The sequence below is a fragment of the Burkholderia sp. D-99 genome (assembly GCF_011605345.1).
GTDB lineage: Bacteria > Pseudomonadota > Gammaproteobacteria > Burkholderiales > Burkholderiaceae > Burkholderia.
The window spans coordinates 169,961-626,383 of record NZ_JAAOXM010000002.1 but is presented as its reverse complement, the minus strand read 5'-3'; the positions used below and the strand labels follow the sequence as shown (position 1 = coordinate 626,383).

423 protein-coding genes, 1 tRNA gene, 5 pseudogenes and 2 riboswitches (2 of these 431 only partly in view) are annotated in these 456,423 nt (G+C 66.6%); of the genes and pseudogenes, 244 read left to right on the top strand and 185 right to left on the bottom strand.

Annotation, left to right across the window (positions count from 1 at the left end; genetic code table 11):
- Together HAV18_RS09965 and HAV18_RS09960 are read left to right on the top strand one after the other, a co-directional pair.
- Positions 1–640, top strand: the 3' end of a protein-coding gene (locus tag HAV18_RS09965; RefSeq protein WP_166955156.1) for a DUF3138 family protein. The gene continues 950 nt to the left of window position 1, outside the view; the window shows 640 of its 1,590 coding nt (coding positions 951–1,590); the start codon falls outside the window, past its left edge; the stop codon is at positions 638–640.
- A gap of 116 nt (positions 641–756) precedes the next feature.
- Positions 757–1,833, top strand: coding sequence for a C45 family peptidase (locus HAV18_RS09960; protein WP_166955154.1), 1,077 nt, complete (start codon positions 757–759; stop codon positions 1,831–1,833).
- 30 nt (positions 1,834–1,863) lie between these two features.
- Here the strand turns inward: HAV18_RS09960 and HAV18_RS09955 are convergent, their stop codons facing one another.
- Both HAV18_RS09955 and HAV18_RS09950 read right to left on the bottom strand, forming a co-directional pair.
- Positions 1,864–3,249, bottom strand: a complete 1,386-nt coding sequence (locus HAV18_RS09955; protein ID WP_166955152.1) for an MFS transporter — start codon at positions 3,247–3,249, stop codon at positions 1,864–1,866.
- 179 nt (positions 3,250–3,428) lie between these two features.
- Positions 3,429–4,289 carry an SH3 domain-containing protein gene (locus tag HAV18_RS09950; protein ID WP_166955150.1) on the bottom strand — a complete coding sequence of 287 codons (861 nt, stop codon included), beginning with the start codon at positions 4,287–4,289 and terminating at the stop codon, positions 3,429–3,431.
- 164 nt (positions 4,290–4,453) lie between these two features.
- Between HAV18_RS09950 and HAV18_RS09945 the strand changes: the two genes are divergently transcribed.
- Positions 4,454–5,056: a YbhB/YbcL family Raf kinase inhibitor-like protein gene (locus HAV18_RS09945; RefSeq protein WP_243771592.1), complete on the top strand. Its 603-nt coding sequence runs from the start codon at positions 4,454–4,456 to the stop codon at positions 5,054–5,056.
- On the opposite strand, the gene HAV18_RS09940 is transcribed toward HAV18_RS09945, so the two are convergent.
- A complete protein-coding gene (locus tag HAV18_RS09940; protein WP_166955148.1) occupies positions 5,053–5,421 on the bottom strand; it encodes a hypothetical protein in 369 nt (122 codons plus the stop codon). The genes HAV18_RS09945 and HAV18_RS09940 overlap by 4 nt on opposite strands.
- Before the next feature lie 33 nt (positions 5,422–5,454).
- Positions 5,455–5,847: a helix-turn-helix domain-containing protein gene (locus HAV18_RS09935; protein WP_166955146.1), complete on the bottom strand. Its 393-nt coding sequence runs from the start codon at positions 5,845–5,847 to the stop codon at positions 5,455–5,457.
- 136 nt (positions 5,848–5,983) lie between these two features.
- Between HAV18_RS09935 and HAV18_RS09930 the strand changes: the two genes are divergently transcribed.
- From HAV18_RS09930 to arsH, 10 genes are all read left to right on the top strand, one after another.
- Complete coding sequence (locus HAV18_RS09930) at positions 5,984–6,616, top strand: glutathione binding-like protein (protein ID WP_166955144.1); 633 nt, start codon at positions 5,984–5,986, stop codon at positions 6,614–6,616.
- A 109-nt stretch (positions 6,617–6,725) separates the two neighbouring features.
- A complete protein-coding gene (locus tag HAV18_RS09925; RefSeq protein WP_166955142.1) occupies positions 6,726–7,103 on the top strand; it encodes a hypothetical protein in 378 nt (125 codons plus the stop codon).
- Positions 7,104–7,196: 93 nt separating this feature from the next.
- The gene (locus tag HAV18_RS09920; RefSeq protein WP_166955140.1) at positions 7,197–8,489 is read left to right on the top strand and encodes a TolC family protein; all 1,293 of its coding nucleotides are present in this window, start codon (positions 7,197–7,199) and stop codon (positions 8,487–8,489) included.
- Between the two features lie 11 nt (positions 8,490–8,500).
- Complete coding sequence (locus HAV18_RS09915; protein WP_166955138.1) at positions 8,501–10,045, top strand: efflux RND transporter periplasmic adaptor subunit; 1,545 nt, start codon at positions 8,501–8,503, stop codon at positions 10,043–10,045.
- Complete coding sequence (locus HAV18_RS09910; protein ID WP_166955136.1) at positions 10,042–13,248, top strand: efflux RND transporter permease subunit; 3,207 nt, start codon at positions 10,042–10,044, stop codon at positions 13,246–13,248. Before HAV18_RS09915 ends, HAV18_RS09910 begins: the two co-directional genes overlap by 4 nt.
- Positions 13,245–13,613 (top strand): copper-binding protein, encoded by a 369-nt coding sequence (locus HAV18_RS09905; RefSeq protein WP_166955134.1) that lies wholly within the window; start codon positions 13,245–13,247, stop codon positions 13,611–13,613. The genes HAV18_RS09910 and HAV18_RS09905 overlap by 4 nt, the downstream gene beginning before the upstream one ends.
- A gap of 210 nt (positions 13,614–13,823) precedes the next feature.
- Positions 13,824–14,156 carry a helix-turn-helix transcriptional regulator gene (locus tag HAV18_RS09900; RefSeq protein ID WP_166955132.1) on the top strand — a complete coding sequence of 111 codons (333 nt, stop codon included), beginning with the start codon at positions 13,824–13,826 and terminating at the stop codon, positions 14,154–14,156.
- Positions 14,153–15,223, top strand: coding sequence for an ACR3 family arsenite efflux transporter (gene arsB, locus HAV18_RS09895; RefSeq protein WP_166955130.1), 1,071 nt, complete (start codon positions 14,153–14,155; stop codon positions 15,221–15,223). The genes HAV18_RS09900 and arsB overlap by 4 nt, the downstream gene beginning before the upstream one ends.
- Before the next feature lie 20 nt (positions 15,224–15,243).
- Positions 15,244–15,666, top strand: a complete 423-nt coding sequence (gene arsC / locus HAV18_RS09890; protein WP_166955128.1) for an arsenate reductase (glutaredoxin) — start codon at positions 15,244–15,246, stop codon at positions 15,664–15,666.
- Entirely contained in the window at positions 15,644–16,381 is a 738-nt protein-coding gene (gene arsH, locus HAV18_RS09885) for an arsenical resistance protein ArsH (protein WP_166955126.1), read from the top strand. The genes arsC and arsH overlap by 23 nt, the downstream gene beginning before the upstream one ends.
- A 79-nt stretch (positions 16,382–16,460) precedes the next feature.
- Here the strand turns inward: arsH and HAV18_RS09880 are convergent, their stop codons facing one another.
- Positions 16,461–17,471 carry a sodium:calcium antiporter gene (locus HAV18_RS09880; RefSeq protein WP_166955124.1) on the bottom strand — a complete coding sequence of 337 codons (1,011 nt, stop codon included), beginning with the start codon at positions 17,469–17,471 and terminating at the stop codon, positions 16,461–16,463.
- 114 nt (positions 17,472–17,585) lie between these two features.
- Positions 17,586–17,720, bottom strand: a riboswitch (yybP-ykoY riboswitch).
- A gap of 120 nt (positions 17,721–17,840) precedes the next feature.
- Between HAV18_RS09880 and HAV18_RS09875 the strand changes: the two genes are divergently transcribed.
- The 3 genes from HAV18_RS09875 to HAV18_RS09865 are packed head-to-tail and all read left to right on the top strand — an operon-like array spanning position 17,841 to position 19,339.
- Positions 17,841–18,116 carry a metal/formaldehyde-sensitive transcriptional repressor gene (locus tag HAV18_RS09875; protein WP_166955122.1) on the top strand — a complete coding sequence of 92 codons (276 nt, stop codon included), beginning with the start codon at positions 17,841–17,843 and terminating at the stop codon, positions 18,114–18,116.
- 12 nt (positions 18,117–18,128) lie between these two features.
- A complete protein-coding gene (dmeF, locus tag HAV18_RS09870; protein WP_166955120.1) occupies positions 18,129–19,151 on the top strand; it encodes a CDF family Co(II)/Ni(II) efflux transporter DmeF in 1,023 nt (340 codons plus the stop codon).
- A gap of 2 nt (positions 19,152–19,153) precedes the next feature.
- Entirely contained in the window at positions 19,154–19,339 is a 186-nt protein-coding gene (locus HAV18_RS09865; RefSeq protein ID WP_166955111.1) for a DUF1289 domain-containing protein, read from the top strand.
- A 267-nt stretch (positions 19,340–19,606) separates the two neighbouring features.
- On the opposite strand, the gene HAV18_RS09860 is transcribed toward HAV18_RS09865, so the two are convergent.
- Positions 19,607–21,025 carry a heavy metal sensor histidine kinase gene (locus HAV18_RS09860; RefSeq protein WP_166955109.1) on the bottom strand — a complete coding sequence of 473 codons (1,419 nt, stop codon included), beginning with the start codon at positions 21,023–21,025 and terminating at the stop codon, positions 19,607–19,609.
- Complete coding sequence (locus HAV18_RS09855) at positions 21,022–21,693, bottom strand: heavy metal response regulator transcription factor (RefSeq protein ID WP_166955107.1); 672 nt, start codon at positions 21,691–21,693, stop codon at positions 21,022–21,024. Before HAV18_RS09855 ends, HAV18_RS09860 begins: the two co-directional genes overlap by 4 nt.
- 295 nt (positions 21,694–21,988) lie before the next feature.
- On the opposite strand from HAV18_RS09855, the gene HAV18_RS09850 reads away from it, so the two are divergent.
- The 10 genes from HAV18_RS09850 (at position 21,989) to HAV18_RS09805 (ending at position 32,342) form a co-directional block, all read left to right on the top strand.
- Positions 21,989–22,360, top strand: coding sequence for a hypothetical protein (locus HAV18_RS09850; protein ID WP_347814743.1), 372 nt, complete (start codon positions 21,989–21,991; stop codon positions 22,358–22,360).
- Between the two features lie 90 nt (positions 22,361–22,450).
- The gene (locus HAV18_RS09845) at positions 22,451–22,729 is read left to right on the top strand and encodes a hypothetical protein (protein WP_166955105.1); all 279 of its coding nucleotides are present in this window, start codon (positions 22,451–22,453) and stop codon (positions 22,727–22,729) included.
- A complete protein-coding gene (locus tag HAV18_RS09840) occupies positions 22,726–24,222 on the top strand; it encodes a TolC family protein (protein WP_166955103.1) in 1,497 nt (498 codons plus the stop codon). Before HAV18_RS09845 ends, HAV18_RS09840 begins: the two co-directional genes overlap by 4 nt.
- Before the next feature lies 1 nt (position 24,223).
- Complete coding sequence (locus HAV18_RS09835) at positions 24,224–25,519, top strand: multicopper oxidase family protein (RefSeq protein ID WP_166955101.1); 1,296 nt, start codon at positions 24,224–24,226, stop codon at positions 25,517–25,519.
- Between the two features lie 68 nt (positions 25,520–25,587).
- Positions 25,588–25,935, top strand: a complete 348-nt coding sequence (locus HAV18_RS09830; RefSeq protein WP_166955100.1) for a copper-binding protein — start codon at positions 25,588–25,590, stop codon at positions 25,933–25,935.
- Positions 25,936–25,949: 14 nt separating this feature from the next.
- Positions 25,950–26,330, top strand: coding sequence for a copper homeostasis periplasmic binding protein CopC (copC, locus tag HAV18_RS09825; protein ID WP_166955098.1), 381 nt, complete (start codon positions 25,950–25,952; stop codon positions 26,328–26,330).
- Positions 26,327–27,268 (top strand): CopD family protein, encoded by a 942-nt coding sequence (locus HAV18_RS09820; protein WP_166955096.1) that lies wholly within the window; start codon positions 26,327–26,329, stop codon positions 27,266–27,268. The genes copC and HAV18_RS09820 overlap by 4 nt, the downstream gene beginning before the upstream one ends.
- A 221-nt stretch (positions 27,269–27,489) precedes the next feature.
- Complete coding sequence (locus tag HAV18_RS09815; protein WP_166955094.1) at positions 27,490–29,304, top strand: ExeM/NucH family extracellular endonuclease; 1,815 nt, start codon at positions 27,490–27,492, stop codon at positions 29,302–29,304.
- A 717-nt stretch (positions 29,305–30,021) separates the two neighbouring features.
- The gene (locus tag HAV18_RS09810) at positions 30,022–31,869 is read left to right on the top strand and encodes a S10 family serine carboxypeptidase-like protein (RefSeq protein ID WP_166955092.1); all 1,848 of its coding nucleotides are present in this window, start codon (positions 30,022–30,024) and stop codon (positions 31,867–31,869) included.
- Between the two features lie 41 nt (positions 31,870–31,910).
- Positions 31,911–32,342 carry a 2-oxoglutarate dehydrogenase gene (locus HAV18_RS09805; RefSeq protein ID WP_166955090.1) on the top strand — a complete coding sequence of 144 codons (432 nt, stop codon included), beginning with the start codon at positions 31,911–31,913 and terminating at the stop codon, positions 32,340–32,342.
- A gap of 127 nt (positions 32,343–32,469) precedes the next feature.
- Here the strand turns inward: HAV18_RS09805 and HAV18_RS09800 are convergent, their stop codons facing one another.
- Positions 32,470–34,092 carry a DUF2306 domain-containing protein gene (locus HAV18_RS09800; RefSeq protein ID WP_166955088.1) on the bottom strand — a complete coding sequence of 541 codons (1,623 nt, stop codon included), beginning with the start codon at positions 34,090–34,092 and terminating at the stop codon, positions 32,470–32,472.
- A 41-nt stretch (positions 34,093–34,133) separates the two neighbouring features.
- Positions 34,134–34,727: a DUF4336 domain-containing protein gene (locus HAV18_RS09795; protein WP_243771591.1), complete on the bottom strand. Its 594-nt coding sequence runs from the start codon at positions 34,725–34,727 to the stop codon at positions 34,134–34,136.
- A 22-nt stretch (positions 34,728–34,749) separates the two neighbouring features.
- On the opposite strand from HAV18_RS09795, the gene HAV18_RS09790 reads away from it, so the two are divergent.
- Positions 34,750–35,511, top strand: coding sequence for a TetR/AcrR family transcriptional regulator (locus HAV18_RS09790; protein ID WP_166955084.1), 762 nt, complete (start codon positions 34,750–34,752; stop codon positions 35,509–35,511).
- 90 nt (positions 35,512–35,601) lie between these two features.
- Here the strand turns inward: HAV18_RS09790 and HAV18_RS09785 are convergent, their stop codons facing one another.
- On the bottom strand, positions 35,602–36,606 hold the full coding sequence (locus HAV18_RS09785) for a helix-turn-helix domain-containing protein (RefSeq protein WP_166955082.1): 1,005 nt from the start codon (positions 36,604–36,606) through the stop codon (positions 35,602–35,604).
- A gap of 390 nt (positions 36,607–36,996) precedes the next feature.
- Between HAV18_RS09785 and HAV18_RS09780 the strand changes: the two genes are divergently transcribed.
- Positions 36,997–38,244 carry a D-arabinono-1,4-lactone oxidase gene (locus HAV18_RS09780; protein ID WP_166955080.1) on the top strand — a complete coding sequence of 416 codons (1,248 nt, stop codon included), beginning with the start codon at positions 36,997–36,999 and terminating at the stop codon, positions 38,242–38,244.
- A gap of 33 nt (positions 38,245–38,277) precedes the next feature.
- Positions 38,278–39,057 (top strand): SDR family NAD(P)-dependent oxidoreductase, encoded by a 780-nt coding sequence (locus tag HAV18_RS09775; protein ID WP_208101895.1) that lies wholly within the window; start codon positions 38,278–38,280, stop codon positions 39,055–39,057.
- A gap of 47 nt (positions 39,058–39,104) precedes the next feature.
- On the opposite strand, the gene HAV18_RS09770 is transcribed toward HAV18_RS09775, so the two are convergent.
- Positions 39,105–40,187, bottom strand: a complete 1,083-nt coding sequence (locus tag HAV18_RS09770; protein WP_166955078.1) for a LuxR C-terminal-related transcriptional regulator — start codon at positions 40,185–40,187, stop codon at positions 39,105–39,107.
- Positions 40,188–40,756: 569 nt separating this feature from the next.
- Between HAV18_RS09770 and HAV18_RS09765 the strand changes: the two genes are divergently transcribed.
- On the top strand, positions 40,757–41,026 hold the full coding sequence (locus HAV18_RS09765) for a DUF4148 domain-containing protein (RefSeq protein WP_166955076.1): 270 nt from the start codon (positions 40,757–40,759) through the stop codon (positions 41,024–41,026).
- A 250-nt stretch (positions 41,027–41,276) separates the two neighbouring features.
- Here the strand turns inward: HAV18_RS09765 and HAV18_RS09760 are convergent, their stop codons facing one another.
- Both HAV18_RS09760 and HAV18_RS09755 read right to left on the bottom strand, forming a co-directional pair.
- The gene (locus tag HAV18_RS09760; protein ID WP_166955074.1) at positions 41,277–42,809 is read right to left on the bottom strand and encodes an amino acid permease; all 1,533 of its coding nucleotides are present in this window, start codon (positions 42,807–42,809) and stop codon (positions 41,277–41,279) included.
- Between the two features lie 383 nt (positions 42,810–43,192).
- A complete protein-coding gene (locus HAV18_RS09755) occupies positions 43,193–44,203 on the bottom strand; it encodes a GlxA family transcriptional regulator (RefSeq protein WP_166955072.1) in 1,011 nt (336 codons plus the stop codon).
- 88 nt (positions 44,204–44,291) lie between these two features.
- On the opposite strand from HAV18_RS09755, the gene HAV18_RS09750 reads away from it, so the two are divergent.
- Entirely contained in the window at positions 44,292–45,392 is a 1,101-nt protein-coding gene (locus HAV18_RS09750; protein WP_166956718.1) for a DJ-1/PfpI family protein, read from the top strand.
- Positions 45,393–45,408: 16 nt separating this feature from the next.
- Here the strand turns inward: HAV18_RS09750 and HAV18_RS09745 are convergent, their stop codons facing one another.
- On the bottom strand, positions 45,409–45,729 hold the full coding sequence (locus HAV18_RS09745) for a hypothetical protein (RefSeq protein WP_243771590.1): 321 nt from the start codon (positions 45,727–45,729) through the stop codon (positions 45,409–45,411).
- 374 nt (positions 45,730–46,103) lie between these two features.
- Positions 46,104–47,594, bottom strand: a complete 1,491-nt coding sequence (locus HAV18_RS09740) for an aminotransferase class V-fold PLP-dependent enzyme (RefSeq protein WP_166955067.1) — start codon at positions 47,592–47,594, stop codon at positions 46,104–46,106.
- A gap of 548 nt (positions 47,595–48,142) precedes the next feature.
- Between HAV18_RS09740 and HAV18_RS09735 the strand changes: the two genes are divergently transcribed.
- The 10 genes from HAV18_RS09735 to HAV18_RS09690 all read left to right on the top strand — a co-directional run bounded on the left by HAV18_RS09735 (position 48,143) and on the right by HAV18_RS09690 (position 56,970).
- On the top strand, positions 48,143–49,396 hold the full coding sequence (locus tag HAV18_RS09735; protein ID WP_166955065.1) for an MFS transporter: 1,254 nt from the start codon (positions 48,143–48,145) through the stop codon (positions 49,394–49,396).
- A 146-nt stretch (positions 49,397–49,542) separates the two neighbouring features.
- A complete protein-coding gene (locus tag HAV18_RS09730; protein WP_166955063.1) occupies positions 49,543–50,472 on the top strand; it encodes a LysR family transcriptional regulator in 930 nt (309 codons plus the stop codon).
- A 115-nt stretch (positions 50,473–50,587) separates the two neighbouring features.
- Positions 50,588–51,082 (top strand): hydroxyquinol 1,2-dioxygenase, encoded by a 495-nt coding sequence (locus HAV18_RS09725; protein ID WP_166955061.1) that lies wholly within the window; start codon positions 50,588–50,590, stop codon positions 51,080–51,082.
- Between the two features lie 38 nt (positions 51,083–51,120).
- Complete coding sequence (locus HAV18_RS09720; RefSeq protein ID WP_166955060.1) at positions 51,121–52,140, top strand: hydroxyquinol 1,2-dioxygenase; 1,020 nt, start codon at positions 51,121–51,123, stop codon at positions 52,138–52,140.
- A 44-nt stretch (positions 52,141–52,184) separates the two neighbouring features.
- A complete protein-coding gene (locus HAV18_RS09715) occupies positions 52,185–53,651 on the top strand; it encodes an aldehyde dehydrogenase family protein (protein ID WP_166955058.1) in 1,467 nt (488 codons plus the stop codon).
- Between the two features lie 8 nt (positions 53,652–53,659).
- Positions 53,660–54,727 (top strand): maleylacetate reductase, encoded by a 1,068-nt coding sequence (locus HAV18_RS09710; protein WP_166955056.1) that lies wholly within the window; start codon positions 53,660–53,662, stop codon positions 54,725–54,727.
- Positions 54,728–54,755: 28 nt separating this feature from the next.
- Positions 54,756–55,031, top strand: a complete 276-nt coding sequence (locus HAV18_RS39620; protein ID WP_208101894.1) for a hypothetical protein — start codon at positions 54,756–54,758, stop codon at positions 55,029–55,031.
- A 5-nt stretch (positions 55,032–55,036) separates the two neighbouring features.
- Entirely contained in the window at positions 55,037–55,348 is a 312-nt protein-coding gene (locus HAV18_RS09700; RefSeq protein WP_166955054.1) for a YciI family protein, read from the top strand.
- Positions 55,349–55,351: 3 nt separating this feature from the next.
- On the top strand, positions 55,352–55,687 hold the full coding sequence (locus HAV18_RS09695) for a Rieske 2Fe-2S domain-containing protein (protein ID WP_166955052.1): 336 nt from the start codon (positions 55,352–55,354) through the stop codon (positions 55,685–55,687).
- 194 nt (positions 55,688–55,881) lie between these two features.
- Positions 55,882–56,970 carry a porin gene (locus tag HAV18_RS09690; protein WP_166955050.1) on the top strand — a complete coding sequence of 363 codons (1,089 nt, stop codon included), beginning with the start codon at positions 55,882–55,884 and terminating at the stop codon, positions 56,968–56,970.
- A 45-nt stretch (positions 56,971–57,015) separates the two neighbouring features.
- Here HAV18_RS09690 and HAV18_RS09685 read toward each other — a convergent pair whose 3' ends face one another.
- Positions 57,016–57,675, bottom strand: coding sequence for a glutathione S-transferase family protein (locus tag HAV18_RS09685; protein WP_166955047.1), 660 nt, complete (start codon positions 57,673–57,675; stop codon positions 57,016–57,018).
- A gap of 123 nt (positions 57,676–57,798) precedes the next feature.
- Here HAV18_RS09685 and HAV18_RS09680 point away from each other — a divergent pair, with 123 nt between their 5' ends.
- The 5 genes from HAV18_RS09680 to HAV18_RS09660 all read left to right on the top strand — a co-directional run bounded on the left by HAV18_RS09680 (position 57,799) and on the right by HAV18_RS09660 (position 63,332).
- Positions 57,799–58,614: a DUF6597 domain-containing transcriptional factor gene (locus HAV18_RS09680; RefSeq protein WP_166955045.1), complete on the top strand. Its 816-nt coding sequence runs from the start codon at positions 57,799–57,801 to the stop codon at positions 58,612–58,614.
- Positions 58,615–58,832: 218 nt separating this feature from the next.
- Positions 58,833–59,645, top strand: a complete 813-nt coding sequence (locus tag HAV18_RS09675; protein ID WP_166956715.1) for a hypothetical protein — start codon at positions 58,833–58,835, stop codon at positions 59,643–59,645.
- Between the two features lie 71 nt (positions 59,646–59,716).
- Positions 59,717–60,856 (top strand): nitroreductase family protein, encoded by a 1,140-nt coding sequence (locus tag HAV18_RS09670; RefSeq protein ID WP_279573905.1) that lies wholly within the window; start codon positions 59,717–59,719, stop codon positions 60,854–60,856.
- Positions 60,853–62,343: a phenylacetate--CoA ligase family protein gene (locus tag HAV18_RS39830; protein WP_166955041.1), complete on the top strand. Its 1,491-nt coding sequence runs from the start codon at positions 60,853–60,855 to the stop codon at positions 62,341–62,343. Before HAV18_RS09670 ends, HAV18_RS39830 begins: the two co-directional genes overlap by 4 nt.
- Before the next feature lie 128 nt (positions 62,344–62,471).
- On the top strand, positions 62,472–63,332 hold the full coding sequence (locus HAV18_RS09660; protein WP_166955040.1) for a hypothetical protein: 861 nt from the start codon (positions 62,472–62,474) through the stop codon (positions 63,330–63,332).
- A gap of 228 nt (positions 63,333–63,560) precedes the next feature.
- Here HAV18_RS09660 and HAV18_RS09655 read toward each other — a convergent pair.
- The 3 genes and pseudogenes from HAV18_RS09655 to HAV18_RS09645 form a co-directional block, all read right to left on the bottom strand.
- Positions 63,561–63,898 (bottom strand): annotated as a pseudogene (locus tag HAV18_RS09655) (SIS domain-containing protein); the annotation flags it as partial.
- 19 nt (positions 63,899–63,917) lie between these two features.
- Positions 63,918–64,322 (bottom strand): annotated as a pseudogene (locus HAV18_RS09650) (endonuclease); the annotation flags it as partial.
- Positions 64,323–64,499: 177 nt separating this feature from the next.
- On the bottom strand, positions 64,500–66,089 hold the full coding sequence (locus tag HAV18_RS09645) for an IclR family transcriptional regulator (protein WP_166955039.1): 1,590 nt from the start codon (positions 66,087–66,089) through the stop codon (positions 64,500–64,502).
- A gap of 146 nt (positions 66,090–66,235) precedes the next feature.
- On the opposite strand from HAV18_RS09645, the gene HAV18_RS09640 reads away from it, so the two are divergent.
- From HAV18_RS09640 to HAV18_RS09605, 8 genes are all read left to right on the top strand, one after another.
- Entirely contained in the window at positions 66,236–67,450 is a 1,215-nt protein-coding gene (locus HAV18_RS09640; protein WP_166956712.1) for an ABC transporter ATP-binding protein, read from the top strand.
- Position 67,451: 1 nt separating this feature from the next.
- On the top strand, positions 67,452–68,405 hold the full coding sequence (locus HAV18_RS09635) for an ABC transporter permease (RefSeq protein WP_166955038.1): 954 nt from the start codon (positions 67,452–67,454) through the stop codon (positions 68,403–68,405).
- Positions 68,406–68,500: 95 nt separating this feature from the next.
- On the top strand, positions 68,501–69,217 hold the full coding sequence (locus HAV18_RS09630; RefSeq protein WP_208101892.1) for an ABC transporter permease: 717 nt from the start codon (positions 68,501–68,503) through the stop codon (positions 69,215–69,217).
- 42 nt (positions 69,218–69,259) lie between these two features.
- Positions 69,260–70,300 carry an extracellular solute-binding protein gene (locus tag HAV18_RS09625; RefSeq protein WP_166955036.1) on the top strand — a complete coding sequence of 347 codons (1,041 nt, stop codon included), beginning with the start codon at positions 69,260–69,262 and terminating at the stop codon, positions 70,298–70,300.
- A gap of 55 nt (positions 70,301–70,355) precedes the next feature.
- The gene (locus HAV18_RS09620) at positions 70,356–71,792 is read left to right on the top strand and encodes an amidase (protein WP_166955035.1); all 1,437 of its coding nucleotides are present in this window, start codon (positions 70,356–70,358) and stop codon (positions 71,790–71,792) included.
- 468 nt (positions 71,793–72,260) lie between these two features.
- Positions 72,261–73,430 carry a porin gene (locus tag HAV18_RS09615; protein WP_166955033.1) on the top strand — a complete coding sequence of 390 codons (1,170 nt, stop codon included), beginning with the start codon at positions 72,261–72,263 and terminating at the stop codon, positions 73,428–73,430.
- Positions 73,431–73,626: 196 nt separating this feature from the next.
- Positions 73,627–74,739, top strand: coding sequence for a P1 family peptidase (locus HAV18_RS09610; protein ID WP_166955032.1), 1,113 nt, complete (start codon positions 73,627–73,629; stop codon positions 74,737–74,739).
- 336 nt (positions 74,740–75,075) lie between these two features.
- Positions 75,076–75,179, top strand: a riboswitch (SAM-I-IV-variant riboswitch).
- Positions 75,180–75,221: 42 nt separating this feature from the next.
- Positions 75,222–75,560 carry a hypothetical protein gene (locus HAV18_RS09605; RefSeq protein ID WP_166955030.1) on the top strand — a complete coding sequence of 113 codons (339 nt, stop codon included), beginning with the start codon at positions 75,222–75,224 and terminating at the stop codon, positions 75,558–75,560.
- A 39-nt stretch (positions 75,561–75,599) separates the two neighbouring features.
- On the opposite strand, the gene HAV18_RS40360 is transcribed toward HAV18_RS09605, so the two are convergent.
- The 3 genes from HAV18_RS40360 to glmS all read right to left on the bottom strand — a co-directional run bounded on the left by HAV18_RS40360 (position 75,600) and on the right by glmS (position 79,514).
- Complete coding sequence (locus HAV18_RS40360) at positions 75,600–75,857, bottom strand: hypothetical protein (RefSeq protein ID WP_407062422.1); 258 nt, start codon at positions 75,855–75,857, stop codon at positions 75,600–75,602.
- Between the two features lie 66 nt (positions 75,858–75,923).
- On the bottom strand, positions 75,924–76,427 hold the full coding sequence (locus tag HAV18_RS09595; RefSeq protein ID WP_166955029.1) for a hypothetical protein: 504 nt from the start codon (positions 76,425–76,427) through the stop codon (positions 75,924–75,926).
- 1,257 nt (positions 76,428–77,684) lie between these two features.
- Positions 77,685–79,514 carry a glutamine--fructose-6-phosphate transaminase (isomerizing) gene (glmS, locus tag HAV18_RS09590; RefSeq protein ID WP_166955027.1) on the bottom strand — a complete coding sequence of 610 codons (1,830 nt, stop codon included), beginning with the start codon at positions 79,512–79,514 and terminating at the stop codon, positions 77,685–77,687.
- A 156-nt stretch (positions 79,515–79,670) separates the two neighbouring features.
- Here glmS and HAV18_RS09585 point away from each other — a divergent pair, with 156 nt between their 5' ends.
- A complete protein-coding gene (locus HAV18_RS09585; RefSeq protein ID WP_021160045.1) occupies positions 79,671–80,162 on the top strand; it encodes an Lrp/AsnC family transcriptional regulator in 492 nt (163 codons plus the stop codon).
- A 25-nt stretch (positions 80,163–80,187) separates the two neighbouring features.
- Here the strand turns inward: HAV18_RS09585 and panB are convergent, their stop codons facing one another.
- Positions 80,188–81,045 (bottom strand): 3-methyl-2-oxobutanoate hydroxymethyltransferase, encoded by an 858-nt coding sequence (panB, locus tag HAV18_RS09580; RefSeq protein WP_166955026.1) that lies wholly within the window; start codon positions 81,043–81,045, stop codon positions 80,188–80,190.
- A gap of 77 nt (positions 81,046–81,122) precedes the next feature.
- Here panB and HAV18_RS09575 point away from each other — a divergent pair, with 77 nt between their 5' ends.
- Positions 81,123–81,941, top strand: a complete 819-nt coding sequence (locus HAV18_RS09575; RefSeq protein WP_166955024.1) for a helix-turn-helix domain-containing protein — start codon at positions 81,123–81,125, stop codon at positions 81,939–81,941.
- A 19-nt stretch (positions 81,942–81,960) separates the two neighbouring features.
- Here HAV18_RS09575 and HAV18_RS09570 read toward each other — a convergent pair whose 3' ends face one another.
- Both HAV18_RS09570 and HAV18_RS09565 read right to left on the bottom strand, forming a co-directional pair.
- The gene (locus HAV18_RS09570) at positions 81,961–82,494 is read right to left on the bottom strand and encodes a methylated-DNA--[protein]-cysteine S-methyltransferase (RefSeq protein ID WP_166955023.1); all 534 of its coding nucleotides are present in this window, start codon (positions 82,492–82,494) and stop codon (positions 81,961–81,963) included.
- A 104-nt stretch (positions 82,495–82,598) separates the two neighbouring features.
- Positions 82,599–82,724, bottom strand: a pseudogene (locus tag HAV18_RS09565) (Ada metal-binding domain-containing protein); the annotation flags it as partial.
- Positions 82,725–83,044: 320 nt separating this feature from the next.
- Here HAV18_RS09565 and HAV18_RS09560 point away from each other — a divergent pair.
- Positions 83,045–84,337 (top strand): MFS transporter, encoded by a 1,293-nt coding sequence (locus tag HAV18_RS09560; RefSeq protein ID WP_166955021.1) that lies wholly within the window; start codon positions 83,045–83,047, stop codon positions 84,335–84,337.
- Between the two features lie 102 nt (positions 84,338–84,439).
- Here HAV18_RS09560 and HAV18_RS09555 read toward each other — a convergent pair whose 3' ends face one another.
- Positions 84,440–85,543, bottom strand: a complete 1,104-nt coding sequence (locus tag HAV18_RS09555) for a LacI family DNA-binding transcriptional regulator (RefSeq protein WP_166955020.1) — start codon at positions 85,541–85,543, stop codon at positions 84,440–84,442.
- Between the two features lie 82 nt (positions 85,544–85,625).
- Here HAV18_RS09555 and HAV18_RS09550 point away from each other — a divergent pair, with 82 nt between their 5' ends.
- Positions 85,626–86,462, top strand: a complete 837-nt coding sequence (locus HAV18_RS09550; protein ID WP_166955019.1) for an NAD(P)-dependent oxidoreductase — start codon at positions 85,626–85,628, stop codon at positions 86,460–86,462.
- Positions 86,463–86,490: 28 nt separating this feature from the next.
- On the opposite strand, the gene HAV18_RS09545 is transcribed toward HAV18_RS09550, so the two are convergent.
- Complete coding sequence (locus HAV18_RS09545) at positions 86,491–86,811, bottom strand: DUF1330 domain-containing protein (protein ID WP_166955017.1); 321 nt, start codon at positions 86,809–86,811, stop codon at positions 86,491–86,493.
- 238 nt (positions 86,812–87,049) lie between these two features.
- Between HAV18_RS09545 and HAV18_RS09540 the strand changes: the two genes are divergently transcribed.
- The 3 genes from HAV18_RS09540 (at position 87,050) to HAV18_RS09530 (ending at position 91,214) form a co-directional block, all read left to right on the top strand.
- Positions 87,050–88,777, top strand: coding sequence for a CHASE domain-containing protein (locus HAV18_RS09540; RefSeq protein ID WP_166955016.1), 1,728 nt, complete (start codon positions 87,050–87,052; stop codon positions 88,775–88,777).
- Between the two features lie 3 nt (positions 88,778–88,780).
- Complete coding sequence (locus tag HAV18_RS09535; RefSeq protein WP_166955015.1) at positions 88,781–89,431, top strand: response regulator transcription factor; 651 nt, start codon at positions 88,781–88,783, stop codon at positions 89,429–89,431.
- A gap of 328 nt (positions 89,432–89,759) precedes the next feature.
- Entirely contained in the window at positions 89,760–91,214 is a 1,455-nt protein-coding gene (locus tag HAV18_RS09530; RefSeq protein ID WP_166955013.1) for a hypothetical protein, read from the top strand.
- A 79-nt stretch (positions 91,215–91,293) separates the two neighbouring features.
- Here HAV18_RS09530 and HAV18_RS09525 read toward each other — a convergent pair whose 3' ends face one another.
- Together HAV18_RS09525 and HAV18_RS09520 are read right to left on the bottom strand one after the other, a co-directional pair.
- Positions 91,294–91,992, bottom strand: a complete 699-nt coding sequence (locus HAV18_RS09525; protein WP_166955012.1) for a hypothetical protein — start codon at positions 91,990–91,992, stop codon at positions 91,294–91,296.
- A gap of 104 nt (positions 91,993–92,096) precedes the next feature.
- Positions 92,097–92,573 (bottom strand): MerR family transcriptional regulator, encoded by a 477-nt coding sequence (locus HAV18_RS09520; protein WP_166955011.1) that lies wholly within the window; start codon positions 92,571–92,573, stop codon positions 92,097–92,099.
- Between the two features lie 77 nt (positions 92,574–92,650).
- Here HAV18_RS09520 and HAV18_RS09515 point away from each other — a divergent pair, with 77 nt between their 5' ends.
- The 4 genes from HAV18_RS09515 (at position 92,651) to HAV18_RS09500 (ending at position 95,881) form a co-directional block, all read left to right on the top strand.
- Complete coding sequence (locus HAV18_RS09515; RefSeq protein ID WP_166955009.1) at positions 92,651–93,895, top strand: NADH:flavin oxidoreductase/NADH oxidase family protein; 1,245 nt, start codon at positions 92,651–92,653, stop codon at positions 93,893–93,895.
- A 193-nt stretch (positions 93,896–94,088) separates the two neighbouring features.
- The gene (locus tag HAV18_RS09510) at positions 94,089–94,472 is read left to right on the top strand and encodes a DUF2946 domain-containing protein (RefSeq protein ID WP_166955008.1); all 384 of its coding nucleotides are present in this window, start codon (positions 94,089–94,091) and stop codon (positions 94,470–94,472) included.
- Positions 94,473–94,581: 109 nt separating this feature from the next.
- Entirely contained in the window at positions 94,582–95,499 is a 918-nt protein-coding gene (locus HAV18_RS09505) for a hypothetical protein (protein WP_166955007.1), read from the top strand.
- Positions 95,500–95,515: 16 nt separating this feature from the next.
- On the top strand, positions 95,516–95,881 hold the full coding sequence (locus HAV18_RS09500; RefSeq protein WP_166955005.1) for a copper resistance protein CopC: 366 nt from the start codon (positions 95,516–95,518) through the stop codon (positions 95,879–95,881).
- Positions 95,882–95,951: 70 nt separating this feature from the next.
- On the opposite strand, the gene HAV18_RS09495 is transcribed toward HAV18_RS09500, so the two are convergent.
- From HAV18_RS09495 to HAV18_RS09460, 8 genes are all read right to left on the bottom strand, one after another.
- A complete protein-coding gene (locus HAV18_RS09495; RefSeq protein WP_166955004.1) occupies positions 95,952–98,069 on the bottom strand; it encodes a TonB-dependent siderophore receptor in 2,118 nt (705 codons plus the stop codon).
- 50 nt (positions 98,070–98,119) lie between these two features.
- Entirely contained in the window at positions 98,120–100,243 is a 2,124-nt protein-coding gene (locus tag HAV18_RS09490) for a TonB-dependent receptor domain-containing protein (protein WP_166955003.1), read from the bottom strand.
- Positions 100,244–100,416: 173 nt separating this feature from the next.
- On the bottom strand, positions 100,417–100,788 hold the full coding sequence (locus HAV18_RS09485) for a DUF2946 domain-containing protein (protein ID WP_166955001.1): 372 nt from the start codon (positions 100,786–100,788) through the stop codon (positions 100,417–100,419).
- A 49-nt stretch (positions 100,789–100,837) separates the two neighbouring features.
- Positions 100,838–102,301, bottom strand: a complete 1,464-nt coding sequence (locus HAV18_RS09480; protein WP_166955000.1) for a PepSY domain-containing protein — start codon at positions 102,299–102,301, stop codon at positions 100,838–100,840.
- A gap of 242 nt (positions 102,302–102,543) precedes the next feature.
- Positions 102,544–103,029 (bottom strand): hypothetical protein, encoded by a 486-nt coding sequence (locus HAV18_RS09475; RefSeq protein WP_166954998.1) that lies wholly within the window; start codon positions 103,027–103,029, stop codon positions 102,544–102,546.
- A 104-nt stretch (positions 103,030–103,133) separates the two neighbouring features.
- The gene (locus tag HAV18_RS09470) at positions 103,134–103,679 is read right to left on the bottom strand and encodes a hypothetical protein (RefSeq protein WP_166954997.1); all 546 of its coding nucleotides are present in this window, start codon (positions 103,677–103,679) and stop codon (positions 103,134–103,136) included.
- On the bottom strand, positions 103,676–103,909 hold the full coding sequence (locus HAV18_RS09465) for a hypothetical protein (protein ID WP_208101891.1): 234 nt from the start codon (positions 103,907–103,909) through the stop codon (positions 103,676–103,678). The genes HAV18_RS09470 and HAV18_RS09465 overlap by 4 nt, the downstream gene beginning before the upstream one ends.
- Positions 103,910–103,997: 88 nt before the next feature.
- Positions 103,998–104,321 carry a hypothetical protein gene (locus tag HAV18_RS09460; RefSeq protein ID WP_021162626.1) on the bottom strand — a complete coding sequence of 108 codons (324 nt, stop codon included), beginning with the start codon at positions 104,319–104,321 and terminating at the stop codon, positions 103,998–104,000.
- A gap of 593 nt (positions 104,322–104,914) precedes the next feature.
- Here HAV18_RS09460 and HAV18_RS09455 point away from each other — a divergent pair.
- Positions 104,915–105,547, top strand: coding sequence for a LysE family translocator (locus HAV18_RS09455; protein WP_166954996.1), 633 nt, complete (start codon positions 104,915–104,917; stop codon positions 105,545–105,547).
- Between the two features lie 18 nt (positions 105,548–105,565).
- On the opposite strand, the gene HAV18_RS09450 is transcribed toward HAV18_RS09455, so the two are convergent.
- Positions 105,566–106,534, bottom strand: a complete 969-nt coding sequence (locus tag HAV18_RS09450) for a LysR family transcriptional regulator (protein WP_166954995.1) — start codon at positions 106,532–106,534, stop codon at positions 105,566–105,568.
- 267 nt (positions 106,535–106,801) lie between these two features.
- Here HAV18_RS09450 and HAV18_RS09445 point away from each other — a divergent pair, with 267 nt between their 5' ends.
- Together HAV18_RS09445 and HAV18_RS09440 are read left to right on the top strand one after the other, a co-directional pair.
- A complete protein-coding gene (locus HAV18_RS09445; RefSeq protein WP_166954994.1) occupies positions 106,802–108,130 on the top strand; it encodes an MFS transporter in 1,329 nt (442 codons plus the stop codon).
- Between the two features lie 128 nt (positions 108,131–108,258).
- A complete protein-coding gene (locus HAV18_RS09440; RefSeq protein ID WP_166954993.1) occupies positions 108,259–109,425 on the top strand; it encodes a Xaa-Pro peptidase family protein in 1,167 nt (388 codons plus the stop codon).
- A gap of 63 nt (positions 109,426–109,488) precedes the next feature.
- On the opposite strand, the gene HAV18_RS09435 is transcribed toward HAV18_RS09440, so the two are convergent.
- Positions 109,489–111,117, bottom strand: coding sequence for an NADP-dependent glyceraldehyde-3-phosphate dehydrogenase (locus HAV18_RS09435; protein WP_166954992.1), 1,629 nt, complete (start codon positions 111,115–111,117; stop codon positions 109,489–109,491).
- 941 nt (positions 111,118–112,058) lie between these two features.
- Here HAV18_RS09435 and HAV18_RS09430 point away from each other — a divergent pair.
- Positions 112,059–114,188, top strand: a complete 2,130-nt coding sequence (locus HAV18_RS09430; RefSeq protein ID WP_166954991.1) for a TonB-dependent siderophore receptor — start codon at positions 112,059–112,061, stop codon at positions 114,186–114,188.
- Positions 114,189–114,284: 96 nt separating this feature from the next.
- Positions 114,285–114,749, top strand: a complete 465-nt coding sequence (locus HAV18_RS09425; protein ID WP_166954990.1) for a hypothetical protein — start codon at positions 114,285–114,287, stop codon at positions 114,747–114,749.
- Positions 114,750–114,768: 19 nt separating this feature from the next.
- Here HAV18_RS09425 and HAV18_RS09420 read toward each other — a convergent pair whose 3' ends face one another.
- Positions 114,769–115,725 (bottom strand): LysR family transcriptional regulator, encoded by a 957-nt coding sequence (locus HAV18_RS09420; protein WP_166954989.1) that lies wholly within the window; start codon positions 115,723–115,725, stop codon positions 114,769–114,771.
- A gap of 224 nt (positions 115,726–115,949) precedes the next feature.
- Here HAV18_RS09420 and HAV18_RS09415 point away from each other — a divergent pair, with 224 nt between their 5' ends.
- The gene (locus tag HAV18_RS09415) at positions 115,950–116,978 is read left to right on the top strand and encodes a DUF1338 domain-containing protein (protein ID WP_166954988.1); all 1,029 of its coding nucleotides are present in this window, start codon (positions 115,950–115,952) and stop codon (positions 116,976–116,978) included.
- A gap of 131 nt (positions 116,979–117,109) precedes the next feature.
- Here HAV18_RS09415 and HAV18_RS09410 read toward each other — a convergent pair whose 3' ends face one another.
- The 4 genes from HAV18_RS09410 to HAV18_RS09395 all read right to left on the bottom strand — a co-directional run bounded on the left by HAV18_RS09410 (position 117,110) and on the right by HAV18_RS09395 (position 119,703).
- On the bottom strand, positions 117,110–118,618 hold the full coding sequence (locus HAV18_RS09410) for a DKNYY domain-containing protein (protein ID WP_166954987.1): 1,509 nt from the start codon (positions 118,616–118,618) through the stop codon (positions 117,110–117,112).
- A 259-nt stretch (positions 118,619–118,877) separates the two neighbouring features.
- Positions 118,878–119,075 carry a CsbD family protein gene (locus HAV18_RS09405; protein ID WP_011356274.1) on the bottom strand — a complete coding sequence of 66 codons (198 nt, stop codon included), beginning with the start codon at positions 119,073–119,075 and terminating at the stop codon, positions 118,878–118,880.
- A gap of 56 nt (positions 119,076–119,131) precedes the next feature.
- Complete coding sequence (locus HAV18_RS09400) at positions 119,132–119,482, bottom strand: BON domain-containing protein (RefSeq protein WP_166954985.1); 351 nt, start codon at positions 119,480–119,482, stop codon at positions 119,132–119,134.
- 56 nt (positions 119,483–119,538) lie between these two features.
- Positions 119,539–119,703 (bottom strand): hypothetical protein, encoded by a 165-nt coding sequence (locus tag HAV18_RS09395; protein ID WP_166954983.1) that lies wholly within the window; start codon positions 119,701–119,703, stop codon positions 119,539–119,541.
- A gap of 370 nt (positions 119,704–120,073) precedes the next feature.
- On the opposite strand from HAV18_RS09395, the gene HAV18_RS09390 reads away from it, so the two are divergent.
- The 4 genes from HAV18_RS09390 to HAV18_RS09375 all read left to right on the top strand — a co-directional run bounded on the left by HAV18_RS09390 (position 120,074) and on the right by HAV18_RS09375 (position 124,886).
- Positions 120,074–121,606 carry a helix-turn-helix transcriptional regulator gene (locus HAV18_RS09390; protein ID WP_166954981.1) on the top strand — a complete coding sequence of 511 codons (1,533 nt, stop codon included), beginning with the start codon at positions 120,074–120,076 and terminating at the stop codon, positions 121,604–121,606.
- Positions 121,607–121,746: 140 nt separating this feature from the next.
- Complete coding sequence (locus tag HAV18_RS09385; protein ID WP_166954979.1) at positions 121,747–121,938, top strand: CsbD family protein; 192 nt, start codon at positions 121,747–121,749, stop codon at positions 121,936–121,938.
- 428 nt (positions 121,939–122,366) lie between these two features.
- The gene (locus HAV18_RS09380) at positions 122,367–123,518 is read left to right on the top strand and encodes a branched-chain amino acid ABC transporter substrate-binding protein (RefSeq protein ID WP_166954977.1); all 1,152 of its coding nucleotides are present in this window, start codon (positions 122,367–122,369) and stop codon (positions 123,516–123,518) included.
- A 195-nt stretch (positions 123,519–123,713) separates the two neighbouring features.
- Positions 123,714–124,886, top strand: coding sequence for an FAD-binding oxidoreductase (locus HAV18_RS09375; protein ID WP_166954975.1), 1,173 nt, complete (start codon positions 123,714–123,716; stop codon positions 124,884–124,886).
- 90 nt (positions 124,887–124,976) lie between these two features.
- On the opposite strand, the gene HAV18_RS09370 is transcribed toward HAV18_RS09375, so the two are convergent.
- Positions 124,977–126,158, bottom strand: coding sequence for a serine hydrolase (locus HAV18_RS09370; protein WP_166954973.1), 1,182 nt, complete (start codon positions 126,156–126,158; stop codon positions 124,977–124,979).
- A gap of 335 nt (positions 126,159–126,493) precedes the next feature.
- Here HAV18_RS09370 and HAV18_RS09365 point away from each other — a divergent pair, with 335 nt between their 5' ends.
- Together HAV18_RS09365 and HAV18_RS09360 are read left to right on the top strand one after the other, a co-directional pair.
- Complete coding sequence (locus HAV18_RS09365) at positions 126,494–127,621, top strand: aminotransferase class V-fold PLP-dependent enzyme (RefSeq protein WP_166954971.1); 1,128 nt, start codon at positions 126,494–126,496, stop codon at positions 127,619–127,621.
- A gap of 169 nt (positions 127,622–127,790) precedes the next feature.
- Positions 127,791–128,201, top strand: a complete 411-nt coding sequence (locus tag HAV18_RS09360; RefSeq protein ID WP_166954969.1) for a GNAT family N-acetyltransferase — start codon at positions 127,791–127,793, stop codon at positions 128,199–128,201.
- Between the two features lie 61 nt (positions 128,202–128,262).
- Here HAV18_RS09360 and HAV18_RS09355 read toward each other — a convergent pair whose 3' ends face one another.
- The 5 genes and pseudogenes from HAV18_RS09355 to HAV18_RS39825 form a co-directional block, all read right to left on the bottom strand.
- Positions 128,263–129,993, bottom strand: a complete 1,731-nt coding sequence (locus HAV18_RS09355; RefSeq protein WP_166954967.1) for an ATP-binding cassette domain-containing protein — start codon at positions 129,991–129,993, stop codon at positions 128,263–128,265.
- A gap of 114 nt (positions 129,994–130,107) precedes the next feature.
- Entirely contained in the window at positions 130,108–130,434 is a 327-nt protein-coding gene (locus HAV18_RS09350) for a hypothetical protein (protein WP_166954965.1), read from the bottom strand.
- 434 nt (positions 130,435–130,868) lie between these two features.
- Positions 130,869–131,618: a hypothetical protein gene (locus tag HAV18_RS09345; protein WP_243771589.1), complete on the bottom strand. Its 750-nt coding sequence runs from the start codon at positions 131,616–131,618 to the stop codon at positions 130,869–130,871.
- A gap of 279 nt (positions 131,619–131,897) precedes the next feature.
- Entirely contained in the window at positions 131,898–132,155 is a 258-nt protein-coding gene (locus HAV18_RS09340; RefSeq protein WP_166954963.1) for a PAAR domain-containing protein, read from the bottom strand.
- 9 nt (positions 132,156–132,164) lie between these two features.
- Positions 132,165–132,724, bottom strand: a pseudogene (locus HAV18_RS39825) (virulence factor); the annotation flags it as partial.
- Positions 132,725–133,430: 706 nt separating this feature from the next.
- On the opposite strand from HAV18_RS39825, the gene HAV18_RS09330 reads away from it, so the two are divergent.
- From HAV18_RS09330 to HAV18_RS09310, 5 genes are all read left to right on the top strand, one after another.
- Positions 133,431–135,938, top strand: a complete 2,508-nt coding sequence (locus tag HAV18_RS09330) for a type VI secretion system Vgr family protein (RefSeq protein WP_166954961.1) — start codon at positions 133,431–133,433, stop codon at positions 135,936–135,938.
- Positions 135,939–135,998: 60 nt separating this feature from the next.
- Positions 135,999–138,770, top strand: coding sequence for a glycoside hydrolase family 73 protein (locus HAV18_RS09325; protein ID WP_166954959.1), 2,772 nt, complete (start codon positions 135,999–136,001; stop codon positions 138,768–138,770).
- The gene (locus HAV18_RS09320; protein ID WP_166954957.1) at positions 138,767–139,192 is read left to right on the top strand and encodes a hypothetical protein; all 426 of its coding nucleotides are present in this window, start codon (positions 138,767–138,769) and stop codon (positions 139,190–139,192) included. The genes HAV18_RS09325 and HAV18_RS09320 overlap by 4 nt, the downstream gene beginning before the upstream one ends.
- 94 nt (positions 139,193–139,286) lie before the next feature.
- Positions 139,287–139,688, top strand: a complete 402-nt coding sequence (locus tag HAV18_RS09315; protein ID WP_166954955.1) for a hypothetical protein — start codon at positions 139,287–139,289, stop codon at positions 139,686–139,688.
- Between the two features lie 10 nt (positions 139,689–139,698).
- Positions 139,699–139,950, top strand: coding sequence for a PAAR domain-containing protein (locus tag HAV18_RS09310; protein WP_166954953.1), 252 nt, complete (start codon positions 139,699–139,701; stop codon positions 139,948–139,950).
- A 726-nt stretch (positions 139,951–140,676) separates the two neighbouring features.
- Here HAV18_RS09310 and HAV18_RS09305 read toward each other — a convergent pair.
- On the bottom strand, positions 140,677–141,135 hold the full coding sequence (locus HAV18_RS09305; RefSeq protein WP_166954951.1) for a GNAT family N-acetyltransferase: 459 nt from the start codon (positions 141,133–141,135) through the stop codon (positions 140,677–140,679).
- A 66-nt stretch (positions 141,136–141,201) separates the two neighbouring features.
- Here HAV18_RS09305 and HAV18_RS09300 point away from each other — a divergent pair, with 66 nt between their 5' ends.
- The 10 genes from HAV18_RS09300 (at position 141,202) to HAV18_RS09255 (ending at position 148,382) form a co-directional block, all read left to right on the top strand.
- Entirely contained in the window at positions 141,202–142,287 is a 1,086-nt protein-coding gene (locus tag HAV18_RS09300) for a helix-turn-helix domain-containing protein (RefSeq protein ID WP_243771588.1), read from the top strand.
- Between the two features lie 87 nt (positions 142,288–142,374).
- Positions 142,375–143,289 (top strand): alpha/beta hydrolase, encoded by a 915-nt coding sequence (locus HAV18_RS09295; RefSeq protein ID WP_166954949.1) that lies wholly within the window; start codon positions 142,375–142,377, stop codon positions 143,287–143,289.
- Positions 143,290–143,701: 412 nt separating this feature from the next.
- Positions 143,702–144,088, top strand: a complete 387-nt coding sequence (locus HAV18_RS09290) for a hypothetical protein (protein ID WP_166954947.1) — start codon at positions 143,702–143,704, stop codon at positions 144,086–144,088.
- A gap of 291 nt (positions 144,089–144,379) precedes the next feature.
- On the top strand, positions 144,380–144,754 hold the full coding sequence (locus HAV18_RS09285; RefSeq protein ID WP_166954945.1) for a VOC family protein: 375 nt from the start codon (positions 144,380–144,382) through the stop codon (positions 144,752–144,754).
- A gap of 127 nt (positions 144,755–144,881) precedes the next feature.
- Positions 144,882–145,109 carry a hypothetical protein gene (locus HAV18_RS09280; RefSeq protein ID WP_166954943.1) on the top strand — a complete coding sequence of 76 codons (228 nt, stop codon included), beginning with the start codon at positions 144,882–144,884 and terminating at the stop codon, positions 145,107–145,109.
- A 111-nt stretch (positions 145,110–145,220) separates the two neighbouring features.
- Positions 145,221–145,799, top strand: a complete 579-nt coding sequence (locus HAV18_RS09275) for a hypothetical protein (RefSeq protein ID WP_166954941.1) — start codon at positions 145,221–145,223, stop codon at positions 145,797–145,799.
- Between the two features lie 151 nt (positions 145,800–145,950).
- Positions 145,951–146,394, top strand: coding sequence for a hypothetical protein (locus HAV18_RS09270; RefSeq protein WP_166954939.1), 444 nt, complete (start codon positions 145,951–145,953; stop codon positions 146,392–146,394).
- A 210-nt stretch (positions 146,395–146,604) separates the two neighbouring features.
- On the top strand, positions 146,605–146,997 hold the full coding sequence (locus HAV18_RS09265) for a GNAT family N-acetyltransferase (RefSeq protein WP_243771587.1): 393 nt from the start codon (positions 146,605–146,607) through the stop codon (positions 146,995–146,997).
- A 67-nt stretch (positions 146,998–147,064) separates the two neighbouring features.
- Positions 147,065–147,532 carry a hypothetical protein gene (locus HAV18_RS09260; protein WP_166954935.1) on the top strand — a complete coding sequence of 156 codons (468 nt, stop codon included), beginning with the start codon at positions 147,065–147,067 and terminating at the stop codon, positions 147,530–147,532.
- 172 nt (positions 147,533–147,704) lie between these two features.
- The gene (locus HAV18_RS09255; protein WP_166954933.1) at positions 147,705–148,382 is read left to right on the top strand and encodes a hypothetical protein; all 678 of its coding nucleotides are present in this window, start codon (positions 147,705–147,707) and stop codon (positions 148,380–148,382) included.
- Between the two features lie 86 nt (positions 148,383–148,468).
- Here HAV18_RS09255 and HAV18_RS09250 read toward each other — a convergent pair whose 3' ends face one another.
- Positions 148,469–149,440: a LysR substrate-binding domain-containing protein gene (locus HAV18_RS09250; protein ID WP_166954931.1), complete on the bottom strand. Its 972-nt coding sequence runs from the start codon at positions 149,438–149,440 to the stop codon at positions 148,469–148,471.
- A gap of 136 nt (positions 149,441–149,576) precedes the next feature.
- Between HAV18_RS09250 and HAV18_RS09245 the strand changes: the two genes are divergently transcribed.
- The 3 genes from HAV18_RS09245 (at position 149,577) to HAV18_RS09235 (ending at position 154,222) form a co-directional block, all read left to right on the top strand.
- Positions 149,577–151,877 (top strand): NADP-dependent malic enzyme, encoded by a 2,301-nt coding sequence (locus HAV18_RS09245; RefSeq protein WP_166954929.1) that lies wholly within the window; start codon positions 149,577–149,579, stop codon positions 151,875–151,877.
- Between the two features lie 536 nt (positions 151,878–152,413).
- Positions 152,414–152,794 carry a hypothetical protein gene (locus HAV18_RS09240; protein WP_166954927.1) on the top strand — a complete coding sequence of 127 codons (381 nt, stop codon included), beginning with the start codon at positions 152,414–152,416 and terminating at the stop codon, positions 152,792–152,794.
- A gap of 525 nt (positions 152,795–153,319) precedes the next feature.
- A complete protein-coding gene (locus HAV18_RS09235) occupies positions 153,320–154,222 on the top strand; it encodes a hypothetical protein (RefSeq protein WP_243771586.1) in 903 nt (300 codons plus the stop codon).
- Positions 154,223–154,261: 39 nt separating this feature from the next.
- On the opposite strand, the gene HAV18_RS09230 is transcribed toward HAV18_RS09235, so the two are convergent.
- Together HAV18_RS09230 and HAV18_RS09225 are read right to left on the bottom strand one after the other, a co-directional pair.
- Positions 154,262–155,956: a bacteriophage N4 adsorption protein A gene (locus HAV18_RS09230; RefSeq protein WP_166954923.1), complete on the bottom strand. Its 1,695-nt coding sequence runs from the start codon at positions 155,954–155,956 to the stop codon at positions 154,262–154,264.
- On the bottom strand, positions 155,953–157,911 hold the full coding sequence (locus HAV18_RS09225) for a glycosyl transferase family protein (protein WP_243771585.1): 1,959 nt from the start codon (positions 157,909–157,911) through the stop codon (positions 155,953–155,955). The genes HAV18_RS09230 and HAV18_RS09225 overlap by 4 nt, the downstream gene beginning before the upstream one ends.
- 974 nt (positions 157,912–158,885) lie before the next feature.
- Here HAV18_RS09225 and HAV18_RS09220 point away from each other — a divergent pair.
- The 7 genes from HAV18_RS09220 to HAV18_RS09190 all read left to right on the top strand — a co-directional run bounded on the left by HAV18_RS09220 (position 158,886) and on the right by HAV18_RS09190 (position 164,429).
- Positions 158,886–159,182 (top strand): hypothetical protein, encoded by a 297-nt coding sequence (locus tag HAV18_RS09220; protein ID WP_166954919.1) that lies wholly within the window; start codon positions 158,886–158,888, stop codon positions 159,180–159,182.
- A gap of 12 nt (positions 159,183–159,194) precedes the next feature.
- Positions 159,195–160,835: a DUF2334 domain-containing protein gene (locus HAV18_RS09215; protein ID WP_166954917.1), complete on the top strand. Its 1,641-nt coding sequence runs from the start codon at positions 159,195–159,197 to the stop codon at positions 160,833–160,835.
- Positions 160,836–160,943: 108 nt separating this feature from the next.
- Complete coding sequence (locus HAV18_RS09210) at positions 160,944–161,912, top strand: hypothetical protein (RefSeq protein WP_166954915.1); 969 nt, start codon at positions 160,944–160,946, stop codon at positions 161,910–161,912.
- Positions 161,913–162,226: 314 nt separating this feature from the next.
- A complete protein-coding gene (locus HAV18_RS09205) occupies positions 162,227–163,426 on the top strand; it encodes a PLP-dependent aminotransferase family protein (RefSeq protein ID WP_166954913.1) in 1,200 nt (399 codons plus the stop codon).
- Between the two features lie 12 nt (positions 163,427–163,438).
- On the top strand, positions 163,439–163,630 hold the full coding sequence (locus tag HAV18_RS09200; RefSeq protein ID WP_166954911.1) for a hypothetical protein: 192 nt from the start codon (positions 163,439–163,441) through the stop codon (positions 163,628–163,630).
- A 95-nt stretch (positions 163,631–163,725) separates the two neighbouring features.
- Positions 163,726–164,322, top strand: a complete 597-nt coding sequence (locus tag HAV18_RS09195) for a pyridoxamine 5'-phosphate oxidase family protein (protein ID WP_166954910.1) — start codon at positions 163,726–163,728, stop codon at positions 164,320–164,322.
- A complete protein-coding gene (locus HAV18_RS09190) occupies positions 164,307–164,429 on the top strand; it encodes a hypothetical protein (protein WP_407062412.1) in 123 nt (40 codons plus the stop codon). Before HAV18_RS09195 ends, HAV18_RS09190 begins: the two co-directional genes overlap by 16 nt.
- Positions 164,430–164,470: 41 nt before the next feature.
- On the opposite strand, the gene HAV18_RS09185 is transcribed toward HAV18_RS09190, so the two are convergent.
- Both HAV18_RS09185 and gcvA read right to left on the bottom strand, forming a co-directional pair.
- Positions 164,471–164,752 carry a hypothetical protein gene (locus HAV18_RS09185; RefSeq protein ID WP_166954908.1) on the bottom strand — a complete coding sequence of 94 codons (282 nt, stop codon included), beginning with the start codon at positions 164,750–164,752 and terminating at the stop codon, positions 164,471–164,473.
- Positions 164,753–164,823: 71 nt separating this feature from the next.
- Positions 164,824–165,756, bottom strand: a complete 933-nt coding sequence (gene gcvA / locus HAV18_RS09180; RefSeq protein WP_166954906.1) for a transcriptional regulator GcvA — start codon at positions 165,754–165,756, stop codon at positions 164,824–164,826.
- 134 nt (positions 165,757–165,890) lie between these two features.
- On the opposite strand from gcvA, the gene HAV18_RS09175 reads away from it, so the two are divergent.
- Positions 165,891–166,595, top strand: a complete 705-nt coding sequence (locus HAV18_RS09175) for an SDR family oxidoreductase (RefSeq protein ID WP_166954904.1) — start codon at positions 165,891–165,893, stop codon at positions 166,593–166,595.
- Between the two features lie 203 nt (positions 166,596–166,798).
- Positions 166,799–168,076 carry an epoxide hydrolase family protein gene (locus HAV18_RS09170; RefSeq protein WP_166954902.1) on the top strand — a complete coding sequence of 426 codons (1,278 nt, stop codon included), beginning with the start codon at positions 166,799–166,801 and terminating at the stop codon, positions 168,074–168,076.
- Between the two features lie 83 nt (positions 168,077–168,159).
- Here the strand turns inward: HAV18_RS09170 and HAV18_RS09165 are convergent, their stop codons facing one another.
- From HAV18_RS09165 to HAV18_RS09155, 3 genes are all read right to left on the bottom strand, one after another.
- Positions 168,160–168,501 carry an NIPSNAP family protein gene (locus HAV18_RS09165; protein ID WP_166954900.1) on the bottom strand — a complete coding sequence of 114 codons (342 nt, stop codon included), beginning with the start codon at positions 168,499–168,501 and terminating at the stop codon, positions 168,160–168,162.
- A 59-nt stretch (positions 168,502–168,560) separates the two neighbouring features.
- On the bottom strand, positions 168,561–169,535 hold the full coding sequence (locus tag HAV18_RS09160; RefSeq protein WP_166954898.1) for an alpha/beta fold hydrolase: 975 nt from the start codon (positions 169,533–169,535) through the stop codon (positions 168,561–168,563).
- A 64-nt stretch (positions 169,536–169,599) separates the two neighbouring features.
- Positions 169,600–169,875, bottom strand: a complete 276-nt coding sequence (locus tag HAV18_RS09155) for a hypothetical protein (RefSeq protein WP_166954896.1) — start codon at positions 169,873–169,875, stop codon at positions 169,600–169,602.
- Positions 169,876–170,230: 355 nt separating this feature from the next.
- On the opposite strand from HAV18_RS09155, the gene fabI reads away from it, so the two are divergent.
- The 5 genes from fabI to HAV18_RS09130 all read left to right on the top strand — a co-directional run bounded on the left by fabI (position 170,231) and on the right by HAV18_RS09130 (position 175,870).
- Positions 170,231–171,040 carry an enoyl-ACP reductase FabI gene (fabI, locus tag HAV18_RS09150; protein ID WP_407062421.1) on the top strand — a complete coding sequence of 270 codons (810 nt, stop codon included), beginning with the start codon at positions 170,231–170,233 and terminating at the stop codon, positions 171,038–171,040.
- 61 nt (positions 171,041–171,101) lie between these two features.
- Positions 171,102–173,450, top strand: coding sequence for a DUF3141 domain-containing protein (locus HAV18_RS09145; RefSeq protein ID WP_166954894.1), 2,349 nt, complete (start codon positions 171,102–171,104; stop codon positions 173,448–173,450).
- A 19-nt stretch (positions 173,451–173,469) separates the two neighbouring features.
- The gene (locus HAV18_RS09140) at positions 173,470–174,408 is read left to right on the top strand and encodes a phosphate acetyltransferase (RefSeq protein WP_166954892.1); all 939 of its coding nucleotides are present in this window, start codon (positions 173,470–173,472) and stop codon (positions 174,406–174,408) included.
- A 4-nt stretch (positions 174,409–174,412) separates the two neighbouring features.
- Positions 174,413–175,591: an acetate/propionate family kinase gene (locus HAV18_RS09135; RefSeq protein WP_166954890.1), complete on the top strand. Its 1,179-nt coding sequence runs from the start codon at positions 174,413–174,415 to the stop codon at positions 175,589–175,591.
- A gap of 24 nt (positions 175,592–175,615) precedes the next feature.
- Entirely contained in the window at positions 175,616–175,870 is a 255-nt protein-coding gene (locus HAV18_RS09130) for an RNA-binding protein (RefSeq protein ID WP_166954888.1), read from the top strand.
- 196 nt (positions 175,871–176,066) lie between these two features.
- Here HAV18_RS09130 and HAV18_RS09125 read toward each other — a convergent pair whose 3' ends face one another.
- Positions 176,067–176,462: a hypothetical protein gene (locus HAV18_RS09125; protein ID WP_166954886.1), complete on the bottom strand. Its 396-nt coding sequence runs from the start codon at positions 176,460–176,462 to the stop codon at positions 176,067–176,069.
- Positions 176,463–176,811: 349 nt separating this feature from the next.
- Between HAV18_RS09125 and HAV18_RS09120 the strand changes: the two genes are divergently transcribed.
- The 4 genes from HAV18_RS09120 to HAV18_RS09105 all read left to right on the top strand — a co-directional run bounded on the left by HAV18_RS09120 (position 176,812) and on the right by HAV18_RS09105 (position 179,924).
- A complete protein-coding gene (locus HAV18_RS09120) occupies positions 176,812–177,855 on the top strand; it encodes an alpha/beta fold hydrolase (RefSeq protein WP_166954885.1) in 1,044 nt (347 codons plus the stop codon).
- Complete coding sequence (locus HAV18_RS09115; protein ID WP_166954883.1) at positions 177,855–178,409, top strand: cytochrome P460 family protein; 555 nt, start codon at positions 177,855–177,857, stop codon at positions 178,407–178,409. The genes HAV18_RS09120 and HAV18_RS09115 overlap by 1 nt, the downstream gene beginning before the upstream one ends.
- Before the next feature lie 313 nt (positions 178,410–178,722).
- Positions 178,723–179,049, top strand: a complete 327-nt coding sequence (locus HAV18_RS09110) for a DUF4148 domain-containing protein (RefSeq protein ID WP_166954881.1) — start codon at positions 178,723–178,725, stop codon at positions 179,047–179,049.
- 83 nt (positions 179,050–179,132) lie between these two features.
- Positions 179,133–179,924 (top strand): alpha/beta fold hydrolase, encoded by a 792-nt coding sequence (locus HAV18_RS09105; RefSeq protein WP_166954879.1) that lies wholly within the window; start codon positions 179,133–179,135, stop codon positions 179,922–179,924.
- A 57-nt stretch (positions 179,925–179,981) separates the two neighbouring features.
- On the opposite strand, the gene HAV18_RS09100 is transcribed toward HAV18_RS09105, so the two are convergent.
- Genes HAV18_RS09100 through HAV18_RS09090 form a run of 3 tightly spaced genes read right to left on the bottom strand, consistent with a single transcriptional unit; the run spans position 179,982 to position 181,917 of the window.
- On the bottom strand, positions 179,982–180,590 hold the full coding sequence (locus HAV18_RS09100) for a disulfide bond formation protein B (protein WP_166954877.1): 609 nt from the start codon (positions 180,588–180,590) through the stop codon (positions 179,982–179,984).
- A gap of 13 nt (positions 180,591–180,603) precedes the next feature.
- Positions 180,604–180,780: a DUF5993 family protein gene (locus HAV18_RS09095; RefSeq protein WP_166954875.1), complete on the bottom strand. Its 177-nt coding sequence runs from the start codon at positions 180,778–180,780 to the stop codon at positions 180,604–180,606.
- 12 nt (positions 180,781–180,792) lie between these two features.
- On the bottom strand, positions 180,793–181,917 hold the full coding sequence (locus HAV18_RS09090) for a TDT family transporter (protein WP_166956694.1): 1,125 nt from the start codon (positions 181,915–181,917) through the stop codon (positions 180,793–180,795).
- A 106-nt stretch (positions 181,918–182,023) separates the two neighbouring features.
- Between HAV18_RS09090 and HAV18_RS09085 the strand changes: the two genes are divergently transcribed.
- Entirely contained in the window at positions 182,024–182,917 is an 894-nt protein-coding gene (locus HAV18_RS09085) for a LysR family transcriptional regulator (protein WP_166954873.1), read from the top strand.
- A gap of 86 nt (positions 182,918–183,003) precedes the next feature.
- On the opposite strand, the gene HAV18_RS09080 is transcribed toward HAV18_RS09085, so the two are convergent.
- A complete protein-coding gene (locus HAV18_RS09080; RefSeq protein WP_166954871.1) occupies positions 183,004–183,255 on the bottom strand; it encodes a DUF4148 domain-containing protein in 252 nt (83 codons plus the stop codon).
- A gap of 697 nt (positions 183,256–183,952) precedes the next feature.
- On the opposite strand from HAV18_RS09080, the gene HAV18_RS09075 reads away from it, so the two are divergent.
- The 5 genes from HAV18_RS09075 (at position 183,953) to HAV18_RS09055 (ending at position 188,666) form a co-directional block, all read left to right on the top strand.
- Positions 183,953–184,423 carry a rhodanese-like domain-containing protein gene (locus HAV18_RS09075; protein WP_166954869.1) on the top strand — a complete coding sequence of 157 codons (471 nt, stop codon included), beginning with the start codon at positions 183,953–183,955 and terminating at the stop codon, positions 184,421–184,423.
- 28 nt (positions 184,424–184,451) lie between these two features.
- A complete protein-coding gene (gene epsC, locus HAV18_RS09070; protein ID WP_166954867.1) occupies positions 184,452–185,390 on the top strand; it encodes a serine O-acetyltransferase EpsC in 939 nt (312 codons plus the stop codon).
- 8 nt (positions 185,391–185,398) lie between these two features.
- A complete protein-coding gene (locus tag HAV18_RS09065; RefSeq protein WP_011356215.1) occupies positions 185,399–185,620 on the top strand; it encodes a helix-turn-helix domain-containing protein in 222 nt (73 codons plus the stop codon).
- Between the two features lie 138 nt (positions 185,621–185,758).
- Complete coding sequence (locus HAV18_RS09060) at positions 185,759–186,691, top strand: family 2A encapsulin nanocompartment shell protein (RefSeq protein ID WP_006479760.1); 933 nt, start codon at positions 185,759–185,761, stop codon at positions 186,689–186,691.
- Positions 186,666–188,666 carry a family 2A encapsulin nanocompartment cargo protein cysteine desulfurase gene (locus HAV18_RS09055; RefSeq protein WP_166954865.1) on the top strand — a complete coding sequence of 667 codons (2,001 nt, stop codon included), beginning with the start codon at positions 186,666–186,668 and terminating at the stop codon, positions 188,664–188,666. The genes HAV18_RS09060 and HAV18_RS09055 overlap by 26 nt, the downstream gene beginning before the upstream one ends.
- Positions 188,667–188,723: 57 nt before the next feature.
- On the opposite strand, the gene HAV18_RS09050 is transcribed toward HAV18_RS09055, so the two are convergent.
- The 9 genes from HAV18_RS09050 to HAV18_RS09010 all read right to left on the bottom strand — a co-directional run bounded on the left by HAV18_RS09050 (position 188,724) and on the right by HAV18_RS09010 (position 197,038).
- Positions 188,724–189,617, bottom strand: coding sequence for an acetylglutamate kinase (locus HAV18_RS09050; protein ID WP_166954863.1), 894 nt, complete (start codon positions 189,615–189,617; stop codon positions 188,724–188,726).
- Positions 189,618–189,665: 48 nt separating this feature from the next.
- Complete coding sequence (locus tag HAV18_RS09045) at positions 189,666–190,187, bottom strand: PTS sugar transporter subunit IIA (protein ID WP_166954861.1); 522 nt, start codon at positions 190,185–190,187, stop codon at positions 189,666–189,668.
- Positions 190,188–190,319: 132 nt separating this feature from the next.
- Positions 190,320–190,538 carry a hypothetical protein gene (locus HAV18_RS09040; protein WP_208101886.1) on the bottom strand — a complete coding sequence of 73 codons (219 nt, stop codon included), beginning with the start codon at positions 190,536–190,538 and terminating at the stop codon, positions 190,320–190,322.
- 58 nt (positions 190,539–190,596) lie between these two features.
- Complete coding sequence (locus HAV18_RS09035; protein WP_166954859.1) at positions 190,597–190,968, bottom strand: DUF6697 family protein; 372 nt, start codon at positions 190,966–190,968, stop codon at positions 190,597–190,599.
- 544 nt (positions 190,969–191,512) lie between these two features.
- Entirely contained in the window at positions 191,513–192,805 is a 1,293-nt protein-coding gene (locus HAV18_RS09030) for a hypothetical protein (RefSeq protein ID WP_166954858.1), read from the bottom strand.
- A 46-nt stretch (positions 192,806–192,851) separates the two neighbouring features.
- The gene (locus tag HAV18_RS09025; RefSeq protein ID WP_166954856.1) at positions 192,852–193,466 is read right to left on the bottom strand and encodes a LysE family translocator; all 615 of its coding nucleotides are present in this window, start codon (positions 193,464–193,466) and stop codon (positions 192,852–192,854) included.
- Positions 193,467–193,668: 202 nt separating this feature from the next.
- Positions 193,669–195,309, bottom strand: a complete 1,641-nt coding sequence (groL, locus tag HAV18_RS09020; protein ID WP_166954854.1) for a chaperonin GroEL — start codon at positions 195,307–195,309, stop codon at positions 193,669–193,671.
- A 12-nt stretch (positions 195,310–195,321) separates the two neighbouring features.
- Positions 195,322–195,612, bottom strand: coding sequence for a co-chaperone GroES (gene groES, locus HAV18_RS09015; RefSeq protein ID WP_048248265.1), 291 nt, complete (start codon positions 195,610–195,612; stop codon positions 195,322–195,324).
- A 142-nt stretch (positions 195,613–195,754) separates the two neighbouring features.
- The gene (locus tag HAV18_RS09010; protein WP_166954852.1) at positions 195,755–197,038 is read right to left on the bottom strand and encodes a lipase family protein; all 1,284 of its coding nucleotides are present in this window, start codon (positions 197,036–197,038) and stop codon (positions 195,755–195,757) included.
- Between the two features lie 393 nt (positions 197,039–197,431).
- On the opposite strand from HAV18_RS09010, the gene HAV18_RS09005 reads away from it, so the two are divergent.
- The gene (locus HAV18_RS09005) at positions 197,432–198,112 is read left to right on the top strand and encodes a class II aldolase/adducin family protein (RefSeq protein ID WP_166954850.1); all 681 of its coding nucleotides are present in this window, start codon (positions 197,432–197,434) and stop codon (positions 198,110–198,112) included.
- A 130-nt stretch (positions 198,113–198,242) separates the two neighbouring features.
- Complete coding sequence (locus tag HAV18_RS09000) at positions 198,243–199,370, top strand: sigma-54-dependent Fis family transcriptional regulator (protein WP_166954848.1); 1,128 nt, start codon at positions 198,243–198,245, stop codon at positions 199,368–199,370.
- Here the strand turns inward: HAV18_RS09000 and HAV18_RS08995 are convergent.
- From HAV18_RS08995 to HAV18_RS08980, 4 genes are read right to left on the bottom strand one after another with little or no spacing between them, the layout of a single operon-like run.
- Positions 199,361–200,149: an ABC transporter permease gene (locus tag HAV18_RS08995; protein ID WP_166954846.1), complete on the bottom strand. Its 789-nt coding sequence runs from the start codon at positions 200,147–200,149 to the stop codon at positions 199,361–199,363. The two genes, HAV18_RS09000 and HAV18_RS08995, sit on opposite strands and share 10 nt — an antisense overlap.
- 15 nt (positions 200,150–200,164) lie before the next feature.
- The gene (locus tag HAV18_RS08990; protein ID WP_166954844.1) at positions 200,165–200,980 is read right to left on the bottom strand and encodes an ABC transporter permease; all 816 of its coding nucleotides are present in this window, start codon (positions 200,978–200,980) and stop codon (positions 200,165–200,167) included.
- Positions 200,980–202,086 (bottom strand): PhnD/SsuA/transferrin family substrate-binding protein, encoded by a 1,107-nt coding sequence (locus HAV18_RS08985; protein WP_166954842.1) that lies wholly within the window; start codon positions 202,084–202,086, stop codon positions 200,980–200,982. The genes HAV18_RS08990 and HAV18_RS08985 overlap by 1 nt, the downstream gene beginning before the upstream one ends.
- 43 nt (positions 202,087–202,129) lie before the next feature.
- Positions 202,130–203,206 carry an ABC transporter substrate-binding protein gene (locus HAV18_RS08980; protein ID WP_166954840.1) on the bottom strand — a complete coding sequence of 359 codons (1,077 nt, stop codon included), beginning with the start codon at positions 203,204–203,206 and terminating at the stop codon, positions 202,130–202,132.
- Between the two features lie 456 nt (positions 203,207–203,662).
- Between HAV18_RS08980 and HAV18_RS08975 the strand changes: the two genes are divergently transcribed.
- From HAV18_RS08975 to HAV18_RS08940, 8 genes are all read left to right on the top strand, one after another.
- Complete coding sequence (locus HAV18_RS08975; RefSeq protein ID WP_166954838.1) at positions 203,663–204,835, top strand: LLM class flavin-dependent oxidoreductase; 1,173 nt, start codon at positions 203,663–203,665, stop codon at positions 204,833–204,835.
- A gap of 44 nt (positions 204,836–204,879) precedes the next feature.
- A complete protein-coding gene (locus HAV18_RS08970; protein WP_166954836.1) occupies positions 204,880–205,926 on the top strand; it encodes an ABC transporter substrate-binding protein in 1,047 nt (348 codons plus the stop codon).
- Between the two features lie 33 nt (positions 205,927–205,959).
- Positions 205,960–206,784 carry an energy transducer TonB gene (locus tag HAV18_RS08965; RefSeq protein ID WP_166954834.1) on the top strand — a complete coding sequence of 275 codons (825 nt, stop codon included), beginning with the start codon at positions 205,960–205,962 and terminating at the stop codon, positions 206,782–206,784.
- 41 nt (positions 206,785–206,825) lie between these two features.
- Entirely contained in the window at positions 206,826–207,542 is a 717-nt protein-coding gene (locus HAV18_RS08960) for a MotA/TolQ/ExbB proton channel family protein (RefSeq protein ID WP_166954832.1), read from the top strand.
- Positions 207,542–207,952 carry a biopolymer transporter ExbD gene (locus HAV18_RS08955; RefSeq protein WP_166954830.1) on the top strand — a complete coding sequence of 137 codons (411 nt, stop codon included), beginning with the start codon at positions 207,542–207,544 and terminating at the stop codon, positions 207,950–207,952. The genes HAV18_RS08960 and HAV18_RS08955 overlap by 1 nt, the downstream gene beginning before the upstream one ends.
- Positions 207,953–207,986: 34 nt before the next feature.
- The gene (locus tag HAV18_RS08950) at positions 207,987–209,063 is read left to right on the top strand and encodes an ABC transporter substrate-binding protein (RefSeq protein WP_166954828.1); all 1,077 of its coding nucleotides are present in this window, start codon (positions 207,987–207,989) and stop codon (positions 209,061–209,063) included.
- Entirely contained in the window at positions 209,060–210,427 is a 1,368-nt protein-coding gene (locus HAV18_RS39820; protein WP_166954826.1) for an MFS transporter, read from the top strand. The genes HAV18_RS08950 and HAV18_RS39820 overlap by 4 nt, the downstream gene beginning before the upstream one ends.
- 212 nt (positions 210,428–210,639) lie before the next feature.
- Positions 210,640–212,952 (top strand): TonB-dependent receptor, encoded by a 2,313-nt coding sequence (locus tag HAV18_RS08940; RefSeq protein WP_166954824.1) that lies wholly within the window; start codon positions 210,640–210,642, stop codon positions 212,950–212,952.
- Positions 212,953–213,010: 58 nt separating this feature from the next.
- Here the strand turns inward: HAV18_RS08940 and HAV18_RS08935 are convergent, their stop codons facing one another.
- Complete coding sequence (locus HAV18_RS08935) at positions 213,011–213,970, bottom strand: LysR substrate-binding domain-containing protein (RefSeq protein ID WP_166954822.1); 960 nt, start codon at positions 213,968–213,970, stop codon at positions 213,011–213,013.
- 184 nt (positions 213,971–214,154) lie between these two features.
- Between HAV18_RS08935 and HAV18_RS08930 the strand changes: the two genes are divergently transcribed.
- Genes HAV18_RS08930 through HAV18_RS08920 form a run of 3 tightly spaced genes read left to right on the top strand, consistent with a single transcriptional unit; the run spans position 214,155 to position 217,372 of the window.
- Positions 214,155–215,288 carry a M20 aminoacylase family protein gene (locus HAV18_RS08930; RefSeq protein WP_166956689.1) on the top strand — a complete coding sequence of 378 codons (1,134 nt, stop codon included), beginning with the start codon at positions 214,155–214,157 and terminating at the stop codon, positions 215,286–215,288.
- Between the two features lie 50 nt (positions 215,289–215,338).
- The gene (locus tag HAV18_RS08925; protein ID WP_166954820.1) at positions 215,339–216,136 is read left to right on the top strand and encodes an ABC transporter substrate-binding protein; all 798 of its coding nucleotides are present in this window, start codon (positions 215,339–215,341) and stop codon (positions 216,134–216,136) included.
- A 51-nt stretch (positions 216,137–216,187) separates the two neighbouring features.
- Entirely contained in the window at positions 216,188–217,372 is a 1,185-nt protein-coding gene (locus HAV18_RS08920; RefSeq protein ID WP_166954818.1) for a porin, read from the top strand.
- 50 nt (positions 217,373–217,422) lie between these two features.
- Here HAV18_RS08920 and HAV18_RS08915 read toward each other — a convergent pair whose 3' ends face one another.
- Positions 217,423–218,442 carry an NAD(P)-dependent alcohol dehydrogenase gene (locus HAV18_RS08915; RefSeq protein WP_166954816.1) on the bottom strand — a complete coding sequence of 340 codons (1,020 nt, stop codon included), beginning with the start codon at positions 218,440–218,442 and terminating at the stop codon, positions 217,423–217,425.
- A 126-nt stretch (positions 218,443–218,568) separates the two neighbouring features.
- Between HAV18_RS08915 and HAV18_RS08910 the strand changes: the two genes are divergently transcribed.
- A complete protein-coding gene (locus HAV18_RS08910) occupies positions 218,569–219,480 on the top strand; it encodes a LysR family transcriptional regulator (RefSeq protein ID WP_166954814.1) in 912 nt (303 codons plus the stop codon).
- Positions 219,481–219,500: 20 nt separating this feature from the next.
- On the opposite strand, the gene csgH is transcribed toward HAV18_RS08910, so the two are convergent.
- The 6 genes from csgH to HAV18_RS08880 all read right to left on the bottom strand — a co-directional run bounded on the left by csgH (position 219,501) and on the right by HAV18_RS08880 (position 224,007).
- Positions 219,501–219,821: a curli-like amyloid fiber formation chaperone CsgH gene (gene csgH / locus HAV18_RS08905; RefSeq protein ID WP_166954812.1), complete on the bottom strand. Its 321-nt coding sequence runs from the start codon at positions 219,819–219,821 to the stop codon at positions 219,501–219,503.
- Positions 219,822–219,892: 71 nt separating this feature from the next.
- Positions 219,893–221,266 carry a hypothetical protein gene (locus tag HAV18_RS08900; RefSeq protein ID WP_166954810.1) on the bottom strand — a complete coding sequence of 458 codons (1,374 nt, stop codon included), beginning with the start codon at positions 221,264–221,266 and terminating at the stop codon, positions 219,893–219,895.
- Between the two features lie 130 nt (positions 221,267–221,396).
- Positions 221,397–221,939 carry a hypothetical protein gene (locus tag HAV18_RS08895; RefSeq protein WP_166954808.1) on the bottom strand — a complete coding sequence of 181 codons (543 nt, stop codon included), beginning with the start codon at positions 221,937–221,939 and terminating at the stop codon, positions 221,397–221,399.
- A gap of 29 nt (positions 221,940–221,968) precedes the next feature.
- The gene (locus tag HAV18_RS08890) at positions 221,969–222,907 is read right to left on the bottom strand and encodes a CsgG/HfaB family protein (RefSeq protein WP_208101883.1); all 939 of its coding nucleotides are present in this window, start codon (positions 222,905–222,907) and stop codon (positions 221,969–221,971) included.
- Positions 222,908–222,932: 25 nt separating this feature from the next.
- On the bottom strand, positions 222,933–223,370 hold the full coding sequence (locus tag HAV18_RS08885) for a curli assembly protein CsgF (RefSeq protein WP_166954806.1): 438 nt from the start codon (positions 223,368–223,370) through the stop codon (positions 222,933–222,935).
- Positions 223,371–223,401: 31 nt separating this feature from the next.
- A complete protein-coding gene (locus HAV18_RS08880) occupies positions 223,402–224,007 on the bottom strand; it encodes a CsgE family curli-type amyloid fiber assembly protein (protein WP_166954804.1) in 606 nt (201 codons plus the stop codon).
- A 460-nt stretch (positions 224,008–224,467) separates the two neighbouring features.
- Here HAV18_RS08880 and HAV18_RS08875 point away from each other — a divergent pair, with 460 nt between their 5' ends.
- The 7 genes from HAV18_RS08875 (at position 224,468) to HAV18_RS08845 (ending at position 232,798) form a co-directional block, all read left to right on the top strand.
- Positions 224,468–225,187: an SDR family oxidoreductase gene (locus HAV18_RS08875; protein ID WP_166954802.1), complete on the top strand. Its 720-nt coding sequence runs from the start codon at positions 224,468–224,470 to the stop codon at positions 225,185–225,187.
- Between the two features lie 202 nt (positions 225,188–225,389).
- Entirely contained in the window at positions 225,390–227,348 is a 1,959-nt protein-coding gene (locus HAV18_RS08870) for an arylsulfatase (protein ID WP_166954800.1), read from the top strand.
- Between the two features lie 279 nt (positions 227,349–227,627).
- Positions 227,628–228,677 (top strand): formylglycine-generating enzyme family protein, encoded by a 1,050-nt coding sequence (locus HAV18_RS08865; protein WP_166954798.1) that lies wholly within the window; start codon positions 227,628–227,630, stop codon positions 228,675–228,677.
- Positions 228,674–229,528: a MetQ/NlpA family lipoprotein gene (locus HAV18_RS08860; RefSeq protein WP_166954796.1), complete on the top strand. Its 855-nt coding sequence runs from the start codon at positions 228,674–228,676 to the stop codon at positions 229,526–229,528. Before HAV18_RS08865 ends, HAV18_RS08860 begins: the two co-directional genes overlap by 4 nt.
- Positions 229,522–230,508, top strand: coding sequence for a YkgJ family cysteine cluster protein (locus HAV18_RS08855; RefSeq protein ID WP_166954794.1), 987 nt, complete (start codon positions 229,522–229,524; stop codon positions 230,506–230,508). Before HAV18_RS08860 ends, HAV18_RS08855 begins: the two co-directional genes overlap by 7 nt.
- A 65-nt stretch (positions 230,509–230,573) precedes the next feature.
- Positions 230,574–230,900 carry an antibiotic biosynthesis monooxygenase gene (locus tag HAV18_RS08850; RefSeq protein ID WP_166954792.1) on the top strand — a complete coding sequence of 109 codons (327 nt, stop codon included), beginning with the start codon at positions 230,574–230,576 and terminating at the stop codon, positions 230,898–230,900.
- A 197-nt stretch (positions 230,901–231,097) separates the two neighbouring features.
- The gene (locus HAV18_RS08845) at positions 231,098–232,798 is read left to right on the top strand and encodes a hypothetical protein (protein WP_166954790.1); all 1,701 of its coding nucleotides are present in this window, start codon (positions 231,098–231,100) and stop codon (positions 232,796–232,798) included.
- Between the two features lie 66 nt (positions 232,799–232,864).
- Here HAV18_RS08845 and HAV18_RS08840 read toward each other — a convergent pair whose 3' ends face one another.
- From HAV18_RS08840 to HAV18_RS08820, 5 genes are all read right to left on the bottom strand, one after another.
- Positions 232,865–233,470, bottom strand: a complete 606-nt coding sequence (locus HAV18_RS08840) for a hypothetical protein (RefSeq protein WP_166954788.1) — start codon at positions 233,468–233,470, stop codon at positions 232,865–232,867.
- Entirely contained in the window at positions 233,467–234,306 is an 840-nt protein-coding gene (locus tag HAV18_RS08835; RefSeq protein ID WP_166954786.1) for a hypothetical protein, read from the bottom strand. The genes HAV18_RS08840 and HAV18_RS08835 overlap by 4 nt, the downstream gene beginning before the upstream one ends.
- Positions 234,290–238,174 (bottom strand): type VI secretion system tip protein TssI/VgrG, encoded by a 3,885-nt coding sequence (locus tag HAV18_RS08830; protein ID WP_347814742.1) that lies wholly within the window; start codon positions 238,172–238,174, stop codon positions 234,290–234,292. The genes HAV18_RS08835 and HAV18_RS08830 overlap by 17 nt, the downstream gene beginning before the upstream one ends.
- Entirely contained in the window at positions 238,171–238,398 is a 228-nt protein-coding gene (locus HAV18_RS08825) for a PAAR domain-containing protein (RefSeq protein ID WP_407062420.1), read from the bottom strand. Before HAV18_RS08825 ends, HAV18_RS08830 begins: the two co-directional genes overlap by 4 nt.
- A 353-nt stretch (positions 238,399–238,751) precedes the next feature.
- Entirely contained in the window at positions 238,752–239,684 is a 933-nt protein-coding gene (locus HAV18_RS08820; RefSeq protein ID WP_166954782.1) for a LysR family transcriptional regulator, read from the bottom strand.
- Between the two features lie 205 nt (positions 239,685–239,889).
- Between HAV18_RS08820 and HAV18_RS08815 the strand changes: the two genes are divergently transcribed.
- The 4 genes from HAV18_RS08815 (at position 239,890) to pdeR (ending at position 248,392) form a co-directional block, all read left to right on the top strand.
- Positions 239,890–240,663 (top strand): putative hydro-lyase, encoded by a 774-nt coding sequence (locus HAV18_RS08815; RefSeq protein WP_166954780.1) that lies wholly within the window; start codon positions 239,890–239,892, stop codon positions 240,661–240,663.
- Between the two features lie 82 nt (positions 240,664–240,745).
- On the top strand, positions 240,746–242,044 hold the full coding sequence (locus HAV18_RS08810; RefSeq protein ID WP_166954778.1) for an MFS transporter: 1,299 nt from the start codon (positions 240,746–240,748) through the stop codon (positions 242,042–242,044).
- Between the two features lie 120 nt (positions 242,045–242,164).
- Entirely contained in the window at positions 242,165–245,824 is a 3,660-nt protein-coding gene (locus HAV18_RS08805) for a hydantoinase B/oxoprolinase family protein (RefSeq protein ID WP_166954776.1), read from the top strand.
- A gap of 564 nt (positions 245,825–246,388) precedes the next feature.
- Positions 246,389–248,392, top strand: a complete 2,004-nt coding sequence (gene pdeR, locus HAV18_RS08800; RefSeq protein WP_166954774.1) for a cyclic di-GMP phosphodiesterase — start codon at positions 246,389–246,391, stop codon at positions 248,390–248,392.
- A 48-nt stretch (positions 248,393–248,440) separates the two neighbouring features.
- On the opposite strand, the gene HAV18_RS08795 is transcribed toward pdeR, so the two are convergent.
- On the bottom strand, positions 248,441–249,304 hold the full coding sequence (locus HAV18_RS08795) for a crotonase/enoyl-CoA hydratase family protein (protein ID WP_166954772.1): 864 nt from the start codon (positions 249,302–249,304) through the stop codon (positions 248,441–248,443).
- 1,046 nt (positions 249,305–250,350) lie between these two features.
- Between HAV18_RS08795 and HAV18_RS08790 the strand changes: the two genes are divergently transcribed.
- The 12 genes and pseudogenes from HAV18_RS08790 (at position 250,351) to HAV18_RS08735 (ending at position 266,067) form a co-directional block, all read left to right on the top strand.
- Positions 250,351–251,073 (top strand): winged helix-turn-helix domain-containing protein, encoded by a 723-nt coding sequence (locus HAV18_RS08790; RefSeq protein ID WP_166954770.1) that lies wholly within the window; start codon positions 250,351–250,353, stop codon positions 251,071–251,073.
- A gap of 16 nt (positions 251,074–251,089) precedes the next feature.
- Positions 251,090–253,681, top strand: a complete 2,592-nt coding sequence (locus HAV18_RS08785) for an ATP-binding protein (RefSeq protein ID WP_347814754.1) — start codon at positions 251,090–251,092, stop codon at positions 253,679–253,681.
- A 157-nt stretch (positions 253,682–253,838) separates the two neighbouring features.
- Complete coding sequence (locus HAV18_RS08780) at positions 253,839–255,116, top strand: ABC transporter substrate-binding protein (RefSeq protein ID WP_208101881.1); 1,278 nt, start codon at positions 253,839–253,841, stop codon at positions 255,114–255,116.
- A gap of 68 nt (positions 255,117–255,184) precedes the next feature.
- Complete coding sequence (locus tag HAV18_RS08775; protein WP_166954766.1) at positions 255,185–256,141, top strand: carbohydrate ABC transporter permease; 957 nt, start codon at positions 255,185–255,187, stop codon at positions 256,139–256,141.
- A 1-nt stretch (position 256,142) separates the two neighbouring features.
- The gene (locus HAV18_RS08770; protein ID WP_166954764.1) at positions 256,143–256,973 is read left to right on the top strand and encodes a carbohydrate ABC transporter permease; all 831 of its coding nucleotides are present in this window, start codon (positions 256,143–256,145) and stop codon (positions 256,971–256,973) included.
- 34 nt (positions 256,974–257,007) lie between these two features.
- Positions 257,008–258,144 (top strand): ABC transporter ATP-binding protein, encoded by a 1,137-nt coding sequence (locus tag HAV18_RS08765; RefSeq protein WP_166954762.1) that lies wholly within the window; start codon positions 257,008–257,010, stop codon positions 258,142–258,144.
- Between the two features lie 98 nt (positions 258,145–258,242).
- Entirely contained in the window at positions 258,243–259,052 is an 810-nt protein-coding gene (locus HAV18_RS08760) for a ThuA domain-containing protein (protein ID WP_166954760.1), read from the top strand.
- Positions 259,049–260,197, top strand: coding sequence for a Gfo/Idh/MocA family protein (locus HAV18_RS08755; protein WP_166954758.1), 1,149 nt, complete (start codon positions 259,049–259,051; stop codon positions 260,195–260,197). The genes HAV18_RS08760 and HAV18_RS08755 overlap by 4 nt, the downstream gene beginning before the upstream one ends.
- A gap of 148 nt (positions 260,198–260,345) precedes the next feature.
- The gene (locus HAV18_RS08750; protein ID WP_208101879.1) at positions 260,346–261,764 is read left to right on the top strand and encodes a carbohydrate porin; all 1,419 of its coding nucleotides are present in this window, start codon (positions 260,346–260,348) and stop codon (positions 261,762–261,764) included.
- Entirely contained in the window at positions 261,752–262,693 is a 942-nt protein-coding gene (locus tag HAV18_RS08745; RefSeq protein WP_166954756.1) for an aldo/keto reductase, read from the top strand. The genes HAV18_RS08750 and HAV18_RS08745 overlap by 13 nt, the downstream gene beginning before the upstream one ends.
- Before the next feature lie 39 nt (positions 262,694–262,732).
- Positions 262,733–263,758, top strand: a pseudogene (locus HAV18_RS08740) (glucokinase); the annotation flags it as partial.
- Between the two features lie 338 nt (positions 263,759–264,096).
- Positions 264,097–266,067, top strand: coding sequence for an APC family permease (locus tag HAV18_RS08735; protein WP_166954752.1), 1,971 nt, complete (start codon positions 264,097–264,099; stop codon positions 266,065–266,067).
- A gap of 88 nt (positions 266,068–266,155) precedes the next feature.
- On the opposite strand, the gene HAV18_RS08730 is transcribed toward HAV18_RS08735, so the two are convergent.
- From HAV18_RS08730 to HAV18_RS08720, 3 genes are all read right to left on the bottom strand, one after another.
- Complete coding sequence (locus HAV18_RS08730) at positions 266,156–266,314, bottom strand: hypothetical protein (RefSeq protein ID WP_166954750.1); 159 nt, start codon at positions 266,312–266,314, stop codon at positions 266,156–266,158.
- A gap of 45 nt (positions 266,315–266,359) precedes the next feature.
- Entirely contained in the window at positions 266,360–266,635 is a 276-nt protein-coding gene (locus HAV18_RS08725; RefSeq protein ID WP_166954748.1) for a hypothetical protein, read from the bottom strand.
- A 76-nt stretch (positions 266,636–266,711) separates the two neighbouring features.
- A complete protein-coding gene (locus HAV18_RS08720) occupies positions 266,712–266,897 on the bottom strand; it encodes a hypothetical protein (protein WP_166954746.1) in 186 nt (61 codons plus the stop codon).
- Positions 266,898–267,261: 364 nt separating this feature from the next.
- Between HAV18_RS08720 and HAV18_RS08715 the strand changes: the two genes are divergently transcribed.
- Complete coding sequence (locus tag HAV18_RS08715) at positions 267,262–269,160, top strand: DUF3857 and transglutaminase domain-containing protein (protein ID WP_166954744.1); 1,899 nt, start codon at positions 267,262–267,264, stop codon at positions 269,158–269,160.
- Between the two features lie 63 nt (positions 269,161–269,223).
- On the top strand, positions 269,224–269,391 hold the full coding sequence (locus HAV18_RS08710) for a hypothetical protein (protein ID WP_166954742.1): 168 nt from the start codon (positions 269,224–269,226) through the stop codon (positions 269,389–269,391).
- Positions 269,392–269,482: 91 nt separating this feature from the next.
- On the opposite strand, the gene HAV18_RS08705 is transcribed toward HAV18_RS08710, so the two are convergent.
- On the bottom strand, positions 269,483–270,532 hold the full coding sequence (locus HAV18_RS08705; protein ID WP_166954740.1) for an AraC family transcriptional regulator: 1,050 nt from the start codon (positions 270,530–270,532) through the stop codon (positions 269,483–269,485).
- A gap of 70 nt (positions 270,533–270,602) precedes the next feature.
- Here HAV18_RS08705 and HAV18_RS08700 point away from each other — a divergent pair, with 70 nt between their 5' ends.
- Positions 270,603–271,814: an MFS transporter gene (locus HAV18_RS08700; protein WP_166954738.1), complete on the top strand. Its 1,212-nt coding sequence runs from the start codon at positions 270,603–270,605 to the stop codon at positions 271,812–271,814.
- Positions 271,815–271,860: 46 nt separating this feature from the next.
- Here the strand turns inward: HAV18_RS08700 and HAV18_RS08695 are convergent, their stop codons facing one another.
- The 4 genes from HAV18_RS08695 to HAV18_RS08680 all read right to left on the bottom strand — a co-directional run bounded on the left by HAV18_RS08695 (position 271,861) and on the right by HAV18_RS08680 (position 275,252).
- On the bottom strand, positions 271,861–272,706 hold the full coding sequence (locus tag HAV18_RS08695) for a helix-turn-helix transcriptional regulator (protein ID WP_166954736.1): 846 nt from the start codon (positions 272,704–272,706) through the stop codon (positions 271,861–271,863).
- Positions 272,707–272,754: 48 nt separating this feature from the next.
- Entirely contained in the window at positions 272,755–273,312 is a 558-nt protein-coding gene (locus HAV18_RS08690) for a carboxymuconolactone decarboxylase family protein (protein WP_166954734.1), read from the bottom strand.
- A 135-nt stretch (positions 273,313–273,447) separates the two neighbouring features.
- A complete protein-coding gene (locus HAV18_RS08685) occupies positions 273,448–274,209 on the bottom strand; it encodes an isocitrate lyase/phosphoenolpyruvate mutase family protein (protein WP_166954732.1) in 762 nt (253 codons plus the stop codon).
- Positions 274,206–275,252 (bottom strand): trans-acting enoyl reductase family protein, encoded by a 1,047-nt coding sequence (locus HAV18_RS08680; protein ID WP_166954731.1) that lies wholly within the window; start codon positions 275,250–275,252, stop codon positions 274,206–274,208. Before HAV18_RS08680 ends, HAV18_RS08685 begins: the two co-directional genes overlap by 4 nt.
- 118 nt (positions 275,253–275,370) lie before the next feature.
- Between HAV18_RS08680 and HAV18_RS08675 the strand changes: the two genes are divergently transcribed.
- The gene (locus HAV18_RS08675) at positions 275,371–275,964 is read left to right on the top strand and encodes a TetR/AcrR family transcriptional regulator (RefSeq protein ID WP_166954729.1); all 594 of its coding nucleotides are present in this window, start codon (positions 275,371–275,373) and stop codon (positions 275,962–275,964) included.
- Positions 275,965–276,000: 36 nt separating this feature from the next.
- On the opposite strand, the gene HAV18_RS08670 is transcribed toward HAV18_RS08675, so the two are convergent.
- Positions 276,001–276,468 (bottom strand): MarR family winged helix-turn-helix transcriptional regulator, encoded by a 468-nt coding sequence (locus HAV18_RS08670; RefSeq protein WP_059521710.1) that lies wholly within the window; start codon positions 276,466–276,468, stop codon positions 276,001–276,003.
- 81 nt (positions 276,469–276,549) lie between these two features.
- On the opposite strand from HAV18_RS08670, the gene HAV18_RS08665 reads away from it, so the two are divergent.
- A complete protein-coding gene (locus tag HAV18_RS08665) occupies positions 276,550–276,918 on the top strand; it encodes a YciI family protein (RefSeq protein ID WP_166954727.1) in 369 nt (122 codons plus the stop codon).
- Positions 276,919–277,006: 88 nt separating this feature from the next.
- Positions 277,007–277,624, top strand: coding sequence for a glutathione S-transferase family protein (locus HAV18_RS08660; RefSeq protein WP_166954725.1), 618 nt, complete (start codon positions 277,007–277,009; stop codon positions 277,622–277,624).
- 133 nt (positions 277,625–277,757) lie between these two features.
- Here HAV18_RS08660 and HAV18_RS08655 read toward each other — a convergent pair whose 3' ends face one another.
- The gene (locus HAV18_RS08655; RefSeq protein ID WP_166954723.1) at positions 277,758–278,480 is read right to left on the bottom strand and encodes an HAD family hydrolase; all 723 of its coding nucleotides are present in this window, start codon (positions 278,478–278,480) and stop codon (positions 277,758–277,760) included.
- A gap of 22 nt (positions 278,481–278,502) precedes the next feature.
- Complete coding sequence (locus tag HAV18_RS08650; protein ID WP_166954721.1) at positions 278,503–279,474, bottom strand: ornithine cyclodeaminase family protein; 972 nt, start codon at positions 279,472–279,474, stop codon at positions 278,503–278,505.
- Between the two features lie 273 nt (positions 279,475–279,747).
- Here HAV18_RS08650 and HAV18_RS08645 point away from each other — a divergent pair, with 273 nt between their 5' ends.
- From HAV18_RS08645 to HAV18_RS08635, 3 genes are all read left to right on the top strand, one after another.
- A complete protein-coding gene (locus HAV18_RS08645; RefSeq protein ID WP_166954719.1) occupies positions 279,748–280,623 on the top strand; it encodes a LysR substrate-binding domain-containing protein in 876 nt (291 codons plus the stop codon).
- 224 nt (positions 280,624–280,847) lie between these two features.
- Complete coding sequence (gene psrA, locus HAV18_RS08640; RefSeq protein WP_166954717.1) at positions 280,848–281,984, top strand: iron-containing alcohol dehydrogenase PsrA; 1,137 nt, start codon at positions 280,848–280,850, stop codon at positions 281,982–281,984.
- 16 nt (positions 281,985–282,000) lie between these two features.
- Entirely contained in the window at positions 282,001–283,446 is a 1,446-nt protein-coding gene (locus tag HAV18_RS08635; RefSeq protein ID WP_166954715.1) for an MFS transporter, read from the top strand.
- A 29-nt stretch (positions 283,447–283,475) separates the two neighbouring features.
- On the opposite strand, the gene HAV18_RS08630 is transcribed toward HAV18_RS08635, so the two are convergent.
- A complete protein-coding gene (locus HAV18_RS08630) occupies positions 283,476–284,390 on the bottom strand; it encodes an NAD(P)/FAD-dependent oxidoreductase (RefSeq protein WP_166954713.1) in 915 nt (304 codons plus the stop codon).
- A 141-nt stretch (positions 284,391–284,531) separates the two neighbouring features.
- Between HAV18_RS08630 and HAV18_RS08625 the strand changes: the two genes are divergently transcribed.
- The 4 genes from HAV18_RS08625 (at position 284,532) to HAV18_RS08610 (ending at position 290,437) form a co-directional block, all read left to right on the top strand.
- The gene (locus HAV18_RS08625; RefSeq protein WP_059556170.1) at positions 284,532–284,972 is read left to right on the top strand and encodes an Rrf2 family transcriptional regulator; all 441 of its coding nucleotides are present in this window, start codon (positions 284,532–284,534) and stop codon (positions 284,970–284,972) included.
- 250 nt (positions 284,973–285,222) lie between these two features.
- Positions 285,223–285,792, top strand: coding sequence for a DUF2760 domain-containing protein (locus tag HAV18_RS08620; RefSeq protein WP_166954711.1), 570 nt, complete (start codon positions 285,223–285,225; stop codon positions 285,790–285,792).
- Positions 285,789–287,630, top strand: a complete 1,842-nt coding sequence (locus HAV18_RS08615; protein ID WP_166954709.1) for an Hsp70 family protein — start codon at positions 285,789–285,791, stop codon at positions 287,628–287,630. The genes HAV18_RS08620 and HAV18_RS08615 overlap by 4 nt, the downstream gene beginning before the upstream one ends.
- A 5-nt stretch (positions 287,631–287,635) precedes the next feature.
- Positions 287,636–290,437: an Hsp70 family protein gene (locus tag HAV18_RS08610; protein WP_166954707.1), complete on the top strand. Its 2,802-nt coding sequence runs from the start codon at positions 287,636–287,638 to the stop codon at positions 290,435–290,437.
- 137 nt (positions 290,438–290,574) lie between these two features.
- Here the strand turns inward: HAV18_RS08610 and ctlX are convergent, their stop codons facing one another.
- Positions 290,575–291,576 (bottom strand): citrulline utilization hydrolase CtlX, encoded by a 1,002-nt coding sequence (gene ctlX / locus HAV18_RS08605; protein WP_166954705.1) that lies wholly within the window; start codon positions 291,574–291,576, stop codon positions 290,575–290,577.
- A 59-nt stretch (positions 291,577–291,635) separates the two neighbouring features.
- Entirely contained in the window at positions 291,636–292,715 is a 1,080-nt protein-coding gene (locus tag HAV18_RS08600) for an ornithine cyclodeaminase (protein ID WP_166954703.1), read from the bottom strand.
- A 294-nt stretch (positions 292,716–293,009) separates the two neighbouring features.
- Here HAV18_RS08600 and HAV18_RS08595 point away from each other — a divergent pair, with 294 nt between their 5' ends.
- Positions 293,010–293,441, top strand: a complete 432-nt coding sequence (locus tag HAV18_RS08595) for an Lrp/AsnC family transcriptional regulator (protein WP_006479718.1) — start codon at positions 293,010–293,012, stop codon at positions 293,439–293,441.
- Positions 293,442–293,513: 72 nt separating this feature from the next.
- On the opposite strand, the gene HAV18_RS08590 is transcribed toward HAV18_RS08595, so the two are convergent.
- A complete protein-coding gene (locus HAV18_RS08590; protein ID WP_166954701.1) occupies positions 293,514–294,437 on the bottom strand; it encodes a LysR family transcriptional regulator in 924 nt (307 codons plus the stop codon).
- A 90-nt stretch (positions 294,438–294,527) separates the two neighbouring features.
- Between HAV18_RS08590 and HAV18_RS08585 the strand changes: the two genes are divergently transcribed.
- Positions 294,528–295,544 carry an SDR family oxidoreductase gene (locus HAV18_RS08585; protein ID WP_347814741.1) on the top strand — a complete coding sequence of 339 codons (1,017 nt, stop codon included), beginning with the start codon at positions 294,528–294,530 and terminating at the stop codon, positions 295,542–295,544.
- Between the two features lie 150 nt (positions 295,545–295,694).
- Here the strand turns inward: HAV18_RS08585 and HAV18_RS08580 are convergent, their stop codons facing one another.
- From HAV18_RS08580 to HAV18_RS08565, 4 genes are read right to left on the bottom strand one after another with little or no spacing between them, the layout of a single operon-like run.
- The gene (locus tag HAV18_RS08580) at positions 295,695–296,288 is read right to left on the bottom strand and encodes a peroxidase-related enzyme (RefSeq protein ID WP_166954699.1); all 594 of its coding nucleotides are present in this window, start codon (positions 296,286–296,288) and stop codon (positions 295,695–295,697) included.
- The gene (locus HAV18_RS08575; RefSeq protein WP_166954697.1) at positions 296,285–296,815 is read right to left on the bottom strand and encodes a CMD domain-containing protein; all 531 of its coding nucleotides are present in this window, start codon (positions 296,813–296,815) and stop codon (positions 296,285–296,287) included. The genes HAV18_RS08580 and HAV18_RS08575 overlap by 4 nt, the downstream gene beginning before the upstream one ends.
- 45 nt (positions 296,816–296,860) lie before the next feature.
- Entirely contained in the window at positions 296,861–298,294 is a 1,434-nt protein-coding gene (locus tag HAV18_RS08570; protein ID WP_166954695.1) for an NAD(P)-binding domain-containing protein, read from the bottom strand.
- Positions 298,291–299,322: a LysR family transcriptional regulator gene (locus HAV18_RS08565; protein WP_166954694.1), complete on the bottom strand. Its 1,032-nt coding sequence runs from the start codon at positions 299,320–299,322 to the stop codon at positions 298,291–298,293. The genes HAV18_RS08570 and HAV18_RS08565 overlap by 4 nt, the downstream gene beginning before the upstream one ends.
- 355 nt (positions 299,323–299,677) lie before the next feature.
- Between HAV18_RS08565 and HAV18_RS08560 the strand changes: the two genes are divergently transcribed.
- From HAV18_RS08560 to HAV18_RS08540, 5 genes are all read left to right on the top strand, one after another.
- Positions 299,678–300,871, top strand: coding sequence for an ABC transporter substrate-binding protein (locus tag HAV18_RS08560; protein ID WP_166954692.1), 1,194 nt, complete (start codon positions 299,678–299,680; stop codon positions 300,869–300,871).
- A gap of 34 nt (positions 300,872–300,905) precedes the next feature.
- Positions 300,906–302,717 (top strand): ABC transporter permease, encoded by a 1,812-nt coding sequence (locus HAV18_RS08555; protein WP_166954691.1) that lies wholly within the window; start codon positions 300,906–300,908, stop codon positions 302,715–302,717.
- Between the two features lie 11 nt (positions 302,718–302,728).
- Positions 302,729–303,589: an ABC transporter ATP-binding protein gene (locus tag HAV18_RS08550; RefSeq protein ID WP_166954689.1), complete on the top strand. Its 861-nt coding sequence runs from the start codon at positions 302,729–302,731 to the stop codon at positions 303,587–303,589.
- Complete coding sequence (locus tag HAV18_RS08545) at positions 303,586–304,350, top strand: ABC transporter ATP-binding protein (RefSeq protein WP_166954688.1); 765 nt, start codon at positions 303,586–303,588, stop codon at positions 304,348–304,350. Before HAV18_RS08550 ends, HAV18_RS08545 begins: the two co-directional genes overlap by 4 nt.
- Before the next feature lie 115 nt (positions 304,351–304,465).
- Positions 304,466–304,909 (top strand): hypothetical protein, encoded by a 444-nt coding sequence (locus tag HAV18_RS08540; RefSeq protein WP_166954687.1) that lies wholly within the window; start codon positions 304,466–304,468, stop codon positions 304,907–304,909.
- Between the two features lie 37 nt (positions 304,910–304,946).
- Here HAV18_RS08540 and HAV18_RS08535 read toward each other — a convergent pair whose 3' ends face one another.
- Entirely contained in the window at positions 304,947–306,368 is a 1,422-nt protein-coding gene (locus tag HAV18_RS08535; RefSeq protein WP_166954686.1) for a sensor histidine kinase, read from the bottom strand.
- Positions 306,355–307,020: a response regulator transcription factor gene (locus tag HAV18_RS08530; protein WP_166954685.1), complete on the bottom strand. Its 666-nt coding sequence runs from the start codon at positions 307,018–307,020 to the stop codon at positions 306,355–306,357. Before HAV18_RS08530 ends, HAV18_RS08535 begins: the two co-directional genes overlap by 14 nt.
- Before the next feature lie 238 nt (positions 307,021–307,258).
- Between HAV18_RS08530 and HAV18_RS08525 the strand changes: the two genes are divergently transcribed.
- From HAV18_RS08525 to HAV18_RS08510, 4 genes are all read left to right on the top strand, one after another.
- Positions 307,259–308,275: an ABC transporter substrate-binding protein gene (locus tag HAV18_RS08525; RefSeq protein ID WP_166954684.1), complete on the top strand. Its 1,017-nt coding sequence runs from the start codon at positions 307,259–307,261 to the stop codon at positions 308,273–308,275.
- 133 nt (positions 308,276–308,408) lie between these two features.
- Positions 308,409–309,719: an MFS transporter gene (locus HAV18_RS08520; RefSeq protein WP_166954683.1), complete on the top strand. Its 1,311-nt coding sequence runs from the start codon at positions 308,409–308,411 to the stop codon at positions 309,717–309,719.
- Between the two features lie 113 nt (positions 309,720–309,832).
- A complete protein-coding gene (locus HAV18_RS08515; RefSeq protein WP_111939050.1) occupies positions 309,833–310,108 on the top strand; it encodes a YlcI/YnfO family protein in 276 nt (91 codons plus the stop codon).
- A complete protein-coding gene (locus tag HAV18_RS08510) occupies positions 310,105–310,404 on the top strand; it encodes a type II toxin-antitoxin system RelE/ParE family toxin (RefSeq protein WP_081062380.1) in 300 nt (99 codons plus the stop codon). The genes HAV18_RS08515 and HAV18_RS08510 overlap by 4 nt, the downstream gene beginning before the upstream one ends.
- Positions 310,405–310,451: 47 nt before the next feature.
- On the opposite strand, the gene HAV18_RS08505 is transcribed toward HAV18_RS08510, so the two are convergent.
- The gene (locus HAV18_RS08505; protein ID WP_166954682.1) at positions 310,452–312,248 is read right to left on the bottom strand and encodes a sensor histidine kinase; all 1,797 of its coding nucleotides are present in this window, start codon (positions 312,246–312,248) and stop codon (positions 310,452–310,454) included.
- On the bottom strand, positions 312,245–312,889 hold the full coding sequence (locus HAV18_RS08500) for a response regulator transcription factor (RefSeq protein ID WP_166954681.1): 645 nt from the start codon (positions 312,887–312,889) through the stop codon (positions 312,245–312,247). Before HAV18_RS08500 ends, HAV18_RS08505 begins: the two co-directional genes overlap by 4 nt.
- 321 nt (positions 312,890–313,210) lie before the next feature.
- Between HAV18_RS08500 and HAV18_RS08495 the strand changes: the two genes are divergently transcribed.
- Positions 313,211–313,663, top strand: coding sequence for a hypothetical protein (locus HAV18_RS08495; RefSeq protein WP_166954680.1), 453 nt, complete (start codon positions 313,211–313,213; stop codon positions 313,661–313,663).
- Between the two features lie 102 nt (positions 313,664–313,765).
- On the top strand, positions 313,766–315,784 hold the full coding sequence (locus HAV18_RS08490; RefSeq protein WP_166954679.1) for an LssY C-terminal domain-containing protein: 2,019 nt from the start codon (positions 313,766–313,768) through the stop codon (positions 315,782–315,784).
- Between the two features lie 16 nt (positions 315,785–315,800).
- On the opposite strand, the gene HAV18_RS08485 is transcribed toward HAV18_RS08490, so the two are convergent.
- The 5 genes from HAV18_RS08485 to HAV18_RS08465 all read right to left on the bottom strand — a co-directional run bounded on the left by HAV18_RS08485 (position 315,801) and on the right by HAV18_RS08465 (position 321,740).
- A complete protein-coding gene (locus tag HAV18_RS08485) occupies positions 315,801–316,130 on the bottom strand; it encodes a DNA-binding protein (RefSeq protein ID WP_166954678.1) in 330 nt (109 codons plus the stop codon).
- Complete coding sequence (locus HAV18_RS08480; protein WP_166954676.1) at positions 316,127–316,459, bottom strand: type II toxin-antitoxin system RelE/ParE family toxin; 333 nt, start codon at positions 316,457–316,459, stop codon at positions 316,127–316,129. Before HAV18_RS08480 ends, HAV18_RS08485 begins: the two co-directional genes overlap by 4 nt.
- A gap of 362 nt (positions 316,460–316,821) precedes the next feature.
- Positions 316,822–317,376, bottom strand: coding sequence for a protein tyrosine phosphatase (locus HAV18_RS08475; RefSeq protein WP_166954674.1), 555 nt, complete (start codon positions 317,374–317,376; stop codon positions 316,822–316,824).
- A 211-nt stretch (positions 317,377–317,587) separates the two neighbouring features.
- On the bottom strand, positions 317,588–320,038 hold the full coding sequence (locus tag HAV18_RS08470; protein WP_166954672.1) for an alpha/beta hydrolase fold domain-containing protein: 2,451 nt from the start codon (positions 320,036–320,038) through the stop codon (positions 317,588–317,590).
- Entirely contained in the window at positions 320,025–321,740 is a 1,716-nt protein-coding gene (locus HAV18_RS08465; RefSeq protein WP_166954670.1) for a GMC family oxidoreductase, read from the bottom strand. Before HAV18_RS08465 ends, HAV18_RS08470 begins: the two co-directional genes overlap by 14 nt.
- Before the next feature lie 321 nt (positions 321,741–322,061).
- Between HAV18_RS08465 and HAV18_RS08460 the strand changes: the two genes are divergently transcribed.
- Entirely contained in the window at positions 322,062–323,093 is a 1,032-nt protein-coding gene (locus HAV18_RS08460; protein ID WP_166954668.1) for an AraC family transcriptional regulator, read from the top strand.
- A gap of 55 nt (positions 323,094–323,148) precedes the next feature.
- Complete coding sequence (locus HAV18_RS08455) at positions 323,149–323,658, top strand: GNAT family N-acetyltransferase (protein ID WP_166954666.1); 510 nt, start codon at positions 323,149–323,151, stop codon at positions 323,656–323,658.
- Positions 323,659–323,674: 16 nt separating this feature from the next.
- On the opposite strand, the gene HAV18_RS08450 is transcribed toward HAV18_RS08455, so the two are convergent.
- From HAV18_RS08450 to HAV18_RS08445, 3 genes are all read right to left on the bottom strand, one after another.
- Positions 323,675–324,628, bottom strand: a complete 954-nt coding sequence (locus HAV18_RS08450) for a leucyl aminopeptidase (protein ID WP_166954664.1) — start codon at positions 324,626–324,628, stop codon at positions 323,675–323,677.
- Positions 324,629–324,686: 58 nt separating this feature from the next.
- Complete coding sequence (locus HAV18_RS40160; protein ID WP_279573903.1) at positions 324,687–324,809, bottom strand: hypothetical protein; 123 nt, start codon at positions 324,807–324,809, stop codon at positions 324,687–324,689.
- 396 nt (positions 324,810–325,205) lie between these two features.
- A complete protein-coding gene (locus HAV18_RS08445) occupies positions 325,206–325,661 on the bottom strand; it encodes an Lrp/AsnC family transcriptional regulator (RefSeq protein WP_166954662.1) in 456 nt (151 codons plus the stop codon).
- A 117-nt stretch (positions 325,662–325,778) separates the two neighbouring features.
- Between HAV18_RS08445 and HAV18_RS08440 the strand changes: the two genes are divergently transcribed.
- Positions 325,779–326,330, top strand: coding sequence for an RBBP9/YdeN family alpha/beta hydrolase (locus HAV18_RS08440; protein ID WP_407062411.1), 552 nt, complete (start codon positions 325,779–325,781; stop codon positions 326,328–326,330).
- A 174-nt stretch (positions 326,331–326,504) separates the two neighbouring features.
- A complete protein-coding gene (locus tag HAV18_RS08435) occupies positions 326,505–327,773 on the top strand; it encodes a YbfB/YjiJ family MFS transporter (RefSeq protein ID WP_166954658.1) in 1,269 nt (422 codons plus the stop codon).
- A gap of 20 nt (positions 327,774–327,793) precedes the next feature.
- Here the strand turns inward: HAV18_RS08435 and hpaC are convergent, their stop codons facing one another.
- Positions 327,794–328,339, bottom strand: coding sequence for a 4-hydroxyphenylacetate 3-monooxygenase, reductase component (gene hpaC / locus HAV18_RS08430; protein ID WP_166954656.1), 546 nt, complete (start codon positions 328,337–328,339; stop codon positions 327,794–327,796).
- A gap of 353 nt (positions 328,340–328,692) precedes the next feature.
- On the opposite strand from hpaC, the gene HAV18_RS08425 reads away from it, so the two are divergent.
- Positions 328,693–329,325 (top strand): response regulator transcription factor, encoded by a 633-nt coding sequence (locus HAV18_RS08425; RefSeq protein WP_166954654.1) that lies wholly within the window; start codon positions 328,693–328,695, stop codon positions 329,323–329,325.
- Positions 329,326–329,473: 148 nt separating this feature from the next.
- Here the strand turns inward: HAV18_RS08425 and HAV18_RS08415 are convergent, their stop codons facing one another.
- The 5 genes from HAV18_RS08415 to HAV18_RS08395 form a co-directional block, all read right to left on the bottom strand.
- Entirely contained in the window at positions 329,474–330,217 is a 744-nt protein-coding gene (locus HAV18_RS08415) for an SDR family NAD(P)-dependent oxidoreductase (RefSeq protein ID WP_166954652.1), read from the bottom strand.
- A 59-nt stretch (positions 330,218–330,276) separates the two neighbouring features.
- Positions 330,277–331,401, bottom strand: coding sequence for an amidase (locus HAV18_RS08410; protein ID WP_166954651.1), 1,125 nt, complete (start codon positions 331,399–331,401; stop codon positions 330,277–330,279).
- Between the two features lie 31 nt (positions 331,402–331,432).
- Positions 331,433–331,954, bottom strand: a complete 522-nt coding sequence (locus tag HAV18_RS08405; protein ID WP_166954649.1) for a nuclear transport factor 2 family protein — start codon at positions 331,952–331,954, stop codon at positions 331,433–331,435.
- Between the two features lie 8 nt (positions 331,955–331,962).
- Positions 331,963–332,340, bottom strand: a complete 378-nt coding sequence (locus HAV18_RS08400) for a hypothetical protein (protein ID WP_166954647.1) — start codon at positions 332,338–332,340, stop codon at positions 331,963–331,965.
- Positions 332,341–332,441: 101 nt separating this feature from the next.
- Positions 332,442–333,635, bottom strand: a complete 1,194-nt coding sequence (locus HAV18_RS08395) for an acyl-CoA dehydrogenase family protein (protein ID WP_166954645.1) — start codon at positions 333,633–333,635, stop codon at positions 332,442–332,444.
- A 144-nt stretch (positions 333,636–333,779) separates the two neighbouring features.
- On the opposite strand from HAV18_RS08395, the gene HAV18_RS08390 reads away from it, so the two are divergent.
- Complete coding sequence (locus tag HAV18_RS08390) at positions 333,780–335,336, top strand: ATP-binding protein (protein WP_166954643.1); 1,557 nt, start codon at positions 333,780–333,782, stop codon at positions 335,334–335,336.
- 161 nt (positions 335,337–335,497) lie between these two features.
- Here HAV18_RS08390 and HAV18_RS08380 read toward each other — a convergent pair whose 3' ends face one another.
- The 3 genes from HAV18_RS08380 to HAV18_RS08370 all read right to left on the bottom strand — a co-directional run bounded on the left by HAV18_RS08380 (position 335,498) and on the right by HAV18_RS08370 (position 337,733).
- On the bottom strand, positions 335,498–335,884 hold the full coding sequence (locus tag HAV18_RS08380; protein WP_166954641.1) for a 2-hydroxymuconate tautomerase family protein: 387 nt from the start codon (positions 335,882–335,884) through the stop codon (positions 335,498–335,500).
- Between the two features lie 65 nt (positions 335,885–335,949).
- Positions 335,950–336,453 carry an aromatic-ring-hydroxylating dioxygenase subunit beta gene (locus HAV18_RS08375; RefSeq protein ID WP_166956674.1) on the bottom strand — a complete coding sequence of 168 codons (504 nt, stop codon included), beginning with the start codon at positions 336,451–336,453 and terminating at the stop codon, positions 335,950–335,952.
- Entirely contained in the window at positions 336,450–337,733 is a 1,284-nt protein-coding gene (locus HAV18_RS08370) for a Rieske 2Fe-2S domain-containing protein (protein ID WP_166954640.1), read from the bottom strand. Before HAV18_RS08370 ends, HAV18_RS08375 begins: the two co-directional genes overlap by 4 nt.
- A gap of 138 nt (positions 337,734–337,871) precedes the next feature.
- Between HAV18_RS08370 and HAV18_RS08365 the strand changes: the two genes are divergently transcribed.
- Entirely contained in the window at positions 337,872–338,792 is a 921-nt protein-coding gene (locus tag HAV18_RS08365) for a LysR family transcriptional regulator (protein WP_166954638.1), read from the top strand.
- 329 nt (positions 338,793–339,121) lie between these two features.
- On the opposite strand, the gene HAV18_RS08360 is transcribed toward HAV18_RS08365, so the two are convergent.
- Positions 339,122–340,111, bottom strand: a complete 990-nt coding sequence (locus HAV18_RS08360) for a PDR/VanB family oxidoreductase (protein ID WP_166954636.1) — start codon at positions 340,109–340,111, stop codon at positions 339,122–339,124.
- Positions 340,112–340,267: 156 nt separating this feature from the next.
- Positions 340,268–341,668 (bottom strand): MFS transporter, encoded by a 1,401-nt coding sequence (locus HAV18_RS08355; protein WP_166954634.1) that lies wholly within the window; start codon positions 341,666–341,668, stop codon positions 340,268–340,270.
- A gap of 411 nt (positions 341,669–342,079) precedes the next feature.
- Here HAV18_RS08355 and HAV18_RS08350 point away from each other — a divergent pair, with 411 nt between their 5' ends.
- A complete protein-coding gene (locus tag HAV18_RS08350; RefSeq protein WP_166954632.1) occupies positions 342,080–343,198 on the top strand; it encodes a porin in 1,119 nt (372 codons plus the stop codon).
- A gap of 47 nt (positions 343,199–343,245) precedes the next feature.
- Here the strand turns inward: HAV18_RS08350 and HAV18_RS08345 are convergent, their stop codons facing one another.
- Both HAV18_RS08345 and HAV18_RS08340 read right to left on the bottom strand, forming a co-directional pair.
- Positions 343,246–344,280, bottom strand: a complete 1,035-nt coding sequence (locus tag HAV18_RS08345; protein WP_166954630.1) for a LysR family transcriptional regulator — start codon at positions 344,278–344,280, stop codon at positions 343,246–343,248.
- Entirely contained in the window at positions 344,277–345,251 is a 975-nt protein-coding gene (locus HAV18_RS08340; protein WP_166954628.1) for an AraC family transcriptional regulator, read from the bottom strand. The genes HAV18_RS08345 and HAV18_RS08340 overlap by 4 nt, the downstream gene beginning before the upstream one ends.
- A gap of 164 nt (positions 345,252–345,415) precedes the next feature.
- Here HAV18_RS08340 and HAV18_RS08335 point away from each other — a divergent pair, with 164 nt between their 5' ends.
- The gene (locus HAV18_RS08335; RefSeq protein ID WP_166954626.1) at positions 345,416–346,522 is read left to right on the top strand and encodes an NAD/NADP-dependent octopine/nopaline dehydrogenase family protein; all 1,107 of its coding nucleotides are present in this window, start codon (positions 345,416–345,418) and stop codon (positions 346,520–346,522) included.
- Positions 346,519–347,529, top strand: coding sequence for a 3-hydroxybutyryl-CoA dehydrogenase (locus tag HAV18_RS08330; RefSeq protein ID WP_166954624.1), 1,011 nt, complete (start codon positions 346,519–346,521; stop codon positions 347,527–347,529). Before HAV18_RS08335 ends, HAV18_RS08330 begins: the two co-directional genes overlap by 4 nt.
- A 119-nt stretch (positions 347,530–347,648) precedes the next feature.
- Here the strand turns inward: HAV18_RS08330 and HAV18_RS08325 are convergent, their stop codons facing one another.
- A complete protein-coding gene (locus tag HAV18_RS08325; protein ID WP_166954622.1) occupies positions 347,649–349,013 on the bottom strand; it encodes an MFS transporter in 1,365 nt (454 codons plus the stop codon).
- Between the two features lie 145 nt (positions 349,014–349,158).
- Positions 349,159–350,049, bottom strand: coding sequence for a LysR family transcriptional regulator (locus HAV18_RS08320; protein WP_048245716.1), 891 nt, complete (start codon positions 350,047–350,049; stop codon positions 349,159–349,161).
- A gap of 101 nt (positions 350,050–350,150) precedes the next feature.
- Here HAV18_RS08320 and HAV18_RS08315 point away from each other — a divergent pair, with 101 nt between their 5' ends.
- From HAV18_RS08315 to HAV18_RS08265, 11 genes are all read left to right on the top strand, one after another.
- Positions 350,151–351,704, top strand: a complete 1,554-nt coding sequence (locus tag HAV18_RS08315; RefSeq protein ID WP_166954620.1) for an AMP-binding protein — start codon at positions 350,151–350,153, stop codon at positions 351,702–351,704.
- Between the two features lie 13 nt (positions 351,705–351,717).
- Positions 351,718–352,899 carry an acyl-CoA dehydrogenase family protein gene (locus HAV18_RS08310; RefSeq protein WP_166954618.1) on the top strand — a complete coding sequence of 394 codons (1,182 nt, stop codon included), beginning with the start codon at positions 351,718–351,720 and terminating at the stop codon, positions 352,897–352,899.
- A gap of 3 nt (positions 352,900–352,902) precedes the next feature.
- The gene (locus HAV18_RS08305; protein WP_166954617.1) at positions 352,903–354,039 is read left to right on the top strand and encodes a CaiB/BaiF CoA-transferase family protein; all 1,137 of its coding nucleotides are present in this window, start codon (positions 352,903–352,905) and stop codon (positions 354,037–354,039) included.
- A gap of 42 nt (positions 354,040–354,081) precedes the next feature.
- Positions 354,082–355,401: an MFS transporter gene (locus tag HAV18_RS08300; RefSeq protein ID WP_166954615.1), complete on the top strand. Its 1,320-nt coding sequence runs from the start codon at positions 354,082–354,084 to the stop codon at positions 355,399–355,401.
- A gap of 109 nt (positions 355,402–355,510) precedes the next feature.
- Positions 355,511–356,569 carry a porin gene (locus tag HAV18_RS08295; protein WP_166954613.1) on the top strand — a complete coding sequence of 353 codons (1,059 nt, stop codon included), beginning with the start codon at positions 355,511–355,513 and terminating at the stop codon, positions 356,567–356,569.
- Between the two features lie 38 nt (positions 356,570–356,607).
- The gene (locus tag HAV18_RS08290) at positions 356,608–356,997 is read left to right on the top strand and encodes a BON domain-containing protein (RefSeq protein WP_166954611.1); all 390 of its coding nucleotides are present in this window, start codon (positions 356,608–356,610) and stop codon (positions 356,995–356,997) included.
- Positions 356,998–357,044: 47 nt separating this feature from the next.
- On the top strand, positions 357,045–358,541 hold the full coding sequence (locus HAV18_RS08285) for a serine hydrolase (RefSeq protein ID WP_243771580.1): 1,497 nt from the start codon (positions 357,045–357,047) through the stop codon (positions 358,539–358,541).
- A gap of 369 nt (positions 358,542–358,910) precedes the next feature.
- Positions 358,911–360,026, top strand: a complete 1,116-nt coding sequence (locus HAV18_RS08280) for a porin (protein WP_166956671.1) — start codon at positions 358,911–358,913, stop codon at positions 360,024–360,026.
- A gap of 39 nt (positions 360,027–360,065) precedes the next feature.
- Positions 360,066–360,278, top strand: a complete 213-nt coding sequence (locus HAV18_RS08275; RefSeq protein WP_166954609.1) for a DUF3311 domain-containing protein — start codon at positions 360,066–360,068, stop codon at positions 360,276–360,278.
- Positions 360,275–361,753 (top strand): sodium:solute symporter, encoded by a 1,479-nt coding sequence (locus tag HAV18_RS08270; protein ID WP_166954607.1) that lies wholly within the window; start codon positions 360,275–360,277, stop codon positions 361,751–361,753. Before HAV18_RS08275 ends, HAV18_RS08270 begins: the two co-directional genes overlap by 4 nt.
- A 105-nt stretch (positions 361,754–361,858) precedes the next feature.
- Complete coding sequence (locus HAV18_RS08265; RefSeq protein WP_166954605.1) at positions 361,859–363,343, top strand: amidohydrolase family protein; 1,485 nt, start codon at positions 361,859–361,861, stop codon at positions 363,341–363,343.
- Between the two features lie 163 nt (positions 363,344–363,506).
- Here the strand turns inward: HAV18_RS08265 and HAV18_RS08260 are convergent, their stop codons facing one another.
- A complete protein-coding gene (locus HAV18_RS08260) occupies positions 363,507–364,589 on the bottom strand; it encodes a DUF1176 domain-containing protein (protein WP_166954603.1) in 1,083 nt (360 codons plus the stop codon).
- 340 nt (positions 364,590–364,929) lie between these two features.
- Between HAV18_RS08260 and HAV18_RS08255 the strand changes: the two genes are divergently transcribed.
- Positions 364,930–365,592: a hypothetical protein gene (locus tag HAV18_RS08255; RefSeq protein WP_166954601.1), complete on the top strand. Its 663-nt coding sequence runs from the start codon at positions 364,930–364,932 to the stop codon at positions 365,590–365,592.
- Positions 365,593–366,013: 421 nt separating this feature from the next.
- Here HAV18_RS08255 and HAV18_RS08245 read toward each other — a convergent pair whose 3' ends face one another.
- Positions 366,014–366,382 carry a putative quinol monooxygenase gene (locus HAV18_RS08245; RefSeq protein ID WP_243771579.1) on the bottom strand — a complete coding sequence of 123 codons (369 nt, stop codon included), beginning with the start codon at positions 366,380–366,382 and terminating at the stop codon, positions 366,014–366,016.
- A 218-nt stretch (positions 366,383–366,600) separates the two neighbouring features.
- Positions 366,601–367,329, bottom strand: a complete 729-nt coding sequence (locus tag HAV18_RS08240; protein WP_243771578.1) for a GNAT family N-acetyltransferase — start codon at positions 367,327–367,329, stop codon at positions 366,601–366,603.
- A gap of 18 nt (positions 367,330–367,347) precedes the next feature.
- On the opposite strand from HAV18_RS08240, the gene HAV18_RS08235 reads away from it, so the two are divergent.
- A complete protein-coding gene (locus HAV18_RS08235; RefSeq protein ID WP_166954599.1) occupies positions 367,348–367,731 on the top strand; it encodes a hypothetical protein in 384 nt (127 codons plus the stop codon).
- Between the two features lie 54 nt (positions 367,732–367,785).
- On the opposite strand, the gene HAV18_RS08230 is transcribed toward HAV18_RS08235, so the two are convergent.
- The 4 genes from HAV18_RS08230 to HAV18_RS08215 form a co-directional block, all read right to left on the bottom strand.
- Positions 367,786–368,205, bottom strand: a complete 420-nt coding sequence (locus HAV18_RS08230; protein ID WP_243771577.1) for a RidA family protein — start codon at positions 368,203–368,205, stop codon at positions 367,786–367,788.
- 344 nt (positions 368,206–368,549) lie between these two features.
- Entirely contained in the window at positions 368,550–369,320 is a 771-nt protein-coding gene (locus HAV18_RS08225; RefSeq protein WP_166954595.1) for an ABC transporter substrate-binding protein, read from the bottom strand.
- Between the two features lie 143 nt (positions 369,321–369,463).
- The gene (locus HAV18_RS08220; RefSeq protein ID WP_166954593.1) at positions 369,464–370,693 is read right to left on the bottom strand and encodes a cyanate transporter; all 1,230 of its coding nucleotides are present in this window, start codon (positions 370,691–370,693) and stop codon (positions 369,464–369,466) included.
- Between the two features lie 198 nt (positions 370,694–370,891).
- Positions 370,892–371,761, bottom strand: a complete 870-nt coding sequence (locus HAV18_RS08215) for a helix-turn-helix transcriptional regulator (protein ID WP_166954591.1) — start codon at positions 371,759–371,761, stop codon at positions 370,892–370,894.
- A 95-nt stretch (positions 371,762–371,856) separates the two neighbouring features.
- Between HAV18_RS08215 and HAV18_RS08210 the strand changes: the two genes are divergently transcribed.
- Positions 371,857–372,750 (top strand): SDR family oxidoreductase, encoded by an 894-nt coding sequence (locus tag HAV18_RS08210; RefSeq protein ID WP_166954589.1) that lies wholly within the window; start codon positions 371,857–371,859, stop codon positions 372,748–372,750.
- Between the two features lie 59 nt (positions 372,751–372,809).
- On the opposite strand, the gene HAV18_RS08205 is transcribed toward HAV18_RS08210, so the two are convergent.
- The 5 genes from HAV18_RS08205 to HAV18_RS08180 form a co-directional block, all read right to left on the bottom strand.
- Positions 372,810–373,799 carry a zinc-dependent alcohol dehydrogenase family protein gene (locus HAV18_RS08205; protein WP_166954588.1) on the bottom strand — a complete coding sequence of 330 codons (990 nt, stop codon included), beginning with the start codon at positions 373,797–373,799 and terminating at the stop codon, positions 372,810–372,812.
- A gap of 123 nt (positions 373,800–373,922) precedes the next feature.
- Entirely contained in the window at positions 373,923–374,825 is a 903-nt protein-coding gene (locus HAV18_RS08200) for a LysR family transcriptional regulator (protein ID WP_166954586.1), read from the bottom strand.
- Between the two features lie 102 nt (positions 374,826–374,927).
- Complete coding sequence (locus HAV18_RS08195; RefSeq protein ID WP_166954585.1) at positions 374,928–376,307, bottom strand: FAD-containing oxidoreductase; 1,380 nt, start codon at positions 376,305–376,307, stop codon at positions 374,928–374,930.
- 341 nt (positions 376,308–376,648) lie between these two features.
- Entirely contained in the window at positions 376,649–377,227 is a 579-nt protein-coding gene (locus HAV18_RS08185; protein WP_166954583.1) for a hypothetical protein, read from the bottom strand.
- Between the two features lie 48 nt (positions 377,228–377,275).
- Positions 377,276–377,740 (bottom strand): GNAT family N-acetyltransferase, encoded by a 465-nt coding sequence (locus HAV18_RS08180; protein WP_166954582.1) that lies wholly within the window; start codon positions 377,738–377,740, stop codon positions 377,276–377,278.
- 151 nt (positions 377,741–377,891) lie between these two features.
- Between HAV18_RS08180 and HAV18_RS08175 the strand changes: the two genes are divergently transcribed.
- The gene (locus tag HAV18_RS08175; protein ID WP_166954580.1) at positions 377,892–378,530 is read left to right on the top strand and encodes a LysE family translocator; all 639 of its coding nucleotides are present in this window, start codon (positions 377,892–377,894) and stop codon (positions 378,528–378,530) included.
- 88 nt (positions 378,531–378,618) lie between these two features.
- Here HAV18_RS08175 and HAV18_RS08170 read toward each other — a convergent pair whose 3' ends face one another.
- Positions 378,619–379,830, bottom strand: coding sequence for a DUF1444 family protein (locus HAV18_RS08170; protein ID WP_166954579.1), 1,212 nt, complete (start codon positions 379,828–379,830; stop codon positions 378,619–378,621).
- A gap of 104 nt (positions 379,831–379,934) precedes the next feature.
- Here HAV18_RS08170 and HAV18_RS08165 point away from each other — a divergent pair, with 104 nt between their 5' ends.
- Genes HAV18_RS08165 through HAV18_RS08145 form a run of 5 tightly spaced genes read left to right on the top strand, consistent with a single transcriptional unit; the run spans position 379,935 to position 385,480 of the window.
- A complete protein-coding gene (locus HAV18_RS08165; RefSeq protein ID WP_166954578.1) occupies positions 379,935–380,366 on the top strand; it encodes a hypothetical protein in 432 nt (143 codons plus the stop codon).
- A gap of 11 nt (positions 380,367–380,377) precedes the next feature.
- On the top strand, positions 380,378–381,154 hold the full coding sequence (locus tag HAV18_RS08160) for a DUF3348 domain-containing protein (protein WP_166954577.1): 777 nt from the start codon (positions 380,378–380,380) through the stop codon (positions 381,152–381,154).
- Between the two features lie 10 nt (positions 381,155–381,164).
- On the top strand, positions 381,165–384,212 hold the full coding sequence (locus tag HAV18_RS08155; RefSeq protein WP_166954576.1) for a DUF802 domain-containing protein: 3,048 nt from the start codon (positions 381,165–381,167) through the stop codon (positions 384,210–384,212).
- Between the two features lie 3 nt (positions 384,213–384,215).
- The gene (locus HAV18_RS08150; protein WP_166954575.1) at positions 384,216–384,860 is read left to right on the top strand and encodes an OmpA family protein; all 645 of its coding nucleotides are present in this window, start codon (positions 384,216–384,218) and stop codon (positions 384,858–384,860) included.
- Positions 384,857–385,480: a DUF2894 domain-containing protein gene (locus tag HAV18_RS08145; protein WP_166954574.1), complete on the top strand. Its 624-nt coding sequence runs from the start codon at positions 384,857–384,859 to the stop codon at positions 385,478–385,480. Before HAV18_RS08150 ends, HAV18_RS08145 begins: the two co-directional genes overlap by 4 nt.
- Before the next feature lie 34 nt (positions 385,481–385,514).
- On the opposite strand, the gene HAV18_RS08140 is transcribed toward HAV18_RS08145, so the two are convergent.
- A complete protein-coding gene (locus HAV18_RS08140) occupies positions 385,515–386,018 on the bottom strand; it encodes a DM13 domain-containing protein (protein ID WP_166954573.1) in 504 nt (167 codons plus the stop codon).
- A 240-nt stretch (positions 386,019–386,258) separates the two neighbouring features.
- Here HAV18_RS08140 and HAV18_RS08135 point away from each other — a divergent pair, with 240 nt between their 5' ends.
- A complete protein-coding gene (locus tag HAV18_RS08135) occupies positions 386,259–386,564 on the top strand; it encodes a DUF4148 domain-containing protein (RefSeq protein ID WP_166954572.1) in 306 nt (101 codons plus the stop codon).
- A 79-nt stretch (positions 386,565–386,643) separates the two neighbouring features.
- On the opposite strand, the gene HAV18_RS08130 is transcribed toward HAV18_RS08135, so the two are convergent.
- The gene (locus HAV18_RS08130) at positions 386,644–387,216 is read right to left on the bottom strand and encodes an NADPH-dependent FMN reductase (RefSeq protein ID WP_166954571.1); all 573 of its coding nucleotides are present in this window, start codon (positions 387,214–387,216) and stop codon (positions 386,644–386,646) included.
- Positions 387,217–387,270: 54 nt separating this feature from the next.
- Positions 387,271–387,948: a histone acetyltransferase gene (locus tag HAV18_RS08125; RefSeq protein ID WP_208101872.1), complete on the bottom strand. Its 678-nt coding sequence runs from the start codon at positions 387,946–387,948 to the stop codon at positions 387,271–387,273.
- A gap of 715 nt (positions 387,949–388,663) precedes the next feature.
- On the opposite strand from HAV18_RS08125, the gene cml reads away from it, so the two are divergent.
- Entirely contained in the window at positions 388,664–389,896 is a 1,233-nt protein-coding gene (cml, locus tag HAV18_RS08120) for a CmlA/FloR family chloramphenicol efflux MFS transporter (protein WP_166954568.1), read from the top strand.
- 74 nt (positions 389,897–389,970) lie between these two features.
- On the opposite strand, the gene HAV18_RS08115 is transcribed toward cml, so the two are convergent.
- The 3 genes from HAV18_RS08115 to HAV18_RS40355 form a co-directional block, all read right to left on the bottom strand.
- The gene (locus HAV18_RS08115; RefSeq protein ID WP_166954566.1) at positions 389,971–390,468 is read right to left on the bottom strand and encodes a GNAT family N-acetyltransferase; all 498 of its coding nucleotides are present in this window, start codon (positions 390,466–390,468) and stop codon (positions 389,971–389,973) included.
- Positions 390,469–390,632: 164 nt separating this feature from the next.
- Complete coding sequence (locus tag HAV18_RS08110; protein WP_166954565.1) at positions 390,633–391,916, bottom strand: isoprenylcysteine carboxylmethyltransferase family protein; 1,284 nt, start codon at positions 391,914–391,916, stop codon at positions 390,633–390,635.
- A 120-nt stretch (positions 391,917–392,036) separates the two neighbouring features.
- On the bottom strand, positions 392,037–393,461 hold the full coding sequence (locus HAV18_RS40355) for a collagen-like triple helix repeat-containing protein (RefSeq protein ID WP_407062410.1): 1,425 nt from the start codon (positions 393,459–393,461) through the stop codon (positions 392,037–392,039).
- Between HAV18_RS40355 and HAV18_RS40350 the strand changes: the two genes are divergently transcribed.
- Both HAV18_RS40350 and HAV18_RS08100 read left to right on the top strand, forming a co-directional pair.
- Positions 393,445–394,641 (top strand): highly repetitive protein, encoded by a 1,197-nt coding sequence (locus HAV18_RS40350; protein ID WP_407062409.1) that lies wholly within the window; start codon positions 393,445–393,447, stop codon positions 394,639–394,641. The genes HAV18_RS40355 and HAV18_RS40350 overlap by 17 nt on opposite strands.
- 138 nt (positions 394,642–394,779) lie before the next feature.
- The gene (locus HAV18_RS08100; protein WP_166954561.1) at positions 394,780–395,178 is read left to right on the top strand and encodes a carboxymuconolactone decarboxylase family protein; all 399 of its coding nucleotides are present in this window, start codon (positions 394,780–394,782) and stop codon (positions 395,176–395,178) included.
- A gap of 60 nt (positions 395,179–395,238) precedes the next feature.
- Here the strand turns inward: HAV18_RS08100 and HAV18_RS08095 are convergent, their stop codons facing one another.
- The 3 genes from HAV18_RS08095 to HAV18_RS08085 are packed head-to-tail and all read right to left on the bottom strand — an operon-like array spanning position 395,239 to position 398,748.
- Positions 395,239–396,225, bottom strand: coding sequence for an alpha/beta fold hydrolase (locus HAV18_RS08095; RefSeq protein ID WP_166954559.1), 987 nt, complete (start codon positions 396,223–396,225; stop codon positions 395,239–395,241).
- A gap of 7 nt (positions 396,226–396,232) precedes the next feature.
- Entirely contained in the window at positions 396,233–397,825 is a 1,593-nt protein-coding gene (locus HAV18_RS08090; protein WP_166954557.1) for an NAD(P)/FAD-dependent oxidoreductase, read from the bottom strand.
- On the bottom strand, positions 397,822–398,748 hold the full coding sequence (locus HAV18_RS08085; protein ID WP_166954555.1) for an SDR family oxidoreductase: 927 nt from the start codon (positions 398,746–398,748) through the stop codon (positions 397,822–397,824). The genes HAV18_RS08090 and HAV18_RS08085 overlap by 4 nt, the downstream gene beginning before the upstream one ends.
- Positions 398,749–398,851: 103 nt before the next feature.
- Between HAV18_RS08085 and HAV18_RS08080 the strand changes: the two genes are divergently transcribed.
- On the top strand, positions 398,852–399,493 hold the full coding sequence (locus HAV18_RS08080) for a TetR/AcrR family transcriptional regulator (RefSeq protein ID WP_243771576.1): 642 nt from the start codon (positions 398,852–398,854) through the stop codon (positions 399,491–399,493).
- A gap of 292 nt (positions 399,494–399,785) precedes the next feature.
- Here HAV18_RS08080 and HAV18_RS08075 read toward each other — a convergent pair whose 3' ends face one another.
- Both HAV18_RS08075 and HAV18_RS08070 read right to left on the bottom strand, forming a co-directional pair.
- Positions 399,786–400,049, bottom strand: a complete 264-nt coding sequence (locus HAV18_RS08075; protein ID WP_166954551.1) for a fucose-binding lectin protein — start codon at positions 400,047–400,049, stop codon at positions 399,786–399,788.
- Positions 400,050–400,279: 230 nt separating this feature from the next.
- Entirely contained in the window at positions 400,280–401,221 is a 942-nt protein-coding gene (locus HAV18_RS08070) for a LysR family transcriptional regulator (protein ID WP_166954549.1), read from the bottom strand.
- Between the two features lie 127 nt (positions 401,222–401,348).
- Here HAV18_RS08070 and HAV18_RS08065 point away from each other — a divergent pair, with 127 nt between their 5' ends.
- The 6 genes from HAV18_RS08065 (at position 401,349) to HAV18_RS08035 (ending at position 409,703) form a co-directional block, all read left to right on the top strand.
- Positions 401,349–401,993: a glutathione S-transferase family protein gene (locus HAV18_RS08065; protein ID WP_166954547.1), complete on the top strand. Its 645-nt coding sequence runs from the start codon at positions 401,349–401,351 to the stop codon at positions 401,991–401,993.
- 36 nt (positions 401,994–402,029) lie between these two features.
- Entirely contained in the window at positions 402,030–404,456 is a 2,427-nt protein-coding gene (locus tag HAV18_RS08060) for a pyridoxamine 5'-phosphate oxidase family protein (RefSeq protein WP_166954545.1), read from the top strand.
- A gap of 123 nt (positions 404,457–404,579) precedes the next feature.
- Entirely contained in the window at positions 404,580–404,783 is a 204-nt protein-coding gene (locus HAV18_RS08055; protein WP_021164122.1) for a DUF2970 domain-containing protein, read from the top strand.
- Positions 404,784–405,552: 769 nt separating this feature from the next.
- On the top strand, positions 405,553–407,784 hold the full coding sequence (locus tag HAV18_RS08045; protein WP_166954543.1) for a TonB-dependent siderophore receptor: 2,232 nt from the start codon (positions 405,553–405,555) through the stop codon (positions 407,782–407,784).
- Positions 407,785–407,843: 59 nt separating this feature from the next.
- Positions 407,844–408,476 carry a nicotinamide riboside transporter PnuC gene (gene pnuC, locus HAV18_RS08040; protein ID WP_166954541.1) on the top strand — a complete coding sequence of 211 codons (633 nt, stop codon included), beginning with the start codon at positions 407,844–407,846 and terminating at the stop codon, positions 408,474–408,476.
- A 36-nt stretch (positions 408,477–408,512) separates the two neighbouring features.
- Positions 408,513–409,703: a phosphotransferase enzyme family protein gene (locus HAV18_RS08035; protein WP_166954539.1), complete on the top strand. Its 1,191-nt coding sequence runs from the start codon at positions 408,513–408,515 to the stop codon at positions 409,701–409,703.
- Between the two features lie 161 nt (positions 409,704–409,864).
- On the opposite strand, the gene HAV18_RS08030 is transcribed toward HAV18_RS08035, so the two are convergent.
- Together HAV18_RS08030 and HAV18_RS08025 are read right to left on the bottom strand one after the other, a co-directional pair.
- The gene (locus HAV18_RS08030; RefSeq protein WP_208101870.1) at positions 409,865–410,299 is read right to left on the bottom strand and encodes a hypothetical protein; all 435 of its coding nucleotides are present in this window, start codon (positions 410,297–410,299) and stop codon (positions 409,865–409,867) included.
- Positions 410,300–410,329: 30 nt separating this feature from the next.
- The gene (locus tag HAV18_RS08025) at positions 410,330–411,046 is read right to left on the bottom strand and encodes a M35 family metallo-endopeptidase (RefSeq protein ID WP_166954536.1); all 717 of its coding nucleotides are present in this window, start codon (positions 411,044–411,046) and stop codon (positions 410,330–410,332) included.
- A gap of 398 nt (positions 411,047–411,444) precedes the next feature.
- Between HAV18_RS08025 and HAV18_RS08020 the strand changes: the two genes are divergently transcribed.
- The 5 genes from HAV18_RS08020 (at position 411,445) to HAV18_RS08000 (ending at position 419,896) form a co-directional block, all read left to right on the top strand.
- The gene (locus HAV18_RS08020; RefSeq protein ID WP_166954534.1) at positions 411,445–412,767 is read left to right on the top strand and encodes a TolC family protein; all 1,323 of its coding nucleotides are present in this window, start codon (positions 411,445–411,447) and stop codon (positions 412,765–412,767) included.
- A gap of 34 nt (positions 412,768–412,801) precedes the next feature.
- Positions 412,802–414,277, top strand: a complete 1,476-nt coding sequence (locus HAV18_RS08015) for an efflux RND transporter periplasmic adaptor subunit (RefSeq protein ID WP_166954532.1) — start codon at positions 412,802–412,804, stop codon at positions 414,275–414,277.
- 254 nt (positions 414,278–414,531) lie between these two features.
- The gene (locus tag HAV18_RS08010; protein ID WP_166954530.1) at positions 414,532–417,792 is read left to right on the top strand and encodes an efflux RND transporter permease subunit; all 3,261 of its coding nucleotides are present in this window, start codon (positions 414,532–414,534) and stop codon (positions 417,790–417,792) included.
- On the top strand, positions 417,792–418,475 hold the full coding sequence (gene irlR / locus HAV18_RS08005; protein WP_021157388.1) for a heavy metal response regulator transcription factor IrlR: 684 nt from the start codon (positions 417,792–417,794) through the stop codon (positions 418,473–418,475). The genes HAV18_RS08010 and irlR overlap by 1 nt, the downstream gene beginning before the upstream one ends.
- Positions 418,472–419,896 carry a heavy metal sensor histidine kinase gene (locus tag HAV18_RS08000; protein WP_166954528.1) on the top strand — a complete coding sequence of 475 codons (1,425 nt, stop codon included), beginning with the start codon at positions 418,472–418,474 and terminating at the stop codon, positions 419,894–419,896. Before irlR ends, HAV18_RS08000 begins: the two co-directional genes overlap by 4 nt.
- A 79-nt stretch (positions 419,897–419,975) precedes the next feature.
- Here the strand turns inward: HAV18_RS08000 and HAV18_RS07995 are convergent, their stop codons facing one another.
- Complete coding sequence (locus HAV18_RS07995) at positions 419,976–420,263, bottom strand: DUF4148 domain-containing protein (RefSeq protein ID WP_166954526.1); 288 nt, start codon at positions 420,261–420,263, stop codon at positions 419,976–419,978.
- A 206-nt stretch (positions 420,264–420,469) separates the two neighbouring features.
- On the opposite strand from HAV18_RS07995, the gene HAV18_RS07990 reads away from it, so the two are divergent.
- Entirely contained in the window at positions 420,470–420,817 is a 348-nt protein-coding gene (locus tag HAV18_RS07990) for a hypothetical protein (RefSeq protein WP_243771575.1), read from the top strand.
- A 297-nt stretch (positions 420,818–421,114) separates the two neighbouring features.
- On the opposite strand, the gene HAV18_RS07985 is transcribed toward HAV18_RS07990, so the two are convergent.
- Entirely contained in the window at positions 421,115–422,275 is a 1,161-nt protein-coding gene (locus tag HAV18_RS07985) for a porin (RefSeq protein WP_166954524.1), read from the bottom strand.
- Positions 422,276–422,589: 314 nt separating this feature from the next.
- Between HAV18_RS07985 and HAV18_RS07980 the strand changes: the two genes are divergently transcribed.
- Both HAV18_RS07980 and HAV18_RS07975 read left to right on the top strand, forming a co-directional pair.
- Positions 422,590–422,865, top strand: coding sequence for a DUF4148 domain-containing protein (locus HAV18_RS07980; RefSeq protein WP_166954522.1), 276 nt, complete (start codon positions 422,590–422,592; stop codon positions 422,863–422,865).
- A gap of 65 nt (positions 422,866–422,930) precedes the next feature.
- Positions 422,931–423,434 carry a hypothetical protein gene (locus tag HAV18_RS07975; protein ID WP_166954520.1) on the top strand — a complete coding sequence of 168 codons (504 nt, stop codon included), beginning with the start codon at positions 422,931–422,933 and terminating at the stop codon, positions 423,432–423,434.
- A gap of 22 nt (positions 423,435–423,456) precedes the next feature.
- Here the strand turns inward: HAV18_RS07975 and HAV18_RS07970 are convergent, their stop codons facing one another.
- Both HAV18_RS07970 and HAV18_RS07965 read right to left on the bottom strand, forming a co-directional pair.
- Positions 423,457–424,182, bottom strand: coding sequence for a ZIP family metal transporter (locus HAV18_RS07970; RefSeq protein ID WP_166954518.1), 726 nt, complete (start codon positions 424,180–424,182; stop codon positions 423,457–423,459).
- A 182-nt stretch (positions 424,183–424,364) separates the two neighbouring features.
- The gene (locus HAV18_RS07965) at positions 424,365–425,660 is read right to left on the bottom strand and encodes an O-acetylhomoserine aminocarboxypropyltransferase/cysteine synthase family protein (RefSeq protein WP_166954516.1); all 1,296 of its coding nucleotides are present in this window, start codon (positions 425,658–425,660) and stop codon (positions 424,365–424,367) included.
- A gap of 132 nt (positions 425,661–425,792) precedes the next feature.
- On the opposite strand from HAV18_RS07965, the gene HAV18_RS07960 reads away from it, so the two are divergent.
- Complete coding sequence (locus tag HAV18_RS07960) at positions 425,793–426,461, top strand: O-methyltransferase (protein WP_166954515.1); 669 nt, start codon at positions 425,793–425,795, stop codon at positions 426,459–426,461.
- A gap of 128 nt (positions 426,462–426,589) precedes the next feature.
- Here the strand turns inward: HAV18_RS07960 and HAV18_RS07955 are convergent, their stop codons facing one another.
- The 5 genes from HAV18_RS07955 to HAV18_RS07935 all read right to left on the bottom strand — a co-directional run bounded on the left by HAV18_RS07955 (position 426,590) and on the right by HAV18_RS07935 (position 431,621).
- The gene (locus tag HAV18_RS07955) at positions 426,590–427,738 is read right to left on the bottom strand and encodes a DUF1176 domain-containing protein (RefSeq protein WP_208101868.1); all 1,149 of its coding nucleotides are present in this window, start codon (positions 427,736–427,738) and stop codon (positions 426,590–426,592) included.
- Between the two features lie 258 nt (positions 427,739–427,996).
- Positions 427,997–428,809, bottom strand: a complete 813-nt coding sequence (locus HAV18_RS07950; RefSeq protein WP_166954512.1) for a nucleotidyltransferase domain-containing protein — start codon at positions 428,807–428,809, stop codon at positions 427,997–427,999.
- Positions 428,810–428,864: 55 nt separating this feature from the next.
- On the bottom strand, positions 428,865–430,088 hold the full coding sequence (locus tag HAV18_RS07945; protein WP_279573902.1) for an RtcB family protein: 1,224 nt from the start codon (positions 430,086–430,088) through the stop codon (positions 428,865–428,867).
- A gap of 59 nt (positions 430,089–430,147) precedes the next feature.
- Positions 430,148–431,290 (bottom strand): slipin family protein, encoded by a 1,143-nt coding sequence (locus HAV18_RS07940; protein WP_166954510.1) that lies wholly within the window; start codon positions 431,288–431,290, stop codon positions 430,148–430,150.
- Between the two features lie 258 nt (positions 431,291–431,548).
- A tRNA-Cys gene (locus HAV18_RS07935) sits at positions 431,549–431,621 on the bottom strand.
- Between the two features lie 336 nt (positions 431,622–431,957).
- Here HAV18_RS07935 and rtcR point away from each other — a divergent pair.
- Positions 431,958–433,577: an RNA repair transcriptional activator RtcR gene (rtcR, locus tag HAV18_RS07930; RefSeq protein ID WP_166954508.1), complete on the top strand. Its 1,620-nt coding sequence runs from the start codon at positions 431,958–431,960 to the stop codon at positions 433,575–433,577.
- 155 nt (positions 433,578–433,732) lie between these two features.
- Positions 433,733–434,170 (top strand): SUKH-3 domain-containing protein, encoded by a 438-nt coding sequence (locus HAV18_RS07925; RefSeq protein ID WP_347814740.1) that lies wholly within the window; start codon positions 433,733–433,735, stop codon positions 434,168–434,170.
- A 25-nt stretch (positions 434,171–434,195) separates the two neighbouring features.
- Here the strand turns inward: HAV18_RS07925 and HAV18_RS07920 are convergent, their stop codons facing one another.
- On the bottom strand, positions 434,196–434,792 hold the full coding sequence (locus tag HAV18_RS07920; protein WP_166954504.1) for a nuclear transport factor 2 family protein: 597 nt from the start codon (positions 434,790–434,792) through the stop codon (positions 434,196–434,198).
- 128 nt (positions 434,793–434,920) lie between these two features.
- Between HAV18_RS07920 and HAV18_RS07915 the strand changes: the two genes are divergently transcribed.
- Positions 434,921–435,463 (top strand): MarR family winged helix-turn-helix transcriptional regulator, encoded by a 543-nt coding sequence (locus HAV18_RS07915; RefSeq protein WP_166954502.1) that lies wholly within the window; start codon positions 434,921–434,923, stop codon positions 435,461–435,463.
- 58 nt (positions 435,464–435,521) lie between these two features.
- Here the strand turns inward: HAV18_RS07915 and HAV18_RS07910 are convergent, their stop codons facing one another.
- On the bottom strand, positions 435,522–436,733 hold the full coding sequence (locus HAV18_RS07910) for an IscS subfamily cysteine desulfurase (RefSeq protein ID WP_166954500.1): 1,212 nt from the start codon (positions 436,731–436,733) through the stop codon (positions 435,522–435,524).
- A gap of 255 nt (positions 436,734–436,988) precedes the next feature.
- On the opposite strand from HAV18_RS07910, the gene HAV18_RS07905 reads away from it, so the two are divergent.
- From HAV18_RS07905 to HAV18_RS07890, 4 genes are all read left to right on the top strand, one after another.
- The gene (locus HAV18_RS07905; RefSeq protein ID WP_166954498.1) at positions 436,989–437,537 is read left to right on the top strand and encodes a flavin reductase family protein; all 549 of its coding nucleotides are present in this window, start codon (positions 436,989–436,991) and stop codon (positions 437,535–437,537) included.
- Between the two features lie 36 nt (positions 437,538–437,573).
- Positions 437,574–439,052 carry a 4-hydroxyphenylacetate 3-hydroxylase family protein gene (locus HAV18_RS07900; RefSeq protein WP_166954495.1) on the top strand — a complete coding sequence of 493 codons (1,479 nt, stop codon included), beginning with the start codon at positions 437,574–437,576 and terminating at the stop codon, positions 439,050–439,052.
- 48 nt (positions 439,053–439,100) lie between these two features.
- Entirely contained in the window at positions 439,101–439,487 is a 387-nt protein-coding gene (locus HAV18_RS07895) for a hypothetical protein (RefSeq protein ID WP_048022440.1), read from the top strand.
- A 72-nt stretch (positions 439,488–439,559) separates the two neighbouring features.
- Entirely contained in the window at positions 439,560–440,249 is a 690-nt protein-coding gene (locus HAV18_RS07890) for a DUF2848 domain-containing protein (protein WP_166954492.1), read from the top strand.
- A 17-nt stretch (positions 440,250–440,266) separates the two neighbouring features.
- Here HAV18_RS07890 and HAV18_RS07885 read toward each other — a convergent pair whose 3' ends face one another.
- The 3 genes from HAV18_RS07885 to HAV18_RS07875 all read right to left on the bottom strand — a co-directional run bounded on the left by HAV18_RS07885 (position 440,267) and on the right by HAV18_RS07875 (position 443,169).
- On the bottom strand, positions 440,267–441,016 hold the full coding sequence (locus HAV18_RS07885; RefSeq protein ID WP_166954490.1) for a bifunctional 2-polyprenyl-6-hydroxyphenol methylase/3-demethylubiquinol 3-O-methyltransferase UbiG: 750 nt from the start codon (positions 441,014–441,016) through the stop codon (positions 440,267–440,269).
- 14 nt (positions 441,017–441,030) lie between these two features.
- On the bottom strand, positions 441,031–442,458 hold the full coding sequence (locus HAV18_RS07880) for a hypothetical protein (protein ID WP_166954488.1): 1,428 nt from the start codon (positions 442,456–442,458) through the stop codon (positions 441,031–441,033).
- Positions 442,459–442,542: 84 nt separating this feature from the next.
- Positions 442,543–443,169, bottom strand: a complete 627-nt coding sequence (locus tag HAV18_RS07875) for a LysE family translocator (RefSeq protein ID WP_166954486.1) — start codon at positions 443,167–443,169, stop codon at positions 442,543–442,545.
- Between the two features lie 152 nt (positions 443,170–443,321).
- On the opposite strand from HAV18_RS07875, the gene HAV18_RS07870 reads away from it, so the two are divergent.
- The 3 genes from HAV18_RS07870 to HAV18_RS07860 all read left to right on the top strand — a co-directional run bounded on the left by HAV18_RS07870 (position 443,322) and on the right by HAV18_RS07860 (position 445,765).
- Positions 443,322–444,122 (top strand): helix-turn-helix domain-containing protein, encoded by an 801-nt coding sequence (locus tag HAV18_RS07870; protein WP_166954484.1) that lies wholly within the window; start codon positions 443,322–443,324, stop codon positions 444,120–444,122.
- A 122-nt stretch (positions 444,123–444,244) separates the two neighbouring features.
- Positions 444,245–444,664, top strand: a complete 420-nt coding sequence (locus tag HAV18_RS07865; RefSeq protein WP_166954482.1) for an ATP--cob(I)alamin adenosyltransferase — start codon at positions 444,245–444,247, stop codon at positions 444,662–444,664.
- Between the two features lie 99 nt (positions 444,665–444,763).
- Entirely contained in the window at positions 444,764–445,765 is a 1,002-nt protein-coding gene (locus tag HAV18_RS07860; protein ID WP_166954480.1) for a LysR family transcriptional regulator, read from the top strand.
- A gap of 25 nt (positions 445,766–445,790) precedes the next feature.
- On the opposite strand, the gene HAV18_RS07855 is transcribed toward HAV18_RS07860, so the two are convergent.
- The 3 genes from HAV18_RS07855 to HAV18_RS07845 form a co-directional block, all read right to left on the bottom strand.
- A complete protein-coding gene (locus HAV18_RS07855) occupies positions 445,791–447,062 on the bottom strand; it encodes a type II toxin-antitoxin system HipA family toxin (RefSeq protein ID WP_166954479.1) in 1,272 nt (423 codons plus the stop codon).
- Positions 447,059–447,571, bottom strand: a complete 513-nt coding sequence (locus HAV18_RS07850) for a helix-turn-helix domain-containing protein (protein ID WP_166954477.1) — start codon at positions 447,569–447,571, stop codon at positions 447,059–447,061. Before HAV18_RS07850 ends, HAV18_RS07855 begins: the two co-directional genes overlap by 4 nt.
- Before the next feature lie 197 nt (positions 447,572–447,768).
- Entirely contained in the window at positions 447,769–448,689 is a 921-nt protein-coding gene (locus tag HAV18_RS07845) for a LysR substrate-binding domain-containing protein (RefSeq protein WP_166954475.1), read from the bottom strand.
- Positions 448,690–448,797: 108 nt separating this feature from the next.
- Here HAV18_RS07845 and HAV18_RS07840 point away from each other — a divergent pair, with 108 nt between their 5' ends.
- Entirely contained in the window at positions 448,798–449,880 is a 1,083-nt protein-coding gene (locus HAV18_RS07840; protein ID WP_166954473.1) for a tartrate dehydrogenase, read from the top strand.
- Between the two features lie 219 nt (positions 449,881–450,099).
- Positions 450,100–451,410 (top strand): MFS transporter, encoded by a 1,311-nt coding sequence (locus HAV18_RS07835; RefSeq protein WP_166954471.1) that lies wholly within the window; start codon positions 450,100–450,102, stop codon positions 451,408–451,410.
- An 88-nt stretch (positions 451,411–451,498) separates the two neighbouring features.
- Here the strand turns inward: HAV18_RS07835 and HAV18_RS07830 are convergent, their stop codons facing one another.
- The 5 genes from HAV18_RS07830 to HAV18_RS07810 form a co-directional block, all read right to left on the bottom strand.
- Positions 451,499–452,293, bottom strand: a complete 795-nt coding sequence (locus tag HAV18_RS07830) for a polysaccharide lyase family 7 protein (RefSeq protein ID WP_166954469.1) — start codon at positions 452,291–452,293, stop codon at positions 451,499–451,501.
- 350 nt (positions 452,294–452,643) lie between these two features.
- Positions 452,644–453,141, bottom strand: a complete 498-nt coding sequence (locus tag HAV18_RS07825) for a shikimate kinase (RefSeq protein WP_166954467.1) — start codon at positions 453,139–453,141, stop codon at positions 452,644–452,646.
- 238 nt (positions 453,142–453,379) lie between these two features.
- Positions 453,380–454,714, bottom strand: a complete 1,335-nt coding sequence (argG, locus tag HAV18_RS07820) for an argininosuccinate synthase (protein ID WP_166954465.1) — start codon at positions 454,712–454,714, stop codon at positions 453,380–453,382.
- A gap of 329 nt (positions 454,715–455,043) precedes the next feature.
- Positions 455,044–456,114: an FUSC family protein gene (locus HAV18_RS07815; protein WP_166954463.1), complete on the bottom strand. Its 1,071-nt coding sequence runs from the start codon at positions 456,112–456,114 to the stop codon at positions 455,044–455,046.
- A gap of 163 nt (positions 456,115–456,277) precedes the next feature.
- Positions 456,278–456,423 carry the final stretch of a diguanylate cyclase gene (locus HAV18_RS07810; RefSeq protein ID WP_166954461.1) on the bottom strand. It continues 1,387 nt past the right edge of the window, so 146 of the gene's 1,533 nt are visible here — the last part of the coding sequence; its start codon lies off the right edge, out of view; the stop codon is at positions 456,278–456,280.

Genomic DNA, 456,423 nt, shown 5'->3' with positions numbered 1-456,423 from the left:
CAACGCGACGTCGACCGCCTTCGACTTCGGCATTTCCGGGATGCTGGGCCGGCAGTCGCTGTTCTCGCCGTGCGCGACGGCGGGCGGCTACGGCTACCAGTGCAACGGCTCGTCGCCGACCGGCCTCTACAAGTACGTGGAAGCCGACGTGACCTATACGCACGACAAGACGCAGGTCAACGCGCAGGTCGATTACGGCGAGCTGCAGAAGGGCGCGTGGAACGGCGGCACCGCGCGCTGGTACGGGATGTCGCTGCTCGGCCATACGAAGTGGACGCAGGCGTGGGTCGGCCGCATGGGCGCGACGCTGCGCTTCGACTACCTGAACAACACGTCGAACGGCGGTGGCGGCACGAACATCCAGTACGGGCTCGCGGGCGGCAATCCGTCGGTGAACGGGTCGAGCGGCTTCGGCATCGATCCGGCGTGCTTCCAGGGTTCGTCGACGAACGGCACCGAGTGCAAGGGCGCGCAGCGCTACGCGATCACGGCCGACCTGTTGTTCTATCCGACGCAGCAGATCACCGTGAAGCTCGAATACCGCCACGACGCGGCGAACCATCCGGTGTTCCTGAAGAACAACGGCACGTACGCGCGCAGCAACGATCTGGCCGGGATGCAGTTCATCTACTCGTTCTGACCGCCCTGGCCGCCCTCGTCGCTCAGGCCGGCGCGCGTACCGGTCGAGCGGCTGCGCGCTGCATCACGTTCCGGGCCGTGCGGGCCCGGAACGCATTCAACACAGGAGATTTGACCTTGAAGCTGCACACCTTCGTGACCGACCTCACCGATCCGCGCGAGCGCGGCCGCCTGATCGGCGCGCGCTTCGCGCCGGAGATTCGCGAGACGGTCGCGCTTTACCTCGCGTTCTTCTCGAAGCTCGGCATCGAGCCGCAGCGTGCGCGGGAGATCGGCGAAGCGAGCCTGGCCGCGCTCGGGGCGTGGTGCCCGCGCCTCGCCGCCGAAGTCGAGGCGATCGCCGACGGCGTCGACTTGCCGCGCTGGCAGCTCGCGTGCCTGAACGCGCGCACCGAGATCCTCGCGACCGCGCCCGCATCGGCCGAAGGCGAGTGCTCGACGACCGTTTACGCGCCGGCCGGCCCGCACGCGCCGCGCACGCTGCAGACGTGGGACTGGCACGACAGCCTCGCGCCGCAGGGGCTGCTGATGCAGTTCGCGACGCCGCACGGCCGCACCGTCAAGCTGTTCTCCGAGTTCGGGATGCTGGCGAAGCTCGGTGTGAACGGCGCGGGGCTCGGGCTGCACTTCAACATCCTGCATCACGCGAGCGACAACGACAGCGCCGGCGTGCCCGTGCACGCGATCGCGCGGCGCCTGCTCGAAGATGCGACGACGGTGCAGGAGGCGATCGAACTCGCGCGCACCGCGCGCGTGAGCGCATCGACGGTGCTGACCGTGTTCACACGGCATGACGCGAACCCGCGCGCGGCGAGCATCGAGCTGAGCCCGTCCGGTATCGGCGTGGTCGTGCCGCGTCCGGACGGCTGGCTGCTGCATACGAACCACTTCCTCGATCGTGCGTTGAGCGGCGGCGAATGCATGCCCGACAGCTCGACCACGCGCGAACGCTTCGCGCACCTGAACGAGGTCGTGGCAGGCATGACGAGCGCCGACGTGCGCGAGCGCGCGGCGGCGATGTGCGGTGCGGCCGGCGACCAGGCCATTGTGTGTTTCCATCCGGACCTGTCGATGCCCGACACCGAGCGCTGGGAAACGCTGCTTACCGTCGGCATCGATACCGATACGTGCGCGCTCGACTACGTGGCCGGCAATCCGTACGATCTCGCGCGCGACGGGTTCATGCGGTTCTGACGCGGCACGCGTGTGCCGCCCTCGTGACGTTCATGCGTCGATGCGTTCGACCTTGCCGACGAGCAACCCGTACGACAGGCTGCCCGCGAGCGCCATTGCGGCGATGTAGGTGATCGCGCGCGAGAAGTCCGCGCCGTTCACGAGCAGCCCGATCACGATCGGCGTCGCGATCGCGGACAGGTTGCCGATCAGGTTGAACACGCCGCCCGTAAGGCCGATCAGCCGCGCGGGCGCGAGCCCCGATACGAGCGACCACGTGATCGACGCGAAGCCATTGCCGAAGAACGCGATCGTCATGAACGCGATTACCCAGCCGGTCGACGTGACGTAGTTCGCGCCGATGATGCAGGTCGAGATCAGCAGCCCCGAGATGATCGGCAGCTTGCGCGCGAAGCCCTGAGATGCACCGCGGCGCATCAGCCAGTCCGACAGCACGCCCGAGCACAGCACGCCGACGAACGCGGCGAGGAACGGCAGCGACGCGAGAAAGCCCGACTTGATGAAATCCATTCCGCGATACTTGACGAGATAGGTCGGAAACCACGTGAGGAAGAACCACAGCGTCGAGTTCAGCGCGAACTGGCCGAGATAGATGCCCCACAGCTTGCGCCGGCCGAGCACGACGCCGAGGTCGCGCCACGTCGACGGTGCGCGTTCGGTGCGCGCTGCGATGCGGTCCTCGAGATCGACGAGGCCGCCGCCGTCGCGGATCAGCGCGATTTCGGCCGCGTTGACGCCGCGAAACGCGCGCGGCTCGCGATACACCGCATACCAGATCGCGGCCCATACGATGCCGGCGATGCCGGTCGCGACGAACACCATGTGCCAGCCGAGATGCACCTGCAGCCACGCGAGCACCGGCGTGAGGAATGCGAGGCCGACGAACTGGCCCGACGTGTAGCCGCCGATCGCGCTCGCGCGCTCGCGGGTCGGGAACCAGGTCGTCACCACGCGGTTGTTGATCGGGTAGGCCGGCGCTTCGAGCGCGCCGACCGCGAGACGCAGCACGATCAGCCCGACGAACGAACCGGCGAAGCCGAGCAGCAACGTCGCGGCCGACCACAACGCAAGCGCGCCTGCATACAGCACGCGGGGCGATACCTTGTCGACGAGCCAGCCGCCCGGCAATTGCATCAGCGCGTAGGTCCAGCCGAATGCCGAGAACACCAGGCCCGCGCGCACGGGATCGATATTCAGTTCCTTGAACAAGGCGGGCGCGGCGATCGACAGGTTGCTGCGGTCGAGATAGTTGATCACGACCGTGACGAACAGCAGCGCGAGGATCAGCAGCCGCTTGCGGCTCGGTGGCGCTGCTTGTGCCGCGGCCGCACGGGCGGCGGAATCGGATGCGATGCCGGCGTGGGCGTGCAACTGATCCGGCGGGTTGGCGTGGGTGCGCGACGCGGAATGGGCCACGGCTGTCTCCTGTGTTCTATGCCCGGCCGTCGCCCGCGAGCGGGGCGGCCGAATCGAATGGCGTTGGGGTGAACGTTAGAGCCGTGGCGGGAAGCGCGTCAACATTTGGACAGGTATCCCTATTGATGGGATGTTGCGCGTTCAGTATGTGGGAAAGCGCGGCGAAAATGCCGCTTGCATCAGTCGCCCATCGCCTCCTTCGCACTAACCCAGCCCTGCACCACGCCCGCGTGCGGGTTGCGATACCGCACCTTCAGCCACTGGAAATCGGCACTCGCGTCGATCACCTCCACCGTGTCGCCTGCGACGACATAGCGGCGCGTGGGTGCGTCGGTCATCGCGTCGTGCAGCGGCAGGCGCGCCGGGCGCACCTTGAACGTGACGGTGCCGCCGCCGTAGGCGTCGGGGCGGCGCGACACGCGCTTGCCTTGTGCGTCGTAGGTCAGCAGCATCGACGACGGGCCGTTGTCCGCGTCGAGCAGGTCGCGCAAGTCGTCCGGTATCGCCTCGCTGGATTGGTACAGGTACATCCTGCCGCCGGCGTCGAAGCGATACGCATCGGTGTACCAGATCGGCCCGCCGCGACACGAGCTGTACAGCGTGCGCTCCTTCGGCTTCGCCACCACGTTGACCAGGTCGTCGCAATTGCCGTGCGGCATGTTGCTCGCCGGCATCCGCAGCGGCTCGAACTGCTGGCGCGCGGCGTTGTACAGGTAGATGCCGTAGCTGTCGTTGACCATGCCGAGCGTCGCGTGCATCGCGAGATCGCGGTGGCCGTCGAAGTTGTAGTCGTCCGACGCGAGGTGATAGTGGCCTTCCTCGTCGGCGGCGGTCACGTCGAGCGTTTGCGTCTTGCCGCTCGGCAGGAAGCGCACGGTGATGTGCTCGCTATCCGCCCGTTCGACGCGGGCCGTGACGGTGTCGTCGACCTTGAACGTGAGCAGCGGTTTGGCCGCGTGCGCGGCGGGCGCGAGCGATGTGCAGGCGACGAGCAGCATGGAGCCGTGGAGCAGCGCACGGAGTCGCGAGGGGCGCGTCATGGTCGGATCAGGCATGAAGGGCGTGGTGAGGATGGAAGCGGCCGGCCCCGGCTTCCGTTTGCCGCCAATGTACCGGCATCCGGTTTTTTGCGCGAGCGGCTCAGACTCGGTTTGGCGTTGCCGGGTAGTAGCGATACCGGTACCTTTGCCCGCCTTGTTCGGGGTTGGCGCGATTGCAAGAATGTCGGTTCCATTCCTGTTTGCTGGTGAGGTTGACGATGAAGACATTCAAGCCCGGTTTCGCCCTTTGCGTTGCGATGCTCGCTGTCGGTACGGCGCGGGCGGGCGATTTCTCGATCGAAAGCGCGGAGCTCGCCGGCGGCGCGTTTGATCACGCACAGGTATCGGACAGCTTCGGCTGCCACGGTCAAAACATTTCGCCATCCATACAGTGGAGCGGTGCCCCGGAGGGAACGCAAAGCTACCTGCTGACGATGTTCGATGCCGACGCACCGACGGGTTCCGGATTCTGGCACTGGGTCGTCGCCGACATACCGGCGTCGGCGCATGGTATCGCGCCCGGCTCGGGCAATGACGTTGCCGGACTGCCGCCGGGTGCCGTCCCGATGAAGAACGACACCGGCCACGCCGGCTATCTTGGCCCGTGTCCGCCGCAGGGCGAGACACATCGCTACGTCATTGCGCTGACCGCGCTCAAGGTGGCGAAGCTGCCGGTCGAGCGTGACGCGACGCCTGCGGTCGTCGGCTTCACTGCTCACTACCAGGCCATCGCGAAGGCGACGATGACCGTGCGACTGAGCCGTTAGCCGCGCGTGCTGTCGTCCTGAAAACCGTTCTTGCCGACGAAGATCTCCTTCAGCGCGGCGCGCAGCGCGACCGGATCGTACTGGCCGGGTGCGAGATGGATCACGTAGCGCGTCTGGCCATCGAGACGCGCGGCGATGCCGGGTTCGAGTTCGACGTCGATCGTGTCGTCCGTCCGGCGCACCGACAGATCCTTGACGCGCCAGTTGATCTGGTCGCGCACCATCACTTCGATCAGCGTGTCGTCCGGAAAGCGCGATAGCGCGAAGCAATAGTCCTGCTCGGCGTCGTGACAGTAGATGTTGGCGAAGCTTTCGTCGTCGTCGAGATCGGACGTCGCCGCGCCGACGGTGGCATGAAGTTCCATGAACGTAGGTTCCCGCGTAAGGGTTGTATGGGGTTATCGGGTGGAATGGAGGGCCGTTTCGATCGTGGCTGCCGCGCCGGGCGGCACGCCGGTATCGCACGACGCATCGGCATCGCGTGCCTTCAGCCACAGCCCGAATTCGCGCATGACCTCGACGACGGGCCGCAGCCGGTCGCCGTCGGCGGTCAGGTCGTACTCGACCCGCACCGGCACTTCCGGATAGATGGTGCGCCGCACGAGCCCCGCGTCTTCGAGTGCGCGCAGGTCGAGCGTCAGCATCCGTTGCGAGATGCCGGGCATGTCGCGGCGCAGGTCGCTGAAGCGTCGCGGCCCGTCGAGCAGATACGACACCAGCAGCAGCCGCCAGCGGCCGCCGAGCAGGCGCATCGCTTCTTCAACGGAACATCCGGTCGCACTCGTTTTCATCGTGCTGAATCCTGGTCGGTAAATTTTTTGTGACTACGGCACAAACGACTGCCGTCTTCCCAGCCCTGCGCCGATGCGAGATATTAGCGCCCGCGTCGCGGCGAATCGATACATGGACAACCCACGAAGGAAACGCATGAAGCTCTATCACGCTCCCGGAAGCTGTTCGCAGGCCATCTGCATCGTGCTGCGCGAAGGCGGCATCGACGCGGAGGTCATCAAGGTCGACGCGCGCAAACACGTCATTGAAGACGGGCGCAATTACTACGATGTGACCGAACTCGGCTACGTGCCGCTGCTCGAACTCGACGACGGCACGCTGCTGCGCGAAGGCCCGGTGATCGCGCAGTATCTCGCGGATCTGTGCCCGGAAGCCGCGCTTGCGCCTGCGTATGGCACGCTCGCCCGCTATCGGCTGATGGAATGGCTGAATTTTCTCACGGCGGAAATCCACAAGGGTTTCATTCCGCTGCTGTACGCGGTGCAGGCGGGGAAATACGTCGATCCGGCGAGAACGAAACTCGACAGCCGTTTTGCATGGATCGACCGTCAGCTCGACGGCAACGCGTTCTTGACGGGCGACACGTTCACGGTCGCCGATGCGTACCTGTTCGCGCTGACGGGGTGGGGCAAGGCCGACTGGATGCGGTCGGTGTACAACGCGGATATCGACCTGAGCGGGTACGAACACCTGCGGGCGTGGTACGAGCGGGTTCGGGCGCGACCGGCGGTGGGGGCCGTGCTGGAGGCTGACGCGTTGGCGCGGTAGTGCGGTAGTGCGGTAGCGTGCGGCGGAGGCCGCGGCTACGGCTACGGCGCGTCGCTCCGCCATATCGACGCGCCGCCACGCAGCAAAACCTCGCGCTATAATCGCCGCCATGAAATTCCTCCGGACCATCATCCTGCTGCTGCTTTGCGCGGTGCTGCCCATCAGCGGGCTGGCAGCCAGCGGGCTGACCGGGGAATGTCCGATGATGCAGCAGGGCATGTCGATGGACATGGACGCCGGCATGTCCGCCGACATGCCGGGATGCGATTCGATGAAGTCGTCATCCGCCGGCACCACGAAGGCCAAAGCGAAGGGCATGGCCTGCAAGGTGACGGCCCAATGCCAGTTCGGCAGTCTCTATCATCCGGCCGCCCGCGCCGATATCAGCCGCCCTGCTGCGTTCGCCAGCACGATCGTCTTCCACTACACGCAGTCCGTCCCGGTCCGCGACCCGAGCGGGTTGTGGCGCCCTCCACGCATCAGCTGATCCCGATCCGATAGGTTCGCCGCATTCGCGGTGAGGTTCGTCCTGTGCGCAGGACGTGGAATCCCTATGGGGTTCCGCCGTTGGGGTTAAACCATGTCATTCCATTTCGGCACGCCGCTTGCGCGGCGTGCGCGCCGGCGCGCGCCCATGCTTTGGGCGGCGCTGCTGGTTGCGGGCGCGGTTCACGCGCAGCAACCGCCTTTTACGCTGGACGCCGCGCTGCAGTCCGCCACCGATCATTCCGCGTCGATGCAGGCCGCACAGGCTTCGGTGCGCGCCAGCTCGGAGGCGGCCGTGAAGGCCGGCCAGCTGCCCGACCCGATGCTCAAGGCCGGCATCGACAACCTGCCGGTCAATGGCGGCCAGCGCTTCACCGTCGGCCAGGACTTCATGACGATGCGTCGCATCGGCATCGAGCAGGAGTGGGTGTCCGGCGACAAGCGGCGCCTGCGATCGGCGCTGGCCGACGAGCAGGTCGGGCGCGAGCGCGCCGGCTATCTCGCGCAGCTCGCGAGCGTACGCCAGCAAACCGCAACGGCGTGGCTGAACGCCGTCTACGCGAAACAGGCGCTCGCGCTCCAACAGGCGCTGCTCGATCACATGAACCATGAATTCGACGCGACGAAGGCGTCGTATCGCGGCGCGAAGGCAAGTGCGGCCGATGTCGTCCAGGCGCGGGCCATGCTCGCGCAGACGCAGGATCAATGGCTGAAAGCGCAGCAGGTCTACCAGACCGCGCTCATCGCGTTGTCGCGCTGGACCGCCGTGCCGGCGGCGGATGTCACGGGCACGCCGCCCGCGCCGGAATCGTTCGTGTCGTCGTTGCCGCCGGACGAGCTGCGCCTGTCGCAGCCGGCGCTGATCACGGCCGCCGACGATATTGCCGTAGCCGAAGCCGATACGGCCGTCGCGAACAGCGAACGCAGCCCGAACTGGACGTGGGAGGTTGCGTACCAGCAGCGTGGCGGCGCGTATTCGAACATGGTGTCCGTCGGCGTCACGATTCCGTTGCCGATCAACCGCAAGAACCGCCAGAACCGCGACGTCGCCGAGAAGGCCGCGCTCGCGACGAAGGCGCGCCTGATGTACGAGGACACGCTGCGCCAGGTGCAGGCCGATATCCGCACGCAGTCCGAAACACTCGCGAGCGGCCGCGAACGTATCGCGAACCTGAGTGCATCGCTGTTGCCCGCTGCCGACCAGCGCGTGCAACTGGCCAATGCCGCCTACCGGGCCGGCACGGGCTCACTCGCCGATACGTTCGCCGCGCGCCGCGCGCAGCTGGACGCGCAGTTGCAGGTGCTCGATCTCAGGCGCGACGTGTCGCAGACCTGGGCGCAGCTCGAATATCAGGTCGTGCCGTCGACGATGGCTGCCGCACAGTGAAGGAGAACCTCATGAAGAAGCAATCACTGGCGCGCGCGGTGTTGTTGACGTTCGCTGCCGCGGCGCTGCTCGGCGCCGGTTATGTCGCGGGCACACGCCATGCGGCAGGCGGCGTGGCGACGGCCGCATCGGTCGCCGCGAACGGTGCAGCACCTGCCGGCAACACCAACCCGAACACGGGCCGCAAGGTGCTGTACTGGCACGACCCGATGGTGCCGAACCAGCACTTCGACAAACCGGGCAAGTCGCCGTTCATGGACATGCAGTTGCAGCCGGTCTATGCGGACGAAGGTGGCGGCGCGTCCGGTATCCGGATCGATCCGGGCCTGCAGCAGAATCTCGGCATCCGTTATGCGACCGTGCGCCGCCAGCAGACGGCGGCCGGCTTCGATGCGGTGGGCACCACGCAATTCGACGAATCGCGGGCGGACGTCGTCCAGTCTCGCGTCACCGGTTACATCGACCGTCTCTATGCGCGCGCACCGATGCAGCGCATCGCGAAGGGCGCGCCGGTGGCGTCGCTGTTCGTGCCCGACTGGCTCGCGCCGCAGGAGGAATACCTCGCGCTCAAGCGCGGCGGGATGGACGGCAGCCTGCTCGATGCGTCGCGCGCCCGGATGCGCGCGCTGTCGATTCCCGACGGCATGATCGCGAACCTCGACCGCACCGGCCGCGCGCAGACGCACGTCGTGCTGACTGCACCGGAAACCGGCGTCGTCAGCGAGCTGAACGTGCGGGACGGCGCGATGGTCGCGCCCGGTCAGACGCTGGCGAAGATCGCGGGACTGTCGACGCTGTGGCTCATCGTCGAGGTGCCGGAAGCGCTTGCGCTGAACGTGCAGCCGGGGATGCCGGTCGACGCGACGTTCGCGGGCGATCCGGCGCGGCATTTCACCGGACGCATCCGCGAAGTGCTGCCCGGCATCAGCACGAGCAGCCGCACGCTGCAGGCGCGCGTGGAGCTCGACAACGCCGCGCTGAAGCTCACGCCCGGCATGCTGATGCGCGTGCGGGTCGCCGGGAAGGCGAGCGTGTCGCGCCTGCTCGTGCCGTCCGAGGCGGTGATCGCGACGGGCAAGCGCACGATCGTCATCGTGAAGAACGGTGACGGCCGGCTCCAGCCGGTGCAGGTGACGACCGGCAACGACATCGGCGGCGACACGGAGGTGCTCGACGGGTTGAACGAAGGCGACACGGTCGTTGCATCGGGGCAGTTCCTGATCGATTCCGAGGCGAGCCTGAAGAGCGTCCTGCCGAGACTGGAGAGCGACACCGGCGCAAGCGGCGCGAAGGCGACATCCGCGTCGGCACCGAAAGCGTCGGCGCCGATCTACGAAACCACCGGCAAAGTCGAACAGGTCACGGCCGACGACATCACGTTCTCGCATCAGCCCGTGCCGGCGCTCGGCTGGGGCGCGATGACGATGGCGTTCGGCAAGCCGTCGGCCACCGCGTTCCCTGACGTGAAGCCGGGCCAGACGGTGCGCTTCGCGTTCACGCAAAGCGACGACGGCTATCGGCTGACGAAGGTCGAACCGCAGGGAGGCGAACGATGATCGCGCGCATCATTCTCTGGTCGGTCCGGAATCGCTTCCTCGTGTTGCTGGCTACCGTGCTGATCGCTGCGTGGGGCGTTCATTCGCTCCGGCAAACGCCGCTCGATGCATTGCCCGACCTGTCGGACACGCAGGTGATCGTGAAGGCGTCGTATCCGGGCAAGGCACCGCAGATCGTCGAGGATCAGGTGACCTATCCGTTGACGACCACGCTGCTCGGCGTGCCCGGCGCGAAAACCGTCCGCGCGTATTCGTCGTTCGGCGATGCGTTCGTCTACGTGCTGTTTGACGACCATACCGATCCGTACTGGGCGCGCTCGCGCGTGCTCGAATACCTGAGCCAGGTGCAGAGCCGTCTGCCGGCTGGCGCGACGGTTTCGCTCGGGCCGGATGCGACCGGTGTCGGCTGGGTGTACGAGTACGCGCTCGTCGATCGCACCGGCCATCACGATCTCGGGCAACTGCGCGCGCTCAACGACTGGTTCCTGAAGTTCGAGCTGAAGGCCGTGCCGGACGTCTCGGAAGTCGCGAGCATCGGCGGCATGGTGCAGCAGTACCAGGTCGTGCTCGATCCGGACAAGCTGCGCGCGTACGGCATCACGCAGGCGGAGATCGCGAACGCGCTCGGCAACGCGAACCAGGCGTCCGGCGGCTCGGTGGTCGAGCTGGCCGAGTCGGAGTACATGGTGCGCTCGACCGGCTACCTGCGCACGCTCGACGATTTCCGGCACGTGGTGCTGCGCACGAACGACGCCGGTACGCCGGTGCTGCTCGGCGATGTCGCGCGCATCCAGGTCGGCCCCGCGATGCGGCGCGGGATCGCGGAGCTGAACGGGCAGGGCGAGGTGACGGGCGGCGTCGTCGTGATGCGCTCGGGCAAGAATGCGCTCACGACGATCGACGCGGTGAAGGCGAAGCTGGCCGACCTGAAGCGTTCGCTGCCGCCCGGCGTCGAGATCGTCACGACCTACGATCGTTCGCAACTGATCGAGCGCGCGGTGGGCAACCTGAAGGACAAGCTGATCGAGGAGTTCGTGATCGTCGGCATCGTCTGCGCGGTGTTCCTGTTCCATCTGCGCAGCGCGTTCGTCGCGATCCTGTCGCTGCCGCTCGGCGTGCTGGCCGCGTTCATCGTGATGCGCTACCAGGGCGTCAACGCGAACCTGATGTCGCTCGGCGGGATCGCGATCGCGATCGGCGCGATGATCGACGCGGCGATCGTGATGATCGAGAACGCGCACAAGCATCTCGAAGCGTACGACCACGCGCATCCCGGCGAACCGATCACGTCCGCGCGACGTTGGGAGCTCGTCGCGACGTCGGCTGCGGAGGTCGGGCCCGCGCTGTTCTTCTCGCTGCTGATCATCACGCTGTCGTTCATCCCGGTGTTTTCGCTGGAAGGTCAGGAGGGCAAGCTGTTCGCGCCGCTGGCGTTCACGAAGACCTACACGATCGCCGCCGCCGCCGGGCTGTCGGTGACGCTGGTGCCGGTGCTGATGGGCTATCTCGTGCGCGGCCGCATTCCGCACGAGCACGCGAACCCGATCAACCGCGTGCTGATCCGCCTGTACCGGCCGCTGCTCGAAGCGACGCTACGGCGCCCGTGGGTCGCGATCGGTGTCGCGGTCGTCGCGCTGTTACTGACGGCGGTGCCGTTGTCGCGGCTCGGCGGCGAATTCATGCCGCCGCTCGACGAAGGCGACCTGCTGTACATGCCGACCGCGCTGCCGGGCATTTCCGCCGACAAGGCGAGCGAGCTGCTGCAGCAGACCGACCGGCTGATCAAGACCGTGCCCGAGGTCGACACGGTGTTCGGCAAATCGGGCCGTGCCGATACCGCGACCGATCCCGCGCCGCTCGAGATGTTCGAGACGACGATCCGGTTCAAGCCGCGCAGCGCATGGCGGCCCGGCATGACGCCGGAGAAGCTCGTCGACGAACTCGATCGCACGGTGAAGGTGCCGGGCCTGTCGAACGTGTGGGTGCCGCCGATCCGCAACCGGCTCGACATGCTGTCCACCGGCATCAAGACGCCGGTCGGCGTGAAGATTTCCGGGCCCGACCTGGCCGGCATCGACGCGATCGCGAAGCAGGTCGAGGCAGCGGTGAAGCCCGTGCCGGGCGTCACGTCCGCGCTCGCGGAGCGGCTGAACGGCGGCCGCTACATCGACGTCGACATCGACCGGCTCGCCGCCGCGCGCTACGGGCTGTCGGTGGCCGATATCCAGTCGGTCGTGTCGTCGGCGGTCGGCGGCGACGATGTCGGCGAAGTGATCGCGGGGCGCGAGCGCTTCCCGATCAACATCCGCTACCCGCGCGAGGTGCGCGATTCGGTCGAGAACCTGCGGCAACTGCCGGTCGTCACCGCGCGCGGCGCGCAGATCCGCCTGGGCGACGTCGCGCGCATCGCGATCGCCGACGGGCCGCCGATGATCCGCAGCGAGAACGCGCGATTGTCCGGCTACGTGTACGTCGACATCCGCGGCACCGATCTGCAGAGCGCCGTGCGCGCGATGCAGCAGGCCGTCGCGCAACAGGTCGCGTTGCCGCCCGGCTATTCGATCGCGTGGTCGGGGCAGTTCGAGTATCTCGAACGCGCGGCGGCCAAGCTGCGTACCGTCGTGCCGGTCACGCTCGTGGTGATCTTCGTGCTGCTGTTTCTCACGTTCGGCTCGGCGGCCGATGCGCTGCTGCTGATGTCGACGGTGCCGTTCGCGCTGATCGGCGGCTTCTGGCTCGTGTGGGCGCTCGGCCATGCGGTGTCGGTCGCGACATCGGTGGGCTTCATCGCGCTCGCGGGCGTGGCCGCCGAGTTCGGCGTCGTGATGCTGCTGTACCTGAAGGGCGCGCTGCAGCGCCGGCTCGACGCAGGCGAACCGCTGACCGACGCGCTGCTGCTCGACGCGATCCGCGAAGGCGCGGTGCTGCGCGTGCGGCCGAAGGCGATGACGGTCGCCGTCGTGCTCGCCGGCCTCGTGCCGATCATGGTCGGGCACGGCGCCGGTTCCGAAGTGATGCAGCGCATCGCCGCGCCGATGGTCGGCGGCATGGTCACGGCGCCGCTGCTGTCGATGTTCGTCATTCCCGCCGCCTGGCTTCTGCTTCAGCGCCGTCGTGCGCGAAGCATGGGCCGCGTGCGGCATTCCGATGCAGTTCCTCACGGCACGAACGTGCCATCCATCCCAACCGGAGAATCACGATGAAGAAGTGGATCACTGTCACCACCACCGCAGCCGTTCTCGCGACCGGCGCTTTCACCGCGCCCGCCTTTGCCGCCAGCGACATGGCCGGCATGGACATGTCGGGCATGAAGATGTCGTCGGGCGGCGCGGCCGACTCGAATGCCGCGCTGACCGATGCCGAAGTGAAGAAGGTCGATGCCGCGAGCGGCAAGATCACGCTGAAGCACGGCGCGCTCGACAACGTCGGGATGCCCCCGATGACGATGGCGTTCAAGGCGAAGGACGCGGCGATGCTCGACCACGCGCATGCGGGCGACAAGGTCAAGGTGCGGATCGAGAAGGTCGACGGCACGCTGACGATCGTCAAGCTGGTGAAGGCGTCCTGACCTGAGCGCGCGCCGGTGCATCGCCCGCCCGTGAAGCGGGGCGGCGGCTGCACCGGCGCCGCGCGTGTCGGGCCGGATGCGGCTCGTGCGGCTGCGTTTGATGGTGTGCGACGGGTGGGGGGCAGCCCGCCAGTGCTGTACGGCAGGGGATCGGCACCTATATTTCAACAATACTTGAAATGTCGAAATGAAGACGCTATCCTTCGCGCCATGGACTCCAATCTCGTCGTGCGCGCCTTGGGCGCGCTTGCTCATGAAGCGCGCCTCGCCATCTTTCGCGCGCTGGTCGTGGCCGGCCCGCAAGGGCTGCCGGCTGGCGCAATCGCCCAGCAGATCGGGCTGTCGCCATCGAGCCTGTCGTTCCATCTGAAGGATTTGTCGCATGCGGATCTGGTCACCGCGCGTCAGGACGGCCGGTTCATCTATTACGCGGCGAATTTCGAATCGATGAGCGGGCTCATCGGGTTCCTGACCGAGAACTGCTGCGAGGGCGCCGCGTGCGGCGTGCCGGCGGCGCCGGCCTGCTGCGGGGATCGCCCATGACCGGCTCGAACGTGGCCACGTCGCAAGCCGTGGCGCTCAAGCCTGCCATCGGCTTCTTCGAGCGCTACCTGACCGTCTGGGTGGCGCTTTGCATCGTGCTCGGCATCGCGCTGGGCCTGGCGCTGCCGGGGCTCTTCCAGCGCATCGGCCGCATGGAATACGCGCAGGTCAACCTGCCCGTCGGGCTGTTGATCTGGGTGATGATCGTGCCGATGCTCGTCAAGGTCGACTTCGGCGCGTTGCATGAGGTCCGGCAGCATGTGCGGGGGATCGGCGTCACGCTCGTCGTGAACTGGCTCGTCAAACCGTTTTCGATGGCGTTGCTCGGCTGGCTGTTCATCCGGCAGTTGTTCGCGCCGATGCTGCCGGCCGACCAGATCGACAGTTATATCGCCGGCCTGATCCTGCTGGCCGCCGCGCCGTGCACGGCGATGGTGTTCGTGTGGAGCCGGCTGACGGGCGGCGATCCGCTGTTCACGCTGTCGCAGGTCGCGCTGAACGACAGCATCATGGTGATCGCGTTCGCGCCGCTGGTCGGCCTGTTGCTGGGGATGTCCGCCATCACGGTGCCCTGGGCGACGCTGCTCACGTCGGTCGCGCTGTACATCGTCATTCCGGTGATCCTCGCGCAAGCGTGGCGCAGGCTGTTGCTCGCCAGGGGGCAGGCGGCGTTCGACCGCGCGATGGCGAAGATCGGCCCGTGGTCCATCGCCGCGCTGCTGGCTACGCTGGTACTGCTGTTCGCGTTCCAGGGCGAGGCGATCCTGAAGCAACCGCTGGTGATCGCGCTGCTCGCGGTGCCGATCCTGATCCAGGTGTTCTTCAACGCAGCGCTCGCCTATGGGCTCAATCGCATCGTTGGCGAGAAACACAGCATCGCGTGCCCGTCGGCGCTGATCGGCGCGTCCAATTTCTTCGAACTGGCCGTAGCGGCCGCCATCAGCCTGTTCGGCTTCCACTCGGGCGCCGCGCTCGCGACCGTCGTCGGCGTGCTCATCGAGGTGCCGGTCATGCTGCTCGTCGTGCGCATCGTCAACCGCTCGAAGGGCTGGTACGAGCGCGCGTGAAACCATTCAGGAGTCCGGAAATGACCGACATCACCATCTATCACAACCCCGATTGCGGCACGTCGCGCAATACGCTGGCCATGATTCGCAACACCGGCGTCGAGCCTCGTGTCGTGCTTTATCTCGAGACGCCGCCGGGGCAGGAGGAATTGCGCGCGCTGACCGCCGCGATGGGCATCCCCGTTCGTGACGTGCTGCGTCGCAAGGGGACGCCGTACGAAGCGCTCGATCTCGACAATCCGAAATGGAGCGACGACGATCTGATCGGCTTCATGGTCGCGCATCCGCTCCTGATCAATCGCCCGATCGTCGTCACCCCGCTCGGCACGCGGCTGTGCCGCCCGTCCGAGCAGGTGCTCGATATCCTGCCCGATCCGCAGAAGGGGCCGTTTGCGAAGGAAGACGGCGAAATCGTGATCGATGCGGAGGGCAAGCGTGTCTGACAGCCTGAACGATCTGCCGCAACTCGAAGCCACGCTCTTTCGCGTACCGGACGCGAGCGCACTGCGGCCCGCGCGGCCGTCGACGCACCCGCCACGCATCGTGTTGCTCTACGGGTCATTGCGCGCGCGTTCGTTCAGCCGGCTGCTGGTCGAGGAAGCGGCGCGATTGCTGACGGCCATGGGCGCCGATGTCAGGATCTTCAATCCGGCCGGATTGCCGTTGCCTGACGATGCACCCGAGCACCACCCGAAAGTGGCGGAGTTGCGCGAGCTCGTGCAATGGTCGGAGGGCATGGTGTGGTGTTCCCCCGAGCGACACGGCGCGATGACCGGCGTGATGAAAGCGCAGATCGACTGGATTCCGTTGTCGGTCGGCGCGGTACGGCCGACGCAGGGCAAGACGCTGGCGGTCATGCAGGTCAGCGGCGGATCGCAATCGTTCAACGCGGTCAACCAGATGCGGGTGCTCGGGCGCTGGATGCGCATGCTGACCATTCCGAACCAGTCGTCCGTCGCGAAGGCGTTCATGGAATTCGGCGACGACGACAGGATGAAGCCGTCCGCGTATTTCGACCGGGTCGTCGACGTCATGGAGGAACTGGTCAAGTTCACGCTGCTCACGCGTGACGTCGGCACGTACCTGACGGACCGGTACAGCGAGCGCAAGGAAAGCGCCGAACAACTGTCGCAGCGTGTGAACCAGACGCGCATCTGAACCCCGCGCGGGCGGGCGGCGCGGGGGTGCATCGTTCGCGCCCGGGGCAGGGCAGCGGGATCTGACCGTGTGAATCAGATCATCGAGCCAGTGTCAGGAACAGATACCCTGCGTAACCCGCGCCGTTCGCCAGCAATGCCCAGATCGCGAGCCCGCGCGTGCGCGCATTGAAGCGCAGCCACGCCGCCGCCGCGAGCGTGATGATCACGCCGGTCAGCACTTCGGGGCGCGGCTCCCACGGCGTCAGCATGATGCCGATCGCCGGCAGCAGCGTGCCCTGGAACACCATCGCGCCGGTGATGTTGCCGAACGCGAGCGTGTCCTTCCTGCGGCGGATCCACAGCACGCTGTTGACCTTCTCGGGCAGCTCCGTCGCGATCGGCACGATGATCAGCGACAGCAGCAGTGCCGATACGCCGAGCACGTGCGACACGCCTTCCACGCCGTGAATGAAACCCTTCGCACCGCCGACCAGCAGCGCGAGGCCGATGAGCAGCTGCAGCGCGATGGTCGCCAGGTTGGTCGGCGCACCCAGGCGTGACAGGAACATCGTGTGCGGCGCTTCGGTGCCATGCCCGGCATCGACGAGCTGGTTCGACGCACGGAACGTCATCACGACATACATCACGTAGATCCCGACCAGCATCGCGGCGAGCAGCGCGCGCACGGCCCCGTTGTGATGCGGGACGAACATCGCGGCGGTGGCCAGCGAGAACGCGGCGAGGAAGTAGTTCAGGTCGCGCACGAAGCCCGTGCGTTCCGGTGCGATCGTGCCGCGCAGTCCGCGCGAGCGGATCACGGCGAGCGTCATCAGGAACGTGGTGAGCGTCGCGAGCATCAGCGGTGCGCCGAGAATCGCGCCGACGCCGATCTCCTCGTTCACTGCCTGGTTCGCCGTGCCGCCGGCGAGCGCGAGCAGCGGCACCATCGTTTCGGGCAGCGCGGTGCCGACGGCGGCGAACAGCGAACCGGTGACGCCTTCGGAAATCTTCAGGCGTTCGCCGAGATGTTCGAGTGCATTGGTGAAGACCTCGGCGGCGACGAGGATGACGATCAGCATGACCGCCAGTTCGACAAACATGAAGGTCATGCGGCACCTCCGCAGGCATGGGTGCGGACGGCGGCGAAACGCGGGGAGACGGCGGCGGGGAACATGGGGACTCCGTGGTCGGACGCTGACGAACCATGGCGCATCCGCCGACGTCCGACCAGGAACGACGCGATGCGCCCATGGTCTCGCCAGGCCGATCAGGCTGAACGCGCCACGGCCGCAGGCCGAGTGTGTTGACGCGTTCGCTTTCCGGGGAAGGAAAGCAGGCTACTCCCCAAAGACGAAGGGCAGTCTAGCCGAGCGGATTTCTTTCGACAAGCCTTCATCTCGAAAAAAAATACCCCTCGCCCCTATAGGGGAAGCCTTCCGGAGATATACTCCCCTTCCCTATTCAGGAGCCCGTCGTCGATGAGCCATACCGTTCGTGAAAAACAGAAGCTGCTGAACCGCGTGCGTCGTATCAAGGGCCAGGTCGAGGCCATCGAGCGCGCGCTCGGGGACGAGCACGGCTGCAACGAGGTCCTGCAATTGATCACGAGTTGCCGCGGCGCGATGAACGGCTTGCTGGCCGTCGTGCTGGAAGACCACATTCGCGAGCATCTGGTCGATGCGCACGAACCTGACGCACACGAAGGCAGCGCGACCGAGCAGCTGATCGACGTGGTGCACAGCTATTTCAAGTAATCGGGGCAGGGCATGAATACTTTCCGGGATGACGCGTTCGGCGCGGGGCATGACCATATCTTCCTCGGCGCGGCACACGAGCAGAACGAGCGGAGGACCTGGATGGTCATCGGCCTGTGCTCGGCGATGATGGTGGCCGAGATCGTCGGCGGCACGCTGTTCGGGTCGCTCGCGCTCGTCGCCGACGGGTTGCACATGTCGACGCACGCCGGCGCGATGCTGATCGCCGCGCTGGCCTATACCTATGCGCGCAAGCATGCGGACGATCCGCGCTTCGTGTTCGGCACCGGCAAGCTGGGCGACCTGGCCGGCTTCACGAGCGCGATCGTGCTCGCGATGATCGCGATCCTGATCGGCTACGAGGCGGTTGCGCGTCTGCTGGCGCCGGTGCCCATTCACTTCGGCGAAGCGATTCCGATTGCCGTGCTGGGGCTCGCGGTGAACCTCGCCAGCGTGTGGCTGTTGAGCGGCGGCCATCACCACGGGCATGGCCATGGGCACGGCCATCATCATGGGCACGACCACGGTCACGACCACGATCATGATCACGACGATGATGACCATCACGCACATCACGATCACGGTTCGCAAACGGCAGCCCATCGCGACCACAACATCCGCTCGGCCTACGTTCACGTGATCGCCGATGCGGCCGTGTCGGTGCTGGCCATCGTCGGCCTGCTGCTCGCCCGTGCGTTCGGTTGGGTCTGGATGGATCCCGTCGCGGGCATTATCGGCGCACTCGTCATCGCGAACTGGTCGTACGGGCTGATGCGCGATACGGGCGGCATCCTGCTCGACGTCAACGTCGATCGCAAGCTGGCGGCGCGCGTACGTCACGCGATCGAGGCGCTTGGCGACAAGGTCAACGATCTGCACGTGTGGCGCGTCGGCCCCGGCCACATGAGCGCGATCGTGTCGGTCGAGACCGTCGATACGGTGCGCGACGCGCGTTTCTACCATGCGCTGATCGAGGGTTTCGACGGCGTGTCGCACGTGACCGTCGAAGTGATGACGCCTGCGAAGGCGGCCTGACCGTGGCCGTGAAATCGCCCTGTATCGAGCTGTGCGCGTTTGACGGCCGAACGGGCTTTTGTGTCGGCTGCCTGCGCACACGCGACGAGGCGCGGGACTGGAGGAAGATGACCGACCATCGCCGGCACCAGATACTGAACGACCGCAATCGTCGCCAGGCGAAAATCCGGCGCGAGCCGGAGGCGTGACGGCGCTCGTCGGCGGGTGCGGTCGTGCTTCGTCGCGCGTCGCATCGGCCGGCATGCCGATGCGACAGACAAAGCGACAGACAAAGCGACAGACCAAGCGACAGACCAAGCGACAGACCAAGCGACAGACCAAGCGACAGACAAAGCGACAGACAAAGCGACAGACAAAGCGACAGACAAAGCGACAGACAAAGCGACAGGCAATGCGACAGGCAATGCGACAGGCAATGCGACAGGCAATGCGACAGGCGATGCGCGGCGAGCGGCTTACCCTTCGGCGCCGCGCGGAAAATAAAGCGCGAACGTCGTGCGCCCGTCGCGGCTCGCGACCTCGACCTTGCCGCGATGCAGCTCCATGATCGATTTCACGATCGCGAGCCCGAGCCCCGCGTTGCGCGCCGCGCCGTGCCGCGACGAATCGATGCGGTAGAAGCGCTCGAAGATCCGTTCGACCTGCTCGGGTGGAATCGCGGCGCCGCGATTCGTGACTTCGACGATCGCGTAATTCCCTTGCGCCGAAACGGCCAGCTCGATCGTCGACGCGGCTTCCGCGTGTTCGAGCGCATTCGACGCGAGATTGCTCACCGCGCGGCGGAACAGCGTAGCGTCCGCGACGACCGGCGCTTCGCCGCGCACGTCGATGCGCACACCGGCTTCGTCGGCGAGCGCCTGGAAATACGACGCAAGCCGGCGCAACTCGCTGCCCGCATCTAGCTCGGCGGTTTTCAGGTGCTGTCGCGCATTGTCGGTGCGCGCGAGAAACAGCATGTTCTCGATCATCCGCTGCAGCCGTTCGCATTCCTCGATGTTCGAATCGATCAGCGCTTCGTATTCTTCGGTCGTGCGCGCGCGCGACAGCGTGACCTGCGATGCGCTGATCACGTTCGCGAGCGGCGTGCGCATGTCGTGCGCGAGATCGGACGAGAACTGCGACAGCCGCACGAACGCGCGTTCGAGGCGGTCGAGCATCCGGTTGACCGACGTCGCGAGTTCACGCAGCTCGACGGGGCCGCCGCGCGCGTCGAGCCGCGCGTTCAGGTTGTGCGCCTCGATGCGTGACGTCTGCCGGCCGAGGCTCTCGACCGGGCGCAGGCCGCGCGATGCGACCGCGTAGCCGAGTGCACCGACCAGCAGCGCACCCACGGCCGCCGCGAGCCAGATGTCGACGCGATAGCTTTCGAGCAACGACTGGCGATCGGTCGCCGTGCGTGCAAGCGCGACCTGGATCGCATCGCCGGACGGCAGCGTGGCGCGCGCATAGACGCAGCGCGACGTGCCGATGCCGGGTGGTGAGCAGGTGAACGGGCTGCTGCTTCCGCCTGCGCTGCGTGCCGGATGCGGTGCAGTGATGACCGATACGAGTGTGTTGCCCGCCTCGTCGGAATGTTCGACCAGTGGCCGGTTCCGCGCATCGTAGATGCCGAGATAGACGCCCGGATGCGACAGCAGCACTTCATGAAACACGGCCGGATCGGCGCGCAGCGCGGCAGCCGAGCCGCTCGCGTGCGCAAGCTGCAGGAACTGGTTGAGCTTGCCGGAGATCTCGATATCGTCGCGCCGCGTCAGCTCGGCGGACAGCGAGCGATACAGGTACGCGCCGGTCAGCGCGAACACGAGCGCGGCGACGACAGCGAACGCCAGCGTCAGGCGCCGCAGCAGCGAATACGAGGCCGGGCTGCGCGTCACGAACGATCCTCGAGCACGTAGCCCATTCCGCGGATCGTGTGGATCAGCTTCTTCTCATGGGCGTTGTCGATCTTCGCGCGCAGGCGCTTGATCGCCGCATCGACGACGTTCGTGTCGCTGTCGAAATTCATGTCCCAGATCTGCGACGTGATGAAGGTGCGCGTCAGCACTTCCCCTTCGCGTTCGGCGAGCAGCTGCAGCAGTGCGAATTCCTGCGCGGTCAGGTCGATGCGGGTGTCGGCGCGCCGCACGCGGCGGCGGATCAGGTCGACTTCGAGATCGGCGACATGCAGGATGTCGCGCACGTTGCGCGGCGCGCGCCGCAGCAGCGAGCGGATGCGCGCGAGGAACTCGGCATACGCGAACGGCTTGAGCAGGTAATCGTCGGCGCCCAGTTCGAGTCCGGCGACCTTGTCCTCGATCGCCTCGCGCGCCGTGAGCAGCAGCACGGGCGTCTGCTTCTGCGCGCGCAGGCGCTTGAGCACCTCGAAGCCATCCATTTCCGGCAGCATCACGTCGAGCACGACGAGATCGAAATCCTCGTGCAGCGCGAGGAACAGCCCGTCCTTGCCGTTTTCCGCGACGTCGACCGTGTAGCTCGCCTCCATCAGCCCTTTCCGGAGGTAGGACGCCATCTTGGGTTCGTCTTCGACTATCAGTATCCGCATGGTGAGGCAGGCTGTCCGTGATTCCAGCCGGTCAGTGTAACGCGTGAGCTTAGGGCGCCGTGCGTGCGCGAAGGATGACCGCCGGATGACGGAATTTTCATGAAGCGTGTGCGTCGCATCGACAGGGTTTCATGAAAATTCCGTCATGTTTCGACCATGTCGTCGTCACCGCGGCGGCGATAAGCTGCGGCCGTCTTGTCCCCGGAGCACGCCGTCGCGGCGCTGCGCCGGCCCATCCGGTCGTTGCCTGCCTGATTCCGCATCCATGTCGTACTGGCGCACATTCCTCGTCGTCGTGCTGCTGGCGCTGAGCCTGCCGATCCAGTCGTTCGCGACTGTTTCGATGGCATGTGCGGGCGCTGGCGCGGTCGCAGTCGTGGCCATGCCGCACATGGAAGACGGGGCAAGTGCCGTTGAGGCCGCGCCGCATGCAATGCCGAGCGCGCAGGGTGACCCGCATCGGCACGCGCACGACGATCATGCGCGACATGCACAGCCGTGCTCCGCGTGTGGGTCCTGCTGCCTCGGCACCGGCATGGCGGATCTTCCTGCGATGTCCGTTGCGTCAGGTATCGGCATCGCGATCGTTTCTTCCGCTCCAACCCCGGTCGTCGTGTCGTTCCTGACCGGCGGCATCGACAGACCGCCGCGTCGGCTTCTCGTCTAGACCCTGCCCGTGGCCCCGAACGGCCGCGCTCTGCAATCCGCTCCGGCGGCGGTATCCGTGCCGCCGGACGACTCACGACGAGACCCATTCATGCGATTGATTACTGCAGCGCTGCTTGGCGCGGCGGCCCTCGTGCCGTCGCTCGCGCCTGCGCAAACCCCGCTGCCCGATCCGGCGGATGCCACCGTGGCCGTGCCGGACGTCACCGTGCCGTCCGCATTCGACGGCTACCGGCCATATCGGGACGACGAAGGCCCGGGCTGGAAACAGCTGAACCGGGACGTGATGGAACGGCCCGCGAAGGGACGACCGACCGGTCAGGCGACTGGCGGCGGATCCCATTCGATGCACGAGGGGGCCGCGCCATGACGATGCTGGCGATATCGCCGAGGATCGGCGCGGCGGCGGTCGTGCTGGCCTTCTTCGCGGGCTGCACGACGTTCTCGAAGGACGGTGGCTTCGACGCGGTGTCTTCCGCTGCGTCGGAGCGCATCGGAAAAGACGCGGTCGTGGTCAGGACCGACGCCGACCGCGAAGCCGTCGACGCGCGCACGAAGGAGCTGCTTGCAAAGCCGTTGTCGATCGACGACGCGGTGCAGGTCGCGCTGCTGAACAACCGTGGCCTGCAGGCGTCGTACGCGGAACTCGGGCTGTCGGAGGCCGACCTCGTGCAGGCCGGCCGGCTGCCGAACCCGCGCTTCTCGTTCAGCCGCACACGCGCCGGCGATGGCGAGCTGACCCTCGGCCGCACGTTCTCGGCGAACGTGTTCGCGCTGCTGACGATGCCGCTCGCGACGAACATCGAACGCCGCCGCTTCGAGCAGACCAAACTCGAAACGGCCGACGCGATGCTGAAGGTGGCCGCCGACGCGCGCCGCGCGTATGTCGAGGCCGTCGCAGCCGAACAGGCCGCGAACTATGCGCAGCAGGTGCGCGATGCCGCGAGTGCGGCGGCCGAACTTGCGCTGCGCATGCGGCAGGCCGGCAACTTCAGCCGCCTCGATTACGCGCGCGAACAGGCGTTCCATGCCGATGCGGTCGCGCAGCATGCGAAGGCGCGCCAACAGGCCGTCGCCGCGCGCGAGAAGCTCACGCGTGCGATGGGCCTGTGGGGCGAACGCACGCGGTACGCGCTGCCCGAGCGCTTGCCCGACCTGCCGAAAGCGCGGCCGAACCTGCCCGATCTCGAACGTTTCGCGATGAGCAACCGCCTCGACATCCAGGCCGCGAAATTGCAGACGCAGGGCGTTGCGTCGTCGCTTGGCCTGAGTAAAGCCACGCGCTTCGTCAATGCGGTCGATCTCGGCTACGTGAACAACTACGAGACCGGCAAGGGTCACGAGCACGGCTTCGAGATCAGCGTCGAGATTCCGCTGTTCGACTGGGGCGGCGCGAAGGTCGCGCGAGCGGAGGCCGTCTACATGCAGTCGGCGAACCGGCTCGCGAAAACGGCTATCGATGCGCGTTCCGAGGTGCGCGAATCGTATGCGGCCTACGTGACGAGCTACGACGTCGCGACGCACTATCGCGACGAAGTCGTGCCGCTGCGCAAGACGATCTCGGACGAGCTGATGTTGCGCTACAACGGGATGCTCGCGAGCGTGTTCGAGCTGCTGGCCGATGCGCGCGAACAGGTCGGCGCGGTCAACGGCTACATCGATGCGCTGAAGGACTACTGGCTCGCCGAAACCGATCTGCAGATGGCCGTCGGGGGCCGGCTGCCGTCCCCGGGCGACGTGCCGCGCGCGACGCCCTCTGCACGGCCGGAACCCGCTTCAACCGCCGACGCTGCGCCGCAGCCGGCTTCCACCCCCGCGGCGCAACCGGCGCCCCCGACACAAACGCATCCGGAAGGTCATTGACATGGTGTCCCGTCGACAATTTCTCAGCAACTCGGGCGCCGCACTGCTGGGTGCGGCGATGGTCAGCAAGGCCGGCGCCGCGTCGTTGCCCGAAGCGCCCACGATGGCGAAAACCGCCACGCAGCCGCCGCTCGTGCCGCCGAACGGCCGGCCGTACACGCCCGTCGCGACGCTGAACGGCTGGACGCTGCCGTGGCGCATGAAGAACGGCTGGAAGGAATTCCACCTGACGGCCGAGCCCGTCGTGCGCGAGATGGCGCCCGGCATGAACGCGAACCTGTGGGGCTACAACGGCCAGTCGCCGGGCCCGACGATCGAGGCTGTCGAAGGCGACAAGGTGCGCATCTTCGTGACCAACCGGCTGCCCGAGCACACGACGATCCACTGGCACGGGCTGCGGCTGCCGAACGGGATGGATGGCGTCGGCGGCCTCACGCAGCCGCATATCCCGCCCGGCAAGACCTTCGTCTACGAGTTCCAGCTCGAGGCGCACGGTACGTTCATGTATCACCCGCACGCCGACGAGATGGTGCAGATGGCGATGGGGATGATGGGCATGTTCATCGTGCACCCGAAGGATCGCGGCACGATGCCGGTCGATCGCGACTTCGTGTTCCTGCTCGCCGCGTACGACATCGATCCGGGCAGCTACACGCCGCGCGTGAACGAGATGACGGACTTCAACATGTGGACGTTCAACTCGCGCGTGTTCCCGGGCATCGATCCGCTGCCGGTGCGCGCGGGCGACCGCGTGCGGATTCGTTTCGGCAACCTGACGATGACGAACCATCCGATCCACCTGCACGGCTACAGCTTCGAAGTCGCGGGCACCGACGGCGGCTGGATTCCACCGACGGCGCGCTGGCCGGAAGTAACGGCCGATGTCGCGGTGGGGCAGATGCGCGCGATCGAATTCACCGCCGATCGCCCGGGCGACTGGGCATTTCATTGCCACAAGTCGCACCACACGATGAATGCGATGGGCCACCAGGTGCCGAACCTGATCGGCGTGCCGCAGAAGGATCTCGCGAAACGGATCGGCAAGCTCGTGCCCGACTACATGGCGATGGGCAGCACGGGCGGGGCGATGGGCGGCATGGAGATGCCGCTGCCCGACAACACGCTGCCGATGATGACGGGCACGGGCCCGTTCGGGCCGCTGGAGATGGGCGGCATGTTCACGGTCTGCAAGGTGCGGCAGGGGCTTGGCCGCAACGACTATCGCGATCCAGGCTGGTTCCGGCATCCGAAGGGCACGGTCGCCTACGAATACACCGGCGAATTACCGGACGGTTGAGCAGCAGCATGCGGCGGGCGTACCGATGCGGCCGCCGGTTTCATTTCACTCACACGGGAGTCGACACGATGAAGAAGGGACTGGTTTTGATGGCAACGGGTTGCGCGCTGGCGTTTTCCGCCGCGTCGTACGCGGCCGGCGACATGGCCGGCATGGACATGGGCGGCGGCGCGAAGCAGGGCGCCGACGCGGCGCAGCGCATGTCGCACGGTGAAATCCGCAAGGTCGACACGGCTGTCGGCAAGCTGACGATCAAGCACGGCCCGCTGGAGAACCTCGGGATGGACGCGATGACGATGGTGTTCAAGGTGAAGGACCCGGCGATGCTGTCGCAGGTCAAGACCGGCGACAAGATCGACTTCGTCGCGGAAGAGGTGAACGGCGCGCTGACCGTCGTCGAACTGAAGAAGCCGTGACGCGGAGCGTGAACATGAAGATCACGACACTCGCGCGGCTGGCCGCGTTCGCCGCGGCCGGTGCGATCCTCGCGGCCGCACCGGTCGCGGCCTCGGCGCACGGCAAGCTCGAAAGCGCTACACCGGCGACGGGCAGCACGGTCGACACGGCGCCCGACACGCTGCGGCTCACCTTCAACGAAGACCTCGAACCGGCGTTCAGCTCGGTGAAGGTGTCGGATGCGAACGGCAACGCCGTCACGCGGGACAAGGCGAAGGTCGATGCGGCGAACCCGCGCGTGATGACCGTCGCGATGCCGACGCTCGTGCCCGGCGCGTACACGGTGCAGTGGGCCGCGATGACGGCCGATGCGCATCGCACGAAGGGCACCTATACGTTCAGGGTGAAAGGGTGAACGACGGCTTCGTCGGTCTCCTGCGGCTCGTGTCGGTGGCGATCCAGAACGCCGGGTTCGCCGTCGTCGTCGGTGCGCTGCTCGGCAACCACTGGCTCGCGCGTGGCGCGTCGGCGTGGCAGCACGGCGTCGGGCGGCGGCTCGTCACGACGCTGCGCGTCGCGTCCGTCGTATCGCTGGCCGCGAGCGTCACCGCGTTCTGGGCGCACTGCGCGCTGATGAGCGAAGTGTCGTTGCTCGAAGCGGGGCCGGCCGTCCACTCGATGCTCGCGGGCACCGGGTTCGGTCATGCGTGGCTGGCCGGAGCCGTATTCATGCTCGTCGTCGTGCTGCTGTCGTTCGTCAGGCGCGCGAACGACACGCGCATTCCGTTCGCGATCTGGGCCGCGCTTGCCTGCGTCGCGCTCGCGCGCAGCAATGGCGGGCATCCGGTGGATGCGGGCTGGTTCAGCGTGCCGGTGTGGATCGACTGGTTGCATCTGCTGGCGATCAGCGCATGGGTCGGGCTCGTTCTCGTGACGGTATTCGGTGTGATGCCGCGGCTCATCGCGATGCCCGCGAGCGAGCGCACGACCGGCGCATCGTTCGTGCAATCGCTTTCCGATGCGTCGACCTACGCATTGATCGTGTTGTTCGCGACCGGTGCGTACAACGGCTGGCGCGGGGTCGATACACCCGCCAACCTGTTCGCATCGACGTACGGGCAGATCCTGCTGCTGAAGCTCTCGCTCGTGCTGATCGCCGCGGCGCTCGGCGGACACAACCGCTTCTTCGGGATGCCGAAGTTGCTGGCGGCGCTGAAGGATCCGGCTGCCGCGATGCCGGCTGTTTCGCTGAAACGGTTCGGCACGGTGTTGCGGATCGAGGCGGTTGTGCTCGGTGGCGTGCTGATGGTGGCGGCCGTGCTCGTGTCGAGTGCGTTGCCGGGGACGGTGTAGCGCGACGCCGCGGTGGCGCGGCGGCGAAGGCACGCGGGGCGATCGTCATTGGGACAATGGACTTTCGTCAGACGATTTCCCCGCTTTTTCAGGCACAAACGCGCACTGGATGGCGATCGCAGCGCGATAACGACAATTACATCAGCCTGTCTGTCGATTACCAAAAACTGTCATTGAGCGCCGCTAAGCTTTCGCCACCCTCACAACCGGGATTCCCCGTCATGCGCTCGACAATCCGCCTCATCACCCCGCTATTGCTGCTCCCGACGCTCGCCGCGCCGGTTTTCGCCGCCACCGCCGCGCCCGTCAGCCCGAACTGCGGCGGCAGCACGACGCCGATCGCCGAGATCCAGGGGCCGGGCGCGCCGTCGCCGCTCGCCGGCCAGAACGTATCGATCGAAGCCGTCGTCACCGCCGATTTCGGCGGCACGGACGGCTTCGGCGGCTTCTTCGTCCAGCAGGCCGACGCGCAGCGCCGCAACCAGCCGGGCGTGTCCGAAGGCCTGTTCGTCTACGCGCCGAAAGTGCGGGCGAAAGCGGGCGACCTCGTGCACGTGACGGGCAAGGTCGAGGAGAAGTACGGGCAGACGCAGCTCACGCAGTCGGGCGCGATCGCGGTGTGCGCGAACGGCCAGACCGTCACGCCCGCGACGCTCACGCTGCCGGTCGACAGCCCGAACGCATTCGCCGCGTATGAAGGGATGCTGGTGCGCCTGCCGCAGACGCTGAACGTGACCGACAACTACGAGCTCGGCCGCTACGGCAGCGTGATGCTCAGCAACGGCCGCCTGCGCACGCCGACGAGCGTCGTGCCGCCCGCGCAGGCACAGACGCAGATCGATGCGAATGCACGCAACCGCCTCGTCCTCGACGACGGCTCGAACAAGCAGAACCCCGCGACCGTGCCGTACCCGGCGCCGGGCCTGTCGGCCGCGAATACGCTGCGTGCGGGCTACACGGTGCGCGACGTCGAAGGCGTGCTCGAGGTGCGTTACGGCGCATGGCGCGTGCAGCCGCTGCCCGGCGCGGCCGTGCCGGCATTCGAAGCGCGCACGAACCCGCGCACCAACGCGCCCGCGCGCGATCCGAAATCGAACCTGCGCGTCGCGTCGTTCAACGTCCTCAACTACTTCAACGGCAACGGTCTCGGCGGCGGCTTCGACGATCCGAACAACCGCGGCGCAAAGAACTTCCAGGAATTCCAGCGCCAGGAAGCGAAGATCGTCAGCGCGCTGAAGTCGATCGACGCCGACGTGATCGGCCTGATGGAAATCCAGAACAATGGCTACGGAGAACTGAGCGCGGTGCGCCAGCTCGCGGCGAAGCTCGGCAACAATTGGCGCGTGGTCGATCCGGGCGTGTCGCGCCTCGGCGGCGATGCGATCACCGTCGCGATGATCTACGACAGCCGCAAGGTCGAACCGGTCGGCCGCGCGGCCACGCTCGCGATCGACGACAAGAACCGCCAGCCGCTCGCGCAGTCGTTCCGGCTGGTTGGTGGCAACAAGCAGTCGCTGACGGTGGCCGTGAACCACCTGAAGTCGAAGAACTGCCCGGACGCCGCGAACGACGATCTCGACCAGGGTGACGGCCAGGGCTGCTGGAACCCGACGCGCACGCGCGCGGCGGCGAAGGTGGCCGACTGGCTCGCCGGCAACCCGACGGGCGTCGCGGGCCAGGGCGTGCTGCTGATCGGCGACTTCAACAGCTACACGTATGAAGACCCGATCCGCACGCTCGAATCGCGCGGCTACCGCAACCTCGTCGCGCGCTGGATCGGCGCGAATGCGTACAGCTACGTGTACAACGGCGAAGCCGGCTATCTCGATCACGCGCTCGCGACGCTGCCGCTCGCGTCGCACGTGAAGGCCGTGCACGAATGGCACATCAACGCGGACGAGCCGCTCGCGCTGCAGTACACGCTCGCCTACAAATCGGCGGAGCAGCAGAAGACGTTCTACGCGCCGGATGCGTATCGTTCGTCGGATCACGACCCGGTGCTGATCGATATCGCGCTGCCGGGCGGCGGGCATTGATGGCGGGTTGAACGCGGATTGAACGCGGGTGAGGCGCGGCGTGCGGCGAGGCTGCACGCCGCGCCTCGTTTCTTCCGGAACGGCCGGCCGGTGCAAGGGTAAATAATTCCGCCGAAATCGTCGCGAATTAACGTAATCGGTATTTTATGGATGGCGCGATGCGGATAAGCGCATCGATTGAAGAATGGTTGAAGTGAATCGAATCATTGAATGATGGACTGCACATGCCGTCATATCGCATTAATCGATCTCCGATAATTAAAATGAAAGAAAAATTCCGGCGATCTGAAGGCTTTCGAGGCGCTGCGTCAACTCGGGAAAGGATTCCTGGTTGTGCGATAAAAGCAGGATATTCGGCGGATTATTGCCGGTGAGGCGCGCAATGCACAAATAATCCTGTTTTCTTTCAATTGCCAGACACTGTCCGCCGTTAGCATCATTGCGGGATTTTTAATATCCGAATGATCTTTGACAACGCGGCGCAGCACCGCATATTTTGTCGATGTCGTAAATTCAAGTAATCAGAAAAGAAGTCCAAACTGCAGGGGGCGGTTCAAGCACGATTCTCGCCAGCAGTTTGCTGTGTCTGTATCACGTTCAGTCTCTTGAAGCAGTCCGATCCCAACCGCCTTTGCGCGAGTGGCGGGTGTTGCTGCGCGTCTCGCCGGCGAAGGCGGCCTTTGTGAAGTGGTATCCGAACCAAATCAAAGGGCAGAGATGAAACCAGACAGGAGCTGTACCGGTAGCCGCCGTGCCCGTCGCGGCCGGATGGCCGGGCTAGGCGCATTGACCGCCATGACACTGGCGCTCGCAGCGTGCGGCGGCGACGATTCGTCGTCCGTCGGCGCGTCGAGCCTGGCGCAGACCACGGCCAGCCAGCAGGCCAGCGCACAAGCGGCCAGCAACCAGGCGCCGGCGGCCAACCAGCCTTACGTCGACCAGGTCGCCTATTCGATGAATGCGACCGACGGCCTCGCCGCCGCGCAGGTATCCGAGAAAGCGGCCGTCATGCATTACCAGTGGAAAAACGGCGGCACGGCCGTCAACTACACGACGACCACCGGCCACCTGACCGCGCAGGACGCGAACGGCAATGCGGAAGCGTCGATGTCGTATGTCGCGTACACCGCGCCGAGCACCAACGGCAAGCCGCGCCCCGTCACGTTCGTCTATAACGGTGGCCCCGGCTCGTCGTCGATCTGGCTGCGGCTCGGCTCGTTCGCGCCGACCCGCGTGGCCACGCCCGATCCGGGGTTCGGCAGCAACTGGCCGAACTATCCGCTCGTCGATAACGCCGACAGCCTGATCGACACCACCGACCTCGTGTTCATCGACCCGCCCGGAACCGGGCTGTCGGAAGCCGTGTTGCCGAACACCAACCAGAAGTACTGGGGTTCCGATGCGGACGTGAACATCATGCGCGACTTCATCCAGCGCTACCTGAACGTCAACAGCCGCAGCACGTCGCCGATCTACCTGTACGGCGAATCGTACGGCACGCCGCGTACCGACATGCTCGCGCTGGCGCTCGAATCGGCCGGCGTGCACCTGACGGGCATCGTGCTGCAGTCGTCGATCCTGAACTACTTCGCGGATGCGGTGGAAGCGGTGGCGATCACGCAGTCGACGGAGGGGCTGCTGCTCCAGACCGATACCGTGGCCGGTTACCTGCCCGGCTATGCGGCGGTCGCGGCGTACTTCAACCAGGTTTCGCCGGCACCGGTGAACCAGGATCTGTACGCACTGCAGACGGAACTGTTCACGACGCTGATCTACAACCAGCTGCAGAAGTATTCGCAGTCGTGGGTGTTGAGCCAGCTCGGCATTCCGGATGCGCTCGGCACGCCGGTGTTCCCGAGCAATGCGACGCTCAAGCTGTGGGGGATACCGTCGAGCCTGACGCTGCAGGCGCTGCAGGGCTACTTCAACGCGAACCCGTTCGGCACGAGCCTGCTGCCCGGAACGACGATCGGCCGGTATGACGGACGCGTGTCGTTGCCGAACTCCGATCCGCGGCTGCAGAACGACGGCGACCCGTCCGACATCCTGATTTCGCAGCCGTTCACGAACGCGCTCGCGACGCAGATGCCGGATTACCTCGGCTATACCGCACCGAACGCGACCTACCTGCCGCTGAACGACAACATCATCGGCGTCTGGGACTTCACGCACGACGGCCAGCCGATGCCCGACACGATCCCCGATCTGCTCGGTGCGCTGCAGCTCAACCCGAAGCTTCGTGTCCTCGCGGAGAATGGCTTCCACGATCTCGCGACGCCGTTCTTCAACACCGAGAAGCAACTCGCGCGGCTGCAGACGGTGAAGGGCTTCAATCCGAAGCTGCAGGTGAACTTCTTCCAGGGCGGTCACATGATCTACCTGGACGACGTCGCCCGTCCGCAGATGAAGCGGGACCTGAAGACGTTCTACAAGGGCGCGCGGATTCCGACGGCACTGACGCTGCATACGCTGCCGCCGCCGTGGCCGGATGAAAACCCGCCCAGCGTACCGACCGGCAGCATCCCGGGTGCGACGGCCGCGACGACACTGGCGGCGGCCCCTTGAGCGGGACTCCTTGTCAAAGGAACCCTCTATTCATCCATTGAATGCGAGTGATCATGTCCCTAATCAAATTGATGCGGCGTATGTCTCCGTTGATCGTCCTCGGTGCCGTGATGAGCAGTGCTTACGCGTTGCCGCCGCAGTCGGTGGCGCCCGTGAAGTTGCCGCACGGCGGGCGCGGTGTCGACGGTCCGTTCTTTCCTGCCACGCGGGCGGCGCCGGTGCTGCCGTCGACCGGCGCGACGCTGCAGCAGCAGGCGCAGCAGCGCGTCGACGCGCGACTCGGCGCCAATACGGTGCTGAGCAACGGCGCGGCGGTAACGAAGGCGCAGGCGCAGAGCAGCGGTCTGGGCTTCGTGTCGAAGCACTTCGACGAGATCGATGCGAAGCACACCGGCCGTGTGACGATGAGCGATGTGCGGCAGTTCATCCAGCAACGGCAGGTGCAGGCGCAGCAGGAACAGCAGGACGAGTGACGTAGCAGGCAGGGCGGCGGCCGGTGCACGATGCGCGCCGGCCGCCGGTTGAACACGGCGGGATGCGGGCATTGCCGAGAACGCGACGTTCCGGGGCAACGACGACTGTGTCGACGGGGCGGCGCGACTATCGCGCGAACCGCTCCTGCGTCGCGCTGCCGTACACGGCATGGATCGAGCCGGCCAGCATCGCGAGAATCAGGCCGATGCTGATGGCCACGCGATAGACGCTGGTGATGTCGACGTAGTGCTGCAGGCCGGGCACGCCGATCTGCACATAGATCCAGCCGACCAGCGGCACGATCGCGTAGAAGCTCGGCAGCGCCAGCACGCAGAGGATCGAGAACAGGCTCCATTCCTTGACGAGCGCGTCGCGCCCGCGCATCACGCCCCACAGCAGCAGCGCCGCGAAAAACAGTTCGAACGAACCGTTCATCTGGAACGGCGTGCCGCCCGATGACGTCGTCGCGGTCGGGCTGCCCAGCAACTGCCCCCAGTACAGCAACGCGGCACCGTTCACGGCGCTCAGCACGGCCGTCGCGGCGGCGAGCGGCCGCATCCGCTGCGGTTGCGGCTTGCCGCCGAAGGCGGCGCGGAGCAGGGCCGGCGCCAGCGCGCACACGCCGATCGCGCTCAGCGCGTAGATCCACCGCGAGACCGGCGCCGCACCGAGCACGCTGCTCTGGAACGCGGCGAGGCCGGCGGGAATCCAGCGCTTGCCGGCTTCGAACCGGTCGAGCCCCGGCGCCACCAGGTAATGGTCGGCCACGATGACGAGGCCGGCGATGCAGAGTGCCGACAGCACGGGCACGCCGATCCTGGCCGCGGCTTGCGTCCACGCGGGCGGCAGCGCCGGCTTCGCGTGGGCCGCCGCCGGGCGGGCCTTCTGGAACCACCGGTTCATGCACAGCAGCAGATAGCCGAACAGCATGCATTGCGCGATCAGCACTGCCACCGCCGCAAAGTTCGACGTGTTCTGGTCGACGTCCGGATAGACCATGCCGGCCCAGATCCAGTCGATGCGCGTGAAGGGCGCGGTCAGCAGGAATCCGTAATTGATCGCCATGTAGGCCTGATGCTGCGCGATGTCCCGGCGCACCAGATGGTAGATCGACATCCACAGCGACGCCGTCACGCCCAGCGCGAGGAACCACAGGCCGGTGGCGAACGTCAGCGTGTCGTACATCATCGCGACGGGCGTGCGCACCATGTAGGTCATCGCGCCGATCATCGCGATCTGCGACGAGACCATGTAGATCACGCCGGCCGTGCGATGCCAGCGCGGATGGTCGCGGCGCAGCGCCGGCCAGAACTGCAGTGCGCCGAGCAGCATGCACGTGCCGCCCATGATGTTGTGCAGCGACAGGATGACGATGTTGGCCTTCGACATCTGCGCGTAGTAGAGCACGGTGTCGTAGAAGCCGTTCTCTCCGAACATGAGGCGCGCCGACGTCAAGCGGGCCGCGATCCAGATGAACGGATCGTCGGTGCCGAGGACCTGGCTCCACGCCGGATTGCCGCCGGCCGTCGACAGCGCACGCAGTTGCTCGCGCGCATGCAGCAGGCTGTCGCCGGAGATCGCGCCGAAATTGGCCTGTCCGGTGGCGATCGCGATCAGGCCGTACAGGATGGTGACCCCGGCGAACAGCAGGAACGTCGCGGTCGCCCACGATCGCAGGCGTCCGCTTGCGGCCTCGCCGGGCGGGGCCGCGCTTGTCGCGGGGGTTCCGATTGCATTCGGTCGTGTCATTGTTGTTTCTCCCTGTCTCGTTCGTGTCGTGGACGACGCACTCAAAGCCATGCCATGCCTTGCCGGACCGAGTCGTGCGCGTGCTCGGTCAGCGGATCGCCGTGCGCCAGCGCGACGCGCTCGAACGGCCATTCCAGCAGCCTGTCGACGCAGGCGCGGGCCACGCGTCGATCCCGGTACACCACGCGCAGCAGCGGATGCCAGCCGACGTGGCCCAGGAGGCCGCCCATGCGCAGGTAATGGCGGGTCAGCCAGTGCGGCGACTGGTGGAAGTTCTCGACCAGGTCGCAGGCAATCAGCGTGCGCGTGGCCGGGTGGTAGAACACCGTTTCGCCCAGCAGGCAGCCTTCGATCGTCAGCAGTTCCAGATCGCCTCGCCACTCCGGATGCGGCGTATCGGTCAGCACTGCGCCGAAGTGCAGGTCCCGGCGTTTGCGGTGCAGCGCGGCCGGGCCATGCAGCACCGCATGCGGATACGCAGCCGCGGCCTCGCCGGCATAGGTGTGGTGAAACAGGTTCGGGCAGACGAGATGCGCGACTTCCCCGAGCGCGTCGAGGTCGGCGCGCAGCCGGCTGTCCAGCGGCACCGGCGAATGCAGCAACAGCCGGCCCGACGACAGCCGGATGACGGTCATGCGCGTGCCGACGTGCAGGCCTATGAAAGAATGGGCGGCCGACACCGTCCAGATATCCTTCGCCAGGGATTCGAGTGCAGACATCGCCAGATCCGACAATGTTTGGGTTGCAAACATTGTTGACCGTTACATTGAACACTGTCAAATGAGTGAAAACCCCCGGAATCGCAAGGCGAGCTACCACCACGGCAATCTGCGGCAGGCCGTGCTGGATCTGGCCCTGACAACGCTGGCGCAGTCCAGCGCACATGAATTGAGCGTGCGGAATCTGGCGACGCAACTCGGCGTGTCGGACTCCGCCGTCTATCGCCACTTCGTCAACAAGGATGCGCTGCTGCTGGCGCTGGTGGTCGAGGGGTTCCGGCGCCTGACCGAGGCGCAGGTCGACGCGTTCGCCGCCGGGATCGCGCGCGGCGCGTCGGCACGCGACGCGTTTCGCGCCGGCGGCCTGGCCTACGTGAAGTTCGCCCGCGCCCACGCCGAACTGTTCCGGCTCATGTTCGGCGGCTTCACGGATCCGCAGCAGGACAACGGCGAACTCGCGCGCGCCCGCCGCGAAAACAGCGACGTGACGGCGGAAGCGATCCGGCGAATGATCGGGCCGCTCGCCGATGACGCACAGCTACGGACGTACAGCGTCGGGGTGCGCAGCTTCGTGCACGGTTTCGCGATGCTGTGGATCGACGGTCACCTGGACGGCGACGAAACCGATATCGAGGCACTGGCGGAATCCGCACTCGCATTCTCGATGGACGCGCTGCCGGCCGTCGAGCGTCGCGGGTAGAGCGGATCGGGTGGATCGGGCGGGCGCGGCAGGAACAGCAGGACGCGGCGTAACGGGCCGCGCGCCGGCCGCCGGACCGCAACCCGGCGTTCAGATGGCGTGGCGCGCGTAGCGTCGAGCCGTGGCCGACGGCAATTCGCCGAACATCGCGCGATAGTCCTGCGCGAAGCTGCTCAGGTGCCAGAAGCCCCATTTGGTGGCGGCGGACGTCACGGATTCGCCGAGCCGCAGCTCGCGGCGTGCGTGATTCAGGCGGACGGCTCGCAGGTACGCGATGGGATTCAGGTTGAGCGCTTCGTGGAACGCGTACTGCGCGGTACGCCGGCTGATGCCGAGCTGCACGCACAGTTCGGCGATCGACAGCGGGCAGGTCGACGCATCCTGCAGCCGCTCCTGCACGGCGTTGACGAGCGACCAGTGCTTCGTCGGGCGCGCGGCTTGCGCGCCGGCCTCGGGCGCGGTGGCCGTCAGCACCTCGGAGATCGCGTACAGCACGGTGCGCTCCAGCAGTTCGATCCGGTCCTGCGTCGTCACGTCTGCGATGGCGGTACTTTTCGCCGCGGCGGCCAGTGTCCGGCGCAGCAGGTCGCGCAGGTTGTCCGCGACATAGGTGGCCATCGGAATCAGCGGCGCGAGGGGGCGTGCGCGCAGCGACGCGGCAACCGTGCGCATCGCCTCGGTCGACAGCTTGCCGGGTTCGATTTCGACGTTCACGAGCAGGTGCCGGTCGGGCGAGTAGAACTCGAATTCCGGCAGGCTCGAGAACACGTGCAGGCTGTCGCGCCCGCTCTTCTCGCCGCACATGCGCGCATGGCCTTCCAGCTCCAGCGGCACGGCCACGGCGATCCGGTCCGACGGCACCGCGCCGCGCTGCAGGATGACCTTGTCGAGATCCTCGACCAGCAGCTTGATGCCGCCCAGCGACACGATCGATGACGAGCCGTGAAACAGGCCGCCCGAGATCTGCGTGTAATTCAGGTCCCAGCCTTCGAACGAGCGCGCCTGTTCCTCCACGTCGGTGAACGCGCAGAACGCCACCGTTCGCGCGAACAGCGGGGCGCCAGAGAAATCGCTCGGGTGGGCAGACGGCGTCATCGGGGCGGGAGGAGTGGGCCGGGTCGAATCATTGTAGCCGCACGGCGGGCCGGTCAAAAAGCGCCGCCTCGTGGAAACCCTCGCTTGCCGAAATCCGATAGTGGAAAGCGTTTCGGCACCCTACCTTTGGCATGAATACGATGCAACGGCCGGGCGCCCGGGGACGTCCCCCGGCACGCGAACGAGGACCAGCCGCCCGCCGGCATGCGCGCGCTGCCGGGCGCCTGAGCGGACCTGAAAGAGGCGTACCCGCGCGCGTCGTGTTTTACCGAGCGGCTCGGCAGGGCGGTGGGGCGGGGGGGCGGTGGGGCGGCCATCCGCCATCCGCCATCCGCCAACCCGCCGAGCCATGCCGACAACGCACCGTGGTGCCTATCTGGAGAGACGTTGATGGAACTTCCCCGTGGCGGATTCTGGAGAAACTGGGTCGGCAATCAGTCGTGCGTGGCCGCGCACCTGGCGTCGCCGGCCAGCGAGGCCGAGATCGCGGAGCTGGTGCACACCGCGACGCGGCAAGGCAAGCATGTCCGGTGCTCGGGGTCGGGGCACTCGTTTACGCCCGTCGTCGCGACGAGCGGCCTGCTGCTGTCGCTGCAGGATTACCAGGGCATCGTGGATGTCGATCAGGGCCGCAAGCGCGTGACGGTGAAGGCCGGTACCAAACTGAATGCGGTGACGCGCCACCTGAAGGAGGTCGGCCTGTCGCTCGTCAACCAGGGCGACATCGATTCGCAGGCGATCGCCGGCGCGCTCGCCACCGGCACGCACGGCACCGGGACGACGCTCGCCAACCTGTCGTCGCAGGTCGTCGGGATGCGCATCGTGCGGCCCGACGGCTCGATCATGACAGTGAGCGACCGGCAGGACCTCGACCTGCTGCACGCGACCCAGGTGAACATCGGGATGTTCGGCGTGGTGTCGGAGCTGACGCTGCAGGTGACCGATGCGTTCTGGCTGCACGACCGCGTGTGGCGCGAGGACTTCGAAGCGTTGATGGAGCAGTACGACGAGCTGGCCGCGAAGCATCGGCATTTCGGCTTCTTCTGGTGCCCGACGTCCGCCAGCCGCGATCTCTACTGCCTGCCCGACACCGGCAAGGTGTCGAACTCGAAGAAGGACTACGACGTGTGCGAGATCAAGGTGATGGATGTCACCGACGAACGCACCTTCTACGAAGGCGAGCACGAGAAGATCGCGTACAGCTCCGAGGTGTACGCGATCCACTACGTGCCGAACTTCCACGAACTCGAGTACGCGGTGCCCGCGCAACACGGCAAGGAAGCGCTGCGCCGGGTGCGCGACCTCATCCTCACGAAACACCGCGACTGCATTTTCCCGGTCGAGTACCGCTTCACGAAGGGCGATCCGGCGTGGATCAGCCCGTTCAACCACCAGGACAGCGTCACCATTTCATGCTCGGGCGGCCCGAACGGCGTCGACTACTGGCCGTTCCTGAAGGACGTCGACACGATCCTGCGCGACTACGGCTCGCGTCCGCACTGGGGCAAGCTGCATTTCACGAACCGCGACGACGTGGACCGCTGGTTCCCCAAGGCCGAAGCGTTCCGCGCATTGCGCCGCAGTGTGGACCCCGAAGGCTATTTCCTCAACGATCACCTGCGGACGCTGTTCAGTTAAGCAGACCGAACGAACCAGACTGGAGAACGACACATGAATGTCAAGATTGACGGCCGCCTGGCCGGCAAGGTCGCCATCGTGAGCGGCGGCGCCGGTGGCTGCGGCGGCGCGGCGTCCGAACTGTTCGCCGCACAGGGCGCGAAGGTCGCGATCATCGACCGCGACGGCGACGCAGCCGAAACGCTCGCGTCCCGGCTGCGCGATGCGGGGCTGCTGGCGATCGGCCTCGGCGCCGACGTGTCGAAGCAGGCGGAGGTGCGGCAGGCCGTCGACGCGGCGCGGCAGCAGTACGGCAACGCGGACATCCTGTTCAATCATGCCGGCACGCTGATCGTCAAACCGTTCCTCGACATCGAGGAGTCGGAATGGGACTGGCTGATGGGCGTGAACGTGAAGAGCATGTTCCTGATGACGCAGGCGGTGCTGCCGCAGATGCTGGAGAAGGGGCGCGGCAGCATCGTCTGCACGTCGTCGATTTCCGCGGTCTGCGCGACGCCGGGCGAGGTGCTGTACGACGCGACCAAGGGCGCATGCCACATGTTCGCGCGGGCGATTGCGGTCGAGTATCGCGATCGCGGCATTCGTTGCAACGCGCTCGCGCCGGGGTTCATCCGCACGCCGCACGGGATGCGCGAACTCAAGGATCTGCAGGCGATGGGTGTCGATGCGACCGAAGCGGCGATCGCGATTCAGCAAGGCCGGCTGTGCGAGCCGTCGGAAGTCGCGGCGGCCGCGCTGTTCCTCGCTTCCGACGAGTCGAGTTTCGTCAACGGCACCCATCTGTTCGTCGACAACTGTTTCTCGGCCGTCTGATCTGCGAGGTTCGCGGGTTCGGCTTCGACGCTACGCGACATGCGACGCTAATCGTGCTGGCCAAGGCGAAAGACGCTGCGCAATTCGTCGTGGTTGTGGACGTTGAGCTTGCGGTAGATCTTTCGCACGTGATCGACGACGGTGCTGTCGCGCAGCGCGAGGCAGCGCGCTATTGCGGTTTGCGAGTGGCCGAGGACGAGTAGCGAGCAGAGCTGCCGTTGCCGTTCCGTCAGACCGAACTCGAAACCGAGACGTTCGATTTCCAGTTCGTGCGGGAGGAAATGCTCGATGTAGATCACGATCGCCTGTTCGCAGTGCATTGCGCTCGCGTGCGCAAAGCGATACGCCTTGAACTGGAAGCGGCCGGCCGCATTGCGGCGTTCCATTGTGGCGGGTGCCACCGGGAGGCCGCACCAGATGCGATTGACATTCGTCAGCAGCGGCGCAAGCCAGTTCGGAAAGCAGTCGCGACGATAGAACGCAAGCGGTTCGCCGGATGCGAGCGCCAGCATTCTGGTGCTGTCCTCGCTCTGCAGCAGGAGCTTCCCGGTGTTGTCGATGACCATGATCGCCGACTGGCTGCCTTCCGCTTCGCGCAGTGGCTGATGGTTCGGGCACGAAAGCGCATGCGCGATATGTCGCGCGAAGGGCGCGATGTCCCGATGATTTTTTTCCGAGAACGGGCGACTGCCGGGCGCGCGGCACAATTTCAGGCTTCCCCAGCCACGGGTGCCATCGGTCGCCGTCAACTCGAGACAATGTCGCATGCCGACCGGCCGCCACAGCTCCGCATACATTGCACTTTCCAGCAGTGCTGCGTCGTAACGGGCGCTGTTTTCGAATCCGCGGCCGCGGCGCATCGCATCCGAGAACGTGAGCCCGAGCACTTCCTGTTTTTCGGTGTTGTGGACGTCGGCAAAGTAGGTGGGCAGGACTTGATAGACGGCGTCGTTTTCGCTGTATACGTCCGACACGGCGTAGTGCTCGTCGGTATAGAAGAACATGCCCCAATCGGCGCCCACGATGCGCCGCGTCGCTTCAACCACATGAGGAATGACAAGGCGCGGTTCGATGCCAAACGAACACAGTCGCCGGATGTGGCCCGCTAGCGCGACATATTTGTCGGACATGGTGCATCCCTTGACCTGCGACGGGCTTGCATGCGACGGCGGCGCAACGCGGGCCGCCCGAGCCTTGCGCCTACGGTGTCCAGTCTAGGTCGGCAAGTCGACGAATTCCACAATTGCCCCCTCGTCAGGGGGCGTTAAACCGGCGGGCTGATTTCTATCATTAATCCATTCCTGCTGGTTGCCCTGCCTGGTGCGCAGTGGCTCGAAGCGCGAGATCCGCCCGGTCGCGGGAGCGCTGCAGGCACGTTCGATCCGCGTTGCGGCACGATGCGCAGGCAAACGCATGCACGAGGCCGCAGCGAGGCAATATCGCGCATTCGGATGCGAATGCGCTGGCCCGGGGGAAGTCACTGGAGGACGCGAAGGTCGCTCGATGGAACCTCGAACGTGCGAAGCCGACGATGGCTGGCGCGACGCAGTGGAATGCTCGCGATTCGCGAGGCGCGGCGCATGCCGTCAGCAGGGCCGACGTTGTCGCATCGGCGAGGTGTGTCGAATCGCGCGGACGGCCGGATCCCGGCTCCGTTCGCGCGCACGAGTCGCAATGTCTTTTCATATGAGGTGCCACGATGAAGACGGTTTATAAGGCGGCGCTGGCCGCCGTGTGCGTGCTGGGTGCGGCCGGGCTTGCCCGTGCGGACGGCGGAGCCGACGAGAGCCCCGGCACACCCTCGGATGCCGCGATCAGCGCCACCGCAGTAGGCTCCATGCCCAGTGCCGGGTCGCAGGCGGGCGGCCCCGCAGTGATCACGCGCGCTCAGGTGAAGGAGGAACTGATGCGCGCGCGGAAGTCGGGCGAGCTCGAGCGGATGAATCAGTTCTACGGCGGCGGGCAATAGGGGCGTGTGACGAACCGGCGCGGCCGCCCGGACCATCGGTGGCCGCGTGGTTGGTGCCGGGGTTGCATGCGAGGACTTTTGTGAGCGGCAACGCGACCCTCGCGACGATCACGGCCATGGCCGTCAGGCGAGTGATCGACGGCCCGAAGCGTTGGATTGCCGGATCGAGGTCGTTCCGCATCGATGTCGAAAGAAACCGACTCGCGGCATCAAGCCAGCGAGTCGGTTTTTCAGTGTGCCTGATGATGCTTCAGACAGACGGATCGACGTTCGCCTCGAGTTCGCGGATGCGATCGAGATTGCGCGTGTCCTTCAGCACCGGCGGCCCCGCGAACGAGTTGCGCACGCCGAAGCCGTACCAGATCACCATCAGCACCGCGACGAAACCGACCAGCACGTACAGCACCTTCTCGTTCGGCGGCTGGATGCCGACATACGCGAGCACACAGGCGCCGACCAGCGCGAGCAACGCACACGGCTTCGACCAGATCCCCAGTTGAAACGGGCCCTTGTCGGTCCACGTACGGCCTTCGGCCAGCATCCCGGAGCCAATCGGCATCGCATATGAGATGAACAGGAACACCGCGCTGCCGGCGCTCAGCACCGAGAACGCGTCGCCGTACAGCGTGACGACGATCGCGAGCACCGCACACGTCCAGATCGCGGGCCCGGGCGTCCGGTGGGCCGGGCTTACGCTGCGCAGCAGCTTCGATGCCGGCAGCCCGCCGTCGCGCGCGAATGCATACACCATCCGCGACGTCGACATGATCGCCGCGAGCCCGCACACGTAGTTGATGAAGAACATCGCGAGTTCCAGGCTGACGCGCAGCGTCTTCGGAATCGGCGCGAGGATCGCTTCGAAGAAGCCCGTGCCCTGCTTCATGCTGGCGGTCAGGTCGGGCATCACCAGCACGAACGCGCACACCATCACGTAGCCGAACACCGCGGACCAGAACACCGAGCCGATGATGCCGCGCGGCACGTTCCTGGCCGCGTCATGCGTCTCTTCGGACGTGTGGGCGGAAGCATCGAAGCCGGTGATCGTGTAGGTCACGAGCAGCAGGCCGGACAGGAACGCGAGCGGCGTGGCCTGCTTCGGCCATGCACCGCCATCGACGCCGGTGAAGTTGGTGAACGTCACCAGCCGATGCACATCGAATGCGACCGGCGAGTAGTAGAGCAGCGACACCACCAGCGCGATCGTCACCACGAAAATGAGGTAGCCCGACAGGTCGGTGATCTTGCTCGCGATCTTGATGCCGCGTGCATTCAGGATCGCCTGCGAGATCGTGATGAACGCGATGAACCCTGTCTGGTGCCACCAGGTCAGGCTGTCCGGACTGACACCGAACATCGGCGCGATCAGCGTCTTGAAGAACGGGTCGTAGGTGCCGAAATTGATCGCGGCGATCACGAAGATGAGCCCGATCAGGTTGAGCCACGCCGTCATCCACCCCCACTTCTTGCCGCCGAGGATCGCGCCCCAGTGATAGAGGCCGCCGGCCGTCGGAAACGCGGACGCGATTTGCGACATCGACACGGCGACGATCAGCGCGAACAGCGAGCCCAATGGCCAGCCGAGGCCGACCGACGCGCCGCCGGTGGCGGAAAACGCGAGCTGGAACGCGGTAATGCCGCCCGACAGGATGCAGATCACCGAAAACGACACGGCGAAGTTCGAGAAACCGCTCATACGTCTCGACAGTTCCTGCGCATAGCCCATCTTGTGCAGCAGGCTTACGTCACTGTCGGTGCCTGAATCAGGCTGGAATTTTGCATCCATGGTCGCTCCGTCACGAATGTCCTGCGTGGCAGGACCGTCATCGCCGCCCGGGCCGTGCAATCCGGCCCGCTCCTGGGATTCGTCGGCGGCTCGCGATGCCGGGGTCGAGCGGCAATCGCTTTCCAGTCCGATGCGTGAACGGTATGAAATCAAATCTCCCGGCTCTATCAGATTTCGGCAACGTAGTGAAAATCCGGAGGGATGCACCATTCGAGGGCGGTGGGCGTCGGGCTGGGGGCTGGGGGCTTGGGGCGGCGGCGGTCGCGGGAAGCGCGAACGTTGACGCGCGAACGTTGACGCGCGAACGGTGACACGCGAGCCCGCGTGGCGGCGGGTTGCGTCAACGGCGGGCGATCCGTCTGCGTGGCCGGCCGGCTGGCGACCTACGCGATCTGCGGCCTGTCGGGTTGTACGCCGAAGCGTGCGCGATAGTCGCGCGGCGAAACGCCGACCTGCTTCGCGAACGCGCGCTGCAACGCGTCGACGCTGCCGAACCCTGACCGCTCGGCGATGCGTTCGAGCGGCCAGTCGGCCCGCTCGAGCAGCGCCTTCGCGCGCTCGACGCGTGCCGCCAGGACGAACTGCGCGGGCGATCGCCCGGTTTCCTTGAGGAAGTTGCGTGCAAACGTGCGTTCGCTCATGTGCATCCGTGCGGCCAGCGCGGCGACGCCGAGATCGCCGGTCGGATCGTCGGCGATCCCGGTGAGCAGCGTCCGCATGCGCGGCGTCGCGTTGGCCTGGATATCGAGCCCGACACTGAACTGCGCCTGTCCGCCGGGACGGTGCACGAACAGCACGAGTTCGCGTGCGACCGCGAGCGCGGTCGGCGCACCGCAGTCCGCCTCGACGAGTGCAAGACACAGATCGATGCCGGCCGTTACGCCGGCCGACGTATGAAACGGCGGATCGCTCACGTAGATCGCGTCCGGTTCGATCCGCGCGTCGGGGCAGAGTGCTTGCAGCGTCGAACACTGGTTCCAGTGCGTGGTCGCGCGCTTGCCGTCCAGCCATCCGCCCGCGGCGAGCACGAACGCCCCCGTGCAGATGCTCGCGATTCGCCGCGTGTTGGCGATGCGTGCGCGCAGCCACGGCAGCACGCCGGCTTCCGACGCGGCGTGTCGCAGCGCCGCTTCATCGCCGCCGCCGACGACGATCGTGTCGATCCGTCCCGGCAGTGCCGCCAGCGCGGCCGTACCGGCAAGGCGCAGGCCCGCGTGCGTGACGATGTCGCCCCCGTGTTGCGACGCGAGCGTGAGCCGGTACGGCACCGCGTGGACGGGAAGGTGGCGGTTCGCGACCGCGAACACTTCCATCGGGCCCGTGATGTCGAGCGACTGGACGCCTTCGAAGCCGACGACAACGATGTCGCGTGCCGAACAGGTTGACTGGGACATGGCGGAAAGTGCGGTGGAGTTGTCCTTGTGACCGCGAGCATGATCCTTGTAATTTTCCGGACGTGCAATCGACTGATGCGGGTGAATGATGCGGGTACGGAAGACAGGCGTGGCAGTGCTGTTCGTGGGCGCGATGCTGGGTGCGTGCGCAGCGGGGCGGCCGGCACCGGTGAGGGCGGAGGACGCACTGCCGGTCGCCGGCGCGCTGACGATCGGCGCGCCGAAGGCGGGCCGCGGGCGGCCGCTCGTGGCGATCGTCGCGGACAACGCTGGAACGGAGACGACCGATTTCATCGTTCCGTACGCGATTCTGAAGACGTCCGGTGTGGCTGATGTCGTCGCCGTGTCGGCCGACGCAGGCGAGGTCGAACTGATGCCCGCGCTGCGCATGCTGGCCGACACGACCTTCGACCGCTTCGACGCGACCGTTCCCGCCGGGGCGGATGTCGTGATCGTACCCGCGCTGCACCGCGCCGACCGGCCGGCGGTGCTGGCGTGGTTGCGCAAGCAGGCCATTGCCGGCGCGACGATGGTGGCGATCTGCGATGGCGCGGAAGTCCTCGCGAACGCAGGCCTGCTTCAGCATCGCACGGCGACGTCCCACTGGTATTCGCGCGACGGCCTGCGTCGCCGCTTTGCCGGGACGACGTGGGTCGACGATCGCCGCTATGTGATGGACCGCGACGTCATGACGACGACCGGCGTGTCGGCGTCGATTCCCGCTTCGCTGGCATTGGTGAGTGCGCTGGCCGGGCCGGCAGCGGCGCGCGAGACTGCGCGGAGCATCGGCGCGCAGGCATGGAGCGACGTTCACGACGGTAGCCGGTTCGCGTTGACTGCGCGTTCGATCGCGGTCGCGTTGACGAACCGCCTCGCGTTCTGGCGGCACGAGACGTTCGATCTTCCGGTCGAAGGCGGGTTTGACGAGCTTCCGGTTGCATTGACCGCCGACGCATGGGCGCGGACCTGGCGCAGTGACGTCGTCGCGACGGCAGACGCGCGCGTGATCGAGTCGAGGCACGGGCTGCGGTTGCTGGCGCAGCCGGCGAATGTCCGTCACGCGCGCGTGACGATACCGGCAGGGCGGCGTGGCGAGTCGGTGCTTCCGGGGGTACTCGGAGACATCGCGGCGCGCTACGGCAACGCGACATCGGGCTGGGTCGCACTGCAACTGGAGTACCCGGAGTAGCGGGCGTCGTGCGCGCTTACTTCACCAACCCTGCGAGCTGGGGATCGGGATAGGGCAGGAGGTCTCGCGACTCGGTGGGCTCGGCCACCCATTTCTTCCCGTTCCAGTGAAAATCGGCCTGCGTTTCCGACCCGTGGCCGTTCGAGCGGATGGCCACGGTGCAGGCGGCCTGGCCCGGGTAAGTCGGGTGTTTGGCGCCGATGCAGGACCCGAGAAACACCATGACGTCGCCGAGGCCGAATCGCTCCTGCATCGCGTAGGTCGCGTCGAGGTCCGAGAGCCGGTCCGGTACCGGCGTCGCGTCACACGCAGCGACGCTCGCGGCAAGCAGCAGCACGGCGGCCCGGCTGGCCCGCCGCCGGTTGCACGGGCTGTCGGCAGACGGTGCGTCAGCGTCGGCGCGCTTCCACGCGCGGGAATGTGACGGGCAGGGCATTGAGGTTTCGGGGGACGGACACGACGGCCATTGTGCCGGATTTCACCGGCACCCGGGCTTGCCCGATCGAAGCCTGATCGTGTGCCGCTTTCCTGGCGGTGAAGTCGCGGCGTGGGGATTCAGGATGCGCGACGGGAGTCGCGTCGAGTTCGATCCGGGTGAATCTGCACTGCTGACGTTCTCGACGCCACTGCCCGGCAGCGCATCGAAGCATCGGCGCTTCAGCTTCGCACGCGAACGCGGGGCGGTGCCGCGTCACGCGGCGGTGCGCGGGTTCAGGCCGAGACCGGGGCCGTGCGCCGGGCGGACAGACGATTCCACAGCATGCCGGCCCGGCTGCCGCTTCCGCAGTACGCGAGCACCGGCTTCTGCAGTGTATCGATCAGCGCACCGAATGCATCGACTTCCGCATCGCCGATGCGGTCGCGCTCGACCGGCAGGTAGCGCGCTTCGAGGCCCAGTTCGCGGGCCGCCGCGGCGATCTCGTCGAACGCCGGCTGGTCGACGCCTTCGCCGTCGGGCCGGTTGCAGATCACCGAGCGGAAGCCGGCATTGCGGATCGCCTTCAGGTCGGCCGGCGTGATCTGCCGCGAAGCGGAAAACCCGCTCGCGGCCGTCGCGCGACACTGCTCGATCGCCTGGCGGAAACAGGCGATCGCGAAATCGACGTCCTGTTCCGTCGTAAAGCGGCCGAAGCTCACGCGCACGGTGCGGCTCGCCGTTTCCGCATCGAGGCCCATCGCGGTCAGCACGTGCGACGGTGCACCGCTGGCCGAGTTGCACGCGGAGGTCGACGACACGGCAAGCGCTTCGTCGAGCATGAACGGGAAGAAGCCGGGTGCATTGACCGTCAGGCTCAGCGTATGCGGGATGCGGCGCGCCGTGGCCGCGTTCTGCGTGACATCGCCGAGCGCGGCCAGCGCGCTCGTCAGGCGCGCGGCGAGCGCCGCGATCCGTGCGGCTTCGCCGTCGAGCTTTTCCGCGGCCAGTTCGCATGCCACGCCCATGCCGACGATCTGATGCGTCGCGAGCGTGCCCGAGCGCAGGCCGCGCTCGTGCCCGCCGCCGTGAATCTGAGGCGCGATCCGGGCCGCGATGTCGCGGCGGACGAACAGCGCGCCGATGCCCTTCGGGCCGTACACCTTGTGCGCGGACATCGACAGCATGTCGATGCCGAGCGCGCGCACGTCGATCGGCGTCTTGCCGAGCGCCTGCGCGGCGTCGACGTGGAGCAGCGCGCCCGCGGCATGCACGACGCGGGAGATGGCGCCGATGTCGGTGAGCGTGCCGAGCTCGTTGTTCACGAGCATCAGCGACACGAGGCCCGTATCGGGGCCGATGGCGGCAGCGACGGCGTCGGCGGTGATCTCGCCGTCGCGCGTGGGTGTCAGGAACGTGACCGACATGCCGTGCTTCGACAGGTTCGCCATCGTGTCGAGAATGGCCTTGTGCTCGATGCGGCTCGTGAGCAGGTGGCGCTGGTCGGTCGCGTTTTCCGCATAGCCCTTCAGCGCGAGGTTGTTCGATTCGGTGGCCCCCGACGCCCAGACGATCTCGTCGGCATCCGCGCCGATCAGCGCGGCGACTTGCGCACGTGCCTGTTCGACCTTGTCTTTCGCCAGCCGGCCGGCGGCGTGCGAGCTCGATGCGGGATTGCCGAAGATGCCGTCGAAGCCGAGGCAGGCGGTCATCGCTTCGATCACGCGGGGATCGGCGGGCGTCGTGGCCGCGTAGTCGAGGTAGTGCAGCGTGGTGGGTTGGCTCATGTCCGTCTCTTGCTCTGTTCTTTCAGAATGGGAGAAATGATACGGGGGGCAGGAGGGAAAAAGGATCCAAAGTTGGTCGCTGATACCGCTTTATATGGAATAACGTTTTCTTCATATGTGGAATGGGGGAAATTGTTTCCATGCGAGTCCGGCAGGGCGCAGCCGCCCTCGAACGCGGGGCCGGGCCCGCTGCGGATGCAGCGCGGGGGGGGGGGAATCGCCCCTGTCTATGAGGGAATCCCCCCGAGCAACGTGCGTGAACGCCACTTCAACGCCGCGGCCATTCGCGCCGCGCCTGCGCGCCGCCACTTCCCGGCACGGCCCCCGATTATTTGCGTTTCGCGAATGACGCGTTCGCCGGTTGTTCGATACCCGACCGACGGTGTTCCACCTATCGTGGTGGCGTCGGCTGATTGAACTCAACGCGTCGAACCGGAACGGCGGCCGGCACTTCCTCGCGATTCGCGTCGCACACAAAAGACATCGGACCTGGCTCATGCGCAGGCGCTCCGGCGCGCGCAGGCGAACCTGTGTCCACGGAGACGGAAATGAAAGCAAACGAGTGGGATACCTCCTATGAGTGGAAGGCGGTCACGCTGCTGGCGCTCGGCTTCGGGCTGGTCGGCCTCGACCGCTGGCTGATCGCGCCGCTGTTCCCTTCGATCATGAAGGACCTCAACCTGACCGCGCAGGACGTCGGCAACTGCATCGGCGTGCTCGGCCTGTCGTGGGGCATCTTCGCGGCGCTGATGGGCGGCATCTCCGACAAGATCGGCCGCAGGAAGGTGCTGATTCCGGCCATCATCGCGTTCTCGCTGCTGTCGGGCTTCTCGGGGCTCGCGGGCGGGCTGCTCGGCCTGATCGCGATTCGCGGCCTGATGGGTGTCGCGGAGGGCTCGTTCTGCCCGACGAGCTTTGCCGCGACGGCCGACGCGTCGCATCCGCGGCGGCGCGGGCTGAACCTCGGCCTGCAGCAAAGCGGCTTCGCGCTGTTCGGGCTTGCGCTGTCGCCGATCATCGCGACGCAGCTGCTCGGTTTCGTGTCATGGCGCTGGGTCTTTGCGCTCGTGGCCGTTCCCGGCCTGATCCTCGGCGCGCTCATGTTCTTCGTCATCCGTGAGCCGAAGGTGACGAAGGCCGTCGCGTCGGAGCATGCTCCGGCGTCGCTCGGCCATGTGCTCAGGAGCCGCAACATCCTCGTGGCGATGGCCGCACTGTGCTGCGCGATGACGGGCGTATTCGTGCTCGGCGCGCTGCTGCCGCTGTACCTGACCGATTACCTGGCGCTCGGCACGCAGAAGATGGGCCTCGTCGTGTCGGCGATCGGCTTCGGCGGCTTTCTCGGGCAGTTCGGGTTGCCGGGCCTGTCCGACCTGGTCGGGCGCCGCCTCGCAAGCATCGTCGGCTTCGTGGGGACGGCCGTGATGCTCTATCTCTTCCGTGGCCTCGGCCCGCAGCCGTTCGCGCTGTTCGGGGTCCTGTTTGTCGCGTCGTTCTTCACGCTCGGCCTGGTGTCGCTGCTGTCCGGCCCGGTGGCGACGGAGGCCGCGCCCGTCGGGCTCGTGTCGACGTCGATCGGCGTGGTGGTCGGCGTCGGCGAGATCTTCGGCGGCGGCATCGCGCCGGCGATGGGCGGCTACGTCGCCGCACACTTTGGCATCCAGAACATTCTGTGGCTGCCGATGGGCGCGGTCGTGCTGGGCATCCTGGTCAGCCTGCTGCTGAAGGAAACCGCGCCGGCCGTGCTGCAGCGTCGCGTGGCCGTGCAACCGGAACTGGCGGCCGGCGAGCAATCACGGTAAGGCCCGCGCGGGCCGGGCGGCGCAGGCGGCGCGCGGTGCGATCGGCGATTGACATCGATTGGATGACACAGTGACGCCTTCCGCATGACACCGCCCGACATTCGCACGGGTAGACTGCCGGTTTCGCTGTCGAAAAAGGGCGCGGCATGGACCGGTTTCTGAGCATCGAGGCATTCGTCAGGGTGGCGGAGGCGAGCAGCTTCGCCGAGGCGGCGCGGCAGCTCGGCGTGACCAGCTCGGTCGTGACGAACCGCATCCAGCAGCTCGAGAAGTTCGTCAACGCGCCGCTGTTCCATCGCAGCACCCGCCACGTGCGCCTGTCGGAAGTGGGCGAGGCGTTTTATCGCGAGTGTGCGGAGGTGGTGGGGCGCGTCAACGAGTTGACGGACCAGATGCGCGAGCTTCGCGCCACGCCCACCGGGCGGCTGCGCATCCAGATGCTGCCCGGTTTCGCGCTCGATCACTTCGGCGCGCCGTTGATGGAATTCAACCGGCGCTACCCGGGCATCCAGCTCGACGTGATCGTCAATGACCGTGTCGTCGATCCTGTCGAAGAAGGGTTCGACATCGCGTTCCAGATCTTTCCGCCGATCTCCGAGTCGCTGATCGAACGGCGGCTGTTCACCGTCAGGCGCCTCTTCTGCGCGTCGCCCGCCTACCTCGACGCGCATGGTGCGCCACAACATCCGCGCGACCTGCTGCAGCATACGACCGCGCTGTATTCGGGCTATCCGTCGCGCAACCGCTGGACGATGACGCGCGGCGACGAGGTCGTCGAAATGGAGCTGCCGGGAATGATCCGCTCGAACTCCGTGCACCTGCTGCGCGAGTACGCGCTGACCGGTGGCGGCGTCGTTTGCCTGCCCACGCTCGTGGCGAGCGATGCGCTCGTCGCGGGCCGCCTGGTCCCGATCCTGACCGACTATCAGCTCGCGCCGCTGAGCTTCGCCGCCGTTTATCCCGCAACGCAGCGACAGGCGTTGAAGGTGAAGGCGCTGGTCGAATTCCTCGCGGACTATATCGGCGACGAATCCCCGTGGGATGTTCCCCTTCTGGCGCGCGGCTGGGTGCGTTGAACCGCGCGGATTATTCGCGAAACGCAAATGCCGTAATCGCCGTCCGTTGCCTTGTTGCTGCTGTTCGTTGCCCCTAGAGTTGAATCCAACAAGCAGTTCAACTCAGGAGACAGCAATGACCGACACGGCATTCCACACCGTCTTTGGCTCGCTCGACAGTTACCGGAAGGGCGAGATCGAAATCACCAGCGGCAGCGCGCAGCACTACGCGTTCTCGAACGTGTTCGAGGTCGCATCGAAGTCGGCCCCTTATGAAAAGGTCGTCGCCGGCAAGAATCTCGAATACGTGATCGAAGTGCTGAGGACCGACGGCCAGTCGCCGTGGTTCGCCTGCGCGCACGACGAGTTCGTGATCCAGATGGATGGCGAAGTCCGGATCGAATTCATCAAGCTCGATACGCCGCCGAAATCGGGGCGCGGCACCGTGAGCGCCGGCGCCCAGCCGGCCGGCCGAAAGATGGGGTACGTCATGCTGCGCAAGGGCCATCAGGCGCTGCTGCCGGCCGGCAGTGCCTACCGCTTCACCGCGAGCCAGCCGGGCGTCGCGCTCGTGCAGACCGTCCTTGGCGAGCTGTCCGTGGAGAAGTGGGCCGAGATCTGCCTGCACTGATTCGACCGACCTCATTCGACACTTCCAGGAGACACGTTATGGCCACCCTCGACACCCTCGACCTTTCCACGGGCTTTGCCGCCGATCTGGTGCGATCGACCGAAGCCGATGCCGTCACCGGCTACCGCCGCTTCCAGCTCGGCGAATTCGAATTCCAGCGCGACGAATATTTCGTGAAGATCAGCTGGCCCGCGAAAGGCCAGATGCGCACGCATGCGATGCCGGCGGACGCGTTCCTGCGCGCGATGATGCGCGACGTGGCATGGGGCTTCTTCTACGGCTGGGTGAATTTCGACCACGTATTCGGCACGCGCAATCACTACGGCAAGGTCGACATGTATGCGGGTACCTTCAACGGCATCCTGAAGGACGCCGGGGTCGACTACACCGAGACCTTTGAAACGCCCACGATCATGGCGACCTTCAAGGCGATGCTGCACGACTGGACGAACGAAGGCTTCGATCCGTTCGCGGCGCCGCAGGAAACGGGCACGGCGTTCGGACGCAAGCACGGCGAGAACGGCGCGGCGATCGAGCGCACGCGCATCGCCACGCGCCGCATGCCGGGCCTCGAAGGCGACTCGCCGCTGCGCAACGAGCTGCCGGTCAACCGCGCGTTCCTCGACGTCGCGCAGGACGAACCGGAAGTGCATGTCGAGCCGGGCTTCGAAGGCGAACTGCACGCGTTCAACCTGTTCAAGTACCTGTCGCGCTCGGACGTGACGTGGAATCCGTCGGTCACGTCGGTGTGCGGACGCAGCCTGTTCTGCCCGACCACCGAGGAATTCATCCTGCCGGTGTTCCATGGCAACGACCGCGTCGAATGGTTCCTGCAACTGTCCGACGAAATCGTGTGGGACATCGGCGACAAGAACACCGGCGCACCGCGCGCACGCGTCACGATGCGCGCCGGCGATATCTGCGCGATGCCCGCCGACATCCGCCATCAGGGTTATTCCACGAAGCGGTCGATGCTGCTCGTCTGGGAAAACGCGACGCCGGACCTGCCGCAACGCTACGAGAGCGGCGAGCTCGCGCCGTATCCGATCGCGTTCTGAGCGGCGCAGCCGCTTCCGCTTCAGCCCTACACCGAGGACGATTCATGCAAACCCAACTCTTCATCGACGGGCGCTTCGTTGACGCCGTCGACCGCGGCACGATCGACGTGCTGAACCCGCACGATGGCTCCGTCATCACGAAGATCGCGGCAGCCACCGCGGCGGATGTCGATCTCGCCGTCGAAGCCGCCACGCGTGCATTCCCCAAATGGTCGGCCCTGCCGGCCGCCGAGCGCGGCCGGTTGCTGCTGCGCCTCGCCGACGCGATCGAGGCCAACACGGAGGAGCTGGCACAGCTCGAGTCGCTGGACACCGGCCACCCGATCCGCGATTCGCGTGCGCTCGACGTGCCGCGCACGGCCGCCTGCTTCCGCTACTTCGGCGGCATGGCCGACAAGCTGCAAGGCTCGGTGATTCCCGTCGAAACCGGCTTCCTGAACTACGTGCAGCGCGCGCCGATCGGCGTCGTCGGCCAGATCGTGCCGTGGAATTTTCCGCTGATGTTCACGAGCTGGAAGATGGGCCCGGCGCTCGCCGCCGGCAACACCGTGGTGCTCAAGCCGTCGGAAATCACGCCGCTGTCGACGTTGCGCATCGTCGAGCTGATGGCCGAGGTCGGGTTCCCCGCCGGTGTCGTCAATATCGTCCCCGGCTACGGGCATACGGCCGGCCAGCGGCTCGCCGAACATCCGGGCGTCGGCAAGATCGCGTTCACGGGGTCGACGGCCACCGGCCGCCGGATCGTCGAGGCGTCGCAGGGCAACCTGAAGCGCGTGCAGCTCGAACTGGGCGGCAAGGGCGCCAACATCGTGTTCGACGATGCCGACCTCGATGCGGCCATCAACGGCGCCGCATGGGCGATCTTCCACAACCAGGGGCAGGCGTGCATCGCCGGCTCGCGTCTCGTGCTGCACGAACGCATCGCGGATGCGTTCCTCGAGCGATTCGTCGCGCTCGCGTCGTCGATCCGCATCGGCAACCCGCTCGACGCCGATACCGAGATGGGGCCGCTGACCTCGAAGCAGCACCTCGAGCGCGTGCTGTCGTTCGTCGATGTCGCGCGCGAGCAGGGCGGCCGCGTGCTCACGGGCGGCAGCGCACCGCAGGATCCGGCGCTCGCGAACGGCTATTACGTGCGCCCGACGGTCATCGAGGCGAAGAGCGCGGCCGATCGCGTCGCGCAGGAGGAAGTGTTCGGCCCGTTCGTCACGGTGCTGCGCTTCGGCAGCGACGACGAAGCGCTGGCCATCGCCAACGCAACGGAATACGGGCTGGGCAGCGGCCTCTGGACGAAGGATCTCTCGCGTGCACACCGGATGGCATCGAAGATCGACGCGGGCATGTGCTGGATCAACTGCTACAAGCGCGTCAATCCGGGCAGCCCGTTCGGTGGCGTCGGCAAGTCGGGCTACGGCCGCGAGATGGGCTTCGAGGCCATGCACGACTACACCGAAGCGCGGTCGGTGTGGGTCAACGTCGACGGCAACGTGCCGCCGCATTTCAAGCGCTGAGGTTTTCCATGGACCGCTTCGTCTATCAGGGCACCCCTTCCCGTGTGGTGTTCGAATGGGGCGCACTCGCCAGGCTGCCGGACGAGTTGTCGACGCTCGGCGCCCGCCGCGCGCTCATCCTGTGCACGCCCGAGCAGCGGCCGCTCGCCGAGCGCGTGGCGGCGATCCTGGGCGAGCGTGCGGCCGGCATCTGTGCGCAGGCGGTCATGCACGTGCCGGTCGAGGTCGCGCATGCGGCTCGCGAGATGGCCGGCGAGCTGGACGCGGACTGCTGCGTCGCGATCGGCGGCGGCTCGACGATCGGGCTGGGCAAGGCCATTGCGCTCGAGTCGGTGTTGCCGATCCTGGCCGTGCCGACGACGTATGCCGGCTCGGAGATGACACCGATCTTCGGGCTCACGGAGGGCCGGCTGAAGCGCACCGGGCGCGACGCGCGCGTGCTGCCGCGTACGGTGCTCTACGATCCGTCGCTGACGGTGTCGCTGCCGCCGGACATTTCGGCGGCCTCGGGTATCAATGCAATGGCGCATGCGGTCGAGGCGCTCTACGCGGAAGACGCGAACCCGGTGATCAGCCTGATGGCGGAAGAATCGATCCGCGCACTCGGTGAAGCGCTGCCCGTGATCGTGCGCGATCCGGAGCACCGTGCGATGCGCAGCCGCGCGCTGTACGGCGCGTGGCTCGCCGGAACTTGCCTGGGCGCGGTCGGCATGGCGCTGCACCACAAGCTGTGCCACACGCTCGGCGGCACCTTCAACCTGCCGCACGCGCAGACGCATGCGGCGATGCTGCCGCACACCGCGCACTACAACCATGCCGCCGCGCCCGATGCGCTGCGCCGCGTGGCGCGCGCATTGGGCGGGAACGATGCAGCCGAAGCCGGCCCGCTGCTGTTCGCGCTGAACGCGCGGCTCGGCATCGCGCCGGCGCTCGCCGAAATCGGGATGCCGGAGAGCGGTCTCGACGAAGCGGCCGACCTCGCCTGTCGCAACCCGTATGCGAATCCGCGGCCGATCGAACGCACGGCGATTCGCGCGCTGCTTCAGCACGCATGGGAAGGGCGCGCGCCGCAATGAGCGGCTCGACGCGTCAATGGAGACAGACATGAGCCATGACCACGATGACGGTGATGCGGGGTTGACCGGGCAGGTTGCCGCCGGCTTCGACGGTATGCCGGGCTCGGGCCTGAACACGAGCCTGAGCACGAGCACGAGCCTGAGCCTGAGCCTGAGCCCGAGCCTGAGCCTGAGCCTGAGCCTGAGCCTGAGCCTGAGCCTGAGCCCGAGCCCGAGCCCGAGCCCGAGCCCGAGTGCGAGTGCGAGCGTGCGGATGCGGCGCCTCGAACCGCATTTTCACGCGTTCGCCCTCGACCGGAGCTGACCGCCATGGCGCGATTTTTCGCGGTGTTTGCGACGGACCAGCCGGGCATGCGCGACGTGCGCGACCGCGTTCGGCCGATTCATCGAACCTACCTGCGCTCGGCCGACCAGCATGGCGTGGTCGTGCGGCTCGGCGGCCCGACGCTGGACCCGCACGGCGACGCGATGAATGGAACGCTGCTCGTCGTGGAGGCGGACGACATTCATGCGGTGATGCAGTTCGTCGGCAACGATCCGTACGTGAAGGAAGGGTTGTTTTCGCACGTGGAAGTGCGGCCGTGGGACTGGAGCCTCGGCAACCCCGAGCAGAGGGTGTGAGACATGGAAGCACGACAACTCTGCCGCTTTTCCGATGTGCCCGACGGCGGCGCGCGGGTCGTCGACGAGGCCTGCATCGGACGTCCGGTGATCGTCGTGAGACGCGGCGAGCAGGTGTGGGCCTATGTGAATCGCTGCCCGCACTTCTCGGTGCCGCTCGATTTCGTGCCGGGCAGCGTGTCCTGTTACCGGTCGCAGGTATTGATGTGTGCCCATCACAGCGCGCTGTTCCGGTTCGACGATGGCGTGTGTATCGATGGGCCTTGCTCGGGATCGGCGCTGGAGGCTGTGACTGTCGAGGTGGATGCCGCTGCGTGGATCGTCTGTCGCGGCGCTTGATTCAAGCGATTCGATGAGTGCGAGCGGGGCCGGTTGATGCGGCGATCGTCGAATTTATCAATCAGTAAAACTAATCGTGTTTCAGGCGCCGCTGCATCAGCCTGAATGAAGGCGATTTCTTGTGAAGTACCAAGCGAGCACCCGCCACGTAGCGGGTGGCGGCCTCGCATTGTCATAAAAAAGACGGAGACGGAATGAAACTCAGGTTTGGAGCAGTGGTGATGCTTGCCGTGGCGCAGGGCGCGTGGGCGCAGAGCAGCGTGACGATGTTCGGTCTGATCGACGCCGGCATCTCTTATGTCAGCAACGAGGGCGGCGGCAAGAACGTCAAGTTCGACGACGGCATCTTCGCGCCCAATCTCTTCGGCTTGCGCGGGACGGAAGACCTCGGCGGCGGGTATCGCGCGACGTTCGCGCTCGTGAACCAGTTCTCGATGGCGAACGGCAGTATCGTCGGGACGGGGATATTCGGACGCAACGCGTATGTGGGCCTCGAAAGCAACCGGTTCGGCAGCATCACGCTGGGCAATCAGTATGACTTCATGGTCGATTCGCTCTTTTCAAAGGGCAATGCAATCTCGCGGGATATCTCGGGGCTGTACGGCTTTCGCAATGGCCCGTTCCAGCGTCTCGCGCTTCCCGGTAATCCGACCGGCGCGTTCGACTGGGATCGCACGGCAGGCAGCAAGCCGATCGCGAATTCCGTCAAGTACAGTTCGCCGACGGTCGCGGGGTTTTCCGGTGGCGTGATGTATGCGTTCGGCGGGGTGGCCGGGTCGGTCGGCGCGGACAACGCGGTCAGCGCCGGGGTGAACTACGAGATGGGGCCGTTCGGTGTCGGTGCGGCCTACACGAACGAGAAATACGGTCCCGCGCCTGGCGTGCCGTCCACCAGCGTGCGCAACTGGGGTGTCGGGATGCACTACGACTTCGGTGTCGTGACCGCGAGTGCGCTGGTGACCACCGTGCACAACGCGTTCAACGATGCCGGCGTGTGGATAGCGGAAACCGGCGGGTTGTGGCGCATCCGGCCGGATGTCGTGCTGGGTGCGAAGTACATGTACATGAAGGGCAACGAAGCGGTGAACGACAACCACGCGCATCAGGTCAGTGTTGCGCTGCAGTACCTGTTTTCGAAGCGGACGATGGTTTACGTGTCGGCCGATTATCAGCGCGCGAACCGCGGCGCGAATGCGCAGGTCAACGGCGTGCTGGATCCGAACGGGGCGTCGAGTTCAGCGAGCCAGACGGTGGCGCGGGTGGGGTTGCATACGGTGTTTTGACGAGGTGGCGGGCGGATCCGATGTCAAGATCAGCCCGCCAATGGGCTAGCTCGCCGCTGCGGCTGCTTCTTTGGCCTTGTCCTGTTCCGCCGCCAGCGCCGCATCCGCCGCCTGCGCGTGCTGGATCGCCGGGCGCGCAAGCACGCGATCGATATAGGCGCGAATGCGCGGCGTCTCGGGCACCAGCTTGAACATCGTGGTCCAGTTCAGCGCCGAGCCCCACAGCACATCCACTGCGGTAAAGCGCTCGCCCAGCAGGTAAGGCCCCTTGGCCAGTTGCGCATCGATTGCGTTGACGACGGTATCGAAGTCGCCGTAGGGCGATGTCGAGTAGGCCGCGGGCGGGCGATTCATCGATCGGTCGACGATGGCCGGCTCGAGGCACGAGCCATAGAACGTCATCCAGCTCAGATAGGGGCCGCGAAGTGAATCGCCCGGCGCCGGCGACAGGCCGGCTTCCGGATACAGTTCCGCCGCATACATGTAGACGGCCGCCTGCTCGGTGACGATCACGTCGCCGTGACGCAACGCTGGAACCTTGCCCAGCGGATTGATGCGCAGGTATTCGGCTTCGTGGTGTTTTCCGGTGGAGAGGTCGAACGCGTGCAGTTCATAGTCGGCGCCCAGTTCCTCGAGCAGCATCCGCGCGCCGGCCGAGCGGCTGCGCGGAGAGTGGAACAGGGTCAGGTGACGGTCTTGCGGCATGATGGGCTCTGGTGGGTGCGGTCGTGGGCAGGGATTCAAATGTAGGACGGTTGCGCACGCTCGTCTTGGAAAAATCCGCTGTGGCGGTGCATCATCGCCCCATCACCTCAACGGTTTCCGACCATGGCCGACCTGCGTAACGTGACCGACACGCCCAAAGGCGTGGTCGGCCCGAAAGCGATCAATCAGCGCTTCCGCCTCAATCGCTATCACCCGCGTGCCGAACTGGCCGGTGTGCTGGATCACCACTGGATCGTCGAATGGGATCTGCGCGACCAGCCGCCTTTTGTGCAGCGCACACTGCCGTATCCGTGCGTGAACGTGGTGTTCGATCGGCGGCAGACGGGGATCTTCGGTGTGGTGTCGGGCGCGTTCGAGACGACGCTCGCCGGTGCCGGCAGGGTGATCGGCTTGCGGTTCCGGCCGGGCGCGTTTCGGGCGTTTTTCGGCAAACCGGTGCATTTGATGACCGACAAGGTGCTGCCGGTGTCGACGCTGCTCGACTGCGCCGATGCGCAAGCCGAAGAGGCCGTGCTCGGCGCCGGGGATGATGCCGGAATGGTGGCGGCGGCCGAGGCGCTGCTGTTGCGGGTGCTGCCGCCGGCCGATCCGCAGGTCGAACGTATTCATCGTATTTTGCAGATGCTGCAGGAGGACATCGGGCTCACGCAGGTGCGCGACCTGGCCGAGCGTGCGGGGTTGAGCGAACGCACGTTGCAGCAGCTCTTTTCCAACCATGTCGGGGTGACGCCCAAATGGGTGATCTGTCGTTATCGCCTGCACGAGGCCGCGGACAAGCTCGCGGGCGGCGAGGCGGTCGATCTCGCGGCGCTGGCTCAGGCGTTGGGGTATTTCGATCAGGCGCACTTCACGCGCGACTTTCGGAAGCTGGTGGGGAAGGCGCCGGCGGAGTATCGGCGGGAGGACGGGCAGGGATGAGTTGGCGGATTCTTGGCGGGCGCTGCGGCTCGCTTCCTGTCGGTCGTTGTCGCCCGAGCAACACGGTAGTGTGCCCATTGACCTGCCGCCGCGCCGACAATGAATCCAGGATGGGGCGCGCCGGCCATCGGTGAACTTCAAACGGTGGGTGCGTTGCCGATCATTCCACCCTATAGTGCTCGTCGTTGATCGATCTGCAAGCAAATCAGGAGTTCGTCGTGTTTCACCGGGAATCCAAATTGGGTCGTTCGAACTTCGCGCGCATCGTCGCCCTGACGATGATGCTGGCGCCAGTCGTGGCGCATGCAGAGGCGGAGGCTGTCGAAGGCACGACGCGTATCGCGTCGGCTGTCAGTCACGACACGTCACCGGCACGACCGATTGTCGGCGACGACCCGGTTGCAATCCGGGATGCGCTGCAGAAGCTGCACATCAGCACCCTCTCGCCTTCGTTGCGCGACCGGGTTCGCGGCCTGGTTTCCAGCGCTGCCGACCGGCATGACACGAATCCCGACCTGGCGGCCGTCGATCTGGATCGTGACGTGACGTTCGTGGTGCCGGTGCGGTACGGGTTGAGGTACTCGTCACGGCGGCACCTGTTGACGCTGGATGTTGACTTGTTCGACGCAGAGCGCGACGACCGGACGGGCATCCTGCTCAGAAAGGTCACGACGGGGCCAAGAGGGCGCGGGCTCGTGATTGCACCCGAAGCGAAGGCAAAAGGGTACATCCAGCACGTCGACATCATCGAACTCGATTCCGGGCAAGGCAAAAAGACCACGATCCGCAGCCGCATGCGGCTTTCGCCCGCCGAGCACGCCCGAGCGAATGGCGACTACGCACTCGTTTTTACCGGGCGCCTGGTACGGCCTTACCTGACCGAACAAACCGAGCATGCCGATCCGAGTATCGAGGAGCCGACGGACATTACGACGAGGACCTCCACGCTGCACATGGATATCCATGACATCTCGCTGGTGAGTCCGTCGAGCGGCATCGTGGTGTCGAAGAAGCTGCGGTTGTCGAAGTAGCGGGTTCCTCGTGGTGGGTTGAGCGAGGGCACCGCGGCCCTCATGTAAGATGCGCACAGCTTCACCCGGCCTTGAGAGGGGCCGGTTCTCGCGCCACAACGGCAATCAGCCGCACAACAACAAGGAAGCCACGAGATATGCCGGGGATTCCCACTGAAGCCTTTACTGTCTGGCACACGATCCTGTCCGTGGCCCGACACGCACCGTCGCCGCACAACATTCAGCCGTGGCGTGTGCAACTGATCTCGGACGATTACGCCGAGCTGTTCATCGACGGCACGCGCACGCTGCCGAAAGAAGACACGACCGGTGCGTTCCTGTTGTCCGCGATGGGCATGTTCATCGATGCGATCGATCTGCTCGCGGCACCGCACGGCTTGCGCGTCGAATGGCAACTGCATCGCCCGGTGCAGGAATTCGCGGCCATCCTGTCCCGGCCGACACCTCCGGGGCTGATTCCATTCGCCGCGTTGCGGCTCGTCGCCAACCCCAACGCGGACGCATCGCGCGACGATCCATCTGCGCTGATGCTCGCGCGCCGCACGTCGCGCATTTCGATGGATCCGACGCCGGTGCCGGATGCAGCCGTCAGGCAACTGGCAGCGCTGGCTGACGAATGGGGGCATCGATATACGCACCTGTCGGGTGCGGAGCGGATCGAGCCGATCATCGCGGCGAACATCGACGCCGTATTCCATGACATGAACGTCGCGGACTACCACGACGAAATCACTTCATGGTTTCGCTTCACGGAACGCTCGACTGCCCGACATCGCGACGGTCTCGACTGGCGCTGCATGAACCTGTCGCGCGCGGAGTTCTGGATGTCCGCGCGTCTGTCGAAGATCCTGATGTTCAAGCCGACGCGTTTCTATTTCAAGCGCCGCTACCGGTCGCAACTGGGCCACGTGCCGGCGATCGGCGTGTTGAGCGGCGATTTCTTCAATCCGGAGAATGCGATCGAGTCGGGCCGTTTCTTGCTGCGCTTCTGGCTGGCACTGACGAGCCTCGGCCTGTACCTGCACCCGTACGGCAACCTGGTCACGAACCCCGACGCCGCCGCATGGTTCAGCGCGCATGCCGGGGTCGACCGGGCATGGCTCGTGTTCAAGGTCGGCTACTCGCGTACGCCGCCGCAAAGCCAACGCAGGGCGCTCGCCGACATCCTCGTCGATGCGCCGGTTTCGCCCTATTCGCCGGAATCCGCATGAACACGCTCATTCGCCTCTTTCTCGAAGCCATTCTCTGGACGCTCTGGTTCCTTCGCCGCGTGATCAGCGTCGACGGACGTCTCTATGTGTTCCTCAACGCGCCGATTTTTCAGCCGTATCTGACCTTTGTCGGCCGCATGCGCGCCCGCGTCGCGTTCCTCAAGGCGAGCACGTCGTGCCCGGCGTACATCGAGTTCCTGAAGGCCGAAGGTTACAAGGCCGGCGGCAAATGGCGGCTGGCCGACCTGCCCGCCATGACCAAGGAGAATTACATCAAGCGCTATTCGATCGAGCAGCGCTGTTACGGCGGAGCCATTCCGAAGTCGGGTGTCGTCATCGACGAATCGTCGGGGTCGACGGGGCAGCCGAACAACTGGGTGCGCAGCGCGGCCGAACGCAGCGACGTCAAGCGCATCCTGCAACTGAACTACCAACTGGTGTTTCGCGACTCCGGCAAGATGTTGCTCAACTGCTTCGCGCTCGGGCCGTGGGCGACCGGCATGAACGTGTCGATGTCGCTCGTCGACGTCGGCATCATGAAGTCGATCGGTCCGGACAAGGCCAAGCTGATCAACACGCTGAAGCTGTTCGGGCCGAAATACCAGTACCTGATATTCGGCTACCCGCCGTTTATCCGCTCGGTGGTCGACGAATGCGATCTCGACCTGAGCGCGTACCACATCGATTTCATCGTCGGCGGGGAAGGGTTGTCGGAAGCGTTGCGCGACCATCTGCTGCGCAAGGCGAGCACGGTGATCTCGTCGTATGGCGCGTCGGACCTCGAGATCAACATCGGCGTCGAGACGCCGACGACGATCGGCTTGCGGCGTGCGTTGCTCACACGGCCCGAGTTGTGCCGCGAGGTGTTCGGCCGCGATACGCCGCCGATGATCTTCCAGTACAACGCGCTCGATTACGTCATCGAAACGAATGACGATGGGGAACTGCTGGTGACGATCGGGCGGCAGTCGGGCGCGGCGCCGAAGATCCGGTACAACATTCGCGATTCGGGCGGGACGTATACGTTCCGTGAGCTGAACAAGCGTCTGTCGGCACATGGCATGCGCCTGCAGGACTTTGCATCGCGGACCAGCCATTTCCCGTTCTTGTTCGTGTACGGCCGTAACGATTCGAGCGTGCCGTTCTATGGCGCGAAAGTGTTCCCGTCCGATATCGAGCAGGTTCTGTCCGCTTCGCCGATGCTGCATGACGCGATCAGCACGTTCCAGCTTGCGACGACCGAGGATGCGCAGTTGACGAGTTTCCTGCATCTCCATCTCGAACGGGCGTTGGGCAGTGCGCCGATGCAGCTCGACGATGCGGCGCTGCATGGGGAGATGTTCGAAGGCATGAAGCGCGTGAATCAGGATTTCCGCGAGGTGTCGAGGCTGTTCGATCCGAAGCAGGTGATCGTGCATGTGCATGATCATGATACGGGGCCGTTTCAGGGGCGGGATATTCGGATCAAGAACAGGTATATCGCGTGAGGGCGTGGATTCGCTGATTGAGCCAAATTGGAAAGCCTGATATTTCAGGGGTGGAATTAAGGTGGGTGTGGTTTTTGTGTTTTTAACATGATCTGATTTTATAAAATACAGGATAAACGGGGAAGTATATGGCTCTACCTCTTTCGGTTCTCCCTGGTATGGCGTACGCGGCCGACGTGGCAACACGGAACGACGCTATTGCCGGAATGATTGTCAGCGAGCGTGACTATGTTTCTACGTGGCTAACTACGTTGCGCAACAACTGGCGCATGTTGGGTGGTCAGGCGAGTATGGCTTTTGTGACACTTTTACCCGGTCAGGAGCAGTTGCTCGGATGTGACGGCGCGATTGTCGTGGAAGATACCGTCACGAAGCAATTCAAGATATTGCTATTCGAGGCAAAGCGTATTCGGCCGAATATGGATGTGTTGAAGAACCACAATCATATTGCGCACACCATGGTTGAATACGGAGTCGCCGCTTCCCCGTCTTATCATTCGCATTTCAGTGATCAAATTGCAAGGCAGGCTGGATTTGTTGCCGCAAATCCTCAGGTGCCGGTTGTAGAAATTTTCCTGTCATTGAACAGCCCGGTCGCTCCGTTCGTTCCGCCGGTATTTGATGCTTATGGAAGCGCGTGTGTAGATCATAGTGCGGCGCGCGACTACGTTGCACCACCCGCTGCAGTTCCGCCGGCTGCTCAGATCCTATTCAATGCAGCATGGAACCACCTGGCGGATCTGCCAATTGTGTGCAACGTGGCGCCTGGACGAAACCTGAAATCGACGCTTGAAGATCTCGTCGCGTGCAGGATCGGGCGGCCGCTTACGCATCCGGATGGTGCGGTAGGCATTCTGAGGGAGTTGCATCCCGACGTGAATCAACTGATCGGGCAGCAAGTTGTCCAGCTTCCTAGGGTATTGCAAGCGCTTGGATTAAGTTACTTCCTGCATGTAACAGGGGCGGCTAGCGGCTGGGGCAGGAACTAGTGGATCGAAACTGCGCGCTGTCTGATTTCGCGGGGTGTCGGCGCGCAGGCGGGTTTGTCAGGCGGCGTGTGGCGAGTGCTTAAAAATTCATGACGCATTCCGGCGGCGTTCCCGGCCTTTCAGGCCGGGTCGCTGCTCCGAAAGCGACCTGCTGCAATATCGCTGCCGGTCAGGTGTAGGATTCCTTGATTTTCGGCGAACAACAGCGTGTGACGACTCCCGATCCCCTCACTCCACTGTCACCGACTTCGCCAGGTTCCTCGGCTTGTCATTATCGGTCCCGCTAGCCGGGGCGGCGTGATATGCCAGCAGTTGCATCGGCACTGTATGCAGAATCGGCGAAATCGGCCCGGAGTACTCGTTGAGCCGAATTGTCCCGATTCCTTTGCCTGGTGCCAACCCGAAGTCCACATCCGCTTACACGAACAGCCGGCCATTCGGCGCGACCGCAATCACCGGTATCTCGTTGCTCACCGGCGCCAGAGGTCATGCTTCAGCTCCGCAGCCGGATAAGCCTCCGCATGAATATACGAAATCTCCCGCATCTTCAGCGCGTCCTCGAATGACGCTTGGGGCCAGGTCACGAGCATCCTTGCTGCGCTTGAACGACACCGAGCCGGTTTCGAACACGGCCCGGGTCGCGTTATCCATCGCTTGCCGGATCGTCTGCTTGAACTGTGCTTCGAGTGGTCGGCGCGCTTCGATCTCCGCCAGCACGGCGACCAGATCGGCAAACACGGACGACAGCATTCGGTCATTCCCGAAATCGATCGTTTCTCCATAGCCGGGATACAGATGGCGTCATGCACGATCCGCCGCCTCCGACCCGTCTGCGGGCGGTAGCGTATCGGTCTTCACGAAGCGCCAGAAACGGGCTTCAAGTTCAATGAGCCGATCGATCAATGCTTCGTCGCGCTCGATGCGGTGCACTTCGAGTGCTTGGCCGCATAACAGCACGGCAACATGCGCCGCTGTCTTGCCGGTGACGGCTGATCACGATCTGGGGGACCAAATCGCGTGCGGAACCTAGTGCGATTCGGTGCTGGTTTCCAGGTTCATTGCCACAATGCGACGTCGATCGTGGCAAGGCGCGTGCGCTGGGCAACACGATCCATGAATTGATCCTGCGTCGTCAGAGGTGGTGATGAGCTAGGTGAGCTTGCCCCTTCAGGAAAACATCGAGTGCGCGTAAGCCACCAGGCGAGGCACGATCTCTTCTTCCATTCGCTCCACCGTCCAGTCGCGCTTGGAACCGGACACCACCATTGCACCAAGCACGTGACCATCGGAATCGAAGATCGGAGTCGCGACGTTGAGGTCAAACATGACCGATTGTTGATCCGTGAATGCGTAGCCCTTTTCGCGTGCGGCGACGATGATCTGTTGCAGTTCACTTTTGTCGGTAATCGTGAACGGCGTGAGTGGTTTGGGCGAGCTCTGTGCGAGTACGGCGTGGAGCCGATCGTCATCCAGCGTCGAAAGAATCGCGCGGCCGCCCGAAGTACTGAGCGCCTGCAGCCGTCGGCCAACGTAGACGGTCTGGAAGTCGGCGTGCGGATAGCTCTGGACATGCAGCAAGTGAACGATGTCTTCCCCCGCGAGTATGCAGAACGAGCAACGCTGACCACAATCGTCTCGCAGCTGCACGAGACGTGGCCATATCGTCTTGATAACGCGGTTGCTCATCTGAAAATTGAACAGCATGTCGAGCGTCTTCACAGTCAGCCGGAAGGTCTTGTGCCTCGCATCTTTCTCGACATAGCCGCATGCCATCAGCGTGTCGACGATTCGCTGCACGGTCGCTACCGGGAGTCCGGTTAACCGGTGCAGTGCGGTCAGGGTAGGTACCGAGTTGGCGGGCGTGAACGCTTCAAGTACCTGAAACCCGCGCGCGACTGACGAGATGAACAACGGATCGTCCTCATCTTCTTCGGGGGCAGGCAATGCATCCTTGCCCTCGGCAGGGCGCGATACTGTGCGCGACCAGGTCTGGATTCTGAGGCTGGACAGCGCACGCGCAGTGGCAAGGACGGGCTGAACCACCTGGCTTATCACATTATCCTCGTTCACTTCGCCAAGCCATCCGGATACCGATACCGCCGCAAGACACGCTCCATCCGCGCCGAACACGGCGGCACTGATCGTCCTTTCGTCATGGACGTTGCTACCCGCTTCGAAGACATAACCGCGCGCGACTGCGTCCGCCAGCGTGCGTTCGAGTGCGGCCTGCTCATCAGGCGTGATGGCACGGTCGGGGGCCTCTGCCAGCTCGGCGATCCGTTGGGCGAGGGCCTTGCCTGACAGGGTCGACAGCATTGCGCGTCCGGGCGCAGAGGTGAGTGTGGGCAAGCGCTCGCCAATCGGTGCCATGGTCCGTAAATGGGCGGCGGACGGCACACGTGCGATGTTGACGATATCCGCTCCCTGCATCACCCACAGGTCCGCTCGCAAATTCGTGCGTGCGCTCAGATCGACCAGCGCCGGAATAGCCAGATCAATCAGGTGATTTGTGCTGAGGAATGTGTGCGCGATGCACGCGCTTCGGTATGTCAGCGAAAGCGCTGACGACACCTCATCGCGATGCAGATACCCGCAACGCACGAGGGTATGCGTGATGCGTTGCGCGCTGCTGCGGTTCATGCCGGTCAACGCGGCGATTTCAGCAATGCGCAGATCGGGAGCCGCGGGGCCAAACGCCTCAAGCACCGCCAGCGCTTTGCCCAGCGCTGCGATCCGAGAACGATGGTCGTCACTCATTAGGGTTTCCTCTATTGGCTGGAAAAAGCCATTGACATCGACTTTTGATCGACCAATGATTGCATCAATCTAATTGCAGTAACAGTAATCGTATTGCGGTAAAACGTCAAGTGTTCACAGCAAAGCCAAGGAGCAACACCGTGTCGATGTTCATCAACAGAGTCAACGAACCGGCCGCGCCACAGACTGCGCGGATCCTCGGCGGCTCCCACGCCCGCAGCAATGCGGCGCCGGTTGCCGGCGCCGCAAACTCGTCCGTCGCGTATGGCACGCCCATTATCGACGTGCGCGCCGCTCACAAGATCTATCCGGGCGATGCGTCCGGCGTCGCCCACGCGCTGAAAGGCGTGTCCCTATCGATCAACGACAACGAGTTCTTTACCTTGCTCGGGCCGTCAGGTTGCGGCAAGACGACGTTGCTACGTCTGCTGGCCGGGTTCGAGGAGCCTTCGTCGGGAGAAATCCTGTTGGCTGGCGAGCCGGTCCACGACTTGCCACCGTATCGCCGTCCGGTCAACACGGTATTCCAGCATTACGCGCTGTTTCCCAACATGACGGTGGCTCAGAACATCGCATTTGGCCTGCGCATGCTCAAGCGCAGCCCGGCCGACGTCAAACAGCGTGTTGTCGAGATGCTGGCGCTCGTCAAGATGGAAAAGTTCGCCGACCGGCACGCCAACCAGCTCTCGGGTGGACAGCAACAACGTATCGCGCTCGCCCGGGCGCTTGCGCCGCAGCCGCGCGTGCTGCTGCTCGATGAGCCGCTGTCCGCGCTCGACCTGAAGTTACGCCAGGCAATGCGGCTCGAACTGAAGAGCCTGCAGGAAAAGACCGGCATCACGTTTGTCTTCGTCACGCATGACCAGGAAGAGGCCCTTGCGATGAGCGATCGCATTGCCGTGATGTCGGAGGGCCTCGTGCAGCAGATCGGTACGCCTGAAGACATCTACGACCGGCCCGCCACCCGCTTCGTCGCGGACTTCATCGGCGAGAACAACATGCTGGCGGGGCATGTCACGGAGCGAGGCGCCGGATTTGTGCGGGTCGCCGTGCCCGAGGTCGGCGAATTCGTGGCGGCTCCGCATGACGAGTACGCGGTCGGCGATGCAGTCACGGTGGCGATTCGGCCCGAGCGACTCGCGTTCGCCACGGGGCCCGTATCGGTCGGTCCGCGGATCAAGGGCGAGATCGCCGCCACGGTCTATCTTGGTACCGACACGGCCTGTCACGTACGGCTTGGCAACGGCCAGCGCATCGTGGTTCGCGACATGACTGGCGGCTGCCACGCCAGCCGTTCGAAAATCGGTCAGACAGTCTGGCTCGACGTCGCCGTGAACGCGGTTAACCTGCTGAGGGGCTGAGATGCTGCAACCACACCTTCTCCGATCGACACCGCTCGTTACCACCCCCGGACAATTGAGCCGTCGCGAACGGCGCTTGCAACTCTTCAGTCTGCTGCCGGCGCCGCTGATGATCGTGGTATTTCTGGTGGCACCGCTGCTGTTGGTGGTGGCGTATTCGTTCATGGCGGCGAACGGCTACGGCGGTGTGCTGCATCAATTCAGCCTCGACGCCTATGTCCAGCTATTGTTCGAGCGGAATCTCGACGATAGTCTGAGCTTCACCAACGCGTATCTGATGATCGCGTTGCGGTCGATTTCAGTTGCCGGCACGACGACGTTGATCACGATGCTGGTCGGCTTTCCGGTCGCGGTGTATATCGCGTTGCAGCCCGCTTCCCGGCGCAACCGGCTGATTCTGTGGATCACGATTCCGTTCTGGACCAACTTGCTGGTGCGTACCTATGCGTGGATCCTGCTGTTGCGCGATACGGGCGTAATCAACGGCGTGTTGCAGGCGCTAGGGATCATTCACCATCCGATCGCCATGCTTTACACCGACGGCGCGGTGCTTGTCGGTCTCGTCTATACGTATGCGCCCTTCATGGTGCTGCCGATCTACTCGAGCGTCGAGAAGATGGACATTCGTCTGATCGAGGCCGCGCATGATTTGTACGCGACCAAAACCCAAGCGTTATTGCGCGTCGTGCTGCCCGCGGCCGCGCCGGGCATTGTCGCCGGCTGCATGCTGACCTTCATTCCCTGTCTCGGCGCGATGATCGCCCCCGAATTGCTCGGAGGCGGAAAGAAAATGATGCTCGGCAATTTGATTTACCGGCAGTTCACTGAATCACGCGACTGGCCGTTCGGTTCCGTGTTCGCCGTGGTGCTGTTGGTAGCCATCGTTACGGCTGCCGCGCTGATTTCGCTGGTCCGATCCAGTCTTGCCGCATCCCGTGCACGGAGTCCGAAATGATTTTCTTTCGACGGCCAGCCCGATTTCGCGCGAACCATTTCAACGGTTTCGGCGCGATGACCACTGCATTCTATCTGTACCTGTATGCGCCGATCGTGGCGCTCGTGATCCTGTCGTTCAACGGCAGCACGTCGGCCACCGTCTGGAAATCGTTCAGCCTGCAATGGTATGAGGTGGTCTTCCAGAATACGGCGTTGCGCGATGCGGCCCGGAACAGTGTCGTGATTGCGCTTGCCGCGGCTTCGCTTTCGACAGTGCTCGCGACGATGGCCGCACTTGCTATCGCACGCCGGAAGCGCACGCGTACCACCACGATGTCCGAGCGGCTCGTCATGCTGCCGCTGGTCCTGCCCGAGATCGTGGTCGGCGTGGCGACATTGGGATTTTTCAGCGCGATCGGACTCTCGCTCGGCGCGGGCAACCTGATCATTGCGCACACGGTGTTCTGCATTCCGTTCGCGTACCTGCCTATCCGTGCGCGTCTTCAAGGGATGGATACGCGCCTCGAACAGGCTGCGATGGATCTCTATGCACGCGAATGGGCCACGTTGCGCTATGTGACGCTGCCGCTGTTGATGCCGGGCATCGTGTCGGGTCTGATGCTCGCCTTCGTGGTCTCGCTCGATAACTTCATCATTTCAGTACTGGTCGCGCAGGCCGGTTCGACGACTTTGCCGATCTTCATTTTCGGCCTGATGCGGATGGGCGTCACACCCGACGTCAACGCCGCTTCGACCATCATTCTCGTTGTATCGGTGGGACTGGTCGTGGCGGCGCACATGATCGGCAATGGCGGCCGCAAGCGTTCGTAGTTCACTTCCACACGGCAAGACATCACACCCAACGGAGAGGTCATGAAGAAATTTATGAGCGCCACCGGCGTCGTTTTCGCGTGCGTCGCCCCAGCCATGGTTGCGAATGCTGCGGGTAGCCTGAACCTGTACACCTGGACCGGCTATATCGCACCGGATCTGATTGCGCAGTTTCAGAAGCAGACCGGCGTCAAGATCAACATCGACAATTACGATTCCGAGGAGACGCTGCTCGCAAAACTCAAGCAGGGCGGCGCTGGATACGACCTAGCCGTGAGCGGTCAGGAAATGGTTCCGGTGTTGGCGCGCGAAGGTCTCATCCAGAAAATCGATGCGACGAACATCCCGGGCTACAACAACATAGACCGGCGCTTTCGAAAGCCGCAATGGGACCCCAACGGCGACTATTCCGTTCCGTATGTATGGGGCACGATGAGCTTTGCAGTCGACACGGGTGTGTACAGCGGTGACATCAATAGCTGGAAGGTGCTGTTCGATCCCCCAGCCCCGTTGCGTGGGAAGCTCAATATGTTCGATTCCGCCAATGACGCCATCGCGGTGGCGGCGTTCTACGTCGGCGTGCCGTTCTGCAGCGAAGATCCGAAGCAGATGCAGAAAGTGCTGGACGTGCTCAAGCAGCAGAAGCCATTCGTGAAAACATACAGTTCGAAGGCCGGGGCGATTCGCGAATCGATGGTCTCCGGTGAAATCGCCATGTCGGCCATCTGGAGCGGTACGGCGCAACGTGCGACCGATCTCAAGCATTCGATCCGCTATGCCTATCCCAAGGAAGGCTCGATCGCTTGGGTTGACAACGTAGTGATGCCGAAGGGGGCTCCCAACCCCGAAAACGCGAAAAAATTTATCGCATTCCTGCTGACGCCGAAGGCAGCAGCCATGAATACCAACTTCCTTAAATATCAGAACGCGATCGACGGATCGGACGCGTACGTGGCCGCTGACGTGAAGGGTGCGCCAGCAATGAATCCGCCGGCTGGCACAAAACTGGTCTTCGAGCAGCAGGCTTGTTCGGTGGCGGCGATCCGACTGCATGACCGGATCTGGACGGAATTGCTCAAGTAATTGAAGGCTTATACGAGTGAGCGTGTGTGTAATTTTTATGGGATAGGTATTTAGTATGACTATTCAATTCTCCCTTATTGATCGATCTGCCTGTGAGGTAGTCGACATGCTTCGCAGCGAAGCGATCAGCCCTCACGATCTGCTCGACACGCTGGCGGCGCAGATGGATCGCGTCGAGCCGCATGTCAACGCATTGCCGATCGTATGTTGGGAACGTGCTCATGAGCACGCCGACGCGCTGCTGCGCAAGCCGGTCGCCGAGCGCGGGCTGCTATGCGGATTGCCGGTGCCGATCAAGGATCTCTCGGCTGTCAAAGGAGTGCGTACCACTTATGGCTCGCGAGTGTACGAGGACTTCGTGCCTGGCACGACGGACGCGACGCCCACGCGTATCGAAGCGAGCGGTGGCATCGTCTACGCGAAATCCAACACGCCGGAATTCGGTGCGGGTGCCCACACGATCAACAAGGTGCTGGGATTGACGCGCAATCCGTGGAAGTTGTCGCGCTCGGCAGGTGGTTCGTCCGGCGGCGCTGCGGCGGCACTAGCTTCCGGGACCGCCTGGGTCGCGCACGGCTCGGATCTGGCCGGCTCGCTGCGCACGCCGGCGGCATTCTGCGGCGTCGTCGGGTTGCGGCCCACGCCTGGCCGGCTCGCGTCCGGGCCGGCACCGGATCCGTTCGACACGATGGCGGTTCAGGGGCCGATGGCGCGCAATGTGGCCGACACGGCGTTGTTGTTCGACGCGATGTGCGGCACCGATAGCCGTGCACCGCTCTCGATGCCGAACCCGCCTACACCGTTCCTCGATCATGCGCTGCGCCCTCGCAAGCCGGCACGGGTGGCTTACAGCCCAGGCCTCGGCATTGCCGAGGCGGAACCCGAAATCCTGGCGATTTGTGCTGCGGCGATGGACAGTCTTGGTCGAGCCGGCATCGATATCGATCTACCGACTGTCGACCTGTCGAAGGGTACCCGCGCATTTCATGTGCTGCGCGGCGTGTCCTATGCCACCTATCTGGCCGACGAGCTGGCGGCGCATCGTGGGTTGCTCAATCCCAATGTGATCGGAAACATCGAGTATGGTCTGTCGCTCGATGGCCCGTCGATTGCCGAGGCACAACGCACGCGCGGCGCATTGTTCCACCAGATGATGGCCTTGCTCGACGAATACGAGGTTGTGATTTGTCCGGCCTCGATCGTTCCGCCATTTCCCGTCGAAGAGACTTACGTGTCCAGCGCTGCTGGCCGGCAATTCAGTACGTATATCGACTGGTTGGCGATCACTTATGGATTGACGCTGCTGGGACTTCCGGTGATCGCGATTCCCTGCGGCATGACGAGCGATGGTTTGCCGGTGGGGATTCAGATTGCGGGGCGTCCGCGCGGCGAAGCGGCCTTGTTGTCGGTTGCGGCGGCGATCGAGGCGGTCATCGGAAAATGGGCCACCCAAGAGCGCGAACTTGATTTGCTGATGCGTACCAACGCCTGATTTTTTAAGCGGAACGGCCACGCAATCGAGCCGGCCCGCGCAGATTCGTGCTTTATCCGGGTACGTCCATTTAACGTCATGGCCTTTGCCGGCTACAGGCGTGCCGGCGAAGGATGGGTAAGGAATCGCTACGGATCTGAAGCGTTTCTCAAGACCGTGGCGATGTGCGGTTATTAATCTGGAATGGGAGGAGGGGCGGGCCCGGATTCGGAGTAGCCGGGTCTGCTCCACATCTCGCCATGACGGTGCGTTCAGTTAACGCACATGATTAGGTATACGAAATTGTATTGATAGATTGAAGAAATTGGTCTTGATGTACCGATCGACGGTGCGTTGGCAACGACGTGCGTACGTTATTTGAATCGTGGCTCGTCGCCCTACGTAAAAGAATAGAACTTGCAACCGAGGCCTGCCTGGCGACGCGATACGCGGTATCCGGGCAGATCAGGTGAAATCTTGGAGATCGAAATGAAAAGGACGCTTTTTGCAGTGGGTGTGTTGAGTGTATTCGCGGGCGTTGCGCATGCGCAAAGCAGTGTGACGTTGTATGGCCTGATAGACGAAGGTCTGGACTATACGAACAATGTCGGCGGCAAGAAGCTCTATGCGCTGTCGAGCGGTGATGTGCAAGGTACCCGCTGGGGCCTGAAAGGCGCGGAAGACCTGGGCGCCGGTTTGAAGGTGGTGTTCAAGCTGGAATCGGGTTTCGACGTTAACAGCGGCAAGCCGGGTCAAGAAGGCGCGGAGTTTGGACGTCAGGCTTATATCGGAATGTCCAGCGCGACGTTCGGCACGGTGACCGTTGGTCGCCAATATGACTCCGTCGTCGATTACCTGGCGCCGATGACGGCCAATGGCAACTGGGGCGGCGGGATGTTCACGCACCCCTACGATAACGACAACACCGACAACACCTTCCGACTCAACAACGCGGTCAAGTACACGAGCGTCGATTACAGCGGCTTCTCGTTTGGCGGTGCCTATGCGTTCAGCAACTCGACCAATTTCGGGATGAACCGTGCGGTCAGCGTGGGCGCACAGTACAGCAACGGCCCGGTCAGCCTTGCCGCCGCCTACATGAATGTCGATCACCCCAATGCGGGCACGGCTGGCGCCGTGGCCATCGGTCCGAACGGCAACCCGGACGGTAGTTGGACCGCTATTCGTCAACGCGTCTTCGGAGCGGGCATTGCGTACACGATCGGATCTGCAACGGTGGGTTTCGCGTACACGCACACAAACCTGTCGCAGCCGACGGCGACGCAGTACGCGAACTTCGCTGCCAGCCCGATACTAGGAGCGGCATCGTCGCTCAAATTCAACAATTTCGAGGTGAACGCCAAGTACCAGTTTGCGCCGGCGTTTTACGTCGGCGGCATGTACACCTACACGCAGGTGACGTTCGACGGCGCAACAGGTGGCAGCGCTAAGCCGAAATACCATCAGTTTGGTTTGATGGCCGACTACAACCTGTCGAAGCGGACCGACGTCTATGCTCAGGCTGCTTACGTCAAGGTTGCGAACGATTCAGGTGTCACCGGAACCGGGCTTGAGTTTGCCGTGAATCCTGATGCTGCTGGCCCGTCGTCAAACAGCAAGCAATTCATGGCCCGCGTTGGCATCCGTCACAAGTTTTGAATTGCGGCCGCTCGCGTGGTCCCTTTCCGTCCACCGACAAAGCATGGGCACGCGGAGTTGGATTGTTGGCTGTAGTTCAGAGCTTGGTTCAATCTCGCCAATGGTCGCAGCCACATATGCCGCGGCCATCAAAAATAACAAGCGAGCAGTGAAAAACAGGTGCGACACACGTCGTACCGCCTAATGGAGAACATAGATGCGTATCCAGAATCTCGGGATCCGGATTGGCCAGGGTCGGCCGGGACCACTGAACAGCATCACCGATGTATCTGGAGTTCGGGTTGGCCATGCGACGGTCGTTTGCGACCACGCGGGCCAGTCCGTGCGGACCGGCGTCACAGTTATCGAACCGCGCCCTGGTAGCGCGCGGCTGTCACCGTGCTACGCGGGCTGTCACGTGCTGAATGGTAACGGCGACGCCACCGGTCTTGAATGGGTACGCGAATCAGGCTTGCTGACGACCCCCATCGCATATACGAACACGCACAGTGTTGGCATCGTTCGCGACGCGCTGGTCAAGGCCGAGCGCGAGTCGGTGGGCACGAGCTGCTACTGGTGCATGCCGGTCGTGCTGGAAACGTTCGACGGGGTGCTGAACGACATTTGGGGGCAGCATGTCACTGCTGCACACGTACGCGAGGCCCTTGAAGATGCAAAGGGCGGACCTGTTGCCGAGGGGTGTGTAGGCGGTGGCACCGGGATGATCTGCCACGAGTTCAAGGGCGGCATCGGTACCGCTTCACGTGTGCTGGACGCGGCCGACGGTGGCTGGACGGTGGGCGCGATCGTGCAGGCGAACTATGGTCGTCGCGATGCACTGCGCGTGGCCGGTTATCCAGTCGGGGAAGTGTTGCGCGACGTGCCATCGCCGTTTGCGCGGTCTGGGCGGGGAGAGCCCGGCATGGGGTCGATCGTCGTCACACTTGCGACCGACGCGCCGCTACTGCCGCATCAATGCACCCAGCTTGCAAGGCGTGCGGGGGTCGGCCTCGCGCGCGTCGGTGGCGGAACCGAGTATTCAAGTGGGGACATTTTTCTCGCGTTTTCGGTCGGCAACGATGGAATACCTCCGGCCGATTACAGCAGCCGAAGTGCTCTCCTGAACGCGGTGCATAGCGTGAATCAGGATTTCATGACGTCGCTGTTTGTTGCGGCCGCCGATGCGGTCGAGGAGGCAATTCTCAATGCGCTTGTTGCAGCGGTTGACGCGGACGGGCAGGGCGTTAGCGTCCAATCACTCGGTAGTGACCGTCTGCTGAACGCATTGCGGAAGACGGGGTGGCGGCGGGACCCCGCGCGCGATCAATGAGCCCGTGCACGACGTCGCTTCCTGAAATCATCGTGACGGCCGCAGGAAATCTGAATCTTGAGTGGGAGTTTGCCTTGACCGATCTGTCTTCGATTCAACCCAGCCATGCGGAATGGCAAACGCTCGCGACACGTATCGAGCCACGGACGCAGGCCTGGATCGACGGTGGCTTCGTCGACGCGCAAATGGATCGCTGGGCGTATGAACATGGCGTTGAACTGGATTTCAGCCGACTCAGTGGACCGATCCGGCTGACGTGCTGTGCTCCCGGCACCTCTTGCCCGACACCCGATTTTCGGTATAATGAACCATCGTTCGGAATGTCGAACGAGAGAAATCAAGCATCCAGAGTCGGGTTATCCGACGCCAACCTGCCCTCCCGGGCAAGGTGGACGCCCTTGAGGCGATGCGGCCGATTTACGGCAACGAAACGGGAGCAGCATGGCTGGCACCGGTTCGATAACCACTCAACCGGAGCAATCATGCGCCAAGTTACCTCTGCTTCCCGCCAGACCGTCCGTGAAGACTGGTCGCACCTCCTTCCCGGTTTCACGCTCACGCATACGGTTCATCTCGTTTCGGGATTGAATCCGGGCATTGTCTCGACAGCGGCTGCCGTGCTCGAAGGTGAAACGGCCACGGTTGACCGTTGGGCCATCGCCCGCTGTGGTGATGTTCTCGAGCAGAAAATTGTGCTCGGGGAAATGACGGAAGGGCAAGCGGTTCGACTGCGCGATCGACTTGCCGCGCTCGATGGCGTGCTGCGCACGAGGATGGAGCATCATTTCGTTCGGGCTGGTTCGGCCGCCTCCGGGGGGTGATCGGAAGGTGGTCGCGCGTCGCATCATAGGTCTTACCCACTATGCCGAGCACCGCAAGCCTTTCAGCGCTTGCCGCGATCTCGGCTTGCTTCGCGGCTTCGATATCCTTTTGTTTTTGCACGTCCGGTTTAGCGTTGTCCGGCGCCACAGCAGACCCTGAAACTGGAAGAGGTAACGGATACTGGAAACCTGCCGCCCAGTCTCCTTGTCGAGTTCCAGAATAGCCGTGGATGCGATGTCTTCGCCGGTCCACTGCCCGCCACCCGGGAAGACCCAAGGACCACGCTCCCGAGCAATCAGTAGTACGGTGCCGATGCGTTCTCATATAACTGTTGCTCGTCTCGTCGTCTTCCTTGCATCCCTTTATTGGGCTTGTTGAGCAAATGGATTGATGGGGTACACCTTTTCCGGTTCCTTGACCCGCTCGAGCATCTGGACCTTGGACCATCCTGCGACCATCGTTTCCAAGCCACGAACGACGTTGCTCTCCAGGGCCTGTATTCCCGCGTCACCTTGAAAATTGGCGCTGAATGCGGCATGGAATCGGTACTGGAAGTGTCCCGAGACTTCAGCGATTCGCTCAGCTGTACCCGACTCCGTGTAGATGACTGACTCGGGCGAAAACGGGTCGTAGTAAATCACGTTCGGATAGTTGGTATTGACTGCAACGCGTGGCTCATCGCTGACCAGCAGCGACCCCACGAGCTGGATTGAGCCTTTCATGCCCTTCGGCGTCTTGAACACCCAGATTCGCTTGGGTAAGCGTCCAGCGAGGTCCGATAGTTTCGTGTTGTTGGAACCAAAGTATCCGACCTCACGGTTCTTCAGGTTCGTTTCGAGCTTCTGCCAGTAGTAAAAGACGTCCATGTAACGGTGCGTGATTGTTCGGTTGGTTAATAGATGACCTTTGATATTACCAACTCCGTGTGGGCAGTCTCGCCCGCAGCGAGAAGCTCGCCTCGAGTAAGAGTATCGTTATCTGACTGTCTCGACTCCGATGCGCAATCCGAGTCATCGGAAGAGGCTGGTAGCACCTTACGTGTTCTAAGGAGGCGGCAATGAGCAAAGGAACAGGCGGCAGCCAAGGCGGCACGCGCGGCAACTCGGGCGGTACATCGAAGGGCTCGTCTAGTGGGGCCAAATCCGCCGGGAGCGGCGGCCGGTCGGGCGGGGGCTCTTCCGGTGGCAACTGGCCGAGTACTACGGGAAATCCGTCCGGCGGTGGGCGCGGCAACGCCGCACCTCGCGGGAGTCGATGACGCCCTGTCTGCCTCGGAAGCAACCCAGAGATATTGAGGCGGCTAAGAGCAGGCTTATCGCCAGAGCGCGGACCAGCGACCACGAAGGAGTTCCTGTGCTCGCTCTTCAATCTGCCGTTGGAGGCGGCTTGCGGCTGGGCGCTAGCCTTCCAGGCCCACGGAGTGCGCTACGCCTTCGACCTCTTGAGCGGCAACGAACCGCGCTTGTCCCTCGACCATTCGCGCGAGAGGTTTGCGAGGCACCGGCGCGTAGACCAATTCGCAATCCAGTCCGTCGGCGAGCTTTCGCAACTGGCTGAGTGTGATGTGCTCGTCGACTTCAGCCTGCTCGGCCTTGTGCAGGGCAGGGCCCGTGGTCTAACCGTCACACAGCCCAACCACATTGCAATCTAGGAAATCAGCCAGTATCTACAAGGCTGCTCCTAAGACAAACAACAAGACTTACGGTGGTGCGCAGAAGGGCGCTGAGGCAGTCGGAAATGCTTTTCTTCACCGACGATGAGCTCGACCACATGCTGCCGAAGGAACTGCGAACGAAGCGACCGTGAATCAATTCCGGTGTCACTGGCTGGTTCACGCTGGCCGCAATCCATTGACGGCTGTACCAGTTGGCGGCCGAGTCCCGAACCGCACCGCAAATCACATTCGGCGAGTTGCGGCTGCGGTGTGGCTATACCGCGGAAGAAGCGCTCCGTAACGGCTCACTTCCCGTGATTGCGCCGAAAGCAGGGGGCGCGAGCTGGTATTTTTCACGAAGTATGCGTGGCACTGTAAAAGCGTTCCGTGCCACGCCCAGACGGCGTTTGAGGGAATATTGCCCCCTTCCTTGGAACGCTTTTACGGGCAGCCGGAGGAAACGATCCCCTCACTCCACCGTCACCGATTTCGCCAAATTCCTCGGCTTATCAATATCCGTCCCCCGCGCCAACGCCGCGTGATACGCCAGCAGTTGCATCGGCACCGTATGCAGAATCGGCGAAAGCGGCCCGTAGTATTCGTTGAGTCGAATGACCTCGATCCCATCCCCCGGCACCAACCCACAATCCACATCCGCGAAAACAAAAAGCCGGCCATTCCGCGCACTGACCTCATGCATGTTCGACCGAAGCTTCTCGAGCAGCATGTCATTCGGCGCGACCGCAATCACCGGCATCTCGTTACTCACGAGCGCCAGCGGCCCATGCTTCAACTCCCCGGCCGGATAAGCTTCCGCATGAATATAGGAAATCTCCTTCATCTTCAGCGCGCCCTCGAGCGCGATCGGGTAATGCATCCCCCGCCCGAGAAACAGCATGTTGTCGCGCCTCGCGAGCAACTCCGACCAAGCCATGATCTGCGGTTCCAGCGCGAGCACTTTCGACATCGCATCGGGCAGATGCCGCAGCGCTCGCAGATGTTCCTTCTCCGCATCGTCGCTCAACCGCCCACGCACTTGCGCAAGCGATAGCGTGAGCAGAAACAGCGCAACGAGCTGCGTCGTAAAAGCCTTCGTCGAAGCCACCCCGATCTCGATCCCCGCACGCGTGACGAACTGCAGCGCACATTCCCGCATCAACGCGCTTGTCGCAACGTTGCAGATCGCGAGCGTATGCATCATCCCGCTTTGCTTCGCGACATGCACCGCACCGAGCACGTCGGCCGTTTCACCGCTTTGCGACACCGCGACGACGAGCGTGCGCGGATTCGGCACACCGTCGCGATAGCGAAACTCGCTCGCAATTTCCACGCTGGCCGGCAGCTTCGCGATGCTCTCGATCCAGTATTTCGCCGTAAGCGCCGCGTGATAACTGCCGCCACACGCGAGCAACAACACCGAATCGATGTCGTTGAAAACCCGCCACGCACCATCGCCGAACAGCTCCGGCATGATCGAGGACACATCGAGCAACGTATCGGCCACCGCCTGCGGCTGCTCGAAGATCTCCTTCTGCATGTAGTAGCGATACGACCCGAGATCGGCCGCACCGCTATGCGCGGCGACCCGCTGCACCGCGCGCTCGACGCGCTGGCCGGCCGCATCGACGATCCAGTAGCGATGCAGCTGGATATCGGCAACGTCGCCGTTCTCGAGGTACGCGATCCGGTCGGTGATCCCCGACAGCGCGATCGCATCGGACGCCAGAAAATTCTCGCCTTCACCCACACCGACGACGAGCGGCATCCCGTCGCGCGCGCCGACGATCCGGTGCGGCTCGTCGCGGCACATCACCGCGATCGCATAGCTGCCGCGCAGTCGCGCGACCGCGCGCCGCACCGCGTCGAACAAATCGCCGTCATACAGGTGGTCGATCAGATGCGCGATCGCCTCGCTGTCGGTCTGGCTCGCGAACACGTAGCCGTGCGCCTGCAGTTCGGTGCGCAGTTGATCGCAGTTCTCGATGATCCCGTTATGCGACAGCGCGATGCGTGCGTTCGCGTCGCTCGGCGAAAAGTGCGGATGGGCGTTGAGCGTGACGGGCGCGCCATGCGTGGCCCAGCGCGTATGCGCGATGCCGGTGTAGCCCGACAGCGCATGCTCGGCGATCTCGCGTTGCAGGTTCGCGACGCGGTCGACGCTGCGGGCGCGCGCCAGCGCCCGGTCGCGGTAGACCACGACGCCGCATGAATCGTAACCGCGGTATTCGAGCCGCTTCAGGCCGTCGACCAGGTTCGGCAGGATGTCCCGCTGGGCAACCGCCCCGACAATTCCACACATATCGCGCTCCGTAAATGTCCTGTCTGGATCAATGAGAGCGATGGTAGAACCAGCTAAATGGAATTAAATTTCAAAATACAAGAACAAATGAAATGAATGGCAGATCGTCTATTATGTTGAAATTAAATTTCATGCCCTGACCGGAAGGAGCCGCCGATGGCCGGCATCACCCTCGACGATCTCGACCTGCGCATTCTCGCGATCCTGCAGGACGACGCGTCGGTGTCGAACCTGCAACTGGCCGAGCGCGCGCTGTCGTCGCCGCCCACCTGCATGCGCCGCGTGCGGCGGCTGACGGAGGCTGGCGTGATCCGCCGGCAGGTGGCGGTGCTCGACCCGGTGGCGATCGGCACGGCCGTCACCGCGCTGATCGAGATCAGTCTCGACCGGCAGACGGCGGAAGACTACGACGCATTCGAAGCCTACGTGTGCGCGGAGCCGGCCGTCACGCAGTGCTACCGCGTGTCGCCGGGGCCCGATTTCGTCGTGGTGGCCGATCTGGCCGACGTCGCCGAATACGACGAATTCGCGCGACGGCTGTTTACCGGCGCATCGAACGTCCGCAACGTGCGGACGTTCTTCTCGACGCATCGCGCGAAATTCGAGGCGAACGCGCGGGTCACGCATGCGATGCGCAAGCGCGCGTGAAGCGATCGCAACGTTCGCGACGCGATTACGCGGCAGCGTCAGCCGTGTCGATCAGTTGCAGCGGCTTGCCATACCCGAAGCAATGCTCAGGCTCCGGAAACACACGCTGCCGCACGTCGTGCGCGTACTGGCGGATCGCGTCGCGCATCACGGCATTCGCATCGGCATAACGCTTCACGAAGCGCGGCGTGTACGCATCGAACGCGCCGATCATGTCCTCGGTCACGAGCACCTGCCCGTCGCACGCGGGCGATGCGCCGATGCCGATCGTCGGGATCGTCAGCGTTTCGGTGAGATGGCGCGCGAGCGCTTCGGCGGTGCCTTCGATGACGACGCTGAACGCACCGGCCCGTTCGGCCGAGTGCGCGGCGTCGAACACCTGCGCGGCCGAGCGCGGGTCCATCCCCTGCGCTCGGAAGCCGCCCGTCGCGTTGGCCTGCTGCGGCATGAGGCCGACGTGCGCCATCACCGGGATGCCGCGCGCGGTCAGGAAGCGGATCGTGTCGGCCATCTCGCTGCCGCCTTCGAGCTTCACGGCCTGCGCGCCGGTTTCGGCGAGCAGCCGTGCGGCGGAGCGATACGCCTGCGCGGGCGATTCCTGGTACGTCGAGAACGGCAGGTCGACGACGACGCACGCCTGCGCGGCACCGCGTACGACAGCCGCGCCGTGTGCAATCATCATGTCGAGCGTGACGCGCAGCGTATCGGGCATCCCGTACAGCACCATGCCGACGGAGTCGCCGACGATGATCACGTCGGCCACCTCGTCGACGAGTTTCGCCATCGGCGCGGAATACGCGGTCAGCGAGACGAGGCTGCCGACGCCCTTGGTCGAACGGATCGCGGTGACGGTCTTGCGGGTGGTGCGGGTATGAGCGCTCATGGGCTAAAGCCGTGTGAAAGAAGAGCCGCCACGGTAGCATCGCGCTCGTTCGTGCAATGACCTTCGGAGGACGTCTTATGTTGCTGGCGGGACAATCGGGTGACCCTTACGCGGTGCCGCCGATGGCGCGCCTGCCGAGGCCGCTGTACGTGCGTGCGTTCGAGATTCCCGGCAACGCGAGCGTCGACGCGCACACTCATTCGTGGGCGCAGCTGATGTATGCGACGAGCGGCGTGCTCGAGGTGTCGACGCCGTCGGGCCGGCACCTGCTGCCACCGCACTATGCGATGTGGATACCGCCGCACGTGCCGCATGCGGTGTCGACGCGCGATTGCGTCGCGTTCCACAGCCTGTATCTCGACGCCGCGATCGCGCGCGACGACGTGCACGACGATTGCGCGATCCTCTGCATGACGCCGCTGCTGCGCGAGCTGGTGATCGCCACGGCCGAATTGCCGGTGAACTACGACGAAGCGGGGCCGGACGGTGCGCTCGTCTGCCTGATTGCCGACCGGATCGCACGGATGCGGGCGGCGCCGCTGACGGTGCCGCTGCCGCGCGATCCGCGCCTGCTGAAAATCGCGCGTGCGTTGCATGCGTATCCGGGCGATACGCGCAATCTCGACGAATGGGGGCATCAGGTCGGTGCGACGCGCCGGACGTTGTCGCGGCTGTTCCGGCAGGACACGGGGCTGTCGTTCACCGAATGGCGGCAGGCGGTGCGGCTGCTGGCGTCGCTGCCGCTGCTCGAGGCCGGTGAGCCGATCGGCACGGTGGCCGCGCAACTGGGCTACGACTCGACGTCGTCGTTCATCGCGCTGTTCCAGGCGAAATTCCGCGTGACGCCCGGCGCGTATGCGAAGCGTGAAGCGCGCCGGCCCGTGCTGAGCGCGTGACGCGGCCGCTCGCCATCACTCAGAACGCGAGCGCCTGCTGCACCGGATGGTGGGCGCCGCGCTCGAATCCCGCGCCTTCGAGCGACAGCAGCGCACGCTTGCGGTCGATACCGCCCGCATAGCCGGTCAGGCTGCCCGATGCGCCGACCACGCGATGGCACGGCACCATGATCGACACCGGGTTCCGGCCGACCGCGCCGCCCACGGCACGCGCACCGCTCATCGGCAACCCGACGCGCTCGGTGATGTCGCCGTACGTCACGAGTTCGCCGAACGGAATCGCGAGCAGTTCCTTCCATACCCGTCGCTGAAACGCGGTGCCGCGCAAGTGAATCGGCACCGAGAAGGTTTCGCGCGTGCCCGTGAAGTATTCGGCGACTTCTTCCGCGACCTTGCGCGCAAGCGGCGACATGGCGAGCGGGTCCGTGTCCTGCGCGATCGCCAGCGACGGGAAATATTTCTGGCCGACGAAGTAGAGGCCCGTCAGCGCATCGTCCTCGATGCGCACGGCGATGTCGCCCAGCGGGCTCGGAATCAGGTGAGCGGGCGTCATCGCAACACATCTCCATGAAGGCGCCACACGTGCTGTGCGGCATACGCGCGCCACGGCGCACGGCGCGCCGCATGCGGCGCGGATGATGGCACACGGGCGCGGTGCGGGCGGGAAGCCACGCCCGTCGTCGCGACGCCGACGAAGAACCTGCCGTCGAAGCGGCGGTTCCGCGAAAGCAGGGCGTCGTGGCAGGTGTCGGGATCGAGGCGCATGAGGCGACTGTAAACCATCCCGGCCCCAGATTCTGGCTGGAATCGGACATGTGCATCGGCGGCCGTGCGCCCGCGCCCGCGTTGGGAAAATCCGGGAAAAACGGTTAATGCCACGTTGCGAAACAGTCATCTCTTTTGCCGCGACCAATTTGAGATGACTCATCGAAATCCCCGACTGACAGGGCGCCGGCAGACGCCCTATCCTTTGAAAAACGTTTTCCAGATTGATCGGCGGAATCGGCCGTGCGCGACAGCGCGCCGCCGCCCGCCCCGGCGCCGGTCGCCGGTCAACGAATACCGTGCGGCGCGACGGGCGCGGCCGCGCATCGGAGACATTCATGCAATCTGCCGTCGTCGGCGCCGTGCGCGCGGCCGCCAGCCGCTACCGCTGGACCGTGTGTGCGCTGCTGTTTTTCGCGACCGTCATCAACTACATGGACCGGCAGATCCTCGGCCTGCTCGCGCCGATGCTCCAGCACGACATCGGCTGGAGCCAGGTGCAGTACGGCCGCATCGTGATGGCGTTTTCCGCGTTCTACGCGCTGGGCCTGCTCGGCTTCGGGCGGATCGTCGACTGGCTCGGCACGCGCGTCTCGTACGCGGTCGCGATGCTGGTGTGGAGCATCGCCGCGATGCTGCACGCGGCGGTCGGCTCGGTGATGGGCTTCGCGTTCGTGCGTGCGCTGCTCGGGATCGGCGAGGGCGGCAACTTCCCGGCCGCGATCAAGACGACGGCCGAATGGTTTCCGCGCCGCGAACGTGCGCTCGCCACCGGCATCTTCAACTCGGGCGCGAACATCGGCGCGGTGTTCGCGCCGGCGATCATCCCGGCCATCGCGGTGGCCTACGGCTGGCGGTCGGCGTTCGTGATCATCGGCGCGATCGGCATCGTGTGGCTCGCGGTGTGGCTCGTGCTCTATCGCCAGGCCGATACGCGCGCGCTCGCCGCGGAATACGACGAGCCGCGCGACGAAGCCGAGGCGCTCGACGCGGCGAACGCGAACGCCGGTGCGCCGCGCTGGGGCGAACTGATCCGCAAGCGCGAAACGTGGGCGTTCCTGATCGGCAAGTTCCTGACCGATCCGGTGTGGTGGTTCTACCTGTTCTGGCTGCCGAAGTGGCTCAACGAATCGCGCGGGATGGACATGCAGCACATCGGCATGCCGCTCGTCTGCATCTATGCACTGACGACGGTCGGCAGCATCGGCGGCGGCTGGCTGTCGTCGAAGCTGCTGCGCGCGGGCTGGAGCGTGAACCGTGCGCGCAAGACGGCGATGCTGATCTGCGCGTGCTGCGTGTTGCCGATCGCGTTCGTGTCGCAGGTGCAGAGCCTGTGGATCGCGGTGCTGATCGTCGGCCTCGCGGCGGCCGCGCACCAGGGCTGGTCGGCGAACCTGTTCACGACGGCGTCCGACCTGTTCCCGCGCCGCGCGGTTGCATCGGTGGTCGGGATCGGCGGGATGGCCGGCTCGATCGGCGGCGTGCTGTTCTCGGAAGTGATCGGCCAGGTGCTGCAGCGCACGGGCCACTACTGGGTGCTGTTCGCGATCGGCGCGTCGGCCTACCTGATCGCGCTGGGCGTGATGCACATGCTCACGCCGAAGATGAAGCCGGCGCAACTCGATGCGTGACGGGGTGATCGCGTAGTCACGTCATCGCGGAATCGCATGTCCGCAAACGAACGCGCCGCCCTTGGGCGGCGCGTTTTCATGTAGAGGCTCGGGGCAGGGGACTCAGCCGACCGCGGCTGTCGACGCGCGCATGATCAGCCGCGGCTCGAACGTCGAATAGCTCGCATCGGTGCGCCCCGCGAGCGCATCGATCAGCTTCTGCATCGCGAGCTCACCCATGTTCTCGCTCTGGATGTCGACGGTCGTCAGCGCGGGCGCCGCGTATGCGCCGTACGGCACGTTGTCGATGCCCGCGACCGACACGTCTTGCGGCAACCGGAAGCCGAGTGACGCGGCTTCCTTCATGAAGCCGAGCGCGATCAGGTCGTTGTAGCAGATCACGGCCTGCGGACGCTGCGGCCCGAGCATCACGCGCGAGCACGCACGCTCGCCGGCTTCGGCGGTCGGTGCATGCGCGTCGTGCACGTCGAGCGTGAGCCCGGCTTCGGCGAGGCAGTCGCGCGCGCCCTGGATCCGCTCGTCGTTCACGCGCGCCGTGCCGAAGCCGAGATATGCGATGCGCGTGTGGCCGAGATTGAGCAGATGGCGCGCGAGCATGTAGGTCGATAGCCGGTTGTCGATGCCGACACTCGGAATCGGCAGGCCGGGGCTGCGGCGCAGCAGCACGAGCGGCTTGTTGAGGTCGAGCATCCAGCCGGCTTCGTCGTCGGGCATCCGCGTGCTGACGATCAACCCGTCGACGCGTTGCGCGAGCGCCTCGATCAGCGAGCGTTCGCGCGCCTGGCTCTCCTCGGTATCGACGAGCAGCAGCGTGTAGTCGTGCTGCAGCGCGACGCGGTTCGCCCCCTTCACCACGTTCGTGAAGTGCGGGTTGCTGATGTCGAGGATCACGAGGCCGATGGTGCGCGTGCGGCCGGTGATCATCGAACGCGCGAGCGGGTTCGAACGGTAGCCGAGCCGCTCGATCGCCTCCTTGAGCCGGGCTTCGACGGTCGGCGAGAAGCGCTGCGTGCCGTTCACGTACTTCGATACCGTCGCGACCGACACGCCGGCTTCCGCCGCCACGTCGCGGATCGTCGGGGAAACTTTTTTCATGCGGAGGGTAACGTTTTCGTTCGATAACGCCGGATTGTGGCAGAAAACGGGGCCGTGCGGCCACGCGCGGATATCGGGAAAGTGCGGATGGCTGCGAGCGGGTTCGACCATTGACGTTCGGCCGCGCTCCCGCGTATAGTTGGAAAACGTTTTCCGATTCAGTCAGATTTCAGGTCAGATTCAAGGAGATTCGATGAACGCCTCATCCACCGGCGCGCGCAAACCGTTCGGGCGCCTGCTGCTGACGGGCGCGGCCGGCAACCTCGGCCGCCAGTTGCGCGGCGCGCTCGCCGACTGGGCCGACGTCGTGCGCGTCAGCGACATCGCGACACTCGGCGACTCAGCTGCGCATGAAGAAACCCGCGTCGTCGACCTGGCCGATCGCCCGGCCGTGATGCAGCTCGTCGACGGCGTGGACGCGATCGTCCACCTCGGCGGCATTTCGGTCGACGCGCCGTTCGACGATCTGGTCGGTGCGAACATCACGGGCACGTACAACCTGTACGAAGCCGCGCGCAAGCACGGCGTGAAGCGCGTCGTGTTCGCGAGCTCGAACCATGCGATCGGTTTCCATCCGGTCACGGAAGTGCTCGACGCCGATTCGCCGCTGCGCCCCGACAGCCTGTATGGCGTGACGAAGTGCTTCGGCGAATCGCTGTCGCGCTACTACTTCGACCGCTTCGGGATCGAGACGGTGTGCCTGCGGATCGGCTCGTCGTTCGAAGTGCCGAAGAATCCGCGCATGCTCGTGACGTTCCTCAGCTATCGCGACTTCATCGAGCTCGTGCGCTGCTCGCTGCTGACGAACCGCGTCGGGCATGCGATCGTGTACGGCGCGTCGGACAACCCGGTGAAGTGGTGGGACAACACGAAGGCCGGTTTCCTCGGCTTCCGCCCGCGCGACAGTTCGGAGCAGTTCGCCGGGTTGTTCCCGGTGGTGGCGCCGACCGCCGACTACGACGATCCCGCGCAGCGGTTCCAGGGCGGCGGATTCGTCGTCGGCGAGCCGATGGAGCGCAACGCGTCGTAAGCGTCGCCGCCGTCGCCGGCATCGCGGCTCAGCGCAGGATGTCCGTCGCCTTGTGCCGCGCGTCGACACCGTCGATCAGGATCACCGGGCCGCTCGCGTGACGTGCGCGCAGCGGCTGGATCTGCCGGTACGCATCCGATTCGTACCATGCGCGCGCCGTGCCGAGATCGGGAAACGCGATCGCGATCAGATCGCCGCGCCACACGCCTTCGCGCACCTCCGGCCGCGCGCCGTGAATCACGAAATGGCCGTCGTACGGCGCGAGCGTGCCGTCGATGCTTTCGAGGTACGCGACGATGTCGTCGCATATCTCGACGTCGTGCAGGTGGGCGATGGCGTAGGCGGTCATGGCGGGCTCCGTGGTGTGATGTGAATCGATGGCGCCATGATCGCGGCGCGGGCGGCGCGGGTCGATGACCTGCGACGTAAGGAAATCGCAACGCAGTCTCGCCTTGCCAGCCGGCCGCGCGTCAGTAAGAATGCGGCGAGACCACACGCGGCCGATCCCCCGGCCGCGTGACGACAATCGACCCAGCACGGCGGCCGCCCCGGCGCGTTCGCCCGATCACCACGCCACGCTACCCGTCATGCTCCGGCGCGCCTCCCGCCATCCGTTCGCGATCGCCGCGATCGTCCTGATGCTGTTGCTCGGCGTCACGCACCTGGTCGTTGTCCAGCTCGACGTGCGCGCCCGCGCGGCGGCGGACCTGAAGTTCAGCGAATTCGTCACCGATACCGGCAACAAGATCCAGGTTCAACTGCTGCGCTATGTGGACGTGCTGTCCGGCGTGCGCGGGCTGTGGTCGGTCGTCGGCGAGCCGACGCAGCAGCAGTTCGGCGACTACGTCGCGTCGCTGCACGTGGCGCAACGTTTTCCCGCGATCGAAACGATCAACTACTGCGATTACGTCGCGACCGCGGATACGCAGCAATACGAGCAGGCGATGCGCGCGCGGCTGAAGCGGCCGGACTTCACGGTGTTTCCGGCCAGGACGCCGCACGCGTACCGGGCCGTCCTGCGCTACAACGTGCCTTACAACGCGATCTACGTCGGGCGCGACGTTGCCGCGAACTTCGGCTGGAACGTCGTGGAAGACACGAACCGGACGGGTGAGCCCCATACGACCGGCGTCGGCGTCACGCAGCTCGACGGACACGCCGGCCCCGGTCTCGGCATCCGCCTCGCGGTGTACCGCGGCGGCGAGGTGCCGCCGCCGGCCGAGCGCCTGTCGCGCGCGACGGGATCGGCCGGCATCTTCGTCGACGTGCGTTCGCTGATTCGCGAGGCGATGCCCGACGACGACTGGCAGTTCGTGTCGCTGCGGCTTCATACGGTGGCGAAGCCCGGCGAACTGGCCGACGTACGGCGCCGCGTGCTGTTCGCGTACGACAACGACGCGCTGTCCGGCAAGCCGACGCTGACGCAGCGCCGCACGTTCGTCGTGGCCGGCCGGCAGTTCGTGCTCGATATCGCGGTACCGGCCGGCCACTTCCAGGACGCGATCGGCCGCCATCTCCGTGCGATCGGCTACGCGCTCGGCGGCGCGATCAGTCTCGCCAGCGCGTTCATCATCTATCTGCTGCTGCTGTCGCAACGTCGGCTGTCCGACACCGTCACGCAGCAGTCGGTGTCGCTCGCGAGCACGCAGCACCAGGTGTCGGCGCTGCTCGACGCGCAACTGCGCGCCGAGCGCGAGCTCACGCGGCAGGGCGAGCGCGAGCGCCAGCAGATCGGCCGCGAGCTGCACGACGACCTCGGCCAGAAGCTGACCGGTGCGTCGCTGATGCTGAGCACGCTCGCGCAATCGCGCCGCGACGGCGCGGACGACGCGCAGCAGGTGATCGACAAGGTATCCGCGATCGTCGAGGACGGCATCCAGACGATCCGCACGCTGTCGCGCGGGCTGTCGCCGTTCGACGGTTCGCCGCACGATCTCGCGGCCGCGCTGCGCGAACTGTGCGGCGACGTCGACCGCATCGCCGCCGGCGGCTGCCACCTGAGCGTCGAGTACGATACCGAGCTGCTGTCGCCGGATGCGTCGCTGCACCTGTACCGGATCGTGCAGGAATCGATCTCGAACGCGCTGCGGCACGGGCGCGCGACGCGTATCGAAGTCGCGCTGCGCGACATCGACGGCCGGGTCGCGCTGTCGATCCACGACAACGGCACGGGCTTCGCGCCCGGTATCGATCCGGCCGCGCAGCCGGCATCGCGCCTCGGGCTGCGCAGCATCCGTTCGCGCGCGCAGCTGCTCGGCCTGCATGCGCGCTTCCTGACCAACGAAACCGGCGGCACGACCGTCGAAGTGGACTGACCGATGAACCAGACCCTCGTGCTTGTCGACGATCATCCGATCGTCCGCGAAGGCCTCGCGACGCTGCTGCACGCGGTGCCCGGCTACCGGGTCGTCGCGCAGGCCGGCAACGAGCGCGACGGCCTCGATGCCGTGCGCACGCACCGGCCCGACATCGCGGTGATCGACCTGATGCTCGGCGACACGCTGGCGCTGCGGCTGATCGAGACGATCGCGCATACGTATCCCGATACGGGCGTCGTCTGCATCTCGATGCACTCGGATGCCGCGTATGCGGAGCCGGCCGCGCTGGCCGGTGCGCTCGGCTACGTGAACAAGGCGAACGTGAGCCGCACGATTCTCGAGGCGATCGATTCGGTGCTGCGCGGCGTGCCGTATTTCCCGCCGGAAGTGCAGCAGAACCTGCTGCGCCGCGCGCGCGGCCAGGCTGCGAAGCCGACCACGCCGCTCGCCGCGCTGTCGCCGCGCGAGATCGAGATCCTGCGGATGATCGGCGAAGGGCTGACGAAGCAGCAGATCGCCGAGCGGATCGGCCGCAGCGCGAACACGGTCGAAGCGCATCGCACCAACATCAAGCGCAAGCTCGGCCTCGACAACAACGCCGAACTGATCCGTTTCTCCGCGCTGAACCTGTCTCCCGCCCCCGCGCGCTGAACCGCGAAGCGGGGCCCCCTCGCTCACGGGTTGATGGTTGCATCGATCCGTCGAGCGATTGTCCGGCCCGCGCGTCGGCCCTACGATCCCGATCAATACGACAACAACACCGCGGGGTCTTCATGCCATTCCGATTCGTCCCGACGGGCCCGGCCTGGCCGGCCTGTTGCCCGACCCACGCGGCCTGACGGCCTGAACGCCACGGCCGCGCGCACGGCATGTGCCGGCCGTCGCGCGCGCCGTCGTTCGCGCACGGCTGGCCGGCGGCCACGCCGTCGCGCCGGGCTCGTCGTTCACAACCTTTCACAACCACAAGAGCGAGACCACGATGAAACAACAGACCCTGGCCGGCCTGCTGGCCGGCACGACCCTGCTCGGCGCGCTGGCCGGATGCGGCGGCGGCGATAGCGGCACGCTGTCGACGAACAACAGCGGCAACGGCAACAGCAACGTGACGACGTCGCTGAGCGGCACGGTCGCGACCGGCTCGCCGCTCGGCAATGCGACGATCACGGCCTACCAGGCGGACGGCAGTACGTGCGGTTCGGCCGTGAGCGCGGCGGACGGCACCTATGTGATGCACAACATCCACTGCTCGTCGCCGTTCCTGATCGAGGCGCAGACGGCCGACGGGCTGCTCGTGGCGCCGTACGTCGGCTCGGGCACCGTGTCGAACATGAACCTGACGCCGCTCACGACCGGCATCTTCTTCGGCACGATCGCGAAGAGCGGCATCACGCGCACGCTGACCGATTCGCTGCAGACGCTCGACGACGCGCAGCTCAAGGGCTATTACGTGAACGTCACCGCCGACCTGCAGGCGATGTTCCCGCCGTCCGCGTATGGTGTCGACTGGACGAGCCTCGATCCCGTCACGACGCCGTTCCAGGCGAACCACCAGCTCGTCGACGCGGTGCTCGACCATCTCGGGCTGATTCGCCCGACGGCCGACAACCCGTCCGTGACGTACGTGAACACCCGCACGAGCCAGAAGTTCTCGACGACCGCGCCGGACAACGGCGGCGCGGCGGCGGTGAGCGGCGTGACGACGCAGGCGCCGCTCGCGTCGTCGGTCGCGCCGGCGAACACCACGGTCGGTTATCTCGACTTCAACTACCGGCAGCCGCTCGCATCGACGACGAGCCTGCGCGGGTCGATCCTCGATGCGGGCGCGTCAGGGAGTTCCGGCGGCGGGATCGCGGGCACGGTGTCGTTCGGCAGCCCGCCGGTTGCGTCGGCGTTCACGAGCGTCGGCGGCAACTACACGTGGGGCGCGAATATCGCGGCGGCCAACGGTTTCGATGCGAGCGCAACCGATTTCAATCTGCCCGCCGTCGCGATGCTGTGCCAGTCGCTGCCGGGGCAGGGCACGGGGCCGTCGTACCTGAAGTCGACCGACGTGCTGGTGCCGGCCGACGCGGTGCCGGTCACGCAGGCATCCGATCTCGTCGGCGTGTCGTTCACGCGTTACTACGAGGATTGCCTGCAGGGCGGCACGAGCCCCGCGACGACGACCGGCAACTATCTGTCGTTCGACGGGCAGGGCGGCGCGACCTTCGTCGTCGCGAACGGCGGGTCGACGCCGCAAACGGTCGCGGTGCCGGCCGCGCAGGTGACGGGCGCGCTGACGGGCACGCCGCTCGTGTCGCTCGGCGGCCAGCCGGGCAGCACCGTGTTGTCGGCCTACCGTTACCAGACCGCGTACGGGCTCACGCGCTACGTGCTGGTCGAGCGCGGCGGCGCGGGGGCATCGTCCGCCTATGTGGGGATCTGGCTGCAGTAACGGGTATCGGGTCGACCGGCGCGTGCTCGCCCGCCGCGCCGGTCGACCTGCATCACGGGCGGGTGCCCGGCCACGGCCGTCAATGCGGTTTGCTGCAAGCCGGATCGGTGCCGCGCCGCTCGGCCGAATCGCACCAGTAACTCGGCCGCCACGCTTCGAACGTGACGGCTTTCGCCGCGTTGGCGCGCGTGACGCGCACCGGGTCGGCCTTCAGCGCATCGCCGTTCGGGTCGTCGTTGAATCGCCAGTTCCGCATGACTTCCCGATGGAACACCCACGTGCGATGCGCGGCGTCGTAGCGAAACGTCACGCGGTCGCGCCAGTGGCTCGGCCCCGCGAATACGCCCTGTTCGACCGTGAAGGTGCGCGGTTCGATCGTGAGCGCGTTCTCGGCGACGCCATCGAGATACGGGTCGCCCATCCCGCCTTCGTCGGCTTTCATGATCACGGTGTCGTTGCGCGCCGCGAGCCGGTAGTGGCCGTCCTTGCCCGGCAGGAAGATCATCAGCGGGCGCAGCGACGCCTTGCGCATCGAATCGTCGGGCTGATGCGCGACGACGACGTAGCCGAGGCGGGCGCTGTCGGTCAGGTGCCCCGACGCGGCATCCAGCGCTTCGTAGCCGTCGGGAAGCTGCGCGACGATGTCGCCCGGAAGATCGGGTGCGTCCGGGCAACGGATCGAAGCAGGCGTGTCGTCGCACGTCGCGGCGTAGGTGCCGCCGATGCCGAACGTCAGCAGCGCGGCGACGAGGCATCCTTTGATGCGGGGAATCGTCATGCGGATCGGGTCTTGGGGGCGCGCCGCGCAAGCCGGCGCGCACGCGTCGGCTCGTCTCGCCGCAGCGCAGGTTGATGGTTGGTCAGGTGGCGCCGCGTAACCGGTCATGCGCGCTTGCGCGTCGGCCGCGGGACCGGCACGGGCGCGGGCACCGGCGCCGGCGCCGGCGGTTCGTCGGCCTGCGCGCACAGCCGGTCGAGCATCCGCTGCGCGGTGCCCGCGCAATCCTCGCCCGCCGGCTTGTTCTCGATCTCGTCGATCAGTGTCTCGAGATGCTGCCGGTTCTGCGCGAGACGCTGTTCGAGCAGCACGATTTCGTCGACCTTGTGCCGCAGTGCGGCCAGCAGCTCGTCGCGCGGCCACGCGCCGAGATCGGGCGGCAGCACCGCGCGGATTTCGTCGAGCGCAAAGCCCGCGCGCTGCGCGCGGTCGATGATCGCGAGCCGCGTCAACGCTTCCGACCCGTATTCCCGATAGCCGTTGGCCTGCCGACGGGCCGGTTCGAGCAGGCCGCTCGCTTCGTAGAAGCGGATGCGCGACGCCGCGATGCCGCTGGCCCGTGCCAGTTCGCCGATTTTCATGCTGTGCTCCAAAGGGGCTTGACCTTAAAGTTGACTTTAAAGTTATCGTTGGGCATCGTCAATCGAGGGTGCCCTCCATGAACCTGTTTACGCCGCTGACACTGCCCAACGGGGCGGTGATTCCGAACCGTCTGGCCAAGGCCGCGATGGAAGAGAACATGGCCGATGCGAACCACGCACCGTCCGACGCGTTGCTGCGCCTGTACCAGGCGTGGGCCGACGGCCAGGTCGGCCTGATCCTGACCGGCAACGTGATGGTGGACGGCCGCGCGATGACGGGGCCGAACGGGGTCGTGCTCGAGAGCGATGCGCATCTCGAGCGCTTCCGCCGCTGGGCGCAGGTGGCGCGCTCGGGCGGCGCGCACGTGTGGATGCAGATCAATCACCCGGGGCGCCAGATGCAGGCGGCGCTCGGCCAGACCACGCTCGCGCCGTCGGCCGTGGCGCTCGAACTCGGCGCGCTGTCGAAGCAGTTCCCGGTGCCGAAGGAGATGACGCAAGCCGACATCGCGGATGTGCAGCAGCGCTTCGTGCGCGCCGCCAGGCTCGCGGAGCAGAGCGGCTTCAACGGCGTGGAGATTCACGCGGCGCACGGCTATCTGCTGAGCCAGTTCCTGTCGCCGCTGACGAACCGCCGGCAGGATGGGTGGGGCGGCAGCATCGAGAATCGCGCGCGCCTGCTGCTCGATATCGTGCGGGACGTGCGGGCGACGGTGTCGCCGGAATTCGCGGTCGCGGTCAAGCTGAACTCGGCCGATTTCCAGCGCGGCGGCTTCAGCGCGGACGATGCGAAGCGCGTGGTCGAACTGCTGAATCCGCTCGGCGTCGATCTCGTCGAACTGTCGGGCGGCAGCTATGAAGTACCGGCGATGCAGGGCGAGGCGCGCGACGGGCGCACGCTGGCCCGCGAAGCGTATTTCCTCGAATTCGCACGCGACATCACGGCCGTCGCGCGGATGCCGCTGATGGTGACGGGCGGCATCCGGCGCCGGGTGGTCGCCGAGCAGGTGGTCGACAGCGGCGTGGCGATGGTCGGCATCGCGACCGCGCTGTCGATCGAGCCGAACCTGCCGCGCGACTGGCGGGCCGGCAAGGACAGCGCGCCGGTGTTGCAGCCGATCCGGTGGAAGAACAAGGCGTTGGGCGCGCTGGCCAACATGGCCGTCGTCAAGTTCCAGCTGACGCGGCTCAGCGAAGGCCGGCGCACGCACCCGCAGGTGTCGCCGCTGCGCGCGCTGGTCAGGCAGCAACTGGCCGCGCAGTGCCAGACGCGGCGCTACCGGAAGTGGATGGCGGGGCGCGCGGCGGGCACGCGTGCGTGACGTGCGCGGGCGGGGCAGCCTCGACTGTCCCGCACCGATCGGCCCGTCGCCTGGCGGGCCGTTTCAACGCTCGATCCTTTCGGATTGCTTTCCGAAATATCGAACCCGTTTACTGCATTATTCAGGCGCCTGAGCGCGATTTCAGCGTGGCATAATCCACCACCTTCATCGCAATCCGCTCTCGTCGCGCGTCATGCACGTCGCCCGTTTCCGCAAGCCAGGCAGCCTGATCGGATTGATCGCAATCCTGATGATGGCGCTCGCCCCTGCGGTCTCGCAGATGATGGCGTCGCGTTACAGGCTCGTCGATGCGCTGGCCGTCTATTGCACGGCGAGCGTCGACGAAGCGGTGATCGCGCACGACGACGGCAAGCCCGCGCACAGCGTCAAGGCGCACTGGCAAGCGTGCCCGTATTGCAGCTTCGTTGGCCACGCGGCCGCGCTGCTGGGCCATGCCGTTGCATTCGTCGTTCCGCGCGTGGATTCGCAAAGGCCGATCGCGTCGGCATCGATCCCGGCCCGCATCCGTCTCGTCCATACCGTCGCGCAATCGCGCGCGCCCCCTGCGTTCTCCTGAGATCGTCTGATTTTTCTGCCTGACCCGCCGCCGCTTCGCGGCCGGAACAGGCGGCTGTTCGTCGCGCGTGCGCGCGACGGCATCGAACGACAACCGGAGAACACACAACATGCCCCGCTTCAACCAACGGCACGCGCCCCGCGCATGTGCCGCGCTGCTGGCCGCCGTCGCCGGCCTGACCCATGCTGCCTTCGCGAACGCTCACGCGGTGGTGGGCGATCGCGTCTTTCCCGCGACGATGACCGTGGACGACCCCGGTGTCGGCGACGAATTCGACACGCAGTTCGGCCACATCAAGTCCTCCGACGACAGTGGCAACAACATCAACGTCAATACCGTGTCGTACGAGTGGGACAAGCTGATCACGAAGAACCTCGCGTTCAGCGTCGCCAGCCAGTACGTGTCGCAGAACGCGCCGGACGGCGGCTCCGCGAAGGGCTGGGACAACGTGACGCTCGGCGTGAAGTACCTTGCCTATACGAACGCCGCGCACGAACTCATGGCGTCGGTCGGCCTCAAGACCGAGATCGGCGGCACCGGCGCGAAATCGATCGCGAATCCGTACTCGACGTTCACGCCGGCCGTCTACGTCGGCAAGGGCTTCGGCGATCTGCCCGCGTCGCTCGGCTATCTGCGCCCGTTCGCAATTACGGCCGAGCTCGGGCCGAACCTGACCACGGCCTCCTCCGACCAGGGCCCGAATTCGCTCGGCTGGGGCATGACGCTGCAATACAGCATCCCGTACCTGCAGCAGCAGGTGAAGAACCTCGGCCTGCCGCAGCCGCTCAGCAACATGGTCTTCGTCGTCGAGGCGCCGATGAGCACCTGCACGGCGGGCGCGTGCTCGGGCCAGACGACCGGCACGATCAACCCGGGTGTGCTGTGGCTCAATCGCTACGGGCAATTCGGCATCGAGGCGCAGATCCCGGTCAATCGCGCGAGCGGCAACCATGTCGGCGTGCTCTTCGACGCGCACCTGTATTTCGACGACCTGTTCCCGGGCTCGCTCGGCAAGCCGCTGTTCTGATCGACGGAGAAACGCCATGAATCAGCTGACCACGTTGCGCATGGCCGCTGCCGCGCTGCTCCTCGCCGGCGCGCAGTTCGCGCATGCCCATGCGTTCCCGACGCATCAGGTGCCGTCCGCGGGCGAGACCGTGACCGCGTCGCCGCCACGCGTCGCGATCGATTTCGACGACGGGCTCGAACCCGCGTTCAGCTCGATCGCCGTCACCGATGCGCAGGGCCACGCCGTCACGAACGGCAAGGCCGAAGTCGACGCGTCGAACCGCAAGCACATGTCCGTCGCGCTGAACCCGCTTGCGCCCGGCGTCTACACGGTGGCGTGGGTGGCCGTCGCGCTCGACGGGCACCGCACGCAGGGGCACTACGCGTTCACGGTGAAGTAACGCCGGCCGCACCCGCGCGCGCCGCCGTGCATGTGCGGGCGGCACGCGCGTTGCAGCGCGTCGCGCCGCGTCAGAACCGGTAGTTCGCCAGCACTTCGAGCCGCCGGTCGTTGCCGAGCAGGTACTGCGTCTCGTTGTAGTACGCGGACTGCACGAAGCGGCGATTGAACACGTTGTACGCGCGGGCCGTGATCGTCGTGTCCTTGCGCGGCTTCCACGCGAGGCCGAGGTCGACCGTGGTGTACGACGGCATCACGAGCTGGTTCGCGGTATCGGCGAAGCGCTTGCCGACGTACTTGACGCCTGCGATGCCCGTCCAGTCCGGCGCGAAGCGCCAGCTCACCCACAGGTTCGCGAGCCGCTGCGGCACCGACACCGGCACGTTGCCCGCGCGTGACACCGTCGTGCCGCCGGCCGTCTGCTGGAAGTCGTCGTATTTCGCGCGCAGGATCGACACGTTCGCGTCGACGCGCCAGTCCTTCGCGATCTCCGCGCCGACCGTCGCTTCGAGCCCGCGCGACGACTGCTGGCCGACCTGGATCGACTGGTTCGGGTTCAGCGGATCGGCCGTCACGAGATTGCTCTTGACGATCCGGTACGCGGCGAGCGTCCATTCCGCCTTGCCGTCCAGGAACGACTGCTTCACGCCGATTTCGATCTGCCGGCCGGTCGCGAGCGTGAAGTTCGCCTTCGACGCATTCAGCGACAGCAGCGAGCTGATCGGGTCGGCCGCGACCGAATACTGGCCGTACACGGCGAGGCCGGGCTGCACGTCGTACACGGTGCCGATGCGCCAGCCCGTGTTCGCGAATACCTTCGTGAATGCGCTGCCGTTCACCAGATCGTCGCGGTTCACGCTCGCGTGGTCGTAGCGCAGCCCGCCGATCACCGACCAGCGCGGTGTGATTTCCAGCCGGTTCTCGGCGAACAGCGCGTACTGGTTCGACTGGCTGCGGTACTTCGGATAGGTGCCGGCCGTGTTGATGAAACTGCCCGGGTCGAAGTTGAACGGATCGACCGTCGACGTGCCCGAATACGGCGCGTTGTTGTCGTGCTGGAACGTCGTGTGATTGAACTCGACACCCGTCGAGAACGTGTTGCGCATCCCGAGCAGCGCGGAGGTCACGGTGGCCGCCGTCACGTTGCCGTACTGCTCCTGGTCGTGGAAGATTTCCGTATAGCTGCTGCGCCGGACCTGTGAGGTCGACGGCAGGTACGTGTAGTACTCCGCATCCTTCCAGTGACGGTTGCTCTTCATCCGGTACAGCGTGCTCGTCACGTTCAGGCTGTCGCTCGGCTGCCAGTTCGCCGACACCGTCGCCCAGCTGTCGCGGAACGCGATGTCGCTGTCGCCGACGTTGTAGTTCTTCTTGTCGAGCGCGCGATCGCGCGCGCCGTTGACGAGCGGCACGCCGAAATACTGCATCGGATGCTGGAAACCCTGCGCATACGACGCCGTCACGTACAGGTCGGACGTCACGTCGTAGCGCAGCGCGCCGGAGATCGACAGGTTGCGCGAATTGCCGCGGTCCACCCAGTTCGACGAGCGGTTGCCGCTGATGTCGAAACGGTACGACAGCTTGTCGTTGATCGCGCCGCCGCTGCCGAACGCGACCCGCGCCGTGCCCTCGGTGCCGCCGCCGGCCTGCAGTTCGTTCTGGATCGGGCCACGCGTCGGCTTCTTCGGAACGATGTTGACGACACCGCCGATCGCGCCTTCGCCGTAGATCACCGAAGCCGGGCCGCGCAGCACGTCGATATGGTCGACCGACCACGTGTCGAATGGAAAGGTGATGCCGATTGCGCCGTACGGGCGCACGCCGTCATAGAGTTGTGTGACCGACGACGCGCCGACGAAGCCGCGCGCACCGAGCTCCGAGCCGCCGTTGCCGGGATGCGGCGATGCGCTGATGCCGGCGGCGCGGCTCACCGCGTCGACGATCGCACTGTCGCCGCGCGTGTCGAGCGTCTTGCGATCGATCTGCTCGACGCTCGCGGGCGTTTCGAGCGACGACAGGCCGAGACGGCTGCCGGTGTCGAGCGGTTGCGTGAGCGGCGTCGCCTTCCTTGCGTTGACGCGAATCGGCGCAAGCGTGGCACCGGTGTTCCCGGCGCCGCTTTCCTGGGCTTGCCCGGCGGGCGCGAAGGCCGCGAGCAAGGCGGCGGGCAGCATCAATCTGAACTTCATGTTTCGGTTTCCTTTGAATCTGTGTAACGGGTCATGCCGCAGGCGGCGCATCAGAACGCGTACCGCATGCCGGCGAACACGCTGCGTCCTTCGCCCGGATAGAAGATCGCGGTGTTCGCGGTGCGCGCGTCCGCGACCGTGCTGATGTCGCTGACGTAGCGCTTGTTGGTCAGGTTGCGCGCATCGACGAACAGCGACAGTCCGTTGCGGAAGTCGTAGCCGGCCTGCAGCCCGAGCAGCGTGTAGCTCGGCACGCGCAACGTGTTCGCGTCGTCGGCCCACGCGCCCGACGGCACCCAGTCGAGCGTGGCCGCGATGTGGAAGCCGCTCGGGCGCGCGTAACCCAGCGTCGCGCGCAGCACGTTCAACGGCACGCCCGCGATCCGGTTGTTGCCGTACTGCGGGTCGTTCTTGAAGCGGAAGTCGTTCAGGTTCCAGACGCCGGACAGCGTGACTTTGTCGCCCACGCCGCGACCGGTGACGTTGCGGAACAGTTCGACCGACGCGCCGGCCTCGATCCCTTGCAGCACCGTCTTGTTCGCGTTGAACGTCGCCGCCGGCACGTCCGGGTTCGTCGTGTACTGCAGCAACTGGTCGCGCACGAGCGAGCGATAGGCGGTCACGTCCCAGCTCACGCGCTCGCGCGAGCCGCGCGTGCCGAACTCGATCGTCCACGCGTGCTGCGACGCGAGCGGCGTGAAGCGCGTCGTGTTCGAGAAGGTCTGCGTGAGGTCGGTGAAGTCGGGTACGTCCTGGCTGCGCGTGATGTCGACGTAGGCCTGGGTGTTCGCATCCGGCTGCCACAGCAGCCCGAGCTTCGGATTGACGCCGCTGTAGCTCGCGTTCGTCGACTTGTAGTTCGGGTCGCGCGGCAGCCCGCCGTTGTCGATGTACTCGCGCACCGAGTGCAGCACCTTCACGCCGGTCATCAGCGCAACGGTCGGCACGAAGAACAACCGGTTCTCGACATACGCCTCGTAGTTGAACGCGGCTTGCGTCGAGTCGAGCGTCTGTGCGCCCTTGTTGCCGTTGACGTTCACGTACTGGTTCGCCTGCGTGCGGCCGCCGAAGAAGCGCGCGCCGACGATCAGGTCGTTGCGCATCCCGCCGAGCGTCAGGCGGCCCGTGTAGCGCGGCGCAAATCCGTAGGTCCAGCCGTCCTGGTCGAGCGCCTGGAAGATCGGGTGATAGAGGCTCTTGTGAATGGCCCACGTGTCGAACTGCAGTTCGCCCGAATCGAGCTTCACTGTCGTGCGGTTCGCGATCCGCTCGGTGCGCGTATTGCGCGCCTGGTCGCCCGAGATCGCGTTCGGCGCGGCCTTGGTCGGATTGTTCAGCGCGTCGGACAGCGACAGCGTGCCCGGCAGCAACTGGTCGACGACATACACGCCGACGTAGAAGCGCGTCTCGACGGCCGGGCTGAACCGGTAGCCGACGTTCGCGTTGAACTGCTCGTATTGCCCCTTCGCGTGATCGCGATAACCGTCCGAATGATTGACGCTGAAGTTCGCGAGGAAGTCGAGCGGGCCGAGCACGCGCGAGATCTGCGCGCTCGTGCGTACCGTGCCGTAGCTGCCGCCTTCCACGCGCACGATGTTCGGCGCGTCGGCGGTATGGGCAGTCGGCGTGATGAAGTCGATCGCGCCGCCGAGTGTCGATGCACCGTACGCGAGGCCGTTGCCGCCCTTGTAGACCTGCACGGCCTGCAGCGCGAGCGGATCGATCTGGTAGTAGTCGCCGCTGCCGTCCGCGAGGTTGGTCGGGATGCCGTCCTGCAGGATCTCGAGACCGCGCGTGTGGTACGAGCGGGCAATGCCGGAGCCGCGAATCGACAGGCGCAGCTCCTGGCCGTAGCGGTTCTCGACGAACACGCCGGGCACGTCCTTCAGCACGTCGCGCAGCGTGAATGCGTAGGTGTTCCGGTAGCTGTCGGCATCGACGAAGCCCACCGAGCCGACCGTCTGGTCGAGCGTGCGCTTCAGGTCGGCGGTCGATTTCGACGTCAGCGCGTCCGTCGCGCGGGTCGCGTTGACGTTGATCGCGGGCAGCGTCGACGCGGCCGGTGCGTCGGTCGAGGCGTCGGTCGGCGCGGCGCCTTGTGCGCATGCGGCCGACGCGGAGAGCACCGAGATCGCGCCGGACAGCGCGACGGCAATACGGGTCAAGGGAAACATGTCGTTATACGTATGGTTATGGTGACGATGATGAAACGGACACGATGCGCGCCATGCGCGGCGCCGGCCGCCGCGCGTGGTCACGCGCGCGGGCTCGGCATCGGGCACCGGCAGGGCGGGCAGGCGAAGCGGACGGCGCCGCGCGGTGTGCGGCGGCGCGGTCGCGAGGTGCGTCAGGCGCGGGCGGAAGGCGGCCCGCGCGCGGCGAGCGCATAGCGCTTCGCCGGGCGGTGGGCGATGGGGATCAGTAGCTCGGGCGGCGCATGCCGCACGGCCGGGGAGGATGAGAGGAGCACCGCGACCTGCAGCGGTGGATGGCCGGCGAGCAGGCCGCAATAGCCACAGCGGTCGAAATGCTTGTCGGACGGTAAATCGGACGGCAAATCGGCCGGCGCATGCGTTTCCGCGTGCGCCACGAGCGTGTTGCCGGTTGCCGAGCAGATCGGCGCGGCCGGCACGCCGCTATCGGAAGCGCTCGCGCGCAGTTGCGAGATCAGCGGCGCGACGAGCGCGAGCACGAGCGCGAACAGCCCGAGCCACGCCATGGCCCGGGCTTGCCGCGTCGGCGCGCAACGTGCGCCGGCGCGCGATGAATCAGGCTGCCGCGCGTGCCGCACGGCCGAACAGCAGACGGTCGATCAACCAGACCGCGACGATCGTCGCGCCCATCAGCGGAAAGACGATGCCGAGCAGCACGAGCCCCGCAATCCAGCCGCGCATCGGCGGCGTGCCGCGTTCGCGCGACGGCGCGCCCACCTTGCCCGCCGGGCGGCGTTTCCACCACATCACGGTGCCGGTGACGGCCATCGCGGCGAGCCCGAGCGACAGCACCGCACAGATGATCTGGTTCGCGAGCCCGAAGTAGCGGCCCATGTGCAGCGACGTGCCGTACGACACGGCCCGCGATACCGCGCCGTAGTCGTCATAGCGGATGTCCTTCAACACGGTGCCGCTGTACTGGTCGATGTAGATCGTCCGCTCGGCCTGCGGATCGTCCGGGAAGTACGACGCGGTGAACACGCCGTCCGCGCCGGCCGGCAGCGCGAGCGTGTAGCCGCTCGTCACGCCGAGGCCCGCGACGATCGCGATGGCGCGGGCCAGCGGCAGCGGTGCCGGCGTCGGTGCCGACGGCGAATGCGGGACGGGCACGTTGCCGACCGCCCACGGCGTTTGCGGCAACGGCAGGTCGTCCATCACCATCCCGGGCATCGACTCGCCCGATTCATGATGATGGCCGGCCGGCGCGGCGGCCTGGGCAGGCGCGGGCGCCGCGGCGGCACCCGGGCGCGTCGAGCGCACCGACCCGCCGCCCCATGCGCCTTCCGGCGCGCCGAGGTTCACGGTCGCGGCCAGCGCCTTGAAGTTCTTGCCCCATGAGCCCGACCACGGCAGCCCCGTCAGGATGAATGCGACCGTGCCGGCCGCGAGCCAGATGCCGGCCGTCGCGTGGAGGTTCTTCCACAGCGGCCGGCCGCGCAGCGACAGGTCGGGGCGCAGTGCCTGTCCGACGCGCGCCGCACCACGCGGCCACCACAGTGCGATGCCGGTGCCGATCATCACGAAGGTCCAGCATGCGGCGAGCTCCATCAGCAGTTCGCCTGTCTTGCCGAGCAGCAGCTTGCGATGCAGCATCCGGTCGATCTGCATGAAGCGGTTCTCGACGCTCAGCGTGCCGAGCACGCTGCCGTCGTACGGGTTCACGTACACGCTCTCGCGGCTGCCGTCGCGCAGCCGGAACACATATTCGGCGCTGCGGTCCGGCGCGGTCGAGACCTGGACGGAAACCGGCGTCGCGCCGGCCGGCATCGCGGTGCGCGCGTTCGCGAGCAGCGTGTCGGAATCGAGTCGCGGCGTGGCGCGTGGCTCGACGACGAGCCGGTGCGGATACAGCAGCGGCTCGATCTGCGGCTGGAAGCAATAGAGCGTTCCGGTGATCGCGAGGACCACCAGGAACGGCATGACGAACAGGCCGGCATAGAAGTGCCAGCGCCAGAGCGTCCGGTAACCGGCGTGGGCGGATTGGGCGGGCGAGATCGCCCGTTCGACGGTGGTCGACATGGTGTCAGCTCCTCGTGTTCGTTGAGCGGCCACGCCGGCGCGGGCCGGTGGACGTCAACGTGCGATGCGCCCGCTTGCGCGCATCGACGGAACGGGCGGCGCGGGGCCATGCGCGGACGATGCGCATGACGGCGTCGCCCGCGCGATGCGGGCAGGCGGGTGAACGCTTGAATCAGGTCGTATGAGACGAACGGCGTGCAGGCCCGTGCACATCGACGTGCGCGGGCCGCAGGGTGGAACCGTCAGCAGAACAGAGGAGGCGCGCGGGAGGGTGGGCGATCGTCGAAGATCGATCGCACGAACGGAAGACGGTCGACGTGAATCCGGAAGCGCCGCGGCGCGGCGGCGGGAAACAGCAGCACCAGCAGCACGAACGACGCCAGCGCCGTGAACAGCGCGGCACCGAATGCGCACAGGCTGTCGCCGCTTCCGGACGAAGCCGGGTTGTCGGCATGCGCGTCATGCTTGAGCGCATCGGCGAGCGCGAGCGCATCGTTGGCCGGCGTGATCGGCGCGCCGGCATCGAAACGGGCAGCCAGCGCGGCCACGTTGACGATCAGCGGGCCGCGGCCCGAACACAGCACCACCGAGCCCGCATCCGGACCGTCCGGATCGAGCATCACGGCGCCCGACATCAGCGCGCGGGACAGCAGCGTCACGAGGAGGAACCCCCACAGCAGCTGTCGCGCGACGCTTTGCCGGAGCAGGAAGCGGCGAAGTGCGTTCATGGCGCGCGATTGTACATCCGTTTGCGGGGAGGGGACGCCCGTCACGCTGATGTGCGGAATCAGCCCGGCGCGCTGCCGGAAGCGGATGGGCGCGCCCGTGGCGGCTATCCGGAACCGGACGATCCGCTGCCGGGCGATGTGTTCGCCGGGCCATACGACCAGGTGCCGTCCGCGCGGGCGGTCAGCACGTTGCCCGAGCGCCGGTCGTAGAGATGCCACTGTTCGTCGGTCGGGTCGTCGCCGTACGGCCAGGTCGTCAGCTTGCCGCCGAGGTCGAAGTCGAACGCCCACGAACCCGGCTGGGCGCGCGGCGTGACCGATTGCAGGATCTGTCCGTCGAGACGTTGCGCGGCGGCCGCGATGTCGCCGGAGCGGGATTCGCTGTGCGCGAGCTCGTGACTGTCGAGTGCGATCGACCAATGGCAGTAGCAGATCCACAGATGCCCGTTGCCGGCGACCGTCACGTGCCGCGACGCGAGCCTGTCGCGAGCCGCCGCGGACAGGCCGGGCGAGCCGGCGAGCGGCTCCCTGACATGCAGCGCGGGTTGCCCGAATTCGAACGTGAGAAAGCTGCCCTGGCCTTTCGTCACGGACCAGGCAGGGGTTTCGCAGATGGTCGGCCAGATCCGGTCGAAGTCGGCGGCGTTCACGGCGTGCGTCTCACTTCGGCGAAACCGGCCCGGGTGTCGATCGCGGTGTCGTCATCGCCGGCGAGCATATCGGACAGGTCGGCAGGCGACATGCGCCGCATCGCCCGCTCGACGTCGCGATCGTAGCGGCGATCGTTCGGGTCGAGATGCTTTTGAGCCTTGCGCCCGTAGCGCTTCACGAACACGCCGAGTGCGCCGGCCAGCCGGGATGTCCGGTTCCTGATGCTCATGCGGCGAGATTATCGGGCATGCGCGCGAATCGGGAATGGCTGTCGCGGCCGTGCTTGCCGCCCGCGGCAGCCGATGGGTCGTGCCGGCTCAGGCCGGATACGCATCGTCGACTTTCAGGTTCGCGAGGCGGAACAGCGTGCGCAGCGTCTGCGGATGAATGTCGCGGTGCGCGGCGAGCGACGTCAGCATGAAGTCGAGCACCTTCGCGTAACGGAGCAGCACGAGGCAGCGCGCGAGATCGGGCGTGCGGCCGCGCATGTCCTCGGCGAGGTGGACCATTTCGGTGGACAGCGAGCGCGCCATCTCGAGTTCCATCTGCTGTTTTTCGGTCCAGTCGGGCAACGGCTGTTCAAGCAGTTTCGCGAGAAAGAGCTGGAACGACGTATCGGACGAATTGGGCAGCGCATCCATGAAGGGCCTCGTTGCTTGCGCGGATCGTTCGGGCGGATCCGGTGGAGGCGCCCGAGGGTGGATTTGTGTCCGCGCGGTGACCGGCGCGGCTGTCTCACCCGAACGGAATGCAGGTTCCGTACCAGCGCAGCGAGATGATTGTTGAGCAATGTTGAGCGACGGTGCGATGCAGGGCGGCGAGTCCCGCCGGTACTGGATTGCGGAGGCGATCGAGGAGGCCATCTACAGCCGCGGCGCGATGCATGTCGGGTACGCGGGGTAGTCCGGCGAAGCGAAATGCTTCACGGATGTAACGTAACGCCGGGATAAATTGCGTGGCGCGTTCCGTGGCGGGCCGACGAAACGGGCCGGCGCGTGCGTGCCGCCTGCGCCTGCCAAGCGTTCGGCCGCCGGAAGCGGCGGTACGGGATGGCCGCTACCGTCGGCGAAAACCGGCGGCGAATGTGACAGGTGTTTCAAAACCGAGACGGATTCGCGTGCGGCGATCCGGTTGCACGACCGCCCAACTGGCCCAGCGAATTGTCGGCCAAGTGTCCATGGGCAGACGGCGCGCGTTTGCCAACAATGCCCCAATCATCCCTGCGAGGTTCGACATGAGCGTCCACGCCTTCTTCTCGGCCAACCTGTTGCTGGCCTATACGGCCTATTTCATCGGGACGGCCAGCCCCGGCCCGAGCAATCTCGCGATCATGTCGGTCGCCGCGAACCAGGGCCGCAAGGCGGCGCTCGCGTTTGCGCTCGGTGTGATTTCAGGGTCGATGGTCTGGGCGACGGTGGCGGCGCTCGGCGTGTCGGCCGCGCTGCTGGCGTGGTCGAAACTGCTGGTCGCGATCAAGATCTTCGGCGGGCTGTACCTGATGTGGCTTGCGTTCAAGTCGGGGCGCACGGCGTGGTCGGGCAAGGCGGCCGCGTCGCTGAACGCAGCGGGCGAACAACGGCTGTCGCGCTTCTATGTACGCGGCGCCATGCTGCACCTGACCAACCCGAAAGCGATCCTCGTGTGGGTGTCGATCGTCGCGCTGTCGTCGAATGGCGCGGGCGCGTCGCACGGTGCCGTCGTGCCGGGCTGCCTCGTGATCGGGTGCCTGGTATTCGGCGGCTATGCGCTGGTGTTCTCGATGGACGGCGCGCGGCGGCTGTACGTGCGCGGCCGGCGCGCGATGGAAGCGTGTCTCGCCGTCGTGTTCGGCGTGGCGGGAATCAGGCTGCTGGTGTCGAACGTTTGAGGCGGCACGCGTGCGCGTCTAGCGGGCGGCACGCCGCGTGGCCGGGCGCGCGGCGTCGCCCGGCTGCTCCGCCGGGCGCGTGAACAGCGACACGATCGTCTGCCGGAGCCAGCGGTGCGCGGGATGGCTGTCCCAGCGCTGATGCCAGATCACGCAGTAGGGCCGCGCGGGCATGCGTACCGGCGGTTGCCGCGACACCAGTTCCTTTTCATGGATCGACAGGTCGAGCAGCGTGGTCGGCAGCACGCCGATGAAGTCCGACTCCCGGATGATCGCAAGCGCGGGCGTGTACGCATTCAGCGTGAGGACGAGATTGCGCCGCAGGCCGTGCGCGGCGAGCAGGCTGTCGTACACCGGCACCCGCATGCCGGAAAACCCGACGTCGAGATGCCGCGCCGCGAGAAAGCGCTTCAGCGTGAGCGGCCCCTTTGCGAGCGGGTGATCCTTGCGCATCAGGCAGCTCCAGTGGATCGGCCACATCTCGTGCGTGCGCACGCCGCTGCTCGGGCTCGCGTCGTTCAGATAACCGCCGATCGCGAGGTCGACACCGCCGCGATCGAACATGCCCGGCAGGTCGGCGACGCTGAACTGCGTGATCTCGATCCGCATCGCCGGTGCGTGCGTGCCCATGTACTGCGCGAGGCGCGGCATGATGCGCTCGACCGTGTAGTCCGACATCGCGATCGTGAAGGTGCCCCGATGATCCTGCGGGTCGAACTGGTCAGGCGAGATCGCCTGCTTCATTGCATCGAAGTGCGGCTGGAGCGCCGACCACAGCTCGCGCGCCCGCGCGGTCGGGCGCACACCCGAAACGGTCTTTTCGAACAGCACGTCGTCGAGCGATTCGCGCAGCCTGCGCAGCGCATTGCTGACCGCCGACTGTGAAAGCGCCAGCCGCTCGGCGGCGCGCGTGACGTTGCCTTCGGCCATCAATGCCGCGAACACGCGCAGCAGGTTGAGGTCGAGCTGGCGGAACAGATCCTTCATCGCACATCTCCGTTGCGGGTGCCGGGCTCCCGTGCGTGGTGTCGGGAACCGGAACGGCGTGGCCGCCAGTGTCCGGGCGACGGGCCACCCGGGCAAGGCCGCGTTTGCCCTTGGGGCCGATCCGGCGCTACGGCGAAGCCGCGCACCGGCTATCACCGTTATTCACGTTGGTGATGATCATATTCCGGAAATCCGTTGGACGCGGTAACGGTACGCATCGAACATGAATGCGAAACCACTGCAGCCAGCAGGTGGAGGAGACAGACGATGAAAGAGAATGCAGTGAATCCGGCCGGCGCCCTGGCGCTCGATCGCCGTTCGGCACAGGCGTTGCCGTCCGCGCGAGCGGGCACGCTGCGCGACGTCGCGGCCGCCGCCGCGGGCAACGCGCTCGAATGGTTCGACTTCGTGATCTACGGCTATTTCGCCAGCGTGATCGCAAAGCTGTTTTTCCCGGTGGCCGGGCCGGTCGGGTCGCTGTTGCTCGTGACGGCCACCTTCGGCGTGGGTTTCGTCGTGCGGCCGCTCGGCAGTGTCGTGCTCGGGCTGTACGGCGATCGGTATGGCCGCAAGGCGGCGATGTCCGTCACGATCTGGCTGATGATGGCCGGCACGGCGGCGATCGCGGTGGCGCCGCCGTATGCGCAGGCCGGCTGGCTCGGCGCGACGATCCTCGTGCTGGCGCGGCTCGTGCAGGGCTTTGCGGCATCGGGCGAATTCGGCAGCACCGTCGCCTTCCTCGCGGAAAAGGCGCCGCCGCATCGACGCCATTTCTTCGTGAGCCTGCAGATGTCGAGCACGATGCTGGCCATCGTGCTGGGCGGCACGATCGGCACGATCCTGACGACGTCGCTCAGCCCGCATCAGCTCGAAAGCTGGGGCTGGCGCGTGCCGTTCGTGGTCGGGCTGCTGATCGGCCCGGTCGGCTTCTACATCCGCAGGAGCGTGTCGGAAACCGACGCGTTCGTGCACGGCGTAGCGCTGCCGGTCGCGCAGGTGCTCAAGTGTCTGTTCGGCGAGCACCTCGCGTCGTTCCTCGCGGCGATCGGCGTGACGATCGTCAGCACGGCCGCGTTCTACATGTACCTGATCTACATGCCGACGTTCGCGGTGAAGCAGCTCGGGTTGCCGATGTCCGCGCCGTTCATGAGCACGACGGTCGCCGGCATCGTGATGGTCGCGATCGCGCCGCTCGCGGGCCTGCTCGGCGACGTCTGGCGCCGGCCGGTCGCGATGGTCGCCGCCGCGATCGTCGTGCTGGGCGCGATCACGCTACCGCTCTATACGTGGGTCATCGCCAGCCCTTCGCTTCGCAACCTGCTGATCATGCAGGCTGCCGCCGCGGTGCCGATGGGCGTGCTCGTCGGGCTGGTGCCTGCGCTGTCCGCGCGCGCGTTCCCGGCTGCGGTGCGCAGCACCGGGCTCGCGGTGTCGTACAACATCCCGACGACGGTCTTCGGCGGCTTTTCCCCGCTGATCGTCACGTGGCTGATCGCGACCACGCACAACAAGGCGTCGCCCGCGCTGTACATCGTCGCGATGTCGGTCGTGAGCCTGGTCGCGCTGCTCGGATTCCGACGCCTGTCGCGCGAATGAGCGAACCGGATTCAGTCGACGCATGTGTCATCAAAATGCAGGATACCGAATGAAGTATTCCGGTACGGCGACGTTGCAATGACCGGCCCGTGCGGCCGCCCCATCACCCTCAACAGGAGAAGTCACGCATGAAGTTCAAACCTACCTTCGCGCCGCCCGGCGAGGCGGAACTCAAAGGGCGCCTCGACCGCGTACGGGCACGCATGGCGCAAGCCGGCCTCGATCGCTACGTGGCGTTCTCGCCGGACAACATCTACTACCTGACGAACTTCGCGAACATCGTCCACGAGCGGCCGTTCGTGCTGGTCATTTCGCGCAGCGGCCCGCCGCAGTTCGTCGTGCCGCAACTCGAACAGCCGCATGTGCGGTCGCGCTCGATCGGCGAACTCGAGCTGATTCCGTATTTCGAGTTCCCGGCGCCGGCCGGACGCGAATGGAGCGACCGTTTCAAGGCGCTGTTCGGGCCGGGCGAGCGCGTCGGTGTCGAGTCGGTGTGTCCGTTGCAGGTCTATGCTCAGACGCCGGGCGAGCGCGTGTGCATCGACATCGTCGACGAGGTCCGGATGATCAAGTCCGAATACGAGATCGGCCGCCACGTGTACGCGTGCGGGATCGCCACCGACGCGCACAACCTGCTGCTGAGCGAAGCGCGCCCGGGCCTCGGGATGGCGGAAATGTCGTCGCGCATTCGCGGCTTCATCATGCAGCGGCTGCTGGCCGACGATCCGTCGCTGAACCCGTCGGCTACGCGGATCGTCGCGGTGTTCCAGCCGGGCAGCGTGTCGCACGATCCGCACAACTTCAGCAACATCGACATGCGGATGGAGGAGGGCGGCCCGCACGTGTCGATCGTCAATGCGGTGATGAACGGCTACGGCGCGGAAGTCGAACGGACCTTCTTCATCGGCCACGTGCCCGATGCGGCGCGGCGCGCGTTCGACGTGATGTCGGAAGGGCGCCGGCTGGCGTTCGACGCGGCGATGCCCGGCGCGCTGCTGAGCGACGTCGATCGCAAGGTCAACGATTATTTCCGCCGTGCGGGGATGGGCGACCGGCTGCTGCACCGGACCGGGCACGGGATGGGCGTGACCGCGCACGAGGCGCCGTTCTTCGCCGAAGGCGATGACCGGCCGATCGAGAAGGGGATGTGCCTGACGATCGAACCGGGCATCTATATCGAGGGCGTCGGCGGCTTCCGTCATTCCGATACGGTGCTGATCGGCGACGAGGGCCCGGTTCAGCTGACCGACGGGCCGCTGGCGCTCGACGCGTTGACGTTCCCGGTTCGGGCGTAGTCGCGCGCAGGCGCAAAAAAGCCGCTGCACGGGCGTGTGCAGCGGCTGGTTCCGACCGGAGCTTCAGAAAATGAAGCCCGTATTGATGAACTTCGAGTAATGATCCGACACGATCGAATCGAGCAGCTGCTTGCTGCCTTCGGTCTGCTTTGCCGCGACCATCGAGCGGATCGAGAACGCGCGCAGCGCGTCGCTCACCGACAGCGTGCCTTCCGCCGAATCCTTGCGGCCCGCGAACGGGAACACGTCCGGCCCGCGCTGGCACTGGCAGTTGATGTTCACGCGGCACACCTGGTTCACGAGCGGATCGACGAGCGCGCCGATCTGCGCCGGATCGGAGCCGAAGATGCTGACCTGCTGGCCGTGATCCGACGTCGTCACGTAGTCGAGCGCGGTCTCGACGTCGTCGAACGGCGCGACCGGAATGATCGGCCCGAACTGTTCCTCGCGGTACAGCTTCATCCCTTCCGACACCGGATACACGACGGCCGGATAGAACAGCGTCTTGCTGAACTCGCCACCCGAATGGTTGACGACCTGTGCGCCCCTGGCCTTCGCGTCGTCGATCGCGTCCGTCATGTAGGCCGTGCGATGCATGCCGGGCAGCGGCGTGATGCTGACACCTTTCTCCCACGGCATGCCGATCTTCAACTGTTCGAGCGCGGCGGTGAAGCGCTTCAGGAATTCGTCGACGATCGAGCGGTGCACGAGCAGCATCTTCAGCGCGGTGCAGCGCTGGCCGTTGAACGACAGCGCGCCGAGCAGGCACTCCTTCACGGTGAGGTCGAGATCGGCGTCGGGCAGCACGATCGCCGCGTTCTTCGCGTCGAGGCCGAGGATCGCGCGCAGCCGGTGCGACTTCGGGTGCTGCTTCTTCAGGTGGTCGGCCACCTTGCTCGACCCGATCAGCGCGAGCACGTTGATCTTGCCCGACGCGAGCATGTGCGGCACGACCACCGCGCCAGGCGCGTAGATCGTGTTGATCACGCCCTTCGGGAACGCGTCGCGGAATGCTTCGAGCAGCGGCTCGAACAGCAGCGTGCCGTATTGCGGCGGCTTGAACACCACGGTGTTGCCCATCAGCAGTGCGGGGATCAGCGTCGCGAAAGTCTCGTTCAGCGGATAGTTGTACGGGCCCATGCACAGCACGACGCCGAGCGGCGTGCGGCGGATCTGACCGATCGTGCCTTCCGCGATCACGAAGCGCGAGTTCGCGTTGTCGAGCTCCTTCAGCGCGTCGATCGTCTGCGTCATGTACGTGACGGTGCGGTCGAATTCCTTCTGCGAATCGGCGAGGCTCTTGCCGATCTCCCACATGATCAGGTTCACCACCAGCTCGCGCTGCGCGACCATCCGCTTGATGAAGTCCTGCATGCACGCGATGCGCTGCTCGACTTTCATCGTCGGCCACTCGCCGCGGCCGGCATCGTATGCGCGCACCGCGGCGTCGAGCGCCGCGTCGCTTTCCGTTTCGCCCATCACGGGATAGCTGCCGATCTCGACCTGCTCGACGCTGCCGTTGGCCTGCCGCACGCACACGGGCGAAAGAACGGTCTTGGTCGTGCCGTCCCACGGGCGCAATTCGCCGTCGACGAGCGACACGCGCTGGTGGATCGGCGAAGCCAGCCGGTACTCGGCGGGGATGTCCTGAAAGGCGGGAAACAGCTGCTGCAGGGAGGCGGAATCGGGCATGACGGTCTCGTTTGACGGGGTGTCCGGGAAGGACGGGCGATGCGAATCCTGAGCTGGGTGATCCTCGATCCTGAATCGGCATGATGACGCGCACACGACGAAGCGTCACGTACGAACCTGGCCGAATCAACGATTGGAACCAGTTCCATTAAAAAGGAACGCCGGCGTGAATGCAAGATTTGCCGAACCGTGCCGCATGCACCGTAAGCATTCAGAAAGAATGTTGCCGAATGCTTGGTATAACACGCCAAGAGCGCTCGCAAACGTTTCCCCGCGGCCGGAATGCGCGGATAATGGCCCGGCGCGGTGAAGAAAAAAATGAAGTGAACCTGAGAGCATACGTAGTGAAGAACAGAAGAAGGTCCGCCGCACTGCCGATGCGAGGTCGGCTGCCCGGAGCGCCGGGTCGGGGTTGCCCGGTCCGGCGCGCACCGGACTTCACATGCGTCCCGCCTGCTTCGACGGATGCTTCGTGATCCTTTCCAGTCTCTTCGTCGTCGTATCCCGAATCCTGCCTTGAATCCCGCCTTGAGCCTGGCCCTGCATCGCCTGATGTGGCCGATGGAATTCTTTCGTTTTAATTACGCATAAGCCGCGTCAAAGCGCAAAACAGAAAGGCATTCGTCAGGAATGCAGAGTGCCGTGCATAGGCACGTTGCGGGCAGGCGACACGTTAAAAATTAACTAAAAATACGAATCATTCTCGTTTAATATTTCGCTCCGTTACACGCTGTGACGGAACGTCACGGCGTGTTTCGTGCCGGTCCTGCCGGCCGGCAGCCACCCGCGCCGGCTGTTCGTCGGCCGGCAGATGCGACGGGGAGATCCCCCGCGCGTCCTCTTTTTCACGGAAAGGCTTCGTCGGTCGATTCGCCGCGTGATGCGCGCGAGGGCCGGATGCGTTTCCGTTCGTCGTTTTTCCTTCAGCCTCTACGTTCACGATGAAACTCAACACGAGCGCCTGCCATGCGCTTCTGATCGCCACGTCGCTGGCCGGCGCACGCACCTCCTTCGCGCAGGCGAGTGACGCCGCGGCAACCCTGCCCGCGATCTCCGTCAATGCGGCTGCCGAGCATGCGTCGTATGACGGCGGCCATTCGCGCGCGGCGACCAAGACCGACATGTCGCTGATGGACGTGCCGCAGACTGTGAACGTCGTTCCGCACGCCGTGATCGAGGACCAGAACGCGACGTCGATGCAGGATGCGCTGCGCAACGTGCCGGGCGTCGGCTTTTCGGTCGGCGACGGCCAGCGCGACCAGATCACGATCCGCGGCTTCAACAGCATCACGGACCAATACGTCGACGGCATTCGCGACGATGCGCTCTACTATCGCGACCTGTCGAACGTCGATCGTGTCGAAGTGCTGAAGGGGCCGGCGGCCGTGCTGTATGGGCGCGGCTCGGCGGGCGGCATCGTGAATCGCGTGTTGAAGCGGCCGGAAGCGAACCCGGTGCGCGACGTGGGCGTGACGCTCGGCACGCGCGGCGAGCGGCGAGGCGAATTCGACCTCGGCTGGAACGCGAACGATGCGGCGCGCTTTCGCGTCACCGGCGCGGCCGAGAACTCGAACAGTTTCCGCGACCAGTTCCAGCTCAACCGTCAGGCGATCGCGCCGTCCGCGCAGTTCAAGCTCGACCGCGACACCGTGCTGAACGTCGAGTTCGACTACCTGCACGACCGCCGCACGTCCGACCAGGGGCTGCCCGCGTATCTCGGCCGGCCGGTCGACGTGCCGATCAACACGTATTACGGCTCGGCCGACGCGGCGAACAGCTCGTACAACGACATCTCCGCGAAGAGCGCGACGGTGTCGCTCGATCACCGCTTCAGCGATTCGCTGTCGTTCCACGGCGCGATCCGCGCGTACGACTTCTCGCTCGAACGCAAGAACTACGTGACGTACGAGCCGATCAAGACCGCCGCGCACCCGGTCGTGACGCTCGACCAGTCGACGCGCCAGCGCACCGACCACGGCATCGACGGCCTGTTCGAACTCACGCAGAAGACCTCGCTGTTCGGCATGCGCCACGAGCTGCTGTATGGCCTCGAGCTGTCGCAGCAGCAGAAGTTCGACACGATCTACAGCGTGTCGAAGGTCGCGACCTACGATCTCTTCAATCCGCAGGCGGTGGTCTTGCCCGGCGTGCCGACCGGCGCACGGGCGAAGACGAACGCGTCGACCGTCGTCGGGCTCGCGGGCGTCTACGCGCAGGACCTGATCTCGCTGACCGAGCACTGGAAGGTGCTCGCGGGGCTGCGTTTCGACTACCTGAACCAGATCCGCCACGACTACACGTCGTCGAACGTCAACCTCGACCGTACCGATCACGCGTGGAGCCCGCGCGTCGGTCTGATCTACGAGCCGCTCGACTGGCTGACGCTGTACGGGTCGTTCAGCCAGTCGTTCTCGCCGCTCGCCGATACGCTGATCAGTGCCGGCGCGTTCTCGAACGGCGCCGCGCTCGCACCGCAGAAGACCACCGCGTATGAAGTCGGCTCGCGCTTCGACCTCGGCGGCAAGGCGACGGCCAGCGTCGCGCTGTTCGACATGCGCCAGACCAACCAGCAGATCGGCGATCCGGCGAATCCCGGTTATGCGCTGCCGATCGGCACGCAGCACGTGCACGGGATGGAGCTGGGCTTCACCGGCGAGATCGCGCCGAAGTGGTCGCTGTATGCGGGCTACGCGTACCTGAACGGGACGGTCGACGGCTCGGCGCAATCGACGGCAGCCGGCGTCGCGGTATCGAGCAACACGCCCGGGCTGATGCCGCGCCACAGCGCGAACCTGTGGCTCAAGCGCGAGCTGCCGTACGGCTTCTATGCGGCGGCGGGCATGCAGTTCCAGTCGGCGCGCTATGCGTCGGCGAGCGATCTCGTCACGCTGCCGTCGTTCACCGTGTTCAACCTGGGCGCCGGCTATCGCAGCAAGAAGGTCGACGTGACGCTCACGCTCGACAACCTGTTCGATCGCCGCTACTTCATCGCCGCGCACGGCAATGCGGACCTGTACAACATGCCCGGCGACCCGCGCACGCTCACCGCCACGGTGAAGTGGCACATGTAACGCGCGTCACGCGTGCGTTGCGCGACAATGCGGGTCATCGTCACGATGGCCCGCACCTCATTGCCCATGATCCGCCAATCGATTGAAGTGTCGCGCGTGACCGGCCGCGTTTGCGTGCTGTGCGCAGTGGTGTGGCTGGCTTGTGGCGCGGTCGCGGCACGCGCGCAGCCGATCCCGCCTGACGCCGAACCGGCATGCCATTCGGTGCATGTCGGCCGGTCGATCACGCTGTCGGGCCGGTATGCGCTCGACTACGGCGACGAATCGATCGGCTCGGACGTGTGGTTCGAAGCGGATGACGCATCGGCGCGGCGCTTGCCCGACCGCTCGCAACGCGCGGGCGTGATCGCCTTCACGAACCAGCGCGATGCGCTGCGCGGGCTGCGGCTCCCCGTCGCGCAGCCCGACGGCGTGTGCCGGTTCGACGGGCGCGCAACGGTCGTGATCCGCGATCTGGATACCGTGTGCCCGGGGCTGGAAACGCCCGACCGCGCGCGGCTGGTGAAGGTGGTGACGGCCGCTCCGCCGACGCGGCACGCATGCGAGGCCACCGCGCCATGACGCGGGCGCGATCGCACCGTTACTCGACGTCCTCGTCGTCCTCGTCATCCTCCGGATCGGCATCCTCCTCCGCGCGCCCCGGCGCCGCATACGCGCTCGCCTGTTCGAGCAGCCAGCCGCGAAACAGCTCCAGCGGCTTGCTGTGGCTGAATTCCGTCGGATACACGAGGTAGTACGCGGAATCGCCGACCGTCGCCGCGTCGCACGGCACGACCAGGCCGAGCTGCTGCAACTGTTCCTCGACGAAGAATTTCGGCACGAGCGCGATGCCGAGCCCGGCCGCGGCCGCGCTGATCAGCATCGTGTGCAGCTCGTAGCGCACGCCCTGCATCGTGCGAATGTCCTCGACGCCGTGCGTCTCGAACCACTGCGCCCACGCGCCGGGGCGCGTCGTCGAGTGCAGCAGCGGATACGCGAGCAGATCCTCGACGCGCTCGACGGGCCCGTCGAGCAGCGCGGGCGAGCAGATCGGCACGACTTCCTCGCCGAACAGGTAGTCGGACGACGTACCCGGCCAGGTCGGCTTGCCGTAGTGGATCGCGGCCTCGAAGTGCGTGTCCTCGAACGAGAACAGATCGGTGCGGCTGCCCATGTTCACGCGCACGTCGGGCGTGCGGTCGTAGAAGCTCTTGATGCGCGGGATCAGCCAGTGCGACGCGAAGGTCGGCAGCACCGCGAGCTCCAGGTAACCGCCGCCGCTGCCGTGCGCGATGATCGACAGCGTGTCGCGGTCGAGCGTTTCCAGCGCACGCCGCACCTGCGTGCCGTACAGCTTGCCGGCGCGCGTCAGCACGACGCGCTGCTTCACGCGGGCGAACAGCCGCACGCCGAGGCTGGCTTCCAGCGTCGCGATCTGCCGCGATACCGCGCTTTCGGTCAGGAACAGCTCCTTGGCCGCGTGCGTGAAGCTCTCGTGGCGTGCGGCGGCTTCGAAGGCCACGAGCGCGCCCATGTTGGGGATCTTGAATTTACGCATGATGCTCGATTCGTCTGACGAACAGGGCCGCGCCGCGCGGGGGCGGAAGGCGGGCGAAGAACGGCTGATAATTCCAAAAACTCATCACGTATCAATTTAATCTCGCTTTACGCCCGGCTGCAACCCTTTGAATAATGCTCCCCACGCAAGGCTAGGCGCCCGCAGGGCGGCCGGCCAACGAGTGCCGGCACGTTTGCCGGCGGTCCCCCGAGACGAGAATCCTGATGCGCAATCCGAATATCGAGAGCTTGCTGACGAAGCTGCTGGGACAGGCGAAGACCGACGCCCTGTTCTCGACCCTGAACATGCCGGCCATCCTCGAAGAATGGGAAGACGGCGTCGTGACGCGCGCGGAAATCGCGCAGGCGATGAACATGGCGCTGTTCGAAGGGCTGCTCGAACGTTCGGCGAACGGCCGCGCGTACACGGCCGACGCGATCGAAAGCGGCGGTTCGGTCTATTTCGATCACGGCGCGCTGCGCACGGTGCGCTGGCCGAACACGGGCGCGCTGCCGCCGGGCGAGGCTGCTTTCACGCGCATCCTGCGTCCGCTCGGCTTCCGCCTGAACGGCCGTTACCCGCTCGACAAGCTCGGCATGACGGGCCGCGCGTATGCGCATGAAGACGCGCCGGACGAAATCGCGCAGTTCTTCGTCAGCGAACTGCATCCGGAGCGTTTCTCGAAGGAATTCCAGCAGGCCGTGACGAACGTCGTGAGCACGTCGCGCGATCCGCTGTCGCCGGCGGCCGTCGCGCTGCTGTGGGAAGTCGAGCGCGAAGGCTGGCTCTCGCTCGACGCCGCGCACACGCTGCTGCCGGAGATCGTCGGTGCGTTCGCGCGCCAGCACGACCTGCCGAACGAGCTCGACTACGAAACGCTGCTGCTGGAATCGGCGGAAATGGCGTGGATCTCGACCGAAGGCAACGCGTTCAACCATGCGACCGACCGCGTGGCCGACGTGTTCAAGCTGTCCGATGACGAGAAGGCGAAGGGCCGGCCGATGAAGCCGGAAGTCGAGCGTTCGCGCTCGGGCCGCGTGTTCCAGACCGCCTATCGCGCGGATACCGTCGAGCGCGAATTCCGCACGCGTGACGGCGGCACGGTGAAGCGCAACGTGCCGGGTTCGTTCTACGAGTTCATCACGCGCAAGCGCACGTTCGACCAGGCGGCGCGCCGCTGGGTGACCGATCTGCGTTTCGATGCGGGTAACGCGCAGGGCATCTTCAAGATGACGGCGAACGCGGCGAAGTAACACAGGCGACGCGGCCAGCGGTGCGTGGGCGGCGCGATCGCCGTGCCGGCACCGGCGGGCCGCTGCCGAGGGAGTCAAGCGATCGGGCAGGGCGCGACAGCGTCCTGCCCGATTGCGTTGGGCGGCGTGCGTCAGTCGCGCGGCGCGGTGGCGTCGCGCAAGGTCCGTGCGTCGTAGCGACGGGCGCTGTCCTCCGCGGTCCCGGGTTCGACGACGCGGAACGTGGCCGGATCGGCGCCGTCGATCTCGACGAGGCTCACGTAGCCGACGATATACGCGTGCTTGCTGTCGCGTGCGAAATCGTCGTCGAGGAATTCGAGCGTCGGCAGGTGCACGCGCTTCGTCGATACCGGCCGGCGGCCGAAGAACAGCTTGTCGCCGGCGCGCAGGAACGTCGGATGCAGCACCTGGAATTCGCTGGCCGGCACGTCGACCTGCAGCGGCTTGCCGTCGCAGAACAGGCGCTCGCCGTCCCATGCGTAGCTGCCTTCGACATTCAACCGATCGGGGTCGATGCCTTTCTTGACGACGCCGAGATGAAACGCCCGCGTCGCGTCGCGCGCCCAGCCGCCCGACAGCACGCGGAACGCGGCCGGATCGGCGCCGCGCAGCGGCTGCGGCCGGGATGGCGTGAACGCGTAGAACACCGTGACGCCATCGGTGAAGTAGTGCGGGCCGAGCACACGCAGCGCATCGATCGGCCGGTCCGAGAAGCGGGTCAGCTCGATCGGCATCTCGGCACAGGTCCGGTATGCCCAGTGAATGCCGTGCGCGTCACCGCACAGCCAGTCGATCGTACCGAAGTCGAACAGCGTCTCGCGCGCGGCGAAGGTCGCTGGATCGAAGCCGGTCAGCGTCGCGTCCTGGAACCGCACCGTCGTGCCCGACGCCGGCCGTGGCTGCCGATGCCACCAGTAGTCCCGCAGTTCGGGGCGCATCGTGAAGAAGCTGCGCCATTCGTCGAACATGCGCGTCTCCTGCACCGTCTGCCGCGCGCCGGATTCGATCGGGCCGATCCGGTCGGTGCATCGCAGGTAGCCGGCCTCGTCGGGGCCGCACAGGAAGCTCGCGCGATCGATGTCCTTCGGCCGGCCGTAGTAGTACACGCGATCGGCATCGGCGAAATAGCCGCCCGGAAAGCCGATCGCGCTCGCGCCATGCGAGCCGTTGATGCGCCGGCCGTTCATGTAGATCGATTCGTCGTCGGTCGCGATGTACTCGTGCTCGCACATCTCGAACGTCACGCCGCGTTCGTCGGTCGGACGGTTCCAGGTTTCGTAGACGAGCGGCCGGAATGTGTGCGGGCTGCGCGTGCGGATCGTCCGGCCGGTGATGTAGTACGCCTGCCGCGCATCGCGCGCGTAGCGCTGGTTCAGGATCTCGAACGTCTCGAGATCGGCGTCCTCGATCCGGTAGTAATACAGCATCGCCATCGCGCTGCCGAGTTGCCCTTGCACGATAACGTGTACGCCGTCGGTGAACCAGCGGCCGCCGATGCAGCGGAACGCGTGCGGCTGTTCGATCGGCAGCGGCGTGCCATCCTTGGCCCACAGCGGCAGGCCGTCCGGGCGGCGGATCACGGTGTCGCCGGCGATCGCGTAGTCGGGATGGTTGGTGTCCTGCAAGGGCGGCTGGGGCATGGCGGATGGCGCGCGGGGGTCGTGACAGTCGCCGTAGTATGCCGTGGAATACGGGCGGAAATGCGGGCAGGAATGCGGGCGGCGCGCGCGCCGGGCGCCGGACACCGCGCCGTCAGAACACGTGCGTGATCAGATAGAACAGCACCAGCAGCCCGGCCGGCACGCCGAGCAGCCAGGCGATCAGGTATTTGCCCATGTCGTCGTCCTGATGGCCGCGACGCCGTTGGCGCCGCGGCGGTTGCGTGAATGTGCTGTCGCGTTACAGCTCGCGATCGAACTCCTTCAGCTGCTTCTCGGCCGCGTCGCGGGCGATCCCGTAACGTTCCTGGATCTTCCCGGCGAGATACTCGCGATTGCCTTCCGCGACGGCCAGGTCGTCGTCGGTCAGCTTGCCCCACTTGGCCTTCAGCTTGCCGGAGAGCTGCTTCCACTGGCCCTTGATCTTGTCCTCGTTCATGGTGTGCTCCTTGTCGTGCAGGGATAAAAGGCGCGGCGGCGTGCCGCGCCCGGAGGTCAGGCCTTCGCCTTCAGGCCGGATGCGTCGACGTGCTTCACGCCCTTGACCGCGCGCGACACGGCGATCGCCTTCTTCACGGCGATCTTCGTCGGCAGCACGCCCGTCAACGTGACGATGCCGTCGACGGTCTTCACGCTGATGTCGACACTCTTCAGGCCGTCGGTGGCGGCCAGTTGGCCCTTCACCTTGGTCGTGATCCACGTGTCGGTGACGGGCTGGTTCGATTCGGTCTTCATGCCGTTGTCGGTCGATGCGTCCTGCGCAGCCGCGTTCGTGAGCGGTGCGGCGCCGAGCAGGAACGCCGCGCTGACGGCGAGCAGCGTCGTGAGGTGTCGGGTCTTGTTCATGGATGGTTCTCCGTCGATGGGCGTGGTGAATGTGAACGTACGAACGGCGCCGTCCGTTACCGGACGATCGGCGTGTCGTAGCCGGGCTCGCGCGGCGGGATGTCCGGGCGCGGCACGTCGGGCGGCAGCGGAACCGGCGGGTCGGTGCCGGGCGGCGGTTCGGGCGGGCTGCCCGGACGTGGTTCGGGCCGCGTCGGATCGGGTGTCTGATGGAGCTTCATCGTGCTTCTCCTCTGCGGTTCGGATGGCAGCGCATGAGCGCCGATGCAGGACCAGCGTACCGGGGCGAACGTGCGAGGACATCGCGCAAATTCACCTGATCGGCTAGTGCGTTTGCACGGGGCGTCGTGAAGGGGAGGCGGTGCGCCCGCTGGCTGAGGCGCGCGGAAAGCCGACGCGGCGAATGCTGCGGGATCGGCGGGATGCCGCACGGTGGCGGCGCGCGGTGCGAATGTACTATGGCGGCTAGTGCATCCGCGCCTGTCGTGCACGGGTGCGGCACGCGATCATCGCCACACGCGCCGGCCGGCGCGTGTCGACGAAGCGGCAACGGGCCGGGGCGGTCATGCTGACGACATGGACAACCATTCGATGAACGAACAGGTAAACGAACAGGCGCTGAAGTCGCACACCGACCGGCGCCAGCTGCACCAGATCATCGCGGGGCTCACCGAGGGCGTGATCCTGGTCGAGCCCGACCAGCGGATCGTCTGGGCGAACGAGGCCGCGCTCGCGATGCACGGCGTGACCGAGCTGAAGGCGCTCGGCGCGACCGTCACCGATTACCGCGAGCGCTTCCGGCTGCGCTACCGGAACAATCATCCGGTGCGCGACGGCCACTATCCGATGGATCGCGTGATCGCGGGCGAGGAATTCAGCGACGTGACGGTCGAAGTCGAATCGGCCGCCGACGAGACCGTGAGCTGGGTCCACCGCATCCGCAGCCTCGTGCTGACGAACGCGGCCGGCGAACCCGACTGCCTCGCGCTCGTGCTGCACGACGCGACCGAATGGGCGAGCGCCGAGGAGCGCTTCGAGCGCACCTTCAACGCGAACCCGGCGCCGGCCGTGATCTGCCGGCTCGACGACCTGCGCTACGTGAAGGTCAACCAGGGCTTTCTCGACATGACCGGCCACGCGCGCGACGACGTGCTCGGCCGCTCGGTGTACGAGGTCGACGTGCTCGACCAGGCCGAGCGGCGTGAGCTCGCGATCGAGCGGCTCGGCGAAGGCGCGACGATCCCGCAGATGGAGGCCGTGCTGAAACGCGCGGACGGCAGCACGAAGGCCGTGGTCGTCGCCGGGCAGCCGATCGACATGAACGACGAGGCATGCATGCTGTTCACGTTCATGGATCTCGAGCCGCGCAAGCAGGCCGAGCGCGCGCTGCGGCAGAGCGAGGAACGCTTCGCGACGGCGTTCCGGATGGCGCCGGTCGCCACCGCGATCGTCACGGCCGACCGCTTCGAATTGCTCGACGTGAACGGCGCATTCGCCGCGATGACGGGCCACGCGCAGGACGACCTGCTCGGCAAATCCGCGGACGAGCTCGGGCTGTGGGCCGAACGCGGCGCGTGGCAGCGCATCGAAGGGCGGCTCGCGCGCGACGGCAACGTACGCAACGCCGACGTGCAGATTCGCACGCGTGAAGGCGACGTGCGCGATTGCGTCGTGTCGGCCGATCCCGTCGCGATACACGGCCGCGACTGCCTGCTCGTCGCGCTGCTCGACATCAGCGATCGCAAGCGCACGGAGATGGAACTCGTCTACGCGATCGAAACCGCGATGCAGGATGCGTCGTGGTTCAGCCGCACGCTGATCGAGAAGCTGGCGAACGTGCGGCGCGCGAATGCGCCGGATGCGGGCGCTCAACTGTCGGACCTGACCGCGCGCGAGCGCGACGTGTTCGACCTGCTGTGCCACGGTCTCGCGGACAAGGAGATCGCCGGCCGCCTCGGGCTCGCGCCGAACACCGTGCGCAATCACGTCGCGACGATCTACGCGAAGCTCGACGTGCACAGCCGCGGCGAGGCGATCGTGTGGGCGCGCGAACGCGGGATCGTCGGCGCGGCCGATGCGAATAGCGCGCGCGGCGAGAAGGGCGGCGCGAAGGGCAAGGACTGACGCCGTCGGTACGAATGCACCAGGCGCGCTGGTGCATCCGCATCTGCCGCGCGCGGCGCCCGCTTGCGATCCTGTCCACTCGGCGGTGCGGCGCTGGCCGTCACGCCGCCGGTTCTCTCCAACCATCGCAGGAGACGACCATGGACAGGAATCGCATCGAAGGCAAGCTCAAGCAGGTCAAGGGTTCGGTCAAGGAAGCGCTCGGCAAGGTGACGGGCGACCGCAAGACGGAAGCGGAAGGTGTCGCCGAACAGCAGGCCGGCAAGCTTCAGGAGAAGGCCGGCGAGGCGGCTGATGCGGTGCGCAAGCAGACGGGCACCGATCGGCACTGACCGATGACGCGGCGCCGCGGGCGTCGCGGCTGTCGCGACGGCCGGCCGGGCCGTCATCGCAACGATGATGCGCCGCCGGCATGACCACGACCGGCCTTGATGGGCGGGCGCCGGCGCGGCTTCCTGCAGAGGCTGTCCACTCGCGGTTCACCGTTGCGCGGGCCGCGGGGCGGCCGCGAACGCGGAACTTGATGACAAATCCTCACTACATAGTTCCGATATTTCGTTTGCTGCACGGGTATTGGCTACCCACAATCCATTCACCTCTTTCGCGATGAAAGGCTCTTCGGAGACGGAGCCGCGGCGATCGATCGGCCGGTAGGGACGTTGCATGACGCCCCGGCGGCGGACGAGATGACCGGCACGCGAGAGGTTGCCGACGTGCGGCAGTCGCGCGTTGCATCCCGGCCCCCAGAACAAGGATTGTCATGACGTTCCGCATTCGTTCGCTTTCCGGCGTCGCATTGACCGCCGCGATCCTCGCGCTCCAGACGGGCGCGGTTCATGCGCAGGAGACGATCGTCAAGGTCGGCGTGGCCGGCCCGTTGACGGGCGGCGGCGCCGCGTATGGCAAGGACATCGAGAACGGCGTGCGCATGGCGGTCGACGAAGCGAATGCCGCGCATACGACGGTGGGCGGCAAGCCCGTGAAGTTCGTCGTTGCGTCGCAGGACGACCAGAGCGATCCGCGCACCGGCGTGCAGGCCGCGCAGCAACTCGCCGACGCGCAGGTGGCCGTCGTGATCGGCCACTTCAATTCGGGCACGACGCTGCCCGCGTCGAAGATCTACGCGAAGGCCGGCATTCCGATGATCACGCCGTCGGCGACCAATCCCGACATCACGCGCGCCGGGCTCGGCACCGTGTACCGCGTGATCGCGACCGACACGCAGAACGCCGGCAACGCAGGCGCCTATGCGGCGAGCGTGACCAAGGCGAAGCGCATCGCGATCATCGACGACCGCACCGCGTTCGGCCAGGGCGAAGCCGACGAATTCGAGAAGTCCGTGAAGGCGAACGGCGGGACGGTCGTCGCGCGCGAATTCACGAACGACAAGGCGGTGGACTTCAGCGCGCAGCTCACGAAGATCAAGAGCACCAACGCCGATCTCGTGTTCTTCGGCGGGCTCGACGCACAGGCCGCGATGCTCGTGAAGCGCATGCGCCAGCTCGGCATCCGCGCGCAGTTCCTCGCGGGCGGCGGCGTGATGAACGCGAACTTCATCAAGCTGGCCGGCAATGCGGCGGAAGGCGCGGCCGTGTGGGAATACGGGCAGCCGCTGTCGCGTCTCGCGAAGGGCAAGCAGTTCGAAACGAAATTCAAGCAGAAGTACGGCATCGACATGCTCGCGTATGCGCCGTTCGCGTACGACGCGACGTGGATCGCGATCAACGCGATGCAGAAGGCGAACTCGACGAAGCCGGCCGATTTCAACGGCGCGCTGAAGGGCACGCGCTACGACGGCATCACGGGCACGATCGCGTTCACGAACACGGGCGACCTGAAGAACCCGAGCTCGACGCTGTATGAGGTGAAGAACGCGGCGTGGCAGCCCGTCACGACGAAATCGGCGGATTGAACGCAACAGGCGCGCGCGGACTTTCGCGGCGCTGCCGGACGTGCTGAAATGCCATCAGCGATCGGTTGCGATCGCGGCGCACGCCGGTGTGGCAGCCGCACGAGTCCGCCCGCGCGACGCCGCGCGCGACGCGGCACGAACAACCCACGGGCGTGGCCGGCTGGCCGCGCCCAACATGAGCAACTGGAGTCAGTCGTGAGTTCTCAAGTCGTCATCGTCGGCGGTGGTGTGATCGGCAGCTCGATCGCCTATTTCCTGCGCGCCACCGATCCCACGGTATCCGTGACCGTGATCGAGCGCGACCCCACCTATGCGAGATCGTCGTCGGCGTTGTCGGCCGCGTCGATTCGCCAGCAGTTCTCGACGCCGCTGTCGATCGAGATGTCGCTGTTCGGCATCGACTTCCTGCGCACGATCGGCGAACGGCTCGAAGTGGATGGCCATCAGCCGTCGATTGACCTGCACGAAGGCGGCTACCTGTTCCTCGCGACGCCGGCCGGCGATGCGACGTTGCGCGAGAACCATGCGCTGCAGACGAGCCTCGGCGCGGATATCCGGCTGATGGACCGCGATGCGCTGCGCGCGAAGTTTCCGTGGCTGAACGTCGACGATCTCGTGTCGGGCGCGTATGGCGTGAGCGGCGAAGGCTGGTTCGACGGCTACGGGCTCGTGCAGGCATTGCGCAAGAAGGCGCAGGCGCTGGGTGCGCGCTACGTGCCGTCCGATGTGAAGGCGGTGGTGCGCGACGGCCGCAAGGTGACGCAGGTGGTCACGGCCGACGGCGAACACTATGCGTGCGACACGCTCGTCAACGCGGCAGGCGCGTGGGCCCGCACGCTGTCGTCGATGATGGGCATCGACATTCCTGTTTATGCGCGGCGCCGCAGCATCTTCAACGTGTCGTCGCCGGCCCGGCTCACGGATTGCCCGCTGCTGATCGACCCGACCGGCGTGTATTTCCGGCCGGAAGGGCGCACGTACATTTGCGGGACGTCGCCGAGCCCGGATCGCGACCCGGACGACCTGCCGCTCGACGAAGTCGACCACGACCTGTTCGACGAGGTGATCTGGCCGACGCTCGCGAACCGCGTGCCGGAGTTCGAGGCGCTGCGCGTGGAGAACTGCTGGTCCGGATACTACGAGTACAACGTGTTCGACCACAACGCGATCATCGGCTATCACCCGGAACTCGATAACGTCGTGTTCGCAAACGGCTACAGCGGCCACGGGCTGCAGCAAGGGCCGGCGACGGGGCGCGGGGTCAGTGAACTCATTCTGGGCGGGCGTTACGACACGCTCGACCTGTCGACGCTCGGCTGGGCGCGCGTGCTTGAAAACCGGCCGATCGTCGAAAAGAACGTCGTGTAGCGCGGCGTACCCCGCCCGGTGTGGTGGGCGGGATTCTCCTTGTGTCTCAACTCATTGGCCCGACTGTGTCGGGCTCTTTTTTTGCGCGTGTCAGCCGACGCCGTAGACCGCATCGCGCAGATCCACCGTGTACTGGCCGTTCATCCCTTCGTAAAGCGTGTTCGACAGCGATACGACGGTGAGCCCGCGTGCGCGGTCGACGAACCAGGAATGCCCGTAGACACCGCCCCAGCGCCAGGTGCCTACGGATTCCGGCGATGCCGCCGCATGCGGGTCGCGCAATACGGAAAACCCGATCCCGAAACCCGTGCCGGGCAGGTCGGGCAACTCGAGGTTGCCGGTGTGGACGCGGCCCATCTCGTCGACCAGGTTGGCCGGCAGCAGCGTGCCGCCGCCCGCCCGCAGCGTGTCCAGCACATTCAGCACGTCGCCGGCGGTGCCGACCATGCCTGCGCCGCCCGATGCGAAGGCGTTCGCGTCGAGCGCGCGCGACGGCGAATACGTCACGCCGACGGAGCCCTCGAAGATGGGCACCGCTTCGTTTTCGGCAAGCCGATGCGGTTGCGGCGTGTCATTGACGTAGGGCGTCGCGAGCCGCGCGGAGTCGCGTGCGACGAATCCCGTGTCGCGCGTGCCGAGCGGGTGGAGCACGAGCGTATCGATTGCGTCGGCGAGCGGCAGTCCGCTGACCGCCTCGATCAGCGCGCCGACCACGTCGATGGAAAGCGAATAGTTCCAGCCGGTTCCCGGCGCGAACTGCAGCGGTACGCTCGCGATCCTGCGCACGTTTTCGGCGAGCGTGATCGAGGCGGCATCGAGCCCGTCGGAGACGCCTGCGCGTGCATAGGCGCCCGTCGCGTCGGCTTCCGCGAAGCGATAGCCGAGGCCGGCGGTATGCGTGAGCAGGTGACGCACCCTGATCACCGGCACGCTGCCGTCACGCAGCGCCGGGCGGAACTCGGGCAGCCAGCGCGTGACGTCGTCGTCGAGCGACAGCTTCTGCTGGGCGACGAGCGCCATCGCGGCTGCGGCTACGATCGGCTTCGTCACCGACGCGAGCCTGAACAGCGTGTCCTCGCGCATCGGCGTGTGCGCTTCGCGGTCGGCGAACCCGGCCGCGCGGCGATAGACGAGTTCGCCGTCGCGTGCGACCAGGACGACCGCGCCGACGAGGCGGTGCGTTTCGAGTTGACGGGACAGTACCGCGTCGACGCGCCCGGCGAGTGCGGGATCGGTCGACGGCTGCTGTGATGATGCGCGGTTGGGGATCATCGAGGACTCTGTCGTGAAGGGGGAGCCGACATGTTAGGCGGCGCACGCGGGAAGCGCCGTTAATCCACACATGGAACAGGGCTTCGTGCGCCGCACCGACCGGCGCTGACGGCCACGGGGCAGGGAATTCAGCCGGGGGCCACGGCAGCCCCGTTGCGGCGCACCACGTCGGGCCTGCGCCGGTTAGCTGACAAAATATGCCCCAAGCGGCGGGCGGCGTTCGTTAGAATCTGCTGTCGTCGAGGAAATAACGCAATTGCATTGGTGCAGGGCGGTATCGCGTCACGGACACTGCTTGCCCAGAATCCATCGTTCATCTTTCGCCGGAGGCGAGCATGCCAGGTTTACTTCCCGATGTTGACCGCGAGGGGCTCCTCGAATATTCGGTGGTGTACACCGATCGCTCGGTCAACCATATGTCGCAACGCTTTCAGGGCGTCATGCGCGACATCTCCGGCACGCTGAAAAAAGTCTATAACGCGAAGTCGGCCGTGATCGTTCCGGGCAGCGGGACGTTCGGCATGGAAGCCGTCGCGCGGCAGTTTGCAACGAACAAGAAGTGCCTCGTCATCCGCAACGGCTGGTTCAGTTTCCGCTGGTCGCAGATTTTCGACATGGGCAGCATTCCGTCCGAGACGACGGTGCTGAAGGCGCGCCCGGTCGAAGCGGGACGGCAGGCCGCGTATGCGCCGGCCCCGATCGACGAAGTGGTCGCCGCGATCAAGGAACACAAGCCGGATCTGGTCTTTGCGCCGCATGTCGAAACCGCGTCCGGGATGATGCTGCCCGATGGGTATCTGCGCGCGGTGGCCGACGCCGTGCATGCCGTCGGCGGCATGTTCGTGCTGGATTGCATCGCATCCGGCACGGTGTGGGTCGACATGCAGGCGAGCGGCGTCGATATCCTGATCAGCGCGCCGCAGAAGGGCTGGAGCGCGTCGCCGTGCTGCGCGATGGTCATGTTGAGCCCGCTCGCCCGCGAACGCATCGATGCGACGACCAGCACCAGCTTCGCGTGCGATCTCCGCAAGTGGCTGCAGATCATGGAGGCTTATGAGGGCGGCGGGTTCGCGTACCACGCGACGATGCCCACGGACAGCCTCACGACGCTGCGCGACGTGATGAAGGAAACCGAGGCATACGGCTTCGACCAGGTGAAAGCGGAGCAGCTCGAGCTCGGCAATCGCATTCGCGCGCTGCTGGCCGACAAGGGCTTCCGGAGCGTGGCGGCTGAAGGCTTCGAGGCACCGGGTGTCGTGGTCTGCTATACGGACGACGACGGGATTCGATCGGGGAAGAAGTTCGCCGACGTCGGCTTGCAGATCGCGGCCGGCGTGCCGCTGCAATGCGACGAGCCGGAGGATTTCAAGACCTTCCGTTTGGGCTTGTTCGGCCTGGACAAGCTGCATGATGTCGACGGTGCGGTTGCACGGTTCGCCGACGCGCTGGAGCGGGTTCTTTAAGACGCTTTGCGGATTTGGCGAGGCAGTGGGCGATGGGTGGCTGCACCCTTGGCCTGCCGCCTCGCGCTGTTCATGGTCTTGTTTGATGCGCGCTCGGGTTCCGGGCTCGACGTGCTCATGCGCAGCGGGGCCGATCCATCTGCCTGTACCGCTAACCTGAAAGGCTCGCATGGCATACATCGTTCGACAGGAAGTCCCGTCGGTATCCGCCTACATCGACATTCGTCTCGCCGCAGGGTTGAGCGGGAAGTCGGAGCAGGCCGCGACGATGGGGTTGAAGAACGGGCTCTTCAGCGTCGTGGCCTACTGCGACAGTGACCCGGTCGGAATTGGCCGGGTCATCGGCGACGGCGGCTGCTTCTTCGAGATCGTGGATATCGCGGTGTTGCCCGCTCACCAGAAGAAAGGTGTCGGCGACCTGATCATGCGGGCGCTGATGCGCTACGTTCACGAGAATGCGCCGCCGACCGCGTATGTCAGCCTGATGGCCGATCACGGGACGCCGAAGTTCTACGAACGCTACGGTTTTCAGCCGTCGTTGCTGCCGGAGAAGGCGGGGATGTTTTTGCGGATTGCGTAGCGCGTGGGTGGCCGATGTGAGTTGGTAGATGTGCTGGTGCACGATCTACCAACGCCAGTTCTCAGGAAGGCCCGAGCGCCTGCTCCAACTGCGACATCTCTTCACGCCACTTCTGCTGCAAGTTTGGCTTTTGGTGTTTCTTTTTGCGTGCGAGGTCCGTTTCCAGCAAGGCGTCCAGTTCGCACCAACGCTGCCATTGCGCTTCCGCTTCGCTTTGGGGGGAATGCGTGCCGTGATCAGTCACACCTGCTGGCTCGGGCTCAGGCGCGGATACCTCTTCGCGAGTAACGTACAAACGTCGGTACGCGCTCTCGGCATCCGGCCACTCCTGCAAGCGCCCGTCATGGATCGCCCAGAAACGATTGCAGCTGTGCTCGATCAACTCGCGATCGTGCGAGACAAGAATGAAGCCGCCGGCAAACGTGGCAAGAGCCTCGGCGAGTTCGCGCTTGCCGGCCATGTCGAGGTGATTGGTCGGCTCATCCAGCCATAGCAGGTGATAGCTGGCCATCGACAGTGCCAGAAACAGCAGACGTGCGCGCTCCCCGCCGCTCAACGTGGCGACGGTCTGGTTGTGCCGCGGATAAGCGAAGCCCGCCGCGATCAACGCTTGCCGTCGTTCTCTGTCGCCAACCCGCACAAACTCGGACAGTGCTTCGGATAGCGTAGCGCTGTCGGGCAGTTGCTGCAGCGATTGATCGTAGTACGCGATGTTTGCCAACGGATGAAAGCGCCACCCGGCGCGTGCTTCTCCCTGCCGTACATCGCTCCAGCACTGACGCAACAACGACGATTTGCCCGTACCGTTGCTGCCAAGTAGCGCGACCTTGTCGCCCGGGCGCAACCACAGGTTATCGATCTGAAACAGCGGCGGTTGCTCGGGCCGGGCAAACACCTGCAGATGCTCGAAAGCGAGCAAATTGTCGGCCTCCAGCTCGCTACCCGCCAGTTTCAGACGCCAAGGGCTACCGTGGCTCACGAACGTTTGTTCTTCCTTGAGTTTGTCGACACGCTTTTGCATTGAGCGCGCCTGCCGGAGCAGCTTTTCATTGTCATGCTCACGGCCCCAGATGGCGATGCGTTTGCTGCTGACGGCGAGCCGGTCAATTTCCTTTTGTTCGGCGGCACGGCGCACCTGCGCCGCCGCGTCGGCATCGGCGAGGGCGACCAACGCGTTGCTGCATGGCATGTCGAAGCTGTACACGCGCTGATCGCGCAGAATCCAGCTTTTTTCGCTCAGTTTGTCCAGCAGTCGCGCGTCGTGCGACACGAGGATGAGGCCGCCCTGCCAGCGCTGCAGGAAATCCTCCAGCCACAGCAACGACGGCAGATCCAGATGGTTGCTCGGCTCGTCCAGCAGCAGCAGGTTGGGCTCGAGCAACACGGCACGCCCGAGTAGCAAGCGCGTGTGCTGGCCGCCGCTGAGGTTGGCCACCGTAGTGTTCGCCGCTGCGGATAAGTCCAGGTCATGCAGCAGACTGTCGACACGCCAGTGTTGTGCGGACTGTGTATCCACGACTTCCAGCAGTGCTTCACGTGCCGTCAGTCCCGCCAGCCGCGCCGGCAGGTGCTGCTCCACGTGCTGAAGGCGGCATTGCCCGCTGTAGTGAACGTTGCCCGCGCTCAGTTCGCGGGCACCAGCGAGTACGCCAAGCAGACTGCTTTTGCCGCAGCCGTTATGGCCAATAAGGCCGATACGGTCGCCGAGTTCTACAGTAAGGGAAAGATCCTGGAACAGCGGGCCTTGGCTGGTTTCCAGTTGCACAGAAAGTGCGGAGATCAGGGTCGTCATACCTAGCTCTTGTCTTTTTGGGGGACGTGTTTGTCCCTGTCAACAGGAGCGCTGGCGACAACAATGAGTCGAGAAAGAACTCGAGAATGTAGCGTGAACTTTGCTCTGACCGGGTTATCGCAGCGCGATGGAACTCAGGCAGGAGCGGGTCGATGTGCTGAAGAAATGCACCAACATCAGTTGGCGCGCAAGCAGAACCATATTTACCTCCTTTTTTAAAAGAAGTTGAATAGGCTTGAAAGTATATAGCAATGCAGCCTTCTTTACGGAGGTCACTGAAAGGGGGCCGAGCGAGGAATGTCGGCCATTCTGAGGGTAGTGCAGGATGATCTGCTTCGTTTCAACGCGCTGATCCGGATTGTCTATTTCGCGTACTTCGTGTGGGGCGAGGCCGCGGCGGGCGGCGATGTTGTGCCTTGCCGCCGCGCTAGACGCCTGCATCAAGCGGATCGGGCAGGATCAACCTTGCCTGTTGCTTGACAGGAGCAGCGGGTGATCGAGCGCGTGCTGGTGCTGCACGACGCACAACCGGCGGCCGTGCCCGGATTTCGCTACCTGGAGGCCAGGGAGCAGCTGCAGCGCTTCATCGTGAGAGTGAACGGCCTTCGCCGGTTCCGACCGCCGCAGTCGGTTGGCAAGGACACACAAAAGGGAGGGGGAGGTATTGGTCGGGGCTGACGAGATAACCTTTCATCTCGTGACCGCCCCGTTCTACAAGGCCCAGAAGCGACCGCGTGCGATACATGACCGCTGCCGACAGGTTCGAACGGTACTTTGCGGCCCATAGGAGACCGTCGCCTTTCCGTATTGCTGTCACTTTCGATCTACTGCTGGCCGGCACGCGCTGCGGCGTAACAACGCGTGCCCCGTCGCCTTCAAAGCTCTACTTCACGAACTGCTGCCTGGAAAAGAAATTCGTCACGCGTGACCAAGAACAAACCGGGTGTGCCCGATCCAAGCACGTGCAGAGGCTCTAACTTGGCAACCTGTTTCCAGAATTCTTCGGTGTACTTGTCATTGACGTTGAGCGGGCTAAAACCTAAACGATTCACGAAGTTTGAATGGGATTCAAACTTGATAAGCCTATCGTACACATACCACTCATCAAAGCCTGGCATCGGAAGCCGCGATACCGCCTTGACTAATGGACTGACCGCGAGTTCGCCGAATTTTGACCATCCCGCCGTGAGTTCCTCATCGGTCGGCGTATATGGCCCGCTGTCACAACTTGCAATTGCAATATATCGCCCGAGCACTAATTCCGGACAACGTAGAACTATGTCCTCGATAGCCCCGTCAGTCCCTTCGTTCCATTCGACAATCCGATAACCGGCACGTTCGCCTGTTCGCGTTACTCTCTCCCCACCCTCGTCCGTCAGATTATCGATCATCTTTTCTAGTAATGCCCGCACGTGTGCTTCCGCTTCTTCGCGCGTACCCTCGAAGTCCAACCTACTAGCGCCATTTCCGAATCGACAATCGGTTGCCTCCTGCACGACTTCGTAGCCGAATATGAATGTTCCGTCGTTGCGCTGATATACGTGAAACCCAACGTCGTACGTCAGGTCGTGCGCATTTTGTCGCACATACTGAAACGTCTGATCATATCCGGCCTCAAGTTTCATCTGGTTGTCCCCATTTGACAGCAATTGAGACTTACGATCTGGATTTCCGCGCCGGGCCATCGACGGACCGGCACGGCCATTGTCAACGATCTAGGCGTTGACGTCGACCGACCGCTTCTGGCCGATTAGCGACACCGACTTCGCAAGACTGCAAACGTCTTGCGAAGTCGACTGGATCGCCCCATAGGTTGAGTTTTCGCCGGTCCGAAGAGACCCGCGATTTCCATGAAGCGCTGCCATGAAGCAGCGGTAGATCAGGCGGCGTCATGTCACTAGCGCTCATGGTCGCCCGGACGTAGACAGGCTGGAAAACAGGACTGCACCGCATGAGGTCTTGTGGCCGTCGAGCGCGGCGTTGGCCCCGTCGACTTTGAGGTTCGCATCACCCTCTGCAATGACGACTTCACCGTGCTCGGGACAGATGCAACGGTCGCCGATACGACCAACCGCACGCCCCATGACCTTGCTGTTCGGCGCGCCGGTTTCCACGGTTCCGCCGTGACTATGTCGATCGCCTACTCGAATCACGCCGCGCATACTGCTTCCTCAATACGAATAGCCTTGCCCGCGCCAATCGGGATAGTCGCCGTCGAATCGCTTGCCCCACCATGGCAGATACGCATCCCCTTCGCCGCCTGCCCGGAACCAGTTGCGGTCGGGATCGATCGCCGTCAATTTGCTAGGCGGCTTCACGACGACCGCCACTGGGTGGTCGGAGGCGGTCGTGCCGGCCACTAGTGTGTTGCCACCCAGGTGATTGGCCCGGCCGATCGCCAGAACCACGTCGGTGAGCGCGGACCCGGTGCCCATGTCGCCGAGCACCGCGGCCGTATTGAAGGTCTGCTTCACGTGGTCGTATTCCGGGAGCGTTTCGGTCAACGACTGGGACAGTGAGGCGAGGCCGCGTCGCTGCCATGACCGGTGTCGTGTACGACGAACTTGAGGTCGGTGACACCTATCTCGGCATTTTTTGCGGCCTGTTCGATCGTTGCCTTCCATGCCTGCACCGCGCGGGGCTCGCGCACTTTTGCTTCGAACGCCTGCGTGTCGCCCGTTGCGGGCGGGCCGATCCATGCGAGCTGCTCACGTTGGGTCTTGAAGTCCGGCCAAGGACTATGAGGTCCGATAAGGGGGATAACCAATGTACACGCCCCGATGGATCGAGATATAGCCATTGGCGTACCTAATGAATAGTCGTCGATCAACGACTCACTGCGGGCGTCGATCGCGCAGACACGGCGGATTGGGAAGTCGAAGCAAGGATTAAAAAATGCCTTACGTATCGGGAGTTGGTTGTGAAATTAAAAGATATCGAACGATCTAAATGAATTGAGTGGGGAGATGAGAAAATAGGCTGGGAGCTCGTGGCGCCAAAATCCAGCAGGCAGCATTTCATGCAAAACAGATCAGATGGTTAAAAAGTGACGGACGGATTATTCGGATTGCTGAAGTAATGTCGATTTGACATTCGATGGATGAGGCCGAGGCGGGACCCGGCTTGAATACACTGCGATCCGGTTGTGTTTGCCATCCCCGCCATCCTGCACGTGAAAGAAATTTAACGATCGCTGACGATCGCCCCCACGCTAGAACGCGCAATCGCGACTACTTGTATTACCATACGAGCGCAAAATGACTTTCTAGTCGAAGCGATTGATAAAAGACACGTGCGCGGTGTTTCTAATTAGCGCCCGAGTTGTATGGTTAATGAAAGAATAATCAATCGCGACGACAACGAATCTTACAAATTCAAATGCGGCTCTGAGAGGGCAATAAACGCTGCGTTTGTTTACCATCAGACGGGGTATCCGCATGAGTGGGGAAGTTTTGCTGAAGGCGCTACACGGAGGGCACGCGCAGTTCGATCGCATCATCAAGCTCGACACGCCACTCGGTGAAGACTGGCTTGTGCCGTTGTACGTCAAGATCAGCGCCCGACTTGGCCGCAATTTTGAAGTCGTTGTCGATGCCTCGTCGGTCATGGGCGACAAGATCAAGCTCAACGCGCTGATCCTGAAACCCGTCACGCTCTGGATTCAGCAGACGGACGGCGGATACCTGCCGATTCATGGTTACGTGCAGCGGGCCCGTCGGCTGGGATACGACGGCTCCATCTCCTATATTCAGCTCCAATTCTCTTCTTGGTTGAGCTTCTTGAAGCTCAGCAGTGATCGCCGCGACTGGCAGGAGGCCGGTGGCTGGCAGATCCTGACCGACGTGTTGAACAAGCATCCGCAGGCATCTGGCAATTACGAGCTCGAGTTGCGCGGCACGATCCGCTCGTATTCGCATCGCGTGCAGTGGGAAACCGACTGGAACTTCGTGCACCGGAGTCTCGAGGAAGTCGGCGTGTTCATGCGCTTCGACTTCGCGAAAGACGGGAAGTCTCACAAGGTTGTCATGATGGACGACCTCTATTTCGGGCCGTCGCTGCCGAATGCCGAGATGAAGTTCAGTCATGCCGGCACGGATGAAGATTTCGATGGGCTCACCCAGTTGAGCGAGCAGCAAGACGCGCAAAGCGACACGCTCACGATCGGCACGGTCGACTATAAGCGCCCTAATCTCGACCAACAGGTCAGCACGCCAGCCGCGGATCTGGAGGACTTGCCTGGTCAAGGTGAGGACTATCTCTATACCGGGTCGCAGACCTGGGCTGGATCCGACGTCGGCGAACAGCAGGCCCGGATTCGCACCGAGGAATGGGCATCTCGGTCGAAGCGCTATTTCGCAATCGGCAGCCCACGTTACGCGCTTCCCGGCCACTGGTTCAAGGTGTCGGGGCATCCCGTCCTCGACACGCTGCCGGAGGACGAGCGCGAACTTTCGATCATCGCAAGCGACTGGCTGATTCAGAACAACCTGCCGGGCATGGACACGCTCACATGGTTTCCGCGCAGCCTGCGTAGCGAAATCGAGCAGGTCCAAGCGGGCAGGACCGGTGCGACCGTGAGCCATCGTGATGGCGGCGTCGGATTCTTCCATGTCGAGATCGAGGCGCAACGCCGCAAGACACCGTTCCGCAGCCCATTCGAGCACGAGAAGCCTGAAATGCACCTGCAGACGGCGATCGTAGTGACGGACAGTGAAGAGGAGATCCTCACGGACGATGGCAACCGCGTGCGAGTCCGCACGTCGAACAGCCGGAACGATCGCAATACGAAGTCGACGACGTGGATTCGCGCGGCGATGCCGGACGCTGGCGCGAAGCGCGGCGGCTACTTCCCGTTGCGCAAAGACGATCAGGTGCTCCTGGGGTTCGTGAACGGCGATTGCGACCGGCCGGTGATCATATCGAGGCTGCACGGTGGTGCGACGATGCCTGTATGGCATACGCACGGCCTGCTGTCGGGCTTTCGGTCTCGTGAATACGGTGGCGATGGTTTCAACCAGCTCGTTATGGATGACTCGAGCGGCCAGAACCGGGTTCACCTTTACTCGTCGAGTTACAGCTCCCACCTACATCTGGGCTACCTGATCGAGCAATCCGACAACACGCGAGGCGCATTCCTCGGCAACGGCTTCGACCTGAAGTCGGGCGCGCACGGTGCGGTGCGGGCTGAACAGGGGCTGTATGTGTCGACACAGCCGGCCACCGCTCAGCCGCTGAACGTGACGGCGGCAACCGAGCCACTTGCGGGCGCGGAGGCAGTGTTCGAAACCGTGTCGAAGGCCAGCGAAACGAATCGTGCCGAGAGCCTGCAAGACGGCCAGGCCGCACTGAAATCGTTCACCGATGCGACGCAGCGCGCGGTCGCAGGCTCGACCAGCGGCGGCCGCACGGCCGGCGGCGGCACCGGGAGCGCGAACGGTTTCTCGAAGCCCGTGATGTTGCTGTCGAGCCCCGAAGGCATTGCTGCGTCGACGCAGCAATCAGTGCATGTCACGGCGAACCAGCACGCGAACGTTGTTGCCGGCAAAAACGTTAACCTCGCTGCCGGCAAGTCGTTGTTGGTAAGTGTGCTCGACAAGATCAGTGTGTTCGCCCAGAACCTCGGCATCAAGATTTTTGCAGCGAAGGGACCTGTGGACATCCAGGCCCAAAGCAGCACTGCCTCGCTGGTGGCCCTGCAGGATGTGAAGATCGAGAGCGCTGACGGCCGGTTGATTCTGACGGCAGCGAAGGAAGTCTGGATCGGTGCCGGTGGCTCGTACATCAGCATCAAGGGCGGTTTGATCGAGAACGTGACGACCGGGCAGATTTTAGAAAAATGCGGAAGTTGGGATAAGTCCGGCGGTGGAAGCGGGACGATTCGCGATCCCTTGCAAGCGACGCCGGTATCGACTGACGGCGGTCGCGGCTCGCTCTTCTCCGGCTGACGTTTGACCTGTGAACAGCGCGCTTCCGCAAAACGAGAGAACTGAGAGATCTCGAGAGACATGGACAAAAGTCATTCGCCGAAATCCGCCACGCCGGCCAAGCCGGCGAGTACACCTGCCGCGCCTAGCCCAGCTGCGCCGAAGCCCTTCACACCGCTGAAATGGGCATTTCCATTCACGCCGGCGGGCAAGGAAGACCCAGATGATCCGATGACCTACATGAAGGCGCTGGCGACTGCCGAAGATGGCTACTATCCGCTTGGCGCAAACGGCATGTGGCACGGTGGCATCCATTTCGACCAGAATACGGGTGTGCCACTGAAGCAAGACGACGGCGTCCGCGCAATCGCTGATGGTGAAGTGGTCGCGTACCGGCTCGACAGCAAGTATCCTGAACAAGAGTACCAGGACGGTCGACATGCGCTGTATTCGACCGGCTTCGTACTGATTCGCCATCGGCTGCAACTTCCACCCCCGCCCCCCCCACCCGCGCCCGCAAAGCCGGACTCGGCAAAAAGTGCTCCAGCGCATCCGGCATCGCCATCCAAGGCGGCAGCGGCAGCCGGATCCGCACCAACGACGCCACCAGGAACAGCACCGGCTCCGGCGCCGGCGCCGGCTTCAAGCAAACCGGCTCCAGACGAGACGTTGACGTTCTTTAGCCTGTACATGCACACGATGGACCACGACGGCTACGAAGCCGCGGCGAAGCAAGCGAAGGCAAGCAAGGTCGACCACTCCAAGCCGAACATAGAGCCGATGTCGTATTGGGAAGGGGACCGCTACTATCGGGTCGGTGACAAGGCGAAAGGGAAGCAGAGTGTTCCACATCCGAAAGTGCCATTGCCTTCGCGCGATGTGCTCGGCGACTTCATCAAGAACGACTTCAAACTCCCACCGGAAGACGAAGCGCCCAAAGACACCAAGCCCCTTCCGCCGCCGATCACGGGCGTCAGCATCTACGACCTGCCGAACGGAAAGGTCATCGGTATCTTGCCGACCGGAGCTGAGCTCACGATCTCGAACACGGACGAGAAGGCCAAAGCTAAACCGGGTTGGGCGAAGATCCTGGTGATCAAATCCGGCACGCCTGGCGCGACAGTCGTCGGCGAGCCAGTGTCGCCGCACGCGCCATATGGCTATGTGGCCGAGAATGAGTTGGACCTAATTGCCGACCCCAAGCCACTGGATGCGGTCGTCGTGCTGAAGACGCCTCATAGAGTCAATGCCGGGGATGTGGTTGGTCATCTCGGGCATTATCTGCGTTACCCCGACGCGAAACTACTGCCGGCGAAACCGACTCGGTCGCAACTTCATCTTGAAGTATTCGCTGGCCCCGAACTCGAGGCGTTCATCAAGAAGAGTCGGGCACGGGCCAAGGAGCGCGCCCCGGAGAACGCGTTTCTGGAAATCTCGCCAGGTGCGTTGTTGGTCACCGACCTGCCGGAACCGGAGCAGAAATTGCAACCTGGCCTGAAGCTCGTCCCCCTCGACAGCAGCGCCAAGGCCAAGTGGATCAAGGTGCAACCGAAAACGGTCACGACACCCGCGAATGCGGGGCACCATGCCAAGCCGACTCTGACCAATTCGGGCACACCCGTCTGGGTCGACGGTAGCCTCGCTGGCACCACGACAACCGGGATCATTCCGGCGTGGAAGGACTTCCCCTTGAGCTTCTCGAATGCGCGAGGGCCGGGCTCGGACTTCCGCAACGTCTTCCGGCGAGCCGACCTTGAGAAAAGCGGTGCCGACAAAGTCGCAAAGGACGACAAGGGGCGGTTTTGGTACTACGTCGAACTCGGCGCTAAGGACGGCAGCAAGCGGGCGGGCTGGGTTTGCGAGCAAAATCCTCCCCTCGTGCGAATGTGTGGCCCTTGGGATTGGCCTGGCTTCGAACTGGCTGACAACACCAGCATCTTGCCGATCGACATGCTCAAGCGTTATATCTACGTCACCGAGCAGCTTCTGGCGGATGAAAACAAGACCGAGTTCGAGACAAGTGCAACGAAGGTCAATGCGAGTTCGCTGATCGCGAAGCTTGAGAAGGCGATCGATGCGAATCAAGATGGGAAGGTCACTGCGCAGGAGTTGAAACATGCGCAGGAAACGCAGTGGACGGCGGAAGCCCTATCCCACATTGTGGTGCGGTGTGAAAGTGAATGGGGCGGTGGCTTGGGTAAGTGGGAAGCGCTGTCCCCGCTGATGAAGAAGTTGCTGTGGTTGTGGAAGGCGGAGCTCGAGCGGATCGGTAAATTGCAGTGGTGGGAGCAAGTCGCCAGCGTGGAGGGGTTTCCCAAGGAGCCCAATCCGTGGCATTTTCATCCGGTCGGGATCATCGGGAATTTTATGACACGGCGCCCTTCTGCGATCGGGACAACGGCCTTCCCCGCGGAGGTCATCGAAGCGGCTCAAGCAAGTCAATCCAAATGGGGAATCCCGGCATCTATTTCGCTTGCCCAATGGGCGCTTGAAAGCGGTTTTGGTAAACGAATGCCACACGGAAGTAACAATCCATTTGGAATTAAAGCGAATAAGCATGACCTCGACACGGGAAATTTCGTCAATGCGATGACGTCGGAGTTTGTCAACGGGAAGGAAATTAGAATACCGCAGCCATTTAAAAAATTCCCAACTTGGAATGAGGCATTCGATTTCCACGCTGAGCTACTCGCTACTCGTAAACCGTATGCAGAGGCTCGATCCCATCTCCCTGACCCCTATGGATTCGCGAGAGGTCTTGACGGTCACTATGCGACAGATCCGATTTACAGTAAGAAGCTCATCGGTAAAATGATCGAGCCATACAACCTAACTCAATACGATCTAAAGTGAAGATTGATATGAATGTTAATGGAGTTGTCAAGAGATTGGCCTTGATCGGTGCGGCAATATTTTTTCTCATTGGGCATTGTCCTCTTGCGCTTTCGGCCGTTGACTGCGAAAAATTGAACGCCAGTGCCTCCCAGGAGGGTGATTTTATAATGGGTGATAAGGCTGGTAGAACGGTAGTCGGACGAGGGCGACTTCAATTTTATTCTGCTCCGGATTTTTCATGCAAAATGCAAGGGGTCTTTATTTTGCCAAGCGAGCAGGTTGATGCATATTCCAACTACAATGGATTCACTCGGGTAATATATTTGGGCGCGAAGGAAGGCGGGCCAACGATAGGATGGGTGAGGAAAAGTCGACTAAAGTCGAATGGTGTCGGAATAGCTCCGCCTCAGCCAATTATTAAGCCGAAAGGCGCCGAATGACGAATCTTATCTGTGCGAATGGCGGCGCTGGCCACGGCGGTAAAGTTGATGAGGACTCGCCACTCCTGCGATTTTAATTGCGTGAAAATGTAATGTGAAAGAAAAAAGCATTTCGTTTATATTTGCCGCGTGCCTTATGTATTTTTCGCATGTCAGCCTGGCCGCGCCATATAATTGCCAACGAGAGTTGCGAAATCTTGTTGTGCCGGCTCTCGCAAGTTCCCCTATGCCTAAAAGCAAGATGCAGGTTGAACTTCAGGAAATGTCGGATGACAACGGCAATCCCTCCACAACTTTATACGGCGTGCAAATCTCGGTTCCCGCAGATAGTCCAGACAATGCTAACGGGAAAGTTGCGATCGGATGGGTCAATTTGGATATAGGCAAGATGAAGGCATTTGATGTGTCTAGAGATGAAGGCCATCCGCAAGAACTGCATTTGAATAAGAAAAGATATTCGGACTTCGTCAAGAACTGCATCAATCAGGGAAGTTGAAATCAAGGCGATGATAAATCTTGTTCGCATTGGAGATGCTACAGACCACGGCGGCAAAGTCGAAACGGGCTCCACGACCATGCGTTTTGACGGCCGCTACGTCTCCCGCAAGGGTGATCGCGTGTCTTGCCCGCAGCACCCCGACGTGTCACCTAACGTTATCGAGGAAGGCGATTCTTCGATGACGGATGGCGGTATCCCGATTGCCCGGCACGGGCATCGGGCGACATGTGGGTGTCATCTCATCTCGAGCCTGATCTGAAAGTGTGGCGTCCTCGGGGCGATCCCGTGCACGACGAGTGCGCACTGGATACGACCGCCATGATGCGACCGCCGCGTGGCCAGCTCGGGTCAGGTGGCAGGGCGTTGCGACGCCGGTACGATCTTACTTAGGACAGCGGCTGCGGCGTGGGCCGAGCTGAATCTACCGATCGCCGTGCCTGGTCAGCTCGATAGCTCGATGGCTCGTGCTGTCTTTCGAGATCAGGAGGGGCACTTGGGTCGGACTCCGTCACCCACTCGCGATGTAGCCTGACGGCCGCAGCCGGCGAGTCGACGACGGCATGGAGAGACGTTCCATCCCACAGCTCGACGGTCCATTTATTTCGCACGCGACAGATACCAATCGTCCAGCCGCTGCGGTGCGAATAACCGTAATCGCTGACCACTGTCCACCCCAACGCAACCATCGTGTCGCGCTGCTCGAGCATCGGCGCCGTGGTCATGCTCGCCCCCCCGGGGGGCGGGTCAGGTGTGCGAGCACGCTGCCGAGCTTGTACATCGGCTACGCGAAGGTTTCACGATTATATAAATCACGGTCATGTGTGTAAGCAAGATCCGGCCGGTCGTCGCGTCTGTCGCGTCAATCGAGCGAGGTTCCGACGCCACTACGCCGCGCATGGCCAATTCGCCCCGTCGTTTCCAACTCCGAGCAATCCCTCAATCATCGCCGATGCCGGACAGATGATGCGAGTCATGCGGACGGAAGCTACCGCATCAAGCAATACAAAACATCGGGACACCCTTCCTCGTTCCTGCTTCCGTCGTTGTATGCGATGGCAACGAACCCATGCCGCTCATAAAACGCGGCAGCATCGCGATTCATCTGGAACGTATAGAGCTGGAGCTTGCCAACCGTCTGCGACTTCACCGATTCCAAAAGGGAAGAACCAATCCCTTGCCGTTTGAATTCGGGGCACACATACAACTGGTCGAGCCATGCCACACCGTCAGTGACAACGTGTGCGGCCATGCCAATTATGCGGTCATCGTTCACGGCAACGGTCACGTTGCCGGAAGGGACAAGTATGTTGGCAACCCAATCGCGGACGGCGGCTTCGGAGTGTGCGAGCGGCGCGTAGGATGCCAGCGCGTTGCGCGACCGTAGATAGACATCAGCCACCTCAGCGGCATCGGCCGCAATCGCTCGACGCAAGACTAAAGGCATGTATCCGCCGCTCCGAAATCATCAAAGAGTGCACAACGATAGCAGCACGGAATCGAACTTCCAAGGTTGCACGGCACGCTGCTGAAACCGGAGAGATCGGAAGTTCAGCGCTCCGTATCGAGTTTGCGGTACAGCGAATGGGCGTTGAGACCGGGTTACCGATTCGCTGCTTCGTTTCAGGATTCCAGGATTCCGGGCTTCCGGGGCTCCGACATTCCCGTATCATCTGTCCGATTCACCGGGATCGCACGACCTGACGATTCCGCACCCATGAAAGGACGAGCAATGAAGGTCGAAGGGCGCGGCCGCGGCAAAGCAATCGGACACGACGCGGCGGCAGATCCGAAGCGTGCCGGTATCGCACCCGTCACCAAGAGCACCGACCCGCGCGACTACCAGAATGCACCCGGTATCGCGGCCGTCATGCCGAAAGCATTTCCCGACGGCTTCGTCGTCGAGGAGCATCGGCACACGCGTGCACAACTCGTCTACACCACGACGGGCATTGCCGAAGTCATCGCCTGCCAGTCGCTCTGGATGATCCCGCCTCATCGCGCACTCTGGATTCCGCCCGACCTGCCGCACGCGATGCGCGCACACGGGCAACTCGAAATGCGCGCCGCCTACGTCGACCCGCGAGCATACCGATCCGCCTACCCGGATCAACCGAGCCTGGTCAACGTTTCGCCGCTGCTGCGTGAGTTGATCGTGCGCGCGTCGTCTTTCCCGGTCGAGATCGATCCCGACGGACGCGACGCTCTCGTCATCCAGCTGATGCTGGCCGAAATCGAGTGGTCCCCCGAGCAACCCTTGCGGCTGCCGTCTGGCCAGGACCGGCGTCTTGCGCGAGTCTGCGACGCGATGCTGGCGAATCCGGCCGATCAGCGAACGCTGACGGAATGGGCCGATGAAGTCGGTGCGTCGAGCCGGACACTGGCCCGGCTGTTCACTGCCGAAACCGGGCTGTCGTTCAGCCAGTGGCGCCAACAGGCGAGGATCTCGGCCGCGCGCCCGCTGCTGGCATCGGGGCGCTCAGTGATCGCCGTCGCGGCCGACCTCGGCTACGAAACCACGAGCGCCTTCTCGACCGTGTTTCGCCGGTTTGCCGGCATGACGCCCAGCGCGTACGCGAAACTGTCCGATTCCGCGTAGCGAACGTCTTTCCCGCAAACGCGGAGCGCGGCGCGCGCGCTTATCGTGTCGGTCATCGAATCCACTGACCGAACGAGGCAAGCCGACATGACGCGACACGACATCGAATTCCTCTCCGAATCCGCCACGCTGCGAGGCTGGTACTACGAGCCGGCGCAGCGCATCGCCGGTACGGAAGCGTATCCGGCCATCGTGATGGCACACGGCTTCTCCGGTGTGAAGGAACAATATCTGGACCGCTACGCCGAGGTGTTCGCCGCCGGCGGTTTTGGCGTGCTGCTCTACGATCACCGGAATTTCGGCGCGAGCGACGGGTACCCGCGTCAGGAGATCGACCCCGTGCAACAGAAGCGCGGCTATCGCGATGCGATCAGCTATCTGCTCACACGCCCGGACGTCGACGCCGCACGCATCGGCATCTGGGGCACCAGTTACAGCGGCGGCCACGTGCTCGAAGTCGCGGCCATCGACCGGCGTGTCAAATGCGTGGTGTCGCAGGTGCCGACGATCAGCGGGTATCAGTCGGCATTGCGCCGCACGCGTGCCGATCTGATGCCCGCGATGCTGGCCCGCTTCGATGAAGATCGCAGGCAGCGATTCGCGGGCGGCCTGCCGGCGATGTTGCCGGCAGTCAGTGCCGACCCCGCGACAGCCTGCGCGATGGCCGGCGCGGATGCATACCGGTTCTTCACCGAGTCGGCGGCGCGGTGTGCGCCGAACTGGAAAAACGAAGTGACGTTGCGCAGTGCCGAGATGTCGCGCGAGAACGAGCCGGGCCAGTATGTGGATCGCATCTCGCCAACCCCGTTGCTGATGATCGTGGCCGACCAGGACCTGTTGACGCCAACCGACCTGTGCCTGAAGGCGTGGGAAAACGCGCTGGAACCGAAGCGCTTGCTCCAGATCAAGGGCGGACATTTCACGCCGTATATCGAGCATTTCGACGAAACCAGCCAGGCGGCGGTGGCGTGGTTCACGCTGCATCTGTCCGGCGCGCGTTGACCTGACTTGTTGCAGCGCGGGCACGCGGTGTCTACGGCTTGCGTTAATGGCGACACCGCCGGCTTCGACGGCGACTGCGTTTGCGGGGAAAGCGGCAGGCGGAGGCGCGACTGCTTTCATCCACCCGCCCGAAGCAACGCCAGTGAACGCGCTGCACGGGCTCGCGGACGATGTGTCACCACTTGCCCGCACACGACAGCGGCCGACGCTTCGTTATATGGAGTAATAGCTGTAATTTGGCCTGAAATGTTCTTTGCGGCGACTCGGGCTAGACTGGTTCCGCCTTGATACCCCCCCAAGGTGTTGTGTGTTCTCGGCTTGGCCCGCGCTCAGGTGCGGGCCAACTTTTTCGGGCGGGCGCCACCGGCGGCCGAACGATCGCCGACCGGATGCACATTGGAGGAAACATAGCGTGACAGACCGTCCGACAGTCCGCGATGCCGGTTCGCTCGTGCGGATCGCCGCGTTGAGCGCGGCGACGGCAGCCGCGATGGTGTCCGCCATGCCGGCGGCATTCGCGCAAGCCAGCGAGCCCGTGACGAGCAGCGTGTTCGTGCACCGGTCGTACGATACGGGCAATAGCGCGATCAACGAGAACTTCCAGTACATCGCGCATCCGCCGATACGGCCGGTTGCCGCGAGCGCGCCCCCGGTCGCGCATGGCGCGCACCGCGGCCGCCGCGGGCAGGCGGGCACCACGAATTCGGCGGGCGCAACCGGCGGCGGGTCGAACAGCGCGGCCGTTCCGCTCCCGACCATGCCGACGGATGCGTCGTCCGGCGCCCCCGTTTCGCAATAGCGATCTCTTTACGAACCCTTCCAGGCAAGCCTGGCGATCGACGATCGGTCGCAACGTCGTGCGCGATCGTCGGCTATCGCCCGGATCATGATGACGTCAGGCAGCACGGTGTGACCGCTCGATGAGGGGTGAGCGGGATTCTCCTTGTATCTCGCTCGTTGGCCCGACTGTGTCGGGCTTTTTTTGTTCGAGAGCGGGCAGGTGTGCCGTCGACGGCCGCATGTGGCAACATCGCGGTGATTTGCACATCAGATCCGGGTGCCGGCCGGCCCATCCATCCGAGGGGGAGTCATGTTTGACCATGTCAAATTCGGCGTGAGCGACTATGCCGCCAGCAAGACGTTTTTCCTCAACGCGCTCGAACCGCTTGGCGTAGTGGTGGTGGGGGAGGGCGAGCCTTCGTACGGCATCGAGATGTCTCCGCCGGGCAAGCCTTCGTTGTGCCTGTTCCAGACGACGGAGAAACCGGCGCATCTTCACATCGCGTTCGTGGCCGACAACTGCCAGCAAGTCGATGCGTTCCATCGCGCGGCGCTGGCGGCAGGCGGGAAGGACAATGGCGCGCCGGGGCTGCGGCCGCACTATCACGCGAATTACTACGCGGCGTTTGTCATCGGGCCGGATGGGCACAATATCGAGGTGGTGTGTCATCAGGCGCAGGGGTGATTCCCTGTCGACCAGAATGGGGCGGCGATGCTGCCTGCGAGGTCACGCGTTGATGGACGGCGGTCGACCGATGCCTTCGAATCGATGAGCGAACGCATGCTTCACACGAGCTACGGAGCTTTCTGCGATGAGTGACATCGCCATTGACATACCTTTTCCCGTCATCGCGATTATCCTGGGGGCCATCTACTGGCCCGTGACGCTTTGCATTGGCGCTGTCGCGTTATATGTCGGCGTGACTCGTCTGCGTGGTATCGGGCGCGTTGCGTGCGTCGTCATTGCACTCCTGTTCATCGTTGATGCCGGCGCGGGGATCTATAAGTCTCTCCGGCAGGGTGTGAGTGCTTTGCACTAACGCACAGCGTGCGAGGCGTTTTCGGCTTGGGTGTGCAGATACGTCGGACAGCGAGCGATCAGAAGCAGGCGCCGGGTTGGTCAACCAGTAGCGGAAAGGCAGCGTAGAAGAATGACGAGCAATCGCGGTGCAGGAATGCACGCTGACAGCGGTGCGGGCATGTTCTCCTTGCGGGTACGGGCCGTACTTTTGCGGGCGGTTTTATTGATCCCCTTGGCATACAACTGCCAGGCCCACGGTGAAGAGCCGGTGCCGAAGAACATCACGCCGGCAAGCTCCGGATATAAAACGGAGATCTTCAATCTTGTCGACCCGGACGGAAATCAATCCGGCACGGCGATCGGCCGGACGGTATCGTCCGCGTTCGACAATTTCCTGAATCTGGCCGGCCAGGATTCGAAAACGCTTCGAAAGCGCTTGCTGAGCGGCCCCGCGACGGAAGGGGCACTGTGGCAAATCGGTGAGTCTCGCGAATGGCTTTATCACCTTTGCCAGGCACACCAGTGCAACGTGACGAACGTCGCCCTGCTTTACGATGAGCAGTCGCACCGCACGGCCGGGCTGCTGCTGAACCGCTGCGAGCCGAAGTGGCTCGGGAATCCGAGCGCTGCGGAAAGAGCGCTGATCGAGCGTGAATATCCCGTCAAGATCGACCCGGACGACGCTCGAATCTTTTGCAGGAAGCCGTGACCGGCGGCTGACGGTGGGGCCGTGACCGTACCTGTGGCGATTGCGGATGGACTACACTCGGCCGACACTCGCTGCGGCGTGAAATCGACCAGCGGCGAATACGATACGAACACATTCCGGGGCGGGGGCCGCTGGCTTCCTGAAAGAGACGATGCCAATCAGCAAATTGAAGGCCATGCCGGCGTTTCGCGCCGACGCACCGCTGCAGATCCGTCACGCTATCGCGCTCTTCACGATTGTCTGGCTCATCGAGGCCGGATTCGCCGTCTGGCTCACGATGCTGGGTTTCGACCAGGCTGGCGAAGTACCCGCGGCGAAAGCAGTGCTCATGCGTCAAGGTGCTGCGTTCGTCGGGATAGTCCAGGCTTTCTGGCTTTTGCTGAACGCCAGCCTGATCGTGGGCCTCTGCCAGCGACAAAAGCTGGCGCGGACGCTGGAACTGGCGCTCACGATCGTCACGACGATGGCCCTTATCGTGGCGGGGCTCCCTTTCAGGCTGAGCCTGATCGAAGTGGGCTTTTTCGCCAATGCGATCGCAACCGTGCTCATTTTCACGGGCCCGTGTACGCGCTGGTTCCAGGCTGTCGCTTCATAAGCGCGCCGCGCCATCGGCTTACTGAGCGAGTGCCTGTTGTCGAACATGCGACTTGGCGGGATGGCGGCTTTCGAGCCGTGACGTGAAGACTCCACGGAGAAACGGGCGATGACCTCGAAAAGCATCCGCAGGGCAACGGCAGACGACGTACCGGCGCTGACGCAGATCCGGAATGACGCACACGCGAAGAAGCTTACGTACGGCGACCACATGTGGGGCAAGGAAGGCGACGGATTTTCCGAGCGGTGGGTACGGAGCAACGTCTCTGAAAAGGACGTGTATGTCGTCGAGCTGGACGGCACGTTGGCCGGAACGTTCTCGCTCGGCTTCGACGAGGACAAGCACTGGGGGCCGCAGGCGCCGATCGCCGGTTACGTGCACGGGCTTTGCGTGCGGCAAGGCTTCAACGGGCTCGGGCTCGGCGGCTTCATGCTCGACTGGTGCGCTCGCAAGGTGAGCAGCCTGAACCGGCGTTTTGTTCGGCTCGATTGCGCCGTTGAAAACGAGACGCTCTGCGCTTACTACGAGTCGCTTGGCTTTGTTCGCGTCGGGTTGAAATCGGACGGGATTGTCTGGTCGCTGTACGAGAAACCGGCTGGCTAGCTTTCAATCGGAATCCCTGCAATTTCACCCGGACGCCTTAACCAACCGTTGACCTTCAAGAACACGCATGCGAGCCGAACTGCGCGACCCCGTCGACCACGACAAGCTTCGACACCTGCTGCCGCTGACGCGCGCCGTGTTTCAACTGCACGAGAACGGACGCGAATACGCAGCGGAGTTGCAGCAGATTGCCCGATTGCTGGGTGACGACGTCGATCAGATCGACGTGCTCGGCGCGTTTGGCTCGACGAGTGCCGACGGATTCGCGAAGCAACTGGCAATAGACTGGCGTACCCTCCCGACCGATCTGTCGGAGCCCGAGCTTCTGGAATTGCTTGACGCCGTATGTGCGTGTCGCGGCGACCAGGCGCTTATGGATTACTGGGTTCGATGTCTGTCGGTCAACACCGGCGATGCCCGCATTTCGGACCTCATCTTCTGGCCCGAAGCCTACTTCGGCACCGGATACGACGGGCGGGAGCTTTCTCCGGCCGAGATGCTGGAGGTGGTTCTCCGCAAGCGGCGCACGGAATGAAGCCGGCGATGTCCATCGTCGAAAGCTCCGCAACCGACATTCGCGACGCGGATCGCGCGAAGACCTGGAAGATTGTTCCGACGCCCCTAAACCGCGCCCGTTCATTCGACAGAAGCGGCCGGATCATCGACAATCCGCGCCTATCAAATACACGAGAGAAGGGGGCAGGTGCATGCGCAAGGTCTTCAAGTCGCTCGGAGTGATCTTGAGCATTTCCGTCGTCGGCATCGCGGGTGCCCAGGCCGCATCCGGCGAACCGGCATTCCCGCGTTTCACCCAGGCTGAGGGCCGGCAGGATTCAGACGGGCTCCCGCTGTCCGGCGTGAAACTCTGTGTGCTCCCCGACCGTGCGCCGTGCTTCGAGATGCCGCCCGTGCCGCTTCCCAATTCGTCGAAGGAGCTTTACCAGTTCGGACTGATGCCGCGCTCCGAACGGTTGCCGATTGCGTCGGGCGGCTCGTGGGTTTTCTTCTCGGGGATGTTTTCGGGTGGCGGCAGCGGGATGCTGGAGCGCGTGGCGATATTGCGTTACGGCGCGAACGGCAAGATCGAGAACCTGATGCCGGAAGTCACTCAAACGGAGTCCGCCGATCGCGCGATGTGGAAGGTGCCGGACGTGTCGCCCTATCCGGTGTTCGTTCGGGCGGACTTCGTGTGGGCCGACGACGAGGATCATTTCGCCAGGCACTTTTTCATTGTCGACGCGTGGGCGTTCGATCCCGCCATCGGGCAGTACCGGAAGCGGTTTTCCTACCGCACCGCAAAGCGCTATGACCGCGGCGAGGGCTCGGATCATGTGCTGAGCGCCGAGCGTGCGGACATTCTGCGTCGCCTCGCCGCCAGCAAGTAGCCCGGGGCGCGTGCGCCGAACTCCGGTCGAAACGCCCGTCGGTTGCCGGCGGGGGCGAGCGGCCGTTCAGGTCGCCTCCCGCAGCCTTATCGCTGCGCGTCCCCGTAAGTCTCCCGGCATACCTCGCGCAACGCGTCGACGAGAAGATCCCGCGCGGGCGAGCGCGAATCGGCGGCGCGGGTAAACAGCGCGATGGGCGGGAGCGTCCAGACCAGCGAGTAAGGCACGATCGCCACGCCGGCGATCCGCACCAGTTCTTCCGCGATATCGGCGGGCACGATCGATACGGCCTCGTCGCTCGACGCGATCATCTCGCCGATCAGCTTGGACGAGTAACTTTCGACGATCGGAACGGGCGGCGGGATGCCGGCCGACAGGAACAGGTCGGTGACCTGTTCCCGCATCGGCGTATGCGGTGCGCCGAGAATCCAGTCGAGCGCGTGCAGCTTCTGCCAGTCCAGTGCGGTGCGGGCCAGTTTCGCGGCAAGACGCCGGCTCGCGATCATGCGCGGCTGCTGCTGGTACAGCACTTCGAAGGAGACCTGGCCCAGGTCGATCGCCGACGACGCCCGCCCGATCACGATGTCGACGCTGTGATCCTTGAGCTGCAGCAGGAGCTGATCGCTGGTGCCTTCGTGAATCGTCACGGTCAGGCGCCGTTCCATGCGCGCCTGCAGCCGCTTGAGCGCCGCCGACAGCATCTGCCCGGAAATGAACGGAATCACGCCGATGTGCAGGTGGGCCGCATGCCCGGCGGCGACGGCCTCCATTTCGCGGGCGAGGTGGTCGAGATCCTTGATCATCGCCTTCGCCCGCTCGAGCACGACCGCGCCGAGCGCGGTGGGCCGCATGCCGCGCGACGAGCGCTCGAAGAGCGGCGTGCCGAACATGCTCTCCAGCTCGGACAGCGCATTCGTCACGGCCGGCTGGCTGCTGGCCATGTGCTCCGCGACGCGCGTCAGCGACCCGTGCTGCTGGATCTGCAGCAACAGCACCAGGTGCCGCATTTTCAGACGGGCGCCTAGCCGCCTGACCACGTCGTTCGCGTCAAAAGTCATTGACTGGTCACGTATTCATCATGAAAAAGTGATGGACCGATATTAAAACAGAATCATCACCTTATGGCGGATCCCTAGAATCACTTTCATGGATCGCGCCGGGACTGGCCTGGCGCCCGTGCCCGGATCGAAAAACATGAAACAGACTGAGACACAGCAGCAGGCAGCGTTCGACTATCACGAATTTCCGACCCCGGGAAAGATCTCGGTCGTCGCCAGCAAGCCGCTCGTGACCCAGCGCGATCTCGCGCTGGCCTACACGCCGGGCGTGGCGGGCGTGTGCGAGGCGATCGCCGCCGATCCGCTGCAGGCGCACCGTTTCACGAGCCGCGGCAATCTGGTGGGCGTGATCACGAACGGCACGGCCGTGCTGGGTCTGGGCAACATCGGCCCGCTCGCGTCCAAGCCGGTCATGGAAGGCAAGGCCGTGCTGTTCAAGAAGTTCGCGGGGATCGACGTCTTCGACATCGAGATCAACGAAACCGACCCGGACAAGCTGGTCGACATCATTGCCGGCCTCGAGCCGACCTTCGGCGGCATCAACCTCGAGGACATCAAGGCGCCCGAGTGTTTCACGGTCGAGCAGAAGCTGCGCGAACGCATGAAGATTCCCGTCTTCCATGACGACCAGCACGGCACCGCCATCACCGTTTCAGCCGCGTTCATCAACGGGCTGAAGGTCGTCGGGAAGTCGATTTCGGAAGTGAAGGTCGTGACGTCGGGGGCCGGGGCCGCCGCGCTGGCCTGCCTGGACCTGCTGGTCGACCTCGGGCTGCCGGTCGAAAACGTGTGGGTGACCGACATCGAAGGTGTCGTCTATCGCGGGCGCACCGCGCTGATGGACCCGGCCAAGGCGCGCTTTGCGCAGGAAACCGATGCGCGCAAGCTGGCCGAAGTCATCGGCGGCGCGGACGTGTTCCTGGGCCTGTCGGTCGGCGGCATCCTGAGTGCCGACATGCTGAAGGCGATGGCGCCGCGCCCGCTGATTCTCGCGTTGGCCAATCCCACGCCGGAAATCTTCCCGGAGCTGGCGCACGCGACGCGCGACGACGTCGTGATCGCGACGGGCCGCTCGGACTACCCGAACCAGGTCAACAACGTTCTCTGCTTCCCGTACATCTTCCGCGGCGCGCTGGACGTGGGCGCGACGACGATCACCCGCGAAATGGAGATCGCCGCGGTTCACGCGATTGCGGGGCTGGCCGAGGAAGAGCAGAACGAAGTCGTCGCGGCGGCCTATGGCGCGTACGACGTGGCATTCGGCGCGCAATACCTGATTCCGAAGCCGTTCGACCCGCGCCTGATCGTCCGGATCGCGCCGGCCGTGGCCAAGGCGGCGATGGACGGCGGCGTGGCGAAGCGCCCGCTCACGGATCTCGACGCGTATGTCGAGCAACTGCAGCAATTCGTCTACCACTCCGGCGCATTCATGAAGCCGCTGTTCGCGACGGCGCGCCGGCTGGTGCGTGACGGCGGCAAGGCACGGATCGTTTTTACCGAAGGCGAGGACGAGCGCGTGCTCCGCGCGGTGCAGGTGATCGTCGACGAGAAACTGGCGCGTCCGATCCTGGTCGGGCGCCCGGAGGTGCTGCTGGCGCGCATCGAGCGCTTCGGCTTGCGGATCCGGCTCGGCCAGGATGTCGAGGTGACGAACCCCGAGTATGACGAGCGGTTCCCGCAGTACTGGACGAAGTATTGGGAACTGCGCTGCCGGGACGGCATCTCGAAGGAAATGGCGCGGGTCGAGATGCGGCGCCGCCTGACGCTGATCGGCGCGATGATGGTGCGGCTCGGCGATGCGGACGGGATGATTTGCGGGACGGTTGGCGAGTATCACAACCACCTGCGGTTCGTCGACGAGGTGATCGGGAAGAAGCCGGGTGCGTCCACGTATGCGGCGATGAACATCCTGTTGCTCGATCAGCGGACGGTCGCGTTGGTGGATACGCACGTTAACGACAATCCCGATGCGGAGCAGATCGCGGAATTCACGATTGCCGCGGCGCGTCAGATGGAATGGCTGAACCTGACGCCGAAGGCGGCGTTGCTGTCGCGGTCGAACTTCGGGTCGGGAAGTGCGGCTTCGGGGGTGAAGATGCGCCGGGCGCTGGAGATTGTCCGGGAGCAGGCGCCGGATATCGAGGCGGACGGCGAGATGCATGGCGACTGTGCGCTCGACGAGGGCTTGCGGTCGAAGCTTCTGCCGATGTCGCCGCTGAAGGGAGCCGCCAACCTGCTCGTGTGCCCGAACGTGGATGCCGGGAATATCGCGTACAACCTGCTCAAGACGGAGGCAGGGAGCAATGTGGCGGTGGGGCCGTTCCTGTTGGGCGTCAACGCGCCGGTGAATATTCTGACGTCCAGTGCGACGGTGCGACGGATCGTGAATATGGCGGCGTTGACGGTGATTGAGGCGAATCGGAACACGTCTGCCTGAGCGGAAACCGGAAGGGGCGAATTCACCGGGCGTGGTGTGGTTCGGGGGTATTCGCCTCTTCAGCTGTTGATTCGAATGGGGTGTAACGCTCATGGTGTGAGTCGAAACGGTGTTCGGATTCGTCTGGGCGGTCAAATGAGATTGAGCATCCGCGAAAGACGCCAGACTTCGATACGCCATCTGGGCGATTTCGTTAATTCGTTGCATCGGCGGGTTGAATCCGCAGGCCAAAGCCATGCTTTACCCGAGGCAGTCGAAAAGGACGGCTTGACTTGTCTGGACTCGACCTGTCGAGGATTGACGGAAACGCATCGGTTCGCGTTGACGCATCGAAGATGCGCGCAGAAGGGCCGACCGAAGTCGATGCAATGCGGATGAACGCTCCATGATCGAGCGGTATGGCATCCTGCTGCCTTTGAGCGGGAGTCGCGTGTCGGGCCGGGGTGGCCGCAAACGCGACCACGTGAAGTTCCGGGGCGCCCGCCGAACCAGCCTGACTCCAACAGACTTTCCGCAGCGAACGGCTGCTTGCACCGATGCGTCAGATACCATTTATTGCCTTTGCGCTCTCGGCCCTCGTGCCCGGCCTGCTGTGGTCGTATATCACCGACGATCCCTGGTCGCTCAAATATTCCATTCCAATCGCCTGCTTCGGCACGGCATTATTCGCGATTCCACAATATCTGCTGGTCGTGAAATACTGGCGCGTTTCCCTGATTTCGTCGTGTCTGTGTGGCGGTATTACCGGATTGTTGACGTGGATTGCCACCTATCTGATTTACACCTCCATCTGGGATGACGATCTTTTCAAAGCCGGGTTGTCGGCCGTTTTGGGGTTCCTGGCGTTCGTATGCCTGGGGCCGGTGGCGGGATTCGTGTTCTGGCTAATGCATCGTTGGCAACGATCCGGAGGTTGAATCCACGTCCGGTCTCAACCTGTGTCGGCGCGCCGTGCGAGATGCGTGCGGAGTGCGGTGAGGCGTGCGTGCTTCCCGGGCACGAGCCGGGCCGCTGTTTCCGGATTCGTGGCGGTATCCGGTGTCGCTGGCGGTTCCTTTCGCGGTGCCGCGCTCGTCAGTCGAGGCGGCCGCCACCCGCTGCGGACGTCCGCAATCGTTTGCACACAGCCTGCCACCCGGCCATCGGCTTTACCCTGAGGCGCACCCGCTGCGTCCCGGCGCCAACCTCCCGCTCCGATGGTGCAGCGCATTTAATCAGTATTTCGTAACAATTGACCGTCGCGACGCCCCGGCGCACTCGTATTGGATAACAATCCTAACTAAGTTTTGGGGCTCGATACTTCGCGTATCGTCCGATAATTATCTTTTATTTTCGTCTAAAATCGCGCTTCCTCTTACTTTTTAACGGAAAGCGTTTTGAAAGGACTGACGAAAAATCTCTCGCGCACGGCCATTGCCGCATGCGTCGCTTATGCCGGGCTCATGCCTTTATCCCGGCCCGCCGAAGCCCAGGTCGAACCTCTGAAGAATCCCGTCTACGGCGTGACCCTCGACGACCTGACCAAGCTGGACGCCATCGTCGCGTCGCTGCAGAACCTGCCGTACAAGCCCACCGTGCGTGTCGTGTTCGATCCGGGTACGTCGGCCGCCGACTACTACGCGCCTCTGCTGCGCCTGCACGCCGTCGCGTACGTGATGGGCGAGGTTTACGATTCTTACTATTTCCCGACGGATCTCGCCACGTACAAGGCAAGAACGCAGGAACTGGTGTCGCAGTTGAAGAACACCGTCGACGTCTGGGAGATCGCGAACGAAATCAACGGCGAATGGCTGCGTAACGACCCGAGCGGCACGAACACCGTGGTCAACTCGGAAGAGCAGCAGATCGGCCAGATGGTTGCCGCGGCCAACACGATCGTGAAATCGAACGGCGGCAAGACGGCCATCACGCTGTACTACAACGACGACAGCAAGGGCAACAACTGCTGGGAGAAGCCGGTGGATTACTGGAAGACGTGGCCGACCACCTTCCTGTCGTCGACGGTCCGCCAGCAGGCCGACTACGCGCTGTTCAGCTACTACCCGTACCAGGATTGCCCGGGGCTGAATCCGACGTGGAAGAACGATTTCGCGGCGCTGGAAAGCATCTTCCCGAACGCGAAGGTCGGCTTCGGCGAAATCGGTACCTCGGATACGTCCGCGCCGGCGTCGGTGCAGCAGAACCTGATCAAGACGTACTACCCGATGGTCAACAGCATGACCGATCCGCGTTTCATCGGCGGGTTCTTCTGGTGGTACTACGCCGAACAAATGGTCCCGTATTCGACGAGCCCGTATTTCCAGCTGTTGCGTCAGACGATCATCACGCTCAAGTCGCCCAACTAAGCGATTGAGCCATCCAGGAACAAGCGTCAGCGTCGCTGGTTAGAACCACAATGTCGCGCGTACCACGAGACCACGTGCGCGTGCCGCTGACGTCAATCCGAACCGGTATTGCACCGTGACATCCAGATAGCTTGCCGGCGCGCTATATTGGCCTTCGCGAAACCAGTACCGCACCTGGATGCCGGGCCCGGCGCCGATCGCCGTCTTGTCCGGCTGCCGATTGTCGTGATCGCCGGCCACCGCGGCGTGCGGGTAGACGGTCAGCCGATCGCTGATCATCGGCAAACGCCAGGTGTGCCCGTAACGCAACTCCGAATAAATGATGTATCGACCCGCGCTGATGAAGTACGCGCCTTCGACATACGCCTGCCAACTGCGCCAGCTCGGTTCGGTCACCCGCAGGTCGGTCCCGGCTTCCGACGAATAACCCAGGCGCATCAGCCAGTCCGTCATCGACAGGCTGCCGACGTGGAACAGCCGCTCGGCGGTCAGCACGACGTTCTGGTCGGGCAGCGGCTTGTAGCGCGCGCCCACCGAACCCTGCACGGTCGGCATGCCGGTCACGTTGCCCGTCCCGTCGTAGGCCGTGCCGTATCCGCGCACGAAGAACTGGAAGATGCGGCCGTTCTGATAGCCGATCTTCGGCGGCTGCCAATACACTTCGATACCCGGCTGCAACACGCTGATGGTGCCTTGCGGGCCGAACGCGGCCGACTGGTACGGCGCGCTCAGCACGAACCCCCAGCTGCGCTGCAGCTGCTCGACTTCGCGCTTGTAGCCGAACTTGTGCTGCGCATCGAAGGTGTGTTCGTTTTCATCGGCGTCGAGGCTGTGCTCGAACAGATCGATGGACTCGTCGTTCAGCCCGATCCGCTTGGCGGCATAGCCCGCGTCCGCGTAGTTCATCGCGTTGCCGGCACCGCCGGAGAATCCTTCCTTGAATGCGTCGAGTGCCTCGCGATCCTTGTGGTCGCGCAGGAGGTCGTAGGCCTCCTGCAACTTCTGTTGCGCGGTATTGTCCACCGGCGCCTGAGCGGGCGGGTCTTCCTGCCGCGCCTGCGCCGCGATCGACACGGCCATGTTGCGCTCGCCGTCGGTCGTCGCATCGCCGGCCGCCAGGTCCGCCATGCGGATCGCGGTATCGCGGTCGCCTGCCTGCAGGCTCAGCTGCGCGACGCGCAACTGGACCACGGCCGACTTTTCATCGGCCAGCGGTGCCAGCGCAATGCCGGCCTCATGCGGAAGCTTCGCCGCGAGCGCGCTGTCCGCCCAGGCGAGACGCAGGTTGCGCTGCTGGTCCTTGCTCCATTTCCCGGTTGCGACGGCGGCGGAGAAATCGCTGCAGGCGACGTCGTAGCGCATCTGCCGCTGCGCGAGGTAGCCATGCTGCGCGCGTACCGCCGCACTCTTCGGATAACGAACGATCAGCGATTCCACCATCGCGTCCGCTTCGTCGACCTTGCCTTCCCGTCTGTATACGTCGACGAGCAGCAGCCCGAGCTGTTCGCTGCCGGGCTGAATCTTGATGGCGCGTGATGCATACACTTCCGCGAGGGGCAGGTCGCCGGCATTGATGGCCTTGTAGGCGCTGTCGGCGAGCCGGTAGGCTTTGGGCGTCAGTGGCTGGGCGGCGGATGCCGGCGCCTGCCAGGCGAGCGACACGGCGATCGCCAGTGCGCTCAACCGTGCGCAGCGCTTGAGGCCGGCCGCGATCGGGAATCTCGAATGCTTCATGCCTGTTCTCCCGACGGTTTTGTCGCGGCGGAGCCCTGCTGCGCCGCCGGGTCGCCGTCGCGCATGCGTGCGAGTTCGACGAAGCGCGAGTGCCGGGAGAGCTCGGCGGCAATCTCCGCATCGCAGGCGATGAAGTAGGCCACATTCGATCGGGCACCGCGCCGCACGACATCCTGTTCGTCCGGCGTGAGCGGCCGCCCGACCGCAACGTTCAACGTGCCGTCGTCCGCAGTCGAAAACGGGACGGCGCGGTACGCGTACTGCAGCTCGAATGCCAGCGAATCCGCGAAGTGGCCCACCGCGACGTTGCCGAGGCTCACCCGGGGCAGCTCGGCTTGCTCGGCGATCGCATCCGCCAGCGATTCGGAGGATATCGCGCAGCCTTCGACCAGCAGTTCACCCAGCCGCTTGCCGCAGGTCAGTTGCTTCTCGAGGCTCACCTGCAATTGCTCCAGCGTGACCACGCCCCAGCCGACCAGGATCTCGCCGACCTTCAGGCGCACCTTCCCGAGCGCTTCGTTCGACAGGTAGGTATGGCTGGTCTTGTCCCAGGCGATGGGCTTGCCGGTCACCAGGTGGCTGATATAGATGCGCCACGCGCGGCAAACCGCGTAGAAATTGATCAGGTTATTGACGAACATCCGCGGAATCGACAGCAGCCCCTGGGTCGGGCCGTTCAACTTGCTGACGAAATGGAAACGCTGCCCGGCGCGCGCGAACAGCATGGCGGTGTTGATCCACAGCAGCGGCGTGACCCAGTGGCCCACCATGACGAGCGGGGTGCCATCCGGGATCACATGGCCGGATCGCTGAAGCGCGCCGAGCAACAGGAAGTTGATCAGCACGCCATAGGCGATGACCGAAAACAGCGAGGTCACGATGCCCTTGCGATCGTGGAAGAACATGTACCGGGTGAGAAGATTGCCCTTCCAGCCGAGTTGCTCCCAGCCCTGAAAGGCAATGCCGAGGATCCAGCGCGTGCGCTGTCGGTACGCGGTACGAAATGTTTTCGGAAAATACTCGCGCGTGGCCAGCAGGTTTCGATTGACGGCGCCGCTATCTGCGCGTCGATCCGATGCATCGCGCGCGATTCCCGTCAGTGGAATGCACGCAAAGGTTTCCTTCATCCCCAGGTCTCTCAACCGGAAGCTGAAGTCATAATCCTCGGTCAGCGAACTGGTGTTGAACGGCGAGCCGTTGCGTTCCTTCATCGCGGCTTCGATCGAGCGCCTGCTGTAGCACGACGCAACGCCTGCGCCCGGGACGATGCCGGTCAGGCGGGCCCGCACCGGCACGTCCTTCTGGTGCGTTTCGCTGAAGTCGTCCAGGTAGCATCCGGCGACGAACTCGTTCCATTTCCGCGGCAAGGACAGCACGGGAAGCTGGACCAGGTCGCTATCCGCCACCGCGTGGTTGAGGTACTTGAGTTCGACCGGATGAATGACATCCTCGCAGTCGTGCATGACGACGCCCGCGAACTGAATGTGATGGACCGCTTCGTAGCGCAGGATGGCTTCGACGATCCAGTTCAGGCAATCTGCCTTGCAGGTCGGACCGTCGTTCATGACCGTCGCGCGCGTGACCCTGCCCGGGTAGCGGCGGACCATCCGCTCGACCTCGGCCGTGGTTTCGGCATCGTTGTGATAGGTGCCGACGAATATCACGTATCGCTCGTACTCGAGGGTCGCCAAGGTGTTTTCGATCATCTTGGCGATCACGTCGTATTCCTTCCAGGCCGGCACCATCAGCGCCAGATGCCGTTCTTCCAGCGCGCGCAGCATGCCGATATCGATCGTTTGCGATTTTTCACGGCGCAGGATGCGCCGGATTTCAAATGACCAATAACAGGCGTCCAGCGTGAGGTCATCCAGTGTGCTCACCAGGATGACGATTGCGGTCATAATGGCGACAAGGTTAAGTGCATATAAATACGCACTCCAAATCATGTTATCCATCATTTGTTCCGCGCTTTTATCTTGTATTTGATTATTTCCCCTCGTACCGACGCAAGACGAAACTTTTCCCGTCCTCGTCGCCCCCGTCACGTCCACTCGGTGGCTTGCGCCATGCGAATGCCTGCCGCTCAAAAAAACCTGCAGCACGCGATTCTTCGCGATGGGGCCACGTTGCATCGCGAACGATGCAACGTGTTCAGTGGATGACTTTTTGACAGCCCGTGTCCTGCTTGCTTGCCTGCCTCCGTCCCTGCATTCTCAAATGCCTGCAACCGCTCTCCATCCGGCGCACGCGCAGCGACCCCGCGCACCGACTTCGCAACACACAGTTGATGTAGCAAGTCGTGCGCCATCGTTGTGCGACCCTTGACCTTGCAGGCGTTGCGGGGCGCCGCACAGGATCGGCTCACCGAATTCGAGCCAAATGTTTCAGTGCTGAAACACGCGCTCGATCGACCGGATGACACATCGTTTTCGGACCCTCTGCCGGGCCGCGTTTGCCGCCCTGGGGAGATCGTCATGCGATTGCAGCGGTGGCAGGCTGGATGAATCGGCGTTGAACCGGAGTGCCTGCGCCTCGGTCGTCATTGCACATGCATGTCACCCGCGGCGATTGCCGCGTCACGCTCTGCGTAGTGTGGCGATTAACTGGTTTTCCCTGAATCGTACGAACAGGCTTCACGCGTTTGTCCGATTTAATTCGTGACACCGCCGCGTTGCATGGCTGAAACGTTTTATCGACGCAATTTTGAGCTGCGCCAAGGCGTCAATTTCGCCCCCTTGGCGCTATGCCCATTTGCGACGGATGGTACGGTTCTAGCTTGAAGGTAAAACCATCTCCTCCCGGATTTATTTGTCTGGTTTCAATTGCGCAGCATAAATTCACGACATAGCGCCCCGATTCCGGATGGTGATTCGTCGTACTCGTTTCGCTAACGAGATGAACTTATTTTGCATATCAAAGGATGAAAATCATGCCTTCGCATCGCAAGCAATCTTTTCGAAACGGGTTGAGCACTGCCGGGTCACTCGTCGCATTGATCACCACGCTCGTCTTCGCCGTCGGCGTTCAGGATGCGAATGCGCAGGCGACAGGCAATGCTTCCGTCATGAAGATCAAGCCGCCACCGCTGCCGAACGGCTCGGCCCAGGTCAACGTGAAGGCGGGGATGTCCGACGAGGATTGGGACAAGGCGTACAAGGAAACGGGGCGGCCGAAATTCAGCAAGAAGTCCGTCAAGAAAACCAATGGCAATGTGGAACGTGACTAGGGAGAAACGGCCATGAAAAAGATCTTGCTCGTCATCGCCCTGCTTGCGGGACTCGCGCAAATGACATTGCCGGTCACCGCGCACGCGCAGACCACCACCGCCCATACGCTCGTGCTGTACGACAATCCGGCGAATGACCCGTATTCGAAGCTGGGCCTGATGTACAGCATCATGCTGAGAAACCTGCTTGGCCATTTCAACGCGACGATCGATCTGGTTCCGATCCAGAACTACACGTCCGGCATGGTCGGGAGCCACGACGTCACGTTCTATATCGGCGACTACTACAACAACCCGATTCCGACGGCGTTCATGAGCGACGTGATGACCACCACGAAGACCGTGGTCTGGTTCAAGTACAACCTGTGGCAACTGGCATGGAACACGGCCTACACGTTCAACCAGACCTTCGGGTTCAGCTTTCTCGGCCTCGCGGGGATGAACGCGACGCCTTCGGCGAGCAATCCGAATCCGGGTTTTTACGACACGGTCACGTACAAGAACCTGTCGATGGTCAAGTATTACTCGTATAACGCGTCGACCGGCGTCATCAGCGCGGATCCGGATGTCGGACTGACCCAGATCAATACCACGAAGGCGCAAGCGCTCGTCACCATCAAGAACAGCCAGAGCGGGGCAACCACGCCCTACATCGTGCGCTCGGGCAACTTCTGGTACTTCGCGGACATGCCGTTTTCCTACATCGGCCCGACGGATCGCTACCTCGTGATTTGCGACATCCTGCATGACATCCTGCAGACCAATGCACCGGTGAATCACCGTGCGCTCGTCCGCCTGGAGGATCTCGACGCGTATACGACGACGAGTTCGATGCAGCAGCTGACGAACTACATGTACTCGAAGAAGATTCCGTTCACGATGGCAACCATCCCGTTGTATACGGACCCGAACGGCTATTACAACGGCGGCGTGCCGGAGACGATCCATCTGGCACAGGCAACCGGCCTCAAGAGTGCGCTGAACTATGCCATCGCACGCGGCGGCTCGATCGTGATGCATGGTTATACGCACCAGTACGATTCGACGCCGAACCTGCAGAATGCAGTGAGCGGCAGCGACTACGAGTTCTGGTTTGCGGTACAGAACCGGCCGGTTGATGAGGACTCCATCCCGTGGGCGGAAGGCAGAATGGCCGATGGCCTGCTCGAGTTCACGACCAACGGCTACAAGATCGTCGGCTGGGCCGCGCCGCAGTACCAGATGTCGCCGGCGGCTTCGTCAGCGACAGCCCTCACGTTCCCGACCACGTTCCAGCGGGCCGTGTACTACACGTCGGCCAAACCGCAACTCGGCACGGGTGCCGCCAACCAGGACTTTTCGGCCGGGCAGTTTTTCCCGTACATCATCAACTCCGATTACTACGGGCAGCGGATCGTTCCGGAGAACCTGGGCAGTGTGCAGTACAACATCTGCAATATCGACCCGTTCTCGTGCATCACGTACACGTGGCAGCAAATCGTGACCAATGCCCAGTATGGTCTGGCGGTGCGGGACGGTTTCGCGTCGTTCTTCTTCCATCCGTACTGGCTTGAACCGGATCTCGGATTGCCGGCGTTCCAGGACTTCCAGAGCATGATTACCGGCATTACGAATCTCGGCTACAAGTTCGTAGACGGCACGACGGCCAAGTGACGCGCGCATAGCGGCAGCCCCGTGCGACCCGCATCGGCAATGCGGGTCGCACGTTTGCGTTTGGTCGGCTACGATGACACGGGAGAATGTTTCCGGGGAGCCAAAACGATGACCACGTCCGTCGGCCCGGCCTTGCGCAAGATTCAACGGCGCATGGGCCGGTTTCGGCTCGCGGCGCGACCGGGCCCGCTCGCCGCCTCACCACGTTCGCCCCGGGCGGCGACGCTCGCGGCGATCGGCGCATCGCTCGTCGTGGCCGCCTGTAGCTGGACCGCGCACGATGTGCACGCGGACGGCATCGTCTGGCAGGTGGACAACTCGACGACGAATCCGGTCGGCAGCTGGCAGATGCTCGGCATTCACGATCTGCTGATTCAATGGACCGTCGTCGACGATACCGCGTTCATCGCCAACACCCCCATCCAGCCTGCTGCGCACCTTCCCGACTGGGAACGCATCAGTCGTGAGCCCTGGGCCAGGAATGTCATCCTGGGGCTGGCCGGCTACCAGGACGAAAAACGGGCGCGCACCCATCTGTCGACGCTCGCCGACCAGTCCCTGGAAGTGGCGCGCGCACCGGTCCCGCTGCATGTCACCGGCTACTACTTCCCGGTCGAGATCGATCCGACCTGGCAGGACGCGCCGAAGCTCGCCGCTGTCCTGCAACGGCTGCCGCGGCCGCTCTGGGTGAGCGTGTACGACCAGACCAACATCGGCGGAAAGGCGCTCGCGGACTGGCTCGCAGCGTGGCTGCCTGCGGACGTCGGCGTGTTCTTCCAGGACGGCTGCGGCGTTTATGCCCGCGAGCCGTATGTCGCGCGCGGCTACCTCGACGAACTGGTTTCTAGATTGGGCAAACGACGCGTGCGGGTCATCGCCGAGGCATTCCGGCCGGCCGAGCGCGGCGGGTTCCGTTCAGCCAGCGCCGACGAGTTGGGCAAGCAACTGCTGGCGTATCGCGGCTATACGGTCTACCTGTTCGACGGTCCGCACTATATGTCGGACGACCTCACACGCGCGCTCTCGACGTGGAAGCCCAAGCCGCCGCCGGCCGAGCCTGCCGGGACGGCGCACTGATTCGGTTCGGTCCCGGCCGAGCGGGGGCGGGCAGGGTGCGCGTGTGGCGAAACAATCGGGCGGATTGGCTTTCCGGCGGCGCAGCGTGCCCGGAACCCGGTGTCGGCGCGCCGGCGTACCCGCCGTTTTGCTTCTCCCGCCCAAGCCCCATTTGATGACCAAACCGCAAGACCTAGTGCATAGATATCGTTTGCCGCGGCCTTAATGACTATCGACAATCGTGGCTCGATTTCACCGCCGTGGCGCCAGAAGCGCTGCGGTGGCCGGTACCTGGCGGCTATCCCGGCCGTCCGCGCCATCCAGCTCACGACGACATGTACGCGTTCACTCCCTCATTCCAGAATCCCGCCGGCTCGCCGATCCGCGAACTGTTCAAGTACCTGTCCGAACCGGGCATGATTTCCTTCGCGGGCGGCTATCCGGCCAGCGACCTGTTCGACGTCGACGGCCTGAACGCAGCCGCCGAGCGCGCGTACGCGCAGCCCGTGCGCTGCCTGCAATACGGCCCGACCGACGGCCTCGCCGAACTGAAGCAGCAACTGATCGCGCTGATGGCGCGTCGCGGTGTGGCGTGCACGGCGGCCGAACTGCTCGTCACGACCGGTTCGCAGCAGGGGCTCGACCTGTTGCTGCGCGTGATGGTGTCGCCCGGCGACGTCGTGCTGACCGAGCAGCCGGCCTATCCGGCGACGCTGCAGGCGATGCGTCTGCAGCAGGCGCGCATCGTGACGATTCCGGTCGACGGCGCGGGGCTCGACGTCGATCGTCTGGGCGAACAGCTCGCGTCCGGCGCGATCGCGCAGCCGAAGCTGCTCTACACGGTCCCGACCTTCGCGAACCCGACGGGCGCGACGCTCACGCGCGAGCGTCGGCTGAAGCTGCTGCGTCTCGCGGTGCAATACCGCTTCCTGATCGTCGAGGATGATCCGTACGGAGACCTGCGTTTCGCGGGCGAAGCCGTGCCGTCGATGCTTGCACTCGCCGATGAAGTGGACGGCGCGCGCGACTGGATCGTGCATTTCGCGAGCCTGTCGAAGATCGTCGCGCCGGGGTTGCGGGTGGGCTGGACGATCGCGCCGGCCGAGATCGCGCGGCGCTGCGTGATCGCGAAGCAGACGGTCGATCTGTGCAGCACGCCGTGGACGCAGGCGGCCGCCGCCGAATATCTGGCCGACGGCGCGCTCGAACGCCATCTGCCGCGTATCACCGCCGCCTACCAGCGCAAATGCGCTGCGATGTGCGACGCGTTGCGCGACGGCCTGGGCGATGCGATCGAATTCCATCGTCCCGAAGGCGGGATGTTCGTGTGGGCGCGAATCGGCGCGGTGTCGTCGGACGTGCTGCTGCAGCAAGCGATCGCAAACAAGATCGTGTTCGTGCCGGGCAAGGCGTTCTTCGCGGACAACGTCGACGCGGCATCGCTGCGCCTGTCGTTTGCCGCGCCGGACGTCGATGCGATCCGGGAAGGCGTCGCACGCCTCGTGCGCGCGTATGGTGCGGCGCTGGCCGCGTAAGGAGACATCAACGTGAATATCACCGTCAACGACACCGTATCGATGGGCGCAGCGCCGGGCGCGGGCGATAACCGGCCTGTTGCGCACCGGTCGTCGCAGATCAGCGCAGGGCCGCAGTATGTGGCCGACGTGCTCGGCCGCTTCGGCGCGGAGCCGGCGGCCGACCTCGGCGACGCGGCACCGGTCGTACTCGGCTACAACTGAGCCGCACGGCGATGGCCGGCGCGCCGCACGCGTGCCGTTGCCGCCGCAAGCGGTTAAGCTTGCGCGATCGCAACACGCACGATCGCCGCTCCGTCATGACCGACCCAACTTCCGAATCGCTCGCGCAAACGTACGAGCGCCTCTGGTCCTGCCTCGAATCCGGCGTGAGTGCGCAGCGTTCGCCGTTCACGATGCTGCAGGCCGCGACCCTCGGTGTCGACGGCGCGCCGAAAGTGCGCACGATCGTCTTGCGTCAGGCGAGTCGTGCCGATCGCGTGCTGTCGTTTCATACCGATGCGCGCTCGGAGAAGGTCGCGGAGCTGCGCCGCGATCCGCGCATCGCGCTCGTCGCCAACGATCTCGATGCGCTCGTGCAGATTCGCGTGGAGGGCGTTGCGTCGATCTGCGACGACGAAGCACAACGCCGCGCGATCTGGCAATCGAGCCGTCCGCATACGCTGCTGCTGTATCGCGCACCGTTGCCGCCGGGTACGCCGGTCGAGTCGCCTGAAGCCGCGCATGTATCGGCGAGCCAGCGCGCAAATCCCACCGACGACGGTTATGAAAACTTCTGCCTGCTGCACATGAGCGTGACGCGCATCGACTGGCTCGAACTCGCGCGGGCCGGCCATCGTCGCGCGGTGTTCGACCTGCACGAAGGCGGCTACGAAGGCCGGTGGATCGCGCCCTGAGGAGCGTGACGCGCATCGACTGGCTCGAACTCGCGCGCGCCGGCCACCGTCGCGCGGTGTTCGACCTGCACGAAGGCGGTTATGAAGGCCGGTGGATCGCGCCCTGAGCGTGCCGTGCTCGCGGGCCGACTCGCCGTAATTTCATCCTTCACGAGTCGCGTTCGACGTGACGGGCCAATGCCGCGGCGAGGTACTGTTCCCCGTCATCGATCGACGCGACCATCGCGGGCGCGATGACTTCCCCCCAGAACGGCAGGCGCCACTGCGGGTCGTGGTGATGCCCCAGGACGACGGCCCGATACAGGCCGTCGGGTCGTCGGGCAATCAGCGTGACCAGATGCCGATCGACGAGGTGCGTTTCGGCAACGGGCATCTCGCCGGGCATCAGCACGCCTGTCCAGATGCCGCCGTACTTTTCTTCCCATCCCATCGGATCGTCTCCTCGCGGCATATCGCCCGTTGCAGGGCAGTCCGCCGGCCGCCCGGGATCGCGCCTGGCGCCTATGCGTCGTTTCCCGCGCCGCGGCTGCCCGGTGAATCGGGCGGCCGCCTGTCCGACGCCACCTGCGCGGTCATCCACTCGCGCATCACGACGATGGCATCGTCATCGCGCCGCTCGGCCGGATACACGAGATAGAACCCCATCGACAGCGGGAACGCGAAATCGAACGGCTTGCACAGCCTGCCGGCGGCGATGTCGCGCTCGACGAGCGGATCGGTGGCGAGCGCGATGCCCTGGCCGGCGACGGCCGCATCGATCGCGAGCGACGTCTGGTTGAAGCGCAGCCCCTTGTGCGGATCGATGTCGACAGGCTCCGGCATCGCGGCGAGGAACTCGGGCCACAGGTCGTGCGCGTCGTGCAGCAGCACGTGGCCCGCAAGCGCGCGCGGCGACGCAGGCGCGGCCAGCAGCGCGGGGCTGCACACGGCACACACGTCGAGCGGGAACAGCGCGTGCGTGGCGAGATGCTTGCCGAACGGCGGCTTGCCGTAACGGATCGCGAGATCGACACCATCGTGGCGGAACGTCGCGATCTGCGGGTCGGCGATCACACGCACGTCGTAGTCGGGATGCGCGTCGGTGAACTGCGCGAGCCGCGGGATCAGCCATTTCGACGCGAACGACGGCGTCGTGCTGATGGTCAGCGCGGCGCGTCGCTTCACGAGCTTGTCGGTCGCGTCGGCGATCGCGTGCAGTGCGCGCTGGACATCGGAGAAATACGCGGCGCCGTCGTGCGTCAGCGCGAGGCCGCGCGGCAGGCGTTCGAACAGCTTCAGGCCGAGCACGTCCTCGAGGTGGCGCACCTGCTGCGCGACGGCGCCCTGCGTGACGCCGATCTCGTCGGCGGCGGCGCGGAAATTGAGGTGCCGCGCGGACACTTCGAACGCGCGAAGCGCATTCAGCGGCGGCAGGCGGGAGGGGCGAAGCGGCATCGTCAGGCTGTAGAAAAACTATCGGCTGGAGGCAGAAATACTGGTTCGACAGTCGTTATCGATGCGCCTACATTACCACCATGGCGGGCCGAACGGCGGCTGCGCGGCGGCAGGATTCGAATGAGGAGCAGATCGTGACTGTAGAAAAAGTGGCGTTGATCACGGCGGCGGGCAAGGGCATGGGCGCGGCGATCGCGCGCGAACTGGCGGCGACGGGCTATCGCGTCGCGCTGATGTCGCCGTCGGGCAGCGCGGTGGCGCTCGGCGAGGAACTGGGCGGGTTCGGCATCCAGGGCTCGGTGACGGAAGAGGCCGATATCGACCGGCTCGTGCAGGAGACGCTCGCGCGCTACGGTCGCATCGATGCGGTCGTGAACAACACCGGGCATCCGCCGAAGGGCGAGTTGCTGGCGATTACCGACGACAACTGGCACGCGGGGCTCGACCTGATCCTGCTGAACGTGGTGCGGGTGATGCGCCGTGTGACGCCGCTCTTCCAGAAGCAGGGAGGCGGCGCAGTGGTCAACATCTCGAGCTTCGCGGCGGACGCACCCGAGCAGCCGATGCCCGTTTCGTCGGCACTGCGCGCGGCGCTGAGCGCGTGGACGCGTCTTTACGCGGAACGGTATGCGGCCGAGCACATCCGGATGAACGCGGTGCTGCCGGGCTTCATCGACAGCTGGCCGGAAACGCCGGAGATCGTCGCACGCATTCCGGCCGGCCGCTTCGGCAAGACCGGCGAGATCGCGAAGACGGTCGCGTTCCTGCTGTCCGACGGCGCGGGCTACATCACCGGGCAGAACATTCGCGTCGACGGCGCGATCGTCAAGGCGCTTTGAGCGTCGCGCGGGCGAGCGGCCGCACTGGCCGGGCCGCTCGCCGCGCAGCCGCTACAAACGCGTACAAGCCAGACAAATCCGGGATACATCAGACCTTTCAAATGGGCGACGCCGCGTGAGCCGGGCGCGCCGGATTGAAAGCGAAGGCGCGGCCCCGCGCGCGGCATGTTCACTTTCCACTTCACGAAAGGAGATGCCGAACGATGTCTTCCACACCGTTTTCCCCGATGCGTCGCCACCTGCTTGCCACGTCCGTGGCCGCCGGGGTCTCGGCGATGCTGCCCACGGCGCTGCATGCCGCGACCGGCGCGAGCGGCATACGCCCGTTCACCGCGCACATTCCCGATGAAGCCGTCGCCGACCTGCGCCGCCGTATCGCGGCCACACGCTGGCCGGGTCGCGAGACCGTCGCCGACGAATCGCAGGGTGTGCGGCTGGCGCGCATGCAGACGCTGCTGCGCTACTGGGGCACCGATTACGACTGGCGCAAGGGCGAGGCGCGCCTGAACGGCTTCCCGATGTTCATCACGGAAATCGACGGGCTCGACATTCATTTCATCCACGTGCGCTCGCGGCACGAGAACGCGATGCCGATGATCATGACGCACGGCTGGCCCGGTTCGATCTTCGAGCTGCTGAAGGCGATCGGCCCGCTGACCGACCCGACCGCGCACGGCGCGAGCGCCGACGATGCGTTCCATGTCGTCGTGCCGTCGTTGCCGGGCTTCGGCTTTTCGGGCCGGCCGACGCAGACCGGCTGGGGTTCCGACCACATCGCGCGCGCGTGGGGCGAACTGATGGCGCGCCTCGGTTATACGCGCTTCGTGTCGCAGGGCGGCGACTGCGGCTCGGTGATCTCGCACCGGATGGCGATGCAGCGCGTGCAGGGCCTGGCCGGGATTCACGTGAACATGCCGGCAACGGTGCCGCCGGATATCGCGACGCTGCTCGCGACCGACGCGCCCGCGCCGGCGTCGCTGTCGCCGAAGGAGAAGGCCGCGTACGAGAAGCTCGCGACCTTCTATCGCGACAACTGCGGCTACTCGGCGATGATGGTCACGCGCCCGCAGACGGTCGGCTATGCGCTGGCCGATTCGCCGTCGGGGCAGGCTGCATGGATGGTCGACAAGATCTCGCAATGGACCTACAGCGGCGGCGTGCCCGAACGCTCGATTCCGCGCGACGAGATTCTCGACGACATCTCGCTGTACTGGCTGACGAACACCGCGACGTCCGCTGCGCAGATCTACTGGGAGGATCACTCGAACAACTTCAACGCGGTGGATATCGCGTTGCCGGCCGCGATCACGGTGTTTCCGGGGGAGATCTATCAAGCGCCGCGCAGTTGGGCCGAGCGCAGTTATCACAACCTGATCTACTTCAACGAAGTCGACAAGGGCGGGCACTTCGCGGCATGGGAAGAGCCGGAGTTGTTTGCGCGTGAAGTGCGGGCGGGGTTCAGGCCGTTGCGGCGCGGGTAAGCGGGTAAGCGGGGGAATGGCGAACGCGGGCCGGTGGTGATGCGGGTCGTGTTCGCCGTCATGCCGTCACGTGCGGCCGACCGTTACGACGGATTGAGCGTGCGCAGGCTTTCGACGGCGTCGTCGGTCATCCACAGCAACGTGTTGAGGTACGTCTCGATGTGCACGACGAGCCCCTGGCGTGGACCTTCACGCCACTCCGTCGAGTGGTAGAACGCCGCCTGTTCCGTCTCCAGCGACTCGCGATCGGCATAGGCCCGCACCAGACAGTAGCTCTCTTCTTCGTGATCGGAAGGGCCGTAATACACGACGTCCATTCCGTGCGCACGGATCATGGGAACGGCAAGCTGGTGCATGGCCTGATGAAATGCGTGCAACGTTCCCGGCTTCAGGCGGTAGGTGCGAATTTCCAGCAACCGGTTCATGTGGCGTCTCCTTCGCGCTCCTCATCGATCGGACGCACCGATCCTGATTCACGCCTGATTCACGCCGACTCGTGCCGATGCCGGCGCAGCACGCCGTCGAGCCATGCATCGATATCCTCGTGAACGAGGTCCCGGTCATGATCGTTCAATATCTCGTGCCGGTCGCCGGGATAGAACCGGTAGGCCAGCGCCAGGTGCCCGTGGCGCATGTATCGGGTAATCAGCGACTGGATCGAAAGCGTGTTTTCGCCGACCGGGTCGCGGGTCCCGGCGATCACCAGAATCGGCAGGTCCACCGGAATGCGCGATTCGTGTTCGGGAACCCACAGGCTGTGGAAGCCTTCGAGCACCGAGTACAACATGCTGTTGGAAAATGGCTTGCCGCAGAGTTCGTCGTCGAGAAAGCGCTGTATCTCGACCGGGTCTGCCGTCATCCATTCGCAGCCCGTCGACGGTTGCCCGTGATGCACGAACGGCGCGTTGAATGCGTGCAGCACCGCGCCGAACAGTGTCGCGGGCTGGTTGCCTTCGGCGGAATGGGCCACGGCCCTGAGCTTTTCCAGCATCTCGCCGTCGACGCCGGGCAACGCGCCCATCGTGCCGCACAGCACCGCGCCCGTGAGAAGGTCGCCGTGGTTCTGGATGTGCGATTGCGTGAGCGCGGAGCCCATGCTGTGACCGAACGCAATCAACGGCAGGCCGGGATACTGCGTGCGGATCAAGCGGGACAGCTGCGCAATATCGCTCGTCATGTCGGACCACGCGGTGAGCCCGGCTTGCCCGAGCGCCGTGACGCCGGCGGTGTGGCCGTGTCCGCGCAGGTCGAGCGCGAACACGACGTAGTTTTGCGCGGCCAGATAGCGGGCGAGCCCGTCGTAGCGGCCGCCATGTTCGCAGACTCCGTGCGTGATCTGCACGGCCGCTCGCGGGCCCTCGCTCGCCGTCGGTATCCATTTCCGCAGAAAGATCCTCGCGCCGTCCACATCCGACGGGAATGACGATGCTTCGTAACGGCAATCGGTCGATGTGCTCATATCGGGGCTCCGTTTTACGTTTTTTGCGTGGAGAAGCGGGCGATCGTATGCGTGTCGCGCGTTTTCACGATGATCGTGAAATGACGGCGCCGCTCGTGCGAAAACGAGCGGGGCGGCTCGTCCCGGGCGAGCATATCAGGAACATGGGCCGGAGAATAATGAAGCCGTTGATTGGCGAGTGTTGGTGGGTAATTGGCGTTAAAAGCAGGTGTTTTGCGTCGTGGATCGGTGAAATTGTTATCGACGAGGGTCTGCTGATGCGCGCCTGGTCGCGTTCGACACCGGCGTGCAGTTCGAGGGGTACGACGTCGCGGTGCTCAGCGATGACTTCAATGGCCATCGTGCAACTGCGTGAATTCGGCACGGTTTCGTTATCTGCTGCCGGCGTCGTCCGTCAATTGATCGTTTTACAGCGGAAACAGCACGGCACTTCCGTTCACGATTGAATGACATTTCGATGAAGAAAATCCATCCTGGAAGAAACATTACATCGTAATTATCTGATTGCAAAGTGATTTTGATAAAAATCAAAAATATATCGAACGAATGCCATGACGTAGGGAAACCCTCAATACAATGATCCGCAACTGCACATTAGTGCGACCTGATCATTCTGTTGATTGGCTCGCGGCAAAAAAGTAAATCGGCCTTTTCACAGTTTCGCCCAGCGAAAAAATACGACCCGAGGTTTCGCGATGACGAATGACGACGTGCGCGAGTCACGCATGCCCGGCAATGGCATGCGTCCGCTTGAAGGCCAAAGAGGCATCGTCGTCGGATTGGCGAACGAACAGAGCATCGCCTGGGGATGTGCGCGAGCCTTTCACGCAGCGGGTGCCGAGCTGGCCGTGACCTGGCAATCCGACCGGGCGTTGCCGTACGTCGAGCCGCTGCTGGAACAGCTGAAGCCGACGATCGCGATGCCGCTCGACGTGAGCCGCACCGACCAGATGCGCGAAGTGTTCGACGCGATCGGCGAGCAGTGGGGCGGCCTCGATTTTCTGTTGCATGCCGTTGCCTATGCACCCAGGGCCGATCTGCACGGGCGGGTCGTCGACAGTTCGCCGGAAGGGTTCGCGCTCGCGATGGATACCTCCTGCCACTCGTTCATCAGGATGGCGAAACTTGCCGAGCCGTTGATGACATCCGGCGGAAGCCTGATGGCGATGACCTATATCGGCGCCGACCAGGTCATCGCGGAGTACGGCGTGATGGGCCCGGTCAAGGCGGCGCTGGAGGCCACCGTTCGATACCTCGCTGTCGAACTGGGGCCGGCCGGCATTCGCGTACATGCGGTTTCGCCCGGCGCATTGCCCACGCGGGCGGCATCCGGGCTGCCGAATTTCGATCACCTGCTTGACGACACCGCCCGCCGTGCGCCGTTGCGCCGGCCGCTCGACATCGACGACGTCGGCGCGCTGTGCACCTTTCTCGCCAGCGATGCCGCGCGCGCGATGACCGGCGGAATTCATTACATCGACGCGGGGATGCACGTGCTCGGCTGACACGAGGCGGCCGCACCCGGAATGCGTCGAGATTGACCTTGCCCCTCTGGAGAACAGTGTTATGGATGCTGCCACGCAACTGGCGCGCAGTCATGAGATCGCCACGGAGATTGTCCACGTCCTGCAAAAGCGCACGCAGCACGCGCTGGAACAGTACGGGAAACGGTTGGGAGAAGCACTCGACGGCAGCGACAGCCCCGGCCACGACCCGGCCGCCGCCCCCTTTGCCATGCCATTCTCGCCGCTGAGCGCATGGCATTACGCGGTCGACGCCGCACAGCGCTCGCTGCTGTTCTGGGACACGCTGCGCGAGCGCGGCACGCAATATGTCGAGCGCATGGCCGAGGGGCTCAAGCCGGTGCTGCATTTCGACTACGACGTCGTGCTCGACGGCAGGCAGTTCGCACGGCCCGTCAATTACGCGCTCGTTCACATCCAGCCGCCGGATGGCGTGATCGTCGATGCCGCCAAGCGGCCATACCTGATCATCGATCCGCGCGCGGGACACGGCCCCGGTATCGGCGGCTTCAAGGACGATTCGCAAGTCGGCGTGGCGTTGCGCGCGGGGCACCCGGTGTATTTCGTCGTGTTCTTCCAGGAGCCCGAGCCCGGCCAGACGTTGCTCGACGTGTGTGCCGCGGAACAGGTATTCGTCCGGAAAGTGCGCGAACTGCATCCGGACAGCCTCAAGCCGGCCGTCGTCGGCAACTGCCAGGGCGGCTGGGCCGCGATGATGCTCGCGAGCTCGTCGGCGGACGATACGGGCCCGATCGTCATCAACGGCGCCCCGATGTCGTACTGGAGCGGCGCGTGGAGCGAGGGGCCCGGCGACAATCCGATGCGCTATGCCGGCGGCCTGCTCGGTGGCACCTGGCTCGCGTCGTTCTCGTCGGATCTGGGCAACGGCAAGTTCGACGGCGCCTATCTCGTGCAGAACTTCGAGAACCTGAACCCGGCGAACACGTTGTGGGACAAGTATTACCAAGTGTACGACCACATCGACACCGAGCCGCCGCGCTTCCTCGAGTTCGAGCGCTGGTGGGGCGGCTACTACCTGATGAACCGCGAAGAGATCGAATGGATCACGCGCAACCTGTTCATCGGCAACAAGCTCTGGTCCGGCGAGGTGAAAGACGGATCGGGCAAGGCGTTCGACCTGCGCGAGATCCGCTCGCCGATCATCCTGTTCGCGTCGATGGGCGACAACATCACGCCGCCGCAGCAGGCGTTCAACTGGATCGCGGACATCTACGGCAGCACGGAAGAAATCAAGTCGCGCGGGCAGGTCATCATCGGGTTGATGGAAGAGGACGTGGGGCATCTCGGCATCTTCGTGTCGGGCAAGGTCGCGAAGAAGGAGCACGCACAGATCGTCAGCGTGCTCGATGCCGTCGAAACGCTGCCACCCGGCCTCTATGCGATGTCGATCGAGGAGGTGACGGGTACCGACGGGAAGGTCGCGTATGAAGTTGCCTTTACCGAGCACCGTCTCGAAGAGATCGCGCAGCATTTCAACCGCTTCGGGCGCAAGGACGAACATGCGTTCGAGGCCGTCGCCGAGCTGTCCGAATTCACGCAGCGCGCGTATGAACTGTTCATGCAGCCGTACGTGCAGCAGGCATCGAACGAGACCACGGCGCAGCTGTTGCGCGACTTTCATCCGCTGCGCGTCCAGCGCTGGGCGTTTTCGGACCTGAATCCCTGGCTTCGCTGGCTGAAGCCGGCCGCCAGCACGATCAGGGCCCATCGCCAGCCGGCCGACGATATCGAGCCGTGGCGCAAGCTTGAACGCCGCGGCTCGGATATCGTCAGCGCGTCGCTCGATTGCTTCCGTGCGATGCGCGATGCAAGCATCGAGTCGCTGTTCTTCACGATGTATACCCAGCCCTTCATGCTGCATCTCGCGGAGCAGTATCACGACCGTCCTGCTGCTTCGCCGGCGGCGACGGACCCGCGCGACCTGCCGTTCGTGAAGGAGGCGCTCGCGTCGATCGACCGGGGCGGCTACACCGAAGCGGTGGCGCGCGCAGCGTTCCTGCTCGAGCGCAGCGGCGAACCGTTTCCGCTGGCGCAGCTTGCGACCGAGCGTGAACTCGCCGAGACCTACGCCGAGTACCTGCCGGACCTGCCGCCTGACCAGTGGCGGCGCATCTATGGCGAGCAGGAGATCATCGCGACTTACGAGCCGCAACGGGCCGTCGCCACGCTGCCGACGCTGCTTGCCCGGCCGGAGGACCGCCAGCGGCTTCTGACGTTGCTGGACAAGCTGCTGGGCGATGCGCGCGTGCAAAGTGCGTCGGTGAGCGAGCAACAGTGGGCGGCCCTGCAGCGCATTCGCGCGGTATTGGGCGCGCCGCCCGCGATGCGGCTGGCCACGGGGCCGATGGCGGCACTCGATCGTGTGCAGTGACAGATAGCGAGGAACCGCGATGGAAACCCGACACGAGAAATATCACCGCCTCATCGAACACTGCCAGACGCTGGCGCCGATGCCGACAGCCGTCGCGCATCCGTGCGATCGAAGCTCGCTCGAGGGCGCGCTGGAGGCGGCGCGCAAGGGGCTGATCGAACCGATCCTGGTCGGCCCGCGTGCACGTATCGAAGCGACCGCCGCGGAGTTCGGGCTGTCGATCGCCGATCATGAGATCGTCGATGCTCCGTACAGCGAAGCGTCGGCAGCGGCGGCGGTGCGACTCGTCCGAGACGGCCGGGCGTCCGCGCTGATGAAGGGCAGCCTTCACACCGACGAACTCATGGCCGAAGTGGTGCGGCACGATGCCGGGTTGCGCACGGGCCGGCGTATCAGCCATTGCTTCGTGATGGACGTGCCCGCGCACGCCGACCCGCTGATCGTGACCGACGCGGCGATCAATATCGCGCCGACGCTCGAGGAAAAGGTCGACATCCTGCAGAACGCGATCGATCTGGCGCATGCGCTGGCGTTTCCGCAGGTCCGCGTGGCGATCCTCTCGGCGATGGAGACGGTCAACCCGAAAGTGCCGTCGACGCTCGAAGCCGCCGCGCTGTGCAAGATGGTGGATCGGCGGCAGATTACCGGCGCGCTCGTCGACGGCCCCCTTGCGCTCGACAACGCGATCGATCCCGAGGCCGCACGCATCAAGCAGATCGATTCGCCGGTGGCCGGGCATGCGAACGTGCTGATGGTGCCGGACCTCGAAGCGGGCAACATGCTTGCCAAGAGCCTGTCGTTCCTGGCCGGCGCGGATGCGGCGGGGATCGTGCTCGGCGCGCGCGTGCCCGTCATCCTGACGAGTCGCGCCGATTCGTTGATCACCCGGCTGGCTTCCTGCGCGGTCGCGATGCTCGTCGCGAACGTGCAGCGCGAAGCGGCCACGCGCGCGGGGTGACGCCATGGCAGACGTGATTCTGGTGTTGAATGCCGGCTCGTCGAGCATCAAGTTTTCCGCATTCGACGTGCAGGGCGACACGCTCGGGCTGATCGTGCACGGTCAGGTCGACGGCCTGTACACGGCCACGGCGCACTTCAGCGCCGTCGACCATCACGCGGAGCGGCACGAGCGGCAATGGGCCGGCGGCGATACGTTCGGCCATCAGGAAGGGCTCGCGCAGATCGCCGCGTTCCTGGAGGATCATCAGGAAGGGCACCGTCTCGCGGCGGTGGGCCATCGCGTCGTGCACGGCGGGGAGCGCTTCAGCGGCCCGGTGCGCGTCACGCCGGAGATCGTGGCCGAGCTGGAAAAACTCACCCCGCTCGCGCCGTTGCATCAACCGCACAACCTGACGCCCATTCGTATCCTCGAAACGGTGCAGCCCGGCATCGAGCAGGTGGCCTGCTTCGACACGGCGTTCCACAGCACGCAGCCCGCGGTGACGCAGGCGTTCGCGCTGCCCGCGTCGATCACCAGCCGGGGCGTGCGCCGCTACGGCTTCCATGGGCTCTCGTACGAGTACATCGCGAGCGTGCTGCCCGACGTCGCGCCGCAGGCGGCGCGCGGGCGCACGGTGGTCGCCCACCTCGGCAACGGCGCGAGCATGTGTGCGCTGGTGGCAGGCAAGAGCGTCGCGAGCACGATGGGGTTCACGGCGCTCGACGGGCTGCCGATGGGCACGCGTTGCGGCAACCTGGATCCGGGTGTCGTGATCTTCCTGATGGAAGAACTCGGGATGGACGTGCGCGCCGTCGAGGATCTGCTCTATCGGCGTTCCGGGTTGCTCGGGGTGTCCGGCCTGTCGAGCGACATGCGCACGCTGCTCGCGAGCGACGACCCGCACGCGCGCTTCGCCATCGAGCTGTACATCGATCGCATCGCGCGCGAACTCGGTTCGCTTGCCGCCGCGATGGAGGGAATCGACGCCGTCGTGTTCACGGCCGGGATCGGCGAGCACGCGGCGGCGATACGCGAAGGGGTGATGCGCCGTGCCGCGTGGCTCGGTGTCGAGATCGATGTCGATGCGAACAGCACGGGCGAGCCGCTGCTCACGACGGTATCGAGCCGCGTACCGGCGTGGGTGATCCCGACCAACGAAGAACTGATGATTGCGCAACATACGCACCGGCTGATCCGGTGACGGACGAACAGGAAAGAAACCCTCATGGCCGAACTATTGCTGGTCAATGTCGAAGAACACGCACGCGACGACGAGGTCGGTGCGTTCCTGACGCGGCATGGATTCCCGCTGTTCGATGCGATCGAGCGCGTGCCGGCCGGGATCGGCAACCCCATCGCGCTGCTCAGGTTCAACACGCTGTCGTCGGTGGCGCTCTACACGCTGCGCGCACGGATCGATCACATCTCGTGGCGGGGCCGCTCGATTCGTGCGCATATCCTGCCGGACCGGAAGGACTGAACGGCTTCGTGCAACTGCGTGGTTCGAGCGGTGGATGCGGGCCGGCTGTCGTGCGGCCTGCGTTCGTTGGCGGGGCGCGGCGGTTTCACGCATCCACGCTGTTTCCGGTCTGCGTCAGGTAGTGCAGCCGCGACGATATGCGCGGCCTTCCAGCCTTCCTGCATTCCTGCATGACGCTTGCGCGTCGAAGTCAGCGCTAGATGATCCGGCATGTACCGTGTACGCCCCTCAGCCACGTGAGAAGTGCCATGGCGGCATAGACACACAGCAGCGCAATCAGAAACCGACGCCACGTTACCTTGAAGCGCTGAAACCGCCGGACGGCCGCGGCGAGCGCGATGCAGGCTACCAGTCCGACCGGCAAGACATTCCCGTAGTCCCTGAAGGCGGCAAAAACGAAAACCGCCGTGAACATCATGACCCAGACCACGGCGCCGCCAAGGGTATCGCAGTAGGCGGTGGAGTATCCGGAGAACCACGCGAACAACAACGCAGCAAGTCCGAACACGGTCAGGATGGTCGCGAGCCAGAGCGGCGGTCGCTTCGAGCCCGCCTGTTGTACGGGAGCATTTTGTTCGTTGGCATCGGTCAAGTCGGTCACCTGCAATCGAGCGGGTTGTCTGGGCAAGCGGCGTAGTATCGCCGCGTTTCAGTGCCGAAGCGAGAGGCCGTGCGGGGCCACGCAACCGCCGAGGCATGTCGGCGCGTGGCACGCGGCCTGCTACGAACCCGCATTTCCCGCCCGAATTTTGAATCGTCGTGTGTCGTGTTCGCACACAGATACGTTGGGATACAAAGCCTCCGGAGGGCTCGGGTATAAAACCGGTGAAGCGATTCACACGGCGGCGCGGTGCCATGCGCCGCCGCTGCGAACGGTGATACCCGTCTGCCCGCACGTGCCGCGGGCCCCTTCCTTGGCGATCGACACTGGAGAACGAGTCATGCCTGAAACCGTGAACACCCGCCGCCGCCTGATCCTGGGTACGACGCTGGCGAGCCTGAGCCTCGCCGACCTCGGATTCAGCGCCCTGGCGCACGCGCAGTCGGCGCCCGATGCAGCGCCTGCGAAGCGCACGGCCGGCGTCGCGTCGCTGGGCACGATCCACCAGATCGACGCGGGTGTGCTCAACGTCGGGTATGCGGACCTCGGGCCGAAGAGCGGCCCCGTCGTGTTCCTGCTGCACGGCTGGCCGTACGACATCTACAGCTATGCGGAAGTCGCGCCGCTGCTCGTCGCGGCCGGTTATCGCGTGATCGTGCCTTACCTGCGCGGCTACGGATTGACGACGTTCCGCTCGGCCGACACGGTGCGCAACGGCCAGCAGGCCGTGACCGCCGTCGACATCGTCGCACTGATGGATGCGCTGAAGATCGACCGTGCGGTGTTCGGCGGCTACGACTGGGGGGCGCGCACGGCCGACATCATTGCGGCGCTGTGGCCGCAGCGCGTGAAGGCGCTGGTGTCGGTGAGCGGTTACCTGATCGGCAGCCAGGAGGCGAACCGCAAGCCGCTGCCGCCGCAGGCCGAATTCCAGTGGTGGTATCAGTTCTACTTCACGACCGAACGCGGCGCGCTGGGCTACGCGGCGAACCGCGATGCGTTCAACAAGCTGATCTGGCAGCTCGCGTCGCCGAAATGGCAATTCTCCGACGAAACCTACGCGCGCACGGCCGCGTCGTTCCAGAACCCCGATCACGTGGCCGTCGTGATCCACAACTATCGCTGGCGTCTCGGGCTCGCGAAGGGCGAGGCGCAATACGACGACATCGAGCGACGCCTTGCGGCCGGCCCGGCGATTTCCGTGCCGACGATCACGATGGAGGGCGACGCGAACGGCGCACCGCATCCGGAACCGGCCGCGTACGCGAAGAAGTTCACGGGCAAGTACCAGCAACGGACGATCACCGGAGGGATCGGCCACAACCTGCCGCAGGAAGCGCCGCAGGCGTTCGCGGACGCGATCCTGCAAGTGGAGCACCTGTGATGCGGGCACGCATGGGTAGGGTGCGTCGCGGCGCGTGTCGTGGGTTCGTCGCGGGCGTGCTGCTGGCCGGCGCGTTGTCGGCGAGCGGCCCGGCCGCATTCGCGGAGCAGCCGAAGCCTGCCGCTACCGCCGCTACCGCTGCGTCGCCGATCTACGGCGTGACGATCCCGCCCGGTTACCGGAAGTGGGAAATGGTCGCGCCGGCCGAGGAGGCCGCGCCGCTCGACGAGCTGCGCGTGGTGCTCGGCAATCCCGTCGCGATCCGGGCGCTCGAACAGGCGACGCTGCCGTTTCCGGACGGCACGATCCTGGTGAAGCTCGCATACAAGCGCAAGCAGTCCGACGAGCTGCCGACGGCGACGGTGCCGGGCCAGGCGACGACCGTGCAGGTGATGGTGAAGGACTCGCGCCGCTATGCGTCGACGGGCGGCTGGGGCTTCGGGCGTTTCATCAACGGCGTGCCGGCCGATATCGGTCAGCATCAGACGTGCTTTGCGTGCCATCAGGCGCGGGTGAAGAATCACGACTATGTGTTCACGCGGCTTGCGCCGTAACGTACCTGGTTCGATGTGTTCGATGTGTTCGATTGAAAAGGCGTGCCGCGCATGGCACGCCTTTTTTCATGGTGGGTGTGGTTTCGGGGAGCAGGTCGGCAGACCGGGCTGTGAACGATGCGGTAGCCGGGTTTGTATCGCACTGTATCCGCGGCCGTTCCTGAAAAACTGGCATGCAGAAAGCACCGGTTCTGGAAACATCGCAGATACGTGCGCGGGTTCTACTGTCGACATGCAGGACACGTTCGATGCCAGACGATCTGGATCGGATGCCGAATGATCGGCCGACCTGCTTCCTTCAAGGAGAACCCTCATGAAAGCCGCTCGAATCCTCGCCGTTGCCGTCCTCGCCGCCATCCCCGCCTTGTCGTTTGCCGATACCGGCCACGGCCTCACGCGTGCCGACGTGCGCGCCGAACTCGTCCGTCTGGAACAGGCCGGCTACAACCCGGCACGCAGCGAACCGCATTACCCGGAAGACATTGCCGCCGCGCTGCAGGTCGCGCGTTCCGACCAGAACGGCCCGTCGAAGTCGCAAGACGATAACGTGGCCGACGCATCGACGCCCGCCGCCCATCACGGTGCAGCGCAAGCGCACGCCGCGCCGAACGCTTACGACGACCTGTACGCGCATTCGTGATCCGGTGCCGCGCCTGCCGCGTGTGCGGGCGCAGCCGTTACCGCAGCACTTTCAAACAACACAACAGAGCAAGGAGCAACACGATGGCCGGTTCGATGAAACGCGTTCTGGTGTCCGCCGCAGTGATCGGTGGGCTGTTCGGTGCGGTCGCGGTGCAGGCTGCGCCGAAGGATGACCTGAAGGGCACGAACGTCGTGCTCGTGCACGGCGCATTCGCCGACGGGTCGAGCTGGAACCGCGTGATTCCGCTGCTCGAGGCGCGCGGGTTGCACGTGGTGTCGGTGCAGAATCCGTTGAGCTCGCTCGCCGACGATGCAGCCGCGACGAAGCGCACGATCGACGCGCAGCAGGGGCCGGTCGTGCTGGTCGGCCATTCGTGGGCCGGTGTGGTGATCAGCGATGCGGGCAACGACGACAAGGTGAAGTCGCTCGTGTACGTCGCCGCGTTCGCGCCCGACAACGGCCAGTCGATCGCCGACGTCACGCAGGGGCTGCCGGCACCCGCATGGGCCGGTGAGCTGCGCAAGGACGCGGGTGGTTTCGCCACGCTGTCGGACAAGGCGATCGCGCAGGATTTCGCGCCGGACCTGCCGCCCGCGCAGCAGCGCATCGTCGCGGCGACTCAGGGGCCGTGGTACGGCGGTTGCATTTCGGAGAAGGTCACGCAAGCCGCGTGGCATGTGAAGCCGTCGACGTTCGTCGTCGCGACGCAGGACCGGATGATCGATCCGACGCTGCAGGAAACGATGGCGAAGCGAATCGGCGCGACGGTTGCACGCGTGAACGGCAGCCATGTGTCGATGCTGAGCCAGCCGAAGGCCGTGGCCGATGCGATCATCGCGGCCGCGGAGCGCGCGAAGCAGGATACGCAATAAGTGAATGCGGCGCCGCCGGCGCGCGGCGATGCCGCCGCGCCGACGCGGCCCCGATCGTCATTGACGACAGCCTGTCGAACCCGGGCCGGCGAGGGTTTCCGGATCGCCGCAGTACAGCAGATGATAGTGCTGCGGATCGCTGTAGAGTGCGTGGAAACCCGTTTCGACGAACACGGATACCAGGTTCCCGATCACCAGGGCCGCGAACAGCCAGACCGCGAGCCTGACGAACGGCGACCGCTCTGCTTCGCCGGGTCGCGCCGCACCGATCTGGATCGCCTGCAGGCGCGCCTGGAAGGCGAGCATCAGCACGCAATAGATGATGCTGGCGGTCAGCGCGAGATAGGACGCGGTGTACATGTGCATTCCCAGAATCGCACCGCCATACGGCGGCGTGCCGGGCAACACGTGCAGGAACATCTGCATCAACCCGATCAGGCTGCCGACCAGGGCGCCGACCGCGCTCAACGCATAGTTGGCGGGAGCAGGATCGCGGTTCCACACGTTCAACAGCAGTCCCGCGCCCACCAGCATGAACGCGATCCGCTGGAGATTGCAGAGCGAGCACGGCAGTTCACCATGCGCCAGCTGGAAATAAAACGCGACGAGCAGCACCGCATTGACGCCGTACAGCGCCAACAAATCGATCAGGCGATTGGCTTTCATTTTTTTTGACCTCTTACCAGGAGCCGTAGGTGGCGAACTGCGGAAGGTGATGCGATCCGTGATGGATGGCCCAAGCCGTAACCAGCAGCGTGGTCAGCCACCAGGTCGCACCGGCTGCCCTGTTGCGCCCGAACAGGGACAGCAGGAGCGCCACGGTGGCGGACAGGAATGGAATGAATCCGATGAACATGATCTACCTCGATTAATTTGAAATCGTTGCCAGGCAAGGTGCATGGAACAGGCCGCCGCGCATCATTCCCCGGCAGGTCCGCACGATCACGATGGCCCACAATCCGCCGAGCAACATCGCGAGCGCCGTGCCGAATACGGCGAATCCGCCAAAACCGGTCACGTGGTAGAGGCTCAGCGACGCGGCGGTATACACACCGAGCGGAAACGTGAAACCCCACCAGCCGAGATTGAACGGCAGTCCTTCGCGGCAATAGCGGATCGTGAAGAGCACCGCGCAGGTCAGCCACCAGAGACCGGCGCTCCAGAGCAGGAGCGCGCCGGCAATGCCTAAGTCCCGCGCCAGCATCGCCACGCTGGCCAGCGGTGTCCCGGCGAACGCAGCGGGCGCGGCCTGACCGAGCGTCAGCAGACCGAGCGCGCCGGTACCGATCGGGCCGAGCGTCAGCCAGCTCGATGCGCCGAGGTCGCGGTGCGGCAACTTGTGGATAACGAGCCGGAAGAACACGATCGTCAGGATTGCGAATGCGAGCGGTACCGAGATCGCCCACAGCACGTACCCCGCGCCGATCAGCAGACGGGCCTGCGCGCCGACGAAATGCGGCGCGAGGGTGGCCGCGCCCGACGCCGCCACTTCCGGTGCCACGATCGGCAGCAGCAGGACCGCGGTCACGCGCTCGAACGCATGTCCCTGCTCGGTGAACATCATGAACGGCACGCCGATCGCGACGACGACCGACAGCAGCGCATCGACGCACCACAACGTGTACGCGAGTGCATTGGCTTCGGCATGCCCGCCTGAGAACAGGACGATGCCGTTGATGATCGGCACGAGGCCCATCGGCACCGCGCCGAGAAACATCGACTGGACCGGGTGGTGCAGCAGCGGCCGGATCGTTTCGGGAAACCGGACCGCGCGGCCGATCAACATCGCCGAAAATGCGAGATACAGCACGATGTCGATGGCCCACAACGCCGACGCCAGCGCATGCTGCCCGCCGAAATGCACGGGCAGGGCGACGAGCACCAGCGATACGATGCCGTTGCCCATCGTCACCGCAAACCAGTTCGGCGTGAATTGCCTGACGCTCCCGGACAGGCCACGCGGCGCGTGTGCCGTCAAATTCATCTTGCTCATGGGATGCTCCCGTGTCGAGAAACCGTATGACTGGATTCTAGGGAGCGGCTTTGTATAATAAAAATACATCGTTTCGATACTTCCTATATCACCGTTATATATGTCGATGAACTTCACCCACCTGGCCGCGTTCTACGCGGTCGTCGAAACCGGCAGTGTCACGGCGGCGTCGGAACGGCTGCACGTCAGTCAGCCCGCGCTGACACGCGAGATTCGGGAGCTCGAGGAACGGCTGGGCGCGACGCTGTTCGACCGCATGCCGCGCGGCATGCGGCCCACCGAAGCGGGCAGGCTCCTTGCGGAGTACGCCGCGCAGATTTTTTCGCTGGCCGATCTGGCGGAGGCGGCGGTCGGGGAGTTCGCCGGCCTCGCGAGAGGTCAGCTGGGCATCGGTTCGAGCAGGACGATCGGCGTCTATCTGCTACCGGCCGTGCTGAATGAATTCCGCACGCGCTATCCGGGCATCACGGTCGATCTCAGGATTTCGAACAGCGAGGACATCGAGAACGCCGTCCTCGCAAGCGAATGCCAGATCGGCATGATCGAAGGGCCTTACGACACCGCGGCATTCGATGCCGCCGTCATCGGCCGGGACGCACTGATCGCGGTCACTGCGCCGACTCACCCGCTGGCCCGCAAACGTCAACTCACCGCCGATGCAATCGGACAAGCGGAGCTGGTCATGCGCGAACCCGGTTCGGGAACGCGAACGGTCGTCGAGCAAGCCTATGCGCAGCGGGGTTTGACGTTGGCGCCGAAGCTCTCGGTCGGCAGCGCCGAAGCGATCAAGCAGCTGCTGCGGCTCGGCAATGCGATCGCGTGGGTGTCGCGAAGCACCGTGAGCGAAGAACTCTCGTCCGGCGTGCTCGTACAACTGTCCGTCAAGGACCTCAAGATCGAGCGCAATCTCTCCATGATCTGGCGAAAGGGCGGGAGTTTGAGTCCGAGCGCGCGCGCGTTTCGCGAGCTCGCCACCGACTCGTTCAAGCGCGCACGTTGACCGTTTGTCGCCGCGCCCGAGTCGAGTCGCTACGCATGTAGCGTTCCGACTCGGCGTATTGAGGCGCGTGGCGTCTGCGCCCAGTGTCAACGACCGGCCTGGACCGTGCCGTGCTGCTGCGCGTCGGCCTGCGCCGCGACCCGCGCTTCGGCCGCCTGGATGTCGTCCGGATAGTGCGGATCGTCGCCTGCCGCAGGCTGGTAGCCTGCCTGCTCGAGGCGCACCAGGTCGGCAATCACATCGGCACGGGTCAAGGGCGTCGAGGTCGTTTGCGCGAAGCCCGCGGTGGCACTGGTCAGCGTGGCGGCAGCCAGCGCAAAAGCAATGAGCGATTTCATGTTCTTCTCCTGAGAGCGTAAGGAATGGACGCCCATGTAGGCGGGCGCCGTGATCGCATGCGGAGCGACCATCGCGAATGAAACGCCGGCGGAGTGCCGTAATTTCATGTCGGAATCCTCAGTAAAATAAGGCGATGAGTGAACCGTGCGGAATCCGTCGCGGGTGCGGAGATCGAACCGTTGACGCGTTGATCGCTTCGCCTGTCTGGAACCCCGTCGATCGTGCCGACGGGGCAAGGTCGATATCCTGGGGCCGGGACTCGTAGATGAAAAATATATCGTTGGTATGAGTTCGATGTGTTCCTGATATAGGAACGCCGACGCGAGCCATGCGTTCGGCTTGGGCTTCCATCGCGACGGGCCGTCCGGCGCGTCGACAGGCTTCCACCTGTTCCAGCCTTTCGCGTCGGGGTATCGGCACCTGGCGCGCGCCTCGTTGTACCCGGCCCCCCTTCCTGACTCCCGCGCGATCGTTTCCATGCCGGGCTGTCGCGCGACGAATTGCACCAATCCACCCGATAGCGCACAACCGCGATAGCAATTCATCCGGTGCTGATTAGGAAATGAATTTTTATTGGTTCTGCGTCCCGGCAGGCACTCGCATAGTGGCGCTGACGGCTATAGACAGCACCCAAGCTGCAACGGCCGCATTCCCGGTGTCTTTGATCATACGAATCAGCGAAAACAAGGAAGTGTCATGACGGTTGCATTGGAAGAACGAACCGCTGCGCAACAGGCGCTCGAAGACGCGCGCGCAACCGCTGCAGCGGCCGGCACGCCCTATGCGGGCGGCGTCGCGCCGGAAGCCGCGTGGGCGCTGTTTTCGTCCGGCGATGCGCTGCTGGTGGATGTCCGCACCGCCGAGGAACGGAAATTCGTTGGCCACGTGCCGGAATCGCTGCACGTGCCTTGGGCGACCGGCACGAGCCTGACGCGCAATCCGCGCTTCGTGCGCGAACTGGAAGCGAAGACGGGCAAGGCGGCCGTCGTGCTGCTGTTGTGCCGTAGCGGCAACCGCTCGGCGCAGGCGGCCGAGGCCGCGACGAAGGGTGGCTTCACGCAGGTATTCAACGTGCTCGAAGGGTTCGAGGGCGACCTCGACGAACGGCAGCATCGCGGCGTCGGCAACGGCTGGCGCTTTCGCGGCCTGCCGTGGGCACAGGACTGATTCACGGCCGAGACAGGGAGAAAGCAGCATGGCCGCATTCGACATCGACGACATCGTTCAATCGCTGCAGACGGTGCGCCGCGCATGGCGCGAGAAGCAGCGGCGCTCGCTCGAACCGGGCGGGCGCGACCTGCCGGCGCGCGAAGCGCTCGCGCAGATCATCGGCGCGCTGAAGGGCGTGCTGTTTCCGATGCGGCTCGGGCCGCCCGAGCTGCGCCAGGAGAGCGAGAACTTCCACGTGGCCCATGCGCTCGACGCGGCACTGAACGCGCTGCTCGCGCAGGTGAAGCTGGAGCTGCGCTACGCGGCGCGGCAGCGCAATGCCGACGGGCCGGTCGATCATGTCGACGAGGTTGCGTCGACGGCCGTGCAGGCGTTTGCCGCGCGCCTGCCCGAGATCCGCCGGCTGCTCGACAGCGACGTGCTGGCCGCGTTCCACGGCGATCCGGCGGCCGGCAGCGTCGACGAGGTGCTGCTGTGCTATCCGGGCATCCTCGCGATGATTCACCACCGGCTCGCGCACGAGCTGTACGGGCTCGGCCTGCCGCTGCTCGCGCGGATCATCGCTGAACAGGCGCACGCGGAGACGGGCATCGACATTCATCCGGGCGCGCGCATCGGCGCGGGCTTCTTCATCGACCACGGCACCGGCGTCGTGATCGGCGAGACGGCGATCATCGGCGAGCGCGTGCGCGTGTACCAGGCCGTCACGCTCGGTGCGAAACGCTTTCCGCGCGACGCGGCCGGCCATCTGGAGAAAGGGCTCGCACGCCATCCGATCGTCGAGGACGACGTGGTGATCTATGCGGGCGCCACGATCCTCGGCCGCGTGACGATCGGGCGCGGCGCGGTGATCGGCGGCAATGTGTGGCTCACGCAGGACGTGCCGGCCGGCGCGAACATCACGCAAGCGGTGCTGCGCAGCGAAGCGAATGCCGCGCCGCGCGCGGCGGCGCGCGTCGCCTAGGAGGCGCGATGAGCGACCTCATCCATCACTTCGGCGCCAACGTGCGCAAGCTGCGCGAAGCGCGCACGTGGTCGCAGGAGCAACTGGCCGAGCACGCGGGGCTGAACCGTTCGTATGTCGGCGAGATCGAGCGCGGCGAGGCGATCGCGTCGATCGTCACGGCCGACAAGATCGCGCGCGCGTTCGACGTGTCGATCTCGACGCTGCTGCCGGGCGCGTACGTCACCTGAGGCCGCCCGGTTTCGTTTCCCTTTCGGTTGCACGCGACGTGACGGCTATAGCATGTTGAGCCGGCAGGGGCGTGCTTCCGATAATCACCCAGCGTCATAAGCAATCCCGTTTTTCATCTTAAGAACCCGGAGCCCCACATGTCGACCGTTGCAAGCGGCACGGCCGCGCTGAGCGATCACGCCGCCCGCCAACTAGCGAACGCTACCAAGACCGTCCCCCAGCTTTCCACGATCACGCCGCGCTGGCTGACCCATCTGCTGCAATGGGTGCCGGTCGAGGCCGGTATCTATCGCCTGAATCAGGTGAAGAACCCGGAAGCCGTGCGTGCCGCGTGCACGCAGCTCGAGGACGAAAGCGTGCTGCCGCAGACCTTCGTGCCGTACGAGGAACAACCGCGCGAGTATTTCCTGAACGCGGTGAGTACGGTGCTCGATGTGCATACGCGGATCTCCGATCTTTACAGCAGTCCTCACGACCAGATCAAGGAACAGCTGCGCCTGACGATCGAGACGATCAAGGAGTTGCAGGAAAGCCAGCTGATCAACAACCCCGACTACGGGCTGCTCGCCAACGTGACCGACGAACAGCGGATCTTCCCGCTGACGGGTGCGCCGACGCCGGACGATCTCGACGAGCTGCTGACCAAGGTGTGGAAGGAACCCGCGTTCTTCCTCACGCACCCGCTCGCGATCGCCGCGTTCGGCCGTGAATGCACGCGGCGCGGCGTGCCGCCGCCGACGGTCAGCCTGTTCGGCTCGCAGTTCCTCACGTGGCGCGGCATTCCGCTGATCCCGTCGGACAAGGTGCCGGTCGCGGACGGCAAGACCAAGATCCTGCTGCTGCGCGTCGGCGACAAGCGGCAGGGCGTCGTCGGCCTCTATCAGCCGGGCGTCGCGGGCGAGCAGGGCCCGGGCCTGTCGGTGCGCTTCATGGGGATCAACAACCAGGCGATCGCGTCGTACCTGATCTCGCTGTATTGCTCGCTCGCGGTCCATTCGCCGGATGCGCTGGCTGTCCTCGATGACGTCGAAATCGCCAAGTTCCATGACTATCCCGACACCTACCGTTAATCCCGGCCTGGCCGGCGGCGACGCGCACGCGCTGCCGCACGCGCCGTTGCCGGCCGGCTTGCCCGACCCGGCAACGCTCGCACGGCTCGCGTCCGAGTTCTTCGCGACGCCGCCCGGGCAGGCCACCGCGCCCGGGCTGTCGGCAGGCAGCGGTGCGGTCGGCGGCGTGCCGTCGGCCTTGCCGGCCGCCGCGCCGATCCTGGCGTCGGTGAGCAATCCGGTCCCGGGCGGCTCGCCGCTCGCGGGGCCGGGCGGTGCGGGCACCGGCGTGCCCGGTCTCGCGCTCCCGCAAGGGAAAGTGCCCGGCGTGAACCTCGCGCCGTCGGCGCCGACCCACGTGCTGTCGCTCGGCAACCGCGCACCGGCGCTTGCGCCGCATGCGGCCGCGCAGAACGGGCTGCCCGACAACGCCGTGTCGATCGCACCCGCGCTCGAACCGCGCGTCGGCGGCGCGGCGCTCGGTGTGCCGCAGGTGGATGCGCCGGCGCCGGAAGGTGCGGCGAAGGCTTCGCCGTACTACTTCACCGACGGTTCGCTGCAGGGCTGGCAGGCAACGCCGCAGGACATCGTCGTGCCGTCGAACGGCCTCGCGTCGCCGGAAGCGTTCGGGCTGCCGGGCGACGATGCGCTGCGCGAACTGCTCGCCGTGCATCGCGACGTGCCGGTGTCGCGTGCATCGGGCTCGGACGTGCCGCGTTACTTCATCGACGATACGCACGCAGCCGAGCCGCAAGGCCAGTTGCATCGCGGTGCGCACCCGCCGTTCGACGTGAACGCGATCCGCCGCGATTTCCCGATCCTGCAGGAGCGCGTGAACGGCAAGCAGCTCGTGTGGTTCGACAACGCGGCGACGACGCACAAGCCGCAGGCCGTGATCGACCGGCTCGCCTACTTCTACGCACACGAGAACTCGAACATTCACCGCGCGGCACATGCGTTGGCCGGCCGCGCGACGGATGCGTACGAGCATGCGCGGGAAACGGTGCAGCGCTTCATCGGCGCATCGTCGCCGGACGAGATCGTGTTCGTGCGCGGCACGACCGAGGCGATCAACCTGATCGCGAAGTCGTGGGGCGTACAGAACGTCGGTGAAGGCGACGAGATCATCGTGTCGAACCTCGAGCATCACGCGAACATCGTGCCGTGGAAGCAGCTTGCCGCGCAGAAAGGCGCGAAGCTGCGCGTGATTCCGGTCGACGATTCGGGGCAGGTGCTGCTCGACGAATACCGGAAGCTGCTCAACGACCGCACGAAGATCGTGTCCGTCACGCAGGTGTCGAACGCGCTCGGCACGGTCGTGCCGGTGAAGGAGATCGTCGAACTTGCGCATCGCGCGGGCGCGAAGGCGCTCGTCGACGGCGCACAGTCGATTTCGCACATGCGCGTGGACGTGCAGGCGCTCGATGCGGATTTCTTCGTGTTCTCCGGGCACAAGATCTACGGGCCGACCGGGATCGGCGTCGTGTACGGCAAGCGCGCGATCCTCGACGACATGCCGCCCTGGCAGGGCGGCGGCAACATGATCGCGGACGTGACGTTCGAGCGCACGGTGTTCCAGCCGCCGCCCAATCGCTTCGAGGCCGGCACCGGCAACATCGCGGATGCGGTGGGGCTGGGCGCCGCGCTCGACTACGTGAGCCGGGTCGGCATCGAGAACATCGCGCGCTACGAGCACGACCTGCTCGCGTATGCAACGAGCGTGCTCGCGCCGGTGCCGGGCGTGCGCCTGGTCGGCACGGCGCGCGACAAGGCGAGCGTGCTGTCGTTCGTGCTGAAGGGCTATGAAACCGAGGAGGTCGGACAGGCGCTGAACGAAGAGGGCATCGCGGTGCGCTCGGGGCATCACTGCGCACAGCCGATCCTGCGGCGTTTCGGGCTCGAGGCAACGGTGCGGCCGTCGCTCGCGTTCTACAACACGTGCGACGAGGTCGATGCGCTGGTGAGCGTCGTGCGGCGGCTGGCGACGCGTCGTTGATGTTGCATGCTTGCGGCGGCCTTTTCGGGTCGCCGCAAGCGCTTTCCTGCTACCCGGTCAGAAACGCACCACCTGTTTCTGCTCGACGCTGAAGCCGTCACGCAGCACGCTGGCCGAATCCGCGAAGTAGCGGCGGGTTTCCGACAGCAGGTCGGTGTTGCCGCGACGGCAGAACACGACCCCCGATCCTTCCTCCGTCAGCAGTTCGTCGATCAGCGATTCGGGTTGCCCGATATCGGCGAGATGGACGTTCTGCACGCCGTGCGCGAGCGCATCGAGCGCGTCCCGCACGCAGGGCGCCGCGGTGGCGGCCGGATGCTCGGCGAGCCATTGCTCGAGTTCCGTGATGCCGTAGAGGCCGGCGAGCTCGCCGAGTTCGCGCAGCAGCGCGCTTTCGACCATCATCACCAGCGTCACGGCGCCCGTGCGCTGCGCGAAGAGGCTGCCGAGCCGCTCCGCGCGCAGCAGGTGATCGTGGCCTGCGTCGTCCGGAGCGACCGGCATCACGACGGGCACCAGTCCGTTTTCGAGAAACGCGTTCAGCGCGGTGCCGTCGAACCGGGTGACCGTGCCCGTGTCGGTGCGGTCGGAATCCGCGCTTGCCACCAGCAGGCCGCCATCGTGACCGTCGATGCCGATCGCCTTGGCGCCGTGACTGCCGATCAGGCGCACCAGTTCATGATTGACGCCCGCCATCGCCGCGTGCACGGCGTGGATCGATTGCGTACCGGACGCGGCCGGACCACCCTGGACGACGATCGGTCGAACGCCGGTGAGTGCGAGCAGCGCGACATCCTGCGCGAATGCCTGACGGGCGCGCACATCGCCAGCGGCGCCGCCATCGACGATGACGACGGTCTGCCCGTGCAGGGCCTGCATGAACGGCAGCGAGCGCGCCAGGCCGGCTACGCGCCGTGACGTCTGAGTGGGACTTTCAGGGTCTGGGAACATGGGAGTCCGAATGGATGAAGGGAGTGTCTGTTGCCGCACGGTGCGGCATCAATGCGTGCGTTGCATCAACTGGTGAATCTCGGCCGGCGTCAGCGCGTCGCGCGATGCCTGCCGGAACGGGCGGTCACTGAAGCACCGCGCCGCGTCGGCGAGCAGTTCGAGGTGCGCGCGATCGTCCTCTTTCGGCAGGACCAGCACGATGAATTCGCGCACGGGCTTGCGGTCCGGCGCGTTGAAGATGAACGGATACTGCGTGCGAACGAACAACGCGACGGCCGAGCGGAGGCCGTCGACACGCGCATGCGGAATCGCGACGCCCTGGCCGAGGCCGGTCGAGCCGAGTTGCTCGCGCTTCGTCAGTTCGGTCCTGATCCGTTCCGCGGATACACCACTGCCGCGCTCGATGTATCGCGCGACGAGGTCGAACAACTGGATCGCGCTTTCGACGGGCACGTCGAGCAGGATGTTGTCCGGCGGGCAGGCGTCGGCCAGCCGTGCCGCGAACGGTGCACCGCCGCGTCGGTAGGGAAGGTCGGGTTGGCCGCCAGCGGCGGCCTGCTGCGTTTGCATGCGGATCTCTCCGTGTCGGGATGACAGGGAAATCCTAGACAAAACCGCGTAAAGACGGTGTCAGATACGCGGGGGCCCGGTATTAAAATTGTGTATCGATCGCCGATGGAACCGGGCCCGGTACGCACAGCATCAGGTGCCCGACAGCACGAACGGCAGCGTCGTCAGCAGAAACACCGAAATGCCGACGACCGGCGCGCCGAACGCGATCGCCGCGAACGCCACCGCGGCGCTGGCCAGCACGAGCGTCCTCGACACCCGTCGGTGCCGGTCGTGTGCAGCCGACCTGTCATCGCGGATTGCATCGGTCCGCGCACCGATCACGTGTTTCCAGAACGTCAGGCCAAGCATGATTGCTCCTGTATGAAAGATGACCGGGACGAGGCGCGCGAGGCGCCCGCCAAGCGGGTCAGCAGCGCTTGAGCTTGAGCACGCGCGAGATCTGCCCGGACGTGAAGCCGCTGTTGCGCACGAATGGTGCGCAGTCGAGCGGTGCGGTGAGCGATTCGCTGACGACGTACTGGCCGACGAAGCGGTACGCGTCGGTTGCCATGCGGATGAACACCGGAATCGCATCGCGTTGCGCGGCGAGCGTCCTGCCGGCCGCCCGCGCGGATGCGCTACCGTCGCAGAGGATCACGTCGGGCGCGTGCGGGTTGAGGTCCGTGCGCAGGCAGGCGGCCACGACCTTGCCGTTCTTCGTCGGCAGGAACGCCTGCTTGCTGCCGCCGCACGCGGTGTGGATGAATTCGCGGGTGTACTGCTTGTCGATCTCGAACATGATCGGGCTCCGGTATCGGGAACTTCCGTTTGTTAAATCAGGTATGCAAATAAACTGGATGAGATCGGCATGCGGGACGCAGGCATGCCAATCGATCGTTGCCGCGGCGGCGGATCGATGGCGCGTCGTGATACGGGAATTTCCGCGCGAACACGCTCGCATTGCGCGATGCGCGGCTAACGCATCGACGTCGTGTTCAAGCGTGCACGGGAAGGACTACGACGCGCACCGTCCGCCTGCTGGCAGGACGGTGGCTCGGGAAAAGAGAGACGCAGGCGTCCTGCCTGTCAGGCAGAAAAGCAACTCGGAGGGCGAGGACTTCGGATGCGCATGGTGCGTACTCGGTGATGGATTGCGAACACATTCTAGTGAACGCACGCGCGGCTGCAAGTAAAAAGGTCGTAAAGGTTGCGCGGTCGGTGCGGGACGATGCTGCGTGCTGCGTGCTGCGTGCTGCGTGCTGCGTGCTGCGTGCTGCGTGCTACGTGCTACGTGCTACGTGCTACGTGCTACGTGCTAAGGGCTAAGGGCTAAGGGCTAAGGGCTACGTGCACTGCCAGAGGTGCGCGCTGGTGCGGCACGGCGCACACCAGAACGTGTAGTTCGCGCCGCCGCTGCCCCACAGCCATTCGCCGCCGTCCGTTTGCGGGAGGTTGGAATCGAGCTGCATGACGAATGACATCTTGCGGCCGCAATCCGGACAGTCGGGATACCACGCCGACTGCACCCACGACGGCGCGCCGCCGACACGGCTCAGGTTCTGTCGGTCGTTCGATTCGCCCCAGTCCTGCCGCGTCCAGCGTGCCGGTGCGGCGAAGAGGGCAACGTCTGCCTCCACGAATGCGGCGGCCGGATACTCCGGCTGGATCGCGCTGTCGCGTTGCTGGGACGGGTGCGCACACGCGTTACCCGCATCGTCGTGCCGGTGGAACAGCGGGCCGTCGCTCTCCCAGCCGACGCACGACAGGCAGGTGTCGAACGACAAGGGCGTCGTGCTGTCGATGCCTGCTTCAACGGGGTGCGGCAGCCGCAACAACCGATGCAGCGGCTCGTGACACAGGCCGCATCGATGCGTCGACACGCCGCCGAAGCGCGCGCCCGATCGATGCGCCTCGCCGGCATGCCAGGTTGGATGATGCGCGTGAATCTCGCGTTTCCACTTCGGCATCTCGCGGAGTCTCGGCGCGCGCAGTGTCACGCCGAAGTCGATATGCAGCGGCAACTCGCCATGCAACGCGCGCAACGTGTCGTGTTCCTGCGCATAGCCGGCTGACATGAGCCAGTTGGCGCATTTATCGGGATCGTCCGGAAACAACCGGGCTGCGGCGTCGCGAATGGCTGCCGGATGTCGAGAATGCAGCAGTGCGATGGCGCGTTCGTGCGCCGCGTCGTCGCGGGAGGGGGCGTCCGCAAGCCGGCCACGCCATGCTTCGACCGTCGCCGGATCGAGCATCCGCCACGCGTTTTCCTCGTAGTACACGCGCGGCGACCGCTTCGTGGTGGCGACGTCGAGGAACACGTCCCAGTGATCGGAAAATACCTGCGGCGTCTGCATCACCACGCTCGACAACACGCTCGCGAGCCGCTCGTTCCATGCGCCGTTGCGGACGTCTTGCCACGCTTCGGCCGCAATCTTCGCGAAAGCGATGTCGTCCATCAGGTCGAGTGCGGCATCGAGGAACGTTGCATGCGGCAACACCCTATCGAACGATGCGATCACGAGGTCCGCGAGCGCGGCCGGATTGTCGCGTCGAAGTGCCAGCATCTGCGACATCGGATCGTTACCGGTCCAGCCGAGGCGTTCGTAGTCGTCGAGAATGGTTTGTGCAGTCGGCATGGCGGGGAGCGGTGAAGGTTCGACGAGTGAGCGGAAGCCGGGTGGATCAACGCCCGGCGAGCATCCGCCCGCCAACGCCCATCAGCAGCAGACCGGCCGCGGTATCGAGCACGGCCTTGCGACGCACCAGCAGCGCACGCACCGACGGGTGCGATGCAAGCAGCGCCATTGTGCAGTACCACGCGGCCGATATCGCAACCGACAGCGCGACGACCGCAAGATCGAGCCATGCCGGCGCATGGGCCGGCACCATCAGCGCGAAGATGCTCCCGTAGAACGCGACCGATTTCGGATTCGTCATGCTGACGACGTAGCCCTTTTTCGCGGCGTGCCAGTCGGACGCGGCGGCCGGTGCGGCGGCGGGCAACGGCTTGCGCGCGGTCAGGATCATTTTCAGGCCGAGCCAGATCAGGTAGGCGGCGCCCGCCAGTCGCAACGCCGTGTGCACCCATGCGACATGCGTGACCAGCAGGCTGAGCCCGGCGATCGCGATGGCCGCCCAGGTGCCGGACGCGGCAGACAGGCCAAGGCCGGTCATCACGCCGGCGTGGCGTGACGCGACCGCGGTGGACGTCACGATCACGAAGTTCGGGCCGGGGCTGGCGACGCTCAGCAAAAGGACGCCGGCGAGCGGCAGCAAGGTGTTGATGGTGGTCGACATGGCGCGGACGGTAGGGCGGCGAGACGGGCGTTCATCTTACCCGAGCGTGCCGGCAAGCCGGCACGCTGCCGGGTTTCGCCGATCCCATGCAAAAAACGCGTGACGACTTTCGTCGCCACGCGTTGCCTGCGTCTTGCAGTGCATGCACGGGGCCGTGCACGCCCGCCGCGCATGCCGGCGAACCGGCACACGCGACACGCCGTCAGAAATCGAACCCGGGCCCGCCCGCGCCCGGGCCGCCGGGCGCTGCCGCCGGTGCCGCATCCTTCGGCGCTTCGAACACGGTTGCATCGGTCGTCAGCAGCAGCCCCGCGACCGACGCCGCGTTCTGCAGTGCCGTGCGCGTGACCTTGGTCGGGTCGAGCACGCCCGACTCGACGAGGTCGCCGTATTCGCCCGTCTGCGCGTTGTACCCGAAGTTGCCCGAGCCTTCGGCCACCTTCGCGACGACGACGCTCGCTTCCTCACCTGCGTTCGCGACGATCTGGCGCAGCGGTTCCTCGAGCGCGCGCAGCACGATCTTGATGCCCGCGTTCTGGTCGGCGTTCACGCCCTGCAGTTCTCGGATCGCCTGCCGCACGCGGATCAGCGCGACGCCGCCGCCCGGCACGATGCCTTCCTCGACGGCCGCACGCGTGGCGTGCAGCGCGTCGTCGACGCGGTCCTTCTTTTCCTTCACTTCGATCTCGGTGGCACCGCCGACCTTGATGACCGCCACACCGCCCGCGAGCTTCGCGACGCGTTCCTGCAGTTTCTCGCGGTCGTAGTCCGACGTTGCTTCCTCGATCTGCACGCGGATCTGCTTCACGCGCGCCTCGATGTTCTTCGCATCGCCCGCGCCGTCGATCACGGTCGTGTTTTCCTTGCCGACCTCGATGCGCTTCGCCTGGCCGAGTTCAGCCAGCGTCGCCTTTTCGAGCGTCAGGCCCGTTTCCTCGGCGATCACCTGCCCGCCGGTCAGGATCGCGATGTCTTCGAGCAGTGCCTTGCGGCGGTCGCCGAAGCCCGGCGCCTTCACGGCCACCGTCTTCAGGATCCCGCGGATGTTGTTGACGACCAGCGTCGCGAGCGCTTCGCCTTCGACGTCTTCCGCGATGATCAGCAGCGGGCGGCCCGACTTCGCGACCTGTTCGAGCACCGGCAGCAGGTCGCGGATGTTCGAGATCTTCTTGTCGTGCAGCAGGATGTACGGGCTTTCGATCTCGGCGATCTGCTTGTCGGGATTGTTGATGAAGTACGGCGACAGGTAGCCGCGATCGAACTGCAGCCCCTCGACGACATCGAGCTCGTCCGCGAGCGACTTGCCGTCCTCGACGGTAATCACGCCTTCCTTGCCGACGCGGTCGATCGCTTCCGCGATGCGCTGGCCGATCGACTCCTCGCCGTTTGCGGAGATCGTCGCGACCTGCGCGATTTCCTTGCTCGTGGTGGTCGGCCGGCTGATCTTCTTCAGCTCTTCGACGGCCGCGGCGACGGCCTTGTCGATGCCGCGCTTCAGGTCGAGCGGATTGAGCCCGGCCGCGACGTACTTCTGGCCTTCGCGGACGATCGCCTGCGCGAGCACGGTGGCCGTCGTGGTGCCGTCGCCGGCCGCATCGCTGGTGCGCGACGCGACTTCCTTCACGAGCTGCGCGCCGATGTTCTGCAGCTTGTCCGCGAGTTCGATTTCCTTCGCGACCGACACGCCGTCCTTCGTGACGACCGGTGCGCCGAAGCTGCGTTCGAGCACGACGTTGCGGCCCTTCGGCCCGAGCGTGACCTTCACTGCGTTCGCGAGAATGTTCACGCCTTCCGTCAGCTTCGCCCGTGCGACGTCGCTGAAAATGATTTCCTTCGCTGCCATGATTGCGCTCCGTTATTGATTGACGACTGCGACGATGTCTTCCTCGCGCAGCACGAGAAACTCGTTGCCGTCCACCTTGACTGCCTGGCCCGCGTACTTGCCGAACAGCACGCGCTCGCCGACCTGCAGGTCGAGCACGATGCGCTGGCCGTCCGCATCCTTGCGGCCGGGGCCGACGGCGATCACTTCACCCTGGTCGGGCTTTTCCGCGGCGCTGTCGGGGATCACGATGCCCGACGCGGTGGTGGTTTCTTGGTCGAGTCGCTTCACGATCACGCGGTCGTGCAAGGGGCGTAGGCTCATTTGTTCGTCCTGTGCTGATCTGTCGAAATTGGCTGGCACTCTTTGGAAGAGAGTGCTGACGAGTATAAAAATGCGCGGCGGCGCGATCCAATAACGGATTCGGAAATGCATTCGTGCCGTCGTGCAAAGCGCGTGGCGCGCGCTACTGCGACGCGGCTTGCTGCGCGGCGGGCGTGCAGACCGGGCGGATCGTCTCGCCGGCGAGCACGCGCTTCACGAACGGGATCGAATCGGCGAGCGACGCGTTCACGGTGCCGTTGTGTTCGCGGCCCGCGTACAGGTGCGCTTCGACCGTCGTGCCGGCCGCGCATGCATCCTTCGCGAGCGCGAGTTCGAGCGGCGCGAGCCCGTCGTCCGCGCCCGCGCCGATGAAGACGGGCGTGGCGATCTTCAGCGTCGGGTACGTCAGGTACGTGTCCCACCATGCCTTCAACCGTGCATCGCCGCCGGGCTTCACGGTGTTCGCGTGCGTGAGGTGCGCGAGCGCAGCATCGTCCTCGAGCGACGCGAGGCAACTGATGCGCGCCTGTTCGAGGATCGGCAGCGCCTGGTCGGTCAGCACTTCGTCCGCACGCAGCGACGGGTCGATCTGCTGCGCGGACAGCACCGAGTAGAACTGGTACGCGAGCGTCGGGTCGACGCGCTCGGGATCGCGCCGGTACGCGCTGTCGAACTTCGGCAGCGACGCGAGCGTGGCGGGCGATGCGTTGTAGATCGTCCCGGTGGCGACGGTCGCGCGGATCGCGAGGTCGGGCGCATAGGCGGGAGCGTAGCCGGCCGCCGCGAATACGGCCGAGCCGCCTTGCGACTGGCCGACGAGCACGACCTCGTTCGCGAGGCCCGGCACGCCGCCGAGCACCGCGCGCACGCTGTCGAGCAGCGTGTAGCTGTTCGAGCGGTTGTTGAGCTGCGGATTCGGGCCCGGCGTGCCGAGCCCCTGATAGTCGGTCGCGACGACCGCGAACCCCTGCTGAAGCCACGCGTTCAGGTAACGCACGTCGCGATACGAGCGGCCGAACCACGACGGCGCGCAGATATCGGCCATCCCGAACGTGCCGTGCGCCCACGCGACGATCGGCCAGCCGCCGGCGGGCGGCGTGCCGCGCGGCACGAACAGCGCACCCGACACGGCGATCGGCGTGTGGCCGCCGACACCGTCGGTGGACGCATAGAGGATGCGCAACTGGCGCCCGGCGCTCGCGAGGCCAAGCGTCGCGGGTAGCGGCTCGGTGCGCAGCAGCACGCCGGGCGTCGCCGGAATGTCGCGGTCCCACGTGTAGAACGCGGACACGCGGCCGTCGCCTTGCAGCGGGTCGGGTGCGGGAACGCGGCCGGGCGAAGCCGCGTGTGAAAGGAACGACGATACGGCGAGTGCGGAAGCCAGCAGCGTGCGCGCGGCGCAGCCGCGCGGGGGGAAGAGCATCATGGTCGGATGGAGGTCGATGAGATCGGATCGGATGCGCCGGACATTGCACGGCGCGGGCCGATCACGACGCAAGTTTCGAACCAGCGCAGCTGTTGCGTGTGCGGCGCGCGGTGCGACGGGGCGGTGCGACGGGCCGCTGCGTCGTACGGCGTGTGCCGCATGCAGGCACGGGCTGTGCGTCGCGCAGCAATCCGGGCCGGCGGGCTGTTGCTCCCGCAACAGCAGCATGTGCATGGCTCGTGCCGCGTGCGGCGTGCCCGGTGCGCACGCACCGTGGCGCGGGCGTTCGATGCGTGCGTGCGCGGCTGGCACGATTGCTGCTGATCCGGTCGGCGTGCGTCGCGGCGTCGCGACGCGATCCCCTCTGTCCACCCGATCAAGGAAACCGTTCTCATGTCCGTCACCTCAACCATCGACAGCGGCGAACTCGTGGCATTCGTCGAGCGCGCCACGCGCGAGTTCACGCAGGCCGCGCGCGTGCTGAAGGACACGCGCACGCTGTCCGCGACCAACACGTTCCAGGCGTTTCAGCGCGTGCCGGGCACCGAGCTCGTCGTCGCGCTGTCGGCGCCGAGCCCGTGGGCCGCGTCGCAGGAGATCCAGCCGGTGGTCGTGACGTTCGACGGCGACGTGCTGCATGGCGACGCGCGCGCGGGCGGCAACGGGCCACGCTATGCGGACGTGTTCCGCGAGGTGCCGGACGTCGGCGTCGTGATCCACGTGCACGGCCCGTACCTCGGCGCATGGGCGAGCGCGCATCGCCCGCTGCCGATCCGCTATGCGCCGGCCGCGCGCTACACGCGCGCCCGCGAGATTCCGGTGTATGTCGATCGCCGTCCCGGCGAGCCGCGTTTCATCGTCGACACGATCCGCCGCGACCCCGAAGTACCGGCGATCATCGAGGCGAATGGCGGCGCGACCTTCTGGGGCACCTCGATCCTCGACGTGTCGAAGTACATCTTGATCCTCGAGGAAGCCGCGTATTTCCAGGCGCTCGCGGAGCCGCTCGGCGGCTCGCTCGAGTTCGGGCCGGGCGCGCTCGAGCAGCAATGGAAGATGACCGGTCTCGCGTGACCTCGGGTGACTTCGCGCGGCGGCCGGCGCAATCCGGCCGTCGTCATACCGATAGCTCGATGAATTGGTTCGTGGCCGGCGCGCGTCTTGCTATCGTCGAACCTTCCCCGTTCAACACGCCGGTCGTGCCATGGCCATCTTCAGTTTGCCGGACCCGACTTCGCATGCGATCACGATCCGTGCGAAGGCGCTGACGTTCGACGATCCCAAGTCGCGCGTACTGCTCGAGCGCATCCAGCTCGTCGCGCCAAGCGACGCGACCGTGCTCGTCACCGGCGAGAGCGGTACCGGCAAGGAGCTGATCGCGCGCCTCGTGCATTCGCTGAGCGAGCGCCACGACGGCCCGTTCGTTGCGGTCAACTGCGGTGCGTTCTCCGAGACGCTGATCGAAAGCGAGCTGTTCGGCCACGAACGCGGCGCGTTTACCGGCGCGATCAACAGCCAGCCCGGCTGGTTCGAATCCGCGAATCGCGGCACGCTGTTTCTGGATGAAGTGGGCGACCTGCCGCTGTCCGCGCAGGTCAAGCTGCTGCGCGTGCTGCAGGAGCGTGAAGTGACGCCGGTCGGCTCGCGCAAGACCGTGAAGATCGACGTACGGCTCGTCGCGGCGACCAACGTGAATCTCGAGGCTGCGGTGCGCGCGGGCAATTTCCGCGAGGATCTTTATTACCGGCTCAACGTCGTGAAGCTGAGCCTGTTGCCGCTGCGCGAGCGGCCCGGCGACATCGCGCCGCTGATCGAGCACTTCGTCGACACCTATGCGAAGCGGCTGCGCGTCGCCGCGCCGACGCTCACGGACGCCGCGCGCGCACGGCTGCATGCGCACGCGTGGCCCGGCAATATCCGTGAACTCGAGAACGTGATCCACCACGCGGTGCTGATCTGCGCGGGTGGCGCGATCGATGTGGGCGACCTGCAGTTCTCCGCGCTGTCGCTCGCGCCCGAGGCCGGCGACCCGCGCGCCTCGGCGGCGGCCCCGCCGCGCCGGGCGCGCGACGTGGCCGAGGCGACCGATGCGCTGCGCCATGCGGTGATCGAGCTGCTGGATCTCGGCACGCCGGCGCTCTGGCAGCACATCGAGGACACCGTCTACCGCAGCGTGTTCGACTACAGCGAGCACAACCAGCTGCGCATGTCGCGCCTGCTCGACCAGTCGCGCAACATCGTGCGCGCGCGGCTCGCGCAGCTCGGCATCCTGAAGCCGCGCGACGCGGGTGACGGGGGCGACGCCGACGCGCGGCTGCGCCGTCAGGCGTGATCGCGCCAGCGCAGCGCGCGCTGCGCGATCCGCTCGCATAGCGCACTCATGCCGACGGCGAGCGCCGTCACCCCCAGCACGCACACCAGCAACACGTCGGCGCGTGCGCCGGCCTGCGCGTTCTGCATCAGGCTGCCGACACCCGCACCCGCGTTGAACAGCAGCTCGCTGCTGGTCGCCGTGATCCAGGCGAACGGCACGGCTTGCAGCACGCCCGCGAACAGGTCGGGCAGCGCGCCGGGAATCAGCACGTCGCGCCACAGGCCGATGCGCGTCAGGCGATACGACTGCGCGAGTTCGACATAGCGCGGATCGACGCGGCGCAGCCCGTCGAAGCTCGCGGTGGTCATCGGGTAGAACGCGGCGAGCGCGATGATGAGCACCTTCGCGAATTCGCCGGTACCGGCCCACAAACTCAGCAGCGGAATCAACCCGAGCAGCGGCACGTAGCGCAGTGCCTGGAACGCCGGCTCGCCGAGCTTGCGCGCGAGTGTCGAGCGTGCCATCGCCGCGCCGAACACAAGCCCGAACACGACGCCCGCCGCCAGGCCGAGTGTCGTGCGGCGCAGGCTCGCGCCGAGATCGGTGGCGAGTTCGCCGCTGCGGGCGAGTTCGACGAGTGCGGCGCCGACCTGCTGCAACGGCACGAACGCGTATTGATGGGCCGCGTCGCCGGAGGATGCGTATTGCCATGCGGCCAGCAACAGGGCCGGCACGACGAGGCCGCGTGCGCGGCGGCGCAGCGCGGCGAACGAGAGGGGGCGCGTAGCGAGGGTCATTCGAAACCTGTCCGTTCAGCGCGCGGGCGTCTGCCAGCGCAATGCGTAGCGTTGCACGAGCGCGATCGACCAGTCGATCGCGAAGCCGATCAGCCCGATCACCGCGACGTCGATGAGCACCACGTCGAGCCGCAGCATCTGCCGCGCGAGTTCCATCATCTGTCCGATCCCGCTGTCGGCGCTGAGCAGCTCGACCGCGACGAGCGCGAGCCACGCGCGCGCGAGCGCGATCCGCACGCCGGTCAGCAGCGGCGGCAACGCGGCCGGCAGCAGCACGTCGCGCAGCAGCGCGAAGCGGCCGAGCCCGTAGTGGCGCGCCATCTCGACGAGATCGCGCGGCGCGTCATGGACGCCCGTGTACGCGGCCAGCGCGACCGGGAAGAACACGGCCTTGCCGACGACGACGAGCTTCAGCGGCTCATCGACGCCGATCAGCAGGATCAGCAGCGGAATCAGCGTGAGCGTCGGTACCTGCCGCAGCAGGTCGAAGGTCGGCCGCAGGTAGTCGGAGAACAGCCGGCCGCGCGCCAGCAGGATGCCGAACGCGGCCCCGCCCGTCGCGCCGATCGCGAACCCGAGCGCGAGGCGATGCAGCGTGATCAGCAGGTTGTCGCGCAGTTCGCCGGTGTCGAGCAGGGTGCGCAGCGTCGCCGCGAGCCGTTCGGGCGGCACGACGAGCTGCGGCGGGAACCAGCGCTGCGCGCTCGCGAGCCACCACAGCGTGACGAACGCGACGGGCGTGGCCCACCACAGCGCCAGCCCGCCGAAGCGGGCCACGCCGGGCAGGCGAACCGCGCGGGCGCCGTTCGATGCGAGGGCGTGCATCGGCATCAGCGGCTCGCGACGCGCGCCGCATCGGCGCGCCAGTAGCCGTCGAGCCCGAGCTGCTTGAGCGCGGTCGCGACGAACGTCGGCGCGAGCAGCGCATTCACGTCGACCGGCGTGGACGTCAGGCCGGCCTGGCGGCTATACGCGACGACGTCGCGATAGTGACCGGTCAGCGCGGGCGTGAAGAGCGGCGTCCATTGCTCTTTCCACGGCGTCGCCTCGTCCGCGTATTCGCGGCGCACGACGCTTTCCGGCTGGCCGGACGCGCTCAGGATCTTCACGTACGCGTCGCGGTTCTGCGGCTGCGAGATCCAGTGCGCGGCACGCACGTAGGCCGTCGCGACGAGCTGCGTGATGTCGGGGTAGCGCCGCACGAAATCGTCGGACGCCCACAGTTCCGCGCGCATCTTCCAGTCGTCGGGCGCGGTCTTGGTCGACCAGATGATCTTGCCGACGTGCTTGTCGACGAGCGAATACGCGTCGGACAGCGTGAAGAAGCCGTCGACCCGGCCGGCCGCGACGGCCGCTGCACCGGCCTGCGGATCGAGGTTGTAGATCCTGAAGTCGGACAGCTTCAGCCCGTTCTCCGCGAGCAGCTTGCTGAACGTGACTTCCCATGGCCGGCCGCGATTGAGCGCGATGCGCTTGCCTTTCAGGTCGACGATCGACTTCGCGGTCGAGCCGGCCGGCACGACGAGATACGTGTTGCTGCCGACCCCGCCCGGCACGATCAGGCGCGTATGCGTGCCCGACGCGTTGACGACGACCGACGGCAGGTCGCCGTAGCCCGCGAAGTCGATGCTGCCGTTCGTGAACGCCTCGTTGACGAGCGTGCCGACCGCCGCGGTCGATACGGGCACCCATTGCAGCGTCACGTGCCGCGCGGCGAGCGCTTTCTCGAGCGACTTGTCGGCGTCGATCAGCGCGGATGCGCCCGCGTATTGCGTCTTGCCGCCGCTCGAATACGCGACGACGGCGATTCGCACCACCTTGGGCGCATCGTCCGCGTGCGCGGCCGGTGCGGCGAGCGCTGCCGCGGCAAACGGCAGCGCGGCGAACAGCGCACGCAGCGGGCGGCGCAGCGAGGCGAGGGAGAGCGTGTGTTTCATGATGGTCGGGAACAGTGGGCGGAAAAGGAGTTCAGGCGGCGGCTCACGCGCGTTTCTGCCGCGACGGCCGCAGTACGTCGGCGAGCGGGCGCGGGTCGATCCAGTCGGCGACGTCGAAGTCGGCTTCCAGAAACCCCCGCTCGTGCAGGAACGTCTTGAAGTCGTCGAGCGCGGCGACCGATTCGTCGTCGAGGTTGACGCCGAGGTGCCGGTGCAGCTGGTTGCCGTACGCGGCGCGGACCCAGTCGATCGACGACGCGGTTTCGCCGGCCACGTAGTGCGCGGTTTCGTCGGGATGCGTGCCGGCCCATTCACCGGCCGCGACCACGAGCTTGAGGAAGCCGGCGACGATGTCCGGATGGTTCGCGAGCACGTCCGCGTTGACGGTCAGCGGGCGCGGCGTGCCGTTGTTGTTGCGGATCGAGCGCTCCGGATGAAAGCCGATGTCGATCACGACGTGCGCGCCGATCAGCTGCGCGATCTCGAGGCCGGTCGAGCCCTTCACGTAGATCGCGTCGACTTCGCCGCGCAGCAGCGCACCGGCTTCGGCCGCGTACAGCGCGCGGCTCGAAAAGCCGTGCGGCGACGCGAACAGGTCCGCCGCGCGCGCCGGCCCGACGGCCTGCAGCGTGCGCGCCTGCACGTCGACGAGTTCGACGTCGCGCGTGGTCAACCCGTCGAGGCTCAGCGCGTTGACGAAGCCGCGCAGCGCCGACGCACGAAAGATGTCGATGCGATCGTCGGGGCGGCTCGGGATCGCGATGCGGCGCCCGCGCAACGCCTTCACCGTGCGGATGCCCGAGTCGGGCCGCGCGAGGATCAACTGCGACTCGTCGACCCACGACAGCCCGATCACGCGCGTATTCGCGCCGTTCGAGCGCGCCCACATCGCGGGGATGCTGCCGCCCTGGCGAAACGATTGCGTCAGCGTGTGGTCGCTGATCGACGACACGTCGTGCCGCGTGGCGCCGCGCGGCGAGCGGATCGCGACGCCGTCGGCCGACGTCTCGCCGTTGAGCCAGCCGAGATGCACGGCGATGCCGAGCGGGGTCGGCACGGGCGATCGGGCGTACCAGAACGGCTGCTGCTTGTCCGATGACGAATCGGGCCTGTCTGTCATGTGTGAGATTCCCTCTCTGCGTAAGCATGGTCGAAGCGCGGTCGCGCACGGTGTCGGTGCCGTCCGCGCGGGTCGGTCAACGTTGCAAGTTCCGGGCCAGTGAACGGAAACGGCGCGGCCGCGCGCGGCGCGGGCGTCGCGCGGGTAGGGCGATGCATGTGCCGATGCCTGGCCTGTTGCGTCAGCAACAGTCGCGTCGGTCGCTGTTGCACGCGCAGCAGCGGTGCGGCCGGTGCAGCAGCGTGGCACGGGCCTGTCGCGACCGCGCCGGCCATGACCAGGCGGGTGCGATCCGATTGCCGCCGACGCCCGGTGTGCAAGGCGTCGCGCACGTTCGCCGGCCGCGATGCAGGCGCCGCGGCGAGCGGGTTGGCACACCGCGTGCTTTACAGCGCAGCACACGCGCGGCACGCCGATGCCGCACGCAATCCGAATGGCCCGACCAGGAGAATCCCGATGGCTGTTGAATTTCTGTGGCGCCTGCCGATGCACGGCGACGGCCGGCGCGCACACGACCTGCATACGCGCGGCGAATGGAACCGCCAGCGCGCGTCGCGCGTCGCGCCGAAAGTCGACGACGACGCGTTCGGCTACATCGACTATCTGTCGCAGGTCGCGCGCGCGGCCGATATCGCCGGCTTCCACGGCGCACTGATCCCGATCTTCCGCTTCACCGAGGAACCGTGGGTCGTGGCGGCCGCGCTGGCGCGCGAGACGCGCCGGCTGCGGCTCCTGATCGCGCTGCAGCCGCATTTCGTGCATCCCGTCTACGCGGCGCAGATGGCCGCGAGCCTGCAGCGGATCAGCCGTGGCCGCGTGGAGTGGAACGTAGTCACGGGCGGCGGCGGCCCCGACCAGCGCGCGTACGGCGACTTCATCGATCACGACAGCCGCTATGCGCGCACCGACGAATTCCTCGACGTCGTGAAGGGCGTCGCGGCCGGCGAGCCGTTCACGTTCGACGGCCGCTTTTACCGCGTCGAAGGCGGTGGCCTGCTGCCGCCGTTGAGCGGCCAGAAGCCGCCGCGCCTCTACCTGGCCGGCGCGAGCGATGCCGCGCTCGCGGTCGCCGCGAAGCATGGCGACGTGCACCTGAGCTGGGGTGAGCCGCTCGCGAAACAGAAGGAGGTGATCGATGCGGCCCGCCGCGCGCTCGATCGCCAGAACGCCGAGCGCGACCTGCGCTTCGGCATGCGCATCGACATCCTGGCGCGCGAGACCGAGGAGCAGGCATGGGCCGAGTTGCGGCAGATGTTCGCGACGGTGGGCGACGCGACGCGCAACGGCTTCGGCGGGCGCGGCGAGTCGTCGGAATCGGTCGGTGCGAAACGCCAGTTCGCGCTGCACCAGGGCAACACGCAACACTTCGACGACCTGATCGTCGGCCCGAACCTGTGGGCCGGGATGTCGCAGATTCGCGGCGGCCCCGGCTGCGTGATCGTCGGCAGCCACGAGCAGGTGGCCGAGCGGCTCGCGGAATACGTCGACATCGGCGTCTCGACGTTCATCCTCGCGAGCAACCCGCATCTCGAGGAAGCGTACCGCGTGGGCGAGGAAGTGCTGCCGCTCGTCGACGGCGCGCTGAACGCGCGCGGCACGCAGGCGGCGTTGCGCGTGGCCGGCGCATGAGCGCCACGGCTTTTCCCCGCATTCCAACCCCAAGGACATTCACCATGACGACACTCGCTGCGCAGGCCACGGCCTGCGACGCACTCTGGTACACGCGCTGCCCGGTGCCGACCGCGCTCGGCATCGCCGTGCATCGCGGCTGGTTCGACGAGGAGTTCGGGCCGGACGGCATCGCGCTGCAGTCGCTGCAGGAGACGGCCGACGCCGGCAAGCGCGAATCGCATTTCGATCACAGCCTCCCGCACTCGTTCCGGCAGGGCGGCAACATTCCCGCGCTGTGGGCGCGAGCCCGCGGCGCCGATACGCGCGTGATCGGCCTGTCGTGGACCAACGAATTCCAGGCGATCGTCACGCTGCCCGAGCGCGGCATCCGCACCGTGCGCGATCTGCGCGGCCGGCGGCTCGGGCTGCCGCGCCATCCGATCAGCATCGACTTCTGGCGCGCAGCCGCGCTGAAAGGCTTCCTGAGCGCACTCGAACTGGAAGGGCTCGGGCACGGCGATGCCGAATGGGTCGATCTGCCCGACGAACGCGAACGCCTCACCGGGCCTGCCTCGTTCACGCGCGGCCCGCACGAGTACGGGCTCGAGATCGCGGCGCTGGTGCGCGGCGAGGTCGACGCGGTGTTCGTGAAAGGGGTCGAGGGGCTCGAAACCGTGCACCTGATCGACGCGCAGGTGGTCATCGATCTCGGCGCGCACCCCGATCCGCTCGTGCGGATCGGCAACGGCACGCCGCGCACGCTGACCGTCGACCGCGCACTGATCGACGCGCGCCCCGATCTCGTGAGCCGCTTCCTGTCGGTCGTGGTGGGAGCGGGCGACTGGGCCGCGCGCCATCCGGCCGAGACGGTGGCCTATATCGGCCGTGAAACGCGCGCGTCCGACGAATGGGTGCGTTATGCGTACGGCGCGGACGTGCACCGCCATCTGGAGACGGGGCTCGCGCAGACGTCGATCGACGGGCTGGTCGCGTTCAAGGATTTCCTCGTCGAGTGGGGTTTTCTCGAACAGGATTTCGATGCGCGCGCATGGATCGACCCGGCGCCGTTCACGCGCATCGACCGGCAACGCCATGCGTGGGTCGCGTAGCGCGCCGCGGCGCGTCATTGCAAGGAGTCGAGCATGACAGGTCTGACGATCGAATACGGGGTGCCGCCGGCGCGCCGGCATGCGGCGCGCGCGGCGCCGCGCACGGGCGCGGGCGTGGCCGCTGCGGCAGGCGTTGCCTGGCCGCCGTCGGCTTCGCCCGCCGCACGGCCGGATGCGCGCACGGCGAAGGCCGGCCGGTGGCGTGTCACGGGTGCGATTGCGCTCGCTATCGCGGCGCTGCATGCGGGCGTCGCGCTGCTGGCCGCACGCACACCGGCCGCGCCGCCCGTGCAGCCGCCGCGGCCGCTGCCGATGACGGTCGAACTGACGCGTCCACCCGAACCGTTGCCGCAGGCCGCGCATCCGCCACCACCGGCGGTGCCGCCGAAACCGCTGAAGCAGGCGCCGACCCCGCCGAAGCTGCCGAAGCCGAGTGCGGCCGTCGCGCATCCGGCGCCTGCGCCGGCTGCCGCGTCGCAAGCAACACGCGAGGCGGCACCCGCAACGGCGGCACCAGCCGCACCCGCGCAAGCCGCGCCGGCTCCTGCGCCGGCCGCACCCGCCGCACCCGTGCGCGAAACCGCACCGATCGGCGACGCAGCCTACCTGCGCAACCCGGCGCCCGACTATCCGGCGTTCGCGCAGGACCAGGGCTGGGAAGGGCGCGTCGTGCTGCGCGTGCACGTACTCGCGAACGGTACGCCCGATTCCGTCGACGTTCGCACGAGCAGCGGCCGCCGCATGCTCGACACCGCGGCGGTGGCCGCCGTGAAGCGCTGGACGTTCGTGCCCGCGAAGCGCGGCGACGAAGCGGTCGACGGCTGGGTCAACGTGCCGATCGATTTCAAGCTGGGCTGACCCGCCGGGCGGCCCGCCCCATTTTTCAAGGAACTCACATCATGAACGGTATCCCGACCACCTTCATCGTCCAGGGCGCGCTCTGGCTGCTCGTCCTCTTCTCCGTCGTCACGTGGACGCTGATCGTCGTGAAGGCGATCCAGAGCCTGCGCGCGAGCGCGCGCAACCGGCGTTACGTCAGTGCATTCTGGGCCGCGAACAGTTTCCACGAGGCGGCCGCGCTCGACGGCGCGAACAGCCCGGTGGGCGAACTCGCGGCGACGGGCTTCGACGCGCTGCGGCGCGCCGACGAGAGCAGCGCGCACGATCTCGAACACAGCTGGAGCCGCCACGACCTGCTCGAACGCCATCTGCGCCAGGAGATCCACAACGCACGCCGGCGCGCGGAAGCGGGGCTCGCGGTGCTCGCGTCGATCGGCAGCACCGCGCCGTTCGTCGGCCTGTTCGGCACCGTGTTCGGCATCATCCATGCGTTGACCGCGATCACGCACAGCGCATCGGCGAGCATCGACGTCGTCGCCGGGCCGATCGGCGAGGCACTGGTCGCGACCGGGATCGGCATCGCGGTCGCCGTGCCGGCCGTGCTCGCGTACAACTTCTTCGTGCGTCGCGTGAAGGCCGCGTCGGCCGACCTCGATGCCTTTGCGACCGATTTCGTCACGCTCGCGCAGAAGGCCGGTTTCCGCGTGCCGGCCGCCGCCGCCGCGCCCGCGCCGGCACGCCGTGCCGGCGACAGCCGTCAGGAGGCGTTCGCATAATGGCCTTCTCGTCCTCTTCCGACAACGACGACGTGCTCAGTGAAATCAACATCACGCCGCTCGTCGACGTGATGCTCGTGCTGCTCGTCGCGTTCATCGTCACGGCGCCGCTGCTCAACAACGCGGTGCACGTGAACCTGCCGAACACCGTCGCCACGGCGCCGGCCGATCGCAAGCCGAACGTTACCGTGAGCGTCGACGCGAAGGGCGTCGTGTATCTCGACAAGCGCGTGGTCGCACTCGCCGCGGTGCCGGCCGAGCTGGCCGCGCTGAAGGCCGGCCGGCCCGACGTCGCGCTCGACCTGCAGGCCGACGAGCACGTGCCGTACGGCACCGTCGCGAAGCTGATGGCCGCGATCGAGCATGCGGGCATCACGCGGTTGTCGGTGCTCACCGCGCCGCGCGGCTGATGCGCGGTTCACGACTCCTTTTCCGAACGCATCCATGAGCATCACGGCTTCCCCTAACGTCCAGTCGATCTGGTACACGCGCTGTCCGGTGCCGACGCCGCTCGGCATCGCCGCGCATCTCGGCTGGCTCGACAGCGAATTCGCCGGCGACGGCATCACCGTGCGCGCGCTGCAGGAGAGCCAGCACGCGGCGCTGCATCACGCGCACGTCGATCACTCGCTCGACAACGCGTTCCGGCAGGGCGGCAGCATTCCCGCGCTGTGGGCGCGCGCATCCGGCGCCGATACGCGGGTGATCGCGCTGACCTGGGTCGACGAGGCGCAGGCGATCGTCGCGTTGCCGGAAACCGGCCTGAAGCGGCCGAGGGACCTGCGCGGGCGCCGCATCGGGCTGCCGCGCCGCGACGGCGAGCGCATCGACATCTTCCGTGCCGCGGCGCTGCGCGGCTTCGTCAGCGCGCTGTCGCTCGACGGGCTCGGCCCCGCCGACGTCGAATGGGTCGACGTGCCCGCGTCGAACCTGCGTGCGCCCGTGTCGACGCCGCTGACGCGCGACGCGGCCTTCAGCCATCCCGCGAGCCTGTCGAGCAGGCGGCTCTATGCGGCCGAAGCGGCCGCGCTCGTGCGCGGCGAGGTCGACGCGATCTACGTGAAGGGTTCGCTCGGGCTCGAAACCGCGCACCTGATCGGCGCGCAGCCGGTCGTCGACATCGGCTTTCATCCCGATCCGCAGATCCGCATCAACAATGGCTCGCCACGGCCGCTGACCGTCAATGCATCGACGCTCGAACGTCACCCCGACATCGTTCGCCGCTTCCTCGCGCGCGTGACCGATGTCGAAGGCTGGGCGCGCGAGCACGAGCAGGAGGTGCTCGGCTATCTCGGCCGCGAGACGGGATCGGGCCATGACTGGCTGCGGCTCGCGTACGGCGCCGATGTGCACCGGCGGCTGCGCACGGATCTCGACGAAGCGTCGATTGCCGCGCTCGACGATTTCAAGCGCTTTCTCGTCGAATGGCGGTTCCTGCCGGCCGACTTCGACGTGCGCGCGTGGATCGACCGGCGCGCGCTCGACGGCATCGCACCGCCGCCTCGCGACGCCGCGCGGTGAGCGCGCCGGCACGCGTCGCCGACGCATGGCGGCGCGAGCGCTTCACCGGCGGCTTCATGCTGCTGGCGCTCGCGAGCGGCACGACGATCAGCATGGCGCAGCTCGCGACAACGCTGTATGCGCTCGCGCTCGGCGTCGACAGCGCGCGGCTCGGCATCATTGCCGCGATGGAGCCGCTCGGCATCGCGCTGATGACGCTGCCGGCCGGGCTGCTCGTCGCGCGCTACGGCGCGCGGCGCGTGTACTTCGTCGCGAGCATGGGGCCGATGCTGCTCAATCTCGTTGTGCCGTATACCGGCGCATGGCCGCTGATCGCGCTGACGCAAGTGCTGATCGGGCTGTGCATCCCGTTCCGGATCGTCTCCATCAACGGCGTGTTTCTCGCGCGTCTTGCGCAGATCGGCCTCGCGCGCGCCGGCTGGTACCGTGCGGCGATGTCGGTCGGAACCGGCATGGTCGGGCCGTGGCTCGCGAGCTGGCTGATCGGCGCGCATGGCCCGGTCGCGACGTTCTGCGCGGCGTCGGCGAGCTTCGCGGGCATGGCGCTGTTCAGCCGGACGTTGCTTGGGGACGCGGTGCCTGCACCTGCGCTTGCACCTGTACCCGAACCTGCACCCGAACCTGCCCCCGAACCTGCACCCGCACCCGCACCCGCACCCGCACCCGCACCCGCACCCGCACCCGCACCCGCACCCGCACCCGCGCCCGCGCCCGCGCCTGCACCCGCGCTTGCGCCGCGCGGCGCCCGCCCCGAAACCGGCGGCCTGCGCGCGTTGTTGGCGCTCGCATGGAGCCCCGACGTGCGTGAGCAGCTCGTGCTGGAAGCCGTGAACAGTGCGACCCGTTCGCTCGCCGGCGCGTATACGGTGGTGCTCGCGATCCAGTCGCTCGGGCTGTCCCAGTCGCACGCCGTTGCGCTGCTGACGCTGCAGGGCGTGGTCGCGGTGATCGCGCTGTTCGGGCTCGGAGATGTCGCGCAGCGGATGACCGCACGCCGTTGCCACGGGTTCAGCCTTGCCGGCGGCGTGGCCGGGTTGCTCGCGCTCGGGCTCGCCCATGACGCATGGAGCGTCGGCGCGGGACTCGCCGCACTGTGCGCGGGCTCGTCGCTGCTGCATCTCGTCAACATGCAGCGCCTCGGCCGTCACCCGGCGGACAAGAGCCAGGTGTCGAGCCTCTACAACCTCGCGTCGATGACGGGCGCGTTCTGCGGCCCGCTGGCCGGCAGTGCGCTCGTGCCGCTCGTCGGGTTGCAGGCCGTGTTTCTGTGCTGGCTGCCCGTCGTCGTGCTGGTTGCGTTCGCGCTGCGCGTCGCACATGGGCGGCACGACGCGTCGCGGCCCGCGACTGCAAAGCTCTCCTGACGACCGTCGGATCGGGTGTGGTGCGCTCCGGCGGTGTTGCGTGACAAGCAGTTTGCTTCCCTTCACAGATGCGCATGCAGCAACACGCGCACCGCGCACATGCCGGAAGCCCCGTGCGACGGGCTTCTCGATGCTGGCATCCGAATTGCAACAGGGAACCCGTGCGTCGCGCACGCACGTGCGTTCAACCGATCAAACAGGATGGCTCATCGATGTTCAGGAAAAAACTAATCGTCACCGCGCTGGGGGGACTGCTGACGGGCGGGGCCGTATCGTTGCCCGCGTGGGCGGAAGAGGGCGCGGCGACGGCGGCACCGGACGCGAAGCCGGCACAACCGGGCACGGACGAGGCAGCCGTGGCTGAACCGAAGGCGGCCCGTGCGAACCGTGGCACGGCCATACGCGAAACGAACCTCGGCACGGTGACCGTGACCGCGCGCCGGCGCAAGGAGAGCATCCAGGACGTGCCGGTCGCGGTGAGCGCGTTGAGCGGCGACGCGATCAAGAACAACGAGCTGCGCGTGATCAACGACGTGACGAAGTACGTGCCGAACTTTACCGGGCAATCGACCGAGGGCCGCGAGCGGCCGCGCTGGTTCCTGCGCGGCGTCGGCAGCAACGATCCGTCGGACCTGTCGCTGAGCCCGATCGGCGTGTACTTCGACGACGTGTACATCAACAGCGTGTTCGGGCAGGGCTTCCCGCTGTTCGACCTCGATCGCATCGAAGTGCTGCGCGGCCCGCAGGGCACGCTGTGGGGCAAGAATACCGTCGGCGGCGCGCTCAGCATCACGTCGCAGAAGCCGACCTTCGACGTGAGCGGCTACGGCAAGCTCGGGCTCGGCCAGTACAACAGCCGGCTCGCGGAGGCCGCGATCGGCGGGCCGATCGGCAAGAACGACGTGCTGGCCGCGCGCGTATCCGTGTATCACGAGAACGCCGACAGCTTCTTCACGAATACGGTGCAGCAAGGGCGCTTCGGCGGCTTCCACGACAACGCGGTGCGCTTCCAGGTGCTCGCGGTGCCCACGTCGGATACCGACTTCCTGTTCAACATCCACGGCCGCAACTACACGGGCGGCGGCAATGCGTGGCACGCGCAAGGCGCGGGGCCGGGCGGCGCGAACCAGTTCGGCTTCGTCGGGTCGAGCGATCCGTACACGGTGTCGCTCAACGCGCCGTCGAGCGATCACATCTCGACCTGGGGCACGTCGCTCACCGCGCACTGGCGCATCAACCCGGCGGTCACGCTGACGTCGATCACCGCGTTCGAAGGGCTGCACCGCTGGTACCAGGACGACGAGGACTATTCGGCGTTCGACGCCGCACGTTCGCACGATCGTCTGTCGAGCCGCCAGTTCTCGCAGGAATTCCGGCTCGAATCGCCACAGAACGACCGGCTGAGCTGGCTCGTCGGCACGCACCTGTTCACCGAGCAACTGGCCGAACAGGGCGCCGGTGGCGGCCTGCCGGGCTCGCCGTCGCCCGCGTTCTACCACCTGACCGACCTCACGCAGCACACGCAGAGCGCGGCGATCTTCGGCAGCGTGAAGTACCGGTTCACCGACCGCTTCAACGTGACGGGCGGGCTGCGTTACACGATCGAGCGCAAGAACATCAACCTGACCGGCCTGCAGGACACCGGCAACGTGACGTTCAGCAATCCGGGCAGCTGGTGGGACCCGTCGTCGGTGTCGTCGCCGCTGGCGGTCAGCGCGCGGCAGAACCAGACGAACACCTGGCGTGCGCCGACCTGGGACCTCACGCCCGAATACGCGCTCAGCAGCAACGTGCGTGCGTATTTCCGCTATGCGCGCGGCTTCCGTTCGGGCGGCTACAACGGCAACGCGTATACGCAAAGCACGGTGTCGACCGTATCGCCGGAGTACCTGACCGATTACGAGGTCGGCATCAAGAGCGAATGGTTCGACAAGCGCCTGATCGTCAACGCGAGCGTGTTCCACTACGACTATCGCGACATCCAGGTGTTCGCGCTCGCGCCGAACCCGTTCGGCGGCCCGCCGGTGTCGACGCTGTCGAATGCGGGGCAGGGTCGCGCGGACGGCTTCGAGCTGGAGTTGAAGGCGCAGCCGGTCAACAGCCTCTACCTGTTCGCGAACCTCGGGATGCTGAACACGCGCTACACGGAGTTCCGCTACGTGCCGGCCGCCGTGGGCAACTCGTTCGCGCGCGCGCCGCATACGACGATCAACGCAGGCTTCGACTATCGCGTGCCGGTGTCGTTCGGCACGCTGACGGCCGGCGGCGACGTGAACTACCGCAGCCGCGAATACTTCAGCGCGACCCGGCAGACGATGCCGCAGCTCTGGCAGGGCGGCTACACGGTGCTGAACGCGCACGTTTCCTACACGACGCCGAACCAGAAGTACATCGTGACGGGCTACGTGACGAACCTGACCAACAAGGTCTACAAGAAGCTCGAGCTGTTGCCGTCGTATGGCGCGTATCCGGTGCTGTACGGCGATCCGCGCACGGTCGGGATCACGCTGACCGCGAAGATCTGACGGACGGCACGGGCACGAGACGCATGCGGCGACGCGGCCCGCCCGCGTTTGCCGCGCGTCAGATCAACAGTGACAGTGTCCTGAACAGCGCGAGATCCGCCTTGCGTGCCGATCGCGCATGGCGGCGGATCACGTGCAGCAGGCAGTCGATGAAGCAGCGCGCTGCGTCGCTCAGCGTGCTGCTGCGCCGCGTGACGATCCCGAGGTCGCGCGGCTCGAAGGTCTCCTTCAGCCGCAACGCGCGCATCCGTTCGCCGAACGGCGGCACGGCCGCGAGGATCGTCGGGCACCACGTGCACATGTCGGCCTGTTCGAGCATCGTCTGCAGCATCGCCACCGACTGCGCGCGGACGATGCGCCGCTCGTCGATTTCGGCACCGTGGCGCGTGAACAGGTAGTCGACGAGCGCGGCCTGCCCGTCGGCCGCGAAAGTCAGCACCCAGTCGTTCTCGAGCAGGTCATGGATCGACCGCGCATGTTCGCGCGGATGGCCCGCGCGCACCATCACCGAGGTCTCGTAGCGCAGCATCGGCTCGAACGCGAATTCCTGCGTGCCGCCCGGTTGCACGTGCCCGAGCGCGAAATCCATGCTGCCGTCGCGCAACAGCGGCTGCGCGACGGCCATCAGCGCTTCGTAGAGTTCGAGGCGCACGTCGGGCATCCGCTCGCGAAAGCGCAGCACCGTTTCCGCCAGGAACGTCATCGTGAGCCACGGTGTCACGCCGACGCTCAGCCGGCCCTCGACGCGGCCGCGCATGCGTTCGAGATCGCTCTGCGCGTGTTCGAGCTGCTTCAGCACGAGCTTCGCGTGCGTGAGCAGCGTCTTGCCGTATTCCGTGAAGCCGATCCCCTCCGGCGCGCGCACGAGCAGCGGCAGGCGCTCGCCGGCCTCCAGTTCGCGCAGCGCGCGCGTGACGGCCGCCTGCGACAGCCCGAGCGTGCGTGCCGCGCCGCGGATGCTCCCGGCCTCCGCGCTCGCGACGAGCGCCTGCAGCTGATGCAGCTTGATCGTACCCATGGGGCGATACCCGACAACGAAAGGTTGTCATCATAACGAAACCGCGGCTGTTCGCCGGTTTTTTCGCTGCCTACGATGCGGCCACGATCGGTCATTCGGGCGATCGGCAACCGCAGTGCATCGAGGAGAATCGGGGTTGAACCACAAACCTGTCCATACGGAAATGGCGGCCATCGAGACGGAGATGATCGCGCTGCGCCGCCGGCTGCACGCGCACCCGGAGCTCGGCTTCGCGGAACATGCGACGAGCGATCTCGTGGCGGACTGCCTGACAACGTGGGGTTATCGGGTGACGCGCGGGCTCGGCGGCACGGGCGTGGTCGGCACGTTGACGCGAGGCGCCGGGAAACGGCTCGGGCTGCGCGCGGACATGGATGCACTGCCGATCCGCGAGGCGACCGGGCTGCCGTATGCGAGCCGGTGCGACGGCGTGATGCACGCGTGCGGCCACGACGGCCATACGGCGATGCTGCTTGCGGCGGCGCGGTGCCTGGCCGAGCGCGCCCGCTTCACGGGCACGCTGAACCTGATTTTCCAGCCGGCCGAGGAAGGGCTCGGCGGCGCGAAGCGGATGATCGACGACGGGCTGTTCGAGCAGTTTCCGTGCGATGCGGTGTTCGCGATGCACAACGTGCCGGGCCTGCCGGCCGGCGTGCTCGGTTTCTGCGACGGCCCGGCGATGGCATCGGCCGACGAGGTGCGCGTGCGCGTGACCGGGCGCGGCGGGCATGGCGCGGCCCCGCATACGACGATCGATCCGGTGGTCGTCTGCGCGTCGATCGTGATGGCGCTGCAGACCGTCGTGTCGCGCAACGTGAACCCGCAGGACCTGGCGATCGTGACGGCCGGCTCGATCCATGCGGGCACCGCTTCGAACGTGATCCCGCCGCACGCGGATCTCGCGCTCAGCGTGCGTGCGCTGTCGCCGGACGTGCGCGCGCTGCTCGAACGGCGAATTCGCGAGATCGTGCACGGGCAGGCCGCGAGCTACGGCGCGACGGCCGAGATCGATTACCGGTACGAGTACCCGGTGCTGGTCAATCACGCGGCGGAAACCGCGTTTGCGCGCGACGTCGCCCGCGAATGGGGCGGTGATGGCGCGCTGATCCCGCATCTGCGGCCGATCGCGGCGAGCGAGGACTTCGCGTTCATGCTGAACGCCTGCCCCGGCAGCTACCTGTCGATCGGTAACGGCGACGGCAATGGCGAAGGCGCCGCCGGATGCGGGCTCCACCATCCCGGCTACGACTTCAACGACGCGTGCCTCGCCACCGGCGCGAGCTACTGGATTGCGCTGGCGGAACGCTACCTGGCGTGACGTGCCCGCCTGATTTTGACTGACGATTCACACAAGGAAGGAGACTGGCAATGAAGCAGTGGAAACAGTGGAAACGGATGGCGGCGCTCGCGATGGCGCTGGCGGCAGGGGCGGCGCATGCGGGCGACTGGGCGGGCAAGGAGATTCGCCTCGCGGTCGATCCGACTTACCCGCCGCTCGAATACAAGCTGCCCGACGGCACGCTGACGGGCTTCGGGATCGACATCACGAATGCGTTGTGTGCGGAGCTGCATGCGCGCTGCGTGTGGGTAGAGTCGAGTTTCGACGGGATGATTCCGGGGTTGCTCGCGCGCAAATTCGACGTCATCGCGTCGTCGATGACGATCACGCCGAAGCGGCAGCAGCAGATCGCGTTCACGAACCGGATCTCGAATGCGCCGGCGCGCCTCGTCGCGCGCAAGGGTTCGCCGCTGCTGCCGACGGCCGACGCACTGAAGGGCAAGCGGGTGGGTGTCGAGCAGGGCTCCGCGCAGGCCGACTATGCGATCGCGAACTGGCAGCCGGCCGGCGTGCAGATCGTGTCGTACCCGAACCAGGACCAGGTCTACGCGGATCTCGTGACGGGCCGGCTCGATGCGGCGTTCCAGGCATCGATCGCGGCGAGCGACGGTTTCCTGAAGAAGCCGCAGGGCAAGGATTTCACGTTCGTCGGCGCGGCGATCGATGACGTGAAGTTCTTCGGGCAGGGCGACGGGCTCGGGCTGCGCAAGCAGGACAACGACCTGCGCGACGCGTTCAACCGCGCGCTCGCGACGATCCTCGCGAACGGCACGTACCAGCGAATCAACCGGAAATATTTCGACTTCGACATCTACGGCGGGAAGTAAGCGGCGACGCCCCGCATGGGGCGATAACGACAATATAAATAAGGAGGACGGATGAACTGGAGATGGATTTTCGTCGCGATGCCGGCACTGTGCGCCGCGCCCGCGTTCGCGCAAGGCAGCGTCACGCTGTACGGCCTCGTCGATGCGGGCATCGACTACACGAACAATGTCGGCGGCCACGGCGCCTGGCAGATGGCGAGCGGTTTTGCGCAGGGCAGCCGCTGGGGGCTGAAGGGCAGCGAGGATCTGGGGGGCGGCTACAGCGCGCTGTTCCAGCTAGAGAACGGCTTCAACGTGAACAGCGGCACGCTCGCCCAGGGCGGCCGCATGTTCGGGCGGCAGGCGTACGTCGGCCTCGGCAGTGCGCGTGTCGGCACGCTGACGCTCGGCCGCCAATACGATGCGGTGGTCGACTATCTCGCGCCGACGACCGCGAACGGCAGTTGGGGCGTCTATCCGTTCTCGCATCCGCTCGACAACGACAACACCGGCAATACATTTCGGGTGAACAACACGGTCAAGTATGCGAGCCCGGATTTCGCCGGCTTCTCGTTCGGCGGCACGTACAGCTTCAGCAACGACACGGGCTTCGCGAACAACCGGCAGTGGAGCGTCGGCGCGCAGTACGAGCAGGGCGGGTGGCTCGTCGGCGCGGCCTTCCTGAATGCGGACAATCCGGGCGCGACGTCGGGCGGCGCGATCGCGGGTTCGGGATCGGTCGGCGCCGATGCGAACTTCGCGTCGGCGCGGCTACGGATTTTCGGCGCGGGCATCAACTACACGGCGGGGCCCGCGACCGTCGGGTTCGCGTACACGAACAGCAACGTCACGCGGCCGACCGCGAACGTCGGCTACCTGTTCGGCGACGAAACGATCGAGCCCGTGACCGGCCCGCTCGCAGGCGGCACGGTGACGGCGATCAAGTACCAGAACTTCGAGGTGAACGGCAAATACCAGTTCACGCCCGCGTTGTTCGTCGGGGCGCAGTACGTGTACACGACGGTGCGCTATGACGCGACCACGGGCACCGCGAAGCCGAAGATCCATTCGCTGGGGCTGATGGCCGACTACACGCTGTCGAAGCGCACGGACGTGTACCTGATGGGCGCGTACCAGCGGATCGCGGGCGACGCGACGGGCTCGTCGCTCGATCAGGCGTATGTTCCCGGCGCGGCGGACCTGTCGTCGACGTCGAAGCAGCTGATGATTCACGCGGGGATCCGTCACAGGTTTTGACGGAGCGAGGCGGCGGGCCAAACCGCCCGCCGCCCGTCACCTCGACGCGCCTACTGCGCGACGCGAATCACGACCTTGCCGAAGTGCTGCCCCGACTGCAGGTACGCATACGCCTGCGGCGCTTCGTCGAAGCCGAACACGCGATCGACCACCGGCTTGATCTGCTTCGCGTCGACGAGGCGCACGACGTCGTCGAGCATCGCGCGGCTGCCGACCATGATGCCGTGCAGCTGCCGAATCCCGCCGATCAGCGACAGCAGCCCGAGTTCGGGGCCGCCGAAGCTGCTGAGGCCGCCGATCACCGACACGATGCCGCCCATCTTCGTCGCGGCGACCGAGCGCGGCAGCGTATCCTTGCCGCCGACTTCGACGACCAGGTCCGCCCCTGCGCCGCCCGTGAGCCGCAGCACTTCGTGTTGCCATTCGGGCGTGGCGCGATAGTTGATGGTTGCGTCCGCACCGAGTGCGCGGGCGCGTTCGAGCTTCGCATCGCTCGACGACGTGACGATGGTGCGCAGCCCCGCGGCATGCGCGAGCTGCAGCGCGATGATCGACACACCGCCCGTGCCGAGCAGCACGACGGTGGCGCCCGGCCCCAGGCCGCCGTCGACGAACAGCGCGTTCCATGCGGTGATGCCCGCGCACGACAGCGTCGCCGCCTCGTCGTAGTTCAGGTGCGCGGGAATCGCGACCAGCGCGGCTTCGTCGGACACGAACTGTTCGGCCAGCACGCCGTCGAATTGCGCGCCGGGCGCCCCCGAGACTTTCTGCGGCGTCGGCGGCCCGTCGATCCAGTTCGGGAGGTAGGTGTTGATCACGCGATCGCCGCGCTTGAAGCGCGTGACGTCGCGGCCGGTTTCGACGACTTCGCCGGCGCCGTCGGCAACCGGAATCTGCGCGTCCTTGCCGATGCCGAGATAGTCGTCGCGCGCGAACATCAGGTCGCGATAGTTCAGGCCGGCCGAATGGATCTTCACGACGACGTCGGTCGGCCCGACCGCGCGCCGTGTCGCGTCGATGCGCCGAAGCCCGGCCACGCCGTCGCCCGGTTTCACTTGCCATGCGTGCATGTCGACTCCTTTTCGAGATAGAGCGGCTTATCATAGTGTTGCGCATGGGGACGCATTGACGAGAATTTGGCCGATAACTGTCGCCCGTGTGGACACAAACCTGTTGATCTACCGGAGCGAAATGGCATGGACGAGCGGCTGAGAGGCGTTGCCGAATTTGTCGACGTGGTGGATTCGGGCAGCTTCGCGGCGGCCGCGCTGCGGCTCGGCGTCACGCGCTCGGCCGTCGCGAAAGTCGTCGCGCGGCTCGAACGCCGTCTCGGCACCCGGCTCCTGCAACGCACGACACGCCAGCTCGGGCTGACCGACGAAGGGCTCGTCTATTACGAACAGTGCCGGCGGCTGCTCGCCGAACTCGGCGAGACGGAGGCCGCGCTCGACGCGGGGCAGCGCGAGCCGGCGGGGCGGCTGCGCGTCAGCGTGCCCGTGCTGTTCGGGCGGCAATGCGTGGCGCCCCTCATGCGGCGCCTCGTGGAGCGTCATCCGCGGCTCGAAATCGACGTGTCGTTCAGCGATCGTGTGGCCGACCTGGTGAACGACGGGTTCGACATCGCGGTGCGCATCGGCGGGCTTGCCGATACGAGCGCGCTCGTCGGCCGGAAGCTCGGCGTGCAGCGCATGGGCATCTGCGCGTCGCCCGCGTATCTCGAGCGTCATGGCCGGCCGGCGGGGCTCGACGAACTCGCGTCGCACGTCGGCATCGCCTATTCGCGCGGCGGGCAACCGACGCCGTGGCGGGTCGTCGGCGCGAACGGCGCGGTGCACGACCATCGCCCGGCCGGCCGCCTGCGGCTCGACGACCTGCAGGCGATCGCCGATGCGGCCGCCGCCGGCGCGGGCCTCGCCTGGTTGCCATGCTGGCTGATGGCGCCTTACCTGCGCGACGGCCGCCTCGTGCTCGTGCTGGACAGCAACAGCGTGTCGGGCGCCGAAGTGTTCGCGGTGCGGCCGGCCTCGCGCCAGGTGCCGTCGAAGGTGCGTGTCGTCATCGATGCGCTCGTCGACGAGATACCGCACATGCTGGCGTCGGATGGTTGAGGCGGGCGCGACGCGCCGTATCAACCCGATGCACGCTGCGGATTGCAGTCCACCGAATACTCCGCGTGCTCGCTACCCACGTGCAGAACCAGCGTCGCCGTGCAGATATCGCTCGACTCGACGCTCAGCCGCAGCGTCGCGAGCGGCTGATCCTCGCCGCTCGCGAGCCGCGATTCGCCGGAGCGCGTCAGCGAGGCCGAGCCCGCGCCGCCGGTCTTGGTGATGCGCAGGCTGTATGACACGTCGACCGGTGCGGCTGCCCGCACGTGCGGCACGATATTCACGCCGCCGGCACTGGCGGCGATGTCGAAATAGGCGCTGAGATCGTGAATGCCAACCATGATCGTCCCCTGTCGAATGAAAAAAAGGCCGAACGGGCATCCGTCCGGCCTTTCCGTTACGCCGGCGGTACTTAGTGCTGCTTGACCGAGACGGTGTTGTTGAAGCCGCTCTGGTTGATGCTCGCGTAGTTCCCGTTGCCTTGCTGCGACAGCGTGGCGTTGTTGTTGAAGCCGATCTGCGTCACGTAGCCGAGGTTGCCCGTGCCCGACACCTGCGTCGCGTTGATGATGTTGTCGCTGCCGGCCTGCGAGAGATTCAGCACGTCGTCCGCGCCCGTCTGCGTTGCATTCGCGTAGTTGCCGATGCTCAGCGTCTGGTCCACCTTCACCAGCGAATACGACGCGGATTGCGTCACGTTCGCCTGGTTGCCCCCGGAGCTCTGCGTGACGGAAGCCGTCGAGCCGATCGAACCGTCCTGCAGGATCGTCGCCTTGTTGTTCGCAGCGGTCTGCGTGACGGCCGCGTTGTTGCCGAGGCCGAACTGCTGCGTGATCGTTGCGGTGTTCGATGCGGCCGACTGCTTGACCGTCGCGGTATCGCCGAACTCGAACGTCTGGTTGACGGTTGCCTTGTTGCCGTCCGACGATTGCGTGATCGAGGTCGTATTGGCGAGTGCCGCGAGCTGGTTCACCGTCGCGCTGTTGCCGTTCACGCCACCCGATTGCGAGATCGTCGTCTGGTTGTTGCTGCCGTACGACGACGTCACGTTGGCGGTCTCGGTGCCGCTCTGGGTCGTCGTGACCTTGTCGCCGAACTCGGCGAACTGCGAGACGTTCGCGTTGGTCGTGCCGCCCGTTTGCGTGATCGACGTCGCGTTGCCGCCGCCCCAGGTCGTCTGGACATTCGCGGTGCCGCTGTTGCCCGTCTGCGTGATGCCGACGGTGTTGCCGTAGGTGTCGGCCTGCGTGACGGTCGCCTTGTTGAACGATGCGCCCTGGCTCGGCGAGCCCTGGTTGATCGTCACGGTGTTCGAGCCGCCGCCCTGCTGCGAGATCGACGCGGTGTCGATGTAGCTGTACTGGTTGATCGTGTTGACGTCGTATTGCGGGCCGCCCGTGTACGCCGACGTCGTCTGCGTGATGGTCGCCGAGAAATCGCCGCCGCCGGATTGCGTCACGTAGTTCTTCTCGTGCGACGTACCCGTCTGTGTCACGTTCACGCTCGAGTACGGCTGCGCCCACCAGGAGTTCTGGTTGATCACGGTCGTATCGTCGGTACCGCCCTGGGTCGTCACGTTGGCGACGAACCCGTAGCGGGGATCGTTACCGAACGCCGATTGGTTGATCGTCACCGAATCCCCGGTCGTTGCCGTCTGTTCGACGGTTGCCGAGTTGTAGTTGCCGGTTTGCCCGATGTTCACGGTGTTACCCGACGAATCGGCCTGTGCGGCGGCCGATGCGAGCATCAGCACGGCGATTGCGATTGCAGACTTGGTCACCTTCATTTGTTGCTCCTGATTCGAAAGAAAATTCGCCGGAAAAGTCGGTCTTTACCGGCACCCCCGCCATTTGAGGACGCTCTCACGCCTCACCCCTTGCACCACCTCAAGCACGGCACTTGCACCTGCGTAACCGTTACCGCGTCAGCACCGTGGCGCGCGCACCGTTGCCGGTCTGAATCACCTGGATGCCGGTGTTCGAGCCGCCCTGCACGATGTTCACCGCGTTGTTGCTGCCGTTCTGCGTGACGCGCGCCGACAGCGACGTGCCGACCTGCGTCGAATCGACCGAATTGCCGACGCCGTTCTGCTGCACCTGCAGCGTGTTGCCGTTGCCGCGCTGCGTCGCGTTCAGCGTGTTGCCGAAGCCGGCCTGCGAAGCCGCGACCCAGTTCTGCGCACCCGTCTGCCGCGTGACGATCGAATTGCCGTCGCCGGCCTGCCAGACCAGCGCACCGTTGTGGCCCGCCTGGTCCAGCGACGCGGCATTGCCGGCGCCGCTTTGCTGGAGCGCGACGATGTTGCCGCTGTAGTCGAATGCCGGTTCGGGCGGGCCGAGATCGCTGAGCGGCACGGGGGCCCCCGACGCAGCCTGCATGGCCGCCGCTGCCGCCACGGTCGCGAGCACCCGCCGCACCGCGCGGGCGCGCCCGTTCCGATCATGCTGTCGATTCATCATGTTTTCTCCGCTGGCCGGCCTGATGCCGGTTAATGAGTGGACGCACCCGGACGATCGATCTTTTGCGGGTCGTACGCGGTGTTGGCGTCCTCCATGTCCTGCGCGTATTGCCGGTCTTCCTGCAGATACCGCTGCATCGTCGGGTCGTACCAGTCCTGGTCGTTCTTCAGCGACCAGGTCTGGTTCGCGACACCCTGGACGATCAGGTGCGTGAGCGCCGATTCGATCGCTTCGTTTACGCAGATCTGCGCGGGTTCGTTACGGGTCAGCCCGGCTTCCGCCTGCAGCAGGTCCTTGAAGCCGACGAAGCGATAGACGCCCGTGTCGACCTGATACGAGTAGACGGTCTTGGTCGTCGAGACGCTGTTGAGCACCTGGCCCGTGCGGATGTCGATCGCGCGCAGGTTGACGGTGACCTGGTCGATCCGGTATTGCGTCGAGCCGCTGATCCCGAGGTACGCGACGCCGGCCCCGCCGGTGCGGACGTTCGTGTCGTAGCCGACGATGCCGCCTTCGAGCACGATGTTCGCCGGCATGAGCGGCGCCATCGCATCGTTCTGCGCCTTCTTCGCATCCGCGCCGTCGGTGGCGCGCATGATCTTGCGTTCGGTCAGCAGATCCTGCAGGTTCTCGCGTTCCACCGGCGTGAACCAGCCGGAGTCGCGCATCGCCTTGACCAGGAACGACGCGCCGCCCTGCGTGACCTGCGACGAAAAGGAACTGTCAGGCGACGCCTTGTACTGCCCGGTCAGGTCGCGAAAGCCGTAGACGGCCGCGACGATCTTGCCCTTCGGCGGCGGGAGATGCGTGAGGTCGCGCGTGGTGCGCGTCGGCGGTGTCAGCGTGGCATTGCTCAACGCCGGCATCGGCCGCGTGACGCAGCCGACCAGCGACAGCAACAGCACCGTGCCCGTTGCGATCCGTGTCATCCCCGTGTTGAAGCGTGCCCGTTCAGCGTTTTTTCTCATGATTCGCTCAGTCGTTTTTTTTGATTTATTGGCCGTTGCTGACGATGAAGGTCGAAGTCGCGCCCGTCGTCTTGTCGGTGGTCGTCACTTGCAGGTTGCCGTTGCCGGCCGCACTCACGACGATCGTGAAATTGCCCGTGCTGATCGTCCCCGGCTTGAGGTCGCCGTTGGTGCCGACGATCGAGTTCGTCACCGAGCTGGCGACGCGCGACAGGATCGCCTGTTGCAGCTGCGCATTGAACTGGTCGAGGGACGACGTGGACGTCGGCGACGAATAGGCAGACAGCGACGGATCCGTGTGCTTGTTTTGCGCATTGGCTTCGTTGAGCAGATTGGGGCCGTTTGCCGGGTTGCCGCCGAAGTTCGGGTTGTTCGGTTGATAAACCAGCGTCGACGGCCACGCATAGGACGAAACCGCGGTCATCGCGATCAGCGCGATCCAGCTCAATCTGTTGCGATTCATTTTCCGTAACCCCTTGTTTTCGATTAATCGACTAAATCTCGTCTTTCGCCAGATCCGAATCGGGAAACAGCAAATTCGACAGATCGTCCTGAATGACGGTTTGAAAGGAAATGTTGGCGGCGTTTTCGGCGACGGCCTTCACGTTGGCCCGCGCGATCGGCAGGAAGGTCTGGAATACGCGCTTCTGCTGGAACTCGACCCAGATCAGGCTGCCGTAACGCCCGGACGGGCGTTCGTGAATGGCGACCATGTAGCGCTCGCTCAGCGGGATTTCCGACCACGTCTGCGAGAAGTAGGTATAGAAATCGCGGCCGGCGAGCGTCACGGCATCGGTCGTCACCGTGCCGCCGAGCTGATCTTCCGGAAGGGCGTTGCGGGCGGCCGCTTTGGCGCCGGCCGGCGCGGCGCCAGCCGCCGGCTTCGCGACGGCCGGGCCCGCGCCGGGCGCGGGCCTGGGCGCTTCAAGGATGCGTTCGGCGTTCAGCAGCGTCGAGGGCGGCGCAATCGGATGCCCGCCGTTCGCCGCGGCGGAAGGCGGCGCGTCGACGGTGTCCTGGGCCTGCGCGCGTGCCGTCGCGAACAGCGACAGGCACGTCACGGCCCCCCAGGCAAATCGCCAGCCAGCGCTCGATACCATTTCCCCGACCCCGGATTCATTTTTACGAAATAGGGCGCCGCCCGATTTTTCGGGTTATTCGTTCCTGGTCGAACGCGGCACATGGTGGGGGGAGTCAGCAAGAGGCGTGCCCACCGCCGTTTCAAACGGTTTTTATTTTCAAGTGGTTATTCGTCTTATTTTTCAACTACATATTTTCTTCACGTAAAACGTTTGCGGATGCGATATTCATTAACAAGCTTTCTTTTATATACCGCGAATTACGATTTAATCAGACGATAATCCGTTCAGGTTGTATTTTTGAAATTCCCGGCGATGCGGATGCGCGGCAAACGTAACGTGTTGCTACGGACACGCCCGTAACGACACGACGTAACGTCCGTTACGCACGTAGAATCGTCCGACGAAAGCACGGGTTCCGGGCCTCCACCCCGGAAACATCTCTCCACGCTATTCAAGTGAACGGACTTCGGGAGCACGCATGTCATCTCGCACCTATCTCGTCACCGGCGCATCGCGCGGCATCGGACTCGCGATCAGCACCTTGCTCGCACGGCGCGGCCATCGCGTTATCGGCCTCGCGCGACATGCGCAGGGCATCGACTTCCCCGGCGAATTGCACGCGTGCGATCTCGCCGACATCGAACAGACTGCAGCGGCCCTTGCTCGCATCAGTGAGCAGCACGCAGTCAACGGCATCGTGAACAACGCGGGCATCGTATTGCCGCAACCGCTCGGGGCGATCGATTTCCAGTCGCTGCAGAGCGTGTTCGATCTCAACGTGCGGGCCGCGATCCAGGTCACGCAGCACTTTGCGGATGGGATGAAGGCGCGTGGCCACGGGCGCATCGTCAACATCTGCAGCCGCGCGATTTTCGGCAGTCTCGATCGCACCGCGTATTCCGCCGCGAAGAGCGCGCTCGTCGGTTGCACGCGCACGTGGGCGCTCGAGCTGGCCGACCATGGCGTGACCGTCAACGCGGTCGCGCCGGGGCCGATCGAGACGGAACTGTTCCGGCAGACGCGGCCCGTCGGCAGCGAAGCCGAGCGCAAGGTGCTCGCGACGATTCCCGCACGCCGGCTCGGCACGCCCGACGACGTGGCGGCTGCGATCGCGTTCTTCCTGTCGGACGAGGCCGGCTTCGTCACGGGGCAGGTGCTGGCCGTGGACGGCGGCGGCAGCCTCGGCGGGCGCAGCTGACGTACGACGCGCAGTCGCGAGAGGCGCGGGCGGCGGCCGGTTTCGGCGCGCGTCGCGAGCGTGCGCATACGGGTGTGCTGATGGCGGGCATCCGGCTTGCGCGCATATTCCGCCGCCCCGTTAGCATGTGACGAATCGGACTTTGGGTGCTGCGCGCGCGACGCTAAGATCGCCGATCCCGTAGATCGAGCGTTCCAGAACAATGAAAAAGTCCGCTGCGCCGTTGCATGCTTTTCGTTTCCGTGTCGTCTGCGCCGCGATTGCCGGTGCGCTGTCGCTTGCATCGTGCGGCGGCGTCGACAGCGATGCGCCGTCGTCACAGGCCAGCACCACGCCGCCGCTGGCGGCGAAACGCCCGAACATCCTGTACATCATGGCCGACGATCTCGGCTATTCCGACATCCATGCATTCGGCGGCGAGATCAACACGCCGAACCTCGACGCGCTCGTCGCGTCCGGCCGCATCCTGTCGAACCATCACACGGGCACCGTCTGCGCGATCACACGCGCGATGCTGGTGTCCGGCACCGATCACCATCTCGTCGGCGAAGGCACGATGGGGGTTCCGACCGACGAACGGCGCGGGCTGCCCGGCTACGAGGGCTACCTGAACGATCGCGCGCTGTCGTTCGCACAACTATTGAAGGACGCCGGCTACCACACGTACATCGCAGGCAAGTGGCACATCGGCTCGGGGATCGTCGGCAGCACGACGGGCAGCGGGCAGACACCCGACCAGTGGGGTTTCGAGCGCAGCTACGTGCTGCTCGGCGGCGCGGCGACGAACCACTTCGCGCACGAGCCGGCCGGCTCGTCGAACTACACGGAAGAGGGCCGCTACGTGCAACCTGGCCAGCCCGGGCAGCCGGGCGGTGCGGGCGGCAGCCCGGCCGTGTTCTATTCGACCGATTTCTATACGCAGAAGCTGATCTCGTACATCGATTCGAACCAGCGCGACGGCAAGCCGTTCTTCGCGTATGCGGCCTACACGTCGCCGCACTGGCCGCTGCAGGTGCCCGATCCATGGCTGCACAAGTACGCGGGCGTGTATGACGCCGGCTACGACGCGATCCGCAACGCGCGGATCGCGCGGCAGAAGGCGCTCGGCCTGATCCCCGCCGATTTCAAGCCGTTCGACGGCCTGCCTGAGACGACGGCCGCGTCGCCCGCGACCGCGAACAACGGCACGGCCGGCGCGAAATACATCAGCGCGGTGCATTCGGCTGCCGACGGCTACAGCGACTACGGCCCCGGCAAGGTCGACAAGCTGTGGTCGAGCCTGTCGCCGGCCGAGCGCCGTGCGCAGGCGCGCTACATGGAGATCTATGCGGGGATGGTCGAGAACCTCGACTACAACATCGGACGCCTGATCCAGCACCTGAAGGACATCGGCGAATACGACAACACGTTCATCATGTTCCAGTCGGACAACGGCGCGGAAGGCTGGCCGATCGACGGCGGCGCGGACCCGACGGCGACCGACACCGCGAACGGACAGGATCCGGTCTACTCGACCCTGGGAACCGACAACGGCAAGCAGAACGCGCAGCGCCTGCAGTACGGGCTGCGCTGGGCCGAGGTGAGCGCGTCGCCGTTCCGGCTCACGAAGGGGTATTCGGCCGAAGGCGGCGTATCGACGCCGACGATCGTGCGCCTGCCGGGCCAGTCGCAGCAGTTGCCGACGCTGCGCGCGTTCACGCACGTGACCGACAACACGGCGACGTTCCTCGCGGTCGCGGGCGTCACGCCGCCGTCGCAGCCGGCGCCGCCGCTCGTCAACACGCTGACGGGCGTCGACCAGAACAAGGGCAAGGTGATCTACAACAACCGCTACGTGTATCCGGTCACCGGCCAGTCGCTGCTGCCGGTGCTCACGGGGTCGGCGACGGGCGAGGTGCATACGGCGCCGTTCGGCGACGAAGCGTACGGCCGCGCCTACCTGCGCAGCGCCGACGGCCGCTGGAAGGCACTGTGGACCGAGCCGCCGCTCGGGCCGCCCGACGGTCACTGGCAGCTTTACGACCTCGCGTCGGATCGCGGCGAGACGACCGATGTATCGGCGCAGAACCCGTCGGTGATCAGCACGCTCGTCGATCAGTGGAAGACCTACATGAGCAACGTCGGCGGTGTCGAACCGCTGCGTCCGCGCGGGTATTACTGAGGCTGTTGCTTCGCTGCAGGCCTCCCGAGGGGATTTTCTTCAGGGTGTCCCGCAAGGGGGCTTCCTCCGGGGCGTCCCCCAAGGGGACTTCCTTCGGGGCGTCCCCCAAGGGGACTTCCTCCGGGGCGTCCCCCAAGGGGACTTCCTTCGGGGCGTCCCCCAAGGGGACTTCCTTCGGGGCGTCCCCCAAGGGGACTTCCTCCGGGGCGTCCCCCAAGGGGACTTCCTTCGGGGCGTAAAACCTGGGGTGGCCAGGCGTTTTCTTGAAAGGATCACACGATGCGGTTCCGGTTCTGGACGATCGGCGCGGCGCTTGCCGTCACGCTGTTCGCCGCCGCGTTCGCGGCCGGCTATGCGAATCCCGTCGCCCCGGCGGGCGGCGCATTCGACGACGCGAATCGTGGCCGTGCGCTCGCGCCGCTCGGCTCGGAGCAACAGTGCGAGCGCTATTCGGGGCTGCCGGCAAAGTGGCGCGACGACCCGAAGGCCGGGATGGTGCACCTGCGCGGCGGCGCGTTCGTGTTCGGCAGCACGCGCGGCTATGCGGACGAGCGTCCGGTCGGCGACGGCCGCACGCACGTCGGTGGGTTCTGGATCGACCAGACCGACGTGACGATCGCGCAGTTCGCCGCGTTCGTGCAGGCGACCGGCTATGTCACCGAGGCCGAGCAGCAGGGTGGGGCGGCGGTGTTCCATGTGCCGACGCGCGACGAGATGAACGCGCGCGATCTGGCGTGGTGGTCCTGGGTGAAGGGGGCGTCGTGGCGTCATCCTCGCGGGCCGGGCAGCGGCGTCGACGGGGTCGGCAACCTGCCCGTCACGCTCGTCACGCAGCGCGATGCGCTCGCGTATGCACGGTGGCTCGGCCGTGACCTGCCGACCGAGGCCGAATGGGAATACGCGGGCAAGGCCGGCCGCGACGACGCGTCGCTCGACGCGGCGCCGCGCGACGCGCAGGGCAAGCCGGCCGCGAACTACTGGCAGGGCGTGTTCCCGGTGCTCGACACGGCCGAGGACGGTCACGCGGGGCTCGCGCCCGTCGGCTGCTACGCGGCGAACGGGTTCCGGCTCTACGACATGATCGGCAATGCATGGGAATGGACGAAGGACGCGTACACGGGCCCGCACCAGTCGCATACGAACGGCGACACGGCGGCCGTCGCGCCGCCGACGCGTCGGCACGATACGCCGATGGTCATCAAGGGCGGCTCGTTCCTGTGCTCGCGCGACTACTGCGTGCGCTATCGCGCGTCGTCACGCGAACAGCAGGAAGCCGATCTCGGCGCGTCGCATATCGGGTTTCGCACGATTCTGAGGGATGCATCATGAAGCGCGTCGTGAACTACCTGGGCGCGTGGCTGATGGTTGCTTGCGGGCTCGTTCATCCGGCTTCGACCATTGCCGCCGAATCGTCCGCGGCGACCACCGCGACCACCGCGACTGCACCGACCACCGCGACCACTCCGGCCGTACGCGTCGGCGTGACGCGCGGCGTGCATGCGCAGATCCTTGACGAAGTGAAGCGGGTCGCCGCGTCGCGAGGGTTCGGCATCGACGTCATCGAATTCGACGATGCGTCGCGCATCGACGCGGCGCTTGCCGACGGCCGGATCGACGCAGCCAGCTTCGAGGATGCGCAACAGCTTGCCGCCACGCGTGCGCAGAAGCGCTACGCACTGGCCGATATCGCGCCGACCGTCACGCTGCCGATGGCGTTCTATTCACGCAAGCTGAAAAACCTGAACGAACTGCAGCCCGGTGCGACGATCGCGATTCCCGCCGATCCGCGCGGGATGGCGCGCGCGCTCGTGCTGCTGCAGAACGACACGCTGGTAACGCTGCGCGAGCAGGCCGGCCTGCATGCGACGCTGCGCGACGTGACCGGCAACCGGCTCGGGCTGAAGCTCGTCGCGCTGCGCCGCGAGCGCCTTTACGCGGCGCTCGACAAGGTCGCGTTCGTCGCGATCGACAGCGACGATGCCGCGCGTGCCGGGCTGCAACCCGCGCGCGACAGCATCAGCATCGAGGATGCGCGCTCGCCGTATGCGAACGTGCTGACGGTGCGCGACGCCGATCGCGCGAAACCGTGGGTGACGCAACTCGTCGCCGCGTATCACTCGGACGACGTCGCGCGCTTCATCCTCACGCGCTACCAGGATTCGGTGCGGCGGCCGTGGTAGACACCTATGTACTCGCATGCAACGCATGCGGACGCTGCTGCAACAGCCCGCCGACGCTGTCGTTGCGCGAACTGTTCCGGCATCGGCATCGCTTCGTCGGCGCGCTGACGATCCGTCGCGTGCCGAAGCGGCGGATCGGCGAGCGCTGGCGTGCGGGCGGCCGCGAGCACGGGCTCGATGCGGACGACGTCGCGGCTGCCGATGCGCTGGCGGCGCGGTTGTTTCATCGCCCCGGCGGCGTGGGGAGCGACTGGATCGCACTGACGCTGCAGGGCTACGACTACCCGTCGCTCGGCCGTTGCGCGGCGCTGGCCGACGACGGCCGCTGCAGCGTGCATGCCGACAAGCCGTCGATCTGCGGCGCGGTGCCGCTCGATCCGATGCTGCCCGACCGGTTGCAGGCCCGTGTGCTGGCCGCGCGGCGCGACGATGCCGCATGGCTTGGCGCGAACTGCATTGTCGAAACGGCGAGCACGTCATCTTCCGTTGCATCTTCATTCCCGATTCAGCTGGTGACGGCCGGACAGGTCGCGGACCGCTCGGCGCACGATGCGTATCGCGATGCGCTCGTGTTCGAGCGCGCGGTGTGGCGCGATGCGGTGTTCGCCTCGTTGACCGGCGGCGGGCAGGACGTGCGTCATGCGCTGTCGCGGCTTGCGCCCGGCGGCTACCTGACCGTGTCGATCGTGCCTGTCCTGCTGGCCGTCGCATCGGTATCCGCGCAATGCCGCGCGCTGTGCATCGACTTCATCGACGCTCAGCGTGCATTGATCGACGCCAACATCGAAGCGGCACTCGCGCGCCGGCATGCCGGCGACCGGCCCGCGACGCGCGAATTGCGCGGTTTCGGGGAGGCGCTTGAACGCGCACGGCACGCGCTGGCCGCGATGCCGGCACCCGCGGCCGGCATGCGTGAAGACGCACCGCGCATCGACGCGTGGCTCGCCGGCCGGCCCGGCGTCGATCCACTCGCCGCGTGACGATCGCGGCGCGCCGCACGTGTCTTACAATCGGCGCTCTTTCAATCGCTTTCGATGGAGCGGGCATGTACGCGTCGACCTTCATTTTCCGTGCCGGGCAATACGACGACGAATTCCACCGGCTCGACCGGCAGATCGCCGACATGGCGCGTGCGACGCCCGGCTATCTCGGCGAGGAAACGTGGGAGAACGCCGACGCGGGGCTGATCCAGAACGTCTACTACTGGGAATCGGAGGCGGCGCTGCAGCAACTGATGCAGCACCCGGCGCATCTCGAGGCAAAGGCGAAGCAGGCACGCTGGCTGGACGGCTATCGCGTCGTGATTTCGAAGGTGCTGCGCGAGTACGGCGACGGCAAGCTGATGCAGCCGCATGCAGGGCAATCCGCATGAATGGCTGTCTGATTCATTTCTTTCGCATTACGGATAAATAACAACGCGCCGCACCCGGCGCCCCGTGTCAGCACGCGGGTTGCCACGGCGTCGCGTGCAATCAATTCTTCATCAAGCATGGCTAAGGTGGCGGGGCTTCACGTCGTCAGTCTGTCCACCAACAACGTCCTCACTCGATGTCGTACGGAGCCTTGTCCATGCCGAATTTCGCCTTGTCCGCGAAGCGCCGCCGCGCGCTGCGCGATCGTACCGTTCCTGCCGTCGCACTGACGCTGATTGCCGCGAGCATCGGCGTGCAGGCCGCCCCGCATGACAACGACGGCGACAGCCGTTTTGAGCCGGGTTTCGTGCCGGGCTTCCTGGTTCTCAGCCGCAGCGTGTACGACAACGTGTCGGGCAACGTCCAGCCCGGCGCGATCCTGCCGCCGAACTGCGCGAAGACCACCGGCGGCTGCGGCACGGCTGCCGGCGCGCCGAACGACGGTACCTATCCGTACGTGTGGAACAACGACCGCTACGACGGCAGCTTCGGCCTCACGTCGCGCATCTTCCTCGACCAGATCACGCCGGCCGGCGGCGTCGTCGGCACGCTCGAAGTGCCGAACAGCCTGCAGAAAGGCTTCGCGCACGACCAGATGGTGACGAGCTTCAGCTCGAAGTCGGAACTCGGCCTGCACCTGTCGCTCGACGGCAGCTATCTGACGTTCATGGGTTACGTCGCGCCGGTCAACGCGATCGACGTGTCGAACTCGAACACGCCGCTTGCCGTCGATACGACGAACCCGGACGGGCAGAACTTCTATCGCGTGATCGCGCGCGTCGATCGCCACGGGCACTTCCGCTTTACCGAGACGAGTGCGTACAGCGGCAACAACGGCCGAGCGGCGATCCTGAACAATCGCGACGGCCATGAGGTCTACTACACGTCGGGCAACGCCGGCAACGGCTCGAACCCGCAGCCGGACAACGTGATCCTCGGCGCGGGCGCGCAGCTCATCGACGGCGCGAAGCACCACGAAGCGCAGCAGGACCCGGGCGTGCCGACGCCGCTCGCGAGCTTCTCGGTCACGGAACTCGGCGCGAAGGCCGACAAGATCGGCAAGGACGACAACTTCCGCGGCATCGCGGTGCACGACAACGTCGTGTACTACACGAAGGGCAGCGGCGGCAACGGCGTGAATACCGTGTACTTCGTCGATACGACCGGCACCGCGTGCCCGTCGGGCGTCGGCGTGCCGTCGCCGAAGGCCGTGCTGCCGACGGCGCCGCTCGCGTACAACGCGGCCACGCTGCAGACGGCCGGCCTGCCGAACAACATGTGCGTGCTGGCCGGCTTCCCGACCACGCCGAACAAGACCGCGACGACGCTCTCCTACCCGTTCGGGATCTGGTTCGCCGACGCGAACACGCTGTACGTCGCGGACGAAGGCGACGGCTACACGGGCGGCGCGGACCTGTACACGCATGCGGCCGCGCAGACGACGGCGGGCCTGCAGAAGTGGGTCTACGACGCGGGCGCGAAGCAGTGGAAGCTCGCGTACACGCTGCAGAACGGGTTGAACCTCGGTCAGCCGTATTCGGTCGCAGGCTACCCGGCGGGCAACAATTCGGCGACGGGCCTGCCGTGGGCACCGGCGACGGCCGGCCTGCGCAACCTGACGGGCCGCGTCGAACGCGACGGCACGGTGACGATCTGGGCGGTGACGTCGACGGTCAGCGGCAACGGCGATGTCGGTGCCGATCCGAACCGGCTGGTTGCGGTGCGTGACGTGCTGAAGAACACGAGCGCGACGACGGCGGCACACGAGCAGTTCGCCGTGCTGCGGACTGCGAAGTTTGCGGAAGTGTTGCGGGGTATCGAGTTCGCACCGGGTACCGAAACGGGCCGGTCGCACTGACGCAGGCGATGCCCGGCCGATAACGAGCTGACACACGGCCGCCCGGTGGCGGTGGCCGTGTGTCAGTTAGTTCTGTTCGCTTCCATGCGTTGCCGATCGGCTTGCATCGTCAATGCTCGATTCGCGAATCCGCTGTTTTGTATCGACGTGTGCACGTCGATGGTCAACGTTCCCGTTCGAGTCAATCCAAAAATCTTCCAATTGAAGAAATTCCTTTATTTCCGTATCGGGAAGGCCCGCGATCATCGGGCTAAGGTGAATTATTATTTCAGCCGGGACGATTTTTACCTTCGACCGATCGTCGCTGTAATCTTCGGGGTCGGTACGTGTGACAAGTTCAATCGTCGTTGAAGACAAGGCACGATTGGCATAACGATAAAGAGCACCTTTCGCGGATTGCTGAGTCCATGTCGAAAAGAGTTTCCCAACGATCATATCCCGTGGATCATATGGCTTGTCGTCGCGCAGGATCGCCATCGCTTCTTTCAGGATGCTCCGCACCGTGGCCCGCTGTTCGTCGGCGGTCGTCTGCATTTCAAATCCCTCCCCCAATGGCTCGTAGTGACTCGCTATAGGCTCCAGTGCATGTGCCGGGGTTGAACACGAGAGCACGATCAGGACGGTCCCAATAATCTTGCACCACTCCCGTACATGCATGGGCATCTTCTTCATGCAACTGACCCCAGTCCTCTCTCCGAATCGTCCTTGAGCCACATCCATCGCCCTGGAGCATGAGGGCAATACCATTGCACGTGAAAATGGATGGTTCGTACCTCAGGGAACTCTCTGCCAGCATGAACAAGCAGTTGATCGGTCGGTCCGTTATCCGACCACCCTTCCCAAATACCTGTTTCCGGACAGATCATTCCGGTACATAGATTCATTTTTCCGTACTTCAGCCGCTTTGCCTGCTGTTGTTCGAGGCGACGTTGTTCGCGTTCCTCGGGCGTCAAAATCTTGTAGGCGCGCAGTATTGTGATTTCGGATAGCTTTGGGGGAAAGGAGCCGTCCAAGGGATTTGCGTAGAGTAATTCGACATCAATTGTAAATTTACCCCCCGGAATGTCTTTCGATCGATAGCGGAAGGATTGCAAGTTTGGCATGTCCGGGGTACGCACCATAATCTCGTTCCCGTATTCACGATTCCCATCTGAATCAACCCAGTACCCCTCCAGTTGAAGAAGAGCTTTGATTTCCGTGCTGGGTAGACCAACAAGCATTGGACTTAGTCGCATGACAAATGCTGTTGGGACGATCTTCATCTTCGATCGATCAGCTGTGTAATCTTCCGGATTATCGAATGTTGAAAAAGAAATTGTGGTTGCGGTCGAAACTCGACTGGCGTATAGATATCGTAGCCCTTTCGATCGATAGTGGCGATCTGTATCGATGATTCGGCCAAAAATGGAATCTGATGGATCAAACGGCTTGTCGTCGCGCAGAATCTCCATCGCCGTCTTCAGGATGCTGCGCACCATTTGACGTTGCTCGTCAGCTTGATTTGCCATATCCACCTCTTGCGCCGACGGCTTGGAGGGCAGTGGCATAGCCTGCTGTGCATGTACCAGGGTTGAACACGAGAGCACGATCAGGACGGTCCCAATAGGCCTGCACCACTTCCGCGCACGCATACGCATCTTCTTCATGTAATTGACTCCGATAGCCTGCTTCGAAACTCACCATCTTTGCCGCTGCTTCAGGCGACACACTCAGCAATTTGCACACTTCGGCTTGCGCATTTGGCACATCGGCGGCCACATAGGCTCCACCCGCTTGATCGTGCATGTACGAAATCATCCAGTAGTAGTGGAACATCAGCATCCGATGCATTCCTGTTGCAACGAGATTGTCATTGGGAATGTTGACGTTTTGGGCCGCGTCACGGGCGCCTTTTTTTGTATACGACTTATAAACGTTAAGAATTTGCGTAAATTTTTTGTAATCCTCGGGATGTTGTTGAAGCAGTGCCATCATCCAAAATGCCTGCTGGCAGTGTCGTGCCTCGTGGTAAATCACGTCAGCGAATGATTTCAGTCGGTCATTCAAAGTCCGCGTATCGTCAACATTCGCGATAATTTTCTCGACCTCTTTCTCATGGATGGCAATGATCCAGTTTCTCTGGATAAACGATGCACTGACTTCGGAGCGCATGTTGTATTGGATTTGACCTTGCTCTGCATCAACAATGTCAATGCGCGGCATCGCGCCTTCTGACTGACCAGCATCACCCTTGGGCAGGCCAAATGGCCCTGTGCCTAGTGCGTCTGAAAGAATCCGCCCGCACACCTTTTCGATACCAGCTTTTAGTTCAAGCGGAATAGAGCCATCTAACGTTTTGTACTTTCTCCAATGAATGCCCTTGAGCGCGTCCTTGAGCACCGCCGTATAGGCTTTCGTCACTGGATACACGACATCGTTGCGCGGTCGATTCCCCGGCACATCGCTCTGCTTGGCCCCATCGATGAAGTGATGGAAGCGCAGCCCGAAGTTGAGTGGATCGCATGTCGCAAACATTGGTGGTTGATCTTCGGACGTTGCCCCCTGTTCCGGCGTGCTTGCCTTCCTGCCCTTGATCGTAGCGGTTCGCTTGTCGGCGTTCGGTGCCTTGGCGATGTAGGGCGTCGTGTCGTCGCGCACGACGGCTGCATGATTGACCGCAATCACCTTGTCCGGATCGCTTGCGGCCAGTAACTCGACGGTCCCGAACGAAACGTCATGGTCGGTAATGAGCGACGTTTCACCACGCTCGTTGCTTACCCCCTCGATCACGCGCCCGTTGTCGAGCGTGATGCGGTAAGGCTGTTGCGGCAGCGCGAAGCCGCTGGCGTGTTCCATCAAAACAAAGTGCGCGGCGAACTGCCCAGGATTGTCAGGCGTGACCGGCAAGCGCATGGGCCGAATCTGGGGAGCGTCGGTCTGGTGGCTTCCCGCATAGACCGTGTGTTCGCCAGCCGTGCGCACCACGTAACCTTGATCGCTGATGCGCACCTCCGTACTGCCGGCGTGCAGCACAATCTCCTTCGCCGCATGGAGATGAATGCTGTCGGTGGTACTTGTGATGGAGACCGACTGTTTGGCCGTGACGTCGATGCCATCGGTCTGCGCTTCGATACGTACCTTTCCCGCGGCGGCAATCAGCTTCATGCCTGCCTTGTGCACGAACAACGAGAACGCGTTCGTCACGCTCGCGAACAGCGACCGGCCGACCGCCAGGCCGATATGCCGGCCGCTCGTCACCGCGACATTCTCGTTGCTTGCAATATGTACGCTACGCTCGGCGGACAGACCGATGCCGGCCGCACTGGCCAGCACCATGTCGGCTTCCGCCAGTTCGGGGAAGTCGTCCGGATCGCCCGATGGATGCCCTTTGATCGCGTCATTGCGTGCCTTGATCGCCGCCGCAACGTCACTTTGGTCTGCGTCGAATTGTTGCGCATCATGCCGTTGCGCCAGCCCGGTCAGACCTTCCTGCAACGCCTGCGCCATCGCGAGCCGACCGACGGCCTCCTTGGCGTCCTTCGCTTGTCCTGGGCCGCCTGCCCGACCGTCCGTCGACACGAACAAGCCCTTCAGCGCACGGACCACACCCCAGTCGTCGGTACGAAGATCGAACCCCTTGCCTCGTGCATCGGCGCGGCCCTTGTTGCGTGTTATGCGCCGAAGGTTGCCGAGACTCAACATTGACGCACCCGCGTCGCTCGCAATCTGCGTCTGGATTTGCCCCTGCGTATCGTCGATCGCCAGATGGCCGGATGCCGTGCCGTGAAATTCCCTGCCGCGAATCACCGATACCGCCTGATTGTCCGGCACGTGCAGTGCTGGTTGTCGGAACGCGTTCACGGCACTGCCGATGATCATCGGCAAATCCGGATCGCCGTAGTAGTGCGATATCACCACTTCATGGCCGATCCGTGGAATGAACGTCGCACCCATGTCCGCGCCCTGCCACGGCGATAACACGCGCAGCCAGATGCCTGAATGCTCGTCGTGTTTGCCCTCACGACCCCATTCGAATTGCACTTTCACACGGCCGTATTGGTCCGTCCAGACTTCCTGCCCGGCCGGCCCCACGACGATGGCTTTCTCCGGGCCGCTCAACACGGGCTTGCCGACACTTCGCTTGAGCCGGAACAACTCGTTTGCCGGCAGCAGTTCGAACTGCGTTTCGACGCGGTATGTTTGCGCGCTGCCTGCGCGATTGCCGATTTCCTCGATATCGAGCGTGCACGACACGACGACGTATTCGCGGTTCGCAGACTGCTGCGGGTAACCCGTCAGGGTGAATGTGCGGCCGACAGTTAGTCCGCGCAGGTTGCCTGCACCATGCGCACGCAGCCCCGCACAGCGCTGCGCTTCGAGTTGCACACGCGCGAAATGGTGCGCTTCCCGGTCCGCATCGTTCGGCTGCCCCGCAAGCCCCGGTGCGCCTGCCAGCGGTTGGCTGTAGTCGCCCCATGCATAGATCTCGCCGTCGGCGCTGGCGGTCCCGCGTGGATTCTCTTCGGTGGCAGCCAGCTTCGCACGCGGACGCGTGTAGTCGTAGTCCGTCAAGGTGACACGGCCGGCCGTGAGCCGGCTCGTCACCGACAGCGCATGAATGTGTTCTTCGTCTATGCGCTTGCTGTCGGGTGGCAGATAGCGCAGCGTCGCATACGCCGCACCGTGCGGCTGGTGGCCGCCCATCGTGTCGCACAAGACCAGGCGATGGTGGCCGTTGTCGTGCTCGAACCACCACCAGATACCCCATTCCTCCCACAGACGCTGCAGGAACGCCCAGTCCGATTCGAGCGCCTGACGCTGCATGTCGCGCTTTGGATAAATCCCTCGAAATACACCCGCGAGCCGCTTTTCAACCGAGTACGGATATTTCGACAGCACCGCATCAGTGATGTCGACGACGGTCATATCCTGAAAGAGCCGACAATCCTGCGTGAGCGTTGCACGGTAGAGCCACGGCCGCAGTTCGAGTTCGTACAGAATCGAGTCGCGATCCTGGCCGGCAATGCGGGCCGCCACGACCAGCCCCGTGATCTCGCGCGTGCCCGCGCCGATGTTGCCGAGCCCGGCATTGCCCGCAAGGCCCGGTATGAATTGCCCTTTGCCTTCGAGTCGGATCGAAAGGGTGACTTCGGTACCGACTACTTTATCGAGATCGAGATTGGACGTTACGCTCGGGGAGAATGCATAGGCGTCGTCGGTGCGTAGCGTGACGAGATAGCGGCATTCGTCGATGCGGCCAATCGTTTCGATGCCTTGCAAACGCACCGGAAAAAATATCGGGAGCGCGTCCATTCCGTAGGTGGGCAAGGCTGTGCCGGAGATGGCCAGCGTGTGAGTCTGAGTAAAAATCCCCATTTGCTTGTCCTCGTGATTCACGTGCCAATCACGGTTGCACCGCAACCGGTTTGGTCGCCGCGATAGCAAACGCGTGGGCCGCGATGCGTACGCGGACCGCTCGCCAGCAACGGGAATGTGCCACCGCACTTCGGACAGCGAACGTCGTGGCCGTCAAGTGCCATGCCGATTCCGAGGTGTTTCAGGTCGTCCGCGCATTCAACGACCGTTCCGCCGTGGTCGGTTCTGTCGCCCAGACGGACCATTTCACGGCCTTGTGAATTTTTCATCGATGATCTCGCATATCACGTAGATCGAGATTGATAACGTGGAAATGCGGTGTCGCCTATGGGATGAGTACGATTTTTCAGAATTTGATTTTTGTTAAATAAAAGTATTTTGTTTCGAGTGCGTGATTCTTGTAATCGGAAAAATCTCAAGATTCGGGTATTAAAACCCGTTGGACCTCATCGTTTCAGAATTTCTCACGGTCGTGGCTTCAGTTTCAGTATGAGTCCATTGAGCGTGATTCGATTTTTCCTTCTGTCGCTTGCGGACCAGTCGACAGTCCATCGTGCACTTTGCGTTGCCCGTTCGGTCGAGCGGGGCGATCCTCACATCACAGCGCTTCAACCAACCTCCGCGTACTCTTCTCGCAGTACTCATGACACGCGACCCGCGCCGCAATCGACGCACCGTGCACGAACCGCGGCGCATCCGCGCGCCGCGACATCGACACGACGATCGACGGCGGCGACGGCTGCAGCGGCAGTTCCACGACTTCACCGCTTTCGATCAGCGCATCGACGAACAGCACAGGAATCGCCGCGACACCGAAACCGTCGCGCACGAGCTGTACGATCACCGAGATCGACGGCGAGCCGGTGATGCGCGTCTCCGACAGCGGCACACCATGCGCGTGCGCGAGCGCGCGGACGATGTCTTCCAGCGCGCGATGGGGCGCCGTCCCGCGCCCGTAGGTGAGAATCGGCTGGCGCAGCACCTGCCGCGCGAGGCCCGTGCGCGTGTTCGGCAGCAGCCCGGCGCGCGCGATCCAGCGCACGGGATAGTTCGCGAGCGCATCGCACACGACCGACGCCTCGTCGCTGCCCTCCACGCGGATGATCAGGTCGAGCTCGCCGGCCATCAGCCGGCGCTGCAGCACGACGCTCACGTCGACGGTCAGGTCGATTTCGAGCTGCGGATAGTCGGCCGCCAGCCGCCGCATATAGTGCGGTAACCAGCTGTGCACGACGGTCTCGATCACGCCGAGCCGCAGCTTGCCGCGCAGCGCGCTCTCGCCGGCGGCGGCGGCCTGCAGCTCCTGCGTCGCCTCGACCACGGCTTTCGCATAGCCGAGCAGGTATTCGCCGTTCGGCGTGAGCCGGAATTCGCGGCTGTCGCGATCGACGAGTACCGTCTGCAATTCGTCCTCGAGCGCCTTCACGCGCTGCGAGATCGCGGCCGGCGTCGCGTGCAGCGCGGCGGCCGTCGTGCGGAAGTTGCGCAGCTTCGCGAGCGTGACGAAGGTTTCGAGAAAACGCGTGTTCATGGCGGTCGGACGGAGGGTGGATGCGCACTTTGCCGGTGAGGAAAAGTGAACGGAGCAGGGGAAAACCCCGAGATGTGTTAAGAAATTCTATACAAGAGACGCAAAAAAACTCGTTGGCGACAAAATTTTTTCTTTTCTATTCTTCGCCGTATCCGATGACACGGCACCGTCATCCCGACGACATACCGATTAGCGACCCCACACCATGACGCCTTCCGAATTCCGCCAGTCCGTGCGCCACGGCTCGTTCCGCGGCCCGACCGCCGGCCATTGCGGCCCGTTTGCGCAGGCGAACCTCGCGATCCTGCCCGACGCGTATGCGCACGATTTCCTGCGCTTCTGCCAGGCGAACCCGAAAGCGTGCCCGCTGCTGGGCGTCGGCGAACCGGGCGCGTTCCGGATCGACGCGCTCGGCGAGGATCTCGACATCCGCACCGACGTGCCGAGCTACAACGTCTACCGCGACGGCCGCCTGACCGAGCGCGTCGAGTCGCTGGAAGCGCTGTGGCGCGACGATTTCGTCGTGTTCGCGATCGGCTGCTCGTTCTCGTTCGAGGACATGCTGGCCCGCGAAGGGATCGGATTGCGTCACGTCGAGGAAGGGCGCAACGTGCCGATGTACCGCACGTCGATTCCGAACCGCCGTGCGGGGATCTTCGGCGGCCAGCTGGTCGTGTCGATGCGGCCGATGCGCGGCGCCGACGCGATTCGCGCGGTGCAGGTCACGAGCCGGTTTCCGGGTGTGCACGGCGCGCCGATCCATCTCGGCGATCCGCGCGAACTCGGCATCGCCGACCTGAACGCGCCCGAATTCGGCGACGCGGTGACGATCCGCGACGGCGAGCTGCCGGTGTTCTGGGCGTGCGGCGTGACGCCGCAAACCGCGCTGATGGACGCGAAGTTGCCGATCGCGATCGCGCACACTCCCGGCCACATGCTGATGACCGACATCACGAACGCGTCGCTGGCCGTATTCTGAATCCCGGGCCGGCAGACGGCCACGCACGACACACCGCACGCACGATCGCCATTTGACGGCGCATAACGACAGGAGCACCACCATGGAAAGCAAGACCCTCGCGGCGAACGCCGCGGAGCCCGCGAGCCCCGAGCGCAACGGCCTGTTCTCGTGGTATGGCGACGCGCAGCCGCGTGAGCGCCGTGCGTTCTGGAGCTGCAAGGTCGGCTACATGCTCGACGGGATGGACACGCAGATGCTGTCGTTCGTGATCCCGACGCTCGTCGCGACCTGGGGCATCTCGTTCGCGGATGCGGGCTTCATCGGCACGATCACGCTGCTCGCGTCGGCGCTCGGCGGCTGGATCGCCGGCATCCTGTCCGACCGGATCGGCCGCGTGCGCACGCTGCAACTCACGGTGCTGTGGTTCGCCGTGTTCACCGCGCTGTGCGGGCTCGCGCAGAACTACCACCAGCTGCTCGCCGCGCGTGCGCTGATGGGCTTCGGCTTCGGCGGCGAATGGACGGCCGGCGCGGTGCTGATCGGCGAAGTGATCCGCGCGCGCGACCGCGGCAAGGCGGTCGGCCTCGTGCAGTCGGGCTGGGCGATCGGCTGGGGGCTGTGCGCGCTGCTGTATGCGCTGCTGTTCTCGGTGCTGCCCGCCGAAGACGCGTGGCGTGCGCTGTTCCTCGTCGGGCTCGCACCGGCCCTGCTGGTCGTCGCGATCCGCCGCTACGTGAAGGAGCCGGACGTCTACGAGAAGGAGAAGGCCGCGCAGGCGAAAGTGGCCGATGCGCCGCGCCTCACCGAGATCTTCGCGCCGAAGCTGATCACGACGACGCTGCGCGCGGCGCTGCTGACGACCGGCGCGCAGGGCGGTTACTACGCGATCACGACGTGGCTGCCGACCTTCCTGAAGACCGAGCGTCACCTCACGGTGATGGGCACCGGCGGTTATCTCGCGATGATCATCTTCGGCTCGTGGGTCGGCTACCTGACGAGCGCGTACCTGACCGACCGGCTCGGCCGCAAGCCGAACTTCATCCTGTTCGCGCTCGGCTCGATGGTGATCGCGTTCGCGTACACGTCGCTGAACCTGACCAACGCGTCGATGCTGTGGCTCGGCTTCCCGCTCGGCTTCTTCGCATCGGGCATCTTCTCGGGGATGGGCGCGTTCCTCACCGAACTGTTCCCGACCCGCGTGCGCGGCTCCGGCCAGGGCTTCTGCTACAACGTGGGCCGCGCGATCGGTGCGCTGTTCCCGTTCCTGATCGGCGCGCTGTCGAAGCAATACGGGCTCGGCACGAGCATCGGCATTTTTGCGGTCGCCGCATACGGCGTGGTGATCGTCGCCGCGCTGACGCTGCCCGAGACACGCGGCCGCGAACTCGACGCTGCCTGAACCGGCGGGGCGCTCCGCCCCGCGTTTTCTTCCCCTTTGATCGACTCCGTGACACGGCGTGCGACGCGCGCCGTGCGGCGGCGCTCGTCCCTCGATTCAACGACGCATCGACCCGACATCATGACTGACCGACATCTTTCCCCCGTTCCCTCCGACACCGCCCGCTGGCAATTCTGGATCGACCGCGGCGGCACGTTCACCGACATCGTCGCGCGCCGGCCCGACGGCACGCTCGTCACGCACAAGCTGCTGTCGGAGAACCCCGAGCAGTATCGCGACGCGGCCGTGGCCGGGATCCGCCACCTGCTCGGTCTCGCGGCCGGCGAGCCGATCACGCCCGAGCGCGTCGACATGGTGAAGATGGGCACGACGGTCGCGACCAACGCGCTGCTCGAACGCAAGGGCGAACGTACCGCGCTCGCGACCACGCACGGTTTTCGCGACGTGCTGCGCATCGCGTACCAGAACCGGCCGCGCCTGTTCGACCTCGACATCGTGTTGCCCGACGCGCTGTACGAAACCGTCGTCGAGATCGACGAGCGCATCGGCGCACACGGCGACGTCGTCGTGCCGCTCGATGCAGAGCAGGCCGAAGCGTCGCTGCGCCGTGTGTACGACTCGGGCGTGCGTGCGCTCGCGATCGTGCTGATCCACGGCTATCGCTACACCGCGCACGAACGCGCGCTGGCCGCGCTGGCGCGCCGGATCGGCTTCACGCAGGTATCGGTGTCGCACGAGGTGTCGCCGCTGATGAAGATGGTGTCGCGGGGCGACACGACCGTCGTCGACGCGTACCTGTCGCCGATCCTGCGTCGTTATGTCGAGCAGGTCGCGCACGAGATGCCGGGCGTGAACCTGCAGTTCATGCAGAGCAGCGGCGGCCTGACGCGTGCCGACGCGTTCCAGGGCAAGGACGCGATCCTGTCGGGCCCGGCCGGCGGCATCGTCGGGATGGTGCGTGCCGCGCGGGCGGCCGGCTTCGAGCGCGTGATCGGCTTCGACATGGGCGGCACGTCGACCGACGTGTCGCACTACCACGGCGAGTTCGAGCGCGTGTTCGAGACGCAGGTGGCCGGCGTGCGGATGCGCGCGCCGATGATGAGCATCCATACGGTGGCCGCCGGCGGCGGCTCGGTGCTCGGCTTCGACGGCGCGCGGTTGCGCGTCGGACCCGAGTCGGCCGGCGCGAACCCGGGGCCGGCCGCGTACCGGCGCGGCGGCCCGCTGACGGTGACCGATTGCAACGTGATGCTCGGCAAGATCCAGCCGGATCATTTCCCGCGCGTGTTCGGCCCGCATGCGGACGAACCGCTCGACCGCGACGGCGTGGTCGCGAAGTTCGAAGCGCTCGCCGACGAGATCCATGCGGCGACCGGGCGGCGCGAGACGCCCGAGGCGCTCGCAGAAGGTTTCCTGGAGATCGCGATCGGCAGCATGGCGAACGCGATCAAGAAGATTTCCGTGCAGCGCGGCCACGACGTGTCGCGCTACGTGCTGACGACGTTCGGCGGCGCGGGCGGCCAGCACGCATGCGGCGTGGCCGATGCGCTCGGGATGACGCAGGTGTTCGCGCATCCGCTCGCGGGCGTGCTGTCCGCGTACGGGATGGGCCTCGCCGACCAGACGGCGATGCGCGAGCGCGCGGTCGAGGCCGTGTTGTCCGACGCGTCGCTGCCGGCACTGAATGCGGCGCTCGACCGGCTGGCCGACGAGGCCGTCGGCGCGCTGCTCGAACAGGGTGTGCCGCAGGCGCGGATCGCGATCGAGCGCCGCGTGCACCTGCGCTACCAGGGCACCGATTCGGCGCTCGACGTGCCGGCCGGCAGTGTCGTCGCGATGCAGCAGGCGTTCGAGGCCGCGTACCGGCAGCGCTATGCGTTCCTGATGCCCGGCACGCCGCTGGTGGCCGAACTCGCGTCGGTCGAGGCGATCGGCCGCTCCGACGCGCCGGTGGAGATCGCACCGCTCGCGCCGCGCGGCAGCGGCGGGGAGGGTGAGGGCGACGATGCCGCACTGCGTGCCCATTCCGCCGTGCGCTTCCATTCCGGCGGCCAATGGCACGATGCGGCGCTCTACGTACGCGACACGCTGCTGGCCGGCGACGCGATCGACGGCCCGGCGATCGTCGCGGAGAAGAACGGCACGACCGTCGTCGAGCCCGGCTGGCGTGCGGAGATGACCGCACAGGGCAACCTCGTGCTGACGCGCACGACGCCGCTGCCGACGCGCCGCTCGCTCGGCACCGACGCCGACCCGGTGCGCCTCGAGATCTTCAACAACCTGTTCATGTCGATCGCCGAGCAGATGGGGCTGCGGCTGCAGAACACCGCGTACTCGGTGAACATCAAGGAGCGCCTCGACTTCTCGTGCGCGATCTTCGACGGCGACGGCAACCTGATCGCGAACGCGCCGCATATGCCGGTGCACCTCGGCTCGATGGGCGAGAGCATCCGCACCGTGATCGAGCGTAATCGCGGCCGCATGCGCGACGGCGACGTGTTCATGCTGAACGACCCGTATCACGGCGGCACGCACCTGCCGGACGTGACGGTCATCACGCCGGTGTTCGCGGACGGCTCGGACGCGCCGCTGTTCTACGTCGGTTCGCGCGGCCACCACGCGGACATCGGCGGCACGACACCGGGCTCGATGCCGCCCGATTCGACGCATATCGACGAAGAAGGCGTGCTGATCGACAACTGGCAGCTCGTGTCGGCCGGCACGCTGCGCGATGCGCAAACCCGCGCGCTGCTCGCGTCGGGCCGCTACCCGGCGCGCAACGTCGAGCAGAACATGGCCGACCTGCGCGCGCAGGTCGCCGCGAACCAGAAGGGCGTGGACGAGCTGCGCCGGATGGTCGCGCAGTTCGGCCGCGACGTCGTGCTCGCGTTCATGGGCCACGTGCAGGACAACGCGGAAGAAGCCGTGCGGCGCGTGATCGGCGCGCTGCAGGACGGCGAGTACCGCTACCCGCTCGACAACGGCGCTCAGATTCGCGTCGCGATCCGCGTCGACCGGGGCGCGCGGCGCGCGGAAATCGATTTCACGGGCACGTCCGCGCAGCTCGACAACAACTTCAATGCGCCGAAAGCCGTCTGCATGGCCGCCGTGCTGTACGTGTTCCGCACGCTGGTCGGCGACGACATCCCGCTGAATGCCGGCTGCCTGAAGCCGCTCACGGTGATCGTGCCGGCCCGCTCGATGCTGAACCCCGAGTACCCGGCGGCGGTCGTGTCGGGCAACGTCGAGACGTCGTCGGCCATCACCAACGCGCTGTACGGCGCGCTCGGTTGCGTTGCGTCCAGCCAGGGAACGATGAATAACTTCACATTCGGCAACGATCGCTACCAGTACTACGAGACGATTGCGGGCGGCAGCGGTGCCGGCGACGGGTTCGCGGGCGTCGGCGCGGTGCAGACCCACATGACGAACTCGCGGCTCACCGATCCGGAGGTGCTGGAATGGCGCTACCCGGTGCGGCTCGACTCGCACCGGATCCGCGCCGGTTCGGGCGGCGGCGGGCGCTGGCGCGGCGGCGACGGCGCGGTGCGGCGGATCCGCTTCCTCGAGCCGATGACCGCGTCGATCCTGTCGAACAACCGGATTCACGCGCCGTTCGGCGCGGCGGGCGGCGAGGCCGGCGCGCTCGGCCGCAACACGATCGAGCGCGCGGACGGCACGGTCGAGGCGCTCGACCACATCGGCCGCGCGCAGATGGCGCCGGGCGACGTGTTCGTCGTCGAAACGCCGGGCGGCGGCGGGTACGGCGCAGCGGGCTGAACCGCGTAACCGGCGCGGGCATCCCGCGCCGGTTACGCGGACGACATTGCAATGAAATGTGGAATAAAGCCGCGCATTAACGCCCGAACGGAATCAAAAAAGACGAAAAATCGGGGCGCGGGAATGCGATCCGACCCTGCCGCCACGGTTCAGCCGCCGCGCTGTCCCCCTATTCTGAAATCAGCCGGAAACGCCCGCCGGGCGGGGCGCTCGGCCTGTTTCGCCAGGCCCGTTGCGCACCGCCGCACCCGCATTCGCGCAGGCTGCCAATCATGAAAAATCCGGCTTGCCAATCGAGTCCCGATTCCTTGACACTCCTCTCTAAATGTGAGTGCCAATCCCGATCGTCATTTGATAAGATGGCTCTCATCATTCGTTAGGCAGAACCTGCGCGCATCACGCGCGAACGCCGGGTCGCATTAGCTGGAAACAAGTACGGGACGAGGCCCATCATCACGGCAATCACGGTTGCCCCGCCGGGAGCGCGCGACGCGCGGCCCGGAAGGGCCGCCGGCCGCTCGCCTCCGTCTACACTGTGCGTTTTTTCTGGATCGGGGCGTCTCCATGGATGACGAAAACGATAGCGCGGTGCTCGAGGCGCACGTCGGTACGCGCAGCCCCTGCTGGCGTCTCGGCAGCGACAGCAATGCACTCGAACTGGCGGCCGTCCGCGGCCTGACCAACGTCGCCGTCGCGCTGACGGTCGAACAGGCCGCGTGCATCCGCGCGCTGACCGGCGTCACGTCGCACCTCGTGCTCGACATCACGCTGTTCGGCGAACCGGTCAGGCTCCATCTCGTCGGCCGGAAGGTCGACACGACCGACTGGGCCGGCACGGCCTCGGCCTATTCCGATGCGGAGTCCGTCGCGGTCGATCTGGCGCACGGGCTCGCGTTCGCCGAGCAGGTCGTGTCGGAGGTGAATTCGCTCGTCGTGATCCTCGACCGCAACGGGATGGTGCAGCGCTTCAACCGCCTGTGCGAGGAAGTGACGGGCAAGCGCGAGGTCGACGTGATCGGCCGCAGCGCGTTCGAGCTGTTCATGAGCCCGGAGCAGGGCGCGCAGTCGCGCACCAACATCACGGGCTTTTTCGCGAGCAACCACTCGTTCGCGGTCGAGCGCTACATCAACACGGTCAACGGGCCGCGCCTGTTCCAGTTCCGCAACAAGTTCGTCCAGAGCGGCAGCGGTGTCGACGAGCAGTTCCTGATCTGCTCGGGTATCGACATCACCGAGGAGCGCAACGCGCAGCATCGGCTCATCGAACTCGCGAACACCGACGTGCTCACCGGGCTGCCGAACCGCCATGCGATCAGCGAGCGCATCCACGCGGCGATCGCCGCCGAAACCGCCGCGTCGCGCGGGCAGGTCGGCATCCTGTTCCTCGATCTCGACAACTTCAAGCGCGTCAACGATCACTACGGGCACATCACCGGCGACCGGCTGCTGCAGGACGTGTCGGCGATCATCAGCGGCTGCCTGCCGTCCGGCGCGACGCTCGCGCGGCTCGGCGGCGACGAATTCCTCGTGCTGTTCGAGCACGGCACGCGGCCGCTGCTCGAAGCGACCGCGCAGATCATTCTCGAGCGGCTGCGCACGCCGATCCATCTCGGGCTGATGGAGGTCTATACGAGCTGCTCGATCGGCATCGCGATGCATCCGCAGCACGGCGATTCGCTCGAGACGCTGATCCGCAGCGCGGATACCGCGATGTACGTCGCGAAGGAAGAGGGCAAGCATACGTACCGCGTGTTCTCGCTGGAGATGAACCAGAAGGTCGCGAAGTACATGTGGCTCGACACGAACCTGCGCAAGGCGCTCGAAGAGGAGCAGTTCGTGCTGCACTACCAGCCGGTCGTCGATATCGCGACCGGTGACGTGCATGGCGTCGAGGCGCTGATCCGCTGGCAGTCGCCCGATCGCGGGCTCGTCGCGCCGGTCGAATTCATCCGCTTCGCGGAGGAGTCGGGCCTGATCGCGCCGCTCGGGCGCTGGGTGATGCGTAGCGCGGCTGCGCAGGCCGCCGCGTGGAAGTCGAAGGGGCTCGACATCCGGATCGCGGTGAACGTCTCCGCGCGGCAGTTGCAGGACATGAACATCGTGCACCAGTTCGCGTCGATTCTCGACGGTGCGGGGCTGAAGCCCGGCCTGCTCGACATCGAGCTGACCGAGAGCTGCTTCATCGAGGACGAGGATGCGGCGATCGGGCTGATGCGGCAGTTCCGCCAGCTCGGCGCGGAGATCCATCTCGACGATTTCGGCACCGGCTATTCGTCGCTGTCGCAGTTGTCGCGCCTGCCGCTCGACGCGATCAAGCTCGACCGCACCTTCATCACGGGCATCGACCGCAATCCGCGCTCGCAGGCGCTGGTGCGCTCGGTCGTGTCGCTCGCGAAGGCGCTGAATTTCGCGGTGGTCGCCGAAGGCGTCGAAACGCATGCGGAAGCCGAATTCCTCAAGCAGCTCGACGTCGATCACGCGCAGGGCTACTACTACGCGCGCCCGATGCCGGCCCAGGCGTTCGAGGCGTGGCTCGCGGAGACGAGAAAGCTCAGGCTGATCGCCTGAGCTTCGTTCATGAAGCGGCGCCGCCCGCAAGCGGCGGCGCCCGTCGCACTACACCGTGCGCAGCTTCGACACGCGCCGGTTCTGCAGCATCACGAGGCGTTCCATGTACGCGAGGTCCTTCGGCTCGATCGTGAACGCCGCATGCACCCATGCTTCCGTGATGTCCATCAGCTCGGAGCGCGTCAGCTGGAACACCCGCTCGCGCGCGCGCAGCATCGCGCGCACGCCGTTCAGCTTCGGTTTCATCACGTCGATGAAGGTGCGCGTCGCGAGATACGCGTCGCCCGCGTCGAACGTCTGGTCGATCAGGCCGCGATCCTCGTACCACTCGGATGCGTGCGCTTCACCGGTCGCGATCAGTTGCTCCGCAATGCCCCGATCGGCCTTGCGTGCGACGAGCGAATAACCGCCCATGCCCGGGAACAGGTTGAACGCGATCTCGGGGAACCCGAGCTTCACGCCCTTCTGCGCGAGCACGTAGTGATGCGCGAGCGCGGCCTCGAAACCGCCGCCGAGCGCGCTGCCCTCGACCATCGCGATCGAGATCGACCCGGTGCCGAAGCCCGTGTAGATCTCGTACACGCCGTCGATGCACGAGCGTGCGTAGGCCATCAGCAGGTCGCGCTTGCCGCTGCGGATCGCGTCGACGAAGAAGCTCAGGTCGCCGCCGACGTTGAACAGCTCGGGGACGAGCGAGCCCGTCACCCAGAAGTCGAACGGCAGGCCCGAGTCGCGTGCGACGCGTGCGAGATGGATGATGTCGGTAACGAGTTGCTGGTTGAAGCACGGCCGCGGCTCCGATCGCAGCATCATCCACATGACATTACGTCCTTCTTCGTAAAAGGCAGTCAGTTGCGTGAGTTCGCCGGCTTCATAAAACGGGCGGCACGCGGGATGGGATTGGAGTTGCATGGTATGTCCTCGTGAATGTGGTTTTTGAAGACCGTCGCGCCCGGTGCCGAGCGGGAGGCGGGTATCCCGCAGGGCGCCGGGCGCGAGGCATCGCCATTGTTGCGCGCACAAACTCGGCCGATGTGTTGAGTGGGTCACCCGATCGCGCCGTCGGCGATCACGCGGCGGCGGGAAAATCGGTTACACGCGAATGAATCGATATGTGACTTTCGTGCGGGGCGGGAAGCCGGTTTCTCGCGGCTTTCGCGCGGGACATGGGTGACTAGGCGGGCTGCGAAGGTATTTCGCGTGTGAATTTTTTTGGAAGGGAAACCGGCGGCGACGATGATGCGGAGCGATCGTCGTTACAACGGAAGGCGGACGAGCCGCGATCGCGTGAAGAAGGTGCGCGGCACTGTGATGCCGCTCACGGCGCAGGAGATCGTGATTGGAAGCGGAAGCGGAAGCGGAAGCGGAAGCGGAAGCGGAAGCAGTAGCAGTAGCAGTAGCAGTAGCAGTAGCAGTAGCAGTAGCAGTAGCAGTAGCAGTAGCAGTAGCAGTGACACCACGTCGATTTAGTTCGTCATGCAGATCACTTGACGATATCACCTTGGATCGACGCACGCGTCAGGCGTGCGTGACGTGTCGGTGGCTCTCTCGGCTTCACGCATCGGGCTGCATGCGCGATCGGTGCTCCCGCTCGGCCCGTGAGCCCGATGCAATCGCATGGCATTCCGTACCGTCGGCTCGCCCGTTCGGGCGGCGGTCCTGACAGGGTATTCACCGATCGCGACACGGTTGCGCCGCAATTTTTCGACGTTAAAATCCCGCGCGCGTTGTATTGCGCCTCGCGTTGCGCCCCGCGCAGGCGAACGCGGCGCCCCGCCCATCCTCATGCCGATGCGCGTTCACGGGAACTTGCCAGGATCGGCCCGGATCGGCCACCATTCGCTTCCGGCCCGACTGCGTCATCCCACCGCAGTCCGGCCTCATACCGACAGAAATACCAGTCCGCCCCGCGCGGCCGATCGAATCGGCGCGTGCGGCAGGCTTGGAGGAGAACACCCATGTCAGAAAAACATCGGATCCTGGTGCTGGACGACGATCCGGAAGTGCGCGTCTGGCTGAAGAGCGTGCTGGAAGAGGCCGGGTTCGAGGTCTCGGCCGTCGACAGCGCCGCCCGGATGCAGCAGCAGCTCGCGGCCGCGCCGCACGCGCTCGTGATTCTCGACCTGAAGCTGCGCGGCGAGGACGGCCTGACGGTCGCGCGCGAGCTGCGGCGCCGGTCCGACGTGTCGATCATCATGATCAGCGGCCTGGGCGACGAGACGGATCGGGTGCTCGGCCTCGAGACCGCGGCCGACGATTTCGTCACGAAACCGTTCTCCGGGCGCGAACTGATCGCGCGGGTGCGCGCCCAGCTGCGGCGCACGATCGAGCTGTCGATGCCGCGCCCCGCGTCGAACGGCGGTGGCCCGCGCTACTGCTTCGACGGCTGGACGATGGATCTGGCCGCGCGCACGCTGACCCACAACGGCGGCCCATGCGCGCTGACGCAAGGCGAATTCGAGCTGCTCGCGGCGATGGTGCAGCAGCCGTCGCGGGTCTGGTCGCGCGACCAGTTGCTCGAACATACGCGCGGCTTCGGCATCGACGTGTACGACCGGACGATCGACGTGCTGATCCTGCGCCTGCGCCGCAAGATCGAGCCGAACCCCGAGCAGCCGACCTATATCCGCACGCAGCGTGGCATCGGCTACGTGTTCGCGGTGCCCGTCGTGCGCGTGTGACGCGATGCGCACGACGGTGAGGCTGTTGCCGCCCTGGAGTGTCCGGGCGAAGCTGATCGCGACGTTTCTGCTGCTGTTCGGCATCACGCTCGCGGTCGTGGTGGTCGGCGTGCTCGGCATGCGCGCGAACCAGAACGCGCTCGACGAATACGAGGCGAACGTGGTGCCGGAGATTGCCCGCGCGCTCGAGTTGTCGGACAAGGTCGCGCAGCTCGCCGCGGTCGCGCCGAGCATGATGCTGACCGATTCGCCGGACTTGCTGCACAACGACACCGAGCTGATGCGCGGCCTGCTCGGCGACATCCGGCGGCTGTCGCCGGGCTTCGGCAGACAGCCTGGCCCCGCCGCGAAGGCGGGCGAGCAGCTCGCGGTGATCGACGATCTCGACGCGATCGACCAGGATCTCGCCCGGCTGCTGATCGTGTCGGGCAGGCAGCGACAGCTCAAGGAGGAACTGAGCACCCTGCGCCTTGCAAACGACCGCATCGGCGACAGCATCGCGCGCGACAAGAGCGTGATCGCGCAGCGCGCGCCGACGCTGCTCGAGATCTGGGCCCGCACGGCCGGTGCGCTGCAGGCGGCCAACGCCGCGGAGCTCGGCAGCGCGGAAAGCGACAACGAGGCGCTGTGGCTGCGCGTGCGCGAACGCGCCGAAGACCGCCGCCAGCCGGCGCTTGCCGAGGCGCTGCAGCAACTTGACGGCGGCGCGCGCAACGTATTCGCGGTGCGCCGCGAGTTTCTGTCGAGCGAAGCGCAGACGGGTTATCTCGTGACGCTCCTGCGCGGCCACGCGGATCACCTGAGCGGCAAGTCGGCGCGCTACGTCGAGCGCTTGCGGCAGATCGCCAGCGAGCGCAGCGACAAGGTGCGCAAGGTCGCGGTCTCCAGCCAGTCGGGCCTGCTGCTGCTGGCCGTCGCGGGCGTCGTGGTGGCGTTGCTCGGCGTCGCGTATGCGAGCCGCATCCTGCACAAGCTGCAGGCGATGACGCGCGTGATGGCGCGACTCGCGAAAGGGATCACGTCCGACCGGATGCCGTCGACGCACCGGCCGGACGAAATCGGCGAGCTGGCGCGCGCGTTCGAGGTGTTCCGCACCAACCTGATCGAGAAGGAGCAACTGACCCACGGGCTCGAGTCGCAGCGCCGCCTGCAGGAATCGGTGCTCAACTCGATGAACGACGGGGTGTCCGTCCACGACACGCACGGCAGCCTGATCGCGTGGAATCCGACCTTCGCGACGCTGCTCGGGATCGACCCGGGCACGCTGCATGCGGGCCTGTCGCTCGCGATGCTGCGGCAGGCCCTGCATCAACCCGCGCGCTGGCGCCAGGTGTCGCGCGAGACCGCGACCCGCACGTCGGACGGCGCGCGCATCGCCGCGTCGGCCGAATTGCACCTGCGCGACCAGCGGACCCTCGAATTCCACTGCCAGCCGCTTCCCGACGGCGGATGGGTGGCGGTCTGCCGCGACCTGACGAGCCGGCGCGCGGTCGAGGCCGAGTTGCGCCAGGCGCAGAAGATGGACGTGCTCGGCCAGCTGACGGGCGGCGTCGCGCACGACTTCAACAACTTCCTCGTCGCGATACTCGGCAACCTGGAACTGCTGCTGCCGCGGCTCGACGGCCAGCAGGACGCGCAGACGATGGCCGAGCGGGCGCGCCGCGCGGCCGAACGCGCGTCGCGGCTCACGCGGCGGCTGCTCGCGTTCGCGCGGCGCCAGCCGCTGCAGGCCGAACGCGTATCGGTCAGGGCGATGCTCGCGGAGATGCTCGATCTCGTCGAATACTCGGCGGGCCAGCGGGTGAGCGTCGTGCTGGAGCCGGCCGTCGACGCGATGTGGGTGAACGTCGACCGCGGCCAGCTCGAGAACGCGGTCCTCAACCTGACGCTCAACAGCGCCGCCGCGATGCCGGAGGGCGGAACGCTGGCGCTGGCCGCGCGCCGCGCACCGGCGGTCGACGGTGCCGCCGCGCCGCACGCGATCGTGCTGAGCGTCACCGACACGGGCTGCGGCATCGCCCCGGTGCTGCTCGACAAGGTGATCGAGCCGTTCTTCACGACCAAGGCGGCCGGCGAGGGGAGCGGGCTCGGGCTCAGCAGCGTCTACGGCTTCGTGCGCCAGAGCGGCGGCGATCTGCGCATCCACAGCGAGGTCGGCCGGGGGACGCGCATGGAGCTGTGGCTGCCCGAGACCGCACCGCCCGACCGGCGCGGCGCGCCGGCCGTCACGGTGGCCGCGCCCGTTGCCGGGCCGGCCGGTGCCCGCGTGCTCGTGGTCGACGACGATCCCGAGGTACGCGACACGGCGCTCAGCCAGTTCGCGGCGCTCGGCGCGCGGGCCGACGCGGTGGCGACCGGCGACGCGGCATTGCGCTGGCTGGCCGAGCACGGCCCCGTCACGCTCGTGCTGTCGGACATCTCGCTCGGCGCGGGCGGCAGCGGCATCGCGTTCGCGGCGCGGCTCGCCGAGCGCTGGCCGGCGCAGCGCATCGCGCTCACCTCGGGTCTGCCGCCCGAGATTCATCAGGCCCATCCCGACTGGCGCGCGGACCTGCCGTTCGTGCCGAAGCCGTTCGATCTGGCGGCGCTCGCCGCGCTGCTGGGCTGACGCGCGACGCCGATTGTTTCGATTGTTAATGGCGTGGCGCGTTTCCGAAATTTTCGATTAACCGGACTGGAGTCTCATAGACCCACGGCACCCGGCGACGCGCTCGCGACACCGCGGCGCACGATTCGAACGATTCGAAAAAAACTGGAGACACCGAATGATGAAGCTCAAGGCAGGTTGGCTGGCGATGGCGCTCGCGATGACGGCCGCCACGGCCACCAGCGCCGGCGCGACGACGCTGCGGATCGCATGCGGCGCAGCCGGCGTCGACCAGGACATTTGCCAGGTCTCGGCGAAGCGGTGGGCCGAGAAGACCGGCAACGAGGTCGAGTTCATCAGCATGCCCAATAACTCGAGCGAAACGCTGGCGCTCTATCAGCAGTTGCTCGGCGGCGGCTCGGACAAGATCGACGTGATGCAGATCGATACGGTCTGGCCGGGCATCCTCGCGAGCCACCTGATCGACCTGAAGCCGTACAGCAAAGGGCTGGAAAGCCAGTCGTTCCCGAGCATCGTCGCGAACGACACGGTGAACGGCAAGCTGGTCGCGATGCCGTGGTTCATCGATACGGGGCTGCTCTACTACCGCAAGGACCTGCTCGACAAGTACCGCGTGAAAGTGCCCGCCACGTGGGAGGAACTCGATGCCACCGCGCGCAAGATCCAGTCGGGCGAGCGTGCCGCCGGCAACGAGAAGGTCTGGGGCTACGTGTGGCAAGGGCGCGCGTACGAAGGGCTGACCTGCGCTGCGCTCGAATGGGTCAGCAGCTACAACGGCGGCACGGTGGTCGACGACAAGGGCCGCGTGACGATCGACAACCCGGGCGCGATCAAGGCGCTCGAGCAGTCGGCGAAATGGGTCGGCACGATCAGCCCGAAGGCCGTGCTGAACTACGGCGAAGAGGAGGCCCGCGGCGTGTTCCAGGCCGGCAACGCCGTGTTCATGCGCAACTGGCCGTACGCATGGGCGATCGCGAATCGCACGGGCAGCCCGATCAAGGGCAAGGTCGGCATCGCGCCGCTGCCGAAGGGCGGCGCCGACGGCCGCCCGGCCGCCGCGCTGGGCGGATGGCAGCTCGCCGTGTCGCGCTACTCGCCGAACCCGAAACTGGCCGCCGATCTCGTGATGTACATGGCGAGCGCGGAAGTGCAGAAGATGCGTGCGATCCAGGGGTCGTACAACCCGACGATGCCGGCGCTCTACCGGGACAAGGACATCCTGCAGGCCAACCCGTTCATGGCCGATCTGCTGCCGACCTTCAGCACGGCGGTCGCGCGGCCGTCGACCGTGACAGGTGCGAAGTACAACCAGGTCAGCAACCAGTTCTGGAATGCCGTGCACGATGTGCTCGCCGGCAGCGACACCGCAGCGGGTGCGCTCGCGCGGCTCGCCGCCACGCTCAACCGGCTCGCGCCGGGCGGCAACTGGCACTGAGCGCCGCGGCGCGCGATTGATCGATCGGGCCGGCCGCCGCAGGGTGCCGGCCTGACAGGAGACATCGAATGAGAACCGGAAGCATCGAGATAAGTAGCAGTCCTGCATTCGTGCAGGCACCCGCGCGAGCCCGAGCCGGGCTTGCCCGCGCGCGCCGGCGCCAGGCGTGGCTGCTGGTGGCGCCCGCGCTGCTCACGCTGGCGGCCATCGCCGGCTGGCCGCTGCTGCGCACGGCGTGGTTCAGCCTGACCGACGCGCAACTGTCCGACCTGTCGCAGCGACACTTCGTCGGCCTCGACAACTATCTCGGCGCAGCGGGCGTGCTGCGCGACCCGGCCTGGTGGCAGGCCGTCGGCAATACCGTGCTGTTCGCCGTCGTGTCGGTGGTGCTCGAGACGGCCACGGGCCTCGGCGTCGCGCTGCTGCTGGACGTGCCGTCGCGGCTGCGCACGCTGCTGCGCGCGGCCGTGCTCGTGCCGTGGGCGATCCCCACCGTCGTGTCGGCGAAGATCTGGAGCTGGATGCTCAACGACCAGTTCGGGATCGTCAACGCGATGCTGATGTCGATCGGCGCGATCCATGAGCCGCTCGCTTTTACCGCCGATGCGCGCCTCGTCTTTCCGACCATCGTGCTCGTCGACGTGTGGAAGACCACGCCGTTCATGGCGCTGCTGATGCTCGCCGCGCTGCAGACCGTGCCGCGCGATTGCTACGAGGCCGCGCGTGTCGACGGCGTGCCGCGCTGGCGCGTGTTCCGCTCGGTGACACTGCCGCTGATCCTGCCCGGCGTGCTGGTCGCGATGATCTTCCGGTCGCTCGACGCGTTGCGCGTGTTCGACCTGATCTACGTGATGACGTCGAACAGCCGGATCACGAAAAGCATGTCGATCTACGTGCGCGAACAGCTGATCGATTTCCAGCAGGTCGGGTTCGGGTCGGCGTCGGCGATGTTGCTGTTCGTCACGATCGTGCTGTTCACCATCGGCTACATGGCGGTCAGCCGCCGCCGGATGCAGGAGGCGTGAAATGAAGAAGCATCCGCTCGACATCGCGATTCACGGGCTGCTGTCGGCGCTCGTGCTGGTGATCGCGCTGTTCCCGTTCGTCTACATGATCGGCACGTCGATCAAGCATGGCGACGCGCTGTTCGATACGTCGCTGTTCCCGGCGAGCCCGTCGCTCGACAACTACCGCCAGCTGTTTCGCGACCAGCCGTTCGGTGCGTACCTGCTGAATTCGGCGCTCGTCGCGGGCGGCGCGGTCGCGCTGTCGCTCGCCGTGTCGGTGCTCGCCGCGTATGCGCTCGGCCGCGTGTCGTTCCGCGGGCGCGGGGTGCTGATGATGTGCATTCTCGGCGTGTCGATGTTTCCGCAGGTCGCGATCCTGTCGGGCCTGTTCGAGCTGGTCCGCTCGCTCGGCCTGTACGACCACCTCGGCGCGCTGGTGCTGTCCGACCTGATCTTCACGCTGCCGTTCACGATCTGGATTCTCGTCACGTTCATGCGCGAGTTGCCGCGCGAGCTGGAGGAGGCGGCGCTCGTCGACGGCGTCGGCGTGTTCACGCTGATCTTCAAGATCTTCATGCCGCTGCTGCGGCCGGCGCTGGCCGCGACGTCGCTGCTCGCGTTCGTGTCGGCCTGGAACGAGTTCCTGTTCGCGCTGACTTTCATGATCTCGTCGAGCCAGCGCACGGTACCCGTCGCGATCACGATGATTTCGGGTGCGAGCAGTTACGAGTTGCCGTGGGGAACCATCATGGCCGCGTCGGTCATCGTCACCGTGCCGCTCGTGCTGCTGGTGCTGGTGTTTCAGCGGCAAATCGTCTCCGGCCTGACTGCCGGTGCGGTCAAGGGTTGACGCGTAGCAGCCCGAACAGGATCAAGAGGAAAACATGAGTCAGATCAAGTTGAGCGGTCTTCGCAAGCAGTTCGGCACGACCCCCATCCTCAGCGACGTGAATCTCACGGTCGAGCAGGGCGAGTTCTGCGTGTTCATCGGCCCGTCGGGCTGCGGCAAGTCGACGTTGCTGCGGATCGTCGCCGGCCTCGAGGAACAGAGCGCCGGCGACGTGTGGATCGACGGCCGCTGCGTCAACACGTTCGCGCCCGCGCAGCGCGACATCGCGATGGTGTTCCAGAGCTATGCGCTCTATCCGCACATGTCCGTCTACGAAAACATGGCGTTCGGCCTGCGTCATCTGCGCTTGCCGAAGGACGAGATCGACCGGCGGGTGCGGCTCGCTTCCGAATCGCTGCGGCTTGGCGAGCTGCTCGAACGCAAGCCCGGCGCATTGTCCGGCGGCCAGCGGCAGCGCGTCGCGATCGGCCGGGCGATCGTCCGCAAGCCGAAAGTATTCCTGTTCGATGAGCCGCTGTCGAACCTCGATGCGGCGCTGCGCGTGAAGACGCGCGTCGAGATCGCGAAGCTGCACCGCAGCCTCGACAGCACCAGCATGATCTACGTGACGCACGACCAGGTCGAGGCGATGACGCTCGCCGACAAGATCGTGCTGCTGCGGCCGCTCGAAGGGCGCAGCGGGCTCGCCAGCGTCGCGCAGATCGGCACGCCGCTCGATCTGTATCACCGTCCGGCGAGCCAGTTCGTCGCCGGTTTCATCGGCTCGCCCGCGATGAACTTCCTGCCGGCCAGCGTCGCGGCAGCCGGCAGCGGCGAGGTTCGCGTGCTGGTCCGCGACCATCCGCTCGGCGCCCACGTGTCCGGCGACGGGCTCGAGACGGGCGCCGGCGTGACCCTCGGCATCCGCCCCGAACACGTGCGGGTCGGCACCGGCGCCGTGACGGGCCAGGTCGCACACGTCGAGCAGATGGGCGAACACACCTATCTGTATCTCGACACGCCGCTGTGCGACCAGCCGATCGTCGCGAAGACCGATGCGGCCGGCGCGCGGGTCGGCGAGCGCCTGCGCGTCGATCTGCCGGCGGGCGCATTGCATCTGTTTCATCCGGACGGACGCGCGGCGGGTCGCACGCCGCGCGAGCCTGCCGCACCGGCGCTCGCGATCGCCTGAGCGGCGCGCGGTACCCGGCGAATCCAGCCACAGGTTTCAGGCGGCCACGGCGCATGGCCGCTGTCGAATGGGCGCCAAATCATCGATAAAGGATAGTCATGCTAAACAAGAAGCTTTCAGTGATCGTATGGAACGAGTTCGAGCACGAACGGGAAAACGCGGGCGTGCGCGCGATCTATCCGGACGGCCTGCACCAGGTGATCGCCGCCGCGCTCGCCGAGACCCCGGCGCTCGGCCACGGTGCGTTGCCGCTCGAGATCGGGACAGCGACGCTCGACCAGCCCGAGCACGGCCTCAGCGAAGCGCGGCTCGCCGCGTGCGACGTGCTGATCTGGTGGGGGCACAAGGCGCACGCGAAGGTCTCCGACGAGATCGTCGAGCGCGTGCAGCGCCGCGTGCTCGAAGGGATGGGCCTGATCGTGCTGCATTCCGGGCACTTCTCGAAGATCTTCCGCCGCCTGCTCGGTACGAACTGCTCGCTGAAGTGGCGCGAGGCAGCCGAGAAGGAACGGCTGTGGGTCGTCGAACCGTCGCATCCGATCGCGGCCGGGCTCGGCGAGTATTTCGAGCTGCCGCACGAGGAAATGTACGGCGAGCGTTTCGACATCCCGCAGCCGGACAGCACCGTGTTCATCTCGTGGTTCGAGGGCGGCGAGGTGTTCCGTTCGGGCTGCTGCTGGGAGCGCGGTCATGGCCGGATCTTCTATTTCCGGCCCGGGCACGAAGCCTACCCGACCTATCACGACCGCAACGTGCAGCGCGTGATCGCGAACGCGGTGCAGTGGGCCGCGCCGCGCGTGAACCTTACCGACCGCTGCCCGGAATCGCCGCCGCTCGAAAAGCTCAGCGAGAAGAGCGGGCAGTTCGCGCACGTCGGCATCCGGCAAAGCGCAGGAGACCTCGCATGAACGACGATTACAAGGTCGAGCTGCCGGAAGCGGCGGTGATCGCACGTGGCCGGCGCCTGCGCGTGGGCGTGATCGGGCTCGGGATCGGCAGCAAGCATATCGAAGGCTGGCGCGAGCATCCGGACGTCGACGTGGTCGCGATTGCCGACCCCGATGCGAAGCGGCTCGCGAAGGTGGGCGACGCGTTCGGCATCGATGCCCGCTACGCGTCGGCCGACGCGATGTTCGCAGCGGAGAAGCTCGACGTCGTCAGCGTCTGCACGCCGAACAAGTTCCATCGCGAGCTGACGCTTGCCGCGTTCGACGCCGGCTGCCACGTGCTGTGCGAGAAGCCGATGGCGCTGAACGCGGACGAGGGGCGTGAAATGCTGATCGCCGCGCAGCGCGCCGGCAAGCGGCTGATGATCAATTTCTCGTACCGCTTCAGCGCGCAGTCGCGCGCGCTGAAGGCGCAGGTCGAGAGCGGCCTGTTCGGTGATTTCTATTTCGGGCGGACGGTCTGGCATCGCCGGCGCGGGATGCCCGGCTTCGGTGGCTGGTTCGGCACGAAGGCGCTGGCAGGCGGCGGGCCGCTGATCGATCTCGGCGTGCATCGGCTCGACCTCGCGCTGTGGCTGATGGGCTATCCGAAACCCGTGTGGGTGATGGGCAGCACCTACGATCCGATCGCACGCGAACTGGCGGCGCGTGCGGGCAAGACGTTCGACGTCGAGGATCTTGCGGCCGCGATGATCCGCTTCGACAACGGCGCGACGCTCGCGCTCGAGGCGTCGTGGGCGACCAACATCCAGGAGGCGGAGCTGATGGAAACCCGCCTGCTCGGCACGCGCGCCGGGCTGCTGCAGAAGAACCTGAACGAGGGTTACACGTTCGACGCGCACGTGTTTATCGAGCAGAACGGCGCGCAGTTCGACATGCGCCTGAATCCGCCCGCGGAAGGCGCGCATTCCGCGATGTACGACTACGCGGAAGCGATTCTGTGCGACGTCCCGCATCCGGCGCCCGGTGAGGAAGGGCTGATCGTGATGGAGATTCTCGACGCGATCTATGCAAGCGCGGCCGCGGGCGAGCCGATCCGCATCCACGCGCCGACGCGGGCGGACGCCGACGCGTCACCGGTGCTCGATCTCGACGTCGCGGGCTGAAGTCGAGCGCTGACTTCGTTCCGGGCCGGCGCGCGGATCGTCCACCACGCCGGCCCGACAGCAGCATGACGGACGACGCAGCACACACACCTATTCGATGACGCCGCGCATCGCACGCGGCGCACAAACAACGTTTGGAGACACGTTCATGATCGACGAAGCAGGCTGCGCCGCGCGCGGCCCCGCACGCACCCCGTTCAGGCTCACGCGGCTCGCCGCCGCGTTCTCGCTGGCCGTCGCATCGGCCGCGCTGCATGCGGCGCCGGACCCGGCAATGACGGTCGCCGCCGACAGCGCGCCGGGCGGCCTCTCGCAGGCCACCGGCGTCGTGCCGGCCGACACGAGCCCCGCCAACGTGGCGACGCCGACGCCGTCGTCGGCCTGGAACCAGCTGACGCCGTGGACGCAGTTCCATGGCTATATGCGGGCCGGCATCGGCACCAGCGATGGTCATTCGCAGGCCTGCTTCCAGTTGCCGGGCGCACAGAGCAAATACCGGCTCGGCAACGAGTGCCAGGTCTACAGCGAGCTGGAGATCGACCAGACGCTGTACAAGTTCTCGAACGGCATGCGGCTGTCGGCGGTGGGGATGGCGAGCCTCGTCAACGATCTCGATCGCGCGCCGACCTTCAATGGCGATCACGGCCGCGTGCGCCTGCCGCAGTCGTACGTGCAGCTCACGAACTTTCCGGGGCTCGACGACATGCGGGTCTGGTTCGGGCGCATCTACTACCGGCGCAACGACGTCCACATGAACGACTTCTACTACTGGAACCCGAGCGGCCTCGGCGCAGGCATCGAGAATGTGCCGATCGGCGGCGGCCTGAAGCTCAGCTATGCGCTGTTCCGCGAGGACTACATCGACCAGCCCAACTACGCGACGCGCCACGATCTGCAGTTGTCGGGCGTGCACCCGAACCCCGGTGGCGAACTGCAGTTCGGGCTGTCGTATATCCCGGCCCGCGCGCCGGTGTTGAACACGAGCGGCGTGCTGCAGGACGCGCACAGCGGCTGGTCGTTCACGGTTCAGCACGTGCAGACCAACCTGCTCGGCGGCAAGAACAAGCTCGCGTTCCAGTACGGCGTCGGTCCGGGCACGGGCCTCGGCTACACGGGAACGCTGACCAACGACAACCGCTACAAGAGTTTCCGCGTGCTCGACGCGTTCGACTGGCAGGCGACGCGCGACTTCAGCGGACAGGTGGTCGGCATCTACCAGCGTGACATCGCGCCGTCGGGCGGGTCGCAAACCTGGATATCGATGGGCGTACGGCCGGTGTACGCGTTCACGCAGCACATCAAGCTGCAGGGCGACCTCGGGCACGATCGCGTGACGCCGTCCGGCGGCCCGACGCGCACGCTGCTGAAGGCGAGCGTCGCGCTCACGCTTGCGATGGACCGCTCGTTCTGGTCGCGGCCGGAATTCCGCGTGTTCTACACGTATGCGCGCTGGAACCAGGCCGCTCAGGATGCAGCGGCACCCGGCGATCCGCTGTCGACAACGGGCATCTTCGGCACGTCGCGCACGGGTTCGACGGTCGGTGCGCAGGTCGAATGGTGGTGGTGAGCGCGATGACGGAACGCTGTACGACGATATCGATGGGTGCCGATGCCGCGCCGTTCTCGCGCATCGTGTTCGGGATGTGGCGAATCGGCGACTGGGCGTTGTCGGTCCGCGAGCGACGTGCGCTGATCGAGGCGGCGCTGGAACTCGGCGTGACGAGCTTCGACCATGCGGACATCTACGGCGACTACACGGCCGAGGGCCTGTTCGGCGACGTGCTGGCCGATGCGCCGCACTTGCGCGAGCGGATGCAGATCGTCACGAAGTGCGGGATCCGGCTCGTGTCCGCACGCCGGCCTGCGCACGGGATCAAGCATTACGACACGCGTGCCGCGCATGTCGTCGCGTCGGTCGAGCAGTCGCTGCGCGCGCTGCGCACCGACCGGCTCGATCTGCTGCTGCTGCATCGTCCCGATCCGCTGATGGATGCCGACGAGGTTGCCGCGACCTTCGCCGCGCTTCGGCGTGACGGAAAGGTGAGGGCGTTCGGGGTATCGAACTTTACGCCGGCACAGGCTGCGTTGTTGCAGGACCGGATGGCGGCGCACGGCATGTCGCTTGTGACGAATCAGGTCGAATGCTCGCTGCTGCATCTCGCGCCGCTCGACGACGGCACGTTCGACCAGGCGCAGCGCTGGCGCTGTCCGCCGATGCTATGGTCGCCGCTCGCGGGCGGGCGCCTGTTGACGGAGGCGTCGCCTGCTGCGACGCGGGTGCGCGAGCGCGCGACGCGGATCGGCGACGCGCTCGGCGTGCCCGCGACGACGGTGCTGTTCGCGTGGTTGCTCGCGCTGCCGTGCCGACCGCTGCCGATCGTCGGGTCGAGCCGGATCGCGGCGCTGCGCGAGGCCGTGGCGGCGACGCGGGTGACGCTCGAGCGCGAGCACTGGTTCGAACTGCTGCACGCGGCGCGCGGCGTGGAGGTGCCATGACCGTTGCGATCGACACACGATGACAATTCGGGAGATGGGATGAGCGTAGCAATCCTCAACGGTGATCCGGTCGCGCCGCTCGGTGTGCGCACCGGAGAACCCCGCTTGCTGGCCGACATCGGCGGCACGCATGCGCGCTTCGCGCTGGAGACCGCGCTCGGCGGGATCGGCGACGTGCGTGTCTATCGATGCAGCGCCCATGCCGGCCTGGACGACGCGGTGCGCGCGTTCCTGCGCGACACGGGCGGCGCCCGGGTGCGGGACGCGGCGATCGCGATCGCCAATCCGGTGGACGGCGACATGGTCAGCATGACCAATCATGACTGGCGCTTTTCGATCGACGCAACGCGCCGCGCGCTCGGGTTCGACACGCTGCACGTCTTCAACGATTTCGCGGCGCTGGCGATGGCCGTGCCGCATCTGTCCGCGGGACAACGCCGGCAGATCGGCGGCGGGCGCGCGGTGCCCGCCGGTACGATCGGCGTGCTCGGCGCCGGCACTGGGCTGGGCGTCTCGGCGCTCGTGCGCGCGGGCGACGCATGGGTGCCGGTGTCCGGCGAGGGCGGGCATGTATCGTTTGCGCCCGCCGATGCACGCGAAGCCGACGTGCTGCAGTACGCGCGGGCACGCTGGCCGCACGTGTCGTTCGAGCGGCTGGCCGCGGGCCCCGGCATCGCGGTCATTCACGCGGCGCTCGCCGCACGCGACGGCTGCGACGCATCGCGGGCCGATACGGTCGATACGGTCGATACGGTCGATACGGCCGCCATCATCGATCGTGCGCTTGCCGGCGACGCACGCTGCGCGGCGACCCTGGATTGCTTCTGCGGCATGCTCGGCACGTTCGCGGGCAATCTGGCGCTGACGCTCGGCGCGACCGGCGGCATCCATATCGGCGGGGGCGTCGTGCCGCGCCTCGGTGCATGGTTCGATGCATCGCCATTTCGAGCCCGCTTCGAGGCGAAGGGCCGCTTTGCCGGCTATCTCGCGAAGATTCCGACCTTCGTGATCACCGCGCCGCATCCGGCCTTCGTCGGCGTGTCGCGCCTGCTCGCCCGCGCGTTGGGCGAGGTCGGCTGACGCGCTGCACGGGTCGCCGGGGCCGTGCACGAAGGTGTGCATTCCCGTCGAGCATCGATCGGATGAAGGCTCGCGTCGGCACGCATGCGTGTCCCGGTGCAGGTCGATCGGCTGTGCACGACATGCGCAACACGTGCGTGTCGCGGCCGTACCGTCATGTCCGGCTTGCGTGTTCGTAGTGCGATTGTCTGCAAGGCGTCGGCAGGTTGAAAGCAATCCGGCGCGCGCACGCCGCCCTATGGAATACGCCGACTGGAAGTCGTCCCGGAACTCATTTACTTTTAGAGGAGTGTCGCCGAGGCGTCGTGCGTTCCGGAGGAATCGTGACCGCATTCCAGAAGGTGTGGCAATTGCTCGTCGGAAAGCCGCTGGACCCGCTCGATCCGCGCACGCGGCATGCGATCGCCGTGACGCCGCTGCTGGCCTGGGTCGGGCTCGGCGCCGACGGCCTGTCGTCGTCGTGCTACGGCCCGGAGGAAGCGTTCCTCGCGCTCGGCCAGCACCACGCGCTCGCGCTGTTTCTCGCGCTGGCGACGGCGGCCACCGTGTTCATCATCGCGCTCGGCTACAACCAGGTGATCGAGCTGTTCCCGACGGGCGGCGGCGGCTACCGCGTCGCGACGTCGCTGCTCGGGTCGAAGCCCGGGCTCGTGTCGGGCGCTGCGCTGCTGGTCGACTACGTGCTGACCGTCGCGACGTCGCTCGCGAGCGGCGTCGACGCGTTCTTCAGCCTGCTGCCGGTCAGCGCGCAAGCCTTCAAGCTCACCACCGAGATCGTGCTGATCCTGATGATGACGGGGCTCAATTTTCGCGGGATGCGCGAATCGATCATGGTGCTGCTGCCGATCTTCATCGGCTTCGTGGTCCTGCACTTCGTGCTGATCGTGTACGGCGTCGCCGTACACGGCAGCAGCCTCGCGATGGTCGTGCCCGACGCCGTGCACGAAGCGCACGGGATGTCGCAGTCGCTCGGCCTGTTCGTGCTGCTCGCGCTGCTGATGCGTGCGTTCTCGCTCGGCGGCGGCACCTATACGGGCCTCGAGGCCGTGTCGAACAACGTGAACATGCTCGCCGATCCGCGCGTGCCGAACGGCAAGGTGACGATGTGGTACATGTCGACGTCGCTCGCGTTCACGGCCGGCGGCATCATCCTGCTGTACATGCTGTGGCATGCGAAGCCCGTCGACGGCGAGACGCTCAACGCGGTCGTATTCGGCAGCGTGATCGACCATCTCGGGCTCGGCTCGGCGTTCGCGCGCCATGCGTTGCTCGCGGCCGTGCTCGCATTCGAGGCCGGGCTGCTGCTGGTTGGCGCGCAGACGGGCTTCCTCGACGGCCCGGCCGTGCTGTCGAACATGGCGTCGGATTCGTGGGTGCCGCGCCATTTCCGCGACCTGTCGACGCGCCTCGTGCGGCAGAACGGGATCATCGTCGTCGGGCTGTCGAGCCTGCTGATCCTCTTGTGGACGCACGGCAACGTCGACGTGCTCGTCGTGCTGTACAGCATCAACGTGTTCCTCACGTTCAGCATGTCGCTGCTCGGGCTTTGCACGTACTGGTGGCATCATCGCAGCCAGCAGGGCTGGTTCAAGCACTTCTTCCTGTCGGCGCTCGGGCTGAGCGTGACGGCGACCGTGCTCGTCATCACGCTGATCGAGAAGTTCACGGCGGGCGGCTGGCTCACGGTGCTCGTGACGAGCGCGGTGATCGCGCTGTGCTTCATGATCAATCGCCACTATGCGTATACGCGTGCGCAGCTCGCGAAGGAAGATGCGCTGTTCTCCGGCAAGCCGCCCGAAGTCGACGAGGCGACCGCGCCGGGCAAGCCCGATCCGTCGCAACCGACGGCGGTGCTGCTGGTCGGCAAGCATCGCGGCGCGAGCATGCACGCGCTGCTGTGGGTCAACCGGCTGTTTCCCGGGCACTTCCGCAACGTGATCTTCCTCGCGGTCGGCGAGGTCGATGCGAAGGCATACGACGGGCACGAACATCTCGAACGGTTGCGTCACTCGATCACCGAAGCGCTGGACTACTATGTCGCGCACTGTCGTCGCAGCGGCATCGCGGCCGACTACCGGATCGCGTTCGGCACAAATCCTGTCGTCGAATTCATGAACCTCGCATCGTCGACGCTCGACGAGTACCCGAACGCCGTGTGCTTCGCGAGCAAGCTGATCTTCCGGCGCGTGAATTTCCTCACGGCCTGGCTGCACAACCAGACACCTGTCGAGTTGCAGGCGCGCCTGCACGTCGAGGGCAAGCAGATGGTGCTGCTGCCGATGAACGTCGGCTGACGGACGGGCGAAGCGGCTCGCCTGCACTTTTCGGCGCGAACGAACAGGTGTGCGGCAACGGCACGGTGACTTTTCTTGCGCAGCGCGATCACGGATGACGATGCGTATGCGAGCGTGACGAGCGTCGCGCGGGCCGGTGCAGCAGCTTGTCGCGCGTGCGGTCGCGGCCGCGTGCTGCCGTGAAGAACAGCACCGCGAACACGAGAAGCGCGAGCAGCAAGAGCGCCTGGACGATACCGTTTTCCATGTCGCCTCCAGCATGACGAGGGACGAAAGGCGCCGAGGCCGGCCGTCAGCCGGCGGGCACGAATGGGCCGGCGAGCATCGTGTCGATGAAGCGCTTGGCCAGCGCGATCGAGATCCGGAGCGCGTCCGCGTCGTTGCGGAACACCTGATGTTTCGGGTCGAGCAGGTGCGTTTCGTGGCATCCGCCCGCATCGCGCCAGACCACGACGGCGAGCGGTTCGTACAGCGCGCCGAGTTCGAGCCCTTCGCCGGCAACCGGGTCGACGAGCGCGACCGCGCGAATCCCGCACTGGCGATAGGTCAGGCAGAGCGGCGAAGCCATGACGGCCTCCGCGGCAGATGTCGGTCGTTCCGACCCCGCGTGACGCGTGATCGGACGAATGCACGCCGGGCCGTATTCACGTCAGCACCGGCATCGCTTCGATCAGCGCGATGCCGAGCAACGCACCGAGCGCGGCGCCGACCAGCTTCGGATGCCACCGTTCGAGATGCAGCGCGGTGAGCAGCGCACCGAACAGGATCACGCCCAGCAGTGCGAACGCGATCACGAGGTAACCCATTTCGAAGTCGCTATTGATCAACATGATGTCTCCTTCCCCATGTCGGCGTGTCGCGTTCGGCAGAGGGTCGTTCCGCCGACGTCGCACGCACGGATGATCTGCCTGAATTATAGATCACGACGTGATACAAAAGGCGTTCTCGCCCGGGACAGGATGCGCAGGAGCGGCATGTCGGACTGGCGCCGCCGGCGCTGCACACCGGGCCGGCTCGCCGCATCGCGCGCAGGCCCGCCGCCGCGCGGCTTGACGCTCGACGGCACGTCACCCACACTGGTTCGCACGACGGTCACGCGGCGTGTGAGCCGTCATGTGCGCGTCATGCGGATCGAACCGTCCGCGCCGGCGCGCGGCCCCGGCGCCCGGCAACGAACGCGCGGAGAGCGACGACGTGGTGCTTTTCCTTTCCCGATGGACCGGCCGCCTGCTCGCCTGCGCCATCGCGCTCGGCGCCGGCGCGGCCATGGCCGATGTGCGCGACAGCGGCAACACGGGCGGCGACGCGCCCGTCACGGTCGTCAGCGATGTCCACGAATTCGTGATCCAGCACGACGGTTCGCTCGACGAGCACGACGATGCGACGCTGCGCGCGAACAACGCGAACGGCATCGATGCCATCGCGCAGCGCTACGTGTGGTTCGACAAGAATCTCGAGAAGGTGGACCTGCTCGCGGCCGAAACGATCGACCGCGACGGTGTCGCGCATCCCGTCGGCGCGGACGGCATTCGCGACGTGCAGGAGCCGCGCTCGGCCGGCGCGCCGACGTTCCAGGACGGGCTGTTGCGCACCGTCGTGTTTCCCGGCGTCGAAGCCGGGTCGAGCACGCGCGTGGCGTTCCGCAAGACCCGCACGAAGCCGGTCAACCGCGGCTACTTCGGCTACACCGTGGAGCCGTCGCGCGAGCCGGTCGACAGCCAGCGGCTGATCTTCGACGTGCCGGCCGACATGCCGCTGTATGCGGATGCGCGCGGCTACGTCGCGCTGCCGCCAGTCACCGCGAACGGCCGTACGCGCTACGAATTCGACTACCGGCACGGCCCGTACGAGCGCATCGAGAACGGCGCGGTCGGCTACGCGACCTACGGCGACCGGCTCGTCGTGTCGACGCTGCCCGACTATGCGGCGTTCGCTGCGCGCTACCGCAACGCGGCCGTCGATCCGGGCACGGACGATCCGGCCGTCGCGCAACTGGCACGCACGCTGACGGCGGGTGCCGCCGATCCACGCGACAAGGCGCGCATCCTGTACGACTGGGTGCAGGCGAACGTGCGCTACGTCGGGCTGTTTCTCGGCGAAACGGCCGCCGCGCCGCATCGCGTCACCGACATCCTGCGCAACCGCTACGGCGACTGCAAGGATCATGTCGCGCTGTTCGGCGCGTTGCTCGCGGCGGTCGGCATCCGCAGCGAACCGGTGCTGATCAGTCTCGGGTCCGTCTACACGCTGCCGTCGGTGCCCGGTTACGGCGGCGGTGCGATCAATCATGCAATCACGTGGCTGCCCGATCTCGCAAGCTTTGCGGATACGACGACGGCCGGCATCGCGTTCGGTTATCTGCCGCCCATCGTGATGGACCGGCCCGCGCTGCTCGTCGACACGGGTGTGCTGTCGCGTACGCCGGCCACGCAGCCGCGCGGCCGCATCGCGCGGGTCGGGATCGATGCGGCCGGGCCGGGCGCCGCGCGTTTTCATGCGTACATCGAGGATGACGGCTGGACGGCCGAACTCGAACGCAACCTGTTTCGCCGCGCGACACCCGACGCCATCGCCCAACTCGCGAACGACCGTCTGCGGCAAAGCGGCTTGCGCGGCCGCGCGCAACTGTCGACCAGCGACCGGCGCGTGACCGACGGGCCGTTCGACGTGACGCTCTCGGGCACGCTCGATCATTTCGTGTGGCCCGACGGCACGACCGCGTTGCCCGCGCTGTCGAGCCTGACGGGCGGCATCGCGACGCAGGTCGAGAGCTGGCTGGCCGAACCCGTGCGCACGCAGCCGTGGGGCTGCATCGGCGGCACGTTCGACGAGACCGGCCAGATCGCACTGCCGGCCGACGTCACGGTGACCGACCTGCCGGCCGACACGGCCGTGCACGACCGCTTCGTCGACTTCACGTCGCATTACGTATTCGACGCGGCCGCGCGTGTCGTGCAGGTCTCGCGGCGGATGACGGCGGATTTCGGCCGCCAGGTGTGTACGCCGGACGAATTCGCGGCGCTGCGCGCGTCGCTCGAACGCATCGAACGCGACACGCAGGCCCAGATCGTCGTGCGGGCGAAAGGACGTTGAACGTCGATCGGGCAGGGGAAGTGTTCGCGTCGACACGTTCGGTCGACGCGCAGGAGGGGCATCATGACGGAACGGGATGACGAGATCGCCGATCTCTCGAAGGAATTGCTGGGCCGGATCGTGCAAGGCACCGTTGCGGGCGGCGCGGTGGTGGATCCGGAGCAGTGCGCGGCGCTTGCCGTGCAGTGCGCGACGGCGCTGGTCGACAGGCTGGAAGCGCGCAGCGGCTGAGCGCTGCAATCACGCGTGGCAGCGATTTGAGCGACGGTTGGTGGCCGCGGGCGGCATCACGTTTAAGACGTGATGCGTGACACGTCACGCCTTACGCTTCGACACGCACCTCGCCGTCCGCGCGCACGGCGCCCGGCGGCTTGCCCACCACGCGCTTGAACGCGCGGCTGAACGCAGCGAGCGAGCCGTAGCCGAGCCGGTACGCGACGGCCTCGATCGTCTCGTGGTCGCGCGTGATCCATTGCGCGGCGAGCCGCATCCGCAGCTCGGTCAGGTAGCGCACGGGCGTCATCCCGGTGGCCGCGAGAAAGCGTTCGGCGAACACCGAACGTGACACGCCCGCTTCGGTGGCGAGTTCCGCCACGCTCCAGTTGCGGCCCGGGTCGCGGTGCAGCGCGACGATCGCGCGGCCGAGCTTCGGCTCGCGCAGCGCCTGCACCCAGCCCGTCGCATCGCCGCATCCGCATTCGACCCAGCCGCGCACGATGAACGCCGCGACCACATCCGCGAGCCGCGCGAGGATGCCCGCGAAGCCCGCGCGCGCCGAGCACGCTTCGCGCTCCATCGCGTCGAGCATCGGGCGGATTTCCGGGTAGCGCGCGAGCAGCGTGCCGACGTGCATGAGCTCGGGCATCGTGCCGACCAGCGGCTGCATGCCGCCGAGATCGAGCTCCATGCATGCGCTGAAGATCAGCGCATCGCCGGCGCCCGGCTCGGTCGTCGCGCAACTGGCGGGCGACACGCCGGCCGATGCCACCGACGCAACCGTATCGCAGATCTTCGCGACTTCGAAGCCGTTGATCTCGCGGCACTGTGCCTCGGGGTCCGACACCAGCGCGTGCATGCCGCCGTGCGGCAGCAGGATTGCATCGCCGGCCTCGAGCCGCATCGTGTCGCCCGACGCGTCGCGCAGCAGCACCGGCCCGCGCCCGACGAAATGGAACTGCGCGCGGCCTGTCACATGGCCGAAATTCAGCCCGAACGGCCGCGCGACCTGGATGCGGCGGTACTGGACGCCGCTCAGGCGCATCCCCAGCAGCAGCTCGCTGACGAGGTCGTGCACGTCGGGGATGGGCGGAAGCAGGGGCTCGGACATATCGAGATTCGGACGTTCGATCAACAAGAGCGGATTGTATGTCATAGACCGTCCTGATGTGATTCCTTACGATACGCCCTCATCAGTATTTTCCCTAACCGACACGGAACCACGCATGAATCCCGGAATCTCCACGGCCGCCTCGACGGCGGCCCCCCGCGAACCGGCCTGGGGCGCGGTATTCGCGATGACGCTCGGCGTCTTCGGGCTCGTCACGGCCGAATTCCTGCCCGCGAGCCTGCTGACGCCGATGGCCGACAGCCTTGGCGTGACCGAAGGCGTGGCCGGGCAGGCCGTCACGGCCACCGCGACGGTCGCGCTCGTCACAAGCCTGCTGATCTCGGCGCTGACGCGCACGATCGACCGGCGGCGCGTGTTGCTCGTGTTCTCGGTGCTGCTCGTCGCATCGAACCTGGCGGTCGCGTTCGCGCCCAACCTGGCAATGCTCCTGATCGGGCGCGTCGTGCTCGGCATCGCGCTCGGCGGCTTCTGGACGATGGCGACCGCCACCGCGATGCGGCTCGTGCCGACGGCGATGGTGCCGCGCGCGCTGTCGATCATCTTCAGCGGCGTGGCGGTCGCGACGATCGCGTCCGCGCCGATGGGCAGCTACTTCGGCCACCTGATCGGCTGGCGCAACGTGTTCCTGATCGCGGCCGTGCTCGGCGGCATTTCGTTCGTGTCGCAGGTCATCACGCTGCCGTCGATGCCGCCGAGCGGCACGACCCGGCTGCGCACGCTGATCGATGTGCTGCGCCGGCCGACCGTCGGCCTCGGGATGTTCGCGACGATCCTCGTGTTCACCGGGCACTTCGCGTTCTTCACATACCTGCGGCCGTTCCTCGAGCAGGTCGCGGGCGTCGGCGTGAACGGGCTGTCGGCGATCCTGCTCGGCTACGGCATCGCGAACTTCGTCGGCACGTCGCTCGCCGGCCGCGTGCTCGAACACCGGCTGCGGCCGATGCTGATCGGGATGCCCGCGCTGATGGTCGTGCTCGGCGTCGCGCTCGTCGCGCTCGGCCGCGCGCCGATGATCGACGCGGTGCTCGTCGCGTTGTGGGGGATGGCGTTCGGCGGCGTGCCCGTTGCGTGGTCGACGTGGGTCACGCGCACCGTGCCCGATGAAGCCGAAAGCGCGGGTGGGCTGATCGTCGCGGCGATCCAGCTTGCCATCGCGACGGGTGCGGCGGCCGGTGGCGTCGTGTTCGACGCGAACGGTGCGGCTGGCGTGTTCGTTGCCGCGGCCGTCGTGCTGGCCGTCGCGGTGGCGACGATCGTGACCGGCGTGCCGAAGCGTGTCGGCGTGGTGCCCGCGCTGGCGGAATAAGCGGTCCCGGTGAGGCGGGCGGCGCGATCGCGCATCGGCCCGCCGCTCAGCGCACCGGTGCGTGTGCGTCGAGCAACTGCCGGTGGCGCGCTTCGGTCGCGTCGTCGGCGGGGAACATGCACTCCATGCGCAGCTCCTGCGCAGCGGCGCTTTGCGGCGTGCCCACCGTCGTGACCAGCGAGAAGTAGCGCAGCACGACGCCTTCATGCACGAAGCCGATCGGGATGACCGGCAGCGACGGCGCGGCGGCAGGTGCCGCCGGCGATGTCCAGTCGCGCGGCGCATCGGGGCTGGCGAGCAGGTCGTCGAGGAGCTGCCGGGTATCGTCGTCGATCACGCGGCCGACCGATTCGCGATGCACGCGCTGTAGCAGGCTGCGCGACACCGTATCCCAGTCGGCCAGAAACGGCCGCATGCCGTGCGGATCGAACATCAGGCGCAGCAGGTTGCGCGGGCCGTCGCGCGCGGCCATGTCGATGAAGCAGCCGAAAAAGCGCGGCGCCGCGTCATTGGTCATCAGCACGTTCCAGTGGCGATCCATCACGATCGCTGGAAACGGATCGTGCTGGCGCACGACCCGTTCCAGCGCGCGGATCACGCCGTGCATCTCCTGCGCATCCCACGGCGCTTCCGAATACACAGGCGCATAGCCGGCCGCGAGCAGCAGCGCGTTGCGCTCGCGCAGCGGCACGTCCAGCGTCTGCGCGAGCGTCAGCAGCGTGTCGCGGCCCGGCACGCTGCGCCCGCTTTCGATGAAGCTGATCTGGCGCTGCGAGATGCCCGCGTCGAGCGACAGGTCGAGCTGGCTCACGCCGCGCATGTCGCGCCAGTAGCGCAGCAACCGGCCCAGTTCGTGCGGCGGCGCGTGCCGATCGCGGCGGCTGGCGTTCATCGTGCCTCCCTGGGCGTTTCGTGAGCGATGCGAACGACTATATCGAACTCAAGCGGCGTGCGCATGCCACGCAAATTCGTCGAACGGTGCTTCGAGCGTGGGCCGCGTCACGCTGCCGACGTAGTTCGTGATCGTCGACGCGGCGACGACCGCGATCACTTCCAGCAACTGTTCGTCGCTGAAGCCGGCGTCGAGGAACGACTGCCGGTCGGCATCGGCCAGGCGGCCGCGGGTGTCGATCAGCTTGCGTGCCGTGGCCGACAGCGCGGCCAGTTGCGCGTCGCCGGGCAGGCCGCCGCGGCGGATCGCATCGACGTCGGCGTGGGTCACACCCTGTTTCAGTGCAAGCGCGGTATGGAATGCGGCCGGCCACTCGCTCGCGTTCGTGACCGCGTTGGTGAGCAGGAGCGTCTGGATCTGCGGCTCGGTGAGACTGCTGGCGTGCACGCGCTCGAACAGGCCGATGAAGCCGTTGATCAGCACCGGCGACGCGGCCATGGCCGCCGCGATGTTCGGGATCGTGCCGAAGGTTTGCTGGAGCTGCTGGAGCACGGGCTTCGATTCAACCGGTGCCGAGTCGATGGTGTGAAGCGGGTAGGCGGACATGATGTCTCCGGGGCGATGAGCGCCGCCGGAATGGCGGCGCGACACCCGAAGCGTAGGAGCGGCCGTGTCGTGCGCCAATTACATGGGATGTAATCATTCGATGCGCGCACGAGGCCGTCCCGTCCCGCGAATCGCCTAGCCGCCTTGCCTGACCATCTCCGCCAGCGTCTTCATCGCCTGCAGGTACGGATACGGCCCGTGACTGATACGGGCCACGCCGTATTCCGCGAATTCGGCGAGCGTCGGCGTTGCCGTGACGCGCATCACGTTCACCGGCAGCGGCGACGCGGCCGTCAGCGCGCGAATGAGCGCCGGCGAGCGCAGCCCCGGCACGAAGAGCCCATCGGCGCCGGCCGCTGCGTACGCGCGTGCGCGGGCCAGCACGGCGTCGAGCAGGCGCTCGTCGTGCGTGTCGGCCGGCGCCTTGAAGAACACGTCGGTACGCGCGTTGATGAAGTAGTCGGCGCCCGCGCGATCCGCGGCCTGCCGTGCTGCCGCGAGACGGGCCGCCGCCGCGTCGGGCTCACGCAATTCGCCCGTCGCCGGGAAGCTGTCCTCGAGGTTGCAGCCGATCGCGCCGGCCTCGATGCTGAGCGCGATCGTTTCGGCGACATCTTCCGGCCGCTCGCCGTACCCGCTTTCAAGATCGACGGTGACGGGCAGGTCGGTCGCGCGCGTGATGCGCTCGAGCACGTCCATCATCAGCGCGCGCGGCATCTGCTCGCCGTCGACGAACCCGTTGGCCGCCGCGACCGACCAGCTGCCGGTTGCCAGTGCGACGGCGCCCGCGTCGGCCGCCGTGCGCGCGCTGCCGGCGTCCCACACGTTGAACAGCGCCAGCGGCTGGCCCGCGCGGTGAAGCGACCGGAAATACGCGCCTTTCTCATTGCTGCTCATGCCTGTGTCTCCTTGTTGAAAACCGGATCGGTTGTCGTGCCGAACGATACTGCCACCGAATCGAGCGCCGCGAGAAAATCGCGCGCGTCGAACAGCTCGCCGAGACTGCGCACGCCGCCCGACACCACCGTGTTGCCCGTGATCAGGCGCACGGCTGCCTCGACGATGATCGGTGCGCTGACCGCGTAGATGTCGCGCCCGGACGCCGTCGCGCGGTGCGTCGTGCCGCCTTGCACGACGATCGCGTCCATCGCGAACTGCTGCGCCGAGCGGCCGAGCGCATCGGTTGGCTCGGGCGGCGGCGTGGCGGCATCGCGCACGTCGCGCAGCGCGAGGGTGGCGAGCCACGATTCGATCGTATCGATGCGCAGGTGACGCGAGAGTGTCATCACTTCCGAAAACGGCAGCAGCGTGACGTCGACCTGGCCGATCGGCGGCGGGAACGGCCACGCGCGTTCGCGTGCGGCCGACGGCACCGGCGTCGGCTTCCCGTCCTTTTGCACGAGCCGCACCGCGCGATTGCGTTCACCCGTCACGCGCGTGCCGCGCGTCGGGTGCCAGCGGTCGAGCCCGGTCGCGATATCGACGCGCTCGATCGGCTGGTTCTTGTCCACCACGGCCGTGACGAGCAGGTCGGCCAGGCCGCCGTAGAACGCCGCGGCCGGCACGATGGTCACGCCCGTGGCACGCGCCCGGGCATCGCTGTGTTCGACCAGCGCCAGCACCGACGGCTGCTCGGCGGTCAGGTCGAGATAGGGTATGCCGGCCCGCAGTGCGGCATCGGCCAGCGGCAGCGCCGTATCGAGGTACGGGCCCGCGCAGTTGATCACCGCATCCGCGCCGCGCAGCGCGGCGTCGAGCGCGGCCGGATCGTCGATCGCGGCGACGCGCGCGAGCGTCGCGTCGCCGCCGCCCTCCGCGAGCCGCGCGGCATCACGGCCGATGCGGATCGCGCGCAGGCCGCGCCGTGCCAGTTCGGCAACGACAAACCGCCCGGTATGACCCGTGGCGCCATAGACTGCAACCGTCATTCGATCATCCATGATCAACTCCGATACAGAACGGTCTGTTTTATAGTACAGACCTGTAGCGTCGTCAACCCCGCGGTGCTATGATCGGATCACTGTTGCGGTAGTGGGCGGCCAGCACGGCCGGGTCGGGATGAAAAAGGAAACAGGTACACCAGGGAACGCGCCCGATACGCGCGAACGCATTCTGCAAACGGCCAGCGAGCTGTTCTACCGGGAGGGCACGCGCGCGGTCGGCGTGGACCTGATCGTCGCGCAGGCGGGCGTTGCGAAGACGAGCCTCTATCGTCACTTCGCGACGAAGGACGATCTGATCGAAGCGTTCCTGCTGCGCGAGGACGCCGATTTCTGGGCGCATTGGGATGCGGTGGCCGCGCAGTACCGGCGCACGCCGCGCGAGGAACTGGATGCGCAACTGCGATGGATCGGCGAGCGCATCGAGCGCCCCGGTTATCGCGGCTGCCCGCAGATCAACATCGCCGCCGAATATGCGGACGGCAATCATCCGGCCCGCAAGGTGGCCGTCGCGCACAAGCAGGAGCTACGGCGCCGGCTGACCGAACTGGCGGGTGCGATCGGTGTCGACGAACCGGAAACCTTCGCACTGCGGCTCGCGACCGTCATCGACGGCGCGCTGAGCAGCGGGCAGGCGCTGCATGCGCACGGGCCCGTGGCCTTCCTGCAGGAGATCGCGCAACTGCTGTTGCCGAAGAAGGGCCGGAAGTAGGCCTGCTTGCCGTAGCGATCCGCGTGCCGATTCCGTTCAGCCGCGTGCGGCCGGATCGACGGACAGCGCGCGCAACTGGCCGCGCAGCTGATCGACTTCCCCCGGTGCGAACGGCCGTTCGATCTCGGCGTGCGTCTGCTGCCACAGCGGAAACGCCTCGGCCAGCAGGTCGTGGCCGGCCTGCGTCAGTTCGAGCAGGCGGCTGCGCCGGTCGTCCGGATCCTGCGCGATCGTGACGAGGCCGCGCCGCTCGAGCGGCTTGAGCGCGGCCGTGAGCGTGGTGCGATCCATCGCGAGCAGCGACGCGACCGATTTCATCGGCGCCGGCTGCGGCCGGTTCAGCGACATCAGCAGCGAAAACTGGCCGTTGGTGAGATCCAGCGGGCGCAGCACATCGTCGAAGATCCGCGCAAGATTGCGCGCCGCGCGCTGCATGTGCAGGCACAGGCAGCAATCGCGCACCATCAGCGTCGTTTCGAAAGGGAGCTTTTCTTTTCGTGCCATGTTGCAATTGTGTTGATATCAACCTATCGTGTCAAGGTCGAGGCGCGGCAGCCTGTCGTGTCCGTCACCGGAGGAGACAGCATGAGTGCTCAACAGCAGTTGTATCTCGCGGTATTTCTCGGCACCCAGGATAGCCCGGCCATGAAGGCCTGGCTGGCGCTGCCGGAAGAGGCGCGGCGCACGCGCGAGCGCGACGGCATCGCCGCATGGCATGCATGGGTCGACCGGCATCGCGACGCGATCGTCGAGATGGGCGGGCCGCTCGGCAAGACGAAGACCATCGATGCGGCCGGCGTCGCGGACACCGCGAACGCGATGAGCGGCTTTACCGTCGTGCGCGCCGACTCGCACGATGCGGCGGCCGCACTGTTCGAAGGCCATCCGCATTTCACGCTGTTCCCGGGCGTGGCGATCGACGTGATGCCGGTGCTGGCGATTCCCGGCGCGTGAACCCGGAGCGAGGCCACGCGTTGCGGATCGGCGAAGCGCCGTGGCCGGCATGCGGACATTTTCCCGCCATTCTGGATGGAGACTGGCGATGAAGCTTTACGGATTTGCCGGCACCCGCTCGCAACGCGCGCTGTGGGGGCTGAAGGAGCTGGATGCCGATTTCGAGTTCGTCTCGGTGAACCTGCTCCAGGGCGAGCACAAGCGGCCCGAATTCCTGCGTCTCAATCCGGCCGGCAAGGTGCCCGTGCTGGTGGACGGCGACCTCGTGATTCCCGAATCGGCCGCGATCGTGCTGTATCTCGCGGACAAATACCCGGAGAAGGCGTTGCTGCCGGTCGATCCGGCGCTGCGCGCGGAAGCCTATCGGTGGGTGATGTTCGCGGTGACGGAGCTCGAGCAGCCGCTGTGGCGGATCACGCGGCATTCGTTCCTCTATCCGCCCGAGAAGCGCTCGCCGGCCGACATCGAACTGGCGCGCGAGGATTTCAGGACGATGGCCGCGATTCTGGACAAGCATCTGGAAGGGCGCGAGTTCATCGTCGGCGACACGCTGACGGTGGCCGATTGCGTGACGGCTTACCTGATCGACTGGGCCGGCGAGTGCAACCTGATCGAATCGTTCCCGCAGCTGCGCGCGTACCTCGAACGGTTGTATGCGCGGCCGAAGGCGCCGCAACGGATCGCGGAGGCGCGCAAGGCGGCGTGAACGCGCGGCGGTCGGTCATGGGCCGCCTCGGCCTGGCCGGCCGCTCCGTTTGTGCAGTCGGCGAGCGGCGGTCAGCCGTACTTCATGGCGGTGGAGCGTGCGTCGCGAACGCGGCGCACGCAGGCCCTCACGCTCACGCTACGTCGTCAGGCCCGCCGAGCGCGCGACACAGCATCGACAGGTCGCTGAGCGTAAGGTGGGGCGTGGCGGCCTGCTGCTGCGCACGCTCCGTTTCCGGATGCGTATCGCGAACCACCCACGCTGCCTGAAGCCCCGCGTTCAGCGCACCGACGATATCGAGGTGATAGTCGTCCCCGACATGCAGCAATTCCGACGGATGCACGTCGAGCGTTTCCGCCGCCGCATGGAATATCCCGGGCTCCGGCTTCGCGACCCCGAACGCTTGCGCGCTGAGCGTCGCACGAAAGAATTCGCCGCCACCGGTCAGCCGGAGATCCGCGTTGCCGTTGGTCACCGCGATCAACGGGAACCGCGCGCTCAACCACGCGAGCGCCGGCAACGCATCTTCATAGAATTCGACCCGGTTGCGCGCGGCATAGAACGCTGCGTACGCACGCTCGGTGAGCGCGACATCTTCGTTCGCACGCTCCAGCGCAAGCCTGATCGATCCGATTCTCATCGCGCGGAAATCGCCGGCACGCTCGGGGCACAATCGTTCGTATTCCTCACGCAACTCGCTCAGCGCCTGCTGCGTGGGTAGCACGCTCGCGGTACCGGGCGCGTGCTCGATCAGCCACGCGCGAAGCGCCGCTTCGGCCCGTACGACGGACGGCCCGAACGGCCACAGGGTGTCGTCCAGGTCGAACGAGAGGGCGGAAACTTTGGTGAGACGCATGGCGATTGACGGGGAGTTTCGTTTACCAGGGCCACGGAATGGAGATTCCGGTGCCGTTTTCGAGGGCCTGTCGATACAGGAAGCGGGCGACGGTCAGGTCCTGAAGCGCCAGCCCGGTCATGTCGAAGACGGTGATCTCGTGCGGCGCGCGGTCGGCCGACGCGGTTCCGGCGAGGATGTCACCGATTTCAGTGCATGGCAAATCCGGCGCCCACTGGCACTCGCCGATGCTGCGCGCCTGATCGTGATCGTCCACGACGATGCGCGCGCGTTCCAGCACGCCCGCCGGAAGCTCGCGCTTGCCGGCCGTGTCGGCACCGACGCAGGTCAGGTGGGTGCCCGGCCGAACCGCATCCGCATCGAATAGCGCGCCGCCGCCCGGCGTTGCGGTGATGACCACGTCGCTATCGGCCACCGCGTCGTTCCGGTCGCGCGCCACGCCGATCGTGCATCGTTCCCGGAACGCCGATTCGAACTCCGGGTCTGGCTTGCCGCTGACGTTCACGTATTGCACGGTGCACCGTTGCGGCAGCAGCCCGAGCGCGTAGTCGAGCTGGACGCGCGCCTGCACGCCCGTGCCGAATACGCAGATTCGCGTGCTGTCGCGCCGTGCGAGCAGTTGCAGCCCGAGGCCGCCGGCGGCACCGGTGCGCGCGGTGGTGATCGCGTTGCCGTCCATGATGCACAGCGGGCGGCCGGTGGCCGGATCGAACAGCGCGACGGTGGCCTGATGCGGTTCGCCGCCGAGCCCCCGGTTGCCGGGCCAGAACCCGGCCGCCTTGAAACCGAGCAGATCCTGGCGCGCGACGTCGCCCGACTTGATGCCGAATACGCCGCCGGTGTGCAGCTTCTCGCGGACCACCGGGAACACGCGCCCGGCGCGTTGACTGTGCAGCACGAAGGCTTCGCGAACCGCCGCCGTCACTTGAGTGGCATCCAGGGCGGGTTCGACGGCATCGCGGTCGAGAAGCAGGAGTCGGGCGTCTGTCGGCATGTTCGGGCAAGCGCTTTCGGCGCAATGTAAAACGAAGATATTTAAAGTTTGTCCATATTTGGACAAATAGTCAATTAATTGACGGAATGGTGCAGGTAGGCGGCGGTGCTCACCACCCGTAGAAGCGCGGCCACGTCTGCGCGCGGCCGTTTTCGTCGAGGGCCTGATCGGCGAAGGCGGCGGGAATGCGCGTGTCACATTCGGCCGATACATTGAATTTCCCGGTGCTTCCACGGATTTGGCACGAAATTCCCGATCGATCGGCCGACCCTCATGACCCTGACCCAGCTTCGCAGCTTCATCGCCGTCGTCCAGCATGGCGGCTTCACCGCGGCCGCGCGTGCGCTGTCCACCAGCCAGACGACGATCACGTCGCAGATCCAGACCCTCGAACAAGAACACGGCGTCGAGCTGTTCCACCGGCGCGGCCGGCGCGTCGAACTGTCGGCGGTCGGCCTCGAATTCCTGCCGATCGCGCGCCGCATCTGCAGCGACGAAACCGACGCCGCCGCACTGTTGCGCGACAGCGGCGCATTGCAGCGCGGCTCGCTGAAGATCGGCGCGGTCGGCCCGTTTCACGTGACCGAAATGATCGAGGCGTATCACGCGTTGCATCCGCACATGCACCTGTCGGTCGCGCTCGGCAATTCGGAAACGGTGCTGCGCGATCTCGACCAGTACGTGTGCGACGTCGGTGTGGTGGCCCGTGCGTTCGAGGACACGCGCTACTTCACGCTGCGCTACGCGAGCTTTCCGGTGATCGCGTTCGTCCGTACGACCCATCCGTACGCGAAGCGCGACACGATCACGCTGCACGAACTGGCCGGCGAGCCGCTGCTGATGCGCGAACCGGGTTCGACGACGCGCCGCGCGCTTGAAGACGCGATGGCGTTGGCTGGCCTGACGCCGCGCATCGCGATGGACATCGGCAGCCGCGAGGCGCTGCGCGAGGCCGTCGCGCGCGGGCTCGGCGTTGGCACCGTGTCGAAGGCCGAATACGTGCCGGATGCGCGGCTGAGGCCGTTGCGTATCGACGGTGACCCGGTCGAGACCCATATCCACGTGTGCTGCCTGAGCGAGCGGCGCGAGAGCCGGCTGGTCGCGTCGTTTTTCGATGCGGTCGCGCGGTGCAGGCCGCTCGATGCATGAAGGCGACCGGTTGTGCGCCGGCTCGCGGCGGCGATCGATCGAAAATTTCGTTCGATCCATAGTCGATCACCGGGATTTTCGATCACGAACGCGTCATCGCGGATGCCTAACCTGCTGCCCATACCCATTCAACTTCCAGGTACGGGCATGAATTCCGCTGCAGATATTCCCGACGACATGATTCGTCATACTGATGATTGTGCGGTGCGAACCGGAGCCGCGGCATGAGCGGCTGGCGCTTCCACAACCCCGTGCGGATCCGCTTCGGCGTCGACGCGCTGGCCGGCGTGAGCGACGCGCTCGCCGGCCGCAGCTACGCGATCGTCACGTATCCCGACGCGGTGTTCGCGCGGCTTGCCGACCGCCTCGAAGCGCAGCTCGGGCCGGCGCTCACGCGGATCGACTGCGTCGAGGCGAACCCGTCGGTGCCGATGCTGCGGCGCGCATGCGATCAGCTCGCCGCGCTGCCGGCCAAGCCGGATGTGCTGATCGCGCTCGGCGGCGGCTCGGTGATCGATTCGGCGAAAGTGCTCGCCGCCGAGCACGGCGACTTCGATCGCGTGCTGCGCATCCTGTCCGGTGACGCCGAAGGCGGCGACGCGGCGCGACCCGCGCTGCCGATCGTCGCGATCCCGACCACGGCCGGCACCGGCAGCGAAGTGACGCACTGGGCGACCGTCTGGGATCCGCACAACGCGCGCAAGTTGTCGCTGTCGCGGCCCGACCTCTATCCGGAAACGGTGATTGTCGATCCGCGCCTGATGGTCGGCCTGCCGATGCAGCCGACGCTCGCGAGCGGCCTCGACGCGCTGTCGCATGCGCTCGAAAGTATCTGGAACATCCATGCGAATCCCGTCACGCGCGGCCTCGCGGTGCAGGCGGCGCGCGAGCTGATCGGCGGCCTTGGCCGTGTGAGCGCGCATCCCGACGATCTCGACGCGCGCAGCGACATGGCGCTCGGTGCGCTGCGCGCGGGGCTCGCGTTCTCGAATACGCGCACGGCGCTCGCGCACAACATCTCCTATGCGATCACGCTCACGCGCGGCGTCGCGCACGGGATCGCGTGCTCGTTCTGCCTGCCGGCGGTGATGCAGGCGGCGCTCGGTGTCGACAGCGCATGCGACGCCGCGCTGCGCGAGATCTTCGGCGATACCGCATCGGCGCCCGCGCAGCTCCGCGCGCTGCTCGACACGCTCGGGGTCGCGAGCCATCCGGCCGCGTACGGGATCGGCGCGCACGAATGGGCGCGGATCGTGGACCACGCGTTCGACGGCGCACGCGGCCGCAATTTCATCGGCACGCGCGTGCGCTTTCCGCATTTCGATTTCAGCCCGGAGCAGCCCGAGCGGGCGCTTCACTGACGAGGAACCCCCCATCATGAAACCGTCTCACCCGATCGAAACGGACGCGCTTGCGCGTCTCGACAACCTGCCGTGGACGCGCTTCCACACGCTGATGCTGGTCGCGCTCGGCGTCGGCTGGGCGCTCGACTCGTTCGAAACCAACATCATCGGCAGCGTGTTCGGCGTGCTCAAGTCGCACTGGCACCTGAGCGCTGCGCAGGGCTCGCTCGCGGTCAGCATCTGGGTGTTCGGGATGCTGGTCGGCGCGATCGCATTCGGTTATCTGGCCGACCGCTACGGCCGCAAGCGCCTGTTTCTCGCGACGCTGCTCTGGTACGCGTGCTTCAGCGTCGCCACCGTGCTGTCGTGGAACTACGAATCCTTCCTGTTCTTCCGCGCGATGACGGCGCTGGCCGTCGGCGGTGAATATTCGGCGGTGACCGCGACGATGGGCGAATTCATTCCGAAGCGCCATCGCGGCCGCACCGATGCGCTGATCCTGTCGGGCTTCCCGGTCGGCGCGCTGCTGTCGGCGGCCGTGTCGTATCTCGTGCTGAACCAGTTGCCGGCCGAGTGGGCGTGGCGCGTGGGCTTCGGCCTCGGCACGACGATGGCGCTGGTGTTCTTCTGGATCCGCCGCGTGATTCCGGAATCGCCGCGCTGGCTGATCCAGCAGGGACGCGTAGCGGAAGCCGATGCGATCGTCGAGCAGATCGTCGCGAGCGCCGCGCGTGATCCGCGTGCGCAGGCCGATCGCGCGCAACTGGCGAAACGCTATACGCCGACCCGTTTCGAATACCAGGCGCCGGCATTCTGGCGCAACGTTCGCGAACTGTTCGGCGCGTATCGCGCGCGCTGCGCGCTGGCCGGTGCGCTGAACTTCTCGCAGGCGGCCGTCGTGTATGGTGTGCTGTCGCTGATGGCGCTCGTGATCCTGCCGTACATGAAGGTGCCGTCGACGGACATGCCGATCTACTACATGATCGGCAACGCGGCGGCGCTCGCGGGCGGCATCGTCGCGGCGGTGCTCGTCGAGGCGTGGGGGCGGCGCGCGTCGCTGTTCGCGAGTTACACGTTCACTGTCGCGGCGATCGTGTTCATCTATGCGATGCACGCGCTGCCGGGCATGGTGCTCGGCTATTGCCTGATCCAGTTCGGCGTCACGTGGGCGTACATCTCGGGTTATGTCGTGTCGTCCGAGATCCTGCCGACGCGGATTCGCGCGACGGGGCTCGGTGTGTCGGTCGCGATCGGCCGGCTCGGCGCGGTGGTCGCACCGCTGATGCTGACGAACGTCTATGCGATGTCGGGCTCGCCGTCGGCTGCGCTGATCGTGCTGCTCGTGCTCGCGTTGCCGGGGCCGCTCGCGGCCGGCCTGTGGTGGCTCAACGGTCGCGAAACGCGGCGGATTTCGCTCGAGGAGTGCAGTGTGGAGGGCGGCGAGGAGCCGGCGGTGGACGCCGCGCCGCGCGCCGCGTGACGATACGCCAAAGCCGGCTGAATGACCGCTTACGCGTGCAACCCGAAAATCAACGACCGGTGCGCGGCGACCCCGGCCATCACGCCTGACGCCGACGCGAACGTCGCGTTGGTCATCGGCGTCGACGCGTCGCCGGCCACGAACACGCCGGCGACGCTCGTCTCTTTCCCCGCGTCGACGCGAACGACCGCGCCGAGCGGCCCGTCCTCGAACGCACAGCCGAGCTGCTGCGCGAGATCACTCGCCATGGCCGTACGTGCGCCGACGAACAGCGCATCGATCGACACGACCTGCCCGTCGGCGAGCCGCAACGCTTCGATCCGCGGCGCGTCGCCGAGGATTTCAACGACCGGAGAGCGCTCGATGCGTACGCCACGCGCATCGAGCAACGCGGCTTCTTCCTGATTCGCTTCGACCACGCCCTGCGTGAACCACGTCGTCGGGCCCCAGTCCGGAATCAGGATCGCATGGTGCACGGACAGCGGATGCGTGGCGAGCACGCCGAGCCGCTGACCGCTCACCTCGTACCCATGGCAATACGGACAATGCAGCACGCTGACGCCCCAGCGTTCCGCGAGCCCCGGCAGCGCGGGCAGTTCGTCGCGGATGCCGGTCGCGAGAATCAGCCGGTCGGCGCTCGCGCGGCTGCCGTCGGCGAGCGTCACGTGAAAGCGCCCGTCGGCGTCGCGCTCGGCCGTGCGCACGTCGCCTTCGAGCCGCTGCACGGTCGGATACGCGGCGAGTTGCGCGGCGGCTTCCTCGACGATCTGCGCGGGCGGCTTGCCGTCCTGCCCGAAGAAGCCGTGCGCGTGCGCGGCAAAGCGGTTGCGCGGCCTGCCGGCGTCGATCACGAGCACGCGGCGGCGCGCCCGCGCAAGCTGCATCGCGGCCGACAGCCCTGCAAAGCTGCCGCCGATCACGATCACTTCATGATGGTCATGCATGCACCTGCTCCTTTCCTGAACCTGCGTGAATGACGGACGTGTTCCGATGGCGGCCAACTCATGAAACACGAGAAGTTGCATGATAGGGCGATGGTATCATTCACGCAACTTCAAAAGTTTCGAGAGAGAGGGGCGCCGCCCGTGAGAACCGATAGCCGTTTGTCGCGCATGCTGCACGTGCTGATCCACATGGACCAGGCTGACGGCCCGCTGACCTCGGAGACGATCGCGACGATGCTGGGCACGAACCCGGTGGTCGTGCGACGCCTGCTCGGCGGTTTGCGCGACCACGGCTACGTGCAGTCGGAGAAGGGGCATGGCGGCGGGTGGGTGCTGAGCGTCGCGCTCGACGACATCACGCTGCTCGACGTCTACGGCGCGGTGGGCGAGCCGCCGCTGTTCTCCGATCTCGTCACCGACGACGAGGCCGAATGCCTGGTCGAGCAGGCCGTCAACGCGCACCTGTCGGCCACGCTGAAAGAGGCCGAGACGACGCTGCTCGCACGCTTCGGCGAAGTCACGCTCGGCATGCTGTCGCGCGATTTCGAAGCGAAGGCGGCCCGGCGGCGCAAGCCGCGCTGACGCGCCGCAGCATCGCGGCCGGGCGCGGCCGTCGTGCGCGCCGACGCGGCCGAAACCGTCGCGCCGCGATGTTCTGTCCCCCAACTTCTGCCCGGTTCGCCCGCCACAGGGCAAAATACGGGTTTTCCGCACCCGCGAGGGCGCGACCGAATCACGCGCCGGGCGGCGCCAGTGCGCAATCCGCACGCCGCCGCCGGGCGCCCAGGCAAGATCGCTCGCCATGTCGCGAGCCCACAGGAGTCCAGACCCCATGCCCGAATCCAACCTGTCCTTCTTCGGCCGGCTGTCGCTGGCCGTCGGCACGTTCTTCTCCGTGCTCGGCAACCGCGAGTTCGCGGCCGGCGTGCTGCGCGTGCGCGATGGCGCCCCGGCCCCGGCTGCCGCACCCGTTGCACCGGCACCCGCGCCCGTGAAGGCGCCGGCGCCCGAGCTGCGCGAAGCGAGCCCGCAAGCCGCGCTGCAACTGCTCGGCCTGCTGCAGCGCGATGCGCGCTTCATCGATTTCGTCGAGGAAGACATCGCCGGCTACGCGGACGCCGATATCGGCGCGGCCGCGCGCCTCGTGCACGACGGCTGCCGTGCCGCGCTGCGCGAACACTTCACGATCGTGCCGGTGCGCGACGAAGCCGAAGGCAGCCGCGTGACGCTGCCGGCCGGCTTCGACGCGACGGCCGTGCGCGTGACGGGCAACGTGGTCGGCTCCGCGCCGTTCACGGGCACGGTCAGCCATCGCGGCTGGCGCGTGGCCGACGTGCGCCTGCCGAAGCTGACGGGCAGCCACGACGCCTCGGTCGTCGCACCGGCGGAGGTGGAACTGTGAGCGATCCGCGCTATTCGATCGGTATCGATCTCGGTACGACCCACTGCGCGCTGTCGTATGTCGACAGCGCCGCGAGCGACGGCGAAACCATCACGCAGCAGGTGCTGCCGATCGCGCAGCTCACCGCGCCCGGCGCGCTGGAGTCGCGCGACCTGCTGCCGTCGTTCCTCTACCTGCCCCATGAAAGCGAACTGACGCAGGGCGACCTGACGCTGCCGTGGACGGCCTCGCGCGCCTTTGCCGTCGGCGAGATGGCACGCACGCGCGGCGCCGGCACGCCGATCCGTCTCGTGTCGAGCGCGAAGAGCTGGCTGTGCCACCCGGGCGTCGACCGCCGCGCGGCGATCCTGCCGAGCGACGCGCCGCCGGAAGTGTCGCGCGTGTCGCCGCTGGAAAGCTCGATCCGCTACCTGTCGCACCTGCGCGAAGCGTGGGACCACGCGCATCCCGACGCGCCGTTCGCCGACCAGGACGTGACGGTCACGATTCCCGCGTCGTTCGACCCGGCCGCGCGCGAGCTGACGGCCGAGGCCGCACGCGCCGCCGGCTATTCGCGGATGACGCTGCTGGAAGAGCCGCAGGCCGCGCTGTACAGCTGGATCCAGAAGAGCCAGGGCGGCTGGCGCAAGCAGGTGCAGGTCGGCGACCTGATCCTGTGCGTCGACGTCGGTGGCGGCACGACCGACCTGTCGCTGATCGCGGTGGTCGAGCGTGACGGCAATCTCGAGCTGCATCGCGTGGCGGTCGGCGAGCACATCCTGCTCGGCGGCGACAACATGGACCTCGCGCTTGCGCACGTGGTCGCGCGCAAGCTCGCGCAGCAGGGCACGCAGGCCGATCCGTGGCAACTGCGGGCGCTCACGTACGCATGCCGTTCCGCGAAGGAAACGCTGCTGTCCGACCCGTCGACCGACGCGGTGCCGCTCGTCGTGCCGAGCCGCGGCTCGAAGCTGATCGGCGGCTCGATCCGCACGGAACTCACGCGCGCGGAACTCACGCAGACGATCCTCGAAGGTTTCTTCCCGCAGGTCGACGCCGCCGCGCGCCCGGTGAGCCGCGCACGGGTCGGCCTGACGCAGCTCGGCCTGCCGTATGCGCAGGACGCGGGCATTACGCGCCATCTCGCGGCGTTCCTCGGCCGTCAGGTCGCGGCGCTCGACTCGCTCGAAGGCGTGCAGCGCACGCTGCCGCAGGGCGCGACGTTCCTGCATCCGACCGCCGTGCTGTTCAACGGCGGCGTGTTCAAGTCGACGCTGCTCACGCAGCGCGTGCTCGACACGCTCAACAGCTGGCTCGCCGCCGAAGGCGCGCCGCCCGCACGCCTGCTCGAAGGCGCGGATCTCGACCTCGCGGTCGCGCGCGGCGCGGCGTATTACGGCTACGTGAAGCGCGGCCGTGGCGTGCGCATTCGCGGCGGCACGGCGCGTGCGTACTACGTCGCGATCGAATCGGCGATGCCCGCGGTGCCGGGTCTCGAACCGCCGGTGCAGGCGCTGTGCGTCGCGCCGTTCGGGATGGAGGAAGGCTCGGACGCGGCGCTGCCGCCGCAGGAGTTCGGCCTCGTCGTCGGCGAACCGGTGCAGTTCCGCTTCTTCGGTTCGTCGGTGCGCCGCCAGGACCAGGTCGGCACGCTGCTCGACTACTGGTCGGCGGAAGAGCTGCAGGAGCTTGAAGAAATCCAGGCGACGCTGCCCGCCGAAGGGCGCACGGTCGGCGAAGTCGTGCCGGTGAAGCTGCATGCGCGCGTGACCGAAGCCGGCACGCTCGAACTCGAGGCGATCCCGAGCGGCACGAACGAGCGCTGGAAGGTCGAGTTCGACGTGCGCGGCGCCGCCTGAGCACGATGAAGCGCTATACGGTCGGGATCGACCTCGGCACGAGCAATACGGTCGTCGCATACGTCGAGGCCGGTTCCGACGCGATCCGCGTGTTCGACGTCGAGCAGCTGGTCGGCCCCGGCGCGGTGGCCGCGCAGCCGCTGCTGCCGTCGGTGCGGTACCACCCGGCGGCCGGTGAGCTCGCGGCGGACGCGTTGAGGTTGCCGTGGCACGCGGCCGGCGCACGCGACGCGGCCGCCCGTTCGGGCGGCGGCCGTGACGGCGGGGCAGTCGGTCGCGACAGCGGCGCTGGTGACACGTTGCCGCCCGTGATCGGCCGCTACGCGCGCACGCTCGGCGCGCAGGTGCCGGGCCGGCTCGTCACGAGCGCGAAGAGCTGGCTGTCGCACGCAGCGGTCGACCGGCTTGCGGCGATCCTGCCATGGGGCGCGGCCGATGGCGTCGACAAGGTGTCGCCGGTCGACGCCAGCGCGAGCTATCTCGCGCACGTGCGCGATGCGTGGGACGCCCGCTTTCCCGATGCGCCGCTTGCGAAGCAGGACGTGATCCTGACGGTGCCCGCGTCGTTCGACGACGGCGCGCGCGCACTGACCGTCGAGGCCGCGCGACGCGCGAAGCTGCCCGCGCTGCGGCTTCTGGAAGAGCCGCAGGCCGCGTTCTACGACTGGCTGTACGGCCAGCGCGACACACTGCGCGACACGTTTGCCGCCGCGCGGCGCGTGCTGATCTGCGACGTCGGCGGCGGCACGACCGACCTGACGCTCGTCGATGTCGCGCCGGGCGACGATGGCGAGCCGACGTTCACGCGTGTCGGCGTCGGCAACCACCTGATGCTCGGCGGCGACAACATGGACCTCGCGCTCGCGCGCCTGGTCGAGACGCGGCTGACCGAGCCCGGCACGCGGCTGTCGGCCGCGAGCCTGTCGCAGCTCGTCGAGCGCTGCCGCGCGGCGAAGGAGCGGCTGCTCGGCGACGATGCACCGGCGTCGGTCACCGTCACGCTGCTCGGCGCGGGCAGCAAGCTCGTCGGCGGCGCGCGCTCGGCCGAGCTGACGCGGCAGGAAGTCGAGCAGATCGTCGTCGACGGGTTCTTTCCGCAGGTCGAAGCCGGCGAGCTGCCGCGCCGTGCGCGCGCCGCGATCGTCGAATTCGGGCTGCCGTATGCGAGCGACGCGGCCGTCACGCGGCACGTCGCCGCGTTCCTGAATCGTCATGCGGAAGGCCCGCTGCCCGACACGCTGCTGCTCAACGGCGGCGTGTTCCGCGCGGGCGCGCTCGCCGGCCGTCTCGCGCAGACGCTCGGTGCGTGGCGCGGCGCGCCGCTCGACGTGCTGCACAACGCGCATCCGGACGTGGCCGTCGCACGTGGCGCGGTTGCCTACGGGCTCGCGCGCGCCGGGCATGCGCCGCGCATCGGCGGCGGGTCCGCGCGCAGCTATTTCCTCGTGCTCGACGACGGCGCGGCCGATTCCACCGCGCGTGGCGTCTGCCTGCTGCCGCGCGGCGCGGAAGAGGGCCGCGAGATCCGGCTCGACGATCGCACGTTCGCATTGCAACTCGGGCAGCCGGTGCGTTTTCACCTCGTGTCGACGGTGGCCGAGACCCAGTATCAACCCGGCGATCTCGTCGATCTCGACGGTGGCGATTTCGTGCGGCTGCCGCCGATCGCGACGGTCGTCGATGCAAAGGCGGGCGGCGACGCCCGCGAAACGCCGGTGAAGCTCACCGCGTCGTTGACCGAGGTCGGCACGCTCGAAATGCACTGCATCGCGACCGACGACGCGGCGCGCCGCTGGCGGCTCGAATTCCAGCTGCGCGGCGATGCGCCGGTTCAAGGCGACGATGCTGGGCCCGCGCGGCATCCGCGGCTCGACCAGGCGATCGAGCTGATCGAGCGCTCGTTCGGAAGCAAGGCCGCGGATGTCACTCCGAAAGATACGCGCCGGCTGCGTGCGCAACTTGAACAGGTGCTCGGCGCGCGTGAGGATTGGGACGTTGCGCTCGCGCGAGAACTGTTCGATGCGCTGCTCGCGCGCGCACGGCGCCGACGCCGTTCGGCCGATCACGAGCGCGCGTGGCTGAACCTTGCCGGTTATTGCCTGCGTCCGGGTTTCGGTCATCCGCTCGATGCATGGCGCATCGAGCAGCTGTGGCCGCTGTTCGACGACGGGATCCAGTACGTGACCGACGGCCAGGTATGGTCCGAGTGGTGGACGCTGTGGCGGCGCGTGGCCGGCGGCCTCGACGACGATGCGCAGACGCAGGTGCGCGACGCGATCGCGTTCCTCGAACCGACGGACGACAAGCGGCGCAAGTTGCCGTTCGATCCGGGCAAGGTCGGCCCGGCCGACATGACGCGGCTATCCGCGTCGCTCGAACGGTTGCCGGTCGAGCGCAAGGTCGAACTGGCCGGGCGCCTCATCGCGCAACTGCAGAAGCCTGCCGAGCGGGCGCTGTGCGCATGGGCACTCGGGCGCATCGGCGCGCGCCGGCCGTTTTACGGCAGTGCGCACAGCGTCGTGCCGGCGGACGTCGCCCATGGCTGGCTCGATGCGCTGTTTGCGCTCGACTGGAAGCAGGTCGAGCCGGCCGCGTTCGCGGCCGCGCAGATCGCGCGGATGACGGGTGACCGTTCCCGCGATCTTTCCGACGATATGCGCGACGCCGTGATCAAGCGCCTGTCGGCGGCGAATGCGTCGGCCGCCTGGATCGACATGGTGCGCGAGGCGCTCGCGTTCGACGAAGCCGACACGGTGCGCGTGTTCGGCGAGACGTTGCCGGCCGGGTTGAAGTTGCTGGCGGGGTGAGCGGCGCGGGGTGCGATGGTATCGTCCGGATGCCTGACCATGCCGCGACGCCGTCGATGCTCGCGGGTTCGACGACCTTGAAAAAAACGGCTGCCGTTGCATCGGCAGCCGTTTTCGTTTGTACGATCCTGGGTCGGTCAGACCTGCGGCATGGCCTCGCGCGACGATGCGGCTGACTGCGCAATGCCGACGTCTGCGGCTGCGGCCCGCCGCGCGAGATGAATCCCCGCCAGCATGCAGCGCACCGACCCGCCGGCCAGCTCGATCGTCGGCACGTCGAGCGGCAGCAGCCGCGCGGAGCGCTCGATCACCGTGCGCTGGTCGCGCGTGAGGCAATCGAACGCGCGCCGCGACAGCGCGAGCACACGCCCGTCCTTGCCCGACAATTCCAGCGTATTGCCCGCGAAATTCGCGATTTGCGACGGATCGAGCGCGATCACCGCGCGCCCCGTTTCGGTCAGGCGTTGCGCGATTTCGCCGCGACGCCGGCTGTCGGCGATCAGGTCGAGGCCGACCATCGCGAACTCGGTGGCGACGCTCATCATCACGTTGGTGTGATAGATCGGGCGCCCGTCGGCATCGGCCGTATCGAAGCAGATCGGCTCGAAATTGAAGTGCGTGCAGAAGCGTTCGAGCGCGACCGGATCGGCACGGCGCGAGCGCGCGGTGTACGCGATCCGCGCGACGTGGTCGAGCACCATCGCGCCGGTGCCTTCGAGGAACACGTCGTCGTATTCGAGGCCCGAGTAGTCGATCACGTCCTGCACGCGGTATTCGGCCTTCAGCATCTCGATCACGTCCGCGCGCCGTTCGCGGCGGCGGTTCGCGCTAACCATCGGATACAGCGCGACATGGCCGCCCGGGTGCGTCGAGAACCAGTTGTTCGGGAACACGGAGTCGGGCGTGTCGCGCTCGCCGTGGTCGTCGAATACATGCACGCGCACGCCCGCATCGGCGAGCGTCTGCGCGGCGGCCGTGACTTCGTCGCGCGCGGCGGCCGATACCGACGGCACGTCGGGCGCGCCGTTGCCGGCCGTGCGCTGGAATGCGTTGTCGGCCGCGGTCTGCGGGTTCGGCAGGAAGCGGTGCGGCCGGATCATCACGACGGCGGCCGGCGCCTGGATCGATACGAGATTCATGACTGGCAGGAACGAAGGGCAGGAAAACGGACGGCGCATGGGCCGCCCGCGGATGACGGTCAGCGCGCGAACGCGGCGACGGCTTCGGTCACGAACGCCGCGTGACCTTGCGCGATCGCGGCCGGGTCGTCGATCAGCGCGAACAGGTTCTTCGGGTCGACGGCCGGCGGAATCAGTGCGATCTCGACGCCCGCGTTGTGCTGCTGCGCGAGCGCATACAGGTAGCGCAGCGCCGAGTAATCCTCGAGCGCGAAGCCGACCGAGTCGAACACCGTGACTTCGTCCGCGCGTTCGCGGCCCGTCGTTTCGCCTTGCAGCACGCGCCACAGCTCGGTGACGGGGAAGTCGGCCGGCATCTGCTGGATCTCGCCCTCGATGCGCGATTGCGGCTCGAATTCGACGAACACGCGGCCCGCATGCAGCACGCCCGCTTCGAGTTCGGTCTTGCCGGGGCAATCGCCGCCGACGGCGTTCAGGTGCATGCCGGGCTCGATCATGTCGGCGGTGACGATCGTCGCGTACGCCTTGTCGGCAGTGACGGTCGTCACGATGTCGGCGCCGCGCACGGCGTCGGCGGTCGATGCGGCACGCACGACGCGCAACTCGGGATAAGCGGCGAGGTTCTGCACGAGCTTGTCGGTCGCGAGCGGATCGACGTCGAACACGCGGATCTCGTCGATGCCGAGCAGCGTGTGGAACGCGATCGCCTGGAATTCGCTCTGCGCGCCGTTGCCGATCAGCGCCATCTTGCGCGAATCGGGCCGCGCGAGCAGCTGCGCGGCGAGTACCGACGTGGCGGCCGTGCGCAGCGCGGTGGTCAGCGTAAGTTCGGCCAGCAGAAGCGGGTAGCCGGTATCGACTTCGGCGAGCGCGCCGAACGCCATCACCGTGTGCATGCCGCGCGCCGCGTTGACGGGGTGGCCGTTCACGTACTTGAACGCGAACAGCGACGCGTTCGCGACGGGCATCAGTTCGATCACGCCGTCGCGCGAATGGCAGGCGACGCGCGGCGACTTGTCGAAATCGGCCCAGTGCAGGTAATCGGCGCGCAGCGTGTCGACGAGTTCGCGCAGGAACGTCGTCACGCCGGTCTTGGCGATCAGTCGGGCGGTGGCGGGAACGTCGAGGAAGCGGGTCATCGGTCTGTCTCCATATTCAGTGCCGGTACGGGTGTCCTGGCGTTCTGGTCGACCGGGCGGTGCATCGGCGCGGGCCTCGGGCTTCCTGAAAAGCGCGGCGCGGCGTGTTCTGCCGGTCGATGGAGTCATTATTTCCGTGAGTCGAGCCAACAAAAAGACAGCAAAAGTGGCAGATTTATCGATAGACTTGGCAAATTGCCAGCCAATTCCGGCAGTTTGTCCGATTGTGCTGGTCGGAATGCGCAGTCTCCGGCACGCTGGCGGCCGGCTCACGCTCCACAGGAAGGCCCGTTCATGATCACGCTCGACGACGTCGACCGGCAGCTCATCGCACTGCTGCGCGACAACGCGCGACTGCCCGTCGTCGCGCTGGCGAAGGAACTGCGCGTCGCGCGCGCGACCGTGCAGAACCGGCTGACGCGGCTGGAGAAAAACGGCGTGATCGTCGGTTATACGGTGCGGCTCAAGCCGGCGGCGGAACGCCACCGGATCCGCGCGCTGATGTCGATCGCCGTGCAGGGCAATCGCGGCGCGGAAGTGGTGAAGGTGCTGCGCGGGCATCCGAACGTCGCCTCGATCCACAGCACGAACGGGCGCTGGGATCTCGTCGCCGAGCTGCATGCCGATTCGCTCGAGCACTTCGATCGCGTGCTCGGCGCGATCCGGTTGATCGACGGGATCGCGAATACCGAGACGAGCATTCTGCTGTCGACGCACAAGGCGTGATGCGCGCGGCACCCGACGGGAGGCCGGGCAGGAAGCGAGTGCGCGTGACGGGTCGATGCCGGCCGGTTTCCGTCAGCCGAACGTGTCGATGCGTGCCCGCCAGTCGCTTCGCGAAAACGACTCCGTCAGAAACTCGACGAACGCGCGAACCTTCGGCGGTGTGAGGCGCGCGTGCGCGTAGTACACGTAGATTGTGCCGGCCGTTGCCGGATAGCGCGTGAGCACGCGCACGAGCCGGCCTTCGTCGAGATACGGCAGCACATGATGCGCGCCGAGCCGCGCGAGCCCCATGCCTGCCACGGCCGCATCGCAGATGGCATCCAGGTCGGTCAGCACGATGTGTCCGTCGACCGGGACGGTCACCGTTTCACCATTCACCGTGAACGCCCAGTCGCGCACGCGACCCGTCGTCGCGGAGCGCAAGCGGATGCAGTCATGGCGCGCCAGCCCGGCGAGCGTCGCCGGTTCGCCGTGCTTCGCCAGATACGCGGGGGAAGCCACCGTCAGCAACCGGATCGGCACCAGCTCGCGCGCGACGACGTTCGCGTCGTCCTCGACGCCCGAGCCGATCGCGGCATCGAAACCTTCCTTCACCAGATCGACGTGGCGGTTCTCGAGGCTCCAGTCGAGCCGGAGGTCCGGATAGCGTTCGAGAAACGCCGGCATCAGCGGCAACACGTACTGGCGTCCGAACCCCGGCGCGACGCTGATGCGCAGCGTGCCGGCGGGGCGCGCGTCACGCTCGGTCAGGGTTGCCATCGCCTGGCTCAGCGCGTTGGCCGCCGCCGACGTTTCCGCGTACAGCCTTTCGCCGGCTTCCGTCAGCGTGAGGCTGCGCGTCGTGCGGCGGAACAACCGCGTGCCGAGGCTGCGCTCCAGCTTCGCGACGTGCTTGCTGACGGCTGCAGGCGTGACGCCCAGCCGGCTGGCCGCTGCGGAGAAGCTGCCGGCTTCCACGGTCCGGAGAAAGCTTTCCAGCACACGCAGATCGTTCATGACGATTCGATCGAAATCGTTGAAATTGATTCGACGCATTATGGACTATTCGGCATGAATGGGGGCGACTAGGATGAGGTCCGTCGTGTCGTGTTCCGCGGACCGGCTGCGCATCGTCAGCTATCCGTGACGTATGCGAACGGGCGCGGAGTTGCTTGCGCGCCGGCACCGCAGCGATGGCGGCTTCGCGCGTCGAGGCGGTCGTCGCGGTCCGGCAATACGGCGCGCATTCCATTTGCGATCAAGAGGCACATCATGTCCCACACCATTCTCGTGACCGGCGCGACCGGGAACATCGGACGCGAACTCGTCGCGCAACTGAAGGCGGCCGGCGCGCATGTGATCGCCAGCTCGAACAGCGGCAGGGCGGTCGACGGCGTCGAAACGCGTCGCGCGGATCTTGCCGATGTCGCGAGCCTGACGCGTGCGTTCCAGGGCGTCGACACGCTGTTCCTGTTGCTGCCGTTGCAGGCCGACATGGTGACGCTGGCCGGCAATGCGGTCGCGGCGGCCAAGGCGGCCGGCGTCTCGCATATCGTTCGCTCGTCGGGCGCGGGTGCCGATGCCGCGTCGCCGGTCGAGATCGGGCGCGTGCAAGGCGAGATCGACCGGCTCGTGATGGAGTCGGGCATCGCATACACGATCACGCGGCCCAACTGTTTCATGCAGAACTTCGTGACGTACTACGCGGGCATGATTCGCGACGGCGCGATGTATCTGCCGCAGGGCGACGCGAAGGTGTCGTTCGTCGATGTGCGCGACATCGCCGCCGTCGATGCGACGATCCTGCAGCACCCGGCGGATCATGCCGGCAGGATCTACGAGCTGACGGGCGGCGCAGCACTGTCGAACGCCGATGTGGCCGCACGGATCGGCGCGGCGCTCGGTCGCAAGGTCGCGTATGTGGCGGTGCCGGACGATGCGGCGATCGATTCCATGCGCGCCGCGGGTGCCGACGCGTGGTCGATCGATGTGCTGATGAGCCTGAACCGGATGATCGCGGCCGGTCAGGCGGCAGCCGTCAGCGCCGATGTGCAGGCGCTGCTCGGCCGGGCGCCGATCGCGTTCGAGCAGTTCGTTGCGGATCACGTCGAAAGCTGGCGCTGAGCGGAGCCGACGCCGCGCAGGTGCGGCGGCCGCCGCGGCAGTACGCGCGATGCACGTCGGGGTCGCGCGTGCGGCGTCGTCGACGCATTGCACGGTCGATGTGCCGGGCGACACCCGGGCAGCTTATGCCGTCCGGTGTGCGTTGCCGTGTCAGGCGTCGATCGCCGGCTCCGGAAACACCGGCTCGCCCAGTGTCAGCATCAACCGGTTCGCCCACGCGAAGATCGCGACCGCGTGCGAGAGGTCGAGAATGTCCTCATGGGTCAGCCCTTCGGCTTCCAGCGCGGCGATATCGCTCGCGTCGACCGTATCGGGCCGCTCCGTCAGCGCGATCGCGTAGCGGACGATCGCGCGTTCGCGCGCCGTCGTGCCGGCCGTCGCCGGATCGTCGAATACCTGTTCGATCGCGTCGGTGCGTTTCGCGAGCTGCGCGAAGCGCTGCGCATGCACGGACGCGCAATACACGCAGCCGTTCACGCGCGACACGGCCGTGCTGGCCAGTTCGCGTTCGGCGCGCGACAGCCCGCCGGGGCCGTACATGATCGCGTTGAATACGCCCGAGCGTTGCCGCAGGATCTCGGGAAGATGCACGAGCAGCAGGTAATAGTCGGACGTCTTCGCGTGCGGGTGGCTCGCTTCGAGCACGGCCAACTGATCGGGCGTCGCGGCATCGAGCGAAACGGTGTCGAGCCAGGCACGCCAGCCGAGCGTGTCGGACGTGAAGCCGTGGGCGGTCGTCGTCATGCGGCCTCCGCTGCGGCACGTGCCTGAAGCGCTTGCGCGGCGACGGCAACGCGCAACTGGTACGCGACGAACGCAACGAGCTGCGACAGCGCGACGATCGCGGGTGTCGTGAGCCCGGCCGACTTCAGCGCGTCGAGATCGGACGGGCGTGCATCGACAGGGGAGCGCGTCAGCAGGCGTGCATGCGCGAGGATCGCGCCGATGCGTCGAGGCAGTGCGTCGAATGCATCGGCATCCGCGCGTGCGATATCGTCGAGCGTGCCGCCTGCGTCGATCAGTCGTGCGCGATAGGTCTCGGTCAATGCCGGCGCATTCGATTGGTGTGCGACATAGCGAGCCGCGTGCAGTCTTTCGATCAACGAAAGGTCGGGCAGCGCGGGATCGAACAGGGCGGCTTCGCTCTGCCGCGTATGAAGCAGCACCTTTTCGCGCGCGCGGCGCAGTGCGGCGACCGCGTCGCCGTCGCGCAGGCCGGCCACCGCATCGATCGTGTCCGGCGCATCGGCCGGTGTGATGGATTCAGTCATCGTTTGGGGTTCCCTTCGTCGTCAATGTGTTCGATGGACGCGCGCTCATGCATTCGCGTCGTGCCATTCGTCGCCCTGCAGCTCGGCGTTCGCGTATGCGACGAGCGCGTCGTAATGGCGCTCGCGGTCGGCGTCGAACAGCCGGCTCGCGATGCCGCGCGCCAGCCGTTTCGCGCCTGCGCTGATTGCCGGGATATCGCCGGACAGCTTGCCCTGGCTCAGGCTCGCCGCATGGTTGAAGCAATGGATTTGCGTGACGGCCGGGCATGTACCGGGCTCGCGTTCCTGGAACGCGAACGCCGGGCCGAGATCGGGCGACTCGGCGAGCTCGTCGAGCCACGTGCCCGGTGCCGGCCGATAGCGATCTTTCCAGCGCCGCACTTGCGAGCCGAACGATGCGAATTCCGCGCGTGTCGTCCAGTCCGAATGAAAGCCCGTCGCGAAGACCAGGAAGTCGACGGTGTAGCGCCCGCGCGGTGTCGTGACGTCGAGGCCGTCCGCGTGTTCGGCGAGCGTCTCGATCGGGCTGCCCGCATGAAAATGCGCATGTTCGTGACGCGATACGCGCAGCACGCTGTCGCGGGGCGGCGGCGTCTGTGACGTCAGCGCGTAGTGCATGAAGCGCCACTTCGTCGCGTCGTCGAGATCGGCGTAGCCGTGCACGAGGCCCGGGCTGCCGATGCCGGTCAGCTTGTTGATGCGCGGAATATCCGCGCGGCGGAAGAACAGGTCGACGCGCGCGGCGCCGGCTTCGAGCGCGGTGCCCGCGTTGTCGAACGCGGACGCGCCCGCGCCGACTACACCGACGCGCTTGCCCGCGAGCGCCGCGAAGTCGATCGGCTCGGACGAATGCGCCCAGCGCGCGCGTGGCATACGGTGCGCGACGGGTGGCACATAAGGGCCGCCGAGTCCGTCACGGCCGGTCGCGAGCACGACGTGCCGCGCGAGCAGCGTCTGCGCTTCGCCGTTGCCGCGCACGTCGAGTGCGAGCAGCCCGTCGTCGCGCGGGCGCAGCGCGACGAGCGCCGTGTCGTTGCGCACCTGCAGGTCGAGCACGCGCCGATACCAGCGCAGGTAGTCCATCCATTGCGTGCGCGGAATCTTGTAGAGCGCGTCCCACGCGTCGCGGCCGTACTGCGCTTCGAACCACGCGCGGAACGTCAGCGCGGGCAGGCCGAGCGCGGGGCCGGCGAGCTGCTTCGGCGAGCGCAGCGTGTCCATCCGCGCGAACGTGACCCACGGCCCTTCGTATCCGGCCGGCGCGCGGTCGATCACGCACTGGTTGTCGATGCCGAGCAGACGCAGTTCGGCGGAAGCCGCGAGCCCGGCCATGCCGCCGCCGACGATCGCGACGTCGAGCACGCGTGTGCCGTCGGCCTCGCGCGGCGGTACCCACGACGGCGCGGGCAGGTCGAGCCAGCGCAGGTCTTGCGCGAGGCGGGCTTCGAGTGCGTGGAGTGCATCGAGTGGTGTCGTCATGCGGCCTCCGGGCGCGTGCGGCGCGACCGTGTCGTGCGTTGCGGGCTTGAAGGACGTGAAGGGCGTGACTGGCGTCCGGCACGCAACCGGTCGCCGCGCAGCAGCGCGTCATGCGCGGCTGCGTCGTGAAAGATCACGTCGTCGAGCAGTGCGCGTGTCGTGCGGTGCAGCGCGTCGAGCAGCGCATCGACGGCCGCCGTGCGTGCCTTGCCGGCCGGCGTCGCGACGCCGAACGCGAACGGGATGTCGACGTCGAGCGGACGCGCGACGACACCGTCCACCGGTAGCGCCACGCCCGTCGCCGGATCGACGATGCCGATCCCGATGCCCGCACGCGCGGCCATCACCGCATTCAGCGATGCATTGGTTTCGATGAATACGCGTGCGTCGACGCGCGCGGCCGCGAATGCCGCATCGATCCGCTGGCGCAGCCGGTGCCGGTTCGCGACCGTCACGATGCGGCGGCGCGCGAGATCGCGCAGCGCGATGCGCGGCTGTGCCGCGAGCGGGTCGCCGGCGGGCAGCACGGCGACGCAGGGCGTTTGCGCGATCCAATGCACGTCGAGCCCCGCATGCGCCATCGGCAGCGTGACGACACCGACATCGGCCGTGCCGGCGAGCACCTCGTGCACGACATGCTCGGCCGATTCGCTGCGCAACTGGTAGTGCGGCGCCTGCGCGCCGTCGGGCAGCGCGGCGAGCGCGGCCGGCACGAGCGTCGCCGCGAGCGAGGGCGTGGCCGCGATGCGTACGGGTTCGGCGGTTTCATCGCCGAGCGCCCGTGCGCGTGCCTCGATCGCGCGCAGGCCGACCAGCGAGCGCTCGACTTCCTCGTAGAGCAGGAACGCGCGCCGCGTCGGCGTGACGCGCGGGCCGTGCCGGTCGAACAGCGCGTAGCCGAGATCGGCTTCGAGCTCCTGGATCTGTCGCGTGACGGCCGGCTGCGAGCGGCCGAGCAGTTCGCCCGCGCCGGTCACGCTGCCGGCCGACATGACCGCGGAAAAGGCTTCGAGTTGATGCAGCTCCATGACACCTTCCGATGATGCGATTTGCACATTGTAGAAGTGTGAGCATGCGTGATTCATATAATGATTTTTGCTATCGACAGCGCGAAAACTGCGAAGCGTGCGATTGCTGCCGCGTCCGGTTGCACAGGCATGCGCATCGGTTGAGCGTGACGACGCGAAGGAAACGCCAATCGAATCAACGCGATGCGATACATGCCGATGCAACGTGCAACGCGAGTCGAACGGATGACCGTTCGCGGGCGCGATCCGCTCCGCGCCGCGCACGATATCGATAGATGCAAAACTTCGTTGGATCGTTCTGAACCGGATGGTTACATGCCCTCACTCTTTTCGACTGACTGAAGGTGGGGGCGGCATGAACGTTTCGGGGAACGACGTACGCGGCGCATGGCGGCGCGTGCTGGGCACGGTGGCGGCGCTCGCTGCCGCATGGGGCTTGTCGACGGGCGGCGCGCTCGCGGCGGGCGTGTCGGGCGAGCCGGTGGTGGTCGGCGTGAGCGGGCCGCTTACGGGCCAGGATGCGCAATACGGCGAACAATGGAAGCGCGGTTTCGATCTCGCGCTCGACGAGATCAACGGCAGCGGCGGCATTCACGGCCGGCCGCTTGCGGTCGACTTCCAGGACAGCCGCAGCGACCCGCGCCAGGCAGTCGCGATCGCGCAGAAGTTCGTGGCCGATCCGCGCATCGCGATCGAGCTGGGTGACTTTTCCAGCGCGACGTCGATGGCCGCGTCGCCGATCTACCAGCGCGGGCAGCTGATCCAGTTCGGCTTCACGAACTCGCATCCGGACTTCACGAAGGGCGGCGACTATCTGTGGAGCACCGCGCTGAGCCAGGCCGAGGAGCAGCCGCTGCTCGCGCGTTACGCGGTGAAGGAGCTCGGCTTCAAGCGGATCGCGGTGCTGTACCTGAACACGGACTGGGGCCGCACCAGCAAGGACATCTTCGCGAAGGCGGTGGCCGGGCTCGGTGCGCAGGTCGTCGCGGCCGAAGGCTATCAGCCGTCGGAGAAGGACTTCCGTTCGACGCTCGTGCGGATCGGCGCATCGAAGCCCGATTCGATCGTGCTGATCTCGTACTACGCGGACGGCGCGCAGATCGTGAGGCAGGCGCGCACGTCGGGCGTCACGCTGCCGATCGCGGCGGTCGGCTCCGTGTATTCGCCGAAATTCCTCGAGCTGGGCGGTGCGGCCGTCGACGGCGTCTATACGGAATCGAACTTCTTCCCGGCCGAGCCGCGCCCCGAGGTGCAGGCGTTCGTGCAGCGCTATCGCGCGAAATTCCATGCCGATCCCGATTCGTTCGTTGCGCGCGCATACGACGCGCTGATCCTGTCGGCCGAGGTGCTGCGCCGCTACGGCACGACGCGCCAGGCCGCGCACGACGGCTTCGCGAAAATCAGCGACGTGCCGAGCGTGATCTTCGGCAAGGTGCGCTTCGATCCGCAGACGCGCCGCGTCGCCGGTGCGCGCACCGTGTATCTCGTCGTGAAGCAGGGGCAGTGGGCGCTGTGGGACGGCGCGAAACCGCAGCTCGCCGCGCGCTGACCCTGAACCGCATGCAAGTGACGGACGCATCGTGATGGCTTCCTGGCTCGACTACACGCTCAACGGCCTCATCGTCGGCAACATCTACGCGCTGCTCGCGGTCGGGCTCGCGCTGATCTTCGGCGTGTCGCACCTGATCAACTTCGCGCACGGCTCGGTCTACATGGTCGGCGCATTCATCGGCTGGCTGTGCCTGACGCGCTTCGGGCTGCCGTTGCCGGTCGCGCTCGCTGCCGTCGTCGTCGGCTGCGGCGCGCTCGGCGTCGCGATCGAACGGATCGGACTGCGGCCGCTGCGTCATGCTGCGCGCATCGCGCCGCTGCTCGCGACGATCGGCATCAGCTTCATCCTCGACCAGCTCGCGCAGCTCGCCTTCGGCGCGGACCCGCGCGCGGTGCCGACGCCGCTGCCCGACTGGCACGTGCGGATCGCCGGCGCGACGCTGGGCTCGCTCGACCTGCTGATCGCGGGCATCGGCATCGCGGCGGCCGCGCTGCTGTACGGCTTCCTGCGCTTCACGCGGCTCGGCTGGGCCGTGCGCGCGACTGCGCAGGATCGCGACGCGGCGCTGCAGATGGGCGTGGACGTCGACCGCGTGAACCAGACCGTGTTCGCGATCGCGTGCGCGCTCGGCGGCGTGAGCGGGCTGCTGGTCGGCATGTACTACAACAGCATCGATCCGGCGATGGGCTTCCAGGCCACGCTGAAAGGCGTGGTTGCGCTGCTGATCGGCGGGCTCGGCAACGTGCCGGGCGCGATCGCCGGCAGCCTGCTGCTCGGCCTCGTCGAAAGCTACGGCGTCGCGCTGTTCGGCACGAGCTACCGCGACCTGTTCGCGTTCGGGCTGCTGATCGTGTTCCTCGTGTGGCGGCCGAACGGCCTGTTCAGCGCGAACCGCGCGCTGCCGCCCGAGCCGATGACGGGTACCTTCCTCGCGGCTGCGAAAGCCGTGCGCGTGCCGCGTCCGGTACTCGTCGTGCTGATCGCGCTGGCGGCCGTGCTGCCGTGGCTCGGTGCGTCGCCGTACGTGCTGCAGACGCTGACCAACGCGTGGCTGTACGGGCTGCTCGCGCTGAGCCTCACGCTCGTCGCGGGCACGGTCGGGCAGATTTCGCTCGGCCATGCGGCGCTGCTCGTGATCGGCGCGTATGCGTCCGCGCTGCTGTCGTCGGATCTCGGCTGGTCGCCGGCCGTGACGATTCCGTGCGCGGGCGTCATCACGGCCGTGCTCGGCACGCTGCTCGTCTACCCGGCGTTCCGGCTGCGCGGGCACTACGTGTCGATCGCGACGCTCGGCATCGGCGAAGTGGTGAGCCTCGTGATCCTGAACTGGGACGGCATCACGCGCGGCCCGCTCGGCATCACCGGCATCGCGCCGCTGCCGTGGGCGACCAGCGCACGTGCCGCGTACTGGTTCACGTTCGCGGTGCTCGTCGTGTTCGCGCTTGTACAGGTGCGGCTGCTGCGCTCGCATCTCGGCCGCACGCTGCGCGCGGTGCGCGAGGACGACGTCGCCGCGCGCGCGCACGGCATCGCGCCAAACCGCTACAAGGCGATCGCGTTCGCGGTCGGCGGCGTCGCGGCCGGCGTGAGCGGCGGGATCGCCGCGCACCTGTACAGCTACATCAATCACCAGACCTTCGATTCGCAGGTGTCGATCCTCGCGCTGACGATGGTGATCCTCGGCGGTCTCGGCAACGTGCTCGGCGGCATCGTCGGCGCGATCGCGCTGATCGGGCTGCCGGAGTTGTTCCGCTGGGCGGCCGATTACCGGATGCTGATCTACGGCCTCGTGCTGCTGCTGCTCGTCCGGTTCCGGCCGCAGGGCCTGCTCGGCACGGTGTGAGGAGGAATGCGATGACCACCACCAATCGACCCTTGCTCGACGTACGGGGCCTGACGCGCCGCTTCGACGGCGTGACCGCGCTCGACGGCGCGAGCCTGACGCTCGCCGCGGGCGAGTTGCTGAGCGTGATCGGCCCGAACGGCGCGGGCAAGTCGACGCTGTTCAACCTGATCGCGGGCGCGGACCGGCCCGACGCCGGCCGCGTGACGTTCGACGGCCGCGACATCACGGGCACGGCGCCCGAGCGCCTCGCGGCGCTCGGCATCGCGCGCACGTTCCAGCACGGCCGCGTGTTCGGCAACCTGAGCGTGCTCGACAACGTGCTGATCGGCGCGCATGCGCGGCTGCGTGCGGCGCGGCCGGGCTGGCCCGCGCTCGGCGCGGCGGCCGAGGTGTGGCGCGCGCTCGTGCGGCCCGCGGCGGTGCGGCGCGAGGAAGCGGCGCTGCGCGACGAGGCGCGTGCGATCGTCGCCGGGTTCGGCGAACGGCTCACGCCGCGCATCGATCATCCGGCACACAGCCTGTCGTATGCGAACCGGCGGCGCGTGGAGATCGGCCGCGCGCTTGCGCTGCATCCGCGCCTGCTGCTGCTCGACGAACCGACGGCCGGGATGAACGAGACGGAGACGGCCGAGATGCTGCAATTGATCCAGTCGCTGAAGGCGCGCGGCCTGACGATCCTGTTGATCGAGCACAAGCTCGAACTCGTGATGCGCGTGTCCGACCGTGTGATGGTGCTCGACAACGGCGTGAAGATCGCCGAAGGCGCGCCGCGCGACGTGCGGCACGATCCGCGCGTGATCGAAGCCTATCTCGGCCGGCGCCATGCGGGCGGCGCGCCGGCCGATCGCGCGGCGCAGGCGGCCGCATGACCGCCTATTCTTCCGGATTACGAACCAACATGACCGACGCGCTGCTGAAACTCGAACACCTCGACACGTTCTACGGGCCGGTGCAGGTGCATTTCGACGTGAACTTCGAAGTCGGCCGCGGGCAGATCGTCAGCCTGCTCGGCGGCAACGCGAGCGGCAAGTCGACGACGATGAAGCTGATTCTCGGCTTGATGCGGCCGAAGCGCGGCGTCGTGCGCTTCGACGGCGACGACGTGACGGCGCTCGCGACGCCGCAGCGCGTGCGACGCGGGATCGCGGCCGTGCCCGAGGCGCGGCGGCTGTTCGGCGACATGAGCGTGCGCGAGAACCTGCTGATGGGGGCGTACACGCGCGGCGACCGTGCGGCGGTGGCGGAGGACTACGAGCGCGTGCTCGACCTGTTCCCTCGGGTGCGCGAGCGGCTGACGCAGCGCGCGGGCACGCTGTCGGGCGGCGAGCAGCAGATGCTCGCGATGGCGCGGGCGCTGATGGCGCGGCCGAAGCTGATCTGCATGGACGAGCCGACGATGGGGCTGTCGCCGCTCTACGTCGACAAGGTGCTCGAACTGATCGACGCGATCAACCAGCAGGGCGTGACGGTGTTCATGGTCGAGCAGAACGCGAGCCTCGCGCTGGAGATCGCGCATTACGGGTACGTGCTGCAGACCGGGCGTGTGGTGCTCGAAGGGCCCGCGAAGGCGTTGCTCGACGACGAGCGCGTGCGCGATGCGTATCTGGGCGGGGAGGCGGTGGCGGCGTAGCGGGCGAGGGCGATGGCGGTACCCGAATTCGGGCCTCGCGAAAAACTGCGAGGTACACCGAATTGTCAGGTAGATTACGCACAGTCGCCATTACCGCCATCGGGAGCGCCGCGCCATGTTGACCTACGCGATTCAGAAAACCGGCTACGACTACAATCAACTCGACCCACAGGGCGCGACCGACTACGCGTCGTTCACGCGTGCATTCGACACGTTCCCGTGGGCGGCGCAGCATGCCGAATGGGACGATACTCAGGAAGGCCCGTTGCCGGCCCTTGTACTGCAGCATGCCGACGATCAGCGGGAGCTATGGGTGACTGCGCTGAGCGACGCGCATGCGGACGGCTTTCAGTTGAATGCCGTCTCCACGCGGATGAAGAAGGGGCTGTTCGGGATCGGCAAGGAAAAGCCGGAGCAGCATGTCGACACGATAGACGTCGGCACGCGTGCGGAAGTCGACGCGTTGTGCCGGTTGTTCTGCGATCGACAGTATGACGAACTGGACCGACTGGTCGCGCGGCATGCGGAGCGCAACCGCTTCGACAACGACGACGATTGAGCGCCTGCCGCGCACGACCCGGCACAGGTCCGTCCCTTCATGCCTGCGCGGCGCCGATCCCCGCCGCGCGCGGAAACGTCAACACCACCGCGAACCCGCCCCCATCGGGAAATGCAAACCCGATGCGCCCGCCGTGCGCCTTCATCACTTCCTGCACGATCGCGAGCCCGAGGCCCGACCCCGTGCGCCGTTCGCTGCCGTCCGGCGCGATCCGCACGAACGGTTGCAGTGCGGCGTCCCAATGCTCACGTGGAATGCCGCGACCGTTGTCGGTGACGGTCAGCGTCACGGCATCGCCGCCATTGCCCTTCGTCGCGACCGACACGACGATGTCATCCGCATGCCCATGCAGCAACGCATTGTGCAGCACGTTCGACAACGCCTCCTGCAGACTGATCGCATCGCCGTCGATCCACGCGAGCGGCGCATCGCTCGCGAACGCAACGGCCACATCGCGCTCGCCCGCGAGCGGAATCGCGCGGCCGAGCACGTCCTTCGCGAGCGCGACGAGTTCGACCGGTTGCAGCGGCACGGCCTCGGTGCGGTGAATCACCATCGCATGATTCAGCAACTGGCCGGTGAGCCGCCCGACATCCGAGCAGGTCGCGCGCAGCGCGTCGAGCCGCGCCGCGTGGCGCGCCGGATCGGCTTCGCCGTCGAGCAGTTCGATCTGCGCATCGAGCCGCGCGAGCGGCGTGCGCATCTGGTGCGCAGCGTCGGCGATGAAGCGCTGCATCGCGTTGATGCGTTCGGCGAGGCGGCGCATCAGCCCGTTGATCGACCCGATGATGGCGTCGATCTCGCTCGGCGTGTCGACGGCCACCGGCCGCAGGTCGGCCGGGTCGCGCGCGGCGATGATCGTGCCGATCTGCGCGAGCGGGCGCAGGCCGCGCCGGATCGCGAGGCCGCTCGCGCCGATCGCGAGCACGCTCATCAGCACGATCAGTGTCCATACCTTGAGGCTCATGTCGTTCGTGAGCTGCTGGCGCGCATTGGTGGTCTGCGCAACGGTCACGAGCGCCCAGCCCGGCGTGCTTTCCTCGGGCATGTAGCGCGCGATGGTCGCGGTGCGGATCCGGTGCCCCTGGTACACGCCGTTCGCGAACGCCGGGCCCTGTTTCGCGGCGGCGAGCGTCACGGGGCTCGCGAGATCGTTGTAGCCGGCCACGACGATGCCGCGCGAATCGACGACCTTGTAGTAGACGAGGTCGTAGCGCGACAGTGTCGACAACGCGGCCACCGGCGGATTCAGCGCGAGCACGCCGCCCTGCACGTAGAGGTTTTCCGCGACCTGGATCGATGCGCCGGCGAGCAACTGGTCGTATGCGCGTTCGGCCGCGACGCCCGCGTAGTAGCGCGCGATCGCCGCGAGCGCAAGCGCGCCGGACGCGACGACGAGCGCGATGAAGAGCAGCGTGCGCCCGAACAGCGTCTTCGGGAACCAGTCAGTGCGCCGCAATCTGATACCCCATCCCGCGCGCGGTACGGATCTCGACCGAGCTGCCCTGCAGCTTCTTGCGTACGCGTGTCACGTACTGCTCGACCGCGTTCGCGGTCGGCTCGTTGCCGAAGCTGAACAGCTGGTTCAGCAGTTCGTCCTTCGAGAAGATCCGCTGCGGTCGGCTCGCGAGGATTTCGAGCAGCGCGAATTCCTGGCGCGACAGCGACAGCGGCTGGCCATCGAGTTCCGCGAGACGGCTGCTGCGGTCGATCACGAGGCCGCCGAGCGTCAGCACGTCGTTCGCGTGGCCGCTGTTGCGGCGCAGGAGCGCCTGCACGCGCGCATCGAGCTCGCGGTAGTCGAACGGCTTCACGAGGTAGTCGTCGGCGCCGAGGCCGAGGCCGCTCACGCGGTCGTCGATCGCCGAGCGCGCGGTGACGAGCAGCACGGGTGTCGTGCTGCCCGACGCGCGCAGGTTACGCAGTACCGCGAAGCCGTCCATGCCGGGCAGGTTCGCGTCGAGCACGACGAGGTCGAAGCGCTCGACGCGCAGCAGCCCGTTCGCGGTCGCGCCGTCGGTCTCGAGATCGGCGGCATGGCCGAGCCGCGCCAGGCGGCTGCGGATCGCCGCGCCGATTTCGGCATCGTCCTCCACGACGAGAATGCGCATGGTGCCGTTTCGCAGATGGGTGGGTTAGGGGTTTTCCCGGGGCCGGGATGTCAGCATTTTCTCAGACTCGGTCGATAACCTGTGTCGAGCCGGATGCAGCACGCAAGGACGGCATTAATACCAGAAATATTCAAGGAGACGGCAGCATGCAGCATGACACGGGCACGACGAGCGCGCGGCGCAGCGCGACGCGGGCCTTCGCGCGGCCGTTTGCCGTCCGTCGCACGGCGGCATGCGCATGACGACGTCGCCGCGCCGCCGCGCGCTGATCGCCGCCGGGCTCGGCGTGCTGGCCGCGCCGTCGCTCGTGCACGCAAAGGCGCGCACGGTCCGGATCTCGAAAGGTTATGGCGTGCTGTACCTGCCGCTGCTCGTGATGGAGAAGCAGCGGCTGTTCGAGCGGCATGCGGCGCGCCACGGCGTGCGCGACGTCGCGGTCGACTGGGTGCTGCTCGACGGCGGCAATTCCGTCAACGACGCGATGATGGCCGGCACGCTCGATTTCGCAGGTGCCGGCGCGCCGGGTTTCATCGAGCTGTGGGCACGGGCGCGCGGCATTCCGAACGTCGAGGTGATCGGCATCAGCGGGCTGTCTACCACGTCGCTGTCGCTGAACGCCAACCGGCCGGGCCTCGTGTCGCTGCGCGACTTCACGCCGTCCGACCGGATCGCGGTGCCCGGCATCCGCACGTCGCTGTCGGCGGTGGTGCTGCAGATGGTCGCGAGCCGGCAGCTCGGGCCCGCGCATTTTGCGCGGCTCGATTCGATCACCGTGAACCTGCCGCATCCGCAGGCGATGCAGGCGCTGATCCGCCGCGAGAACGGCGTCACCGCGCACTTCACGTCGCCGCCGTTCTCGACGCTCGAGCTGCGGCAGCCGGGCATTCACCGTGTCGTGAATTCGGTCGACGTGCTCGGCCCGCTGACGCTCGACGTCGTATTCGCGCCGAAGCGGCTCGTCGATACGGAGCCGGCGCTGGCCTCGGCGTTTCTTGGCGCGCTAGACGAAGCGAACCGCCTGATCGCGCAGGACCCGCGCGCGGCGGCCGCGCTCTATGCGGCCTCGTCGGGCGTCGGCGTGTCGCACGACGACGTGATGCAGATGCTCGCCGCGTCCGACACGCGCTTCTCGGTGCTGCCGAACCAGCTGATGGACTACGTCGAATTCCTGTATCTCGCCGGCACGATCAAGGCGAAGCCGCGCGCATGGCACGAGATGTTCGCGCCGATGCTCGACGACTACCGGTCGCGTTGATGCCGCCGCTTCCTTTCATCGACCCACCCCGCACCCGCGCGATCGTCGCGCACGGCGCCGATTCAACCGATTTGCAACCGATATGCAACCGATATGCAACCGATATGCAACCGATTCACGCAAGGAGCCTGAAGTGAACGCTACCGACACCCTGGACCCCGCGACCGCCGAAGAACAGTGCATCATGTCGAAGATGGCGCGGCGCCTGCTGCCCATCCTCGTCGTGATGTTCCTGATCGCGTTCATCGACCGGCAGAACGTCGGCTTCGCGAAGCTGCAGATGGTGCACAGCCTCGGGATGACGGAAGCCGCGTTCGGGCTCGCGTCGTCGCTGTTCTTCATCGGCTACCTGCTGTTCGAGGTGCCGAGCACGCTCGCGCTGCATCGCTACGGCGCACGCGTATGGCTCGCGCGGATCATGCTGACGTGGGGCCTCATTACCGTGCTGATGGGCTTCACGACGTCGATGCCCGCGTTCTGCACGCTGCGCTTCGTGCTCGGCATCGCCGAGGCCGGCTTCTATCCGGGCGTGATCTACTACCTGACGTTGTGGTTTCCGCAGAGCTATCGCGCGAAGGTGCTCGGCATCTTCACGCTCGGCAGCGCGCTCGCGAACATGCTCGGCTCGCTGGTCGGCGGTGTGTTGCTGAGCCTGAACGGCGTGTGGGGGCTCGCGGGCTGGCAGTGGGTGTTCGTGGCGACGGGCATCCCGGCGGTGATCGTCGCGATCGTCGTGTTCCGCGTGCTGCCCGCCTCGGTGCGCGATGCCCGTTTCCTGGACGAGCGCGAGAAGCAGATCGTCGAGGCCGCGCTCGAACGCGAGAAGCCCGCTCAGGCCGAGCACGGCCAGCCGTGGAGGGCATTGCTCGATCCGCGCGTGATGCTGTTCGCGGCGACCTACATGCTGATGTCGACGTCGCTGTACGGCGTGACGTACTGGCTGCCGACGCTCGTGAAATCGTTCGGCGTGTCGAGCAGCACGAACGGCTTCCTGAGCATGCTGCCGTGGGCGCTCGCGGTGCTGCTGCTGTTGTGGCTGCCGGCGAAGCTGCGCCGCGCGAAGAGCATCCTGCGCACGATCGCGATCGTCGCGGCGCTCGGCGCGCTCGGCTTTCTGCTGAGCCTCGTGCTGCCGTCGACGCCGCTGCGCTTCATCGCACTGGTGCTCGGCGGCGCATGCATTCCGCTGCTGTATCCGTGCTTCTGGTCGATGCCGCCGCGTTACTTCACCGGCGCGCGGGCGGCGGCGAGCGTCGCCGCGATCAACTCGATCGGCAACCTCGGCGGCTTCTTCAGCCAGAACCTGATGCCGTTTGCCGGCAAGGTGACGGGCACCGCGTTCGGGCCGATGATCGTGCCGATCGTGTGTCTCGCGCTGCTCGGGATCGGTGCGCTGGTCGCGTGGACGCGCTCCGAGCGGGGGATGGTGGCGGCGCGGGTGTGAGGCGGCGCGGCCGGATTGTGGTCCCGGATACGTTGGTCAGGCCGAATGGCCGACTGCCCCCGAAAAAGCGGGTGTGCTACCATGCATTACATATGTAATACACGGAGTGTGCGATGAAAACCGCGACCATGCCGGCGCTGCGTGTCGATCCGCAATTGCGGGAGGCGGCAGAGTCGGTCCTCGAGGAAAACGAGACGTTGTCTGCGTTCATGGAGTCGGCGCTGCGCGATGGTATTGCGCGTCGCCGACTGCAGCGCGAGTTTGTCACCCGTGGCCTTGCATCGCGCGACGAGGCGCGTCGTACCGGTGAATACGTCGATGCCGCCGACGTGCAGGCCGAACTCGAGGGCATGCTGAAGGCTGCGAGAGCAGCGAAGGCGGCTGATTGATCTATCGGGTCCGATATACACGTGCGGCCCGTGAGGATCTGGTACGGATGTATCGATACCTGCTCGAACGTGATATCGATGCAGCGGCGCGGGCTGCGGACGCGATCGAACAAGGTGTCGCCATGCTCCGAATGTTTCCGTTCACATGCCGCAAGATCGACGATGGAAATCCGTTTCTACGTGAGCTGATCGTGTCTTTCGGCACGTCGGGCTATGTCCTGCTGTTCGAGATTGAAGCGGCCGAGCAAGTCACGATTCTAGCCGTACGACATCAACGGGAAGATGATTACCACTGACGCGTGATCGACGCGGCAACCGGCATTCGCCGATATTGCCGCCTCGATCAGCGATCGATCCGCGAACCCCCATCCCCGCCGTGCACGACCGCAACAGGCGTAGGCGTCAACGGAATCTCCACCTCGACCGTCGTGCCTTCGCCGAGCGTCGTCGCGATCCGCAGCGTGCCGCCGACCAGATACGCGCGCTCGCGTAACCCGACCAGCCCGAACGATCCCGACTTGCGCGGCACGCCGGGATCGAATCCCGCGCCGTCGTCGCGAATCGTCAGCTCGATCGCATGGTTCGCCCGCACGAGTTCGACGTTCGCATGCGACGCGGCCGCGTGCCGCGCGACGTTCGCGAGCGCTTCCTGGGCGATGCGGAACACCGCCGTCGCGTAAGGCTCGTCGAGTTGCAGCTCGGGCGGCTCGACGTGCAGCGAGCACGCAATCCCGTGACGGTGCCGGAAATCCTCCACGAGCCATTGCATGGCCGCGGCGAAACCGAGGTCATCCAGCATCAGCGGGCGCAGATCGGACGCGATGCGCCGCGTCGCGGCCACCGCACCGCGCGCGAGCGTATGCATCGCCGCGATCTTGCGCGCCAGCAGCGCATCGTCCTGCGGCACGCGGTCGATCAGCCATTCGAGATCGTTCTTCAGCGCCGCGAGTGTCTGCGCGAGTTCGTCGTGCAGCTCGCGTGCGATGCGGCGCTGCTCGGCTTCGCGTGCGCTCGCGCTGATCGCGGCGATCTCGCGCAGCTCCTCGCGTGACGCCTGCAGCGCCCGCTCGGCACGCACACGTTCCTCGACTTCGCGCCGCAGGTCGCGGTTCGACGCGCTCAGTTGCGCGGTGCGCGCGGCGACGCGCTGTTCGAGCCGTTCGTTCGCATCGTTCAATTGCGCGCTCTTCTGCACGACGAGCAGATGCTGGTAGCGCGCGCCGGCCAGCGCACGCACCGTCTGCGCATGCAGCCGGCCGTTTTCGAACAGCATCGCGAACAGCACGACGCCGGACGCGATGAGGCCATACGCGCGCCCCGCGTAGAAGCCGAGATCGTAGCGCCCGTGGTTCAGCATCGACGACAGCGCGATGTCGAACAGCCACGCGACGAGCACCGTCATCACCCACAGGTCGAGCACGGAATGACGCCGCCGCCGCTGCCACATCAGCATCAGCGCCACCAGGTTCAGCCCCCAGACGATCGTGATCGCGTTCGTCATCGTCGCGGCCATCCGGTTGCCGTTCATGATGCGCGGCAGCAGGTCGTGGCCGGCCGTCGCGAGCAGTGCGAGTGCGGCCGTCGCGCCGAGCGAGGCCGCGATGCACAGCACCACGGGAATCGCCGCGCGGCGCTGCGCAGCCGCGATTGGCCCCGCGGCAGGCGCTGCCGCGCGCAGCAGGGCATACGCGGCGACCGCCAGCGGAAAGCCGCCGTGCCAGAACAGGTAAAGCCAGGCGGTGGTCTGGTCGCCGGCGCCGAGCAGGCCGGTCGGTGCGAACAGCCCGGGAAAGGTCAGCATGTGGGTGCCGGCCATGAAGCCCGTGAACAGGTAGCCGCCGGCGAGCACGAGCAGCGGCTTCTCGCGCAGGATCGCGTACTGGCCGAGCAGCAGGCCGGCCGTCACCATGTCGTTGACGACGATCGCCGACTGGTACACGGGGATGAACGCCCAGCCCGGCGCAAGCGGCCTGCCCGCGAACGGCGCAAGCGCGGCGAAGATCACGGCGGACACGAGCACGGTCGCGAGCGCGAGCCGCCGTTCACGCCGGCCCGGCGGCAGCGACGACATGAACAGGCGCGACGCGTCCGGGTTGTCGTCGTCCGACGGTGAAGGCGGGAAGTGGAAGGCAGTCGTCATGCGTCGCTGCCGGGGTCGAGGTCGTGGCGCACCGCGTAGCGGACCAGCGCGGCTTCGTGCGGCAGTTCCATCTTCTCGAGGATCCGTGTCTTGTACGTGCTGACCGTCTTCGCGCTCAGTGCGAGTTCGGTCGCGATCTGCGTGACAGTCTGGCCCGCGACGATGCGGCGCATCACGTCGAGCTCGCGCGCGGACAGCCGTTCGTGCGGCAGCGCCACGACCGGCGCGCGCAGCGTGAGCGCGAGGCTCTCGGCTGCCGACGGGCTCACGTAGACGCCGCCCGCCGCGACCTTGCCCACCGCCTCCACGAGCTCGGCGGTCGCGCTGTCCTTGGTCAGGTAGCCGGTTGCGCCGGCCTTGAACGCGCGCGCCGCGTATTGCGCCTCCGCGTGCATCGTCAGCACGAGCGTGCGCAGCGACGGTGCGTGGTGTTTCACCAGGCGGATCAGCTCGATGCCGGTCGGCGCGGGCATCGACAGGTCGAGCAGCAGCACGTCGGCGGCGCCGCGCTCGACCAGCGCGAGCGTGGCCGAGCCGTCGCTCGCCTCGCCGACGATTTCGAAACCGCCGGCCGTTTCCAGGATGTGACGCAGTCCGTCCCGCATGACTGCGTGATCGTCAGCCAGAATTACCCTGATCATCTAGCGATCCTCTTCGGGATGACGCCGCGCACTGCTGTCGGGTGATCGCCGCGGCCGTTCTTCTGATCAATATATTCCGCCGAATCCGAAAACGATACACATCCGGGAAATTTTCGAGACAGGAGATCGGGGAATGGGTACTGAAACGAAATAATCATCGGGAAAAAGTACGCGGCGGCGCGGGCGAGAATCAGGGTATTCCCGGGTAATCGCGGCGGCCGGAACAGGGCGGCGCGGCGCGTCGCGAACCGTCCCGCGAACCGTCCGGATTCGGGACTAAACTGGTGCCCGATGCCACTACACCACCCGAGGAGCCCCACGATGATCGACCTTGCCGAAATCCTGCCGTCCGCACTGCCCGCCGCCGTCGCATGGGCCGAAGCGGAGGCGGCGCGCGGGATCGCGCAGGGTGCGCCGCTGACGCCGGCGCAAGCCGACGACGCGCGCACGGTGGGTGTCGCGCAGCCGGAACGGATCCGCGTGGTGATCGTCGAGCGCATGCCGTTTCCCGAGACGCCGACGCTGGCCGCGATCGCCCGCGACACGGGGCTGCTGTCGCCGGGGACGATCGGACTCACGCTCGGTCACGCGGTGTACGTGCTGCGCGGGCAGGACACGCGCCGCCTGCTGACCCACGAATTTCGCCACGTGCATCAGTACGAGGCCGCCGGATCGATCGGTGCGTTTCTCGCGCGCTATCTGCAGGAGATCGCGACGGTCGGCTACCACGACGCGCCGCTCGAGGCCGATGCGCGGCAGCACGAGTTCGACTGATCCGTCACACCGGCGCGACCGCGCGCACCGCCCGATGAACGTTCCCCATGCCATCGCCGGCCCGGTGTTCGCACGCCGGGTCGCTTCGCCATGGAGCGCGCAATGAGCGACACGATCCACGCGTGGATCGGCGCGATCGGTGCGCATCCGCTGCTCGTGCTCGCGATCGTGTTCGTGACTGCGTGCGCCGAGGCGATCGCGCTGATCGGCACGGTCGTGCCGGCCGGCGCCGTGATGTTCGCGGCCGGTGCACTGATCGGTGCGGGCGCGCTCGACGGCTGGACGACGATCGGTGTCGCGGCACTCGGCGCCGTGATCGGCGACGGGATCAGCTACGAGCTCGGGCGGCACTACCGCGGGGTGATCCGCAACGCGTGGGCGCGCTTCGGCTATGCGGCTGTCTACGGGCGCGGCGAGGAGTTCGTGCTGCGCCATGGCATGAAGAGCATCGTGCTCGCGCGTTTTATCGCGCCGGTGCGCGCGGTCGTGCCGGTGGTCGTCGGCTGCGCGACGCTGCCGCGCCGGTCGTTCTATCCGGTCAACGTCGTCTCCGCGCTCATCTGGGCGCCCGTGCACGTCGCACCGGGCATCCTGTTCGGGGCGTCGGCCGCGCTGGCCGCGGCGATCAGCGTACGGGTCGCCGTGATCCTGCTGGTCGTCGCGGCGCTGGTCGCGCTCGTGTGGATCGGCGTGCGCGTCGCGCTGCGGCGCGGTTGGCCGCTGTTGCGTCGTGCGCTCGTCGAAGGGGTGCACGCATGCGCGCGCCGCTGGCCGCGGTTCGGCGCGCGGCTGCACGACGCGATCGCCTATGTACGCGGCCTGCCGGGCGCGGTGCCCGTGCTCGCGCTGCTGTTCGTCGGCTGCGTGTGGTTGTTCGCGGGCCTCGTGCAGGATGTCGTCGCGAACGATCCGCTGATGCACGCGGACATTGCGCTGTATGCGTTCCTGCAGAACCTGCGCACGCCGCCGGTGGACGCCGCGATGCGCGCGCTTGCCGTGCTGCACGGGCACGATACGGGGCTGATCGTCGCGGCCGCGTTTCTCGTCTGGCTGATGATCCATCGCTGCTGGCTGACCGCCGCGTGGTGGCTCGTGACGGTCGGCGTCGCCGTCGTGCTCGTGCCGGCGTTCGGCGCGGGCGTGCCCGGCGCGACGCCCGCGAGCCTGCCGCCCGGTGCGCTGCACGTGCCGCTGCCCGATGCCGACGCCGCGTTCGCGATTCTCGCGAGCAGCGGCCTCGGCTGGGTGCTGACGCGCGACCGGCCCGCGCTGTGGCGAATCCCGGTCGTGACGGCAGTGGTGCTGTGGATCGTGCTCGGCGGCTTCGCGCGGCTGTATGTCGGCGACACGTGGCTGTCGGGCCTGCTGGGCGGCTGGAGCCTTGGGCTGGCCTGGTTCGCGTTGCTGGCCGGCGCCTATGCGTACTGGCGCGTGCGCGAGCATGTGCAGCCGAGGGGCGCGCTCGTCGCGGTGACCGTGGTGCTCGCGACGGCCGGCGTATGGACGGTTCCCGCGCAATGGCAGCTCGACCGCGCGGCGCGCCCGCATGTCGGCGACGTGGTCGCGATGACCGTCGACCAGTGGCTGCGCGGCGGGTGGCAGCGCGTGCCGGTGCGGCGCACCGAGATCGGCGGCGACCGCGAGGAATATCTGCCGCTGCAATGGAGCGCGACGTCGGACACGCTCGACCGGCATCTCGCGCAGGCCGGCTGGCAGCGCGCGACGCCGTGGTCGCCGGCCACCGCGCTGCGCTGGCTGTTGCCGCAGGCGCCGCCCGAGGCGCTGCCGGTGCTGCCGCGTTACACGCACGGCGAAAGCACGCGCCGCGTGTTCGTCCGCGTCGATCCGGGCCAGCCGGAAAGCCGCCTCGTGCTGCGGCTGTGGCGTTATCCGTACGTGTTGCAGGACGCGCTCGGCATGCGGCCGCTGTGGTACGGCGCGCTGTATCGCGAGACGCTGCATCGGCCGGCGCGGCTGATGACGATCGTGCGCTCGACGACGATCGACGATGCGGCGTCGATTGCGAAGGCGCTGGCGGTCGAGCCGACGATCGAGCATCCGCCGGCGGGGATGGCGGCCGCGCCGGCCGAGATGCTGCTGGTGTGGATGGTCAGGCCGTGAGCGGGCGGTGCGCCGCTTACGCGTGCGCCGGCTGCGCAGGGACGACGGACAGGCGCAAGCCGACGGTCTTGAGCACCGCGAGCAGCGTTTTCAGCGTCGGGTTGCCGTTGGGGGACAGCGTGCGATACAGCGATTCGCGGCTGATGCCGGCTTCGGCCGCGACGGCGCCGAGCCCGCCGTACGCTTCCGCGACGGTGCGCAGCGCGAGCAGGCCGGCCGCGCGGTTGTCGGGATCGTCGAGCGACTCCATCGCGACGCGCAGGTAGGCCACCGCGAGTTCGCGGTCGGCGCCGAGTTCGGCGACTTCCGCGTCGTGGTGCGATACCGCACCTTTGAGCTGGGTCATGTTTGCCTCCGTTTCCAGTTCGACCAGTGTTCCTTTGCGCGCCGGATGTCGTCGGGTTGACTGCGCTTGTCGCCGCCTGACAGCAACAGCACCAGTGCGCCGCCGTACCGCCCGAAATACACGCGATAGCCGGCGCCGACGTGGACGCGCAGTTCGATCACGCCTTCGCCGACAGGCTCGCAATCGCCGAAGTTGCCTGTCTGCACGCGGCGCAGGCGTTCGCGAATCCGGGCCTGTGCAAGCTTGTCGCGCACGGCGTTCAACCATTCGGTGAAGGGCTCGCGACCATCGTCGCGCTGGTAGCGAAGAAGTTCGAACTTGGAGAGCATTGTAACTTATAAGCTACAAAAATGGTGGATGGAAATGGAGGTGGCCGTGCGAGCTGCCGGGTGGTGCGCGCAGGGGCGTACGCGCATTGGCGCGCCGGGACCACACACAACGCCGCATGCGCGGCAGTTGCAGTGCATGCGGCATCGTCGAGGTGCCGGATTTCAGGCAGCGAAACCGGCTTCCCGGACGACGATCATTCTTTCATCCGGTGCATACGGTGACGATTCGGCCGAATGGCCAAGGTCGGCGGCCCGATGACGGGCACGCGCGGTGGGAGGCGGGGCTGGAGGGAATGACGGGAAGGGCAAGCCTGTCGGCGCCGGCGCATCGCGCGCCGTGCGAGCCGACAGGCCTTCGTGCCTTACTGCTTCGCCGGTGCGGCCGTCGCGACCTTGTCGAGCGCGGCGGGGATATACGTGTCGAGCTGCGTGGTCACCGATTCGTAGAAGTCGATCGGCTTGCCCCACGCGTCGGGCACGTCGACGTGCTTTCCGGACGCATATTCGGCAAGCGTGAACACCTTGCCGGCGGCCGACGGATACAGCGCGAGCACCTTCTCCTTGTGCTTGTCGGTCATCGTCAGGATCACGTCGGAATGCTTGACGTCGTTTGCGTTCAACTGCACCGAACGGTGCGCGGACGTGTCGATGCCGCGGCGCTTCATCAGGATCACGCCGTTTTCTTCGGGCTTTTCATCGTACGGATCTTCGTCGACCGCGCGCGAAATCACCGCGATGTGCGCGTGGCGCTGCGCGATCAACTGGCCGGCGATTGCTTCGGCCATCACGCTGCGCCCGGTGTTGCCCGTGTCGACGAACGCCACCTTCTTCGGCTCGTCGGCGAACGCCGAGGTCGCGCACTGGATGCCGACGCAACAGAGCAGCGCAAGCGTGTTGAGGGTGTGCCTTCTTTTCATGATGTCTCCGCGAGGGTGGGGAGCCCCGGCGGCGCGCCAGGGCTTGCGGGAGATCATGACGGCCGCATGCGACAGAAAAAAATAAACAGCCGGATTTCGCAAGACGGCGTCGCTTCGTGGCAAGCGGGCCCGGTGACGACGCATGCGCCGTGCGCCCGCCCGGGGCCGCCGCGGACCACGGCCTCACGCGCGACGCGCGCCCGCTTCATCGTCACGCTGTCACCGCCACGCGTTCGGCGGCAAACCCCGCGAGCGTCCGCAACGCGTCCCGCGCCGACCGCAGGTAAAACGCCTGCAGATGAAACACGTGCCAGCGCGCCGCATGAATCTCCAGCCGGCACGGCACGCCGCACGCCTGCGCATGACTGGCCAGCCGCTGCGCATCCGACAGCAGCACTTCCTGGTCGCCGGCCTGGACGAGCATCGGCGGCAGGCCGCGCAGGTCGGTGTCGAGCGGGCCGCGGGCCGCCACCGAACCGACGCCGTGATACCAGCGCAGCCCCTGTTCGAGCCAGCCGCGGCGGATCATCGGATCGTCGTGGCGGCGCGAAGCCAGCGTCGCGCCGCCGAGCGCGGGATCGGTCACGGGCGAGATCAGCAGGAGCGCGGCGGCGGCCGGCTCGCCGCGCTCACGCAGTGCGATGGCCAGTGCCAGCGCCAGTGCGCCGCCGGCCGAATCGCCCGCGATCGCGATCCGGTGCGCAGCGTGACCCTGCGCGCGCATCGCGTCGTAGACGGCCAGCGCATCGTCGAGCGCGGCCGGGCTCGGATGCTCGGGGGCCAGCCGGTAATCGGGCACCCACACCGGCAGGCCGGCCTCGTTCGCGAGCCGCGTCGTCACTCCGCGATGCGTATGCGGCCCGCCGAGGCAGAATGCGCCGCCGTGCAGATAGAGGATCGCGCCGCCGGTGTCGCCGCGTTTCGGCGCGACCACTTCGACCGGCACGCGGTGCGCGTGGGTACGGTAGCGCAGCGTGCCGCCGGTGCCGGGCATCAGCTGCGACAGCAGCGCGACGACGCGGCGTTGCATGCGTGCGCCGAACGGCGGCCCGATCAGCGGCCGGAACGCCACGCGCAGGAAGCCGCGCAGCGATGCGGCCGTGAGCGCCTCCAGCCGGCCGGCGGGCGGCGCGACCACCACGTCGCGCGTCGGGGCGGCCGATTCGGGCAACGGATGCGTGAAGCGGTAAGCGGACATCCCGGTGAAGCGGGTGATCCACCGGTAGGTCAGCGTGAAGCCCGGCCAGTTCGTGCTGTTGTGTCCCGACGCATCGACGTACCAGCTCTTGCAACTGTTCCACACCGAACCTTCGAGCCGCTGCTGCACGTGCGCGTTGAAGCGCCGGTAGCGGCGCGCGTCGATGTCGATCTCGCGCGCGCCGTCGCGCCGCATCGCGCTCAGGCAGCGCATCACGTGCGCGATCTGGCTTTCGAGCATGTAGACGATCGAGTTGTGGCCGAGATTGGTGTTCGGGCCGTACAGCATGAAGAAGTTCGGAAAGCCGGGCACGGTGAGCCCGAGATACGCCTGCGCGCCGCGCCGCCACGCGTCGTTCAGGTCGAGCCCGTCGCGGCCCGTGATGCGCATCGGCGACAGGAACTCGGTCGCCGCGAACCCGGTGCCGTAGACGATGGCATCGACCGGATGGTGCACGCCGTCGACGGTCTCGATTCCGCTCTCCGTGACGCGCCGGATCCGCTGCGTGACGAGCTCGACGTTGTCGCGGCTCATCGCGGCGAGGTAGTCGCTCGACAGCAGGATGCGCTTGCAGCCGATCGGGTAGTCGGGCGTGAGCCGCGCGCGCAACGCGGGGTCCGGCACGTCGCGCGCGAGCAGCTTGCGGAACGGCCGGCCGACCGCGACCTTCATCAACGTGTGCAGGCGCGTGAACGCAATCGCGCGCGATTCGTAGCGCAGGTAGATCGATGCGCGATGCAGCTTCATCGCCCACGGAAGCTTGCGGAACAGCGCCTTCTCCCACGGGCGGTACGCGCGGTCGGGGCGCGGCATCACGTAGGCCGGCGAACGCTGGAATACGGTCAGGCGCTGCACGTCGCCGGCGATCGCCGGGACGAACTGGATCGCCGACGCACCGGTGCCGACCACCGCCACGCGCTTGCCGGCGAGCGAATAGTCGTGATCCCAGTGCGCGGAGTGGAACGCGCGGCCGTGGAACGTGTCGATGCCGGGCAGGTCGGGCATCGCGGGGCGGCTCAACTGCCCGGTGCCGCTGACGAGCACGGCGGCGCACAGCGCGGTGCCGTCGGCGAGCGTGACGCGCCACAGCGCAGCGGCTTCGTCGTAACGCGCATGCGCGACTTCGGCGCCCAAGCGCAGGTAGCGCGCGAGGCCGTACTTGCGCGCGCAATGCTGCAGGTACGCATGGATTTCGGGCTGCGGTGCGAACACGCGCGACCAGGCCGGATTCGGCTCGAACGAAAACGAGTACAGGTGCGAGGGCACGTCGCAGGCGGCGCCCGGGTAGCTGTTGTCGCGCCACACGCCGCCGACGTCGTGCGAGCGTTCGACGATCGCGAAATCGTGGACGCCCGCACGTTGCAGCGCGATCGCCATGCCGATGCCGGCGAAGCCGGCGCCGATGATGATCGCCGCGAGCGGTGCGACGGAGTCGGTCAGGTGGGCAGCGTCACGCGACGACATGGCGGGTTTCCTCCGGCTGGACGGTTTCGTGCGCGGCGCGCGAGGCAGGCATGGTGTCGGTATCCGTCGTTATCCTGACGGTTTCGTGCTGCTGCCGAACGGGCGTGCGGCACACGCCGCGGATCAGGTCGACGGCTTTCTCGGCGATCATGATCGTCGGCGCATTGGTGTTGCCGCCGATGAGCGTCGGCATGACCGACGCATCGACGATGCGCAGCCCCTGCAGGCCGTGCACGCGCAGTTGCGGATCGACGACGGCGAGCGCGTCGTGCCCCATTCGGCACGTGCCGACCGGGTGATACACGGTGTCGGTGCGCCGCCGCAGCACGTCGCGGATTTCATCGTCGGTGTCGACGTTCGCGGTGAACAGGTCGCGCGTGGTCCAGCCGGCGAGCGCAGGCGCTTCCATCAGCCGGCGTGTGAGCCGGAAGCCCGCGACCATGTCGTCGAGGTCGCGCGGATCGGCGAAGAACGCGGGATCGATGCGCGGCGCCGCGAGCGGATCGGCGCTGTCGAGCGTGACCGAGCCGCGGCTGCGCGGCCGCAGCAGGCACACGTGGCACGACAGCCCGTGGCCGGCGTGCAGCTTGCGCGCGTGATCGTCGACGAGCGCGACGACGAAGTGCAGCTGGATGTCCGGTGCGTCGAGGCCAGCGCGGGTCTTCAGGAAGCCGCCGCCTTCCGCGAAATTCGAGGTCAGCATGCCGCGCCGTTCGCGGCGAAAACGCGCGAGCTCGCGCAGCATGCGCAAGCCGCCGCGCGCGGATACGCCCATCGTATCGACGCTGCGCGTGCGGTAGCCGAAGATGAAATCCGGATGGTCCTGCAGGTTGCGGCCGACGCCGGGCAGGTCGGCGTGCACCGCGATGCCCCGTTGCTGGAGCTCGCGGCCGGGGCCGACGCCCGACAGCATCAGCAGCTGCGGCGTCTGCAGCGCGCCGGCCGCAAGCACGACTTCACGCCGTGCGCGCAGTGTGCGGACCTCGCCATGCTGCCGGACTTCGACGCCGGTCGCGCGCGTGCCGTCGAACAGGATGCGCAGGACTTGTGCGTGCGTCTCGACCGTCAGGTTGTCGCGCCGGCCGATGTGCGGCAAGAGGTACGCGCGCGCCGCACTCCACCGTTCGCCGTGCTTCTGCGTGACCTGGTAGATGCCGATGCCTTCCTGCTGCGCGCCGTTGAAATCGTCGGTGAGCGGCAGGCCGGCCTGGCGCGCGGCCTCCAGGTAGCGCGCATGGAACGGGTTGCCGGTGCGCAGGTCGCTCACCCACAGCGGGCCGTCGCGGCCGTGCCACGCATCGTCGAAGCGCTCGTTGTGCTCGCTCAGGCGGAAGTACGGCAGCACGTCGTCGTAGGCCCAGCCTTCGTTGCCGAGCGCGGCCCAGCCGTCGTAGTCGACGCGATGGCCGCGAATGTAGACCATCGCGTTGATGGCCGACGAACCGCCCAGCGCCTTGCCGCGCGGCTGGTAGCCGATGCGCCCGCCGAGGCCCGGCTGCGGCACCGTGTCGAAGGCCCAGTTGTTGATGCGGGTCGGCATCATCGCGACCGCGCCGGTCGGCACGTTGACGAGCGTGCCGTCGCCGCGGCCGCCGGCCTCGAGCACGCAGACGGTCACGGCCGGGTCCTCGGTCAGCCGCCCGGCGACGACGCAGCCGCCCGAACCGCCGCCGACGACGATGTAGTCGAATGTCTTGCTCATGGATGCATCCTTTGATGGTCGATGGATCAGGCAGGGCGCGGCAGCGCGCCCAGGCGGCCGGCGTGCGGCGGACGGATCGCGAGCAGCGGAGCAGGGGCAGGGGCAGGGGCTCGGGCGAACGCGGTACGCCGGCGTGCGAAGCGGGCGGCGGGATCGGTCGGGCGACTGTGTCGCATGGTGTCTCCTCCGGAGGGCGATGGCGTCGTTCGGGCGACGACTGGATGACGCCGATGGTGCTGGCCGCATGGGAAAACACCAATGCTGCTTCGGGACAATTGTTTTAGTATTTGGGCCAAATCGGCGCTTCGAGGGTTTCTCCGCATGAGCTTCTGGGATTTCACCCGGAGTCCGGCCAGCGCCCGGCTGCTGGTCGATTTCGGCGACGAACGCGGCGTGCCGCACGCGACGCTGCTGGCCGGCACGGGGCTCGCCAACGCGCAGCTCGACGATCCGAAGGTCGAGGTGACGGCCGCGCAGGAGCTGCGGTTGACCGGCAACCTGCTGCGCGCGCTCGGGCGCACGCCGGGCCTCGGGTTCGAGGTCGGCCTGCGCTACCACTTCTCCGCGTACGGCGTGTGGGGCTACGGGCTGATCGCGAGCGCGACCGCGCGCGACGCGCTCGCGCTGGCGATGCGCTTCCTGCCGCTCACCTACGCGTTCACCGTGATCACGTACCGCGAGGAGGACAGCACGTGCGTGCTCAATTTCGGCGCGCCGGAACTCGATGGCGCGCTGAGCCGGTTCCTCGTCGAGCGCGACATGACCGCAGCGGCCGTGCTGCTGCAGGAAATCGGCGGCGACGCATTCGCGTTGTCGCGCTTCACGGTGCAGGCGACGCGCGCACCGTCCGTACCGGTGCCGTGCATCGCCGGCGTCGAGCCGGCTTTTTCGGCGCGCGCGAACAGCCTCGCATTCGACCGCGTGTTGCTCGACCGGCTGCTGCCGCACGCGAATCCGCTGACGGTGTCGATGTGCGAGCAGATGTGCGGCCAGCTGCTCGAAGCGCGGCGCGCGCGCGTGGGCACGTCGGAGATGGTGCGTCAGTACCTGGGCGCGACGCCCGGCCCCGCGCCGTTCTCGCTCGAGGACATGGCGCGGCTGATGAACACGAGCCCGCGCACGCTCAAGCGCCGGCTGCAGGAGGAGGGCACGACGTTCCGGGCGCTGCTCGCGCAGGCGCGCGGCGCGATGGCCGAGACGCTGCTCGGCGACGCGCGCCTGTCGCTCGCGGAGGTGGCCGAGCGGCTCGGCTTCAGCGACCTGTCGAGTTTCTCGCAGGCATTCAAGCGCTGGTACGGCGTGCCGCCGGGCGCGTATCGCAGCGCGGCGCAACGGGACAGCGGTCGTTCCTGAATCACGGTACGATCGTTGGCGTTCCTGCCGACATTCCAATCACGAGAGAACCCGCATGATCACGATTCGCCCGATGACCAACGACGATTTCCCGCGCTTCTGGCCGACCTATCGCGCCATCGTCGCTGCTCAGGAAACCTATGCATTCGATCCCGATTCGACGCCCGAAGCGGCGCGCGCGCTGTGGCTCGATGCGCCGCTCTGCACGTGGATCGCCGAAGAGGACGGCGTGGTCCTCGGCTCGTACTACCTGAAGGCGAACGCGGCCGGCCCCGGCAATCACGTGTGCAATTGCGGCTACATGGTGAGCGAGGCCGCGCGCGGCCGTGGCGTCGCGCGCCTGATGTGCGAGCACTCGCAGCAGGTTGCGCGCGAACGCGGTTTCCTCGCGATGCAGTTCAACTCGGTGGTCGCGACGAACGAGGTGGCCGTCGCGCTGTGGCAGAAGCTGGGATTTGAAATCGTCGGCCGCCTGCCGCGCGCCTATCGTCACGCGCGGCTCGGGTTCGTCGATTGCCTCGTGATGTTCAAGTGGCTCGGCGGCACACCTGCCGCCGGAGCCTGAGCGCGCAACTGCCGAATCAGACGGCGAACGCGCCGTCGAACACGATCCTGTCGTCGAGCGCGAGCGTGCCGCGCGCGAAGATCAGGTCGAGATGGTGGCTGCCGTTTTCGCCGCCGCCGAGCCCGAGGTGCAGGCCCGGATGACGTTCCTCGAACCCCGCGTTGCGGCCGTACAGCCCGCGAATGCCGAGGTTCGTGCCGATGCCGAATTCCTCGATCCGCCGGTGGTTCGCGTGCCGGTCGAGGTAGGCCGAGAAATCGCGCCGGAAACCCGTGTCGTCGGTCTCGAAGCCGACGATCGTGCTGTTCTCGACCTGCAGCGTCGCGAGCCGCTCGGCCACCTTGTACTTGATCGCGAACGGCACGGTGCCGAGAAACGTGCCGCTGAAGACGACCGTGCCGTTGAGATCGGTGACGTGCGTCGCGATCTCGCCGGGCACGACGTCGAGGTTGCCCATCCCGTCCACGCTCGTCCATTTCTGGTCCGGTGCGAGCGAGCCCGTCAGCGTGTTGCCGGCTTCGTCGATGAAGCGGATCTGCGATGCGCGCGCGGCCGCGTCGATCAGCCGGCCGTTGCGTGCCGCGATGTCGTCGAGCGATTCGGCGAACGCCTCGTCGAGATGCGGGCCGTAATCCTTGAATAAAACCGACTTGCTCCAGTGCTCGACGATCGCGGGGCGGATCGCGGCGAGGAACGGCGGGCCGCTCGGCGACGGTGTCGGCAGGCACGACGAGTCGTACAGCAGTACGAACAGGTCGGCTTCATCGAGCGCGGCGGCGATGTCGGCGGGCGGGGTGCTTTCGAGGCAGAGGGTCGTGGCGTCGAACGAATCGGGCAGGGCGGCAAATGCGCGCAACGCGATGTCGCGGTTGCGGGTGTCGTGGCCGACCAGCAGTTTTCCCGATTCGCCGCGCGCGAGCTTGTCGCGCAGCGCGGGGTGGAAGCCGAGTGCGCGGTGCAGGTTCAGCATGCGTGTCTCCGGAAACGGCGGAAGGGCCGCGGCCCTTCCGCGAGAACGGGTGGCCCGCTCAGACCGGCCAGAGCGCGGTGCCGAACGGCACCACGGCGTCCTCGACCATCATGTCGACGGCCTCGGGGTGCGTGTCTTCCTTCATCCAGTCAAGCAACTCGATCTGCTGGGTGTCCTGCATGTCAATTCTCCTGTGATGAACATGAGCGTTTCAACATGAATGCGCGGCTAAAAAGTTGCCACTCCTCATCAGGCATTTCGTGAATGCCGGATGAGTGGCGTTGATATTAGTCTGACGAATTTACGAATGCAATGCGTTGCAAGGTTTTTAGCCTCGTCATGCTAAACAAGGGGGATTGACGAGTCGCGCGCGGTAAATCACGGATAAAGCGAATGACGGATTCAATGTCATTTTTTTAATGACCTGAATCTGAATCGACGCATTGCGTTCGGCGATTTTTCATCGGGAATTCGATCGCCATCGATCGATGGCGATCGACGTCGTTCGCGGCGGCCATGCGCGCGAACGCGTCGCCGGTCGGCGGGGGCGAGTCAGCGACTCGATTCGATGCCTGTTTCAGCCGAGCAGTGCCTTGCCGAGCGGTTTGACCGGCTCGGACCGAAGCACCAGCGACGTCGTGACCGCGCCGAAACGGGCGATCGCGTCGATGATGGTTTCCAGTTGTCCCGGTGTCGGCACCAGGACCTTCAGCAAAAAGCAATCCTCGCCGGTCATCCGGTGGACCTCGATCACGTGCGGCATCTCGGCGAACGCGCGCAGCGCAGGCTTGATGTGTTCGTGCGTCGTCTTCAGCCGGATGATGGCCGTCATCCCCAACCCGAGCGCGGCCGGGTCGATTCGCGCGCCGTAGCCCGCGATGATGCCGCGTTCTTCCAGCCGCTTGACGCGCTCCGACGTGGCAGGCTGCGACAGCCCGATGCGCCGGCCCACTTCGGACAGCGGCATCCGTGCGTTTTCCTGTAGCGCCTCGAGGATCGAAAGATCCAGGCGATCGAGTTCTCCGTTCGACATGTCCGCTTTCCCGCTCCGTTAATTCATCGGCATATTGTCTCAATATCCGATGATTTGCCATTCCCGGCCGGTTTCCGGCAAGCCAGACTGCGAGCTCGCCTGTTCATGGAGACGGAGATGGAGACGGACCAAACGATCGTGATCGTGCCGGGAATCGGCAACTCGGGACCGGATCATTGGCAGAGCCACTGGGAGGCCGCGCTTCCCGGCGCGATCCGCATGGCGCCTGCGTCATGGGATGCCCCCGACCTGCGTGACTGGATGGCCGCGCTGGATGAAGCCGTCGCGCAAGCCGCGGTGCCGCCGGTGTTGATCTGTCATTCGCTGGGTTGCCTGCTGTTCGCGCACTGGCGTGCGGCGTCGGCGCGCGTCGTGCGCGGTGCATGGCTCGTTGCGGTGCCCGATCCGGGCGGCCCGCGTTTTCCGGCTGCGGCCAGTGCGTTCGCGAAGGTGCCGGGCGGCGATTTCGGCGGCTTGCCGGTGCTCGCGATCGCCAGTTCGGATGACGGGTACGACCCGTCCGGGCACGGCATCGCATGGGCGAGCGAGCGTGGCGCGACGCCGCTGCTGCTCGGCCCGCGCGGCCACCTGAATGCGGCAGCGGGATTGGCGGAGTGGCCGGAGGGGCGCGCATTGTTCACGGCCTTCGTGGCCGGATTGCGGCGGTAGCGTACGCAAGCGGCGGCCGTTCTCCCATGCTTGCCGCCTGCCGGCCCGTGACGGCTCAAGTATGATCGGTCGACAGAATCGGAAGCCTTTACAGACAGTCGGGATCGGCGCGCGCGCAACGCGGGTGCCGCCGTGACGACTTGCCCCGGCTTCGAACGACACAGGAGACACTCGATGCGCGCAGCGCCGCAACCGGAGCATGCCGGCCCGTCGCAGCTGGACACCGGCGCGACCCGCCACCCCGCGGACCGTGATCCCGATCGCATGGCCGCGTGGCGGCTCGCGATCGGCCTGTCGCTCGGCAGCGCGATCGCGCTCGGCCTCGCGCGCTTTTCGTATGCGCTGCTGCTGCCGCCGATGAAGACCGATCTCGGCTGGACGTTCGCGCAGGCCGGCGCGCTGAACACGGCGAACGCGGCCGGCTACCTGATCGGTGCGTTGGCGTTTCCTTTGCTGTCGCGGCGCTGGCGCGCGGGCACGCTGCTGGCGGCCGGGTGTGCGCTGACCGCGTTGCTGATGGCCGCGTGCGGGCTCACATCGGGCATGCATGCGCTGCTCGTGCAGCGGCTCGCGACCGGCGTCGGCAGCGCACTGATCTTCATCAGCGGCGGCGTGCTGGCCGCACGGCTCGCGTCGGCGTCGCCGCGCGATGCGGGCTTGCTGCTCGGCCTCTACTATGGCGGCACGGGGTGGGGCATCGTCGCGTCGTCGCTGCTCGTGCCGGCGACGCTCACGCATGGCGTGCACGGCTGGCAGCCGGCCTGGTTCGCGCTCGCGGTTGCGTGCGTGCTGTTCTCGGCGGTGGCCGTGTCGGCCGCGCGCCGCATCGAGCGTGCGCACGCGGCACCGGCCGCGCCGCGCGACGGTGCGACATCGAGCGCTACCGCGAGCTCGGCCCGCTTCGCACTCGCGCTGGCCGGTTATGGCCTGTTCGGCGTCGGCTATATCGGCTACATGACGTTCATCGTCGCGCTGCTGCGTGGCGCGGGGATGAGCGGCACCGTGGTTTCCGCGTTCTACGTGATGCTCGGCGTCGCGACCGTCGTATCGGCGCGCTTGTGGTCGCGGTTGCTCGACCGGATGCGCGGCGGCCAGGCGCTGGCCGTGCTCAATGCGCTGCTCGGCATCGCGACGCTGATGCCGGCGATGTTCGTGCATCCGGTTGCCGCGTTCGCGTCGGGCGTGCTGTTCGGCGCGACGTTCCTGTCGGCCGTCGCATCGACGACGGCGTTCGTGCGCCACAACCTGCCGCCCGACGGCTGGGCGAAGGGGATCAGCGCGTTCACGACGGTCTTTGCATTCGGGCAGATCGCCGGGCCGGTCGCGATCGGCTGGGTGTCGGACAGCGCGGGGCTCGCACGCGGGCTCGTGTATTCGGCGCTGACGCTGTTCGTGGGTGCCGCGCTTGCGGCCGGGCAGCGCGCGTTGCGTGCTGCCGCGTAATCACGCGCGACACGCGTCCTTCACCGCACGCACGCCGTGCGCGACACGCGATGAAACGCGCGGCTGAAGTAGATCAGGCTGTCGCCGTCGTCGCGCACGCGGATCGACGTCGCTTCGATGAACATCACCGAATGCGAGCCGACTTCCTTCATGTCGGCGATCGTGCCCTGCAGGCTCGCGAGCGCGTCGCGCAGCACGGGCACGTCCTGCTCGCCGCGATCCCACACGGGCAGTTCGAAGCGCTGTTCCATCGGCAGGTCGGTGAGCCCGGCGAAGTGCCGTGCGAGCAGTTCGTGTTCGGCCGGCAGCACGTTGATGCAGACATGGCGATTGCGTTCGAACGTCGCGTGCATCGCGCTGGATCGGTTCAGACACACGAGCAGCGTCGGCGGCGCGTCGGTGACGGAGCACACGGCGCTGGCGGTGATCCCGCAGCGGCCGTGCGGCCCGGCGGTGGTGATCACGTTGACGGCCGCGCCGAGGTGGGCCATCGCTTGCCGGAAGGCCTTCTGCGCGTCGCTCGGCTCGACGCGTGCCGGTCGCTGGATATCGGTCGTGGAAGACATGGGCGCTCCTGAGTGGACGAAGGCGGCGATCGTGCGGCGCCGCCGGTGCAGCGCCGGATCGCCGACGATGACCCAAGCGTACGTCGCGAAAATGCGGACGACCATTCGCACGATTGACGATGGAGGTGGCGTTCTCGCCAACGCGTCTAAAGGTTCTACCTAGATGCGCGCCGCGGCGTGCGAAAAAAACCGCGATTGCACGTTCGTGCGGCCCGTGAAGGGGTTTTCAGCGGGTTTTCGGCTCGTTATGATGTGCCGCGCACCCCCAGCGAACGACGCGCGCGACGTGCCGGCAACCGGCCCCCTATGCGGCGCGTGCGATACCCATACCGATATCCAGTGAGACACCCGCGATGACGTCACCCGCACCGATCGTATACATCGTCGACGACGACAGCGGCATGCGGACGTCGCTCGCCTGGCTGCTCGAATCGGTCGGCATCGCGTCCGAAGGGTTCGCGAACGCCGCGGAGTTTCTCGCGCGCTTCGACGTGAACCTGCCCGCCTGCCTGGTGCTCGACGTGCGCATGCCGGAGAAGAGCGGCTTCGACGTGCAGGCCGAACTGAACGCGCGTGGCGCGACGCTGCCGGTGATCTTCGTCAGCGGGCACGGCGATATCCCGATGTCCGTGCGCGCGCTGCAGAACGGCGCGATCGATTTCGTCGAGAAGCCGTACAACTCGCAGCAGATGCTCGAGCGCGTGCAACGCGCGCTGCGGCTCGCGCAGCAACGGCATGTGGTCAGCCAGCGCCACCGCGAGTTGCGTCAGCGGCTCGATGCGCTGACCGCGCGCGAGAAGGAAGTGCTGCGCGGCGTGGTGGACGGCAAGGGCAGCAAGCAGATCGCGTCGGATCTGTCGATCAGCGTGAAGACCGTCGACGTGCACCGTGCAAGCATCAAGGAGAAGCTCGGCGCGACGTCGATCGCCGCGCTCGTGCGGGACGTGATGGTCGTGTGGGGCGACGACGGGGAGTCGTCGCGATAGGGGGCCGCAGGCACGCGGACGTACGCGCACCCGCTCAGCACCAGCACCAGCACCAGCACCAGCACCAGCACCAGCACCAGCACCAGCACCAGCACGTGTCCCGCGCGCGGCACCGGTCGGCCGCGCGCAATCGAAGGGGGGCCGCCGGTCAGCGCATGTACAACCCGCCGTTGATGTCCCAGCATGCGCCGTTCGCGAAATGCGCGTCGCCCGACGCGAGCAGCACGGCTGCATCCGCGACGAAACCGGCCGATCCGAGCTTGCCGCCCGGCAGGCTCGCGAGCACCTGACGCAGCTTCTCCGGCGCGACGCTTTCATGCACGATCGGCAGGTCGAGCGGGCCCGGCGAGATCGCGTTGACGGTCACGCCTTGCGCGCCGAGATCGCGCGCGAACACCTTGGTCAGCGTCAGCGTGCCGCCCTTCGCGGCCGCGTAGTGCGCGCCCGTCGCCGAGCCGCCGTTCTGTCCGGCGAGCGACGCGATGTTGACGATGCGGCCCGTACCACGTTCCGCGAAATACTGGCCGAATACCTGGCAGCCGAACAGCACGCTACGCAGGTTCACGTCGATCACCTGGTCGAACTGCTCGGCCGTGATCTCCATCGCAGGCACGACCTTCGATGCGCCCGCGTTGTTCACGAGCACGTCGATCGTGCCCCAGCGCGCGACGAGCGCATCGCGCGCGGCTTCGAAATCGCGTTTCGACGTGACGTCGAGCGGCAGCGCGATCGCGCGTTCGCCGCTCGGGTCGAGTTCGCGCGCATGCGCGTGAATGGCGTCGGCGGCGATATCCGCGAGCGCGACGCGATAGCCGGCCGCATGGAAACGTTCGGCGATGACGGCGCCGAGCCCGCGCGCGGCGCCGGTGACGAGGACGACTCGGTCTGACATGGTGCGTAGTTCCCTGGTTCGCGAGCGCGTGCGGGGTGAAGCCGCGCCCGCATCGTGGTTCATGCGGCGAGTGCCGCTTCGAAGTGTGCCGCGATCGCGCAGACCCGCTCGTCCGCGCCCTTGCGCCCGACGATCTGCAGGCCGGCCTTCAGCGGCGAACCGGCCAGCGGCAGCGGCAGGCTGAGCGCCGGGTGGCCGCTCAGGTTGAACGGCCGGATCAGCGACGACATCGCGATCACCGATACACCGTCGCGCGCCTGCTGCAGCGTGATCGGCAGCGCGGGCAGCGTCGGCAGCACGAGCACGTCCGCGTGCTCGAGCGCGGCGTCGACCTGTGCGGTGAAGCGTGCGCGTACGGCTTCGGCTTCCGCGAGGGCGGCGGGTGTCGTCGTCGCGGCCGTGCGCAGCCGCGCATCGAGGTCGGCACCGAGCTTGCCGGTTCCGACGAGATGGCCGAACGCGCGCGATGTTTCCGCGTTGATCACGGTGAGCCCGGCCGCGAATGCGGCCGGCATGTCGTCGAGCACGACCGTGTGCGAACGCAGGCCCGACGCGCGCACGGCCGCATCGAGCGCGGCGGCGATCGCCGGATCGGCTTCGACGTGGATCTGCGCGATCGTGCAGCCCGCCACGGAGGCCGCCGCTCGCGCACGATCGAAGCCCGGCGCGATCGCGGCCATCACCGCGGCCAGCGTGCGGATATCGCGGGCGAACGGCCCGACGCAATCGAGCGTGGTATCGGCCGGCGCGACGCCGCGCCGCGACACGCGGCCGAACGTCGGCTTCAGCCCGGCCACGCCGCAGCAGGCGGCCGGCCCGCGGATCGAGCCGCCGGTATCGGTGCCGAGCGCCGCGTCGACCGCGCCGAGCCCGACGAGCGAAGCGGAACCGCTCGACGAGCCGCCCGGGATGCGCGTCGCGTCCTGCGGATTGACGGGCGTGCCCGTGTAGTCGTTGATGCCGGTCATGCCGAACGCGAGCTCGTGCATGTTCGCCTTGCCGGCGATCTGCCAGCCCGCGTCGAGCAGCAGGCGGACGACGTCCGCGTGCTGTGCGGCCGGCGGTGCATCGGCGAGCGCGCGGCTCGCCGCGCGGGTCGGATGGCCCGCGATGTCGATCGTGTCCTTGATCGCGATCGTGGGGCCGGGGCCGCCGAGCGTGAAGGTGTCGATGAAGCCTGTCATGGTCGGTATCGTGCGGAAGCGGTGGAAAGCATCAGGACCGTGGCGCGGCGGCGAGCGGCCACGGGCCGTCGAGCACGCGTTCGGTGCGGAAATGACGGATCAGCCATGCGGAGCCGCTGGCGGCCGGTGCGAAATCGACGGTCAGCCGCGCGGCGATCAGCTCGGCCGTGCCGTCCGCATAGCGCGACGCCTGCAGCATGATCCAGCGGCCGCGCACGCTTGCGTTGCCGGCGCCGATCTCGATCGACTCCGACGTCAGGAAATGCAGGTTCGCCGAGAAATGCGGGTCGGGCGGCAGGTAGCGGCCCAGCATCGTGACGATCGCGGCCGTGCCTTCGAGGCGGCCGAACTTCTGCGCGTATTGCGGGCCGATGCCCTCCCACACGGCATCGGCGGTGAACAGCCCGGCGAGCGACGGGCCGTCGCCGGCATCCTCGGGCACGTCGCACAGCGCCATGTAGCGCGTGATCGTCGCGCGCACCGCGCGCTCGGCATCGAGCGCTGCCACGCGCTGCACGAGCGCGTCGATCCGATCCGGTGACAGGTCGGTCATCGCGCGCCTCACGACGCGGGCTTCGCGGCCGGCGGCACGGTCAGCGCGCGGCCGACGCGTGCTTCGATCTTGCCGTAGCGCCACAGGTTGTATTCGCCGACCGGCGTCGTGCGATACAGGTTGCACACGGCGACCGTCGTGTCGAAATCGGCGACGTCGGCCATGATGTAGAAGGTCCACGGGGCGCCGTCGGCCTGGCCGACCACGAGGCGGTCGTCGTCCATCACGCCGAGCACGTGCACACCGGGCATCGCTTCGACGGCGGCGAGCATCGCGCCGTACGCCTGCCACACTTCGCCGATCTTCTCGCGCGGCAAGTCGAAGAAGTTTTGCGACACGCCGCAGCAGAACAGGACGCGCAGCGGCAGCGGATTCGAATCGGACATATCAGGTTCTCCAGAGGAATCGGTGAGGCGCATGAACCGGCCGGCGAAGGTGGTTCGGCGTCGGCTTCATGCGCGTTGAAAAACAGTTCGGTCGACGCAGGTTACAGATAGCCGGGAAACGGCGTCACGCCGGTGAACACCGCGCCGGCGCCGTCGAAGTTGCCCTCGCCGAGAAACGCGTGCTGCGTGACGACCATCGCGTCGCGCAGCAGCCGCTGCAGCGGATGCGACCGGTAGATCGCCGCCGTGCCGCCGAGGCGGTACGCGCGTTCGACGACGCTCGCGCCTTCGCGTGCGATATGCGTGGCCGCGAGCCGCAGCAGGCTGACCTGGTCGGGCGTCACGGGGTTGCCCGCGAGGATCGATTGCCACACCGTGTCGGTTGCGTCGTAGAAGAACGCGCGCGCCGAGCGCAGTTGCGCCTCGGCCTTCGCGAGTTCGATCCGGTAGTACGCACGATCGGCGAGACGCGGCGCGCCGGTCGTCGTCTGCCGGCCACCGGACATCCGGTTCACGACGTCGAGCGCCGCGCGCGCGAGGCCAAGGTTGACGACGGCCAGCACCTGCGCCGCATACGCGACGGTCGGGTAGCGGTACAGCGGCTCGTCGACGGTCGGTTCGCCGCCGCGCACGAAGGTCCACGCTTCCGGCACGAAGCGATCGTCGACGCGCAGGTCGTGGCTGCCGGTGCCCTGCATGCCGACCACGCTCCAGTTCTCGACGATCTCGACGTCGGCCGCGCGGAACACGGCCGTGCGCGGCTTGTTCGGCGCGGCATCCTGCGCGCCGGGCACGGCGATGCCGACGCCGAGCCAGTCGGCACCCTTGCAGCCGCTCGCGAATTTCCACGTGCCGTTCACGCACCAGCCGCCCGGCGCGGCCTGGGCCGGCTGCACCGGGAACAGGCCGCCCGCGAACACCTGGTCGGGGCCGCTCGCGTACAACTCGGCCTGGGTTTCGAGCGGCAGCGCGGCGAGATAGACGTTCGCGGAGCCGAAGCTCGCGACCCACGCGGCCGAGCCGTCGGCGGTCGCGATCCGTTCGATCATGTCGAGGAACGCGGTCGGCGCGAGCGCATCGCCGCCGAAGCGGCGCGGCGTGCCCGCGCGATAGATGCCGGCTTGCTTGAACAGCGCGATCACGTCGCGCGGCACGTGCGACAGGCGGTCGAATTCTTCGCGGCGCGCGGCGACGGTTTCGATCACGGCGTCGAGCGGCGACAGCCGGGCGGCCGGTTCGCCGGCCGCGTGGGGGGCGCTCGGCGCGGTGTCGAGGGCGAGGGCGGCGTGGGGCATGGCTGTCTCCTGGGGCGGATTGGGGTTCGAATGCGGGGTGCACAAGACGATGCAACCAGTCTAGAAACGCCGAAAACACGCAGCAATTGGTGCGTTGGGCCGCGCGACTGGTGAGGTTCCGTGCCGCGCTAAAGAAATCTTCAGATGCGGGCGGCGCGCGCCGGTGCTATGTTGGGTTTCCGGTCGCGCGATGCCGCGCGACCTCTTCCGAAGCCGATCATGAGTTTCCCCGACGAAGACGATTTCCACCGGCTGCTCGACGCGCTGACGACCTGCGTGCTGCTGCACGACGCGCAGACGAAGGCGATCGTGTGGGCGAACCGTGCCGCGTGCATCGCGCTCGGTTTTTCCGTCGAGGAACTGCTGCCGCTGAAGGCGCCGGACATGACGCGTCCCGAGCCGAAATACCAGCGCGAGATCGCCGTGAGTGCGTGGGATCGCGCGCTCGTCGACGGGCCGCAGGTGTACGAGTGGTGCTACCGGTCGCGCACGGGCGTCGACATGCTGTCCGAGGCGACCGCCACCTACGTGCCGCTGCGCGGGCGCGACGTCGTGATGGTGCAGTTCCGCGACATCAGCGCGGAAGAGGCGGTGCGCCAGCAATTGCGTCGTTACGAGGCGCGGCTGCGCGAGTTCATGCAGGACCTCGACGAAGGCATCGCGGTGGTCACGCCGCACGGCGGCGTGCAGTTCATCAGCGAGTCGGGCCGCCGCGTGCTCGGGCTCGCGCCCGACGAAGCGCTCGGCGAGGTGCTCGACTACTGCTCCGCGGCCGACCGCGACCGCCTCGTCGCGCAATTGCGCGATGCGCCGTCCGCCTGCCCGTCCGCGCCGCAGCGCTACCGGATCGTGCGGCGCGACGGCTCGCCGTGCTGGCTGCGCATCCTGTGCCGGCAGGTCGAGATCGAGGACGATCTCGACGGGCTGCTCGTGCAGTTCCGCGACGTGAGCGACGAAGTCGCGATCGAGGATGCCCGCCGCGCCGAAGCGCGCATGCTCGAACACGCAGGCCGCTACAACGCGATGGGCGAGATGGCGAGCGTGATCGCTCACGAGCTGAGCCAGCCGCTCGCGGCCGTGCGCAATTTCATCGAAGGGGCGGTGCAGCGGCTGAATGGGCGCGGCAGCGTGGACGACGCGATCTGGGGGCTGCGCAGCGCTGACCGGCAGGCCGAGCATGCGGCGCTGATCATCAAGAGCGTGCGCGAGTTCATCGTGAAGCGCGAGCCGGTCGTCGCGCTCGCCGACCTGCGCGACATCCTCGCGGACGTCGCGTATTTCATCGAGCTGCGTGCGAAGGAGGCCGGCGTGACGGTCGCGATCGTGCAGGCCGATGCGCCGCTGCCGATCCGCTGCGAGCGCGTGCTGATCGGGCAGGTGATCCTGAATCTCGCGTTCAATGCGATCGAGGCGTTTGCCGGTTGCGAACGCGTGCCGCGCATGCTGACGCTCGGCAGCGCGAACGTGGCCGGCTACGCCGAGCTGCGCGTGATCGACAATGGCCCGGGCATCGCGGAAGGCGCGCACGACCGGCTGTTCGACGGTTTCTCGTCGTCGAAGGTTGGCGGCAACGGGATCGGACTGTCGCTGTGCAAGAGCATCGTGACGCGCCACGGTGGCCGGATCGGCGCGAGCCCGGCCGATGGCGGCGGGCTCGACTGTCGCGTGACGCTGCCGCTCGCGGGTAAAGCGCAGGCGTAGCCGCTGCGTCGCGTCACGGGCACCAAGGGCACCACGGGCGTCACGGACACCACGGACACCACGGACACCACGGACACCACGGACACCACGGACACCACGGACACCACGGACACCACGGACACCACGGCGCGGCGCATGACGGAGCGACGCCCGGCCCATGATCAGCGCCCCAGCGCCCGTGCGGTCTGGCCGCCGATCCCGAAGTCGGTATTCGGGATGTCCTTGATGATGACGCGCGTCGCCTGCAACGGTGCATCGAGCACGGTCGCGGCGGCGTCGGAAAGTGTCGCGATCAGCGCGCGTTTCTGCTCGTCGGTGCGGCCGGCGATCAGGATCGCGACGATCACCGGCAGCGACGGCGGCGCGCCGTCGGCGGCCGTGCGCCCGCCAAGGCCGATATGCGTGGCGGGCAATTCGGTGAGCAGCACGCGTATGGATTCGAGCGGTGCGCCGATCGCGTTGACGGTCGCACCGCTGAGCCGCGCGATCAGTTCGGCCTTGCACGCATCTTCATGGCCGGCCGGCAGGAAAACTTCAAGTGTGGGCATGGTCGTCCGGAAAGGTGAAGGTTGCCGGCTCACCTTTGCACTTGCAGCGGCGAACCGGCGACGGCTTACAGCAGGAAGCCGATCGCGCTGAGCGCTTCGGTCGAGTCGATCAGGCGCACGACCTTTTCGGCGATCCGCATCTCGCCTTCGGCATCGACGCGCAGCTTGTGCGTGACGTCGGCCGCGAACAGCGTCGCGACGCCGCGCTTGTATGCGACGACGACCTGCGCCGATTTCAGCTCGACGGTGTCGGCGCTGCCGCTTTCCAGCGTGAAGCGCGACACGGTGCGCACCGTGCGCGCCGCGTCGGTGGCCGATGCCGAGTATCCGGACACCATCCGCTGCACGCGCTTCTCGCGCATGTCCTGGTCGTCGAACACGTAGTTCAGCGTCGCGGCGAAATCGGTCGTGTCGGGATCGATCGGCACCACGTAGTGGCCGGCCGGATCCCACAGATCGAGCCATGCGCGATAGTCGCGGCGGTCGAGCATCTCGGCTTCGCGCCACACGAATTCGACCGCGCGGGCGAAGGTCTGCTCGGAAAAGAGGGCGTTGCGGTCGTCCATTATTGCTGCTCCATCATGTTGCGCCATTGCCGATAAGCCTCGCGCATCCCGGTTTCGTCGGTCGCATGCGCGGTCTTTTCGCCGTTCGCGGCGGTCGTCTCGCGGTTCAGTCCGCGATTCACAAGGATCGGCACGTCGGGGCCCGCATGTGCGCCGCGTTGTACGCGCTCCCACGCTTCCGCGTCGTCGGGGCTGCCGAAGCCGAACGGGCCCTGGAAGTGCTCGTGGATGCGCAGTCGCTCGCGGTTCGCTTCGTCGGGGCCGCCGTCCATCGCGAGCGCGACGTGGCGGATCTCGGTTTCGTTCGCCGAGATCGGCCGCAGCACGCGGAAGAACGCCATCGACAGCGCAAGGTTCGGGAACAGGTTCAGGTTGAAGCCGACCCCCATCAGCGAGCGCACGATGCGGCGCACTTCGTCCGGCGAATGGCGCTCGGCAAGCTTCGCTGCGAGCGGCGCGAAGCGCTCGGGCAGCGGCGCGCCGTCGTCTTCGTCGAGGTCGATCAGCTCGGGCATCAGTACCGCGAGGCTGTGGCCGTTGCCGAGCCCGCGGCAGAACGCGTCCTCGCTCGTCATGAAGCTCGTGATCGCGGCGGCCGTCTCGTCGTCGATCGACTTCATCCACGACTTGTGCACGACCGGGAAGTGGTAGAGGTCGGTCGTGTTCTCGAGCTGGATCTTCCAGTTGCCCTTGAACTTGAACTTGTGCTCGCCGTTCGCCTTGATCGGGTAGCCGGCGCCCTGTTTCATGAACAGGTCGATCCACGGCTTCGCGCCGCCGAGGAAATCCTCGAGCGGTTCGATCGCGTCGTTGAAGCTCGCGAAGATCAGGCCCTGATACACGCCGACGCGCAGCTTCACGAGCGGCAGGTCGCCTTTCTCGCACACGCCTTCGTAGCCGTCGCCGTACGGCAGCGCGCGCAGCGTGCCGTCGAGCGCGTACGACCAGCTGTGATACGGGCACGTGAAGCCCTTCGCGTTGCCCTTGTGCGATTCGCACACGGTCGCGCCGCGATGGCGGCAGCGGTTCTGCAGCACGTTGATCTCGCCGGTCTTGTCGCGCACGACGATCACCGGCTGGCGGCCGATCGTCGTCGTGATGAAGTCGCCCGGGTTCGGCAGCTCGCTCTCGTGCGCGACCCAGATCCAGGTGCGGTAGAAGATGCGCTCGAGCTCGGCTTCGAACAGCGCGGGATCGTGATACATCGCCGGTGCAATGCGGTCGGGTTGCGCGAGGCCGTGCAACGCACGGGTGTCGATCGTCTGGTAGGGAATGTCGCTCATCGTTGTCGTGGGGAAGAGTCGCGAAATCGGGCCGCGCAGCGCACGGTATCGAGTACCCAGTCTCGTCTCTCGCTACATATCCGTCAAATTGATCTAAAATTGGCCAGTCAATAAATACGGCAAATGATGGAGGCTACGATGACGTCGGTCGATCATCTCGATCTGAACCTGTTGCGCGTGTTCCAGGCGATCGTCGAGGAACGCAGCCTGACGAAGGCGGGTGAGCGGCTCGCGTTGTCGCAGCCGGCTGTCAGCTATTCGCTCGGCCGGCTGCGCACGCTGTTCGACGATCCGCTGTTCGTGCGCACGCGCTCGGGCATGCAGCCGACACCGGTCGCGCTCGAACTCGCGGGCATCGTCGGCAAGGCGCTCGACATGGTGCGCGTGGCGCTGCGCTATGCGGAGCGCTTCGATCCGGCCACCAGCACGCGTACGTTCCGGCTGTCGTTGTCGGATGCCGGCGAGATGGCGTACCTGCCGGCGATCTGCCAGGCGCTGCGCGAGCGCGCGCCGCGCGTGACGCTGAGCGTGCAGCCGCTGCCGGTGGAAGAGATCGAGGAAGCGCTGCGCGCGAGCCGGCTGGATTTCGCGATCGGCAACCTGCCGGAGCTGATGCCGCGCACGCGCCATCAGGTGCTGTTCGAGGAAACCTATGTGTGCATGACGGGCCGCCGGCGCGGGTTGCCGAGCGGCGCCGCGCTGAGCCTCGAGCAGTTCGTGCGGGCCGCGCACGTCAACGTGAAATCGGTCGAGCACAGCCACCACGCGCTCGACGATGCGTTGCGCGCGCAGGGCGTGGGCCGCAACATCGCGCTCGAAGTGCCGCACTTCGTCGCGTTGCCGAGCGTGCTGTCGGTCACGGATCTGTACGCGACGCTGCCGAAGCGGCTCGCGCAGATCCTGAACCGCGACAATGCGTTCCGCCTGTACGACTTGCCTGTCACGCTGCCGCCCGCGCCGGTGACGATGCACTGGCACGAGCATTTCCATGAAGACGAAGGCAACGCGTGGATGCGCATGCTGCTGACCGAACTCGTCGAGCGTTTCGACAACGCGTGACTGATGAGGGCGAGGGCAACGCGTGGATGCGCGCGTTGCCGGCCGAGGTCGTGGGACGTTTCGACGATGCGTGACTCATGAGGACGAAGGCAACGCGTGGGTGTGCGCGCTGCTGGCCGAGGTCGTCGCGCGGTTCGACAACGCGTGACCGATGAGGGCGAGGGCAACGCGTGGATGCACGCGTTGCCGGCCGAGGTCGTGGGACGTTTCGACGATGCGTGACTCATGAGGACAAGGGCAACGCGTGGATGTGCGCGTTGCCGGCCGAAGTCGTGGGACGTTTCGACAACACGAGACGTCCTGAACGGCCGCAGCTCGTGCCGTCAGCGTCAAAGATCGAGCACGAGCACCGCCGAGCGCGCACGCGACACGCAGCAGCAGATCACCGTGTTGCTCGCGCGCTCGGCCTTGCTGAGACAGTGGTCGCGATGATCGGGCTCGCCATCGATGACGCTCACCATGCAGGTGCCGCACACACCTTCGCCGCACGACGTGTCGACTTCGATGCCGATGCACGCGAGCGCGTCGACGATCGACGTGCCGGGCGTGACGTGTACCGATTGCCCGCTGCGCTGCAGGCGTACTTCGAAACCATCGGCCGTGCCTGCGCCGGCATCGCTATTGCCCGCAGCGGCGCCAGCCGGTTCCGCCGCGAAGCGTTCGAGGTGGATCGAATCGTCGGGCAAGCGTGCCTCGGCTGCCGCGACGACCGCCTCCATGAACGGCCCCGGGCCGCACGTATAGACGTGTGCGCGTGCGTCGACCGATTCGACGCAGCGGCCCAGCTCGGCCGCGAGCGCGTCAGGCTCGGCGCCGTAGTGGAACGTCACGTGCGACGCGAACGGCTCGGCCGACAATTCGTCGACGAAGGCCGCGTGTTCGCGGCTGCGCGCGAAGTAATGCAACCGGTAGCGCGCGCCGCGCGTGTGCAGCGCATACGCCATCGACAGCAGCGGCGTGATGCCGATGCCGGCCGCGATCAGCACGTGCTCGCTCGCGTCATCCGTCAGACGAAACAGGTTGCGCGGCGCGCCGATCGACAGCTCGGCGCCCACTTGCACATCGTCGTGCAGCGAACGCGAACCGCCGCGCGACTGCGCTTCCTTCTTCACTGCGAACAGATAGCTGCCGCGTTCGTCGGGGTTGCCGCACAGCGAGTATTGCCGCGTGACGCCGGACGGCGCGGTGACGTCGATATGGGCGCCCGGTTCGTACGCGTCGAACGGCTGGCCGTCGACGCGGGAAACCCGGAAACAGCGGATGTCCTGCGCCGCGTCGATCAGCGCGTCGATCCGGACCTGGTGGCGGTTCGCTTGCATGGGTAATCCGTAGGGTAGGGAGAACGCGGCGCGGCAGACACCGCGCCGTCATGCGATCGAGAATAGGGATGGGCATCGCATAAATCAAATCGATTAAAAAGCGATGCCTGAATCAGTCGGATGGATGATGGTCAGGCGACGGGGCGCGCCCGGTGCTCAGCGCGCGGCGATCGCCGCATTGCCCGCCTCGGCCGTTTCGGCCGCCTGCGGCGCCGCATGGTTGCGTTCGCGATCGAGGCTGCGGCGATAGTGCCGGCAACCGGCGGCGAGCAGCAGCGCGGCGAGCGTGGCTGCCGCGACATTGACGATCGACATCGAATGACCGACCGCCGCCGGCGCGCCGAACACGCGATCGGTGAACAGCGCGACGACGGTCGTACCGATCCCGAGTGCGATCAGGTTCGATACGAGCAGGAACAGCGCGGAAATCTGCGCGCGCATCTGGTTCGGCGCGAGTGTCTGCATGGCGGCGGTCGACGTCGGCATCGGGAACGACGCGAAGAACATCGCGACGACGAGCATCGCGAGCGAAGCGGGCAGCGAGTCGAGTTGCGTGAACAGCGTCGCGGGAATCACCATGCACGCGGCGCCGATCGCGCCGGCACGCATCGGCGCGTCGCTGCGGCCACGCCGCAGCATCCAGTCGTTGAGCCAGCCGCCGCAGAACACGCCGGCCGTGTTCGCGACCAGCAGCACGATGCCGAGCGTGTAGCCGGCTTCGACCGCCGTCATCCCGAAGCGGCGGATATAGAACGCGGGCGTCCAGCTCAGCAGGCAGTACAGCGTCATCGCGTAGAACGAAAAGCCGAGGTAATGGCACGCGAAGGTCGCGCGATGCGAGCCGACGAAGCGCAGCGAATCGCGCATCGACACGCGCCGCACGGCGCCCGAGCGATCCTGCGCGAGCCCCTTGCGCTGCGGGTCGCGCACGGTCGCCGCGAACAGCAGTGCGACCAGCAGCCCCGGCAGCCCGACGATCAGGAACGTGACCTGCCACGCATGAACCTGCCCGACCACCGGCAGCGTAAAGGCGCTCGCATGCTTGAGCAGCGCGATCACGTAGCCGCCGATCAGGAACGCGACGCCGCCGCCGATGAACGAGCCGAGCGAATACACGGCGATCGCGCGCCCGAGCTTCTCCTTCGGAAAGTAGTCGGCCAGCATCGAATAGGCGCCGGGCGACAGCGCGGCTTCGCCGACACCCACGCCCATGCGCGCGATGAACATCTGCACGAAATGCTGGCTGAGCCCGCACGCGGCGGTCGCGACGCTCCACAGCGCGATGCCGAGCGAGATGATCCGCGGGCGCGCGTAGCGATCGGCGAGATACGCGACGGGCAGCCCCATCACCGCATAGAACAGCGAGAACGCGAAGCCGTTCAGCAAGCTGAACTGCGTGTCGGACAGGTGCAGGTCGCGCTTGATCGGCTCGATCATCAGCACGAGGACCTGGCGGTCGACGAACGAAAAGACGTACGCGAGCATGCAGATGACGACGACATACCATTCGTACGTATAGCGCTTGCCGTCGGCAGCGCGGGCCGTGGATGCGGACATGCGGATTCTCCAGGAGCGGGCGGTGGGGATGCGCGGCAGCGGCCTTGCGGGCCGGGCGCCGGCGCGGCGCGAAAGCGTGCGGGGGGCACGTGTCGGAGACGCAGCGTAGTCGGCCAAATTCGGCCGCCATAGCCGGAGTGACAGCCGCGCCACACGGACATTTACCGACCCGGATAAAGAAAACACCAGGGTCTTGCGCGCCGGCCGCCGCGCGGCGCGCTTGCGGCGGGGCGCGCACGCATCATGCGGCGCATCTATAAGCGTTATAGAGCGCATTGCGTCGACGTCTGAAATTGTCGTTCCTAGACTCGGCCCGGTTTTGATCGGCAGCGTTGGCCCTTCGCGGCGAACGCGCTTCACACCATGCGGCGCGATACAGACAGGCGCGGCAATATCTACGGGACGACGACGATGAACCAAACGAACGGGCGGGCCGACCGGCTTGCCGTACCGCTTGCCGCGCTGCTTGCCTGCGCGGCGCTGCCCACATTTGCACAATCGAGCGTGACGCTCTACGGCCGCGTCGACACCGCGATCGAATACGCGAACGCCGGGCCGAACCACGTGACGCGCATGGGCAGCGGCAACCTGTGGGCATCGCAGTGGGGGCTGAAGGGTGTCGAGGATCTCGGCGGCGGTTACGCGACGATCTTCAAGCTCGAAGACGGCTTCAACGCGGGCAGCGGTGCGTTGTCGAACAGCAGCGCGCTGTTCGGCCGTGAAGCGTGGGTCGGCATCACCGGGCCGTTCGGCGGCGTGCAGTTCGGCGAGCTTTACACGATCCTGCACACCACACTCGTCACGTACAGCCTGCCGGGCCTCGGCGCAGGGCTCGCGTGGGGCAACGCGACCAACAACTTCGTCGGGCCCGCGTTCCTGCGCGTGCGCAATTCGATGCGCTATACGTCGCCGCGCTACGCGGGTTTCATCCTGCGCGCGATGGCCGCGCGCGGCACCAACGGCGCGGCCGGGCAGCCGGCGACGCTCGGCGATACGTATGGCGCGGGGCTCAACTACGTGCGCGGCGGCCTGTCGGTCGACGTCGACTACATGCAGCAGAAGTTCAGCCCGGTGGCGGCAGCCACGCTCGGCGACACGAGCCCGGCCGCGAACGGCAACTACACGCTGGGCGCGATTTCGTACGATTTCAATGTCGTGAAGGTCGCCGCGCTGTACATGCGTCATCGCGGCGGCCCAGACGTCGCGACCGCGATCGACAGCCAGAGCGCGTATCCGCACAGCGACATCATGGAGCTGAGCGCGACGGTGCCGATCGGGCGCGCGTCGCTGCTGCTGAGTGTCGGCCACTACCGCAAGGTCGGGGACAGCGACGGTAACGCCGATTCGTACGGCATCCGCTTCGACTATCCGCTGTCGAAGCGCACGGTGCTGTACACGGGCGCCGCGATGGTGCGCAACGGCGCGCATGCGCGCTTCGTCGTCAACGGTGCGGCGGGCGGCGGCGTCGCCGTCGCCCAACCGGGGGCAACGGCGAGCTCGATCGTCGCGGGCATCCTCACGTCGTTCTGACCGGCGCGCGCCGGTGCCCGCTTGCGCCGCTCGCGTCGTTGGCGCTGTTATGCGCAGGCGGGCGGCTGCGGCGCGAGCCATGTGTCGAACGGCGCCTGCTGGCCGATGCTGAACAGTTCGAGCAGCAGCGCGCGCAGCCAGCGATGGCCGGGGTCGGCGTCGAAGCGCCGGTGCCAGTACGCATTGACGGCCCATTCGCCGGCCTCGGCGATCTCGTACAGCGCGCACGGCTGCCGTGCCGCGAACGTGATCGCGATCGTCTCCGGCAGGATCAGCGCATAGTCGCCGTCCTGCAGCAGCGCGGGCACCACCATGAAATCGGGTAGCGCCGCGCGCACGCGCGGCATCAGCCCGTGCCGTTCCAGCAGCTGCATCGATTGCGGATGCGACGTGACCGCGACGAAGCGCAGCGTATCGGGTGCCGCGCCGTCGAGCACGTAATCGTCGGGCAGTGCGACACGCTGTGCAGTGCGGCGCGGCATCAGCAGCACGCAGCGCTCGTGCAGCAGCGCGGTACGCTGGAAGTGGCTCGACGCGTCGGCGAAATGCCCGAGCGCGAAGTCGATGCGCCCCGATTCGAGCGCGACGTTGAGCTGGCCTTCGTCGACGTGCAGCGTCTCGATCACCGCGCCCGGCGCGCGGTGGTCGAAGGCGGCGAGCAGCGTCGGCAGGAACGCGCTCGCGGCGAAATCGCTCATGTGCAGGCGGAACACGCGCTGCGTGCTGTCGGGCGTGAAGCGCGAGCCTTCGTCGAGCACGTCCTGCAGGATCGCGAGCGCCTTGTCGACCGATAGCGCGAGCCGCTGCGCGCGCGGCGTCGGCTCGACACCGGTGCCGGTGCGCACGAACAGCGCGTCGCGGAACATCAGCCGCAGCCGGCCGAGCGCATGGCTGACGGACGGCTGCGTGACGCCGAGCCGCAGCGCCGCACGGCCGACGTGCCGCTCCTCGTAGACCGCGCGAAACGTCTTCAGCAAGTTGAGATCGAGATCCTGCACGCGCAGTTCGGACGCGTCGCTGTCGTGCGGCGCGGATTCGGCGCGGGTCGAGGCCGCCGGGCGGCCGGTTGCGGCGTGCGTCATCGGGATTGCCTCGCGGTGACGGAAGGCGCATGGCCGTAACGCCGCGCATACGCCTTCGCGAAATGGCCGAAGCCATGGATGCCGTGCGCGATCAGCACGTCGGTCACGCTGCGCGCGTCGCCGTGTTGCAGTGCGGCGTGCACGGCGGCGAGCCGGCGCTCGCGCACGTACGCTGCCGGCGTGGTGTGCAGGAACGCGCGAAACGCATGCTGCAGCGTGCGCGGCGCGACGCCCGCGACGGCCGCCAGCGTGGCCAGCGCGAGCGGTTCGCCGAGGTGCGCGTCGACGTGGTCGCACGCGCGGCGCACGTGCGCCGGTAGCAGCGGGGTGCCGCGTGCGAGCGCGTCGCTGTACGAGTGCGGCAGGTGCGTGAGCAGCAGCGACATCAGCCACGCGGTGAGATCGGCGCCGAAGGTGGTCGCGGCCGTGCCGATACCCGGCTGCGCGCCGAGCCGGCACAGGTATTCGAAGGTCGGCAGCACGAGTGCGGCGCCTGTGCCCGTGCCGCCGGCCGCGAGTTCGAACTGCAGCGGCCGCGTGAGCGTTGCGTTCAGCATGTCCTGCAGCTTGCGTTCGAGCGCGCCGCGTTCGAGCCGCAGCACGAGGTTGCGGCAATCGGGGCTCGTGCTCAGGCGGCTCGCGAGCGCGGGCGACGACACGGTCAGCTCGCCGGGGCCCGCCTGCGCGACGACGGCGCCAGCCTGCAGCTCGCATGCGCCCGCGAGCGTCAGCCTGAACAGGAAATGACCGGTGTCGCTGCCGAAATCGATGCGCGTTTCGCGGCCGTAGCAGAGTTCGAGCAGCGCGCCGTGATGCAGCGGCACTTCGTATAGCTCGGCATGAAACGGATCGCGGCCGCGCGCGGCCATCCGGTGCGGCCCGAGCCGATGCGCGACGGCGCGTTCGACTTCATCGGGCGCGTGAAGCGTGCCGAGCCGGTTCGGCGCATGGCGGGAAAGGGCGATATCCATTCGTGGGCCTCGGGTCGGATGTGTCGGCGTGTCGGCACGCGCGGGCGGCGCATGCGCCGCGCCGCGATTGTGTTGCGCGAACGGGCGTGCCGTTGCGCGTTTTGAAGCGACGCGGCGGGGGCGGCCGCGTAGTCTCGGTCACACTCGATCAACCGGAGACGATGATGAAGGTATGTGTTCTGGGCGGCGGCCACGGCTGCCATGCGGCGGCCATCGACCTGCTCGAGAAGGGCCATGACGTGACGTGGTGGCGGCGCGATCGCGAGCCGCATGCACGGCTGCGCGAGCTCGGCGTGCTGAACGTGGCCGACTATCGCGGCAAGCGCACGGTGCCGCTCGGCGACGCGCCCGGCGCGATCTGCCTGACCGACGATCTCGCGGCCGCGCTGCGCGGCGCGCGGCTCGTCGTGGTGCCGCTGCCGGCCACCTCGCACGACGCGCTCGCCGCACAGGTTGCACCGCTGCTGGAGGACGGCCAGGTCGTGTTCCTGCCGCCCGGCACGTTCGGCAGCAACGTGTTCGCACGTGCGGCGGCCGACGCCGGCAACCGTTCGCGTATCGCCTTCGCCGAGACGGGCACGCTGCCGTACCTGGTGCGCAAGCATGGCGACAACGAGGTCGTGATCAGCGCGTATGCGACGCGCCTGCCGACCGGTGTGTTTCCGGCGAATGCGGCCGGCTGGGCGTTCGACGTGCTGCGCGCGGGCTATCCGTCGGTCGAACCGGTCGAGGATGCGTTGTCCGGCGCGCTGATGAACGCGGGGCCGGTGATCCATCCGCCGCTGATCCTGATGAACGCCGGGCCGCTCGAACACTTCGACGCGTGGGACATCCACAACGAAGGCACGCAACCGGCGATCCGCCGCGTGACGAACGCGCTCGACGCCGAGCGCATCGCGGTGCGTGAAGCGCTCGGTTACCGCGCACCGCATTTCCCGCTCGCGGATCACTATGCGGCCGACGGCGACGAATGGATGTACGGGCGCGGCGCGCACGGCAAGCTGACCGATAGCGGCGACTGGCGCGAGAAGATCGATCTGCGCACGCATCGCTACATGCTCGAGGACACCCGGCTCGGGCTGTCGCTCATCGTGTCGTGCGGGCGCTGGGCCGGCGTACCGACGCCCGTCGCGCAGGGGCTGCTGAGCATCGCGAGCGCGGTCGCGGTGCGCGACCTGTACGCGGAAGGCCGCACGCTGGAGCGGCTCGGGCTTGCCGCGCTGTCGAAGGACGCGATGCGCGCGCTGCTCGACGCGGGGTACGCGGCATGAAGGCGGCCGCCGATGTGACGCGCGTCCACGTGCTCGGCGCGGGGCGCATGGGGCAGGGGATCGCGCTCGTGTTCGCGTTCGCGGGGCTCGACGTGACGCTGGTCGACTTCAAGCCGCGCGACGCGGCCGGATGGCGTGCATTCGAGGCACGCACGCGCGACGAGATCGAGAGGCCGCTGCACGCGCAGGTCGCGCTCGGCCGCATCGACGCCGCGCAGGCGGAAGCCGTGGTCGCGCGCATCGCGCTCGTCGCCCGGGACGGTGCAGCCGAAGCGGTGCGCCAGGCCGACATCGTGTTCGAGGCACTGCCCGAAGTGCTCGACGCGAAGGCCGACGCGCTGCGCTGGCTCGGCGCGCATGTCGATGCGCATGCAACGATCGCGTCGACGACGTCGACGTTCGTCGTCACCGAGTTGCAGCGCCATGTCGCGCACCCGGCGCGGATGCTGAACGCGCACTGGCTGAACCCCGCGCTGCTGATGCCGCTCGTCGAAATCAGCCGCGGCGATGCGACCGATCAAACTGTAGTCGATACGCTCGCCGCGTTGCTCGAACGGGTCGGCAAGAAGCCGGTGATCTGCGGGCCCGCACCCGGCTATATCGTGCCGCGCATCCAGGCGCTCGCGATGAACGAGGCCGCGCGGATGGTCGAGGAGGGCGTCGCGAGCGCGGCGGACATCGACACGGCGATCCGCACCGGCTTCGGCCCGCGCTTCGCGGTGCTCGGGCTGCTCGAATTCATCGACTGGGGTGGCTGCGACATCCTGTACTACGCGTCGACGTACCTGGCCGGCGAGATCGGCCCGCGTTTCGCACCGGCCGCGAGCGTCGTGCGCAACATGGAAGCCGGGCGCGACGGCGTGCGCACGGGTGCGGGCTTCCACGACTACGCCGAGGTCGACGTGCCCGCCTACATGCGGCAGCGGCTCGGCGAATTCGCGCGGCTGCTCGATCACCTGGGACTCGCGCCGGCGTTCGACGGCGCGCGGCGGGAGGGCGGCAACTAGGCAGCGCGTCGGGTTGGCGAGCGCGAGCGGCGACACGCGCCGGGAACGGCTGTGCCGGCCGTCGTGCTCGCCGCCTGCCGGCGCGGATCGGCCCGCTTGCGCGGATCGAAGCGTCATGGTCACGCCGTGTCGCCGCGCGTGTCCGTAGCGGGAGCAGCGGGGGCAGCGGGAGCGGCCCCCACGATTCGCGTTTCGCGCATCACGCACAGTGTCGCGACCGTCACGAGGCCGAGCACGACGAGGAACAACGACACGGGCCACGATGCGTGATAGCGCGCGAGCAGCGCGGTCGCGATCAGCGGCGACATCCCGCCCGCGAAGATCGACGCGACTTCGTGACCGAGCGCGACGCCCGAGTAGCGCACCTCGGTGCTGAACAGCTCGCCGACGAGCGCGGGCAGCGTGCCGATCATCGCGCCGTGGCTGACGGCCGTGCCGACCGTGAGCGCGAGCCACACGAGCGGCGTCGCGCGCGTGTCGAGCAGCCAGAAGAACGGGAACGCGCACGCGACGAGGCTCAGCGCGCCGATCAGGTACACGGGCTTGCGGCCGATCCGGTCGGACAGCCGGCCCCACGCGAGCATCGCGCCCATCTCGACGATCATCGCGATCATCACGCCGGTCAGCATCACGCCGTTCGGAATGCCGACGTACTTGCCGTAGACGAGCGAGAACGCGAGGAAGATGTAGGCACCGCCGTTCTCGGCCACGCGCAGCCCCATCGCGAGCAGGATTTCCTTCGGATGGCGGCGAATGCACTCGACGATCGGCAGGTGCGTATGCGCGCCGCGCTTGCCGGCCTGCTCGAAGTCGCGGCTTTCCGGCAGATGGCGGCGGATATAGATGCCGATCGCGAAAATGGCGATGCTCGCGAGGAACGGCAACCGCCAGCCCCAGGTGCGGAACGCGTCGTCCGGCAGCGCCTGCGCGGCGAGGAACGCGGCCGACGACAGCACGAAGCCGCCGCCCACGCCGAGCTGGCTCCAGGCGGCGTAATAGCCGCGCTGCTCGGGCGGCGCGTTCTCGCTGATCATCAGCACGCCGCCGCCCCATTCGCCGCCGGACGCAATGCCTTGCAGCAGGCGCAGCGCGACGAGCGCCGCCGGTGCCCACAGGCCGACCTGCGCATAGGTCGGCAGCAGGCCGATCGCGAAGGTCGATGCGCCCATGATCAGCAGCGTCCACACGAGCGACGCCTTGCGCCCGTAACGATCGCCGACGTGGCCGAACACGATCCCGCCCAGCGGCCGTGCAACGAAGCCGAGCGCGAACGCCGCGAACGCGGCGAGGCTGCCCGCGAGCGGCGACGCGCCGGGCGGAAAGAACACGTGGCCAAACACGAGCGCCGCGGCCGTGCCGTACACGAAAAAGTCGTACCACTCCATCGCGTTGCCGGCGACGGAGGCGATGACGATCCGGCGCAGCTGCCGGTCGGCGAGCGGCCGGGCGGCGCTCGGGGATTGCACGGTGTCGGTCGGGTACATGGCGGACTCTGAAGGGGGAGGCGTGCGCGCGCCGTCTTTGCGGCACTGCGGGCTAGTGTTGTCGGCACTGCCTCCCCGGTCAAATCCGCAGAAAAAGGGGAGTGTCATCACTCCCGCAAATGATGGTCGCGGCGGGTGCGCGTGGCTATTTCACGCGCGCCTGCAGCAGCGCGACGATGCGCTGCACCAGCGGCGGCAGGTACGCGCCCGCCCGATGCATCGCGGCGATGCGCCGTCCGAGGTCGAGTTCGCCGGGCAGCAGGTCGAGCGCGCGCAGCCCGTTGAGCTGATCGAGCGCCTCGGTTCCACCGACGCACAGCAGCGGCGTGCCGCGCAGCAGGTGCAGCAACGACGTGCTGCCGAAATCCGTTTCGACGCGCAGGCGCGGGCCGGCGAGGCCGCGTGCGCGGAACGCGTCGTCGATCTGGCGCCGCACCGGCAGCGTCGTCTCGGGCAGCAGCCATTCCTGGTCGACGAGATCGGCGAGCGTGAGGCCGCGCTTGCGCTGCAGCGGATGCGCTTCGTCGGCGAGCACCGACAGGCGGTCGCTGAACAGCTCGACGCGCGCGAGTGTCGCGTCCGGCTGGGTCGGCGCGGGCGCCACGACGAGGTCGAGTTCGCCGGCCGCGAGCAGGTCGAGCAGCTCGCGCGCGAGCCGGCAGCGCAGCCGCAGCTTCGCGGCCGGCCGTTCGCCGATCAGTTGCCGGCACGCGCCGAGCACCAGCGCGGTCGGCACGGTCGGCGAGTAGCCGATCCGCACGACACCCTGCTCGCCGCCGCGAATCGCGCGCATCTCCTGCATCGCATCGTCGAATTCGAGCGCGATCCGCTGCGCGCGCGCGACGAACCGCGCACCGGCCGGCGTCGGCGTCATGCCGCTCGCGGTTCGCTCGAACAGCGTCACGCCGACCTGCGTCTCCAGCCGCTGCATGGCCTTGGTCAGTGCCGGCTGCGACAGGCCCAACGCGTCGGCGGCCTTGCCGATGCTGCCGTGCCGTTCGACGGCCAACAGGTATTCCAGATCGCGCGTATCCATCAGGGGATTCCTACGGGTTATGACTTTATAGCCGGTAATGCATTGTGGTGATGCCCGTGCATCTTACAGACTGGCGGCATCGTTCGACCAGGAGAATTCGCTTGAGCTTCGCCTACTTCCTGCGGCGCGCGGCCCGTTACTGGGGCGACCAGCCCGCCGTGCTGCATCGCGACCGCGCCGTCACCTACCGTCAGCTCGACGAGCGTTCGACGCGCCTCGCGAACGCGCTGCGCGGGCTGGGCTTCGCGCCCGGCGCGCGGATCGCCGTGCAGGCCCGCAACGCCATCGAGCTCGTCGAGATCGAGTGCGCGCTGTACAAGGCCGGCCTCGTGAAGGCCGCGCTGAATCCGCGCTTCACCGTGGCCGAGGCGGCCGACGTCGTCGGCAACTGCACGCCCGTCGCGTTCATCGGCGGCCGCGGCTATACGCATTACACGCCGGACTCGCCGGGCTTCGCGTCGGTGGAACGGTTCGTGTCGATCGACGGCGCGACCGACGGCTACCTCGATTACGAAACGCTGCTCGCGCAGGGCAGCAGCGCGATGCCCGACTACGTGCCGGCCATCGACGATCTCGCGGTGCTGCATTTCTCGTCCGGCTCGACGGGGCGCATCAAGGCCGCGATGCAGAGCTACGGCAACCGGCTCGCGTCGCTGCGCAAGATCGTGCTCGGCATGGACCGCCCCGCGCAGCCCGGCGACCGGCTCGCGCTGATCGGGCCGATCACGCACGCGTCGGGCATGCTGATGCAGCCTTACCTGTTCTGCGGCGCGACGCTCGTGCTGTTCGATGCGTTCGAGCCCGCGCGCTTCCTCGCCGACGTGGCGCGCTTGCGCATCACGCACGCGTTCATGGTGCCGGCGATGATCAACATGGTGCTGAACGAGCCGGACCTCGTGCGCGCCGACCTGCGCAGCCTGAAAGTGCTCGGCTACGGCGCGGCGCCGATGGCGCCGGCGCGCATCGAGGAGGCGTGGTCGCGCATCGGCCCGGTGCTGTCGCAGGGCTATGGCGCGAGCGAGTCGACGTCGGGTGTCACGCGTCTCGGCATCGCCGATCACGCCTACGCATTGCTGTCCGATCATGCGCGGCTCGCGTCGTGCGGCCGGCCGCTCGGCGAGACGGAGGTGCGCGTCGTCGACGCGGACGGGCGTGAAGTCGAAGGCGACGCGCTCGGCGAGATCGTGATTCGCGGCGCGGACGTGTTCCAGGGTTACTGGAACGCGCCGGAGCTGACGCGCGAGGTGCTGGTCGACGGCTGGCTGCATACGGGCGATCTCGCGCGCACCGACGACGAAGGCTTCATCTACCTTGTCGACCGCAAGAACGACATGATCATTTCGGGCGGCTTCAACGTGTACCCGACGGAAGTCGAGGCGACGCTGTATCGGCATGCGGACGTGCTCGAGGCATGCGTGGTCGGCGTGCCCGACGAAAAGTGGGGCGAGGCCGTGAAGGCCGTCGTCGTGTTGAAGCCCGGCCGCGACGCGCAGGCTGCCGATCTGGTCGCGCATTGCCGCGCGCTGCTCGCCGACTACAAGCTGCCGCGCGCCGTCGATTTCGTCGCGGAACTGCCGAAGAACGCCAGCGGCAAGATCGCCCGCAAGCTCGTACGCGAGCAGTACTGGCACGGCGTCTCGCGCCGCGTCAACTGAAGGAGAACTCACCATGTTCGATCATCTGGATCGCCCCGAATTCGTCGCGCTGCGCGCGGCCGTGCTGCGCTTCGTCGACGACGAATTGCGCCCGATCGAGCGCGAGCTGCGGCTGGACTCCGAAGCCGTGTGGCCGCGCGATGTGCTGCGCCGTGTGTGGCAGCGTTCGTCCGAACTCGGCTTCTACACGGCGAGCCTGCCCGTCGCGATCGGCGGCAAGGGGCTGTCGATCGTCGAGACCTGCGCGCTGAAAGCCGACCTGGCCGCATCGGGCGCGGCGCTTGCGCCGCACGTGCTCGGCGAGCTGGGCGGGCCGCCGCGCGTCGGCAACATGCTGAAGTACGCGACGCCCGCGCAGCTCGAACGCTATTTCAAGCCGGTGATGCGCGGCGAGAAATCCACCTGCTTCGCGCTGACCGAACCGCACTCGGGCTCGGATGCGATGAGCATTCGCACCACGGCGGTCGAGGACGGAGACTCGCTCGTGATCAACGGCACGAAGCACTACATCAGCGGCGCGCCGTTCGCCGATTTCGCGATCGTGATGTGCGTGACCGACGCGGCCGCGACGCCGCCGCAGATCACGGCGGTGCTCGTCGATCTCGACCTGCCGGGCGTCACCGTCGAGCACGAATACGTGCCGATGTCGGGCCAGCACATCGATGCGGACATCCGTTTCGACAACGTGCGCGTGCCGCGCGAAAACGTATTCGGCGGCGTCGGCAACGGCTTCAAGCTCGGCATGTCGCGGATCAACGTGAACCGGCTGCTGCATTGCCCGACGATGCTCGGCCTCGCGATGTCGGCCTATCGAGCATCGCTCGACTACGCACGCACGCGCCGGCAGTTCGGCGGCCCGATCGCGCGCTTCCAGGCGATCCAGCACATGCTCGCCGACATGGCCGCCGCGCTGTGGGCGTGCGAGAGCATGATCGCGCACACGGCCATGCTCGCCGACGCGGGCGCCGACCTGCGCATGGCGGCGGCCGCGTGCAAGCTGTTCGTATCGGAACGCTGCTTCGAGGTCGCCGACAAGGCCGTGCAGATTCACGGCAACGTCGGCGTGACGCGCGGCCATCCGGTCGAGCAGACCTTCCGCAAGCTGCGGATGTTCCGGATCCTGACCGGCACGAGCGAGATCCAGCGCAACACGATTGCGAAGGCGATTCTCGAACCAGCCGGCGCGGGAGCGTGAGCGATGACGATCGATGCCCCGCACGCCGACGAACCGGCGCAGCAGCACGCGAAACCCGCATGGTCGTGCCTGAACGACGTGACGATCCTGGACCTGAGCCAGTTGCTGCCCGGTCCGCATGCGTGCGCGCTGCTTCGGCAGCTCGGCGCCGACGTCGTCAAGATCGAGCCGCCGCTCACCGGTGACGCGGCGCGCCTGCTCGGCGACGCCGTGTTCGCGCAATTCAACCGCGGCAAGCGGTCGGTCGCGCTCGACCTGAAGGCGCCGGCGGATCGCGACCGCTTTCTCGATCTCGTGCGCCGTGCCGACGCCGTCGTCGAAGGCTTCCGGCCCGGCGTGATGGCGCGTCTCGGGATCGGCTACGACACACTCGCGCGCATCAACCCGCGCATCGTGATGTGCTCGATTTCGGGCTACGGACAGGATGGCCCGAATGCGGCACGCCCCGGCCACGACCTGAATTTCCTCGCGGAAGCCGGCTATTGGGCGATCCCGGCGCAGGTCGACGACGTGGTCGGCCGGCCGCGCGTGCGGCTCGCTGACTACGCCGCCGCGATGCACGCGGCGTTGGCGCTGTCGGTGGCCGTGATGAGCGCGCGTGCGAACAGCCAGGGGCAGCACCTCGATGTGTCGATCCACGACGCGACGCTGGCGTGGACGGCGCCCGCCGCATGGGCGTCGCGCACGCATCGCGCAGCGCCCGCCGACGCGCCTTGGGTGATGCCCGACAACGACCTGTTCGAGACAGCGGACGGCCGCCATCTTGCGCTCGGCATCCTCGAGGACAAGTTCTGGATGACGTTGGGCGATGCGCTCGGCGATGCGTTCCCGGCGCTGCGCGATCTGCGCTTTGCGCGCCGCGCCGGCCGCCAACGGCACAAGTGCGAGGTCAGCGAACTGCTGAAGTCGGTGTTCGCGAGCCGCACGCTGGACGACTGGATGCGCATGCTGCGCGGCTTCGACCTGCCGGTGTCGCCGCTCCCCGACCCCGACGAACTGTTCGCCGATCCGCACGTGCGTGCGCGCGGCGTCGCCCACGAGATCGACGGGGCGCTCGCCGTGCGCTTCCCGGTGAAGTTCTCGCTGGGGCTGCCGGACGGCGATGAACACGTGCCGGGCCTCGGCGAGCACGACGCCTAGCGGCCGCACACGACGGCCCTGACAGAAAACACGGAGACACGGATGACGACAGGCGACACGCAATACCGCCCGGCACGGGCATGGTCGATCGCGATCATGCTCGCGCTGATGATGCTGGTGAATTTTCTCGACAAGGTGGCGCTCGGGCTCGTGTCGGTGCCGATGATGCGCGAGCTGCATCTGAGCCCGACGCAGTTCGGCCTGATCGGCGGCAGCCTCAACTGGCTGTTCGCGGTCGCGGCCGTCGCGGGCGGCATCGCCGCGAACCGCTGGCCGGCGAAGTGGTTGCTGTTCGGGATGGCGGCCGCGTGGTCGGTGCTGCAGTTGCCGATGCTGGTCGCAGGGTCGATCTGGGTCGTGATCGGGTGCCGCGTGTTGCTCGGCGCGGGCGAAGGGCCTGCGTCGCCGGTTGCCGTGCATGCGCTCTACAAGTGGTTTCCGGATGCGCGGCGCAACCTGCCGGTCGCGTTGCTGCATCAGGGCAGCGCGCTCGGCATGCTGATCGCCGGCCTGTCGATTCCGGTCGTGACGACGCACTGGGGTTGGCGCGCGAACTTCGCGGTGCTCGCGGCGCTCGGCGCGTTGTGGTGCGTCGCGTGGGCCGCATGCGGCGAGGAGGGCACGCTCGTGCGCGGCGGCCGCGTGGCGGGGGCGGCCGGCGTCGCGCGCGACGAACGCGTGCCGTACGGGCTGCTGCTGACCGATCGCACGGTGATCGGCAATTTCCTCGGGCATTTCGCGGCGAACTGGATCCTGGCGATGAGCCTGACGTGGATGCCGGCCTATCTGCAACTCGGGCTCGGATTCGAGCCGCATGCGGCGGGGCGGATGTTCGCGCTGTTCGTCGCCGTCACGTCGCCGCTGAGCCTCGCGCTCGCGTGGCTGTCGCAGATGCTGCTCGCGCGCGGGGTGCCGTCGCGTTACGGGCGTGGCGTGTTCGTCGCGACGACGCTGGCGATCGCGGGGCTGCTGCTGGCGGCGCTTGCGCTGCCGGACCTGCCGCGCGCGGCGAAGCTCGCGGCGCTGACGCTCGGCAGCGGGATGACGCTGACCATGTATTCGATCGGCCCCGCGATGCTGGCCGAAGTCACACCCGATGCACAGCGCGGCGGCGTGCTTGCGCTCAGCAACGGCTTCGCGTCGCTCGCGGGCCTCGGCGCACCGATCGTGACGGGCTTGTTGATCGAGGCGGCCGGCGCGTCGACCGCGCGCGGCTTCGAGCAGGCGAGCCTCGTGTGCGGCGTGGTGCTCGTGCTGTGCGGCGTGTTCGGCGTGCTGTTTCTCGATCCGCAGCGTTCGGTGCGCCGGCTGGCGCAACGGCCGCACGACACGCCGGGCGCGATGCGCGAGTCGCGCGGCTAACGCCGCGGCATCGGTCGTGTCGGAACAACGAGCATTCTAAAAGTGCAGTAATCCTTATCGATTGGCAGGAAAGCAAGAAAGAGACGATTCGACAACAAGGAGGAGACGCATGAGAAAGGTGATGGTGGCGGCGCTGATCGGCGCGCTTTCGGGGGCCGCGCACGCGCAGTCCAGCGTGACGCTGTTCGGCCGGATCGGCGGCGGCGTGCGCTGGGTCAACGGGTTGCCGGGCGGCAGTCAGGTCGGCTTCAACAACAACATCATCGCGGGCAACGAGTTCGGCCTGCGCGGCAAGGAGGATCTCGGCGGCGGGCTGAAGGCGCTGTTCGTGCTCGATGGCGCGTTCAACAGCGGCACCGGTGCGGTGAAGACGGCCGGCACGCTGTTTTCGCAAGCCGCGTATGTCGGCCTGTCGGGCGACTTCGGCCGCGTGACGCTCGGCCGCCAGTTCAACGCGGCCGAGGATCTCGGCATCGCGCTCGATCCGCTCGGCGGGCGCGGGCAGTCGCTCGCGGTCGAGCCGGGTGTGCTGTTCGACGGCAACTTCTTCACGCTCGATTCGCGTTTCAACAACACGATCAAGTATCTCGGGCAGGCGGGCGGGCTGAGGGTCGGTGCGAGTTATTCGCCGGGCGGCGTCGCGGGCGCGTCGCGCGCGGGCACCAACTATTCGGCGGCCGCGATGTATACGCTGGCCGACCTGATGGGCGGCGCGTCGTACGCGAAGACGTACAGCCCGGACGGTACGCAGTCGGCGCAGACGATTCAGGCCGGCGGCACGCTGCAGCTCGGCCGCGCACGCTTCTACCTGAGTTATGCGTCGCTGAACGTGACCGCGAACAAGGCCGGCGCGCCGTCGCGGCGCGACGACATCCCGTCGTTCGGCGTCGTCGTGCAGCCGCTGCCATCGGTACAGTTGAGCGCGGCCGCGTTCTACGACCGCGCGCGCAATCTCGGCAACGCGTCGGGCGCGGACGGCCACAAGCTGACGACCTATGCGATCGCCGAGTATTTCCTGTCGAAGCGCACCGAGCTGTATGTCGAAGTCGACCGCAACGGGATGACGGGCGCGTACATGCGCGACCCCGCGACGATCTCGGCGCTGAACCTGCGGCGCGGCGCGAGCGCGACGACCGGCGTGTCGATCGGGCTGATGACGCAGTTCTGAGATTTCCTTCAACCGCTTTTCCGGAGTGTGATTCGATCATGCGTACTTCATCCCGACTTGCCGCGGGGCTGCTGATGGCAATGTGCTGCACCGTCGCCGCCCATGCGCAATCCGACGCCGCGAGCGCGGCGGCCCCGTCATCGGCACCCGTGCAGGACACCGCGCAGGCGTCTGCGCCGGCCGGCCTGTCGCCGGCGCAACGCAAGGCAGCCGACCGCAAGCTGCAACGCCGCGTCGGCACGGCGCTCGCGCGCACCCGAAACCTGAACGCGACGCGCATCCTCGTGCGGGCGCGCGACGGCAACGTGACGCTGGCCGGCTCGGTCACGGATACGAACCAGGCGAATCTCGCGGCGGCGGCCGCGCGGCGCGTCGACGGTGTCGCGTCGGTGTCGAACCTGTTGCGAATCGACGGCCAGCAACCCTGATTGCCGGGCACGTCGCCCGTTCACTTTCCACTACGAGGCATGACTCGATGCGAATTCATCGAAGCTTGACGGCTACCCGTCGCACCCGCCGGCTGGCCGGCACCTTCGTGCTGGCCGGCGGGCTCACGCTTGCCGCGACCGCTGCGCCCGCTGCGCCCACCGCGCCCACCGCGCCCACTGCGCCCACTGCGCCCACTGCGCCCACTGCACCCACTGCGCCCACTGCACCCACTGCGCCCACCGCGACCACCGCGACCACCGCGACCACCGCGCCCACCGCGCCCACTGCGACCACCGCGACCACCGCGACCACCGCGACCGACGTTGCCGCGCCGGGCGTGATGCAGGGCTTTCCGCCGCCGGCCGACCAGGCGGTCAACAAGGCGAACGCGTTCACGCCCGCGCGACTGCGCTGGGCGTTGAGCAACACGCGGCTGCTCGCGCCGACGGCCGGCATCCGGCACGCGGCCGCGCCGATGCCGCTGCCCGAGCACCCGGCGCCCGGCCTCGACGCGCTGCCGGTGACGATCGGCGGCGAGACGCTGACGCTCGACGCGTACCTGCGCGCGACCCATACCGACGGCTTCATCGTCGTGCAGCGCGGCCGGATCGTCTACGAGCGGTATTTCGACGGCTTCCGGCCCGATCAGCCGCACGCATGGGCGTCGATGACGAAATCGGTGACGGGCCTGCTGGCCGCGCAGATGATCGAATCGGGTGTGCTCGATGCGGGCGCGCAGCTGTCGCGCGCGGTGCCGGAACTGGCCGACACGCCGTTCGGCAGCGCGACGCTGCAGCAGAACCTGGACATGGAAGTGCCCACCGCCTATACGCCGGGCGTGCCGCCCGATCTCGGCCTGTTCGGCGCGGTCGGGCTGGTGCCGCACCGCGAAGGCGCGCCGGCCAGCATCGTCGAGTTCCTGCAGACCGTGCAGCGCGTGCCGGACGTGGCGCCCGGCAGCATGTGGTTCTACCAGAACGGCTCGCCGGAAGCCGTCGCGTGGGCGATGCAGCGCGCGACGGGGCAATCGTGGAGCGCGCTGGTCGAGCGGTGGCTGTGGCGCGAATTCGCGGAAGACGATGCCTACGTCGCCGTGGACCGCAACGCGATGGCGATGGCGAGCGGCGGGCTGTATACGACGCTGCGCGATGCCGCACGCTTCGCGGAACGCGTGCGCACCGGGCTCGGCGGCGCGTCCGGCACACTGCCCGCCGCAACGATTCGCGCGGCGCTGCAGCCTGCGCACAACGCGGCGCTGTTCGCGAAGGGCAACGTGGTTCCCGGCAAGGACGGTTATGCGTATCGCGACTACTGGTATCAGGTGAACGACGGCGACGGCTCGTTCGCGGCGGCGGGGCGCTTCGGCCAGTCGATCCTCGTCGATCCGAAGGCCGCGCTGACGATCGTCAAGTTCTCGTCGTCGCCGGACTTCGCGCCGCGGGCACTCGGTGCGCAGGGCCAGGCGACACGGCAGCGCGCCGCGCTCGAACGCGGCGACGCGCTGAGCATGGTGGCGCGCGCGGTCGCCGAGAAACTGCGATAACACGCCCCCCGGACGCGCGGTGCATCGGCTGTCAGGGAAAACCGTATAGCCGCATCGCGCGTCGCCGAATCGTCAGCTTGCTTACGCAAGCCATTCACGTCTGACCAAAACGCGCCGCATCGTGCGGACTTCCGCGCTTTCGTTTCTCTTGCGAGGTCGCCCGGACTTCGCCCATCTCCCTTCCCGTCGCCTGCCATTCGATTTTCAACTGCCGACCAGTTGAACATTTCATTTCTTGATGTGATTGCGGCTGGATACCATCCAGCGACTGTCTATACAACTCGATCGGGATGCATGGGCAGGACGACAAAACACAACACAACATCGATGAGCAGGTTTGGAGAGGAGATGACGGAGATGGTGCGAATGATGGACAGGAAGACGGGCGTCGCATGCATGAACGCGGCCATTGCAATGCTGTTTGCCGGCGCCGCGCACGCGCAGTCGACGGTGACGCTGTACGGGATCGTCGACGCCGGCGTGACCTACACGAACAACGCGAAGGGCCATGCATTGTGGCAATTCACGGGCGGCAATGAATCGGGCCCGCGCTGGGGCTTGATCGGCTCAGAGGATCTCGGCGGCGGCCTGAAGGCGAACTTCCGACTCGAGAACGGCTTCAACGTCGCGAACGGCGCGCTCGGGCAGGGCGGCCGGATGTTCGGGCGTTCGGCGTGGGTCGGCCTGAGCGGCGCGAACTGGGGCGCGGTGACGCTCGGCCGCCAGTACAACTCGACGCAGGACATCCTCGGCTCGCTGCAGATGAGCAGCTTCCTCGCGCAGTACTCGACGCACCCGTTCGACAACGACGACATCAACAACACGTTCCGTCTCAACAACGCGGTGAAGTATGTATCGCCGACGGTTGCGGGCCTGCAGGCGAACCTCGTGTACGGCTTCTCGAACTCGACCGGCTTCGCGAACGACAACAGCTGGAGCGCGGGCGTCACGTATGTGAACGGGCCGCTCAACGCGGGCGCCGCGTATGCGCGCGTGAACCATCCGGCGGTCAGCACGAGCGGCGCAGTTGCTTCGGATAACTACTATCCGTCGTCGGCATCGGTGTTCGGTGCGAGCCTCGGGAACGCGATCCGCCAGCAGATCTGGGGAGCGGGCGGCAGCTACGCGATCGGGCCGGCCACGCTCGGCCTGCTGTACACGGGCTCGAACTTCGGGCAGGCAACGGGCGGCGCGCTTCGCTTCAACAACTACGAAGGCAGCCTGCGCTACATGATCACGCCGGCACTGATGGCGGCGGCCGGCTACACCTACACGCAGGTCGCGCGCGCCAGCGACAGCGGCCACTACCACCAGGTATCGGCTGGCCTGCAGTACCTGCTGTCCAAGCGCACCGACGTGTACGTGAACGGCTTCTACCAGAAGGCGTCGTCGGGTGTCGGCCAGGCGTGGATCGACGGCACCGACAGCGCGTCGTCGACGACGTCGCAGGTGGCGGTGGTGGTCGGCATCCGCCAGAAGTTCTGATGTCCTGATGCGTACGCGCGTCTTCCGCAGGAGGCTCACATGAAATTCAAACTGTTGCTGGCGGCTTTGCCGTTCGTCGGGATGTATGCGGGCGGTTCGATTGCCGAGGTGCGGCCGCTGGTGTTCGGGCTGCCGTTCCTGCTCGTCTGGAACCTGATCTGGATGGCGGCGACGGCCGCGATCCTCGCGATCCTGTTCCATCTCGACGAGCGCGACGCGGCCCGCGCGGGCCGTTCGGGAGACGCGCGATGAACGCTTCGATCATCATCATCGCGGCGTTCGCCGTGTTCGCGCTCGCGATCGGCGTGATGGCGCGCCGCGGCCGCAAGCTCACGCTCGAACAGTGGGCAGTCGGCGGCCGCGGCTTCGGCTCGCTGCTCACGTTCCTGCTGATGGCCGGCGAGGCGTTCTCGACGTTCTCGTTCCTCGGCGCGAGCGGCTGGACCTACAGCAAGGGCGTACCCGCGTTCTACATCCTGTCGTACGGCTGCCTTGCGTTCGTGATCGGCTACTGGATGTTGCCGGCGGTCTGGCGCTACGCGAAAGAGCGCGGGCTCGTGTCGTTCGCCGACTACTTCGCGTCGAAGTACGACAGCCGCGCGATCGGCGTGCTGGTGTCGGTCGTCGCGGTGTTCGCGATGGTGTCGCTGCTGATGATCCAGCTGCGCGGGCTCGGCGTGATCGTGTCGGAGATGTCGTACGGGCTGATTCCGCAGGCGGCCGCGATCTGGATCGCCGCGACGCTGATGGCCGTGTACATGGTCGTGTCGGGCATCCACGGCTCGGCGAGCATCGCGATCTTCAAGGACGTGCTGATCCTCGCGATCGCGATCTTCCTCGGCCTGTACCTGCCGATGCATTACTACGGCGGCCTGGGCGAGATGTTCGCGAAGATCGACGCCGTGCATCCCGAACTGCTGCGCATGCCCGAGCACGGCTTCAACCTGAGCTGGTACAACTCGACGATCCTGCTCACGTCGCTCGGCTACTACCTGTATCCGCACGGCTTCACCGCGATCTACGTCGCGAAGGACGAGCGCGCGCTGCGCCGCAACGTGATCCTGATGCCGCTGTACCAGGTGCTGATCGCGTTCCTGTTCCTCGTCGGCTTCGCGGCCGTGATGACCGTGCACGGGCTCGAAGGCGCGCAGGCCGATCTCGCGCTGCTGCGCCTCGTGAAACAGACGTTCCCCGCGTGGTTCGTCGGCATCGTCGGCGGCACCGGGCTGCTCACCGCGCTGGTGCCGGGCTCGCTGATCATGCTGAACGCCTCGACGACGATCGCGCGCAACATCTACCGTGATGGCTTCGCGCCGAACGCGACCGACCGCGAGGTGACGCGCGTCGCACGAATCGCGCTGCCGATCTTCACGCTGGTGGTCGTCTACTTCGTGCTGCGCGGCGGCGCGACCTTCGTCACGCTCGCGATCTTCTCGTCGAGCCTGCTCACGCAGCTCGTGCCGATGCTCGCGTCGAGCTTCCTGACGCGGCCGTTCGGCACGCGTGAAGGCGCGTTCGCGGGCATCGTCGCCGGTGCGATCGTGATCGCGATGACGAACTACTATGGCGTGACGCTCGCGTCGCTGTTCCCGGGCGCGTCGAACACGCTGACGTCGATCAACCCCGGGCTCGTCGCGCTCGCGGTGAATGCGGTGGTGTTCATCGTGATCAGCGCGGTGCAGCGCAAGCTGAAGGCGCGTATCGCGGCGCCGGTCGGTTCGGCGTGAGCGCTTTTCATGCATGACGCCGTCGCCGGGCCGCCGGGGTTCCGCCCGATGGCCCGGCCGCTGGACGGCAGCAAGACCCATCGAACCACAACAGGACACTGAGCGATGACTACCGAGGACAAGCGAGGGGACAACCGGGACCACAACCGCGAAGCGATCGACACGCTGATCGCGAACGGCTGCGTGATCACGATGGACCCGCAGCGACGCGTGATCGAGAACGGCGCGGTCGCGGTGAAGGGCGAGCGCATCGTCGCCGTGGGCGGCACCGATGAATTGCAGGCGCGTTACCGCTCCGCGCGCACGATCGACGCGCGCCGCAAGGCCGTGCTGCCGGGCCTGATCGATGCGCATGCGCACGCGGGCCACGCGATGCTGCGCACGATCGGCGGCGCCGACGGCGATGCGTGGTCGGCCGCGGCCGAGACGATCTATACGCGCGCGTCCGATGAAGCGTTCTGGGAAGCCGAATCGCATCTCGCCGCGCTCGAACGGCTGAAGGCCGGCGTGACGACGGGCGTGTCGCTGCTGGGCGGCGGCAATTCGATCATGCGCGTCGACGATCCGGTCTATGCGCGGCGCCATTGCGACGCGGTCGTGCGCACCGGTACGCGCTCGATCGTCGCGGTTGGCCCGTCGCGCCCGCCCGCGCCGCGTGCCTATACGCGCCACACGCCGGACGGCAGCGACACGCGCGATATCGGTTTCGACACGATGTACGACGTATGCGAGCGCATCGTCGACGAATGCCACGGCGATGCCGATGGCCGGATCCGCATCGCGCTCACGCTGCCCGTGTACGGGCCCGAACACGATCCCGAGCTCGCGCAGTACGAGCGCGACTTCCGCGATCAGGCCGCGCGCTACGGCGCGCTCGCGCGCGAGCGCGGGCTGACGTTCACGCAGGACGGCCACCGCGCGGGCACGCTCGCGTTCGCGCATCGCGAGCTCGGCTTGCTCGGCCCGGCGTCGTTCATGTCGCACAGCATCGACCTGACCGACGACGACATCGCGGCGTGCGTCGAGACCGGCACCGCGATCGTCCACAACCCGAGCGCGATCATGTCGATCATCGGGCGCTGCCCGGTGCCCGAGCTGATCGATGCGGGCGTGACGGTGGCGATCGCGTCGGACGGCGCGGCGCCCGATCGCGGCTACGACATGTTCCGCCACATGTGGCAGTGCATGCATTACCACCGCCGGCATTTCCGCGACCCGGACGTGCTGCCGCACGGCAAGGTGCTGGAGATGGTGACGATCGATGCGGCGAAGGCGCTGTCGATCGATCACGAGGCCGGTTCGCTCGAAGCCGGCAAGCTCGCCGACATCATCCTCGTCGACCTGTTCCGGCCGCACATGATGCCGATGAACATGCCCGTGTACCGCGTGACGTGTTTCGCGAACGCGGCCGACGTGTGCATGACGATGGTGGGCGGAAGGGTGCTGATGGAGGATCGGCGCGTGTTGTCGGTCGACGAGCACGCGGTGCTCGAACGGGTGAACGAAGTCGCGGAAATCACGATCGAGCGCAGCGGGCTGCGCCATTTGCTCGACGAGCCGAAGACGCTGTGGGGGCGCAGCCGCTACTGAGCGATCGGGCGGGCGTGGTCGTGCGGCGGCGTGTCGGCGCGGCCGGCCCGCTCGTTCGTTCGGCAACGCCGCCCGGATCGTCGACGATGCCGTGGTCAGCCGCCTCCAGTGCGGTCGCGAGAACGACCGTATCGCATCAGCGTCATCGAAAGTGATCGCTGGCTTACTTCCTTCGCGACCGATAGAGCGTGGGCCAGTCGCCTCCTTGAACGCCACCACACGTTTTCTGCTGCGACTCAGCCGACATCCGGAACGCATGGCCATCCCAGATCCAGCTGGCCTGATAGCCGCAATCGGCCAGCCCGCGTCCCTTGCCAAAAGTCGACAGGGTGCCGGTAGCCGGGTCGAAGGACGGTTCGGTCAGTGAAGGGTCTGAAAAGCCCCCTTCAGGGATCGGCAGTTTGACGGGCTCCGGTTTTCCGCCACCGATGCGCGGGGCGATGAACACATCCGACGAACCCTGGTAGGCGCCCATGACGCATGGAAGAAACACGAGCGCCTTGCTCTTGTCGAGTGCATACGCTGTTTCATGGAGATACCGTGACGCATTCTCCTCACAACTGCTGGCATCCCGGATACGTTTCGCGCGCGCGATCAGGCGCTCTTCTTCTTCTTGATCGGACAACTGCGATGCGATCTTCCGTTCCGGTACGACGGGTAGCGGCGGTGCGGGCGTGACCTGGGACGCGGGGGCAGGCCCCTTGCGGATCAACGCGGTAGTTCCCCCGATGCGCCCTTGCCGGTCATCGACACGCAGCAGCGCGGCGACCATGCCATCGAGCGGAACATAAGCGCTTGCATCCTCGCCGAACTGAAGCTTCGTGCCGTTGCGAAGCCGTGAGACGAAGGCTGCCACGGCCGCCGGTCGCGTGGTCGACAACGTCGCTATCCCGTTGTCTAATTTCGCGCGCCAGGCCGAGTCGTCCAGCCGCAGCGGCGCGTCGTCGACGCGCAGGTCATCGAGATTGATGCTGGTGTCGGTGGCGACGCTCAGCCGTACCGTGAGCGTGCCGTTCGGCCCGGCCGCGCGAATGAAGCGCAAGTCTGCGCCGGTCTCGCCACCGTTCGCGAGACCCTTCGCCTCGCAGGTCAAGCCGTTGTCGCAGGCGACCAGCCATGACTTGTAGGTGTCGTAGCTGGGCGTGCTGGGTTCCTGGGCAGGCGCGGCGCTGGCGACGAGCGGCACGGCTGCGCTGGCGAAAAGCGCAATGAGCACTGTGCTCACCGCGATGGCGCGAGTCTTCATGTGCTTCCACGGAGTTGAGGATGACGTGAATCGTAACGCAAGTGATGTGCGGGAAATGAAAAGGCATTCAGGTGCGGTGCTGTTTGAATCGACGCAAAAGCCGAAGCAAAAGCAAATGCTTCACGAATGACAGCGGTCGACTCGACCTTGCGTGATGCCGAATTGACGATGGCGTTATTGCCGCATTGTTCTGCATACGTGCGCTCGCCGATTTTTCGTTCCGGTTACGTCACGAACCCCGGGTACCGTTCGATTGATTGCAACGTGCCGACACGCCCGCGCCGGGGCTGGTTGTAACATGCGTGATGATGAATCGGACCCACCTTGACGGAGCAAACGCATGGAGCCGGTAGGTATCTACGCTTCTGTATCGATTGACAAGACACGGTTGAATCAGTTCTATGCCGACTGGGGTGATGCACTGATCGACGATGTTCGATGCATCCTGGGCAGGAAGCCGGGCCTGCAGCCGGACGGTTATGGCGGATACACGGATCCGGCGACCGGGTGGTATCACAACCCCGGCAACAAGCTGGTCGTCCGGTATGACGAAGCCACGCAGACGCTGTTCTATTTCTACCAGCTCGAATTACGCGATCCGGACCGCATGGCCGGCATCCCGTCCTTTCAGGCATTTACCCGCATTGCCGGGTATCGGGACGCAGCCGGTGCGGACTATGTCGCGTTCTCGCCGAGTGCGCCGAATTTCCTGAGCGACGGGTTCTGGCGCGTCTATCGATTCACGCACGACGGGCTGAGCACGATTGAAACCGATGCGCTTCCGGGCGATCGACAGCGCGAGATGGACAGGTTGTCCTGGCAATACTATTGGGGGCCGATTGAAGCGATGTTCGAGAGGTCGGACCGACGCGAGGACGTTTCCTATTTCAATCACTTCTTCCCGCAACATTGCTTTGACCCGCCGCTTCTGTCGTTGCTGGGTATCGACATGCCGACCAACGATCCACGAATGACGCCGTCGCCATATCCGCGCAGTGACTGACGATGCGCTGATTCCTTCCTGATGCGGGCACCCGCAGTTTCAGTCACGGCGTGTCTGCGTCACGCGCGATTGGGGCCGAGCGCATTTTCGCTCCGATGGTTGCCTAAACACGGCAGGCCTGCGTGACGGATAAAATCCGTCACCATTCGGACAGGTGCCGACACATACCGGTATTTTGGACAGACGAGGCCGACGTCTTTGACTTCGTTCAACGAATCGTCGAGCACGGTGGTTATGTCGGGATGCCAAAGTTCGCCGGCAAGTGAAGCCCGAGTGAACAGGCCGATTCCGACACCCGCCAGCGCACCGGCGCGAAATGTTCCGATGTTGTTCGAAGACAGGTTGCCGCGAACGGCCTTTCATCGCCGAACGCGGGCACCTGCGAAGCGCCCCCCGGAATTCGCGACGAACGCTTTTCCACCTATGCGACGCGCTCGGGCATCAATCGCACCACCGTTGCCGGTGCCGCCCTGAACCCCGGGCTGCGCGCATCGTTGGCGACCATATGCGGCGTCGCGTCGTGAGCGGCCAGCGCGGCCGCCGACGCCCAGCGCTCGATCAGCACGAACCGGTTTTCATCGTCGGCGACGGGATGCAGGTCGTACTGGAGGCACCCGGGTTCCGCGCGAACGATGGGCGCGAGGTGTTCATACGCGGCAATCTGCTCGTGACGCTTTCCGGGAAGGGTTTGAATCGAGATGACGAGCAGCACCTCGTCTGCGCTGTTCCGGCCTTGATGATCGACTTCGTTCATGGCGACTCCTGGCTCATATGACGTGATGCCGGACAAGCGAGGCGCCGCAAATGCGAAGAGCCCCGTCTTTTGCCGGCGGGGCCCTGGTGACATGCAGCTGCGAAGATTACCGCGTGCGCATCCCGGACGACCCACCGTTGCCGATGGTCGTCGTTGTGGTGATGCTTGCGAAGGGGATCGGATCGAGCTGCATAAATTCAAGATAACGCGATCGGCCGGGGCGCGTCAATCGCCCCGGTTCTCGATCCATCGCGTCAGCGACGGTAGATGAATTCCAGATCGGTCGAATCGCCGACCTTGAAATCGTACGTGCCGACGCGCGTGAACCCGGCCTTCTCATAGAACGCGATGGCCTTCGCGTTGCCGGACCACACGCCGAGCCATACCGGGCCGGGGCGTTCCGTTGCGAGATAGTCCAGTGCGGAGTCGAACAACGCGCGCCCGGCGCCGGTCCCTTGCGTATCCCGCCGAAGGTAGATTTGATGGATCTCCCCCGAACCGTCGGCGACTTCCGGGTGCGGGAGCTTGCACGGCCCCACGTGTGCATAACCCACCAGCTGCCCGTCGTCGCTTTCAGCGACCCACGTGCGGCACTCGGGATCGTCGAGCTGGCCCGTGATCGCTTCCACCGAATAGGTGCGGGTCTCGTACGCAGCCAGGTCGTTCGGTGGGTAGTCGATGTCGAAGCCATCCTCCAGAAAGGTTTCGCGAAACGTGTCGCGCTTCAATTCGGCCAGCGGGATGGCATCGGACAGGGTTGCAACGCGGATCAGCATGGAGGATTGCTCGGTTCGTGGGTCGGGCAGACAGTTTATCCCGGGTGACATCCGGTTCGCGAGCGCCCGGTCGACCCGCGTGCGCGGTGTGTCAAGAGCTATGGTGGTCGCCTGACCGTCGCGGCGGCTCGAATCACCGGCACGGCGGTCAAGTCGATGACGATGCCGGTGGTTGACCGTCGACGGACATGCTAGGATTTTCCACAAACAACTTCGGAGACTGCAATGCCGTTCATCTGCGAAAACGTTGAATGCCGCGCCGTGCTCGCTCGCGGGCAGATCAGGCCCCATCAGGAGGATGCGGGGTGGTGCTTCTACTGCCCGGACTGCAAAGCCAGGAACGAGTTGATGAATGTCGACATGGCCGGCGGGGCGGTCGAGCTGATTCAGCCGGAGCGGGCCAGCCCGCCGCACAAGGTGGTTGCGACGGCCCGTCCGCTGGAGGATGGCAAATACGCGGCGCAGTTGAGCGTTCAGCGGGCGCTCGCCGTGAAGGGAACGTATGCGGCCGAAGAGCACTGGGATCAGCTCGGTGTGTTCGGCGACGCGCAGGAGGCTGTCGAACACGCGAAGTCTTTCGCGACCGACCTGTTGCAGCGAGCGGCGTAGTCGCGCCATTCGATGCGGGCGGTGCGTGCATGTCGCGATCGTACGCGACATGCCTCATCGCTTGTCCACCACGGCGATACAGTCGATTTCCACGAGGAAGTCCGGATTCGGCAATGACGCCACGATTGCGGTACTTCGGGCCGGGAATTTCCCGGCCTGGAAGTAACCCGCGTAGATGCGGTTCATTTCCTTGAAGTCTTCACGCCGCACCAGCATCACATCCACCTTCACCACGCGATCCCAGCCCGTGCCTGCGGCCTTGAGGATTCCGGTGACGTTCTCCATCGCCTGAGTCATCTGCCTGGTGAAGTCGCCGACCGCGAGCTTGCCGTTCCGGTCGTAAGCGGGAATGCCCGAAACGAACAGAAGATTGCCGGCTTTGACGGCCGGCGCGAGCGGCACGGGGATCACGTACTGATCGGGGGCCTGCACATATTCCAGCGGTGTCCCGGCGGAAGCGGCTTGCTGACCCATGGGTGTCGTGCAGCCGCACAGAAGGAAACCGGATCCGATGAATCCGGCAGCAAGGCAGCGCGTTCGCATCGTGTTTTCTCCCGGGAGCGGTACGCTACGCGATCCGGCAGTGGGCGCCTGGCGAGACAGCGGATCGTGATCTCTTTCAGACAGTTCAGGAAACGGAAAAACGAAAGGTTAGGCTTCTTGCGCGGAATGGCGTTGCATCGCGAGGTGCGGATGGCGGGCGCTGCGTTTGTCCTACGAAAAAGCCGACCGACGATCGACCTCGGCAGGTCGTGAACGTGAAGAAGGGGCGTGGTGCTTGCGCGTACCACGCCCCTTCGTGTGTTCCGCTTCCGCGGTCAGTTATAGATATCGAATGAAAAATACTTTTTCGCGATCCGCTGGTACGTCCCGTCCTGGATCAGGCTCGCGAGTGCCTGGTTGATCTGTGTGCGCAGCGCGTCGTCATCCTTGCGCACACCGATCGCCGAGCCCACGCCGAGCGTCTTCGGGTCGTGCAGCGGCGGCCCCGCGAATGCGAAGTTCGCGCCCTTCGCGGTTTTCAGGAAACCGAGATCGGCCTGCACCGACGATTGCAGCGACGCATCGAGCCGCCCCGACAGCAGGTCCTGGTAGACGAGATCCTGCGTCTGGTACGTGCGGACGATCACGCCCTTCGGCTCCCAGTACGTGCGTGCATAAGTCTCCTGCGTCGATCCCTGTTCGACGCCGACGCTCTTGCCCTGCAGCGATTCGGGCGTCGGCTGCAGGTTCGAGCCGCGCCGCGCGACGAGCCGGGGCGGAACGTTGTTGATCTTGTCCGTGAAGGCGATCTGCGCGAGGCGTTTCTCGGTCACGCTCATCGACGACAGCACGCCGTCGAACTTGCGCGCCTTCAGCGCCGGGATCATCCCGTCGAATGCGTTCTCGACCCACACGCAGCGCACCTTCATCCGTTCGCAGATCGCATTGCCGAGATCGATGTCGAAGCCGACGAGCTTGCCGTCGGGTGCGAGCGATTCGAACGGCGCATAGCTGGGGTCGACGCCGAGGCGCAGGACGGCCGGGTCCTTCGCGGCGACGGCGCCTGCCGTCAGCGCGAGCGCAATGGCCAGAACGAGCTTTTTCATGATTGTCTCCAATACCGGTCGATGTTGTTTGTGGTGAAGCGAACTGGCGGCCGACAGGCGTGACTGCCCGCGCCCGGCCACGCGCGGGCGGCTGGACGCTTCGCCGCAAGCGGCCGGCGAAGCGTCCGGATTCGAAGGGGGTTTTAGCGGGCGGCGCCGGTGATGCGCACCATGCTGTGCCGGTAGCCGGCGGGCGAGAACGCGGCGTTCAGTGCGGCCATCGCGGCGATCACGCCGAGATGCATCCACCATGCGATCGCGAAGCCGCCGCCTGCGTCGCGCAGCCAGCCGATCAGCCAGGGGCTCGCCGCGACGGTCAGGAAGCCGATGCCCTGCACGAACGCGGCGAGCGCGCCTGCGAGCCGCGCATCGGGCAGGTGGTCGAGCGTGACGATCAGGCTCATCGAGAAGAAGCCGCCGAGCCCGAGGCCGACGCTCGCGACCCAGAACCACGGCGCGAACGCGGGCAGCGTCGCGAACCCGGCGAAGCCGGCCGCCTGCAGCGCGAGCGTGAGCCACAGCACGGCACGGCGGTCGGGCGAACGTTTCGCGAGCAACGGCATCGCGAGTGCACCGGTCGCCTGGAACAGCGCCATCCATGCGAGCAGGTTGCCGCTCGCTTGCGGGCTCATGCCGATGCTGCGGTAGAACGCGGGCAGCCATGCGACGAGGCTGGCGTAGCCGCTGTTGCTGAGCCCGAAGAACAGCGCGAGCTGCCACGCACGCGGAATGCGGGCGAACGCGGTGAGCGGCGCCGACGCCGCTGCGGCGTGCACGGCGTCGCGCGGCGCTTTCGCGCGCCACAGCGCGAGCGTGACGAGTGCCGGCACGGCCCACACGGCGAGCGCGAGATGCCAGCCGCCGTGCGCGGCGAGCCACGGGCTCGCGACCGCGCCGAATGCGCCGCCGCCGACCAGCGCGGCCGAATAGAGGCCCATCGCGAGCGGCAGCCGGCCGGCGAACCAGCGCTTCGCGAGGCCGGGCACGAGCGCCTGGACCACGGCGACACCGGCGCCCGCGACGATGGCCGTCGCGATCAGGCCGGCGCTGCCGCCGGTCCACAGGCGCGCCGTGCAGCCTGCTGCGATCAGTGCCAGCGCGACGGACAGCGCGCGTTGCTCGCCGACGCGTCGCGCGAGTCCGACACCGATCCCGGCGACGACCCCCATCAGCACGAACGGCAGCGTGGTCAGCAGCGCGGCCGCGCGAAAGCCGAGGCCCGTGTCGGCGCGCACGATGTCGAGCACGGGGCCGAACGCGGTCAGGAACGGACGCAGGTTGAGGCCGGCCAGCACCAGCAGCGCGAGCGCGCCATAGGACACGGAAGCCGCATGCGGGCGGCGGACAGCTTGCGCGGTGCCGGGATCGGACATCGGGATGCTCCAGGGAGGGGCCGGTGGCCCAGTGATGCGATGCCGAAAGGGTAAGCGCGCGCTACGCCAGGAGAAAATTAAATATTCGACTGGGAATCAGTGCGGAATGCGATGGATTCGCGCGAGGCGACGGGGGCCGGATGGGCGTGGCTGGCGGGGCGGGGGCAAGGGGGAACTAGCGGCGGATGTCACGCGTCGTCAGGCTGCCGGCGCGCGCTGTTCTCCCTGCCGTTCTCCCGCGTGTTCGCGGGCCGCGACGAGTGCTCGAATGCGCGCGCGGTCGGCCGGCGTCGCGGGCGTGAAGATCACGAGGCTCAGGTCGGGGCGGCCCGTGACCGAGAACGCCGAATAGTCGAGCGCGATCCGGCCGGCCTGCGGATGGCGGATTTCCTTCGTGCTTTCGTCGTGCGCATGGATATCGTGGTCGCGCCACATCGCATCGAATTCGGCGCTCGTTGCCCGCATCTCGTCGACGAATGCCTGCACGGCCTGCGTCGCGCCGCCGCGCGCGACGTCCGCGCGAAACGCGCCCACCGCGAAGCGCGCGACGCGTTCCCAGTTCGGCTGGGCGTTGCGCACGCCGTCGTCGACGAAGATCAGCCGCAGGATGTTGCGCGCGGGCGGCGGCAGCGTCGCATAGTCGGTCAGCGTCGCGGCCGCGGCGACGTTCCATGCGACGACGTCCCAGGTCGCGGTGCGCACGATCGCGGGGCTCGCATCGAGCGAGTCGAGCACGTTCTGCAGGCGCGGCGTCACGCTGGCCGGTGCGTGATAGCGCACCTCGGGCGGATGGCCGACACCGATCAGGAACAGGTGCTCGCGTTCTGCGTCGTTCAGCAGCAGCGCGCGGGCGAGCCGGTCGAGTACGTCGGCCGACGGCGCGCCGCCGCGCCCCTGTTCGAGCCACGTGTACCACGCGGCGCTCACGTGCGCGCGCTGCGCGACTTCCTCGCGCCGCAGGCCCGGCGTGCGGCGGCGCGTGGCCGGCAGCCCGAGCGCGGCCGGGTCGAGTTTCTCGCGGCGGTCCCGCAGGTACGCGCCGAGCAGGTTGTCGGGGGCGTCGGCCATATCCTGTTAGTTCGTTTACCGGTAAACCGTCACGTCTTCACCGCGAGCGGCCGTCGACAGATAGTAATCCTCCATGCCATCAGGAGGTGCTGAACATGCGTGTCTTTGTTACTGGAGCGTCGGGATTCGTCGGCTCCGCCGTGGTTGCCGAACTCGTTGCCGCCGGGCACTCGGTGCTCGGTCTCGCGCGGTCCGACGCGGCCGCCGCGTCGGTTGCGGCGGCTGGCGCCGACGTCCATCGCGGGTCGCTGGAGGACCTCGACAGCCTCACGCGCGGCGCCGAAGCCGCCGATGCGGTGATCCATACGGGATTCAATCACGACTTCTCGCGCTTCGCGCAGAACTGCGAGCTCGACCGTCGCGCGATCGAGACGATCGGCGCGGTACTCGCGGGCTCGGCGCGGCCGCTGGTCGTCACGTCGGGTCTCGCGCTCGTCGCGCCCGGGCGCGCGGCGACGGAAGACGATCCGCACGTGCCGGTGTCGTCCACCTATCCGCGTGCGTCGGAGGCGACCGCGGTCGCGCTGGAAGCGCGCGGCGTGCACGCGTCGGTCGTGCGCCTGCCGCCGTCCGTGCACGGCGACGGCGATCACGGCTTCGTGCCGCGCCTGATCGCGTTTGCGAGGGAAAAGGGGGTATCGGCCTTTGTCGGCGATGGCAGCAATCGCTGGCCTGCCGTGCACCGGCTCGATGCGGCGCGCGTGTACCGGCTCGCGGTCGAGCGCGGCGTGGCCGGTGCGCGCTATCACGCGGTCGACGATACGGGCGTGCCGTTCCGCGACATCGCGGACGTGATCGGCCGGCGGCTCGACGTGCCGGTCGTCGCGAAAACGGCGGCTGAAGCCGCCGAGCACTTCGGCTGGTTCGCGATGTTCGCGGGGATGGATGCGCCGGCAACGAGCGAGCGCACGCGTGCATCGCTCGACTGGGCGCCGACGCAGCCGGGGCTGCTGGCCGATATCGACCGGCCGCGGTATTTCGAAGGCTGAGCGGGCGGCGGGCGGGGCGTCGCTTGCAACGGGCCCGCCCGCCGTCCGCTCGACACCCTTCAGACCGTGACGACGATCTTCCCGACCTGCGCACCGGCTTCCATGTATCGATGCGCTTGCACGATGTCGTCGAACGCGAACGTGCGATCGATCAGCGGCTTCAGTGCGCCGGCCGCGAGCCCGTCGACGATGAAGCGCTTCGCGCGCTCGAGCCGCTGCGCGTCGCCGGTGATCTCGAACAGCTCGTAGCCGCGCAGCGTCAGGTGGCGTGCGAGCAGGTCCATCACGGGCACCGGGATGTCGCGCGTGTCGAGCGCCCCGTACTGGAAGAACGTGCCGTTCGTGGCCAGCGCGCGCAGCAGGTTCGCCGCGTCCGGGCCGCCGACCGGATCGAACACGAGGCGCACACCGGTGCCGCCGGTGATGTCCGCCACGCGCTGCGGCAGGTCGGCGGGGCTGCCGACGATCACGTGCTGCGCGCCCGCGTCGAGCAGCGCCTGACGCTTCGATTCGCTGCGCGTCAGCGCGATCGGCACCGCGCCGGCGTAGTTCGCGACCTGGATCGCCGCTTGTCCGACGCTGCTCGACGCGGCGCCGATCAGCACCGCGTCGCCGCGCCGCAGCCCGCCGAGTTCGATCAGCGCGCCCCAGGCCGTGACGAACATCATCCACGTCGCGGCTGCTTCCTCGAAGGAGAGGCTGTCCGGATGCCTGACCACCGCATGCGCGGGCACGTTGACGAGCTCGCCGTACATCCCGTAGTCGGCGAACGAGAACGCCGGCACGACGCTCACCGCATCGCCTTCGGCGAACGCCGTCACGTTGCGGCCGACCGTCGCGACGATGCCCGCTGCCTCGTAGCCGAGCGCCGCGGGGAGGCGCGGCATGAACGTGTATTCGCCGCTGCGGTACATGACTTCCGCGCGATTGAGGCCGATCGCCTTCACGCGCAGCTGGATTTCATCGGGGCCCGGCGCGGGCACGTCGACGTCGTCGATCTGCAGGACTTCAGGGCCGCCGATGCGGTGGAAACGAACGATGCGGGACATGGATGGCTCCTTCAATGAACGGGTGTCGATGAAGGAGCACTGTAGGCGGGTACCCGTGCCGGATAAACGCACGGCCGGATCATTGATTGTTATTCGAAGAATAACAATCGACGCGCACCTGTTCTACGCCGGATAACGCCGCGCAAACAGCTCGGTCAGCCAGTCGATGAAGGCGCGCACCTTGTCGGGCAGATGCGCGCGGTTCGGGTACAGCACCGAAACCGGCTTTGGCACGGCAGGCACGCCGGGCAGCAGTTCGATCAGCAGGCCCGAGTCGATGCTCGGCTGCAGTGCGGGCCGCAACGCATGCACGATGCCGAGGCCGGCCAGCCCGCAGGACAGCAGCGCTTCCGAGTTGTCCGTGAGCAGGCTGCTCGCGAGCTTTACCGCGACCGTTTCGCCGTGCGGGCGGAACGTCCATTCGAGCACGCGGCGATTGCTGCCGGTAAAGAAGTTGACGGCACGATGCGCTCGCAGGTCGTCGAGCGTACGCGGCAAACCGTGGCGGGAGACATAGGCGGGCGACGCGCACGTGACCATCGGCACCGCGCCGACCGTGCGCGCGACCATGCTCGAATCCTTCAGCGTGCCGACCCGCACGACGCAGTCGATGCCTTCGCTGATCAGGTCGACCGGCTGGTCGCTCGCGCCGAGCACGAGCTCGATCTGCGGATAGCGCTGCTGGAAATCGGGCAGTGCCGGAATCACGACCGTCTTCGCCAGCGCGAGCGCGATGTCGACGCGCAACCGGCCTTTCGGCATCGCGCGCTGTTTCGGGAACGACGCGAACGCGTCGTCGATGCTGCCGAGCAACTGCACGCAGCGCGCATGGAACGCCTCGCCTTCGGCGGTCACGCTGACGCGGCGCGTGCTGCGGTTCAGCAGCCGCACGCCGAGTTCCTGTTCGAGCTGCTGCACGGCTTTCGTCACGGCCGGCCGATGCAGTTGCAGCGCGTCGGCGGCCTGCGTGAAGTTGCCGCGTTCGACGATCTGTACGTAGATCTGCATCGCTTGCAGGCGGTCCATGGCGCTCCCGGGTGTCGTGGCGAGCGGCCATCTTCGCATACCGCCCGGCACCGCAGTGACACTGCTGCGACACCCGCGCGCGGCCGCCCGTCAGGCGGCGCGTCATTCGACTGGATGCAGATCCTGAAGCAGCGTCGGCACGAGCTCCGAGACGGTCGGGTGGATGTGCATCGCGCGGCTGATCGTCGTGTACGGCGCGCCCGCGGCCATCACGTCGAGCATCCCGTGCACGACTTCGTCACCCGTCACGCCGAGGATCGACGCGCCGAGGATCGCATGGCTGTCCGCGTCGACGATCACCTTCATGAAACCCTGGCTCTCGCCTTTTTCCACCGCGCGGCCGACGCGCGTCATCGGGCGCGTGCCGACAAGCAGCCGGCGGCCCGTCTGCTTCGCTTCCGCGAGCGTCATGCCGACGCGGCCGAGCGGCGGATCGATATACATCGCGTACGCCGTGATGCGGTCGGACACCTTGCGCGGATCGTTGTCGAGCAGGTTGGCCGCGACGATCTCGTAGTCGTTGTACGCGGTATGCGTGAACGCGCCGCGCCCGTTGCAGTCGCCGAGCGCCCAGATGCCGGGCACGTTCGTGCGCAACTGCTCGTCGACCTCGATATAGCCGCGCGCGTCGGTCGCGATGCCCGCACGATCGAGCCCGAGATCGTCGGTGTTCGGCACGCGTCCGACCGCGAGCAGCAGGTGCGAGCCCGCGACCTCGCGGCCGCCGCCGGCGCAGTCGAGGCCGACCGCGATGCCGGTGCCGTCGCGCCGTGCGTTCAGGCAGGTCGCGTCGAGCTGCACGTCGATCCCTTCGTTTTCGAGGATTTCGCGCACGGCTTGCGACACGTCCTCGTCCTCGCGGCGGATCAGGCGCGAGCCCTTCTCGACGATCGTGACCTGCGACCCGAAGCGGCGATACATCTGGCCGAATTCGAGCCCGACATAGCTGCCGCCGACGATCACGAGATGCTCGGGCAGGAAGTCGACGTCCATCATCGTCGAGTTGGTCAGGTACGGCACCGTGTCGAGGCCCGGCATCGCAGGCACCTGTGCGCGCCCGCCGACGTTGATGAAGATGCGTTCCGCTTCGAGCAGTGCGTCGCCCACGCGCACCGCATCGGCGCGCTCGAAGCGGGCGTGACCCTGGAACACGGTGGTGTTCGCGAGCCCGCGCACCCATTGCTCGACGCCGTGGTTCGAGCGGCCGGAGATCTGGTCCTTGCGCGCCTTCACGGCTTTCATGTCGACGGTGACGGGGCCGCCGACCGACACGCCGTATTCGGCGGCCCGCCGCGCGAGGTGCGCGGCGTACGCGCTCGCGATCAGCGTCTTGGTCGGAATGCAGCCGGTGTTCACGCAGGTGCCGCCGAAGCGGCCGCGCTCGATGATCGCGACCTTCATCCCGGCGGCGGACAGCCGCGCGGCGAGTGGCGGCCCGGCTTGCCCGGTGCCGATGACGATCGCGTCGAAGTGTTGCGTCATGACGTCCTCCTGTGCGGGTGCAGCGAGGGAACGGGCGGGCGAGCCGCGTGCGATGCCGGCGCACGGTCGCGCGACGGCGAGCGCTTATGGTAGCCCTGTTGGCGTGCGCTCGCGAGCGCTGGCGGGGCGGGAGAGGCGGGAGAGGCGGGAGAAGCGGGAGAAGCGGGACAAGCGGGAGAAGCGGGAGAAGCGGGACAAGCGGGACAAGCGGGACAAGCGGGACAAGCGGGACAAGCGGGACAAGCGGGACAAGCGGGAGAGGCGGGGCGCGACGGAGTCCGGCCGTGCCCGCGCCGGCCGGCGTGCGATACAAGCGCTCGCGACGCGTTGCCCTGGTCGCGTCAGTCCTTGCGCTTCCACTGATCGAACGACACCGGCCGGTGCGCGTCGGCGCGCGTGACGGTGACGTGGTCGGGCTGGTCGTCGAGCGGAAACGATTCGGTGACGATCTGGTTCGAAAATACCCAGCCGCGCGTGTGCGGGTCGTAGCGGAATGTCACGTAGTCGCTCCAGTGCTGTCCGCACGCGACGAAGTTCTGCACGGTGAAATAGCGGCCTTTCACCGCGAAGCCGTTGTCGGCGGCATCTTCGGGATCGAACGGATCGCACTGGCCGCCTTCGTTCGCGCGCAGCACGACCTGGTCGTTGCGCGCGGCGAGCCGGAGTGCGTGGTCGGCCTGCTCCTCGAAGATCAGCAGCGGGCGCGGCGACGGTTGCTCGCGCGTATCGATCTCTCGATGTACGACGACGAGGAAGCTGTGCCGTCCGTTGTCGAGATCCGGCCCGGCATGCGCGAGCAGCGGCTGGTAGCCGGGCGGCAACTGCGCGGCGATCGACTTCGGCAGGTCGCCGGCGCGGGCATCGAGCGATAGCGCGGCGAGCAGCGGGACGAGCATGATGGGCAGGTAAATAGCGCGCATGACGGGGTGTCCGGTTAAAAGAAGGAGGGGGGTGCCGATCGCGCAGGGCTACAGATCCCGCCCGAGAAATTCGGTGCCCGGCACCGGATTGAACGTGACCGGCGGCGCGGGCGTGAAGCCGAGCGACGCATACAGTTGCCTCGCGGCCACGAACTCGGGCAGCACGTCGAGACACATGCGCGCATAGCCGGCCGCCTTCGCGTCGAGCAGCAGCCGTTCGACGAGCTGGCGGCCGACGTTCAGCCCGCGCGCTTCGGGGCGCACATAGACGCGCTTCATTTCGCACGTCGTGCCGTCGATCTCGCGAAACGCCGCGCAGCCCACCGCGCGCTCGCCGTGCCACGCGAGCAGCAGCCGCCCGCGCGGCGCCGCGTACTTGCCGGGCAGTGCGGCGATCTCGGGCTCGTAGTCCTGGAATGCGAGGCTGACGGTCGGGCTCGCGATGTACTCGCGGAAGATCGCCTCGACGACGCGGGCGTCGTCGGGATAGCGGGCGGCGCGGATCTCGATCATGGTGGGCGGCGCGAATGGCGGGAAAGAGGGCCAGCATAGCAGCGCAACGCGGCTTTCGGCCATGCGCAAAGCGTGCCAGAATCAGCGGCTCGACCGTCGGAAGCGACACGCAGGCGTCGGCGATTCGGCGTCGCTCACCAAGGAGATTTCGATGACTGCATCGGCTGCCGTACTCGCCATCCTGGCTGCGCTGTTTCTCGGCGCGATGATCCCGGGCCCGAGCTTCGTGCTGGTTGCCCGCAATTCGATCGGGCTGTCGCGCCGCGACGGGCTCGCCACCGCGCTCGGCATGGGCATCGGCGGCATCGTGTTCGGCGGCGTCGCGCTGGCCGGGCTCTATACGCTGCTGCAGGCCGTCGAATGGCTGTATGTGGGCCTCAAGGTGGCGGGCGGCGCGTACCTGATCTACATGGCGTCGAAGATCTGGCGCGGCGCCGACCGGCCGATCGCGATGGACGATCCGCAGGCGCTGGCCGGCGGCAGCGCGCGCAAGTCGTTCTGGACGGGCCTCACGACCCAGCTCAGCAACCCGAAGACGGCGATCTGGTACGGCAGCATCTTCGCGGCGCTGCTCCCGCAGCATCCGCCGCTGTGGTGCTATCTGGCGCTGCCGCCGCTCGTGTTCGGCGTCGAGTTCGGCTGGTACACGATCGTCGCGCTGTGCTTTTCCACGCGCCGGCCGCGCGAGCTCTACCTGCGCGCGAAGAAGTGGATCGACCGCGTCGCGGCCGGCGCGATCACGCTGCTCGGGCTGCGGCTGATCCTGAATGCGCCAAAAGCGGGGATCTGACCGCGTCCATTCCTGATCTGCATCCCACGGCTGCCGGCCATTCCCGTGGCTGGCCGCCGGCGCGCGCCGCGCGAGCCGCGCATCGGCATCAGGCTTCGCCGAACCGCTCCAGCAGCGCCGCGAACCGCGTGTCGTCGGGGAAACCCTTCACTTCATAACGCACCGGGCGATGCCCGGTGGCCGTCATCAGATCGCCGCACGTGTGCAGCAGTTCGGCCATCGGCACGTAGGCCGACTGTCCGGTCGACTCGCGATGGAGCGCGACGATATCCGTCTCCGGCAGCAGGGTAGGCACGCCGTCGCTCCATACGCCGACACTGAACAGGCTGCCGTCCTGGCGCTTGTACACCGAGTAGGTCGCCACGAAAACGTCGGTGCCGTCGCGTTCATGCAGGTCGTTGAGCAGCGTCTGCTGATCCTGGTAGTCGCCCGCGAGCTCGCCGATGCGCAGCGCGTACAGCTTCGATTCGAGCCCTTCCGGCACGAAACGCCGCCAGGCGGTGCCATCCCAGCGCAGCATCAGCGGCGGCAGCGGGCGCGGCTGCGCCTGCGCCTGTTCGGCGAGGTCGACCATGGCTGCGAGCCCGGCCGGATTGCGGTCGCCGGTGAGCAGCAGCACCGCGCGGTTCGGTGCCATCACGACCGGCGCGCCGGCGATTGGCTGCCGGTGGAGCAGGTCGGTCAGCAGCAGCCGCGCCGCGTCGTAGGAATCGTCGAATTGCGACAGGAACACCCCGTTCGGCAGCGCGGCCCACGGCGTCGACGATGCGGCCCGCAGGTTGTCGATCGCGATCTCGCACGCGTCGTCGAACGAGATGCCCCATTTGTCGAGCGTTGAGGTCGACAGGCGCGCGATGTTGAACTCGCCGTCGTACGCGATGCCGATCTCGATGTTCTCGCACAGCGGCCGGAACGCCAGTTCCATTACGCCGGGTTGCCCGGCCAGTTGCAGCTCGGTCACGCCGCGCTCGGTCGCGCTGCGGATCACGGGCCGCAGCTTCGCGCGCGCGGCGGTGAAATCCGTCGGGGTCTCGTGCGCCATCATCGCGTTCGCCTGCCGTTTCAGCACGGTGTCGCGCTCGGACGGCTTCGCGGCCGCGTAGTCGCGGAACAGGTTGTGCAGGTTGATGATGTTCGACGGGGCATCCGACTGGACGAGACAGCCTTTCTCGTCCACATGGCGCCAGGTGCGCGTGTCGCCCGATGCGCGCAGCGTGGCGATCAGGCGTTCGGCGAAGGCCTGCGGGGTCGGCGGTTTGCCGAAACGGTCGCGCAGGCGGGTGACGAGGTTGGCAAGCATCGTGTGCGGTCGGGCCGGGCCCGTTTGTTGTCGTTGTGGGTCGGTGGCACCCGGTCTCGGGGGCGCAGCCCGCAGCCGGCACGCGTGGCTCGACGGGTGCTGCGATGGTAGCGCAACGCGGCAGGCATCGTCGGCGGTATTCGCAACCGGTGGGCGACGAGGCTGCGAGCGAGGGCGAGGGCGAGGGCGAGGGCGAGGGCGAGGGCGAGGGCGAGGGCGAGGGCAAGGGCAAGGGCAAGGGCAAGGGCAAGGGCAAGGGCAAGGGCAAGGGCAAGGGCAAGGGCAAGGGCAAGGGCAAGGGCAAGGGCAAGGGCAAGGGCAAGGGCAACGGCAACGGCAACGGCAACGGCAACGGCAACGGCAAGGGCAACGGCAACGGCAACGGCGCGGCAGAACCGCAGCAGCAGCCCCCTCGGCCGCCCGCCAAGCCTTGCGTGGCGGGCGTTCGCGTGTGTCGCACACCGCGCCGGACGGCGCCGCTTCCCCGATTCTGGCGGTCGACCTCCCGGCGACGTGTAAACTGCTGCCTTTTTTGACGGTTTGCAGCATGGTGCAAGCACCTCCGCGCCCGGCGCTGAGCGGCCCGACGCTCGTCCGGCTGCTCGCGCGCCTGGCCGATGCCGACGTCGCGGAATCCCGGCAGACGCTGTCCGACCGGCTGAGCCAGTGGCTCGGCTGGACCGACGCGATCACGCTGTCGTCCGCGCTGAACGCGAGCCCGCCCGGCGTCGCGGCCGGCGTGCGCGGCTACGACGCGGAGCGCGACTGCGCGCGCGTGCGCCACGACCTCGCGCAGGCGATCATGGCCACCAACCGGCCGCGTGCGCGGCGCCGGCCCGGCGATCCGCCGCCGCCGGCCGCCGACACGGCCGATTTCGCGGACTTCCGCCAGCGTTATCTGTCCCTGCAGCAGGACATGGAAACGGCGATCGGCCAGTTGCGCGGTCGCCTGCGGGTCGCGCTCGCCGCGTGCTCGTCCGGGATGGCGCGGCTCGCGACGCTCGACACGATCATGGAGCGCGTGCTCGGCGCGCGCGAGCGCAGCCTGCTGTCGGCCGTGCCCGCGCTGCTCGGCACGCGTTTCGGGCGGCTGCGCGACGCGGAACGGCAGGCGCTGGCCGATGCTGAATCCGCGACCGCAGCAGCCGCAGCCGATCCGGCTGATAACAGCGCGGTGGTCGCCGACGGCACGGCCGTCGCGGCGATCGTGCCCGGTGCATGGCTCGATACGTTTCGCGACGAGATGCAAAGCATCCTGCTTGCCGAACTCGAGGTCCGGTTTCAAACGGTAGACGGGCTGCTCGCGGCCCTTCGCACCTGCTAATCAACACGATATGTCCAGAATTCGCCTTGATCTCGTTGTCTTCGTCGCCGGTCTGCTCGCTGTGTGCTGGATCGGCGTCGGCTATGTCGCGTCGAACCCGCTGGCGTCGGCCGTCACGCTGCTGATCGCCGCGTGCTACGTCGCCGGCGCATGGGAACTGCTGCGCTACCGGCAGGCCACCGCCACGCTGTCGCGCGCGGTCGCCGGCCTGGCCGAGCCGCCCGCGAAGCTCGACACGTGGCTCGACACGCTGCATCCGGGCCTGCGCGGCGCCGTGCGTGCGCGGGTCGAAGGCGCGCGCGTCGCGCTGCCGGGCCCGTCGCTCACGCCTTACCTCGTCGGCCTGCTCGTGCTGCTCGGCATGCTCGGCACGCTGCTCGGGATGGTCGTCACGCTGAAGGGCACGGGCGCCGCGCTCGAAAGCGCGACCGATCTCGACGCGATCCGCGCGTCGCTGATCGCGCCGGTGAAGGGCCTCGGGTTCGCGTTCGGCACGTCGATTGCCGGCGTCGCGACGTCCGCGATGCTCGGCCTGCTGTCCGCGCTCGTGCGCCGCGAGCGGATCGACGCGGCCCAGCAGCTCGACGCGAAGATCGCGACGACGTTGCGCGTGCATTCGTCCGCGCACCAGCGCGACGAATCGTTCCGATTGCTGCAGCGCCAGGCCGACGTGATGCCGGCGCTGGTCGACCGCCTGCAGACGATGATGACGACGCTCGAGGCACGCAGCGTCGCGCTGCACGATCGCCAGATCGAAAGCCAGCAAGCGTTTTTCGATCGGACCGAGCGCGCGTATGCGGGCCTCGCGTCGAATGTCGGCGACGCGCTGAAGGAAAGCGCCGCCGAAAGCGCGCGCGTGGCCGGTGCCGCGCTGCAGCCGGTCGTCGCCGCGACGATGACAGGGCTCGCGCAGGAGATGGCCGCGCTGCGCGACACCGTGACAGGCGCCGTGCAGCGCCAGCTCGACGGGCTGACGGACGGCTTCGAGAAGACCACCGGCAACGTGACGGCCGTCTGGAACCGCGCGCTCGACGAACAGCGCCGCGCGGGCGATGCCGTCGCGCAGCAGTTGCAGACGACGCTCGGCCAGTTCACCGAGACCTTCGCGCAGCGTTCGACGGGCCTGCTCGACGGTGTCGCGACGCGCCTCGAATCGACCGAAAGCCGCCTGTCGGATGCGTGGCGCGATGCGCTGTCGCGCCAGGAGCAGGTTGGCGAGACGCTCGCGAGCCAGCATGCGCGCGCGCTAGGCGAAGCCGCCGCGACGTTCGAACGCCATTCGGGCGCGACGCTTGCCGCGATGCGCGAGTCGCACGCGGGGCTGCAGACCGACCTGGCGGCGCGTGACGAACAGCGTCTCACCGCGTGGAACGACTCGCTGGCCGCGATGGCCGCGAAGCTCGGCGACGAATGGCAACGCGCAGGCGTGCACAGCGCGGGCCGTCAGCAGGAAATCTGCGACGCACTGGCGCAAACGACACGCGACCTGACCACGCAGGCTTCGACCTTCGAACACCGCTCGAACGATCTGCTGTCGACGATCCGCGATTCGCACACGGGCCTGCAGACGCAACTGGCGGCACGCGATGAAGAACGTCTCACCGCGTGGAACGACTCGCTCGCCGCGATGGCCACGAAGCTCGGCGACGAATGGCAACGCGCAGGCGTGCACAGCGCGGGCCGTCAGCAGGAAATCTGCGACGCACTGGCGCAAACGACGCGCGACCTGACCACGCAGGCTTCGACCTTCGAACAACGCTCGAACGACCTGCTGTCGACGATTCGCGATTCGCACACGGGCCTGCAGACGCAACTGGCGGCACGCGACGAAGAACGCCTCACCGCGTGGAACGACTCGCTGGCAGCAATGGCCACGAAACTCGGAGACGAATGGCAGCGCGCGGGCGTGCACAGCGCAGGCCGTCAGCAGGAAATCTGCGACGCACTGGCGCAAACGACGCGCGACCTGACCACGCAGGCTTCGACGTTCGAACAACGCTCGACCGATCTGCTGTCGACGATCCGCGATTCGCACACGGACCTGCAGACGCAGCTGGCTGCACGCGACGAAGAACGCCTCACCGCGTGGAACGACTCGCTGGCCGCGATGGCCACGAAGCTCGGCGACGAATGGCAGCGCGCGGGCGTGCATAGCGCGGGCCGTCAGCAGGAAATCTGCGACGCACTGGCGCAAACGACGCGCGACCTGACCACGCAGGCTTCGACCTTCGAACAACGCTCGACCGATCTGCTGTCGACGATTCGCGATTCGCATACGGGCCTGCAGACGCAACTGGCCGCGCGCGATGAAGAACGCCTCACCGCGTGGAACGACTCGCTCGCCGCGATGGCGGCCGCGCTGCGCGACGAATGGGCGCAAACGAGCGCGCAGGCCGCGACGCGCCAGCAGGACATCTGCGACACGCTGGCCCGCACCGCGAACGACATCACCGCGCAGGCGCAGGTGCATGCGAGCGACACGATCAACGAGATCGCGCGCCTCGTGCAGGCTGCGTCGGAGGCGCCGAAGGCCGCGGCCGACGTCGTCGCCGAGCTGCGTCAGCGCCTGTCCGACAGCCTGGTGCACGACACCGCGATGCTCGAGGAACGCAGCCGCCTGCTCGCGACGCTCGAAACGCTGCTCGGTGCGGTCAATCACGCGTCGACCGAACAGCGCACCGCGATCGACGCGCTCGTCAGCACGTCGGCCGACCTGCTCGACCGCGTCGGCGCGCGCTTCAACGACACTGTCGATGCCGAAACGCGCAAGCTCGACTCGGTGGCCGCGCAAGTCACGGCGGGCGCGGTCGAAGTGGCGAGCCTCGGCGACGCGTTCGGGATGGCCGTGCAGGTGTTCGGCGAGTCGAACGACAAGCTGCTGACCCATCTGCAGCGCATCGAGGCCGCGCTCGAGAAATCGCTCGCGCGTAGCGACGAGCAACTGGAGTACTACGTCGCGCAGGCGCGCGAGGTGATCGACCTGAGCATGATGTCGCAGAAGCAGATCGTCGAAGACCTGCAGCAGCTCGCCGGCCGGCGGGCGTCCGTCGGAGCGTAACGCATGCACGACGAAATCGACGGCGGCGCGGAATCGGCGCCGGTGTGGCCCGCGTTCGCCGACCTGATGTCGGTGTTGCTCGGCGCGTTCGTGCTGATCCTCGTCGGCGTGATCGGCATGCAGCTTCAGCTCACGTCGAAGCTCGAGGAAGCCGTGCGCGCACGCCAGCAGGAAGCGCAGCAGCGCAAGTCGCTCGAGCAGGCGCTCGCCGGGCCGCTCGCGGCCGGCCGCGTGACGCTCGTGAACGGGCGCATCGGCATCAGCGGCAACGTGCTGTTCGCGCTGAACTCCGACCAGTTGCAGCCCGCGGGCCGCGACCTGCTGAAGACGCTGGCCGTACCGTTGGCCACGTACCTGAAGACACGCGACGAGATCCTGATGATCAGCGGCTTCGCCGACGACCAGCAGGTGCATGCCGGCAACCGCCAGTTCGCGGACAACTGGGAGCTGTCGGCCAAGCGCGCGTTGACGGTCACGCGCTCGCTGATCGATGCCGGCGTGCCGGCGTCTTCGGTGTTCGCAGCCGCGTTCGGCTCCGAGCAGCCGGTCAGCTCGAATGCGGACGATGAAGGCCGCGCGAAGAACCGCCGCGTGGAGATCGCGCCGGTGCCGCGCAAGTCGGCGTCGAACGGCGGGAGCGCGAAGTGACGGACGACGCGACGCACGTTCGCGCGACGCTCGACGCATGGCGCGAGCAGGGCGCCGACCGGCTCGATCCCGTGCGCTTTCTCCGGATCGACGCGCTCGAACGGCGTGCGGCCGCGCTCGAAGGCGATGCGCGCGGGCTGCTCGACGCGCGGCTCGCCACGCTGATCGAAGGCTTCGCGGCGGTCGTCGCGCGGGCCGACGAAGCGAAGGCCGCCACGTGCGGCACCGCGCAAGCCGCCGAAGGTGCGGCCGTACGCGGTTCGTCGCTGGCGGCGCTCGTCGAACGACTCGGCCGCGATGCGCAAGCCGACCGGCGCGGGCTCGATCCCGCGCTCGTCGATTATTTCCGCACGATGTGGTCGAAGGTCCGCACCGAACAGCAGTACCGCCAGTCGCTCGACCAGGTGCCGCGCAACGCGGGGCCGCTCAATTCGAACAGTCTCGTGCACCGGTCGCTCGCGACGATGCGCGAGTTGTCGCCGGAATATCTGCAGCAGTTTCTGTCGTACGTCGATGCGCTCGCGTGGCTCGAGGATCTCGCCGGCGGCGGCGCGCAGCCCGAGAAGGAAGTGCCGCGCGCGAAGACGGTGAAGAAGGGCGCACGCAGCAAGAGCCGGTAACGCGCGAGCACGCACCGCCGCTGCCGGGGGCCGGTCACATCGACGTCAGGCCCGACGCCGGTGCGCTTTGATAGCGGGCCGCGCTGATGAATTTCGAGAAGCGTTCGCACCAGATCACGACCGACGTGTATTGCGCGGGATTCACGTCGTCGGGAAGCGGCACGACGAAATTGCCGAATGTCTTCAGGTCGCCCACGCGCACGGCGCGCGCCTTGATCGCGAGGAACGACGCTCGCGTATCGACGAAGGCCGGCACGAGATAGATCTTGTAGTCGGGGCCCGGTGCGATGTCGCCCTCGAACGCGATCGACGAATCGGTGACGGTCAGTTTGCCGTCCGCCCAGTGCAGCGCGTCGCTGCCCGGCAGATTGCGTTCGAAGCGGCCGGTATGGCGTGCGTTTTCCGCGGCCACTTGCAGTTCGACGGCGCTTGCGCCTTCCGATGCCGTGAGGATCGGCAGCACGTAGATCCCCGCGGCAAACGCCGCGAGGCCGGTCGCGAGATGCGATGCGATCAGTATCCAGATTCTGGTTTTCATGTCGGACCCTTTGAACGAAAACGGTGGGCGGCGCAGGGCCACATGCCGGTAGTCGCGCGAGCCGGCGGAATCTGACAGGTGGATCGACTTTTTCGTTGAGCACGCCGTTCCTGCCGGCTGCTGCGTGACAGCAGCATCGCGACACGACACCCGGTTTTTTTCGTCGGCGTGTGTCATCTTTGCGCGCACCGCTCGACTCACTCTCCGTCGACAACGTCGTCGATGCTCAGGAGAGATCAGATGAACAAGCTTGCACTGTATGTTCTCGCGACGGTTGCCGCGACCGTTTCCGTTTCCGCGTGGGCCGCGCCGCAGTCCACCGTGACGCGCGCGGAGGTAAAGGCCGAACTGGCCGCGTTGCGTGCGGCCGGCTACCGCCAGACCGGCGAAGACCCGTACTATCCGGCACGGCTGGCGGAAGCGCTGAAGAAGGTCGGTTCGACCGGCACGTCGGCGGCCGATACCAGCGGATACGGAATGGCAGCACCGGCCGCGAGCGAATCGGGCCCGATGGCGGCCGACAGGCCGATCTATCGCGGACGATGATCCAGGTCGGACGTTGCGCCTGTCGACGGGCGCAACGTCCATTTAATCCGGACTGCGATGGATTTCTGGATGCGCAACGTCAGCGTGTCGGCGTGCCTTCGGCAATTTCCGCGCGGAGCGCGTGCAACGCGTCGGCCAGCGCCGCAGCGAATGGCGGATGCGCGGCGATGCCCGCCGCATCGAGCTGGCTGCCGAGCACCGGCAGCGTGATCGACGCGTGCTCGACGATGCGCGCCGACATCACCGACAGCGTCTCCCGCAGCGCCGCGTCCGCATGCGTCGCGCGCGGCGACGCATTCAGCACCGCGACCGGCTTGTACACGAAGGCTTCACATCCCACGACCCAGTCCAGCGCGTTCTTCATCACGCCGGTCACGCCGTGCGCGTATTCCGGGCTTGCGATCAGTACGCCGTCGGCGGCGTTCAGTCGATCGATCAAGTCGCGCACCGAGGCGGGCGACGGATATTCTGCGTCGGGATTGAACAGCGGAAATTCGCCGAGGCGATCGAAGCGCGTGATGTGCATCCCGGGCGGCGCGACGCGTGCCGCTGCATCCAGCAGCGCCGCGTTATACGACTGCACACGCAGGCTGCCGCATAGCGCGACGATGTCGATGCGGCGTTCGGAATCAGGTCGGAGTTCGGTAGCCATCGAGGAGCGTGTCGTTGCGAGGTTTGCGCGGTGGCGTCGCGCGGATCCGACGGATTATCGCATCGGCGCGTGTGCGGCGTGACGCGCGTTGGCGCCCCCGTGCAAGCGGTGCAGTTCGCGCTTCTCCCGCGGAAATCTCGCGTGGTGACACTCTGGGGCAACGACGTCGGCCATCCCGGCCGCTCGCGCGAATTCCCCGATGTCCCACCCGTTGCCGAGTAACAGCCGCCGTGTATGCAGCGCGCCGTGCACGTCGTCGGCAACCGCTTCGCCGAGATAACGCAGCGCACGGCCCTCGATATCGACGAAGCCGTGCCGGTAATCCTGCGCGAGCGCCGTCCACAACCGTGCGGCGCCGGCCGACTGGCGCGCGCCGCTGATCAGGCACAGGCCCGCGTCGAGCCCCCATCGATACAGCGTCGTCGCGAGGCCTTTACGCTGCGCGGTTCCGCGCAACCGCGTATGCGGCGCGCGCAGGTAGCGGTCGGCGCGACGCGGGATTTCAGGCAGGCGGTTGAACACCGTATAGCCGGCGAGCTGGCGCGCGGCCGGATCTTCGACGTACAGGAAGTATTCGCCGTCCGCCTCGCGGTGGCGGACGATCAGGCCGGAGCGGCCGAGCGCGACGGCCGGCAGGCCGTGCAGGCGGTGGCCCGGTTGGTGCAGGCGCGCGTAGAGCGTGTCGAGTTCATCGTCGATGTCGTGCTGGGAATGCTGTACGTCGATACGCATGGCAAAAGGCGCCCGTCTCGGGCGCATCGAGAAAGTGGTTCATCGCAAAAGGGGGATAGGAATGGGTGCGGCCCCCGGGCTCGGCGAAGCGAGCCGGGGCCGCGAATCAGCTGGGGATGTGCTGGAAACCGGCGGCGATCGCGGCGAGGCCCGCGATGCAGAGTGCGAACAGGATCAGGACTTTGTGGATCACGTCTCTCTCCTCATGAATGCGCGGCGCCGAAGGGCGGCATCGCGGAGACGGTGAGCGGCGGGCACGGCCCGCGCGGCCGTCGTGCGGGACGACGGTCGAAGGTCCGGGCGACGGCGAACCAGTCGGGCGCCGTATTGCACGCGGACGGCCCGCACCATACGCGAGGCGATCCGGGTGGGCAATCGGACCGACGGAGAAAAGCGACGAAAAGCGGAGAATCGCATCGTTTCGCGACAATTGGCCGCACGAGGCCGTGCCGCCGCCCGAGCGGTTGGCCGGCTGGACAGTCGCCACCGGGCCGTGCGCACGCGGCTGGTGCCGGCCTGACGAACCGACTACACTGCACGGTCAACGCAAAACGCACTACGCACCACGCAAGGATTCCTCCATGGGAGCTGGCCCGTCCACGGATCGCTGAGCCGCAACGACCTTCGTCAACCGGTCGTTGCGGCGATCTCCCGTTGTCCATCGCTGACCAGGCAGATCGCCGCCAGATTTCCCTTTCTGAGCGGATGCCTTGTCATGCCTGAACAATCCATGCCCGTGTGGGCCCATTCGTTGCCGTCGGCGCTCCTGCTGATGGCGCCTTTCGATCTCCTCGCTTCGCTGGCGATGGACGTGTACCTGCCGGTGATCCCGGACATGCCGTCCGCGCTCGGCACGTCGCCGGCCGTCGTCCAGTTGACGCTGAGCGTCTACATGGTCGTCCTCGGCCTGGGCCAGATGATTTTCGGCCCGTTGTCCGATCGCGTCGGCAGACGGCCGGTGGTGCTGGGCGGCGCGCTGTGTTTTGCGGCGGCTTCCCTGGCGCTTGCGATTACCACCGGCGGCGGCCTGTTCGTCGCGCTGCGCGTGCTGCAGGGGCTGGGCGCGTCAGCGGCGCTCGTTGCCACGTTCGCGACCGTTCGCGATGTCTACGCTGATCGCCCCGAAGGCCGCATCATCTACAGCCAGTTCGGCGCGATGCTGGCGTTCGTGCCGGCGCTGGGGCCGCTGCTGGGCGCAGCCGTCGCGACGGCCTGCGGATGGCGCGCGATCTTCGCGATGCTCGGCCTGCTGGGGCTGCTGGCATGCGCTCGCGCGTGGCCGCGCTGGCATGAAACGCGGCCGCGGACGGCAAACCGGCAGGGGCCGTCCGTCGCATCGATTCTCGGCAGCCGGCCGTTCCGGGTTCACACGCTCGCGTTTGCCGCCGCGATGGGCGCGTTCTTCGTGTTCTTCTCCACTGCGCCGCGCGTGCTGGTCGGCGTGGCCGGTTACTCGCGCGTGTCATTCAGCGTGGCCTTTGCGACCGTCGCGATCGTCATGGTCGTCGTCTCGCGCTTCGCCGGGAGATGCGTGTCGAAGTGGGGCGAGGCGGGCTGCGTGGCACGAGGCGCGCTCGCGATGATGGCGGGCGCGATCGCGCTGGCGCTCGGCACGGTCCTGACGAAGCCGTCGTTCGCGACGTTCGTGATGCCGATTTGGCTGGTTGCGGTCGGCATCGTGCTGATGTCATCGGTGGCGGCGAACGGTGCGCTGCGCGATTTCGGCGATGCCGCCGGCAAGGCGGTGGCGCTCTACTACGCGGTGCAGAGCGTGATCGTCACCGGCGTGGGCACGCTTGCGACGCTGGTGTTCGACGGTGCTACCGCGTGGCCGCTGGCGGCTTGCTGCTTCGGCATGGGCCTCGCGAGCTTCGTCGCGATCAAGGGGCTGACGCGCGCGACCGGCCGTGAGCGTGACGGGCGTGCTCGCGGCGTCCCGTTCGACTGAGCGCGCGCGGCGACCCGCGGCGGTTTCGGGTGGCGCGGCGTTCCGGTGAAGTCATGGGCGCGCGGCCGGTGCCGTCAACCGGCCACCGCGCGCTCGTAGAGCGAAGCGATGTAACCGCTGGGCAGCGGGCGAAGCGCGACGCGTTCGAAGCCGAGTGCCTCGTAGTACGCACACAGCTTCGCATTGCGCGGATCGCAATCGAGTCGCAGAAGCGTGCGCTGTTGCGCGCGTACCTGATCCGCACACCAGTCGATCGCATGGCGGCCGAGCCCGTGGCCGTAGAAGCCGTCCCGCACCGAGAGCCGGTGCAGATAACCGGCGACGCTCGCCTGCGGCCCCCAGTACTCCTCGTCTTCCCACATCAGCACGAACATCGCGGCCGCAATGCCGTCCTGCTCGACGATGTGCAGGCTGCCGTCGTCGAGCATCGGTCGGACATCCTGTTCGGTGCGTGCGCCGTGTCCCCATGCCGGGTCGTCGTGCGCCGTCTTGAACGCTACGGCATCCGTCAGGATGCGTGCGGCCATTGCCGCATCGTGGGTCGTAGCCAGCCGCACCGTGGTGATGCTCATCGTTTGCCTGTTGCACCGTTCGCCAGGGAGCGCGCATTGTGCGTCGGAACCGGCGAAGCGTCGATGTGCGAACGCGAACGCGGATGCAGATGCAGATGCAGATGCAGATGCAGATGCAGATGCAGATGCGGGCGGGGCAGCAGGCCCCGCCTTGCGCCGCCGCGTCAGGCCGGTGCGCGTTGCCCGAACGCTTGCCTGACCCGCGCGAACAGCCCGTGCTGCGCGATCCATTCGGCATACGCGCGATAGTCGGGGTCACGCATCAGGTGGCGCTCTTCCGTCTTCGCGCGTGTGTAGTAGATCAGGTTGACCGCGACGAGCCCCGCGCAGTGCATGAGCCCGACCTGCCAGCCGAGCGGCTCGACGAACGGCACTGACACCATCCAGTACGACAGGTTCTTCGTGATGTACGCCGGATGCTTCGTGAAGCGGTACGGGCCCGACGTGATGATCCCGCGGTTGGTGAGGTTCGAGAAACGCAGCCCGAACGAGATCGTGCACAGCGCGTAGGTCAGCAACAGCAGGATGATCACCGTGCCCCAGATCACGCGCAGCGTCGGGGCCGACAACAGCCAGTTGTCCCAGAACATCGAGCCTTCGTAGCGGATGTAGTTGTTCGAGAACAGCGACCAGAACGGCTGGTAGCACATCAGCGCGGCCACCCAGCCGAGCGTCGTCGGCTCGACGGTGCGCACATGGCTGTCGAGGATGCGGAACGTGCACAGGTAGCCGACGGTGCCGAACATCAGGTCCATCGTGAACGACAGGTCGTACATGAACACGAAGGTCGCGATCGTCGCCGGTGCGTGCATCGCGTTCGCGAGCGATGCGGTCAGGTGATCGGCGTCCTTCGACAGGTAGACGGTCATCAGCGGCAGGAAGAACGCCTTCACGCCCCAGCCGGCCAGCATCTCGCGCACCGGCTTCCAGCTCGCGGGCTGCTCGCGGCGGAACAGGAAGCGGCCCCACAGCAGGTACGCATCGTCGGTCTCGCGCTGGTGGCGGTCCATCCACGCGAAGTAGAACGGCGCGGCGACGATCACGTACGGCGCGAGCGAGCGCAGCAGCGACCAGAACGGCAGGTAGAACGCGCCGTGGTATTCGGGCAGCAGCCAGTAGATCACGCCGATGCCCGCATAGATCGACGTCAACGCGCCGAGCCGCGTCGCGACGCGCGCGATGCCGAGCGGCCGGACGGCCTGCCGCGACAGGCCCGCGCTCGGGCGCAGGTAGACGCGCGAGATGAAGATTTCGTGCAGCGCGATCGTGCCGATGATCGCGAGGCTGGCGATGACCGCGCGCGTGGCGGCATCGAGGGTCGGCTGGTTGCGCGTGATCCACAGTGCGAAGAGCCCGGCGGCGATGCCGAGCAGGCCGGCGCGGAGGGGCGTGGCGGAACGGGGCGGGCGGTCCTGGACCGCGGCGATGCCGTCGAGCGTGGAATTCATGATCGGATCCTCGTACGGGTGAGGGCCGGCGCCCCCGCTTGGCGGGTGACGCCGGCCGTCGGCCGGGCTTTGTATGGATGCGCGCCCGGCCATTGGCCTGTGGTTCTGATAGGTAAAGCGTTACTTCTTGGTGCCGCCGCCCAGCAGACCGCCGAGGAGGTTCGTCACCGGCGACAGCAGGTTGCCGGCGCCGCCCGCGGCACCGCCGTTCGAGCTGCCGGTCAGGCCGGCCGCTACGGTGCCGCCGCCAGCCGGCGTCGTGACCGTGCCGGCCGCACCGCCGGGGCTCGCTGTGCCGGTCGCGCCCGCGGCGCCTGCCGGCGTCGTCAGCGCACCCGCCACCGTGCCGACCGGGCCACTCGACAGCAGGCCGCCGAGCGTGCCCGTCACGTTGCCGCCCGGCGTCGTGACCGTGCCCGTGAGGCTGGCCCCGAGCGGCGTCAGCGAGTTGACGAGGTTGGTGACCGGCGCCAGCAGGCCGCCGACACCCGCGCCACCGGTGCCGCTGGTGCCGCCGGTGCCACTCGTTCCGCCAGTGCCGCTCGTGCCGCTCGAACCGAGGCCGCCGAGTGCGCCCGTCACCGTGCCGAGGAGGCCGGTGATCGGTGCCAGCGGGCCGCCGCTGGTGCCGCTCGTTCCGCCGGTGCCGCTGGTGCCGCTGGTGCCGCTCGAACCGAGGCCGCCAAGTGCGCCTGTCACCGTGCCGAGCAGGCCGGTAATCGGTGCCAGCGGGCCGCCGCTCGTGCCGCTGGTGCCGCCCGAACCGCTTGAGCTGCCGCCGCCGAGCCCGCCCGTCAGCGTGCCGAGCAGGCCCGTGATCGGGGCGAGCGGGTTGCTGCCGCCCGTGCCGCTGCTGGAGCTGCCCGCGTTGTTGTCGTGGACGAGGCCGCCGGTGGACGTCACCGTGTTGCCGAGCTGCGCCACGACGCCACCGAGGCCGGCGCCGACCGGGTTGTCGGTAGCGCCGCCGACCTTCGTGCCGCCGAGTGCGAGGCCGTTGCCGAGCGTGCTGAGCAGGCCGTTGAGCGGCGTGCCGAGGAGGGTGACGCCGCCGAGCGTCTGCGTGGCGCCCGGCGTCGTGACACCGCCGGTGAGCGTGTTCGTGATCGGGTTGATCACCTTGCCGACCTGCGTCTCGAGCTGCTGGACCGGCGAGCTGTTCAGCGCCGTGTTGAGGCCCGACGCGGTCGAGTTGACGGCGCCGCCGACGGTGTTGACGAGATCGCCGACGAGCGTCGTGACCGGCGACAGCGGCGACAGCGGGCCCGAGCCGAGGCTCTTCACCGCGTTGCCGAGGTTGTTGACCGCGCCGCCGGTGCCGGTCAGCAGGCCGGTGGTCGACGTCAGCGTCGGTCCGAGCGGGTTGGCCGACACGCCGATCGAGCCGAGGCCGGCCGCGACGCCGTTGCCGAGCGCCTGCACGCCGTTGCCGAGGCTCGTGACCGCGTTGCCGACGCTGTTGGCCGTTGTCGGGTTCGTGCCGGGGATCTGCACGCCGCCGATCACGCCGCCGCCATTCGCGACCGTCGTGCCGACTGCCGTCACGAGGTTGCCGGATTTCTGGAGGACATTGCCGAGCGGGGTGACGCCGGTGCCGGAAGTGCCGGAGGTGCCCGACGTACCCGAGGTGCCGGAAGTACCCGAGGTGCCGGAAGTACCCGAGGTGCCGGAAGTACCCGACGTACCGGAAGTGCCCGACGTACCGGAAGTACCCGACGTACCGGAAGTGCCCGACGTGCCAGAAGTGCCCGACGTGCCAGAAGTGCCCGACGTGCCGGAAGTGCCCGACGTGCCGGAAGTGCCCGACGTGCCGGAAGTGCCTGACGTGCCGGAAGTGCCCGAGGTGCCGGAAGTGCCCGACGTACCGGAGGTGCCGGAAGTACCCGAGGTACCGGAAGTGCCCGAGGTACCGGAAGTGCCCGAGGTGCCGGAAGTACCCGAGGTACCGGAAGTGCCCGACGTGCCGGAAGTGCCCGACGTACCGGAGGTGCCCGAGGTGCCGGAAGTACCCGAGGTACCGGAGGTGCCCGAGGTACCGGAAGTACCCGACGTACCGGAGGTGCCCGACGTACCGGAGGTGCCCGACGTACCGGAAGTGCCCGACGTACCGGAAGTACCCGAGGTACCGGAAGTACCCGACGTACCGGAGGTGCCCGAGGTACCGGAAGTGCCCGAGGTACCGGAAGTGCCCGACGTACCGGAGGTACCCGACGTACCCGACGTACCCGACGTACCGGAAGTGCCCGACGTACCGGAAGTACCCGACGTACCGGAGGTGCCCGAGGTACCGGAGGTACCCGACGTCCCTGAACTACCCGACGTCCCACCACCCGACGTACCCGAAGTCCCCGAAGTCCCCGAAGTCCCCGAGCTGCCGCCCGTCCCTGACGTGCTCGGCTTGATCGTCGGCGGGGTCGTCGGTCCGTCGACCGAGCCGCAACCATATAGTGCGAGCAGCGACGAGACGGCCATCGTTACCGTCGTCTTCTTGAAGAGTTTGTGCATGTTGGCCTCGACATTGGAAGTGTGTCCAAGCCTCCACTGCAAATTCCGCGCCACGACAGTATTCGAGAAACGGTGTCGCGCTTTATTGCGGAAATCGGGAATATCGACGCGATTTAAACGGAGTAACGGCGCTTTCGCGCGACGGGCACGCTCGGTGCGCCGGCGTGGCGGTTGCGATGTTCCCGTGAGCCGCCGTAACGCGTGGCGCGATGTTACGTAGCGTTCGATATCGCGTCGCGCGGACGGCTTCGAACCGAGGCCCGCATCTTTGACGAAACGTGCCGGCCCGATGAACATGGCGCGAACTCCCGGCTGCCGACGACGCCGAAGCGGCCACGACTCCACACAGGACACGGACATGAGCGAACAGGACAGGGAATACGGCAAGGCGCGACGAACCGACGTGATGGGCGAGGCGTTCGTCGAGCGTGCGATGCGCGACCTCGACGGTTTTTCGCGCCCGCTGCAGAACTGGCTGAACGAGCACGCGTGGGGCAGCACGTGGCAGCGGGGCGGGATCGACCTGAAGACGCGCAGCCTGTGCACGTGCGCGATGCTGGCGGCGCTCGGCCGCAGCACGGAACTGAAGGGTCACATTCGCGGCGCGCTCAACAACGGCGCGAGTCTCGTCGAGATCCGCGAGGTGTTGCTGCACAGCGCGCTGTACGCGGGCGCGCCGGCCGCGGTCGAGGCATTTCGCAGCGCGCGGGAGGTGATAGCGGATCTCGGGCTGTCGGTGCCCGACGACGAAGCCTGATTCCGCCGCTTCGCCGGCTGCACCGCGCGGAATCAGGCCCCGGTTTCGATGAATTCCGGCTCAGTGCTCGACGCGCGCGGCCTGCGGTGCACCCTCGACCGGCGCGGCGGCGACTTCGAGCAGCCAGTCGGCGGTCGCATCGGGAATCGTGACCGGCAGCATGTGCCCGCCCTCGACGACCTTCAGCCGCACCCGAGCCGATTTCTTCGCGAGCGCGTCGCCGTGCTCGCGCCAGTTCAGGATCGGATCCGCGCGGCCGTACAGCACGTCGACCGGCAGCGCGAGGTCCGCGTAGCGGCGTTCCATCGCGGGCAGGTCGACGGGCGCCGACAGCAGGTCGGTCGCCGTCGCGTAGAACACGTGCGGACGCATCCCGAGCAGGCCACCGCCCTTGACCGGGAAGTCGCGCGGCACGTCTTCCGGCGCGAACACCTGGCGTACGGCCTTGCGGCCGGTCAGGATCGTCAGCGGGATCGCGAAGGTCCACGACACGAAGCGGCGCACGAGCGGCGAGGGCAGCATCAGCGGCTTGAACGGCGCCGGCGGCTCGGTCTGCTGGTGCGACAGCGGCGCGATCAGCGCGAGCCGGCTCACGCGGTCCGCATGATTGAGACCCACCGCGAGCGCGATCGCGCCGCCGAGCGAGTGGCCGACCAGCACGGGCCTGTCGAGCCGCAGCGCATCGATGAACGCGGCGACCGTGCGGGCCTGCGCGAACACGTTCGCCTGCGAATCCGCGCCGCGCAGCGAGCGGCCGGCGCCCGGCCGGTCGATGAGGATCACGCGATGCTGCTGCGCGAGCCGCGTGAGCGGCAGGTATGCGAAGTTGCGCCACTGCCCCGCGAGCCCATGGACGAACACGAGCGGCGGGCCGCTACCGTATTCGACGTAGTGGATGCGGTCGCCGCCGATGTCGACGAAGCGGCCTTCGGGCGGAAACGCGCGCGTCACGCGACGGGCCACGTAAGCGGTAAACAGCGCGAGCGCGGCGAGCACCGCGACGACGCCGAGCAGCACGTTCTGGATCATATGGAGCGTAGGGGTCATGTCGGCCTCAACGGGTTTCGAGTGCGGGTTCGGCAACCGGCGCCGTGGCGGCCGGGCCGGTTTTCGCGCGGCGTTCGAACTGCATCGCCGAATCGGCGAGCGCGCTGAACTTCAGCGAGGCGAGATCGCGCACGTAGTTCTGGTGGAATTTCCACGGCTTGCGATGGCCCTGCTTCGGCAGGATGCCGGCCGCGCGCTGGATGTAGCCCGAGCTCAGGTTGACGGCCGGCACGTCGCCGAGTTCGCCGGCGCCGAGTCGCGGCACGCACGTGTCGTAGTCATTCGCGCGCATGTGGTTGAGCAGCCGGCATACGTAGCGCGCGATCAGCTCGGCCTTCAGCGTCCACGACGCATTCGTGTAGCCGAACGACGACGCGAGGTTCGGCACGTCGCTGTACATCATCCCCTTGTACGACACGGTCTCCGGCAGGTCGACCGCGCGGCCGTCGACCGTGACGCGCGCGCCGCCGAGCATCTTCACCTTCAGCCCGGTCGCGGTGACGATCACGTCCGCGTCGAGCTGCTGGCCGCTCTTCAGCTTGAGGCCGGTCGGCGTGAAGCGCTCGATCTCGTCGGTGACGATCGACGCGCGGCCCGCGCGGATCGACTTGAACAGGTCGCTGTTCGGCACGAGGCATACGCGCTGGTCCCACGGCATGTAGCGCGGCGTCAGGTGTTTCGCGACGTCGAAGTCCGGGCCGAGCTGCTTGCTGGCCGCGCGGATGATGAACTTCTTCGTCTGGTCGGGCTTGCGGCGCGACACGTTGTACAGGTAAATCGTCAGCAGTACGTTTTTCACGCGCACGAGCCGGTGCGCGAGCCCCGACGGCAGCACGCGGCGCAACGCGTTCGCGATCTTGTCGCGCGCGGGCAGCGACACGATGTAGGTCGGCGATCGCTGCAGCATCGTCACGTGCTGCGCGTCGGCCGCCATCGACGGCACGAGCGTGACGGCCGTCGCGCCGCTGCCGATCACGACGACACGCCGGTTCGCGTACGACAGGTCCTTCGGCCAGTGCTGCGGATGCACGAGCTTGCCCTCGAACGTGTCCATGCCGGCCCAGTCGGGCAGGTAGCCGGCATCGTAGTCGTAGTAGCCGCTGCACATGAACAGGAAGCGGCAGGTGTAGACGAGCGTGTCGGTCGTGCCGCCCTGCGTGCGCTCGATGCGTACCGTCCAGCGCGCGCGGTTCGAATCCCAGTCGGCCGCGACGACCTTCTGGCCGTAGCGGATCGTCTTGTCGATGCCGTAGGTGCGTGCGGTGTCGCGGATGTAGTCGAGGATCGTCTGGCCGTCGGAGATCGCCTTGTCGCTGTGCCACGGGCGGAAGCTGTAGCCGAGCGTGAACATGTCGGAATCCGAACGGACGCCCGGATAGCGGAACAGGTCCCAGGTGCCGCCGCTCGCGTCGCGCGCCTCGACGATGGCGACGCTTGCATGCGGGCAGCGCTGCTTCAGGTGATACGCGGCGCCGATGCCGGACAGGCCGGCGCCGACGATCAGCACGTCGAGGTCGCGATTGTCGCCACTATCGCCACTGTCGTGGCGGGCGCCGGGGGCGGGCGGCGCGTCGCGCCGGTCGGTCGTCGTCGAGGTCATGCAGGGTCCTTGGTGGGCGTGGTCGGGAGTGCGGCCGGGGCGTGGGCGTGTTCTCCCAGGGGGACTTCCTTCGGGCGGAGGTTGCGGGCACGGGCGCGGCGCACGTGGCGCAGCATCAGCCACTGGTAGCCGGCGCCGAGCAGGCGCGCGATCCGGTCGAGCCGGCGCGCGTCGGCGCCGACCAGCACGCGGCGCGCATTGCGCTCGACACCCGCGAGGATCTGCCGCGCGGCATCGTCGGCCGTCGTCGCGTTGATCAGGCGGTTCGCCTGGCGGCGATGGGTCGCTTCGTCCTGGCCCGTGAGTGCATGGATGCTGGTATCGACACGGCCCGCGTCGACGATGTTCGTCGCGACGCCGCCCGGATGCACGCAGGTCGCGCTCACCGGCGCACCGTCGAGTTCGAGCTCCATCCGCAGCGCCTCGGTGAAGCCGCGCACCGCGAACTTGGTCGCGTTGTAAGCGCTTTGCGTCGGCATCGCGACGAGGCCGAACAGGCTCGACGTGTTGACGACGTGCCCGTCGCCCGACGCGCGCAGGTGCGGCAGGAACGCCTGCGTGCCGTGCACGACGCCCCAGAAGTTGATGCCGACGATCCATTCGAGATCGGCGATGCGCGCGGTCTCGGCGCTGGCCGCCAGCGACACGCCCGCGTTGTTGAAGATCAGGTTGACCTTGCCGTGCCCGGCGCGCACGAAATCGGCCCACGCGAACACCGCATCGCGGTCGGCGACGTCGAGCCGCCGCGTGCTCACGCGCACGCCATGCTGCGCGCAGGCGGCCGCCGTGCGGGCGAGCCCGGTTTCGTTGACGTCGGCGAGCGCGACCTCGCAGCCGCGCCGCGCGAGCTCGACCGCGAGGCTGCGGCCCATGCCCGAACCGGCGCCCGTGATCGCGGCGACCTTGCCGGAAAACCCGTTCATCCGTTGCTCCTCCCGTTCCGCTTGCGCTGCGCAGGCGGCGCGTCTAATGTGGTGTTGATCGTCACCACTTTAGTTTTCGGGTGTCCTGATGTCAAATAGCGGAATGGAGAAAGCACTCGAAACGGAAAAACGGGGCCGCTCGTATGGCGGCGTGGCGCCCGAGGTGCGGGCCGCCGAGCGGCGCGACGCGCTGATCCGCGCGGCGACGCGCGTGTTCGGCACGGTCGGGTTCCGCAAGGCGACCGTACGGTCGATCTGCCAGGAAGCGAAGCTGAACGATCGCTATTTTTATGCGGCGTTCGACAGCACCGAGGATTTGCTGCGCTGCACCTACCTGCATCACGCGCAGCAACTGCACGACGCGGTCGCGCGGGCGGTGGCCGCGCGCGGCGGCGATCTGCACGAGAGCGTCGATGCCGGGCTCGCCGCGTTCTTCGCGTTCCTGCGCGACCCGTGCGCGGCGCGCGTGCTGCTGCTCGAGGTGATGGGCGTGAGCGCGGACACCGACATGACCTACCAGCGCATGCTGATCGACTTCGGCAAGCTGATCATGGCGATCGGTGTGCCGCGCGAAGCGGCGACGCCCGCGGAGCGCACCGAGCAGCGGCTGATCGGGCTCGCGCTCGTCGGCGCGATGACGAACGTCGGCGCGGCGTGGCTGCTCACGGAATATCGCGATCCGGAGGCGCAGATGGTCGCGAGTTGCCGGAAGGTGCTGCTGGGGACGTTGCGGGAGATCGGGTGATCGGAACGCATCGTCGTTGAAAACGAAAATAATGCGTCGGCGGCATGGCGTCTCGGGTGCCGTGCCGTTTTCCTGCTCGGTTTAATCGCCCGTTGCATAAATATAAAAGCCGGTTATCTTTTTGTGGCGAAAGGAGTATTTCAATAAACTTTCATCGTTTTTTATTTTGATCCCGTGTGGCCGTGAGTTGACAAAAACAATGTGGGGCGAATAAAAAAGCGGCGCAATGCGAAATCCGTTTTGCATTGCGCCGATCGTGGCGCGACAATCATCGCGCCCCAGGCACGCTTGATCAGGAACCCGTATAGGCGCCGCGGGTCCAGCCGTCGCCGTCCCAGCACCACTCGGTCGTCGAGCCGCCGCTGGTTGCATACACGCGGATATGGATCGCGCTCCCCACCAGCCAGCACGTTGCGGACACGTTGTCGCCCGCCTGGTTGAACGCGCCTGTATACCAGGTGTTGCCGTCGTAGCAGCGCTCGGTGATCTTGTTGCCGTTGGCCGTGTAGACGCGAATCGACGGCGTGGTTCCCCATGAAATCGCGGCGGTTTGCATTTCAGACTCCTTGATTGAATAAAGCGGAGAATTGAAACGGTTTGGTAAACGCAAATCAGCGCATTACCGGGGATAAGATTAGTATAAAAACGGGAAAGTAAATGCCTGATTTTCGGGAAAAATAAAGGGCGTATTCGTTTTGAATGAGAAAGCCCGGAGCAAGGATATTGGAGGTGAATCGACGTGCCCGGATCGCTGGCGGTCGTGCCGGGCGGGCCGGCACTCCGGAATCAGCCGCCCGTATGTTTCGCGCGCACCGGTGCTGCCGGCGTCTCCCCGATCCGCGCCTTCATCGCATCAATAAACGCCCGCACCTTTGGCGAAGGCAGCCGCGTCGACGGATACACCGCATGAATCCCGGCCGGCGCCGAGCGCCACGCGGGCAGCAGCCGCACGAGCCGGCCGGCCGCGACGTCGTCGGCGGTCGAAAAGTCCGTCAGCAGACCGAAGCCGCCGCCTGCGAGCACGATCGCGCGGCATGCGGTGGCGGTGTTCGACACGACGTGCGCGACGCAGCGCACCGAAACGGTGCCGCCGTTTGCATTTTCGAGTTCGACCGTATGCGGGCGCGGCAGCGTCGACAGCATCACGAACGGCAGCGCGGCGAGCGCATCGGTATCGTCCGGCCGCCCGTGGCGCGCGATGAACGCGGGGCTCGCGACCAGCCATTTCTCGTACGTGCCGAGTTGCACCGCGCGATAGTTCGAATCGGCGAGGCGGCCGATGCGGATCGCGACGTCGAGGTTGTCCGCGACGAGATCGACGACGCGGTCGTTCGCGACCAGTTCGACATCGAGGCCCGGATGCCGGTCGCGCAATGCGACGACGGCAGGCGCGACGACCAGCGCGCCGTAGTCGATCGGCACGCTCACGCGCAGCGTGCCGCGCAGCGGCCCCGCGTCGGACGACACCGCGTCGAGCGCGCTTTCGGCGGCGCGCACGATGTCGCGGCACGCGTCGTAGAACGCCCGCCCCGCGTCGGTCACGCTCAACCGCCGCGTGGTGCGCACCAGCAGGTTCGCGCCGACCTCGGTTTCGAGGCGCTGCATGTGCGTGCTGACGACCGTCTTCGCAAGGCCGAGCCGCTCGGCCGCGGCCGTCAGCGAGCCGGCGTCGACCACCGCGACGAAGACCGCCAGCCGGTTCAGGTTCACGTCGCGCAGATCGGCCATCGTCGATTGTCCTATGGAAGAGGATAATGTTTCCGCGATTATCCGTCTTCTGGTGACGAACGGCGAGCGCTACGCTGCAGCTGTTCGTCGCCGATCCCCGGCGGCGCGAGATTCCGGAGCGTTTTCCATGTCTGCCGCCCGCAAGCCTGCTTCACCGATTCGCGTCTATTCGTTCCTGCTCTCGGGGCATGCGCATCGTGTCCGGTTGTTCCTGTCGCTGCTCGGGCTGCCCGCCGAGATCGTCGACGTCGATCTCGCGGCCGGCGCGCAGCGCGAACCGGCGTTCCTCGCGCTCAATCCGCTCGGGCAGGTGCCCGTGATCGACGACGGCGGCACGGTGATCGCCGATTCGAATGCCATCCTCGTGTACCTCGCGAAGCGTTACGGCGACGCGCACTGGCTGCCCGACGACCCGGCCAGCGCGGCCGTCGTGCAGCGCTGGCTGTCGTATGCGGCCGGGCCGATCGCATCGGGGCCGGCCGCCGCGCGGCTCGTGACCGTGTTCGGCGCGAAGCTCGACCAGGAGGCCGCCAAGCGCACGGCCGCGAAGGTGCTCGACGTGATCGATCGCGAGCTGGCCGGCAAGCCGTTCGCGGCCGGCGCGCAGCCGACGATTGCGGACATCGCCGCGTACTCGTACATCGCGCATGCGCCGGAAGGCGGCGTGTCGCTCGAGCCGTATCCGCACGTCCGTGCATGGCTGGCGCGCGTCGAGGCGCTGCCGGGTTTCGTCGCCATGCCGACGACGCGCGCCGGCCTGCTCGCCGCGTAACGCCCACCGAAGCCGCACCTGCCCAGGGAGAGCGAGATGAACACCCCGACCGCCGTCGTACCGGGCTGGGAACTCGATACCGCACCGTTTCACGCGGGTGAACTCGCCGTGCAGCAGCGCGCGGGCGTGACGGAGGCCGCGGGTTCGGCAGGCCGGCGCGGGATCCGGCGTTTCATGCCTGACCAGCACCGGACGTTTTTCGCGCAACTGCCGTTCTTCGTGCTCGGCGGCGTCGATGCGCACGGCCAGCCGTGGGCGACGCTGCGGGCTGGTGCGCCGGGGTTCGTGACGTCGCCGGACCCGCGCACGCTGCGCGTCGCGGCGCGCGCGCTGCCGGGCGATCCGCTGGCCGGCGCGTGGCAGCCGGGCGCGCCGCTCGGCGGGCTCGGCATCGAATTCGATACGCGGCGGCGCAATCGCGTCAACGGCATCGTGCGCGCGGTCGACGGCGATGCGCTGACGATCGCGGTCGAGCAGAGCTTCGGCAACTGCGCGAAGTACATCCAGGGCCGCAAGCCGACGTTCGTTGCACGGGAAGCCGGCGAGTCCGCCGGGCCTGACATATCGGACGCCTTGAGCGATGCCGATCGCGCGCTGCTTGCGCAGGCCGATACGTTCTTCGTCGCGAGCGCGAACACGGCGGCGGACGCGGGCGCCGCGCGCGGCGCGGACGTGTCGCATCGCGGCGGGATGCCGGGCTTCGTGCGCGTCGACGATGCGCGCACGTTGACGACACCGGATTTCAGCGGCAACCGCTTCTTCAATACGCTCGGCAACCTGCAGCACGATCCGCGCGCGGGGCTGCTGTTCGTCGATTTCGACAGCGGCGACCTGCTGTATGTGGCCGCGCGCGCCGAGATCGTGTGGGACGGGCCGCTCGTCGCGTCGTTCGAGGGCGCACAGCGGGTCGTGCGGTTCCATGTGCGGGAAGTGCGGCGCATGCGTGCGGCGCTGCCGTTCCGGTGGTCGGCGGTCGAACGTGCGCCGCAGTTTGTGGCGATGGCGGTGGGCGCGGGTGCGGTGGGCGGGTTGGTGCCGTCTGCTTCGACCCCGACTTCGGCTTCGGCATCGACATCGGCACCGACATCGACATCGACATCGACATCGACATCGACACCGACACCGACACCGACACCGACACCGACACCGACACCGACACCGACATCGACATCGACATCGACATCGGCATCGGCATCGGCATCGGCATCGGCACCGACATCGGCATCGGCATCGGCACCGACATCGACACCGACATCGACACCGACACCGACACCGACACCGACACCGACACCGACATCGACACCGACATCGACATCGACATCGACACCGGCTTCGACTTCGACTTCGACTTCGACTTCGACTTCGACTTCGACTTCGACTTCGGCATTGGCACCGACTTCGGCTTCGGTGCCCGCACCAGAATCAATATCCGCATCGGTACCCGCATGGCGGCCGCTGCGCATCGCGAAGATCGTCGACGAAGCGCGCGCGATCCGCTCGTTCCATTTCGAACCGGCGGACGGCGGCGCGTTGCCCGCCTACGAAGCCGGGCAGCACCTGACGCTGCGCATCGCGCTGCCGGGCGGCGATGCGCCGTTGATCCGCAGCTACACACTGTCCGATGCACCGGGCAGCGCGCATTACCGGATCACCGTGAAGCGCGAAGGGCGTGTGTCGGCGTGGCTGCACGATCACGCGCAGGCGGGCATGACAATCGACGCGCAGATGCCGCGCGGGCGCTTCACGTTCGATCTCGAGAGCCCGCGCCCGGCCGTGCTCGTGTCGGCCGGCATCGGCATCACGCCGATGATCGCGATGCTGCGCCGCGCGCTGGCCGACGATCAAGCGTTGCGCCGCGTGGTGTTCGTGCATGGTGCGCGTGAAGCGGCCGACCGGCCGTTCGCGGCGGAGCTGGCACGCATCGCGGCCGCCGACGAACGGCTGTCGCTGCACCGGTTCGACAGTCATCCTCACGAACGCTCGGCAGCGCGAGCCGGCCGCATCGACATCGCGCAATTGAAGCGGCTCCTGACGTTCGACGATTACGACTTCTACCTGTGCGGGCCGTCGGCGTTCATGCGCGACCTGTACGACGGGCTGCGCGCGCTGAACGTGCCGGACGAACGCATCCGCTTCGAGGCGTTCGGGCCGTCGAGCGTGGCACGCAGCGCGACCCGTACGACCGGCGCGCCGGCGGCGGGCGTGCCGGTCTTGTTCCGGCGCACGGGCCGCGAAGCCGCGTGGACGCCCGCCGACGGCACGTTGCTCGAATTCGCGGAAGGGCAGCGCGTGGCCGTGCCGTCCGAATGCCGCTCAGGGTCGTGCGGCACGTGCGCGACGCGCGTGCTGTCCGGCGCGGTCGACTACGAGCAGGCGCCCGATGCACCGGTCGAACCCGGCTGCGCGCTGCTGTGCGTCGCGCGGCCCGCGCAAGGGACGGAGCCGCTCGTGCTCGACTGCTGACGCACCCTGCGACATGCGGCCGCAGACGGCCTGCTGCGCGAAAAGCGCGCGCAACTGCTTCTTTTTTCGGAGGCCGGTCGGATCGACGATAGCGTCAACCGATTCGATGAAAGGAGCACAACCATGAAACTGCTCGGCATGATCAAGCTGGTCCTGTGGAGTTTCTTCGGCGTACGCAACAGCAAGGCGCACGCGGCCGATCTCGCGAACGTCAACTACACGTTGCTGCCGTTCGTGGCGATCGTGCTCGCGCTGCTCGTCGGCGCGGTCATTTACGGCGTCGTGCACCTGGTCGTCGATCCGACCGCGACGATGCAGGGGTTCTGACCGGCCGCCGAATCGCAAGCGGGCGAAGAACGTTCCCGCTCCGGTTCCCAACCGCGTGACCGGCGCGCGACTGCGCCGGTCATCGAGGTGGCCGCGCACGACGCCAGTGACGCGCAAGTCGGCACCGTCGTCGTGCCGCACGAAGCACACTGTTCCCGTACCCGTACCCGTACCCGTACCCGTACCCGTACCCGTACCCGTACCCGTACCCGTACCCGTACCCGCCTTCCGATTCTCCCAATCCGCCCGATCCGCCCGTTTCGCTCGATCCGCCCGATCCGCCCGATCCGCTCGTTTCGCCCGATCCGCGCGATCCGCCCGTTTCCCCCATTTCGCCCATTTCCCGGGCGGTCAGCCCCGCCCGGGGTAAAATGCGCGCCGCGCCGCGATGTCGTGCGCGACGGGCACGCCGCCGTTCCAGCGAACGGCACGCGTCAGACCGTCGCGCCCGTACCGGGGCGTTCGAAGCGTCCCCCCGCATGACAAGACCGCGCGATGCAGCCGGCCGCCCGACACGCCCCCGACGAACCGGTCGACGGCTGCGTCGGTTCCCGGTGCGTCACCTGAATCCGATGTCCCATCCTGCGTCCTTCCGACCGAGCGGCCCGCTTGCGTGCCATATCGTCCGGTTTGTCCGGTTCGCCCGGTTCGTCTGATGAATGTCGCGCCGGCGCATGCGTCCGGCGCAGGGGGATCCGGTCGTGGGCACGCTTCGCAGCTTCGTAACAGGTTTCGACAGGGTCGAGTGGCGAGTTTTCCATCCAGAACAATGACGGTGAATAGAACAACAGCGTCGCCCGCACGGCGGCGGCGCGCGAAGGTCGGGCTTGGCGTCGGCCTCGGCATCACGCTTTTCGCGGCACAGGCCGCCGCGGCGCAGGGCGACACGCCGGCGCCGGACGCCGAGGCTGCCGGCAGCGCGACGCTGCCGACGATCACGGTGAGCGGCGAGCGCGGCAACGCGCTACGTGCACGCACGGCGTCGGTCGCGGGGCTCGATGACGCGCCGCTGCGCGATACGCCGGCGTCGGTGAGCGTCGTCACGCGCGCACAGCTCGACGACCAGCAGGCGAAGCGGCTGAGCGACGTCGTGCGCAACGACGCGTCGGTCGTCAACGACTATGCGCCCGTCGGCTATTACGAAGGCTTTGCGATTCGCGGTTTTCCGGTCGATCTCGCGAGCGCGATCCGGATCGACGGGCTGACGGTGTCCGGCGAGCAGAACGTGCCGCTCGAGAACAAGGAGCGCGTCGAGATCCTGAAGGGGCTCGCTGGCATCGATAGCGGCGTCGTCGCGCCGGGCGGCGTGATCAACTTCGTGACCAAGCGCTCCGCGAACGTCGCGAGCGTGACGGGCGGCGTCGACAGCCGCGGCTCGACGTCGGCGGCCGTCGATCTCGGCCGCCGCTTCGGCCCCGACAATCAGTTCGGTTTCCGGATCAATGCCGCGAAGGAGAACATGCACTCCTACATCGACGGCACGAACGGACGGCGCACGTTCGGCTCGATCGCCGCCGACTGGGACATCAGCCCGCGCGCGAGCCTGCAGCTCAACGCCGAATTCCAGCAGTGGATCCAGCGTTCCGCGCCCGGCTACCAGCTGCTCGGTGGCACCGTCGTGCCTTCAGTCAAGACGACGTCGAAGGCGCTCGGCACGCAGCCGTGGGCGAAACCGGTGACGACCGACGCGCTGAACCTGAACGCGCGCTTCGACTACCAGTTCAACGATGACTGGAAGGCCTACATCGCCGCAGGCCGCAGCCGCACGATGATCGACGACAACAGCGCGTTCGCGTACGGCTGCTCGTATGCGGCAAGCTGCAAGGCGGGAACGACGTCGCCGTTCTTCTTCGGCGCGAACGGCGACTACGACGTGTACGACTTCCGCAGCCCCGGCGAATACCGGCGCAACGACGACCTGCGTGCGGTCACGACGGGCACGTTCGCGACGGGGCCGCTGCGGCACGAGCTGACGCTCGGCGTGAGCGTGCAGCGCCGCGTCGTGAGCATGGCCGACGCCGTGTACGACTACGTGGGCAGCGAGAACATCTACGGGCCCGACACGACCTTTTCGCCGTCGCCGAATTCACCGGGGCCGTCGTATCCGCGTCTCGATGCGTGGCAGTACGGCGTGTTCGGGCTCGACCGCATCAGCATCGGCGAACACTGGCAGGTGCTCGCGGGCGGCAAGGAAGTGCTGCTGCGCCAGCGCAGCTGGAGCAGCCTCGACGGCGACACGACGCATACCGACCGCTCGGTGTTCCTGCCGCAGGTCGCGCTCGTCTACAAGCCGGTGAATGTGCTGTCGCTGTACGCGTCGTACAGCAAGGCGCTGTCGCTCGGCGACCAGGCGCCCGTGCGCGCGACCAACGCGTATGCGTTCCTGCCGCCCGTCGAATCGCACCAGATCGAGGTCGGCGCGAAATACGACTGGCTCGACCGGCTGAGCCTCACGGCCGCCGTGTTCTCGATCAGCAAGCCGTTCCAGTTCGCCGACCCGGACGCATCGGGCACGACCTACACGTTCGTGCAGCGCGGCACGCAGCGCCACCAGGGAATCGAGCTCGGCGCGGCCGGGCGCGTGACCGAGCGCCTGGGGCTGACGGCCAGCGTCGCGGCGATTCGCGCGCGCGCGTACGATTCGGGTTCGCCGGCGTACGAAGGGCACCAGATCATCAACGTGCCCGCGCTGCGCGCGTCGCTGTATGCGGACTACGCGGTGCCGGGCGTCGCGGGGCTGAACGTGCTGGGCGGCGTCGAATACAGCGCGGCCCGCAACGCGAACGAGGAGGGCACCGCGCGCGTGCCGTCGTGGTTCGTGTTCAATCTCGGCGCGCGCTATACGACGAAGATCGGCGGCCATCGCACGGTGTTGCGCGTGTCGGTGGACAACCTGTTCAACAAGTTCTACTGGCGCGACGCGGGCGAGCAGCAGGGCGATGCGTACCTGTTCCCGGGCGCACCGCGCACGGCGCGCGTGTCGTTGACCTATGATTTCTGACCGTCCGGAACCGGCCGCATGATGCGCGGCCCCGGCAGCCAACCTGGAGAGCACAGACGATGTCCCCACTCGAAATCGCCGGCGTGATCGTCAGCGCGCTCGCGATCTGGTTGACCGCGAAGCGGCGCATGCTGTGCTGGCCGGTCGGGCTCGTGTCGGTCGCGTTGTACGGCTGGATCTTCTTCGACGCGAAGCTGTATTCGGACATGCTGCTGCAAGGCGCATTCGCGGTGCTGCAGGTGTACGGCTGGCAGCGCTGGCTCGCGCAGCGCGCGAGCGAGGTCGACGGGAGCGCGGCGCCGGCGGGCGATGTCGCGCCCGTCACGGGCGTGCGGCCGATGCAGATGCTGCCCGACCTGATCGCGGCCGTCGTCGGCAGCGCGCTGCTCGGCGGCATGATGGCGCGCTGGACCGATGCGGCGCTGCCGTTCGTCGATGCGTCGCTGACCGCGTTCAGCCTCGTCGCGCAATACTGGACCGCGCGGCGCTATATCGCGTCGTGGGGGCTGTGGATCGTCGTGAACGTCGTGTACGTCGGGATGTTCGTGTTCAAGGAACTGTATCTGACGGCCGGACTCTATGCGCTGTTCATCGGGCTGGCCGTCGTCGGCTGGCGCGACTGGAGCCGCACGGCCGCGGCGCTGCGCGCGGCGGCCGGCGGTGCGCTGGCAACGGGCGGCGGCGCGCGCTGATTCACGCGCCGATTCAACTACGGAGCAACGTCGTTCATGTCATTCCCACTCGAGCCGGACGGAACCCTGTCGCGTGACGTCGCGCCGCCGCAATTCGGTGTCGACGGCGAGCAGACCGAACGCGACTGGCCGCTGATGACGCACGACGAGGTGGCGGCGGTACTCGCACGCATCGATGGTGCGGGTGAGCCCGCGCGGCTGACGTGGCACAGCCCGCGGCAGTTCGCGGCGGCCGTCCTGGTGCAGATGACGGACGGGCGCGGGCTGTTCGTCAAGCGTCACCACGTCAGCCTGCGCGATGTCGAAGGGCTCGAGGAAGAGCATCGCTTCATCGCGCATCTGCGTGAACGCGGGATACCCGTGGTCGACATTCTCGCGGATCGCGACGGCGCCACCGCGTTCGCATCCGGCGACTGGACCTACGAGGTGCACGTGCGGGCACCCGGCGTCGATCCGTATCGCGGCGTGATGTCGTGGCAGCCGTTCACGCATGCGTCGCACGCATACGCGGCCGGCCGCGCGCTGGCCGAACTGCATCGCGCGTCGGCTGGCTACGATGCGCCGGCGCGGCCCGTGCGCACGTTGCTGTCGAGCTTCCGCGTGCTGTCGTCCGGCGATCTGGCGGGCGCGCTCGAACGCTGGGTCGACGCGCAGCCGCTGCTCGTGCGTGCGCTCGGCGCGCGTGACTGGCGCGGCGACGTGGCCGACGCGATCGGCCCGTATCACGCGCGCCTCGTGCCGCTGCTGCCCGCGCTGGCGCCGCTGTGGACGCACGGCGACTGGCACGCGTCGAACCTGCTGTGGACCGAGGCGGGGCCCGGCGCGCAGGTGCGGACCGTGCTCGATTTCGGGCTGTCGGATCGCACCTGCGCGGTGATGGATCTCGCGCTCGCGATCGAGCGCAATACGGTCGACTGGATGGCGCCGGCCGATGCGCGCCGCGTCGAGTACGCGCAGATCGACGCGCTGCTCGACGGCTATGAATCGCTCGAACCACTGGGCGACGAAGCCTATGCGGCGCTGGTTGCGCTGCTGCCGATCGTGCATACGGAGTTCGCCCTGTCGGAAGTGGCGTATTTCGGCTGCATCATCGATGCGCCGGCCATCGTCGACATCGCGTACGACGGCTACCTGATCGGGCACGCGCGCTGGTTCGGCGAACGCGACGGGCGGCAACTGCTCGACTGGCTCGTGCAGCGCCGGCGCGCGAAGCAAGGGGGCGTTTGATTCTTGAGCGCCCCTGATTGCTTCGCCAGTTCGGCGATTGATATGTCGCTCGAATCGAACATCGAAATCTTGTCCAGATCGATTCGATGGATCGTCGTGCGCTAGCGCTGGAGGCGCGCAGTTCAACGCAAGCGCGCTGCGATGAATGAGCCAACGTCATGTCAGTGGCCCGTACAGCAGTTGTTGGGGCAGCCGGGACTCACTTGAACGGTGACCTCACAGGTTTCCGAAGTCGATTCGGTTGTGCTATTGGCCGGATAAATTTGTGTTTTTATCTGAAATGGTGCGTTTATCAGGCCATCGTCTATGACGATTTTTGCCGTCGCGGAAGCGCGTCTCGTTGCAAGTCGATCGGGGTCGGTTTCGTTTTTTGAGGCACTGCCGATTATATCGATCCAGTTCTGAATTGGATGATTGGAATTGATCGATGAGACCCATCGTCCAATTCGTATTTTCTCGGATTCTGAGACTTCGTGACTGTTTGGCGAAAAAGACACGAACAATTGCTGTGACGGCAGGTTTTGTGATCCCTGGCATTCTGCTGCGGAATTGCTGGAGAAAAGAAGTGAGGCTGCGATAGGCGCGATCAGTGCCATGATAAAAATTCTCATGCTGAATTCGGCTCCTTACTCTGCAAATAAATCTTCGCCGTAGATCACGAATCCGGTAAGTGTATCCGCATTTCTCAATGCCAGGTCAGGATTGGCTCTTGCCCATGCGGTCGCTGTGGGGTCGAGCCCGTAACGAGAGTCGCCACTACCGAAGGTGTCAATGAAGTGAGTGACTTCGTGAATGAGCGTGGATAGGCGGGAATCTCCGAACATATTCTGATCACGTAGGCCGGTGCAAAATTTCATGGCAATGCTGATAAGCCTGCGCTCCGTATCAGGCCCGCAAACATGAGCGGCTTCGTTATCAATGTCCTTCATATTCGGGACGCAACCTAGCATTCTATCGAGATTCGGATCGCTTCGAACGAAGTGGTGTGGCGTTAGAATTTTAAGAACGGAAAGGTGTCGTGAGAAACCGTCGATAAGATATCGTCGTGTATTTTCGTCGCATCGATTGAACCAATAGATCATTCTCTCTTTTGTTACTTCGTCATATATATTTAGGTCGGCTATCCTGCGCTCAACTAGAATTATGGACCATTTAAGTAGCCGCGCTGCCATAATCCTAAATTCTCTGTTGGTCATGTTGGGGCAAATGGGTGTTGTGTTGATGTAAACGTGAACCGTCGATCCGGGATTCGTGTTGGTGACGGCTCCGGAGTGAACGAGAAACCACTCTTTACTTTCGTCGGCATCGAAGTCGTACTCGTTGTGATCGGAGAAATTGTTCATTGCTTCAAAGTCTTGTCGTGTGGGTTTTCAAGGATGCCGCACGACCTTGAGGTCATAAAACAACATGGATCCGTTCGTGTTCCCGGAGCCTTGAACAGTCATCTTTTCGAGCGAAGATGTCCATAGAACGCGTTCGAAATTTCGGAATGGATTTTTTTGCTTCTGATATGACCGAATTGAATGATCGAAAGCGATGCGACGAGTCCGATGAAATGTGACGGCGATCATCGGATCGCACGCGAGCGTTTGGCGGTTGCGTACAGGCGACTGTATGTAGATATGCCCGCTGATTCGGCGAGTACAACGCACCCAACATGACGGAAATATCATCTTCGCCTCATGTTCGCACTGCGGCCGGACCGTAGCATCGGTCGCGAACCGTTACCGCAGAACCGAACATGCTCAAGCTCAACCTCGCCGTGGCCGTCGTCTTCGCGATGGCCGCGACGGCTCATGCGCAGCCGTCGCTGTCGCCGGGGCCGGCGCCGGCTGCCTCAGGCAGCGCCGCGCCGATCGGCGCACCGCCACCCGACGCGCTCCCTTCCCCCTCGTTGACGCTCGCTGATGCGCTCACCGTCGCGGCCCGGAACAATCCGGCGCTGCGCGGTGCACGCGCGGACGTCGATGCATCGGCCGGCGCGCTGATGCAGGCCGGTGCGCGCCCCAATCCCGAAGTGTCGTTCCTGCAGGAAGGCTTCCGTCGCGCCGAACGCACGTCGACCGCGATGATCAACCAGACGATCGAACTCGGCGGCAAGCGCAGCGCGCGGCTCGACGTCGCGTCGTACGGCAGGGAAGCGGCCAATGCATCGCTCGACGAGCAGGGCGCCGTCGTGCGCGCCGACGTGATCGCCGCGTTCTACGGGCTGCTCGCCGCGCAGCGCCAGCTTCAGGTGACCGAGGAATCGGCCGCGATCGCCGCGCGCTCCGCGGATCTCGCGAGCCGCCGTGCACAGGCCGGCAAGGTGTCGCCGGTCGAGGCGACCAAGGCGCACGTGGCGGCGGCCGGCGTGCAGATCGAAGTCGTGACCGCGCGCGGCCGTGTCGAAGTCGCACGCGAGAAGCTGAACGCGGTGATGGGCGAAGCGCGCGACGGCGGGCTGGCGGTGCGCGGCGACCTCGAAGCCGTGCCGCCGGTCGAGCCGCTGTCCACGCTCGCCGCGCAGCTCGATGACGCGCCGCTCGCGCGGGTCGCGCGTGCCGAGATGCTGCGCTCGAACGCGGCCGTATCGCTCGAACGCGCACGGCGCATTCCGGACGTGACGATCAGCGCGGGCGTGAAGCGCGTGACCACGGGCGGCGTGCCGGGCAACCAGGCCGTAGTGGGCGTGTCGATCCCGATTCCGCTGTTCAACACGAACAGGGGCGCGCTGCTCGAGGCGACGCACAAGGCCGAGCGAGCGAACGCCGATCTCGATCGCGAACGCACGCGCCTGCGGCTGGAGCTCACGCAGGCGTACGCGAATTTCGACGCCGCCGCGCAGGAAGCGCAGCGACTGAAGGCCGACATCCTGCCGGCGGCGCGCCTCGCGCTCGATGCGATGTCGCGCGGCTACGAGCTCGGGAAGTTCAGCTTCCTCGACGTGCTCGACGCGCAGCGCACGCTGTTCCAGGGCCAGTCGCAATACGTGCGCGCACTCGCCGACGCCCATACCGCGCGTGCCGACATCGGCCGGCTCGTCGGTACGCCGCTCGCACCGTTCGCACCGGTCACGCAATAGCGCAACAGGCGCCTCCATTACCTGAAGGATCATCATGTCACGCAGCAGAATCCTGATCATCGCGGCGGTCGTGCTCGGTAGTGCCGGGATCGTCCTCGGCGCACTCGGCGTCACGCGCAACGGCGGCAGCAACGGCACGTCCGCGTCGGCGGCACCCGAAACCGCGTCATCCGCCGAAGCCGCCGGCGAGCGCGGCGGTGTCGTGCTGAAGCGCGGCAAGCTGTCCGTCGAGATCGTGATGACGGAGAAGCCCGGCGATGCGCGCCTGATCGTCTATCCGTTCGTCGACGGCAAGCCGGCCGACAAGGGCGTCACCGTGTCCGGCACGCTGGTGCGCTACGACCGCACCCACGAACCCTTGCGTTTCGACGCGGCCGGCCAGAAGTTCGTGTCCGCGCAGTCGATTGCCAAGCCGCACGTGTTCGACGCGACGATCGACGTGAAGGCGGGCAATGAAGCGGCCTCGTTCCCGTTCGCACGCGCCGACGGTGCGATCGCGTTGACCGACGCGCAACTCGCGACCTCGAAGATCGCGTTGGCGAAGGCCGGCCCCGCGCAGATCGCGACGCCGTTCCAGCTGCCGGGCGAAATCAGGTTCAACGAAGATCGCACCGCGCACGTAGTGCCGCGCGTGGCCGGCATCGTCGAGCAGGTGTCGGTATCGCTCGGGCAGAACATCGCGAAGGGGCAGGTGCTCGCCGTGATCGCGAGCACCGATCTCGCCGACCGGCGCAGCGAGTTGCTGACGGCCGAGCGTCGGCTGTCGGGTGCGCGTGCGACCTACGAGCGCGAACGTACGTTGTGGAAGGAGCGTATCTCGGCCGAGCAGGACTACCAGCTGGCTCAGGTGCAGTTGCGCGAGGCCGAGATCGCCGTGCAGAACGCGCGGCAGAAGCTCGCCGCGCTGAACGCGCCGGTCGGCGCGGGTGCGCTGAACCGCTACGAACTGCGCGCGCCGTTCGCGGGCACGATCGTCGAGAAGCATGCGACGCCCGGCGAAGCGATCGCCGCCGATGCCAGCATGTTCGTGATCTCCGACCTGTCGACGGTATGGGCCGAGATGGCGGTACCGGCACAACGGCTCAACGACGTGCGAGTCGGCCGCGATGCGACGGTCATCGCGACCGCGTTCGAATCGCGTTCCAGCGGCCCGATCGCGTACGTCGGTTCACTGCTCGGCGAACAGACGCGCACCGCGCCGGCGCGTGCCGTGCTACCGAACCCGGACGGCATGTGGCGGCCCGGGATGTTCGTGAATGTATCGGTCGACGCGGGCAAGCAAGGCGTGCCGCTCGCGGTCGCGAGCGACGCGCTGCAGGACGTCGACGGTGCGCCGTCGGTATTTGTGCGCTCGCCGAAGGGCTTCGTCGCGCAGGCCGTTGAGACGGGGCGCCGCGACGAACGTGCGACCGAAGTGCTGAAGGGGCTGAAGCCGGGCCAGGAATACGCGGCGTCGAACAGCTTCGTGCTGAAGGCCGAACTCGGCAAGGGGAGCGCGGAACATGAATGAGCATCACGTGTGCGCTGCTGCGCGATCCGCGGCCCCGTCTGCAGCCCGATTCACGGCCCGTTTCGCGGCCCGATTCACGCCCCGGTTTACGGCGCGGTTTGCAGCCCGGGTCGCAGCCCGATTCACGGCCAGATTCACGGCCCGGCTCGCGGTGCGATTCCCGGCCCGCCGGGTGGTCGGCCGGGCGGCCCGTTCGTCGAGAGTGACCGTGCCCCGTTGCGCGTTGCGCAACGCGAGTTTCAAGGAAACCCGTCATGTTTGAACGCCTGATCCGCTTTGCGATTGCGCACCGCTGGCTCGTGATGCTGGCGATCGCGGCCGTGGCCGCGCTGGGCGTGTTCAGCTACCAGAAGCTGCCGATCGACGCGGTGCCCGACATCACCAACGTGCAGGTGCAGATCAACACGGCCGCGCCCGGCTATTCGCCGCTCGAGGCCGAGCAGCGCATCACCTATCCGGTCGAGACCGTGATGGCCGGGCTGCCGGGCCTCGAACAGACGCGCTCGATCTCGCGCTACGGGCTGTCGCAGGTCACCGTGATCTTCAAGGACGGCACCGACATCTACTTCGCGCGGCAGCTCGTCAACGAGCGCATCCAGGAAGCGAAGGACAAGCTGCCGCCCGGCATCGCGCCCGCGATGGGGCCGACGTCGACGGGCCTCGGCGAGATCTACCTGTGGACCGTCGAAGCCGATGCCGCCGCGCGCAAGCCCGACGGCACGCGCTATACGGCAGCCGACCTGCGCGAACTGCAGGACTGGGTCGTGCGGCCCCAGCTCCGGAACGTGCGCGGCGTGACCGAGGTCAACTCGATCGGCGGCTACGTGAAGGAATACCGCGTCGCGCCGAATCCGGCCAAGCTGATGTCGTACGGGCTGACGCTCGCCGACGTCGTGCGCGCGCTCGAACGCAACAACGACAACGTCGGCGCCGGCTACATCGAGAAGCGCGGCGAGCAGTATCTCGTGCGCGTGCCGGGCCAGGCGCGTAGCGTCGACGACATCGCGAACATCGTGCTGACCAACGTCGGCGGCGTGCCGGTGCGGATGAAGGACGTCGGGCTGGTCGACATCGGCCGCGAGCTGCGCACCGGCGCGGCGACGTCGGACGGCGAGGAAGTCGTGCTCGGCACGGTCTTCATGCTGATGGGCGAGAACAGCCGCACGGTCGCGAAGGCCGTCGCCGCGAAGATGGAGGACGTGAACCGCACGTTGCCGTCCGGCGTGAAGGCGATTCCCGTGTACGACCGCACCGTGCTGGTCGAGAAGGCCGTCGCGACGGTGAAGAAGAACCTGCTCGAAGGCGCGATCCTCGTGATCGCCGTGCTGTTCCTGTTCCTCGGCAACATGCGCGCGGCGCTGATCACCGCGCTCGTGATCCCGCTGTCGATGCTGATGACCTTCACCGGGATGGTCAACGCGAAGGTGAGCGCGAACCTGATGAGCCTCGGCGCGCTCGACTTCGGGATCATCGTCGACGGCGCAGTGGTGATCGTCGAGAACTGCGTGCGGCGGCTCGCGCATGCGCAGGCCGCCGCCGGCCGGCCGCTCACGCGCGACGAGCGCTTCGCGGAGGTGTTCGGCGCGTCGCAGGAAGCGCGTCGCGCGCTGATCTTCGGGCAACTGATCATCATGGTCGTGTACTTGCCGATCTTTGCGCTGACCGGTGTCGAAGGCAAGATGTTTCACCCGATGGCCATTACCGTCGTGATGGCGCTCGCGGCCGCGATGGTGCTGACGGTCACGTTCATTCCGGCGGCCGTCGCGTTGTTCATCGGCGAGCGCGTCGAGGAGAAGGAGAACCGGCTGATGGGCTGGGCGCGGCGCGCATACGAACCGGTGCTCGCCGCGTTCATGACGCGCCCGGCGCGCGTGATGATCGGCGCGGGCGCCATCGTGCTGGTCACGCTCGGGCTCGCTACGCGGCTCGGCAGCGAGTTCATCCCGAGCCTCAACGAAGGCGACCTGGCCGTTTCCGCGCTGCGGATTCCCGGTACGAGCCTGTCGCAGTCGGTCGAGATGCAGAAGTCGATCGAGAAGACGCTGAAGTCGCGCTTCCCCGAGATCGAGCGCGTGTTCGCGCGCACCGGCACGGCCGAGATCGCGGCCGACCCGATGCCGCCGAACCTGTCGGACGGCTACATCATGCTGAAACCCGCCGACCAGTGGCCCGACCCGAAGAAGCCGCGCGACCAGCTCGTGCGCGAGATCGAGGAAGCGCTCGCCGAGCTGCCGGGCAACGCGTACGAGTTCTCGCAGCCGATCCAGCTGCGCTTCAACGAGCTGATCTCGGGCGTGCGCAGCGACGTCGCCGTGAAGATCTTCGGCGACGACATGGCCGTGCTGAACCAGACCGGCGAGCAGATCGCCGCCGCGCTGCAGAAGGTGCCGGGGGCATCGGAGGTGAAGGTCGAGCAGACCACCGGCCTGCCCGTGCTGACCGTCAACCTCGACCGCGATAAGCTCGCGCGCTACGGCGTGAGTGTGGCCGACCTGCAGGATACGGTCGCCGCGGCCGTCGGCGGCCAGAAGGCCGGTACGTTGTTCCAGGGCGACCGCCGTTTCGACATCGTCGTGCGGCTGCCCGACGAGCTGCGCACGGATATCGAGGCGATCAAGCGGCTGCCGATCGCATTGCCCGTGCCGGCGGCCGGCGCAGGCGCCGGCACGTCGGCGGGCGGCATCGTCGCGCCGTTGGGCGGCGTGAACGCAACGCGCGCGGCGGCACCGTACGTGCCGCTCGCGGAGCTCGCGACGATCGAGGTCGCGCCGGGGCCGAACCAGATCAGCCGCGAGGACGGCAAGCGGCGCGTGGTCGTCAGCGCGAACGTGCGTGGCCGCGACGTCGGCTCGTTCGTCGCCGATGCGCGCGAACAGCTGCAGCAGGACGTGCGCGTGCCGGCCGGCTACTGGGTGTCGTGGGGCGGGCAGTTCGAGCAGTTGCAGAGCGCGAGCGAGCGCCTGAAGCTGGTCGTGCCGCTCGCGCTGTTCATGGTGTTCGTGCTGCTGTTCGTGATGTTCAACAACGTGAAGGACGGGCTGCTCGTGTTCACCGGCATTCCGTTCGCGCTGAGCGGCGGCGTCGTGTCGTTGTGGCTGCGCGGGATTCCGCTGTCGATCACGGCGGCGGTCGGCTTCATCGCGCTGTCAGGCGTGGCCGTGCTCAACGGGCTCGTGATGATCTCGTTCATCCGCAACCTGCGCGATGAAGGGATGCCGCTCGAGGCCGCTGTGCATGACGGCGCACTCACGCGGTTGCGGCCGGTGCTGATGACCGCGCTCGTCGCGTCGCTCGGCTTCCTGCCGATGGCGTTTGCAACGGGTACCGGCGCGGAGGTGCAGCGCCCGCTCGCGACGGTCGTGATCGGCGGTATCCTGTCGTCCACGGCGCTGACGCTGCTGGTGCTGCCCGTGCTGTACCGCGTCAGCCATGCGGTGTCGTGGCGCGCGGCGTTTCGCGGCGGCCTCGGCGCGGGCGTGCTGCGCCGGCTGGGTTTCTTCAAGGGTAATGCGTGATGCGAATTCTGATTGTCGAAGATGAACCGAAGACGGGCGCGTACCTGCGCAAGGGCCTCACCGAGGCCGGTTATGTCGTCGACTGGGTCGAGGACGGCATCACGGGCCAGCACCAGGCCGAAACCGAGGAGTACGACCTGCTCGTGCTCGACGTGATGCTGCCCGGGCAGGACGGCTGGACGCTGCTGCAGAACCTGCGGCGCAGCAAGTCGACGCCCGTGCTGTTCCTGACCGCGCGCGACGATGTCGGCGATCGCGTGAAGGGGCTCGAGCTCGGCGCCGACGACTATCTCGCGAAGCCGTTCGATTTCGTCGAGCTGACCGCGCGCATCAAGTCGATCCTGCGGCGCGGCCAGCCGCGCGATTCGAACACGCTGCGCGTGGCCGATCTCGAACTCGACCTCACGCGCCGCAAGGCCACGCGGCAGGGCGACACGATCCTGCTGACCGCGAAGGAATTCGCGCTGCTGTGGCTGCTGATGCGCCGCGAGGGCGAGATCCTGCCGCGCGCGACGATCGCGTCGCAGGTATGGGACATGAATTTCAACAGCGACACGAACGTCGTCGATTCGGCGATCCGGCGCCTGCGCTCGAAGATCGACGACGCGTACGACCCTAAGCTGATCCACACCGTGCGCGGGATGGGCTACGTGCTCGAAGCGCGCGGCGGCGCGGCCGCATGATCGCGCGCCTGCTGCCGCGTACGCTGCGCGGACGCCTGACCGCGCTGATCATCCTGTCGACGTCGGTGATCCTCGCGTCGAGCGGCGTCGCGCTCTACGAGGCGCTGAGCAATCGCGTCGAAACGACGGCGGCCGAGCAGATGGCCGGCATTTCCGCCGCATTGGGCGCGCACCTGGCCGAAGCGCGCTCGACGGCGGACGTCGCGCGCAACACCGATATCTGGATCGACCAGTTGCACGGCCATCCGAACATGGATCTCGCGATCTACGACGCGACGGGCACGCGCCTCGTCGTCACCCCCGGATTCCGCCTGGTTGCACCGCTGCTTTCGCTCGACGCGGGGCGCGTACCGGTCGGCGTCGCGCCGCCCGGCGCGCGGCAGCAGTATCTCGTGACGACCGTGCCGCTCGCCGGCGCAGGTGCACCCGTGGTGCGCGTCGCGGTGCAGTACGACCGTGGCGCCGATGTGCTGCTGCTGCGGACGCACGCCTATACGATCGTCGTGATCGAAGTGTTCGGCGTGGTGCTCGCGGCCGCGATCGCGTACGGCATTGCGGCGCTGGGCTTGAGCCCGCTGCGGCGCTTCGCGGCGCGTGCCGAGCAGATGTCGACGAGCCGGCTCGCGCATCCGCTGCCGGCGCTCGATACCGCAGGCGAGCTGAAGGAGCTCGAGCACGCGTTCAACGGCATGCTCGAGCGGCTGAACGAATCGTTCACGCGGCTGAGCCAGTTCTCGTCGAATCTCGCGCACGACATGCGCACGCCGCTCACGAACCTGCAGGCGGCCGCGCAGGTCGTGCTGTCGCAGCCGCGCAGCGCGGATGAATACCGCAACGTGATCGAGTCGAGCATCGACGAATACCAGCGGCTGTCGCGGATGATCGAGGACATGCTGTTTCTCGCGCGTTCGGAACAGGCCGGTACGTCGATCGACGTGCGGCGATTGAATGCGGCAGAGGAGGCCGGGCGAGTGGCCGGCTACTACGAGCCGCTCGCGGAGGATGCGGGCGTGCAGGTGAAGGTCGACGGCTACGCCTGGGTCGATGCGGACCTGACGCTGTACCAGCGCGCGCTGAGCAACCTGCTATCCAATGCGCTAAGGTATGCGCCGCGCGGCAGCGTCGTGACGATCGATTGTGTGGAGCAGGGCGGTGCGACGACGATCGCCGTGTCGGATACGGGGCCCGGCATTGCCGCCGAGCATGTCGGGCGGATTTTCGAGCGCTTCTATCGCGTCGATCCGTCGCGGCACGATTCGGCATCGGGTACCGGGTTGGGTCTCGCGATCGTCCGGTCGATCATGGACAATCACGGCGGCGAATGCGGCGTCGACAGCGACCCCGGCCGGCGCACGACGTTCTGGCTGCGCTTTCCGCGACGGCCGGCCGAGCTGAAACGGCCGGCGGCCATCAGCACCTGACACCGCGGGCGAGCCCGCCCGCGCGTTCGCCATGAGGCGGCTGCGCGCGGCGTGCTACCCGCAGTCGTGCGGCCGTGCCTCATTTCTGCGCGGTCAGGTTGTCGTGGTTGTCGGTCTGCGGCTTCTTCTCGCCGCCATGCACCGAAATCCCGTGAAGCTCCTTGTTGCGCGCGATGAGCTCGCCGCTCGGCGGGTACTGCGTCTTGCTCACCGGCACGACGCCGTCGTGCTGCGCCTGCTTCAGTTCATTGACGACTTGCGTGCGGGTCTTGCCCTGCGTTTGCGTCTGTGCGAACGCGGCCTGCGTGGCCATGCCGAGCGACAGCGTGGCGGTGACGAACAGTGCTGCGAGTTGTGCCGTTTTCATCGAGTGCTCTCCTTGATCAGGGCCGCCGGGTGGCGAACCATGGACCCAGTATGCGAAAGCAGCCGTGCGTGATCGTGATCGCGAGATGAAAAATGCGTCAGATTGCGTCACGCGGGGATGCGCCGTTCGAACGCGAACGACATGACGCAATCGTCATGTTCGCGTCATGGGCGCGATGAGCTGGAAGTGGAACATGAAGCCTGCCGATGGTCGACGTGGCCGTCGGCGCTCACGCCGTTCGCGACAGCAGCATGGAAAGCGGGCGGCCCTTCCTGACTTTCAAACCGGACCGAAAAGTGCATCGTCCCGCCATCCGCCTAGCCTTGATCGCAGTCCTGATCGTCCCGTTGTTCGCGGGCTGCGCATCGACACGTTCCGGCTCCACGCCCGATGCACCGACCGCATCGGCCAAGCCATCCGCCGCACGCAAGCCGGTGCCGGCCGACCTCATGCCCGGCGAGCAGATCGATTATGCGGGGCATCGCTGCGGCAATCCGAATCTGTACGTCAAGACGCATGTGTGCCTCTTCCCGCAGCGCAACGGCACGCGTTGATCGCGATTGCCCGGTCTTTGGTTGCCGGGCACGCGGCGGGAGTCGTCCAGGATAGCTCGCGGGCAATGGCGGGTTCATCGCCAAACGCGCAAGGTTTCGGTTCTCGATGAGCAAAAAAAGAAGCCCGGCACTCGACGTGTCCGGGCCTAATGCGTGACGTGCCGTGAGGCAGCGACCCGCTTGCGTGGTTCGTTACGGGCGCTGCCCGTCACGTTTACGATCGTAGCAATGCGATGCATCGCGAACCTGATCGGCGCATGAAATTTTCGTCATGCAGCGCGCGGTTTGCCGCCGCGATCAGAACCGGTGGCGCAACCCGAGATTGACGATGCCCTGCGTGCGCGTTCCGCCATAGCCGTAGGAGCCGATCGACGCCTGCGCCGTTTGCGTGCCGCCGTCGAGCGTGCGCTGTTCGCCGTTCGCGCGCTGCCATGCGCCGACTGCGTAGAGATCGGTGCGCTTCGACAGCACGTAATCGGCGCCGGCGGACACCTGATGGTAGGTCGCACTCGTGTCGCCACGGGCGCGCGTGTAGCTGTAGCCGACGCCGACGAGCAGGCTGGGCGTCGCCTGGTAGTTGAAGAAGCCGCGCGCGGTGTCGTACTTCTGCGTGCTGCGAAACGCGGACATCGCGTCGGCCTTGTACTGCGCGTTGCTGTAGTCGATACCGACCGCGAACGGCGCGAAGCTGTAGCGCAACGCGCCGCGCGCGATGCCGATCGATTTCGCGGAGATGTATCCGCCATTGACCAGCGACCCGTCGAACGTGCCGTCGGAGGTGCCGTTCCAGCCGGTCCGGATGCCGTTGGCGAGCGATGAACGATTGGCCGCGTAGTAGTAGCCGCCCGCCACGTCGACCGGGCCGTTGCTGTACGACAGGCCGGCCGACCAGGTTTGCCCGGCACCGCTCTTGCCGGCCACGCCGCCGAGCGCGTACATGCCCACGAACTGCAATCCGTCGATCACGGGCGACGTGTATTTCACCGCGTTGTCGGTGCGCGACGACGTGTCGTAGTTGTCGACGTCGCCGGGTGTCGCGTAGACGCTGCCGAAGTAGAAGTCGCCGGTGACCGGCCACGCGACGTCCGCGAGCGCATCGTACTGGCGGCCGAGCGTCAGCGTGCCCCAGCGCGCGCTTTCGAGGCCGACGAAGGCCTGCCGGCCGAACATCCGGTTGCCTTGCCCGAGCGCACCGGTGTTCGGATTGAAGCCGTTTTCCAGGGTGAAGATCGCTTTCAGCCCGCCGCCGAGATCTTCCGCGCCCTTTACGCCGAAGCGGTTGCCGAGCAGGTTGCCGTTGCCGAGGCCGACGAGATTCCTGCCGTCCGCGTTGGCGTTCCATACGTACGTCAGCGACGTATCGAACAGGCCGTACAGCGTGACTTCCGACGCGTGTGCCGCGTGAGCGGTCGCGAGCAGCGCCCCTGACATCATGGCGAGCCGAACTGGAGTTTTCATGGTGTGCCCCTGAGATTCAAGATGATCGATTCATGCATTGGTCGATTCCGCACCGCGTTGTGCCGGCGGGCGTGGAATGTCGCAATCGCGTTGCCGATTCTGGGAAGCGTTCGGATCGTGGAGGTGAGGGACAAATGAGAAAAATGTCATCGCCGCGTCATGGATTCGGAAGCGTGCGACGCGTTTTCATTCGGAGTGCGATGCAGGAAATATCTAAGCAGTGACGAAACCGTCATGCTGCGATCACGATTCCGCACCGCCGCCGGATCAAAGTGAAGGCTCCTGTCTCATCTTTCCAGCATGGAGCGAACAACATGAGCATTCCGCGCCCGATGATCGTCGCCGCCGCTGCCGTCCTGTCGATTGTGGCCTTTTCGCAGGCGGCGGCCGCGCAGCAGAAGACCCGGCAGGAAGTCCGTCAGGAGCTGGTGCGTGCGCGCCACGACGGCGTGATCCCGAGTCCGAATCACGACTACCCGGCGAGCCCGGCCACCGTCGCGCGCAACCAGGAAATTCATCGCGCGACGGTGCATCGCGGTGAGGCGGCGCCGCTGGTCGATGCGCACGACAACCGTTTTGCCGTTCGTTGATCGTTCATTCGCGGCCGACCGGCGCGGTGCCCATCGGCCGCACCCCACACGAAGAGGAGAGAGCCATGCGCCATTTCGCGAAAGGAATCGTGCTCGCGGCGTGCCTGATATCGACGGCGGCGATCGCGGCCGGCTGGCCGGAACGCGCGCTGTCGCACGCGTCGGCGCACGATGTCGGCCGGCGCGCGAACGAGCGGATGCGCTGCGAGTTCGCAGCCGTGCCGGCCGGCGAGTGGAGCGCGACGTTCACGCGCGGGCAATGCGAGGTCGACAACGGGCGGCTGACGTTCGTGCCGGCTGATGCGGGAAGCGGGTCGGCGATGACAGAGAAGCGGATCCTGCTCGGCGACATCCGCACCGCGTCGCATCAGTCGCGCAAGCTGAAGGAGCAGCTGCAGTTGACGACGGGCGACGAAGTGATCGCACTGAACGTGCTGACCGACGACGGCAGCCGCAAGTCGCGCGAACATGCGATCGACCTGTGGGCTGCGCTGCGCGACGAAGGCGTGACGCCCGTCAACGGGACGCGCATCGTCGACACCTATCCGACGGGCGCGACGACGTGGTAACCGGTGCGCAGCCGCGCCCGGCTTATCCGGCCTTCACCGAGCCTTCGATCAGGAAGAACACGATGAAGCCGATGAAGAATGCGGCCGTCGCAAACGGCGTTTCGGGCACCTCGTGTGCTTCGACCAGCAGTTCTTCGGTGACGAGGTACAGCAGCGCGACGGTGCCCAGCCCGAGCAGCGCCGCGTAGATATTGGCCGGAAGCCCTGCGAACGCCGCGTTGCCGGCAACGGCCGCGATGCTCAGCAGTGCCGCGAGCCCGACCGGTACGACGATCGACAGCAGGCGGCCGATGCCGGCGGCCGCGAGCGCCGCACTGACCGACAGCGCGAGGAACAGCACCTCGAGCGTCAGCGCGACGGTCAGGATGATGCCGCTTTCGTCGCTCGCGGAGAATGCGATACCGAGCACGAGGCCGTCGATGACAAGGTCGATCGCGGTCACGATGATGAGGCTCACGGGTAGCCGCGCTTCCTCGAAGCGCGTCTCGATCGCGCCCGACAGCGCACGGATTGCGAGCATCAGCGCGATGCCGAGCACGAAGCCGACGACGACCGGGAACAGCGCATGCGCGCGGTCTTGCGGCAGCAGTTCGAGTGCGGCGGCTGCGAACACGATGCCGCCGGTGAAATGCTGGATGACGCTCGACGTCTTCGGGCCGGGTGCGTGCCACGCGGCGGCGAGTGCGCCGAAACAGGCCGCCAGCAAGGGCGGTAACGTCAGTAGCGCAAGCTTCGCGGTCGGTGTCATGAGGCCTCTCGGACGGTTGGCTTACCGCAGCGGGCCCGGCGTCTTGCTGCCCGGCCGCCTTGTACGGTTCATACACGCCGGGCGTTACCCCGGCATCAACCGGGGATTGAACACCTTGAAGCCGCTTCAGGGTCAAGACATTCGATGCCGGGCGCACCGGCAAGCCGGCGCGCCCGTCGCGGTCAAACCTGTGCGAGCGCCTGGTCGAGATCGGCGAGCAGGTCGTCGATATGTTCGATGCCGATCGACAGCCGCACCGTCTCTTCCTTCACGCCGGCCTTCGCGAGTTCGGCCGGCGACAGCTGCCGGTGCGTCGTCGAGGCCGGGTGCGTCGCGAGCGATTTCGTGTCGCCGATGTTGACGAGCCGCGTGAACAGCTTCAGCGCGTCCTGGAACTTCGCACCGCCGTCGCGGCCGCCCTTCACGCCGAACGTCAGGATGCCCGGCGCACGGCCCGACAGGTAGCGCGCGACGAGCGGATGGTCGGGGTGATCGGGCAGGCCCGCATAGTTCACCCATTCGACGCGCTCATGACGCGCGAGGTGCTGCGCGATCTTCAGCGCGTTGTCGCTGATCCGCTCGACGCGCAGCGCCAGCGTTTCGATGCCCTGCAGGATCTGGAAGGCATTGAACGGCGAGATGGCCGCGCCCATGTTGCGCAGCGGCACCACGCGCGCGCGGCCGATATAGGCGGCCGGCCCGAACGCTTCCGTGTAGACGACGCCGTGATAGCTGACGTCGGGCTCGTTCAGCCGCTTGAAGCGGTCGGCATGCTCGGCCCACGGGAACTTGCCCGAATCGACGATCGCACCGCCGAGGCTCGTGCCGTGCCCGCCGAGATACTTCGTCAGCGAATGCACGACGATGTCCGCGCCGTGCTCGATCGGGCGCAGCAGGTACGGCGACGGCACCGTGTTGTCGACGATCAGCGGGATGCCGTGGCGATGCGCGACTTCCGCGAGTGCGGCGATGTCGGTGACGTTGCCGAGCGGGTTGCCGACCGATTCCGCGAAGATCGCTTTCGTGCGCGCATCGATCAGCGGCTCGAACGACGCGGGGTCGCGCGGATCGGCGAAGCGCGTCGTGATCCCGTATTGCGGCAGCGTATGCGCGAACAGGTTGTAGGTGCCGCCGTACAGCGAACTCGCGGACACGATGTTGTCGCCGGCTTCGGCGATCGTCTGGATCGCGTACGTGACGGCCGATTGCCCCGATGCCAGCGCCAGCGCGCCGATGCCGCCCTCGAGCGCGGCGATGCGCTGCTCGAGTACGTCCGTCGTCGGGTTCATGATCCGCGTGTAGATGTTGCCCTGGACCTTCAGGTCGAACAGGTCGGCACCGTGCTGCGTGTCGTCGAATGCGTACGCAACGGTCTGGTAGATCGGGACGGCGACCGCGCGCGTGGTCGGGTCGGGACGATAACCGCCGTGCACGGCGATGGTTTCGAGACGCCAGTTCGGATTGGCCTGATCGGTCATGGGTGCTCCGTTTGTTGTTGTGGTGGTCCGGCGATTATAGGAGCACGTGCGGGGCAGCCCTTAGAACGAATGGTTTGTTGCTTATAGCGGTGCGGCGCATAAAATGCCTTTTCCGCAAACAAGGGGTACACGATGAATCAGGATCATTGGAACCAGGTGGATGCGTATTTCTCCGCGACGCTCGTGCCGTCCGACGACGCGCTCGATGCCGCGCTGGCGGCAAGCGACGCGGCCGGGCTGCCCGCGATCAACGTCGCGCCCAACCAGGGCAAGCTGCTGCAGCTGCTCGCGACGATCCGCGGCGCACGGCGGATCCTCGAGGTCGGCACGCTCGGCGGTTACAGCACGATCTGGCTCGCGCGCGCATTGCCGCCGGGCGGCACGCTCGTGACGCTCGAACTGAACCCCGAGCATGCGAAGGTCGCGACGCAAAACATCGCGCGCGCCGGGTTCGCGGAGGTCGTGACGGTGGTGGTCGGCAGCGCGAAGGACAGCCTCGCGCGGCTCGTCGACGCGGGTGAAGCGCCGTTCGATTTCATCTTCATCGATGCCGACAAGGACAACAACCCGGTCTATCTCGACGCGGCGCTGAAGCTGTCGCGGCCCGGTACGGTGATCGTCGTCGACAACGTCGTGCGCGGCGGGCGTGTGGCCGACCTCGATAATCGCGAGCCCGACGTGGCCGGCGTGCGCGACGGGTTCGCGCGTCTCGTCGCCGCGCCGCACGTCACCACGACGGCCGTGCAGACGGTCGGGCAGAAGGGCTGGGACGGGTTCTCGATCTCGATCGTCGGCGCGTGAGGTGATGGCGGAGCGCCAGCCGCGCGTGCGCCGAGTCGCGGTCGCATTGTGCGGCGCAGATGCATGGGTCGGCCCCTCGGTTTGTTATGGGTAATGACTTGCCGGCGTGTTCCGGTACGACGCGCGCGTCAGCGATTGACCGTCGCGTCGGCGCGTCGATACAGGCGTGGCCATTGATCGTCGAACAGGCCGTTGCACGTGCCGTGCGTGGCGATGTCGTCGAGCATGAAGCGCCGGCCGTCGAAGATCCACGATGCGGTCGAGCCGCAATCACCGGCACTGCGCAGCCTGACCTTGCTCGACAGCGTCGCGCGGGTACGGTCGTAGCCGGCCTCCGTCAGTTCGTTCGCGAAGGACGCCGAATCGAGTCCCGCGTTCGCGTTCTCGCCGAAATTCATCGCTGTCGGCGTGAACGGTGCCGTCCGTCGCACGCGATACCACAGGTCGGTATGGTTATACATGCTGCTGGTCTGGCACGGTATCGCGACGAGCGCTTCGTCGGCGGAGATCGCCACGGCGCGTGACGCCTTCGTGCGATCGCTGGCCGGCATTTCGTCTTCGACATCGGCCGCACATTGCTTCACGTCGTCGCCGAACTTTGCGAGCACCGCGTCGACGAGCGGGCGCTGCTCGGCGGCCGACAGGTTCGCGACGGCCGGTGCCGGTACGACGGCGGGCGGCAGTGCCGGCGCGGCCGGCACCGACGACGCGGGCCGGTTGCCGGGGCGCAGCAGCGCCGTCGTGGTGCCCACGCGGCCTTGCGTGTCGTCGATCAGCAGCAGCGCGGCATTCAATCCCGTCAACGGCATTCGAGCGGTTTGCGCCGATGCCGGATCGCCGAAGCTCAGCAGTTGCGCATTGCGCGACGCGGCGAGCCATGCGGCAACCGTTGCCGGATCGTTGGTCCGGATCCGGAACGGGTGGGCTTCGTCGTCGTCCGGTTTGCCGCCGAACGCATGCCATTGGGCCGCCATTGCGTCGAACGGGCGGCCGTCCGCGCGTGTCGTGCGCAGGTCCAGCGGCGCCGACGCGTAGAGGTCGAGCGAGGCTTGCGCGTCCGGGCCGGCATCGCGCGTCACGCGCAGGATGAGGCTGGTGCGCGAGTCGTCGATATCGTCGGCATGACTTTCGGCAATGCAACGGTTGCCGTTGTCGCAGACGACTGCCCAGTTCCTGAAGTCGCGTTCGACCGGCGGCCGCGCGAGCGGGCGAGCCTGGGCAACGATCGGAGAAGCGGCGAGGAGGGCGGCGATGGCGAGCGAAAGGCGGTGCGACATGGCGGTTCGTATCGACTGTGGATGGGCGGGCGCAAGACGTCGGGCTGCAAGCGCATCGTCAGCAAGCGGGGCAGGTCGAAGGCAGTGGCGCATGCGGCGGCGCGCTGTGCCGAACGGCATCGAGTATACCGCCGCCATGGGCGCCGATCGCGGTGGCGATGCGTAGTTCGCGGGCACGTACGTTGCTGGCCGGCATGGGGCGGGCGAGTGCGAATGCGGAAACGGCGCGATGCCCGCAGGCATCGCGCCGTTCGCATTTCATCGAGCGTCGACCACGTCGCGCAGGAACGCGTCGAGCATCGCCACGTCGCCCCACGGCCGCTTGTATTCGCGATCGTGTTCGGCATCGGCAAGCATCGTCTCGACGAGCGCGTGGATCGCCGGCCGGCGCGGCCCGTATTCGCTTTCGTTCGCGCTCATCTTCAGCGCGAGCAACGCGTCGAGCTCCGCGCGTACCGCCGGCTCGTGCACGGTGCCGTCGACGAGATCCGCGAAACGCATCGGCGGCATCCCGAGCCCCGAGTCGATCCAGCGCACCGCGAGCAGCGGGCGCAGCACGTACAGGTACTTCTTGTAGCGCACCGTGTCGCCTTGCAGATAACCGCGAAAGTTCTTCTTCGCCATTGCGAGGTAGTGGTGACGCCCGCGCACCGGCGAGAAGAACGCCGACGCCAGCGACCTGAGCCGCGGCGCCCAGCGCGCGTCTTCGCGATACACGACGGGCGAGTCGAGCCATTCGAGCAGCGTCGGGTTCGAGCGGCGCAGCAGTTGCAGTGCCTTGCGCAGTTCCCAGCCGCTGACGTCGAGCTCGTCGTCGAGCGGCCGCTCGATCACGTCGCGTTGCAACTCGACGCTCAGGTACCAGTCGCGCCGGTGCGCATACACGAAGCGCACGTCGTAGTCGCTGTCCGGCGATGCGAACCCCCAGCCGCGGCTGCCCGATTCGCACGCGAACAGCACGCTCACGTCATGGCGGCGCTCGACTTCCGCGAGCTCCGCCATCACGCGCGCCCGCACGGCCGGGTCGACCGGGTGCGCGCTGCGCACGGCAGTCATTTTTTCCGTTTTCATTTTTGTCGTTTCCCTTTCGTTGTGCGCGGCCGCCGGCCATCGGCCGCGCACCGCGCTATCCTTTCACGCACACCACCTGACGCAGCGTATGCACCACTTCGACGAGGCTGCGCTGGGCCGCCATCACCGCGTCGATGTCCTTGTAGGCCATCGGGATTTCGTCGACGACGCCCGAGTCCTTGCGGCATTCGACGCCCTGCGTTGCCTTCACCTGGTCGTCGACCGTGAAGCGGCGCTTCGCTTCGGTGCGGCTCATCGTCCGGCCCGCACCGTGGCTGCACGAGCAGAAGCTTTCCGGGTTGCCGAGCCCGCGCACGATGAAGCTCTTCGCCCCCATCGAGCCCGGAATGATCCCGAGCTGCCCCTTCTGCGCGGACACCGCGCCCTTGCGCGTCACGAGCACGTCTTCGCCGAAATGGCGTTCGCGCTGCACGTAGTTGTGGTGGCAGTTCACCGCGTGTTCGTCGACCGAGAACGGCTTGGCGATCACGCCGCGCGCCACACCGATCACCGCATCCATCATCGCCTGCCGGTTGCGCCGCGCGTAGTCCTGCGCCCACCCGACCGCTTCGACGTAGTCGTCGAAGTGCCGGCTGCCCTCGGTGAAATACGCGAGGTTGCGATCCGGCAGGTTGGCGATGTGCTGCCGCATGTCGGCCTGCGCGAGTTCGATGAACAGGCTGCCGATCGCATTGCCGACGCCGCGCGAGCCGCTGTGCAGCATGAACCACACGTGGTCCGCTTCGTCGACGCACACTTCGATGAAGTGGTTGCCGGTGCCGAGCGTGCCGAGATGCGCGTAGTGGTTCGTCTTTTCCAGCTTCGGATACTTGTCGACGATTCGCTGGAAGCCCGGTTGCAGCGCCTTCCACGATTCGGTCACGGAGGCCGGCGTACGGTCGCCCCACGCGCCCGGATCGCGGCGGCCCGGCGCGCGGCCGTGCGGCACCGCGCGTTCGATCGCACTGCGCAGGCCCGCGAGCGAGTCCGGCAGGTCGGACGCGGTCAGCGTCGTGCGCGCGGCCATCATCCCGCAGCCGATGTCGACACCGACCGCGGCCGGAATGATCGCGCCCTTCGTCGGGATCACGCTGCCGATCGTCGAGCCCTTGCCGAGGTGGACGTCCGGCATCACCGCGACGTGGCTGAAGATGAACGGCATCTGCGCGGTGTTGCGCAGTTGCGCGCGCGCTTCCTCCTCGACAGCGACGCCTTGCGTCCACATCTTCACCGGCTTGCCGTTCGCCAGTTCCATCACCTGGTAGTCCATTGCACTCATGTTCATCACCTTGCTTCGTTGTTCATGAGGCACGGCGCCCGTGCGCCGTGCCTGTCCATTCATTGCGCGCCCTTGATGCTGACGAGTCCGTTCAGCACCTGGTCGAGACCGCCGAACACCGAGATCCGGTCGATCCGTTCCGCGACGCGCTCGAGCGTTTCCAGCTCCTTGAGCCGCAGCGCGGTCGGGTTTTCTTCCATCACCTTCGCGGTGTTCAGCAGCGAACGCGTGGCGGCCGTTTCCTCGCGACGGCGAATCACGTTCGCCTGCGCGGACTTTTCCGCTTCGACCACCTGCGCGAGGATCGTCTTCATGTCGCCCGGCAGCACGATATCCTTCACGCCGACGCTGCGCACCTCCACGCCCGAATGGCCGAGACGTGCACGCACCTGCGTGATCACGACGTCGTCGATCGACTGCTTGTCTTCCAGCAGTTCGTCGAGCGAGCGCGTGCCGACGGCTGCGCGCAGTGCGAACTGCAGCTCGCGATACAGGTGTTCGACCGGCTTTTGCAACTGGCCGAACGCATGCAGCACGTCCGCATAGCACCACGTCGCCGACAGGTTCAGGCGCAGCGCGACCTTGTCGCGCGTCAGGATTTCCTGTCCGCCGACTTCGAGCGCCTGCACGCGCAGGTCGACGAGTTCGACCGCGATGTCGCGGTTGAAGCGCCAGAACGCCGCGACGCCCGCGTCCAGCAGCCGCTCGATCTTGCCGTCGATCTTCAGCATGCCGACGTGGTATGCCGGCACCTGCGCCAGCAGCACGCCTGCCAGGCCCGCCACGCCGCGCGCACGCAGCGCCGGTTGCGCGATGCGCTTCACGAGCGCGGCCGGCAGCATGCTGTCCTGCGCGAGATCGACGCGCTCGAGACGGTGCGCGGTCAGGCCGCGCCAGTACAGCCGGCGCGTGCCCGGCGCCAGGATTTCGACGAGCACGTCGTCTTCGTAGCGCAGGCCGGCTTCGTCGTCGGCGAGATCCATCGCGACGAAGTGCCGGGCGAGCACGTCCTGGGCGTCGTGACGCAGATAGTCGGCCAGTGCCGCATCGGCGAGCGGCGCGTCGAGACGCGCGGTCTGCACCGACAGGCGCTTGAACGGATCGAAGGCCTTGAACACGCCCGGTTCGAGCACCTTCACGAAATCGCCCTCATTCATCAGCAGCGCGCGTTCGTTCTTCTTCACTACATGTCGCATCCACATATTCTTGTCCTTTTCTTCAATGGCCGCCGGGTGACGCGCATCGTGCGGATCGCGGTGCGACGCAACCGGGCGGGCGGCGCGCCGGCCCGGCGCTGAAGTGCGCGGCGACGCATCCTGCATCGCGTCGTCGTGCGCCTTCGCGCGGGCCGTGCGGCCGTCCGGCCGATCGCGCGGAACCGCAACCGGTCCGACGCGCGGCGGGCCTCGCGGCCCGCACCGGCGGGTACTGCTTTCATTACAAGGCTGTCCTTGCGGACAGCGTTCGAGCGGGATTCGAACCCGCTACACACCGGCTTGCGCCGGCTGCTCTACCCGAATGAGCTACCGAACGGAGGGCGCCCCGGGATTCGAACCCGGGCGAAGTGCCAGTACGCGCCCGTTTGCCTTCGTCTGCCCATGGCGGCATGCGCGACCGCGACGAACCAGGTTCGGCGGCGGCGCACCAGCAGGGCTGTGTGAACCCTGACTCGTGGGCCAGCGGGACATCCGGCGCTTTCTATTTAGCGAGGAGCGTGCCAGCGGGCGGGTCGGCGCGCGAAATAAATCTCAAGCTATTGAAGTAAAAGGGGAAATTATTTGATGTGGCGGGTGGGTCATGAAAATTCGATCGTGGCGCGATCCGGAAAATTCGATACAATCGGATCGCCTATTATCTTGTGGGATAAACATGCGCAAGACCGTCGCGATCGGTTTTCTCGGCACCGTGCTCGACCAGGGCGGCGGCTCGCAGCGTCGCTGGCGCAACTGGCGGCCGACGATTTCGCTGTGCGAGCAGCGCGACATGCCGATCGACCGGCTCGAACTGCTGCACTCGCCAAACTACGCGCGCCTCGCGAATCGCGTGAAGCAGGACCTGGAGCGCGTGTCGCCGCACACCGACGTGCGGCTCATTTCGATGGAGATTCGCGATCCGTGGGATTTCGAGGAGGTCTACGCGACGCTGCACGATTTCGCGCGCGCCTACCCGTTCGATCTCGACCGCGAGGATTACCTGATCCACATCACGACGGGCACGCACGTCGCGCAGATCTGCTGGTTCCTGCTGGCGGAGGCGCGCTACCTGCCGGCGCGTCTCGCCCAGACGGCACCGCCGCAGAAGACCGACGAGGGGTTGAGCGGGCCCGGCACGATGTCGGTGATCGATCTCGACTTGTCGCGCTACAACCGGATCGCGCAGCGCTTCACGCGCGAGCGCGACGAGACGGTGTCGTTCCTGAAGGCCGGCATCGCGACACGCAACGCGCGCTTCAATGCGCTGATCGAGCAACTGGAGCGCGTGGCCGTGCGCTCGCGCGCGCCGATGTTGCTGGTCGGGCCGACGGGCGCCGGCAAGTCGTTTCTCGCGAAGCGCGTGTACGAGCTGAAGCGCGGCCGCCATCGGCTCGCGGGGCCGTTCATCGAGATCAACTGCGCGACGCTGCGCGGCGACGCGGCGATGTCGACGCTGTTCGGCCACGTGAAGGGCGCGTTCACGGGCGCGCAGTCGGCGCGGGCCGGGCTGCTGCGCGCGGCGGACGGCGGGCTGCTGTTTCTCGACGAGATCGGCGAACTCGGGCTCGACGAACAGGCGATGCTGCTGAAGGCGATCGAGGAGAAGCGTTTCCTGCCGGTCGGCGCGGACGTCGAGGCGACCAGCGATTTCGAGCTGATCGCGGGCACGCATCGCGATCTGCGGCAGATGGTGGCGGCCGGCACGTTCCGCGAGGATCTCTATGCGCGGATCAACCTGTGGACGTACGAACTGCCGGGGCTGGCCGAGCGCCGCGAGGACATCGAGCCGAACCTCGAATTCGAGCTCGATCGTTTCGGCCGTGAGCAGGGCGAGCAGGTCCGTTTCAACGTCGAGGCGAAGCGGCGCTATCTCGCGTTCGCCGCGTCGCCGCGTGCGGCATGGGCCGGCAACTTCCGCGAGCTGTCCGCGTCGGTCACGCGGATGGCGACGCTGGCCGATGCGGGGCGGATTACCGAAGCGCTCGCCGAACAGGAAGTCGAACGGCTGACGCGGACGTGGTCGCAGCCGGGCGGCGCGGGTGAGTCGGACGCGTGCGTCGAAGCGGTGTTCGGCGCGCGCGCGGCGGAACTCGACCTGTTCGACCGTGTGCAACTCGAACGCGTGCTCGACGTGTGCCGCGTGTCGGCGAGCCTGTCGGAAGCCGGGCGCACGCTGTTCGCGGTATCGCGGCAGAGCAAGAAGCAGCCGAACGATGCGGACCGGCTGCGCAAGTATCTCGCGCGGTTCGGGCTGGATTGGGACGGGGTCAGGGGCGCACTCGATGCGGTGCGGTGACGGGCACGCACGATGCATTTCCTGCGTCGGGTGTGCCGGATAGCGCGTACGGCATCGTGCGCGCAAATTTCGGGAGGGTGGTTGTGGTCGTGATTCCTTCGTCGGTCAAATTGCTGTTTGCCGATTCCGGTTGGCGGGGTGACGACGGTTGCCCTGTGTCGGCCGGCGATGGCGAACATCCGGGAGATGTAATCCTGCGCGAATTCGGCGGGCTGATCGTGGGCGCCGCTGGCAGCGGGCAGACCTGCGCGCGAATGGGGCTCGCATTTCATGCGCTGGCGCGCAAGGATCGTCAGATCGACGCGTGGGAACAGGCGCTCGGGACGACGATGATCGGTTTCGCCGAAGACGATCTCGGGTACGCCGAGTTTTATGTCGATGCACGGGGCCGTGTGTTCTCGACCAATTGCGTGGTCGACGGCGTCTATCTGTGCGGATTCACGTTCGGCGAAGCGGTCGAGCGAGCGCTGCTCGGGCGCGTCTCGATTCCGCTATTGCTCGACGATCGGGCAACGATTGCCTATTACGGCGAGGATCTGACGATCGACGATCCGCGCGTGATGACGGTCCGTCAGCTCCTTGGCAGCACGTAATGCGATGACGCGCTTCGGCCGTGTTTCAACCGGCCGTCGCTGTCGCCGCCTCACGAAACGGCGCCAGGAATGCCCATTCCGGCTGCGCGGCCGCGACATCCGCCAGCCCGTGCGCGAACGCGTGCGCCGGCAGCCACGGATACCCGAACGCCGCATGCAGCGCATCGAGTTTCGTCGATTTCGGATCGTCGATCGTATCCATTCGCACGATATGAATGTGCAGTGCGGCAATGCGCGCGGCGCCTTCGCTTGCGCCGTTGCCCGCGAACTTCCAGCGGTACGTGCCATGCCCGATCCGCAACGCGCCGTTGTCCTTCTGCCGCATCACGACGAGCCACGACATCCCGCTGACGCCGTGCGGGTCGACTTCGGGTTCCGTGCAAACGTAATAGGTCCGGCACCGCTCGAACCGCTCGCCGAATTCCTCGACCAGCGTGCGTGCGATCGCGGCCGCGCCCGTCACGCGCGGCGGAAAATCGATATCGTCGTTCGCGAGCGAAAAGCTCAGCTCGGCATCGGCGGCGTAGCACTCGGCGATCAGTGACGGCCGGTTCAGGTCTTTCGCGCGCAGATAGCATTCGAGCAGCGCGCGAACCGTCGCGGGATGAAGCGGGAAGGGCATGGACAAGTCTCCTGTATCGGTAAGCAGGGCCACACGCGCCGGCCGGGCCTGGCCAGGGACGTATGTGCCTTTGCCGTATAATTTCGTTTCAAAGCTAAATTCGCATGACCGTACGGAGCGTCGAAGTCATGGCCAAGCAGCAAGAGGAGTCCGTTCTGACCATTACCAACCCGGCCTGCCTGATCGACGGCACGGACACGGAATTTCGCCACCTGATCAACGGGCTGCTGCCGTTCGCGGCCCGCCTGCTGTCGGTACGCGACGGCTTCGGCTCGCTGATCGGCCTCACCGGCATCCAGTATTCGCTGCTCGTATCGGTCTCGCATCTGTCGCACGACGACGTCGTGACCGTCAATCGCCTCGCCGATCACCTGCACCTGAGCGGCGCCTTCGTCACGATCGAGACGGGCAAGCTGAAGAAGCTCGGCCTGCTCGACAAACGCTCGGACCCCGACGACAAGCGCAAGATGCGTGTCACGGTCACGCCGGCCGGCTCGAAGCTGCTGAAGACGCTCACCGAGACGCAGCAGCGCATCAACAACGTGCTGTTCGAGGGCGTGACGAAGACCGAATTCAAGGCACTCTGCTCGGTGATCGACCGCCTCGTCACCAACGGCGACCGCGCGACGCTCGATCTCGCGCACCTGATCGCGCGCCAGGAAAAAGGCTGACGCACACCCGCCGCCGGCCCGCCCGCAATCGCTGGCCCGCCTGACGCTTCGGCCGCACTCAGTGCGCGGCCCACTCGATCGTATTCAGGTCGACCCCTTCCAGATGCATATCCCACAGCGGGCTCAGCGCGCGCAGCTTGCCGACCGTGTCGCGTACCTGTGCGATCACGCTGTCCACTTCGGCTTCGGTCGTGAAGCGGCCGAGCGTGAAGCGGATCGAGCTGTGCGCGAGCTCGTCACTGCGGCCCAGCGCGCGCAGCACGTACGACGGCTCCAGCGATGCCGACGTGCACGCGGAGCCTGACGATACCGCGACGCCCTTGATTCCCATGATCAGCGATTCGCCTTCGACGAAATTGAAGCTGACGTTCAGGTTGTGCGGAATCCGGCGGACGACGTCGCCGTTCACGTAAACCTCGTCGAGCGTCGACAGGCCGGCCAGCAGCCGGTCGCGCAATGCGCCGACGCGGCGGCTTTCTTCCGCCATCTCTTCCTTCGCGAGCCGGAACGCCTCGCCCATCCCGACGATCTGGTGGGTCGGCAGCGTGCCCGAGCGCATTCCGCGCTCGTGGCCGCCGCCGTGCATCTGCGCTTCGATCCGCACGCGCGGCTTGCGGCGCACATACAGCACGCCGATCCCCTTCGGGCCGTAGACCTTGTGCGCGGTCACCGTCAGCAGGTCTACATTCAACGCATTCACGTCGACCGGAATCTTGCCGGCCGCCTGCACGGCGTCGCAGTGAAACACGATGCCGCGCGCGCGGCACAGCGCGCCGATCTCGGCCACGGGCTGGATCACGCCCGTTTCGTTGTTCGCGAGCATTACCGACACCAGGATCGTGTCGACGCGCAGCGCCTGTTGCACCGTATCGAGATCGAGCAGGCCGTCTTCCCGCACGTCGAGGTACGTGACGTCGAAGCCCTGGCGTTCGAGCTCGCGGCACGTATCGAGCACGGCCTTGTGCTCGGTCCTCACGGTGACGAGGTGCTTGCCCTTGCCCTGGTAGAAGTGCGCGGCACCCTTGATCGCGAGGTTGTTGCCCTCGGTCGCGCCGGAGGTCCACACGATCTCGCGCGGATCGGCGCCGAGCAGCGCGGCGACGTGCGCGCGCGCTTCCTCGGCGGCCTGCTCGGCATCCCAGCCGTAACTGTGGCTGCGTGAAGCCGGGTTGCCGAACTGCTCGTGCAGGAACGGCACCATTTTGTCGACCACGCGCGGATCGACGGGCGTCGTCGCGCTGTAGTCCATGTAGATCGGACGGGATTGCATCGATGCGGCTCCGGAAAGCGGTGTCTCCCGCGGTGCACGAAAGCACCGTGGAACAGGGTAGCCGAAGTGTACGTGGACATTCGCAGGCGCCGCGCAACACCCATCCCGCCAGTAGGGTTGTCTTTCAAACAAAGCTTTCAAGATCAGGGTTTACGACAGCTTGAACTAGGCTTTGTGTTTACATTTAATAAAAGCTAAATAACAAAGCTAAATAACGGTGCTTTGTTGGGCCGGATTCCACTGCGGAATCCGGCGATGCAACCCAAGGAGGACGAGATGAGCGAGAACCATGCCGGAACCGGTGCGGGCGCCGACGAGCAGCGGCGTTTTCGCACCGCGCTGTCGATGTTCGCGACGGGCGTCGCGGTGATTACCGCACCGCGCAAAGAGGGGATGCCGGTTGGCATCACGGTCGCGTCGTTCAATTCGGTGTCGCTGGACCCGCCGCTGATCCTGTTCTCGGTCGACCGTCGCAGCCTGAGCCTCGGCGATCTGGCCGACGCGGGCGGCTATACGGTCAACGTGCTCGACGAGACGCAGCAGCACCTGTCGAACTGCTTCGCGAAAGCGAACGGCGACAAGTGGGGGTGGCGTGCCGATGCGGCCGATGACGACGGCGCCGTGCTGCTGCCCGACGCGCTCGCGACGTTCGAATGCGAACCCTATGCGCAGTACGACGGCGGCGATCACGTGATCTTCGTCGGCCGCGTGACGCGGCATCGCGCACGCTCGGAAGGGCGCCCGCTGATCTTCTTCGGCGGCCGCTACCGCACGCTCGACGGCTTGCATGCGCCGTCTGCCTGAATGCAACCCACGCTTCATTCCACCCTGGAGGACATCATGATCAAGAACGGGACCCAGCACATTGCGTCGCTGCGCGACGGGCGGCAGGTCTACCTGAATGGCCAGCCGGTCGGCGACGTGACCGCGCACGCGGCATTCCGCAATTCGATCCGCAGCTATGCGAGCCTGTACGACTACCAGGCGCGCGACGAGAACGTCGAGAAGATGACGTTCGTATCGCCCGACTCGGGCAACCGCGTCAGCCGGATCTGGCAACTGCCGACCTCCTACGACGAACTCGTCGAACGCCGTGCCGCGCTGGAAGCATGGTCGGAGCTGCATTACGGCTTCATGGGCCGTTCTCCCGACCACGTCGCGTCGTGCCTGACGGGCATGTATATGGGCGCCGACGTGTTCGAGCAATACGATCCGGCCCGTGCGGGTGCGCTGCGCGACTACTACCGCTACGCACGCGACAATGACCTGTTCCTGACCTACGTGATCGTGAATCCGCAGGCGAACCAGTCGAAGGCCGCGCACGAGCAGGAGGACAAGTACCTCGCGGTCGGCATCGTCGATCAGGATGCCGAAGGCATCACGGTGCGCGGCGCGAAGATGCTCGCGACGAGCGGGATCATGGCCAACGAGGTGTTCTGCAGCTGCATCCAGCCGCTGCGCGAAGGCGACGAGATGTATGCGCTGTCGTTCGCGGTGCCGATGAACGCGAAGGGCATGAAGATCCTGTCGCGCAAATCGTACGAGGAGAACGCGACATCGGTGTTCGACAACCCGCTGTCGAGCCGCTTCGACGAGAACGACGCGGTGCTGTATTTCGACGACGTGAAGGTGCCGTGGGAACGGATCTTCGTCGCCGGCAATACGGCGATGTGCGCGAAGCAGTTCCACGCGACGCCCGCGCACGTGTACCAGAACTACCAATGCCAGGTGCGCCTGATGACGAAGCTGCGCTTCCTCGTCGGGCTCGGCCTGAAGATCTCCGAGGTCAACGGCACGAACGCGTTCCCGCAGGTGCGCGAAACGCTGGGCCAGCTCGCGGCAGAAGCGTCGATGGTCGAGGCGTGGGTCTACGGGATGGAAGCGAAGGGCACCGTCGTCAACGGCTTCTATGTGCCCGATCGCAACATGCTGTACGGCTCGCAGGTCGTCACGCAACAGCTCTATTCGAAGGTGCTGAACACGCTGCGCGAGCTCGCCGGCGGCGGAATGATCATGCTGCCGTCCAGCGTGCGCGATTTCGAGAACCCCGACCTGCTGCGCATCATCGAGAAGACGCAGAAGTCACCCGTGTGCTCGTCCGAGGAGCGCGTGAAGTTCTTCAAGCTCGCGTGGGATGCGGTCGGCTCCGAATTCGCGTCACGCCACAACCAGTACGAACTGTTCTACGCCGGCGCGTCGTTCGTCACGAAGGGGCACGCGTATCGCACGTACGACTGGCAGCGCGCGTCGCATCTCGTCGATTCGATGCTCGGCAGCTATTCGCTGGACCAGGAACTGTCGACGCCGCGCGCCGCTTGACGCGTCGCATTGCGCTCGACTCACCCGCTATCGCTACAGGAGAGACAGATGGCCATCAACAAGCTTCACGACGAATTCCATACGCTGGACATGCAGCGCGACTGGCAGCTGCCGGAAGGTTATGACCCGGCGTCCGGCGCACAGGAACTGATCCTGTCCGGCGCGCTCGACACCGAGCGCAAACGCGGCAGCCGCACGCGATTGTTGCGCCTGCCGGCAGGGCTGCACACGAAGAAGCCGTTCGTGCACGACTACTGGGAAGAGGTGTTTCTCGTCGAAGGCGACCTGACCGTCGGCAACGACGAGCACGGCAACGGCGGCACGCCGTTCAAGGGCTACACGTATGCGGTGCGTCCGCCCGGCGCATGGCACGGCCCGTTCAAGTCGAACGGTGGCTGCGTGCTGCTGGAAATTCACTACTACGACCCGGCCTGATTGCGGTCGATCCATGACACACGGCGGGCGGCGGCGCAGTGCGCGTGCGCTGCCCGCCCAGAGGAGCATTCGATGAAAACCATCACGTTCGCGATCGACGGTCGCGACGGCCGCACCGAGCGCACGATCGCGATCGACACGCTCGTGATCGCGGGCTGGACCGGACGCGACACGGTCGCCATGGAGAAGCACATCCGCGAGCTGGAGGAACTGGGTGTCAAGCGCCCGGCGAGCACACCCGTGTTCTACCGCGTCGCGGCCGATCGTCTCGATCCGTCGCCCGCGATCCAGGTATCGGGCGGGCAGAGCAGCGGCGAAGCGGAATTCGTGCTGGTGCGCGACGGCGGCGAGACCTTCGTCGGCATCGCGTCCGATCACACCGACCGCGAAGTCGAGACCTACGGGATCACGGTGTCGAAGCAGATGTGCGGCAAGCCGTGCGCGAACACGCTGTGGAAGTTCGACGACGTGGCCGGGCACTGGGATCAGCTGGTGCTGCGCGCGTACGCGACGATCGACGGCGAGCGCGTGCTGTACCAGGAAGGCAAGGTGACCGCGATGCGCGCGCCGGACGATCTGCTCGCGCAGTTCGCACGCGATGACGGACGCTTCGTCGACGGCACCGCGATGCTGTGCGGCACGCTCGCGGCGATCGGCGGCATCCGGCCGGCCGAGCGCTTCGAGGTCGAGTTGGAAGATCCGGTGCTGGGCCGCACGATTCGCCATGCGTATGCGGTCGATGCGCTGCCCATTGCGGGCTGACGCAATCGGGTGCGCCTTCAGGCGCGGCAGATCGCGATGATCTCCGCGCTCGTCGCCGCGTCGAACGGTGCGTGCTGCCAGTCGCCGCACCAGTCGGATGAAGCGAATCCGGCTGCCGCCACGCGTGCCTGCAGTTCGGGTTGCTCGATGAAACGCAGCCGGCTCGTGCTCGTCAGAAACGTATCGTCGCGACGGAAGCGGTAGTGCGTGTCGAACGTCACGATCGCGCCATCGACCGGGCGCACCGCATGATGAAGATCGACGATGCCGGTTTCGTGCGAGTCCACACTGCATGCCGAAAGTTCGGGCGTCCATGCGCGCCACGGCGCGACGCGCGGGTTGCGGGTATCGAACAGGAAGCGGCCGCCGTCGGCGAGCACGCGTCGCACGTCGTGCAGCGCCGCGTCGATTTCGTCGTCGGTCAGCAGGCACTGGAACGCATGCCCGGTCATCACGACCGCGTCAAACGGCGCACCGGGCGGCAGGCTGCGCAGATCGCACGCGAGCCAGCGCACCGCATCGGCGTCGGGCTGGCGTCGCGCGTAGTCGATCATCGCCGGCGCGGGATCGATCGCGACGACGTCGTGCCCGGCCGCCGCGAGCCGGCGCGCGAACGTGCCGGTGCCGCAACCGAGATCGAGAATGCGTTGCCGTGCGCCGCCGATCGCGGCGGCATAGAACGCGAAATCGCGATCGCCCGCGTTGAACAGGTCGTAGACCGCGACGAGGTGTGGGTCGGTGTAAAGGGCGTCTTCGATGGTTGGCATGGGCAGGCGAAACGTCAACGATCGGCAACCGGCTTCAGCGCCCCGCGAAATTGCAGGTAGGTGCGCGCTTCGGCCTGCAGCGCGTCGTAGGGCTGCGCCATCCAGCTCCTGATCTCGCCGAGCGCATCGCGGCCGGCGGCCCGCACCGCGCCGCTGACCGCCTGCGCTTCCGGGTTGTCCGCCACGTCGTTGCCGCAGAACACGGCGTCGTCGCATGGCCGCGATGTCGTCTGCGTGAACACCGTCTTGCCGTCGTGGAAATACTGGTCCCAATGCGTATTGAAGATCACGACGCCCTTCTGCGTATCGACCACGTAGTCGATGTCGGCGGTGTAGCCGACCAGCGCGTCGCCGAAGAAGGTCCAGCGTTCGGTACGGATCGGTAGCACCCCGTTCACCGGGTGCGCATTGTCGAAGCGCATGCGGACTTCGAGCTGGCGATACGGGCCGAATTCGATCAGGTACGCGTCCGGCCCTTCGTCATTGCGGTGATACCAGCGCTCCATCGCGGGCGTCGGCGTGACGGGGCCCGACAGCAGCGTGGCGCCGTGCTGGTGATCGAGGTCGAGCCTAACCTGCGCGGCGGCGATCCGGCCGGGCGGCAGTTGGCCCGGTACGGCGGGCACGTTGATGCCGGGCGTCACGTCGTAGCCGGGAATGGCATTGGCCAGGGCATCCGGCATCGGGCAGCGCGCGCTGCCGGTGAGCGACATGCCCGGCGTGCTGGTCGTGAGCGTCACGACGACCGGAACGCTCACCTCGGGTACGCCGATCGGCAAAATCGATTCGAGGCAGTCCTGCACGTTGCGCGGGCCAGGCCCTGGGTCGCGGCCCGCGTCCTGCGCGTCGAAGCGCACACCATAGTCGAGCAACGGGCCGTCGTCGCCGAGCGGTTTGGCATTGGCCTCACCGCTTCTCGCGAGGAGCGTGTGGTAGCCGGGCTGGCGCGGCAGCGCGCCGGGCGACAGCACCACGGCGAACGACGCGATCGAGAAGCCGTTGTCGATCCGGTGTGGCAGGTCGAAGCCGATCGTGCGTGGCGTATCGGGGCCGACTCGCGGCGTGACCGTGGCGGTCAGACGGCGCACTTCCTCGTCGGTATGCTGGTTCCATTGCGGATCGGGCAGGCACCCGAGGCCATAGCTGCACGACAGCAGGCTGTAGGTGGTGGTCGTGCGCGTGTAGTGCGCGACGATGTCGACGCTGTCGGGCAGCCGGCTACGTAGATCGGCATTCTCCGCGGGCGACAGGAACGGCATGTAGAGATCGCTCAGTGCGATCGTGATGTGCGAGGTGCCGGGCGGTGCCTGGACGTCGCGGGGTTTCGGGTCGCGGGGCGTCAGCAGCCACCAGGCCGCGAGCGTGAGCGCAGCGACGACGCCGAGTATCCACGCCAGGCGCCGGGTGGTGCGGGTGCGCGATGCGCGAGGGGAAGCGGCCATGGATCGGGTCGTCGGTGCCGGTGGTGGTCGAGTTGTTGTCCGGTCTGTCCGCGCTCGCCGCGCGACGCGACCCGCTTGCCGTGTTTACCGGTGCTGCACGGCCACGCGCAGCCCGAGCGTGATGAAGATCGAGCCGATGATCTTCCCCTGCCAGCGCGTGAGCCATGTGAGCCGCTTCACGATGCGGCCGAGCGGGCGGATCGAGCACGCGATCAGCGTCGTGTAGAGCGAGCTGAGCACGACGAAGATCAGCCCGAGCACCGCGAACTGAACGAACGTCGAGCCGCGTTCCGGATGCACGAACTGCGGCATGAACGCGAGAAAGAACAGCGCCGTCTTCGGGTTCAGCACTTCGGCGGGAATCGCCTGCAGGTACGCCTTGAGCGGCGTGACGGGCGATACGCTCGGCAGCGACGGATCGGACTGTTTCTCCAGCAGCGCGCGCACGCCGAGATAGATCAGGTACGCGGCGCCGACCACCTTCACGACGTTGAACGCGAGCGCCGACGTCATCAGCAGTGCCGACAGCCCGACGGCCGCGAACAGCGTATGCACGAAGTCGCCGCTGGCGACGCCGAGGCCGGTCAGGATGCCGGTCTTGCGGCCGCCCTGCACGGTGCGGCTCAGTACCAGCAGCACGGCGGGGCCGGGAATCAGGAACAGGCCGAGGACGACGGCGATGAAGGTGGTCAGCGTGGTCAGGTCGAACATGGCGGCTCCGGCAGGTGGGGGCAGCGGCGAGGGATCGGGGCATTGTATTCGGTTCGGCGGGCGGCTGCAGACGCCGCACGGGCACCTTTCTGGTATAAGCACGAAAGGACGCGCGGGCAGGGCGTCCGGCTTCCTCCATCGTCCACCGGTTCATGCGCACGCTTCCCCCGACCACCGATCCCGCAGCGGATGACGAAGTCTTCCACGTACCGCGTCCGCTCGTCGTGTTCGGCGGCTCGGTCGTCGAGCCCGAATGGCGGCTCGAGCGGCACAGCCATCCGCAGGCGCAGCTGCTCTACACGCTGAGCGGCGTCATCTATTGCGAGATCGACGGCGGCGTGTGGAGCGCGCCGCCGCAATGCACGGTGTGGATCCCGGGCGACGTCCCGCACGCGGCGCGCGGCTCGGCCGGCGCGACGTTCTACGCGGTGCTGGTCGAACCGGATGCCGCGCTCGACCTGCCCGCGCGCTGCTGCACGCTGTCGGTGTCGCCGCTGTTGCGCGAACTGCTGCTGAAGGCCGCGAGCTTTCCGAGCCTGTACGACGTCGACGGGCCGCAGGGGCGGCTGATGGCGACGCTGCTCGACGAACTCGTCGCGGCACCGGTCGAGGATCTGTACCTGCCGATGCCCGCCGATCGCCGGCTGCGCAAGCTGATCGACCATCTGCTCGACGAGCCGGCCGACAAGTCGCCGCTGGCCGAACTCGCGCGGCGCGCGGGCGTCAGCGAGCGCAGCCTGACGCGGCTCGCGATGAAGGAGCTGGGCATGAGCCTCGGCGACTGGCGCCGCCGGCTGCACGTCGCGCTGTCGCTGCGGATGCTGACCGCCGGCCGCCGCGTGCACCAGATCGCGATCGATCTCGGCTACGAGAGCGCGAGCAGCTTCGTGACGATGTTCCGCAAGGCGACCGGCAAGTCGCCGACGCAATTCCAGACCGACCGGCAACGCTGAACGGCGCGGTCCGCGCCATCCGTGCGCGATTGGCCGGATCGAGCAAGCGGTTGGCCGGGACGATAAATGACGCCGTGGGCCTCGATCCATAAAATGAGAATTGTTCTCATCTGGAGGCCGACATGCAAATCACCACGACCGAATTCCCGTTTGTCTGGTTGCGTTACGCCAGTGCGCCGCGTACCGACCCCACTCACTTGCTCGCCGAACTCGACGCGTTGCTGGCGCGCCGCGAACGCTTCGTCCTTCTGACCGACGACGCGCCGTCCGGCGACGATCGCAGCGCCGACGATCACGAAATACGCAAGCAGCTCGCGAAATGGAGCAAGGCGAATCGCGATCAGTCGCGTGAATGGATCCCCGCGATGATCGCGATCGAGCCCGATGCGGCGCGGCGCGTGGCGCTCGACGCATTCTCGGGCGCGTTCGAGAAGGTATGGGGCTATCCGCTGAACGCGGCGGCCACCCGCGACGATGCGCTCGCGCTGGCGCAGCGGCTGCTCGACGAACCGGCGCGCGGCGCCGTGGCGGCGAACGGTTGAACCGTCTGCCGCGCCGGCGGCGCGGCGTTCCTCGATACGCATACACGGCGGGCGCGCAAGCGTGTGCCGCGGCATGCGGCAAACATGCAGGGGTGTCCGGTGGACAATCCGATCCGCGCGATGCGCATCTTCACGCGCATCGTCGAAATGAACAGCTTCACGCGTGCGGCGCAGGTGCTCGGCATTTCGCGCGCGACCGCGACGCGAACCGTGCAGGAACTCGAAGCGGCGCTCGGCATGCCGCTGCTGGTGCGCACGACACGCGCGCTGCGCGCGACGCCCGAAGGCGACGCGTATTACCGGCGCTGCCTGCGCATCACGGCCGACGTCGACGATCTCGAGGCCAGCATTCGCGGCGCCGCGCTGAATCCGAGCGGGCCGCTGCGCGTCGAGCTGCCGACGGCGGTCGCGGATGCGATCGTGCTGCCGGCGCTCGGCGAGTTTCATGCGCGGCATCCCGATCTGGTGCTGACGCTGGGCGTATCCGGGCGCCCGGCCGATCGCATCGGCGACGCGGTCGACTGCAGCGTCCGGCTCGGCGAACTGCCCGATTCGTCGCTCGTCGCGCGCCGGCTCGGCACGCTCGAGCGCGTGACCTGCGCGAGCCCCGCGTATCTCGACCGCCATGGCGTCCCGCGCACGCTCGACGATCTGGCCGGTCATCGCGCGGTCGGCGGGGCGTCCGCTCCTGGTCAACGCGTGGCCGAACTCGATTTCACGGTGGATGGCGCGGTGAGCAAGGTGCGGCTCGACGGGATCGTCAGTGTGGAGGACGAGCAGGCGTACCTGGCGTGCGGCGTGCACGGCCTCGGGCTCATCCAGCCGCCGCGCGTCGCCGCGCAGCCGCTGATCGACGCGGGGCGGTTGCGGGAAGTGCTGCCGCGCTGGCGGCCCGATGCGATCGCGGTGTCGGCCGTCTACGTGAAGCGCCCGCATGTGTCGCCCGGCGTGCGCGCGTTCGTCGACTGGATCGCGGAGCGGTTTTCGGATGCGTCGCGGGACCTCGAGGGGCTCGTCGTCGCGGGGGGCGTGGTGCGGCGGCCGGCGCCGGAAACGATCGAGGTCGACGATCGCGCGGGCAGTGAGGTCGCGATGGCGTGAAGGACGCGCGGTGGACGAAGAACGATCAAGCGCTCGCGAGATGGAACGCGCCGGCCATTCGCTCCTGTTCCCTGGCAGGGAGCGCGAGCCGCGTCGCAAGCGTTCGCCACTGACCGACGATACCGCTGAAGTCGTCGATGATCTCGTCGGCGTCCTGCAGCTTGAGCCGAAAATACTCGCATACCTCGCGGGCGAGTTCGAGGTCGAGTGCGTTGTCGGCTTCCGTAATGTTGAGCTTGAGCCCGTCGGCGACGGCGACAGGGTTCATGTCGTAGGCCGCCGAGAGCCGCCACCCCGCACCCGGCACCAGAATGAAGCCGTGATTGCGGAGATGGTCGTCGGTGTTCGAGACCAGCAAGTTGAAGACGATTCGCGCCCATAGTTCGCGCAAGTCGGCGTTCGGCTGCGCGCCGTGCCGCATGAGCACTTCCGCCAGTTCCAGGTAGCTGACGCCAGTCGACGCATCGTCGCCGTCGACGTGGTTGGTCATGGTCATCGCCGACGCGAAATGCAGGCGTCGGCCCTCCGCCGTCCGATCGAATCGCCGAACCAGGAAGCAGTGATGGTCGCTGGCGAATTTTCTTGCCTCGGCGTGCGCGACGTTGAGGCCGCAACCCACCGCGAGCGCATTGACGACCATCTCCCAACCGCCGACGTCGTAGTCGTCGCGCGCGCTCGGAAACTTCGCGATATAGAGGCGGCCTTGATCGTCGGCCACGCTTGCCTTGGGTCTTGCGCCGCCGAGCGAGCCGCCGGGGGCGATGAGCATCGACAGCCAGTCGCGCCCGTTCGGGGCGGTATTGTCGACGTCTTCCTCCAGCGCGCGACTCGCGTGCTCCAGTTCGCGGATCTCGGCAAACGGCGGTGCCGCGAGATCATGACGGTCGTCGAGGAATTCTCCTGAATCGTCGAGCTTGTAACGCAACGCGCCGACGCGATACAGATCGTGCACGCCAAGCAGGTAGTCCGATTCGTGCAGGCGAGTGCCTTTCGGTTGCAGGCCGGCGCGAATGTCACGCTCCAGCCTGCGATCCATCAGCATGCGGCCCCATCGATCGGGACTGGAGTCGGCGAAGGCGCCGAACGCGTCTCGCGGCGGTGCCGGATATTGGGGGCCTTCGAAGCAACCGATTGCAGGATCGATCTGCACGTTCGCGAATTCGGGTGCCGCCAGCGCGGCAGACGCATACTGGAACTCGAACCGCTCGCTCGCCCGCGTCTTGCGGCTGTGCAGGAGTCCGAGCTTGTGTGGTTCCGCCAAGCCGTCCCAATCTGCGTAGACACCGATCGTCGTCATTTCCCTCGATGCTCCCCGTGCCGTTTTCGTGCCGGCTTCAGCAACGCCGCAAGGTCGGCCGCCGTCGTGCCGCGGACATCGCCGCGGTCGGTGGTGTCGGAAGCGGCGCTGCCTGCGTCGGTCGTTTTCGTGGCGGAAGAAGCGGTTGCACGATTGCGCCGCTCGGGCCCCGACGATGCGGCAGAGGACGGAGGCGGCGCGGTTCGTCGTTCGGGCCGCGGTTGGACGAGCCGCGCGTCTTGAAGCTGGCGGCCGAATTCGTCCGTGGCGGCGAGATTTTCCAGATCGTTCTGGAGCCCCAGAACCTGCATGACGGACAGATACGCGCCCATGGTGACGCCCGACCCGCCGGCTTCCAGTGAACGGAGCGTCATCGGCGACATGCCGGCGCGTTCCGCGACCTGCTTGGCCGTCAGTTTCCGGCGCAGGCGCGCAAGTTTCAGCCGCTCGCCGAATTCGGCGAGCAACTGGTTCGAGACAGGCAGGAGCGGGGCGGTCTTCTTTGCCATGAAGCTAATATTTCAACGTTTTGCTAACAAAGATGCCAAAATATTAGCACACTCGACGCGCTTCATGGGCATCTTGAGGGTTGGATGGGTGTCCGGGGTGCTGATATTTTGGCGATTTATACAAAAAATAGCCAAAATATTAGTGTTTTTGTGTGCGTTCCCTGCGCGCGGAGCCGCCGTGCGTGCCGTTCCGACTCCTACACCGTCCTCAACCGCCCCAGCTCGTCCGCCAGAAAATCCACGAACGCCCGAATCCGCGCGGACATCTGGTGCCGCTGCGCGTACACCGCGTAAATGTCGGCGCCCGGCGTTTCGTGGTCGGGCAGCACGACGACCAGGCGGCCGTCGGCGAGATAGTCGCGCAGGTCCCACTCCGCGCGCATCAGGATCCCGTGCCCGTCGAGCGCCCACTTCACGGCGATCTCGCCGTCGTTCGTCGTCAGGTTGCCGTTGATCCGCACGGCTTCCGTATTGCGTGCCGTGCCGCGCCCGCTCGTCAGGCGCCAGATCCCGTAACCCTCGTCCCCCTGCCGGATGCCGATGCAGTTGTGCCGCGTCAGGTCGTGCGGCGTGCCCGGTGTGCCGTGCCGCGCGAGATAGGCGGGCGCCGCGCACAGCAGCCGGCGGTTCGGCGCGAGCCGCCGCGCGACGACGCGCGTATCGGGCGGCTCGCCGAAGCGGATGCACACGTCGAACGCGTCGTCGGTGAGCGGGGGCGGCATCACCGACAACTGCAGTTGCACCGACACTTCCGGATACCGCGCGACGAAGCGCGAAATCGCGGGGCCGACGTGGCTGCGCCCGAAACCGAGCGTCGCATTCACGCGCAGCAGGCCCTTCGGGCGTTGCTTCGCGCTGCCGAGCAACTCGCCGAGTTCGTCCATCTGGTCGAGGATCCGGCGTGCGTAGTCGAGATACACGTCGCCTTCGGGCGTCAGCATCATCCGCCGCGTCGTGCGGTTCACGAGCGTGACGCCCGCGCGCCGCTCCATCTGCGTGAGCCGCTTGCTGACGGCCGCCGCGGTCAGGCCGAGTTCGCGCGCGGCCGCGCTCAGGCTGCCGGATGCGGCGAGCGTCGAGAAGAAGCCGAGATCGGCCGGCTGGACGGTATCCGCCATGACGGGATTCGTGAATTAAAGTTAAAGATGCTTTGAGTCTAGCACCGGTTCCTGCACTTCTGGTTCGGTAAAGTGCCTCCACGCAGACGATCAATCGAGGATGTGCACATGAAGACCTACCGTATCGCAACGATCCCCGGCGACGGGATCGGCAAGGAAGTGGTGCCGGCCGGCAAGCAGGTGCTGGAGGCGCTGGCCCGCGGCAGCGACCGCTTCGCGTTCGAGTTCGAGGATTTCGGCTGGGGTGCCGATTACTACCGCGAGCACGGTGCGATGATGCCGGCCGACGGCCTCGACGCGCTGCGCGGCAAGGACGCGATCCTGTTCGGCTCGGCGGGCGATCCGGACGTGCCCGATCACGTGACGCTGTGGGGGTTGCGCCTGAAGATCTGCCAGGGCTTCGACCAGTACGCGAACGTGCGCCCGACGCGCATCCTGCCCGGCATCGACGCGCCGCTGAAGCGCTGCGGGCCGGACGACCTGAACTGGGTGATCGTCCGCGAGAACTCCGAGGGCGAATATGCGGGCGTCGGCGGCCGCGTGCACCAGGGCCATCCGATCGAGGCTGCGACCGACGTGTCGATCCTCACGCGTGCCGGCGTCGAACGCATCATGCGCTTCGCGTTCCGGCTCGCGCAGTCGCGTCCGCGCAGGCTGCTGACCGTGATCACGAAGAGCAACGCGCAGCGGCACGCGATGGTGATGTGGGACGAGATCGCGAAGCAGGTCGCGCAGGAGTTTCCCGACGTCACGTGGGACAAGGAACTCGTCGACGCGGCGACCGCACGCATGGTCAACCGGCCGGCGTCGCTCGACACGATCGTCGCGACCAACCTGCACGCGGACATCCTCAGCGATCTCGCTGCCGCGCTCGCCGGCAGCCTCGGCATCGCACCGACCGGCAACATCGATCCCGAGCGTCGTTATCCGTCGATGTTCGAGCCGATCCACGGTTCCGCGTTCGACATCATGGGCAAGGGGCTCGCGAATCCGGTCGGCACGTTCTGGTCGGTCGTGATGCTGCTCGAACACCTCGGCGAAACGGAAGCCGCCGCGCGCGTGATGCAGGCGATCGAGGCGGTGACGTCCGACCCGTCGCTGCACACACGCGATCTCGGCGGCAGCGCGACGACCGCGCAGGTGACGGCGGCTGTCTGCGAGCGTGTCGCGAACGCGGCGATCGCAGTCTGACGACAGGGGCGGCGAGCGTGGCGACGTGCGGGCTGGCCGCGACGTAGCGGCGGCGCGCATGCGCAGCCGGTAACCGGCCGTCGCCCGTTCATCGTCCTCCCGTTTCCCTGCCCGCGACTCGCGCATCCGACGCGAGCCGGGCACTAGCCCGCCCGCTTCGCGGCGGTGCCGGCAAGCATTCACAGACAGAGCACGGCTCGACCTCGAAGGAGGAGACACATGCAAGCGGATCTGGAAACCCGCGTCGCGCGGAAACTGATGTGGCGCATCATTCCGTTCGTGATGCTGCTTTACTTCGTCAGCTTTCTCGATCGCGTCAACGTCGGCTTCGCGGCGATGACGATGAACAAGGCGATCGGCCTGTCGCCGACCGCGTTCGGGTTCGGCGGCGGCCTGTTCTTCATCGGCTACTTCCTGTTCGAAGTGCCGTCCAACCTGATTCTTCATCGCGTCGGCGCGCGCATCTGGATCGCGCGCGTGATGATCACGTGGGGGATCGTGTCGGCCGTGTCCGCATTCGCGGCCGGGCCGACGAGCTTCTACGTGCTGCGCTTCCTGCTCGGTGTGGCCGAAGCCGGATTCTTCCCCGGCATCATCCTGTACCTGAGCCTGTGGTTTCCCGCGAAGCAGCGCGCGGTGGCCGCCGCGTGGTTCATGGCGGCCGCGCCGATCTCGACCGCCATCGGCTCGCCGCTGTCGGGCGCGATCATGCAGATGCCGCCGATGTTCGGGCTCGCCGACTGGCAGATGCTGTACATCGTCGAAGCGCTGCCGGCGGTCGTGCTCGGCTTCGTCGTGCTCGGGTGCCTGACCGATTCGCCGTCGAAGGCCGCGTGGTTGCGGGCGGACGAGCGCGACTGGCTGGTCGCGAAGCTGAGAGCCGAAGCCGATGCGCGCCACACCCATGCCGGGCATACCGCCGGTGCGTGGCAGGCGCTGCGCGATCCGCGCGTGCTGGCGCTTGCGCTGATCTACTTCGGCACGTCGGCGGGGCTGTATACGCTCGGCCTGTGGGCGCCGCTGATGGTCAAGCAGTTCGGCTTCACCGCGCTGCAGACGGGGCTGCTCACCGGGATCCCGAGCATCGCCGCCGTCGTCGCGATGATCGTCTGGGCGCGGCATTCGGATCGCAGCGGCGAGCGCACGTGGCACGTCGTGATTCCGTGCGTGCTCGCATGCATCGGCTTCGTGTTTGCGGGGCAGGCGAGCACAGCGCTCCTCACCGTGCTCGCGCTGGTCGTCGTCAACATCGGGATCAGTGCCGCGAAGGCGCCGCTGTGGGCGATGCCGAGCGCGTTCCTGTCGGGTGCCGGCGCGGCGGCCGGCATTGCGATGATCAACTCGATCGGCAATCTCGGCGGGTTCGTCGGGCCGTTCGCGATCGGCTGGCTGAAGCACGTGACGGGCGGGTATGCCGCGGGGCTCTACGTGGTGGCGGGCACGCTCGCGGTGTCGGCGGTCGTCACGCTGATGCTGAGCCGCAAGGGGGCGAGGGAGGAAGCGGTGACGGGCGTGCGGCATCACCCGTAAGCCGGGCATGCGCAGGCGTGTACGTCGAAACGCCGGACAGGCCGTTGTGCGGCTGTCCGGCGACATGCTGCGTCAAACGGTTGCGTGCTCAACCATGCGTGAGCGTCAGCGCATAGAACTTCACGATCGTGCCGGGCGTCGTCAGCGGTGTGCCGGACACGGCCGTCTGGTCGTAGTCGCCTGCCTTGAAGTAGAAGCTCTCGCCGTCGAAGCTCGAGTCCATCGTGAAGGTCTTGGTCGTGCCGTTCGCCGTGACGGTGATCGTCGTGCCGCTCAGGCTCAGCGCATAGCTGAACTTCTTGCCGACACCGATCGTGGTGATCGGCGTGGTCGTTGACTTGCCGCCCTGGTTGGTGCTTTCGAGCAGCAGCTGCACGACGCCGCCGGACGTGAACTGCAGCTCGCACAGCGGCTTGCTCGGGCCGCTGCCCTGGAAGATCTGGCCGATCGTCGTGTGATCGGGCACTTGCGTGACGGCCACCGTCGCATTCAGCCGGTTCGTGCCGGAGGTCGGCCAGATCGTGTTCTCGCGCAGCTCCGTGCGCGGATGCAGTGAGCCGGACGTCGTCCAGCCCTGCGTCGGGTCCATCATCACCATCGATCCGTCGCTGCCGTCCGTGTAGAAATACGTCGGGTTCACGTAGCCGCCCGCGAGCGACGAGCCGCTCACCGTGTTGACCTTGCCGGACGAACCGGTCGGCAACTGCAGCGTGAACGGCGCGAGGTTGAAGTTCGAGCCGGGCGGGTTCGACAGGCTGAGCGCCATCGCGGTGGCCTGCTGGCGCGCGGCGGCGGCCGGGCTGGCCGGGTCGTCGCCGCCGCACGCGGACAGGGACGCAAAGGACAGAACGGCGACAACGCACGGGATGATCCTGTTCTTCATAGTGTCTCTCTCTGATGGTCCGTGGCTGGATGCCACGTTGTGGATAACGTTTTCCTTTTAAGGCTCACGATCGTCGAAATGAGATCGGTCGCCCGTAGAAAGCACTCCAAAATACAGAAAGCAGGTGTGACTTGGTGGCGGGTGAAACGACGCGAAAACGCGAGAAATGCTGAAACTTTCGATCGGCTTTCCAGGTGTCGGGATCGCCCGACCGGGAACGATCCTAACAAGAAGCGCCAGGGGAGTAAACGTTTTCCTATCGTGTCATGTTGCGCTTTGCCTCGATGCCACGGCAGGCGTGATTCGTGTGTCGTCGGCGTGAGGTACGCGTACGGGCGCAGTCGCAGGCGTTACGACTCCGTCGCTGCGACGCGCTGCGCGATACGGGCCGCGCAAGCGTCGGGCGTCGCATCGGACGTATCGAGCACCATCTGGCTGAACGGCCGCGACGCATAGCCTTCGCGATACATCTCGGCGATCCGGTTGCGCTCCCAGTCCGTCAGCGCGCGCGAGCCGCGATTCGACGACGCGATCGCTTCAGGCGGCGCGAGCGTCACGACGAACAACCGCGCATCGCGTGCTTCGCAGGCGGCGCGCAGCCGCTCGAATTCCGCTTCGCCGATCGGATAGGCGATGACCAGATGGCGCTCACGTGCGGTCGTGATCTGCGTGACGAGACGTTCGAGCGCGATCGCCCACTGCACGTCGAACGGTGCGTCTTCGGGCGCATCGTGATCGTCGCCGTCGATGAAGCGCGCATCGGGCAGCACGCGTGCGAGCGCGCGACCGATCGTCGTCTTGCCGCTGTTGATCGGGCCGTTCACGTGGATGACGGTAAGGCGGGGCATGAGTAGCGCTGGAATCGGAAGACTCGCAGCTTGCCATGACTGGCGCGGTGGTGCAGAGCCGTTGGTGCGTCACGCGGCGCGATGCGAATACGGAGGGAAAGGCGGAAAGGCGGAAAGGCGGAAAGGCGGAAAGGCGGGGAGAGGGAGCGGCAGGCTGCGTGCGCGAAGCGGATCCGCCCACGCAGCCTGCCCGGCCGTGCCGCATCCAGCGATGCGGCACGGCGTCGAGCGAAGCGACTTACTTGTCGTCGCCCTTGATCTGCGGCAGCGCCGTGTTTTCGCCCGGCGTCAGCAGGCCGACTTGCGAATACACGCGCAGCTTGTCGCGCGTATCGGTGATGTCGAGGTTGCGCATCGTCAGCTGGCCGATCCGGTCACGCGGCGAGAACGTCGAGGCAACCTTCTCCATCGACAGGCGTTCCGGCTGGTACGTGAGGTTCGGCGACTTCGTGCTCAGGATCGAGTAGTCGTTGCCGCGGCGCAGTTCGATCTTCACTTCGCCGGTGATCGCGCGCGCGACCCAGCGTTGTGCGGTTTCACGCAGCATGATCGCCTGCGGGTCGAACCAGCGGCCCTGGTACAGCAGGCGGCCGAGACGGCGGCCGTTCTCGCGGTACTGCTCGATCGTGTCTTCGTTGTGGATGCCGGTGACGAGACGCTCGTACGCGATGTACAGCAGCGCGAGGCCTGGGGCTTCGTAGATGCCGCGGCTCTTCGCCTCGATGATCCGGTTCTCGATCTGGTCGCTCATGCCGAGGCCGTGGCGGCCGCCGATGCGGTTCGCTTCCAGCAGCAGCTCGACAGGGTCGGAGAACTCGACGCCGTTCAGCGCGACCGGCTGGCCGGCTTCGAAGCGCACCGTCACTTCTTCGGCAGCGATCTTCACGTCGTCGCGCCAGAACGCGACGCCCATGATCGGGTTCACGATCTTGATGCCGCTTTCGAGGCTTTCGAGATCCTTCGCTTCGTGCGTCGCGCCGAGCAGGTTCGAATCGGTCGAGTAGGCCTTCTCGGCCGACATCTTGTACGCGAAACCGGCCTGGTTCATGAATTCGGACATTTCGGCGCGGCCGCCGAGCTCGTCGATGAACGTCTGGTCGAGCCACGGCTTGTAGATCTTCAGATCCGGGTTCACGAGCAGGCCGTAGCGGTAGAAGCGCTCGATGTCGTTGCCCTTGTACGTGCTGCCGTCGCCCCAGATGTTGACGCCGTCTTCCTTCATCGCGGCGACGAGCATCGTGCCCGTCACGGCGCGGCCGATCGGCGTGGTATTGAAGTACGTGACGCCGGCCGTCGTGATGTGGAACGCGCCGCTTTGCAGCGCCGCGATGCCTTCGGCGACGAGCTGCGCGCGGCAGTCGATCAGGCGGGCGCCGGCTGCGCCGTATTCGATCGCGCGTTTCGGGATCGCGTCGTAATCGTCTTCGTCGGGCTGGCCGAGGTTCGCCGTGTATGCGTACGGGACGGCGCCCTTGAGTTTCATCCAGTGCAGTGCAGCGCTGGTGTCCAGGCCGCCGGAGAAGGCGATACCGACCTTCTGGCCGGTCGGGAGGCTTTCGAGAATCGTGCTCATAGGAATTACCGTGGATTGAAGCCGGTGGGATCGTATTTCGCGGAATATGCGAGTATCGGCTGTCCGGGAAGTTGGGGCAAGGGCTGATTTTTGCGCGGAACCGTCGTCGGGCCTGTCGCGGCGGGCCTGGCGGGCGGTTAACCAGGTGGAGAACGCCACGCAAGCCGGCGCGAAATCGCAGCAGGAACAGGCATCGGCGAGCCCCGCCGCTGGCCGTGTTTCCGGGGCCTGATCGACCGAAGGACGGGGCTGCCGCCGTCAGGATGCCGGTGCGTCGCGCCGAAAGGCATATGAAAGGCGAGCACGCGAAGCCCGGATTCCCGCGGACGTCAGATGTTCCATGACTGCGCGGTGTCGAGCAGCTTCTCGCGCAACTGGTCGACTTCCACGGCCAGCTTGGCCGTGATCGACACGTAGCCGGACAACTGCGGCGGCGGTGCGTCGTGCGGCGGGTCGGCCGGCCGGCGGCGCGGCGAGAGCCGGCTCGGCGTGCCGAACTTGAGTGCGCGGCTCGCGCCGACCAGCGTGTCGCGGATGCGACGGTTCACGGCCTTCATGTCGACGCGCATGTATTCGCGGGCCGCGATGTCGTCGCGGGCCGGCACCGCGCTCGACAGGATCTCCAGATAGCCGATGCACAGGCGCAGGCTGCGCTGGATCGCCTCGAGCTGCATCATCGACGTCTCGCATTCCTTCGACACCGACGGCATCAGCGAGCGCAGCTGCACGAGCAGCGCGCTCAGTGCGGCCATTTCCTTCAGGTGCGCGTCGTCGCTCACCTGGCGGTCGCCCGCGAGCCGCGCATGCACGGCCGCGCACGCGCGCAGCGCGTCGGCGAGCTTGTAGCGCCACGAGTAGGTCGCATAGAGCGGCAGCGCGAACGAGAACGCCAGCGCGATCGCGATGCCGGTCAGCACGTTCACCGCACGCCACAGGCCGTCGACGATCTCGTTGTCGCCGTGCCCGGCGACGATCACCATCGTGATCGCCGACAGCAGCGCGATGTAGCCGGCCTTGCCGATCGCGTGATACGCGCAGAAGCCGCACGCGAGCGCCATCAGCAGGTAGATCGCGAGCGGCGCGTGCACGACCGAATACAACAGGATCAGCCCGAGCCCCGCGAGTGCGCCGATCGACGTGCCGAGCGCGCGCTCGGCCGCCTTCTTGCGGATGTTGCCGTGATGCTGCAGCCCGCCGACGACGATCAGCACGGTGATCGTCGACCACTCGCCGTGCGGCACGTTCAGGCCGGTGGACAGTGCGATCGACACGAGAATCGCGAGCGCGACGCGCGCCGCATGGATCAGCTTCGCGTGCCGGTAGCGGCGGTACGGGTCGAGCAGCGGGCGAAGCGCGTTGCGCAGGAGCGGCGGCAGCCGGGTCGGGAGCGGGGTGGTCATGGTGGAGCTGGAGTGGCCGGAACGCGCATGGCGGCCTGCGCGGGCCGGCGCCGCGCCGCATGCGCAGCAGATGTAACGCTAGCCGAACGCGGGAAGGCTGTCCACGGTGCGGTCATCCGGCCTGGCAGGCCGCTGCGCAACTTCACGTCGCGTCACGCCGATGTCATGCGTCCGCGGTGCTCTGCTGCGCTTCCAGCACGCGGTTGCGTCCGCCGGACTTCGCGCGGTACAGCGCCTCGTCGGCACGCCGCAGCAGCGTCGCGGCGTTCAGGCGGCCGTCGGCGGAGGTCGCCGCGCCGATGCTCGCCG

Coding starts and splice junctions, on each gene's coding strand:
- HAV18_RS09950 (WP_166955150.1), bottom strand. CDS start 4,289: ATGACGCGCCCCTCGCGACTCCGTGCGCTGCTCCACGGCTCCATGCTG.
- HAV18_RS09940 (WP_166955148.1), bottom strand. CDS start 5,421: ATGGAACTTCATGCCACCGTCGGCGCGGCGACGTCCGATCTCGACGAC.
- HAV18_RS09935 (WP_166955146.1), bottom strand. CDS start 5,847: ATGAAAACGAGTGCGACCGGATGTTCCGTTGAAGAAGCGATGCGCCTG.
- HAV18_RS09930 (WP_166955144.1), top strand. CDS start 5,984: ATGAAGCTCTATCACGCTCCCGGAAGCTGTTCGCAGGCCATCTGCATC.
- HAV18_RS09925 (WP_166955142.1), top strand. CDS start 6,726: ATGAAATTCCTCCGGACCATCATCCTGCTGCTGCTTTGCGCGGTGCTG.
- HAV18_RS09920 (WP_166955140.1), top strand. CDS start 7,197: ATGTCATTCCATTTCGGCACGCCGCTTGCGCGGCGTGCGCGCCGGCGC.
- HAV18_RS09915 (WP_166955138.1), top strand. CDS start 8,501: ATGAAGAAGCAATCACTGGCGCGCGCGGTGTTGTTGACGTTCGCTGCC.
- HAV18_RS09910 (WP_166955136.1), top strand. CDS start 10,042: ATGATCGCGCGCATCATTCTCTGGTCGGTCCGGAATCGCTTCCTCGTG.
- HAV18_RS09905 (WP_166955134.1), top strand. CDS start 13,245: ATGAAGAAGTGGATCACTGTCACCACCACCGCAGCCGTTCTCGCGACC.
- HAV18_RS09900 (WP_166955132.1), top strand. CDS start 13,824: ATGGACTCCAATCTCGTCGTGCGCGCCTTGGGCGCGCTTGCTCATGAA.
- arsB (WP_166955130.1), top strand. CDS start 14,153: ATGACCGGCTCGAACGTGGCCACGTCGCAAGCCGTGGCGCTCAAGCCT.
- arsC (WP_166955128.1), top strand. CDS start 15,244: ATGACCGACATCACCATCTATCACAACCCCGATTGCGGCACGTCGCGC.
- arsH (WP_166955126.1), top strand. CDS start 15,644: ATGCGGAGGGCAAGCGTGTCTGACAGCCTGAACGATCTGCCGCAACTC.
- HAV18_RS09880 (WP_166955124.1), bottom strand. CDS start 17,471: ATGACCTTCATGTTTGTCGAACTGGCGGTCATGCTGATCGTCATCCTC.
- HAV18_RS09875 (WP_166955122.1), top strand. CDS start 17,841: ATGAGCCATACCGTTCGTGAAAAACAGAAGCTGCTGAACCGCGTGCGT.
- dmeF (WP_166955120.1), top strand. CDS start 18,129: ATGAATACTTTCCGGGATGACGCGTTCGGCGCGGGGCATGACCATATC.
- HAV18_RS09855 (WP_166955107.1), bottom strand. CDS start 21,693: ATGCGGATACTGATAGTCGAAGACGAACCCAAGATGGCGTCCTACCTC.
- HAV18_RS09845 (WP_166955105.1), top strand. CDS start 22,451: ATGCGATTGATTACTGCAGCGCTGCTTGGCGCGGCGGCCCTCGTGCCG.
- HAV18_RS09840 (WP_166955103.1), top strand. CDS start 22,726: ATGACGATGCTGGCGATATCGCCGAGGATCGGCGCGGCGGCGGTCGTG.
- HAV18_RS09835 (WP_166955101.1), top strand. CDS start 24,224: ATGGTGTCCCGTCGACAATTTCTCAGCAACTCGGGCGCCGCACTGCTG.
- HAV18_RS09830 (WP_166955100.1), top strand. CDS start 25,588: ATGAAGAAGGGACTGGTTTTGATGGCAACGGGTTGCGCGCTGGCGTTT.
- copC (WP_166955098.1), top strand. CDS start 25,950: ATGAAGATCACGACACTCGCGCGGCTGGCCGCGTTCGCCGCGGCCGGT.
- HAV18_RS09815 (WP_166955094.1), top strand. CDS start 27,490: ATGCGCTCGACAATCCGCCTCATCACCCCGCTATTGCTGCTCCCGACG.
- HAV18_RS09810 (WP_166955092.1), top strand. CDS start 30,022: ATGAAACCAGACAGGAGCTGTACCGGTAGCCGCCGTGCCCGTCGCGGC.
- HAV18_RS09805 (WP_166955090.1), top strand. CDS start 31,911: ATGCGAGTGATCATGTCCCTAATCAAATTGATGCGGCGTATGTCTCCG.
- HAV18_RS09800 (WP_166955088.1), bottom strand. CDS start 34,092: ATGACACGACCGAATGCAATCGGAACCCCCGCGACAAGCGCGGCCCCG.
- HAV18_RS09795 (WP_243771591.1), bottom strand. CDS start 34,727: ATGACCGTCATCCGGCTGTCGTCGGGCCGGCTGTTGCTGCATTCGCCG.
- HAV18_RS09790 (WP_166955084.1), top strand. CDS start 34,750: ATGAAAGAATGGGCGGCCGACACCGTCCAGATATCCTTCGCCAGGGAT.
- HAV18_RS09785 (WP_166955082.1), bottom strand. CDS start 36,606: ATGACGCCGTCTGCCCACCCGAGCGATTTCTCTGGCGCCCCGCTGTTC.
- HAV18_RS09780 (WP_166955080.1), top strand. CDS start 36,997: ATGGAACTTCCCCGTGGCGGATTCTGGAGAAACTGGGTCGGCAATCAG.
- HAV18_RS09775 (WP_208101895.1), top strand. CDS start 38,278: ATGAATGTCAAGATTGACGGCCGCCTGGCCGGCAAGGTCGCCATCGTG.
- HAV18_RS09770 (WP_166955078.1), bottom strand. CDS start 40,187: ATGTCCGACAAATATGTCGCGCTAGCGGGCCACATCCGGCGACTGTGT.
- HAV18_RS09765 (WP_166955076.1), top strand. CDS start 40,757: ATGAAGACGGTTTATAAGGCGGCGCTGGCCGCCGTGTGCGTGCTGGGT.
- HAV18_RS09760 (WP_166955074.1), bottom strand. CDS start 42,809: ATGGATGCAAAATTCCAGCCTGATTCAGGCACCGACAGTGACGTAAGC.
- HAV18_RS09755 (WP_166955072.1), bottom strand. CDS start 44,203: ATGTCCCAGTCAACCTGTTCGGCACGCGACATCGTTGTCGTCGGCTTC.
- HAV18_RS09750 (WP_166956718.1), top strand. CDS start 44,292: ATGCGGGTACGGAAGACAGGCGTGGCAGTGCTGTTCGTGGGCGCGATG.
- HAV18_RS09740 (WP_166955067.1), bottom strand. CDS start 47,594: ATGAGCCAACCCACCACGCTGCACTACCTCGACTACGCGGCCACGACG.
- HAV18_RS09735 (WP_166955065.1), top strand. CDS start 48,143: ATGAAAGCAAACGAGTGGGATACCTCCTATGAGTGGAAGGCGGTCACG.
- HAV18_RS09730 (WP_166955063.1), top strand. CDS start 49,543: ATGGACCGGTTTCTGAGCATCGAGGCATTCGTCAGGGTGGCGGAGGCG.
- HAV18_RS09725 (WP_166955061.1), top strand. CDS start 50,588: ATGACCGACACGGCATTCCACACCGTCTTTGGCTCGCTCGACAGTTAC.
- HAV18_RS09720 (WP_166955060.1), top strand. CDS start 51,121: ATGGCCACCCTCGACACCCTCGACCTTTCCACGGGCTTTGCCGCCGAT.
- HAV18_RS09715 (WP_166955058.1), top strand. CDS start 52,185: ATGCAAACCCAACTCTTCATCGACGGGCGCTTCGTTGACGCCGTCGAC.
- HAV18_RS09710 (WP_166955056.1), top strand. CDS start 53,660: ATGGACCGCTTCGTCTATCAGGGCACCCCTTCCCGTGTGGTGTTCGAA.
- HAV18_RS39620 (WP_208101894.1), top strand. CDS start 54,756: ATGAGCCATGACCACGATGACGGTGATGCGGGGTTGACCGGGCAGGTT.
- HAV18_RS09700 (WP_166955054.1), top strand. CDS start 55,037: ATGGCGCGATTTTTCGCGGTGTTTGCGACGGACCAGCCGGGCATGCGC.
- HAV18_RS09695 (WP_166955052.1), top strand. CDS start 55,352: ATGGAAGCACGACAACTCTGCCGCTTTTCCGATGTGCCCGACGGCGGC.
- HAV18_RS09690 (WP_166955050.1), top strand. CDS start 55,882: ATGAAACTCAGGTTTGGAGCAGTGGTGATGCTTGCCGTGGCGCAGGGC.
- HAV18_RS09685 (WP_166955047.1), bottom strand. CDS start 57,675: ATGCCGCAAGACCGTCACCTGACCCTGTTCCACTCTCCGCGCAGCCGC.
- HAV18_RS09680 (WP_166955045.1), top strand. CDS start 57,799: ATGGCCGACCTGCGTAACGTGACCGACACGCCCAAAGGCGTGGTCGGC.
- HAV18_RS39830 (WP_166955041.1), top strand. CDS start 60,853: ATGAACACGCTCATTCGCCTCTTTCTCGAAGCCATTCTCTGGACGCTC.
- HAV18_RS09660 (WP_166955040.1), top strand. CDS start 62,472: ATGGCTCTACCTCTTTCGGTTCTCCCTGGTATGGCGTACGCGGCCGAC.
- HAV18_RS09645 (WP_166955039.1), bottom strand. CDS start 66,089: ATGAGTGACGACCATCGTTCTCGGATCGCAGCGCTGGGCAAAGCGCTG.
- HAV18_RS09640 (WP_166956712.1), top strand. CDS start 66,236: ATGTTCATCAACAGAGTCAACGAACCGGCCGCGCCACAGACTGCGCGG.
- HAV18_RS09635 (WP_166955038.1), top strand. CDS start 67,452: ATGCTGCAACCACACCTTCTCCGATCGACACCGCTCGTTACCACCCCC.
- HAV18_RS09625 (WP_166955036.1), top strand. CDS start 69,260: ATGAAGAAATTTATGAGCGCCACCGGCGTCGTTTTCGCGTGCGTCGCC.
- HAV18_RS09620 (WP_166955035.1), top strand. CDS start 70,356: ATGACTATTCAATTCTCCCTTATTGATCGATCTGCCTGTGAGGTAGTC.
- HAV18_RS09615 (WP_166955033.1), top strand. CDS start 72,261: ATGAAAAGGACGCTTTTTGCAGTGGGTGTGTTGAGTGTATTCGCGGGC.
- HAV18_RS09610 (WP_166955032.1), top strand. CDS start 73,627: ATGCGTATCCAGAATCTCGGGATCCGGATTGGCCAGGGTCGGCCGGGA.
- HAV18_RS09605 (WP_166955030.1), top strand. CDS start 75,222: ATGCGCCAAGTTACCTCTGCTTCCCGCCAGACCGTCCGTGAAGACTGG.
- HAV18_RS09595 (WP_166955029.1), bottom strand. CDS start 76,427: ATGGACGTCTTTTACTACTGGCAGAAGCTCGAAACGAACCTGAAGAAC.
- glmS (WP_166955027.1), bottom strand. CDS start 79,514: ATGTGTGGAATTGTCGGGGCGGTTGCCCAGCGGGACATCCTGCCGAAC.
- HAV18_RS09585 (WP_021160045.1), top strand. CDS start 79,671: ATGGCCGGCATCACCCTCGACGATCTCGACCTGCGCATTCTCGCGATC.
- panB (WP_166955026.1), bottom strand. CDS start 81,045: ATGAGCGCTCATACCCGCACCACCCGCAAGACCGTCACCGCGATCCGT.
- HAV18_RS09575 (WP_166955024.1), top strand. CDS start 81,123: ATGTTGCTGGCGGGACAATCGGGTGACCCTTACGCGGTGCCGCCGATG.
- HAV18_RS09570 (WP_166955023.1), bottom strand. CDS start 82,494: ATGACGCCCGCTCACCTGATTCCGAGCCCGCTGGGCGACATCGCCGTG.
- HAV18_RS09560 (WP_166955021.1), top strand. CDS start 83,045: ATGCAATCTGCCGTCGTCGGCGCCGTGCGCGCGGCCGCCAGCCGCTAC.
- HAV18_RS09555 (WP_166955020.1), bottom strand. CDS start 85,543: ATGGTCGAACCCGCTCGCAGCCATCCGCACTTTCCCGATATCCGCGCG.
- HAV18_RS09550 (WP_166955019.1), top strand. CDS start 85,626: ATGAACGCCTCATCCACCGGCGCGCGCAAACCGTTCGGGCGCCTGCTG.
- HAV18_RS09545 (WP_166955017.1), bottom strand. CDS start 86,811: ATGACCGCCTACGCCATCGCCCACCTGCACGACGTCGAGATATGCGAC.
- HAV18_RS09540 (WP_166955016.1), top strand. CDS start 87,050: ATGCTCCGGCGCGCCTCCCGCCATCCGTTCGCGATCGCCGCGATCGTC.
- HAV18_RS09535 (WP_166955015.1), top strand. CDS start 88,781: ATGAACCAGACCCTCGTGCTTGTCGACGATCATCCGATCGTCCGCGAA.
- HAV18_RS09530 (WP_166955013.1), top strand. CDS start 89,760: ATGAAACAACAGACCCTGGCCGGCCTGCTGGCCGGCACGACCCTGCTC.
- HAV18_RS09525 (WP_166955012.1), bottom strand. CDS start 91,992: ATGACGATTCCCCGCATCAAAGGATGCCTCGTCGCCGCGCTGCTGACG.
- HAV18_RS09520 (WP_166955011.1), bottom strand. CDS start 92,573: ATGAAAATCGGCGAACTGGCACGGGCCAGCGGCATCGCGGCGTCGCGC.
- HAV18_RS09515 (WP_166955009.1), top strand. CDS start 92,651: ATGAACCTGTTTACGCCGCTGACACTGCCCAACGGGGCGGTGATTCCG.
- HAV18_RS09510 (WP_166955008.1), top strand. CDS start 94,089: ATGCACGTCGCCCGTTTCCGCAAGCCAGGCAGCCTGATCGGATTGATC.
- HAV18_RS09505 (WP_166955007.1), top strand. CDS start 94,582: ATGCCCCGCTTCAACCAACGGCACGCGCCCCGCGCATGTGCCGCGCTG.
- HAV18_RS09500 (WP_166955005.1), top strand. CDS start 95,516: ATGAATCAGCTGACCACGTTGCGCATGGCCGCTGCCGCGCTGCTCCTC.
- HAV18_RS09495 (WP_166955004.1), bottom strand. CDS start 98,069: ATGAAGTTCAGATTGATGCTGCCCGCCGCCTTGCTCGCGGCCTTCGCG.
- HAV18_RS09490 (WP_166955003.1), bottom strand. CDS start 100,243: ATGTTTCCCTTGACCCGTATTGCCGTCGCGCTGTCCGGCGCGATCTCG.
- HAV18_RS09485 (WP_166955001.1), bottom strand. CDS start 100,788: ATGGCGTGGCTCGGGCTGTTCGCGCTCGTGCTCGCGCTCGTCGCGCCG.
- HAV18_RS09480 (WP_166955000.1), bottom strand. CDS start 102,301: ATGTCGACCACCGTCGAACGGGCGATCTCGCCCGCCCAATCCGCCCAC.
- HAV18_RS09475 (WP_166954998.1), bottom strand. CDS start 103,029: ATGAACGCACTTCGCCGCTTCCTGCTCCGGCAAAGCGTCGCGCGACAG.
- HAV18_RS09465 (WP_208101891.1), bottom strand. CDS start 103,909: ATGAGCATCAGGAACCGGACATCCCGGCTGGCCGGCGCACTCGGCGTG.
- HAV18_RS09460 (WP_021162626.1), bottom strand. CDS start 104,321: ATGGATGCGCTGCCCAATTCGTCCGATACGTCGTTCCAGCTCTTTCTC.
- HAV18_RS09455 (WP_166954996.1), top strand. CDS start 104,915: ATGAGCGTCCACGCCTTCTTCTCGGCCAACCTGTTGCTGGCCTATACG.
- HAV18_RS09450 (WP_166954995.1), bottom strand. CDS start 106,534: ATGAAGGATCTGTTCCGCCAGCTCGACCTCAACCTGCTGCGCGTGTTC.
- HAV18_RS09445 (WP_166954994.1), top strand. CDS start 106,802: ATGAAAGAGAATGCAGTGAATCCGGCCGGCGCCCTGGCGCTCGATCGC.
- HAV18_RS09440 (WP_166954993.1), top strand. CDS start 108,259: ATGAAGTTCAAACCTACCTTCGCGCCGCCCGGCGAGGCGGAACTCAAA.
- HAV18_RS09435 (WP_166954992.1), bottom strand. CDS start 111,117: ATGCCCGATTCCGCCTCCCTGCAGCAGCTGTTTCCCGCCTTTCAGGAC.
- HAV18_RS09430 (WP_166954991.1), top strand. CDS start 112,059: ATGAAACTCAACACGAGCGCCTGCCATGCGCTTCTGATCGCCACGTCG.
- HAV18_RS09420 (WP_166954989.1), bottom strand. CDS start 115,725: ATGCGTAAATTCAAGATCCCCAACATGGGCGCGCTCGTGGCCTTCGAA.
- HAV18_RS09415 (WP_166954988.1), top strand. CDS start 115,950: ATGCGCAATCCGAATATCGAGAGCTTGCTGACGAAGCTGCTGGGACAG.
- HAV18_RS09410 (WP_166954987.1), bottom strand. CDS start 118,618: ATGCCCCAGCCGCCCTTGCAGGACACCAACCATCCCGACTACGCGATC.
- HAV18_RS09405 (WP_011356274.1), bottom strand. CDS start 119,075: ATGAACGAGGACAAGATCAAGGGCCAGTGGAAGCAGCTCTCCGGCAAG.
- HAV18_RS09400 (WP_166954985.1), bottom strand. CDS start 119,482: ATGAACAAGACCCGACACCTCACGACGCTGCTCGCCGTCAGCGCGGCG.
- HAV18_RS09395 (WP_166954983.1), bottom strand. CDS start 119,703: ATGAAGCTCCATCAGACACCCGATCCGACGCGGCCCGAACCACGTCCG.
- HAV18_RS09390 (WP_166954981.1), top strand. CDS start 120,074: ATGAACGAACAGGTAAACGAACAGGCGCTGAAGTCGCACACCGACCGG.
- HAV18_RS09385 (WP_166954979.1), top strand. CDS start 121,747: ATGGACAGGAATCGCATCGAAGGCAAGCTCAAGCAGGTCAAGGGTTCG.
- HAV18_RS09380 (WP_166954977.1), top strand. CDS start 122,367: ATGACGTTCCGCATTCGTTCGCTTTCCGGCGTCGCATTGACCGCCGCG.
- HAV18_RS09370 (WP_166954973.1), bottom strand. CDS start 126,158: ATGATCCCCAACCGCGCATCATCACAGCAGCCGTCGACCGATCCCGCA.
- HAV18_RS09365 (WP_166954971.1), top strand. CDS start 126,494: ATGCCAGGTTTACTTCCCGATGTTGACCGCGAGGGGCTCCTCGAATAT.
- HAV18_RS09360 (WP_166954969.1), top strand. CDS start 127,791: ATGGCATACATCGTTCGACAGGAAGTCCCGTCGGTATCCGCCTACATC.
- HAV18_RS09355 (WP_166954967.1), bottom strand. CDS start 129,993: ATGACGACCCTGATCTCCGCACTTTCTGTGCAACTGGAAACCAGCCAA.
- HAV18_RS09350 (WP_166954965.1), bottom strand. CDS start 130,434: ATGCAGGCGTCTAGCGCGGCGGCAAGGCACAACATCGCCGCCCGCCGC.
- HAV18_RS09345 (WP_243771589.1), bottom strand. CDS start 131,618: ATGAAACTTGAGGCCGGATATGATCAGACGTTTCAGTATGTGCGACAA.
- HAV18_RS09340 (WP_166954963.1), bottom strand. CDS start 132,155: ATGCGCGGCGTGATTCGAGTAGGCGATCGACATAGTCACGGCGGAACC.
- HAV18_RS09330 (WP_166954961.1), top strand. CDS start 133,431: ATGAGTGGGGAAGTTTTGCTGAAGGCGCTACACGGAGGGCACGCGCAG.
- HAV18_RS09325 (WP_166954959.1), top strand. CDS start 135,999: ATGGACAAAAGTCATTCGCCGAAATCCGCCACGCCGGCCAAGCCGGCG.
- HAV18_RS09310 (WP_166954953.1), top strand. CDS start 139,699: ATGATAAATCTTGTTCGCATTGGAGATGCTACAGACCACGGCGGCAAA.
- HAV18_RS09305 (WP_166954951.1), bottom strand. CDS start 141,135: ATGCCTTTAGTCTTGCGTCGAGCGATTGCGGCCGATGCCGCTGAGGTG.
- HAV18_RS09295 (WP_166954949.1), top strand. CDS start 142,375: ATGACGCGACACGACATCGAATTCCTCTCCGAATCCGCCACGCTGCGA.
- HAV18_RS09285 (WP_166954945.1), top strand. CDS start 144,380: ATGTTTGACCATGTCAAATTCGGCGTGAGCGACTATGCCGCCAGCAAG.
- HAV18_RS09280 (WP_166954943.1), top strand. CDS start 144,882: ATGAGTGACATCGCCATTGACATACCTTTTCCCGTCATCGCGATTATC.
- HAV18_RS09275 (WP_166954941.1), top strand. CDS start 145,221: ATGACGAGCAATCGCGGTGCAGGAATGCACGCTGACAGCGGTGCGGGC.
- HAV18_RS09270 (WP_166954939.1), top strand. CDS start 145,951: ATGCCAATCAGCAAATTGAAGGCCATGCCGGCGTTTCGCGCCGACGCA.
- HAV18_RS09265 (WP_243771587.1), top strand. CDS start 146,605: ATGTGGGGCAAGGAAGGCGACGGATTTTCCGAGCGGTGGGTACGGAGC.
- HAV18_RS09260 (WP_166954935.1), top strand. CDS start 147,065: ATGCGAGCCGAACTGCGCGACCCCGTCGACCACGACAAGCTTCGACAC.
- HAV18_RS09255 (WP_166954933.1), top strand. CDS start 147,705: ATGCGCAAGGTCTTCAAGTCGCTCGGAGTGATCTTGAGCATTTCCGTC.
- HAV18_RS09250 (WP_166954931.1), bottom strand. CDS start 149,440: ATGACTTTTGACGCGAACGACGTGGTCAGGCGGCTAGGCGCCCGTCTG.
- HAV18_RS09245 (WP_166954929.1), top strand. CDS start 149,577: ATGAAACAGACTGAGACACAGCAGCAGGCAGCGTTCGACTATCACGAA.
- HAV18_RS09240 (WP_166954927.1), top strand. CDS start 152,414: ATGCGTCAGATACCATTTATTGCCTTTGCGCTCTCGGCCCTCGTGCCC.
- HAV18_RS09235 (WP_243771586.1), top strand. CDS start 153,320: ATGCCTTTATCCCGGCCCGCCGAAGCCCAGGTCGAACCTCTGAAGAAT.
- HAV18_RS09230 (WP_166954923.1), bottom strand. CDS start 155,956: ATGAAGCATTCGAGATTCCCGATCGCGGCCGGCCTCAAGCGCTGCGCA.
- HAV18_RS09225 (WP_243771585.1), bottom strand. CDS start 157,911: ATGGATAACATGATTTGGAGTGCGTATTTATATGCACTTAACCTTGTC.
- HAV18_RS09220 (WP_166954919.1), top strand. CDS start 158,886: ATGCCTTCGCATCGCAAGCAATCTTTTCGAAACGGGTTGAGCACTGCC.
- HAV18_RS09215 (WP_166954917.1), top strand. CDS start 159,195: ATGAAAAAGATCTTGCTCGTCATCGCCCTGCTTGCGGGACTCGCGCAA.
- HAV18_RS09210 (WP_166954915.1), top strand. CDS start 160,944: ATGACCACGTCCGTCGGCCCGGCCTTGCGCAAGATTCAACGGCGCATG.
- HAV18_RS09205 (WP_166954913.1), top strand. CDS start 162,227: ATGTACGCGTTCACTCCCTCATTCCAGAATCCCGCCGGCTCGCCGATC.
- HAV18_RS09195 (WP_166954910.1), top strand. CDS start 163,726: ATGACCGACCCAACTTCCGAATCGCTCGCGCAAACGTACGAGCGCCTC.
- HAV18_RS09185 (WP_166954908.1), bottom strand. CDS start 164,752: ATGGGATGGGAAGAAAAGTACGGCGGCATCTGGACAGGCGTGCTGATG.
- gcvA (WP_166954906.1), bottom strand. CDS start 165,756: ATGCCGCTTCGCCCCTCCCGCCTGCCGCCGCTGAATGCGCTTCGCGCG.
- HAV18_RS09170 (WP_166954902.1), top strand. CDS start 166,799: ATGTCTTCCACACCGTTTTCCCCGATGCGTCGCCACCTGCTTGCCACG.
- HAV18_RS09165 (WP_166954900.1), bottom strand. CDS start 168,501: ATGAACCGGTTGCTGGAAATTCGCACCTACCGCCTGAAGCCGGGAACG.
- HAV18_RS09160 (WP_166954898.1), bottom strand. CDS start 169,535: ATGAGCACATCGACCGATTGCCGTTACGAAGCATCGTCATTCCCGTCG.
- HAV18_RS09155 (WP_166954896.1), bottom strand. CDS start 169,875: ATGGCCATTGAAGTCATCGCTGAGCACCGCGACGTCGTACCCCTCGAA.
- fabI (WP_407062421.1), top strand. CDS start 170,231: ATGACGAATGACGACGTGCGCGAGTCACGCATGCCCGGCAATGGCATG.
- HAV18_RS09145 (WP_166954894.1), top strand. CDS start 171,102: ATGGATGCTGCCACGCAACTGGCGCGCAGTCATGAGATCGCCACGGAG.
- HAV18_RS09140 (WP_166954892.1), top strand. CDS start 173,470: ATGGAAACCCGACACGAGAAATATCACCGCCTCATCGAACACTGCCAG.
- HAV18_RS09135 (WP_166954890.1), top strand. CDS start 174,413: ATGGCAGACGTGATTCTGGTGTTGAATGCCGGCTCGTCGAGCATCAAG.
- HAV18_RS09130 (WP_166954888.1), top strand. CDS start 175,616: ATGGCCGAACTATTGCTGGTCAATGTCGAAGAACACGCACGCGACGAC.
- HAV18_RS09120 (WP_166954885.1), top strand. CDS start 176,812: ATGCCTGAAACCGTGAACACCCGCCGCCGCCTGATCCTGGGTACGACG.
- HAV18_RS09115 (WP_166954883.1), top strand. CDS start 177,855: ATGCGGGCACGCATGGGTAGGGTGCGTCGCGGCGCGTGTCGTGGGTTC.
- HAV18_RS09110 (WP_166954881.1), top strand. CDS start 178,723: ATGAAAGCCGCTCGAATCCTCGCCGTTGCCGTCCTCGCCGCCATCCCC.
- HAV18_RS09105 (WP_166954879.1), top strand. CDS start 179,133: ATGGCCGGTTCGATGAAACGCGTTCTGGTGTCCGCCGCAGTGATCGGT.
- HAV18_RS09100 (WP_166954877.1), bottom strand. CDS start 180,590: ATGAAAGCCAATCGCCTGATCGATTTGTTGGCGCTGTACGGCGTCAAT.
- HAV18_RS09095 (WP_166954875.1), bottom strand. CDS start 180,780: ATGTTCATCGGATTCATTCCATTCCTGTCCGCCACCGTGGCGCTCCTG.
- HAV18_RS09090 (WP_166956694.1), bottom strand. CDS start 181,917: ATGAGCAAGATGAATTTGACGGCACACGCGCCGCGTGGCCTGTCCGGG.
- HAV18_RS09085 (WP_166954873.1), top strand. CDS start 182,024: ATGAACTTCACCCACCTGGCCGCGTTCTACGCGGTCGTCGAAACCGGC.
- HAV18_RS09080 (WP_166954871.1), bottom strand. CDS start 183,255: ATGAAATCGCTCATTGCTTTTGCGCTGGCTGCCGCCACGCTGACCAGT.
- HAV18_RS09075 (WP_166954869.1), top strand. CDS start 183,953: ATGACGGTTGCATTGGAAGAACGAACCGCTGCGCAACAGGCGCTCGAA.
- epsC (WP_166954867.1), top strand. CDS start 184,452: ATGGCCGCATTCGACATCGACGACATCGTTCAATCGCTGCAGACGGTG.
- HAV18_RS09065 (WP_011356215.1), top strand. CDS start 185,399: ATGAGCGACCTCATCCATCACTTCGGCGCCAACGTGCGCAAGCTGCGC.
- HAV18_RS09060 (WP_006479760.1), top strand. CDS start 185,759: ATGTCGACCGTTGCAAGCGGCACGGCCGCGCTGAGCGATCACGCCGCC.
- HAV18_RS09055 (WP_166954865.1), top strand. CDS start 186,666: ATGACTATCCCGACACCTACCGTTAATCCCGGCCTGGCCGGCGGCGAC.
- HAV18_RS09050 (WP_166954863.1), bottom strand. CDS start 189,617: ATGTTCCCAGACCCTGAAAGTCCCACTCAGACGTCACGGCGCGTAGCC.
- HAV18_RS09045 (WP_166954861.1), bottom strand. CDS start 190,187: ATGCAAACGCAGCAGGCCGCCGCTGGCGGCCAACCCGACCTTCCCTAC.
- HAV18_RS09040 (WP_208101886.1), bottom strand. CDS start 190,538: ATGCTTGGCCTGACGTTCTGGAAACACGTGATCGGTGCGCGGACCGAT.
- HAV18_RS09035 (WP_166954859.1), bottom strand. CDS start 190,968: ATGTTCGAGATCGACAAGCAGTACACCCGCGAATTCATCCACACCGCG.
- HAV18_RS09030 (WP_166954858.1), bottom strand. CDS start 192,805: ATGCCGACTGCACAAACCATTCTCGACGACTACGAACGCCTCGGCTGG.
- HAV18_RS09025 (WP_166954856.1), bottom strand. CDS start 193,466: ATGTCGACCACCATCAACACCTTGCTGCCGCTCGCCGGCGTCCTTTTG.
- groL (WP_166954854.1), bottom strand. CDS start 195,309: ATGGCAGCGAAGGAAATCATTTTCAGCGACGTCGCACGGGCGAAGCTG.
- groES (WP_048248265.1), bottom strand. CDS start 195,612: ATGAGCCTACGCCCCTTGCACGACCGCGTGATCGTGAAGCGACTCGAC.
- HAV18_RS09010 (WP_166954852.1), bottom strand. CDS start 197,038: ATGATGCTCTTCCCCCCGCGCGGCTGCGCCGCGCGCACGCTGCTGGCT.
- HAV18_RS09005 (WP_166954850.1), top strand. CDS start 197,432: ATGTCCGTCACCTCAACCATCGACAGCGGCGAACTCGTGGCATTCGTC.
- HAV18_RS09000 (WP_166954848.1), top strand. CDS start 198,243: ATGGCCATCTTCAGTTTGCCGGACCCGACTTCGCATGCGATCACGATC.
- HAV18_RS08995 (WP_166954846.1), bottom strand. CDS start 200,149: ATGACCCTCGCTACGCGCCCCCTCTCGTTCGCCGCGCTGCGCCGCCGC.
- HAV18_RS08990 (WP_166954844.1), bottom strand. CDS start 200,980: ATGCCGATGCACGCCCTCGCATCGAACGGCGCCCGCGCGGTTCGCCTG.
- HAV18_RS08985 (WP_166954842.1), bottom strand. CDS start 202,086: ATGAAACACACGCTCTCCCTCGCCTCGCTGCGCCGCCCGCTGCGTGCG.
- HAV18_RS08980 (WP_166954840.1), bottom strand. CDS start 203,206: ATGACAGACAGGCCCGATTCGTCATCGGACAAGCAGCAGCCGTTCTGG.
- HAV18_RS08975 (WP_166954838.1), top strand. CDS start 203,663: ATGGCTGTTGAATTTCTGTGGCGCCTGCCGATGCACGGCGACGGCCGG.
- HAV18_RS08970 (WP_166954836.1), top strand. CDS start 204,880: ATGACGACACTCGCTGCGCAGGCCACGGCCTGCGACGCACTCTGGTAC.
- HAV18_RS08965 (WP_166954834.1), top strand. CDS start 205,960: ATGACAGGTCTGACGATCGAATACGGGGTGCCGCCGGCGCGCCGGCAT.
- HAV18_RS08960 (WP_166954832.1), top strand. CDS start 206,826: ATGAACGGTATCCCGACCACCTTCATCGTCCAGGGCGCGCTCTGGCTG.
- HAV18_RS08955 (WP_166954830.1), top strand. CDS start 207,542: ATGGCCTTCTCGTCCTCTTCCGACAACGACGACGTGCTCAGTGAAATC.
- HAV18_RS08950 (WP_166954828.1), top strand. CDS start 207,987: ATGAGCATCACGGCTTCCCCTAACGTCCAGTCGATCTGGTACACGCGC.
- HAV18_RS08940 (WP_166954824.1), top strand. CDS start 210,640: ATGTTCAGGAAAAAACTAATCGTCACCGCGCTGGGGGGACTGCTGACG.
- HAV18_RS08935 (WP_166954822.1), bottom strand. CDS start 213,970: ATGGGTACGATCAAGCTGCATCAGCTGCAGGCGCTCGTCGCGAGCGCG.
- HAV18_RS08930 (WP_166956689.1), top strand. CDS start 214,155: ATGATCGCGCTGCGCCGCCGGCTGCACGCGCACCCGGAGCTCGGCTTC.
- HAV18_RS08925 (WP_166954820.1), top strand. CDS start 215,339: ATGAAGCAGTGGAAACAGTGGAAACGGATGGCGGCGCTCGCGATGGCG.
- HAV18_RS08920 (WP_166954818.1), top strand. CDS start 216,188: ATGAACTGGAGATGGATTTTCGTCGCGATGCCGGCACTGTGCGCCGCG.
- HAV18_RS08915 (WP_166954816.1), bottom strand. CDS start 218,442: ATGCACGCATGGCAAGTGAAACCGGGCGACGGCGTGGCCGGGCTTCGG.
- HAV18_RS08910 (WP_166954814.1), top strand. CDS start 218,569: ATGGACGAGCGGCTGAGAGGCGTTGCCGAATTTGTCGACGTGGTGGAT.
- csgH (WP_166954812.1), bottom strand. CDS start 219,821: ATGGTTGGCATTCACGATCTCAGCGCCTATTTCGACATCGCCGCCAGT.
- HAV18_RS08900 (WP_166954810.1), bottom strand. CDS start 221,266: ATGAAGGTGACCAAGTCTGCAATCGCAATCGCCGTGCTGATGCTCGCA.
- HAV18_RS08895 (WP_166954808.1), bottom strand. CDS start 221,939: ATGATGAATCGACAGCATGATCGGAACGGGCGCGCCCGCGCGGTGCGG.
- HAV18_RS08890 (WP_208101883.1), bottom strand. CDS start 222,907: ATGAGAAAAAACGCTGAACGGGCACGCTTCAACACGGGGATGACACGG.
- HAV18_RS08885 (WP_166954806.1), bottom strand. CDS start 223,370: ATGAATCGCAACAGATTGAGCTGGATCGCGCTGATCGCGATGACCGCG.
- HAV18_RS08880 (WP_166954804.1), bottom strand. CDS start 224,007: ATGGTATCGAGCGCTGGCTGGCGATTTGCCTGGGGGGCCGTGACGTGC.
- HAV18_RS08875 (WP_166954802.1), top strand. CDS start 224,468: ATGTCATCTCGCACCTATCTCGTCACCGGCGCATCGCGCGGCATCGGA.
- HAV18_RS08870 (WP_166954800.1), top strand. CDS start 225,390: ATGAAAAAGTCCGCTGCGCCGTTGCATGCTTTTCGTTTCCGTGTCGTC.
- HAV18_RS08865 (WP_166954798.1), top strand. CDS start 227,628: ATGCGGTTCCGGTTCTGGACGATCGGCGCGGCGCTTGCCGTCACGCTG.
- HAV18_RS08860 (WP_166954796.1), top strand. CDS start 228,674: ATGAAGCGCGTCGTGAACTACCTGGGCGCGTGGCTGATGGTTGCTTGC.
- HAV18_RS08850 (WP_166954792.1), top strand. CDS start 230,574: ATGTACGCGTCGACCTTCATTTTCCGTGCCGGGCAATACGACGACGAA.
- HAV18_RS08845 (WP_166954790.1), top strand. CDS start 231,098: ATGCCGAATTTCGCCTTGTCCGCGAAGCGCCGCCGCGCGCTGCGCGAT.
- HAV18_RS08840 (WP_166954788.1), bottom strand. CDS start 233,470: ATGAAGAAGATGCCCATGCATGTACGGGAGTGGTGCAAGATTATTGGG.
- HAV18_RS08835 (WP_166954786.1), bottom strand. CDS start 234,306: ATGGCAAATCAAGCTGACGAGCAACGTCAAATGGTGCGCAGCATCCTG.
- HAV18_RS08825 (WP_407062420.1), bottom strand. CDS start 238,398: ATGGTCCGTCTGGGCGACAGAACCGACCACGGCGGAACGGTCGTTGAA.
- HAV18_RS08820 (WP_166954782.1), bottom strand. CDS start 239,684: ATGAACACGCGTTTTCTCGAAACCTTCGTCACGCTCGCGAAGCTGCGC.
- HAV18_RS08815 (WP_166954780.1), top strand. CDS start 239,890: ATGACGCCTTCCGAATTCCGCCAGTCCGTGCGCCACGGCTCGTTCCGC.
- HAV18_RS08810 (WP_166954778.1), top strand. CDS start 240,746: ATGGAAAGCAAGACCCTCGCGGCGAACGCCGCGGAGCCCGCGAGCCCC.
- HAV18_RS08805 (WP_166954776.1), top strand. CDS start 242,165: ATGACTGACCGACATCTTTCCCCCGTTCCCTCCGACACCGCCCGCTGG.
- pdeR (WP_166954774.1), top strand. CDS start 246,389: ATGGATGACGAAAACGATAGCGCGGTGCTCGAGGCGCACGTCGGTACG.
- HAV18_RS08795 (WP_166954772.1), bottom strand. CDS start 249,304: ATGCAACTCCAATCCCATCCCGCGTGCCGCCCGTTTTATGAAGCCGGC.
- HAV18_RS08790 (WP_166954770.1), top strand. CDS start 250,351: ATGTCAGAAAAACATCGGATCCTGGTGCTGGACGACGATCCGGAAGTG.
- HAV18_RS08780 (WP_208101881.1), top strand. CDS start 253,839: ATGATGAAGCTCAAGGCAGGTTGGCTGGCGATGGCGCTCGCGATGACG.
- HAV18_RS08775 (WP_166954766.1), top strand. CDS start 255,185: ATGAGAACCGGAAGCATCGAGATAAGTAGCAGTCCTGCATTCGTGCAG.
- HAV18_RS08770 (WP_166954764.1), top strand. CDS start 256,143: ATGAAGAAGCATCCGCTCGACATCGCGATTCACGGGCTGCTGTCGGCG.
- HAV18_RS08765 (WP_166954762.1), top strand. CDS start 257,008: ATGAGTCAGATCAAGTTGAGCGGTCTTCGCAAGCAGTTCGGCACGACC.
- HAV18_RS08760 (WP_166954760.1), top strand. CDS start 258,243: ATGCTAAACAAGAAGCTTTCAGTGATCGTATGGAACGAGTTCGAGCAC.
- HAV18_RS08755 (WP_166954758.1), top strand. CDS start 259,049: ATGAACGACGATTACAAGGTCGAGCTGCCGGAAGCGGCGGTGATCGCA.
- HAV18_RS08750 (WP_208101879.1), top strand. CDS start 260,346: ATGATCGACGAAGCAGGCTGCGCCGCGCGCGGCCCCGCACGCACCCCG.
- HAV18_RS08745 (WP_166954756.1), top strand. CDS start 261,752: ATGGTGGTGGTGAGCGCGATGACGGAACGCTGTACGACGATATCGATG.
- HAV18_RS08730 (WP_166954750.1), bottom strand. CDS start 266,314: ATGGAAAACGGTATCGTCCAGGCGCTCTTGCTGCTCGCGCTTCTCGTG.
- HAV18_RS08725 (WP_166954748.1), bottom strand. CDS start 266,635: ATGGCTTCGCCGCTCTGCCTGACCTATCGCCAGTGCGGGATTCGCGCG.
- HAV18_RS08720 (WP_166954746.1), bottom strand. CDS start 266,897: ATGTTGATCAATAGCGACTTCGAAATGGGTTACCTCGTGATCGCGTTC.
- HAV18_RS08710 (WP_166954742.1), top strand. CDS start 269,224: ATGACGGAACGGGATGACGAGATCGCCGATCTCTCGAAGGAATTGCTG.
- HAV18_RS08705 (WP_166954740.1), bottom strand. CDS start 270,532: ATGACATACAATCCGCTCTTGTTGATCGAACGTCCGAATCTCGATATG.
- HAV18_RS08700 (WP_166954738.1), top strand. CDS start 270,603: ATGAATCCCGGAATCTCCACGGCCGCCTCGACGGCGGCCCCCCGCGAA.
- HAV18_RS08695 (WP_166954736.1), bottom strand. CDS start 272,706: ATGAACGCCAGCCGCCGCGATCGGCACGCGCCGCCGCACGAACTGGGC.
- HAV18_RS08690 (WP_166954734.1), bottom strand. CDS start 273,312: ATGTCCGCCTACCCGCTTCACACCATCGACTCGGCACCGGTTGAATCG.
- HAV18_RS08685 (WP_166954732.1), bottom strand. CDS start 274,209: ATGAGCAGCAATGAGAAAGGCGCGTATTTCCGGTCGCTTCACCGCGCG.
- HAV18_RS08680 (WP_166954731.1), bottom strand. CDS start 275,252: ATGGATGATCGAATGACGGTTGCAGTCTATGGCGCCACGGGTCATACC.
- HAV18_RS08675 (WP_166954729.1), top strand. CDS start 275,371: ATGAAAAAGGAAACAGGTACACCAGGGAACGCGCCCGATACGCGCGAA.
- HAV18_RS08670 (WP_059521710.1), bottom strand. CDS start 276,468: ATGGCACGAAAAGAAAAGCTCCCTTTCGAAACGACGCTGATGGTGCGC.
- HAV18_RS08665 (WP_166954727.1), top strand. CDS start 276,550: ATGAGTGCTCAACAGCAGTTGTATCTCGCGGTATTTCTCGGCACCCAG.
- HAV18_RS08660 (WP_166954725.1), top strand. CDS start 277,007: ATGAAGCTTTACGGATTTGCCGGCACCCGCTCGCAACGCGCGCTGTGG.
- HAV18_RS08655 (WP_166954723.1), bottom strand. CDS start 278,480: ATGCGTCTCACCAAAGTTTCCGCCCTCTCGTTCGACCTGGACGACACC.
- HAV18_RS08650 (WP_166954721.1), bottom strand. CDS start 279,474: ATGCCGACAGACGCCCGACTCCTGCTTCTCGACCGCGATGCCGTCGAA.
- HAV18_RS08645 (WP_166954719.1), top strand. CDS start 279,748: ATGACCCTGACCCAGCTTCGCAGCTTCATCGCCGTCGTCCAGCATGGC.
- psrA (WP_166954717.1), top strand. CDS start 280,848: ATGAGCGGCTGGCGCTTCCACAACCCCGTGCGGATCCGCTTCGGCGTC.
- HAV18_RS08635 (WP_166954715.1), top strand. CDS start 282,001: ATGAAACCGTCTCACCCGATCGAAACGGACGCGCTTGCGCGTCTCGAC.
- HAV18_RS08630 (WP_166954713.1), bottom strand. CDS start 284,390: ATGCATGACCATCATGAAGTGATCGTGATCGGCGGCAGCTTTGCAGGG.
- HAV18_RS08620 (WP_166954711.1), top strand. CDS start 285,223: ATGCCCGAATCCAACCTGTCCTTCTTCGGCCGGCTGTCGCTGGCCGTC.
- HAV18_RS08610 (WP_166954707.1), top strand. CDS start 287,636: ATGAAGCGCTATACGGTCGGGATCGACCTCGGCACGAGCAATACGGTC.
- ctlX (WP_166954705.1), bottom strand. CDS start 291,576: ATGAATCTCGTATCGATCCAGGCGCCGGCCGCCGTCGTGATGATCCGG.
- HAV18_RS08600 (WP_166954703.1), bottom strand. CDS start 292,715: ATGACCCGCTTCCTCGACGTTCCCGCCACCGCCCGACTGATCGCCAAG.
- HAV18_RS08595 (WP_006479718.1), top strand. CDS start 293,010: ATGATCACGCTCGACGACGTCGACCGGCAGCTCATCGCACTGCTGCGC.
- HAV18_RS08590 (WP_166954701.1), bottom strand. CDS start 294,437: ATGAACGATCTGCGTGTGCTGGAAAGCTTTCTCCGGACCGTGGAAGCC.
- HAV18_RS08580 (WP_166954699.1), bottom strand. CDS start 296,288: ATGACGACGACCGCCCACGGCTTCACGTCCGACACGCTCGGCTGGCGT.
- HAV18_RS08575 (WP_166954697.1), bottom strand. CDS start 296,815: ATGACTGAATCCATCACACCGGCCGATGCGCCGGACACGATCGATGCG.
- HAV18_RS08570 (WP_166954695.1), bottom strand. CDS start 298,294: ATGACGACACCACTCGATGCACTCCACGCACTCGAAGCCCGCCTCGCG.
- HAV18_RS08565 (WP_166954694.1), bottom strand. CDS start 299,322: ATGGAGCTGCATCAACTCGAAGCCTTTTCCGCGGTCATGTCGGCCGGC.
- HAV18_RS08560 (WP_166954692.1), top strand. CDS start 299,678: ATGAACGTTTCGGGGAACGACGTACGCGGCGCATGGCGGCGCGTGCTG.
- HAV18_RS08555 (WP_166954691.1), top strand. CDS start 300,906: ATGGCTTCCTGGCTCGACTACACGCTCAACGGCCTCATCGTCGGCAAC.
- HAV18_RS08550 (WP_166954689.1), top strand. CDS start 302,729: ATGACCACCACCAATCGACCCTTGCTCGACGTACGGGGCCTGACGCGC.
- HAV18_RS08545 (WP_166954688.1), top strand. CDS start 303,586: ATGACCGCCTATTCTTCCGGATTACGAACCAACATGACCGACGCGCTG.
- HAV18_RS08540 (WP_166954687.1), top strand. CDS start 304,466: ATGTTGACCTACGCGATTCAGAAAACCGGCTACGACTACAATCAACTC.
- HAV18_RS08530 (WP_166954685.1), bottom strand. CDS start 307,020: ATGCGCATTCTCGTCGTGGAGGACGATGCCGAAATCGGCGCGGCGATC.
- HAV18_RS08525 (WP_166954684.1), top strand. CDS start 307,259: ATGACGACGTCGCCGCGCCGCCGCGCGCTGATCGCCGCCGGGCTCGGC.
- HAV18_RS08515 (WP_111939050.1), top strand. CDS start 309,833: ATGAAAACCGCGACCATGCCGGCGCTGCGTGTCGATCCGCAATTGCGG.
- HAV18_RS08505 (WP_166954682.1), bottom strand. CDS start 312,248: ATGACGACTGCCTTCCACTTCCCGCCTTCACCGTCGGACGACGACAAC.
- HAV18_RS08500 (WP_166954681.1), bottom strand. CDS start 312,889: ATGATCAGGGTAATTCTGGCTGACGATCACGCAGTCATGCGGGACGGA.
- HAV18_RS08495 (WP_166954680.1), top strand. CDS start 313,211: ATGATCGACCTTGCCGAAATCCTGCCGTCCGCACTGCCCGCCGCCGTC.
- HAV18_RS08490 (WP_166954679.1), top strand. CDS start 313,766: ATGAGCGACACGATCCACGCGTGGATCGGCGCGATCGGTGCGCATCCG.
- HAV18_RS08485 (WP_166954678.1), bottom strand. CDS start 316,130: ATGACCCAGCTCAAAGGTGCGGTATCGCACCACGACGCGGAAGTCGCC.
- HAV18_RS08480 (WP_166954676.1), bottom strand. CDS start 316,459: ATGCTCTCCAAGTTCGAACTTCTTCGCTACCAGCGCGACGATGGTCGC.
- HAV18_RS08475 (WP_166954674.1), bottom strand. CDS start 317,376: ATGAAAAGAAGGCACACCCTCAACACGCTTGCGCTGCTCTGTTGCGTC.
- HAV18_RS08470 (WP_166954672.1), bottom strand. CDS start 320,038: ATGTCGTCGCGTGACGCTGCCCACCTGACCGACTCCGTCGCACCGCTC.
- HAV18_RS08465 (WP_166954670.1), bottom strand. CDS start 321,740: ATGAGCAAGACATTCGACTACATCGTCGTCGGCGGCGGTTCGGGCGGC.
- HAV18_RS08460 (WP_166954668.1), top strand. CDS start 322,062: ATGAGCTTCTGGGATTTCACCCGGAGTCCGGCCAGCGCCCGGCTGCTG.
- HAV18_RS08455 (WP_166954666.1), top strand. CDS start 323,149: ATGATCACGATTCGCCCGATGACCAACGACGATTTCCCGCGCTTCTGG.
- HAV18_RS08450 (WP_166954664.1), bottom strand. CDS start 324,628: ATGCTGAACCTGCACCGCGCACTCGGCTTCCACCCCGCGCTGCGCGAC.
- HAV18_RS40160 (WP_279573903.1), bottom strand. CDS start 324,809: ATGCAGGACACCCAGCAGATCGAGTTGCTTGACTGGATGAAGGAAGAC.
- HAV18_RS08445 (WP_166954662.1), bottom strand. CDS start 325,661: ATGTCGAACGGAGAACTCGATCGCCTGGATCTTTCGATCCTCGAGGCG.
- HAV18_RS08440 (WP_407062411.1), top strand. CDS start 325,779: ATGGAGACGGACCAAACGATCGTGATCGTGCCGGGAATCGGCAACTCG.
- HAV18_RS08435 (WP_166954658.1), top strand. CDS start 326,505: ATGCGCGCAGCGCCGCAACCGGAGCATGCCGGCCCGTCGCAGCTGGAC.
- hpaC (WP_166954656.1), bottom strand. CDS start 328,339: ATGTCTTCCACGACCGATATCCAGCGACCGGCACGCGTCGAGCCGAGC.
- HAV18_RS08425 (WP_166954654.1), top strand. CDS start 328,693: ATGACGTCACCCGCACCGATCGTATACATCGTCGACGACGACAGCGGC.
- HAV18_RS08415 (WP_166954652.1), bottom strand. CDS start 330,217: ATGTCAGACCGAGTCGTCCTCGTCACCGGCGCCGCGCGCGGGCTCGGC.
- HAV18_RS08410 (WP_166954651.1), bottom strand. CDS start 331,401: ATGACAGGCTTCATCGACACCTTCACGCTCGGCGGCCCCGGCCCCACG.
- HAV18_RS08405 (WP_166954649.1), bottom strand. CDS start 331,954: ATGACCGACCTGTCACCGGATCGGATCGACGCGCTCGTGCAGCGCGTG.
- HAV18_RS08400 (WP_166954647.1), bottom strand. CDS start 332,340: ATGTCCGATTCGAATCCGCTGCCGCTGCGCGTCCTGTTCTGCTGCGGC.
- HAV18_RS08395 (WP_166954645.1), bottom strand. CDS start 333,635: ATGCCCCACGCCGCCCTCGCCCTCGACACCGCGCCGAGCGCCCCCCAC.
- HAV18_RS08390 (WP_166954643.1), top strand. CDS start 333,780: ATGCGGGCGGCGCGCGCCGGTGCTATGTTGGGTTTCCGGTCGCGCGAT.
- HAV18_RS08380 (WP_166954641.1), bottom strand. CDS start 335,884: ATGCCCACACTTGAAGTTTTCCTGCCGGCCGGCCATGAAGATGCGTGC.
- HAV18_RS08370 (WP_166954640.1), bottom strand. CDS start 337,733: ATGAGCGACATTCCCTACCAGACGATCGACACCCGTGCGTTGCACGGC.
- HAV18_RS08365 (WP_166954638.1), top strand. CDS start 337,872: ATGACGTCGGTCGATCATCTCGATCTGAACCTGTTGCGCGTGTTCCAG.
- HAV18_RS08360 (WP_166954636.1), bottom strand. CDS start 340,111: ATGCAAGCGAACCGCCACCAGGTCCGGATCGACGCGCTGATCGACGCG.
- HAV18_RS08355 (WP_166954634.1), bottom strand. CDS start 341,668: ATGTCCGCATCCACGGCCCGCGCTGCCGACGGCAAGCGCTATACGTAC.
- HAV18_RS08350 (WP_166954632.1), top strand. CDS start 342,080: ATGAACCAAACGAACGGGCGGGCCGACCGGCTTGCCGTACCGCTTGCC.
- HAV18_RS08345 (WP_166954630.1), bottom strand. CDS start 344,280: ATGACGCACGCCGCAACCGGCCGCCCGGCGGCCTCGACCCGCGCCGAA.
- HAV18_RS08340 (WP_166954628.1), bottom strand. CDS start 345,251: ATGGATATCGCCCTTTCCCGCCATGCGCCGAACCGGCTCGGCACGCTT.
- HAV18_RS08335 (WP_166954626.1), top strand. CDS start 345,416: ATGAAGGTATGTGTTCTGGGCGGCGGCCACGGCTGCCATGCGGCGGCC.
- HAV18_RS08330 (WP_166954624.1), top strand. CDS start 346,519: ATGAAGGCGGCCGCCGATGTGACGCGCGTCCACGTGCTCGGCGCGGGG.
- HAV18_RS08325 (WP_166954622.1), bottom strand. CDS start 349,013: ATGTACCCGACCGACACCGTGCAATCCCCGAGCGCCGCCCGGCCGCTC.
- HAV18_RS08320 (WP_048245716.1), bottom strand. CDS start 350,049: ATGGATACGCGCGATCTGGAATACCTGTTGGCCGTCGAACGGCACGGC.
- HAV18_RS08310 (WP_166954618.1), top strand. CDS start 351,718: ATGTTCGATCATCTGGATCGCCCCGAATTCGTCGCGCTGCGCGCGGCC.
- HAV18_RS08305 (WP_166954617.1), top strand. CDS start 352,903: ATGACGATCGATGCCCCGCACGCCGACGAACCGGCGCAGCAGCACGCG.
- HAV18_RS08300 (WP_166954615.1), top strand. CDS start 354,082: ATGACGACAGGCGACACGCAATACCGCCCGGCACGGGCATGGTCGATC.
- HAV18_RS08295 (WP_166954613.1), top strand. CDS start 355,511: ATGAGAAAGGTGATGGTGGCGGCGCTGATCGGCGCGCTTTCGGGGGCC.
- HAV18_RS08290 (WP_166954611.1), top strand. CDS start 356,608: ATGCGTACTTCATCCCGACTTGCCGCGGGGCTGCTGATGGCAATGTGC.
- HAV18_RS08285 (WP_243771580.1), top strand. CDS start 357,045: ATGCGAATTCATCGAAGCTTGACGGCTACCCGTCGCACCCGCCGGCTG.
- HAV18_RS08280 (WP_166956671.1), top strand. CDS start 358,911: ATGGACAGGAAGACGGGCGTCGCATGCATGAACGCGGCCATTGCAATG.
- HAV18_RS08275 (WP_166954609.1), top strand. CDS start 360,066: ATGAAATTCAAACTGTTGCTGGCGGCTTTGCCGTTCGTCGGGATGTAT.
- HAV18_RS08270 (WP_166954607.1), top strand. CDS start 360,275: ATGAACGCTTCGATCATCATCATCGCGGCGTTCGCCGTGTTCGCGCTC.
- HAV18_RS08265 (WP_166954605.1), top strand. CDS start 361,859: ATGACTACCGAGGACAAGCGAGGGGACAACCGGGACCACAACCGCGAA.
- HAV18_RS08260 (WP_166954603.1), bottom strand. CDS start 364,589: ATGAAGACTCGCGCCATCGCGGTGAGCACAGTGCTCATTGCGCTTTTC.
- HAV18_RS08255 (WP_166954601.1), top strand. CDS start 364,930: ATGGAGCCGGTAGGTATCTACGCTTCTGTATCGATTGACAAGACACGG.
- HAV18_RS08235 (WP_166954599.1), top strand. CDS start 367,348: ATGCCGTTCATCTGCGAAAACGTTGAATGCCGCGCCGTGCTCGCTCGC.
- HAV18_RS08230 (WP_243771577.1), bottom strand. CDS start 368,205: ATGGGTCAGCAAGCCGCTTCCGCCGGGACACCGCTGGAATATGTGCAG.
- HAV18_RS08225 (WP_166954595.1), bottom strand. CDS start 369,320: ATGAAAAAGCTCGTTCTGGCCATTGCGCTCGCGCTGACGGCAGGCGCC.
- HAV18_RS08220 (WP_166954593.1), bottom strand. CDS start 370,693: ATGTCCGATCCCGGCACCGCGCAAGCTGTCCGCCGCCCGCATGCGGCT.
- HAV18_RS08215 (WP_166954591.1), bottom strand. CDS start 371,761: ATGGCCGACGCCCCCGACAACCTGCTCGGCGCGTACCTGCGGGACCGC.
- HAV18_RS08210 (WP_166954589.1), top strand. CDS start 371,857: ATGCGTGTCTTTGTTACTGGAGCGTCGGGATTCGTCGGCTCCGCCGTG.
- HAV18_RS08205 (WP_166954588.1), bottom strand. CDS start 373,799: ATGTCCCGCATCGTTCGTTTCCACCGCATCGGCGGCCCTGAAGTCCTG.
- HAV18_RS08200 (WP_166954586.1), bottom strand. CDS start 374,825: ATGGACCGCCTGCAAGCGATGCAGATCTACGTACAGATCGTCGAACGC.
- HAV18_RS08195 (WP_166954585.1), bottom strand. CDS start 376,307: ATGACGCAACACTTCGACGCGATCGTCATCGGCACCGGGCAAGCCGGG.
- HAV18_RS08185 (WP_166954583.1), bottom strand. CDS start 377,227: ATGCGCGCTATTTACCTGCCCATCATGCTCGTCCCGCTGCTCGCCGCG.
- HAV18_RS08180 (WP_166954582.1), bottom strand. CDS start 377,740: ATGATCGAGATCCGCGCCGCCCGCTATCCCGACGACGCCCGCGTCGTC.
- HAV18_RS08175 (WP_166954580.1), top strand. CDS start 377,892: ATGACTGCATCGGCTGCCGTACTCGCCATCCTGGCTGCGCTGTTTCTC.
- HAV18_RS08170 (WP_166954579.1), bottom strand. CDS start 379,830: ATGCTTGCCAACCTCGTCACCCGCCTGCGCGACCGTTTCGGCAAACCG.
- HAV18_RS08165 (WP_166954578.1), top strand. CDS start 379,935: ATGGTAGCGCAACGCGGCAGGCATCGTCGGCGGTATTCGCAACCGGTG.
- HAV18_RS08160 (WP_166954577.1), top strand. CDS start 380,378: ATGGTGCAAGCACCTCCGCGCCCGGCGCTGAGCGGCCCGACGCTCGTC.
- HAV18_RS08155 (WP_166954576.1), top strand. CDS start 381,165: ATGTCCAGAATTCGCCTTGATCTCGTTGTCTTCGTCGCCGGTCTGCTC.
- HAV18_RS08150 (WP_166954575.1), top strand. CDS start 384,216: ATGCACGACGAAATCGACGGCGGCGCGGAATCGGCGCCGGTGTGGCCC.
- HAV18_RS08140 (WP_166954573.1), bottom strand. CDS start 386,018: ATGAAAACCAGAATCTGGATACTGATCGCATCGCATCTCGCGACCGGC.
- HAV18_RS08135 (WP_166954572.1), top strand. CDS start 386,259: ATGAACAAGCTTGCACTGTATGTTCTCGCGACGGTTGCCGCGACCGTT.
- HAV18_RS08130 (WP_166954571.1), bottom strand. CDS start 387,216: ATGGCTACCGAACTCCGACCTGATTCCGAACGCCGCATCGACATCGTC.
- HAV18_RS08125 (WP_208101872.1), bottom strand. CDS start 387,948: ATGCGTATCGACGTACAGCATTCCCAGCACGACATCGACGATGAACTC.
- cml (WP_166954568.1), top strand. CDS start 388,664: ATGCCTGAACAATCCATGCCCGTGTGGGCCCATTCGTTGCCGTCGGCG.
- HAV18_RS08115 (WP_166954566.1), bottom strand. CDS start 390,468: ATGAGCATCACCACGGTGCGGCTGGCTACGACCCACGATGCGGCAATG.
- HAV18_RS08110 (WP_166954565.1), bottom strand. CDS start 391,916: ATGAATTCCACGCTCGACGGCATCGCCGCGGTCCAGGACCGCCCGCCC.
- HAV18_RS08100 (WP_166954561.1), top strand. CDS start 394,780: ATGAGCGAACAGGACAGGGAATACGGCAAGGCGCGACGAACCGACGTG.
- HAV18_RS08095 (WP_166954559.1), bottom strand. CDS start 396,225: ATGACCCCTACGCTCCATATGATCCAGAACGTGCTGCTCGGCGTCGTC.
- HAV18_RS08090 (WP_166954557.1), bottom strand. CDS start 397,825: ATGACCTCGACGACGACCGACCGGCGCGACGCGCCGCCCGCCCCCGGC.
- HAV18_RS08085 (WP_166954555.1), bottom strand. CDS start 398,748: ATGAACGGGTTTTCCGGCAAGGTCGCCGCGATCACGGGCGCCGGTTCG.
- HAV18_RS08080 (WP_243771576.1), top strand. CDS start 398,852: ATGGAGAAAGCACTCGAAACGGAAAAACGGGGCCGCTCGTATGGCGGC.
- HAV18_RS08075 (WP_166954551.1), bottom strand. CDS start 400,049: ATGCAAACCGCCGCGATTTCATGGGGAACCACGCCGTCGATTCGCGTC.
- HAV18_RS08070 (WP_166954549.1), bottom strand. CDS start 401,221: ATGGCCGATCTGCGCGACGTGAACCTGAACCGGCTGGCGGTCTTCGTC.
- HAV18_RS08065 (WP_166954547.1), top strand. CDS start 401,349: ATGTCTGCCGCCCGCAAGCCTGCTTCACCGATTCGCGTCTATTCGTTC.
- HAV18_RS08060 (WP_166954545.1), top strand. CDS start 402,030: ATGAACACCCCGACCGCCGTCGTACCGGGCTGGGAACTCGATACCGCA.
- HAV18_RS08055 (WP_021164122.1), top strand. CDS start 404,580: ATGAAACTGCTCGGCATGATCAAGCTGGTCCTGTGGAGTTTCTTCGGC.
- HAV18_RS08045 (WP_166954543.1), top strand. CDS start 405,553: ATGACGGTGAATAGAACAACAGCGTCGCCCGCACGGCGGCGGCGCGCG.
- pnuC (WP_166954541.1), top strand. CDS start 407,844: ATGTCCCCACTCGAAATCGCCGGCGTGATCGTCAGCGCGCTCGCGATC.
- HAV18_RS08035 (WP_166954539.1), top strand. CDS start 408,513: ATGTCATTCCCACTCGAGCCGGACGGAACCCTGTCGCGTGACGTCGCG.
- HAV18_RS08030 (WP_208101870.1), bottom strand. CDS start 410,299: ATGGCACTGATCGCGCCTATCGCAGCCTCACTTCTTTTCTCCAGCAAT.
- HAV18_RS08025 (WP_166954536.1), bottom strand. CDS start 411,046: ATGAACAATTTCTCCGATCACAACGAGTACGACTTCGATGCCGACGAA.
- HAV18_RS08020 (WP_166954534.1), top strand. CDS start 411,445: ATGCTCAAGCTCAACCTCGCCGTGGCCGTCGTCTTCGCGATGGCCGCG.
- HAV18_RS08015 (WP_166954532.1), top strand. CDS start 412,802: ATGTCACGCAGCAGAATCCTGATCATCGCGGCGGTCGTGCTCGGTAGT.
- HAV18_RS08010 (WP_166954530.1), top strand. CDS start 414,532: ATGTTTGAACGCCTGATCCGCTTTGCGATTGCGCACCGCTGGCTCGTG.
- irlR (WP_021157388.1), top strand. CDS start 417,792: ATGCGAATTCTGATTGTCGAAGATGAACCGAAGACGGGCGCGTACCTG.
- HAV18_RS08000 (WP_166954528.1), top strand. CDS start 418,472: ATGATCGCGCGCCTGCTGCCGCGTACGCTGCGCGGACGCCTGACCGCG.
- HAV18_RS07995 (WP_166954526.1), bottom strand. CDS start 420,263: ATGAAAACGGCACAACTCGCAGCACTGTTCGTCACCGCCACGCTGTCG.
- HAV18_RS07990 (WP_243771575.1), top strand. CDS start 420,470: ATGGTCGACGTGGCCGTCGGCGCTCACGCCGTTCGCGACAGCAGCATG.
- HAV18_RS07985 (WP_166954524.1), bottom strand. CDS start 422,275: ATGAAAACTCCAGTTCGGCTCGCCATGATGTCAGGGGCGCTGCTCGCG.
- HAV18_RS07980 (WP_166954522.1), top strand. CDS start 422,590: ATGAGCATTCCGCGCCCGATGATCGTCGCCGCCGCTGCCGTCCTGTCG.
- HAV18_RS07975 (WP_166954520.1), top strand. CDS start 422,931: ATGCGCCATTTCGCGAAAGGAATCGTGCTCGCGGCGTGCCTGATATCG.
- HAV18_RS07970 (WP_166954518.1), bottom strand. CDS start 424,182: ATGACACCGACCGCGAAGCTTGCGCTACTGACGTTACCGCCCTTGCTG.
- HAV18_RS07965 (WP_166954516.1), bottom strand. CDS start 425,660: ATGACCGATCAGGCCAATCCGAACTGGCGTCTCGAAACCATCGCCGTG.
- HAV18_RS07960 (WP_166954515.1), top strand. CDS start 425,793: ATGAATCAGGATCATTGGAACCAGGTGGATGCGTATTTCTCCGCGACG.
- HAV18_RS07955 (WP_208101868.1), bottom strand. CDS start 427,738: ATGTCGCACCGCCTTTCGCTCGCCATCGCCGCCCTCCTCGCCGCTTCT.
- HAV18_RS07950 (WP_166954512.1), bottom strand. CDS start 428,809: ATGAAAACGGAAAAAATGACTGCCGTGCGCAGCGCGCACCCGGTCGAC.
- HAV18_RS07945 (WP_279573902.1), bottom strand. CDS start 430,088: ATGAGTGCAATGGACTACCAGGTGATGGAACTGGCGAACGGCAAGCCG.
- HAV18_RS07940 (WP_166954510.1), bottom strand. CDS start 431,290: ATGTGGATGCGACATGTAGTGAAGAAGAACGAACGCGCGCTGCTGATG.
- rtcR (WP_166954508.1), top strand. CDS start 431,958: ATGCGCAAGACCGTCGCGATCGGTTTTCTCGGCACCGTGCTCGACCAG.
- HAV18_RS07920 (WP_166954504.1), bottom strand. CDS start 434,792: ATGCCCTTCCCGCTTCATCCCGCGACGGTTCGCGCGCTGCTCGAATGC.
- HAV18_RS07915 (WP_166954502.1), top strand. CDS start 434,921: ATGGCCAAGCAGCAAGAGGAGTCCGTTCTGACCATTACCAACCCGGCC.
- HAV18_RS07910 (WP_166954500.1), bottom strand. CDS start 436,733: ATGCAATCCCGTCCGATCTACATGGACTACAGCGCGACGACGCCCGTC.
- HAV18_RS07905 (WP_166954498.1), top strand. CDS start 436,989: ATGCAACCCAAGGAGGACGAGATGAGCGAGAACCATGCCGGAACCGGT.
- HAV18_RS07900 (WP_166954495.1), top strand. CDS start 437,574: ATGATCAAGAACGGGACCCAGCACATTGCGTCGCTGCGCGACGGGCGG.
- HAV18_RS07895 (WP_048022440.1), top strand. CDS start 439,101: ATGGCCATCAACAAGCTTCACGACGAATTCCATACGCTGGACATGCAG.
- HAV18_RS07890 (WP_166954492.1), top strand. CDS start 439,560: ATGAAAACCATCACGTTCGCGATCGACGGTCGCGACGGCCGCACCGAG.
- HAV18_RS07885 (WP_166954490.1), bottom strand. CDS start 441,016: ATGCCAACCATCGAAGACGCCCTTTACACCGACCCACACCTCGTCGCG.
- HAV18_RS07880 (WP_166954488.1), bottom strand. CDS start 442,458: ATGGCCGCTTCCCCTCGCGCATCGCGCACCCGCACCACCCGGCGCCTG.
- HAV18_RS07875 (WP_166954486.1), bottom strand. CDS start 443,169: ATGTTCGACCTGACCACGCTGACCACCTTCATCGCCGTCGTCCTCGGC.
- HAV18_RS07870 (WP_166954484.1), top strand. CDS start 443,322: ATGCGCACGCTTCCCCCGACCACCGATCCCGCAGCGGATGACGAAGTC.
- HAV18_RS07865 (WP_166954482.1), top strand. CDS start 444,245: ATGCAAATCACCACGACCGAATTCCCGTTTGTCTGGTTGCGTTACGCC.
- HAV18_RS07855 (WP_166954479.1), bottom strand. CDS start 447,062: ATGACGACGATCGGTGTCTACGCAGATTGGGACGGCTTGGCGGAACCA.
- HAV18_RS07850 (WP_166954477.1), bottom strand. CDS start 447,571: ATGGCAAAGAAGACCGCCCCGCTCCTGCCTGTCTCGAACCAGTTGCTC.
- HAV18_RS07845 (WP_166954475.1), bottom strand. CDS start 448,689: ATGGCGGATACCGTCCAGCCGGCCGATCTCGGCTTCTTCTCGACGCTC.
- HAV18_RS07840 (WP_166954473.1), top strand. CDS start 448,798: ATGAAGACCTACCGTATCGCAACGATCCCCGGCGACGGGATCGGCAAG.
- HAV18_RS07835 (WP_166954471.1), top strand. CDS start 450,100: ATGCAAGCGGATCTGGAAACCCGCGTCGCGCGGAAACTGATGTGGCGC.
- HAV18_RS07830 (WP_166954469.1), bottom strand. CDS start 452,293: ATGAAGAACAGGATCATCCCGTGCGTTGTCGCCGTTCTGTCCTTTGCG.
- HAV18_RS07825 (WP_166954467.1), bottom strand. CDS start 453,141: ATGCCCCGCCTTACCGTCATCCACGTGAACGGCCCGATCAACAGCGGC.
- argG (WP_166954465.1), bottom strand. CDS start 454,714: ATGAGCACGATTCTCGAAAGCCTCCCGACCGGCCAGAAGGTCGGTATC.
- HAV18_RS07815 (WP_166954463.1), bottom strand. CDS start 456,114: ATGACCACCCCGCTCCCGACCCGGCTGCCGCCGCTCCTGCGCAACGCG.